Raw genomic sequence first — 406,312 nt, forward strand, 5'->3', positions numbered from 1 at the left:
CGGTGGTGCGCTATACCACCGACGACCGCCTCGACGAGATCAACCTCGCCTATGAGGAGCTCGGCTGCCGCGTCTTCAATCCGCACCGCTACACCATCGAGGAGGGCGGCATGAAGGCGACCGACGAGGCACAGGTCGCGTTCAAGCGCGAGACCGACCCCAAGGGCCTTCTCAACCCCGGCAAGATGATCGCCTGGGAAGACCCGGACTACAGCGTTTCCTCCGGCTCCATGTACCTGTTTCCGGGCCTGGAGCCGCGCACCTTCGACATCGTCTGAGCGCCCTTGAGGCCGGACGTTTCCCGGCTCCCCTGCCGCCTGCCCCGCAATTGCCCGCCGCGACGACCCCGCCCGGTCCAGCCTTGACACTCAGCCGGCTGCCGACGTCATTTTGCCGTCATAGAGAAATGGAAGTAATACGCCCGTCATGGCCTTCGATCACAAAAAGAGCGTCACCTTCCGCCTCGCCCAGGCCGCCAAGGCCCAGCGCGCGAGGGCCGGCAGCTATTTGAGCCAGATCGGCCTGCATCCGGGCCAGGAAGCGGTGCTGAAGTCGCTCTTCGACGACGACGACCAGACCATGAGCCAGCTTGCCGCCGCCCTTGGCGTGCAGCCGCCCACCGTCACCAAGATGGTGACCCGGCTTTCGGCCCAGAACCTCGTCCGGCGCACCGCCTCCAAGTCCGACGGCCGGCTCGCCCATGTCTGCCTCACCGACGAGGGCCGCGAGCTGGTCAAGAACATCGACCGGACCTGGAAGCGGCTGGAAAAGGAAGCCGTCGCCAAGCTCGACGACAAGGACCGCAAGCGCCTGCGCAAGCTGTTGCGGATCGTCGAACGCAGCCTCTCCAACGCGCCGGCGGTCGATGCGCTCGATGCCGAGATGGACGACGCGGACGCCGACTGATAGAACGGCAACCGTTGCGGGTGCGCGGCCAGGCGCCGCCCGAAAATCCTGATTTCCCCTCCGGAACCGGACCTTCTGCCATGGGCGAACCCCGCCATGCGGCCGCCCTTCAGCCGCGCCCCACGTCGATCGCGCTCGGCATTGCGCTGACCTGCTTCGCCTTCTTCTGCTTTTCCGCACTCGATACGACGGCAAAATATCTCGGCCAGAGCCTGCCGGTGCTGCAGATCGTCTGGTTCCGCTTCGCCTCCCATGTGGTAATGGCCGCGATCCTGTTCCGGCTCTGGAAGCGGCCGTATCTGATCCGGACCCGGCGCCCGGTCCTGCAGCTCCTGCGCGGCTGTTTCATGCTCGGCGCCACGGTGTTCAACTTTCTGGCGCTGCGCCACCTGCAGCTCACCGAGGCCAACGCCATCATGTTCGCGACGCCGCTGACGGTGGTCATCCTCGCCGGCCCGATGCTCGGCGAATGGGCCGGCCGGCACCGCTGGGCGGCGGTCATCGTCGGCTTTCTCGGCGTCCTGGTGGTGACCCGGCCGGGCATCGGCGGCATGCACTGGGCCGCCTTCCTGTCGGCCGCGGCGATGCTGTGTTTCGCGCTCTACACGGTAACCACCCGGATGCTGACCGCGACCGACACCATCGAGGGCCTGCTCCTGATCAGTGCGATCGTGCCGACCGTGGTCATCGCCGTCCCGGCGCTTGCCGTGTGGGAGACGCCGGAGAGCCCGGCGATCTGGTTCCTCCTGCTGTTGACCGGGGTGTCCGGCGGCCTCGGCCACTGGGTTCTCACCAAGGCCTATGCGGTCGCGCCGGCGCCGACGCTGGCACCGTTCAGCTACACCCAGATCGTCTGGATGACGATCCTCGGCTATCTGGTGTTTTCCGACGTCCCCGGCGTCTACACCCTCGTCGGCATGGCGATCGTCGTCGGCTCCGGCCTCTACGTGCTCTACCGCGAGCGCCGGCGCGGCCCGGCACGGGTGGCGGACGTGCGAGGCTGAAAGCTCATGCCGCGTCCTCCCGGCTCTCAGCATCACGTTCGGCGAACACCGCCCTTGCCGCAAAGAGGCCGTTGAGCGCGGCCGGAAAGCCGGCATAGACCGCCATCTGCATGATGGTCTCGACGATCTCGGTGCGGCTGAGCCCGACATTGAGGCCGGCCTCGATATGGACCTTCAACTGCGCCTCGGCCGTCCCCATCGCCGTCAGCGCGGCAATGGTCGCGATCTCGCGCGAGCGCAGGTCGAGACCCGGGCGGGAGTAGATGTCGCCGAAGGGGAACTCGAACAGATAGGTGGCGAAATCGGGGGCGATGTCGGCAAGGGCCGCCACCACCCGTTCTCCGGCCGCGCCGTCGATCTCAGCGAGGGCCCGCCGGCCGCGCTCCAGACGGCTTTCGCCGCCGTTCAGGGGGTGCTGCGTCATAGTCCTTCAACCTCGTTTCCGCGCCGGCATATCCGGCGATCTTGGTATCGAGGACGAGAAGGCTGTCCTGAAGCTCGGCAACATGCGCGCGGACGCGGGCACGGTGCTCTTCCAGCAACCGGCGCCGCTCCGCTTCCGTCCCGGCGCCCTGTTCCCTGAGCGCCGCATAGCGCAGCATGTCCCGGATCGGCATCCCGGTCGTCTTCAGACGGCCGAGGAATGCGATCCAGACGAGAACCGAAGCGTCGTAGTCGCGCTGACCCGATGCGTCGCGGTCGGCATAGGGCAACAGCCCGATCCGCTCGTAGTAGCGGATGGTGTGGGCCGTCAGTCCCGAGCGCTTCGCCAGCTCACCGATCTTCATGGACGTCCTTCCTTCGCCACGACGCAAGCAAGGCTAGGGGTTAGAGCGCGCTCTAAGTCAAGGGGGGAAAATGCGGGGCATCGCCCGCGCCCGCAAAGCCGGTGCGCGAGACGTGGCAACTGCCGAAAACGGCGCGCCTCAGGCCATGCCGGCGGCGAGCTCGCGCTGCCGGTCGGCGGAGACCTGCAGGGTCACACGGACAACGCCGGCCTCCTGGGGGTGCCGCTCGATCTCAAAGCCCAGTTCCCGGCACATCTGCAGCATCGTCGTGTTGGCGGCCAGCACGTCGCCATAGATCGTCTTGACGCCTTCGGAGGCGGCAAAGCCGATCAGCTTCTGCATGAGAAGCCAGCCGAGGCCGCGGCCCTTGAGGTCGGAGCGCACGGCAACGGCATATTCGCCGACCTCCCGGTCCGCATCGAGGATCAGGTGGGAGACGCCGAGGAGCTCGGTATCCCCCGGCGTCAGCGCGCAGAACGCCATCGACCGGTCGTAGTCGATCTGCGTCAACCGGGCGACGAACTTGTGCGACAGCTCCTTGATCGGCGTGAAGAAGCGGAGCCGGATGTCCTCCGGGTCGAGACGGTCGAAGAACCGCCCGTAGAGCGGCTCGTCCTCCGGCTTCACCGGGCGGACGGTGACGTCGAGATCGCCGGAGGTGGTCTCGCGCGAGATCCAGTTGTCGGGATAGGGCCGGATCGCGAAATTGTGCCCCGGCACGACTCCCGCCGCCGCAGGATCCAGGCGGATGCGGGCATCGAGCGCGATGACGCCGTGCTCGTCTGCGGTCAGCGGGTTGATGTCGAGTTCGGAGAGCTCCGGGATGTCGACGAGGATGCGCGACAGCGCGATCAGCGCATCGACGATGGCATCGATATTGGCCGGCGGCCGGTCGCGGTAGCCGGCAAGCAGCTTGGAGACGTTGGTCTCCTCGATCATGTCGCGGGCGATCAGCCGGTCGAGCGGCGGCAGGCCGACGGTGCGGTCGGCCAGCACCTCCACCGCCGTGCCGCCGGCACCGAAGAGGATGATCGGCCCGAACAGCGGATCGGTGGCGATGCCGGTGATCAGCTCGATGCCGTGGGCGCGCGAGACCATCGGCTCGACGGTGAAGCCGTCGATGCGGGCCTCCGGCTTCACCCGGCGCGCCGTCTCCAGCATGGTCCGGGCGGCCGCCCGTGTCTCGTCGGCACTGCGCAGGCCGAGGCGCACGCCGCCGACATCGGATTTGTGGGAGATGTCCTGGGAGCGGATCTTCAGGACCACCCCGCCCTCACGCTCCAGGATGCCAGCGGCAATCGCCGCCGCCTCGTCCGGGTCGGCCGCCGGCTCGGCCAGCGCCACCGGCACGTGGTAGGCGGCAAGCACCATCTTGGCCTCGTCCGAGGTCAGCATGGTGCGGCCGGTGGAAAGCGCCGTGTCGACGATCTTGCGGGCCAGGTCCTTTTGCGGCCGGCGCACCCCGTCGCCGACCGGCGGCGTGCGGATCAGGAGTTCCTGGACCTTGCTGTAGTCGACGATGTGGCGGAAGCCCTCGATGGCGCTCGTCGGCGTCGCATAGCTCGGCACGCCGCCCGCCGCCAGCACCTTGCGGGCGTCCGTGGCGCCGCCGTCGCCGAGCCAGCAGCCGAACAGCGGCTTGAAGACGCCGCTGTCCTTCCAGGCCTTCAGCGAGGCCTCGGCCGCGTCGGTGACGGAGGCAAGCGCCGTCGGGCAGTTCATCGCCATCACCGCGTCGACATTGGGGTCGCGCATCACAGCGGTAACGGCCGCCGCATAGCGCTCCGGCGGCGCATCGCCGATGACGTCGACGGGATTGCCGTGCGACCAGGTCTCCGGCAGTTTCTCATCGAGCGTCGCCATCGTTCCCGCGGACAGCGTCGCCAGCTTGCCGTTGCGGTCTTCCAGGGCGTCGGCGGCAAGAACGCCCGCACCGCCGCCATTGGTGACGATGGCGAGCCTTTCGCCGCGGAACGGCTTGACGAAATGGAGCGTCTCTGCCGCGGTGAAGAGTTCGTCGAGCGAGAAGACGCGCAGCACGCCGGCCCGGCGCAGCGCCGCATCGAAGACGATGTCGGAGGCGGCGAGCGCGCCCGTGTGGGAGGCCGCGGCCTCGGCCGCCGAGGCGTTGCGCCCGGCCTTGATGGCGACGATCGGCTTCAGGCGCGAGGCGAGCCGCGCCGCCGACATGAAGCCGCGCGCCTCGTTGATGGATTCCAGATAGAGCAGGATCGCCCGCGTGCGCACGTCGGAGGCGAAATAGTCGAGGAGGTCGCCGACATCGACGTCGAGCATGTCGCCGAGCGAGACCACGGCGCGAAAGCCGATGCCACGCGAGGCCGCCCAGTCGACGACGGCGGTGACGAGCGCCCCCGATTGCGACAGGAAGACGAGGTCGCCGTCGCCGGGCATGACATGGGAGAAGCTGGCGTTGAGCCCGACCGGCGGCACCAGCAGGCCGAGGCAGTTCGGCCCGACGATGCGCATGCCGTAGTGGCGCGCGATCCGGCCCGCCTCCTCGGCGAGGCTGCCGGAACCCTTGCCGAGGCCGGCCGTGATGATCAGCACCGCCAGGGCGCCGCGCTTGCCGAGTTCTTCCACGGTGTCCGGAACGTATTTCGCCGGTGCCGCGACGATGCCGAGTTCCGGTACGCCGGGAAGGTCGGCAATGGACGCGTGACAGGGATGCGGTCCGACATGGTCGTGCTTGGGATTGACCAGCCAGACCGGACCGTCGAAGCCGGCGGTCATCAGGTTGGCAAGCACGGTGGCGCCGACGCTGCCGGGACGGGGACTGGCACCGATCAGCGCAATGGACTGCGGTTTGAAGAAGGAGGAGAGGTTCTTGACGGACACTGGAGGGGCCTCCGTTTATGGCGAACCGGGCCTTTTTTTATTGCAACGCAGCATACACCATAGGAGTGCATCTGCCAACGCCTGCCGGTATTGCAATATTATCATATTCTTAATGATAGCAGGTTGCATTCCGCACGCGTTCGCACCTGCGAGAAGAGAGCCCCGGAACCGCGGATTTCGGAACGGGTCCGGAAATCGCCGCGGTGGCGGGCGTTTACGGGGCGCTAACGGTTTGCCGATCAACTGTATTCATGCGAGTCGAGAGGTGCCGCACATGTTCCGTACCCATGCGTCTGCGTCGATCAGCGCCACCGCCCTTTTCCTTGCCCTTGCGGCCGTCGCGGCCGGGCCGGCCAGCGCCCAATCGTCGGAGCCGGCGATCACTGCCGCCTGGACCATCGGAGACGATTTCTCCAATGCCAGTTGCGAGGCGGAACTGAGCAACGAGGCCGGCCCCAACGGCGCTCGCATCGCCCGCCTTTCCGACTGCGCCGGGCTCTATCCGGTGCTCGCCCCGGTGCGCGGCTGGCGCCCGGACGGCATGGGCGGGATCGTCCTCGTCGACGGGGCCGGCGCCGCGGTCGTCACCTATGCGCTCGGCGAGGCCGACGCGCTGTTGTCCGTCGAGCCGGAAAACGTCTTCCTGCGCCTGGCGCCGAAGGACAGCGGCGCCCTCATCACCGGCACCATCGGCGAAACCCTGGACTGACCGGATAGCGTTGGAGCGCCGTCAGGTGTTCTTCTTCAGGAATCCGTCCATGCGCTCGATGGCGCGGGAGATGTTCTCCGTCGAATTGGCGTAGGAAAGCCGCATATAGCCCTCGCCGAGGACACCGAAATCCGGCCCGCCAATGGTCGCGACCCCGGCCTCCTCCAGCAGCGCGGAGGCCAGCTCCTTCGCCTTCCAGCCGGTCTTTGAAATGTTGGCATAGGCATAGAAGGCGCCGGCCGGCATCAGGCAGGAAACGCCCGGCAGCGCGTTGAGCCCGTCGACGATCACCTTGCGGCGTTCGTCGAAGGCACCGACCATCTCCGAAACGCAGTCCTGCGGCCCGGTGAGCGCGGCCAGCCCCGCCCACTGCGTCGGCGCGTTGACGCAGGACCAGGCGTTGACGGCAAGCTTCCTGACCTTGTCGTAGAGCCCCTCCGGCCAGACCGAATAGCCGAGCCGCCAGCCGGTCATGGCATAGGTCTTCGACCAGCCGTCGAGCAGGATCACCCGGTCGCGGATCTGAGGGTAGGACATCAGCGAATGGTGGACCGCGCCGTCATAGGTCATCTGGCCGTAGATCTCGTCGGACAGGATCGCAACGTCCGGGAACGCGGCAAGCCCCTCCACCAGCCGGGCGATCTCCTCCTGCGGCGTAACGCCACCGGTCGGGTTTGCCGGCGAGTTGAGGATCATGAGCCGGGTTGCGGGCGTGATCAGCCCGAGCGTTTCCTCGGCCGAAAAGGCAAAGGCGTTGTCCTCGCGGATCGGGATCGGCATCGGCCGCGCCCCGGTGAACTCGATCATGGAGCGGTAGATCGGAAAGCCCGGATCGGGATAGAGGATGTCGACGCCCGGCTCGCCGAACATCAGGATCGCGGCGAACATCGTCACCTTGCCGCCGGGCACGATCAGCACCCGTTCCGGCGAGACGGCAGCGCCCGTGCGCCGCTCCACGTCGGTGGCGACGGCCTCGCGGAGCGGCAGGATGCCGGTCGCCGGCGTATAGCCGTGATGGCCCTCGCGCAGCGCCGTAACGGCGGCTTCCACGATATGCGGCGGGGTCGGGAAGTCCGGCTGGCCGATGCCGAGATTGATGATGTCGCGGCCGGCGCCCGCAAGCTCGGTCGCCCGCGCCAGAACGGCAAAGGCGTTTTCCTCGCCGATGCGATCGAATCCGGCAATCGTGGTCAGCATGCCTTGTCTCCCTTGTTATCCTGGCGGCGTCGCAGCGCCGCCCGTCGCTGTCGCGCGCGAACAAGACATAGCGGTAAAGACGTGCTAGAGGCTAGCGCCATCAGAAACATCTCACCTCCGGCCGCCCGCCCGCCTCGAGACCAGACAGGTCCGCGGGTAAATGTTCAGAGCGCCCTGAAAGGGCATGTTCGAGATCGCCAGCCGGACCCGTGCCCGCGTTGCAGCACTTGGCGCGAGGGGGTGCCCCGCGGGGCCGCCGTCGGCACGTAGAAAATCGAAGGAAATACCATGTCGGACCGGCTCGCCGGAAAACGGACACTCGTCACCGCCGCCGGCCAGGGCATCGGCCGCGCCACCGCCATCGGCTTTGCCGAAGCGGGCGCCGAGGTCATCGCCACCGACGTCGCGCCGGAGCAGTTGGAAGACCTGGCCGCCCTCGGCGTTGCCAGATGCGTCGCCCTCGACGTCACCGACACGGCCGAGACCTATGCGGTCGCCGAGGACCTCGGCGCCATCGACGTGCTGTGCAACTGCGCCGGTTACGTCCATCGCGGCACGGTGCTCGATTGCGACGAGATCACCTGGGACTACTGCTTCGACCTCAACGTCAAGTCTATGCACCGCACGATCCGCGCCTTCCTGCCGGCAATGCTGGGCCAGGAGGGCGGCTCGATCATCAACATGTCGTCCGGCACCTCCTCGATCCGGGGCACCCCGGCGCGCTACGTCTACGGCGCCACCAAGGCCGCCGTCATCGGCCTGACGAAGGCGATCGCCGCCGATTTCGTCAAGGACGGCATCCGCTGCAACGCCATCTGCCCGGGCATCGTCAGGACGCCGTCGCTGGAGGGCCGGGTCGCGGAACTCGCCGTCGAACTCGGCGCCTCGATCGAGGACGCCTGGGCCCATGTGCTGGACAGCCAGCCGAGCGGCCGCGTGGCCGACCCGGAGGAGATCGCGGACCTGGCGATCTACCTCGCCTCCGACGAATCCGCCTTCGTCACCGGCACGGAAATCGTCATCGACGGCGGCTGGGTGCTGTAGGGCTCGGGGTTAGCGCCGCAACACGCACGCGACGTTGCTCCTGGATTGCCGCGTCGGCCTATCGGCCTCCTCGCAATGACATTTTTTTGCGTCATCGCGAGCGCAGCGAAGCGATCCAGTACGGCGCGAAAGGTTAGACCACCACGGCCGCCACCCCCTCTGCCGTCATCCCGGCCGGAGCGCAGCGGAGAGCCGGGACCCAATGCCCGCCGCGGCATGGTCGCCCGCATCGGGCTTTGCGCGGCCTGTCCCCGGCGCAAGACCCCCTGCCACGAGCGAACGGCATACCGTGTGGAGAGGGGCAATAGGCCCCGGGTCAAGCCCGGGGTGACGGGGAGAGAGCGCGGCAATGTCGAGCGTCATCGCGAGCGCAGCGACGCGATCCAGTGCGGCGCACGCAGCTGGACTCCGGTGATGACCGGGCACGCCACCCCGATCAATGCGTCGTAATCATCTCCGGCCCCATCAGAGACGTCGGCAGCACGGTGGAGATCCACGGCACATAGGTGACCAGCACCAGGAACACGGCGAGGATGCCGAGCCAGGGCAGCGCCGCACGGACCACCGCCATCACCGGCATGCCGGCGACGCCGGACGTCACGAAGAGGTTCAGCCCGACCGGCGGCGTGATCATGCCGATCTCCATGTTCACCACCATGATGATGCCAAGATGGATCGGATCGACGCCGAGCTGGATGGCGATCGGAAAGACGAGCGGCGCGACGATGACGATGAGGCCCGAGGGCTCCATGAACTGGCCGCCGACCAAGAGAAGCAGGTTGACGGCAATCAGGAACGTCCACCAGGAAAAGCCGAAATCGAGCATTGCCGCGGCGATCGCCTGGGGCACCTGCTCGCTGGTCAGCACGTGCTTCAGGATCAGCGCGTTGGCGATGATGAACATCAGCATGATGGTCAGCCGCCCGGCTTCCAGCAGCGTGCGCTTGGTCTCCGGGTGGAGGCAGGCGGGAACGAAGCCGATGACGATGGCCGCGATGTTGCGCAGGATCGCGGTCGGCAGTGCCTCGCCCTTCTTGCGCCAGGCGACGTTCTTGAGCGGCCCCATGTCGCGATAGACGAAATTGGCGATCAGGAAGGCATAGACCGCGGCGACGGCCGCCGCCTCCGTCGGCGTGAAGACGCCGCCATAGATGCCGCCGAGGATGATGACGATCAGCATCAGCCCCCAGAACGCATCGGCGGCGGAGACGAGGATTTCCCGCCAGCCCTTCCAGTCCTCCGCCGGCAGGCCGCGCACGCGGGCCGCCACATAGATGCCGACCATCAGCATGCCGCCGGCAATCAGGCCCGGAATGACGCCGGCAAGGAACATCCGCCCGACCGAGACGTCGGTTGCCGCCGCATAGACGACCATGACGATGGACGGCGGGATGAGGATGCCGAGCGTGCCGGCGTTGCAGATGACGCCGGCAGCGAAATCGCGGGTGTAGCCGACCTGGCGCATGCCGGCGATGACGATGGAGCCGATGGCGACGACGGTGGCCGGCGACGAGCCGGAGAGCGCGGCGAACAGCATGCAGGCAAAGACGCCGGCGATGGCGAGGCCGCCGCGCATATGGCCGACGACGGCAATGGCAAAGCGGATGATGCGCTTGGCGACGCCGCCCGTCGACATGAAGGCCGACGCCAGAATGAAAAACGGGATCGCCAGGAGCGTGTAGTGCTCCATGGACTCGAAAAGCTTGCCGGCGATGGAGGCGAGCGAGTCGTTGGAGAACAGGAGCAGGATGACGAGGCTGGAAAGACCGAGCGAGACCGCGATCGGAACGCCGATGGCAAGGAGCGCAAGGACCAGCGCAAAGAGGATGACCGCACTCATCGCCCGGCTCCTTCCCCGGACGTGCCGTTTTCGTCATGGGCGGCGCGGGCCTCGTCGACCAGTTCCTCCGCCTCGTGGCTGGCGATGATCATGGTCGTATCGCCCTTGAAGATGCTCACGGCGATCTGCAGGAAGCGGAACAGGATGAGGGCGAGCCCGAAGGGCAGGATGAAATAGGGGATGTAGCGCGGCAGCCGCTCGTAGCGCACCTCGCCGTCTTCCACGAGCCCGAAGAGCGTCTGGATCCAGTGCGGGAACGGAACGTCCTCGACCTCCAGGAAGGCCAGCTTGAAGAAGAACTTCGACCAGTACTCCCAGGCGCCGTAGAGCATCATCCCGGCATAGGCGATGCAGGCCGCAACGGCGATCAGCGCCAGGATTCTCTGGGTCTTCCTCGGAAACCGCAGCGCCACGGCGTCAACGCCGAGATGGGCGGTCATCTTGACCGCGTAGGACGCCCCGAAGATCACCAGCCAGGCGAAGAAATAGGTGGTCAGTTCCAGCGCCCACAACAGATTGTCGTTGAAGACGTAGCGGGCGACGACGTTGGAAAAGGTGGTGACGGTCATCAGCGCCAGCAGGACGGCGATGGCCGTTTCTTCTATTTCATTGACGATCCGCGACACAGGAGCCCCCTCGTTTGCCCGGTGGATTGCCACCGGCCCGGCCGCCCGCTCCCCGCCGGCGGCACAAGGCGCTGCGGCGCCTGCCCTCAAGGCCAAGCGCCCGAAGGGGAGCCGCGCGGCCGCGGCTCCCCCGTATTGCCTCAAGGCAAAGGGACTAGTTGGACGCGTTGGAGGCCTTGGCGGCTTCCAGGAGGTCCGTGCCGATGTCGCCCTCGAACTTGGCCCAGACCGGCTCCATGGCCTTCTTCCAGGCCGCGCGCTGGTCGGCGTCAAGTTCGCGGACCACACCGCCGGCGTCGATCACCTTCTGCCGGTTGGCGAGGTTGATCTCACGCGACAGCTTGTTGCGCTCGTCGGTGACCTCGTCGAAGATCGCCTTCAGCTCGGAGCGCACGTCGTCCGGCAGGCCGTTCCACCATTCCGCCGAGGTGACGACCAGATAGTCGAGCACGCCGTGGTCGGATTCCGTGACGCCGTCCTGCACCTCGAAGAATTTCTTGGTGTAGATGTTCGACCAGGAGTTCTCCTGGCCGTCGACGACGCCGGTCTGCAGCGCGCCATAGACTTCCGAGAACGCGAGCTTCTGCGGGTTGGCGTCGAGCGCCTCGAACTGCGCCTGCAGGACGTCGGAGGTCTGGATGCGGAACTTCAGGCCCTTGGCGTCTTCCGGCATCAACAGCGGCTTGTTAGCGGAAAGCTGCTTCATGCCGTTGTGCCAGTAGCCGAGGCCCAGAAGGCCCTTGCTCTCCATCGAGTGCAGCAGCTTCTGGCCGTCCTCGGAGCCCTGGAAGCGGTTCACCGCCTCGATGTTGTCGAACAGGAAGGGCAGGTCGAAGATGCGGAACTTCTTGGTGTATTTCTCGAACTTCGACAGCGACGGGGCCGCCATCTGGACGTCGCCGAGCAGCATCGCCTCAAGGACCTTGTTGTCGTTGAAGAGCTGCGAGTTCGGATAGACCTCCATGCAGGCCTTGCCGTTCATCTTGTCGTTGACGCGCTCGGCGAGCAGCGCCGCGGCCTCGCCCTTCGGATGCCCCTGGGCAGCCGTCACGTGACTGAACTTGATGACGATTTCGCCGTCGTCGCAGTTCGCAAACGCCGGCGATACGGAAAGGGCGACCGCCGCGGTGGCGGCGAGCATAAGGTGTTTCATCGTGTTCCTCCCAGAACGTTGAATCGGTGCCGCATCGAGGCGGCATCCCGCTTCGGCACTGGCAAGCGCCGTGCCATCTCCGCATTTTTGCGGTTATCCGGGGATATTGAACGAGACGGAGCACGCGGGCAACCGGCATTGACGCCGCGAATGCAACCTTTCGGTAACATTTCGCCGGCGCAATGGGTCGAATCCGACACATCGCACGGCCGGCGCCGGGATCACATCGGCTCGGACAGCACCTCGTCCTTGTCGAGAGCGTAGCGCTTCATCTTTTCGTAGAGCGCCTTGCGCGACAGGCCGAGGGCCTCGTAGGTGGCCTTGAGGCTGCCGTCCTGGCGTTTGATTTCGGCGGCGATCAGCGAGCGCTCATAGGCCGCGACGCGCTGGGCGAGCGGCGAGCCCTCCGACCCCTCCTCCGCCGCGTTCGCCGGCTCCTCGCCGTCAAGGCCGACGGAAAGGCCGAGGACGAAGCGGTCGGCGACGTTGCGCAATTCGCGGACATTGCCCGGCCAGTCGTGGGCGGTGAGCGCCGCCATCAGTTCCGGCGTGAAGTCCGGCACCTCGCGGCGGAAACGCGCCCGCGCCTCGCGCGCCAGGTGATGGAAGAGGATCGGCAGGTCTTCCTTGCGCTCGCGCAGCGGCGGCACGGTGACGGTGACGACGTTGAGCCGGTAATAGAGATCGCTGCGGAACCGGCCGTCGGCGCAGGCCTCCTCCAGGTCGACCTTGGTGGCGGCGACGAAGCGCACGTCGAGCGGGATCGCCTTGTTGGAGCCGAGCCGCTCGATCGAGCGCTGCTCGATGACCCTGAGGAGCTTGACCTGCAGGTCGAGCGGCATGGATTCGATCTCGTCGAGGAAGACGGTGCCGCCCGCCGCATGCTCCAGCTTGCCGATGCGTTGGCGGATGGCACCGGTGAAAGCGCCGGCCTCGTGGCCGAACAGCTCGGACTCGATGATATCGCTCGGCAGCGCGCCGCAATTGATGGCAACGAACGGCTTGTCGCGCCGTGGGCCTTCGTCGTGCAGCGCCCGCGCGACGACCTCCTTGCCGGAGCCCGTCTCGCCAAGGAGCAGGACGTCGACGTCGGCCTCGGCCAGCGCCTCCACCTCGCTGCGAAGCCGCTGCATCACCGGGGTGCGGCCGATGAGGCGGGCGATCAGCCCGGTCTCCTCGTCGAGCGCCTGGCGCAGCGCCCGGTTTTCCAGCACCAGCCGGCGCGTATGCAGCGCCCGCAGCACCGTGTCGTTGAGCCGGCTCGCCGGAAACGGCTTTTCCATGAAGTCGTAGGCGCCCGCGCGCATCGCCTCCACGGCGAGCGGCACGTCGCCATGGCCGGTGATCAGGATCACCGGAAAGGCCGGATCGATGTCGAACGCCCGGCGCATCAGGGTGAGGCCGTCGTTTCGCGGCATGCGGATGTCGGTGACCAGCACGCCGTAGAGCGTGCGGTTGACGTGGTCGAGCACGGTGTCGCCGTCGGCATAGGTGTGGACGTTGTGGCCGCCGAGCTCCAGCCCCTGTGCCAGCGCATCGCGGAGGTCCGCCTCGTCGTCGACCAGAAGAACGGTGCTGTGCTCCATGAATGTCCTTTGAAATGACGCCTATTCAGCCGCGTTGAGGACCGGCTCGCTGAGCGGCACCTTGATGGTGAACACCGAGCCGCCTTCCGGCCGGGCCTCCGCCACGATCGTTCCGCGAAAGTCCTGGATGATCTTATAGGCGATGGACAGGCCGAGCCCCAGCCCCTCGCCGACATCCTTGGTGGTGAAGAACGGATCGAAGATGTGCGCAAGATCCGCCTCGGAAATCCCCGGTCCGTTGTCGCTGACGGCGATGATGCCGTCGCAAGAATCCTTGGAGATGTCGACCCGCACCATCGGGTCATTGCGCCCGGCGACCGCGTCGAGGGCATTGCCGACGATGTTCATCAGCACCTGTTCCAGCCGCACCTGGCCGGCATCGACGACGACCTCACCGGCCTCGTGGAAGACGTCGACCTGAACGCCTGCCTTGCGCATCCGCGGTCCGAGCAGCATCAGGGTCTCCGACAGGGCCGGGGCCACCGAGATCGGCCGGGTCGTCGCCTCCGGCTTGCGGGCGAACGTCTTCAGGTGCCGCGACAGGCCGGCGAGCCGGTCGACGAGGGCGCCGATGCGCTGCAGATTGCCCGATGCCTCCGGCTTGCGGTCGCGCTCAATCAGCAGGGCCGCATTGTCGGCATAGGAGCGGATCGCGGCGAGCGGCTGGTTGAATTCGTGGCTGAGCGCCGCCGACATCTGGCCGAGGGCGGCGAGCTTTGCGGCCTGCACCAGTTCCGACTGGGTGCGGCGCAGCTCCTCCTCCGTCGCCTCGCGTTCCCGGACCTCGCTGGCGAGCCGGGCGTTGGCGAGCGTCAGTTCCCGCGTGCGGTCGCGCACCCGGCGCTCCAGGCGCAACGCCGCCGCCCGGTCGTGCCGCATCTGCCGCGAAAGCCGGCCGCGCCGGTCGACGAGATATCCCGCCCCGGCCGTCGCGATCAGGCCGGCAAGCAGCACCGTCAGCACCAGATTGCTCATCTGGGCGCGGGCGAGCGCGGTGTCAGAATAGACCCGGAGCGTCCAGTCATAGAGCGGCAGGAACGCCGTCTCCTCCAGATAGCGGTGTGCGCCGTTGCCGACTTCGTCCGGCAGGTCGACGAAGGCGAACTCGCCGTCATGGCTCTTCGGCGATTGCACCACCGGAGGATCGCCGGTGGCCATGCGGCTGAGGGCCCGGCCGCGCGCGCCGAACAGTGGCCGGCCCCGCCAGTCCTCCCGGTTCGACAGCACCACCCGGCCGGAAAGATCCGTGGCGACCACCGGATCCTTGGAGAGCGCCCAGGCCTGTTCCACGTCTTCCAGCGACACCTTGGCGACGACGACGCCGATCACGGTGTCGTCCTTGCGCACCGGCGCGGCAAAGAGATAGGAGCCACGCTCCGTCGTCGTGTCGAAGGAAAGGAACCGGCCAAGCCGGCCTTCCATCGCCGCGCGGAAATAGGGCGCATTGGCGAGGTTGGTCTCGGCGACCGGCTTGCTGGCGACCAGCACCGTCCCGTCGGTGTCGATGAACAGCACCTCGTCGGCGCCGGTCATCGCCGTCGCCGTCACCGCGATCCTGAGCGCCGCCGGCCGATCCGTCTCGGTGCCTTCGCCGAAATGGGCGACGACGTCCGGGTGCCGCGCGATCAGCGGCGGCAGGATGCGGTACTTGTCGAGGAAGCCTTCCAGGCTGACGGCATGGAAGTCGAGGGCATCGCGCGCCCGCGCCGCCTGCTCGCGCAGGAACAGCCGCTCCGCCCCGAGCCCGGTCAGGATCGCAACGACGGCAGTGGCCACGAGGCCGGCAATGATAACGGCCCCGGTCGCACCGAGGCCGAAGGGCAGTCCGCGACGCACACGCTTCATGGGTGGGACTTTATCCCATCACACGCGGCGATTGGAATGCGCCCTGTGACGGATGCGTGACGAAGCGGTCGTCAGGCGGTGATCGCCGCTTCCACCTCGTTGACGAAGCCGCGGTCGATGCCGAGCCGCTGGACGAGCTGGTCGAGATAGGATTTTTCCGCCGGATGGTCGAGGTCGATTGCAACCCGCGAGGCCGTGTAGATCTGCATGGCGAGTTCCGGCGTGCGCGCCTTGGCGACGATCTTGTCGATGTTAAGCGGCGAGCGCAGTTCGTCCATGACGAAGGCCTTGGCCTCCACGTCGAGATCGAGCGTGTCGAGCTTGTCGAAGATGCGCTGCTGCTCGGTGGCGTCGATATGGCCGTCGGACTTGGCCGCCGCGATCATCGCCATGACCATGGCAAGCCCGGCTTCCTGTTGCTCGGCCTCGGACGCCGCGAACGGGTTCTTCTTCGGCGCCTCGAGCGGACCCGGCTCAGCGGGTCCCGCGATCTGGCCGCCCGGCGCCGCACCGGTCGCCGCGCCCGTCACCGAACCGGTGCCCTGCCAGTTCTGATAGGCCTTGTAGGCAAGGCCGCCGAGGAGGGCGAGGCCGCCCATCGTCGCCGCACTGCCGGTGATCGAGCGTCCCGTCTCCGTGCCGAGCAGCAGCCCTGCCAGGCCGCCGGCCGCCAGGCCGGACTTCAGCGGGTTTTCCCTGGTATAGTCCTGCACCTGGCCGACCCGGTCGCCGACGGTGCCGCCGCCGGGGATGCCGGTGCCCATGAATTGATCGAGAAGCTTCTTGGCGTCGAACATTGTCTCTCCCTCGCATGGCGCGTTCGTTCGCTAAGCGAGGTGGGGGTTTTGCCCCCCGCAAACAAGACCCGGCGTCCCTTGCCGAGAAGCGAATCCGGCTCAACGATCTGTTGCCCGGCAAACCTGTCGCATGCGGAATCGCGCCGCGTTAACGGCTTGGAAAGATGCAACCCTCCTAATGCACCGATAAAGACAACAACTTAGAGATCGAACTGCGGCGCCATCTCTCACCCCCCAACGGCGCCGTCTTCTTTTTCCGTCTCAGCTTGCCGGCGTCAGTTGGTCCGCATTTCGCGCGCGTCCTCCGGTGCGGCGATCTGCGCACGTTCCGAAATCCGCAGCCGCCGCATCTTGCGCCACAGCGTGGTGCGGTCGATGCCGAGATATTTCGCGGCGAGCGACTTGTTGCCACCGGCCCGCGCCAGCGCCGTCTGGATCTGCACCCTTTCGTCCGCCTCCGACGGCCGCGCCGCCGGCTTCACGCTGACCACCGGCAGGTGGTCGAAGTTGCGGATGTCGTGCGGCAGGCTCTCCGGCACGATAACGTTGTCGACACAGCAGATCAGCGCGTGCTCGATCGCCGTCTCCATCTCCCGCACATTGCCCGGCCAGGGATAGTCGATGAGCAGCCGCCGTGCCTCGGGCGAGTAGCTGAAGTCGCGCGGGTAGCCGCGTTCGGCCAGCTTGTCGCAGAAATGGGCAAGGAGCAGCGGGATGTCGCCCGGCCGCTCGCGGATCGGCGGCACGGTGATCGGGAACACCGCAAGACGATAATAGAGATCGGCGCGGAAATCGCCGGCCTCCACCAGGCCGCGCAGGTTGCGGTTGGACGCGGTGATGATCCGGACGTCGGCCGTCACCGGCGTGTCGGACCCGACCGGCTCGAACGCCCCGTCCTGCAGCGCCTTCAGGAGCTTGGTCTGCAGATGGGCCGGCAGCGCCGAGACCTCGTCGAGGAACAGGGTGCCGGTATCGGCCGCCTTCAGCTTGCCCGGCCGCTCGCCGTTGATCTCGCCGAGGGCGCCGCGGGCATGGCCGAAGAGTTCCGCCTCAAGCAACGGCTCCGGCGTCGAGGCGCAGTTGAACTCCACGAACGGGCGCCGCGAGCGGTTCGACAGCCGGTGCAGGAGCCGCGCGATATGGGTCTTGCCGGTGCCCGTCTCGCCCTGGATCAGCACCGGCGCCTGCATCGGCGCCACCCGCTCGACCCGCTCCAGGATCTCCATCATCGTCGGGTCCTTGGTGACGAGGTCGCCGCTGGAGCGCGAAAGCAGCGTTTCGAGGCGTCGCTCGTCGGTCTTGTCGCGCAAAATGACGAGCCTGAGATTGCCCTGGGTGTCGCAGGCGCGACAGCAGTGGAACTCCAGATCCCGCATCTCGCCGCGCGCATTGATACGCATTTCGAACTGTATGAGATTCGGGGTCATGGCGCTTTCCGCCTGCGCCGGCGCCCGTTCCAGTACCCTGTCCAGCGCATCCTTGAGATCGACGCCGCGGATGTCGGCGAGCGACTGCAGCGGTCCGGCCCCGGGCGCCACCAGCAGTTCGGCGGCCGCCGGGTTCTGGTAGAGGACCGTCCCCTGGCGGTCCGTCAGGAGAACGCCCTCGTCGATATAGGATACGATAGCTTCGAGCAGAGGAACGAGATCGTCGATCTCCCTCATGGACTGCCCTTCCCTTGTTTCGGACCGTTTTCGGCGGTCCGGGTCCCTCCAAATCGGCGCGCTTCTGTGGCGCGTTCCTGTTGCATCATATGCAACATTTTCTAATCAACGCAACAGTACGAAACAGACACCATCGCAATTTCCGGTGTCAATTCAAACAGCTTCTATTGATTAATCGCAACGGCCTCCTGTTGCAGCAACTGCTGCAGCGCGCTGCATCCCGCAACATAAAAGCATTAGTATTTTCAATGACTTGCCATATGCCAACTTCTTTGCTTAGATATTTCTAAAATAAGCATGTGACGAACAACGGACATGCCATAAGCCGCTTTCAAGAGGGAGGATTGAGATGGCTGACTTGTTTTCCGCCGAGTGGATGGCGAGCTTCCAGAACGCGTGGAACGCCGAGCCGGACCTGTCCGGCGAACTGGCCAAGATCGGGTTCAACTCCAACATCGGTTACGGCTTCAAGGGCGAGGACGCCCCGCGCGGCATTCTGGTCGTGGAAAACGGCGTCGCCACCAGCGCCGGCGCCTATGCCGGCCAGCCGCTGAACTGGGACCTCAGGGCCGACGCCGCCACCTGGCAGGGCTGGATCTCCAAGCCGCCGGGCATGATGGGCCTCGGCATGGCCTACACCTCCAAGAAGCTGCAATTCGCGGTCGGCGACTACGCCGCGATGATCAAGGACCCGCGCATGGCCGGTCCGTTCATGAAAAGCTTTTCAGTGATGGCGCGCGTCTGATGACCCTGACCCTGCCGCAAAAACGGGTGCTGGCGGTGTGCGCGGCGCTCCTTGCCGCGTCCACGACCGTTCCGGCCGCCGCACAGGAGCGCTACGTGACTGCCGACGTCTCCGAAGTCGGCAGCACGTCGCTGATCGGCGGCACGGTCATCCCCTACAAGGAAGTGGTGCTGTCGGCGATGGTGCCGGGCCAGGTCCGCCTGCTTGCCGGCCGCGAGGGCGACGCCTTCCAGCAGAACGCGCTGATGGTGCAGATCGACGACGCCGACCTGCAGGCCCGCCGGCGCTCCGCCGTCGCCGCCCTGCAGGCGGCCGAGGCCGCGCTCCGCCAGGCCCAGGTGCAGTACAACCGCGAACTGATCTCACCGCAGATCAACCGTGGCATGTCGCGCTCCACCGGCATGGCGATGCCGCAGATGTTCGACACCTTCTTCGCCCGGCCGTTTTCCAGTGGCGTCGGCGCCAGCAATCCCTGGGTGGAGCGCTATGCCGACCTGCACAGCCAGCAAAGCGGCATGGAGCAGGCCCAGAGCCAGATCATGCAGGCCCGGGCGCAGCTTGAAGAGATCGACACCAAGATCCGCGATGCCCGCGTCGTGGCGCCGTTCCCCGGCACCATCGTCGCCCGCATGATCGAGGAGGGCGACACCGTCCAGCCGGGCCAGCCGCTGCTGAAATTCGCCTATGTGGATTACCTGCGGATCCAGGCCGAGGTGCCGGTCAAGCTGGTCGGCAACCTCTACCAGAACATGTTCGTGCCGGCCCGGCTCGACGTCGGCGGCGGCATCGAGGTCAACGCCCGCGTCGCCCAGATCTTTCCGGTCGCCGACCAGTCGCGCCACACCGTGACGGTGAAGTTCGACCTGCCGCGCGGCATCCCCGCCGCCCCCGGCGTCTATGCCGAACTGCGGCTGCCGAACGGCGCCGTCAACGCCACCTCGCTGCCGACCGTGCCGCGCTCGGCGCTGATCCAGCGCGGCAGCCTCTTCGGTGTCTTCGTGCGCGGCAGCGACGGCGAGCCGACGCTCAAGATGGTGCGCGTCGGCGGCGACGCCGGCGACGACCGGGTGACCATCCTCTCCGGCCTGAAGGGCGGCGAGGAAGTGGTCGTCAACCCGACGGCGAGCACAGGGCGCAGGCCGAACGCCCGCGCCGAGACGACCGACTGACTGCAATGACAATGCGCGCAGGCGGGCCAACCGCCGCGACCAAACGGGATGGAAACAGGGTCGCCGACAATGGCTGACACGAACGACACCACGACCGGATGCAGTGCCAACGGCAATGGCAAGAATGGCAAGGGCGAGCACGTCCACGCCCCCGGCCTTGCCGGCTCGATGGCGCGCACCTTCATCCATTCGCCGCTGTCGCCGCTGTTCCTGGTCTGCTGCCTGGCCGCCGGCATCCTCGGCCTCGCCTTCACGCCGCGCCAGGAAGACCCGCAGATATCCGTGCCGATGGTCGACATCTTCATCCAGTATGAAGGCGCCTCGGCGGCCCAGGTGACCAGCCTTGCCATCGATCCGCTGGAGCGGATGATGAGCGAGATCCCCGGCGTCAAGCACGTCTATTCCGCCTCCCAGCGCGGACAGGGCATGGTCACCGTGGAGTTCGACGTCGGCGAGAAGATGGAACCCTCGCTGGTCAAGCTCTACGACAAGCTGTTCTCCAATCTCGACAAGATCCCGCCCGGCGTCTCCGAGCCGCTGGTCAAGCCGAAGGGCGTCGACGACGTGCCGGTGGTGGCGCTGACCCTGTGGTCGGAAAGCCTCGACGACGCCGCCCTTCGCCTCGTTGCCCTGGAACTGGTGCAACGCCTGAAGGAAGTGCCGAACACCTCCCAGAGCTTCATCGTCGGCGGCCGGTCGGAAGAGATGCGGGTGGAAATCCAGCCCGAGCGCCTCTCCGGCTTCGGCATCAGCATCGACCAGGTCGCCGGCGCCATCACCTCGGCCAACGAGAAGAAGCGCGTCGGCTACTCCGAGATCGACGGCACCAGCTTCAACGTCTATTCCGGCACCTTCCTGAAGCACGCCTCCGATCTCGAACACATCATCGTCGGCACCTATAACGGCAGCCCGGTCTACCTGCGCGACGTCGCCAAGGTCACCGAAGGCGCCGGCGAGGCGACCAACAGCGTCCAGTATTTCACCGGCCCGGCCTGGGCCGAGAGCGGCGCGCCCTCCGCCGCCAGCGTCCCCGACGGCGCGCCCGCCGTCACCATCGCCATCGCCAAAAAACCCGGCAGCAACGGCGTCACCGTCGCCGATGCCGTCCTCGACAAGGTCGAGCAGCTCAAGGGCCGGATCATTCCGGGCAATGTGGAAATCGCCGTCACCCGCAATTACGGCGAGACCGCCAACGACAAGGTCAACGAGCTGATCGTCAAGCTGTTCGTGGCAACCGGCGCCGTCACCCTGCTGATCTGGCTGTTCCTCGGCATCCGCGCGGCGCTCGTCGTCCTCATCGTCATCCCGGTGGTGATCCTGATCACCGTCTTTTCCGCCTGGATCCTCGGCTACACGATCGACCGGGTGTCGCTGTTCGCGCTGATCTTTTCCATCGGCATCCTGGTCGACGACGCCATCGTCGTCGTGGAGAACATCTACCGCCGCTGGCTCCTGAAGGGCGAGGTCGACACCCCGACCACCATCGACGCCGTACGCGAGGTCGGCAACCCGACGATCCTCGCCACCTTCACGGTCATCGCCGCGCTCCTGCCGATGGGCTTCGTCTCCGGCATGATGGGCCCCTATATGGAGCCGATCCCGGCGCTCGGCTCGGTCGCGATGCTGTTCTCGCTGATCGCCGCCTTCCTGTTCACGCCCTGGCTCGCCTACCGCATCCGCCCGTCGCTGGCGAAGCTCCACAAGGCCCAGGAAGCCGAGCACCGCCAGAGCGAGGCCCTCGGCCGCTTCTACCGCCGCATCCTGACGCCGTTCATCGAGAGCCCGGCCAAGGGCCGCATGTTGCGGATCGGCATCTGGCTCGTCTTCGCCCTCTCCTGCGTCCTCTTCTACACCACGGACGTGGCGGTGAAGATGCTGCCCTTCGACAACAAGCCGGAATTCAACGTCGTCGTGAACATGCCCGACGGCACGGCGCTGGCCGAGACCGCCAATGTCACCCAGAGGTTCGTCGACGAGATCCTGAAGATAGACGAGGTGACCGCCGTCCAGAGCTATGCCGGCACCTCCTCGCCGTTCAATTTTAACGGCCTGGTGCGCCATTACTATCTGCGCCAGCAGCCGTGGCAGGCGGATATCCAGGTGCAACTCCTCGACAAGGGCGACCGCGCCCGCTCCAGCCACCAGATCGCCGCCGAGACCCGGAAAATCCTGACGCCGATCGCCGAACGGCTGGGCGCGCGCATCGCCGTCGTCGAAATGCCGCCGGGACCGCCGGTGCTGCAGACCCTCGTTGCCGAGGTTTACGGCCCGACCGAGGACATCCGCGTCCAGGTCGCCAAGGATCTGACGAGGATCTTCGAAGAGGCGCCGAGCGTCGTCGACGTCGATAACTATCTGGACGATCCGCACGAGCGCTGGCTGTTCGAGATCGACCGCCAGAAGGCCCTGCGCGAAGGCGTCTCCATCAAGGACATCAACCGCCAGCTCGGCATGGCGCTCGGCGGCTACAAGCTGGGCGACGCCAAGCTCGGCCACGAGCTGGAGCCGCGCTACATCGTCCTGCAGGCACCGCTCAACGTCCGCAGCCAGATCGCCGCCCTCGGCGAGTTACCGATCCGCACGGCAAGCGGCAATTTCGTGCCGCTGTCGGAGCTCGGCCGCTTCACCGCCGTGCCCCAGGACAAGACCGTCTACCACAAGGACCTGAGGCCGCTCGAATACGTCACCGGCGACGTCGCCGGCCGCCTCGGCGCGCCGATCTACGGCATGTTCGCCGTCGGCGACCTCCTTGCCGACTACACCCCGCCGGACGGCGGCACGCTTGCGGCTGCCTGGGTCGGCCCGCCGACCGACGGCTTCCAGTCGGCGTTCGAGTGGACCGGCGAATGGACGGTCACCTACGAGACGTTCCGCGATATGGGCATCGCGTTTGCCGCCGCCATGGTCCTCATCTACATGCTGGTGGTCTGGGAGTTCGGCAATTTCCGCCTGCCCGGCATCATCATGGCGCCGATCCCGCTGACCCTCATCGGCATCGTCCCCGGCCACTGGCTGCTCGGCGCGGAATTCACCGCCACCTCCATGATCGGCTTCATCGCGCTCGCCGGCATCATCGTCCGCAACTCCATCCTGCTCGTCGACTTCTCGCGCCAGGCGGTGGAGAACGACGTGCCGGTGACAGACGCCGTGGTCCAGGCCTGCCGCACCAGGACGCGGCCGATCATGATCACCGCGCTCGCCCTCGTCGCCGGCTCCAGCGTCATCATCACCGACCCGATCTTCCAGGGCATGGCGATCTCGCTGATGTTCGGCGGCATGGTCTCGACGCTGCTGACGCTGGTGGTCATCCCGCTCGCCTGCGTGCGCACCCGCCAGGCGATCGTCCAGAGCGTCGAATATTCCAGCGGCAATGGCTTCGGCGACGCCGCCGCAAGCGCCGCAGCCATGCCGATCAACGCCGAAGAGGCCGCGGAAAACGCCCGGGCGACTGCCAATCCGGCCACCGCCGAACCGCAGCGCCGCGGTCTTTTTAGCCGCATCGCCGAAAGCACCCCCGTGCAGACGGCGAAGATGACGCTGACCATGGGCTTTTATGCCCTTCGCGCCATGCCCTATTTCGCCTGGCTCGCCATCAAGGAAGCGGGCAAGGGGCTGTTCGCCCGCAAGGAAAAGCCTGCCGCCCCCTTCACCCCGGCCAATCCTGCCCCGCCGGCCGCGGCGGCGGCACCCGCGGCAGCGACGCCCGCACCCCAGGCGCCGGTCACTCCCGCACCGCAGGCGGCCGCCCAGCCCTATGTCGCCCCGCCCCCCCAAGCGGCCCCGGCGCCCGCAGCGCCGCAGGCACCAGCACCCGCAGTCCCCGCGCCGGCAGCGCCGCAGCAAAGCGTTTCCGAGCCGACCGTGCCGCCGATGCAGACTCCGGCCGAGGAACCGCCGATGCCGACCGGCCCGCAAGGCACCGGGCCCGCCACGGTACCCGCCGCCGCAGAGACAGAGACCGTCGTCGCCGATCCCGCGCCGGCACCGGCCAAGTCGGCCGCCGCCAAGCGGCCCGCCCGCCGCGCCGTCTCCAAGCGCACCACGGCCCGCACGGCATCGAAGGCAGGGACGGAGGCCGGCGCCAAGGCGAAGAAGGCAACGACCGCCCGGACGCAGAAAAAGCCGGCACCGAAGACGCCGGACGCCAGAGCGACGGCCAGGGAGGACGAAGATGTATCCTGATCGCTTGAGGTCGACCCTCCTCGTCGGCACCGCCGCCATCGCTGTCCTCGGCTTTTCCCTCATCGACCGGGAGGCAACGGCCCTCGACCGGTCCCCCTCCGCCCGGCCACACGTCGCCTCGACGCGCTACGACGCGCCGGCTGAGAAAATGCGACCGGCGACGATGACGCCGCGGCTCGGCGCACGCTACGGCATGCCCGCGACCAGCCGCGGCGCCACCCTCGCCCAGGTATCCGGCACCGCCGGCCAGTACACCGACTATCCGCCGATCGGCTTCGATCCGGAACAGCTCGGCCGCCAGAATGCGAGCATCCCGTCATCGCACACGGGAAATCCCGCACAGCCGCAGTGGCCCAATCAGGACGCGTCTCCCAACGTCGCCACCTATCCGCCGACCGGCACCAACCCGGCCTATCCGCCGGTCGCTCCCGGCAACCGCACCGGCGCCTGGCAGCCGGGCGCCGCGCCGGCCGCCCAGCCGACGGCGCCCGCCTATCCGCAACCGGCCCCCGCCTACGGCCAGCAGCCCACCTACGGCCAGCAACCGCAGGCATATGGCCAGCCGCCGCAGGCATACGGACAACAGCCGGCCTATGGTCAGCAGCCCCCCGCGCAGCCGGCCCCCGCCTATGCAGTCCCGACCTATGGCGCGACGGGATATGGCGCAACGGCCTATCCGCAGCAGGCCTATCCGGCGCCGCAGCCCTACGCCGCACCCGCCTATCCGAACGCCGGCGGGACCTACGGCCAGGGGCAGGTGCCCGCGCCGACCTACGCGGCCCCCACCTACACGGCACCCGGTTATGCGGCACCGGGCTACACCGCCCCGGCCTATGGCGCGCCCGGGCAGACCAATCCTTATCCGCAGCAATGGCAGGGCGGGCAGCAACGGCCCTATCCGAACGCCTATCCGGCGCCGCAATGGGGCGGCCAGTGGCGCCCCTACCCGCCGCAGGGCGGCAATCCGTTCGGTTACCGGCCGCAAGGCATGAACACGGCTCCCTATGGCGCGCCGCCGGCCTATGCCCCGGCGCGCCCGGCTACTCAGCCGACACGCCCGGCACCGCGCTCCGACGGCAGCATGTGGGCGACCGACCGTGCCCCGAACCTTGCTGCCGCCAATCCCAACCCATTCGCGGCCGATGCCCGCCACGCGGACTACGCACCCGTCGGCGGCTTTGCCTGGGAGACCGGCAACAACACGCAACAGGCATCCACCTGGCGCGCGTCGCCGGCGACGCGAACCGCCGCCGCCAACCCCTATTTCGGCGATTACGCGCCGACAGAGACCCGCAACCGCTGGCCGATCCACCGCCCCCATGTCGCAAGCGCCGGCATGTCCGGCTGGACCTACCGGTAGAAAGGCGTAAGGCAGTGACGCGCACCCCCACCATGCTGGCGATAACGGCGATGGCCCTTTTCGGGCCTGCGGACGGCGCCTTCGCCCAGGTGGCGACCAATCCCTGGACGACGCCGGCAGCACCTCCGGCGGCGACCGGCGGCAACCCGTTTTCCGGACGCAGCGCCTATGCCGCCCCGCAATATGCAACGCCGTACTACGGCGCCCCGGCGCCCGCCGCGCCGAACCCGGCCTATCCGCCCGCCGACAATGGACAGGCCGCGACGGCCTACGGCCAGCAGACCTATCCGGCCCAGCCCTATTCCGGTCAGGTCTATTCCGGGCAGCCCTATGCGAGCGCGCCGGGCTATGGCACGACGCCCTATTCCGCCGTACCGGCCTATCCGACACCCTATGCCGTTCCGGACTACCGGCCGGACGCAGGCACGACCGGCCAGCAGGCAACCACCGGCGATCCGGCCCTTTCGGGCTACGGCACCGGCAACGCCTACGGCGCGCCCCTGACGGGCACGTTCGGCAATCCTTATTCCAGTCTTTATCCGGGAACCGGCGCCCTTGCCGGGCTTGGATACGGCATTCCGCTCACCGGCGGATACCTGCCGGGATTGGGCTTGGCAGCACCCGGGGGATGGCAGTCCCCCGGCTACTACGCAAGCCCGTATTCCGGCTCTCTGGCGCCCTTCTACACACCCTATGCGACCGGGTTGCCGGGCCTTGGCGGGCTCGGGCCCTACGGGATGTAGCGGGAACGCACAACGTGAAACGGGCATGACGCCCGAAAGTCTCGGGAGAACTCCCTCGTCTCGAGGCTCAAGATCCAGGGAGGGAGAACCGTGAGGAGAGTAGATATGAAAAAGTTGCTTACCGCAACTGCACTGGCCGGCTTCCTCGGCCTCGTCGGCACCGCCGTCACCACCAACGACGCGGCCGCCTGGTGGGGCTGGGGCCCGGGCTGGGGCAACGGCACCGGCGACGGGAATTTCTCCATGAACTTCTCGGGCCGCGGCAACGGCTACGGCTATGGCCATCCCGGCTATGGCGGTTATGGCGGCCCCTGGGGCGGTTATCCGGGCGGCTGGGGTGGCTATCCGGGCGGCTGGGGCGGATATCCCGGCTACGGCTATGCCCCCTATGGCTATGCGCCCCCGGCCTATGGCGCCCCGTACGGCTATCCCCCGCAGATGCAGCAGCAGCCCCAGCAGCCGCAGCAGCAGCAGCAGTCGGGCCAGAGCCAGTAAGCCGGTCCGGCGCGAGCGGATCCCGGTCCCGTTTCAGGCAACCGGCGCCCTGGCGCCGCCGGACCGGGACCGCTTGCGCCGCCCACCCGATCTTGCGACCCGCCGCAGAGCGTTGCGGCGGGCTCGCGCCACGGGGCGTTTCACCGTGACGACGAAGCGCCCTGTCCGCTCGATCTCTGCAACGACAGGAAAGGCGAGGCTATGCAGATCAAGGGTACAGCCACCGGACTGCTGATGGGAGCGCTGAGCCTTCTCAGTGCCGGCGCAGTCGCGGCGGCAGAGACCGCCGGAGCCACCACCGAATTCACCGCCGATGCGGTCATCACCATGCCCCAGCGCGGCGTCCAGAGCGGCACGCTCTACGTCTCGGCAGACGGCGTGCGCATGGATTCGCTCCACCAGGGCCGCCGGGTGATCGAGATCCGCATGCCCAAGGAGGGCATTGCCCGCATCGTCTTCCCCGACGAGCGCACTTATATGGAAATGCAGTTGCCGCCCTCCGGCGCCGGCGCATCGATGGGGCCGCAGACCGTGCCGTGCGAGCCATCCGACGACGTCGGCTGCGAGAAGGTCGCCACCGAACAGCTCGGCGGCACCGAGGTCGAGGTCTGGGAGGTGACGCCCAAGGGCGCGCCGAAGCCGATCCGCATCTGGTGGGACGCCAACCGCAAGATGCCGATGCGCCAGGCGATGCCCGACGGCTCGGTCATGCAGGCCGCACTCCAGAACACCGAGGATTTTGGCGGCCGCACCGTGGAGCGCTGGGAGGTCTCGTTCCGCTCGCCGGACGGGCGCTATGTCACTGGCACCATCCTCTACGATCCGGAATACGCCCTCAGCGTCTATGAGAACATGCCCGGCGGCATGGTCCGCGAGCTGCGCAACATCCGGCCCGGCAAACCCGACGCCGCGCTGTTCGAGGTGCCGGCAGGGTTCAGCAAGATCGAGCCGCCGCGCCCGCCGGCCCCGCCGCAGGGGCAGGGCATGCCGCAAGGCCAGCAGATGCCGCCCCCGGGCTACGGCCAACCGCCGGCGGGGTATGGACAACCGCCGCAGATGCCGGCGCAGCAATGAGACAAGGTGTCGGGCCTTCCCCCCGCGAAGGCCCGGCATGAGCCCGCGAGCGCGGCGGCATCCGGGGGGAGGGCTGCCGCAGACGCGGGTCAAAGCCGGCGCGATCTCACCCGTCGCGCCGGCATTTTTGTTGCCTCAGGCTTTCGTGGAGCGATGGCGCGCCAGCGTCAGCGGCGTCCGCGACTTCGGCACCTTGCGCAGGAAGTTGTTGCGGGCGACGTGGTAGCTCGGATCGAAGCCGTAGAAATTGCGCTTCATCTTCTCGATCTCCTCGGCGCGATAGGCGGCGAGCGGTTTGTCCGCCTCGTCCCGCGCCCGCGCCATGCGCTTGTCCCAGATCCGCCGGGCGAGGCCCGGGGTGGCGGCGAGCGCCAGCGCCTCCTGCAGGATGTCGTCCTCCAGCGCGACCGGATCCGACGTCAATGCCTTGTCGACAAGCCCGAGCCGCACCGCCTCGGCAACGCCCATGGGCAGTCGCGCCGCCGCGATCCGCTCCGCATTCTGAGGGCCGACCCGCTTCGGCAGGAGATAGGTCCAGTATTCGGACCCGTAGAGATTGCCCATGTCCTTGTAGTGGGGATTGAGGACGACGCCGTCGCGCGCCCAGACCTGATCGGCGGCGAGCGCCAGGAAGACACCGCCGGCCCCGGCATTGCCGCGAAGCGCGGAGACCACCAGCCGGTCGGTTGTGGTGATGATCGCCCGGCAGAGGTCGTCCATCGCCTCGATATTGGCGAGCGACTCGTCGGCCGGACTATCGGCGGCCTCGATGACGCCGAGATGGAGCCCGTTCGACCAGGTGTCCGGCCCGCCGGTCAGCACCAGCACCTTGGTCGGCTGCGACAGCGCCTCCACATAGGCGTCGCGCAGACGCAGGCACTGATCGGTCGACATCGCCCCGTTGTAGAAGACGAACTCCAGGAACCCGACGTCGCCCGCCTCGGTATAGGTGATCTCGCGATAGCCGTCCGGCACGTCCGGCAGCGCCGCGGCCCGTCGCCCGAGCACCCGCACCGCGGGCAGCTTCAGGGCGCCGTCGTCAGTCGCCCTCAGATGGCCGATCCAGATCGCCCCGGTGCGCGTTGCCCGCGCGACGGCCGTGCCGGAGCGGGCGATCAGCGCGCCCGCTTCGCCCGTCAGGCCCTCGGCCGGATGGACGTCGTAATGGTAGAAGGGCGTTCCCTCGATCTCGTCGAGCAGGCCCGGCGATCCATCGGCCGAGCGGATCTTGCGCAGCACCCTGAGGGTCGAATCCCGCTGCCAGTCGATGGTCCGGTCGCCCTGACGGCAGGGCGGATTGGCGACGCCCGTCACCTCCCAGTCGCTGCCGCGCGAGCGCCGCTCCGGCGAAAAGTCGCCGATGGCGATCATCGCCAGCGCCTCCATCACCGCCTCGACGGCCGCCTCCGTCACCTCGTTGCGGTAAAGGCTCGATTTGGCCGCCGGCCGCATGGCGAACTCGCGCCAGGCCCAGACCGGTCCGGCATCGAGCTCGGCCTCGGCCTGCAGGACCGTCACGCCCCAGATCTTTTCGCGCCGGAGGATCGCCCAGTCGAGCGCCGACGGGCCGCGGTCGCCGCGCACGCCCGGATGGACGATGAGGCAGGGCACGGCGGTGAAGACGTCCTCCGGGATCGCCCGCTTCAGGAACGGCGCCAGCACTACGTCGGGCTTGAAGAGGGCGACCGCCTCGCGGGTCACCGCATCGTTGATGTCGAACTCGACCGAGACCTCCATGCCGTGCTCGCGCAGTTCCACGAAGAGCCGCTGGGCGAGGCTGTTGAAGCTGTGGACGAGGAAGAGAACGCGCATGCGGGCAGGGAACTCCGGAACCGTTGGGCGAACGCGACAGATTGGTCGAGTAGATCGCATCTCTTCTGCACCACGTTCCCCGGTATTATGCAACTGACCTGCAGCCTGGACCGCGCGGAGGTATCCGAGCCAGGTTTCGGTTTGCGGACCATCAGCCCGGGACGGGAAAACCAAAGCGCGGTGATGTCATGACATCACCGCGCCGAACTTTCGAACCGGATCGACGAGACGAGGATTTTAGGGTGGCTGCAGACGTTCCCGGAGCGGCGCGAAAGATCGCCCGGTGAGGGGGGCGATACATCGGCCTGGCTATTTTGCCTTGCCCTACTCTGGCACGCGGCGTCAAAAGGTCAGAACGTCAGGCAATTTTCGCCATCGTATCGACGGCTGCCGGCTCGGCGATCCCGACTGCAACACGATTGCGCCCCAAACGCTTGGCCTCATAGAGCTTCTTGTCCGCAGCAGCCAACAGGTCATCGACCGAACCGGCAAACGGGTTCTCCGCAACACCGAAACTCGCCGTTACCTTGACGTCGACATTGAGCGACGCAAAGTCCAGTTTCGCGATCTGTCGGCGCATGTTTTCGGCAGTGCTGGCCGCGTCTCCGGCGCCCGCATTGATCAAGAAGACACCGAACTCCTCGCCGCCAAGGCGGCCAACAATGTCCGTATTCCGGCTTCCCTCCTTGATCGCGTTCGCCACTGCGACAATGACCCGATCGCCGACACCGTGACCGAAGCGATCATTGATGCTCTTGAAGTAATCTATGTCCACCACGATGAATGACGTCTTGAAATGGTGACGGTGCGAGAGAGAAAATTGACGCTCCGCCTGGTCGAAAAAGGCACGCCGATTTGCGAGCCCGGTCAACGGATCTTCTGCCGCCAACCGCGCAACGGTCTGTTTCTGCAGGAAAAGCCGATATTGGAGCTGACACAATCTGTAGCTGACCGTCGGCGCTGCCAATAGGGGCACAAGGACCGCCGGGATGAGCGCGAAGGTTAATTGATGCCACCTGGAGAATATTATTAGAATGATCGATGTCACAACAACGGAGACGACAAGCGAGAAGACGGTCCATAAAACAACTTGAACGGCTATATCCCGCTTTGTTTCAATTTTTTGGCGCATAGAATCTAACAGCGGCGATTGATTTTCAATTCGGACAGTCAAGCTTCTCCGGTTATTTTTCGGTAAAATTCAGCTTCAAGAACCGACATTTCTCCAAAAAATAGTCGAATAATCGGGGTGTTTTCTTGTCGCATACTGGCTTTTCGCCAAGGATTTGTGTTGCCCTTTTTCTTCGAACAGCCTGGCGCAGGCGAAAGGCGTGTGGCCTGTCGGTCCGCAAGAGCGGGGCAAATCGGACGCCCTCAGCAGATGCGCGGAAGCTGGTCGCCGGAAAGCCAGTCGACGATGCGCCCGCCGCCGAACGCGGTGGTGAGCTGGACGAAGCGGTTGTCGTCGGCAACGACCTCGCCGATCAGCGCCGCATCGCGCCCGAGCGGGTGTCCCTGCATGGCGGCGAGCACCGCCTCGGCATGGTCCGGCGCGACGACGGCAACGAGCTTTCCCTCATTGGCCACATAGAGCGGATCGAGGCCGAGGAATTCGCAGGCCGCATGGACCTGGGGCCGGACCGGGATCGCGGATTCCTCAAGCCGGAACCCGACACCGGAGGACGCCGCCACCTCATTGAGGGTCGCGGCAAGCCCGCCCCGCGTCGGATCGCGCATCAGCCGGAGACAGGGACCACCGGCTGCGACCATATCGGCGACGAGGCCGTGCAGCGCGGCGGAATCCGACAGGATTTCCGTCTCGAAGGTCAGGTTCTCCCGCTTCGACATGACGGCAATGCCATGGTCGCCGATGGTGCCAGAGAGGAGCACCTTGTCGCCCGGCCGCGCCGCATCCGCGGAAAGCGAAAGCCCCTCCGGCACAACGCCGATGCCGGTCGTGGAAATGAAAACACCGTCGGCCTTGCCCCGCTCCACCACCTTGGTGTCGCCGGTGACGATGGCAACGCCCGCATCCCTTGCCGCCGCCGCCATCGAGCCGACGATCTGCGCGAGGTCGGAGAGCAAAAAGCCCTCCTCGATGATGAAGCTGGCGGAGAGATAGAGCGGTCGCGCCCCGGCCATCGCCACGTCGTTGATGGTGCCGTGGACGGCAAGCGAGCCGATGTCGCCGCCGGGAAAGAACAACGGCGAGACCACGTAGCCGTCCGTCGTCATCACCATCCGGCCTTCAGAGACGTCGAAGGCCGCCTGGTCATTGCCGGCGGAAAGCATCTCGTTGTCGAAGGCGGCAACGAAGAGATCGGCGACGAGCTGGGCCATCGCCCGCCCGCCGGCGCCATGGGAGAGATCGACCCGGCCGTTCCTGATGTCGAGCTTGCGCCGAAAGGGCTTTTCCGGCCGGTTCATGAGGCCCTCTTGACCCGCGAAGCGGCCCGGAACCTTCCATAGGTCCAGTGGGCGGCGCAGGCGCCTTCGGAAGAGACCATGCAGGAGCCCATCGGCGTTTCCGGCGTGCAGACCGTGCCGAAAAGCTTGCAGTCGGCCGGCTCCTTGACACCGCGCAGGATCGCTCCGCAGTCGCAGGCCGGATTGTCGTCCGCCGGAATGTACTCAAGGTCGAACCGCGCCTCGGCGTCGAAATCGGCGTATTTGGCTTTGAGCTTCAGCGCGCTGTAGGGCACCTCGCCCAGCCCGCGCCACTCGAAGGAGCGGCGCAGCTCGAAGACCTCGGCGACCTCGGCCTTGGCGACTTCATTGCCCTCGGGCGTCACGGCCCTTGTGTATTCGTTCTCCACCTCGTGCCGGCCCTCATTCACCTGATCGACCAGCATGGCGACGGCCTGCAGGACGTCGAGCGGCTCGAAGCCGGCGATCACCACGGGCTTTTCGAACTCCTCGGCAAAGAAGGCATAAGGCTCGGTGCCGATGACGGTGGAGACATGGGCCGGGCCGACGAAGCCGTCGATGCGGACCGTGCCGAGATCGCGCACGTCCGGGCTTTCCAGAATGTTCTGGATCGCCGACGGCGTCAGCACGTGGTTGCAGAAGACGGTGAAATTGGTAAGGCCCTTCTTCCCGGCCAGCTTGATGGCGATCGCCGTCGGCGGCGTGGTGGTCTCAAAGCCGATGGCGAAGAACACCACCTCGCGACCCGGCTCCGCTTCCGCGATCCGCAGCGCATCGAGGGTGGAATAGACCATGCGGATGTCGGCGCCCTCGGCCTTCGCCTTCATCAGACTGGTGCCGTTCGATCCCGGCACCCGCATCAGGTCGCCATAGGTGCAGAGCGTCACGCGGGGGTCGCGGGCAAGCCGGATGGCGGTGTCGATGCGCCCGACGGGCAGCACGCAGACGGGGCAGCCAGGCCCGTGGACCATGCGGACATTAGCCGGCAAAAGGTCCTCCACCCCGTAGCGCGAGATGGCGTGCGTATGCCCGCCACAGAACTCCATGAAGGCGTAGTCCCGGTCCGCCCGCACGGACTGCGCAATTCGAGAAGCCAGTTTCTTTGCCAGCGCACCATCACGGAATTCGTCGACAAATTTCATCCGACAAACGCCTTCATTGCGCAGCGTCCGAGGTCAGGCCAGCCTCAGCGAACAGCGCCAGGGTCTTTTCCGCCTCCGCCTTGTCGAGCCTGGAGAGCGCATAACCCACATGGAGGATGACGTAGTCGCCGACCGCCACGTCCGGCACCAGGGCGATGGAAATCTCCTTGCCAACGCCGTCGAGGCTGACGCGCGCCATGTCGTCGCCGAGCAGTTCGGTGACTTCCGCCGGAAGCGCCAGGCACATGAGACGATCCTTTCCCGCGATCCCCTATTCGGCGGCCTTCACTGCGCCGACAAGGCGCGCCGCGATCCAGTCGCAAAGCGCACCGAGCCCCTCGCCCGTGCGCGCCGAGACCTCCACGACCTCGATCCGCGGATTGACCTTGCGGGCATAGTCGACGGCCTTTGCGACGTCGAAATCGACGTGCGGCAGGAGGTCGGTCTTATTGATGACCATGAGGTCGGAGACCGCGAACATGTCCGGATATTTGATCGGCTTGTCCTCGCCTTCCGTGACGGAAAGGATCACCACCTTGTGCGCCTCGCCGAGGTCGAAGCCGGCCGGACAGACGAGGTTGCCGACATTCTCGATGAAGAGGACGCCGCCCGGCGTCAGCGGCATGTCGTCGAGGGCGTGGCCGACCATGTGCGCATCGAGATGGCAGCCCTTGCCGGTGTTGACCTGGACCGCGGCAACGCCGGTCTCGCGGATGCGGTCGGCGTCATGGGAGGTCTGCTGGTCGCCCTCGATGACGGCGATCGGCAGTTTTTCCTTCAGGTCTTCGATGGCGCACACCAGCAGCGTCGTCTTGCCGGCCCCGGGCGAGGAGACGAGATTGAGGACCAGCGTGCGCGTCCTTGCGAAGTAGCGCCGGTTGTCGGCCGCATAGGCATCGTTCTTCGCAAAAATGTCCTGCTCGATCCGGACGATCCGCTCCTGGGAGAGCCCGGTCACATGGACGCCCGCCGGCCCGGCGCCGAAATCGATGGTCCCGTCCGCACCGTGGGAATGGGCATGAGAATGCGCGTGGGAATGATCGTGCCCATCTTCGTGGTCGTGATGGTGGTGGTGCCCATGGTCGTGATCGTGATCGTGGTCATGCCCATGATGGTGATCATGGCCATGGTCGTGGGTGTGCTCGCCCTCCTTGCCGGGCTTTTCCGGGTTGCCGCATCCGCAGACCGTACACATCACGCCACCTCCAGTTCCTTGAGCTTCAGTTCCTCGCCGCTCGTCGGCTGCAATTGGTGCCCGCCACAATGGGGGCAGGGATCGTATCGCTCCGCGATCGGCACTTCCCTTGCGCAGTCGAGGCACCAGGCCTTCGCCGGAATGCGCAGGATGTCGAGCTCCGCCCCATCCGCCACCGTGCCGCCGGCGACCGCCGAAAAGCAGAATTCCATCGCCTCCGGCGAGACATGGGAGAGCGCGCCGATTTCCAGCCGCACCACGGCCACCCTGTCAAAGCCCTCCCGCCGCGCCGTCTCGGCGACGATCTCGATCAGGCTCTCGGTCAGCGACATCTCATGCATGTCACGGCTCATATGACGATCAGAGTATATAAGCAAATCGCCTTCCCGTTTAGAGCGGCTTTGCGAATTTTTTCCCGCAGGAGCACCGGGTAAAACCGCCGCATCCGCAATGTTGCGGAGGCTGGACGCCTTGGCGCCGACGCATTCCGGCGCTAGAAACACCCCATGGTTCGCTTGCTGTTCTCAGTCTTGATCTCATTTGCGCTCGTCTTCAGCGCTGCCGGCCATCTTGCCATGGCCAGCACGGCACGCGTTGCAGCGCCGGCAAGCCACGCGACCATGCACCACGCTCCCGATATCGGCACCAACGCCGTCTCCCACGACCGGCTGGCCGCCGGGACCGTCACGGCCGCCGATCCCTGGAACTGCTGCCAGCCGTCGCCCGGCGCGGGAACCCATGCCTGCGCGGTCGATACGGCGCTTTTTCTTGCCGCTCCGGCAATGCCGCCGCTTTTCGTCGGCGCTCCTTCCTATGTCCAGGCCGACGACCAGGCCTTCGGGCGCGCTCCGGCGATACCGCTGAAGCCGCCGCGCGCCGCCTGAGCGCGACACCGAAGACGATTCCAAACCCATTTCGATGAACTCTCGGGCCGGTCCGCCATGCGGCCGCCGAGATGCGCAAGGAGCCGGCAGGTCAAGCACCGCCGGGCGCTTGCGCCAGGGAACCAGAACCATGAATGCACATCTCACCCCCCGCCTTTCCGCAACGACCCGCCGCGGCCTCCTCGGCGCCGCCCTTGCCGGCGCCATGCTGGCCATGCCGGTGGCCTCGACGGCCGCCGAGATGCCGGACATGCATGTCTACAAGTCGCCGACCTGCGGCTGCTGCCATGTCTGGGTCGACATCATGAAGGAGGCCGGCTTCAACGTCACGGTGACCGACACCGACGACATCATGGCGCCGAAGGAGCAGGTCGGCGTGCCCGACGAGCTTTCCTCCTGCCACACGGCGATGGTCGACGGCTATGTCATCGAGGGCCACGTGCCGGTGCCGGCGATCCGCAAGCTGCTGACCGAGCGCCCGAAGGTGCGCGGCATCTCCGTGCCCGGCATGCCCTACGGCTCGCCGGGGATGGGCGAGGAGCCCGACGCCCGTTATGATGTCGTCACATTCGGCGGCGGTAGCGAGTCCAAGGTGTTCTATAGTGTCGGCAAATAGGAAAGGACGGCTGCGCTTCGGCGCGGCCGGAATGGTCCTGGTGGCCGTCGCCCTTGCGGCGGCGGCCATCGTCTCGGACGATCCGCCCTCCCTCGCCCATTCCGAGGCAAAGGGCGTCATCAAGGAGCGCATGGACCTGATGCAGGGCCTGAAGGACACCGTGAAGGCGGTGACCCCGATGTTCAAGGGCAAGGCCCCCTACGAGAAGGCGAAGGTGAAGGCGGCAGGCAAGCATATCCATGCCCATGCCGGCGCGGATATGACGGAGCTCTTTCCCAAGGACAGCCTGCAGCACCCGTCGGACGCGCTGCCGAAGATATGGGACGACTGGCCGGATTTCACCTCGCGCGCCAAGGACCTGAAGAGCCTCGGCAAGGACCTGGCAAGGACCGCCGGCAAGAGCGCACCCGAGGGCGTTACCCTGTCGCCGGAAGTGGCAAAGCTGCTGCCGGCGACGGCGACCTTCAAGAAGATCGTCAAGACCTGCACCTCCTGCCATGAAACCTACCGCAAACCGTGGTAGCAACGGCTGACGCACCGTTTCGACCGGCGGTCCCGCCGGTCTCCTCCAGCCACAGCCGGGTTCCATGACCTACGAGCACCTCAAGGCCGCCGTCTTCGACTGGGCGGGCACCATGGTCGACTTCGGATCGACCGCACCGATGGGCGCCTTCGTCGACGTGTTTTCGGAATTCGGCGTGCCGATCTCCATCGCCGACGCGCGAAAGCCCATGGGCCTGCCGAAGCTCGACCACATCAGGGCGCTCGGCGCCATGCCGCATGTATCTGATGCCTGGCGCGCGGCCCATGGCGGCGCGCCCTTCGACGAGGCGGCCGCCAATGAGGTCTACAGGCTCTACGTGCCGCGGGTCAGCGCCGTCGTGCCGGACTATGCCGACCTTATTCCCGGCGCGGCAGAGACGGTCGCGGCCCTCCGCGCGGGCGGCCTCAAGATCGGCTCGACCACGGGCTACACCCGCTCGGTCATGGAAGGCGTGCTGCCGCGCGCGGCTTCCCAGGGCTATGCCCCCGACAACCTCGTCTGCGCCGACGACGTGCCGGAAGGCCGGCCGACGCCGCTGATGATGTATCGCTGCTTCCTCGACCTCTGCGTCTGGCCGGCCTCGGCGGTCGTCAAGGTCGACGACACCGCGCCCGGCATTGCCGAGGGCCGCGCCGCCGGCTCCTGGACCGTCGGCGTCGCCCTGTCCGGCAACGAGGCCGGGCTGTCGCTGGAGGAATATGGCGCCCTCGGCGATGCGGACCGCCGGGCCTTGCGGGAAAAGGCCGGCAGCGTCCTTGCCGATGCCGACTACGTCATCGACACCGTCGCCGACCTCTTGCCGGTGATGGACGAGATCGACCGGCGCCTCGCCGCCGGTGAGCGGCCGCGAACGGACTGAACCTCAATCGACGTCCGCAATCGCCGGCGTCGACAGCAGTGCCGATCCCACCATGTCCGCCACCCGGTCCGGATAGCTGACGACCGTCGCGGTCATTCTCCGGGCTCGGCCTCGATTTCGCGCCATTCCCGCCCGTCCCGGTGGATCAGCGCCAGCGCGGCTTCGGGTCCGGAGCCGAGCGCGTCATAGGGGTGCGGGCGCTCGCCGCTTTCCTGCCAGGCGGCGATCACCGGATCGACCCAGGCCCAGGCCGCCTCCGCCTCGTCACCGCGCATGAACAGGGTCTGGTCGCCGCGGATGACGTCCATGATCAACCGTTCATAGGCATTGCCGAGGGCGTCCGTCCGCCCGCCCAGCGTCTCCGCGAAGCTCATGTCGAGGGGCACGCGCAGGAACCGCATGCCACCGGAGCCCGGCTCCTTGATGGTCATCATCAGGGTGATGCCCTCGCCCGGCTGCAGCCTCAGGATCAGCGCATTGCCCCCGGCCGGCCGCGACTGCTCGAAGATGTTGTGCGGCGGCTCCTTGAACTGGATCATGATCTCCGAGACATGGGCCCTGAGCCGCTTGCCGGTGCGCAGGTAGAACGGCACGCCGGACCAGCGCCAGTTGGAGATCGCCGCCTTCAGGGCGACCGCGCTTTCCGTCATGCTTTGCGGGTTTTCCGCTTCCTCGCGATAGCTCGCCCCGCCGTTTCCGGCCCGGTACTGGCCGCGCACCGTGTTGCGGATATCGAGCGGATCAAGCGCCTTGATCACCTTCAGCTTTTCGTCGCGCACCGAATCCGCGTCGAACCGGGCCGGCGGCTCCATGGCGATCAGGCACATCACCTGCATCATATGATTCTGCACCATGTCGCGCATGGCGCCCGCATGGTCGTAATAGCCGCCGCGCCCGGCAATGCCGAGGGTCTCGGCGACCGTGATCTGCACATGGTCGATGTGCTGGGAATTCCACAGAGGCTCGAAGAGGGCGTTGGCAAAGCGCAGCGCCATCAGGTTCTGCACCGTCTCCTTCCCGAGATAGTGGTCGATCCGGTAGATCTGGCACTCGTCGAAGCAGCTCTTGAGCCGGGCGTTCAGATCCTTTGCCGATTGCAGGTCGTGCCCGAAGGGCTTTTCCAGGACGATGCGGCTGCCTTCCGTGGCGATCCCCGACTTGCCCAGGCGCACGGAGATTTCGGCGAACAGCGACGGGGCGACGGAGAGATAGAAGGCGCGGACCGGATTGGCCCCCTCGTTGACGAGGTCCTTCAGCTCCTGCCAGCCGTCCTCGCCCCGCACGTCGAGCTTCACATAGTGGAAGCAGTCGAGGAAATCCTTGACGCACCGGTCGTCGCACCGGCCCTTCGGCAGATGCTTGTCGAGCGCTTCGGCCATCTCGGAGTGAAATTGCTCCTTCGACTTCTCGCCGCGGGCGACGCCGATGATCCGCGTTTCCCTGGGGATCTGGCCGATGGAAAAGCGGTGGCAAAGGGCCGGCAGGATCTTGCGGTGGGCAAGGTCGCCGGTGATGCCGAAAACGACGAGGTCAAACGCCTCGACGGGAGTGATGTTCAAAGACATGGGGCGTGGGGTCCTTGGGAAGACGGCAAGAAACGCCCGCCTGGGGGCAGGCGTCAGACCAAGAACCTGTGGTGCCGGGACCCGAACGTCAATGGCGGAACGGAAACGGGACCGCCGAAGGCCCCGTTCCGGGAGCCGCGTCAGACCGTTTTCGCGATCGCCTCCGCCGCCACCGCAAAGTCGCGCACGCCCATCTCAAGGCCCGGCACCGACGCCGCATCGCCGAGGAGGAAGGCATCGGGCTCAACGGTCGAGCGCCGCGTCGCGGCCGCGACCGGGCACCAGCCGTCGGCTTCCGCAAGGCCCGAGACCTGGGCGATCCGGCCGGCCGCCTGGGCCGGGATGAAGTTGATGACGTCGCCCCGGACGGCACCGTTTTCGCCGATCAGCCGGCGGCTCTTCCGATCAATAGCAACGACGCGCCCGAAGGCGGCGGTGCCCAGATGCTCGAATCGGTCGCCGAATCGCGCCTGCAAGGCCGAAACCCGCCCGCGCCGCACCGCCGAAGCCTCGGATTCGTCGACCATCACCACCCGCGCCTTCGGCTTCGCCGTAGCGAGGTAGGTCGCGATCTCGTCCGCCCGCTGGTATGGCCCTTCCGGAAAGCGCATGCGGCCGGCCGGTACGCGGATGACCACCGTGCCGCCGTCCGCCATTGCCCGCACTTTCGCGGCGAGTTCCGCCGCGCCCTGGCGGTCGGTCCAGCCATGGGGGAAGGCGATGCTCGCGGCCCGGTCGTAGCCGTCGATGCCTTCCTCGCGCATGGAAATGCCCGGCGCGAGCACGACCCGGTCGAAGGAGAACGCCCGCCCGCTCAACGCCTCGGCGCGCTTTGCGCCCCAGTCGATGCCGCGGATGTCGTCGATCGCAAGCTCGATGCCGTTGGCGGCAAGGCTTGCGAAATCCCCGCCCTGGCGCGGTGCGGAGACGAAGGAGCGATAGGCGCCCGGCGCCAGCCGCTTCGGATCGCGCTCGATCATGACGACCGAGGCGGCAGGGTCCGCCGCCCTGATCGCGGTGGCCGCGGCAACGCCGCCCGGTCCGCCGCCGATGACGAGGATACGGGCTCCGCTCCCGAACCGGGAGACGAAGGGAGCCGCCGCAAGGGCGCCGGCCGCCGCCGCGCCCGTGAATAGAAATTGCCGCCTGGAAAATCTGACCATCGCGCTACACCGTTCTGCCAAGAACCTCTAGATCCGCCCGTGATGCCGCCCGCTCCGGCGCCGCTCCCTTCAGCAATGCCGCCATCCAGTTGGTCTGGGTCTTTTCGCGGCGTTTCTTCATCATCGCCCCGGCGATCCTGTCCCGCGCCTCGGCAAAGGGCACCTGGCCCGCCGGGTGGACGATCTCGCAATAGACGATGTGGAACCCGGCCTCGGTCTCGACCACGTCGCCGACGGCGCCTTCGGCAAGCGCGAACAGCACCCGGTCGATCTCCGGATAGAGCTTTCCGGCAGGCACCCGGCCGAGCCGACCGCCTTCCAGCGCACTCGGGCATTCCGAGTGGCGAAGGGCAAGGTCGGCAAAGCGCGCGCCGAGGTCTTCCGGCGCGGCGCCGGCAAGGTCGGCCTTCAGCCCGTCGATCCGCACTCTCGCGGCGGCGCGCCGGTTTTCCGGGATGTCGTCGTTGATGGTGACGAGGATGTGCCGGACCGTACGGGTCTCCGGCGCCTGGAACTTCATTGGATGGGCATCGTACCAGCCGCGCACCTCGGCCTCGTCCGCTTCTGGCGCCATAGAGGCGACCTTTTCAAGGACCGCGTCGACCATCAGCTCGCGCTCAAGGGCCGAGCGCAGGCTCTCCGGCGTCAGGCCGTTCGCCTTGAGATCGGCGGCAAAGGCATCGAGGCTTTCGTAGCGACCGGAAACCTCCTCGAAGGTCTGGGTCAGCGAGCGTTCCGGGATGACGACGCCGGCCGCCTCGGCGCTTTCCAGCACCAGGGCCTCCACGCGCAGGGCGTGGCGCGCATCGGCATCGGCCCGGCGCTGTTCGGCCCCGTCGAGCTGATCGTAGCGCTTGCCGTAGCGGGCGAGCGCGGCGCGCATCAGATGGTGTGCCAGAACGCCCGTCATTGCGCCCCCTCTTCGATCGTCTCGTCCTGCGCAGTAGTATCGCCGGGCGCAGCCGCCAGCGCCGTCTCCGGCACCTGCAGCGTGCGCCCGCGGAACCGCACGTGGTAGGCAACGCCCCCCGGCGCATCGCGCACCACCTTCAGGATCTCGCCCGGATCGCCCTTCGCGGCGACCACATCTCCGTTGATACCGAGAATGATGGAAGCGACGACCTTGTCGCCGAACTCGAAAAGGCTCGGCACCCACGGCTCCTCGCCGCCGATCAGTTCCCGGTCGCGGCAGCCGACCAGCTTGTCGCTGTCGGTGAAATGGACGGTGTAGATGACCTGGTCCTGCAGGAAGGTGCCGATATCGCGCACGACCCCGGTCGAGCCGCGACGCACCAGGAGCGCGCCGGTCGCCTCGCCCGGAAAGGTGCCGTCATTGCGCAGATTGCGCACGACCCGGACTTCGTCGCCATAATCGAAACGGGGCGGCTCCATGGACAAAACCTACTTCAAGAGGGTGTCGAGCGGCACGAAGGCCGGCTTCGAATTCTGGTCGTTGAAGACCTTGAAGACCTTTTCGGTCCGGGCGTCAGACGCAACGAAGTCCTGATAGGCCGTCGTCAGGTGGCGGCTGTAATAGCCCATCCAGCCCTCGTCGCCCGTCGGTCCGTCTTTGTCGGCTTCCAGATAGTCGTGGAACCGCTGCAGGATGTGCAGCCGGTTGACGAAGACCACCTGCGAATCGTAGGCGATGCCGAAGAAATCGAGGAAATCTTCCGCGCTGGAGAGATCTTCGAGTTCGGCTTCCAGTTCGTCGTTTCTCAACGGTCCGTCCTCTCTCGGTCGGGGGTGTCGATGGTCTCGCGGGCAAGCTCGAGCAGGCCGGCGCCGCCGATACGGTTGGCGACGTCGAGACGGCAAAGCGTTTCCAAGGGCGCAATGGCCTCTTCCATGCGGCCAAGCCGCATCAGGAGATAGCCTGCGCCCTTCAGCGCCCAGAGATAGAAGCGCAGGAGCGCCATATTGGCGGTGCCGGCCCGGTCGATGTCGGCGGCTGAAAGCGCCTGCCAGTCGCCGGGAATGTTGAGGCGCCGCCCGGCTGCCTGCATGGCGAGGTCGGCGATCTCAAGGGTCGCGGAAAAATCGTGGCGGAAATAATAGAAGCGGTAGATGGCGACGATGACGGTGAGGTCGTCGGGTGCCTTGGCCAGCGCCTCTTTGAGGAGCGCTTCGGCCACGTCGGGCTCCACACCCGAGCGCGCCTCTTCCAGAAGCGCGGCGATCTCCGGCGCGACGGGCTCGTCGAAATAAAGCTCGCCCCCCGACATGTCGAGGAGGTCGACGGTCGGCGCGTCTGTGATGACGGCGGACTCAGCCATGGGATGCCTCCCGCACCGGAGGTTCGCAGACATCGTGCGCTGTGCAGTCGTCGCACGTATCGTCCCCGGCCTTCTTGCCGAGCTGGCCTTCCAGCTCGTCGATCCGCTTGACGAGGCAGGAGATGGCTTCTGCCACCGGGTCGGGGATGAGGTGGTGGTTGAGGTCGATGCCGTGCGGATTGAAATAGGCGACCTTCTTGGATTTCCTGACGACGCGGCCGGGAACGCCGACGACGGTCGCGCCCGATGGCACGTTTTCAACGACCACCGAATTCGCCCCGACCTTGGAATTGCAGCCGATGCGGATGGCGCCGAGCACCTTGGCGCCGGCCCCGACGACGACGTTGTCTTCCAGCGTCGGATGGCGTTTGCCCTTGTTCCAAGTCGTCCCGCCGAGCGTCACGCCATGATAGAGCGTGACGCCGTCGCCGATTTCCGCCGTCTCGCCGATGACGACGCCGGCGCCGTGGTCGATGAAGAATTTCTTGCCGATGGTCGCGCCCGGATGGATGTCCACATTGGTCAGCAGTCGGCCGACCCAGGAGAGGAAGCGGGCGAGGAACCGGTGGCCCCGCTTCCACAGGCGATGGGCGATGCGGTGCCAGATGAGCGCATGGACGCCCGGATAGGTGGCCATGATCTCAAGCGTGGAGCGCGCGGCCGGGTCGCGTTCGAAAACGCAAGAAATGTCCTCCCGGATGTCGCGCCACAGGCCCATGCCGTTATCCGATCTCCACGGTGATGTCGCGGCTTGCATCGCGGTGCATGTCGAGAAGGTCGAGCGGCGTCGGCGAGCGCTTGCGGGTTTCCGCAAAGGTGCGGATGCGGGCGAGCACCGTCTCCGCCTCGTCCCTTGTCAGCGGCACGCCGAGCCCGTCGAAGGCGTGCTGCACCGCACGGGTGCCGGAATGCTTGCCGAGCACGACCTCGTGGCAGCGGCCGATCTCGGCCGGATCGAGGCCCTGGTAGTTGAGCGGGTTCTTCAGGAGCCCGTCCACATGGATGCCGGCCTCGTGGGTGTAGACGGCCGTGCCGATGATCGACTTCTGCAGCGGCACCGGGCGGCCGGAGGCTTGCGCAACGAGATCGGAGAGCGCGGAGAACTCGGCGAGCGCGACGCCCGTGTCGCGCTGATAGAGATGCTTCATCCCCATGACGAACTCTTCCAGCGGCGCGTTGCCGGCGCGCTCGCCGAGCCCGTTGACCGTGGTGTTGACGTGGGTCGCGCCGTGCTGGGCGGCGGCCAGCGAGTTCGCCGTCGCCAGCCCGAAATCGTCATGGGCGTGCATTTCCAGCTCCAGGTCCGTGGCGGCCCTGAGGCGCTGGAAGATCGCAGCGGTGGCAAACGGCTCCAGAATGCCGACGGTATCGGCGAAGCGGAACCGGCGCGCGCCGGCCTTGGCGGCCGCGTCCAGCACCTGCAGCAGGAACTCGATGTCCGCGCGGGACGAGTCCTCGCCGCCGATGCAGACCTCGAAACCGGCATCGAGCGCCTTCGGCACCATGTCGGCGATGCGCTTCAGCACCTCGTCGCGGTCGCGGCCGAGCTTGTGGCGGATCTGCTGGTCGGAGACCGGGATCGACAGGTCGATGATGGAAACGCCGAGGCCCTCGGCAGCCGCCAGATCGGCCGGAGCCATCCGGCACCAAACGAGGAGGTCGGCGGCAAGGCCGAGATCGGCGATCGCCCGGATGGTCTCGCGCTCGGCCGGGCCCATCGCCGGGATGCCGACTTCCAGCTCCGGCACCCCAAGCCGGTCGAGCCTTGTGGCGATTTCCAGCTTTTCTTCGGTGGTGAAGGCAACGCCCGCGGTCTGTTCGCCATCCCGCAGTGTGGTGTCGTCGATGATCACGGGCGTGTGGGCCATCGCCATTTCCTCTACGAATAGGCCGGCGCGAAGGCGGCTTGCGGGTCTTCCACCGGACCGTCCGCGCCCCAATAGGGCGAGAGCTTCCGAAGCTGGGCGACGATCGGCGGGATCGCCTCAACGACCCGGTCGATCTCGGCCTCGGTGTTGTGGCGCGACAGCGAGAAGCGGATCGAGCCATGGGCGGCCGTATAGGGGATGTCCATCGCCCGCATCACATGGGACGGCTCCAGCGAGCCGGAGGTGCAGGCCGAGCCCGACGACGCCGCGATGCCGAGCTTGTTCATCAGCATCAGGATCGCCTCGCCCTCGATGAACTCGAACGCGATGTTGCAGGTGTTCGGCAGCCGGTGGTCCGGATCGCCGGTCACGAAGCAATGCGGCACCGCGGAAAGAATCCCCTCCTCCAGCCGGTCGCGCAGGTCGCGGACCCGCGTCTGCTCCTCGTCCATGTGCTGGAGCGCCAATTCCGCGGCCTTGCCGAGACCGACGATGAAGGCGGAGTTCTCCGTGCCAGCGCGCCGGCCGCGCTCCTGGTGGCCGCCGCGCAGCATCGGCCGGAACCGGACGCCGCGGCGCAGGTAAAGAACGCCGATGCCCTTCGGGGCGTGCAGCTTGTGGCCGGAGAGCGACAGCATGCTGATCGCGGTCTTTTTGAGATCGATCGGCACCTTGCCGACGGCCTGCACCGCATCGGTGTGAAACATGACCCCGGCGTCGTAGGCCATCTCGGCCATCTTCTTTACCGGGAACAGGGTCCCCGTCTCGTTGTTCGCCCACATGACGGAGACGACAGCGACCTTATCGGACAAAAGCGCCTGGTATTCGCGAAGGTCCAGCCGGCCCTTCATGTCCACCTTCAAATAGTGGACGATGTAGCCGTCCTTTTCCAGGTGCTCGCAGAGCGCCAGCACCGCCGGATGCTCCACATTCGTGGTGATGATCTCGCGCCGGTTCGGCTGCGCCCGCAGCGCGGACAGGATCGCCGTGGAGTCCGATTCCGTGCCGCAGGACGTGAAGATGATCTCGCTGTCATGGGCAGCGCCGATCAGCTCCTGGATCTGCCCCCGCGCCGTCTTCAGGGCCTGGCCGACCCGATTGCCGAACTGGTGCATGGACGACGGATTGCCGAACTGCTCGGTGAAATAGGGCAGCATCGCCGTCACCACCTCGTCGTCGACACGGGTGGTCGCGTTGTTGTCGAGATAGATACCGTCCATCGTCGTCCCCATCGGTCTATGCGCGGTCATGACTGAACCAGTTCGCCGAGCGGCACCATCGCCGGCTTCTTCGCCGGACCCTTGGCAAGCTGGCTCGCCGGAATGACGCGGACGAACTCGCCGAGTTCTTCGACCAGCTTTTCCTGGATGCCGTTGAGGGTGACCGAGGCGAGCTGGCAGTTGATGCAGGCGCCCTTCATGTTGACGTAGACCTTGTCCTCCATGACCTCGACCAGTTCCACGTCGCCGGCATCGGCCTGCAGCATGGGGCGCATGCTCTCGATCACCTCGTCGATCTTCTTGATGCGCTGGACGCCGGTCATGCCGGCCACCAGCGCTGCCGGGGTCGCTTCCACGACGGGCTTGGGCGCCGCCTCCGGATCGAAGGTCGCGCCGGCCTCGGCCAGCACCTTGGCGAGGATCTCCTCGATGCCCTCATGGCAGGACGCGCAGCCGCCGCCGGCCTTGGTGTAGTGGGCGACCTCCTCGACCGTCGTCAGCCCGTTGGCCCGCACGGTCTCCTCGATGAGGACGGCATCGACGGCAAAGCACTTGCAGATCAGCGCACCTTCCTCGTGGTCGTCCTTCCACTCTTCGCCCTTGTAGTCGGCGACCGCCGCCTGCAGCGCTTCCCGGCCCATCACCGAGCAGTGCATCTTTTCCGGCGGCAGGCCGTCGAGATAGTCGGCGATGTCCTGGTTGGAGACCTTGAGGGCCTCCTCCAGCGTCATGCCCTTGATGATTTCCGTCAGCGCGGAAGAAGACGCGATCGCCGAGCCGCAGCCGAAGGTCTGGAAGCCGGCATCCTCGATCACCTCGGTGTCGGGATTGACCTTCAGCGTCAGCCTCAGCGCATCGCCGCAGGACAGCGAGCCGACATCGCCGGTGGCGTTGGCGCCGTCCACCGCGCCGGCATTGCGCGGATTGTAGAAGTGTTCCTTGACGGTCTCGGAATAGTCCCACATGGCGTCGTCTCTCTGCTGCTGAAGGAGGGGAGGCTCTAGGCGGCGAAGCTCTTGCCGCAGGCGCATTTGTGGGCGGCGTTGGGGTTGTCGAAGGTGAAGCCGGAGCCTTCCAGGCTTTCGACGAAATCGATGGTGGTGCCGATGAGCATCTCCGCGCTCGTCGGCTCGACATAGACCGTGGTGCCGTTGCAATCGACGACGTGGTCGCCCTCCGAAGGCTTTTCGACCAGCGCCATGCCGTATTGCAGGCCCGAGCAGCCGCCGGAATTGACCGCGATCTTCAGGCCGGTCAGCGGTTGGTCGGCAGACGCGATCAGCCGGTCGATGGTCTCGCGGGCCTTGTCGGTCAGGGTCAGCATGGGCTCGGTCCTCATCCCGTGGAGTGGTGTCGGGAGAAGATGAGCAAGAGCCGTGCCAGCCGTTTAAGGCTTTCTTAAAGCGTTGATTCTGAAGGAATCCGCGGCGAATGGAGGATCAGGAACCTCTGTCGGCTTTGCGACAATTCAGAGATCCGGCATGTGTCGCTGCTGCGACATCTTTGCATGTTTGCGGCGGGCATTGACCGGACGCATGTCGGCAATCGCACAGCCTTGCCCACCATATCCTGCGAGCGTGCGGCAACGAAGGTCGCCAATGCCCTCGGGGCTCATTCCTTCGCCAGCGCCGCGCTCTTGATGAGGGCGTGGACGAGGTCGCCGACTTCGAGCCCGAGCGTGTCCCAGGATTTCCGCGTGATGCGGGCAAGGAGCGGCGCACCGCGCCCGCCGGGGCCGATCTTCAGGAACACGGTCATCTGGAACTCGCCCATCGGCTGGACGTCAGTGATGCGCGCGACCGGGCCGTTGAGGATGCTGGAGCCGCCGCTCGCCCGCGAGCGGGTGAGGCCGACGTCGGAGGCGGCAATCCGCAGCCGGCGCACCGAACCGACCGGGCCGAGATTGCCCGGAATGAGGAACTCCGCGCCGGAGACGAGGAGGGTGGAAAGCCCGTAGGCCTCATCGATGTCGGTGACCTTGCCGGCAAGGACGGCCGTTGCCTCCGGCATGCGCGCAAGCGGCAGGCTCGGGTCGGCGAGGAGATCGCCGATCGGCCCGTTCGCCCGCACCGTGCCCCTGTCCATCAGCACCATGCGGTCGGCGAGCCGTTCGGCTTCCAGCAGGTCGTGGGTGACGAACAGGACCGGAATCGCCAGTTCCTCGTGCAGCCTTTCGAGATAAGGCAGGATCTCGTTCTTCGCAAAGCGATCGAGGGCGGCCAGCGGCTCGTCCATCAGGAGGATTTCCGGCGTCGCTAGGATCGCCCGGCCGATCGCCACCCGCTGGCGCTCGCCCCCGGACAGCCTGAGCGGCGAGCGGCCGAGGAGCTCGGTGAGGCCGAGGAGCCGCACCACCTCGTCGAGATCGAGGCCGGCGCGGGTCGCCCGCGTGCGCCGCTTGCCGAAGAGAAGGTTCTCGCGCACCGACAGATGGGCGAAAAGGCTCGCCTCCTGGAAGACATAGCCGATCGGCCGCTTGTGGGTCGGAACGAAGGTTTTGTCGCCCTGCCAGACGGCCCCGTTGACAACGAGGCGCCCCTCTTCCATCCGCTCCAGCCCGGCGATGCAGCGAAGGATCGTCGTCTTGCCGCAGCCGGACGGGCCGAACAGCGCCGTCATGCCGCGCGCGGGAAAGGAAAAGGAAACGTCGAGGTCGAACGCGCCCCGGCGGCCCCGGAAGCGCGCTTCGATCTCCGGCGGCGTATCGGTATCGGAAAGAGTCATGTCAGCCGGTTCCGCAGCCGGCGTTCGGTCACCATCATGACGAGGATGACGAAGAAGGAAAAGACCAGCATGCCGGCCGACAGCACATGCGCCTTGCCCCATTCCAGCGTCTCCACATAGTCGTAGATGGCGATGGAGAGCACCTTGGTCTCGCCGGGGATGTTGCCGCCGATCATCAGGACGACGCCGAATTCACCGACCGTATGGGCAAAGCCGAGGACTGCGCCCGTCAGCAGCCCCGGCCGGGCGAGCGGCAGGGCGACGGTGAAGAACGTATCGAGCGGCGAGGCCCTCAGCGTTGCCGCCACTTCCAGCGGCCGGTCGCCGAACGCCTCAAACGCGTTGCGCACCGGCTGGACGACGAAGGGCAGCGAGTAGATCACCGAGGCAACGACGAGGCCGGAGAAGGTGAAGGGCAGCGTATGGCCGAAGATCGCCGCCGCGCCCTGGCCCAGCGGGCTCGACGGAGCGAGCGCGATGAGGAGGTAAAAGCCCAGCACGGTCGGAGGCAGCACCAGCGGCAGCGAGACCACCGCGCCGACTGCCTCCTTCCACCAGGCCCTGGAGCGGGCGAGCCACCAGGCGATCGGCGTGCCGACGACGAGCAGCACCGCCGTGGTGATCGTCGCCAGCTTTACCGTCAGGATGACCGCTTCCCACATGGGCGCCCGCTCCTTCGTTCCGAATCCGTCGCCGTTTATTCCACGCCGTAGCCATACCCTTCAATGATGGCGGCCGCGGACGGTCCCTTCAGGAAGGATAGGAAGGCCGCGGCCGCCTCCCCCTCGGCGCCGGTCTTGAGCAGAACGGCGTCCTGGCGGATAGGCTTGTAGAGGTCGGTCGGCACCGGCCAGCGCGAGCCGTCCTCGTTGCCCGCGATCTGCGAGAGCGCGACGAAGCCGAGCTGGGCGTTGCCGGTGGCGACGAACTGGAAGGTCTGGGCGATGTTGTCGCCGAAGACGAGCTTGGACTCGACCTTGTCGTAGAAGCCGAGCGCCTTCAGCGCTTCCACCGCCGCGGTGCCATAGGGCGCGGTCTTCGGATTGGCGACGGCAAGCCGGGTGAAGCCGTCGCCCTCAAGCACCTTGCCCGCGTCGTCGACGAGGTCCGGATCGGTGCTGTAGAGCACGATCTTGCCGACGGCATAGGTGAAGCGGCTGCCGTCGACGGCAAGGCCTTCCTTCTCGGCCTTTTCCGGCCGCGCTTGGTCGGCGGCAAGGAACACCTCGAACGGAGCGCCGTTGGCGATCTGGGTGTAGAGCTTGCCGGTCGAGCCGAAGGAGAGCACGGCGTCATGGCCGGTCTCGGCCTTGAAGGCCTCGCCGATGTCCTTGGCCGCGGCGGTGAAGTTCGCGGCGACGGCGACCTTGACCTCGCCGGCAAGCGCCGGGGCGGCAATGCCTGAAATCAGGGCGGCAAGAAGGGTGGCCCGGCCGAAGCGGGCGGTCGTTTTCAAAAACATGAGGAACTCCTCTGGTTGGATGGGGGCGAGAGACTGCTCGCCGGGTCGTCGGGAGGACGGATCAGTCGACGCCGAGAATGATGTGGGAGGCCTTGATGAGGGCGCAGGCGCGCTCGCCCGGCTGGAATTCCAGGTCCTCCGCGCTTGCCTTGGTGACGATGGCGACAAGCGTCTTGCCGGCGCCGATGTCGAGGACGACCTCGGTGTTGACGGCGCCGGGGCTGACGGAAGCGACGGTGCCGCAGATGCGGTTGCGGGCCGAGGTCCTGGCGGTCTCGTCCGCGCGCATCAGGATCGGCGTCGACGCCTTGATCAGCGCGAACACCTCGCGACCCGGATGGATGCCGAGCGAGATGGCGCTCTGGTTGGTGATGATCGCCGTCAGCGTCGTCTCCCCGGAGATGTCGAGCGAGATCTCCGAATTGACGGCGCCGGCCTGCACATGGCTGACGATGCCGTAATAGGTGTTCCGGGCGCTGGTCTTCATGGCAAAACTCCACAAAAGGGGACTGAGGCCGCCGTCGGCCGTTCCGGAGAGCGCGGCATCGAGGTCGGCAAGCACGGTATTGAGCCGTTCGGTCAGGAGCTTGTGGGCGGCGATCGCGCGCCGCCCCTCGCGGGTGACCTCGGCGCCGCCGCCGTGCCGGCCGCCCGGACGGGCGACGACGAGCGGCTTGGAGAAGAGGTTGTTGAGGGCGTTGACGGCATCCCAGGCGCCCTTGTAGCTGAGCCCCTGGTCGCGGGCGGCGGCCGAGATCGAGCCCAGCCGGTCGATGGCGTCGAGCAGCCGGAACCGGTCTTCGCCGGCGCGGTGCCCCTCGGCATCGAGGAAGGAAAGGACGGGTGTGAGAACGTTGGTGTCGGTGGTCATGGCGTTATTTACTTCCACTACATAGCGGATGGCATGTCAACCACTGAGCCGGAATGCAGCCTTTGTGCCAATTGGGAAAAATACCGGAAATCCGGTATTTTTTTAAGATTCAGACTGTCGGAAAGATGACGGGAAGGACCGGCGTGTCGTGGTCGCGGCGGAAATTCTTGTCGCAAAGCCGACACGCGCGCCGGGGCGCGGAGGTTCAGAAACCGACCGCCTGGCCGTCCTTGCGATAGTCGCTGCCGGCGACGTAGCCCGCTTCCAGGCGGTGGATGAGCTGGGCGCCGCCGAAGCCGAAATCCTCTTCCGGCGCGCGCAGGCTGATGTCGTGGCCCATCGCTGCCAGCGCTTCGACCACGGCCGGCGGAAAGCCCTGCTCGATCGCCACGCGCCGGCCGGATTCGAAGCGCCAGCGCGGCGCGTCGGCCGCGGTCTGCGGGTTCTGGCCCCAGACCTCAGTCCGCAGCACCATCTGCAAATGGCCCTGCGCCTGCATCGGCCCGCCCATGACGCCGAAGGTCATGGCCGGCTTGCCGGCCCGCGTCACGAATCCGGGAATGATGGTGTGGAAGGGCCGCCGGCCACCGGCGACCTCGTTGACATGACCGGGCGCAAGGGTAAAGCCCCAGCCGCGATTCTGTAGCGAGATGCCGGTGTCCGGGACGACGACGCCGGAGCCGAAGCCGGCAAAGTTCGACTGGATCAGCGAGACCATCATCCCGGCCGCATCGGCCGCGGCGACATAGACGGTGCCGCCGGCGCGTGGTGCGCCGGCCTCGGCGATGCGGGCATGGTCGGGGTCAATCAACGCCGCTCGCTCGCGAAGATAGGCCGGATCGAGCAGTTCCTCCGCAGAAAGCCGCATGGCGGCGGGATCGCTGACATGGCGTTCGGCATCGGCGAGCGCCAGTTTCATCGCCTCGATCTGCAGATGCAGCGCTTCGGCGCCATCGGGATCCATGGCGGCAAGGTCGACGGCCCGCCCGCCGGCCCCGCCACGCAGCGCCTCCAGGATGCCGAGCGCGATCAGGGCCGCGATGCCCTGTCCGTTCGGCGGGATCTCGTGCAGCGCCACATCGCCGAAGGACTGGGAGAGCGTTCCGCACCAGTCGCAGCTATGGGCGGCGAGATCCTCCTCGTCGAGGGCGGCACCGTTCTGCCGGGCGAAATCGGCAATGCGCGTTGCCAACTCGCCGCGATAGAAGGCCTCGCCCCTCGTCTCGGCGATCAGCCGCAGGGATCGGGCGAGCGCCCGCGAGCGGTAGCCTTCGCCCGGTGCCGGCGCCTTGCCGCCCGGCAGGAAATGGGCGGCAAAGCCCGGCTCGCCGGCAAGCATTTCGCCGTCGCGGCCCCAGCGCGTCCCGATCGCCGGGCTGACCGGAAAGCCGTCCTCGGCATAGGCGATGGCGGGGGCGAAGAGATCGGCGAAGGGAAGCGCGCCGAACCGTTCCGAGAGGGCCTGCCAGCCGGAGACGGCGCCGGGCACGGTGACGCTCTCCCACCCCCGCTTCGGGATCGCGCCAAGAGCGGCGAAGCGCTCCGGCGACCATTTGCGCGGCGCCCGGCCGGAGGCGTTGAGGCCGTGCAGCTCCTCGCCGTCCCAGACGATGGCGAAGGCATCCGAGCCGAGGCCGTTGCCGGTCGGTTCCACGACGACGAGCGTGATGGCGGCGGCGAGCGCGGCATCGACGGCATTGCCGCCGGCCAGCAGCATCCGCAGCCCGGCCTGGGCCGCCAGCGGCTGCGACGTGGCGACGACGTTGCCGGCCATCACCGGCGTGCGCCGGGCAGGATAGCCGGCGTGGTAGTCGAACCCTTGCATGGTGCGGTTCCGGTCCGGATCAGTAGATCAGCGCGCCGTCGGCGTCCGGGTCGAGCGGCCAGAGCGGCCGGGCGACGCGCCGATAGGGCACCCTCGTGTAGTCGTTGCGGATCAGAAGACCGTCGGAGTGGACGTGGATGACGCCCTTCAGCAGCGGCCCGTAGCCGGCCATGAAATGGTTGGAGGACTTCAGCACCAGGATCTTGCGGGCGCGCGGATCGATGCCGAGCGAGGTGAACATCTCCGTGCCGAGCGCCTGGGTGCGGGCCGAGGTCAGCACCACGTCGATGCCGCCGATGCGGACCGCGGCGGCCATGCCAAGCAGCGTGGTGGCATTGCCAAAGCTCTGCCAGGCCTCCGGCGCCAGCGCCGTCACTTTCGCGCGCACGTCGAGCGGCTGGTTGGAGGTCCGCCCGGCCTTGCCGCCGATCCGGATATCCAGCTCCGCGCCGAGCCCGGCGGCAAAGCAGGTCCGCACCGCCATCGGATCCCATAGCGGGCCGAGGGCGGCGCTCTCCACGTCGCGCTCGATCAACCGGCGCAGAATCGAGGTGTTGTCGGCCGCAGCGCCGCCGCCGGCATTGTCGGACGCATCGGTAACGGCCACCGGTCCCTCGGGCGCGTCGAGCGCGGCATCGATACCCTCGTCGATGGAAAGAAACGTCGGCGTCGTCACGCCGCGCAGCTTCATGAACGCGCGGCCGACCTTTTCGGCCATCGCGTCGCCGAGCGCCTTGTCGCCGTCGCTCATCACCAGAACGCCGGCGCCCATTTCGGGGACATCGGCGTAAGGGTAGCTGTGGCTGACCGAGATCGACAGGATCCCCGGCGTCTTTTCCTCCTCGCGCACCCAGTCGATGAATTCGCGCATCAACGGATGGGTGGTCGGAAAGCTGCCGACCTGGTGGCAGGTGAAGACCGACTTCACCGGCGCGACCCGGCCCTTCAGGGTATCGAGCACGATATCGAAAAGGTTCTCCGCCTCGTCGTCGCAGTCCGTGTGGGGATATTCCTTGTAGAACACCATGATATCGCACGCATCGAGCCGCTTGCGTGTCAGGTGGCAATGGGGATCGAGCTCGGCCGAAATCAGGCAGTCGGGACCGACGATCTCGCGGATGGCGCTGAGGAGATCGCCCTCCACATCGTCATAGCCGAAGGCCACCATGGCGCCGTGCAGGCCCATCACCACGGCATCGAGCGGCAACGCCGCACGCAGGTCCTCCAGGATGCGGTCGCGCATGAATTCATAATCCTGGCGGTTGACCGGGCCGCCGGGGCTGGCATGGAAGCAGCTTCCCTCGATGAAGGTGAAGTCGTTTTCCGCCGCGCGGCGCCGGCCGACCGGGATCTGGGCGGTGCAGGGACGGGGGCCGTCATCGGGGTGCTCGCCGGGACCGTAGAAGACCGAGTCGCGGAAATCGTGGAGGCTCGTCGGCAGCGGCGAGAACGTGTTCGATTCGGTTCCCATCGTGGCGGTGAAGATGCGCATACGAAAAGGTCTCCTTCAGATGGTCGAGCGGATGGGCCTGGGGGGAAGGCTTGCCGGGTCGGCGATGACGCCGGCCGCGGCACTGGCGGCAACGCTGGCGGCGCCGGCGAGGTAGATCTCGGCCGTGCGGCTGCCCATGCGGCCGGTGAAGTTGCGCGAGGTGGTGGCGATGCAGACCTCGCCGTCGCCGAGGGCTCCGAGGTGGAGGCCGGCGCAGGCGCCGCAGCCGGGCGGCGTGATGGTGCAGCCGGCCGCAGCAAGGGTCGTCATCAGCCCTTCCCGAAGCGCCTGCTGCATGACATGGCGCGAGGCCGGCGTAACGATCATGCGCACGCCGGGGGCAAGCTCGCGGCCGGCAAGCACGGCGGCGGCGGCGCGGATGTCCTCCAGCCGGCCATTGGTGCATGAGCCGATCAGGGCCTGGTCGATGCGAATGCCCGCGACCTCGGCGAGCGGGCGCACATTGTCGACGGTCGGCGGACAGGCGACCATCGGCGTCAGCCCGGTCAGGTCGAGACGGACCTCGCGCTCATAGGCCGCGCCCGGATCGGGGCGTCCGGCCTCGGGCTCGATGGCGATGCCGAGGGCGGCGAAATGGGCCTCGGTGACGGCATCGCAGGGCACCATCGCGGCCTTGGCGCCCTGTTCGACGGCCATGTTGCAGAGCGTCATGCGCGCGGCCATGTCGAGATCGGGAAGCGCGTCGCCGACGAACTCCACCGCGCGGTAGGTGGAAAGCCGCGCGCCGTATCGGTAGAGCAGCGCGAGCGCGATGTCCTTGGCCTCGCAGCCGGCGGGCAGCCGCCCGTCGAGCCGGATGCGGATCGTCGCCGGCACGCGCAGCCACATGCGCCCCGTCGCCCACACATAGGCGGTCTCCGAAGCGCCGAGCCCGGTGCCGAAACAGGCGGCAGCGCCGAGCGTCGTCGTATGGGAGTCCGCGTTGAACACCAGGGTGCCCGGCCGCGCGAGCCCCTGTTCGACCGCGATCTGGTGCGAGATACCGGCGCCGACATCGTGGAACTCGGCAATGCCCTGGTCGGCGATGAAGCGCCGCCCGCCGGTGTGGACGGTGGCGAACTCCGCCGTCGCGGCCGGGGCGAAGTGATCGAAGAAGAGGCCGAGCTTTTCCGGCGCGGCCACCCGCTCGATGCCGGCCTCGGCGAGAAGCGCGATGATGGTGTCGATGGCATCATCCGGCGTGAAGCACCGGTCGGGCGAGACCTCGGCGAAATCGCCTGCCCGGAGCGGCCGGCCGGCGGCACGCGAGAGGATCTTTTCGGCAAGCGTCAGGGCCGTCACGCAAGGGCCCTCCGGCTTTTGGCAAGGCGTGCCATCAGGCCGCCGTCGCCGAGGATGGCGATCAGTTCGGCGGGCAGCGGGGCGAAGGTGAAGGTCTCGCCCGCCCCATCCGGCGCCGTGAGGATGGCGGTGCCCTGCGACAGGTTCGCCGCCAGCGTCGCGCCGTCGCTTGCCGCCCGAGACAGCTCCGGCGACTGGATCACCGGCAGGCCCGTGTTGATGCAGTTACGGAAGAAGATGCGGGCGAAGGAGGCGGCAACGATGAGGCGGACGCCGGCGCCACGCAGCGATGTCGGCGCCTGTTCGCGCGAGCTGCCGCAGCCGAAATTCTCGCCGGCAACGAGGACCGGGCAGTCGGCAAGCCGCGCCGGCCATTCCTCGCCGAGACCGGTAAGGGCATAGGCGGCCTGGCGCGCCGGGTCGCGCTCGAACAGGTAGCGCCCGGGATAGATCAGGTCGGTGCTGATATCGTCGCCGAGTGTCGCGATCCGCCCGCCGACCGTCATGTCGGCGGCTCCCGATGCCGCCGCCGTCATTCGCGCCCCTCCGCGATGGCGCGGTAACGAGCGTCGAGGGCGCTCACCTCATCGAGCCCGACGACGGCATTGAATTCATCGAAATCGGTCATCCGATCGCGCAGGGCGAGATAGGTGCCGCTGCGTTTCACCTCGCCATAGACGTCGAGGAGCGCGCGGGTGACGGCAAAGACGGTGTCGGGGCACTGCAGAAAGCGAAAGCCCATGGCGGCCAGCTCGTCGCGGGTCAGAAGCGGCGACTTGCCGCCCCAGGCCCAGTTGAACACCGTCGGCCTGTCGAAGGCCGGAGGGATCGCGCGGCACTGGTCGACGGTCTCCGGCGCTTCGAGAAAGATCGCGTCGGCGCCCGCCTCGGCATAGGCCGCGCCGCGTTCCAGCGCATCCTCAAAGCCGGTGACGGCGATCGCGTCGGTGCGGGCGATAATGAGGAAATCGTCGTCGCGCCGGGTATCCGCCGCCGCCTTGATCTTGGCGACCATCTCGCCCGCCGGCACCACCCGCTTACCGGCCATGTGGCCGCAGCGCTTCGGGCTGACCTGATCCTCCAACTGCACGCCGGCGATGCCGGCCGCCTCCAGCTCGCGCACCAGGCGGGCGGTGTTGAGGTGGTTGCCGTAGCCGTCGTCGCCGTCGGCGATGACGGGGATCCCGACCCGGTCGGCGATGCGCCGTGCGGTCTCCACCAGCTCGGAGAGCCCGAGATAGCCCACATCCGGCCGGCCGAGGCGCGTGGCCGAGACGCAATAGCCGCTGACATAGGCGAGCGGCAGGCCGGCCTGTTCGGCGAGCATGCCGGACAGCGCGTCGAAAACGCCGGCCATCGGCAGGATGCCGGTGTCGGCCATCAGGCGGCGGAGGTCCGCTGCGGCGGTCATTCGGCGTCCGCCCCCTCGCGCCCATCCGGCACGACGTCCTCGAGCGGGCCGGCAATGGCATGGAATTCGGTCTCGGAGGCAGCGTTCTGGCGGAGCGACATGCGGTAGCAGAAGCTGTCCCAGCGGAACGACGAGCGCAGCATCAGCATCGGCTTTTCGTCGATGCCATAGACCAGGCGGAACAGAATGAAGATCGGCGAACGGGGCGCCAGGCCGAGCAGCGGCGCGAGCTCGTCCGGACACGGCGCCGCGCGCATCGTCTGCTCGGCGCTGGCGGCGACCTGACCGCGGGAGCGCAGGATGTCGACGAGCTGATGGCGGCTCAGTTCCTCCTCCGTCACCAACTCGCCGAGGCGCTCGGGCAGATGGACCGACGTGTGCACGACCGGCTGGCCCTGCCGGCTGCGCAGGCGGCGGATCCACAGCGTCCGCGCGCGGCGCGACACGTCCAGCGCCTCGGCGACGTCCGGTGGCGGCGCCTGCCAGCGATATTCCAGCACCCTGACGGTCATGTCGGCGCCCTGGGCGAGCAGTCCCTCGATTTCCTGGGTGAGGTCGACCACCGTCGGCTCGGAGTTCTGGACGATGCGGGTCGCGCGGCCGCGGCTGCGAATGACCAGCCCCTCGCGTTCGAGCTCCTCGATCGCGCGGCGCACGGTGATGCGCGACACGCCGAAGCGCTCGATCAACGCGCTCTCGCTCGGCAGGATCCCGAGTTCGCCATGCGCATCGGCCATGATCTCACCGCGCAGGGTCTGCATCACCTGCCGGTAGAGCGGCGCGGCCATGCGCCGTCGTGCCGGCGCGCGTCGGGACTGCCTCTTTTTCTCTGCGGCGTTCGCCTCGCCCATGATCTTTCCATCCAATTGCACTGCATTCCGCCACTTGCCTGCTTCTTCGCCCGTCCGCAACGGCAATTGCCTGCCAATCCGGCAGCGGCATTCAAAAACTGCGTTCCTTTTAATCACTCCTCAAATGCATGATAGTCAAGAGAAAAATACACATATCATAATAAGCTTGTCACACTTGTTATGATATGTTTACGTAAATACCGCTAGCTGTGCCCAGAGCGCGGCGGCTTGTCCTCCGACCCCCTTTTCTTCTGGAGTGGTTCATGCATCGAAGAAACTTCCTGAAGGGTGTGGCAGCGGGTTCCGCCGCAGCGCTCTTTTCGCCTCGCCTGTCCCTTGCGGCAGAGTCCCGTGTCCTGAAATTCGTTCCCTCGGCCGACGTCACCGTCGTCGATCCGGTGTGGACGACGGCCTATGTGACGCGCAATCACGGCTACATGGTCTTCGACACGCTCTACGGCTACGACGACAACTTCCAGATCCGGCCGCAGATGGTCGCCGGCCACGAGATCGGCAAGGACGGCCTGGAATGGCGCCTGACCCTGCGCGACGGCCTCAAGTTCCACGACGGCGAGCCGGTTCTGGCGCGCGACGTCGTCGCCAGCATCCGCCGCTGGGCCGATCGCGACGTGTTCGGCAAGGACCTGATGGCGGCGACCGACGAGCTCAGCGCGGCCTCCGACAAGGTCGTCGTCTTCCGCCTCAAGCGGCCGTTCGCGCTGCTGCCGGCCGCGCTCGGCAAGATGACCTCGCGCATGCCCTGCATCATGCCGGAGCGGCTGGCGATGACGCCGCCGTCCGAGCAGGTGACCGAGGTCATCGGCTCCGGCCCGTTCCGCTTCGTCGCCGACGAGCGGGTCCAGGGCGCGCTGACGGTCTACGAGAAGTTCCAGGACTACGTCCCGCGCGAGGGATCGGCCGTCGGCAGGACCGGCGGGCCGAAGATCGCCAATGTCGACCGGGTGGAATGGCATGTCATGCCGGACGCTGCGACGGCTTCCGGTGCCCTGCAGGCCGGCGAGGTCGACTGGGTGGAATCGCCGTTGCCCGACCTGTTGCCGCTGTTGCGCAGCCAGGACGGCATCGAGGTCAAGCTGCTCGACACCTCCGGCACGATCGGCTCGATGCGGCTCAACCACCTGCATCCGCCGTTCGACAATCCGGCGATCCGCCGCGCGGTGCTCAGCGTCATCGACCAGAAGAACTTCATGCAGGCGGTGGCCGGCGAGGATCCGTCCATGTGGCGCGCCGGTGTCGGCGTGTTCACCCCGGAAAGCCCGATGGCGAGCGATGCGGGCATGGACATCCTGAACGGTCCGCGCGACTTCGAGGCCGGCAAGGCGGCGATCGCGGAGGCCGGCTACAATGGCGAGCCCGTGGTGCTCCTCGCCGCCAGCGACTACGCCGCGCTGCGGGCGGAAGCCGAGGTTGGCGCCGACACGCTGAACCGGCTCGGCCTCAACGTCGACTACCAGTCGCTCGACTGGGGCACCATCCAGCAGCGCCGCCGCAGCCGCGAGCCGCTGGACAAGGGCGGCTGGTCCTGCCTCTACACCGGCATCAACGGCCTGGAGGCATGGGACCCGTCGAGCCACCAGAACTCGCGCGGCCTCGGCGATGCCGGCCAGTATGGCTGGCCGGTGAGCGACGAGCTGGAAGCGGCCCGCAAGGCCTGGCTGGAGGCCCCCGACCTGGCCGGCCAGAAGGCCGCCTGCGAGCGGATCCAGCTCGGCGTTTTCGACGTCGTGCCCTACATTCCGCTCGGCCTGCACTACGCGCCGGCGGCGTTCCGCAGCACGGTGTCGAACATCCCCTACGGCTTCGCCCAGTTCTACGGCGTCACCAAGAGCGCCTGATCCCGTCGACGCGGCCCGGGCGATCGGGCCGCGTCGTGAACCGCGTGTCGCCTTCGACAACGACGGGCGATAGGCTTCATCACATCGTTTTGGTGCAGTGTCCTGTCCGCGGCGGCCGAGCCGCCCTGGCAGGAGCCTCAAGAGAATTCAGCCGGGATTGCGTGCATGCTTCGCTACATGTTGCGACGGATCCTTGCCACCATTCCCGTCATGGTCGTGGTGGCGATCTTCGTCTTCTCGCTGCTCTATTTCGCCCCCGGCGATCCGGCGGCGATCATCGCCGGCGACCAGGCCACGGCCGAGGACATCGCCCTCATCCGCGAAAGCCTGGGGCTCGACCGGCCGTTCCTCGTGCGCTTCGGCGAATGGAGCTGGAACATCCTCAACGGCGATCTCGGCACGTCGATCTTCACCGGCCTGCCGATCACCCACCTGATCGCCCAGCGGATCGAACCGACGCTGTCGCTGACGATCCTGACCCTCGTCTTCGCCATCCTGGTCGCGGTGCCGCTCGGCGTGCTCGCCGCCTGGAAGGCCGGCACCTGGATCGACAGCGCGGTGATGATCTTCGCCGTCCTCGGCTTCTCGGTGCCGATCTTCGTCGTCGGCTACATCCTCGCCTGGCTGATGGCGCTGCAGCTCGGCTGGCTGCCGGTGCAGGGATATCGGTCGATCGGCGACGGGCTATGGCCCTGGTTCCGGTCGCTGATCCTGCCGTCGATCTCGCTCGGCTGCGTCTATATCGCGCTGATCGCCCGGATCACACGCTCCACGGTGGTCGAGGTGCTGCGGCAGGACTACATCCGCACCGCCCGCGCCAAGGGGCTGGCGCAGATGCCGACGCTGTTCATCCATGGCCTGCGCAACGCCGCGGTGCCGATCGTCACGGTGATCGGCATCGGCTTTGCGATGCTGATCAGCGGCACGGTCGTCACCGAGAGCGTTTTCGCCCTGCCCGGCCTCGGCCGGCTGACCATCGATGCGATCCTCCACCGCGACTATCCGGTGATCCAGGCGCTGGTGCTGATCTTCAGCTTCGCCTACGTCCTGGTGAACCTTGCGGTCGACCTCGCCTACACGCTGTTTGACCCGAGGATACGCTATTGACGATGCCTGCGACCACGCTTGCCGCGGCCGAGCGGCCGGACCTGTTCGCCGTGCCCAAACGGCGGACCGGCGTTCTGGGGTTCCTGATCGGCAACCCGCGCATCACGATCGGCGGCGGCATGCTCGTGCTCATCGTGCTGATGGCGATCTCGGCGCCGCTCCTTGCCACCCACGATCCGCTGTCCCTGGCGCCCTGGCTGCGCGCCCGCTTCCCCTCCGCCGAGCACTGGTTCGGTACCGACATGCTCGGCCGCGACATCTATTCCCGGGTGATCTACGGCGCCCGGGTCTCGCTCACCGTCGGCATCTCGGTCGCCGTGCTGACCTCGGTCATCGGCCTCTTCATCGGCCTCATCGCCGGCTATCTGCGCTGGGCCGACGGCATCCTGATGCGCATCATGGACGGCCTGATGGCCATTCCCTCCATCCTCCTTGCCGTGGCGCTGATGGCGCTGACCCAGGGCAGCATGGTCAATGTCATCATCGCCGTGACGATCGCCGACATTCCCCGCATGTGCCGCCTGGTGCGCGGCGTCGTGCTGTCCGCGCGCGAACAGCCCTATGTGGAAGCCGCAGTGGCGACGGGGACCCGCACCCACGTCATCATCCGCCGGCACATCCTGCCCAACACGCTGGCGCCGATGATCGTCCAGGCGACCTATATCTGCGCCTCCGCGATGATCGTCGAGGCGATCCTGTCCTTCATCGGCGCCGGCACGCCGCCGACGACCCCGTCCTGGGGCAACATCATGGCCGAGGGCCGCGCGCTCTGGCAGATCAAGCCGTTCATCGTCTTCTTTCCGGCCGTGTTCCTGTCGGTGACGGTGCTGGCGGTCAACCTGCTCGGCGACGGCCTGCGCGATCTGCTCGATCCGCGCGCCGCGACCCGCACGTGAGGCACCGAGGATGAGCCTGCTCGAAATCGAGGGCCTCAGGGTCCAGTTCCGCACCGCCACTGGCGTCTCGCGCGCCGTCGACGGGCTGAGCCTTGCCGTCGAGGCCGGCCAGGTGCTGGCCATCGTCGGCGAGAGCGGATGCGGCAAGTCCGTCACCGCCATGTCGATCCTCGGCCTCCTGCCGGAGGAGATCTCCCGCGCCGACGGCACCATTCGCTTCGAGGGCCGCGACCTTCTGAAACTCGACGAGCGCGCCATGCAGAAGATCCGCGGCAAGGCCGTGTCGATGGTCTTCCAGGAGCCGATGACGTCGCTCAATCCGGTGCTCACCGTGGGTCGGCAGATCGGCGAGACGCTTCGCCTCCACGAGGGGCTCGGCCGGCGCGCCGTCGAGGCGCGCGCGCTGGAGATGCTGCGCCTCGTCGGCATTCCCGAGCCCGAGCGCCGTCTCAAGCAGTATCCGCACGAGTTGTCCGGCGGCATGCGCCAGCGGGTGATGATCGCCATGGCGCTTGCCTGCAATCCGCGCCTCCTGATCGCCGACGAGCCGACGACGGCGCTCGACGTCACGGTTCAGGCGCAGATCCTGGACCTGATGCGCGACCTCATCGGCCGCACCGGAACGGGCATGGTGCTGATCACCCACGATTTCGGCGTGGTGGCGGAAATGGCCCAGCGTGTGGTGGTGATGTATGCCGGCCGCAAGGTGGAGGAGGCGCCGGTGCGCGAGCTCTTCGCCGCGCCGCGACATCCCTATACGCGGGCGCTTCTTCAATCGATGCCGCGGCTGACCGAGGGCGCGGAGGCGCCGGAGGAGCTGACCGAAATTCCGGGCGCCGTCCCGGCCCTGACCGAACCGGTGAAGGCCTGCACCTTCGAGCCGCGCTGTCCGCGCGCCACGGAGCAATGCCGCACGCTCTATCCCTCCTTCGTAGAGTGCGGCGACGACCACATGGTGGCCTGCTGGAATCCGGAACCGCAATCGGACGAGGCGGTGGCGGAGCCGCGCCGGCAAGGGGAGATGAAGGCATGACCCAGACGCCACCGGTCCTCGACGTCCGCGACCTGTCCAAGACTTTCGCCATCCGCCGCAGCTTTTTCGGCCGCGGCGGCGGGGCGGTCCACGCCGTCGACGGCATCAGCTTTGCCATCGCGGAAGGCGAAACGCTCGGGCTCGTCGGCGAGTCGGGCTGCGGCAAGTCCACCGCCGGGCGCGCCATCCTGCGGCTGACGGAGCCGAGCGCCGGCGAGGTCTGGCTGGACGGCGAGCGCATCGACGAGCTCAGCGCGGGCGAGATGCGCCTGAAGCGGCGCGACATCCAGGTCGTCTTCCAGGACCCCTATTCGTCCCTGAACCCGCGCCTGCGAGCGCGCGACATCGTCGCCGAGCCGCTGCGAAACTTCGCCACCATCGGCGCCGGGGAAATCGAGGCACGGGTCGGCGAGCTGTTCAACCGGGTCGGCCTGCGGCCGGACCAGATGGACCGGTTTCCGCACGAATTCTCCGGCGGCCAGCGCCAGCGCCTGGTCATCGCCAGGGCGCTCGCGCTGAAGCCGCGCGTCATCATCTGCGACGAAGCCGTCTCCGCCCTCGACGTCTCGGTGCAGGCGCAGGTCATCAACCTGCTGGCGCGCCTGCAGCGCGAGACCGGCGTCGCCTTCCTCTTCATCTCCCACGACCTTGCCGTCGTCGAACATGTCAGCCACCGGGTGGCGGTGATGTATCTCGGCCGGATCGTCGAGATCGGCGACAAGGCCGCGCTCTATGGCCGGCCGCGCCATCCCTACACCAAGGCGCTGCTGTCGGCTGCGCCGGTACCCGATCCGGATGCGAAACGCGACCGGACAATCCTGCAGGGCGAGGTGCCGAGCCCGATCAACCGGCCGAGCGGCTGCCACTTCCGCACGCGCTGTCCGATCGCGGCGGCGACGTGCGCGGAAGTCTCGCCGGTGCTGCGCGACGTCGGCGACAACCACCAGGTCGCCTGCCACCTGGTCGAGGGCTGATCCCGGCCCGACGGCCGCGCGCCGCGCCGGTCATGCAGCGGCGAACTGGGCGCGATCCCGCTGGACGGCGTCGACGATGAAATCCGCCGCCGCCGTCACCCGCGGAATGTCGCGCAGGTTCTCATGTGTCACCAGCCAGTAGGCGCGGCGCGCCGACAGCGCCGGCAGGACCCGGACGAGATCGGCTTCGGGCCGGGCGACATAGTCGTGGAGAACGCCGATCCCGGCACCGCCGCGAATGGCGGCGAGCTGACCGATGGCGCTGGAGATTTCGATCGCTGAGCGCCAGTTCCGCAGGAACTCCGAGGCGTAGTTGAGACCCGGCGCGTAGACCAGGTCGTCGACATAGCCGACGAGCCGATGGCCGGAGAGGTCGGCGGCGGTCGCAGGCGGCGGGCGGCGCTCCAGGTAACCACGCGAAGCGTAGAGGCCGAGCGTGTAGTCGACGAGCTTGCGTTCGCGCAGCCGCCCCTTCTCGGGCCGGTCGATCAGCACGGCGATGTCTGCCTCGCGCCGCGACAGGGAAAAGCTCCGCGGGGTCGGCACGAGCTGGACGCGGAGCTTGGGATAGTGCTCCGACAGCACCCCGAGACGCGGGGCGAGGAAGGCGACGCCGAAACCGTCCGGCGCGGCGATGCGCACCGTGCCGGAGATCGCAGCAGCGGTCGCATCGAGCCGCGCCTGCGAGGCCAGGAACTCCGCCTCCACACGCTCCAGCGACTCCACAAGATCCGCGCCGGCCTCGGTCAGGTCGCAGCCATGGGTGCGGCGGATGACGAGCTTCGTTCCGAGCGCCCGTTCCAGCGCGGCGACGCGCCGGCTGAGGGTCGCCTGGTTGATGCCGAGGCTGCGCGATGCCGCGAGCATCTGGCCGGCGCGCGCCACAGCCAGGAACATCCTTGCGTCTTCCCAGTTCATGGCACCTCACGTGATGGCAATTTGTGCATATCGCTTTCGCATTTCATGACATTGCCTTGCAGGAAATACAATGGGACACCGGTCTGGCACAACAAGGAGGATTGGTGATGACCGAGCTCATGCATTTCGTCGGCGGCAAGGCCTTGGCCGGCCGGTCCGGACGTTTTTCCGATGTCTTCGACCCGGCAACGGGCGAGGTCACCAAACGCTGCCCGCTCGCCTCGGCCGACGAGGTCGCCGGGGCAGTATCCGTCGCACGGGCGGCCTTTCCGGCCTGGGCGAAGACGCCGGCGCTGCGCCGCGCGCGCATCCTCGACCGCTTCAAGTTCCTCCTCCAGGACAATGCCGATCGCCTCGCCGAGGCGATTTCGGCCGAGCACGGCAAGACCCATGACGACGCGCTCGGCGAGGTCCAGCGCGGCCTGGAAGTGGTCGAGTTCGCCGTCGGCGCGCCGCATCTCCTGAAGGGCGAGATCACGGAGAATGTCGGCACCGATGTCGACAGCCACGGCCTGCGCCAGCCGCTCGGCGTGGTCGCCGGCATCACGCCGTTCAATTTCCCGGCCATGGTCCCGATGTGGATGTTTCCCGTGGCGCTCGCCTGCGGCAACGCCTTCATCCTGAAGCCCTCGGAGCGCGATCCCTCGGCATCGCTTCTTATCGCCGAACTGCTCGCCGAGGCCGGACTGCCGGACGGTGTGTTCAACGTCGTCCATGGCGACAAGGAAGCGGTTGATGCGCTCCTTGCCAATCCCGACGTCAAGGCCGTCAGCTTCGTCGGCTCGACGCCGATCGCCCGCTACGTCTACGCCACCGGAACGGCGAACGGAAAGCGGGTCCAGGCGCTCGGCGGCGCCAAGAACCACATGGTGATCCTGCCCGATGCCGACCTCGACATGGCAGTCAATGCCCTGATGGGCGCCGCCTACGGCTCGGCCGGCGAACGCTGCATGGCGGTCTCCGTTGCCGTGCCGGTCGGCGAGAAGACCGCCGACGCGCTGATCGAGCGGCTGGCGCCGAAGGTGCGCGCGCTGAAGGTCGGTCCCGCCACCGACCGCACCTCCGAAATGGGCCCGCTGGTCACCGCCCAGCACCTCGCCAGGGTGCGGGGCTTCATCGACCAGGGCGAGGCCGAAGGCGCCGAACTGGTGGTCGACGGCCGCGACTTCCGGATCGACCGGCAGGGCTTCGACGACGGCTACTATATCGGCGGCACGCTGTTCGACCGCATCACCACCGACATGGCGATCTGGCGCGAGGAGATCTTCGGGCCGGTCCTGTCCGTCGCCCGCGCCGGCGACTATGACGCGGCCGTCGACATCATCGGCAGACACGCCTACGCCAACGGCGTTGCCATCTTCACCCGCGACGGCGACGCCGCCCGGACCTTCGCGCGGGATATCGAGGTCGGCATGGTCGGCATCAACGTGCCGATCCCCGTGCCGATGGCCTTCCACAGCTTCGGCGGCTGGAAGGACTCCCTGTTCGGCGACCACCACATGCACGGGCCGGAGGGCGTGCGCTTCTACACCCGCCTCAAGACCATCACGACACGCTGGCCGACGGGCGTCAGGAGCGATCCGGAATTCGTCATGCCGACGCTGGGTAAGTGAACGATCGTCGCAGGTCGCAGCCCGGCCGGACAGGATAAGTCCGGCCGCGGCGCGATGGCGAAAACCCTTTGGGATTACCCGATCTTCCGTGCCTCGAACCAGGGAAGCAGTCCCGTTTCGGGCGCGCAGTTGAGATAGTCGAATGTCTGCCCGGTGTCGGGCAGGACGAACACCTCGTGCCAGGTGCGAAGCTGATTGGCCGCGCCGTATTTCTTGTAGCGCGCGATCGCGGCCGCGAAGATCGCGTGGTGGGACTTATGGCGTTCCGACCAGTCCTCCAGATGTCCCAGAGACAGGAAATACCCAAGGGCATGCGCTTCCGGCAGCTCGTTGAAATCCGCGCCGATGGATTGCTGGTAGCGCAAGGAACAACAGCCCGCCGGCACGGCATTGTCGCGCAGATAGCTCATCCCCTTTTCAAGCGGGACGCGCAGCTTTTCCTCGAAATCTTCGCGCTGCTCGCGGTCGCAGTTGCCCCAGAAGGTTGCCGAGCGAATGACGGCGAGATTTCCCGGCGCCTCGACGACCCACCGCGCCCCGCGCGTCTCGCGACGGACCGGCGGCGCGAGCCGGTCGCCCGCCATTGACGGAAAGGTCTCGACCGCGGCAAGGGGAATGCGGTCGCGCATGGCGCCGAAATAACCGCAATAGGGGGTCGGATACGTCGCCACGTTCGGCGACCGCCCGAGGCCGGCCGGATAGTCGGCCCAATAGAGGGTTTCCTGCCGCCCGACCGGAATGGAGAGGCTTTCGCGGAAATACCCGCAAGCCTCCGAGAGCCGGGCCGGATCGTTCCAAAAGTCGCTTGCCTCGAACGCCGCGGCCCAGTCCTTGTGGGCGTCCTCGTCGACCCAGTAGGCCGCAATGATGTGGTTGAGCTGCCCGGCGTCATCCACGTGCCGGGCGTGGTCGACGACGTCCGGCCCGCTCAAGCCGGACAGCGACTGCCCGGCAAATGCAAAGAACGGCGATGCGTCCAGCGTCGGCGCATCCGGGCCCTGGATGCCGAGGAACTCGACGAAATAGGCCTCGTGCTTGGCGGGAATCCCGGCCGACCACCGCTGGACCGTCGGCTCGAACCCCTTGGGCTTTCGCAGCGGATTGATGCGGGTCGTGCTGGTGCTGGTCTGCATGCGGCGCCTCGGAACTGGCTCCAGTCTTGGCGGGATGGGGGTCGTTTGGAAGGGACATTTCCGCAAGGACCCTTGCGCGAATACGCCCGGCCGGTGGAGGTCAGAGCGCCTGCATGGCGGGATCGTTCTGGAACAGGGCCTTGAGAAACGTCGTCACCGTTCGAATGCGCGGCGAATATTGCAGGTCGTTATGGGTGCTCAGCCAGATGTCGCGACGCGTGGAAACGGCGCCGTGCAGCACCGGCACCAGGTCGGGGCGCATCGTTGCCGCAAAGCTCGGAAGCAGCACCATGCCCAACCCGCCGGCCGCGGCGCTGATCTGCGCGATCATGCTGTTCGAGCGGAACGTGACTTCGGGATCCTCGATCACCTCGTCCAGCCACTTGACGGTGTCCACCTGGATCAGGTCGTCGATATAGGTCGCAAAGAGATGCTGATCGAGATCCTGCCGCGATGTCGGCGTCCCGTGCCGCGCGAGATAATCTTCGCTCGCATAAAGGCCCAGCTCGAACCCGCCGATCCGCTCCGAAACGAGGCCCCGGCCGGGCGGCGCGAAGAAACTCATGAACAGGTCCGCTTCCCGGCGGGCGACGTAGACCGTCTGCGCCGACGTCACCAGTTCGACCGTGAGATGCGGTGACGTCCTGCGAAGCTCCCCGAAGCGCTCCGCCAGATAGAGCGAGGCGATGCCCTCCATCGTCGCCAGGCGCACGCTGCCGGTAACAGCGGCCTCCTCGGCATAGAACTCCTCGCGGATACCGATGATCGCGCTTTCCACCTTGGCGGCGTGCGAAAGGAGTTTCTCGCCGTTCTCGGTGAGCTTCAGTCCGGTGCGGTGCCGCTCGAAGACGGTCAGTTCCAGCGCGCTTTCCAGTTGGACGAGACGACGGCTTACCGTCGACTGGTCGACCTTCAGCCGCATGGAGGCCCGCGCCAGACTGCCGGCGCGCGCAGCATGCAGGAAGAAGCGGAGATCGTCCCAGTCCAGGCGCTCGAATGCGAGCATTTGTCTACCTCCGGGGATGACGTTCGGCGTGTTTGCAAGGTGCCTTGCAACAATCGGCGTACCCACCTTCCCGGCGCGATGTTACCGTTTTGTCGCAGATCAAAACATAAGAGATCGTTGATGTCATCTTGCGTAAAAGTCGCCGCCATTCACGCCGCCTCGGTATTCCTCGATCGCAAGAAATCGACAGAAAAGGCCATCGGCTTGATCCGCGAGGCGGCCCGCTCTGGCGCCGAACTCATCGCTTTTCCGGAGTCCTTTATCCCCGGTTTTCCCGTCTGGGCGGCCCTCTGGCCGCCGATCGACAACCACGATCTCTTTGCCGCGATGGCCCGGGAGTCGGTGCTGGTCGACGGGCCGGAGATGAACATGCTTCGCGCCGAGGCGCGCGAGCTTGGCGTGTTCCTGTCCGTGGGCTTCAGCGAGAAGTCCCCGGTCAGTGTCGGCGGGCTGTGGAACGCCAATGTGCTGATCGGCGACGACGGATCGATCCTGACGCATCACCGCAAGATCGTGCCGACCTTCTATGAAAAGCTGATCTGGGCGTCCGGCGACGGCGCCGGCCTGGCGGTCGCCGACACGCGGCTCGGCAAGATCGGCGCGCTGATCTGCGGCGAGAACGCCAACCCGCTCGCGCGCTTTGCGCTGATGGCCGGTGGCGAGCAGATCCACATTTCCAACTGGCCGCCGATCTGGCCGACACGGCGCCCCAAGGGCGGCGGCAACTTCAACAACGTCAACGCCAACCGCATCCGCACGGCGGCGCACAGTTTCGAGGCCAAGGCCTTCGGCATTGCCTGCGCCGGCTTCATGGACGCAAAGATGCGGGCGTTCCTGCTGGAGCGCGACCCGGCGATCGGCGACGTCATCGACGGGACGCCCCGCGCCGCATCGTTCTTCGTCGCCCCGACCGGGGAGCCGACGGGCGAGACGGCCCAGGACGAGGAGGCGATCGTCTATGCGGAGTTCGACCTGGAAGACTGCGTCGAACCCAAGCAGTTCCACGATGTCGTCGGCTACTATAACCGCTTCGACATTTTCGATCTCAGGATCAACCGCACCCGGCTGGTGCCGATGAAGACTGCCGGCGCGTCCGATCCGGATTTCGTCCCAGTTGACCCCGATTTCGATGAGCCTCAGGCCCATCCCCGGACGACGGAAGGCTTGCGATGACGCACGCCGTTTGTTGTCCGGGCAGGAGACGCGGCTGAAGAAACCGGCATCTGCGCGGGGAGACTGCAGAGCAGGGAAAAAGGCCACGACGAACCGAACGAGGTAAAAAAAAGCAAGATCTGCGACGGGAGGACCTCAGGGCGGGAAATGATCACAACAAACCGGAAAGAGGTACGATTATGTTCTCCAAGCTCCGTATGCCGATCGTCATCGCTGTTGTCGGCGCGATGTCGGTCGCGGGCAGCGCCTATGCCCAGGAAACGGCAAAGATCGCCTTCATCGGCCCGCTGACGGGCGGCAATTCCGCGGCCGGCATCGGCGGCCGGAATTCGGCCCAGGTGGCGATCGACCAGGCCAATGCCAATCCGGACAGCAAATACAAATACGAGCTCGTCGCGCTCGACGACGAATGCAAGCCCAATGTCGGCATTCAGGTGGCAACGCGGGCAGCGACCTCGCGCGACATCGTTGCCGGCGTGACCCACTATTGTTCGGCCGTCGGCATCGCCGCCGTCGACGTCTATCACCGCTTCCAGCTTCCGGTGATCGTCTGGGGCGCCATCCTGCCCGCCATCACCTACGGCAACGACTATGCCGAGATCCACCGCGTGAACGGGTCCATGCTCGACGAGAACCGGGTGTCGGCGCGCTTTCTGACGGAGATGGGCTACAAGAAGTGGGTCGTCATCTATGACACCACCGATTACGGCAAGGGCCACCTGGAGATCTTCAAGAAGATGCTCGCCGACACCGATGGCGAGATCCTCGGCGAATTCGGCGTCGGGTCCGATCAGCAGGACTTCACCGCCGAACTGCTCAAGGTCAAGCAGATCGAACCGCAGATCGTCCTTTTCGCCGGCCTGACGCCGCTCGGCGTTCGCATCCGCTCGCAGATGGACCGGTTGGGGCTGGACATCCAGTTCGCCGGCGTCTCGGGCATCATGTCGGTGTCCTATCTGGACGCCCTTGGCGAGACCAGCGAGGGCACGATCTCCTTCCACAACGGCGCCCCCTTCGAGGCGCTGCCCGGCGGCAAGGCCTTCGTCGAGGCCTACGATGCCGAAGGCTTCGATGACCCCGCCGAGCCCTATGGCCCGTTCGCCTATGCGGCAACGAAGATCATCATCGATGCCGTCGAGGAAGTCGGACCCGACCGCGCGGCCGTCAACAAGGCCATCAGTGCGACGAAAGACCTGCCGACGATCGTCGGTGACATCACCTTCGACGACCACGGCCAGAACAGCGTCGACTCCACCAAATACGTCGCCCAGGACGGCAAGTGGGTGCGCTGGGAAGACAGCGAATACGCCTCCGGTGCCCGCAAGCTCAAGGGCCAGTAGACCGGTTGCGGCCCTGGCGTGGCCGGATCCTGAAGGGTCCGGCCACGGCGCTTCTCTCGGCAGGATCTCCAAATGGTGATTTTTGTAGAATACGCCTTTAGCGGGCTCATGCTCGGCATCATGTATTCGCTCGTCGCGGTCGGATTTACCCTGTTCTTCGGCGTGCTGAACGTGATCAACTTTTCCCACGGCGACGTCCTTGCCGTCGGGTCGTTCTCCGCGCTGATCGCCTATGTCGGCCTGCAGGCGGTCGGCCTCGACCTGCCGATCCTGTGCTTCATCGCCGTCGCCCTCGCCGCCTTCGTCGTCACGGGTCTTCTGGGCGCGGCGATCGGTGGCGGCTTTGTCGTGCCGATGCGGAACGCCCCGCCGATCAACGTGCTCCTGATGACCATGATGATCGGCACGGTGCTGCGCGAAGTCATCCGGCTCGGCTATCCCAACGGATCGAACCCCAAGGCCTTTCCCGCCCTGTTGCCGGACACGGCAATCGAGGTCGGCTCGGTGTTCATCCGCCTCGACAGCGTCATTTTGCTGGGTCTCGGGCTTGCCGTCGTCGCCCTGCTCGACCAGTTCATCCGGCGCACGAAATTCGGTCTGGCCATTCGCGCGGTTGCCCAGGACGGCGAGACGGCCCAGATCATCGGCATCGACTTCAAGCAGACGATCCTCTTAACCTTCGCCATCGGCTCCGGGCTGGCCGGCCTCGCCGGCGTGATGCACGGCGTCTACTACCGCGAAGTGAATTTCTCGGTCGGCCTCTTGCTGGGCGTCATCGGCTTTTCGGCCGCGATCATCGGCGGCCTCGGCCGGATCTGGGGCGCCGTCCTCGGCGGCTTCGTCTTCGCCGCCCTGCAAACGCTCTGGGTCATCCTGTTTCCCGACCTCTCCGGTTATCGCGACGTGTTCGCGTTCGCCATGGTCATCGTCGTCATGACCATCTGGCCCACCGGCATGATGGCCGAAATGCGCAGCGAGCGGGTCTGACATGAAGAACACCAACATCATTCTCGCAAGCATTCTCGTCGTCATCGGCGTGCCGGTCGTGCGCACGATCGTCGAAACGGAAAACCAGGTCACGTTGATCGGCGGTCTCGTCGTGCTGGTGGCAGCCGCCATTGCGCTGACCCACGTGCCGCGACTGCGCGCCGCGACCGCCTCGCTCGGCGGCTGGGGCGAAGGCAATTTCGCCCTCTTGGCCGCGGGCGGCGTCGCCGTCGCCCTGTCGATGTTCGAGGATCATTTCTCGCTGCTGATGCTGGCAACGGTGTTGATCTATGCCCTGGCGGCGATGGGACTGACCCTGCAGTTCGGCTATGGCGGCGTGATCAACTTCGCCGGCGCCGCCTTCTTCGGGGTGGGCGGATATACGGCCGCCGTGATGAGCGATCTGCCGGTGCCGTCCCTCATCGTGCTGGCCTGCGGCGGTGTGATCGCAGCGGTCGCCGGCGCCTTGCTGATCCTGCCCATCCTGCGGACGGCCGGGCACTACGCCGCGCTCATCACCATCGCGTTCGGGCTGCTGTTCCAGGATTTCCTCGAGGTCAACGAAGCTCTCGGCGGCCCGCAGGGACTGAAGGTCGAGGCGATGGAACTGGCAGGCTGGAGCTTCAACAACAGCCTGGCGATCGGCTCCTTCCAGGCATCGTTCTTCCTGAACTACGCCCTCCTCGCCCTCGCCCTGCTGATCGTGGCGATGATCTTCCTCAATCGCATCAACCGGAGCTGGATCGGCCTCAGCCTCGACATGGTGCGCGAGGACGAAACGGCCGCATCGGCATTCGGGATCGATACCTCGCGAAAGCGCATCATGGCGTTCTTCCTGGGCAACGGCATCATCGGAGTGGCCGGCGCGCTCTATGCCATGATGCAGAACTTCATCGCCCCGAACAATTTCGGTTTCGGCGAATCCCTGCAGTTGATCGCCATCGTCATCCTGGGGGGCCTTGGAAACCTCTGGGGCATCATTCCGGCGACGATCATCATCATGGTCGCCCCGGAAAAGTTCCAGGAATTCGGCGAGTACCGCATTCTCATCTTTTCGCTCATCATCGTGCTGATCCTGCGCTTCAGCCCGTCCGGCCTGTTCCCCCGGACCATGCGAAGCTACTCCCACGACCTGGAGCGCGGCCAATGACGACATTGCTCAAGACCGAGGATCTGTTGGTCCAGTTCGGCGGCCTGAAGGCGCTCGACCGCCTATCCGTCTCCTTCGATGCCGGCGCGATCGTCGGCGTCATCGGACCGAACGGCTCTGGAAAGACCACCTTCTTCAACGCGATCACCGGGCTCTACCAGCCGACATCGGGCACGATCGTGCTGGATGGCGAGGACATCACCGACCTGCCGACCGCCGACGTCTTCAGGCACGGCGTCAGCCGGACCTTCCAGCGCTGCCGGCTCTGCCTCGACATGTCGGTGGTCGACAACGTCATGGTCGGGCGGCACCACAAGGTCGATGCCGGCTTCTTTTCGAACGTCTTCCGGAGGTCGCGCTATCGCAAGTCGCTGAAAGAGAGCGTCGAGGTCTCGCGGGAGGCGCTGGCGAATTTCTCCGGCAGTCTGGCCGAGAACCTGTTCGAGCCCGTCTCGAAATTCAACATGATCGACCGGCGCCGGATCGAGGTCTGCCGTGCGCTCGTCGCCGAGCCCAAGCTCCTGCTTCTGGACGAGCCGGCCGCCGGCATGACCCTCGATGAAACCCGCGAATTCATGGACGACATCCTGCGCATCCGCGATCTCTATCCGCGCATGACCATCGTGATCATCGAACACGAGATGGATGTGATGCAGCGCGTCGCCGAGACCTGCGTGGTCCTGAGCTTCGGACGAAAGATTTCCGAAGGGCCGTTCGAACAGGTGATTGCCGATCCCTGGGTTCAGGAAGCGTATTTGGGGAAACGGTCGTGAGCCAGCTCGAGATTCAAAACCTTTCGGCCGCCTATGGCGCGGCGTCGGTCCTGAACGACGTGTCGATCACGGCGGAAGAGGGCAAGATCACCTGCATCCTCGGCGCCAATGGCTGCGGCAAGACGACCTTGATCCGCTCCATCCTCGGACTGATGCCCAACGTGTCCGGCTCGATCGTGTTCGAAGGTCAGGCGCTCGCCGGATGGCCGCCGCACAAGCGCGTGCGCCGCGGCATCGGCTGCGTCCCGGAAGGCCGCCGCGTCTTTCCCAAGATGACGGTGGAGGAAAACCTGCGCGCGGGCGCGTTCCTGTTGAAGGACACCGCCGACGTGAGCCGTGGATTGAAAGAGGTCTACGAAATCTTTCCAAGGCTCGCCGAGCGCCGGGCGCAACTGGCCGGCACGATGTCCGGCGGCGAGCAGGCCATGGTCTCCATCGGGCGTGCTCTGATCGGGGCGCCGAAACTGCTGCTGGTCGACGAGCCCTCGCTCGGCCTGTCCCCTGCCCTGGTGCAGGATTCCTTCGACGTCGTGAAGCGGATCAATCGGACGGGCAAGTCGGTGTTGCTGGTCGAGCAGAACGTTCACCAGACCCTGGAAATCGCCGACTACGGCTATGTGATGTCCCAGGGCAAGGTGATCGTCTCCGGCAAGTCCGACGACTTGCACAAGAACGAGGAAGTCCGGCGGGCCTATTTCGGTGCGGAATAGAAAAGTCCGTTTCGGCGCATTGAACCACGTGCAGGAAATCCGCCGAAACACGCACCGGACGGATCCGTCAGCCGATCAGCGCCTCGTAGGCGTCGCGCAGGAGCTGTAATTCGACTGGCGGCAGGCTGCGCGCCTCGGTGAGCTCGATGAACTTGCCGCCCCACTCCTCGGTCATCTCGAAGGGCGGATCGATGGACGTGAAGCGGGCAAGGTGGATGTGGATCTGGCGACCGTCGGCATCGACGGTAGCGGCAAAGCCGGGCTCGGCCGCAAGGTCCGAGGCATCGAGGCCGAGCTGCTCGGCGGCGGCCGTCACGATCGTTCCGGGAAACGCCACCACGCCGCCGCCATGCATCGCCATCGCCGCCCCTTCCGGCAGCGGCGCGAACCCGCAGATGCTGCCGCTGTCGTGGAGGAAAAAGCGGATCCGCGCGCTGGTCGGCTGCTTGTGGATGAGGATCACCCGGTTGGCCTGGAACGGATCGGCCATGGTCAGCCCCAGCCCTCGGTCGCGACCTGCAGCCGGACGACGGGGGTGCCGGCAATCAGGTGCTCGTCGAAGATCGCGGCGATATCCTCCGGCTCCCGGACGTTGCGGTATTTCACGCCGTCCGGATAGACGACGACGGTCGGGCCCTCAGCGCAGGGGCCGCCGAGGCAGCCGCTGTTGGTCACCTGCACCCGGCCTTCCAGCGCCCGCGCCTTCACCTCGGCAAGGAACAGCAGGAAGGTGTCCTCCGCCTTGTTCTCCGCGCAGCTTCCGAACGGATGGCCGGGCTCGCGCGACTGAGCGCAGACGAAGACGTGCTTTTCCGGTTTCGGCAGCATGACGGGAGATCCTTGAGGGCTGAGGCTTTGCCCGGTCGGTGAAAAAATCAGGCGGCTTGGGCGGCCGCCGATCCGTGGGTGAAGCAGTTCTTCGGGCAGATCCGCGAGCAGGCCTCGCAGCCGATGCAGTCGAGCCGGTTCTTCAGCGACATCACCATGGAGGTGTCGTCGGAAAAGCCGTCATCGTCGTCATCGTCGTCGCCGAACGGATCGTCATCCTCGTCCTCGTCGTCGTCGGCAAGGCCGAGGCTCTCGCGCTCGACGAGTTCGAAGACGTCGCGGGCGCAGACCCGGAAGCAGCGGCCGCAGCCGATGCATTTCTTCGGGTCGAGTTCCAGGACGAACTGCGGCACCCATTCGATGCCGCCGAGCGTCAGGCCGGTAATTGCGGTCATTGCATCAATTTCCTCAGCTTGCGGACGCGCCTTCGGCGGCCTTCAGCGCCGCGTCGGCCTCCGCCCATTCCTTGCACGCCGCATAGGTCTCCTCGGCGACCCGCGGCAGGTCCTCATAGGCCGCCGGCAGCCGGTCCTCGACCAGGTCGTGCAGCTCCATGGCCTTCTCGCCGGCGATCCGCTTGGCCTTCTTCACAGCCTTGCTGAGCGCCTTCAGCGCCTCTTCGTCCATCGTGATCTCCCCTGTCGGAACTAAAGCTTGGCGACGTCGCGGTGCTCTTCGATGAGGGCGACCGCCCTGGCGACGATCTTCGTCGCCTCCTCGCACATGGCGTCGAGCGACTTGAAGCCGAAGCGGTGCACGTCGCGCAGGTTCTTGTCGGCGACGATCAGCCGGCCGACGGCGATGATCGCGCGCCCGAACCCTTCGTGGGTCAGGTTGACCATGGGCACGGCCATCAGACCCGTTTCCGCCTCGATGGAGGCCGAAAGCGCGTTGTACCAGGCCTTCACCCGGGCCAGCACCAGCTCGTCCGGATCGCCGATCACCGGCACCTCGCGCTTGCGCTCCTTGGTCATCACGAAGGGATCGAGGATCTCGTGGTCGCCGGCATTGTCCCAGGTGCCGTAGCTGTCGACGGCGCGCATCTGGCGCAGCATCTCGGTCGCGAACGGCGTCGTCAGCGACGGATCGTCGGCCGTTACCACCATCTCCATGAAATCGTTCATCGATATCTCCCCGTTGTCGCGGCGCCAGGCGCTATTCGCTCCAGCCTTCCGCCTCCATGTCGTCGAACCGGTTCGGGTCGCGCTCCTCGGAAAGCGCCCGCACGATCCACAGCGCCGGGCCCTCGCGCAGCTCCTGCTGCAACTGGGAGAGCTGCGCCTTGATCGGCGTGCCGGGCGCCACCTTCAGCGGCTGCACCCCGACGGTCTTCAGTTGCCCGATCGCCGAGGCGCCGACCGCCTGGCAGTAGACCGCCGCACAGCCGGCGAGCGCGGCGATGCGCGCGGCCAGCTTGTCCTCGTTGCCGTCCTGGCTGGCCGCCTCAAAGGCGATGGCCTCGGCAAACCGCGCCTCGTCCATGGTCACGTGGTAGACCGCGAACCGGACCGCCGAGCCGAAATGCTGGTCCACGTGAATCTGGTCGGTGGTGGCGAACGCCACCTTCAGGGCCTTTTCCATGAAGCCGTCCCCGTCGGGTCCTTCCACCAGCGTCAGTCTGCGGGCGAGCCGCGCGCCTGCCATGGTCACATCCCTTCTGCCGCTGAGCTGGCCGCATCGTCGGCGCCGTCCTGGGCATAGATCGAGCGATAGGGGGCAAGGGTCGCCGGCTCCGCCTCGATCATCAGATTGCCGAGGTCGAACAGCACCTGCCGGCTGCCGCGATAGCCGACGGAAACCTTGGCCGGCGCGCCCATGCGGTCGAATTGCGGGAAGCCGGCGCGGTGCAGCGGCACCTCGAGCCGTTCGGCCGTCGCCGCGCAGTGCGCGTTGCCGATAACGAGTTCGACGCCGGCCGCGCGCGACAGCTTTTCAAGGTCTTCCAGGTCGCCGATCTTCACGGCCTCGCACGGCACGGATTTCAGCACCGGCGCGTTCGACGGCGCCACCGCGACGGAAAGCTCCGCGCCCATGCCATGAACGAGAGCGCCATAGGCCTTCAGAAGGTCCGGATCGGCGGCAACCGCCATCTTCACCATGCCGAGGTGGAAATGGGCATCGAGCATGGCGTCCTGGAGCTGCGCCCGCTGGCGGGAAAGCCGCGCCGGCACATCGCGCCCGGAAATCCTGCGGAGCGTGTCGATGAAGGCATCCACCGCATCGAGGCCCATGAGATGGGCGAAGCGATGCTCGGGAACGCCCGTGCGTGCCGCCAGGAGGTCGGCTGCATGGGACAGGCTCTCGCCGATGACCAGCGTCGCCCGCGCCTCGTGAAGGCGGGCGAATTCGGCGATGTCCGTGCCGCCGGTGGTCAGCGGCGAAAAGTCGGCATCGGCGAGATGGCCGTCGAGGCTGCCGGAAAGGTCAGGAAGGACGACCGGTTCCAGCCCGAACGCCTCGACGATCTCCTTGACCTCCTCGATGTCGCCCGGCGACAGCGCGCCGTTGACGAGCACGGTGACGCGGTCCGACGCCGGGTCGCCGCCCTTCTCCTCCGCCTCCGGCACCAGCTTGTCGATCATCGCGGTAACGGCCTTGGCGAACCCGGCTTCCAGCGAGCCGGCATAGTCCGGCGTTTCCACCGCGACGATGGCCGTGCCGTCATGCTCGGGGTGCTCCTTGCGAAAGACGTTGACAGAGCCGGCGGTATCGGACCCTTCCGTCTCGGCAAGCCCGGTCGTCGGCAGGCCGATCAGCGCGGGAGCGTTCTTGGCGCAGATCGTGGCAAGGCCCTCGACGACGTTCGTATCGGCGCCCATGACGGTGGAGACTTGGTCCATCGCCGTCGTCTGAAGGGGAACCGGCTCGCGGAAATGGCCGATCAGAAAGATCTTGCCATAGGCGGTGCAACCTTGCGCCCCGTGCAGCATCGCGATCGTGTCCTTGATGCCGAGGAAGGCGAGCGCGGCGCCCATGGTCTGGCTTGCCTTCAGCGGGCTGACGGCGAGCGCCTTGTTGCGTTTGATGATCTCGGCCATGTCCCCTACTCCGCTGCCGCCGCGGCCACCGCCGCATCCCAGGGCGCCGGCCGGCGCACCGCCTCCCAGATCGGGCTCTCGATGGTCTGGGCGAGCTGGCGGGCGAAGGTGATCATGCCCTCATAGCCCGCATAGGGGTGTTCCCGCTCCTGGTTGATGTGCAGGAAGGGCAGTCTTGCCTTGAGTGCGGTATACATGTTGCGGCCGCCGGCAATGAGCACGTCGGTATCGGTCTCGTGGACCATGTCGATGAGCGCGCGTGCGCCCTGGCTCTCGTCGAGCATGCGGGTGTTCTCGCCCATCAGCTCGCGGATCTTGGCCTTGTCGTCCTCGGTCGACTTGCGCGTCGAAGTGGCGACCACCTCCATGCCGAGGTCCTGAAGGGCCGAGACGATAGACCACGCCTTGACGCCGCCGGTGTAGAGCAGCGCCCGCTTGCCGGCGAGCCGGTCGCGCCAGGGTTTCAGGGCCTCGAAGACGCGCGCTTCCTCGCGGGCGATCAGCGCCTCGGTGCGGCGAATGAGGTCCTCGTCGCCGATCAGGGCGGCGATGTCGCGCAGCGCCTGGCTCATGTCGCGCACGCCGTAGAACGAGCCCTCGAACCAGGGCGTTCCGTACTGCTCGCGGAGCTTGCGGGCGACGTTGATGAGCGCCTTGGCGCAGACCATCATGTTGACCTCGGACCGGTGCATGGTCTGCACCTCGCGGAACCGCGTGTCGCCGGAGAGCGACCCGAGCACCCGGATGCCGAGCTCGTCGAACAGCGGCGTGACGTGCCAGAGCTCTCCGGCGATGTTGTATTCGCCGATCAGCGAGATGTCGTGGACGGTGATGCCCGGCCGCTCCAGGTGCGCCGGCACCGGGTCCGGCTCGCGGGTGCCGATGACGTATTTCACCATCGCCTCGCCGGCGATGCGGTTGCCGAGGTTCTTGGTGCCGTAGAAGCCGGCGGCATCGACGGGAACGACGGGCGTTCCCCACTTTTCCGTCGCCGCCTTGCAGACCGCTTCGATGTCGTCGCCGATCAGCGCCGGAATGCAGGTGTTGTAGACGAAGACGGCGGCCGGGGCCTGGCTGTCGATGGCCTGCTTGATGGAATGGAACAGGCGCTTCTCGCCGCGCCCCATGATGACGTCCTGTTCGGAAAGATCCGTCGTCAGGCCGAGCTTGTAGATCTTGGCGCCGGAGGATTTGGAGCCGCGATTGTCCCAGGCATTGCCGGCACAGGCGATCGAGCCGTGGACGATATGGGCGACGTCGGCAACGGGCAAAAGCGCGATCTGGGCGCCGTCGAAGCAGCAGCCGCCGGACGCAGCTCCCGGTGACGGGCGCGTGCAGCCGGACTTCGATTTGGTGTTGTGCTCGCAGGCGGGCTCGTTGAGAAGTTCCGCAATGTCTTTTTGTTTCATCCGCCACAAACCCCGCTGTCATGGGACGCTCAAGGGAACAACAGCAAGCGACATGCCAGTTGGTCGCGGCTTGATTTTATTCGACCTTTTGCATGGAAGCGGTGTCGCAAACCCGACAAAGGTCCGGGCGTTGTCCGATAAACGCGAGCGTTTTGAGATCAGATGCCAGTGAAGAGGAGGTCAAGGGCGGCAATGATCGCGTCGCGCTCGCCGGCCAGCGAGGAGACTCGCTCGCCAACCATCCGGCGCGGCACGCCGGCCAGTTCGCCCGTCGACAGGACAAACCGCTCACCCTCGATTTCGAAGACCGGATGAAGGCGCGTCACCGGCCGGAACGCACTCTCCGGGACGAGTGGCGCGACGACAACCGTTGCCAGCGGGTCGAGCAGGTCCGATTGCAGGATGAGGAGATAGGGGACGCGGGCACGCATCGCCGGATTGGGATTCCGGCAGACGTCGAACTGCCGCATTAGAAGCCCCTAATGCCGTCGCTAAAGACGCCGTCGCGCTCGATGGCCTCGGCGTAGCTATCGAAGGCCGCGCGGTTTTCGGCCTGCCAGCGTTCAACCCGCACCTTGCGGACTTCATCCCGCAAAGCGCTTTCCAGAACCTGCGAAAGCGTGATGCCGAGCCCCTTTGCCTCGTCGAGGAGGGCGGCATCAATGCTGAGATTGGCGGCGCGTTTCATTAAGACTATCCAAGGCAAGCTATGCGCATATGATATGCGCATATCGCTTGCGCGTCAATTCTTGGATCGCTTGATTTACCTCACTTCCGCAATCGCTCAAAAGCTGTACGGCTTGTGCATCCAGCCTTCGAGGACCGCGATGTCGCGTTCCGGCAGGTAGCGGTAATTGTGCTTCACGTCGGTGAAGACGGCCGGCGGAATGGCCGTCAGGGTCTTCTTCAGGAGTACCATCGCGAAATACCAGGCCATCGGGAACCCGGCCGCCTTGTCGTAGTCCGTGAGGTAGTCGGCGAGCGGCCGGCCGCTGAGGGTGCCGATGCCCTCCTTGGGGACCGTCAGCGCATCGATCGGCAGGGGCGTCGCCTCGACCTTCTGCTCGCCGAAGCGATCCTGGAACGGCAACAGGCGCAGCACGAAATGGTCGCAGAACCGGGTCGCCTCGCCGGCGCTGGAGCGGTCCCACTCCTCCAGGAAGCGGATGTAGCGAAGGTCCGAGCCGCCGGAGGTGACGTGCTCGGCGACGAGGTCGGCTACGTCGGTGATCACCCGGAAGATATAGCGCGGCGGGGCCAGCACCATCGGCTCCAGCCGTGCGCCGAAGGCGCCGGGCGGGTCGAGCAGATCCTCGATGTCGTCCGGCACCTCGTCGTCGACGAACAGCGGCCGGTCGACCACCTCGACGATCTCCTCCACTTCGAGCTGGACGAAATTCGGCGCCCGGTCGCCCATCGGCGCGACGAAATAATGGGTCCGCCCGTCATAGCGGGTGGTGAGGTACCCGGCATCGGCGTAGCGCTCATAGAGCGCGAACATGTCATGGTCGGATTCCGTCTCGGCCCATTGCCGGAGGTTGCCGGCGATGCGGTCGCCGTCTTCGTTGACGACGCCGCCGATGCGGTGCCAGCCGGTGCGCGTCAGCGCCAGGTGGAAGTTGAGGTCGGGCAGCAGCCGGGCGACACCGGCGATCAGCCCGGCGTGGTCAGGATCCGGCGGCGTCGTGCCGCAAAGCTCGTCGAGATAGACTTCCGACGGTTCCAGATCGGTCGGCCCGAAGGTCTGGCCTAGCTGTCCCATTCCTCGATTTCCGCGATCACGAGCCCGGTCGCGCTTTCCGGGCTGCTGGTGAAGGAGATGCAGCCGCCGCTGCCGGTGACGAGATAGAGGTTGAAGCCGTCGGCCTCGCGCACCGGCCGACCGACACTGACGTCGTCGTCGGAGCAGAAGGTGAAGTGGTGGTCCGGCCAGCGCTGGCGCAAGGCGGCGACGGTGGCGTCCCCCGGTCCTTCTTCTGCGACGACTGCGGCGATGGCGTCGATATCGCTGTCGGCGATCATTGCTCGGCCGCCTCGCGGAACGGATCGAGGGTCGTCGCTTCCCGGCCCATCGCCCGCGCCAGCCAGGGCGGCGGCGTGCCGGCGAGCACCTTCTGCAGATCGGCAAGCACGTCGCGCGCCTTGGCGCCGGCCGCGTGCTTCACCGGATGGATGTTGGCGCGCACCACCTTGGCCGCGGCCGGCCCGCCGATGGAGACCACATGCAGCACCTGGCAGTCGGAAATCAGGTCGGTGCGCCAGGCGTTCTTGTCGTCGGCGTCAGTTCCGCCGTCGGTCGCGCGGATGTCGATGAGACGAACCTCCTCCGGCGAGACCTGGTAGACCAGGAACCGCGCGCAGGAGCCGAAATGGCCATCGAGATCCTCGCCCCGGTTGGAGGCGCAGGCGACGCGCAGCGAACCCGGCATATCGCCGTCCTCGAAGGCGGCGACCGGCGGCTCGGCCTCGTCGTCAGGAAGCCCCTTGCCGCGTAGCAGAGACAGCGCCGCCTTGAGGTCGTCGGCGGGGATGGCAAGGAGCGCCTCGCCGCCGGCCTGGCGGAACGTCTTCATGCCGAGATTGTTGAGCTTTTCGGCCGTCAGCGGCAGCCCGACGGCATCGACGACGATGCCGATCAGCGTCCCCGCATCGATATCGGGAAGGCTGCGCGCGGCAAGGCCGATGCGCAGGGCGAGTTCGCGGGATAGCGGGGCGTCGGACATCGGCCGCGTCTCCTTGGCACGAAGAGGGGTCAGGATCGTATGGAAACAAGACCGAAGGAACCGGACCGGTGGTCGCGGCACGGCGAGCCGGAACGAAACGTCCGCCTGCCGTGCCGTCGTCCCCCCGGTTCCCTCCGTCGAGCGGTGTTACGCCGGGACGATGCAATCGTCCTCCATGCACAGCTCCAGGCAGCGCGGATTGTCGTGCTCGCCCTCGCATTCGGTGCATTTCTCGGCGTCGATGGCATAGACGCCCTTGCGCGGGAAAATCGCGCTGGTCGGGCAATCGGGTTCGCAGTCGCCGCAGGCGGTGCAAACGTCGGCAACAATCATCATGGCCATGATCGGAACTCCCTCAACTGGGGTCAGGCGCGGTTGAAGCGCAAGGTGGTTGGAAAGTCGGGCCGCGGGCTGATCGGTTCGATGAAATATTTCGACCCGTCCGACAGCTCGATGGTGCCGCCCCAGGCGTCGTCGGTATCGGTCTCGACCGAGACCACCGTTTCCTCCAGGTCTTTCTTGGCGACGTAGAACAGGAGCTGTCCGTCGTCGCTTCGTCTCAGCATTACGTTGGGCATGAACGCCTCCTTTAAAAACGCCTCGGGCTCCCCCCGGATCTGCCGCCCCGGCGGGAACCGGGACGGCAGGCGGAGAAAGCCTGAAACGCGGCGACGGGTTTAGCGGACCAGGTCGTAGTTGTAGTCCGTCGTCCCCATGCCCATGGTTTCCTTGTCGAGCTGCTCCAGGACACCGTTGACGAGGGTCGTCAGGATGGTCATGGCGCCCTCGTAGCCGAGGGTGGTGGAGCGGTGCAGGTGATGCCGATCGAAGATCGGGAAGCCGATCCGGATCAGCGGCACCTGGAACTCCTCGCCCTTGTAGCGGGTGTCGCGCTCGATGAACTTGCCGTAGGAGTTGCCGATCATGAAGTCCGGCCTGTCGGTGAAGACCAGCGAGCGCATGTGCCACAGGTCCTTGCCGACATGGACTTCGCAATCCTTGCCGTAGGGGCTGTCGTCGAGGATCTTGTCCATCGCCTTCTTCCAGCGCTTGTTGGCGTGGTGGCAGACGATGTGACGCGGCTCGGCGCCGAGCTCCAGCAGGAACTTGGAAAGACCCATGACGAAGTCGGCGTCGCCCCAAAGGGCGTATTTCTTGCCGTGCAGCCAGGCGTGGCTGTCGGTCATCATGTCGACGAGGCGGCCGCGCTCGGTCTCGATGGAGGCCGGGATCGGCTTGCCGGTCAGCTCCGAGACCTTCATCAGGAAGGCGTCGGTGCCGGCAAGACCCATCGGGATGTCGATGGCCGGGGTCTCGTGGGTCCAGGTCGCCTTGGTGTATTTGCGGGTCTTGACGAGCTGCCAGGGCTGCAGGAGCAGGGTGTCGATGGCGTTCGGCGCGTCCTCGACCTCTTCCCGCTTGGTGCCGCCGGCATACATCCGGTATTCGCCGTCGGCCGGCGTGTCGAGCACCTCGGTGGGATCGCACAGGAACGAGTAGGAAACACCCATCTCCTGCATGTAGCGGTGCATGACCCGGTAGTTGCCGAGATAGGTCTCAAAGCCCGGCACGATGTTGATCTTGCCGTTCGAGCCGACTTCCTTGTCCTCCATGTTGTTGAGGGTGAAGTAGCGGATCGTCCCCTCGAACATGTTGTCCCAGCCGGTCGTGTGCGAGCCGACGAAGCTCGGCGTGTGCGCGAACGGGGTCGGGAAGTCTTCCTCGATGTGACCTTCCTTCTTGGCGTTGCCGATGAAGGCGTTGAGGTCGTCACCGATGACCTCGGCCATGCAGGTGGTCGAGACCATGATCATTTCCGGCTTGTAGAGAGCCTTGGCGTTCTTCAGGCCGTCGAACATGTTCTTCTGGCCGCCGAACACCGCCGCGTCCTCGATCATGGAGTCCGACACGCAGGCGATCGGCTCCTTGAAGTGGCGGTTGAAGTAGGTGCGGAAATAGGCGACGCACCCCTGGCTGCCATGCACATACGGCAGGGTCTTCTCGAAGCCGAGCGAGCACAGCACCGCGCCGAGCGGCTGGCAGGCCTTCGCCGGGTTGATGGTCAGGGCCTCGCGGGAGAAGTTGAGGTCCTTGTATTCCTCGGTGGTCGTCCACTGGAAGATCTCCTCGATCTTTCCCTGGTCGACCTTTTCCTCGAACAGCGCCTGCTTGTCGCCGAGCGACTTCTTGTAGTCCTCTTCCCGGAACAGCGGGTAACTGGGCTTGATGTTATCGACTGTCTGGCTCATCTGGTCCTCCTTCGCGCCACCAATCTGTGAACAAGCGAAGAGTTGGAGTGAAACTGGTCGGGCTACTCGGCCGCTTCCGCGATGTCGGAGCTGCCGCGCTTCCACGGCGGCGTGATCGCGTCCCAGCACGGATTGTTGAGGGTCATGTCCATGTCGCGGGCGAAGATGGCGAAGCCGTCATAGCCGTGATAGGGACCCGAATAATCCCAGGAGTGCATCTGGCGGAACGGAATGCCCATCTTCTGGAAGATGTACTTTTCCTTGATGCCGGAGCCTATCAGGTCGGGCTTCACGCGCTTGACGAATTCCTCGAATTCGTAGCCGGTGACGTCGTCGTAGATCAGCGTCGCGTTGCCCATCTCCTGGATGGTGCGGTCGTAGTCGTCGTTGTGCGCGAACTCGTAGCCCGTGCCGACGACTTCCATGCCGAGATCCTCGTAGGCGCCGATGATGTGGCGCGGACGAAGGCCGCCGACATAGAGCATGACCCGTTTGCCTTCCAGGCGCGGGCGGTACTTGTCGACCACCGCCTGCCACTGCGGGCGATACTTCTCGATGACCCGCTCGGCGCCTTCCTTGATCTTGTCGTCGAAACGCTCGGCGATCTTGCGCAGCGCTTCCTCGATCTTGGTCGGGCCGAAGAAGTTGTATTCCATCCACGGAATGCCGTGCTTTTCTTCCATGTACCGCGAGATGTAGTTCATCGAGCGGTAGCAGTGCAGAAGGTTGAGCTTGGCCTTCGGGGTGTTTTCCATCTCCGCCAGCGTGCCGTCGCCGGACCACTGGGCGATCACGCGAAGCCCCATCTCCTCAAGCAGGATGCGCGAGGACCAGGCGTCGCCGCCGATGTTGTAGTCGCCGATGATGGTGACGTCGTAGTCGGTCGCCTCGAACGCCTTGCCTTCCGACTTCGGGAACACCCAGTCGCGGATCGAGTCGTTGGCGATGTGGTGGCCGAGCGATTGGGACACGCCCCGGAAGCCCTCGCAGCGGACCGGCACCATGGTCTTGCCGTGTTCCTGCGCCTTGGTCTTGGAGACCGCCTCGATGTCGTCGCCGATCAGGCCGATCGGGCATTCCGACTGCACCGTGATGCCCTTGTTCAGCGGGAACAGCATCTCGATCTCGTCGATGATCTTGGCCAGCTTCTTGTCGCCGCCGAAGACGATGTCCTTCTCCTGGAAGTCGGAGGTGAAGTTCATCGTCGTGAAGGTGTTCACGCCGGTGGTGCCGACATAGTAGTTGCGGCGACCGGCACGCGAGTACTGGCCGCAGCCGACCGGGCCGTGCGAAATGTGGATCATGTCCTTGACCGGACCCCACACCACGCCGCGCGAGCCGGCATAGGCGCAGCCGCGGATCGTCATCACGCCCGGCAGCGACTTGCGGTTCGAGGTGATGCACTTGGACGATTTTTCGACCGACTGGTCGTTCGCCGTCAGGTGCTTGGCGCGGTCCTTGGCGGCCTTTTCGGGATAGACCTCGAGAACCTCCTGGATGAGGTCTTCGGTCTCTTGCTTGGTCATTGTCGACATTGGTGTTTCTCCAATTCACCGGAGACCGGGGCGAAGGCGCGGCAACGCCTTCCCCTCCCGTCCGTTTGTGGCGTTACGCGGCGGCGCCGGCTTCTTCGGCCTTCTGGCCGACGATGCTCTCGTCCTCGACTTCCATGATGCCGAACTCCATCAGCAGGTCTTCCAGCTCGTCCATGGAGGCCGGCACCGGGATCACGAACTTCTCGTTGTCGATGATCTTCTGCGCCAGGGTGCGGTACTCGTCCGCCTGCTTCGCCTTCGGGTCGTACTCGATGACGGTCATGCGGCGGATCTCGGCGTGCTGGACGACGTTGTCGCGCGGCACGAAATGGATCATGTGGGAGCCGAGCTTTTCGGCCAGCGCCATGATCAGCTCGTCCTCGCGGTCGGTGTTGCGCGAGTTGCAGATCAGGCCGGCGAGGCGGACGCCGCCGGAATTGGCGTATTTCACGATGCCCTTGGCGATGTTGTTGGCCGCGTACATGGCCATCATCTCGCCGGAGACGACGATGTAGATCTCCTGGGCCTTGTTCTCGCGGATCGGCATGGCGAAGCCGCCGCAGACAACGTCGCCGAGGACGTCGTAGAACACGAAGTCGAGGTCGTCCTCGTAGGCGCCCTCTTCCTCAAGGAAGTTGATGGCGGTGATGACGCCGCGGCCGGCGCAGCCGACGCCCGGCTCCGGACCGCCGGATTCCACGCACTTGATGTCCTGGTAGCCGACCTTGAGGACGTCCTCCAGTTCCAGATCTTCCACCGAACCGGCGTCGGCGGCCATCTGCATGATCGAGTTCTGTGCCTTGGCGTGCAGGATGAGGCGGGTGGAATCGGCTTTCGGATCGCAGCCGACGATCATCACCTTCTTCCCCAGCTCGGCGAGGCCGGCCACCAGGTTCTGCGTGGTGGTCGACTTGCCGATGCCGCCCTTGCCGTAAATCGCGCATTGACGAAGTGCCATTGTGCTTCTCCTTAAAGCAGTCTGTGTCCCGTGTTCCGCCGAACCGAAGTGTGTGCGAAACGTTAAAGCCACCCCGGTATCGCAAGGGCTGTGCCAATTGCATTTTTCCCCAATAAATTACTGTTTTTACTTGTGAATTCATATTCGCGGCCGCGCACGTCATTGGTTGCAACACAAACAAAAACCGGCATTCGGGCAGCGCGATTGTCGGAGAACCGACAGAGCCGCCCCGACACGATCGCGGCGCTCCCGACACGCCCGGCAAGGTGCGACAAAACCGACACCCCCAGGTTGGCCTGTCGCAAAGCCGACAAGCCCGAGCAGCCGGATTTCCCATTCAGGTCAATGAATTAGATCGCCTGCCAATGTGGTTCGGTTCTTGCTTCTCTTAAGCCGACACAATCGAGCGACATCAGGAAGGCGGCAAAGCGTGAGCACGGGAACCGATTTCGAAGCGATCATCGACGGCATCACCCGCGGCGAGGTCGTGCCCTATCTCGGCCCCGGCGTCCTCAAGGGCGTCGTCGAAGAAGGCACCGGCGAGCCGATGCCCGCCGACAGCGACAGCCTGATCCTGGCCATGAACGGCGGCAGGCCGATGGCGCCCAAGCTCATGTACGAGTTCCCGCGCGCGGCCATGAACATCGAGTTGAAGCGCGGCCGGCGCTATATCGAGCAGTTCCTGACGCGGCTTTACGGCGAGCGCTCCTGGAGCCGCGCCCCGGCCCATGACTGGCTCGCCGCGCTGAAGCCCGCCTATGTCATCGACATCAACCGCGACACCCAGCTCCAGGAGAGCTTCGCGGCGACCCCGCACCTCCTCATCAAGGGCGTCGCCCGCATCGGCGGCACCGACTATCGTTTCGTCCTCTTCCAGCACGACGGCACCGCCTATCGCGCCGTCACCCTGGAGGAGGCCGATCCGGACCTGCCGGTCCTTTTCAAGCCGATGGGCTCGCCCGCGCCGCAACCGGTCTACATCGCCTCCGATGCCGACTATGTCGACTACATCACCGAGCTGATGGGCGGCTTCGGCGTGCCGGCCTTCCTGAAGCAGCGCCGGCGCGGCAAGCGCTACCTGTTCCTCGGCATGCGCTTTACCCGCGACACGGAACGCATGGTGATGTCGGACATTATCTTCGATGCCGCCGAACCCGCCGGCTGGGTGCTGATCGAGAAGCCGACGGAAAAGGAACGGCGCTACTGCGCCACCAAGAACATCGAGATCGTCGAGGCCTCCCTCGACACCTTCCTGGATGCCGCGCGGGCAACCGCCGGATGACAGTCCGGAGCACTCAGATGACTGCCGATCTTTCCGACAAGGAGACCGACATGACGACCCAGAACGCCCAGAACGTTAAGACCGCCAACACCGTCGCGCCGATGCCGGCCTGGCCGAAGTCGGGCCCCGCCCGTCCGCGCTGGCTGCTCGGCTCGAACCTTGCCGAAGAGGCAAGGAAGGAAATCGCCGCCGAGACGGCAGGCAAATGCCCGTTCTCCCACGGCGCCGCCGACAGCAACGTTGTCAGCCTGGCCGCGCACCGCGAGGACGCGGGCGGGCAGGAAGAGACCGACCGGTGACCTTGCTCGTCTGGCAGGAGGATCGCCATCGCCTTGGCGTCGACGCCATGGACGAGACCCATCTTGCCTTCGCCGACCTCGTCAACCGGCTGGGAGAGGCCACCGATCCGGCCGCCTTCCAGGCGCTTTTTGCCGAACTCTCGGCCCACACCGAGGCGCATTTCGCCGAAGAAGACCGGCTGATGGCCGAAAGCGGCTTTCCGGCCCTTGTCGAACATCGCGGCGAGCACCGCCGCGTCCTCGGCCAGATCGCCCAGATTGGCGAACGCGTTGCCCGCGGCCGCATCGCCATGGGCCGGGCCTGGGTCGCCGAGCTGCCGTCCTGGTTTGACCTCCATGCCGCCAGCATGGACAGCGCCCTCGCCGCCCATCTGAAGAAGGCCAGCATCGGCATCGCCGAAAAGGCAGACGTTTCATGAGCGACACCGCCCTCGTTGCCCGCACCATCGAAGCGGCCGCCACGGTCGTCTCCCGCGACGGCACCCACATCGTCGTCGAGACCGAACGGACGGCCGGCTGCGCCTCCTGCGCGGCGAAATCCGGCTGCGGCACCGCCGCCATCGGATCGGTCCTCGGCAAGAAGGCAAGCCGGCTAAGGATGGTCAACGACATCGATGCCAGGGTCGGCGACCGCGTCGTGCTGGTGCTGCCGGAAACGGCGCTGCTGCGCGCCGCCATCGTCGCCTATATCCTGCCCGTGCTGGCGATGATCGTTGCCGCGGCCACAGTTGCCGGCCTCGGCGCCGGCGATCTCGGCGCGGGGCTCGCCGCGGTCCTCGGCCTCGGCGCCGGGCTCCTCTTTGCCCGCCATGGCGCCACCGCGCCTTTCGTGTTGACCTCGCTGGGTGGAGCTTTCCTGCGCAAGGCGTGAGTTAAGTGCATTCGGCCGCACGGTTTTTCGCAAGAGCCTTTCTGCTCATCCTGATCGTCAGCGGCATCGCTGCCTGCGACGAGCGCCACGACGATGCCCGCTACACCCTCTACGTCTTCGGCACGCTGGTGGAGATCGCCGTCCCGGCGGCGGAAAAGGCCCGCGCCGACGCCGCCATGCCGGAGATCACCGCGCGCTTTGCCGAGATGCACCGCGACTGGCACGCCTGGCGCCCCGGCGAGACGACAAGGCTCGACAAAGCCATCGCCGAGGGCCGCTCGATGACGGTGAGCCCGCTCCTCAAGGACGCTCTCCTGCGTGGCCGGGAATTGGAAGAAAAGAGCGGCGGCCTCTTCAATCCGGCAATCGGGAAACTGATCGGCCTGTGGGGCTTTCACCAGGACGACCGCCCGGTCGGCCCGCCGCCGGACGATGAGGCCATCGCCACTCTCGTTGCCCGGCACCCCTCCATGGCCGACCTCGTCATCGACGGCAACGAGGTGTCCTCGACCAACCCGGCCGTGGAGCTCGATTTCGGCGGCTTCGCCAAGGGCCTCGCCCTCGACTGGGCGGCGGAAAGGCTGAAGGAACGGGGCATCCCCGACGCCGTCCTCAACGCCGGCGGCGACGTCAACGTCATCGGCCGTCACGGCAAGCGCCGCTGGCACGTGGCGATCCGCGACCCGAACGGCTGGGGCGTCCTCGGCGCGGTCAAGCTGGAGCCGGACGAGGTGCTCTACACTTCCGGCAACTACTACCGCTACCGCGAGCACGACGGCGTGCGCTATTCCCACATCATCGACCCGCGCAGCGGCCGCCCGGTCGACCACATCGTCTCCGCCAGCGTCATCGCCGACAACGGCGCCCTGGCCGACGCCGCCGCCACCGCCCTCTCCATCGCCGGCCCCGACGGCTGGCAGGAAACGGCCCGGCGCATGGGCCTGACGCTGGTCCTCCTCGTCGATGCGGACGGCACGATCCTCATGACACCGCAGATGAAGGAGCGCGTGGAATTGGAGGAGGAGGATGTGAAGATGGTCATCGAGGACGTGCAACAGGCGGGAGCGAACTAACACGGCGACCGTTTTTACGAAGATACGCCGGCTAATCAACGGGTGCCAAAACGGCTCAATCGGCCGGAATCGCTGGCAACTCAGGCACTCCCCTCTCCGTCATCCCGGGCGAAGCGAAGCGCAGACCCGGGACCCATTGCCCGCCACGACACGGTAGCCCACCGCGATCGCAGACTGGATCGCCACGTCGGCCTGACGGCCTCCTCGCGATGACATTGAAAACACAGGAAAACCCGAGAAGATCGTCATTGCGAGCGCAGCGAAGCAATCCAGACAGCAGCGTTCCGACAACACCCGGCATACCGAATTGAGAGGGGCATTAGGCCCCGGCTCGGGGGCCGGGGTGACGGCAGAGTGTGCAGCAACTGTGAAACAATATCTGCGATGCGATGCTCAACAGCAATCGACGTTAATTAGCCAGATAATGATAATCATCCATTTGAAGAGAGCAGCGCCCCCGCCCTCACTCCTCCTCCGGCGCGAAGCACTGCGCATAGTCCGCGCACACCGCGCAGCTCGGCGCGCGGCAGACATAGATCCCCTCGCGCTCGCAGAGCTGCTTGTAGAGGAACTTCTTCCACTTCATGTTCCTGTCGTTCCTGACTGCCAGCGCCGGGAAGTTCACCGTCAGCATCGCGGTCAATTGCGGCCGTGAGAACAGCCCGAGGTCCGACCACAGATGGTCGGCCGAGGTGCAGCCGGCAACGACGAGGTCGGCGACCCACAGTTCAGACTCGTCCTGCCCCGCCCGGAATTCCATGAGCAGCGCGCGCAGGTCTTCCAGTTCGTCCATGTCGTCCGGCAGGTCGCGGTCGTCGCGCACGCCCGAGACGGCCGGAAGCCGCCCGAAATGCCGGCAGAGCATGTCGCCGAACTGCGCTTCCGTCAGCCCCATCCACCGCGGCAGACCGCCCCGGTCCGCCATCCAGCTCGCCAGCATCTGGGCGATAAAGCCGTCATTCGGCCCGCCCCGCGCGCTCGCCATCAGGCGCTGGAACAGCGCCTGATGGAGCGTTTGGGTTTCGCCCGCCGCAAGTGGCAGGGGCTTGGTCATTGCGCCGCCTCGTAGGTGATGCGGATGTCCTCGTCGCGCACGATCATCTGGCAGGCGAGCCGCCATTCGCTCGCCATGTCGTTGACGACGATCTTCTCCAACTCGTCCTTGGAGATTTTGCCGATCTCGCGCAGGACCGTCTTTTCCTTCTCGGTCATGTGCTCGCCCATATGGGTCGGGCCGCCATTGATGTCGGTGACGTGCACGACGCAGGAGCCGCACTCGCCGTCCTGGCAGTCGAACATGATCGGCACCTTGTATTCCTGGGCCAGCGACAGGACGGTGCGCTTGTGGCTGGTCGCCGGCGCATACACCTCGAACTCCTCGAAGTCCGGGTGCTGGAAGATGATTTTCGGCATGACAGTTTCCTCGTAGTTGCGGATGCGGGTCGTCAGGCCGGGTGGACCTTGACTTCACCGTCGCCCAGCACCTGGGCCTGGCAGGCGCAGCGCATGTCCTTGCCGGCCATGTTTTCCTTCAGCACCTTGTCTTCCAGCGCCGTCGGCTCGGAGAGGTATTCCATGCCGCCCTCGACCTTCATCAGGCAGGTGCCGCAATCGCCTTCGCGGCAGCCGTAGATGATGCCGGCACCGACTTTCTCGGACACCTCGATGACCCGCGTTCCGGCGGGAACGGTCACGGTCACGTCGATGTCCGTGAAGCTCAATTTACCCTTGGCCATGTTTGACTCCTTCGATGGACCACGGTGTTTTCCGTTGCGTCTTTTCTCGGGTCCGGCCGTTCAAGGCGGCCGGCCTTCCCCCGGTATTCAGAGGTCTGCGAAATCGACCACCTTGGGCTTGGCCTTGCCGACGAGGCTTTCCGCCAGCGTCCGGCCATAGTCCCGGCAGTCGTCCAGTTCCTTTTCCGTCGGATGGAATTTGATCCTGAGGCCCTTGGCCGGCACCCGCATCTTCAGGCCGCGCAGCCGGTCCTCGATCATCGGCACCGCCTCGCCCGACCAGCCATAGGAGCCGAAGGCACCGCCGAGCTTGCCGCGGGTCTCGATCGAGATCAGCGAGGCGAGCACGTCCCACACCGGTTTCACCGCATCGCCATTGACCGTGGGCGAGCCGAAGACGAGGCCGTCGGCGCTCTCGATGAGGTCGACGAAGGGCTCGATCTCGCCGCCCTGCAGGTCGTAGAGCGAGACCCGGACGCCCTCGACGGACGACGCCCCGTCATGGACGGCCTTGGCCATGTCGGCGGTCGCGCCATAGGCACTCATGTAGAAGACGAGAAGGCTCTTCTCGCGCCCCTCCACCTCGTTCGGCAGGTAGGAGTTGGAGAGCGTGCGGTAGCTGCGCACGTAGGACAGCGGATTGTCGCGCAGGATCGGCCCGTGCGCCGGCGCGATCAGGTCGGGCGCCAGCGGCTCGATCTTGTCGACGGCCTCCAGCACCCAGCGCTTGAACGGCCGCATGATGTGCTTGAAGTAATATTCGAAGGAGAACCGGAAATCGCCGACCCGGTCGTTGTAGAGCCGGTCGTCGCAGAAATGGCAGCCGAAGACGTCGCCGGAGAACAGCAGCTTCTCGTCTTCCAGGAACGTGCACTGGGTGTCCGGCCAGTGCAGATAGGGCGTGTTGACGAAGCTGATCGGCCGGCCGGAAAGGGCGCAGCGGTCGCCGGTGTCGGTCAGCGTGTAGCCGTAATTGTCGAGCTCTTCCTTCATCAGTGCGGTCAGCACCTTCAGGGCCCGCACCGAGCAAAAGATGTGGGCCTGCGGCGCCCGGCGCATCAGCTCCGGCACGGCGCCGGTGTGGTCCGGCTCCAGATGGTTGAGGACGACGGCGCGGATCTCGTCATAGCCCGCGACCTGCTCCAGCCGGGCGAAGAACTCTTCGGAGAACTCCTCCTTGACCGTGTCGACGACGACGACGCCCTTCGGCCCGCGCACCGTATAGGCGTTGTAGGTGGTGCCGTTCGCCGTCTTCAGGATCAGGTCGAAGGTGCGAAGGTCCGGATCGAGCGCACCGATCCAGTGCACGCCCTCGGCGATCTCGACAGGCTGGGGAAGCGTGGCAAGCATCGCCCTGTCGTCCCTCTAAATTATGCCGGCAGCGGCAAGCGCCTGCAGCCTGGCGACCGGGATGCCCGTCAGCGAGCCGAGCGGATTGGCGGCCTCGCCGAATTCGTTGAGGATCGCCATCTCCACCGGGCAGATGCTGGCGCATTGCGGGTCGGCGAAATCGCCCTCGCAATGGGTGCATTTCGCCGCGTCGATCAGAAAATGAGGCTTTGCCTCACGGATCGCCCCGCTCGGGCAGACATCCATGCAGGCAAAGCAGTTGACGCACGCAGCGGTAATTTCATAGGCCATGCCGCTTCTCCCTCAGGCCGACCGGTTTTCGAATGCCGGCGGGGCCAGTTGGCCGGTCTCGAACATTTCCCGGTAGACGGCCATCACCGCCTCCTCGATCGGCTCCATGGCGTGTTCGCCGTTCGGCAGGATGCCGGCGTCTTCCAGGTGCCCCCAGGGCTCGATGCCGATCCTGGAGCACAGCACCACCTCGCAGCCGTCGAGCACGCGGATGGTCCGCTGAAGCGCGGTCTCCGCATCGCCGCAGGTGGTGTCGCCGGCGCAGTACTGGTCGGTCTTGCGATGGCCGATGAAGCGCGCACCCGTCGGGCTCGCCTCGTAGACGAGGAATTCCTTGGCGTGGCCGAAATGCTGGTTGACGACGCCCTGGCCGGAGCTGGCGACCGCCATGTAGACGGAGCGCAGGCCCTTCGGCAGGCCGCTCGCCGTCGCGGTCGCGGCTTTCGCCGACTGCGCGGCGCGCTGGGCATCGCGCGAGGCCTCGATCGCCTGATGGATCTCGGCCCTCTTCTTCATCGCCGCGTCGTAGTCGATCTCCATGGCGTCGATCTTGTCGAGGGTGAACTCCTGGCCGCGGTCCTCGCCGAGGAGGCCGACCGCATCGGCCCGGCACTGGCGGCAATGGCGCATCATGTTCATGTCGCCGCAGGCATCCTGCAGGGCGGTCAGCTCCGACTGGCTCGGGCTCCGCTGGCCCATGACGCCGTAATAGGTCCCGTGCTCCTCTTCCGCGATCAGCGGCATGACGTTGTGCAGGAACGCACCCTTTTCCTTGACGATCCGGCTCACCTCTTTCAGGTGCTCGTCGTTGACGCCGGGAATGAGCACCGAATTGACCTTCACCAGCACGCCGCGTTCGACGAGCATCTGAAGGCCCTTCTGCTGCTGCGCGATCAGGATTTTCGCCGCCTTGACGCCGCGGATGCGCCGGTTCTTCCAGAAGATCCAGGGATAGATCTTCGCGCCCACCTCCGGATCGACACAGTTGATGGTGATGGTCACGTGGTCGATGTTGTGCTTGACCAACTCCTCCACATGGTCGGGCAGGGTGAGCCCGTTGGTGGAGACGCAGAGCTTGATGTCCGGCGCCTTGTCGGAAAGCTGGCGGAAGGTGTCGAAGGTGCGCGCCGGATTGGCCAGCGGATCGCCGGGACCGGCGATGCCGAGCACGGTCATCTGCGGGATGGTGGCGGCCACCGCCAGCGTCTTCTTGACCGCCTGGTCCGGCGTCAGCAGTTCGGAGACGACGCCCGGCCGGCTCTCGTTGGCGCAGTCATATTTGCGATTGCAGTAGTTGCACTGGATGTTGCAGGCCGGCGCCACCGCCACATGCATGCGGGCATAGTGGTGGTGCGCCTCTTCCGAATAGCAGGGATGGTTCTTGACCCGCTCGCGGATGTGCTCCGGCAGGTGCGCCATCTGGTCGTCGGTCGAGCCGCAGGAGCCCTTCGAGCAGCCGCCTTCCGACGGTGTGGCCGGTCCGAGAACTTTCAGTTCCATCCCCAAGGACTCCTTCGCTGGCAGGGCTCATATTAATGGCGGCTTAACGGTCCCATCCGGCATAGCAACGGCCGTGCCAGCTTGCCGCGATGCGGCAAGGCACTGATTTTTCATGAGTTTTGGAAGGGCTTCAGGCGGCCGGGCGTGTCCTGAAACCGACAATCGCCCGGCCGGCTCTTTGTGCTATTCGCGACAATGAATGGATGTGGCCGAAAAAAAAGCAGCCGGCGAGCGGTCGGCTCAGATCCGGCGCATCTTGATGTCGAGCACCTTGATCCGATAGGCGATCTGGCGCGGCGTCATGTCGAGCAGCCGGGCCGCCTTGGCCTGCACCCAGCCGGCCTCTTCCAGCGCCGCGATCACCCGTTCCCGCTCGCTGAGGGCATCGTCCTCCCAGAGCCGCGCGCCGCTGCCCGAGCCAGTCTCCGGCGGGCTCGCCCGGGCCGGAACCGGCGGCATCGGCGGGGCCGAGGCCGGAGATGACGGCGATTGCGGGCGGGCCGGCGCCGGGCTGAGCAGCGCCTTGTCCGGCAGGCCGGCAAGGGCGATGACGTCGCGGTCGATGGTGCCGTCGGCGCTCATCACCGCCGCCCGCTCCATGCAGTTTTCCAGCTCGCGCACATTGCCCGGCCAGGAGTAGCGCATCAGCAGCCGGAGCGCGCTGTCGGTCAGCATCAGCTCGCGGCCCTGCTTTTCCGCCACCTTGGCGACGAGGAAGCGGGCGAGCTCGGGAATGTCGTCGAGCCGGTCGCGCAGTGCCGGCATGGTGATCGCCATGACGTTGAGGCGGTAATAGAGGTCCTCGCGGAAGTCGCCTTTTTCCACCGCGCTCTCAAGGTCCTTGTTCGTGGCGGCGATGATGCGTACGTCGACCTTAAGGGTGCGATTGCCGCCGACCCGCTCGAACTCGCCCTCCTGCAGGACGCGCAGGAGCTTGGACTGGAAGGCCGGCGAGATCTCGCCGATCTCGTCCAGGAACAGCGTGCCGCCGTCAGCCTGCTCGAAGCGGCCCTTGCGCAGCGACGTGGCGCCGGTGAAGGCGCCCTTCTCGTGGCCGAAGAGCTCCGATTCCAGGAGGTTGTCCGGCAGCGCGGCGCAGTTCAGCTTCAGGAACGGCCCGCTGCCGCGCGGCGAATTGTAGTGGATGGCGTTGGCGACCAGTTCCTTGCCGGTGCCGCTCTCGCCGCGGATGAGCACCGTGGTGTTCCACTTGGCGACGACGCGGACCTGCTCGAACACCACCCGCATGGTTTCCGTGTCGCCGATGATGTTGGCAAAGCCGTGCTGCTGCTTGACCCGGCGGTGCAGCCGGTCGCGCTCCGACCGGAGCTGGTCCTGCTCCAGTTCCACCGCCCGCGAAAGCTGCACGGTCTGGGCCATCAAGGAGGCGATCATCTCAAGGAGCTTGGCCTGGTCCTCCAGGAACTTGTCATTGCGCATCGGCTGGGCGGCGAGGACGCCGAGCGGCGCGTCGCTGCCATAGAGGATCGGCACGCCGATGAACGGCAGATCCGGGTCGTAGACGCCGAGCCGGTCGAGGAAGCGCGGCTCCTCGGCGATCCGCGGCACGATGATGGCGTTGCGCGAATGCAGAATGGTGCCGACCACCCCCTCGCCGGCGCGGTAGCGCACGTCGTGGGCGATGGTGGCGCTGTCCTGGTGAACGTCGGTGATGTGGAGTTCGCCCGTCTCGCCGTCGACGAGGCCGATCATGCCGTAATGCAGCCGCCCCTCCTCGTGCAGCAGCTTCAGCACTTCCTTGGACGTTTCGCGCAGGTTCAGCGACCGGCTCAACAGGCCGCTCACCTTGTAGAGCGTCTCCAGCTCCTGCTTGTAGAAGGCGCAGTAGACGGGCCGCGGGCAGATGCGGTCGGATCGGCTGAGGTTGCGCTGTTCATCCATGGGCGTCACCACGCTCTCTTCCGGGTCCGGTCGTCCGCCGAGGGATCGCGCCGGCAGGCGGGCAGGGCAATCCGCATCACGCAACCGATATGGTGGCCGTCGTCGATCAGGATGTCGCCGTCCAGTTCGCCGACGATCTGGCGGGCAAGGGCAAGGCCCATGCCTGCGCCGCGCCGCCTTTCGCTCCACAGCGAGCAGAACGGCTCGAAGATGCGGGAGCGGTCGGCCCGGTCGATGCCGGGGCCGCCGTCGCGGATCACCGTCTCGATCATTCCGTCGTCGGTCACGACGGTGGTGATGCGCACATCGTGGTCATGGGCACCGGGCTCGCCGACGGCGGTGATGGCGTTGTCGATCAGGGTCTTCAGGAGGATGCGCAGGAGGTTCTCCTGGCCGTAGACCGGCGCCAGATCCCGCTCCGGCGTCCAGTCGACGACGATGCCGGCGGCCGACAGCCGGTTCGCCGACATCACGAGCACGTCGCGGATCACCTGGTTGAGATTGACCGGCGCCTTGACCGGCGGGCTTTCCGGCGGCAGCGCCGTCTTCAGCCGCTCGATCGCCTGCTGGCCCGACATCAGCGCCGCGTCCGTTGCCTGCGACAGCGCCCCGTCGGCGCCGTCGCGCCGGCTCAGCATGCCGGCCATCGCCTGGATAACGTTGAGCGGCCCCTGCAACTGGTAGAGCGCGCCCTCGATCACTTCCGTCAGGTTCCGGCGCATCTCCAGCTCGGTCATCTCGGCGCGGACCGCGTGGAATCTTGCGTGCTCGTACTGGCTCTTCAGGTTGGTGACCTCGTTGCAGACGAGCAGCAACGCATTCTGCAGCCGGCTTTCGAAATAGCTGTCGGCGGCAAGCTCGAATTCGCGCACCCAGATCGTCGAACAGGAGAACCAGCGCACCCGCATGCCCGGGATCAGCACCCGGACCTCGACGCCGGAGAGGGTCCGCTCCTCCTCGCAGGCGCTCTGCATGTCGTCGCCGAGCAGCGGCCTCAGTTCGTCGAGGAAATACTCCGCCGGCACCGCATCGCCCATGTCGTGGGCGAGCCGCTTGTAGGCCCGGTTGTCGATGATCACCTTGCCGGAGACGTCGACCAGCGCCATCACCACCGGGGCACTGTCGATGATGCTCTCGATCAGGTTCTTCTGGTTTTCCACCTGGCGCTGGAGATGGTTCATCTCCGTGATGTCCCGGTGCATGCCGAGATAGTAGCGGATGGTACCGAGCCGGTTCTTCACCGGCACGATGGTGAGTTCCGCCAGGTAGCGCTCGCCGGATTTCTTCCGGTTGACCAGCTTGCCGTGCCAGGTCTCGCCGCCCGAGATCGTCTTCCAAAGGTCGAGATAGACCGCCCGCGGCGTCGCCTTGGCAGAGAGCAGCGCCTCGTTCTGGCCGACGACGTCCTTGACGCCATAGCCGGTCAGCCCCTCGAAGGCCGGGTTGACGTAGACGATGTTGGCCTCCGTGTCGGTGACGGAGATGGCAACGGAGAGCTGCTCCACCGTCTCGCGGTAGAGCCGCGGCGGCAGCGACCCGTCCGCCGGCATGGCGCTCGGCCCGAAGATCTCCTCCACCTCCGGCGGCAGATCGTCCGGCAGCGACGACAGGATCGCCGTCAGCGCTGCACAGGCTTCGAAATGTTGCTCTTTGCCGGGTTCGTTGCTCATCCCTACCTCGCCCGCCCTCAAAAAGGTTCGGGGATACTTAAAGCAAGATGCATGCCTTTAGGGGCGTGGTCCGGCGCTCCAAAAAGGCCCGTTACCGTGGCGTTTGTCGCCCCCGCAGGGCCCGCTGTGTAGGCTTTGCGACAAGCACGGGCGGCGACACTTACGCGATGTCGCATTATCGACAAATATTCTACCGCAGTGCAACAAAAGGATTCGGCGACGTTTCGTCCCGAATCCGGCCCCTTCCCCCGGCCCCTCCCGCGCCCTGCGCCGTCTGGCATGGATAATGCTCTTTTTGAGACGAACGCAGTCGCGAACGACGGGACGTCTGGGCGCGCAATGGAACACTACCTGATCATTTTGCTGGGGACGGCGCTGGTCAACAACGTTGTGTTGGTCAAGTTCCTTGGCCTGTGCCCGCTGATGGGCGTCTCCAACAAACTGTCGGCGGCGCTCGGCATGGGCTTTGCCACCACCTTCGTGCTGACGGTCGCCTCGACCGCGAGCTGGGTGCTGGAGACCCTGATGCTGCAGCCGCTCGGGCTCGGCTATCTGCGCATCCTCACCTTCATCCTGGTGATCGCCGCCATCGTGCAGTTCACCGAGATGACAGTGCGCAAGGCCTCGCCGGTGCTGCACCAGGTGCTCGGCATCTACCTGCCGCTGATCACCACCAACTGCGCGGTGCTCGGCGTCGCCCTGCTCAACGTCCAGGAACAGCACAGCTTCGTGGAGAGCATGCTCTACGGCTTCGGCTCCGCGGTCGGCTTCACGCTGGTGATGGTTCTTTTTGCGGGCCTGCGCGAACGGCTCCGGATCGCCGACGTGCCGGCCGCCTTTTCCGGGGCTCCGGTGGCGTTCCTGACCGCCGGGTTCCTGTCGCTCGCCTTCATGGGCTTTGCCGGCCTGGTGACGCAATGAGGAGATACGGATGATCGAGGCGATGGCCGTCCTGTTCGGACTGGGGGGAGCGCTTGGCGGCGGACTGGGCCTTGCGGCTTATTACCTGCGCGTCGAGGGCAACCCGATCGCCGAGGAAATCGAGGGCCTCTTGCCCGGCACCAATTGCGGCCAGTGCGGCTATCTCGGCTGCTCGGCCGCCGCCGAGGGCCTTGCCAAGGGCGAGATCGGCGTCGCCATGTGCCCGCCCGGCGGCAAGGCGCTGGCCAGCCAACTCGCCGACAAGCTCGGCGTGGAAGCCGACCTTTCCGGCATGAAGGACAAGGGCCCGGTCACCGCCTTCATCTTCGAGGACCTGTGCACCGGCTGCACCAAGTGCCTGAAGCGCTGCCCGACCGACGCCATCGTCGGCGCCTCGCGCCAGATGCACGGCGTCGTCGACGATGCCTGCACCGGCTGCGAGGTCTGCGAGGAGGTCTGCCCCACCGGCGCCATCACCATGCGCCCCGTCACCGACACGCTGATGACCTGGCACTGGCCGAAGCCGGACACGGGCCTGGCGGCATGAGGGAGACGGCGATGAAGATGTTCCGGATCAAGGGCGGCATCCACCCCGACGAGCGCAAGGACCTCGCTGCCGGCAAGGCGATCGAGACCGTGCCGTTGCCGAGCCTGTTGCGCATCCCGCTGCAGCAGCACATCGGCGCGCCAGCCGTCACCGTCGTCGAAAAGGGCGACGAGGTGAAGAAGGGCCAGTTGCTGGCCTCGGCCCGCGGCCCCGTCTCCGCCGCCATCCACGCCCCGACCTCCGGGCGCATCAGCGCCATCGGCCGCTTCGTCGCCCCGCATCCGTCCGGCCTGCCCGGCCAGACCATCACCATGCGCCCCGACGGCAAGGACGAATGGGGCGAGCTCCCCGCCCCGATCGACGATCCCTTTTCCGTCGGGCCCGACATCATCGCGGAACGCGTCGCCGCCTCCGGCATCGTCGGCATGGGCGGCGCCACCTTCCCTTCCGCCGTCAAGCTCGGCCTGCGCAACCGCAACAAGCTGGAGACGCTGGTCATCAACGCCGCGGAGTGCGAGCCGTACCTGACCTGCGACGACCGCATGATGCGCGAGCGCAGCGAGGCCGTCATCGACGGCATCCGCATCCTGCGCCATGCCCTCGGCGTGGAACGGGCGATCATCGCCATCGAAGGCAACAAGCCGGAGGCGCTGGCGGCCCTCAAGGCCGTCTGCTCGGCCAACCAGTTCAAGGACGTGCTGATCGCCCGGGTCCCGACCCGCTATCCGATGGGCTCCGAAAAGCACCTCGTCCAGACGCTGACCGGCAAGGAGACGCCGGCCCGGGCGCTGACCGCCGATATCGGCGTCGTCGTCCATAACGTTGCCACCTGCTACGCCATCCGCGAGGCGGTCCGCTTCGGCCGGCCGCTGATCTCGCGCGTCGTCACCGTCAGCGGCGGCGCCATGGCGCGCACCGGCAATTTCGAGGTGCCGATCGGCACGCCGATCTCGCACCTGATCGACCATTGCGGCGGCTTCAACAAGGAGCCGGACCGCCTGCTCCTCGGCGGCCCGATGATGGGCCAGCCGATCTCCTCGACCAGAACCTCCGTCGTCAAGGGCAGCAACGGCGTCCTTGCCCTCGGGCCCGACGAGACGCCGGCGCGCCAGACAATGCCCTGCATCCGCTGCGCCTCCTGCGTTTCCGCCTGCCCCTGCGGCCTGACGCCGTTCGAGATGGCCGGCCACATCCGCAAGGAGGAACTCGACGCCGCCGTCAAGATCGGCCTCCTCGACTGCATCGCCTGCGGCTCCTGTGCCTGGGTCTGCCCGGCGAGCATCCCGCTGGTCCAGTACTTCAACTACGCCAAGGGCAAGCTGACCGCCCAGCAGCGCGCCAAGCACAAGCAGGAAGAGACCAAGCGCCTCACCCAGTTCCGCGAGGAGCGCATGGAGCGCCAGAAGAAGGCCAAGCAGGAAGCGATGGCCCGCATGAAGGCCGAGCGCGAGGCCAAGAAGAAGGCCGACGCGGAGAAGAAGCGGGCCAAGCAGGAAACGATCGGGGCATGAACGCTCTCGTCGGCGGACCGCACGCCCATTCCGGAAACAGCATCTCAAGGACGATGGTGCTGGTCCTGGTCGCGCTGATGCCTGCCACCCTGTTCGGCTTTTACGAGTTCGGCTGGCCGGCCGTGTTCCTGTTCCTCGTCACCGTTGCCGCCGCGATCGCCGCGGAATCCTTTTCCCTCGCCCTTGCCGGCAAGCCGCAAAAGCCCTTCCTGCTCGACGGCTCGGCCGTCGTCACCGGCTGGATTATTGCGATGACCCTGCCGCCCTGGGCACCCTGGTGGATCGGCGTCGTCGGCTCCTTCATCGCCATCGTGCTCGCCAAGCACGCCTTTGGCGGCCTCGGCCAGAACGTCTTCAACCCGGCGATGATCGCCCGCACGGTGCTGCTCATCTCGTTTCCGATCGAGATGACCCAGTTCCTGACGCCCCAGCCGATGTTCACCGGCAGCTCGCCCGGCTTCCTTGAAGGCCTTGAGATCACCTTTGCCGGCCACACCGCCTTCGATGCCGTCTCCAGCGCCTCGCTGCTCGGCGCCATCAAGACCCAGCTCGGCCTCGGCGTCCCCGTCAACGAAGTGGTCGGCGGCTCGCTGTCGCTGACGGCGATGGCGCTCGGCATCGTGCCCGGCTCCATGGGCGAGACCTCGGCCGTCGCCATCCTCCTCGGCGGCATCCTGCTCCTTGCCACCCGCACCATCACCTGGCACGCGCCGGTGGCGATGATCGTGACGATGGCCGTGCTCGCGGGCCTCTTCCAGGCGATCGACCCCGGCCGCTATCCGGGACCCGCCATCCACCTCGTCTCCGGCACCTTCCTGTTCGCCGCCTTCTTCATCGCCACCGACTATGTGACGGCGCCGGCGACCGGCATGGGCAAGCTGATCTTCGGGGCCGGCGTTGCCGCCCTCACCTTCATCATCCGCACCTGGGCCTCCTATCCGGAGGGCATCGGCTTTGCCATCCTCCTGATGAACGCCGCCGTGCCGCTGATCGACCACTATGTCCGTCCCCGCATCTACGGCCGCACCCGTTCCGGCGAGCCGATCCGCTACGAAGAGACCTGACGGCAATGGCGCGGATTCCAGGTTCCAGCTTCTACGAAAAGCTCTCCCGGCGCCTCGTCCGCCGGCGCCCGCCGAAGGCGTCCGATGACGGCAACAGCGAGGCCGAGGCGCTGGTCGAGCCCGACGGCGCCGCCGACGCGGCTGCAAGCGCCACGGCCGCCGGCGAGCACGGCACCCGCTCGCCGCTCTATCTGGCGGCCCTCCTCGGCGGCTTCGCGCTGATCGGCGCCGCCCTCCTCGCCACCGGCTTTGCCACCACCGAGGACGCCATCGAGCAGCGCCACAAGGAGGACCTCCAGGCTTCGCTTTCGATGGTGATGCCCGAGGACCTGCACGACAACGATCCCGTCGTCGATGCCTGGAAGTTTTCCGCCACCGACGACAATTCCCGCATGATCTATCCGGCGATCCGCGACGGCGAAGTCACGGCCGTTGCCTACCGCGTCACCGGCCAGGGCTATGGCGGCGCCATCCTCATCCTGATGGGCGTCGCCGCCGACGGCGAACTGCTTGGCGTCCGCGTCCTGCAGCACGCCGAGACACCGGGCCTCGGTGACAAGATCGAGGCGGAAAAGAGCGCCTGGATCGAAAAGTTTTCCGGCCTGTCCTTCGGCAACACGCCGGAGGACGATTGGCGGGTGAAAAAGGACGGCGGCCGGTTCGACCAGTTCTCCGGCGCGACGATCACCCCGCGCGCCGTCGTCAAGGCCGTCCGCGAGGGGCTGGAATTCTTTGCCAGCTACCGCGACGCCCTGACCGCCCTGCCGAAACGGACCAGCGAGGCGAACCCATGAGCACCGACTACAAGCGCATCGCCAGCGACGCCATGTGGAGCAACAACGTTGTCTTTGCCCAGATGCTGGCGCTTTGCCCGCTCCTGGCGGTCACCGGCACGGCCACCAACGGCCTCGGCATGGGGATTGCGACCACTGCGGTGCTCGTCGCCTCCGGGCTCATCGTCTCGATCCTGCGCAATCTGATCGAGCCGGAGATCCGCATCCCGGCCTTCGTCCTCATCATCGCCATCCTCGTCACCCTGGTGGAGATGCTGATGAATGCCTGGCTGCACGACCTCTACAAGGTGCTCGGCCTGTTCATCCCGCTGATCGTCACCAACTGCGCGATCCTCGGCCGGGCCGAGGCGTTCGCCTCCAAGGTCAAGGTGCTGCCGGCCGCCTTCGACGGGCTGATGATGGGCCTCGGTTTCACCTTCGCCCTCGTCGTCCTCGGCGCGATCCGCGAGATCCTCGGCTCCGGCACGTTGTTCGCCAACGCCTCGCTGTTCCTCGGCGACAGCTTCGGCTTCCTGGAAATCACCGTCATTCCCGAATACCGCGGCTTTCTGCTCCTCGCCCTGCCGCCGGGGGGCTTCCTCGTCCTCGGCCTGCTGCTTGCCGGAAAACGCATTCTCGATGCCCGCGCCGCCCGCGCGGAGGCCGACGGCGAGGACGAGGAACGGCCCGCGGCCAAGGAAATCGTCGTCGGAAACTGATCTTTTTGGGAGTTTCAGGCCATGAACATCGGCGTTGCCTACGTCACCCCCGTCCACAAGGTCTGGCTGCGCATGGAGATGCCCGACGACAGCACGGTGCGCGACGCCATCGAGCGCTCCGGCATCCTCGGCCAGTTCCCGGAAATCGACCTGGAGCACCAGAAGGTCGGCGTCTTCGGCAAGATCGCCAAGCTCGACGCCCCGCTTTCCGAGGGCGACCGGGTCGAGATCTACCGCCCGATCACCGCCGACCCGGACCTCGTGGAGCGCAAGGACCAGGAGGAGGAGTGAGGCTGGCCGTCGTTCGGCAGCCTGACGCGTTGATGCCCCCTGGCAAACCTCCGATTGTCATTGCGAGCGCAGCGAAGCAATCCAGAAACGGCCTCTCGAATCGGCAACGGCATGCCGTGCTGATGAGGGCACTCGCCCCCGGCTCTCCGCTTCGCTACGGCCGGGGTGACGGCGGAGTAGTACGCAGCCGAACTTGCCGGTCCTCAAACGCCGCTCTGGATCGCCGCGTCGGCCTTCGGCCTCCTCGCGATGACGATCATAGTGTTGACGGCGTCATAGCGAGAGCGAAGGGATCCAGAAAGCCACAAGGACGGGCCTTCCGCCCTCGCACCCTCACCCCGCACTCAACCCACCCGCTTCCTCGATGAACTCCACGACGTCGGAAACCCCCTTGCCGTCGGTGACGACGGTGAAGAGGAACGGGCGCTCGCCGCGCATTTTCTCCGCGTCCCGCGCCATCACCTCAAGGCTGGCGCCGACCAGCGGAGCAAGATCGATTTTGTTGATGACGAGGAGGTCGGAGCGGGTGATGCCGGGTCCGCCCTTGCGCGGGATCTTGTCGCCGGCCGACACGTCGATGACGTAGATGGTGATGTCGGCAAGCTCCGGCGAGAAGGTGGCGGCAAGGTTATCGCCGCCGGACTCGATGATGACCATGTCGAGGTCGGGGAACGCCGCCTGCATATCCGCGACCGCCGCAAGGTTGATCGAGGCGTCCTCGCGGATCGCCGTGTGCGGGCAGCCGCCGGTCTCAACGCCGGTGATGCGCTCCGGCGGCAGCGCGCCCGACCGGGTGAGGAACTCAGCGTCCTCGCGGGTGTAGATGTCGTTGGTGATGACGGCGACGGAATAGCGGTCGCGCATCGCCTTGCAGAGCGCGTCGGTGAGCGCCGTCTTGCCGGAGCCGACCGGCCCGCCGATGCCGACCCTAAGGGGCCCGTTATGGGTGTCCGTCATGAGCGGAAGAGCCTCGTATGCTGGGTTTCGTGTTTCATGGAGGAGAGATCGGCAAGGAGCGCCCCGTTGGCGACGTCGTCAAGGGCCTTTTCCAGCGCCCGCGCCGCGCTTTGCTCCACCAGAGGCATCACCGCGGCGGTGATGCGCTGGCCGTCGGTCTGGCCGAGCGGCACGAGGCGCACGGCGGCCGAGACGAGATTGGCGGCAAAGGCCTGCAGATAGGCGCGGGCGGCAAGCTCCACCGGCACCCCATGCCCCGCGGCGACGACGCCGACGGCAACGGGATAGGCGTAAGGTCCGCTGAACGCGGCCTTCAGGGCATCGAGCGTCGGCGTCGGCCATGCCGCCTCCGTGACCTTCAGGAACGCCGCCCCTTGCGCATGGCTTTCCAGCGCCAGCTCCGCCGTCCCGGCAAAGGCGGCGGCGAGTTCGGCCGTCTCGGCCAGTGCCGCCGCGTCGCCCTCCATCGCCGCCCGATGCGCGTGCCCCAAAAAGACCGCGTCGGAAAAGCCGCCGCCGAGTTCCACGATGTCGGCGATCCAGGCCTTGGCGGTCGCCGCATCGCGGACACGGCCGGCCTCCACCGCCTGGTCGAGCCCATGGCTGTAGGTGTAGGCGCCGACCGGATAGGCCGGCGACAGCCAGGTCATCAGGGCAAGCAGCGGATCGCTCACCGGTTCAGCCTTTCGGCAAGGTCGTCATAGTCGCCCATGGCGAGATATTGCAGCTCGCGCGCAAGCCTGAGCGCCGGCTTGGCGAGAAAGAACAAGGACCCGATGAGGAAACACCAGGTCGCCGGGATATAGAGCGACTGCCAGAAGAACAATGCCGAGCCGACGACGAACAGGATCGCCGCAAGGAAGTCGACGCAGGTATGGGCGATTTCGTAGAGGGCGTAGATGCGTTCGTGGCGCGGCGATTTCGAGCGGTTGCGGGAATCGAACAGCGTCATGAAGGCCTCTGGGGTGTGCGATCAGCCGTGCGAATGGCTGTGATGGTGGGAATGACCGTGATCGTGGGAATGGCCGTGGTCGTGCCCATGCTCATGGGAGTGACCGTGCCCGTGATCATGCCCATGCGTGCGGCCATAGCCATAGGCTCCACCCTCCGGATTGAACGGCTCCTCCACATGGCGGACGGTGGCGCCAAGCTTTGCGACCATTTCCTCGATGACGTGGTCGCGCTCGATCAGGAGCCGGTCGGGAGCGATCTGGACCGGCAGATGCCGGTTGCCGAGATGGTAGGCGAGCCGGACGAGGGCATGGGGATCGGCAACGGTGACCTCCGCCAACGCCTCGTCGGCCGCGGCAACGGCAACGAAGGAGCCGTCCTCGGTTTCCAAAAGATCGCCATCCTTCAGCACGGTGGCCTTCGGAAGATCGACGAGCAGCTTTTGACCGGAGGCAGTGGTCAGCACTTTTCTGCGCAGATAGCGGCTCTCATAGTCGAGAAGCACGCTGTCGCCCACGGCCTTGCCTGCCGCATGTTCCGCATCGACGACGCTGCGCGCGATGGTCATGTCGGTCACGAATACGCTCCCCGTTTTCCCGAAAGGCCGCTGCTGGATTGCCGCGTCGGCCTGACGGCCTCCTCGCAATGACGTTGAATAGGATGCGGCACAGCTCCCTCCGCCGTCATTGCGAGCGAAGCGAAGCAATCCAGAACGTGCGCAGCAGGCACAAATGCCCGCTTTGTCTCGACCGCGCCCTCCCGCGTCATTGCCGGGCTTGACCCGGCAATCCATGAGGCCTTTCGGAACAATCCGTCAGGCCGGTTTTTGCCGCTCGTCATCATGGACCACCGGGTCGACGCCCGGTGGTGACGCCGAGCAGGATGCGGACGGAGCGCAAGAGCCTTTGCTGACCGACCGTGGGCCATTGCGGCACGCAATTTTGTCATGGTCGCCACTGCTCTCCGCTGCCTCTGGTCCTCAGAACAAGAAATACCGCTGCGCCATCGCCAGTTCCGCGGCGGGCTCGCAGGTGAGCAACTCGCCGTTGGCGCGGACCTCGTAGGTCTCCGGATCGACCTCGATGTCCGGCGTCGCCGCATTCAGCACCATGGAGGCCTTGGAGATGCCGCCGCGGGTGTTGGAGACGGCGACCAGCTCCTTCTGAAGCCCCAGCGTCTCGCCGATCCCGGCAGCAACAGCCGCGCCGGAGACGAAGGTGACCGAGCTTGCCGTCAGCGAGCGGCCGAAGGCGCCGAACATCGGCCGGTAGTGCACCGGCTGCGGCGTCGGAATGGACGCGTTCGGGTCGCCCATCGGCGCCGCCGCGATCGTTCCCATCTTGACGACAAGGTCCGGCTTGACGCCGAAGAAGGCCGGCGACCACAGCACCAGGTCGGCCAGCTTGCCGACCTCCACGCTGCCGATATGGGCCGACATGCCGTGGGCGATGGCCGGGTTGATGGTGTATTTGGCGATGTACCGCTTGACCCGGAGATTGTCGTTGTCGCCGGTTTCGTCCGGCAGCCGGCCCCGCTGCTTCTTCATCTTGTCGGCCGTCTGCCAGGTGCGGATCAGCACCTCGCCGACCCGGCCCATCGCCTGGCTGTCCGAGGCGATGATGGAGAACGCGCCCATGTCGTGGAGGATGTCCTCGGCCGCAATCGTCTCCTTGCGGATGCGGCTTTCTGCAAAGGCGATGTCCTCCGGGATCGAGGCATCGAGATGGTGGCAGACCATCAGCATGTCGAGATGCTCGTCGACCGTATTGACCGTGTAGGGCCGCGTCGGATTGGTCGAGGAGGGAATGACGTTCTGCTTGCCGCAGACCTTGATGATGTCCGGCGCGTGGCCGCCGCCGGCGCCTTCCGTGTGGAAGGCGTGGATGGTGCGGTCCTTGAAGGCGGAGACCGTATTCTCCACGAAGCCGGACTCGTTGAGCGTGTCGGTGTGGATCATCACCTGCACGTCCATGTCGTCGGCGACGGACAGGCAGCAGTCGATCGCCGCCGGTGTCGTCCCCCAGTCCTCGTGCAGCTTCAGGGAGCACGCCCCGGCCTCGACCTGCTCAACGAGGGCCTCGGGCTTCGACGCATTGCCCTTGCCGGAAAGCGCAAGGTTGACCGGGAAGGCGTCCGCCGCCTGCAGCATGCGCCCGATATGCCAGGCGCCGGGGGTGCAGGTCGTCGCGAGCGTGCCGTGCGCCGGGCCGGTGCCGCCGCCGAGCATGGTGGTGACGCCCGCCATCAGCGCCTCCTCGATCTGCTGCGGGCAGATGAAGTGGATGTGCGCATCGAAGGCGCCGGCGGTCAGGATCTTGCCCTCGCCGGCGATCGCCTCGGTCGACGGACCGATGACGATGTCGACGCCGGGCTGGATGTCCGGGTTGCCGGCCTTGCCGATCGCCGCGATGCGCCCGTCCTTCAGGCCCACATCGGCCTTGATGATGCCGGTGGCATCGACGATCAGCGCATTGGTGATCACCGTGTCCATGGCGCCGCCCGCCCGCGTCACCTGGCTCTGGCCCATGCCGTCGCGGATCACCTTGCCGCCGCCGAATTTTACTTCCTCGCCATAGGTGGTGAGGTCCTTTTCCACCTCGATGAAGAGGTCGGTGTCGGCGAGCCGCACCTTGTCGCCGGTGGTCGGGCCGTACATGGCCGCATAGGCGGCGCGGGAGATCTTTGCGGGCATTTCTTATCGTCCCTTCGGGAAGGTGTTCCTTGAAAACAAAAAATCAGTCGATCCAGAGGCTCCGGCTCCGGTGCCAGTCCTCGATCGATTCCGCCGGATAGACGTCGAAAACTTGGTCGTTCGGGCCGATCTGCGGTTCCACCCAGGAGGCCTTGGAGGAAAGCATCATGTGGACGTTTTCGGGCGGGGTCGGCAGGTCGGTGTCGATGGCAGAAGCGAAGGGGTGGACGAGGTCCGGCCACGCGTCGTCAGAAACCCAGAGCGCCGAGCCGCATTTGGTGCAGTAGCGCCGCTCGCCGGAGCTGACCTCGCAGGACCCGTCCTCGCGGTGGATCCTGGCGTGGAACATGCCGATGGAGGCTTCACCCTCGACCGTCAGCGTTGCCGCATCGCCCATGATGTTGATGGCATAGCCGCCGCCTCCGCCGGTCTTGCGGCAGATCGAGCAGTAGCAGCGCTGGTAGGGATAGGGCGTCTGGCTTTCCACCGTGAAATGCACGGCGCCGCAATGGCAGGAGCCTTTAAGCGTCATCGGCATGGCCGGCCTCCCTTCGGTCTTTTCACGGCGTCATTGCGAGGCCGCGAAGCGGCCGCGGCAATCCAGACGGCGGTGCAGCACGCCGAAGCTGCTCTGGATTGCTTCGTCGGCTGGCGCCTCCTCGCAATGACGGACGAACCAGAGCCCACTACAGCGCCCCCATGACCTTCTGATTGAAGCCATAAACCTCGCGCTTGCCGGCAAGCGGCACCAGGGTCACGTCGCGCGACTGGCCGGGCTCGAAGCGCACGGCCGTCCCGGCCGCGATGTCGAGCCGCATGCCGCGGGCCTGATCGCGGTCAAAGTCGAGCGCGGGGTTGGTCTCGAAGAAATGGTAGTGGGAGCCGACCTGCACCGGCCGGTCGCCGGTATTGGCGACGGTCAGCGTCACGGTCGCCGCGCCGGCGTTCAGTTCGATCTCGCCGTCCGCGGCGATGATTTCTCCGGGGATCATGGCTGTCTCCTGGAGTGGATGGCAGGGAAAGGGGACACCGGCTTTCGCATGAACGCACCGGCAAAGGCCCAAACACACGGCGTCACCACCGGGCTTGACCCGGTGGTCCATCGTGAGTCAGCGGCAAGACGGAAAGGCCCAATGGATTGCCGGGTCAAGCCCGGCAATGACGCCTGAGAGGATGCGCATGCCTGCAGGATGGCGGAATGGTCGAGCACCGACTCCTCCTAGCGGATCGGGTCGTGGACGGTGACGAGCTTGGTGCCGTCGGGGAAGGTCGCCTCGACCTGGACGTCGTGGATCATCTCCGCCACCCCGTCCATCACCTGCTCGCGCGTGATCACGCCGGCGCCGGCGGCCATCAGGTCCGCGACGCTGGTGCCGTCGCGCGCGCCCTCCATGACGAAGTCGCTGATCAGCGCCACCGCCTCCGGATGGTTGAGCTTGACGCCGCGCTCCAGCCGGCGCCGCGCGACCATCGCCGCAACGCTGATGAGGAGCTTGTCCTTTTCCCGTGGTGTGAGGTTCACGTCTAAAACTCCATCCAAAAAAGCCGTCAGCACGCCCAGACGCGGGGCAGGCCGAGCCCGCCTGCGCCGCTGTCGGCAAAACTAGCAAGAACTTCGGTCAGCAGGAACTGCAGATCGCGCCGCAACTGATCGCCGGTGTCGCCGACGATGCGGGTGACCAGAACCGGGCCGATGCGGCTGCAGGCGGCGTTCGACGACAGCCCCGCCGTCAGCTCCCGCCAGGTCGCAAGACGCGCCTCGGCGTCGGCGCCCACATAGAGCAGCGTCGCGATAGAACGCGCGCCGCCGGCGATCGCCGGGCGCCTCAGCGTCGCGCCGATCGGCCCGTCGATGGCGAAGCGGTCGGCAAAGACCAGTTTGCCGGCAAAGCGAATGCGCCAGCCGTCGGAAACGAGGCCGATTTCCACCACCTCGCCCATGGCGCGACGCCCGAAGACGAGGGACTCGGTCGCGAGTAGCCGCCCGCCTTCGGCGACATCGGCCTGGGTGGTCCGCCGGATCGCACCGCCGTCGAAAAAGATCGTTTCCTGCGGCAGCCAGAGGCCGAGGGCATCGTCGGCAACGGTCAGGCGCGTTTCAACATTCGCCACGTCTGCCGACGCCTTGTAGACTCTTTCCGCCGCCTGCGAGGTCACGGACGCCACCGTGCCTTCGCCCCAAGTCACCTCCGAGCCGATCTGATCACCGCCGGTGAGCCCGCCCGAGGTGTTGATGAGGACGGCTTCGGCTGCGTCCCCAAAACTGCGCGGAAATCGCGCCTTCATGCATCCGGACTGGAAGAGGTCGTCGATGACGGTTTTTTCCCCGCGCCGCTTGAACGCAATCCGCGCCGTGCCGGCGGAGCGCTGGGCTCTGGGCAAGGAACGCTCGGGTAGTTCGGGAATCGCGGCGGCCATGGCGGGAACCGGAGGAAAGAAGGTTCCGACTCCTAGCACAGCGCGGACGGCTGCGTCACGACGGGCAAGCGCCATCAGACCGTCAGGTGGCGCCGGATCTCGTCCTCCGGCACCGCGCCCATCTCGCCGGCAACGACGATCTCGCCGCGGTCCATGACGGCAAAGCTGTCGGCAAGGTCGCGGGCGAATTCGAAATACTGTTCCACCAAAAGGATCGCCATGCCGCCGCGGTCTCTGAGCAGCGCAATGACCCGCTCGATGTCCTTGATGATCGACGGCTGGATGCCCTCCGTCGGCTCGTCGAGCACCAGCAATTCCGGCTTGGTGACGAGGGCACGGGCGATCGCCAGCTGCTGCTGCTGGCCGCCGGAAAGGTCGCCGCCGCGACGGCCCAGCATGCTTTTCAGCACCGGGAAGAGCTCATAGATCTCCTCGTCGATCTTGCGTTCCGAGCGCGGCAGGGCGGCAAAGCCGGTCTCAAGGTTCTCCTTCACCGTCAACAGCGGAAAGACATCGCGCCCTTGGGGCACATAGGCGATCTTCGCCCGCGCCCGTTCGGGCGGGCGCATGCCGGCAAGGTTTTTGCCGTTCCAGACGATGTCGCCATTGGCCACCGGATGCTGGCCGACGACGGCGCGCAACAGGCTCGTCTTGCCGACGCCGTTGCGGCCGAGCAGGCAGGTGACCTTGCCCTTTTCCGCCGTCAGCGACACCTCCCAGAGGGCCTGGGCTGCGCCGTAGAACAGATCGATTTTCTGGACCTCAAGCATTCTATGAACCCACCAGAACGCATTGCAATTTCACCGACCTATCGTCATTGCGAGCGAGAGAAGCGAGCGCGGCAATCCAGAGCGGCACGCTCGGAGCCCGCGGCCCCTGGATTGCCGCGGCGCCTTCGGCGCCTCGCAATGACGGCAATGCGTTCGCCAATGTCATCGTCACGCCTCCCTCTTACCGCCCCAGATAAACCTCGATGACATTCTCGTCGTTGCTGACATCATCCATCGAGCCTTCGGCCAGAACGTGCCCCTCGTGCAGCACCGTGACCTTGACGCCGAGGTCACGCACGAAGGTCATGTCGTGTTCCACGACCACCACCGACTGCTCCTGTGCGATCTCGCGCAGGAGCACGGCTGTCTCCGCGGTCTCCGCATCGGTCATGCCGGCCGCCGGCTCGTCGACGAGGAGGAGCTTCGGCTCCTGGGCGAGCAGCATGCCGATCTCCAGCCATTGTTTCTGCCCGTGGCTGAGATTGGCGGCGAGCCAGTCGCGCCGATCCTTGAGGCGGATGGTCTCCAGGATCTCGTCGATCCGCTCCGCCTCGTCCGCGCGGCTCGACCCGAACAGGACGTTGAAGACGCGCCGGTCGGTCTTCAGGGCGAGTTCCAGATTGCCCCGCACGGTGTGGCTTTCGAACACCGTCGGCTTCTGGAATTTTCTCCCGATGCCGAGTTCCGCGATGTCGGCCTCGTCGAGCTTCGTCAGGTCCGTGTGGCCGGCGAACAGGATGTCGCCCTCGTCGGGTCGCGTCTTGCCGGTGACGACGTCCATCATCGTCGTCTTGCCGGCCCCGTTCGGGCCGATGATCGCCCGCATCTCGCCCGGCGCGACGACGAAGGAGAGATTGTTCAGCGCCTTGAAGCCGTCGAAGCTGACGGTGACGTTGTCGAGGTAGAGGATCGAGCCGGCGGCAAGCTGTTCGCTGGTCATCGCGCCCTCCTATTCCGCCGCCTGGGAGGCGGGCTTGACTGGTTCGTCGCCGGATCGCTTGCGGCGCGAGACCTTGCCCCAGCCCTGGCGCACCGCCCCGACGATGCCCTGGGGCAGGAACAGGGTGACGAAGACGAAGAGCCCGCCCAGCGCAAACAGCCAGGCATCCGGCAGCGCGCCGGTGAAATAGGTCTTGGCGTAGTTGACGAGCACCGCGCCGATGACCGGGCCGAAGAGCGTCCCCCGGCCGCCGACGGCGACCCAGATGACGACCTCGATGGAGTTGGCCGGCGCGAATTCGCTTGGATTGATGATGCCGACCTGCGGCACGTAGAGCGCACCGGCGACCCCGGCCATAGCGGCGGACAGCGTGAAGACGAAGACCTTGTAGGCCTCGACCCGGTAGCCGAGGAAGCGGGTACGGGATTCCGCATCGCGGATGGCGATCAGCACCTGGCCGAGCCGCGAGCGCACCAGCATCCGGCAGACGAGGAAGCCGAGGCCGAGCGCGATCGTCGAGGCGATGAACAGCCCGGCGCGGGTCGAATCGGCCTGCAGGTTGAAGCCCAGAATATCCTTGAAGTCGGTGAGGCCGTTATTGCCGCCAAAGCCCATGTCGTTGCGGAAGAAGGCGAGCATCAGCGCGAAGGTCAGCGCCTGGGTAATGATGGAGAGATAGACGCCCGTCACCCGGCTGCGGAACGCGAACCAGCCGAAGACGAAGGCGAGCAATCCCGGCACCACGACGACCATCACCATGGCGAACCAGAACTGGTCGAAGCCGTACCAGAACCAGGGGAGTTCCTTCCAGTCGAGGAACACCATGAAGTCCGGCAGCACCGGATTGCCATAGACGCCTCGCGAGCCGATCTGGCGCATCAGATACATGCCCATGGCGTAGCCGCCGAGGGCAAAGAACGCGCCGTGGCCGAGGCTGAGGATGCCCACATAGCCCCAGATCAGGTCGACCGAGAGGGCAAGCAGCGCATAGCAGAGATATTTGCCGATGAGCGCCACCGCATAGGTCGAGACATGCAGCGGATGGCCGGCGGGCAGCGTCAGATTGGCGAGCGGGACCAGCACGGCGACGGCCGCCAGCAGGACGAAGAACGCCACCGCATAGCGGTCGAGCGATTTGAGGAGGAGCCCGGACATCATTGCTCCACCGCCCGGCCCTTGAGGGCAAAGAGACCGCGCGGGCGCTTCTGGATGAAGAGGATGATGAAGACCAGCACGAAGATTTTGGCCAGCACCGCGCCGGCATAGGGTTCGAGGAACTTGTTGGCGACGCCGAGCGTCATGGCGCCGACGAGGGTGCCCCAGAGATTGCCGACGCCGCCGAAGACGACGACCATGAATGAGTCGATGATGTAGGACTGGCCGAGATTGGGGCTGACATTGTCGATCTGGCTGAGCGCAACGCCGGCGATCCCGGCAATGCCGGAGCCGAGCCCGAAGGTCAGTTTGTCGACCCAGCCGGTGCGGATGCCCATGGAGCCGGCCATCGGCCGGTTCTGGGTGACGGCGCGCATTTGCAGGCCGAAGGCCGTGTAGCGCATCACCAGCATCAGGAGCGCGAGAACGGCGAAGGAAAAGAGGAGTATGTAGACGCGGTTATAGGTCAGCGTCAGCTCGCCGAGCTTGAAGAAGCTGCTCATCCAGTCGGGCGTGCCGACCTCCCGGTTGGTCGGCCCGAAGATCGAACGCACCGCCTGCTGGAGGATGAGGCTGATGCCCCAGGTGGCGAGCAGGGTCTCCAGCGGCCGCCCGTAGAGGAAGCGGATGACGCCGTGCTCGATCGCCATGCCGACGAGGCCGGCGATCAGGAAGGCGAGCGGCAGGGCGATGAAGAGGGAATAGTCGAACAGCCAGGGCGCGGAGGTGCGGATCAGCTCCTGGACCATGAAGGTCACATAGGCGCCGATCATGATCATCTCGCCATGGGCCATGTTGATGACGCCCATGACGCCGAAGGTGATGGCAAGGCCGATGGCGGCGAGCAACAGGACGGAGCCGAGGCTGAGGCCGTAAAAGACGTTCTGGGCGGCGCCCCAGAGTTCCAGCCGGTTCTCGATGCCGGTGACCGCCGTCTTCGCGGCCTCGGCGACCGGGCCGTCGCCGCTGGCGATGCCGGTCAGTACGGACAGCGCGTCGCGGTCGCCGCGGCTCTTGACCACGTCGATGGCCGCGATCAGCTCCTCGTCCGAGCCGCCGTTCTCAAGCACGATGGCCGCCCGCGCCTGCTCCATCGCCCGCTTGACGTCGGGGTCGGTCTCCTTGGCAAGGGCGGCATCGAGCGTTTCCAGGTCGTCGTCGTCGCGGCTCTGGAAGATGGATTCGGCGGCATCCGCGCGGATCGCCGCGTCGGGGCTCATCAAGGTAAGCGTGCCGATGGCGGCCGAAATGTTGCGGCGCATGCGGTTGTTGAGCCGGACCTTTCTGAGCGCCCGTTCGGACAGGACGCCGAGATCCTCGCCGGTGACGGGATCGCTGATCGCCATCCCCTCGGCGGTTTCCTTGCCGAGGACGACCCGGTCGTCGGACTTTCGATAGTAGAGATTGCGGTCGCCGAGCGCCTTCAGGATGGCGACGGCCCGCATGTCGCCGGAGGCGCCGAGCTTTTCGATCGCCTCGACCTTGGGATCGTATTTCCGGTCGGAAAATGCCTGCACCAGCGGCGCCAGATCGGCCTCCGCCGCCGCGACGGGAACGGCACTGGCGAGCGCCAGAAAGACGAGGGCGAGAATGGCCGGGAAAAGGCGGGACATGCCGTGGGACGTCCTCTATGCAGAGCCCTTTGGCGGAAAGGCGGGCAAGGGACGACTGGAGCCCCTGCCCGGATGTTTCGAAGCGGCGGGAGAAAACCCCCGCCGCAGGGGAGAAAAGATTATTCGCCCTGGCCGCCGCACTTGCCGGTGGCGACGTTGAAGTTGCCGCAGGACATGGGCTTGCGCCAATCGGAGATCAGGTCCTTGGAGCCCGGCAGGTAGTCCGACCAGGCATCGCCGACGACGGTGCCCGGGGTCTCCCAGACGATCTCGAACTGGCCGTCATCCTGCACCTCGCCGATCAGCACGGGCTTGGTCAGGTGATGGTTCGGCATCATGGTGGCGGTGCCGCCGGAAAGGTTCGGCACGGAGATGCCGATCATGGCGTCGGCGACCGCGTCGGTGTCGGTGGTGCCGGCCTTCTCGACCGCCTCGACCCACATCTTGAAGCCGATCACATGGGCTTCCATCGGGTCGTTGGAAACGCGGTCCGGGTTCCCGGTGTAGGCCTTCCAGGCTTCCACGAAGGCGTCGTTCTCGTCGCTTTCAACGCTCTGGAAGTAGTTCCAGGCGGCCAGGTGTCCGACCAGCGGCGCGGTATCGAGGCCGGCGAGTTCCTCCTCACCGACGGAGAAGGCGACGACCGGGATGTCCTCGGCCTTGATGCCCTGGTTGGCGAGTTCCTTGTAGAACGGCACGTTGGCGTCGCCGTTGATGGTCGAGACGACGGCGGTCTTCTTGCCGGCGGAGGCGAACTCCTTGATTGAGGCGACGATCGTCTGCCAGTCCGAATGGCCGAACGGCGTGTAGTTGATCATGATGTCTTCCTCGGCGACGCCCTTTGCCTTCAGGTACGCCTCGAGGATCTTGTTGGTGGTGCGCGGATAGACGTAGTCGGTGCCGGCGAGCACCCAGCGCTCCACTTCCGCTTCCTTCATCAGGTAGTCGACGGCCGGAACCGCCTGCTGGTTCGGCGCGGCGCCGGTGTAGAAGACGTTCTTGGAGCTTTCCTCGCCCTCGTACTGGACGGGATAGAAGAGGAGGCTGTTGAGCTCCTCGAACACCGGCAGCACGGACTTGCGCGACACCGAGGTCCAGCAGCCGAAGACCACCGCGACCTGTTCGTTGGAGATCAGTTCACGCGCCTTTTCCGCAAACAGCGGCCAGTCGGACGCCGGATCGACGACCACCGCCTCGAGCTGCTTGCCGAGCACTCCGCCCGCCTCGTTCTGCTGTTCGATAAGCATCAGCATGACGTCCTTGAGCGTGGTCTCGGAGATCGCCATGGTGCCGGAAAGCGAATGAAGAATGCCGACCTTGATGGTGTCGGCGGCATGGGCCGCCGTGCCAAAGGCAAGGCCCGCACCGACCGCGAGCGCCGCCGCGGTCCGGGTAAGGGCGGATGAAAAGTGCGACATGTATCCCTCCAGAAAGAATTGGCTGTTACCAAGACCCGGAGATAGCAACCGCCATGCCATCCGCGGGGGCGGGCCGGCGGTAACTCTTAACCGTTTATTAAATATATCTTTCTTGCCGCTTTTTGCGCTTTTACCGCGCGCGTCTCCGCAAGATTGCCCCTCGGTGGTGCCGGTAAAGCTTGTGCAAAAACCCGTAGAGCCGCCTAACGAATGTGCATGTAAGGAAATGCGCATAAATTAGACATGCTCGTATGCCGGGCCATCGGTCTCAAAAACAACGGATTCTGTCGAGTGCGGGCGGAAGGGCCGGGCCGGCGTTCGCCTTTTCGAGCACTCCGCGCCATCCGTGCCGCAAAGAAAGGCAGATCGCGTTACGGCGCCGCGGCGCGGGACCCGTTCGGCAGGGGGGAGCGCACGGCCGCCTCGATCAGCCGCTCGGCGAACGCGGCCTCGGCCTGCGTGCCCGCACCGGGCGCGGCGAGATAGACCTCGATGCCGAGATAGGCGAAGCGCTCCTGGCGCCAGATCGCCTGCGGGATTTCCGCCAGCGCCACCGGGAAGGCCTGTGCATCGCCCGCATCCGCCGCGGTGTCGGCCACGAGCTGGATGCAGCGCACAGGCGCCGCCAGCCCCGCCGCCGCACCGCCTATCCGCATGAGCGTTGCCGGATCGCCGGAAAAGACATCGGCATGGAGGCCCTGCGGATCGATGCCGCTGTGCAGGTCGATGAGACACCGGTGGTACGGCTCGAGATGATCGAGGATCTGGCCGTAGAGCGCGCCGTGTCGCAACAGGAACGCCTCGCGCTCCTCCGGCTGCGGCCGCATGCCGGAAATGCCTTCGGCGATCCTGAGGACCCCGAAGCGGGCTGGATCGAGGCGCTTTGCCACCGCCTCGCCGAAGGCACGCTCGTCGCGGTGGACGCCGATGACGAGGAGCGTTTCGGGCGGCGTTGCCTTTCGAAAGAATCGCGCCGCCATCTCCGGCCTCATCCGTCTCGGCGCTCGTAGCCCGGCGGCGACAACAGCACGGCCATCGGTCCGCAAAGACCGCCGAGCGCGAGGAGGACGGGATGCCCTGCCGTGGGTGTGCCGGTCGTCATCCCTTCGTCCTGTAGCCGTCGTCTTCCAGGACCCGCGACATGGCGGCCCGGTCGGCGACCGGCTTCATCTGGCAGCCCTTGGTGCCGCAGCCGCCGCAGTCGCCGCGCCGGCGCCAGAGCCGGCGATAGAGATAGAAGAGCGCGGCACCGACGATGAGGCCGAGAACGGCATAGTCGAGGAGCCCCTGCGCCTCGTGGCGCTCCCGGATGATGCCGCCGGTGGCGGGCATCCCGGTGCTGGCAGTCGTTTCGCCGGCCATGGGTCAGGTCCTCAGCGAGGGCCGGTGCGCGATCGTCGGCAGGAACGCGCTGCGCCGGCGCCGGCCGAACAGCCCGACGACGATCAGCAGCGCCAGCGAGCCGAAATAGACCGCCGTCATCGCCTCTATGCCGCTCGCCCCGGTCGCCATGCCGATCGAATAGACGGCGCTGGAAACGGTCAGCCCAAGCACGGTCGGGAACAGGATCGAGAACATCATCCACTTGTAGGAGCCGGTCTGGATCTTGACCATGACGGTTGTCGCCAGGCACGGCGGATAGAGCGCAAAGAAGAGGATCATGGAAACGGCAAGGAGCGCGGTGGCGCCGGCCGCCGTGGTCTCGGCCCCCATCCGGGTCTCCAGCGTGGCATTCTGGTCCTCGTCCTGCTGGAACAAGACGCCGAGGGTGGCAACGCTCGATTCCCGGGCCGCAAAGGACGACAGGAGGGCCACGTTGATCTTCCAGTCGAAGCCGGCGAATTGGGTCACCGGTTCCATGCCGCGGCCGATCGAGCCGAGCAGCGAGGAGCGGATGCGCTCCTCCTTCATTTCCCGGCGCAGGGTCTTGCGGGTCGAGACGAGGCTGCGCAGCGCCCGGCTCGCCGCCTTGGCGTCGGCGTCGCCGCGCGGCGGGCGGACCAGCGCGTAAAAGGCCGGGTTGGCCGCCTCGAAGCTGTCGTTGACGGCACTGGAAGCGGAGGCGCCGCTGGCGTTGAGCTTTGCCCGTTTGTAGTCGTTGGAAAAGTTGATCAGGGCGACGACGTTGCCGCCGGTCGCCACATCGGCATAGGCGTTGCCCTCCATCGCGTCCTGGAACGTGGCGATCGCCTCGTTGCCGGCCGCCTCGAAATGCGCCCAGCGCTCGTCGGAAAGGCCTGGGAACTGCAGCAGCGTGAAGACGACGACGGCGACCGCAATGACGATGGTGCCGACCTTCTTGACGTAGAGCCACGTGCGGTCGACGGCGCGGCGCACCACCCCCTTCACGGTCGGCAGGTGATAGGTCGGCAGTTCCATGACGAAGGGCGAGGTCTCCTGGCCGGAGAGCACGGTCTTGGTCAGGAGCTTGGAGACGAGGAGCGCGAAAATCACCGTGATCGTCGAGATGTAGAACATCATCAGCGACTTGTTCTCGACGAAGAAGATGCCGAGCAGCAGCGTATAGAGCGGCACCTTGGCGAGGCAGTTCATGAACGGCACGGCAAAGATCGTCGCCATACGCGCCCGGTTGTCGGGAATGCCCTTGGTCGCCATGACGCCTGGGACGGCGCAGCCGCCGGCAAAGACGCCGCCGAGGATCAGCGGCAGGGTGCTCTGGCCGTGCAGCCCGAAGCGGTGCAGCACCTTGTCGAGGATGAAGGCGATCCGCGCCATATAGCCGGAATCCTCCAGCATCGCGATCAGCGCGAACAGGATCAGGAAGATCGGCACGTAGTTGAGGAGCGTGTTCGCCGAATCGACCAGCCACAGCCCCATGGAGCGGGTGTAGGGATCGGTGAGGAAGCCGGCGTCGGGCAGCAGGCCGGCGATGAACTCGCGGGTATGGGCAAGCAGCGGCCAGGTGTAGTTGGTGAGCTCATAGCCCCAGACGATCGCCACCTGGTAGATCATGAAGACGGTGAAGACGAGGAACAGGGGCGCGGCGAAGCGATTGAGCACGAAGCGGTCGATATGTTCGGTGACGGTGCTGCCGGTTTCCCTGGTGCCCGCCGCAAAGACCCCGTCGAGAAGCGCCCGCACCGCCCGGTCGCGGCAGGCAACGACGTGGTCAGGAACGTCGATGCCCCTGGCCGTCACGAAGGCGGAGGCGCGAAGGGCGGCATCGGCGATCAGTGCGTCGGCGGCGTTCCCCGCGAGGCGCTCGCGGACGATTTCCAGGGCGCGCCTGTCGTCTTCAAGCAGCTTCAGTGCCAGCCAGCGCCGCGGCAGGTCGGCGAGCGCCTCGTGGCGCGCCAGCGCGGCTTCAAGCGCGGAAATGTCGGTTTCCAGGTCGCCGTAGTCGACCGCACAACGGGTCGTCGCCTCCGTCCCCGAAGCGGTGCGGATCGCGGAGCGCAGGGCCTCGCGGCCCTCGCCCTTGCGGCCGACCGTGGCGACGACCGGGACGCCGAGGCGCTCGGCAAGGAGGTCGCGATCGATCTTGGTGCCGCGCCGCTCCACCACGTCCATCATGTTGAGCGCCAGCACCGTCGGCAGCCCCATTTCGGTGAGCTGAAGGGTCAGGTGCAGCGAGCGCGTCAGGTTCGAGGCATCGACCACATTGACGGTGACGTCGGGCTTTTCGGTCAGAAGGAAGTCGCGGGCGACGCGCTCTTCCAGCGAGAACGAGGTCAGGCTGTAGGTGCCGGGAAGGTCGACCGCGGTGACCTTGCCGGACGCATCGCGATAGACGCCGTACTTCTTGTCGACGGTGACGCCGGGATAGTTGGCAACGTGCTGCCGGGCCCCGGTGAGCACGTTGAAGAGGGTGGATTTGCCCGCATTCTGCTGGCCTGCGAGCGCAACCAGCAAGTCACTCTTCGTCATTGTCGAAAACCTCGATCGTGGCCGCTTCCTGGCGCCGCAACGAGACGTTTGCCGCCTCGAGTTTGAGCTCGATCGGATCGTTGAGCGGCGCGCTGCGCACCACGACGACGTCCACATTCGGCATCAGGCCGAGATCCATCAGCCGCTGCCGCACGGCCCCGCCCGAATGGTGGCGCCGGATGCGCACGCGGCATCCGGGCTTGATGTCGTTGAGGGACAGAAAGGAAACGGCAGGCGTATGGAGCATCAAAACATCCGATCGACGGCGGCCGCGGCCGCACCGGAAAAAAAGCAGCCGGTGTTCCGATTAAAGTCAGACCATTAGCATATCGTCAAATGACATTCGGTCGCATTTGCAGGCTCCGACGGCCCGTCTAGGATACACCATATCCTGGTATTGCGTCTTATTTGCAGAAAGAAGGAAGCCTGATATGCGCGCATTCGTCCCCCTCCTTGTCGCGGCTGCAACCCTTGCCGCGAGCAGCGCCGCCGCGCACACGCCGCTGTGCTCCTGCTACGACAATGGCGACGGCACGGTCCTGTGCGAAGGCGGCTTCTCCGACGGCTCCTCCGCGTCCGGCGTCCCGGTCAAGGTCTTCGATGCTTCCGGCAAGGTCGTGCTGGACGGCAAGATGAGCGAGAACTCCGAGTTCGAGTTCAAGAAGCCGGACGGCGACTACAAGGTCCTGTTCGACGCCGGCCCCGGCCACGAGATCGAGATCGACGGCAGCGACATCGTCGAATAACGCCATCCGTCCCATAACGCCGCCTCGTCACCGAGGCGACGCCCCCTCCAACCAGATCGGCTGACTGCACCGGCGTCACCGCCGCCGGAGCCGTTCGCGCGCGCGAAAAGCGCACCGGAAATGACGTACACCCACGACCAACCACCGAGAAAAGAACCGGAGTCTGACCCAATGAGAGCTTCTGTTGTCGCCCTGACCGCGGCCGTCCTTGTCGGCGCGGCGAGCACCGCCCACGCCCATTTCCAGCTCGTCTATACCCCCGAGGTGATGCTGGAGAACCCGGCGGAGATCCCCTTCAAGCTGGTCTTCGGTCACCCGATGGAAAACGGCCATGTCATGGATATGGGGCTGCCCGAGGCCTTCACCGTCACCTTCAAGGGCAAGACCACGGACCTGAAGGACACCTTGAAGGAGATCACCTGGACCGGCGCCCACAACGACGCCAAGGCCTATGAGACCACCTACAAGGTCCGCCGCAACGGCGATTATGTCTTCGCATTGACGCCGGCACCCTATTACGAGGGCAGCGAGGACATCTACATCCAGCAGATCGCCAAGGCCTATGTGAACAAGGGCGCCATGCCGACCTCGTGGAACGAGCCGCTCGGCCTTGCGACCGAGATCGTGCCGCTGACGAAGCCCTACCAGACCTATGCCGGCGGCACCTTCACCGGCCAGCTCCTCGCCGAGGGCAAGCCGGTCGCCGGCGCCGAATGCGAGATCGAATACATCAACCCGGAGATCGACATGGACGGCAACGCCTTTGCCAAGGAGGCGAAGGGCCCGGTGCCGGCGAGCGCCATCGTCGCCATCACCGATCCGAACGGCATGTTCACCTTCGGCATCCCGCGCGCCGGTGTATGGGGCTTTGCCTGCCTCGGCTCCGGTCCGGACAAGGAGCACGAGGGCAAGGAACTCTCCCAGGACGCCGTCCTGTGGATCAACGCCGGCACGCTTCAGTAGCGCCGATCCTGAGGATCGCGCACGCTCGCGATGCGCGGACCGCCCCGCCGGACCTCTCCCTCCGGCGGGGCATTTTTTCCGGCCCGGAAGGACCCCACCTGCCATCCGGAGCAACTGCCCCTCCCGCCACCTTCGTTGTCCGAAACGGGTTGCAATCGGGCTCCGGAACCGGCATAAATGCAAATGGATCGCAATCGCATATGCATTATCCCTTATACATATGTGGCGGCGACCGGAAACGGGGAGATCGCCATGAGCCAATACGTCCACCACGTCCCGGGCCGCCTCCGGGTTCGCTGCAAGACGATGCGCGCCGACGCGGCCAAGCTGCGGGAGATCGCACTTGCCATGGAAGACGTGCCGGGCGTGCGCTCGATCCGGACCAACCCGCAATCGGGCAGCATCATCCTCGGCTACGACGGCGAGATCACCGACCGCGACACGCTGCTGGCTGCCCTCGACGGCCTCGGCTGCTCGGCCGAGTACAAGACGCCGAATCGGACCGGACCGCGCACCGTCAACTTCGGCGGCTCCTCCAAGCTGATCGGCGAGACCGTCACCCGGACGCTGGTCAGCGCCGTCGTCGGCACCGTCGTCAAGTCGACCGTCGAGCCGAAGGTGCTGACGCTCCTGAAGCTTTCCCGCATCGCCCGCTAACGGCGGATCGCGGCAGGGCCGAAACCCTGCCTAGCAATCCTGACAATGTGCGATTCTGCGCGTTGCCCGCTTATTCAGTGAATACTACGAATCACCAAATGAATGAGCCTGCCGATTCCGACCTCATCGCCGCCTTCTGGCGGATCCGGCCGATGCTGAGGATCGCCCACCATATTCCCGGCCGCATCCGGTTGTCCGTTTCCCTGAAAGCGCTGGCGAGCGGGCCGAAATTGTCCGCCGGCACGGTCGAGGCCCTTCTGGCGCGCCTTGAGGGCATCACCGCCGTGCGCATCAACCGGGCCGCGGGCTCGGCCACCGTCACCTACGATCCGAAGACGTTTCCGCCCGACCTGTGGTCGAAGATCGTGACCGCCGACCGTCCGGCGATCGAGGCGGAAATCCGCCGGCGGCTCGACCTCGCCGATGCATGAAGGCCGAATACATATGACCTACCACCCCGAGATGCCATACGCCGGACAAGGCGTGCCGGCCGTCCCCTATCCGGCGCCGCAGCCGGCCTCCGGCGACGTCTGCGCCGACCTTGTCCGGCTCGCCCTGATGGGCGCCGTGGTCGGCGGCTCGATCGCGGCGGCAAGCGGCCTCAGAAAAGTCCGCCGCGGCGAGATCCAGCAATGGGACATGACCCTTGAGACGACCCGCGGCGCGGTTCTGGCCGGCGCGGCGACCGCGATCTCCGGGGTCGCCGCCCGCGCCGTGACAGATGAGGGCATCGCCCGCCTCGGCATGCTCTTTGCCGGCGGCGTTGCGGCCTATTACGGCCTTGAGGTCCTGGCCGACCGGCTCGATCCGGCAAAGAAGACGGAAGGCGGCAAATGAGCGGCGAAAACGGTTTCGGCGGCCACCGCCACGGCGTGAAGAAGAACATCCTTGAAGGCCTCGGCGGCATGTTCGTCGGCGCCGCCGCCGTTCTCGTCCTGAAAGGCGCCTTCGCCCGCAAGACCGGCGAGCCGGCGCCGCAACCGGACGAGCCGGCAAGCGATACGCCGGCAAAGGACGAGGACAAGACGACAAAGGCGTCCGCGGCCAAGAGCACCGCACGCCGGGCCAAGAGCACCAGGACGACGCCGAAACGCGCGCCACGCAAACCGGCGACAGGGAGCGCTGAATAGAATGAGCGACCAGAACAAGGGGCCGGAGACCGGTCAGGTGGCCGGCGACGGCGGTTTCAATTTCCAGGGACAGGGTTTCGGCGGCCAGGGCTTCGGCGGACAGGGCTTTGGCGGACAAGGGTTTGCCGGCCAGGCCTTCGGCGGCCCCACGGGCGCTGACGGCGCTGCCGACACCGGTCCGCAAGGCTACGGGCCCCAGGCATTCCAGCCGATGGGCGGCCCGCAGATGCCGCCGCAGCCGAGTCCCTATGGCGCGCCCCCGTTCGGCCCACAGAGTGGCTGGCCCTACGGCTATGCCCCGATGCCGCCGATGGGCGGGCCGCAAGGCTTTGCCGGCTACGGTCCGGCCGATCCCTGTGGCTACGGCCCGCAAGGCTACGGCCCCCAAGGATACGGACCTGCCATGGGCGGCTTCGATCCCGGCATGGGCCAGGGGTCCATGGGCGCAGGCGGCATGGGCGGCCAGGGCGGAATGGGCCATGGCGGCGGCCAGGGAGGACAGGCCGGCAGCCAGGGCGGCGTAACCGGCATGCACAACCTCCTCAACGAGCTGACCAATGGCGGCAATCCGCTCGCCGCGCTGTCGCGCTACATCGATTTCAGCAATGGCGACTTCCTGAAGGGCGCCGCCGTCGGCGCCGCCGCCGTGCTCATTCTCACCAATGACGACGTCAAGAAGGCGATCTTCGGCGCCTTCGCCTCCAAGGGCGACGACGCCACCGACGACAAGAGCGAGGAATAGACGCCGATGCACGGATACTATCCGCGAGCCTATTTCGGCCCCCAGATGCGGCCGGGCTATCCCGCCCTTCGCGCCGGCACCATCGGCGTCATGATCGGCGGAGCAGGCGCCGCCGCGCGTAACATCCCGGCCTACCGCGCCGGCACGATGACGCGCCAGGAGGCCCTCAGCGACACCGCGCGCACCGCCTTCTTTGCCGGCGCCGCAGCGGCCGCTGCCGATGTCGCGGCGCGCGCGCTCGGCGGCAACGGCGTCCTGCCGACTGCGGCGGCCATCACCACCGGTGCCGCGGTCATGTATTACCTGGCGAAGTCCGCCAATGAGAAAACGGGTGACGAGAAATGAGCAACCAGGGCAATCCTCAGGGCGGCGCCTATCCGGGCCAGGGCCAGTGGGGCCAGGCCGGCCAGATGAATGGCGGCCAGGGCAATGGCGGTCAGGGCACCGGGGGGCAGGCCTATCAGGGCCAGGCGATGCAGGGCCATGGCAACATGCCCTATGGCGGCTATCCGCTTGCCGGCGGCGCCGTCGGCTACGCCGCCTATCCCCAGGGTTACGGCTACGGCGCCATGGCCCCGCAGCAATCGACGATGTTCTCGCCCTCCACCGAGCGCTTCATCAAGGGCGCGCTGATCGGCGCGGCCGCGGCCTATATCCTCACCAACCCCAAGGTCCAGAACGCCGTCATCAAGGGCTCGGTCCGGGCCTGGGATTTCCTGCAGGGCGGCATTGAGGAGGTCAAGGAACGCTTCCGCGACGCCGAGGCCGAGGTCCAGGCGGAAAAGGGCTCGGACTGATCTCCGGCTCCACCCCGAGCATCGCCCCTGATCCGCGTATCGGAAGGCTCGCTGAATGAACGCGGTCTCTCCCCCGCCCGCGACCGCTACCAATGGCCTGCGCCTCGTCCACGAGACGCCGCGGCGGCTGCGCTTCAAGCTGCCGCTGCTGAGGGATCGGCGGGTCAATTTCGGCTTCCTGCAGGTGATGCTGGAATCGGAGGACGGGGTTGCCAGCGTCAGGATCAACGACCGCGCCGCCAGCCTGGTCATCGCCTATGACGGCCGAAGCGAGGTTCGCGACGCGCTCCTCAGGCGGCTGAAGGCGCTTTCCGGCGAGACGCTGCCGAAGACGGCCTCCGGCCGGGCCTCCGAGGTCGCCGACCTCGCCCCGCTGATCGCCAACGGCGCCCTCATCGCGCTGCTGCCGTTCCTTGGCCCCACCGCGAAGGCCGCTCTCACCTTCCTCAACATCTCCGGCACGCTCGTCAATGGCGCCGCCGCGGCCACCCGCGGCATCAAGGTGGAAACCCTCGATGCGCTGGCCATCGGCCTCACCGCGGCAAAGGGCGAGTACCTGACGGCGAACACCACCGAGTTCCTCCTAAAACTCGCCGGCTATGTGGAAAGCACCACGGCCCAGAAATCCGACGACATGCTGCGCCACCTGCTGCGCCCGGAGCCGGTCGATGCCTGGGTGGAAAAGGGCGGCAAGCTCACCCGCGTCGCCGATACCGACATCAGGGAGAACGACCGCGTCGTCGTCGGCGTCGGCGAGCGCATCCCGGTCGACGGCCTCGTCCTGCGCGGCAACGCCTTCGTCAACCAGGCCTCCATCACCGGCGAGTCGGAGCCGGTGCGAAAGGAGCCGATGGACCGGGTGATCTCCGGCTCGGTCGTGGAGGACGGACGACTGACCATCGAGGCCCGCCATGTCGGCGAGGAGACGACGACGGCGCGGGTCTCCAAGTTCATCGAGCAGGCCCTCGACCAGACCTCGGAAACCCAGCGCGTCTCGGCCGCCCTCGCCGACAAGCGCGTCTATCTCACGCTCGGTACGGGCGCTGCCGTCTATTCGCTGACCCGCGACCTCACCCGGCTGGAGTCGGTACTCCTCGTCGACTATTCCTGCGCCATCAAGCTCGGCACGCCGCTCGCCTTCAAGTCCGGCATGTACAACGCCGCGACCTCCGGCCTCCTGATCAAGGGCGGTCAGACCATCGAACAGCTTGCAGCCGTCGATGCCTTCGTCTTCGACAAGACCGGCACGCTGACCCATTCCGAACTCGACGTCGTCGACGTCCTCGTCTTCGACACGAAGCACTGGACCCCGAAGCGGCTGCTGGCCATGACCGCCTCCATCGAGGAGCACGCCCACCACCCGGTCGCGGAGGCGATCGTGCGCCGCGCCAACGAGGACAAGTTCAACCACATCGACCACGGCGAGGTGGACTACCTCGTCGCCCACGGCATGCGTTGCAAGGTGCGCGGGGCGGGCGACATCCAGATCGGCAGTCGCCACTTCCTGGAAGACCACGAGAACATCTCGTTCGCGCCCTATGACGAGACCATCGAGCGGCTGTCGAAGGAGGGAAAGACCCTGCTCTACGTCGCCGCCGACGGCGCCCCGCTCGGCGTCATCGGCCTGGAGGACCGGGTCCGGGCCAACGCCGCCCGTGAGGTCTCGAAGCTGCGCGACCTCGGCATCAGGCGCATCGTCATGCTGACCGGCGACAACGAGGTAAAGGCGGCAGCGCTGGCGAAAGAACTCGGCATCACCGAGGTCCACGCCGGCATGGAGCCGGAGGGCAAGGCCGGCGTCATCGAGGCGCTGCAGGGCGAAGGCCACAAGGTCGCCTTCGTCGGCGACGGCGTGAATGACGGCCCGGCGCTCGTCACGGCCGATGTCGGCATCGCCATGCCGCGCGGCGCGGAGATCGCCCGCGCCTCCGCCGACGTGGTGCTGCTGGAAGACCGGCTGGAACTCCTCGCCGCCTCCATCGACATTTCGCGCCAGACCATGAAGCTGGTCGACACCAACTTCAAACTCGCCGCCGGCATCAACACCGGCATCCTCGCCGGCGCCCTCGCCGGCTTCCTGTCGCCGATCACCACCGCCGTCCTCCACAACGGCACCACGGTCGGGCTATTGCTGAAGGCTCTGAAGGGCGCCAAGCCGCAACTGGCGCCGCCGGCGAAACAGACGCTGGATCTCAAGGCCGAGAAAAATTAGCCGGCAAAAATTCCTCAAACCACCGTCGGCCCGGCCGGCGTCTTCGTCAGCACCTCCGCGCCGTTCGGCCCGAGCAGCACCGTGTTCGAAACGAAGAAATTGCCGCGGCCGGTTTCCGTGAACCAGGACATGGCGTGGAAGGTCATGCCTTCCTGAATTTCCAGATCGGAATCGTGCCGGAGACCGGTGACCTTGTTGCCGCCGGTCCAGGACGGCGGAAAGCCGATGCCGACGAGGTAACCGCAATGGTGGCGCCGGTAGTGGGGCATGCCGGCATCGTCGACGACCTTTTGCCATGCGTCGTAGACGTCGCGGGCGCGAACGCCCGGCTTCAAGGCCGCCAGGATCGCATCGAACGCCTCCTTGGAGACCTCGGCCATCTCGGCGTCCTCATCCGGAATGCTGCCGATATTGACGAGCCGGCCCTGGGGCGCGTTGTAGCGGGCAACGCAGCCGGCGACTTCCAGGAACACGCGCTCGCCCTTGCGATAGATGCCGTCACCCCAGGAAGTGTGCTCCTCGGCCATCCGCGCCTCCGGCCGGATGAACGGGCCGAAGCCCGGCGGCGTACCGCCCGCGCGAGTCATCGCGGCGATGCACTCCGCCGCCACGTCCGCCTCGGCTGCGCCGTCATGGATGGCGGCAACGGCAGCGGCCGTACCGGCGTCCGAGGCGACGGCCGCCCGGCGCATGATCTCCTGCTCTTCGGGTGACTTCACGAGGCGCAGCTCGTCGGCCATGCCGGTGATGTCGGTCCATACGGCGTGCTCGACATTTTCCCGGAGCGCCGCGCCGAAGCCGTAGGAGTGTCCCGACGACCAGGTCTCCACACCGATCCTGCGGGTAAAGCCCGGCAGCGCGTCGATCACCTGCTCGGTCTCGACCAAGGCCTGCTGCTGCCGCGTCTTGGCGGTGGAGCGGGCGCGCAGGTGCCGGACCGCCATGTCGGCCGCCGTCTCGCTGTCGCTGTGGCCTTCGAAGAGGGCATTGCGCACCTGGTGCTCGACGGTCACCCGCTCCATGGCCCGCGTCACCAGCGTCATGTCGCCCTCAAGGGGAACGATCAGGAGGTGCGGCGCGAAATAGCCCCAATGGTCGAGGCCGGTGAGATAGAAGATGTTCTCAGGCGTCGACAGGAGGGCAAGGTCGATGTCGCGCTCGGCCATCCTGGCGCGAAGGCGCTTCAGCCGAGCCTCCAGTTCCTGATCAGAAAACGGGTTTGCGTACATTGGCGGCCTCGTGTTTGCGGGAAGCGGAAAGCTCCAGCCCGGAAACGTCCTTCAGATACGGGAGCCGCTCCTGGGCGGCCCTGACCCGCTCGGCATCGAACTCGGCGACGATCAGCTCCTCGCCGCTGCCGGCAACGGCCGGCTCCGTGCCGTCCGGCGCGACGATGCGGCTGCCGCCGTAGTAGCAAAAGCCGTTCTCCGTGCCGCCGTGATTGGCGTAGGCGAGGTAGATGCCGTTCTCGAACGCCCGGGTCGGGATCATCTTCGTCGCCACCACCTCCCAGCTATCGACCAGCGCCGTCGGCGCCAGCACCAGTTGGGCGCCGGCCTCAGCCGCGGCGCGGACGGTCTCGGGAAATTCGACCTCGTAGCAGATGAGAAGCGCCACCCGGACGCCTCTATAGGTGAAGGCCGTCGGCCGCTTGCCGGTGGTGAAATAAGCCGTCTCAAAACTGTTTGGGGAGTTCGCCTGCTTGCGATGGTTGGCGATGAGCACACCCTCCGGCGAGACGGCGGCGGCCGCGTTGTAGAGCTCGCCGTCCAGCTTTTCCGGGTAGCCATAGACGATCAGCGAGCCGGTTTTGCCAGCAAGCTTGGCCACCTCGTCGAAGAATGGCCCCTCGACCGGCTCGGCGAGCCGGATGAGGTCGTCGCCGATATTGTAGCCGGACGAAAAAAGCTCCGGGCAGACGACGATGTCGGGACCTTCATCGCCGAGCGCCTCGGCAAGGCATGTCAGCCGCTCCTCCTGGGAGCGCCCGCCCGCCGCGCATTGGTAGACGCCGATCCTCATGCCGATATCGCCGTGCCGATGGAAGACGTTAACGCGACCGCCCGGGCATGCGTGGCGATCGCCGTATCCTGCGCACCGGTGCCGGTGAGATCGCAGATGGTGACGTCCGAGGGACTTTTGCGCGCGATTACCTCGCCGGTAACGACCGCGCCGAGTTCGGCCGGCATTGGACCGGTCCAGAGCCCGGCGGTAATCGCGGACCGCAATTCGCCGAGCGCCTCGCACTGGCTGACCCGGTCGCAGATATAGGCGTCGGCGGCAATGAGCGCCCTCGGGTCGATCTCGTTCTTCTCGCCCTGGTCGGAGCCCATGGCGGTGATGTGAAGGCCGGGATGCAGCCAGTCGGCGGACAGGATCGGCTCCTTCGCCGGCGTCGTCGTGACGACGAGCTGGCTGTCCGCAACGAGCTTGGCCGGATCGTCGACGCCAAGAACCTCAATGCCGAGATCGGCGGCGATGTCCGCCGCGCAGTCCGCCGCCTTGACGGGATCGCGGCCCCAGACCAGCACGCGGCTGAACGGCCGCACCAGCCGCGCCGCCTTGATCTGCAGCCGCGCCTGAACGCCCGTGCCGAGAACGCCGGCCGTCGTCACCTCTTCCGGCGCCATATGCCGTGCGGCCACGGCGCCGGCCGCGGCCGTACGCACATCCGTCAGATAGCCATTGTCGAGGAACAGCGCCTCGACGAGCCCGGTCCTGGCCGAGAACAGGATCATCAGCCCGTTGAGGCTCGGCAGCCCGAGGGACGGGTTGTCGAAGAAGCCGGGGCTGACCTTGATCGCGAAACCGTCGAAGCCGGGAATATAGGCGGTCTTGACGTCGACCTCGCCATTCGCCTCCGGGATCGCCATGGAAAGGATCGGCGGCATCACGACGGAGCCGCTGGCGAGCGCCGCGAACGCTTTCTCGACCACGTCGATGGCGGTTAGGTCGAGCTTAACCGCCTCCCTCAGTTCCGCCTCGGTGACGACGAGGATGTCACGCGCCATAGGGCATCCCCTTGATGGTGAGATCGCCGAGCATCACGTCCGCCCCAGTGATCACTTGCGTGAAGACCTGCATGTCGACATTCCGTCCGGTAATCACGGTGGCGGCCGGTCCTTCCGGCTTCGGCAGCTTGCCGGCCTGAAGCGCGGCGATGCCGACGACGCAGGCGCCCTCCGCCACCAGCCGGTCCTCGTAATAGAGCGTCTGCATGGCCCGGTAGATTTCCTCTTCCGTGACCAGCACCACCTCGTCGAGGAGGTCGCGGCAGAGCGCAAATGACAGCCGGTTCTGAAGCCCGATGCCGCCGCCGAGGGAATCGGCAAGGCTCTCCACCTCTTCGACCTCCACCGGGTGGCCGGCCTTGATGGACGCATGCATTGCCGCGCCCCGGTCCATGGATATCCCGATCACGCGCGCCTTCGGATTGGCGGCCTTCACCGCCAGCGCGATGCCGCCGGCAAGCCCGCCGCCGGAGAGCGGCACCAGCACCATGTCAAGATCCGGCCGGTCCTCCATCAGTTCCAGCCCGATGGTGCCCTGGCCGGCGATCACCAGCGGATCGTCGAAGGGCGAGATCTCCGTCAGCCCCTCCTCGGCGCAGAGCCGAAGGCTTTCCTCCAAGGCATCGTCCTGGCTCGCACCGACGATGCGCACCTCCGCGCCGAGCGCCCGGATGCCATCGACCTTCGTTTGCGGCACCAGCGAAGACATGCAGATGACGGCTCTTAGCCCCCGCGCCCGCGCCGCATAGGCAACACCGCGGCCATGATTGCCGGTGGAGCAGCAGGTGACACCGGCAACGTCGCCCGGCAGCGAGAAGACGGCATTGACCGCGCCGCGCAGCTTGAAGGCACCGATCGGCTGGGTGTTTTCCAGCTTGAGGAGGAAGTCGTGGCCGCAAAGGCCGGAAAGATGCGGCGAGGGAACCAGCGGCGTGCGGATGACGGTTCCGGAGATCCTCTTTCTTGCGGCGAGGATGTCCGCAAGGCTGACGCTCATCCCGCCTCCATGACCGCGGAGAGGAATTGCTGGGTGCGTTCCTTCTGCGGATTGCCGAATAGCTCGTCGGGGCTGCCCTGCTCCTCGATCTTACCGCCGAAGAAGAAGCAAACCCGGTCGGAGATTTCCTTCGCAAACCCCATCTGGTGGGTCACCATCAGCATCGTCAGGTTATGCTTGTCGACCAGTTCGCGGATGACGTTTGTCACCTCGCCGATGACCTCCGGGTCGAGCGCAGAGGTCACCTCGTCGAACAGCATCACCTTCGGCCGCATGGCCAGCGCCCGGGCGATCGCCACGCGCTGCTGCTGGCCGCCGGAAAGCCGCGACGGGTGCTGGTCGACCTTGTCTTCCAGCCCCACCATCTGAAGGAGTTCCAGCGAGCGCTCGCGCGCCTCCTTCTTGGAAAGCCCGAGCACGTGGACCGGCGCCTCCATGCAGTTTTCCAGCGCCGTCATGTGCGGGAACAGGTTGAAGTGCTGGAAGCACATGCCGATGTCGGCGCGCATCTTGCGCAGATATTTCTCCGAGGCCGGCACCAGCACGCCGCCCTTTTCCATGTGGGTGAGCGGCTTGCCGTCCACATAGATGACGCCGCCATTGATCGTCTCCAGCGTCATCAGCATGCGCAGCACCGTCGTCTTGCCGGAGCCGGACGGGCCGATGACGGAGACCATTTCGCCGGCGGCGACGTCGAGGTCGAGCGAATCGAGCACGACCAGCGCCCCGTAGCTCTTGGTGACGTTCATGAACCGGACCATCGGGACATCGTCCCCTTCCAGCCGGAGGGGATAGGCGGACATGTCTTCTGACATCAGATCAACCCGAGTTTCTTGCGCACCCAGGCCTCAAAGACCCGGATCAGGGCAGCGGTTGGCAGCGAGATGAGGAGGAAGATGACGCCGACCAGCGTGTAGGGCTCCAGGAAGCGGTAGCTCTCTGAGCCGATGGCGTTGGCCGTATGCATGAGTTCCGCAACGCCGATGACGGACAGCATCGGCGTGTCCTTGAAGATGCCGACGAGGTAATTGCCCATGCCGGCGAGCGAGGGCGGCAGTGCCTGCGGAATGATGATGCGGAAATAGGTTCGCGCGGTGCTGAAATTGAGCGCCCGCGCCGCCTCCCACTGGCCCTTCGGCACGCTCTCCAGCCCGCCGCGATAGACCTCGGAGAGATAGGACGCGTAGTGCAGGCCGATGGCGATCATGCCGCTCGTCCAGGGCGACAGCCGGATGCCGAATTGCGGGCCGACGTAATAGACGAAGAAGATCTGCAGCACGAGCGGCGTGGAGCGGATGAACTCCACCACCTCGCGCACGCCGCGGGTCAGCACCCTGGAGGGCGTGCGCTGGGCGAGCGCCAGCGCGAGCCCGAGGACGACCGCTATGGCATAGCCGAGGCCGGCGGCGAGCAGCGTGTTGAGGGTCGCCAGCAAGAGCCGCGGCAGGATCTCGAAGGTGAAGTCCCAGCGCCAGTCGAAACCCATGCCTCAGGCCCTCCCCAGCTTGCGCGCCATGAACCGCTCCAGCCAGCGCATGAACGGCGTGATCGCGAACCGGGCCATCACGTAATAGATGATGAGCGCCGTCCCGAAGGCCTGGATGGACAGGAACGTGGTGCTGTTGATCTGCTTGGCCTCGAACATCAGGTCGGAGACCGAGATCAGCGAGACCAGCGCCGTTCCCTTCAAAAGCTCGATCAGGAGGTTGCCCCAGGGCGGCAGCATGTTGAGCAGGGCCTGCGGGAAGATAATCCGCACCATCCGCTTGGTCGGCGACATGTTGAGGGCGAGCGCCGCTTCCCACTGTCCGCGCGGAACCGACAGGATGCCGCCGCGCACCAGCTCCGCGCCGTAAGCCCCGAGATTCATGCCGACGGCGACGAAGCCGGCGGTGAATTTCTCAAGCGTGATGCCGAACAGCGGCAGCACGAAGAAGATCCAGTAAAGCTGGACCAAGAGCGACGTGCCGCGGAAGATCTCGATATAGACGGTGGCGAAACCGCGGATGAGCGGATTCTTCGACATCCGCATCAGCCCGGCGACGAAGGCGATGACGATCGCCAGCACGGCGGCGAGGATCGTCTGCAGCGCGGTGATGATGGTGCCGTCGACGAAGCGCGGACCGTATTCTGCGAGATACTCGAAATAGCTCATGGCCGCCTATCCGAGTGGAATGAACCGGGAAGTCGCACCGGCGCCTGCCGGCACGGCGGACGGGCGGCGCGCCTTCAGCGGCCACCCATCCCGTTCGGTATTCGCGATCTCGGATCAGCGGTTGTTGCAGACCCACTCTGTGGTCTTGTCGCCCGGAAGCTGGGACTCCGTGTAGCCGTACTCGGCCACGTCCTTCATCATCTGCTCCGAGCCGAGATATTTGGCCTCGGCCTCGTTGAACTTCTCAAGGAAGTCCTTGTCGGCGTCGCGGAAGCCGATGCCGACCCAGTTGAGGGTCCAGTCCGGCAGAGCGGACGGATCGGTGACCTCGATGTCGTCGGCTTCCTTGGCAAGGTTCAGCGCCGTGAAGTAGGTGACGCCGCCGGCATCGGCCCGGCCCGCGCGGACCGCGGCGAGGATCTCGGTCGGCCCCGGAACGGCCATGACGTTGGCATCCGGAACGCCTTCCTTCTTGGCGGCCTCGATGGAGTTGTAGCCGGCGCCGGTGACGAAGACGGCGTCCTTCTCCTTGATGTCCTGGTAGTTGCTGATGCCCTTCGGATTGCCCTTCGGCACGATGAAGGCATCGCCGAACTTGCCCATCGGATCGGAGAACGCGATGTTCTCGCAGCGGCTCTTCAGGATGTACATGCCGCCGGTGATGACGTCGAAGCGGTTGGCCTTCAGGCCCGGGATCAGGCCGCCCCATTCGGTGACGACCGGCTCGATGTTCTCATAGCCCATGGTCTTCAGGACACCGATGGTGAAGGCGTTGGCGAAGCCCAGCGGCTTGTTGTTCTCGCCCGGATAGGCCCAGGGAATCTCGTTGGCGAAACCGAGACGGATCGTCTCGCCGGCCTCGATCCGGTCCATCAGCGGACCGGCCTTGGCCGGTACGGTCGCGAAGGCGGCGACGGCCATGGATGCTGCGGCGATACCTTTCAGGAAGATGCTCTTCATCTGGTGCTCCGTTTCCCTCTGTTTGATATGCGTAATGTTCTGGATGGGTTTGTTGTGTACAGCATGACCTCCCAGAACAAGGAGTCAACGGGGCGAGCTTGATTTTCTTCACGGAAATCGGCCGGATTGTATTTTTCGCTATTCACCGGGGCAGCCGGCTGTGTACAAATCGGGCAGTCGCTTGTCTCTTGTGCAGTGCAAGGAAACCGCCGATGCCGGCCTCCCAGCTCCCCTTCTCGTCATCCGAATACCAGCGGCGCCTCAACAAGGTGCGCAGCGCCATGGCCGCCGCCGACATCGACGTCCTGTTCGTCGAGGACCCCTCCAACATGGCCTGGCTGACCGGCTATGACGGCTGGTCCTTCTACGTCCACCAGGGCGTCCTGGTGTTCCATGACGAGGACCCGGTCTGGTGGGGCCGCAACCAGGACGCCAACGGTGCGGTCCGCACCTGCTGGATGACGGACGACCGGGTCGCGCGCTATCCCGACCACTACGTCCAGTCGGTGCATTGCCACCCGATGGAGACCCTTGCCGCGCTCATCCGCGAGCGCGGCTATGCGACCAAGCGCCTCGGCCTTGAGCTTGAGAACTATTACTTTTCGGCCAAGGCTTACCTGGTGCTGCAATCGGAACTGCCGGATGCCGACCTCGTCGACGCCACCGCCCTCGTCAACTGGCAACGCGCTGTGAAGTCCGACGAAGAGATCGTCTTCATGCGCCGCGCCGCGCGCATTTCGGAGCGCATCGTCGACGGCATCCTGGAGCGCATCGAGCCGGGCATGAAGAAGAACGACATGGTCGCGCAGATCCACGCCGACGCCGTGCGCGGCATGGACGACGGCACCGGCGACCTGTGGGGCGACTACCCGGCCATCGTGCCGCTGCTGCCGAGCGGGTCGGACGCCGCGGCGCCGCACCTGACCTGGGACGGCCGCACCTTCGAGACCGGCACCGCCACCTTCTTCGAGATCGCCGGCTGCTACCGGCGCTACCACGCCCCGTTCTGCCGCACGGTCTTCCTCGGCACCCCGCCGCAATACATGAAAGACGCCGAAGCTGCCCTCGTCGAGGGCCTCAGCGCAGGCCTTGAGGCCGCCCGGCCCGGCAACACCGCCGCCGACATCGCCCGCGCCCTCGGCGCCCCGCTCGCCCGCGCCGGCATCGACCGCGCCGCCCGCGCCGGCTACCCGATCGGCCTCTCCTACCCGCCCGACTGGGGCGAGCGCACCATTTCCATCCGCGTCGAGGACGACACCGTGCTGGAGCCGGGCATGACCTTCCACTTCATGCCGGGCCTGTGGATGAACGACTGGGGGCTGGAAATCACCGAAAGCATCCTGATCAGGCCGGACGGCCCGGCCGAGTGCCTCTGCAACCGGCCGCGCGAGCTCTTCGTGAAGAACTGAACCCGCAATGACCCTGATCGACGACACGCGCGACATCCTTCGCGACCTCATCGCCTTTCCGACCGTCTCCGCCGACAGCAATCTGGAGCTCATCGCCTATGCCGCCGACCATCTCGGCGCGCTCGGCGCCCGCACCTCGGTGATCCTCGACGAGACCGGCCACAAGGCCAACCTGATCGCCAGCCTCGGCCCGGAAGAGGACGGCGGCATCGCGCTCTCCGGCCACTCCGACGTGGTCCCCGTCGCCGATCAGGACTGGTCGTCGGACCCGTTCGAATTGCGCGAGGAGAACGGCCGCCTCTATGGCCGCGGCACCTGCGACATGAAGGGGTTCATTGCCGCGTCCCTCGCCGTCGCCCCACTGTTTGCCGAGCGTCCACTCTCCCGCCCGCTCCATTTCATCTTCACCTATGACGAGGAGGTCGGCTGCCTCGGCGCCCGGCATCTGGTCGACGAGATGGGGCGCATGGACACAAAACCATCCGTCGTCATCATCGGCGAGCCGACGGAAATGCGCATCGTCGAGGGCCACAAGGGCTGCTGCGAATACACCACCACCTTCACCGGGCTGGAAGGCCACGGCTCCATGCCCGACCATGGCGTCAACGCTGTGGAATACGCCGTGCGCTACGTCGCCAAGCTGATGGAACTGCGCGAGGACATGAAGTGCTGGGCGCCCGCCGGCAGCCGCTTCGATCCGCCCTGGACCAGCCTGCAGGTCGGCCGCATCGCCGGCGGCGTCGCCCACAACGTCATTCCCGGCCTTTGCACGGTCGACTGGGAGATGCGGCCGGTGCGCGCCGAGGACCGCGTCCGTCTGCGCGCCGCCATCGACGCCTATGTCAGCGACACCCTGTTGCCGGACATGCGCGCCGTCTCGCCGGAGGCCGACATCCTCACCCACGTCATCGGCGAGGTTGTCGGCCTGGAGCCCGCAGACGACAACGAGGCGCTGCGCATCGTCTCCGAACTGACCGGGTCGAACGAGGCCGACGTCATCGCCTTCGGCACGGAAGCCGGCCTCTTCCAGGAGCTCGGCATGTCCGCCGTCGTCTGCGGCCCGGGTTCGGTAGAGCAGGCCCACAAGCCCGACGAATTCGTCACCCTCGATCAGCTCGAAAGCTGCCTTGCCATGCTAAGAGGACTGGAAGAAAGGCTGATCGCGTAAATGACGAACGAGGACGACCACGACCGGGTCACAGACGACATCGCGCCGGGCGTGCCGGCAAGAGAGTCGGCTCCCGCCGACGTGCCGCCGGAGATCCGACCCGCCGGCGGCGCCCGCGAGCGCTTCGAGCGGCTCCACATCGAACTGCGCAACCGCATCTGCCTGCTCGACTATCCGCCCGGCACCAGGCTGCGCGAGGCGGACCTTGCGCGGGAGTTCGGCATCAGCCGCACGCCGCTGCGCCGTGTGCTCGGCTGGCTGGAGGCGGAAGGCCTCCTACGGTCGGTGCAGAGCGTCGGCACCCTCGTCACCGATGTCGACGTGGAGGAATTGCAGCAGGTCTACCAGTTGCGCATGGAGCTGGCCGAAATGGTCGGCCACCTCTCGCCGGTGTCGCCGAGCGCGGAGACCGTACAATTGTTCCGCGACCTGAAGGCCCGGAGCTGCGCCCTCGTCGACGATCCGAGGCCCCGCGCGTTTGCCGAAATCAACATGGATTTCTTCCATGCCCTGATGCGGCTGACGGCGAGCGAGCCGTTGCGGGAAATTTCCGAACGCCTCTACTACCAGACCTCCCGCATCTGGCTGCGCTCCATCTCGCAGATGGACCTCGTCGAAGAAGTCGAGATCTTCGCCCGCGAAGTCGCCGACATCTGCGCGGCCGTCGAGATCGGCGACCTCTCCGCCGCCGGCCACATCCGCCGCTCGCATATTTCCATGAGTTTTACGAGGGTAAGGCGACAGAAGGTGGCGCGGGAGAGAAACGCGGGGTAGCGTCAGCCGATCAGAACCGTTTCGGTAGCCCGCCTGGTTGAGGACGGCATTGGCCGTATGACGAAGCCCCAGGCTTCGCAAGGCCGACCGGCCGCCGGCGCCAATGCGCCGCCCGTCGGAGCCGTGAGCGCAGCGAACTGGCGTGAGACAAAAAAGAGAGAGGATTGGTGGGCGCACAAGGACTCGAACCTTGGACCCGCTGATTAAGAGTCAGCTGCTCTACCAACTGAGCTATGCGCCCTGAATGTCAGGAATGCGGCCACCAATCGCGCCGCACCGGCGCTTTATAGGGACGATCATTTCGTTTGGCAACCGTTTCCGGCTATGGATTTTGCGGCTAACACTGTCGCCATGTCCGCGCTGATGGTTCCGCCCGATCTTCACCGCCTGCTCGCCCGCGCCGGGCTCGGCGCACGGGTCGTTCGCGGCGCGGAAGGCGGCGGCGGAGAGCTCCAATTGCCCCGCGCACCCGGCGCCTATGTGCTGGTTCTCGGTCTTGCCGAACCGGCCGCCCTTCCCGCCCGCTTCGGCGAGGCGATGCTCCCCCCCGGCTGGTATCTCTATTGCGGCAGCGCCCGCGGCCCCGGCGGCATCGCGGCACGGCTCGGCCGGCACCTGCGCCGCGAGAAAAAAAACCGGTGGCACATCGACGCCCTCACGATCGCCGCCGGAACCATCGAGGCCGCCGCCGTGCCGGACGGCGACGAGTGCGCCCTCGTCTCGAAGCTTTCGGCGTTCCGCAACATCGACGTGCCGGTTCCGGGCTTCGGCAGCACCGACTGCCGGAGATGTGCAAGCCATCTCTTGCGCTGGAGGAGCACGATATAAAAAAAGCCGGCCCGGAGTGTCCGGACCGGCCTTTGATCGTCACCGTAAAGACGGAGCCCCTTACCCCGCCTTCAGCGCTTCCGGCTTGGTGCGCTCGCGCTTGGTGATGAGCTTGTTGAGGGCGTGGACATAGGCGCGGGCCGAGGAGACCAGGGTGTCCGGGTCGGCACCGCGGCCGATCACGGTCTTGCCGTCCTCTTCCAGCTTCACCGAGACCTCGGCCTGGGCGTCGGTGCCCTCGGTCACCGCATGCACCTGGTAGAGCTGCAGCTTGGCGTCGTGCGGCACCATCTCCTTGATGGCGTTGAAGGTGGCGTCGACCGGGCCGTTGCCCATCGCCTGCACCGTGCGATGCTCGCCGTCGATGTTGAGGGTCAGGGTCGCCATCTGCGGGCCCATGGAGCCGGCGATCACCGTCAGCGCCATCACCTTGATGAGGTCGTCCGCGGTGCCGATCTCGTCGTCGACCAGGGCCTCGATGTCCTCGTCATAGACGTGCTTCTTCTTGTCGGCCAGCGCCTTGAAGCGCTTGAAGGCGTCCTCGAAGGCGTTGTCGCCCATGTCGTAGCCCAGCTCCTTCAGCTTCTCCCTGAACGCGTGGCGGCCGGAATGCTTGCCCATGACCAGCGAGGTCGCAGCAACGCCGACGGACTCCGGCGTCATGATCTCGTAGGTCTCGGTGTGCTTCAGCATGCCGTCCTGGTGGATGCCGGATTCGTGCGCAAAGGCGTTCTTGCCGACGATCGCCTTGTTGTACTGCACCGGAAACGAGGTGACGGCCGAGACCAGCTTGGAAGCGCGGGTCAAAAACGTGCTGTCGATCGAGGTCCAGTAGGGCAGCTTGTCGCCGCGCGTCTTGATCGCCATCACGATCTCTTCCAGCGCCGCATTGCCGGCCCGCTCGCCGATGCCGTTGATCGTGCATTCGATCTGCCGCGCACCGGCATTGACGCCGGCCAGCGAATTGGCGACCGCCATGCCGAGGTCGTTGTGGCAATGGGTGGAGAAGGTGACCGTGTCGGCGCCCGGTACGCGCTCCATCAGGCTCTGGAACAGCGCGTAATATTCCTCCGGCACCGTGTAGCCGACGGTATCGGGAATGTTGATGGTGGTGGCGCCGGCCTTGATGGCGGCTTCGGTACAGCGGCACAGGAAGTCGAACTCGGTGCGGGTGCCGTCCTCCGCGCTCCACTCCACGTCGTCGGTGTGGTTGCGGGCGCGGGTGACGCTGGCGATCACCGCCTCATAGACCGCATCCGCCTCCATCTGCAGCTTGTACTTCATGTGCACCGGGCTGGTGGAGATGAAGGTGTGGATGCGCGGCCGCTTGGCATGGACGATGGCCTCGGCCGCCCGGTCGATGTCCTTGGCGCCGGCGCGGGCGAGACCGCAGACGACGGAGTTCTTGACGGTCTTTGCGACCTCCGAGACGGCCTCGAAATCGCCGTTGGAGGCGATCGGGAAGCCGGCCTCGATGACGTCGACGCCCATCTCGTCGAGGATCTCGGCGACCTGCAGCTTCTCGCCCAGGGACATGGAGGCGCCGGGCGACTGCTCGCCGTCGCGCAGGGTGGTGTCGAAGATCTTGACGTGGTTGGCCTTCGTCTCGGTAACGGTGAATTCGCTCATCGGAGCGGGTCCTTTCTCGTCTTCTCCGGCGGCGCAAGGCGCTCATGGCCGGACTTATCTCAAAACGCTGTGAGGAAACTTCGGTCTTTGCGCTTATCCCCTAAGTGCCCGCCCTGTTACGGGGCTGCCGACGCTCAGGGGCAGATAAGGAGGAGAAGCGAGCCGGCGAGCGGAAGGGTTCCGCGCCGGGGCGCGGCGATCGCGAAAATCTCGGTATGCCGAGCGGCGATCATCAAATGGTCCTTCGTCTTCCGTCTGGTCGGCGTTGCGACAAATAGCCCTTGCGGGAGAGCTTGGCCGACGCCGGTTACCGGGTCGTTAACACGTCTTTATCCGAAATCGCGGCCGGATTGCAAGAGAGGATCACCGCCAAGCATGCTTATGAGGTCCGGTCGGCGTCGTCAGGTGTCGCAAGCCCGCCCGCAAATCCGACATAGTCGATTTGCACAGACCGGCGTCGAAGCACGTCGGCGCCGATGCGCCGTGGCCTGCGTGGCGTCTGAACGCAAACCAACATGGGCTCTTCGAAAAAGAACCCGATCAAACCTCCAGAGTTCCCCGCGCGACGATCACCGCCTTGCCGCCGATGCGTTCGGCCTTCAGCGCGCCCTTGGCGATGTCGATCTCCAGATCGATCCGCGACGGCCGGCCCATCTCGTAGCCCTGCTCCACGCGGATCAGGTGGGTGCCCTCGGTCAGCCCGTCGAACGCCTTGACGACGCCGGCAAAGGCGGCAACGGCCGAGCCGGTCGCCGGGTCCTCGCGGATGCCGAAGATCGGCCCGAACATGCGCGCATGGAACGAATAGTCGTGGTGCAGCGTCTCCCGGCAATAGAGGAAGGCGTTGCTGTGCTGCTCGGTGCCGAAACCGGACGGCCAGGCGCGGTTGACCGCATGGGCCCGGGCGATGGCGTCGAGCCCGGAGACCGGCACGAAGGTATAGGGCACGCCGGCATCGAACATGCTCGGCTTGTGATTTTCGAAGCCGATCTCGCGCGGCTCCAGCGACAGGGCGGCGGCGATCAGCTCCTTTTCCCGCGCCTCGCCGCAGGGCTTGGCCAGCTTCGGCACGTCGAACTCCGCATAGCCGGGCTTGCCGCGGCGCACCCGGACGCCGCAGCGCACGGGGCCGACCGTTTCCTCCAGCACCACCATGGCCTCCACGTCGCCATTGCCGCCGAACCGGTCGGTGGCGAGGAGCACCGCCGTGCCGACGGTGGGGTGGCCGGCAAAGGGCAGTTCCTGGGCCGGGGTGAAGATGCGGACCTTCGCCGAGGCGGCCGGGTTTTCCGGCGGCAGAACGAAGACGGTCTCCGACAGGTTGAACTCGCGCGCGATCGCCTGCATGCGGTCGTCCTCAAGCCCCTCGGCGTCCAGCACCACGGCCAGCGGATTGCCGGCAAGCGGCGTGTCGGTAAAAACGTCGAGGACGGCATAGGCGCGCGGCATGGGAACTCCGGACAGGGATCGGTCAATCCGACGACCATTAGCCGATTACCCCCCATTTGCAACCGCGCCGGCTGCGCCGTGGGGGCGCAGACGGGAGAAATCCCGCGCCTTGGCAAACGAACTCCTATTTCACGTAGAAGGTCGGCTGGTCCGCGTTGGCGTCCTTGCTTACCCTCGCCTTGACCGCATCGGCATTGATCCGGAAGCGCGTCTTGCCGGGCTGCGCGATCGACCGCACTTCTTCCACGAGTCCCATGGACACCAACTCCGCGAGTGCTTCGCCGGCCTTTTCCGGCACCACGTTCTCATTGGTCGCGAGCGCTTCGACGGCCCCGCGGGTGCGCGGCTGATCGAGCAGGCTGTGAAAAACGACCCCCTCTGCACCCGAAAACGTCACGGTGCCGGCGGGCGGTTCGGCGACCTTTGGGATCTCGCCAGCCGCCGCCCGGTTCTGCAGCTCGTTGTCGAGTTCCTTGACCTCCGACTGCAGCGATTCCAGCAGGCGGCGGCTGAGGCTGGCAAAGAACGCCCGGTAGCTGGCGCCGACGACGACGCAGAAGGCAACGAGCAGCATCAGCGACGGCAGGAAGCTCCGGCACAGATTTACGCCGTTGACGACCTCGCAGTCGTTCGAGGAAATCGGCTGGAAGACGTTGGAGATCAGGGATTCCTGGACGCCCATGGACGCAACGCTCAGGAACACCGGCACGACGAAGGCCGAAGCGATGCCTGCGGTGATGGATTCCTTCACCGTGACGATGGGCGCCGCCGGTGGGTCCGGATCGTCCACCGGCGCGAACCGCGCCAGGATCGAACTCACATAGCCGCCGAGCGCACCACCCGCGACCATCGCCGTCACCGCGACGACCTGGTTCCATCCGAATACATCGGCCATGATGGCAATCCCCGTTGGAACGACCATCGCATGATACAACCGGAAATATAGACAGGAAAGTCGTCAGGCAGTCCCGGCAAATGCCTCACGCCATCGACAGCGTCACCGCCATCGGGCAGTGGTCGCTCGCCTTCGGCCGCGCCCAGCCGGTGCGCGGATAGCGCGCAATGCCGTCGGTGCCGGGCACCCGGAACGGCATGCCGGAACGCACGATCTCAGGCTTGGCGTCCGGATTGGCCGCCGCCAGCGCCGGCGAGACGAGGATGTAGTCGAGCTGGGTGCGGTGGTTGTCCTTGGGATAATAGTGCGTCCAGCGCTCGCCGGGTTGTAGCCGCTCGATCAGGTTGACGGAGAAGCCGCCGTTCAGCAGCGGGTCGACGCCGGTCGGCGAGACCTTGTTGCCTTCCTTGTAGACGTGGTCGTTGAGGTCGCCGCAGATGACCCAGTTGGCCCGTGCCGCGCCGTCCTTGCCGAACCGGTCCTCGATGATGCGCCGCACCGCCGTCGCCTCGGCCCAGCGGATCGGCATGGTGATGTCGCGCGGATCGTTGGTGCCGTAGGGAATGCCCGGCTCGCGCCGGAACCCCATCGACTTGAAATGGCAGACATAGATGGTCAGCGGCCGGCCGTCGACGCGGGTGTCGAGCTCCAGGCAGTCGCGGCGGAACACCCGGTCCGACCGGTTGATGCCGGCAAGGTTGAGGTCGTGGTCGTAGACGCCGAGGTCGTCGAAGGTCAGGCCCGCATGGCTGCGCGCCATGATCGGGTAGTCGCGCTTGGCAAGCGCGGCGACGTCGATGCCGCGGGCGTCGTTGCCCTCGATCAGCCGCTTCCAGGGATAGTCGAGATTGGCGAGGTGGTGCAGGTAGAACTTTTCGAAGTCCCTCAGCACCTTCAGCGACTCCACCTCCTGCAGGCAGACGATATCGGCGTGCGTATCGCGAATGGCGAGCGCCGTCGACTGGCGGGCGTCGTCGGTCATCACCACCCGGCGCGCCATTTCCAGGTCGATGAAGGTCTGCTTGTCGGGGATTTCCAGCAGGTTGAGCGCGCCCTCCCGGCGCAGCGCGTCGAGTTCCTGCTCGAAACTGAACCGCGACAGGAGGTTTTCCACGTTGAAGGTGGCAATGCGAACCGGCATGAGAACCCTCCACGATATCTGACGGCGCTGCGCCTGCCTCTCATGGCGGCCGGCCCGCCGTCAACCGTCGAAGGGGTCTTCGCTCAGAGCGTCTTTTCCATGCGCGGCAGCATCCGGCCGGCGATCGAGCCGGACGGCGCCTCGCCGGTCACCGCCATGCCCATCGCCGCATAGAACGGCACGGCATTGGGATCGGCATCGAGGCCGAGGCGATTGACGCCGGAAAGCCGCGCCCGCTCCTCCATGTGCCGCCACAGCGTGCGCCCGACGCCGCGGCGCAGGAAGTTCGGATCGACGAAGCACATCCGCACCTCGCCATGGCCGCTGTCGACGTCCGGCATCAGCTCGTAGAAGCCGGCGGCGTTGCGGCCGATCTCGCACAGCCAGATCTCGTTGCAGCGGATGGCCTCGGCCGGGACCGTGAGCTCCTTGCGGCAGGCGTCCATGAAGGCTGCGTTGTAGCCCCACACCGCCTTGGACCGCATGGCGAGCTCGGAGAGCGCGGCGGCTTCCGCCGGCCGCGCCCTCCGGACAACCCGTATGGCCTGACTAGTTCCGGCTCTTGTCGACAAGGGCCTTTTCCTTGATCCACGGCATCATGCCGCGCAGCTTTTCGCCGACCTGCTCGATCTGGTGGGCGTCGTTGATGCGCCGGGTCGCCTTGAAGGAGGGCTGGCCGGACTTGCACTCCAGCATCCAGTCGCGGGTGAAGCGGCCGGACTGGATGTCGGAGAGGATGCGCTTCATCTCCGCCTTGGTCTCGGCATTGACGACGCGCGGGCCGGAGACGTACTCGCCATATTCCGCCGTGTTGGAGATCGAGTAGTTCATGTTGGCGATGCCGCCCTCATAGATCAGGTCGACGATCAGCTTGACCTCGTGCAGGCACTCGAAATAGGCCATTTCCGGCGCGTAGCCGGCCTCGACCAGGGTCTCGAAGCCGGCGCGGATCAGCTCCACCAGGCCACCGCAGAGCACCACCTGCTCGCCGAAGAGGTCGGTCTCGCACTCTTCCTTGAAGGTGGTCTCGATGATGCCGGAGCGGCCCCCGCCGATCGCGGACGCATAGGCCAGCGCGATGTCGTGGGCGTTGCCGGAGGCGTCGTGGTCGACGGCCATCAGGCACGGCACGCCGCCGCCGCGCTGGTACTCGCTGCGCACGGTGTGGCCGGGGCCCTTCGGCGCGACCATGATGACGTCGACGGTGTCCTTCGGCTCGATCAGGTTGAAGTGGATGTTGAGGCCGTGGGCGAAGGCGATCGCGGCTCCGTCGCGGATGTTCGGGGCGATCTCGTCGCGGTAGATGTCGGCCTGCAGTTCGTCCGGGGTGGCCATCATCATGACGTCGGCCCAGCCGGCGGCCTCGGCGACGCTGAGGACCTTGAGGCCGTCGGCCTCGACCTTGGCGGCGGTGGAGGAGCCGGGGCGCAGCGCCACGGCAACCTCGGCAACGCCGGAATCCTTGAGGTTGAGGGCGTGGGCGCGGCCCTGGCTGCCATAGCCGACGATGGTGACCTTCTTGCCCTTGATCAGGTTGAGGTCGGCATCACGATCGTAATAAACGCGCATTTCGAAAGTCCTTCTCTTTTGTTGTCTGGTGTTTGCAGCGCCCCTCCCATCGGGCGCCCCGGTGGTGGATCAGTCGGGCTCCGGCGCGCTGCCGGCCTCCCGGGTGGCGGTATCGGCCCCGAAGAGCCGGAAGAAATGGTCGACGGCGACCTCCGCAAGAGCGGCGAAATCGCGTTCGGAGGGCCGCGGTGCGGCGCCGAGCAGCATGCGGGTATGGGTGTCGCCGATGATGAGGCCATAAAGGGTGCGGTAGGCGGTCTCCACGTCGGTATAGACGAGGTGGCCGCGTCGGCGCCCGGTCTCCAGCACGGCATGGGCGCGGCGCTCGATGCGGCCACGGCCGTGTTCCAGCAGCAGATGGCCGAGCCGGGCGTCGTCCCGGTTGGCCTGGCCGATGGCCAGCCGGTTGAGCGCGAGCGAGGCATCGCCGGCAAGCACCGTCAAGAGGTCGGTGCCGAAGAGGACAAGCCGCTCGCGCACGGTCTCCCGCCCGCCGATGACCTCATCGGGGAAACGGACCTTGCGCGCCTGGAACGAGACGACGGCGGCAAGCAAGCCATCCCGGTCGCCGAACCAGCGGTAGAGGCTTTCCTTGGAGCAGTTGGCGGCGCGCGCGATGCCGGCCGTCGTCAGCGCCCGCTCGCCGCCCTCGACGAGCAACTGCAGGGCGCTTTCCAGCACGGCGTTCTGCCGCTCGCTGAAATCCACCTGATCGATCTGCTTCCCTGCCGCCGGCGCCTTCGCATTCAGTCTCATTGGCCCGACCGCGCAATCCGCGGCGGCCCGCCGCGCGGACGTGCAACTCTAGCCGCGCTTAGCTGCTCCACGAAATCTCCCACAGCCGACCACACTCTGACCACTCGCGGCCTCGCCCACACCATCACGACGTCCCCCGCCATCTCAGAGGCCCAGGACGCACGCAAGGCATCCGCCCGAGATCCCCGGATACACAAGATCGAGCCGTTGCCGCCCCGGCCAACCGAACCGTACGGTACCGTACGCATACGCAGCTCAATGTCAAGCGATGAGTCCCTTTCGCCGGGAGGAACGCCGCTACCTGCGAAAGAATATCGCAATCCGCGAGCGCCAATTTAGAATTGCATACTCGTTCGCTACAAATGTATGTTTCCGACAACAATCTAGAAGCGATGGGGCAGTGGGGATGTCAAAACACATTGAAGAAGCGGTAGCTTGGTCAGTTGAACGCTTGTCCGCCGCGAAAAAAAATAGGGGAACAGCCGGCAATTTACTGATTGGAGCTGGATGCTCGATCTCCTGCGGCATTCCATCTGCGGATGGCATTATAGAGTTAATCGCGAAGAGGTATCCCAGCTCATACTCCAACATTTCGGATGAAGACAAGAAAGATTATCGTAAGATCATAAATTTGATACCGACATCAGAACGCCGAGATTTGATAATTGACATTACGAGCAACAAGAAACTTACGTGGGGATATATTGCCTTAGCAAGAATTATGGAAGCAGGTTATATAAGTAAGGTTCTCAATTTGAATTTTGACCTTCAGCTACAGAGAGCGTGTAGTTTAATTGGCTTCCATCCAGCCATTTATGATTTTTCAAATGCTGGATTTAAGGATTTCGATTTAATCGCCAATCCATCTATAGTTCATCTCCATGGACAGAGCTATGGACTGGTCCAAATGAGTGACGAACAACAGACTAACGCGCATATGAGGCGACTCCGCCCGCTAATGACAAATGCAATTAATACAGCTCCTCTTGCAGTTATTGGCTATAGTGGAGAATCTGACCAATTATTCAAGATTATGGAAAAAGAGTTTAGAGGTCGAGAGTCCCTCACATGGCTAGGATACGAATTATCTCCTAAGCCTCATTTGGATAAATTACTTTCAAAACCGCATACAAAATTTTTCGGTAATGTAGAATTTGACTCTTACATGGTGAACCTAGCTAGAGGGTTGGAGTGCTGGCCACCACGGATTCTGTCAGAACCGTTGGAATTAATCTCCGATTGGATTGGCGACATTGCCGCTTTCCGTCCATCAAACGATGAAGAAAAAATCAATATCAGCTATTTTGTCAAGAAAAAAATTGATTATATTTCAAGAAATTGGAAGAATAGACATAAAGACATACCTGAGTTTGAATATTATATGATTTCTCTTGAGTTCGAAAAGGCAATAGCACTATATGAAAGCAGTGAAAACAGATCTAAAATCGAAAGGTCAAAATACCATAAGGAATTATTGTCATGGGCTTACTCCGAAATGAGTTATAAATTGTGGAACACGGTGCATCATAAACAAAATAACGGAAAAGATTCTGATAATATACTTAACATGGCTCTCGAATACATTGATTTAGCGCTGAAATTCAATTCGAGTTATTCAAATATAAACAATAAGCTCAATATATACATTATAAAATATTTAGAAGATAAAAAAGCTAGCTCTTTGGAGAAAGCTATCAGCTATTTCAAAGCGTCAAGATCACGAGTTGAAACGTCGAAATTTTTATACAATGGTATTGTTGCCTATATTGAATTATATAAAATCTCAGGAAACAAGGAAATTATTCACGAAACAAGGAATATTTGGAAAAAGCTCAGGGAAATGGATAAAACCAGGCCATACAACTATATTTGCTTCTGCTCTATTTCCGGGAATTTTCAAGAGTGTAAGAAACTGCTTTCAGAGGGCTTTGAGACCGGCACGCTTCCAAGTATCAGCTATATGATGCAGGATGATGATCTTAAACCTATCGTAGACAAAACTTGGTTTAAAAAAATGATTTCCAAGTACGAGAAGGTTATCTAATTTACGAATTCGCTGAGCAAGAAAACACAGATAAAAAAGCACGAACGAAGACGCACTTAGCATTCCAAATGGCAAGAAACGACTTGGCTCATAAATGAATTTATAAGTAATTCATGAAAATCCATCTCAAAAAACGCGAGCTAATTGCCTGCCATAAGAGAGTTGTCTGACGCAGGCACAGCCGACTGGCCAGGCGGCCAGCAGCGATTGCCCGCAACGCTGCAGCCGCCGGAACGAGTCAGAAATCAATCGATTTGACGGCGCAGATTCGCTAAGATCGGTGCATGCCCCATCTGCTGTCGGCTGTAAGGACGCGGCTTCGCTCCGTTACACGCTGGCGCGCGATTCGATTTCGCAATCTCCCAAGCACGCAACCAGTAGAGGTCACCGTGAGCATCAACACAGACCAGATTAACAAGATTCGCACCGAGAACGGTTTCATCGCTGCGCTCGACCAGAGCGGCGGCAGCACGCCGAAGGCGCTCGCCGCCTATGGCGTCAATGCCGACGCCTACAGCAACGATGCGGAAATGTTCGACCTCGTCCACGAGATGCGCACCCGGATCATGACCAGCCCGGCCTTCACCGGCGACCGGCTGATCGGCGCAATCCTGTTCGAGATGACCATGGACCGCGAAGTCGAAGGCAAGGGCACCGCCGACTACCTCTGGGACGTCAAGAACGTCGTTCCGTTCCTCAAGGTCGACAAGGGCCTTGCCGACGAGAAGGACGGCGCCCAGGTGATGAAGCCGATGCCGGACCTTGCCGACCTCCTGGTCCGCGCCAAGGCCAAGAACGTCTTCGGCACCAAGATGCGCTCCGTCATCAAGACGTCTAACCCGACCGGCGTCGACGCCGTCGTCGACCAGCAGTTCGAGATCGGCAACCAGATCGTCGCTGCGGACCTCGTGCCGATCATCGAGCCGGAAGTCGACATCAAGAGCCCGGACAAGTCCGGCGCCGAAGAGTTGCTCCTCAAGGCCCTGATGAAGCACCTCGACCAGCTCGGCGAGGGCAAGCTCGTCATGCTGAAGCTGACGCTGCCGGAGGTCGACAACTTCTACAAGCCCTGCATCGACCATCCGAACGTCCTGAAGGTCGTGGCGCTCTCCGGCGGCTATTCCCGCGAGGAAGCCAACCAGCGCCTCGCCCGCCAGAACGGCATGGTCGCCAGCTTCTCGCGCGCCCTGAGCGAGGGCCTCTCGGCCCAGCAGAGCGACGAGGAATTCAACAAGACGCTCGATGCCGCCATCGAGAGCATCTACCAGGCCTCGCGCACGTAAATCGCGGCGCGGTCAGACAAGAGGGCCTTCGGCGCGCCGCGCCGGAGGCCTTTTTTGTGCCTGCGTTCAATCGATTCACAAGCACTTCCGTCATCGCGAGGAGCCGAAGGCGACGCGGCGATCCAGGGCCGCTTGCTCGGAGCAGTTGGCCCCTGGATTGCTTCGCTCCGCTCGCAATGACGTTCGAATGCGATGCTGGAGATACCGAAGTCACAAGGCTTCGCAAGGCCGACTGATCGCCGGGCGCAATCGCCCTACGGAAACGCGCGCCGGGCCTTTGCTCGGCCGAGCACCTTGTTTCCGGCGCCGAGCGCCTCGACGGTGAACTGGTAGGTGTGCCGGCTCGGCGGGCACGGTCCCTTGTAGCGGAACGCGCCGTAGGGAATGTTCCGCTTGCCACGCCAGGTGACGGTGCCGCCGCCATGGGGATAGTTCGGCGCGTTGAGGTCGACCATCCGAAACCGGAGCTTCTTTGTTCCCTTGGGCACCTTGCCAACCCGCATCGGCGGCGACTTGGAATCGAAACATTTTTTGGTCGGCCCCCAGGAAAAGCCGAGGCTCATCGCCGATGCCGGGCCACTGATCACGGATGCGGCAAGAAGCGCCCCGAGAAAAAGCGCACACAAGATTCCCCGAATGGCCATGGATTTCCTCCCCGTTGAAATGACCGTTTTTCGAAACGACAAAACGGTATCTAATTTCCGCAAATCGGGGAAGGCAGCCGCCCTGACGTCACGCCAATGTGTAGGCGCGGCCCCGGACGCCACGAGCGCAACGAACTCAAGTGACCGAGCATTCGAAGCCGCAAGGCTTCGCAAGGCCGAATGGCCGCCGGCGCCTATGCGCCGCCCCCGCGGAGGCACGCGCGGAGCGCGTCTGCCGTGAGCGAAAATACCCCCCCTACTCCGGCGGCGGTCGGTGGTAGCCGGGGCCGATGGTGAGCGGCTTTTTCGGCATCACCTCTTCGCCGATATTGGAGGAAAAGCTGCGCTGATAGCGTGCCATTTCCGTGCCGTCGTCGCGGTCGAGGAGGCGGATCGTGACGTCGTAGGGCTTGCCCTTTTCCACCCCGTGGACGGCCGGCGAGCGCACCATGACGGTGGGCACGCGGCTGCCGATCCGCTGGGCGACGACGATGGGATCGCCGCCGGCCGGGTCCTCGAAGGTCGCCTCGATGACGGTGCCGACCGAGATCGGCCGCATGATGCGGGCGGTGAAGCCGTAGAACATCTCCGCGACGCGGTAGTTGAAGATGAAGCCGCCGCCCTGGATCTGGAGATACGGCCGGGCGTTGGGGTCCGGCCGGTTGGCGATCACGACGACGCCGGCAACGACCATGAACAGCGCGACGAACGCAGCGGAAATGACAAGCGTGCGGTTGCTGGGCATGACGCTCCCTTTCGGTTGAGGAGAACGTCAGTCTACGCCAACCACCACGCGGTGCAATATTGTCTGTATACGATTACCGGCCTCAGACCGGGTTGCCCGCCGCCTGACGGTAGAGCCGCACGGTCTCGGCCATGCCGAAGATCAGCGCATCGGCCGTGATGCCATGGCCGATGGAGACCTCCGCGACATAGGGCACGCGGCCGATGAGCTGCGGCAGGTTGAAGAGGGTGAGGTCGTGGCCGGCATTGATGCCAAGGCCCGCCGCCTTTGCCGCCTCGGCCGTGTCCGAGATCGCCGCCAGCATTTTCGCCGCGCCCGCCGGATCGTCATAGGTCGCGCCATAGGGCCCGGTATAGATCTCCACCCGGTCGGCCCCGACTTCGGCAGCCAAGGACGGCTGGGCCGGATCGTCCGGATCGACGAACAGGGAAACCCGCATGCCGCCGGCCTTCAGCCGCGCGATCACGTCGGTCAGGAACGCCCGGTTTGCAGCAACGTCCCAGCCATGGTCGGAGGTCGACTGCGAGGGATCATCCGGCACCAGCGTCACCTGGTCGGGCCTCGCCGCTTCCACGATCGCCAGGAACTCCTCGGCCGGATAGCCCTCGATGTTGAACTCCGCGCCCGGGAATTCGGCAACGAGCGCGGCAAGTTCCGGCACGTCGGAGCGGCGGATGTGGCGCTCGTCCGGACGCGGATGGCAGGTCAGCCCGTGTGCGCCGGCTTCCAGCGCGATGCGGCCGATGCCGGTAACGCTCGGCCAGGGCAGGTCGCGCCGGTTGCGGAGCTGGGCGACGGCATTGAGATTGACGGAAAGACGGGTCGGCATGGGAGTGTACCAGTGGGCGTGTCGTTGGGGCGCGCAAGCGCGAAAAGCCGCTGATAGCATGCCGGCAAAGCCGTTGCGAGCCGAATCCCCGCATGGCCGGTCTGCACGGGACCTATCGGGCGGGCACGGGCCTACCTGACGATGGTGATGCGTTCCGCGGCGCGGGTGATCGCCGTATAGAGCCAGCGTTCCCGATGCTCCTTGAAGGCGAAGCTCTCGTCGAACAGCATCACCTCGTCCCATTGCGAACCCTGCGCCTTGTGGGTGGTGAGCGCATAGCCGTAGTCGAACTCGTCGAACTTGCGCCGCACCGTCCAGGGAATCTCGCCCTCGCCCTCGAAGGCGGCCTGTGCCACCTTGACCTTGACCGACGGACCGTAGGGCCCCTCGTCCTCGGCCTTGACGACCATGGCGAGCGAGGGCCCGAGCAGGGTCTTGCGCTTCGAGGCCGCCACATGGGTGACCTGCCAGAGGCTGCCGTTGAGGAGGCCCTTCTGGGCGTTGTTCCTGAGGCACACCAGCTTGTCGCCGGCCGCCGGCAGCGAGCCGGCAAAGCCCTTCAGCTCGCGAAGCCGCTGATTGTAGCGCCGCCGCGTGCGGTTGAGCCCGACCAGCACCTGGTCGGCGGCCAGCACCTTGTCGGTCTCCACGTCACTCTTGGAAATCACCGCGCTGTCGCCATAGCTGCCGCAATCGAGGGTCTGGCCGAGCCGCACGTCCATGGCGAGCGCGATGATCGGATTGTCCCGCGCCTGCCGGTGCACCTCGGTGAGCAGCGCATCGGGTTCCGCCTCGGTGAAGAAGCCGCCGCCGGAGATCGGCGGCAACTGGCCCGGATCGCCAAGGACGAGGACGGGCGTTCCGAAGGAGAGGAGATCGCGGCCGAGTTCCTCGTCGACCATGGAGCATTCGTCGACGATGACGAGGCTCGCCTTGGCGACCGGGCTGTTGCGCGACAGGGAAAACAGCGGCGAGACCTCGCCGGTCTCCTCCGAGGCCTCCTCGCCGCGCGGCCGGTAGATCAGGGAATGGAGGGTCCGCGCATTCTCCGCCCCGCGCGAGCGCATCACCTGCGCCGCCTTGCCGGTAAAGGCCGCGAACAGCACCTCCCCGTCGACGGATTCGGCAAAGTGGCGGGCGAGCGTCGTCTTGCCGGTGCCGGCATAGCCGAACAGGCGAAAGATCTGCCTGTCGGGCCTCTTCAGCCAACCCGACACGGCCTTCAGCGCGGCATCCTGTTCGGCGGACCATTTCATGGGGTGAGGTAAACCCTAGCCGCCGGCGAGTCGCAAGAGAAACGGTCGCCGGACGGCAAACTCAGGGGCGCCCGCCTCACTCCGCACCGGCGGAGCCGCCGAACGGCGGCCAGGGTCGCTCGGACTCCCAGAAGCAGTCCATCTTCAGGTTGAGCTGGTCCTTTTCCGCATTCCGCCCGAAGCTGAAACGAAGCGTTTCCGTCTTCGACACCTTCGCACAGCCGACACCGGTGCCATCGTGGAAGACAAAAAAGAGCCTTGCCCGGCGCCCCGACCGGCACCGCAGTTCCGCCGTCCCCGACACCCGCTGGTATTTGTAGGTGCCGGTGCAAAGGTCGAAGAAGGACGACATCAGTCGGACCCGGCCCCGGCGCCCGCGGCTGTCGCGCGCAACGCCGCGAAAGATCTCGCCGGTTTCCATGATCTTTCCGTAGACCGGCTTCTCAAGGCTGGGCCGGCTTGGCGTACGCTCCACGCTCACCGCCAGTGCGGATGAGATCAAATGCGGGCCAAACGCAAGGCCGAGCGCGGCAAGCATGAGCAACCGAACCCCCTTGCCGCCAGCCATCGCTCTTCCCCCTCAACCCGGAAACGTACCGGCCCGCCCCATGGGAGAGCCTGTCGCGCGCCAGCGCGACACGTCCTTAAGGTTGCAGGATAGCGACGAATGCCGCGTCGTTCGAGGTCAGCCGACTGATTCAGGGCAAGGGGCGCCGAGGTGTCGCACCGCGCGACCGTCCGCCGGCTACAGCGCCTCCTGGCCGCGCTGCATGGCGGCGACGCCCGTGCGGGCCACTTCGACCATGCCGAGATTCTGCATGATGTCGAGGAACTCGCCGACCTTGTAGCTGGTGCCGGTGACCTGGAACACGAAGTGCTCCGTCGTCGCGTCGATCACCTTGGCCTCGTAGATCTCGGCGAGCCTGAGCGCCTCGACCCGGTTGTCGCCGCGCCCGACGACCTTGACCAGGGCCAGCTCGCGCTCCAGCGGACGGCCGGTGTCGGTCAGGTCGGTGACCCGGTGCACCGGCACCATGCGGCCGAGCTGGTTCTTGATCTGGTCGAGGATCATCGGCTTGCCGGTGGTGACGATGGTGATCCGCGACAGGTGCTTCTGGTGCTCGGTTTCCGTCACCGTCAGCGATTCGATGTTGTAGCCGCGGCCGGAGAACAGCCCGACCACGCGGGCAAGGACGCCCGGTTCGTTGTCGACAAGCACCGATAGGGTGTGGGTGACAGGCTCTTCGGAGGACGAGGCGAAGAAATAGGCGGAGCCGGCGGATTGTGCGTTCATGGCGTATCTCTTTTCGAAAACGGGTCGGCAGGGCGAGGCCCGGGGATGAGATGGCGAGGCCTGGGACCGCTTTCCGCGCTCCCCGGCCGAACGGCCGTTAGACCAGCATCTTGCCCTCTTCGCCGATGGCGTTCGCGACCTCCTCGTCGGTGACGTTTTCACCAAGGAGCATGTTGTTGTGCGCTTCGCCCGAGGGGATCATCGGGAAGCAGTTCTCCACATTGACGACCTGGCAGTCGAAGATCACCGGCCGCCTGGTGTCGATCATCTCGTCGATCTTGTCGTCGAGTTCGGCCGGGGTCTTGGCGCGCAGGCCGACGCCGCCATAGGCCTCCGCCAGCTTCACGAAATCGGGCTGCGACTCCACATAGGAATGGGACAGCCGGTTGCCGTGCAGCAATTGCTGCCACTGGCGCACCATGCCCATATATTTGTTGTTGAGGATGAAGATCTTGATCGGCAGGTCGTGCTGCACTGCCGTGGAAAACTCCTGGATCGTCATCAGCACCGAGGCATCGCCGGCAATGTCGATGACGAGCGAATCCCGGTGCGCGACCTGGATGCCGACCGCCGCCGGCAGGCCGTAGCCCATAGTGCCGAGGCCGCCCGACGTCATCCAACGGTTCGGCTCGTCGAAGCCGTAGAACTGGGCCGCCCACATCTGGTGCTGGCCGACCTCGGTGGAGATGTAGGTGTCCTTGCCCTTGGTCGCCTGATAGAGCCGCTGGATGGCGTATTGCGGCATGATCACGTCGTTGTTGGCCCGGTAGTTGAGGCAGCGCTTGGCGCGCCAGCCCTCGATCTCCTTCCACCACGAGGCCAGCGCCTTCTTGTCGACCTGCTTGGATTCGGACCGCCACAGCCGCACCATGTCCTCCAGCACGTGGCCGATGTCGCCGACGATCGGAATGTCCACATGGACGTTCTTGTTGATCGAGGACGGATCGATGTCGATGTGGATCTTCTTGGAATGGGGCGAGAAGGCATCGAGCCGGCCGGTGATGCGGTCGTCGAAGCGGGCGCCGACGCAGATCATCACGTCGCAGTCGTGCATGGCGTTGTTGGCCTCGAACGTGCCGTGCATGCCCAGCATGCCGAGCCAGTTCTTGCCGGAGGCCGGATAGGCGCCGAGGCCCATCAGCGTGGAGGTGATCGGATAGCCGGTCAGTTCGACCAGATCGCGCAGGAGCTGGCTCGCCGCCCGGCCGGAATTGACGACGCCGCCGCCGGTATAGAACACCGGCTTCTTGGCGCCGGCGATCAGGTCGACCGCCTCGCGGATCGCCGCCGGATCGCCCTTCAACTGCGGCCGGTAGCCCCTATAGGAGCTGGCGATGTCGCCATTGGTGCGCTTTTTCGGCGGCTGATAGGTGCCCGTGGCGAACTGCACGTCCTTGGGGATGTCGACCACGACCGGACCCGGCCGGCCGGTCGTTGCGACGACGAAGGCCTCGTGCAGGATGCGGGCGAGGTCGTTCACGTCGCGGACGAGCCAGTTGTACTTGGTGCAGGGCCGGGTGATGCCGACGGTATCGCACTCCTGGAACGCGTCAGAGCCGATCAGGCTGGTCGGCACCTGGCCGGTGATGCACACGAGCGGGATGGAATCCATCAGCGCGTCGGTCAGCGGCGTCACCATGTTGGTGGCGGCGGGACCGGAGGTCACGAGCGCAACGCCGCACTTTCCGGTCGAGCGCGCATAGCCCTCCGCGGCATGGCCGGCGCCCTGCTCGTGCCGAACGAGGATATGCTCGACCTTTTCCTGCTGGAAAAGCTCGTCATAGATCGGCAGAACGGCGCCCCCGGGATAGCCGAAAATGTGCTCGACGCCCTGATCGATCAAGGCTTGGATGACCATCTCGGCTCCGGTCATTTCCCGTGTCATGGCATGAGGTCCCTTGTGTGTCTTCGTGTGACTGGTCGGTCTTTTGGCTGGTTGTCGGTCTTTTTTGATCCGGAAACAAAAAAGGGGCCCGAAATCGGCCCCTGCGCGCGCTCACCCGTTCCTGGCGGTCAAATGACCGTCCCGGTGGCGCGCTCCCTTACTACGAGAATGATCATGCGCATGGTTTGCGCTCTCCCGAATTCCAAATCGCTGCGGACTTTATGTCCGGCGGCATTGAGGGTCAAGGCCGAAGTACCGGGCAAGACTGGATGAAACGTCGCAAGGGCCAAGGTCAGGCAAAATAGACGCCTGGTCGAACCTGAACGACGCCATCGCTGATCGCCAGCCCGAACCGTCAGACCTCCCGCCAGTCCCAATCGCCCATCTGACCGCGAAACCAGGTGAGCTGGCGCTTGGCGTAGCGGCGGGTCTCCACGACGGAGCGGGAAATCGCCGCTTCGAGATCGCAGGCGCCGGAAAGGTGGGCGGCGAGCGGACGGACCCCGATCGCCTTCATCGCCGGCAGTTGCGGATCGAGATTGCGGGCGGTGAGCGCGGCGACCTCATCGAGCGCACCGGCCTCCGCCATCTGCCGGAACCGTGCCTCGATGCGCCGGTGCAGTTCGGGTCGCTCCGGCGACAGCACGATCCGCTCCGCATCCTCCGGGTCGATCAGTGGCCGGCTCGCCTCTTCATGGAAGGCGGCGAGCGACTTGCCGGTGGCGGTGACGACTTCAAGCGCCCTTGCGATCCGCTGCGCGTCGCCCGGGTTGAGCCGTTCGGCCATTTCCGGGTCGAGCTGGGCGAGCTTGGCGTGGAGCGCCTCGGATGGCTCCGCCGCCGCCATGTCGCGCCAGTAGATGCGCACATTCTCCGGGATCGGCGGGATCTCCGTCAGCCCCTCCGTCAGCGCCTTGAAATAGAGCCCGGTGCCGCCGACGAGGATCGGCAGGCGGCGCGCGAGGGCCGCCTCGTCCAGCACGTTCTTGACGTCGTCCAGCCAGCGGCCGACGGAATAGGGCTCTGAGGCATCCACATGGCCGTAGAGCCGGTGCGGCACACGCGCGGTCTCGTCCTCGTCCGGGCGCGCCGTCAGGATCCGAAGATCGCGATAGACCTGCATGGAATCGGCGTTGATGATGACGCCGTTATCGGCTTCGGCCAGGCTGAGCGCCAGAGCCGACTTGCCGCTCGCGGTCGGTCCTGCGATAAGGACCGCGCTCTTCCCGTTCTCCCGACGCCGGACCGTCTCAGTGCCCATCGTCGCCACACTCATCGCCAATCCGGCGCGCCCGGAACTGAGCGACGCCCTTGCCGAGACCGCCCGCCGCGCCGTCGGCGGCGGCGCACCGGACTGGCTGGCGCCAGGCATCGCCTGCGATATCGCGCTTGGTGCCGATGCGGATCGCACCACCGTTCGCAGCACAATCGTCGAGGCCCTTGCCGGCGCCCCCGTAGACCTTGCGGTCGTCGACACGCTCGACCGCCGCAAAAAACTGTTCCTTGCCGACATGGACTCCACCATGATCGAGCAGGAATGCATCGACGAACTCGCCGCGGAAGTGAAGCTGAAAGACAAGGTCGCCGCGATCACCGAGGCGGCGATGCGCGGCGAGCTCGATTTCGCCGGCGCCTTGAGGGAGCGGGTCGCGCTCCTGAAGGGCCTCGACACCACCCTCTTCAAGCGCATCATCGTGGAGCGCATCAGCCTGACGCCCGGCGCGCGGACCCTCGTGCGCACGATGCGCGCGAACGGCGTTCACTGCGCCCTCGTCTCCGGCGGCTTCACGGTATTTACGCAGGAGATCGCCCGCATCGTCGGCTTCAACGAGCACCACGCCAACCGCCTCGTCGTCGACGGCGGCCGGCTGAGCGGCCATGTGGTGGAGCCGATTCTCGGCGCCGAAGCCAAGCTCAATCGGCTGCGCGCCCTGCGCGACCGTCTCGGCCTGCTGCCGCGCCAGACGCTGGCCGTCGGCGACGGCGCCAACGATCTGATGATGGTGGAGGAGGCCGGGCTGGGCGTTGCCTACCACGCCAAGCCGACGCTCGCCGAGGCGGCGGACATCCGCATCGACCATGGCGACCTGACCGCCCTGCTTTATGCCCAGGGCTACCGGCAGAGCGAATTCACCCATTAGGCAGTATCGAGGCTTGGCGCCGGCCCTATTGGGCCGGCTCCTTGTCCTCCTCCGGCTCGGCGATCTCGTCGAACCGCACGGCGACGAAGCGCAGTTCGCCCGTACCGTTGGATAAGAGCAGCAGCACCGAGCGCCTGCCGTCGTCGGCGAGGTCCTTGATCCGCCCCTCCACGTCGGCCGGCGTCGCGACGGCCTCCTGGGCGACCTCGACGATGACGTCGCCGGCCTGGACCCGCTTCTCCGCCGCCGGGCTCGCCGGATCGACCTCGGTGACGACGACGCCGGTGACGCTGTCGTCGATCTTGAACTGGGCCCTGAGGGCCGGATCGAGTTCAGCCAGCACCATGCCGAGCGCCTCGCCGGTCTGGGCGGCTTCCGGCTCCTGCTCTTCCTCGACCTGCTCGTCTTCCTTGTTGCCGTTCTCGAAGTCCTCGAGCCGGCCGAGGGTGATCGCAAGCGTCATTTCCTTGCCCTTGCGCAGGACCCTGACCGCGACCTCCTTGCTGATCTCGGTCTCCGCGACCATGCGCGGCAGCTCGCGCATGGAGTCCACCTTGCGGCCGTCGAACTCCAGGATCAGGTCGCCCGGCTGGATGCCGCCCTTGGCGGCCGGACCGTCCGGGGTAACGCCCGCGACCAGCGCACCATAGGCTTCGTCGAGGCCGAGGCTGTCGGCGATGTCGTCGTTGACCTGCTGGATGCGCACGCCGAGCCAGCCACGCCGGGTCTCGCCATACTCGCGGAGCTGGTTGATGACCTTCGTGGCGATCTGCGAGGGGATGGCGAAACCGATGCCGATGGAGCCGCCCGACGGCGAGATGATCGCCGTGTTGATGCCGACGACCTCGCCATACATGTTGAACAGCGGACCGCCGGAATTGCCGCGGTTGATGGCCGCGTCGGTCTGGATGTAGTCGTCATAGGGACCGGAGCGGATGTCGCGGTTGCGGGCCGAGACGATGCCGACGGTGACCGTGCCGCCGAGATTGAACGGGTTGCCGATCGCCATCACCCAGTCGCCGACCCGGATCTTCTGGCTGTCGCCGAACTTCACCGCCTTCAGCGGCTTGACCGGCTTGACCTTGAGCACGGCGAGGTCGGTCTTGGAATCGGTGCCGAGCAGTTCCGCCGTCAGCTTGGTGCCGTCATTGAAGTTGATGACGATCTCGTCGGCCTTGTCGATGACGTGGTTGTTGGTGACGATGATGCCGTTCTTGCCGTCGACGACGAAGCCGGAGCCGAGCGACTGCACCCGCCGGGGCACGCCGCCATTGGGCTGGTTGCGCCGGCCGCGCCGGTTGAAGAAGTCCTCGAAGAACTCCTGGAACGGCGAGCCCTCGGGCAGCTTCGGCGGCTTCACCGAGCGCTGGTCGGCGACGATCTGCGTCGTCGAGACGTTGACCACCGCATCGAGCAGCCGTTCGGCGAGGTCCGCGACCGAGTCCGGGCCGTGACGCATCGGCATTGCCGGCCGGGCGGCCTCGGCAGAGGCATCCGGCTCCGCGACCGCCGATTGGGCCATGGCCGCGCCGGCACCGCCGGTCGCCAGGAGCGCGGCGACGACGGCCGTGCGGACCGCCTTGCCGGCAACGTCAATGCTGATCAATCCCATCGCTTTTCTTTCCCTTGAGAAGGTGTTCCATCAACCGCGCACCAGCCAGACGACGACGAGGCCGGCGGCGATCGCGATGATCCCGCCGGTCCTCAATGTCTGCTCCGGAACGTCCTGCATCTGACGCATCAGCTCTTTCAGCGTGCCGGGCGCGAGGGCATAGAACGTCCCCTCGATCGCCAGCACCAGTCCGAGCGCAACGAAGAGGTCGCTCATTGCGCCGGCTGGGCGGCGCCGGTGTCCTCACTGGCATCCGCCGGAGCCGAAGCCGGGGTCGCCGGCGTCTCGGCGGCATCGCCCGTGGCGGCAGCGTCGGCCGGAGCCTCCGCACCGCTGTCGCTCGCCGACGGATCGACACGATAGCCGCCCGTCTCGCCCGGATCGCGGAAGAAGCGGAAGAACTCGCTGTCCGGCGACAGCACCATAGTGGTGCCGGATTCCTCGATCGCGGTCTCGTAGGCCTTCATGGAGCGGTAGAAGGCGAAGAACTCCGGATCGCGCTGGAAGGCCTCGGCGAAGATGCGGTTGCGATCGCCCTCGCCCTCACCGCGCAGGATCTCCGAGATCCGGTTGGCCTCGGCGACCAGCACCACCGCCTTGCGGTCGGCCTCGGCGCGGATGCGCTGGGCTTCCTGGCGACCATTGGCGCGGATCTGCGCGGCCCGGGCAAGACGTTCCGCCTTCATGCGCTCAAAGGTCTGCTGGCTGACTTCCGGAAGGAGGTCGGTGCGACGAATGCGCACATCGACGATATCGATGCCGAGGCTGGACGCATCGGGCCGGATCTGGTCGCGCACGTCGCGCATCATTTCCGCCCGCTGCGCCGACAGGGCGTCCTCGAAGCTCCTGAGGCCGTAGACCCGGCGCAGGGCCGCGTTGAGGCGGGTGATCAGTCGTTGCTCGACCAGCGCCAGGCTACCGGAGACGCTCTCGCGGAACCTGCGCGGATCGATGATCTTGAACACCAGGAACGCATCGACGACGTAGCGCTTGCCGTCGCTGACCTGGACGTTGATGTTTTCCAGGTCCATGCGCAGCAGCCGGTTCTCGATGATCTGCACCTGCTCGAAGAAGTTGGTCGGCACCTTGAAATAGATGCCGGGCTCCGTGATCACGGTGCGGATCTGGCCGAGGCGGACGACGATCGCCTGCTCGCGCGCGTTAACGACGAAGATCGACGAATAGACGAGCAGCGCGAGGACGGCGATGCCGCCGAGGATGATCGGAAGCTTCTTCATGGTCAGTTGCTCCCCTGGCGCGCGCCGTCACGGCGGTTACGGTCGAGTTCGGTCAGCGGCAGATAGGGCACGACCCCCGAACCGGCCTTGTCCTCGACGATGACCTTGTTCGACGACTTCAGAACCCGCTCCATGGTTTCCAGATAAAGGCGCCGCTTGGTGACGTCCTTTGCCTTGTCGTATTCGTTGTAGACGGAGACGAAGCGCTGGGCCTCACCTTCGGCCTCCTTGGTCACCCGGTCCTTGTAGCCCTTGGCTTCCTCCTGGATCTGGGCGGCCTGGCCGCGCGCCTCGCCGAGGCGCTGGTTGGCGTAGGCGTCGGCCTCGCGCTTGAAGCGGTCCTCGTCCTGCTCGGCGCGCTGCACCTCCTCGAAGGCGTCGGCGACTTCGGCCGGCGGGTCGGCGGCCTCCAGCTTGATGCCGGAGATGTCGACGCCGGCGCCGTAATCGTCGAGCGAGGTCTGCATCTGGGCGCGCACCGCATCTTCGATGCCCTGACGGTCCTTACGGAACACGTCCTCGGCCGGCCGCCGGCCGACCACCTCGCGCATGGCGCTTTCGGCGATGCTGCGGATGAGGCTGTGCGGGTCGCGCACATTGAATAGGTACTTGCCCGGATCGGCGACCTTCCACAGCACCGAGAACTCGACATTGACGATGTTCTGGTCGCCGGAAAGCATCAGGCTCGACGAGGTGCTGCCGCGCTCGCGGCCGCGTCCGACGCCGATCTCTTCCTTGTTCTCGATGATCTTGACGATCTCGACGGTCTCGACCGGCCACCAGTGGAAATGGATGCCCTGCTGGTTGAATTCCTGCTTCGGCTTGCCGAACACCAGTTCGACGCCGAGTTCGTCCGGCTGCACGGTGTAGATCGACTGGAACAACCAGATCGCCACCGCCGCAACGGCAATCAGCCCGGCGATCAGCGGCGTCGAGCCGCCACCCGGCAGCGACGATTTCAGCTTTTCCTGCGTCCGGCGCAGCAGTTCCTCAAGGTCGGGCGGCTGTCCGCCGCCACCGCCGCCGCCGCGCTGCGGTCCGCTGCCCCACGGGCCGCCGCCACCGCCGGACCCCCAGGGGCCGTTGCCGCCTCCGCCGCTCTGGTTACTCCAAGGCATTTATCTGTGTCTCCGAAATCATTCGCCGGCGGCCAGCCTTGCCGTCGGCACAGGTATGGGTTTGGCGCGGGTTATAGGCGATGCCACCCGGCGTTTCAACGAACGGTCCCCAACCGACCGGCCGTGTCGCGCACGACGTTCCTGCTGGAAAAACCAAAAGGTTCCCGACAAGTGGGGCGGCGGAACCGTAACGTCAACGGGGCGTTCCGCGTTTTCGGCCCCTGTGCGCCGCCGGCCGGTTACTCCTCGGCCGCCTGGTCGGTTTTGATCCGGTCGTAAATGGCAAAGGAGGTCCCGGTGCTGTCGTCGACGCCGCGGATCATCGGCTCGCGCGTCAGGCACGACCAGACCTCAGGGTCGATCTCCGGAAAATAGGTGTCGCCCGCCGGCGTCCCGGCCACATGGGTGACATAGAGCCGCTCCGCCCGGTCCATCAGACGCTCGTAGAGGCTTGCGCCGCCGATCACCATCACCTCTTCGGCGTCCGCCTTGCCGGCCGCTTCCTCGGCAACGTCCATCGCCTCGACCACCGAATGAACGATCCGGATGCCCTCGGCGTGGAAGTCGTCGGAATTGGTCAGCACGATGTTGGTGCGGCCGGGAAGCGGCTTGCCGATGGACTCGTAGGTCTTGCGGCCCATCAGGATCGGCTTTCCCATGGTCAGTTCCTTGAACCGCCTGAGGTCGCTCGGCAGCCGCCAGGGCATGCCGCCGCCGCTGCCGATGACGTTGTTTTCCGCCACTGCAGCGACCAGACAAATACGCAATCCCATCAATCGTCACTCCCTGAAACCGTCGGCCGATCGCACCGGCTGCGGGAACCATCTACCGGTCGCCACCGTTGAGCATGGCGAAACGCCGGCGCGCCAGCGTCCTGGAGCGCACCCGTTGCAAGGAGCCGACCAATGATCAAATGGATTCTTATTCTGCTCGTCATCGCCGCCGTGGCGGGCCTTCTGGGGTTCAACACCATCTCCGGCGTCGCCGCGACCGGCGCCCGCCTCTTGATCGGCATCGTGCTGATCCTGTTCCTGCTGGTTCTGTTCGGCCTCGTCGTCGTATAGCCCCGGGCCACTCCGTCCCGACGCGTCGTCGGGCACCCTTCGCGTCCGTCGCCGGCTGCGCATCCCCCCCGCCGCAGCCACCAGAACCTGGCGGCGGACGCGATCCCCTTCGAGTCCTGCGGAAAGATCCCCGCCTTCGGATCGGCCCTCAAACCGCGACCGCCGCCTTGATGTGCGGGTGCGGGTCGTAGCCGGTGAGCTGGAAATCGTCATAGACGAAGTCGAAGATCGAGCCGACCTCAGGATTGAGCGCCATCTGCGGCAGCGGGCGCGGCGCGCGGGAAAGCTGTAGCCGCGCCTGGTCGAAATGATTGGAATAGAGGTGCGCGTCGCCGAAGCTGTGGACGAAGTCGCCGGGCTTCAGGCCGCTCACCTGCGCCATCATCAATGTCAGCAGCGCGTAGGACGCGATGTTGAACGGCACGCCGAGGAAGACATCGGCGGACCGCTGGTAGAGCTGGCAGGAGAGCTTTCCGTCGGCGACATAGAACTGGAACAGGCAGTGGCACGGCGGCAGCGCCATGCGCTCGATGTCCGCCGGGTTCCAGGCCGTGACGATCAGCCGGCGCGAATCCGGATTGCGCCGGATTTCCTTGGCGACCCAGGCGATCTGGTCGATGGTGCGTCCGTCCGGCGCCGCCCAGCTCCGCCACTGCCGGCCATAGACCGGGCCGAGATCGCCGTTCTCGTCGGCCCACTCGTCCCAGATCGACACCCCGGCCGCGTTCAGATAGGCGATGTTGGTGTCGCCGGCGAGGAACCACAAAAGCTCGTGGATGATCGATTTCAGATGCAGCTTCTTGGTGGTGACGAGCGGAAAGCCGTCGGCGAGGTCGAAGCGCATCTGGTGGCCGAACACCGAGCGCGTGCCGGTGCCGGTCCGGTCGGCCTTGTCGACCCCGTCGTCCAATATGCGCTGCAACAGATCGAGATAGGCCCGCACCCGTGTCCTCCGGCGATTCGCGTGGGAGAGATAGCATCACCCTTGCGCGCGCCGGCGCAAGTCACATCGCAAAAGGATGAGGGACCGCAGCGCATCCCTTTGCATGTCGGACCGGTTTTTCCTATATTGGGGGAGCCGGTTCGCCGGCTATGGCGATAAATGACCGTCGCAATAAACCTATCGGACCCGGGGGCGGTACCCGGCGCCTCCACCACAGCCCAAAGGCCATGCGAAAGCGGGAACTTTGGGTTGCGGCGGGGGCGAAATAGGATCGACGAGGGTGTAAAGGGCGCGTTTTCGCTCGGCATGGTTCCGCCGTTATCGGGCCATCTCAATAGTTGCAAACGACAACTATGCTGAGGCTCGTCTCGCTGCGTAACGCAGTGCGATAACCTCTTTTGAAGCCCTGGCCGTTAGCCCGGTCAGGCGGGGTTCGGGAGCACCTGGCAACAGAAGCTCCCACTTTCCCGGACCCGACCTGTCGCCCGCGCCGCGTCTGTGGCGGCCCTTCGACGCAAACTCCGGCGTTGATTTTGTCTGGGATTCTCTGCCGTTTGGGTCCATTGTTAAGAAAGGTCGATTCCCGATCGACGGACACTCTCCAGCCGAATGCGCGAAACACGATGGCCGAAGACCTGATCCGCTATGACATTCTTGTGCAGGAGGCCCTGAGGGGCATCGTCCGCAAGGTCCTGCACGAGGTCGCCCGCACCGGGCTGCCGGGCGATCACCATTTCTATATCTCGTTCGAGACCTCCGCCCCCGGCGTCCGGGTCTCCAACCGCATCCGCAGCAAATACCCCAAGGACATGACCATCGTCCTGCAGCACCAGTTCTGGGATCTGGTGGTGACCGAGACGACCTTCGAGATCGGCCTGTCCTTCGGCGGCGTGCCGGAACACCTGCACATCCCCTTCAAGGCCGTGAAGGGCTTCTTCGACCCCCACGTCCAGTTCAACCTGCAATTCGAGCCCTACCGGCCGGATGAGGACGAGGCCGACGGCCAGGAAGGCGAGGGCGAGACCGCGCCGCTGATGCGCGCCGTGGAGGAAAACGAGACCGCGGCCGACACCATGGAGGCGACCGTCAGGGCGCTTGCCGAAAGCGGCAACGACGACGCCTCCGCGGCCGAGCCGGAAAAGGCCGGGGACGAGGCTGCCAGGAACGACAAGTCCGAGGCATCCGGCAAGTCAGAGACAGAAGACGGGGACAAGGACGGCGACGACGGCGAGGAAAAGCCGGCCGGCGCCGACGTCGTCTCCCTCGATGCCTTCCGCAAGAAATCCTGACCGGAGACCGGCCATGGGCGACGTCATCAACTTCCGCCAGGCCCGCAAAAAACACGACCGCGCCGCCAAGGAGCGCACGGCCGAGGAGAACCGCACCCGATTCGGCCGCACAAAGGGCGAAAAGGCCGCCGAGGACCAGCGCCGCGACGCCGAGATCCGCCATATCGACGGCCATCGCCTCGGCGATGCCGGACCCGACGGCGAGGACGACAAGGCCGGCTAGCCACGGCTTTTTATGTAGCCGCCGAAACCTTTCATTGACGACGCGACGCGATTTTCCGCTGATTGCGACACCCCCGTCCCGCGAAATTCCACGTTGCCTTTTTCTTGGCGATTTTCGTCGGGATACTGCTCCCATGCAGAAACGGTCACTCACCATCAACGGCCACCGGACCAGCCTGGCGTTGGAATCGGAATTCTGGGACGCCCTTGGCGACATGGCCCGGCAGAAGAACGTCTCGCTGTCGCGGCTGATCGCGGACATCGATGCCACCGGCGCCCATCCGAACCTCGCCTCGGCGGTCCGTTGTGCCGTTCTGGAATATTACCGCGGCCACGGTATCGGCGCGCTCAACGCCGCCGAATAGCCGGTCCGCGCGGGGGCCGCTCCGGCCGCCCGACGACGCGCCCCTGCGGCCACCTCGCCGCGGGCACCGGGACTGCAAACTCCCGAAAATCCGCTTTGAGACTCAATTCGCCGGCAGCAATTGCAGCGGCTGGCCCGTTGCCGGCGCATCGAACGGCGTCGGCGAGCGCGCATCGAAGGATTGCGATGCCCCCGGGAAGTCGGACGGACCGCCTGCGCCCGGCGGCGGCGGCACGTCGATGCCTTGCGGCAGCGGCGCGAGCCCGCCGCCGGTCGGGCGCGAGTCCCGGATGGCATCGCGCACCTGATCGTCGAGCGTGCGCGGCCGCAGCAGATCCCGGTTCTCCCGGCTGAAGCGCTCGCGGGCGCGCCGTTCGCGCTCCCGTTCCTCCCGGCGCGCGGCCTCCTCGGCTTCGCGCTGCCGGCGGGCCTCTTCCTCGGCCGCCTTCTGCCGTGCCGCCTCCTCGCGGCGGGCCTTCTCCTCGCGCTGGCGCCGCAGCTCCCGCGTCAGCCGCTGCCGCTCCAGGATCTCCGCCTGAAGCGCCTCGACCTTGTCGACCTCCTCCTCGTAAGCGCGAAGGGTGAGGTAGGACATCAGCGGCGCGATGTCGACCGAAAGGGCCGGATCGGCGCGCCTGCCGCGGAACGCCAGAAGCGCTTGCGGCTCGGCCGCGGAGACGGCGTCGTCCGGCGGCCGGAATCCGAACGTCCAGTCGCTCTCGAAGGCATTGTCGGAAAGATTGAGCGAGGCCGAGCCGAGCGCCTTCAGCGGCGGCGCTTCGAAAGACACGTTGCGTGCCCGGACTGTGCCGGAAGCGATCCCGAGCACCGCCTCGATGCGCTGAAACGGCACCTGGCCGGCAAAGAACGCCTCGGTGAAGGCCGCCTTGATCGCCTCGTCCTCCAGCGCCAGCCCGCCGTCGACCGCTTCGACGACCCTGTCGAAGGCCTTGGCGTTGATGCCGGAAATACGCCCGTCGCGCAGCGTCAGCGTGCCGCCGCCGGTGAGCGCGGAGACCATGGACGCGATCGAGCGGCCGGTGGCGTTGACGTCGGTGGCAAGGTCGAACCGCCCGGTGGCGAGCGACTGACCGTCCACCTGCCAGGCGATTTTTTCCACATCCCCGCCGGTGACCTTGAAGGTCGCGGCAAGCACCGCCTCTCCGGCGTCCGAGCGCTTGACCTGCAACGCGGCCTCCGCCTTGCCGCCGAGCATTGAACCGCCAACCTTGTCGAGCGCCATGCCGTTCGGCGTCAGGTCGATACGGAAGGAGGCATCCTCCAGCGCCGTCCTGTCGGTAAGCCAGAAGCGACTCGCCGTGACCTTGACGTCGGCGGAGACGAAGCCGAGGAGCGGCGCGCCGAAGGGCGCCGTCGGCCAGCGGTTCGACGCATCGCCGGAAAGGTCCTGCATGGCCCAGCTATCGGCGCCGAAGGCAAGCTCGGTGAGGAACCGGAGGTCGACCGCATCGAGCGCGAGCTCGCCGTCGAGCCGCGGCACCTGGCCGCCGAAATCCGCCGTGCCCGACCCGGCGATGCCGATATCGGCGATGCGGCCGGCGATACCGTTGACGCGCGCATCCGCGCCGCTGCCGACGATCTCGGCCGAAAGCCGCGCCGGGACGGTGCCGGCCGTGACCGGCAGCACCCTTCCGGTCAGCAGCGCCAGCGGCGACAGGTCGTCGCTCTGCAGTTCGCCGGAAAGGTCGTAGGAGAGCCCGCCCCCTTGCGGGAATTTCGCCGTCCCGGAAACCCGGAGCGTGGCGTCGGCGACGGTCGCCGAGCCGGTAACGTCGAGCCCCGTCCCGGGCGTGCCGGCAGACTTCAGCGTGATCCGGCCGGCCGGAATGTCGGTAAGCGGCAGCACCTCGAAACCGAGCTGGCCAAGGAGCCGGCCGCTGTCGGGTCCGGACAGCGCGGCATCGAACGAGGTCTTCGCGGCGCGCCACTTGTCGACGCGGCCGTCGAAGGTGCCGGCGACATGCAGTTCCGAGCCGCCGACATCGCCGCTGACATTGAGGGTCACGGTGCTGACGTCGTCGACGGCGCGCCCGGAGAGCTTGCCCTGGACAATCGCCGGCCCGAGCAGGCCGGAAGCTGCCGTCAGCCGCCGGGCGAGGTCGGAATCCGGATAAAGGTCGATAATGAGATTGGCGAGGCCGTCGAGCTTGTCCGCCGTCAGCGCCAGTTCGATGTCACCGTCCGGCGTCGTCAGCGCCTGTTTGATGGTGCCGTCGGCAACGACCCGCGCGCCGGCAAGATCGGCCAGGATCATCCGGTCGATGCGCAGCGTGTCGCCGGAGAAGTTGACGACGGCCTCGACGCCGCTCGCCTCCACATCGTCGGAGATCAGCGTGCCGACCCGGACCCTGACGTCGATATCGGTGATGCCGTCGCCGGTCCCCTCGCCATCTGCCTTTGCGTTGCCGCCATAACCGGCAAGCGCCAGCCGCGTTGCCGCGCCGAGCTGGGCGAGTTCGAACCGGTCGGCATTGAGGTCGAGCACGAAGGCGGCGTTGGCGCCGCTGCGCGCCGGGCGCCAGGAGATGCTGCCGGTGCCGAGCGACAGTTCGGTCTTCAGCCGCATGCCGGTGAGCGCGATGCCGGTCCCGCCGATGGTCAGCCGGCCGCGCACGTCGAGCGGGTCGAGCCGCGCCCCGGCGAGCGAGCCGCCGCCGCGCCACCAGTTGGCGAGCGCCGCCGGCTGCTCCACGGAAAGCCTCAGGTCGCCTTCGAAGCGGCTCCTCTCGCCAAGGCCGATCTCGCCGTCGAGGCCGATCCGCGTGCGCCCCGGCAACTGGCCGTCGAGCTCGGAGATGTACCAGCCGTCGGTCGTCGGCGTCGCATCGAAGCGGAGCTGCTGGATGGCGCCGCCGGCAACGACGACGCCCGGCAGGTCGACGGAGATGCGCCCGCCGATCGGCGGCCGCGGCAGGGCGGAAAGGCTGTCGAAGAAGGCGCCAAGGGTCGCCACCGCACCGCCCGAATGCAGCGTTCCGGCCGGCGTACCGGGCTCGGCGAGCATGCGGTCGAGGTCGATCTGCTGGGCCTTAACCTCCAGATCGAAGCGCGGCTCCGGTCCCGCTTCCAGCCGGCCGCCGCCGGTCAGGTTGAAGCGCCGGTCTTCAGAGCCGTAGGTGAGTTCGTAGTCCTCCACCGAGAGCGCGTCGCCGGAAAGGTCGAACCGGCCCGCGACCCGCCAGGGCGTTCCGGGCGGCACGGCCACGTCGAACGCCTCGTCGCTCGCCCCGTCCTCGGCCGTGCGCGGCTGCAGCCGCTCGATCTGGAAATCGCCGGCATAGCGCGGCATCAGGTCCTTGGCCGAGACAAGGCCGTCGAGCCGGACCTCCACCGGGCGCTCGGTCGGATTGATCTGCGCCTTGACGCGGATCGCCCCATCGGGCCGGAGCGTGCCGCTCGCCAGCTTCACCCGGTGCCTCTGGCCGCCGACAGTGACCGCTCCCTCGGCCCGGAACGGCCCGACCAGCGCCCGCGCGGACACCGAAAGGTCGACGTCGGAAAGGCGGTAGACCTTTGCCGAGCGGGCATCGGAGATCTGCACCGCGCCGTTGACCACCTCGACCTCTTCGAAAGCGACGGCCGCCGGATCGAAACCGGAGAGCCGGGTCGCCTTGCCGTCCTCGCCGAGCGCCGTGAGCTGCCCGTTGTCGTCGACGGCAAGCCGCACGTCCGGCCGCTCCAGGGTCATGTCGATGACCTTGACCTCGCCCTTCAGGAGCGGCGCCAGCTCGACGCGGGCGGAGAACCGCGAGACGATCATCAGCGGGTTTTCGGCATCGCCGATGCGCATGTCGGTGAAGGTGATCGACGGCGTCGGCAGCAGGTAGGCGTCGGCATCGCCGAGGATCTTCACCTGGCGCCCGATAAGCTGCTCGGCGTGGCGCTCGAAGACGTCGCGATAGGCCGTCCAGTCGATGAACAGCGGCCCGATCAGCGCTGCGACGAGGACGGCGATGATCGCCAGGCCGACGGTGATGTAGACGGAATTCAGAGCCGGTCTCCGTCAGGGTCAGGTGTCAGATGTCGGGGCGAAAGGACGCAAAGGGTTGGTCTCCTGCCGGCGCTCAGCCGTCAAGGGTGAAGATCTTGCCGGGGTTCATGATGTTCTTGGGGTCGATGGCGCGCTTGAGGGTGCGCATGATGTCGAGCGCCGGTCCGTGCTCGCGGGCCATGTATTTCATCTTGCCCTGGCCGATGCCGTGCTCGCCGGTGCAGGTGCCGCCCATCTCGATGGCGCGCCAGTTGAGTCGCTCGATGAAGCCGTCCGTCGCCGCCATCTCGTCCGGATTGTCCGGATCGAACAGCACCAGCACATGGAAATTGCCGTCGCCCACATGGCCGACCATGGTCGCGGTGAAGCCGTTCTCCTCGATGTCGGCGCGCGTCGCCATGACGCATTCGGCAAGCCGCGAGATCGGCACGCAGACGTCGGTGGAAACGCCCTTGGCCGCCGGCTTCAGCCTGAGCGAGGCCCAGTAGGCCTCGTGCCGCGCCTTCCACAGCCGCGAGCGGTCCTCCGTCTTGGTCGCCCAGTCGAACGGCCCGCCGCCGAACTCTTCCGCGATCTCGCCGAAGCGGTCGGCCTGTTCGGCAACGCCGGCCTCCGTGCCGTGAAACTCCAGGAAGAGGGTCGGCATCTCGGCGAGATCCAGCTTGGAATAGGCGTTGCAGGCGCGCACCTGGTGCTCGTCGAGGAACTCGATCCGCGCCACGGGGAGCCCGGACTGGATGGTCATGATGACGGCGTTGCAGGCCGATTCCACATCCGGGAACGGGCAGACACCGGCCGAGACCGCCTCCGGAATGCCGGAAAGCTTCAGCGTCACCTCAGCGATGACGGCGAGCGTTCCCTCCGAGCCGACAAGGAGCCGGGTAAGGTCGTAGCCGGCCGAGGACTTGCGCGCCCGCGAGCCCGTCTTGACGATGCTCCCGTCCGGCATCACCGCGGTCAGCGCCAGCACGTTGTCCTTCATGGTGCCGTAACGCACGGCGTTGGTGCCCGAGGCCCGGGTCGCGGCCATCCCGCCAAGGCTGGCGTCGGCCCCCGGATCGATCGGGAAGAACAGGCCCTGGTCGCGCAGATGCTCGTTGAGCTGCATGCGCGTGACGCCCGCCTCCACCGTGCAGTCGAGGTCCTCGGCATTGACGGCGACGATCTTGTTCATGCCCGACAGGTCGATGGAGATGCCGCCGGCGGGCGCATTGAGGTGGCCTTCCAGCGATGTGCCCGTGCCGAACGGAATCACCGGCACGCCGAATTCGGCGCACGTTCGCACGATGTCGGCGACCTCCTCGGTCGAGGAGGCGAACACCACCGCATCGGGCGGCTGGTTGGTGAGATAAGTGGTGGTGTGGCCGTGCTGTTCGCGGATCGCTTCGCCGGTGGCACAGCGCGTGCCGAATCGCTCCGTGAGGCGCGCGACCGCCGTCTCGATTGCCGCGTCGTCGCGCGCAACCAGCATCGCGGATGTCGCCATCGGCCTGTCTCCCTGAGGTACCGTGTCAGATGCGGGCGCCGGGTCCCGATTCCCCTTGCCGAGTCATTGTGCGACCGCGCCATTGTGTGCAACTTATCAAAAAACCCTGAATGACGGCAAAGGCTTCATGTGGGGCCGCACGGAGCGGGCCGCCGTCCCCTTTGAAAGCGTCGCCAAGGAGGCTCTCCATGTCCGGCACCCCCGCCCTTTCGAGCGGCGCAGACACGGCGCCGTTCCGGTCTTCCCGGAAGACGGTGCTGCCGGAATGGATCGATTACAACGGCCATCTCAACATGGCCTATTACAACGTCCTTTTCGATACCGCGATCGACGAATTCTTCCTCGCCGCCGGCCTCGGCCCCGACTATGTGGCGAGCGAGAACGCCTCCTTCTTCACCGTCGAGGCCCATATCTGCTACGTCCGCGAGCTCGCCGAAGGCGCGCCGGTCCATGTGGAGAGCCGCATCCTCGACGTCGACGACAAGCGCCTGCATTCCTGGCAGGAGCTCTACCACGCCGAGGAAGGCTTCCTGTCGGCGACGTCGGAACAGATGTTCCTCCATGTCGACATGGAGAGCCGGCGCACCGCGCCCTGGCCGGCGCCGATTCGCGAACGGCTCGACGCCCTCCAGGGTGCGGCGACGAAGCTCGGCCGGCCCGAGCGCGCCGGCCGCGCCATCCGCATCGCCCGCAAGGCCAGCGAACAAAGCGCCTGAGCGGCGGTGGCGAGGATCATGTTCTGGCAAAATTTCAAACTGCTGCCGACCACCGCCGTGAAGTGGATGCAGCCGAACGTCCGGCTGTTCCTGACCACCCGCCAGCCGACCATCTGGCTGCTTGCGATCATCATCGGTGTCTGCGTGTCAGCCGCGGCGATCGTCTTTCGCGTCGGCATCGGCGCCGTGCAGTGGGTCTGGCTCGGCACCATGAGCGAACAGGTCGCCGAAGCGACCGCGGCAGCTCCCTGGTACGTCATCGTGCTGACGCCCGCCGTCGGCGGCCTTCTCGTCGGGCTCTATCTGGAGCATGTGCATCCCGGCCGCCGCGCCGGCGGCGTCGCCGACGTCATCGAGGCCCGCGCCAATGGCGGACGCGGCCTCAAATTCTGGCCCGGCATCTCGTCGGCGGCCGTCACCGTGTTCTCCCTCGGCGTCGGCGGCAGCGCCGGCCGCGAGGGCCCGGTGGTGCATCTCGGCGCCACCCTCGGCGCCGCCATCTGCCAGGCGTTCCGGCTGCCCGATTCGGCGCGCCGGGTGATGCTCGCCTGCGGCGTCGCCAGCGCCGTCTCGGCCTCGTTCAACGCGCCGATCGCCGGCGCCCTGTTCGCCCATGAGGTGATCCTCGGCCACTATGCCCTCTCGGCTTTCGTGCCGATCGTCATTTCCTCCGTGCTCGGCACGATGCTGTCGCGCCTGTGGTTCGGTGGCGCCGCCGCCTTCGCCATCCCAGATTACCAGATCACCTCCTACTGGGAGCTGCCGGCCTTTGCGCTGCTCGGCCTCACCTGCGCCCTCGTCGCGGTCCTCTTCCAGTTCGCGCTGATCGGCACCGACTGGGTCGAGCGCAACATGCCGCTGCGCTTCTGGATGCGGCCGATGGCCGGCGGCCTTGCGGTCGGCCTCATCGCCCTCGTCTTCCCGCAGGTCCTTGGCGTCGGCTACCACGCCACCGACATGGCGCTGAAGACCGAGCTGCCGCTGACGCTGCTGATCTCGCTGCTCATCGCCAAGACCGCGGCGACGGCGATCACGCTGGCCTCGCGCTTCGGCGGCGGCATCTTCTCGCCGACGCTCTATATCGGCGCCATGACCGGCGGCGCCTTCGGCATCATCGCCGCCAGAGCCTTTCCCGAACTCGCCTCCAGCGAGGGCCTTTATGCCATCCTCGGCATGGGCGCGGTCGCTGCCGCCACCCTCGGCGCGCCGATCTCCACGGCAATGATCGTCTTCGAGCTGACCGGCGGCTACGCCCTGTCCATCGCCCTCCTCATCACCGTGTCGATCGCCACCGGCATCACCCAGGCGATCCACGGCCGCTCCTATTTCCACTGGCAACTGGAAATGCGCGGCATCGTCCTGCAGGAGGGCGCCCACAAATGGCTGGTCAAGCGCGTCCACGTCTCCGACTTCATGGAACGGCTGAAGGAGGACGAGGAGGTGCCGGAGTTCAGGCCGGAGGAGGGCGAGGCGTATCTGAGGCCCGCCGACACCCTTGAAACGGCCCTGCGCGCCTTCGATGCCAGCGGCCGGTCGAGCCTTTACGTGGTCGACCGGCGCGACCCGACCAGGGTCATCGGCCGCGCCTGGCACATCAGGGCGCTGCGCTATTTCAACTCCGCCCTCATCGAGGCCAATGTCGAGGAGCACCGGTAATCGAAGCCGGCGCCCCCGAGGCCTCCCTCACTCCGCCGCGGCGGCAGTCTCCGCGCGCTTTTCGGCGAGCGCCTGGGTGACGATCTGCCAGGAGGAGGAGAGGAACAGCGCCGCCATCGCCGCGGCGACGACGAGGTCCGGCCAGCCGGTGCCGGTCGCCCACACGGCGCCGGCCGCCAGCATCACCGCCACATTGCCGATCGCATCGTTGCGCGAGCACAGCCAGACGGAGCGCACATTGGCATCGCCGTCCTTGTAGCGCATCAAAAGCAGCACGCTGGCGAGGTTGGCGGCGAGCGCCATCACGCCGACAACGCCCATCACCTCGGCCTCCGGCACGCCCACGAAGACGACCCGGTAGACCGTCATGCCGAGCACGAAGAGGCCCATCAGCGACAGGCTGACGCCCTTGGCGAGCGCGGCATTGGTGCGCCAGGTGACGGACGCACCGATCACCGCCAGCGACAGCCCGTAGGTCAAGGCGTCGCCGAGGAAATCGAGCGCGTCGGCCTGCAGCGCCTGGGAGCGCGCCATCTGGCCGGCGGTCATTTCCACGAAAAACATGCCGGCATTGAGCGCGATCACGGCCCAGAGCCGGCGCTTGTAGTCAGCCGACATTCCGTCGAAGGATGCATGCGAGTGGGAGCAACAGGAACCCATGGTCCGACCTCTTTACTTCGGTTCGGACCACTACATAATATCTCTAGTCACTAGAGGTTCAAGGGGAGATTGCACATGCTTTCTATTGGCGAACTGTCGCAGCGCACCGAGGTCAAGGTGCCGACCATCCGCTATTACGAGGAGATCGGCCTGCTGCCGCCGGCCGAGCGCTCCCGAGGCAACCAGCGCCGCTACGGCAGGGCGGCCCTGGAACGCCTCGCCTTCATCCGCCATGCCCGCGACCTCGGCCTCTCCCTCGACGCCATCCGCGAGCTTCTGACCCTCAGCCAGCAGCCCGAGATGCCCTGCGACGAAGCCCACCGCATCGCCGGCGCCCATCTGGAGCACATCCGCGCCCGCATCGCCCAGTTGAAGCGCCTGGAGGCGGAACTGACCCGCATCGTCACCACCTGCCACGCCGACCAGATCGGCGACTGCCACATCATCCATGCCCTTGCCGAAACGACCGGTTTTGCCGAGCCGCTTTAGGTAAAAGTGCAGATATTGCTCTTGCTGCACTGTATACTGTGCATTAAAACTTTGAGGAGACCATTGAATACGGTTTATTTCACTTACGATTAGTAATTTAAAAAGGTTGCAGCAAGTAAATTCCCGGACAAGAAGGCCTCGCATCGGTCTTTTTGGGGAAGGGATTCGGCAATGAGACTGACAATAGCGCGCAAGATGGCCTTCGTTTTCGCGGGGCTTCTGCTCCTTGTGATCGTCACCGGCATGGTCGGCTATCGGGCGACCGAGATCGTCGGCAATGACGGCGTCGAAGCCGGCGTCAAGCTGGCGCCGCTCGGCGATGCGGCCATGGAAATCAAACTGACCGCCACCCAGGCCCATCTCCTGTTCGAGGAGATCATGGCCGGCGATGAGGGCGAGAGCATCGACGAGGTCTGGAAGCTGCTGGGCGAGACCGCGTTCTACGTAAAAGCCATCCTGGAGGGCGGCAAGAACGACGAGGGGACATTCCACCCGACGGAGTCGGATGTCGTGCGCGAGAAAATCGGCAAGGTCCACAAGGATCTCGAAATCTTCGTTGCCGCCGCCAAGGAGCGCTACGCCTCCCGCGCCCTTGCGCAAGGGTCCGGAACGAAGTCAGACGAGACCTACGATACGCTTTCCGCCGACCTGACCGATAGGATCGGCGCCCTCGGCGACCGACCGGCGCTTGCCGGCGACGCCGACGCCCAGCGCCGGGTTGGCGCGGCCCGTTTCCATCTCGCCGAGGCCCATTGGCGGATCGCCGAAATTCTCGGCGGCGACGACGATGAGGATTTCGGCAAGGTGACCGGGAACCTCGATGCCGCAAAGCAGCAGGTCGCCGGCCTTGCCACGGCCCCGTCCGCCGACATTGCGGCCATCACCGAGGATATCGACCGGTTGATCGCGGTCGCCGAAGAGCGCCACACAAAGACCAATATGGTCGGCAAGGCCGGTTCGGCTTCCGACGAAGCCTTCGACCAGACCTATGAAGCGCTGATGGAGGATGCCGACGCGGCCGAGACCGTCATCCACGAGCACATCGACGTCCGGATGCAGAACCTGAAGGACGAGACCGCTGTCGCGGGCCTGGTCATGGCGGCCATCGCCGTTGTCACCATCATCTTCGGCGTGCTGGCATATCTCTTCGTCGCCCGCGCCCTCGCCCGTCGCCTTTCCAGGCTCGGTGCGGTGACCAAGGAACTCGCCAAGGGCAATGCCGATGCCGACGTGCCCGACTGGACGCTGCACGACGAGGTCGGCGACCTCACCGCCTCGGTCCGCGTATTCAAGCAAAACCTCATCGAGCGCAAGCGCCTGGAGAGCCAGCAGACGGCCATGCGCGAAAAGGCCGAAGAGGAAAAGCGCGAGGCGATGTCCGAGCTCGCCGACGACTTCGAACGCAATATCGGCTCGATCGCCGACGCCGTCTCGTCCGCCGTCGCCGACCTGCAGGAAGCCTCGCGCACCATGAACGCCTCCAGCGAGCAGACCTCCGACCGGGCGTCCTCCGTCTCGCGCATGTCCGAGGACACCAACAGCAATGTCCAGTCGGTCGCCTCGGCCACCGAGGAACTGGCCTCCTCCGTCCAGGAGGTCGGCCGTCAGGTCGCCCAGTCCTCGGAAATGTCGAACCGTGCAGTCAGCGAGGCCCAGGCCACCGTCGACCGGGTTAATGCCCTGTCCAATGCCGCCAACCGAATCGGCGACATCATCACCCTGATCCAGGACATTGCCGAACAGACCAATCTCCTTGCCCTCAACGCCACCATCGAGGCCGCCCGCGCCGGCGAGGCCGGCAGGGGCTTTGCGGTCGTCGCCTCGGAGGTCAAGACGCTCGCCGAGCAGACCGCCAAGGCGACAACGGAGATCTCCGAGCAGATCGGCGAGATCCAGTCGACCACGTCACAGTCGTCCGAGGCCATCGGCACCATCTCCGACACCATCACCAGCCTGAACGAAATCGCCTCGGCAATCTCCGCCGCCGTCGACGAGCAGTCCGCCGCGACCCAGGAGATCGCCCGCAGCGTCAGCCAGGCCGCCGAGGGCACGAATGCGGTGACCGGCTCCATTTCCGACATTCGCGGCATGGCGGCGGAGACGTCAGCGTCCTCCGGCGGCGTCCAGGCATCTGCCGAGGCCCTCGGCCAGCAGGCCGACCGGCTGCGCACGGAAATGACGACCTTCCTGAAGCAGGTGCGCAGCGCCTGAGCCGGCGCAACCGAGGCCGGCCTAGCGCTTCACCGGGTCCATGGGTTTCATGGGCCCGGCCGGCTGCAGCGGCGTCTTCTTGCCGCCGAGCCTTTCCCTGAGATCGAGCCAGTTGACGTACCAGGCGACCTTGCGGTTGGACATCATCGGCAGCCGCGCCACATCGAGGCCGGTCAGCGGCGCGAACGGGCTGCCGCGCAGCGAGCCGTAGATACCGAAGCGCACCGTCGGCTTGGTGCTGACGGCGCGGGCGTGGAAGCCGTGGGTGTCGGCGACGACGAAGCTGTTGGCCGGCACGGCGACGGAGACCGGCGCCGGAAAGCCCATCTCCTCAAGGTCCTCCAGGGTCGCCCGGAACGAGCCCCGGGCATGGTAGACGACCGGATCGGCGTGCGCCGTCAGGCTCTTCTTGTATTCCCAGGCGATCCGTCCCGGCGTCATCCGGTGCGAGCCGGGCACGTAGGTGTAGGGCCCCTCGTCCTCGGCGATGTCGTGCATGAAGAACCAGCACTTGGCCGTCGGCTGGAAGGTATCCGAATGAACCGCCGTCTGCGGGTCCTGGTCGCCGCGGGTGGGATCGGTGAGGACGATGTGCAGGAACAGGATCGGCTCGGCGTTGAACGAGGCCATGTAGCGCAGCAGGCCCTGGAACAGCGGCCCGGTTACCAGCTCGCGCGTCACCGGCAGGCGCTCCAGCAGCGCGCGGTCGAGCGGCACGAAGCGGGTGACGGTGGCGCCCTGGCGCATTTCCCGCGCCTCGAAGGTGCCCTCGACCAGTTCCTCGCGCAGCTTGGCGAAATCGCCGTCGGAAAGGACGTTCTTCTTGACGACGAAGCCGTCGCGCGCGAATGCCTCGCGGTCCTCCGGCGTTGCCAGATGGCGCATCTGCGCCCGCCGCCAGTCGGCCATCCGCTCCGCGGCGCGGATGCGCGCCACGTGGAGGCCGCGCTTGTTGAGCGCCGGGCTGCCGATGATCGGATTGGCCTGGAACGACTTGGCGCCGGTAGCAAGCTCTGCGGCCCACAGCGGCGCCTTCAGGTAGGACAGTGCGGATCTCGACATCGACACCTCCGCCCGGAGCCGCCGCGCGTCGGCCCGTCAGATCTCCGGATAAAACGAATATCCCCCGTCGGTATTTCTATCCTGCCTTGAGAACGGCGGCAAGAAAACCGCCAGAGACCGGATCAAAGCGCATCCCCGGCAGGGCTCGGCACGGCGCCGAGGCGCCGGCGGTCGACCAGCGTGATGCGGCCGCGTTCCGTCTTCACCAGCCCCTGTTCGGCGAACTGCGCCATCAGCCGGCCGATCACCTCGCGCGTCGTGCCGATTTCCGCGGCAAGCTCCTGCTGGGTGTTCCGGACCGTGCCGTCGGCCGCCGCCTTCAGGATGAGGTAGCCGGAAAGCCGCTGGGCGACGGTCTGGGTGGTGTGCCGTTCCAGTTCGGTCATGATGCCGAAGACGGCGGAGGACAGCGCCCGCACGGTCAGGTCCTGGACCGGTGCCTCGCCGGCGAACAGAACGCGATAGGTGCTGCCCGGCACGATGCCGATCGTGGTGTCGGCCGCCGCCTCCACGAAGGCCGGATAGAGCACGTCGTTGAAGAGCGCGTTGAGTGCGAGGACGCATGTCTCGCCGGGTTCGATCCGGTAGAGCGTTGCCTGCTTGCCGCTTGCGCCGACCGTGAACACCCGCAACGCGCCGTCGAGCACGAAATAGGCGCCGGAGACGGCATCGCCCCGGTCGATCACCCGGCTCCCCCTGGCAAAGGACTTGCGCACGAGACGCTCGGCTAGGAGCGCCCGCCCCCCTTCGCTCATGCGCTCCACGAACCGCATCGCGTCCTCGCCCATTGGCCAACGCCCCCGACCGGCGCCGGCCCGTTACCGGCGCTCCGGCTGAGGGAGCGCCAATTCCGGGCCCGCGTCAATGCGGTGAGCGGTCAGTAGCCGACGCCCATCGCGTCGGCCGCCTGCCTGGTGGCGGCGAGGTGATGCTTGAACCCGGGCAGCACCTTTTCCACCAGCGCCTTGAAGTCCGCGTCCTCGATCGCCGGCAACAGCGTCGTCTCGATCGCCTCGATGACGGCGGTGTGGTAGGCGATTTCGTAGCGCAGATAGGCCTCGTCGAATTCCCGGCCGGACAGCTTGTCGAGCTTTTCCAGCGCCGCGGCCTGGGCGGCCCAGGACCCGTCGCCGTCCGGCGGCGTTCCGAGGACGCCCATCTTGGCGGCGACGTCGCGGCCCATTCTCTGTACGGCGCTGTGGTCGGTCACGACCATCTTCGCCAGCGCCCGCACTTCCTCGCTCTCGCCCTTCTTCCAGCCGAGCCGGCCGGTGGCGATGTCGGCCATGTTGGCCTGGTCGAAAATGGCGAAGATCGTCTCGTCGTCGAGGTCGCCGGCAACCGCCGGCGTGGCGCGGACGGCAACAAGGGCCAGCATCAGGCAAAGCCCGGTCTTGAAAAGGGCGTTCATTGGTCTCTCCTTCCCGTTTCGTGTTCCTGGAAGGGACCCTAGGCAGACCGCTGCCGGCGCTCTGTAGCCGAAGCTACAAAGCCGAGCGTTTTTCGAAAAGATCGGATGCGTCAGCCGGCGATCGGCCGCGTTGCCTTTTCCAGCCAGCGATAGGTGCCGTTGTCGACCTGCGGGCCGATCTCGGTGAAGACGAGGGCATGGTAGGTGTCGAGCCAGCCGCGCTCCTCCGCCGTCAGCATTTCGGCGACGATCAGGTGCCGGTCGATCGGTGCCAGCGTCAGCGTCTCCATGGCATGCATCGCCCGCTCGCCGTCCGGCACCGCGCAAGGGTCCGTGACGAGTTCCAGGTTCTCGATGCGGATGCCGAAATGGCCGGCCTTGTAGTAGCCCGGCTCGTTGGAGACGATCATACCGGCTTCCAGCGGCACCGTGCCGGCCTTGGAGATGCGCTGCGGTCCCTCGTGGACGGAGAGATAGGCGCCGACGCCGTGGCCGGTGCCGTGGTCGAAATCGAGCCCGGCCTTCCACAGCGCCATCCGCGCCAGAGCGTCGAGCTGCGCGCCGGAGGTGTTCTTCGGGAATTTCGCCGTCGAAATGGCGATATGGCCCTTGAGGACGCGGGTGAAGCGGTCGCGCATTTCCGCGCTCGGCTCGCCGACCGCAATGGTGCGGGTGACGTCCGTGGTGCCGTCCAGATACTGGCCGCCGGAATCGATCAGGTAGAGCATGCCCGGCTCGATCCGGAGATTGCTGGAATAGCTGACCCGGTAATGCGGGATCGCCGCGTGCGGACCGGCGGCGGAAATGGAATCGAAGGAGAGATCCTTCAGCATGCCGGAGGCCGCGCGGAACTCTTCGAGCTTCTTGGCCGCCGCGATCTCGGTGAGCTCGCCGCCCGGCGCGGTCCTGTCGAACCAGGCGAGGAATTTTGCGAGCGCGACGCCGTCGCGGGCATGGGCGGCGCGGGCGCCGTCGATCTCCGCGGCGTTCTTGGTCGCCTTCGGCAGCAGCACCGGATCGGCGCCTTCGACAACCGTGCCGCCGGCCGCCTCGATGCGCCGCGGGATCGCCGCCCCGGCAATGTTCGGGTCGACCAGCACGCGGGCCTTCGCCGCGCCGAGCGCATCGAGCCCGGCAAGGAGCGCATCGGGCTCGGAAATCTCGGCAAGGCCGGAAAGTGCATCGCGCACGGCATTGGAGAGCTTGCGGCCGTCGACGAAGAGCTGCGGTTTTGCCTCCCGGTTGAGGATCGCAAAGCTCGTCACCAGCGGCACATGGGTAACGTCGGAGCCGCGGATGTTGAACAGCCAGCAGATCGATTCCGGCGTCGTCAGCACCGCCGCATCGGCTTTCTTCTCGCCAAGGACGCCATTGATCCGGGCGATCTTGTCGCTCGCCTCCTCGCCGGCATAGTCGATCGGGTGGAGATGCACGGGGCCGAGTGGCGGCGCCGGCCGGTCGTCCCAGGTGGCGTCGAGCGGATTGGTCTCGCAGGGCACGAACTCAGCGCCCGCCTCCGCGCACAGCGCCTCGTATTTGCGGACCTCGCCAAGCGGATGCAGCATCGGGTCGTAGCCGATGCGCATGCCCTCACTTAGCCGTTCCTTCAGCCAGTCGCGCGGCATCTGGTCGGCCATGTGGATGGCCTGGAATGTGTCGGCATCGACCTGCTCGACCACCTGCACGGTGTAGCGGCCGTCGACGAACACCGCCGCCTCATTGGCCAGCACGACGGCAAGGCCGGCGGACCCGGTAAAGCCGGAGATGTAGCTGAGGCGTTCGGCATTGGGCGGCACATACTCGCCCTGGTGCTCGTCGGCGCGCGGCACGAGGAACCCGTCGAGCGAGCGCTGCGCCATCTCCTCGCGCAGGCGCTGTATACGCGGCAGCGCCGCGGCGGGGTCGGCAATGTCATCAAAGGACTGGTACATCCGCGTTCCATACGATGGGATTTCCCGCCCTGCAACGGTGGAGTGGCATCTGCTCAGCAAATCGGCATTAAGCATCAAAAACCGGCGGTTTCCGCACATCAATTATGCTGCACCGCGAAAAAGGCCGTTCGCACCTGCGAAAAACGCAAGTCTGGCATTCCGTTCCGGGGATACCGAATATCAATTTCGTTCTTATACTTATTTGCGTCTAGGGATGATCGCCCGCCACGATAAAAGGATATCGTATCATGGCGACTGCAATAGCATCCACGGCAGAACTTACGACCAAAGTAACCACGTCCACCTCCTCCGCTTTGCGGCGGATGCTTGACAAGGTGACCAAGGGTCGCGAGCTTCAGGCCAAGAAATACGTCAACGGCTATCTGTTGACCCTCGACGACGACACGCTCGCCGAGCTGGGTTACGACCGCAAGAAGATCGAGGCTGAAGGGGCCAATCCCTTCCCGTACTGATCCGGGCGAACCCGCCAACTTTACAAGAAATCGAACCGACCGGCTCGGGGGTACGCCCCCGACCCCGGTACGGATGGGACACCGCCGCCGAAGCGTTCCGGCGGTCCCGTTTTTCACCCGAACCTCAGTATAAGTGTCGCCCAGCCGTCGCGGCGGATCTCGGCGATGCGCGAAAACCCTGCGGCCCGGTAGGTCGCATGGATGCGGCGCACGTCGCCAAGCTGCAGGCCCGACAGGATGAGGTCGCCGCCGGGCGACATCGCGCGCGCGATGTCGAAGGCGAGCGCCCTCAGCGGCCGGGCGAGGATGTTCGCGACGATAAGGTCGAACGGAGCCGCGCCGGCGATCGCCCGGTGCTGCATGCCGCCGGCAACCACCGTCGTCACAAACGCCGAAACCCCGTTGAGGCGGGCATTGCCCCGCGCCACCCGCACGGCGAGCGGATCGATATCGCTGGCCAGCACCTTTCCCCGCAGCACCCTGGCAAGGCCGATGGCGAGCACGCCGGAGCCGCAGCCGAGGTCGAGCGGATGTTTGTAGGCCCGCTTCCTGGTCAGCCGGTCGATGGCGGAAAGGCAGCCCCAGGTGGTCGCGTGGTGGCCCGTGCCGAAGGCCTGGCCGGCCTCGATCTCGATACCGACGGCGTTGGCCGGCACGGCCGCCCGCTCATGGGCGCCGTGCACCACGAACCGGCCGGCCGTCACCGCGGTCAGCCCCTCAAGGCTCTTGGCCACCCAATCGATATCGGGCAGCGCCATGACCTCGAACGAGGCCTCAAGGCCCGTCATGTCGCGCGCATAGGCGTCGAGCGTGGCCGCGTCCGGTGCCTCGTCGAACAGCACCTCGCAGAACCAGCGGGTCTCGCTTTCCTCAAGGGCGGCGGACGCCAGCGCGCCGCTGGTCTCGTCCTCCATGAAGATCGCGGACAGCATCCGCGCTTCCGGCTCGCTGAGATAGGCAACCGCCCGGAACATCCCTCGCCTCCGAATGTCTCTGTCGCGACGACGGTCGCGGCCGGCGGACCATAATGGGTTTTGTCGTCCGGAAGAATCGTTTTTGCGGGTTTGCCGCGCCAAGGGGATGCCGCGCCAAGGGGATCCCGCGAATGCAACGGCATGATTTAACAATATCTCAAATATATAATTTCACAGTGCAAGCATAATGGATCGCAAAGCCCAGGACAGTTTGGCATGGCCAACAAGATTGAGACCATAGACGAAGAAATATTCTTCGCAGACGATGATATCATTGTATCCAAGACCGACCTGAAGGGCCGGATCACCTACGCCAATCGCGTCTTTCTGAATGTTGCCGGCTATTCGGAGAAGGAACTCATCGGCCAGCCGCACAACATCATCCGCCATCCGGACATGCCGCGCGCCGTCTTCAAGCTGCTCTGGGACACCATCGCCGACGGCCGGGAGATTTTCGGCTACGTCAAGAACATGGCCCGGGACGGCCGCTACTACTGGGTGTTCGCCCACGCCACCCCGTCCTTCGATGCCAGCGGCAACATCGTCGGCTACCACTCCAACCGAAGGGTGCCGGACCGCGACATCCTGACAAACACGATCGAGCCGCTCTATGCCGAGCTGCTCGCCAAGGAGAAGGCGGAAAAGAACCGGAAAGAGGGCCTTGCCCGCTCCACCGCGGCCATCGACGATCTGCTCAGGTCCGTGTCGAAGGAATATGACGAGTTCGTTCTGACGTTGTGAGGCGGCTATTGCGGTTGGCACGTGTCGAGGCCGTTTATGGATTGCCGCGTCGGCCTGTCGGCCTCCTCGCAATGACTCTGAAACTATTGATGAATCAGCAATAGACCGTCATTGCGAGCGCAGCGAAGCAATCCAGGGCGACCAGCTCGGCGCGGATTTCCATACGCCCAGCTTCCATTTCCGTCATCCCGGCCGGAACGAAGCGGAGAGGCGGGATCCATTGCCCGCCGCAACATTGTAGCCCGCATCGGCCCTTCACACGGCCGATCTCCGGACCACGCCCTCGTCCTACCATCGACCGGCATACCGTGCCGAGAGGGGCAATAGGCCCCGGATCAAGTCCGGGGTGACGGCGGTGCTCTTGGCGAGCGGTCCAGAAGACCGCTAGCGGGACCACCGCAGCACCGTCCTCAATGCCGCTCCACGAACGAATCCAGCACCCTTTTTCGCCCGGCCTTTTCGAAATCGATGGTCAGCTTGTTGCCGTCGATCTGGGAAATCGCGCCATAGCCGAATTTCATATGGAAGACCCGCTCACCGACCGAGAAAAGGCTCTCGGTCGCCGTGACGCTCTTGGCGACCAGTTCGCCCTCGATCATCGGTGCCCGGCCCTGGGGCGGACGTTGCGGGCGGCCGGATTTCTGCGCCCGTTGCCAGCCGGGGGTCGTATAGCTGCTTGACGAGAACGCCTCGGCCTTGTCGAAGCGGCTGGCGCCGTAGGGCCGGCCGCCATAGCCGCCATAGTTTGTGTTCTGCTCGACGACGTCGACATGCTCTGCCGGCAGCTCGTCGAGGAACCGCGAGGGCACCGAGGACTGCCACATGCCGTGGATGCGCCGGTTGGAGGCAAAGAACACGTGGACGCGGTCCCGCGCCCGCGTCAGGCCCACATAGGCAAGGCGCCGCTCCTCTTCGAGCCCCGAGCGCCCACCCTCGTCGAGGGCGCGCTGGTGCGGGAACAGGCCCTCCTCCCAGCCGGGCAGGAACACGGTGTCGAATTCCAGGCCCTTGGCCGAATGCAGCGTCATCAGATTGACGGCATCGGCGCCGTCGGCCCGGTCCGCGTCCATCACCAGCGAGACGTGCTCCAGGAACCCTTGCAGGGTGTCGAACTCCTCCATGGAGCGGATGAGTTCCTTCAGGTTCTCCAGCCGCCCCGGCGCGTCCGGCGAACGGTCGTTCTGCCACATCTCCGTGTAGCCGGACTCATCGAGGATCATCTCGGCAAGCTCGGTGTGCGGCAGGGTCTCGATGAGATCGCGCCAGCGGGAAAAGGATTTCAGGACGCCGGCAAGCGAGTTGCGCGCCTGCGGCCGCATCTCCTCGGTCTGGACGAGGTCGCTCGCCGCCTGCATCAGCGGGATGTTGCGCGCCCGCGCCTGCTCGTGGACCAGCTTCAGGGTGACCTCGCCGAGGCCCCTCTTCGGCTTGTTGACGATGCGCTCGAACGCCAAATCGTCGGCCGGCTGCAGCGTGGCGCGGAAATAGGCGAGCGCGTCGCGGATCTCCATGCGCTCGTAAAAGCGCGGGCCGCCGATCACCCGGTAGGGCAGGCCGAGGGTCACGAACCGGTCCTCGAACTCGCGCATCTGGAACGATGCGCGAACGAGGATCGCCATCTGGTCGAGCGAATGGCCCTTGCCCTGCAGCGCCTCGATCTCGTCGCCGATCTGGCGCGCCTCCTCCTCCGAATCCCAGGACGCCCGCACCGCGACCCGGTCGGCGTCCGGGTCGTCGGCTTCGGTGAACAGCGTCTTGCCGAGCCGCCCGTCATTATGGGCGATGAGGTGGGAGGCCGCACCCAGAATATGCGCGGTGGAGCGGTAGTTGCGCTCCAGCCGGATCACGGTCGCGCCCGGAAAGTCGTGCTCGAAGCGCAGGATGTTGTCGACCTCCGCCCCGCGCCAGCCATAGATCGACTGGTCGTCGTCGCCGACGCAGCAAAGGTTCGGATTGTTCTGGGCGAGGAGCCTCAGGAACAGATACTGGGCGACGTTGGTGTCCTGATACTCGTCGACCAGCATGAACCGGAACCGGCCCTGGAAGTCAGCCAAGACGTCGTGGTTCTTCCGGAACAGCTTGATGACGTGGCAGAGGAGATCGCCGAAGTCGCAGGCGTTCAGCGTCTTCAGCCGCTCCTGGTAGGCCGCATAGAGGATACGCCCGCGACCATTGCCGAAGGTGCGGCCCTCGCCCTCGGAAAGGTCCTCCGGCATAAGCCCGCGATTCTTCCAGTGGTCGATTCGTCCGGCGAACTGGCGCGCCGGCCAGCGCTTGTCGTCGAGGCCGTCGGCCTGGATCACCTGCTTGATGAGGCGGATCTGGTCGTCGGTGTCGAGGATGGTGAAGTCCGAGCGCAGGTCGACCAGCTCGGCGTGGCGCCTCAGGATCTTGGTGCCGATGGCGTGGAACGTGCCGAGCCAGGGCATGCCCTCCACCGAGCCGCCGACCAGCCGGCCGATCCGCTCGCGCATTTCCCGCGCCGCCTTGTTGGTGAAGGTGACGGCAAGGATCTGGCTCGGCCAGGCCCGCCCGCTCGCAAGAATGTGAGCGATGCGCGTCGTCAGCACCCGCGTCTTGCCGGTGCCGGCGCCGGCAAGCACCAGCACAGGGCCGTCGAGGGCTTCGACGGCTGCCCGCTGCTCCGGGTTGAGGTCGGCAAGGTACTCCGGCCAGCCCCCGCGGGCGGAAAGCGCCCGCGCGGCAATGCCGCCGGCGACCGGTTCGCTGGCGCCGGCCATCAGCGGGCCCTCCGGCGAAGGTCGGGGCGCTGTGCGTGCTGGTATCTGGAATCTCTGGTCATCTGATTCGGAACTATAGCGCGTCCGTGCGGCAACAAAAGGATTCGGAACGAAATGTAAACATCTCAAGGGACGAAGGCCGCCGACACGGCCTCGCCCGGCGGCGCACCCGGCAGGCGTAAGGATGTGCCCGCCTTTACCATTGGCTTTGCAATGTTATATGGCTGGGGAACTCCAGCCATGACTGCCAACGGTGCGATAATGACGAAGCCTGAACTGCGGCTGAAAAGCGGCGAAGCCACCAGCGAGCCGGACGTGTTGCCGCTGTCCGCCTTCAAGGAGGCGCCGAAGATCATCGTCATCGACGTCACCAATTCGTGCAATCTGCGCTGTCCGGTCTGTCCGGTGACGATCGCCATGACCCGCCGCCGCGGCATGATGACGATGGAGACCTTCGAGCGCATCATCGGCGATTTCGAGGGCGCGGCGGAAAAGCCGGAGATCTTCTTCAACTTTTCCGGCGAGCCGACGCTGAACCCGATCCTGCCGCGCCTCGTCGCGCGCGCCTCCGGCGCCGGCCACAAGACGTTCCTGTCCACCAACTGCACCAAGCTGTCGGAGCGGCTCGCCGAGGAGCTGATCGGCGCCGGCCTCTCCCGCGTCTATCTGTGCATGGACGGCTTCGACAAGGAGGCCCAGGAAGCCTACCGGGTGCGGTCGAACTTCGACCAGGTCAAGCGCAACATCGAGATGTTCATGCGCACCCGCGCCCATCTCGGCGCCGAAAACCCCTTGTGCATTCTGCAGACACTTCTGACCGCCTATTCGGAGCACCAGGTCGACGACATCACCGCCTGGGCAAAGGAGATCGGCATCGACCGCATCCGCTTCAAGACCTTTTCCTCCGGCACTTACACCAGTGAGGAGGAAAAGCGGACGGCCGAGCGGTTCATCCCGAAATCGCCGGAACTGCGCCGCAACGTCGCCAACACCGTCTCCCCGCTCTGCGACGAGCCGGTGGCCGCCACCCTCGTCTTCTGGGACGGCTCCCTCGGCCTTTGCTGCATCGACTACGACCAGAAGGTCGCGATGCCCAACATCAAGGACGGCGGTTTTCTGGCCGCCTACCGCTCCGACGAAGCCGCGAAAGCCCGCCGCGATGGCTACCTGAAAAAGCACGAAATCTGCGCCAACTGCTCCTATTCCAACGCGGAAAACATGGGCTACAAGGTCGACCTCACCAAGAAATGATGCGTGCCGGCCCTCGCCGGCGGACGGCTTGGCGCAAATCCCCTTCCCATTCGCGGCCGCCCTGTCATCCTGCCCGGGCAAAAGAACGCCGGGGGAGGAAAGCCAGCCATGAGAGTCTTCGTCTTTTTCGCCGCCGTCGCGACGGTCCTGATGCTGCACGCGCCGGCCCGCGCCGACGACGCGGCGCCGGCGACGCTCACCGTCATCGGTAAGGTCGGCACCAGCAACCGACCGGGGTTCGATCCGTTTCGCGACGCCTTCTTCAAGTTCCACGGCAAGGAGTTCGAAAAGGCCTTCGCCTTCGACCGGGCGGCCCTGAAGGCCCTGCCGCAGCGGACCGTCACCGCCAAGGCCGCGCCCTGGCCAAAACCCGTGACCGCATCCGGGCCGCCCTTGAAGGACGTGCTTGACGCCGCCGGCGTCGCCGACGACGCCACGGTCACGCTCTTTGCCCTCGACGGCTACGGCGTCACGCTCAGCCCCGCCGACCGTGCGGCCAGGGACTGGGTGCTGGCGATCGAGATGGACGGCACGCCGCTCGCCATCGGCGGCCGAGGCCCGGCCTGGCTGCTCTACGACACCGGCGACGGCACGGCCTCCGAAGACGCCGAGGCGAAATGGGTCTGGTCGGTGTTCGTCATCGCGGCCGAGTAAGAACAGCAGGCACGATGGCGTCCAGAATCCGCGATATCGCAACCGCCGACGCCGATATACACGCGGCGTTGCTCGCCCTCAACAACGACCACAGCCGCGAAACCTCGTTGCTGACGGCAGCCGCATGGCACGACCTCGTCTCCGACGCGTTCCTTGCGGGCTACATTCCGCCGTCATCGGGCTTCCTGATCGCGTTCGACGAGCGGGCCGGCTACGAGAACCCGAACTTTGCCTGGTTCGCCGACCGGTTTCCGCGCTTCGTCTATGTCGACCGGATCGTCGTTTCCGCCGGGCAGAAGGGCCGGGCCCTCGGCCGCCAGATGTATGAGGAACTCTTTCGAAGAGCGCGCACCGCAGATCGCACCGTGATCGGCTGTGAGGTCAATCTCGAACCGCCGAATCCCGGCTCCGCCGCCTTCCACGCGAAACTGGGCTTCGAGGAGGCGGGGCAGGCACATCTCTCCAACCGCGGCAAGACCGTGCGCTATCTTGTCAGGCGGCTTTAGGGCGCCAAACGCACAAGCAATATTATCCGAAATACGTCATTGCGAGTGAGCGAAGCGAACGCGGCAATCCAGAAAGCCGCGCACTCCGAGCAAGCGGCATTGGATCGCCGCGTCGCCTACGGCTCCTCGCGATGACGGATACTCAATCCCACGAAAGCACCTCTTAAGCCCCCACCAGATCGAACCAGCCGTCCTCGTCGATGACCTCCACGCCGAGGTCCTTGGCCTTGGTCAGCTTCGAGCCCGCGCCCGGACCGGCAACGAGGAGATCGGTCTTCTTCGACACCGAGCCGGAGACCTTGGCGCCGAAGCGCTCGGCCATGGCCTTGGCCTCGTCGCGGGTCATGCGCTCCAGGGAACCGGTAAAGACCACCGTCTTGCCGGCAACGGGCGAGCCGTCCGCCGCGATCGTCTCGGCCTCCTGGGGCGTCACCTCGGCAAGCAGCGCGTCGATCGCCTCGCGATTGTGCTCCTCGGCGAAGAACTCGACGATGGCGTCGGCCACCACCTCGCCGATGCCGTCGATGTTGTTGAGGTCGGCCCAGGCCTCGTTTTCCCGGTCCGTCGCCGCTTCCATCGCCTCGCGGAAGGCGGCAAAGCTCCCATAGGAGCGCGCGAGCAGTTTTGCCGTCGTCTCGCCCACATGGCGGATGCCGAGGCCATAGATGAAGCGGTAGAGGTCGATGGAGCGCCGCTCGTCGATGGCGGCAAAGAGATTGTCCACCGACTTCGGCCCCCAGCCCTCGCGGTCCTTCAGCTTCTTGAGGGATTTGGCGTCCTCGTCCCGAAGCCGGAAGATGTCGGCCGGCTGCTTGATCAGCCCGTCCTGATAAAAAGTCTCCACCTGCTTGGCGCCGAGCCCCTCAATGTCGAAGGCATCGCGGGCGACGAAATGCTTCAGCCGCTCCATCGCCTGGGCCGGGCAGATTAACGCGCCGGTGCAGCGCCGCCGCGCATCGATCCGACCGGTCTTTTCCGCCACCTCGCGCACGGCATGGGAGCCGCAGACCGGACAGGTCGTCGGGAACTCGTAAGGAGCCGAGTCCTCCGGCCGCTTGTCGAGGTCGACATCGACGATCTGCGGGATGACGTCGCCGGCCCGCTGCACGGTGACGGTGTCGCCGACGCGGATGTCCTTGCCGTCGCGGATCACCTCACCCTTGCCGCCGATGCCGGCGATATAGTCCTCGTTGTGCAGCGTCGCGTTGGCAACGACGACGCCGCCGACCGTCACCGGCTGCAGTTTCGCCACCGGCGTCAGCGTGCCGGTGCGCCCCACATTGATCTCGATGGCGTTGACGACGGTCGTCGCCCGCTCCGCCGGAAACTTATGGGCGATGGCCCAGCGCGGCGAGCGCGAGACGAAGCCGAGCCGGCGCTGCAGGTCGAGCCGGTCGACCTTGTAGACGACGCCGTCGATGTCGTAGTCGAGCCTCGCCCGGCCCTCCTCGATCTCGCGATAGGTCTGGAGCATCTCCTCGATGGTCCGGCAGAGCCGCATCGCCGGATTGACCGAAAAACCCCAATCGCCAAAGGCGGAGACCACCTCATACTGCGTGTCGGCCGGCAATTCGCTCATCTCGCCCCAGGCATAGGCGAAGAATTTCAAGGGCCGTTCGGCGGTGACAGACGCATCGAGCTGGCGCAGGGACCCGGCCGCCGTGTTGCGCGGATTGACGTAGGTCTGCTTGCCGGCCGCCTCCTGGCGCGCATTGAGCTCCTCGAACGCCTGGTGGGTCATATAGACCTCGCCGCGCACCTCCACGAGTTCAGGCGCGCGTTCAGGCAGCGTCACCGGGATGTCGTCGATGGTCCGCGCGTTGGCGGTGACGTTCTCGCCCTCCGTGCCGTCGCCGCGGGTCGCGGCCACCACCAGCTTGCGGTTCTCGTAGCGTAGCGTCAGCGACAGGCCGTCGATCTTCGGCTCGGCGGTGAAGGCAAGCTCCTCGTCGGCGGAAAGCCCCAGGAACCGGCGCACGCGGGCGGCGAAATCGGCGACGTCCTCGTCGTAAAAGGCATTGTCGAGGGAGAGCATCGGCACCGCGTGCCGGACCTTGGAAAACGCCCCCGTCGGCGCCGCGCCGACCCGCTCGGTCGGCGAATCCTCGCGCTTCAGTTCCGGAAAGGCTTCCTCGATCGCCTGGTTGCGGCGGCGCAGCGCGTCGTAGTCCGCATCGCTGACCGAGGGCTGGTCGTCCAGATAGTAGCGGCGGTCGTGGCCGGCGATCTCCTCGGCAAGCCGGGCGAGCTCCGCGGCGGCCTCTTCTTCGGTGAGCTCTTCAACCGGCTTCTTTTGCGACCCGTCCGCCACGCGATTCTCTCCTCGTTGGCCCGGCGCCCCGCGACCGTTTCCCGGCGTTCCGTCCGTCCGTCTTCATGACGCGGAGGTCGACCAAGGCAAGCGCCCGCGACCAACCGCATCCGACACCCACACACTCGGCATCATCACCGGGCCCAGACCCGGTGATCCATGTTGCCTATCCTATAGGTATTGTCGCTTCAATAGGCCAGCAGGCGTTCCCGGTCTGCTGGGCCGGACCGTGTTGTCAGCCGAGCGAAAAAGCTGCCAACTGATTGTTTTGAAAGGCCTCATGGATTGCCGGGTCAAGCCCGGCAATGACGCGGAGTGGGGTGCGGGCGCCAGTCAGAACCGCATGCGCTGACCTTGATGCTAGTGCTTATCGTTTGGGGGCCACCCACCCCCTCACGGATGGATGAGCAGCTTGCCGGCCGCCGCCCGCGCCTCGTCGGTGACCGTGCTGCCGGAGAGCATGCGGGCGATCTCCTCCTGGCGCTCGGCCTCGCCCAGCGTGTCGAGCCGCGTCGCCACCGCCTCCTTGCCGACAGACGCCTTGGAAACCCGCAGATGGGCGTTCGCGCGGGCCGCCACCTGCGGCGCATGGGTAACGGTGACGACCTGCACCCGTTCGGCAAGGCGGCGCAGCCGGACGCCGATGGCTTCCGCGACGGCGCCGCCGACGCCGGTGTCGATCTCGTCGAAGATCAGCGTCGGCGCCGAGCCCTTGTCGGCGAGCGAGACCTTGAGCGCCAGCAGGAACCGGGCAAGCTCGCCGCCGGACGCCACCTTGACCATCGGCCCCGGTCGCGTGCCCGGATTGGTCTGCACCCAGAACTCGATGGTATCGAACCCGTCAGGGCTTTCCGATCCCTCGTCGGTCTCGATGGAGACGGAAAAATGCGCCCGCTCCAGCTTCAGCGCCGGCAACTCTTTGTCCACCGAGGCCTCCAGTGCCTTGGCCGTCTTTTGCCGCTTCGCAGAGAGGTCCTTGGCCGCCTTGACATAGGCTTTGCGGGCATCAGCGAGTTCGGCCTCCAGCCCTGCCAGCTTTTCCTCGCCGGCATCGAGATCGGCGAGGTCGGCGGCCATCTGTGCCGCGAGCGCCGACAGGTCCTCCACCGGCACCCGGAATTTTCGTGCAGCCCCGCGCAACGCGAACAACCGCTCTTCGGTCTGCTCAAGCACACGCGGATCGAATTCGGACGCAGCGATCGCGGCCTCCAGCCCGGCGCGGGCGTCCTCAAGGGAATCGATCGCCCGCCCGAGCGCATCGACGACGCCCTCAAGGACGCCGGGCGCTTCCGGAATCTTGCGCTCAAGCCGCCGCAGCACGCCGGACAGCTCCGGCACCGGAGAGGCCTGGCCGGAAATCGTCTCGTAGGCGTCGTTGATGTCGCCGGCGATCTTTTCCGCCTGCATCATCGCCTGGCGCCGCTCGGCAAGCTCGGTCTCTTCGCCCGACTGCGGCGCAAGCTGCGTGAGTTCCTCGACGCTGGTCCGCAAAAAGTCCGCCTCCCGACGCGCCTCCTCGATCCGTGTCTGGTGCTTCTTGAGGGCACTCGCCGCGACGCGCACCGCCTCGTGGATCGCCGCCACCCTGGCGGCGTCGGCTTCAAGCCCGCCGAAGGCGTCGAGCAGGCTGCGATGGGCGCTGGCATCGACAAGCGCCCGGTCGTCGTGCTGGCCGTGGATTTCGACGAGGCTCGCGCCGATCCGCCGCATCATGGCGACGCCCACCGGCTGGTCGTTGACGAAGGCGCGCGAGCGCCCGTCCGCGTTCTGCACCCGGCGCAGGATCAGATCGCCGTCGGCCTCGATCTCGTTCTCGGCAAGGAGTGCCCGCGCCGGATGGTCCATCGGCGGATCGAACACGGCCGTCACCTGGCCCTGGGAGGTGCCGTTGCGCACCAGCCCGGCGTCGCCGCGCCCGCCGAGCGCCAGCGCCAACGCGTCGAGAAGGATGGATTTGCCGGCGCCGGTCTCGCCGGTCAGCGCGGTCAGGCCGTCGGAAAACGCAATATCCAGCTTGTCGATGAGGACGATGTCGCGGATGGCGAGGGCGGCGAGCATGGCGGTCGGTCAGACGATCGATGCGATGGCGATAAGCGCGGCTGAAGCGGGACGGCCGCGCGAGACCGCGCGGCGCGCCGGCCGGCCGTTCCGCCGGCTCAGATCAGACCGGTACCGGAAAACGCCTTGCTGATCCAGCTTGCCTTATCCTCGTCCGGCTTGTAGCCGCCTTCCCTGAGCAGGGTGTAGGCGTCCTTGTACCATTCGCTGTCCGGGAAATTATGCCCAAGGACAGCCGCGGCCGTCTGCGCCTCGCTGACAACGCCGAGCGAATAATAGGATTCGGTCAGCCGGGCCAGCGCTTCCTCGATGTGCCGGGTCGTCTGGTACTTGGTGACGACGACGCGGAACCGGTTGATGGCAGCGATGTAGTTGCGGCGCGCCAGGTAGTAGCGGCCGACCTCCATCTCCTTGCCGGCGAGCTGGTCCCGCGTGATGTTGATCTTGCGGTTGGCGTCGTCGGCATATTCGGATTCGGGAAACCGGGTGACGACCTCCTGCATGGCGGCGAGCGCCTTCTCGGTCATCTTCTGATCGCGGGTGACGTCCGGGATCTGCTTGAAGTAGGACTGGCCGATGATGTAGAGCGCATAGGCCGTGTCCGGATCGGTCGGGTGCAGCGTCGCATAGCGCCGCGCGGCGATGATCGCGTCGTCGAACTTGCCGCTGGTGTAGTTCGTATAGGCCGCCATGATCAGCGCTTTTTGCGAATAGCGCGAATAGGGGTGTTCCTTCTCGACCTTGTCGAACTGCTGGGCGGCCTTGCTGTATTTGCCCGAATTCGTCAGCGCCAGGCCCTGATTGTAGAGCTGGTCGGCCGGCGTGCCGTCGAATTCTTCTTCCTTGGTCGAGCAGGCGCCGGCGATCAGCGCAGCGGCAATCAGCGCGGTCGCAGTACGCGCGGCCCGGCGCACGCCAGCCCGATCAGCCGAAATGCCCCGCTCTGCCGAAATGCTTCGGTGACGCGGATGTCTCATGGTCTCCATGCGAGCGTCGGTCCCTTCAGATGGCGCGGCGATACGCAACGTGCCGGAATTCGGTTCTTTCAAACCCGCCCATCCGGGCCTTTTACCCCAAATGGTGGCGCGATGCCACGTTCTGTGTCGTGGCATTGGAGCATTTTTGTGACCGAGGGAAGATGCGCGCGCGGCAGCGAGCCGGTTCAGGAAACGTCGGGCCCGAGCAGGGGCGCATTGACGAAGGTGGCGACATCGGCATGACCGGCAACGCCGCGCGAGGGCTTCTCCACGACCCGCCAGGCCGAGGCATCCTCGATCAGCGCCTTCAGCGCCAGGTAGTTGAGCTTGTGGCCGCCCTTGTAGGAGCGGTAGAGGCCGAGGATCGGCATGCCGGCAAGGGCGAGGTCGCCGACCGCGTCGAGCGCCTTGTGGCGGACGAACTCGTCCGGCCAGCGCACGCCCTCCGGATTGAGGATGCGGTCGTCGGCGATGGCGACGGAATTCTCCAGCGACGAGCCGAGGGCGTAGCCCATGGACCACAGCTTCTCCACGTCGCGCAGATAGCCGAAGGTGCGGGCGCGGGAAAGCTGGTCGCGGAACACCTCCGGGGTCAGCTCGGCGTCGAAACGCTGGCGGCCGATCAGCGGCGTGTCGAAATCGATGGTGATGTCGAAGCGGCAGCCGTCATGGGGCAGGAACTCGCCGAAGCAGTCGCCGCGGTCGACGCGGACCGGCTTCAGGACCTGCAGATAGCGCCGGGCGGTGGACGAGGCGACGAGGCCGACCTGCTCGATGGCGTCGACGAAGCGCCCCGAGCTGCCGTCCATGACCGGGACTTCCGGGCCGTCGATCTCCACCACGACGTTGTCGACGCCGAGGCCGCGGAAGGTCGCCATCAGATGTTCGATGGTCGCCACACTGGCGCCGCACGGAGAGGCGATCACCGTGCACAGCTCCGTCGCGGCGACGGACTGCCAGGTTGCCTCAATCTCGACTTCGGCGCCGGATTTGGGGTGGCTCAATTGAAAAACGATCCCGGAATCGGGATCGGCAGGGGTCAGGGTGATGGAAACGGGCTGGCCGCAATGTACGCCAATATCGGAAAGGGTTACCGCCTCGGCGAGGGTCGTCTGGAGCTCTCCTTTATGCCGATTGTTGTACCGCTTCATAAAGTGCCCCTTCGTTGAAACTCCGGTCCGAAGCCGCCGGCCGTGCCGGGTCGGTCCGTTCCGTCCCTTGAGGGGTCCTGCGCAAATGTCGAAAGTGTTTCGAACCGGCGCCTGGAGGTGGCGGGTGCACAGATCCCCATCCGATGCGACCTGTAGTCGACCGGACCGATCGTCACTTTATAGGCCGGGGGGTGGGGAACAAAATCAAGCTTTTTTACGTTTTGTTACGACTGATACACTCGTAACTTATTGAATCCATTGACTATCATGGAACCGCAAAACGGTCCTTTGCCTATTTCAAAACCAGGATCAAAAAACGGGCGCCGATTGTGCCGGCGCCCGTTTTTTTGTCTTCGTCAGGTCCCGCTTGAGGCCGTCAGTTGGCCTGGCGGCGCAGGAACGCCGGAATCTCCAGCTGGTCGTCCTCGAGCGGCGAAGCCTGGGGCGGCATCGTCCGGCCGTGCGGGTCCAGTTCGGCCTGGCGCGGGCGTTCGGCCTGCGGGCGCGGCGCCTGCGGCTTGGCGAATTCCGAGGTCGGCTTGCGCGAGGCTGCCGGCTTCGGGGCTTCGGCCCGCGGCGCTTCGGTGCGCACAGGCTCCGGCCGGACCGGCTCCTTGCGGGCGGGCGAGGCCGCGGCCTGCGGCGGCAAGCCGTGCTCCTCGTCCTCGTCTTCCCGGTGGACGAGGCCGCTGGCCAGCCGCCGAAGCAGGCTGATCGGGCGGCGCTCCTCGTCGTGGTCCTCGCCGCCGCGCAGCTCCTGCTGGGCGATCTGCGGGAACTCCTCGACCCGCGGCATGCGCGGCGCGCGCACCGGAATTTCCGCTGCCGGCGGGATGTAGGGCCCATCGACCTGGTCTGCCGCCGATTCCACAGCGGGGGCCTCGTCGAGTGCCGGGGCCGCATCGTCTTCCATCACCGGTTCGGGCCGATAGGGCTCGATGGTGACCTCCGGGTCGGCGCTCGTCGGGGCAGCACGCGGCGGCTCGGCCGGACGCGGCGCCTTGGCCGCCTGCGGGCGCGGCGTTGCCGGCACCGTGCGCGGCGTCGTCTCGGCCGCGATCGGCGCGATGTCCGCAGCGATCTCCGGCCGCTCGGCGCCCTTGCCGGAGGCGTTCTTCAGCCGCGCGGCCAGCTCCGCCATACGGGTCTCGGCCGGGCTCGCCTCTTCCATCTCGACCCGGTCGATGCCGGTGGCGACGACGGAGACGCGGATGATGCCCTCCAGGGAATCGTCGAAGGTGGCGCCGAGGATGATGTTGGCCTCGGTGTCCACTTCTTCGCGGATGCGGGTGGCCGCCTCGTCGACCTCGAACAGCGTCAGGTCCTTGCCGCCGGTGATCGAGATCAGAAGGCCGCGGGCGCCCTTCATGGAGGTCTCGTCGAGCAGCGGATTGGCGATCGCGGCTTCCGCCGCCTGCAGGGCGCGCTTCTCGCCGGAGGCCTCGCCGGTGCCCATCATCGCCTTGCCCATGGCCCGCATGATCGAGCGCACGTCGGCGAAGTCGAGATTGATGAGGCCTTCCTTGACCATCAGGTCGGTGATGCAGGCAACACCCGAATAGAGCACCTGGTCGGCCATCGCGAAGGCGTCCGCGAAGGTCGTCTTCTCGTTGGCGATCCGGAACAGGTTCTGGTTCGGAATGACGATCAGGGTGTCGACGCTGGCCTGCAGCTCCTCGATGCCGGCCTCAGCCGTGCGCTGGCGGCGCTGGCCCTCGAAATGGAACGGCTTGGTGACGACGCCGACGGTCAGGATGCCGAGCTCGCGGGCCGCCCGGGCGATCACCGGCGCCGCACCGGTGCCGGTGCCGCCGCCCATGCCGCCGGTGACGAACACCATGTGCGCACCTTCCAGGTGATCCTTGATCTCGTCGATCACCTCTTCGGCCGCGGCACAGCCGACTTCCGGCTGCGAGCCGGCGCCGAGACCCTCGGTCACCGCCACGCCCATCTGGATGATCCGCTCCGCCTTCGACAGCGACAGCGCCTGGGCGTCGGTATTGGCGACGACGAAGTCGCAGCCGTCCAGCCCGGCCTGGATCATGTTGTTGACCGCATTGCCACCGGCGCCACCGACACCGAACACGGTAATCCTGGGCTTCAGCTCGGTAATGTCCGGCATCTTCAGATTGATACTTGTCATGGCACCCTCGTGTGCTTCATTGGCAGCCGCGTCTTCGCGGCGTTCCGTTCCGTCTTCTTCAACCGTCACCGTTTTGACCCTTCCGCGGCTGTCAGAAGCTTTCCCTGATCCAGTTCCCGAACCGGGAGAAATAGCCTCCAGTTCCTGTCATTTTCTGGCGGGCGGAACGCACTTCGAACTGTTCGATTTGCGCAACTTGCGGATAGATCAGCAATCCGACCGCCGACGCGAAGGACGCACCCCTGGCCGCCTCCGGCAGGCCGGCCACACCCAGAGGCCGCCCGAGCCGGACATTGCGCCCGAGAATCCGTCGCGCCACTTCCGGCAGGCCGGTAAGCTGGCTCGATCCGCCCGTCAGGACGACGCGTTTGCCGATACGCCCGGCAAAACCCGATTGGTTGAGGCGATCCCGCACCATTTCCAGGATCTCCTCGATCCGCGGGCCGATGATCTGGGACAAAAGGGCTCGCGGAACCTGGGTCGCGGCATCGCCGTCATCCTCGCCGACCGGCGGAATCGTGAGCACCCGTCGCTCGTCCGCGGCCGTGCCGATGGCGCTGCCGTGCAAGGTCTTCAGTCGTTCGGCGTCCTGCAGCCTGGTCGACAGGCCGCGCGCCAGATCCGTTGTGATGTGGTGGCCGCCGAGCGGCACGGCGTCGACATGGACCACCTGGCCGCCGGCGAAGACCGCGATCGAGGTCGTGCCGCCGCCGATGTCGACGGCCGCAACGCCGAGTTCAGCCTCGTCTTCCGCCAGCGTCGACAGGCCACTCGCATAGGGTGTCGCCACCATGGTCTCGACGTCGAGATGGCTGCGGTTGACGGTCAGTTCCAGATTGCGCACCGGCGCGGCGTCGGCGGTCACGACATGCATGTCGACGCCGAGGCGCTTGCCGATCATGCCGCAGGGATCGTCGATGCCGCGATTGCCGTCGAGCGCGTAGCCGATCGGCAGCGAATGGACGACGATGCGCCCGTCATGGGCGGTGTGCAGGCTGCCGGCTTCCAGCACTCGCTGGATGTCGCTGCGCCGAACTTCCTCGCCGTCGATGAGGACGTTGGCGGAGAAGGCTTCGGAACCGAGCCGGCCGCAGGAGACGTTGACGATCAGCGATTCGATGGTCACCCCGGCCATCCGCTCGGCCGAATCGACGACCATGCGGATCGCCTGTTCGGCGGCATCGAGATCGACGACGACGCCGGACTTGACGCCGCGCGAGCGCTGGTGGCCGAAGCCGATCACCTCGATGGTGTGGGTGCGCCCGGGAAGAAGCTTGTCGGCCTCGCGCGGCTTCAGCTTGGCGACCAGGCAGCAGATCTTGGTCGAGCCGACGTCGAGCACCGACACGATCGACGGCCGCCGTGTCGTCAGCGGCCGCATCCGGGGCACGCGGGTGTCCGAAACGGCGCCGCTCATGTTTCCGCCCCGGCGGTCAGGCCGCTCTTCTTGATGAATTCGCGGCGCGCTTCCGCAGCGCCCTCGGAGAGCCGGACGACGATGCGGTCGTCGAGCCGGAGGTCGACGGCGGTGATGTCGCGCGACAGGAGCCCGTGCTCATTGTCGAGTGCGACCAGTTCCTTCAGCGCGGCATTGGCGCCCTTTTCCGGCAGCCGGATTTCGATGCCGTTGTCGAGCACCAGGTTCCAGCGCCGTTCGGCGACCAGCACGCCGGCGTTGACCCGCGGCTTCAGGGTCGGGAACCGGTTGAGAAGTTCGACATAGTCGGCGGCGCGCTTCTGGCCGCCATGGCCGACGATCATCGGCAGGCCGGCATAGCGCGGGCGGATGGTATCGGCGATCACCCTGCCGTCGCGGTCGATGACGGAAAGCACCTGGCCGCGCTGCCACAGCGCGAAGGGCTCCCGTTCCTTGACGGTGACCTGCAGGGTCGCCGGGTAGAGCTTGCGAATTGAAATCTGTTCGACCCACGGAATGTCCGAAACGCGGGAGTAGGCCGAGGCGATGTCGTAGGTGAACAGCGAGTTCTTTTCCGGGATCGCCAGCGCGGAGAGAATCTGGCGCTCCTCGATCTCCTTCTGGCCGGAGATGCGCACTTCCTTGATCGAGAAGCCGGCGGTCTCGGAGACGGCGTCGGTCACCTCCGCGGCATGGCCGCCAAGCACGATGCCGTACCAGCCCCAGCCGGCGAGGAAGGCAAGGGCGGCAAAGGTCCCGGCACGGGCCGGCAGCCACGCCGGACGGATGTCCGGCCGTGCCGTCCTTCTGGTCTTTCTCGCGCGATCACGGATCATCGCCCGCAACTTGCATCCTCCACCATCCATGCCACCAGCTCTTCGAAGGAGTGACCGGCATGGGCCGCCATCTCGGGCACAAGCGACGTCGCCGTCATTCCCGGCTGGGTGTTAACTTCAAGGCAAATCAGTTCCCCTGTGCCATGAAGCCGGTCGTCATAGCGGAAATCCGCCCGTGACACGCCGCGACAGCCGAGCGCTTGATGCGCCTTAAGGGAAAGATTCTGTATAGATTGGTAAATATTCGGTGAAATTTCTGCGGGCAGGATGTGTTTTGATCCGCCGGGGCGATATTTCGCGTCGTAGTCGTAGAAGTCCAGACCCACCGGTACGATGTCGATCACGCCGAGGGCGACATCACCCATTACCGCACAAGTAAGTTCCCGTCCCGGAATGTACCGTTCCACCATGACCATGTCGCCATAGGGCCAGTCGTCCCGGTAGAGTTCCTGGGGCGGATGCGCGGCCCCTTCGCCGACGATGAGGACGCCGTAGGACGAGCCCTCGGTGACCGGCTTGACGACGTAGGGCGTCTTCATCGGATGGCCCTTGGCGGCCTCCAGCCGGTGCATGACCTTGTGTTCGGCCAGCGGCACGCCGGCGGCCTTCAAGATGTGCTTGGCCTTTTCCTTGTTCATGGCGAGCGCCGAGGCAAGCACGCCGGAATGGGTATAGGGGATGGCGAGATATTCCAGGATGCCCTGGATGCAGCCGTCCTCGCCGAACGGGCCGTGCAGGGCGTTGAAGGCGACATCCGGCTTCAGATCGGCGAGCACCGCGGAAATGTTGCGGTCGACATCGATTCGCGTCACCCGGTAGCCGGCGCGCTCCAGCGCTTCGGCGCAGCCGGCGCCGGTGTTGAGGCTGACGTCCCGTTCGGACGCCCAGCCGCCCATCAGGACGGCGATGTGTTTCTGGTTGGCCATCGATTATCTCCCGAGGAACGGCTCGATGGTCACCCCCTCGGGCAGGACGCCGAGCCGTTTGATTTCCCAGTCAAGGCGGATGCCGGAGGTCTCCAGCACCCGCGCGCGGACGGTCTCGCCGAGCAGCTCAAGGTCGGCTGCCGTGGCGGTTCCGGTGTTGATCAAGAAGTTGCAGTGCTTTTCCGAGACCTCAGCGCCGCCGACCTTGAGGCCGCGGCAGCCGGCCGCATCGATCAGCTTCCAGGACGAGTTGCCCGGCGGGTTCTTGAAGGTCGAGCCGCCGGTCTTGTCGCGCGTCGGCTGGCGCTCCTCCCGGTAGCGCTCCACCTCGTCCATTTCGGCCTTCAGGACCTCAGGATCGGCCTGCTCGCCCTGGTAGACCGCCTCGACGAAGATGAGGTCGCCCGGGGCCTCGGAATGCCGGTAGGCGTAGCCCATGTCCGCATTGGTCAGGCGGTGCACCGCGCCCCTGCGGTCGATGGCCGTCAGCTCGACCATCCGCTCGCGCGTCTCAGAGCCGTGCGCCCCGGCGTTCATGCGGAGCGCCCCGCCGATGGCACCCGGAATGCCGCGGTAGAAGGAAAAGCCGCCGACGCCGGCATCGGCCGCAGCCTTGGCGAATCGCTGGTCCGGCATCGCAGCGCCGACCCGTGCCTTGTTCCCCTCCTCGAAGGTGACGCTGCCGAAGCCGCGAACCGAGAGGCGAATCACGACGCCGGGAATGCCGCCGTCGCGCACGAGCAGGTTGGAGCCGAGGCCGATGACGAGCACCGGCACGTCCTCCGGCAGCCGTTTCAGGAACAGCGACAGGTCGTCGGCATCGGCCGGCTGGAACAGGATGTCGGCCGGCCCGCCGACCCGGAACCAGGTGATGTCGGCAAGCGGCGCATCGGCGGTGATCCGCCCGCGCACGCCGTCGAGCTTGTCCCCCAGCCGTTCGATCAGGTCCGCACCGCTCATGCGCCACCCTTTTCGGCAAGGGCAGCAAGGTCCTTCGGCAGGGCATAGGCCCAGCCGGTGATCGAGCCGGCGCCCAAGCACACCACATAGTCGCCGGGCTTGACGAGACCCGCGATCAGCGGCGCCAGCGCTTCGGGGCTTTCGAGCGCCATGACATTGCGGTGGCCGCGGACCCGCAGCCCTTCGATCAGGCCGTCGCGGTCGGCGCCTTCGATCGGCTGCTCGCCGGCCGCATAGACGTCGGCGATGATCACCGTGTCGGCATCGTTGAAGCAGGCGGAAAACTCATCGAACAGGCTCTTCAGCCGCGTATAGCGGTGCGGCTGCATGACGGCGACGACCTTGCCCTTGCAGGCCGAGCGCGCGGCCGACAGCACGGCGGAAATCTCGACCGGATGGTGGCCGTAGTCGTCGAAGACATCGACGCCGTTCCAGGTGCCGGTATGGGTGAAGCGCCGCTTGACGCCGCCGAATGCTGCCAGGCCGCGGCGGATGTCGTCGGCGGAAATGCCGAGCTGGTCGGCAAGCGCGATGGCGGCCGTGGCGTTGGAGACGTTGTGGACGCCCGGCATCGGCAGTACGAGGTCGTCGATCATCCGCGTCTCGCCGCTGCGTCGGTCGGCGACGGCAACGGAAAAGTGCGAGTTGCCGGCCTCGGTGACGAGATTCTGGAAGCGCACATCGGCCTGCGGGTTCTGGCCGTAGGTGACGAGGCGCCGGTCCTCGATCCTGCCGACCAGCGCCTGCACCTCCGGATGGTCGAGGCACATCACGGCAAAGCCGTAGAACGGGACGTTCTCCACGAACTGGCGGAACGCTTCGCGCTCCACGTCGAAGGTGCCGTAATGGTCAAGATGTTCGGGGTCGATATTGGTGACGACGGCGATGTCGGCCGGCAGCTTGACGAAGGTGCCGTCGGATTCGTCGGCCTCCACCACCATCCAGTCGCCCTCGCCCATGCGGGCATTGGTGCCGTAGGCATTGATGATGCCGCCATTGATCACCGTCGGGTCGAGCCCGCCGGCATCCAAGAGCGCTGCGACGATCGAGGTCGTCGTCGTCTTGCCGTGGGTGCCGCCGATGGCGATCGCCTGCTTGAAGCGCATCAGCTCGGCCAGCATCTCCGCCCGCCGCACCACAGGCAGATGGGCGAGCCGCGCAGCCCTCAGTTCCGGATTGTCCGGCTTGATCGCCGAGGAGACGACGATCACCTCGGCGTCGCCGAGGTTCTCCGCCCTGTGGCCGATGGAAACGGCAATGCCCTTGTCGCGCAGCCGCTGGACGTTGACGCTCTCGGAGATGTCGGAGCCCTGGACCTTGTAGCCGAGGTTTTTCAGCACCTCGGCGATGCCGCTCATTCCGATGCCGCCGATCCCGACGAAATGGACGGGACCGAGTTCGCGGGGCATTTTCATTGGGAAACTCCGGGTGAAAAGGATTGGACGCCGGCGCCGGATGCAATGTGCAGGACGAGGTCGGCAAGGCGCGCGGCGGCATCGGGCCGGCCGACGGCCTTGGCCGCTGCCGCCGTTGCCGCCAGCCCGGCGCTGTCGGCGGCGCGCGTGGCGATTTCGTCTGCCAGTCGCTCGGGCGGAAGCTCGCTCTGGCGGATGACGGAGGCACCGCCCTCGGCGGCGAGCGCCTCGGCATTGGCCGCCTGGTCGTGGTCAAGGGCGTAGGGGAACGGCACCAGGATCGACGGTCGGCCGATGACGGCAAGCTCCGTCACCGTCGAGGCGCCGGAGCGGGCGATCACCAGATGGGCGGCCGCGATCCGCGCCGGCATGTCGGTGAAGAACGGGGCGCAGTGATGGGTGACGCCGAGCGCCTCATAGGCCCCTGTCACCGCCTCCATGTCCTCCGGCCGGCACTGCTGGACGATGTCGAGCCGCGCCCGAAGCGCCTGCGGCAATGCCCGCACGGCCCCCGGCAGGGCCTCGGAAAAATAGCGCGCGCCCTGGCTGCCGCCGAAGACGACGAGGCGGAACGGGCCATCCTCGCTCGGCTCATCGTAAGGCACCTCTGCCGCCGCGATCACCGCCGGGCGCACCGGATTGCCCGTGTGCACGGACTTGCCCGCGAAGGCATCGCCGTGCTTGAGGCCCGGAAAGCTCGTCGCCACGGCCTTTGCCAGCCGCCCTAGCATGCGGTTGGCGCGCCCGGTCACCGCGTTCTGCTCGTGGAGCACGATGGGAACGCCGCGCAGAAAGGCCGCGATCAGCGGCGGAAAGGTCGGATAGCCGCCGAAGCCGACGACGACGTCCGGCTTCACCCGGCCGATCGCCCCGAGCGACTGCCAGACGCCCTTTGCGAGCGCCAGCGCGGTGCGGAGAAGCGCCACCGGCGATTTGCCGGTCAGCGTCGCCGAGGAGACGATATGCGTCGCGCGGGCCGGAAACGTCGTGCCGTAGCGGTCCGCGCGCTCGTCGGTGGCGAGATCGACGGCAATGCCGCGCGCAGTCAGCGCCTCGGCCAGCGCCTCGGCGGGAAACAGATGGCCGCCTGTGCCGCCGGCCGCGATCAGGACGCAGGTCATGGGAGACTACCCATTGCGCGCCAGCGGCTCGAACACCACCGGCGGCCGCCGTGTCATGGTCTCCGGCCGGCGCCGCGTCAGCGCAAGCAGGAACCCCATCGCGAGCGCCAGGGCAAGCAGCGACGAGCCGCCATAGGAGATGAACGGCAGCGTCATGCCCTTGGCCGGCATGAGCTGGACGTTGACGGCCATGTTGATGATCGACTGCAGGCCGAAGAGGACGACGAGGCCGGCCGCGGCGAGACGCTCGAACCCGTCCTCCTTGCGCATCGCATGGGAAAAGCCGCGCAGCACCACGAAGGCGAAGATGAGGACGAGCAGCATGCAAAGAACGATGCCGAATTCCTCGGCGGCGACCGCGAAGGTGAAGTCGGTGTGGGAGTCCGGCAGGATGCGCTTGACCGTCCCCTCGCCCGGCCCGCGCCCGAGCCAGCCGCCCCGGATGAAGCTCTCGATGGCCGTATCGACCTGGAAGGTGTCGCCGGAGGAGGGATCGAGGAACCGGTCGATACGGAGCGCCACATGCGGCAGCAGGGAATAGGCGGCGAGTGCACCAAAGACGCCGGCAACGGAAAGGAGCGCGATCCACAGCCAGGGCAGTCCCGCCATGAAGAAGAGGGCGCACCAGACCAGCGACAACAGCACCGCCTGGCCGAAATCGGGCTGCGCCACGAGGAGCGCCAGCACGATCGACAACAAGAGGACGGCAAGCGCGTTGCCGGGCACCTCCGGCCGGCGGGAGTTTTCCGCAAAGAGGAAGGCGGAGATCACCACGAAGGCCGGCTTGACGAATTCCGAAGGCTGGATCGACATGCCGAAGAGGCTAAGCCAGCGCCGCGCGCCCTTGACCTCGAAGCCGGCGAACAGCGTCAGGAGCATCATCAGCACCGCGCCGATCAGCACCACCAGCGCCACGCGCCGTATCTGCCGCGGACTGAGCAGCGAGACGCCGAACAGGATGGCGACCGCCGGCACCAGGAACAGCGCCTGGCGCTTGACGAAGTGGTAGGTGTCGAGGTGGAGGCGTTCGGCGACCGGCGGGCTTGCCGCAAAGGACAGCACCACACCGCCAACCATGAGCGCCAGGATGCCGAACAGGAGGAACCGGTCGACGGTCCACCACCACTCCGCGAACTGGCTGCGATCGGTCCGCGAGACCATCAGGCAACTCCCTTTTCGGTCATCTTGTTGCGGCTTTCCAGATAGGCCGCGACGGCGGCGCGAAAGGCATCGCCCCGCACCTCGAAATTGGCGTACTGGTCGAAGGAGGCGCAGGCCGGCGACAACAGCACGGCAATCTCCCCGGCCCCGTCGCGCGCCGCGTCGTCGGCCGCCATGGCGACCGCCGCGTCCAGCGTTTTCGCGTCCACATGGTCGACCGCAGAGCCGAGCGTCGCGCCGAATCCCCCGGCCGCTTCGCCGATCAGATAGGCGCGCACGATCTTCGGGAAATAGTCCGAAAGTGCGGCGATGCCGTCGCTTTTCGGCCGGCCGCCCGCGATCCAGTAGATGCGCTCGAAGCTGGCCAGCGCACGGGCCGCCGCATCGGCGTTGGTCGCCTTGGAATCGTTGATGAAATGGATGCGGCCGAGTCGCGCCACCGGCTCCATCCGGTGTTTGAGGCCCGGAAACGAGGCAAGCGCCGCCTTCAGCTTTGCCGCCGGCACGCCGAGCGCCCGGCAGACGGCGACGGCCGCCGCCGCGTTCTGGGCGTTGTGGGCGCCGCGGAGCGACGCGATACCGGCAAGGTCGGCGACCTCGGTCTGGGTAGCGTTGTCGGCCTCAAGGATGCGCGTGCCGGCCGCATAGACGCCCTCGGCGAGCGGGAACCGGTTGGAGATGCGCACCACGCGCCGTCCGGCCTGGGAAAGCTCGTCGGCGATGTCCGACGACATGCGGTCGTCGACGCCGATGACGGCAATGTCGCTGCCGGCGACGAGCCGGCGCTTGACGGCCGCGTAGTGCTCCATGGTGCCGTGGCGGTCGAGGTGGTCGGGCGCGAGGTTCAGAAGGACGCCGATCGACGGATTGAGGCTTGGCGCCAGGTCGATCTGGTAGGAAGAGCACTCGACGACGTAGTTGCGGCCACCGGAGAGCGGAAGCAGGGACAGCACTGCCGTGCCGATATTGCCGCCGAGACCGACGCTGCGGCCGACCGCTTCCAGCATATGGGCGATCAGCGCCGTCGTCGTCGACTTGCCGTTGGTGCCGGTGATGGCGACGAACGGCGCCTGCGGACAATGCGCCCGGCGCTCGCGGGCAAAGAGCTCCACATCGCCGATCACCGGTACGCCGGCCGCCTCGGCGCGAAGCACACTCCAATGGGGATGCGGATGGGTCAGCGGTACGCCGGGAGCAAGGACGAGGGCGGCAAAGGTCGACCAGTCCTCGTCCTTAAGGTCGCCGGTCGGAACGCCCTCGGCTTTCGCCTTTTCCACCGTCTCGGCCCGGTCGTCGAACGCGATCACCTTCGCGCCGCCGGCAAGGAGCGCATCGACCGAGACGCGCCCGGAACCGCCGAGACCGAAGACCGCGACGCGCTTGTCCTTGAGGGTGGTGACCGGGATCATCGGATGCTTTTCTACCGGAGCTTCAGGGTGGCAAGGCCGATCAGCGCGAGCACCACGGCGATGATCCAGAAGCGGATCACCACCTGGCTTTCGGTCCAGCCGAGATGTTCGAAATGGTGGTGGATCGGCGCCATCTTGAAGACGCGCTTGCCGGTCAGCTTGAAGGAGGCGACCTGGATGATGACGGAGACGGCCTCCAGCACGAAGAGGCCGCCGATGATGGCGAGCACGATCTCGTGCTTGGTGGCGACGGCCGCAGCGCCGAGCATGCCGCCGAGGGCAAGGGACCCCGTGTCGCCCATGAAGATCGCGGCGGGGGGCGCGTTGAACCACAGGAAGCCGAGGCCGGCGCCGATGCAGGCGCCGCAGACGACGGCGATCTCGCCGGTGCCGGCAACGAAATGGATCTGCAGATAGTCGGCAAAGACCGCGTTACCGGAGAGATAGGCGATCAGCCCGAAGGTCGCCGCCGCGATCATCACCGGCACGATGGCAAGCCCGTCGAGGCCGTCGGTGAGGTTCACCGCATTGCCCGCGCCGACCATGACGAAGGCGCCGAAGGGAATGAACAGCCAGCCGAGATTGAGCAGGAAATCCTTGACGAAGGGAAAGGCAAGCGCCGTGGAAAAAGGCGGCTGGCCGAAGGAGGTGACGGCATAGGCGGCGGCGCACGCGATCAGCGCCTCGATGCCGAGCCGCGCCTTGCCGCCGAAGCCGGCATGGCTCGAGCGCGTCACCTTCAGATAGTCGTCGTAGAAGCCGACGGCGCCGAAGCCGACAGTGACCAGGAGCACCAGCCAGACATACGGATTGGCGAGATTGGCCCACAAGAGCGTGGCGACGATCATGCCGGAGAGGATCATCAGGCCGCCCATGGTCGGTGTGCCGGCCTTGGTCAGGATATGGCTCTGCGGCCCGTCGGCCCGGATCGGCTGGCCCTTGCCCTGGCGCACGCGGAGGCCCGCGATGATGCGCGGCCCGAACAGGAAGACGAAGAACAGCGCCGTGATCATCGCCGCGCCGGTGCGGAAGGTGATGTAGATAAAGACGTTGAGGGCGGAAAGCTGATCGCCGAGCTGCCCGAGGAAATAGAACATCTTTCTTCCTAAACGTTCTTTTCTGTTGGCCTGGCGAACCGCTTCTGCAGCGCCTCGGCGACCGGCGTCATCTTCGAGCCGGCCGATCCCTTGATCATGACGACGTCACCCGGCATAAGTTCGGACCTCAGCGCCGATTCGATTTCCGACGCTTTTTCCCCATACGCGCCGCGCCGCCCGTTCGGCAAGGCCTCCCACAGCGCCCGCATTTCCGGGCCGGCGCAGTAGACACGATCGACCTTGGCCTCAAGCAGCGGCCCGGCGAGGTCGGCGTGGAGATCCTGGGAGTCGTCGCCGAGTTCCAGCATGTCGCCGAGGACGGCAACCCGGCGCCCCGGTCGCGTCGGCTCGCTCGATGCCAGGAGCGAGATCGCCGCACGCATGGAGAGCGGATTGGCATTGTAGCTTTCATCGATCAGCGTCGCCTTGCCGTCACGCAGCCACAGCGTATGGCGCGCACCGCGCCCGGAGGGCGGCGCGAATTCGGCAAGCGCCAGCCCGGCGAGCGCCAGATTGGCGCCGAGGAGATGGACGGCCGCAAGGACGGCAAGCGAATTGTCGACGAGGTGGCGGCCCGGCGCGCCGACCTTGTAGGTCAGCTCCTGGCCGAAGACCGAGGCGGAAACGCAGGAGCATTCCGCCTTGGCCGCAAGCCTCAGGAGCCGGACGTCGGCGTCCTCCGCTTCGCCGAAGCTGGCGATGCGCGCAACGCCGGCCTCGCGGGCAAGGCCCGAGAGAAGGTCGAAATGGCGGTTGTCGCGGTTGAGAACGGCGGTGCCGCCCGGCACGACGCCGGAAAAGATCTCGGCCTTGGCCCGGGCGATCGCCTCCTCGGACTCGAAATATTCGATATGGACCGGCGCCACCGTGGTGACGATGGCGACATGGGGGCGGACCATGTCGACGAGCGGCGTGATCTCGCCCGGATGGTTCATGCCGATCTCGAAGATGCCGTAGGCTGTGTCTTCCGGCATCTGGGAGAGGCTGAGCGGCACGCCCCAGTGATTGTTGAAGGATTTTTGCGAGGCATGGACGGCACCGCTCCGGGACAGCGTCAGCCGCAGCGCCTCCTTGGTGCCGGTCTTGCCGACCGAGCCGGTGACGGCGACGATGCCGGCCTTTGAGCGCGCTCGCGCCGCGCGGCCGACCTGTTCAAGGGCGGTGAGGGTGTCGTCGACGACGATCAGCGGCCCGGTGACGGGATCCTTCAGGCGGCCCCGCTCGATGACCGCGACCGAGGCGCCGGCCTCATGCGCGCCCTTCACATAGGCATGGCCGTCGAGCCGGTCGCCGACGATCGCAAAGAACGCATTGCCCGCCTGGAGCGTGCGGCTGTCGATGGAAATGCCGGTGACGTCCGCGCCAGGCGCGCCTTCCAGCACACCGCCGGTGGCGGCGAGGAAATCGGCAAAGGTCCAGAGGGTGTCGCTCATCGGGACGTCTCCTGCAACGCGGCGCGCACCTCGTCGTGGTCGGAAAAGGGCAGCACCTTGTCGCCGACAATTTGGCCCGGTTCATGGCCCTTGCCGGCAACGAGCAGGATATCGCCGGCCTGAAGCAAGGAAACGCCGCGGCGGATCGCCTCGCGCCGGTCGCCGATCTCGCTCGCGCCGGGCGCCGCTTCAAGGATCGCCCTTCGGATCGTGGCCGGGTCCTCGCTGCGCGGATTGTCGTCGGTGACGATGACGATGTCGGCCCCCTCGGTTGCCGCCTTGCCCATCAGCGGCCGCTTGCCGCTGTCCCGGTCACCGCCGGCGCCGACGATGATGATGAGCCGCTCGGAGGCGAACGGCCTGAGCGCGGCAAGCGCATTGGTGATGGCGTCGGGCTTGTGGGCGTAGTCGACGAAGCAGAGCGCCCCGTCAGCCGTCTCGCCAACCAGGTCGAGCCGCCCCGGCGCACCCTTGAGGGTCGCCAGCGCCGCAATCGCTGCCTCAGGGGCAACGCCCGTGGCGATCGCAAGGCCTGCGGCCGTCAGCGCGTTGGAGACCTGGAATTTTCCGGCGAGCGGCAGCAGCACCTCGTGCCGTGCGCCGCCGGCCTCCAGCACCAGACGCTGGCCGAAGCCCTCGACCGCCGCATCGACGAGCCTCAGATCGGCTCCGCTACGCCCGACTGAAAACACCTTGATGCCACGCGCTTCGGCCGCCGCCGCGACCCGGTCGGCATAGGCCTCGCCCGGATCGACCACGGCAATCCCGTCCTCCGGCAAGACGCGCTCGAAAAGCCTGAGCTTGGCCCGGAAATAGTCTTCCGTGTCCGTGTGATAATCCATGTGGTCGCGGCCGAGATTGGTAAAGGCCGCAGCCTTGAGGCGCACGCCGTCGAGCCGGCACTGGTCGAGGCCGTGGCTGGAGGCCTCCATGGCACCAAAGGTGATCCCCTCGTCGGCAAGCTCGGCAAGGAGCTTGTGGAGCAGCACCGGGTCCGGTGTCGTCAGGCTGCCGTATTTCGCACCCTTGGCCGTCGTCACCCCGAGCGTGCCGACACTCGCCGAGGCACGCCCCGCTGCCTGCCAGATCTGCCGCGTGAATTCCGCGACCGAGGTCTTGCCGGAAGTGCCGGTGACGGCGACCATCGTCTCCGGCTGGCGGTGAAAAAACCGCGCCGCCATCAGCGCCAGCACGTGCCGCGGGTCACCGACCCGCAGCACCGGCACGGCGTCGGCGGTGTCGACCATGCTCTCCGTGCCGGCAAGGATCGCCGCCGCCCCGGCCTCCATCGCGGCCGGCACGAAGCGTGCGCCGTCGGTCTTTGCCCCCGGCAGCGCGGCGAACAGATAGCCGGTGCGAACCGCCCGGCTGTCCGCCGTCAGGCCGGCAACCTCGGTCGCGCCGATGCGCGGATCGAGGTCAAGGTCGGGGGCAAGCTCTGCGAGATGCATGACTGCAGCGGGGTCCCGTTTTTGCCGGAAAACCGGCTTTTCATTCCGTGGTTGCCGCCCCGTTGCATGGCACGGAGCTCAATAGGACACAAGAAGTGTGTTTGAATCCATGTCGAAGCGCGGCGTCACGCCGAGCATCGGCGCGATCCGGCGGATGACGGCGGCGACCGTCGGCGCCGCATTGAGGCCGGCGGTGGCGGAATACTGCCCCTCCTCCGGCTTCGGTTCGTCGATGACGATGAGGACGACATATTGCGGGTCCTCGATCGGGAAGGCGGAGAGGAACGAGTTGAACCGCTTGTTGCCCACATAGCGGCCGTTGACGATCTTTTCCGCCGTGCCCGTCTTGCCGCCGACCCGGTAGCCGGGCACTTCCGCGCGCCGGCCAGAGCCGCGCTCGCAGTTGAGCCGGAAGAGATAGCGCATCTGGTCGCTGGTCTCAGGCGAGATCACCTGCTTTGCCAGCTTTTCGGCCTCTTTGCGGCTGCGCGGCACGAAGCTCGGCGGGATCAGCTTGCCGCCATTCATCAGCGCCGCGGCTGCCACTGCCGTGTGCATGGGCGTCACGCCGATGCCGTGGCCGAAGGCTATCGTCATGGACGTCAGTTCGTCCCAGCGCGGCGGCAGCATCGGCCGCGCCATTTCCGGAAGCTGGCCCGGCAGCTTGTCGGTCATGCCGACCTTCTTGAAGAACGCCTTCTGACCCGGAACGCCGACCTTTTCCGCCATTTTGGCGCTGCCGATATTGGACGAGTAGATGAAGATCTCCGGCACGGTCAGCACACGGTGCTTGCCGTGGAAGTCGGTGATGGTGTTGCCGCGCACGCGCAGCGGCTTCGACGCATCGAAGCTGTCGCCAAGGCCGATCTCGCCACTGTCGAGCGCCATCGCCGTGTTGAACGACTTGAAGACCGAGCCCATTTCGAAGACGCCGGCGGTCGCCCGGTTGAGCCGGTCCGGCTGCAGCGCAAGGGCCGGATCGTTCGGATCGTAGTCCGGCAGCGACGACATGCCGAGCACTTCGCCGGTATGGACGTTGAGCACGATGCCGACGGCCGCCACCGCCTTGTAGCGCTCCATCGCCTTGGTGAGTTCGTCGCGCACCACGTGCTGGACGCGCAGGTCCAGCGATAGCGGCACGGGTTCCAGCGAGCGCTCCTTGTTGGCAAAGCCGAAGGCCTGCAGGTCGGCCAGCCCCTCGCCGTCGACGAATTTCTCCATCCCGGCGATGCCTTCATTGTCGATGTTGACGTGGCCGAGGAAATGGCTCGCCGTCGGCCCGCCCGGATAGAAGCGCCGGTTCTCGTCGACGAAGCCGATGCCGGGAAGGCCGAGATTGTGGATCCTGCGCTTCTGGTCCGGCGTGATCTCGCGCTTCAGCCAGACGAAGCCGGCATCGCTGGCGAGGTAATTGCGGGTCTGCGGCGTGTTGAGCGACGGCATCACCGAGGACAGGAGCTCGATCGCCTCGTCGACGTCGAGGATGCGCCGCGGCTCGGCATAGAGCGAGGCGGTGCGGATGTCGGTCGCCAGGATCTCACCGTTGCGGTCGACGAGGTCGGGGCGCGCGGCGGACACAGAATCCGCCGCCGTCAGCCGGGCGATCGTCGGCGCGTCGGTGGTGAAGCCGAGGACCACGAGCCGGCCGGCGATCAGCACATAGGCGAGCGCGAAGACGACCATGGCGAACAGGATACGGTCGCGCGGATCGGAGGAGGCAAACAGCGGCTTGTCTTCCGGCTCGCCCTTTTTCGGCGCCGGATCGCCGTCATGTACGCGCATCAGGCCGGCGCGGAGCTTCAGATAGGCCATCAGCGCACCGTCGCCGTGCCGGCATCGGCATAACCGCCGAGCGCGGAGGGTTTCTGGTAGGGCGTCAGGTCGACCGGGCGCAGCGGCAGGTCGTCGATGCTGACCACCTGCTCCGGCGAGACGGTGTCGAGCTTCAGATAGTCGTGGTAGCGCTCGACCAGTTCCTGGATGCGGGCCGGCTGTTCCAGAAGGCTCCATTCGGCCTTCAGGTGCTGGATCGCGTTCTTTTCCTCTTCGATCTTCTGGCGCAGATGGGCGACCCGTTCGGCCGCCAGTTCCGTGTCGTATTTGCGGTCATAGACCGCCGCTGCCGTGACGATCATGGCAACGAGGAGACCGATGTTGAAATAACGCGTCATCGAACGTCCTTTCAAAACGCCGGATCGGGCAGGTTCGGCAGGCCGAACGCCGCGATATCGAGGTCGAAGACCGGCGCCTCGGTGCGAAGCGCCGCCCGCATCCGCGCCGAGCGGGCGCGGGGATTGGCGGCGACCTCGGCGGCGTCGGCCTCGATGGGCTTGCGAGAGAGAAGGGAAAAGGTCGGCTCCGGGCCGGGGCCGGTCTCCGGCAAATGCCGCGATCCGGCCGGCTTCGGCCGCGCGCGGGCATTGAGGAAGCGCTTGACGATGCGGTCCTCCAGGCTGTGGAAGGCGACGACGACGAGCCGTCCGCCGGCGCTGAGCACGCGCTCCGCGGCAAGGAGCGCAGAGACCAGCTCTTCGAGCTCGCGATTGACGTAGATGCGAAGCGCCTGGAAGGTCCGTGTCGCCGGATGGATCTTGTCGCCGGGCCGCTTGCCGATGGCCCGTTCCACGATCTCCGCGAGCGCCGCGGTGCGCGTGATCGGCGCCTCTTTTCGGGCCCGCTCGATGGCGCCGGCGACCGTGCGCGCCTTCCGTTCCTCGCCGAGGATGCCGATGATGCGGGTAAGGTCGGCGACCGCTGCATTGTTGACCACATCGGCCGCGCTCGGGCCGGCCTGCTCCATGCGCATGTCGAGCGGCCCGTCGGCGCGGAAGGAAAAGCCGCGCTCGGCCTCGTCGAGCTGCATGGAAGAGACGCCGACATCGAGGACGACGCCGTCGACCGCATCGAAGCCGCAGGACGCCGCGTGCTGGTCGAGGTTCCCGAACCGGCCCTCGACGAGATGCAACCGGCCGGACGAGGCCTCGACGAGACCTCTGCCGGCGGCGATCGCACTCGGATCCCGGTCGATGGCGACGACCGTCGCTCCGGCGTCGAGGAGCGCCTTGCTGTAGCCGCCGGCCCCGAAGGTTCCGTCGACGACGACGGCGCCGGGCCTGACGGCCAGCGCCTCCATCACCGGACCGAGGAGAACGGGGATGTGGCGGGCCGGTCCGCCAGCAACACCCATCGTGCTGCGGCCCGCCATCATGTATTCCCCCCGCCGTCCGGTCCGGACGACGCCGCGCCGCCCCCGCGGCGCAACGACTGGACGCGGCGCAAGGCTTCGGCGCGGTGTTCCGCGAAGCGCTCCGGCGTCCAGATCTGGAATTTGAAGCCCTGGCCGACGAAGGTCACCTGGGTGTCGATCCCGGTGGCGTCCTTCAGCGTGTCGGTGAGGCTGATACGACCGTCCCCATCGATCCGGAGCTGTTCGGACAGCCCGAGGAGCGTGGTCGAGAAGTCGTTGTGATCCGGCGACAGCGGCTCGTATTTGGCGATGTGCCGGTCGATCATCTGCCGCAGCGCATTGCCGCCCATATCGACGGTCGGCTGGTCGAGCGAGGGGATGCAGAACAGACCGTCGTAGCCGTCGCGAACGAGTTCGGCCCGAAACGGTGCCGGAACCGAGACGCGCCCCTTGGCGTCGATCCTGTTCGTGAAATGCCCGACGAAACCCGACATGCGGTTCCTCTACCACGCCAACCCGAACCCCATGCCCGCGGGCGCCGCCCCCTGAAGATGCGACCGCGCCACAGCAAGAACGCAACAAACCGGCGCGCCGCCACGGCAGCGGCGAGGTCTCGACGGGGTGGGAAACACCCCGTTCTCCAAGTAGTGCGGATGGGACAATCTGGGATATCATGGAGTCCTATGGGCGTCAACGGATTCCAGACCAATAAAGGCGGCCTAGGCCGGGTCGGCCCATTAAAATCCCGGTAAGATTAACAGGAGGTTTTTCATGCGCCCGAGGCGCGAAAACTGGCGGAAAACGGGGGAAAGAAATGCCAGCCGGCCTGTAAGCCGGGTTCTGTACGGCGACGGGCTTGAGCCCGCCGCGTGACGGTTATTCATCTGGGACGCCCGTTGCCGGACGCCTCGCGCGACCAACCCGAACGACCGGCCCGGAAACGGGGCCTGGCGTTGCCGCCGCGTCATTCCTATTCGGTCTTGCTCCCGGTGGGGTTTACCATGCCGCTGCCGTTGCCGGCAGCGCGGTGGGCTCTTGCCCCACCCTTTCACCCTTACCGCGCGGCGCGCGGCGGTTTGCTTTCTGTGGCACTTTCCCTGGGGTCGCCCCCGCCGGGCGTTACCCGGCACCGTGTTTCCGTGGAGCCCGGACTTTCCTCCCCGGCGGCCGTTGCCGGCGCGCCGCAGCAACCGTCCGGCCGACTGGCGGTCCCGATAAAGGGATAATCGGGCAAAAGGTCAAGCACCGCCGTTGCGGCACAGCATCGGAGATGTCCGCTCAGCGGTCCTTCGGAACGATTTTCGGCGGCCGCGCATCGCCGCGCTCGAAGATTCCGCGCACGAGGGCGCTGAGGTCGCGCGGCAGGTCGTGAAAGGCCCGGCTGCGAAGGCGCCGCCCGCGCCTCAGGGCCGCATCCATGTCGATGTCCTTGCGGAAAGAGCGGGGCGTCATCGGGAGATCCTCCATCCGGAAGTCAATTCTGGACGCAAGGATACTTCCAATGTTAATTCATTAATCGACGATTTTGGAAAAAGGTTTGTGAGTAAAACGCACGAATGTCCCAGGAAATGTCCGTCTTCGTCGCCGCCGCCGAGCGCGGCAGCTTCACCGCCGCCGCCAAGGACGCCGGCCTCACTCCGTCGGCCGTCTCGCGGCTGATCGCCCGGCTGGAGGACCGCCTCGGCACCAGGCTCCTCCACCGCACCACCCGCCGGCTGGCGCTGACGCCCGCCGGCGAGACCTACCTGCAGCGCGCCAAGCGCATCCTTGCCGACATCGCCGAGGCCGAGGCCGACATCAGCGCCCGCGGCACCGCCCCGCGCGGACCCCTGCGCATCAACGCCGGCGCCGCCTTCGCCAACTACCAGCTCATGCCGGCCCTGCCGGAATTCCTCATCCGCTACCCGGAGATCGAGCCGGACATCGCCATCACCGACCGCGTCGTCGACCTCCTCGCCGTCAACGCCGACGTCGCCATCCGCACCGGCCGGGTCATTGATCCCGCCCTCGTCGTGCGCAAGGTCTGCGACCTCCACCGCGTCATCTGCGCCGCCCCGGACTATCTGAAGCGCCGCGGCACGCCGCTCCGGCCGGAGGACCTTGCCGCCCACGACTGCCTGACCCTCGTCGACGCGCCGGCGCTGACCGCCTGGCCGTTCCGCATCGATGGCGAGATGCAGCGGATCACCGCGAAAAGCCGCATTCGCCTCGACAATGCCGAGGCGCTGCTGCGGCTCGGTCGGGCCGGCGCCGGCATCTTCCGCTCCGCCGACATGCTGGTCGGCGACGACATCCGCAACGGCACCCTGGTGCCGCTCCTCGCCGACTGCCACCACGACGAGCCCGCGCCGCTCAGCGCCGTCTATCCGGAAGGCCGCCATCGCTCGCCGGCCGTGCGCGCCTTTATCGATTTCGTCGTGGAAAAATTCGCTCACCGGCCCTGGCGCATCGCCGGCTGCGGGCCGGAAGACACAAACGCCTAAAGCCCGAACTCCCGACAGACCGCCGCGATGGTCTCGATGCCGGCGGAAATCTCGGCCTCGTCGGGGATGGCAAAGCCGAGCGCCAGCCCGGCCCGGCCGGACCCACGAAAAAGACTGCCGAGCGGGGTGCAGTCGACGCCGCGCACCGCAAGCGCCTCGGCGAAGCGCTGGTCGTCGACGGACGGGTCGCGGAAGAAGACGGCAAGCTGCATGCCGCCGTCCGGCACCGGATCGGGCTGAAGCTGCGGGCAGCGCGCCGCCAGCTGCTCCACCAGAAAATCGCGCCGCCGGCGATAGACCGCGCCGACCCGACGGATATGGGCGCGGAAATGGCCCTCGTCGAGGAATTTTGCCAGCGCCACCTGGACCACCGCGGCCGGCACCTGGCCGGTGTTGCGCAGCGCCATGCGGAACGGCGTCACCAGCGGCTTCGGCAGCACCATGAAGGCGACCCGGATCGACGGCATCATGGTCTTGGCGAAGGTGCCGAGATAGATCACCCGCCCCGCTCCCTCCAGCCCGTCGAGGCCGGCAAGGGCCGGGATCGGCCGGCTGCGGTAGTGAAACTCGCTGTCATAGTCGTCTTCCACGATATGGGCGTTGGCGGCGCGGGCGAGTTCCAGAATGGCCAGACGGCGTTCAAGGCTCAGCGTCGCGCCGAGCGGATACTGGTGCGAGGGCGTCAGATAGATGAGCTTCGGCAGCGCGCCGCGATAGCCGGCGAGATCGACGCCCTCGGCATCGACCGGCAGATCGGCGATCTCGGCCCCGGCGCCTAGGAGCGCAACGAGGGCGCCCTTGTAGCCCGGATCCTCCAGCCCGGCGACGTCGCCCGGATCGATCAGCATGCGCGCGGACAGATCGAGCGCGGCTTGCGCCGACGAGATCACCAGCACCTGGCTTGGCTCGGCAACGACGCCCCGGGTCTCCGCCAGGTGCTTGGCGATCGCCGCCTTCAGCGCCGGCAGGCCATCGAAATGGCCGTAGCCGCAATAGTGCGGTTCGATCGCGCGTGCGGCGGACCTTAAAAGCCGGCCCCAGAGATCGTGCGGAAACAGCCGCACATCCGGCACGCCCGGGCGGAATGCCCGTCCGCCGGGCCGCTCGGACCGATCGATGGAGGCGAGCACCCGACCGCGCGCCGAAAGGCCCGGCTCGGTGTCGCCGCTCGGCGGCGCCGGGCGCTCCGGCACGGCAAGACCGCGCGTCGTTGCGGCAACGAAGGTGCCGGCCCCGGTCCGCGATTGAAGATAGCCCTCGATGCCGAGCTGTTCGAAGGCGGCCAGTACCGTGTTGCGCGACACGCCGAGGTCGCCGGCGAGCCGGCGCGACGACGGCAGCCGCGCCCCGGCGGGAAGCGTGGTGTCGACGATGGCATCGCGGATCTGCCGGCAGATTTGCAGCGGCAGGGCTTCGGCGCCGTCCGCCTGAAGCGAAATCAGGCCGGCAACGGGAAAGGTCATGGCGAGGAACTCCGATCAATTGGCTCTAATTTATTCCACTGAGTGGACCTTTGCACAGAACCAATTTTGGCGAATCCATGGAGCCTGTCGATTTGGACGCGGGCGCGCCCGCGAACTCCGGGAGGGAGCCGCCATGTCCCGAACAGCCGATCCCGCCGCAGCCGCCAATCCTTCGCCGGCCGGCCCGACGCGTACGGTCCACCACGCCGCGGCAAGCGTCGGCGTCGGGGTTGCCCTTGCCTTTGCCTGCCTTGCCATCCTCGGCGTCATGCCGGTGATCTCCAACAGCCGGCCGGCCGGCTTCGACGCCCTCAGCTTCGCGGTGTTCCTGTCGCTCTGGCAGGTGGTCGCCGTACTGCCGCTGGTCGTCGGCGAACTTGTCGCCGGGCGGCCGGGCATCTTCGCCGCCGCCCTCGGCAGGCAGCAGCGCAATCGCACGATCGCCACCATCATCGGCACCGGCGCAATGTTCGGCCTTTCCACCTATCTCTACGTGCTGACGGCGGAGCGGGCCGGTGCCGTCGCGATGGCGCTTGCCGTCCAGGCCTATCCGCTGTTCGCCATGCTCTGGGAACGGATCTTCCTTCACCGCAGGAAAAGCCTTGCCGAACTCGCCTTCACCATCCTCCTCATCGGCGCGCTCGCCTATCTCGCCACCGGCGGCACCTGGCGGATTGCCGGCCTTTCCCTGTGGTTCCTGCTGGCCGTCGCCATCCCTTTCCTGTGGAGCGTCGCCCACGTCATCATCAAGGAAGAGATCGGCGCCACACCGATCTCGCCGCTGCAGATCACCTTCTTTCGCGTCGCCGTCTCGGCCGCCTTCCTCGCCGCGATCATGCTCGCGACCGACGGCCCCGGCCGCCTCCTCGACGATGCCTTCAACGGCCCCTACCAGGAGATCGCCGCCCTGATGGGCGCGGTCTACGCGCTGGAACTGGTCCTCTGGTTCTATGCCGTGCGCTCCATCGACGTGTCGCTGGCCAGCTCCATCACGGTGCCGGCCCCGGCGCTCACCATGGTGCTGGCCGTCCTCTTCCTCGGCGAAGCCATAAAGACCTATCAGCTCGCCGCCATGGCCGTCGTCTTCGTCGCCATCTACGGGCTCCTCATCGCCGGCAACCGCCGGCGCGGGAGGGAGACCTCAAGCCGGGCGACCGACCCGGCCGAGTGACGCGGCCGAGTGACGCGGCGGGCCCGATTGGCCCGCAGTCTTTTCAAAAAGCGGTTCTTTATTATTCCCGTATTCTGACCAAAGAATAGAACCGATTTTGAAGACGGAACCCGCCATGCACACCTTCGCCTTCCCGCTGGCAGCCGCCAGGGCTGCGCCCCTGAGCCCGGACCGCGCCTCGGCGCTTCTCTTCGAATACGGCTCCATGAGCCTGCGCTATTATGCGCCGGACAAGGTCGACCGCCAGACGCCCCACGACCAGGACGAGATCTACGTCGTCGCCTCCGGCAGCGGCACCTTTGAGTGCGCCGGCGAAACGGCGCCCTTCACAACGGGCGATGCGCTCTTTGCGCCGGCCGGCGCGGAGCACCGTTTCCTCGATTTCTCGGACGACTTCGCCGTCTGGGTGATCTTCTACGGCCCGGTCGGCGGCGAGGCCTGACGATGCTGGAACTCCGCCCCAACTGCGAATGCTGCGACCGCGACCTGCCGCCGGAGAGCGCGGAGGCCCGCATCTGCACCTTCGAATGCACCTTCTGCGCCGATTGCGCCGACGACCTTGGCGGCACCTGCCCGAATTGCGGCGGAGAGCTCCTCGCCCGCCCGCGCCGGCTCGCCGAAAGCCTCGAACGCTACCCCGCCTCCACCACCCGCATCCTGACGCCGGAAGGCTGCGCCGGCCCGGCCGCAGAGAGCGCTTCTCCCCGAGAGTGAGAGACCATGACCGAGACCTATTCCGTCGACCGCCGCAACAAGGTTCGGGTCGGCAACCGCGCCGACTATGACCGCACCACCGTGCAAGCCATTCTCGATGCCGCGCTGATCGCCCATGTCGGTTTCGTCGTCGACGGCCGACCGGTCGTCATCCCGATGATCCACGGCCGCGACGGCGAGACGGTCTACGTCCACGGCGCCAAGGCGACCCGGCTCATCAAGCAACTCGCCAAGGGCGTCCCCGCCTGCCTGGAAGTCACCCTCGCCGACGGCATCGTCGTCGGTCGCTCCGCCTTCCACTCGTCGATGAACTACCGCTCGGTGGTAGTGCACGGGACGGCACGCAAGGTCGAAGATGCCGACGAGCACGCCCGCGCCCTTGAGATCGTCACCGAACATATCCTGCCCGGCCGCTGGGCCGAGGTCCGGCCGATGCTGGACAAGGAGGTGAAGGCCACCGGCGTCATCGCCATCGAGATCGAGGCGGCGTCTGCGAAGGTCCGTGCCGGCGAGCCGATCGACGAGGAGTCGGATTACGATACGCCCGTCTGGGGCGGCGTCGTTCCCCTGCGCACCACCTATGGCGCGCCGGAGGGGGATTCGCGCCTGCTGCCCGGCGTCGAGGTGCCTGCCTCCGTCGCCGCCCTCACCGGGAAGGCCGGATAGCCCGAAATCAGCCGACCGGAGTGAGCGCCGCCAGCAACCGCTGGAGAGTCGTCACGGTCGAGCGGTCGGCAATGCCGTCGACCCGCTCCGGCCGGAAATGGCGCTGGAAGGCGACGACCACATCGAACGTTGCCGCGTCGAAGACGTCGTCGCGGTCAACGCCATAGCCGTAGTCGGCAAGCGCTGCCTTCAGCGCCGAGACCTCCGGCCCGCTGTCGCCGGGACCGGGGCCTGCCGCGACGCCCGCCGCCTCCGGCGCGACCCAGTGGCCAACGCCCTCCTCCGCCAGCCGTCCCCAGGGAAATTTCTCGCCCGGATCGCGCTTTCGCCCCGGCGCGACGTCGGAATGGGCCAGCACATGCTGCGCCTTCAGTGCATGACGCACGCAGATGTCCTTGCACAATGCGGTGACGGATTCGATCTGGATGCCCGGGAAATCGGGATAACCGTAATCGTGGCCGGAGTTGACGATCTCGACACCGATGGAGCGCGAATTGATGTCCGACGCCCCACCCCAGGAGGCGACGCCGGCATGCCAGGCGCGTTCGGCCTCGGCGACCATCTGCGCGATGCGGCCGTCCTCGAACACCAGATAGTGGCAGGAGACGTCGCTGCCCGCCGCCGTCAGCCGCTCCACCGCGTCGTCCGCGGTCTCCATCCCGGTGTAGTGCAGGATCAGGAGGTCCGGCGCGTCGACCCCGCGCCTTACATTGAAATTCGGCGAAGCGATGAGCCTGTCGGCATGTCGGCTGTCGGCAACAAGGCTCATCGCGCGCCCCGCATCACCGGATCCCCCGCTCCTGGCGGATCCGCGTCCAGGCATCGTTGACCGCAGCCAGCCGGTCGTTGGCGATGGTCACGAACTCCTCGGGAACGCCGCGGGCGATCAGCCGGTCCGGATGGGTCTCGTTGACGAGCCGGCGATAGTGCCGCCTCAGCTCCTCCTCGGAGGCCGAACGGTCGATGTCGAGGATGATGTACGGGTCGGACGCCTCCGGGTGGACGTGCCGCGCCTTGATGCAGCCGAAATGGTGCGCGTCGAAGCCGAAAAGCTCGGACACCCGCTTCAGATAGGCAAGCTCGCCCTCGTGCAGCACGTGATCCGCCTTGGCGATATGGAAGAGCCCGTCGAGGATGTCCTCCAGCGCCTGCGGCTCGTCGGCGAACATACCGGCGATGCGGCGGGCGTAGTATTCGTAGCCGGAGACGTCCTGCTTGGCGAGGTTGAAGAGCCTGGCGACGTTCTTCTCCTCGCCGGCCGGGATGTCGAACAGCTCGGAGAAGGCGGAGATCTCGTCCTCGGTGACGACGCCGTCGGCCTTGGCCATCTTTGCCGTCAGCGCGATCATGGCGACGGTGAACGCGACCTGGCGCCGAGCCGAGCCGCCCGACGACATCATCCCGTAGACCGCGTCGATGAGCCGTTGGCCACCGGACATGATCCCCGATGCAAAACTTTCCAGAAGGTCCCAAATCGCCATGGCGCGACCATAGGACAGGCGGCGGGCCGAATGCAGCCCGAAAATGTCGATTGCCCGTCCCACAAAAGCGCATCGTCCGAATGCGACGGCCGTTTCCCGTTTCCACGGCAACGCGATGTCGCGATTTGCCGCAGCCCGGGAAAATACACGCATCGGGCAATACCGCCGTCGCATTTGCACCCTAATTGTTAAGGACCATGCTACCGAACGGCTCCCGCGTGAGGCGGACCGACGTGACCAACCAATCGGGAATGACCATGAAAAAGATCCTTTCTCTTGTGTTTGCCACCGGTCTCTTGATGGCGGCCTGCGACGACTCCGGCAAGGAGGAGACCACCGACACCGGGGCGGCGAGCGACGCGCAGACCGAAGCGTCCGAAAAGGCCAACGAGGCCATGCAGAAGGCCGGCGAGGCGATGGACGCCGCCGGCGAGGCCGCAACGGCCGCCGGCAAGGCGATCAGCGACAAGGCCAAGGAGGCCGCCGATGGCGCCGGCGAGGCGGCGGACAGCGCCATGGACGCCGCCAAGGAAGCCGGCGAAAAGGCCATGGATGCCGCCAAGAAGGCCGGCGACGACGCCATGAAGGCCATCAACGACATGACCGGCGATGCCGCCGAGGCGACCGATGAAGCCGCCGACGACGCGGCGGCAACGGCCGAGAACGCCGCCGAGGCGACGGAAGACGCCGCGAGCGACGCAGCCGAGGCGACCGAAGAGGCCGTGGACGACGCCGCCGAAGCGACTGAGGAAACCGCCGAGGACGCCGCCGAGGCCACGGAGGAAGCGGCTGACGATGCCGCCAAGGCCGTTGAGGACGCGGCGGAATCCACCGAGGACGCCGTCACCGACGATACCAAGACGGCGCAGTAAGCGTCAGGCGTCACGGCCAGATTTTGCTGAGCGGGCGGCCTTCGGGTCGCCCGTTCTTTTTTGAAAGGCTTGCAGGCTGCAGCGCGCTACGATGGGATATGTCCAGTGCGAGCGGAGCAAAGCAATTTAGTGGTCGGTTGGAGTCACCCGGACAGCTCGACGTCATCGCGAGCGCAGCGACGCGATCCAGTACAGCACCTGAAGAGAGGCGCCCACGGCCGCCCCACACTCCGCGTCATCCCGGCCGAAGCGCAGCGGAGAGCCGGGACCCATTGTCCCTATCGACCGGTGTAGCCCACATCGACCCTTGCCTCGACCCGTCCCCGCATCAAGGCTTGGTTTCGAAAAAAACGGCATACCGCGCCGGCAGGGGCAATAGACCCCGGCTCGGTGGCCGGGGTGACGGCGGAGTGTTGTGCCGCCTTGCGTGCGCACGGCGGCCCGGTGCCGGTATTGATGTCCGTTGAACTGCGTCGGCGACCCAATCGCAGTGTCTGAAGCCAGAGACCGCCCCAGCTAAAGGCTCGCCGCCGCCCGAGCCGCCTGGTCGTAGTGGCCGGAGAGCGCGCGCAGCAGGGTCGCCAGCCGGGAAATCTCCGCCTGGTCGAAACCGATGGAGGAAACCGCGTCGGCAAGCAGCGCCTCGCGGATGTCGCGATAGGCGGCACACGCCGTCGCGCCCTCTTCCGTGATCGCCACGGTTTTTTCCTTGCCGCGCTTTCCGGAGGCGACGAGCCCGGCCGCCTCCAGCTTGCGGATGGCATAGACGACCGTGTGCGTGTCCTCGATGTTGAGGACGAGGCAGAGGTCGGCGAGCGTCTTCACCCGGTCGCGGTGGTTGACGATGTGCAGCACCAGGATGTCGAGCGGCCCGAGCCCCGGATGCCCGGCCGCCGCCATGCAGCGCACCATCCAGCGGTGGAAGGCGTTGTTCGACATGGTGAGTGCGAATTCCAGCTCCGACAGCGCCGGCGCCGACCCGGCCGCCAGATGGGCCGAGGAGACCACCGGCCCGACCCGCCGCGCTTCGCCTTTGTCGTTTTGTGCCTTGCTCATCGCCGTTTCCTCGCCCTTCTTTGGGCCGAGAATAGCCAACGGGTGCAAAACCTGTCCACTCTTGCTTGATTTTTTATCGTCATTTTATCTATAAATTATCGATATAACACCTTTCGCCGGCTGGAATGGCCGGCACGCCGCAATCGGGAGCGCGAAGACGATGAGCCAAGACGCACAGTGGGATTTCTGGATCGACCGTGGCGGCACCTTCACCGACATCGTCGCAAGGACGCCCGACGGCGATATCCGCGCCCACAAGCTGCTGTCGGAAAACCCGGAAGCCTATGCCGACGCCGCCATCCAGGGCATTCGCGACCTGATGGGCGTCGACAAGGACGCGACGATCCCCTCCGGCGGCATCTCCGCCGTCAAGATGGGCACGACCGTCGCCACCAACGCGCTGCTGGAGCGAAAGGGCGACCGCACGCTGCTCGTCATCACGCGCGGCTTTAGGGATGCGCTCCGCATCGGCTACCAGGCCCGCCCGGAAATCTTTGCCCGGGAAATTATCCTTCCCGAACAGCTCTATGAGCGCGTCGTCGAAGTCGACGAACGGGTCCGCGCCGACGGCACGGTGGAGGCGACCCCCGACCGGAAAAAGATCGCCGCCGACCTCCAGGCCGCCTATGACGCCGGCATTCGCGCCCTCGCCATCGTCTTCATGCACGCCTACGCCTATCCGGAGCACGAAAAGACGGTCGCGGAGACCGCCCGCGAGATCGGCTTCACCCAGGTCTCCGTCTCCCACGAGGTCTCGCCGCTGATGAAGCTCGTCGGCCGCGGCGACACCACCGTCGTCGATGCCTATCTCTCGCCGATCCTGCGCCGCTATGTGGATCGGGTCGCCGGCGAGCTCGATGCCGACGAGAGCGCGAAAGGCATCGCCGGCCCGCGGCTGATGTTCATGATGTCATCCGGCGGGCTCACCGCCGCCGATCTTTTCCAGGGAAAGGACGCGATCCTCTCCGGCCCCGCCGGCGGCGTCGTCGGCGCGGTGGAGACGAGCCGCATGGCCGGCTTCGACAGGATCATCGGCTTCGACATGGGCGGCACCTCCACCGACGTCTCCCACTATGACGGCGAGTTCGAGCGCACCTTCGAGACCGAGGTCGCGGGCGTCCGCATGCGCGCGCCGATGATGCGCATCCATACGGTCGCGGCCGGCGGCGGCTCGATCCTCCATTACGACGGCGCGCGGTTCCGGGTCGGCCCGGATTCCGCCGGTGCCAATCCCGGCCCGAAATGCTACCGCCGCGGCGGCCCGCTCGCCGTCACCGACGCCAACGTCATGGTCGGCAAGCTGCTGCCGGACTTTTTCCCCGCCATCTTTGGCCCCGGCCAGGACGCCCCGCTCGATGCCGACGCCGTCAAGGGCGCCTTTGCCGACATGGCGACAAAGATCGGCGACGGCCGCGAGCCGGCCGAGGTCGCCGACGGGTTCCTGAAGATCGCCGTTGAAAACATGGCCAACGCCATCAAGAAGATCTCCGTCCAGCGCGGCTACGACGTCACCGAATACGCGCTCACCTGCTTCGGCGGCGCCGGCGGCCAGCACGCCTGTATGGTCGCCGATGCCCTCGGCATGACCAGGGTGCTGATCCACCCGCTCTCCGGCGTTCTCTCCGCCTACGGCATGGGCCTTGCCGACATCCGCGCCGACCGCCAGCAGGCCGTCGTCAAACGCCTCGACGACTCCCTGATGCCGGAGCTGCAATCCCTCGCCGACGAGCTTTCCGCCATCACCCGCGCCGAGGTCGAGGGCCAGGGCATGGCGCCGGAGCACGTCCGCACCGAGCCCCGCGCCCACCTGCGCTACGAGGGCAGCGACACCACCATTGCCGTCGACCTCAAAGACCGCAGCGAGATGATTGCCGCCTTCGAGGAAGCGCACCGCCAGCAGTTCGGCTTTGCCATCGACGACAAGCCGATCGTCTGCGAGGCGCTGGAAGTGGAGGCGATCGGCGCCGAGGCCGCCCGCGCGGAAAGCGAGGCGGAGCCCGCCACCGAGGCCCCGGAACCGGTCCGCACCACCTCCGTCTATTCCATGGGCGAGTGGCACGATGCTGCGGTCTATATGCGTGACGCAGTCAAACCGGGATGCGCGGTCGACGGCCCGGCCCTGATCATGGAGCCGCACCAGACGATTGTCGTCGAACCCGGCTGGCGCGCCGAGGCCAACCCGCTCGACCACATCGTCCTGACCCGCGTCAAGGCGTTGCCGAAGCGCGTCGCCCTCGGCACCGAGGCCGATCCGGTGATGCTGGAGGTCTTCAACAACCTCTTCATGTCGATCGCCGAACAGATGGGCGTGACGCTGCAGAACACGGCCTATTCGGTCAACATCAAGGAGCGGCTGGACTTTTCCTGCGCGGTCTTTTCGGAAGAAGGCAGCCTCGTCGCCAACGCGCCGCACATGCCGGTGCATCTGGGCTCCATGGACCGCTCGGTTGAGACCATCATCCGCCTCAACGAGGGCAACGTGGCGCCCGGCGACGTCTTCGCCCTCAACGCGCCCTACAATGGCGGCACCCACCTGCCGGACATCACCGTCGTCAGCCCCGTCTTCGACGATGCCAAGGAAAAGATCCTCTTCTGGGTGGCGAGCCGCGGCCACCACGCTGATGTCGGCGGCACCGCCCCCGGCTCCATGACGCCGCTCGCCACCACCGTCGACGAGGAGGGCGTCCTCATCGACAACCTGAAGCTCGTCGATCGCGGCCGCTTCTGCGAGGAGGAACTGACGAAGGTGCTGACCGGCCACCGCTATCCGGTGCGCAACATCACCCAGAACATCGCCGACCTGAAGGCCCAGATCGCCGCCAACGAAAAGGGCGTCCAGGAGCTGAAGAAGATGGTCGGCCATTTCGGCCTCGACGTCGTCAAGGCCTATATGGGCCACGTCCAGGACAATGCGGCCGAGAGCGTGCGCCGGGTGATCGACGCCCTGAAGGATTCGGAGTTCGAATACCCGACCGACCAGGGCGCCGTCATCAAGGTCAAGATCTCGGTAGATCGCGAAAAGCGCGAGGCGACCGTCGATTTTTCGGGCACCAGCCCCGTCCAGCCGAACAATTTCAATGCCCCGGAGCCGGTCGCCCGCGCCGCCGTCCTCTATGCGTTCCGGGTCATGGTCGAGGACAACATCCCGATGAATGCCGGGTGCCTCCGGCCCATCAACATCGTCATCCCGGAAGGCTCGATGCTGAAGCCGGCCTATCCGGCCGCCGTCGTCGCCGGCAATGTGGAGACCTCCCAGCACGTCACCAACGCCCTCTTCGGCGCGCTCGACGCCATGGCCGCCTCCGAAGGCACCATGAACAACCTCACCTTCGGCAACGACACCTACCAGTACTACGAGACCATCTGCTCCGGCTCGCCGGCCGGCCCGGGCTTCGACGGCACCTCGGGCGTCCACGTCCACATGACCAACTCGCGCCTCACCGACCCGGAAGTCCTGGAATTCCGCTTCCCGGTCCTGCTGGAAGACTTCCACATCCGGGAGAACTCCGGCGGCAAGGGCAAATGGACCGCCGGCGACGGCACGAAGCGGACGATCCGGTTCCTGGAAAAGATGGAATGCGCGATCCTCTCCTCCCACCGAAAGGTCCGCCCGCACGGGCTGAAGGGTGGCGAACCCGGCGACGTCGGCCACACATTGGTCCGAAGGAACGACGGCACCGAGGAAGAACTCCAGGGCTGCGACCAGACGGTTCTGGAGCCCGGCGAGGCGGTGACAGTGGTGACGCCGACGAGCGGGGGGTATGGGGAGGGGTAGGGTTTTTCACCCCTCTCTCCGGGCGGCCGCGAACGTTCGCCGCGACCGCCCGCTTAAGTCAAGGCGCGAGCGCCAAACCTCAGCCGTCAGCCCGGGCGAACGAAGTGAGACCGGGGGCCTATTGCCCGTCGAAACACGGTAGCCCGTCGCGGTTCTCGCGCCCCAGTCTGGATCGCCGCGTCGCCTTCGCCTCCTCGCGATGCCGCTGAAAATAAAAGAAAATCCGTCATTGCGAGCGCAGCGAAGCAATCCAGAGCGGCATTCGCGCCGGCCCTACTGCGCCCAGGACGTGCTCCATAGCGCTAAGTCAGCCAACATCCGCCCAAACGGCAGGTGGAAGGCATAGGCGGTGTACGACAGCAGGGAGAGGAAGCCGACCGTCACAAGCGATGCCGGAACGAGCCAGAACCGGCGCCATTGCAGGGCTCTGACGATGGCGTGTCGCGCACTCGCCCTGATAGGTTGAGCCGGATCATCGGGAATGGCCGCGGCCAGCCGACGCGACGAGCGATTGAACGCGAGAGGCAACGCGGTCAATCCGACGGTCAGATGAATGACCGTCGGGATCAGCGTCGTCGCCAGCATGCCTGTGACCAGAAGTCCTTCTGTCAATGGAGCACTAACGGCCGCATCTAACTGAGTGCGCCAATCGACAACAGGCAATCCAATCTTCACGTAAAATATATTTACCCATTCCATTGTATTAGGTAGAAATAAAGAAAGTAAAACAAGAAAAAAAACAGCCGCACCTAAATCCAACATCAGCTCAAACAGGAGGAAAAGCCAAGCCATCGCTCGGCTAGTGTGACGAGCGATCCTCAAAAGGAAAATACGCGTTACAATCCAGGATGCCCAATCGAATATTGAATTTAGTACTGGCAAAATACTGAAGAATGTCATACTGGCAATAGCGTATAAATATGTTTCTGACACTGTGTTTGAATTAAAAAAAATCAAAGAAGTTGCGATGAGATTCATTATATATCCAAAAATGAAAAGATAATTTTTTTTCAAAATAATTGCCTCAACTACAAAAAAAATTGATGTTATAGAAAACAAAACAAACATCATTTCTGGTGAGTTAGCGTATATTGATAATACAATAATCAAAATGGCAGTTAAAAATACCTCGCTATTTAATGGAAAGCGCGTAAATTCAGTTTTAAAAAATATGATATTTCGGCGAAAAATTATTGAAAAAACAATATCAATGTTGCGCAATATAAATAAAGTAAATTTCCTTCGATACAAGAATAAAATCAAAAAAGAAAAAACCAGCCCTAAAAGCGAGTAAAAATACGAACGTCGCGCCTCTGCTTCATGTATTTCTGGAAAAATTACTACCTCTCCAAGATTTCTATTTCCGCCAAAATGCCAAGCGGCTGCGAAAAGCAAAATCGGATAAATTATTGCTATCTGAGAGCACCGGAGAAAAGCATAACGTCCGGTTGCCGGCCCGAAGAACTTCTGCAGCCACCTATTCAGTCGCCAAATGCGCGCCTGATAGGCATCGAACCGCGTTTTGGCCGCGAATTGCGCCTTGATGTCGGCCCGGTCGTCTTTGTCGTCGAGAAGTTCTTCCAAGCGCTTTTGCCATCCCGGAAGAAAACCGAGCAGACCAAAAAGGAAAGATGTTGCGATGGCGACCGCCGCAAGAACGACGGCTGGCTCACCCCATGCGTCCCAGCTCCAAAAAGCGGCCGATGCCGCCTTTTCCCCATCCATCTAGCTACCCCCCCATCCATTTGCTGTGATCCTGCCGCGCCGGTCAAAAACACGCAAGGCGTGCAACGCCGCGCCCCATCCTCCCTCCCGCCCCCGCGACAATGCAGCCCCCTGACCAATGTTGTCCTTTCGGGCTAGGTTTTGACGCTGGTCAATTCCACCCCCTCAAAGCCCGGTTAGTGTCAAGACGTCATGACAGAATCGATCGCCGCCAAACCGCCGTTCACCCCGCCGGATCTCTCCAGGCTGCCGCGCTTCCTGCTGGCGCCGCTGCCGCTTCCGATCGTCCAGCCGGTGTTGCAGCGCATCGTCACCCATGTGGCGAAGACGCGCCCGGAAGTGTTTGAGCGGCTCGGCGCCTGCGCCCGCCGGCGCTATCTCATCGATCCGACCAACCTGCCCTTCGTCATGGTGCTGGTGCCGGATCCGGTGCGCCCGAGCCTCACCGCCTACCGCCGCGGCGCCGACATCGCCCATGACTGCTCGATCGCCGGCACTTTCCTGACGCTGCTCGACATGATCGACGGCAGGCTCGACGGCGACGCCCTCTTCTTCAGCCGCGATCTGAAGCTGAACGGCGACACCGAGGCGATCGTCACGCTGCGCAACGCCATGGACGACCTGGAAGGCAGCATCGTGGAGAACGTCGTCGGCGCGCTCGGCCCGGCCTCGGCCCCGGCGATGCAGGCGCTGGAGAAGCTTCGCAAGATCAGGACCCCCGACAATGACCGCTGAAACCCTCACCAAGACCGAACTGGTCTGCCCCGCCGGCACGCCCGCTGCCCTGCGCACCGCTGTCGATGCCGGCGCCGACGCGGTCTATTGCGGCTTCCAGAACGCCTCCAACGCGCGCAACTTCGCCGGCCTCAACTTCACGCCGGCCGAGCTGGAAAAGGCCGTCGACTACGCCCACCAGCGCGGCGCCAAGGTCCTTCTGGCCTGCAACACCTTCCCGCCGGGCGGCAGCACGGACATCTGGAAGACCGCGGTCGACGATGCCCACAGCTTCGGCATCGACGCGATCATCGTCGCCGATGTGGGCGTCGCCAACTATGTGCGCGAGACCTATCCCGACCAGCGGCTGCACCTGTCCGTCCAGGCGGGCGCCTCCTCGCCCGAAGCGATCCGCTATTTCTGCCGCGAGTTCGACGTCCGGCGCGTGGTCCTGCCGCGCATCCTGACGGTGGCGGAAATCAAGAAGGTCCACGACGCGATTCCCTGCGAGATCGAGGCCTTCGTCTTCGGCAATATCGGCATGATGAAGGAAGGCCGCTGCGCGCTCTCCACCTATGTCACCGGCGAATCCACCAACATGGACGGCGCCTGCTCGCCCGCCCACCACATCCGCTACGTGGAGGACGACGAGCGTAACCTGACGACCCGGCTCGGCCGCTTCGCCGTCGACCATTTCGAGGCCGGCGAGGCCGCCGGCTACCCGACCATCTGCAAGGGCCGGTACCTGACCAACGACCGCACCTGCGGCTACTACGCCTTTGAGGAGCCGCGCACCCTCAACCTCTCCGCCCTGTTGCCCGACCTGATGAAGGCCGGCGTCACGGCGCTGAAGATCGAGGGAAGGCAGCGGAGCCGCGCCTACGTCAAGGCCGTCGTCTCCGCCTTCCGCCATGCGGTCGACGCGCTGATGGAGGGCCGCGACCCCAAGCTCGCCGACCTCATCGCGCTGACCGAAGGCGCTAAGCAGACCGAAGGCGCCTTCAAGACCAAGACGTGGAGATAATAACGGTGACCGAGAAGATTTCCGGAGAGCTCACCCTCGGCCCGGTGCTCTACAACTGGAAGGCCGACGCCTGGCGCGACTTCTATTTCAAAATCGCCGACGAGGCGCCGGTCGACACCGTCGTCATCGGCGAGACCATCTGCTACAAGCGCGCGCCCTTCTTCGAGCCGCTCTATGGCGAGGTCATGGAACGGCTGGAGGCCGGCGGCAAGACGGTGGTGTTCTCAACCCTCGCCGAGGTCATGCTGCCCCACGACCGCCGCATCGTGGAAAGCATCTGCTCCATCGAGGACCACCTGGTCGAGGTCAACGACGCCTCGGGTCTCTATCACCTGACCGGAAAGCCGCACAATATCGGCCCGCTCTTCAACACCTATAACGAGGAGGTGGTGAAGACCCTGGCCAGGCGCGGGGCGAAGAATTTCTGCGTGCCGCATGAAATGCGCGCGACAGCCATCGAGGCGGTGGCGAAGGAGGCGAACGCGCTCGGCTGCACCGTCGAGGTCCAGGTCTTCGGCCGCCAATCCCTCGCCCTGTCGGCCCGCTGCTACCACGCCCGCGCCCACGACAAGATCAAGGACACCTGCCAGTATGTCTGCGAGAACGACCCGGACGGGCTGAACCTGAGGACACTGGAAGGCCAGCCGTTCCTCACCATCAACGGCGTCCAGGTGCTCTCCAACGACTATGTGGACCTGATCGCGGAGTTGCCGGACCTCGCCCGGATGGGCGTCGCCCGCTTCCGCCTGTCGCCCCAGAACGTCGACATGATCGCCGTCGCCAAGGTCTACCGCGCGGCAATGGACGGCGAGATCACCGCGGCGGAAGGCCAAGAGAGCCTGAAGGAGCTGGTCGGCGACACCCCGCTCGCCAACGGCTTCTTCTACCAGCAGCCCGGCTATCGCTTCATCGACGCCGACAGCGTGGTGCACTGAGGGGGCTCGGCTTTCCTCGGGAGAGGCATCATTGCCCCACCAATTGCTCTCTCCTGTCATGCCGGGCGGAGCGAAGCGCAGACCCGGTATCCAATGCCCATCTCGGAACGGTAGCCCCAATCTGTCGCGGCAGCGCCGTCGACCCTTTCTCGGACGCTCACACACAATCGCCAACGGCATACCGCGTGGAGAGGGGCAATAGGCCCCGGATCAAGTCCGGGGTGACGACGAGGGTTGGACAAGGGGAGTGAAAAAGCCGCCCTGTCATTGCGAGCGAAGCGAAGCAATCCAGAGCCGAGCTGGCGGCATAGACAGGCGGCGCGATAGGCCGCGCCACCAAGCAGGCGCCTCACCCCTTCGTCAGTTCCGCGATGCGCTCGTGGACGAAGGCCGGCAGTTCCACCGCCTTGCGCGTGGAAAGGTCCATGGCGAGGCCCGCCGTTTCCGTGACAGCGGCAAGCCGGTTGGTGCGGCTTTCGAACAGATAGTGCGTGAAGGTGAAGGTCTTGCGCGAGACGCCGGTGAAGACCGTCACCATGTGGACGAGATCGCCGGCGGCAAGCCCGTCGAACACCGTCAGCTTCATCTCGATCGCCACCCGCCCGAAGCCCTGTTCGGCGAGCCAGCGGGCCTTCAGCCCGCCATGCTCCCAGGCATGCGGCGCCCCATCGGTAACGCAGGAGATGTAGGTCTGGTCGAGCGCCCGTCCGTTCACATCCGCCTGGCGCGGATGGATCGCGCCGCGAAAGGTGACGCTGCCGCCATTGGCCAGAAGCGCCTCGCTGGTTGCGCCAGCCGGATGCGGCTCGGCGGCAAAGCTGCGCGGCGCCGCAGTCTCGAAATCGATGACGGTCGGCAACTCCGATGCGCCGCCCGGTTGGACGGCGAAGCCGTCGAGCGCCGTTGCCGCCAGCCGGCCGGTCACCGGGTCGTGCATCTCGTGCATCACCGTCAGCGGGTGCGGTCCGCCGTCGACGACCGCAGAGGTCACCACCAGCGTTTCGGCGGCGCGCATTTCCTTGTGGTAGCGCACATGGCGCACCAGACGCGGGCCGGTGCGCGCCTCGCTAAGGCCCGTCTCGGCCGCAAAACGCCGCCCGGCCGTGTCGAACTGGGCGAAATAGAACTGCACGTTCATATGGGCGTTCTCGTCACACTCCCAGGTGTTGACGACACTGCGGACGGTCTCGATGGCCCCCGTGCTCCTCGCCATCGCTCAGGCCCCCGCCACGGCCTTGGCGAGGAAGGCATCGATCCGCTTGCGGCTCTCCCGGGCGATGGCAATCGGAAAGGCCTGGAAGACGTGGCAGCCGCCGGGCGCAACGTCGAGGACCGTCGGATTGCCGGTGGATGCCCAGCGCTGCGCCATGAACAGGCTGTCGTCGAGCAGCGGATCGCGCGAGCCGACGGAAAACAGCGCCGGCGGCAGGCCGGACAAGTCGGCATGGATCGGCGAGATGTCCGGGTCGGCGACGTCGCGTTTCGGACCGGAGAGGAAATGGGCGACGAACATCTCGATGTCGCGGGTATTGAGCACCAGCTTGTCCGTGCCCCAGCGGCGCACGCTCGGGGTCAGCGCAAGGTCGTAGCAGCCGGCAACGAGATTGGCGCCGCAGAACGGCGTCAGGCCGTGCCGGTCGCGTAGCCGAACGAGCGTGACGACGGCAAGATGGGCGCCTGCTGATTCGCCGCCGATGGTCAGCCGGTCGGTGAGGAACTCGTTGGCGTGTTCGACGAGCCAGAGCGCGGCCGCCTCGCAGTCGTCCGGGCCGGCCGGATAGGGATGCTCCGGCGCCAGCCGGTAGTCGACGGAGACGACGACGAGGCCGCAATTGTCGGCCATTTCCAAAAGCCGATCGTCCTGCTGGTCGGTGGTGCCGAGCGTCCAGCCGCCGCCGTGGAAGTGCAGGTAGACGCCGCGCGGGGCGCCTGTCGGCGCGACGATCCGCATCGGGATCGGCCCGCCCGGCCCGGGGATGGTGACGGTCTCGGCGCGCGGGCTCTTTTCCGGCAGCGGGAACGGCCCGCCGCCTTCCGCCCGCGTCTGGCGGACAAGGGCCGGCTCGACCTGCCAGGGGTCCGGCAGCGCGGAGAGCTTTTCCAGGAGCTCTTCGTTGAAGGCGCGGGTTTCCGCTGAAACGGCGGCATCGTCGAAAGGGGCGGAATCGATTGTGATCATGAGCTCGTTTGCGGCTATCTTGTCCGCTCGGGGCGGAATCTTAGAAAGGGAAAGAAAGGGTCGCGGCGAGGCTAGCCTCTTGCGGGCGACAATCCAAGCGCCAGACCAACGCCGGAAAGGACAGCAGCCATGTACCGGACATCACGCGCCGACGTCAGGGTCGACCACGGGGCAACGACGACGAGCGTCACGCTGCGCCAGGCGATGACCCGGCTGACGGTCGGCACGACGGGTCGCGGCATGGTCGAGATCACCGAGGCGATCGACGACTGGCTCTCCGGCGTGGAGGCCGGCGACGGGCTGCTGACCGCCTTCCTGCGCCACACCTCTGCCTCACTGACGATCCAGGAGAATGCCGACCCGGACGTCCAGCACGACCTCCTGACCTCCCTCGACCTGCTGGCGCCGGAGGACGGGCCCTGGATCCACACCATGGAGGGCCCGGACGACATGCCGGCCCACATCAAGTCGGCGCTGACCGACGTCAGCCTTTCCATCCCGGTCCTCGGCGGGCGCATGGACCGCGGCACCTGGCAGGGCGTCTATGTGGTCGAGCACCGCGCCCGCCCGCACCGGCGGACCGTTACGCTGCACTATCTGGGGAGTTGAGGGGGCGCCGTTGACGCAGGCGCGCGTCGCCCGGAAGCCTTGACGGGCCGGACATCTCCTATCGATGGACCGAGCTGACGCCGTACCTGGATTGCCGCGTCGGCCTTCCCAGGCTCGCGTCACGCGCCGCTCCCCGTCCTTCGGACCCTCGCAATGACGTTGAGACCAAAGGAGATTCCGTCATTGCGAGCGCAGCGAAGCAATCCAGGGCAGGGGGCACGGCATCGCGGCTTTACCGAACCGCTTGCCACAAGGCGACAAGGTTTGCCTTGCCAGCGATGACGGAACAGGAAGCGTGCTCAAAACCGGGCTGACCACCGCCGACGCCCGGCCGCGGCCGAAAACCCCTACCGCACCACCATCACCGACACATCGGTATGCCCCGCCAGGAACCCGGCGTTCGACGCGAACACATATTCCCGGAAATGGGGGACGTGCGAAGCCATGATGACGAGGTCGGCGCCGAGGGCGTGGAGCTCCTTGTTCAGGGTCTCGTCGAGATCGACCGCCGGGTCGTGGCTGACCAGCGCCTTGGCCGCGATGTCGATGTCGTACTTGGCGCGCACACCGGCGGTGTACTCCTCCAGCACCCGGGCGAATTCCTCCGGGTTGTGCGCCACCTTGCTGGGCGGCGTCGCCGTCACGGCGACGAAGGTGATGGTCGAGCCGTAGAGCTTGGCGATGTCGACCGCCGTGGCGATGGCCTTGTCGAGATGGTCCTGATGGACCAGGTCGATCGGCACCATGATGTTCTTGTACATGATTGTCCTCCCGCAAATGTCTCGTGCTTCGACGGAACCGGACCGCCGCGCCGGCAAAGGCGTGTCGTCGGCGGTCCGGAGAGCCGCGTGTCAGGCCTTGCTGGCTTTCAGCAGGCCCATGAAGATGCTGACGCACATGACCAGGAGCACGATGGTGAACGGAAAGCCGGTCGAGACCGCCATCGCCTGCAGCGCCGTCAACGCCTGCGAGCCGCCGACCAGGAGCAGGGTCGCAGCGACCAGGCCCTCGAAGGTGCACCAGAAGACGCGCTGGGCGACCGGGGCATCCGTCTTGCCGCCGGCGGTGATGGTGTCGATGACCAGCGAGCCGGAGTCCGACGAGGTGACGAAGAACACCACGACGAGGATGATGCCGAGGAACGAGGTCAGCCAGGCAAGCGGCAGGTCCTTCAGCATCTCGAACAGCTTCAGGGGCAGCGCCGCCGACTTGACGCCGGCTTCCGGATCGGCCGCGACCTGCTCGATCGCCGTGCCGCCGAAGGCAGCCATCCAGACGATGCTGACCAGCGTCGGGATGACGATGACGCAGAACAGGAACTCGCGCACCGTGCGCCCGCGCGACACCCGGGCGATGAACATGCCGACGAACGGCGACCAGGAGATCCACCAGGCCCAGTAGAACGAGGTCCAGCCCTGCGAGAAGTTGGCGTCCTCGCGGCCGAACGGGTTCGACAGCGGCAGCAGGTCCTTCGCATAGGCAGCCGCGCCCGCGACCATCGTGTCGAAAATGTCCATGGTCGGGCCAACCAGGAAGATGAAGACCAGCAGCAGTGCGGCCAGCGCGATGTTGATCTCCGACAGCACCTTGACGCCGCCGTCGAGGCCGCGCAGCACCGAGATCAGCGCCATCGCGGTAATGACCGAGATCAGCACCACCCGGGCGAAATTGCCGGTCGGCACCCCGAACAGATAGTTGAGGCCGGCGAGCGTCTGCTCGGTGCCGAAACCGAGCGAGGTGGCAAGGCCGAACAGCGTCGCGAACACCGCCAGCGTGTCGATGATATGGCCGGTCCAGCCCCACACCCGGTCGCCGAAGATCGGATAGAAGGCCGAACGCAGGGTCAGCGGCAGATTGTAGTTGTAGGCAAAGAAGGCGAGCGCCAGGGCAACGACGGCGTAGATCGACCAGGGGTGCAGCGACCAGTGGAAGATGGTCGCCGCCATGCCGAGATTACGCGCCGCCTCGATATCGCCGACAGCACCGCCGAGCGGCGCCCAGTCGGTGCGCGCGCCGGCCTCGATCGCGGTTCCGCCGAGCGACGACGAGAAATGTGAGATCGGTTCCGACACGCCGAAGAACATCAGCCCGATGCCCATGCCGGCGGCGAACAGCATCGCGAACCAGCCGAGATAGCTGTATTCCGGTTCGGCGTCGGCGCCGCCGAGCCGCACCTTGCCGAGCGGCGAGACCATCAACAGGATGCTGAACAGCACGAAGATATTGGCCGACAACAGGAAGAACCAGTCGAAGGTCGAGGTCAGGAACGGCCTCAGCCAGCCGAAGAATTCCGTCGCCTCGGCCTGGAACATCAGCGTCACCACGACGAAGGCGACGATCGAAAGGCCCGAGATCATGAACACCGGATTGTGGATGTCGAGACCGAGTAGCTGGACGTTGTCCTGTCCGACCTCGTAGTCGGTATCCGTCTCGATCTGGTAGTCGCTTTCGGTTTGGTCCGTCATTGCGCTCCCCTCTTGTTATCGTCGACTTGGCGTCTGGCATGCGCACGAGCGATGGGTCGGCCGCACATATGCCGACCTCATGCATCCCCAAAGGAAATACCCCTGCCGCCTGCCAGTTTAGGAAGGCATTTCGGAAACCGGTGTTCCGTCTCCGACTCCAATGCCTTGGCGAACGACGGCCTCGGGCCGTCCCGGCAGCCCCGTCTGCAATCTGAAGATGTGAAGATCGCCGGGAAAACGGGCACCATCGAGGGCCCGCTAAAACGGGTTTGTATCCAGAGGGTTGCACGGAACGGGCCCGCCGGTCAACGCCGGCACCAGGCGCCGCCCGCGCCCTTGTGGAAAAACCGGTAACCGGCACAGCGCTGATGCTGCAATGCAGCATCGGCGTGCGGACGAGGAGAACGATGTCCGCGGAGCGATGCCCCGGGGCCACCTTTCGCGCCGGTCAGACCCCGAGATAGCCGATCACGGCGCCCTGGATCAGCAGCACCAGGAGCCAGTGGCCGCCGTCGATGACGGTCAACAGCACCTTCTTGCCCTGGAAGGCGTAGTTGACGGCGAGCGTGGTGACGACGAAGCCGGCCCAGATGAAGGCCGCCGAGATGATGCCGTTGCGCACCGTCACCGTGTCCTGGCCGAGATGGCCGATGACGCCGGCGAGCATGAAGGCCATGATGAGGTTGGCGACGGCGCCGACCAGCATCGGCCCCTTCTGCGGGTTGCCCCCACCCTCGCCCTTCAGCCGCGCCGGATCGATCTCCGCCGCCGCCATCCAGTGCCGCCCGAGAATGCCGTACCAGACCGCGCCGACGACGAAGCCGGTAATCGCCGCGGCCAGGACCGCCAGATAGTTGATGCCGGCAAAGATCATCCCGTTTCCCTCCGTCATGCGCGGCGGCCGGCGCCGCGGTGATCCGTCGCCCCTTTGAGGCGCCCGATTGCTTCTACAATGATCCCTAGCACGACCGAAGCCGGCCCCGCGTCACCGCTTCGTGAGCGCGTCACTGCTTCTTCTCCCGCCGGCAGGCCTTGCATCGCCCGTGAAATAGGTATAAAGATATCTTTATATCCATGAAGCGATGCGACAGATAATGCTGCAAAAACGCCAGCTCACCACCAATGTCCTGCTCGGCAGCCTGAAGGCCGCCGCCGAAGTCACGCGCCTGCGCATCCTTGCGCTGCTCGCGCGCGGCGAACTGACGGTGAAGGACCTGACCGCCATTCTCGGCCAGAGCCAGCCGCGCATCTCGCGCCATTTGAAGCTGCTCGTCGAGGCCGGCCTGGTCGAGCGGCTGCCGGAGGGCGCCTGGGCCTATTACCGGCTCAGCGACGACGACACCGTCGGTGCCTTCATCCGCGGCATCCTCGACCAGATCGACGACAGCGACCCGGTGATCGCCGGCGACAGCCAGCGCCTCGACGGCGTCAAGCAGGAGCATGCCGAGGCGGCCGCACGCTATTTCTCCGCCAATGCCGGCGAGTGGGACCGCATCCGCCTGCTGCAGGCCGCGGACACGGCCGTGGAAAAGGCGATGCGCGAGGCGGTCGGCAACCGGCCCTTCGAGAGCTTCCTCGATATCGGCACCGGCACCGGCCGCATGCTGGAGCTCTTTTCCGACCTCTACAATCGCGGCACCGGCATCGACGCCAACCATTCCATGCTGGCGGTCGCCAGGGCCAATCTGGAAAAGGCCGGCGTCCGCGATGCCCAGGTCCGCCATGGCGACCTCTACGCCCTGCCGCTGCCGTCCGACAGCGTCGACCTCGTCGTCATCCACCAGGTGCTGCACTATCTGGGCGATCCGGCCCGGGCCCTGCGCGAAGCGGCCCGTGTGCTCGCCCCCGGCGGCCGGCTGCTGGTCGTCGACTTCGCCCCCCACGACCTGGAATTCCTGCGCACCGAGCACGCCCATCTGCGGCTCGGCTTTTCCCACGACCAGATTGCCCAGGCCTGCGCCGCGGCCGGCCTTGAGACCGAGGCCGTGCGCGACCTGGCACCGGCGGCCGCGAAAAACGGCGCCGGCGAGGGCAATCTGACGGTTACCCTGTGGCTGGCCCGCGATCCGCGCCTCCTGATGGCGGATGACGGTGCCGGCGCCCATCTGGAGACGGTCGGATGACCGACATCGAAACGGCCACCGACGACACCCCGGAGCGTCCCGAGATGCACGTATCTTTCGAATTTTTCCCGCCGAAATCCGACAAGATGGAAGCGACCCTGTGGCAGGCCATCGAAAAGCTGGCCCCGCTCGAACCCCGTTTCGTCTCCGTCACCTACGGGGCCGGCGGCTCGACCCGCGAGCGCACCCATTCGACCGTCGCCCGCATCGTCCGCGAGACGAGCCTCACACCGGCCGCCCATCTGACCTGCGTCGATGCGACGAAGGAAGAGGTCGACCAGGTGGCGCGCGACTATCTCGCCGCCGGCGTCCGCCACATCGTCGCCCTGCGCGGCGACCCGATCGCCGGCATCGGCACCAGCTACCACGCCCATCCGGGCGGCTACGCCTATTCGTCCGATCTGGTGGCGGGCCTGAAGGAAATCGCCGATTTCGAGATCTCCGTCTCCGCCTATGCCGAACGGCATCCCGAAAGCCCGGACTGGCAGACCGACATCGACATGCTGAAGCGCAAGGTCGACGCCGGCGCCACGCGGGCCATCACCCAGTTCTTCTTCAACAACGACCTGTTCGAGGCCTATGTGGAGCGCGTGCGCGCCGCCGGCATCTTCATTCCGATCGTGCCGGGCGTCATACCGATCCATAACTTCACGCAGATCTCCAAATTCGCCGGCATGTGCGGCGCCTCCATGCCGAAGGCACTGGTCGAGCGCTTCTACGGCCTGGAGCACGATCCGGAGACCCACAAGCTGGTCGCGGCCGCCGTTGCCGCCGAGCAGGTCGACGACCTCGTCGCCCGCGGTGTCACCGACTTCCATTTCTACACGCTGAACCGCGCCGAACTGGTCTTTGCGATCTGCCACATGCTCGGCATTCGCCCGCATATGGAAACGGTCGCCGCCTGAAAGCGACAGGACCGGCAGGAACACCCGAGCGGCCCGGCGCCTATCGCGCCCGGGCCCGACAAGAGATGATTGGACAAGAACCGTGACCGCACCCGTCAGCGAGACCGGAAAGACCCTTCGCGCCGCCGCCTCGGAACGCATCCTCATCCTCGACGGCGCCATGGGGACGATGATCCAGGGCTACCGCTTTTCCGAGGAGGATTACCGCGGTGCGCGCTTTGCCGACTGGCAGAGCGACGTCAAGGGCAACAACGACCTTTTGAACCTCACCCAGCCGGACGCCATCCGCGACATCCACCGCGCCTATATCGAGGCCGGCGCCGATATCCTTGAGACCAACACCTTTTCCTCCACGACAATCGCCCAGGCCGACTACGGCATGGAGGAACTGGCCTATGAGCTGAACGAGGCTGCCGCAAAGCTCGCCCGCGAGGCGATCGATAAGGCCCGCGCAGACGGCGTCACACGGCCGCTGTTCGTTGCCGGCGCGCTGGGGCCCACCAACCGCACCGCCTCCATCTCGCCGGACGTCAACGACCCCGGCTACCGCGCCGTCACCTTCGACGACCTCCGCAAGGCATACGGCGAGGCCGCCCGCGGCCTGATCGCCGGCGGCGCCGACATCCTCCTCGTCGAGACCATCTTCGACACGCTGAACGCCAAGGCCGCCCTCTTCGCCATCGACGAGGTCTGCGACGAGCTTGGGCTCGACGTTCCGGTAATGATCTCCGGGACCATCACCGACCTGTCCGGACGCACCCTCTCCGGCCAGACGCCGACCGCCTTCTGGCATTCGGTGCGCCACGCGAACCCGATCTCCATCGGCCTCAACTGCGCCCTCGGCGCCAAGGAAATGCGCGCCCATATCGACGAGCTGTCGCGCGTTGCCGACACCCTCGTCTGCGCCTATCCCAATGCCGGCCTGCCGAACGAATTCGGCGAGTACGACGAGAGCCCGCAGGCGATGTCGGACCTCGTCGGCGAGTTCGCGAAAAGCGGCCTCGTCAACATCCTCGGCGGCTGCTGCGGCACCACGCCGGACCACATCCGCGCCATTGCCGACGCCGTCAAGGGCATCGCCCCGCGCAAGCTCGCCGAGCCGCCGGCCCATCTGCGGCTGTCCGGCCTGGAACCCTTCACGCTCACGCCAGAGCTCAACTTCTTCAATGTCGGCGAGCGCACCAACGTCACCGGCTCGGCCAAGTTCAAGAAGCTGATCACCAATGGCGACTATGCGACGGCGCTCGACGTCGCCCGCGCCCAGGTGGAGAACGGCGCCCAGATCATCGACGTCAACATGGACGAGGGCCTGCTCGATTCCGAAAAGGCGATGACCACTTTCCTCAACCTGGTCGCCGCCGAGCCGGACATCGCCCGCGTCCCGGTGATGATCGACTCGTCGAAATGGTCGGTGATCGAGGCCGGCCTGAAATGCATCCAGGGCAAGGGCATCATCAACTCCATCTCCCTGAAGGAGGGCGAGGAGCCGTTCCTGAGACAGGCCCGCCTTGCCCGGCGCTACGGCGCCGCCGTCGTCGTCATGGCCTTCGACGAGGACGGCCAGGCCGACAGCTTCGAGCGCAAGACGGCAATCGCCAGGCGCTGCTACGACATCCTGACGAAAACCGTCGGCATGCCGCCGGAAGACATCATCTTCGACCCGAACGTCTTTGCCGTCGCCACCGGCATCGAGGAGCACGACAATTACGGCGTCGACTTCATCGAGGCGGCGCGCTGGATCCGTCAGAACCTGCCCGGCGCCCATGTCTCGGGCGGGCTCTCCAACCTCTCCTTCTCGTTCCGCGGCAACGAGCCGGTGCGCGAGGCCATGCACACCGTCTTCCTCTACTATGCCGTCGCCGCCGGCATGGACATGGGCATCGTCAATGCCGGCCAGCTCGGCGTCTATGACGACCTCGACCCGGAACTGCGCGACCTCGCCGAGGACGTCGTCCTCAACCGCCGCAAGGACGCCACCGAACGCCTCGTCGAGGCCGCCCCCCGCTTCAAGGGCGACGGCTCCGGCGCCAAGCGCACGGTCAATCTGGAATGGCGCGCGCTGCCCGTCGAAAAGCGGCTGGAACATGCGCTCGTTGCCGGCATCACCGACTACATCACCGAGGACACCGAGGAAGCCCGCCAGGCGGCGAGCCGCCCGCTCGACGTCATCGAGGGCCCGCTGATGTCCGGCATGAACGTCGTCGGCGACCTTTTCGGCGCCGGCAAGATGTTCCTGCCCCAGGTGGTGAAGTCGGCCCGTGTCATGAAGGCGGCGGTCGCCTACCTGACGCCGTACCTGGAAGAGGAAAAGCGGCTGGCCGGCGCCACCGGCAAAAGCTCCAACGGCAAGATCGTGCTGGCCACCGTCAAGGGCGACGTCCACGACATCGGCAAGAACATCGTCGGCGTCGTCCTCCAGTGCAACAATTTCGAGGTCGTCGATCTCGGCGTCATGGTGCCGGCCGACCGCATCCTGGAGGCCGCCGCCAGCGAGGAGGCCGACATCGTCGGCCTTTCCGGCCTCATCACGCCGTCCCTCGACGAGATGTGCCACGTCGCCGCCGAAATGCAGCGCCGCGACCTCGACCTGCCGCTCCTCATCGGCGGGGCGACCACCAGCCGCGTCCACACCGCCGTCAAGATCCACCCGAACTACACGGGCGGCCAGGCGATCTACGTGCCGGACGCCAGCCGCGCCGTCGGCGTCGTCTCGAAGCTCATGGGCTCGGGCCGAAAGGACTACTACAACGAGATCGGCACTGAGTATGCCGGCATCGCCGAGGGCCATTCGCGCGGCCGCGGCCGCCGTCCGCGTCTCTCGCTCAGCGACGCCCGCAAGAACCGGTTCGTCCCCGCCTTCACAGGCTACACGCCGCCGGCGCCGTCCTTCCTCGGCACCAAGGCGATCCACAACGTGCCGGTCGCCGACCTCATTCCCTATATCGACTGGACGCCGTTCTTTGCGACCTGGGAGATCACCGGCAGCTTCCCGCAGATCCTGGAGGACGACCGCCGCGGCGAAGCGGCGCGCGCGCTCTATGACGACGCCCAGAAGATGCTGGCAAAGATCGTCGAGGAGAAATGGCTGCAGGCCAACGGCGTCGTCGGCTTCTGGCCGGCCAACGCCTCCGGCGACGACATCGTCCTCTATTCCGACGACAGCCGGGGCGAGACCCGCGCCACGCTCTACACGCTTCGCCAGCAGATCGCCCGCCAGGGCGGACGCCAGGAGGAGCGCAAGAACACGGCCCTTGCAGACTTCGTCGCGCCGGCGGAATCCGGCACGCCGGACTATATCGGCGGCTTCGCGGTCACCTGCGGCCTTGGCGAGGCGGCCCGCTCCAAGGACTTCGAGGCGAGCGGCGACGACTACAACAAGATCCTCTTCCAGGCCCTTGCCGACCGGCTGGCGGAGGCGTTTGCCGAATATCTCCACGAGCATGTGCGCCGCGACTACTGGGGCTATGCGCCGGACGAGAGCCTCACCCAGGAAGAACGCATCGCCGAGGGCTATCGCGGCATCCGCCCCGCCCCCGGCTACCCGGCCCAGCCCGACCATACGGAGAAAGAAACCCTCTTCGATCTCCTCGACGCCACCGTGGCGACCGGCATCGAGCTCACGGAGAGCTTTGCCATGTGGCCGGCCTCCTCCGTCAGCGGGCTCTATCTCTCGCACCCCGACAGCCACTATTTCGGCGTCGGCAAGATCGAGCGCGACCAGGTCGAGGACTATGCAAGGCGCAAGGGCTGGTCGCTGGAAGAGGCCGAGCGGTGGCTGGCCCCGATCCTCAATTACGATCCGGCGGACGAGAACAAGGCAGCGGCGGAATAAAACCGCGGAAAACGAGGCATTTGCGGACAGTCATCGGCGACGACGGCCGCCGGCCGGGCGGCCGTCATGCCTGCCATTCGCGCGATCGGTAAAATCGCGCCGACCCCGGTAACCAAATTCCAATCCGCAATTGTCTATAGTGGGGTCGATCGGGGTCCCACTGTGCACATTGCGGAACGGCTTTATGGCGGGCGTCAGTCTTCTTGAGGAAATGACTCAGCTTGCGGCGCAGCCGTCGGACGAGAGCCGGCGCGCGCTCCTGAGGAACCTCACCGACCTGTTCGACGCCGAGACGCCGGAAGCGCGCGACCACACCAAAAACCTCTTTGAAGAAGTCGTCTCCCGTGTCATCGACGACGTCGCGGTGGAGATCCGCGCCGAGGTTTCCGAGCGCCTGTCGAAGATCGACCAGTCGCCGCGCAACCTGATGCTGCGACTTGCCAATGACGATGCGACGGTCGCCGCCCCGGTGCTGCGCAATTCGGAGGTACTGACCGACCAGGACCTCATCCGCATCGCCGAAAAGAAGGGCCAGGATCACCTGATGGCGATTTCCCGGCGCAAGGCCCTGTCGGAGCGGGTCACCGACATCCTCGTGGCCAGGGGCGAGACCCAGGTGCTCCATTCGGTGACGCGCAATGTCGGCGCACGGTTTTCCGAGGCGACCTTCGAGACCCTGATCGAACGCTCCGAGGGCGACGACGAGCTCCAGAGCAACATCGTGGAGCGCTCGGACCTCACCGAGCCGCTGGCCAACCGGCTGCGCCCGTTCCTGTCCGAAATGCTCAAGGAAAAGCTCAACGAGGCGCAGCTCAAGGCCAGCGACACCACCTTCAATGCGGCGGTCTCCTCCACCGTTCTGCGGGTCGAGAACAAGCTCAAGGCCCGCCAGCGGGCGCGCCTGGAAATCCGCGTCATGGCGGCCGAGGTCGAAAAGGGCGAGCGCGATCTCGGCACCACGGTCGAGGCGCTGTGCAAGGCCGACCGCGCCCTCGACGTCGCCAGCCTGATCCTGACGCTCTCCGACCTGCACGGCATCGACGCCACCAAGACGATCTTCAAGCGCGAGCCGGGCCCGATCGCGGTCCTGTGCAAGAACGCCGGCATCCCGACCAGGGCCTTTGCCGCCATCGTCCGCCTGCGCCGCAAGCGCCTGAAGCTCGACAACGCCGAATCCGCCAAGGAAGTCGCGCTCTACGAAGCGCTGAAAGAGACCGACGCCCGCCGCGCCGTCCATTTCCTGAAACTGAGGAATGCCAGCGCCTGAAGGCGTCGTACGCCAACGGGAAAATGCCTCAGTCCGGAATGTCGTCGACGCTGCCGACCACCGTCGCAAACCGGTCCGCAAGGCCGGCAAGGCTCGCGGCCTTCAGCGTCGCCGCCGGCACCACACCCTCGCCGGCCGGCCCCGGCAGATCGCGCGTCGCCGTCGCCTCGGCCGGGATGGTCACCCGGAAGCCCCGGTCCACCGCGGCCCGTGTCGTTGCGTCGACGCACATATGGTTCATGAAGCCGGTAATGATGAGGTTCCGGCACCCGCCGGCGGCAAGGCTGTCGGCAAGGTCGGTGTCCTGAAAGGAATTCGGCAGCGGCTTTTCATGCACCGGCTCGCCGTCCCGCGGCGCCACCTCCGCCATGATCGCGCCGCCCGGGCCGCTGCGGTCGAACGCACCGCCCGGCTGGCCGGCATGGGCGACGTGATGGACGGGCACGCCCGCCGCCCGCGCCCGCGCCAAGAGGCGCGCGATGGCGGCGACGGCCGGCGCGACGCCCTCCAGCGGCAGCAGGCCGGAGCGGTACTCCTCCTGCGCATCGATGATGATCAGAACGGATTCTGAAAGCCTGGACGGTGCGGCCGCAACACCGGCCATTTCCAGAAGGGTTTTCGGTGCCATCGGGCACTCCTTGGGCAGCAACGAACGGTCCGGCGAGCATAGCGCCTTCCGGCGAAAGTCCCATGACCGTTCTGCAGGAGAATTGCCGCGAGCGTCGCGATCCGCCGGATCAACTTGCTGTGCACCGCAACAAGACTTTTCACCGGCAAATTGTCGCATTGGGCGAATCGGATCGCTTGGTGGTTGCATTGGAAAGAGTTCCGGGCCGGGCGCCCGGCGGAGCCGCTCTGCGTGCTTTCCCGCGGCCGGCGAGTCGGGCGGATCGGAAATGGAAACGGGGCGCTGCGATCCGCAGCGCCCCGCATTGACTGTCACTCTTTTTCGGCAATCGAAGGTTTTTCGCCAACCTTCTGTTTTTTAGCCGTTTTTGCCGCCTTTCCGCTCTGGCGTTAGAGGGTACCCACGATAATTGCGGCGATGAAGACGAAAGCTCCGCTGATCATCAGCGCGTTCAAACTTCGTGTCATGCTCATCATTGGTCTCCCTTCTGCCAACACACCAATGATAATGCGGAATGACACGTAGCCGAAGAAAAAAAGTTTGTGCGCCGCAGAACTCGAACCAGCTGAGGTTGCGCGACCTGACGGGGTGTCCGTTGAAAAATCTTAATAAACTGTTTTTACATCGCAGATGAAAACCTGATAAAAAAAAACTTCCCAAAACCCTGCCGATCAATTGGAAATTAATTTCAAAACCAAAATAACGCCACAATTCAATTGCGGTTTTTACGATGTGTTCGCTCTAGTTGGCCGATTCGAACGATCATTTCAGAATAGATCTCATTTTAGACATCATTTTAACGGCGCCGCCATCTTGCCGCGCAATACTCGCCGGACTTGTGTCCCTCCATAACCAGGTGGCGTGACCGACGTGAGCAAGAACGCGGTTCTGAAGGAATATGAAACCCTCGCCGGCGAGACGGCGCCGGACGGCCGCCGACGGCTGCTGCGGCGCCTTGGCGACCTGTTCGGGGCCGGCAGCCTGGCGTCCAAGGCGACCTCCCGCGATCTCTTCGCCGATGTCGTCGGCCGCGTCCTGGAGGACGTTCCGGTCAAGGTCCGTTCCGAAGTCGCCCGGCGGCTGGCCGCGGACGACCAGGCACCCCACAAGCTGGTGCTGCGCCTTGCCGGCGACCAGATTGTCGTCGCCGACCCGCTCCTGCGCACTTCCATCGTGTTGACCGACGACGACCTCGTAAAGCTCGCCTCCGAGCAGTCCGTCGACCACCTGCTCGCCATTTCCCGGCGCCAGACGCTGTCGAAGGCGGTGACCGAAATCCTCGTCCAGCGCGGCGACCGTGCCGTCCTCCACGCGGTCACCGGCAATGATGGCGCGGAATTCTCCGAAGCCGCCTTCGACATGCTGGTGCGCTGCGCCGGCAACGACGAGGTACTCCAGGAAAACCTCGCCGCCCGCACCGACCTGACGGCCACCGTCGTCGAATGGCTGCGCCCGCTGTTGACCGAGGAACTGACGGTCCGGCTTGCCAAGGCGGACATCGCCGCCAGCCAGGACGGCCTCGACCGCCTCGTCATGGTCACCGCCAAGCGCATCGAAAACGAGCTGATGGAGGTGCGCCAGACGCGCATCGACGCCGGCATCATGGCCGACGACATCCGCAGCGGCCTCCGCGACCTCGATTCCGTCGTGGAATCCCTCGTCCGGGCCGACCGGGCGCTCGACATCGCGCTGGTCATCGAAGGCCTCAGCGAGGCCGAGGGGGTCGACGTCAGCCGCCTCATCTTCCGCAAGGAAAGCGGTCCCATCGCCGTCCTGTGCAAGGACATCGGCCTTGGCACCAAGGCGTTCATGGCCGTCGCCCGCCTGCGCGAAAGGCGCCTCAGGCGTCCGGCGCCTGTGACCCGCGCCGAAGTGGAACTTTATTCCCGCATGAGCCCAGAGGAAGCCCACCGGGCCATCCGCGTGCTCAAGGAACGCCGCAAGCCGGAAAAGCAGGCGAGCTAGCGCCCCCAAGCCGTCTGGCAATCTCATCCAACGGCAGGGACCGTCAGGACCGCGCCGCGATCACCCGTTCCAGCCACGCCGCGGCGGCGAGCGTCGTCCTGTCCGCCCGCACCGGGCCGACGATCTGCACACCGAGCGGCAGCCCCTTGTCGCTCGCGAGACCCGGCACGTTGACGGCCGGCGTTCCCATCAGCGTCCACAGCCGGTTGAAGATCGACGAGCCCGTGCTGCCGAGGCCTTCGGGCGCCGCGCCCGGCGCCGACGGCGTCAGAATGACGTCCACATCGGCGAACACCTTTCCCAGCCCGTGCCGGCCTGAGCGCGCCGTCGCCTGCGCCGCGTCATAGGCCTCCGGCGTAATCGCATCGCCGGCATCGAGCATCTCGCGCAGGATCGCGCTGAGCTCGTCGCTGTGATTGTCGCGCTCGTAAGAGAGCGCCAGATTGGCCTCGAAATCCTGGATCACCTGGTGCGCGGCAAAGGCGTCGGCATAGGTCCCTGCAAGCTGCAATGTCTCGACCCGCGCCCCGGCATCGGCGGCAAGCCGCGCCGCCTCGCCGACAGCGGCCCGCATCTCCCCGCTCGCCTCGTTCCACAGATGGGTTTCGACGACGCCGATCCGCGGCGGCGGAAGCTCCTCGCCGACAGTGAGGTCGCGCCCGGTGAGGAGAGCGGCAAAGAGCGCGGCGTCCACGACCCCGGCGCCGAACAGGCCGACCGTGTCGAGTGTCCAGGAAAACGTCTTCATGCCGACGGTCGGCAACAGGCCGAAGGTCGGCTTGTAGCCGGCGATACCGCAAAAGCTCGCCGGCCGCACCACCGAGCCGCCGGTCTGGGTGCCGACCGCGAGCGGCAGCATGCCGGCCGCCACCGCCGCCGCCGAGCCGGACGACGACCCACCCGGAGAGTGCGCCGGATTGCGGGGGTTCCGCGTCCGCCCGGCCTGCATGAAGGCGAACTCCGTCGTCACCGTCTTGCCGATCACCGTCGCCCCGGCCCGCCGGCACAGCGACACGATCGCCGCATCGGTCCGCGCCATGTGGCCGGCATAGATCGGCGAGCCGTAGGTGGACGGCATGTCGGCAGTATCGAAAATATCCTTGATGCCGACCGGCAGGCCGCAGAGCGCACCGCTCGCGGGCGGGCGCGCCGCGCCATGGTCGATCGCCTCGAAGGCGCCGATCAGCTCTTCCTCCGCATCGATGGTGTCGAACACCTGGGCGAGAACCTCGCCGATCCGGGTCTTGCCGGCGCGGATGTCGGCGACGAGTTTTGCAGCGGACAGCATGAGGGATCTCCAGAACGGCGGGGCGCCGAGGCTTTTCAGGCGACTCGGGCGCGTGCGGTTGACAGGCGATAGAACACGCTCACCATGGCAAAAGGCAAGGTGCATTGCGAGCCAGCCGGACCACCCGCAATACGTCAGAAAAGGCCGCGCCAGGCGCCCCTTTTCGGAAAGGAAACCGCCATGCGCGCAATGGTGCTGAGGGAGCAGGGCAAACCGCTTCAAGCCTGGAACCTGCCGACGCCGGAGCCGGGTCCGGGCCAGATCCTCGTCGAGGTCGCGGCCTGCGGCGTCTGCCGCACCGATCTGCACGTGGTCGACGGCGACCTGACACATCCGAAATTGCCGCTGGTGCCGGGGCACGAGATCGTCGGGTATGTCGTCGCCAAGGGCGCAGGCGTCGATCGCCATGCCGTCGGCGGCCGGGTCGGCATTCCCTGGCTCGGGTCGACCTGCGGCCACTGCCCCTATTGCGACGGCGGCCGGGAGAACCTCTGCGACGATCCCGGTTTCACCGGCTACACGCTCGACGGCGGCTACGCCACCCACGCCATCGCCGATGCCCGCTACGCCTTTGCCATTGAGGGGGACTACTCCGATGCCGAAGCAGCGCCCCTGCTCTGCGCCGGCCTCATCGGCCATCGCTCGCTGAAGATGGCCGGTCCGGAGGCGCGCACCGTCGGCATCTACGGCTTCGGCGCCGCCGCTCATATCGTTGCGCAGGTCGCACGCTACGAAGATCGCAAGGTGCTTGCCTTCACCCGGCCGGGCGACACGGACGCGATGGCCTTTGCCCGCGACATGGGCTGCGCCTGGGCCGGCGGATCGGACGAGCCGGCGCCGGAACCTCTCGATGCCGCGCTCATCTTCGCGCCCGTCGGAAGCCTCGTCCCGGCTGCGCTGAAGGCCGTCAAAAAGGGCGGCACCGTCGTCTGCGGTGGCATCCACATGTCGGATATTCCGGGATTCCCTTATTCCGATCTCTGGGAAGAACGGGTGATCCGCTCGGTCGCCAACTTGACGCGTGAGGACGCCGAGGAGTTCCTGGCGCTCGCCCCGAAGGCCGGGGTCAGGACGACGGTCGTCCCCTATCCGCTCGAGGAAGCGAATAGGGCGCTCGACGATTTGCGCGCCGGGCGCCTCAGCGGCGCCGCGGTGCTCATTCCGTGAGGCTGGCTGCTTCCGGGCGCGGGCCTATTTGCCTGCGCGCTTCGTTTCCGGATGGAGGCTCTTGCCGAGGATGTGCCGCGCCTCGCCGAGGGCGTGCGCACCCGATCCGACGATCAGCGGATCCGGGCCGCGAACGACCGAAGGATTCTTGTTCGGGTAGGGCAGCGACGACAGGAAGTGCTGCATGCAGTTGAGGCGGGCCCGCTTCTTGTCGTTCGACTTGACGATCACCCAGGGCGCATCGGCGGTGTCGGTATAGAAGAACATCGACTCCTTGGCCTCGGTGTAGTCGTCCCACTTGTCGAGCGAAGCGCGGTCCACGGGCGACAGCTTCCACTGCTTTAAGGGATCGGTCTCGCGCGCCTTGAAGCGCCGGCGCTGCTCTCCCTGTGAGACGGAAAACCAGTATTTGAAGAGCTGCACGCCGGAGCGCACCAGCATCTGTTCCAGGTCCGGGCAGGTCCGCATGAACTCCAGGTATTCGTTCGGCGAGCAGAACCCCATGACCCGTTCGACGCCGGCCCGGTTGTACCAGGAGCGGTCGAACAGCACGATCTCGCCGGCCGCCGGCAGGTGCTCGACATAGCGCTGGAAATACCACTGGGTCTTTTCCCGCTCGGTCGGTTTCGGCAGCGCGACGACGCGGGCGGCGCGCGGGTTCAAATGCTCCATGAACCTCTTGATGGTGCCGCCCTTGCCGGCCGCATCGCGGCCCTCGAACAGGATCACCACCTTCTGGCCGGTTTCCTCCACCCAGCGCTGGACCTTCAGGAGTTCCACCTGCAGCTCCGCCTTGTGTTCCTCGTAAGGCGCCCGGCGCAGCTTGCTCTTGTAGGGGTATTCGCCGGTCTCGAAGATGCGTTTGATCTCGAGCGGATCATGCCGCATCTCGGCGATGTGATGGGCCGGGTTCTCGAAAGCTGCGACCTTGGCCGCGCCCTTTTTCTTTCCAGCAGGTTTTTCCCGCGCGGTCGTGACCGGTTCGGTGTCCGGCAGGTCCGGAAGTGTGGTCACCACGTCATCTGCGATGGAAAAGCCCTGGCGGTCTTCGGAATCCTTCATGCCCGTCTCTCTTGTTTGCGCCCTGATTTTGTTTTGCCGGGTCATAATCCTCCATTTGAATTGAAATTGACCTAACCGAAAGGCTTCACGAAAAGTAAATGCTCGGAGCTGGCGGTCGCCAATAGTTCGAAAGGACTTATGCGGAGCGGGCAATCCTGGCATCGGGCCTGAAAAATATTTATCGGATACACGCGACCACCACGGCGGCGCATCGACGGCCACCTGATGCCGCAACGGTTACGGGACCCGCAGCGTTAATGAATCGTAATCGTTCTTTCACCAGACTGGCCCCATGCCGATCAGACACCCTTGGCGCCTATCTGCGGCGCTTCTCACCGCCCTTGCCCTGACCGCCTGCGCGGCGGGCATGATGGCCTTCGACGACAGCCGCGAGGAATGGCGCAGCCAGGCGGACCGGACCTGCCGCACCAGCGGCCGGGTCACGCCCTCGCCCTTCGTCACGCCGATGGAGCCGATCTTCGAAGAGGGCGAATGCGGCGCCGACGCGCCCTACAAGGTCACGGCCGCGGCCGACGGCTCCGTCGCTTTTTCCGTACCGGCGACCCTTGCCTGCCCGATGCTGCCGGCGCTCGACCGATGGCTGCAGACCGTCGTCCAGCCGGCGGCGGGCGAAAACCTCGACAGCAAGATCGTTTCCGTCGACGTCGCCGCCTCCTATGTCTGCCGCACCCGCAACAATAAGCCCGGGGCCAAGGTGTCGGAACACGCCTACGCCAACGCCATCGACATTTCCGCCTTCCGCACCGCCGACGGCCGCCGCGTCACCGTCGCCGACGGCTGGAAAGGTGCACCGCAAGAGGCCGCGTTCCTGAAAACCGTCCACGACAAGGCCTGCGGCCCCTTCAACACCGTGATCGGCCCCGACGGCGACCGGCACCACCAGGACCATTTCCACCTCGACCTCGCCCGTCGCGGCCGCAACGGCGACGGCAAGTTCTGCCAATGACCGGGCCGACGGCGGGTCGGTATGGCGGGTCTTTTCCGCCGCCCGGCCGGATGGGACCGAGCGGCGGTGCATTCAGAAACGTTTAACGCCGATGGACGTTTTCTGGACCTTTTCTTGCGAAATAATGATAAGTGACGCCGCTCCCCAATTGAGCCTCGGAGGTGATTCGCCATGACGGCCACGGCATCCGTCAGCAGCTCGTCGTCGGCCGGTATCAACGGCATCCTGTCGGGCATCAAATGGGGCGTGACGAGCCTCAGCTACAGCTTCCCGACGAGCCCGTCCTACTACGACTATTCCGGCGAAAAGAGTAACAATTTCGGCGTCTTCAACAGTGCGCAGAAGGCCGCTGTGAAGAATGCGCTGGCCGATTTCGCGGCCGCATCGAACCTGGCCTTTAACCAGGTCACCGAGACCGGCAGCACCGAGGCGACCCTGCGCTACGCCTTTTCCGATTCGCCGTCCGCCGCCTGGGCCTACTATCCGAGCACCGGAAGCTGGGGCGGCGATTCCTGGTACAACAAGTCGAACGGCTATTTTTCCGATTCCAGGATGGGCGGCTGGGCCTATTCGACCTACCTGCACGAGACCGGCCACGCCGTCGGCCTCAGCCATGGCCACGAGGGCGAGAGCGGCTTTCCCAAGATGCCGTCGAGCATCGATTCAACCGAATTCTCGGTGATGACCTACCGCGACTTCGTCGGCCAGAACCTCAACACCGATTTCGGCCCGGAAACCTGGGGCCACCCCCAGTCGCTGATGATGTACGACATCGCCGCCATCCAGCACATGTACGGCGCCAACTACGATTTCCGCAGCACCGACACCTTCTATCGCTGGGAGCCCGGCAGCGGCAGGACCTTCGTCAACGGCCAGAGCCAGGGAACGCCCGGCGCCAACCGCATCTTCCTGACGATCTGGGACGGCGGCGGCGAGGACACCTACTCCTTCACCAAATATTCCGACGACCTCAGGATCGACCTGCGGCCCGGCAAATGGACCACGACCAACAGCGAACAGACGGCGCTGATCGGCACCGAGGACGACGGCACCCAGCACTATGCCCGCGGCAACATCGCCAACGCCCTCCTCTACAAGGGCAACAAGGACTCGCTGATCGAGAACGCCTATGGCGGCAGCGGCGACGACGTCATCCAGGGCAATGCCGCCAAGAACGAGCTGAAGGGCAATGGCGGCGACGACCGGCTGTTCGGCTTCGGCGACAGCGACACGCTCGCCGGCGCCGGCGGCGACGATTTCCTGAAGGCGGGCGGCGGCGATGACCGGGTGTTCGGCGGCAAGCACGACGACACCCTGCTCGGCCAGGCCGGCAACGACCGGATGAGCGGCGGCGCCGGCGCCGACCGCCTGTTCGGGGCCGCCGGCAGCGACCACATGTCCGGCGGCAGCGGCCAGGATCTCCTCAACGCCAAGGCCGGCGCCGACACCCTGTTCGGCGGCAAGCACGACGATACTTTGTTCGGCGGATCGGGGAACGACTCGCTCAACGGCGGCAACGGCGTCGACCGCCTCGTCGGCGGCAGCGGCAACGATATCCTCGTCGGCGGAGCCGGAGCCGACGACTTCGTCTATGGCGGCAAGGCCGGCGCGGACGAAATCCGGGACTTCACCCCGAATGTCGACCACATCGACCTCAGCGCCTACAAGAGCCTCGACCACATCTCCGACCTGACCATCCGCAACGACCACGGCGATACGGTGATCGAATTCTTCAACACGACGATCGTGCTGGACGGCGTCGCAAAGAGCGCGCTCGACAACGACGATTTCATTTTCTGATCGGGTGGAGACGGCCGCAGCGCCGGTCCGGCGGGCGCCGGCACGCGGCGGCAAGCAGACAGGCGACCGCTGCCCGCGACATCTTTGCGTTGTAGCAAGGTTTTGCTGCAACAAACCTTAAACGAGCCCGCCTGCGGCGTTATGGTGGGTTTGCGACAGCGAATCGAGACGGCAGGGCTTCGGTAAGGCGAGCGAGTCCCTGGCACGAACAGAGAGCGGCGGTGCGGTGACGACGAAACGCCTCCTGCCCCGGAGATGATGCGGCATGACAGCAACGGCTTCCGTCAACAGCTCTTCCATGCAGGGCGTGAACGGCCTTCTTTCCGGCGTGAAATGGGGCGTCTACAATCTCACCTACAGCTTCCCGTCGAGCCCCGGCTATTACCATTATTCCTTCAACGGCGAAAAATATAATAATTTCAGCGCTTTCAACGCCACCCAGAAGGCCGCGGCGATCGATGCGCTGAAGCAGTACGATTCCGTCTCCCTTCTCGGGCTGCGGCTGATCAACGAGACCCGCGCCAGCGAAGCGACGCTGCGCTATGCCTTTTCCGACGCCCCGTCCGACGCCGGCGCAGGCGCCTGGGCCTATTATCCGAGCACTGGCACCTGGGGCGGCGATTCCTGGTACAGCAAGCCGGGCGGGCCTTTCGACGAGACCGACGTCGGCGGTTGGGCCTATCTCGCCTTCATGCACGAGAGCGGCCACGCCCTCGGCCTCAGCCACGGCCACCAGGGCGGCAACGGTTTTCCCGCGATGCCGCGCAGTCTCGATTCCTACGAGTTTACGGTGATGACCTACCGGTCATTCGTCGGCCAGAACTTCTACACCGACAGCGGCCCGGAAGACTGGGGCTACCCCCAGTCGCTGATGATGTACGACATCCGCGCCATCCAGCACATGTACGGCGCCGACTACACCCACAATTCCGGCAACACCCGCTATAGCTGGAACGAGGACACCGGCCGCATGTACATCAACGGCAGGGGCCAGGAAACGCCGGGCGCCAACCGCGTCTTCCTGACCATCTGGGACGGCGGCGGCAAGGATACCTACGACTTCGAGAACTACTCCTCAAACCTCCGCGTCAACCTCAACCCGGGCCAATGGACCAAGACCTCCGCCGAACAGACCGCGCTGCTCGGCGAGGACGACAACGGCACGCTGCACTACGCCCGCGGCAACATCGCCAATGCCCTGCGCTACCAGGGCAACGATGCCTCGCTGATCGAAAACGCCCTCGGCGGCAGCGGCGACGACCGCATCGTCGGCAACTCCCGGCACAACCTCTTGGTCGGCAACGAGGGCGACGACACCCTGCTCGGCAAGGGCGGCGACGACCGCCTCGTCGGCAAGGGCGGCGAAGACAAGCTGATGGGCTCCAATGGCGACGACAAGCTCATCGGCGGCGGATCGGACGACACCCTCGGCGGCGGCAAGCACGACGACCTGCTCTACGGCCAGAACGGCAACGACTTCATCGTTGCATCCAAGGGCTACGACAAGGCCGTCGGCGGCAACGGTGCCGACACCATCTTCGGCGGCAAGCACGACGACACCATCCTCGGCGGCAACGGCAATGACAGCCTCAGCGGCGACAGCCAGAGCGACAAGGTCTTCGGCAATGGCGGCAGCGATCGCATAACGGGCGACGGCGGCAACGACACCCTTGCCGGCGGCAGCGGCGCCGACACGCTCTACGGCGGCAGCCAGAACGACAAGCTCGCCGGCGGCGGCAACGGCGACATGCTGTTCGGCAACACCGGCAATGATACCCTTTACGGCAATAACGGCTACGACCAGCTGTTCGGCGGCAACGGCACCGATTTCCTCGTCGGCGGCAGCGGCGCCGATATCCTGACGGGCGGCGGCGGCAGCGACGTGCTCATCGGCGGACCCGGCAACGATACGCTTTCCGGCGGCGCCCGCGCCGACGACTTCGTCTTTGCCGGCAGGGCCGGCACCGACATGATCCTCGACTTCAAGCCGAACACCGACGAGATCGATCTCAGCGCCTACAAGACGCTCGACCACATCTCCGACCTGAGCATCACCAGCAGTGGCGGTGATACGACGATCAGCTTCTTCAAGACGACGATCATTCTGGAAGGTGTCGAGAAGGCCTCCCTCGACAACGGCGACTTCATTTTCGCCTGAAGCGCTCTACCGAAAAGTCGGCCGACTTCCGGCAAAGGAAACCACGCAAGGGCGCCGCTCTACTCGGCGCCCTTGTCTTTTCTGGCGTCGTCGCTCTTCAGGTCGCGCTCGATCTCGCGCATGACGCCGAGAAAGCCGCGAAACGCCTTCTCGGTGACGTCGAGCGCCTCCGTCACCGCCTTTTCGTCCTTCTCGGAGAGCTTCGGCGGATCGGTGAAGAAGCGCATCAGGTCTTCGCGCGACAGCGTCTTTTCCTTGTCCTTCACCGTATCGTCGCCGACCGCCTCAAGGCGGCGGCGGATCTCCGCGAGCCGGTCGGCAAGCGCCTTGTTCTCGGCCGACAGCCGGTCGATCTCCGCCTCGTAGGCGGCCCGCTCGTCGGCCGCGATCTGGCAGGTCCAGCCGCCCGAGACCTTTTCCCGGCAGGTCGAGACGTTCCCCGTCTCCTTGTCGATCCTGAGGATGCCGGTCGCCGTCTCCACGATGGTGAAGCGGTCGTCCGGCGTGCCGTCATAGTCCTCGGCCAGAACGCCGGACGAGAGCAGCAGCAGGGCCGCCGCGACCGCCGGCCCACAGAAACGTTTCACAGTCACCATCGCCATTCTCTCCCTCCCATGTCGGTGCTCCTCTCCGCACAAAGAGATAGGGCACCGGCATGACGAAAGGAGGGCGATGGCTCAGAGAGCGAACACCCTAGGGCGCGTAGGGATGGCGGCCGGAGACAATCGCCTCTTCCAGGAGATCCAGCCGGTCCTGGCCCCAGAACGGCTCGCCGCGCAGCACGTAGCAGGGCGAGCCGATGATCTCCAGGGCAACGCCGTCGGCCTGGTTCTGCTCGTAGATCGCCTTCACCGCATCGGACTTTGCCGCCGCCAGCAGCGCATGGGCGTCATGGCCGGCATCGGCCAGCATGCCCTCCACCACATGTTCGTCGGCGACATCCTTGTCATAGGCCCACATCGCCCGGAACGCCCGGTGCGAGAAGTCGGCCGGGCTCTCGCCCGCCTCCTGGATGGCGATCGCGGCGCAGTCGGCGAGCGTCGGCGCCGGATTGGCGAAGGCCGGCTGCAGGTTCAGCGGCAGGGCCCGCTTGTCGCGCCAGCGCTGCAGCTCGATCAGCCGGTAATGCCGGCGCGCCGGATGGCGCTTCGGCAGCGGCAGGCCGCCGGTCGCCTCGAACACCGGACCGAGGAAGACCGGTTTGTAGCGCACCCGGACCCCGTGCCGCGCCGTCATTTCGACGAAATGGTCGTGGCCGAGATAGGCCCAGGGCGAGCCATGGGTGTAGAAGTAGTCGACGGTGATTTCGGACATTGCCTGCGGTCCCCAGCAGCGTTTTTCCCGCCGCGGAGCCTCGCCCAGCCGGGAAGCGCCGTCAACGGGACCGATTGCACCATGCCGTGAAGACCCGATCGTCAGTCGAAGCTGCTGCCGTCCTTGCGAGTGAAGACGAAGCGGCCGTCCTCCTTGATCCCGGCAAGGTCGTCGTCGGGGTAGTTGGCGCGCTCGGTCGGGCTCCGCGTGCCGACCTCAAGGTAGAGGGCGGGCCTGTCGGAGCGGTTGACGAAATGGTGCCCGTTGGCAACGCCCGCCTTGAAGGTCGCCGCATCGCCCGCCGTCATCGGCGTCTCGCCATCGTCCTCGATCAGCACCACCTCGCCTTCGACGACGAAGACGAACTCGTCCTCGACCTGGTGCCAGTGCCGGAGCGCCGACATCGCGCCCGGATCGAGCCGGGTGAGGTTTGCGCCGAACTGGCTCAGCCCGCCGGCATCGCCGAGCCGCTTGCGCACGCGGCCCGCCACACGCTCGCGATAGGGCGAGGGATAGCTGCTGCCGCCCTGCCACTCCATCGCCTCGATATCCACCTTCGGCATTGCGTTCCGGCTCCTCTGATCAATCGACGGGCTTGGCCGTCGCGTCGGAATAGGGCGATCCGTCGCGGTGCAGGACGCGGTCGGTGCCGTTGACGATTTCCACGATGAGATCGTGCTCCGGATAGTGGCAGCGCTCGCCGATTGCCCTGGTGCCGACCTCCAGCATCACCGCCTCTTCCGCGCCGCGGTTCTCGATGTGGTGGCCGACGCCCGTTCCGGCCTTGAAGCCGGCCGCATCGCCCGGCCCGAGCGGCGTCTCGATGCCGCCCTCCACCAGCACCACGTCGCCGGCCAGCACGAAGACGAACTCGTCCTCGTTCTCATGCCAGTGGTTGAGCGAGGACCGCGCGCCGGGATCGACCCGGCACAGATTGACGCCGAACTGGGTGAGCCCGGCGGCATCGCCGAGCCGTGCCCGCGTGCGCCCGCCAAGCAGCTTGCCCAGCGCCCCGGAAAAGTCGGTCGGCAGCGCCGGCACCTTGACCACATCGATCTTCGGCATCTGAAAATCTCCTCTTGAGGAAACCGGCGGACCCCCGCCTTGCGCTCAGTTCTTGTCCGGCAGCGGATGCCCCGGCATCAGGTCGTAGGGATGCTTCCAGCCCGGCAGCGCTCGGATGCGGTCAAGCCAGGCCGTGACTGCGGGATAGGCGGAAAAATCGATACCGATCTCGTCGGGCCAGAACAGGTAGCCGCAGAGCGAGAAGTCCGCCGTCGTCGGCCGCTCGCCGGTGACGAATTCCCGCGTCGTCAATTGCGCGTCGAGGACGGCGAGAGCCCCCTTGGCACGACTTTCCAGAAACTCGATCACCGCCGGATCGCCGGACTTGGCGATGCTGCGCAGGAACCGCAGCGTCGCCACATAGCTGGTCAGCTTGTGATTGTCGAACAGCGTCCAGCGCAGGACCTCGCGCCGCTCGGCGTTGTCCACCGGCCGGTAGTTGCCGAGCGCCTCGGTCAGGTAGTCGAGGATGACCCCGGACTGGGAGAGCGTCACGTCGCCATGGACCAGAACCGGCACCTCGCCCATGACGTTGAGGGCGCGGTATTCCGGCGTCCGCGTCTCGCCGTTGAAGAAATCGACGAAGCGCGGCTCCCAGTCGGCGGCGGAAAGCTCCAGCATCAGTGCCGCCTTGTAGGCGTTGCCGGATTGCGCAAAGCAGTAAAGCGTGTAGTCCGCCAAGTGAGATCTCCTTGCTGGCTCTGTGGTGGGCCGCGGTGGCGCGTCAGCCATATTTGCGTTTCAGATAGGATTCGACGTCCTCCGGCGCGCGGCCTGTCAGCGCCTCGATGTCGTCGGTGACGAGGTCGAACTCGCCGGCGGCAACGGCCCGGTAGAGGCTGGCGAGCGCCGTCGGCAGATAGTCCGGCGCCTCCGGCTCCTCGCACAGCCGGGCGAAATCCTCCTCGCTCATCGGGTCATAAAGCACCGGCTTTCCGGTGACGTCGGAGATGATGCCGGCGATCTCCACGAAGCCTTGCGCCTTCGGCCCGGTCAGCCGGTAGAGCCGTCCGTTCGCCGCATCCGACAGCGCGCCCTGCGCGATCGCCTCGGCAAGGTCGTCGCGGGTGACATAGGCGACCCGCCCCTCGCCGGCCGGATAGGGGATGCGGCCCATCGCAACGATCTCCGGCACCCAGTCGGCGAGCGGGTCGAGATAGAGCCCGTCGCGCAGGATCGTCCAGTCCATGCCGCTCTGGCGCACCGTCGCCTCGGCGAACAGCATGAAGGGCGAGACCGTGAAGTGGGATTCCGGCGTCGCCGGCAGGAAGGAGGCGAACACGACCTTGGCGACACATGCCTCGCGCGCGGCGGTCAGCGCGTCGTAATGCTGGCGCACCCGGTCGACGACCGGCGCGGAGGTCGGAACCAGGACCGCCGTGTCGCAGCCCTCAAAGGCGATGCGCATCAGCGTCGGATCGTCATAGTCGAACCGCCGCGCCTCGGCGCCGCGCACCCGGAGCGGCTCGATCCGCTCCAGCCGCCGCGCGCCGGCAACGACCGCAACGCCGGCATCGAGGAGATGGCCGGCAATGCGCCCGCCGAGCGCGCCGGATGCTCCCGATACGAACACTTTCCTGGTCATGGAACAGCCCCCACGGCGGGTTTGGTGTCAGGACCCGCAGTCTAGCGGGCACGCCGGTGGGGAACAAATTCAATTGCGCCGACGACGCGGCGATGACGGCTCAGCCGGCGCGCGATTCCCGCTCGCGCACCATGCCGGAGACGATCTCCACGGTGCGGCCGAGCTCCTCGATCGCCTGCTCGATATCGCGCTTCTGGGCCTCCAGATGGGCGATCTGCTCCTGGAACCGGTCGAGGGCCGCGCGCATCTGCGAGACCTCGCCGTCGCGCAGATCGTAGAGGCCGAGCATGTTGCGGATTTCCTCCAGTGAAAACCCGACCCGCTTGCCCATCAGGACGAGCTTCAGGCGTGCCCGGTCGCGCCGGCTGTAGAGCCGTGTGGTGCCGCGCCGCCGGGGATTGATCAGCCCCTTGTCCTCGTAGAAGCGCAGCGTCCTCAGCGTCACGTCGAATTCGCGCGCCAGTTCGCCGATCGTGTAGTGGGTCTTGTTGCCATCATCGTGGACGGCCCGGTCGGCGACCGTATTCCTGTCGTCCCGTGCGCTCGCACTGTCGTCTCGCGCCATCTCGTTATTTCCTCGCTGTCGCAAAGCCCCCGCCTTTGCAAGCGGACAAACTAAATTCCGTATACGTAAGCGTCAAGCAACCGCAGCGGTCGCTATACGTCGCATCCTTCGGGCGGAGGCGACGCGCCGTCCCGGAACGGAACGCCGCGGTGAGCGACCGTTAAGGCCTGTTACCGGTTTATGCATTTACCGATGGAGGGTTAACGGGTTGTTTACCCTAAATCGCGCAAATTCGGCCGGAACGCATTGACATTCCGCCACTCCGCCAGGTGCGGTTCCCGCCACTGGCGTTCCGGGAATCCGGGGGAGCCCGTGGCGGAGGGAATCCGAAGACCAACGATGGGGTCCGCCTTGATCCGGCATCTCCTTGGGGAGCTTCCCGGCAACGACGCGCCAAAGGCGCCGGCGAAAGACCGCGTCCGTTCGTTCCGCTCGACCAAAGACCCGACAGGTGGGTGAGCCATGTTCCGCAACCGTCCCAATGCCCATGCTGCAACGCCCCGGTCCGCAACGGCCGGCCGCCATGGGCCGTCAGACCCGCTCGCCGACCTCAACAGCCGGCTCGATGCGCTGTCCGAACGCCTGGGCCAGTTGAACGCCGGCGCCGCATCGAAGATGCCGCCGCGCCGCGAGGCCGCGGCCCCACGCAACGACGACCTGGCCGGCATCACCGAGACGGTCGACCGGCTGATGACGAGGCTCGACGCCCGCTCGTCCGGACGTGAGCGTAACGGCGGCCGCGAGCCCGCCGGCGGCCGCAACGGCGGCGCGCGCAAGGGGCGCGAGGCCGATGCCGGCGGCGACGCTTCCCGCGGCCGCATCGACGCCATCCTGGAGACGCTCGACGGCATCGACCGGCGCATGCGCAACCTACCCGCCAATGGCGAGACGCCGTCCCAGGACCGGCGCACCGTGGCGGCGGCCCGCAACCCGTCCTTCGAGGCGGCGGACGGCGAAGAGGACGCCCTTCGCCGCGCCATCGACGAAATCACCGCCCGCCAGCAGACCCTCGACCACGACGGATACCCGATCCACAACCACAACACCGGCCGCGAGCCCGCGCGCACCCCGCGCCGGGACGAGGCGGAGGCTCCGGCCCGCAGCCGCGCCTACGACCGTGACGACCGCAGCTTCGGCCTGCCGGACGTGGAACATCACTTCAAGGCGCTGGCGGACAAGATCGATTCCCTGCGCCAGAGCGACACCGAGGCGGCCGTGGAGCGGCTGCGCCGGGAGATCGGCAATCTGCGCCACGAGATCGAGCGCCGGGACACCGCCAGCCTGTCTGATGACGACGCGACGATGATCCGCGCCCTCGGCCAGAAGGTCGAGACGCTGTCGGCCGCACAGAGCGACCCGCGTGCCGTCGAGGCCCTGCGCGACGAGATCGCCGAGCTGCGCCAGAGCGTCATCTCCGGCAATGTGGAGGGTACCCTCCACAGCCTGGAATCCGGCTACCAGCACATCGTCGAGCGGCTCGACGAGATGCGCCGCACCGTCGGCGACCCGCGCCTGCTGGTGCGTCTTGCCGACCGCATCGACACCATCGATTCGGCCCTGAAGACGATCCCCCAGGTCGGGCAGATCAACACGCTGGAACAGCGGGTGACCCAGCTTGCGCGCCAGATCGACGGCCTGTCGATGGACATGAACGATCCGGCGATCGGCCAGCTCGAAGGCCAGATCGCCGACCTCAAGGGCCTGTTCAGCGGCCTCGACACCCAGGCCGCCGTCGCCACACTCGACCAGCAGCTCCGTGCCCTGCACGACAAGATCGACGGCCTGGAGCGGCTCGCCGCCGAACCGCCGGCCCAGCCGGAGCCCGTCGGCGACGGCTACCTGGAAGCCATCGAGCGCCTCTCCGGCCAGATCGAGGATTTGCGCGACGCCATGTCCGGCGGCCGCGACGCCGACCGCTTCACGCTGATCGAAAGCAACATCGCCGCCGTCGCCCAGAAGCTCGACGAGCTGGAGGACGCCCGCACCCAGGACGATGCCATCCTCGCCCTGGAGCGCCGCATCGACGACATGATCGCCCGCGTCGAGGAGATCGTGCCGGGCGCCGACACCGGCTCCGGCGATGCCTTTGCCGCGCTGGAGGCCCGCATCAACCAGATCGCCGACCGCCTCGACAGCTTCGAGCCGGGCCGGCAGATGGGCGACGGCGCCGCCTTCGCCGAGCTGGAAGAGACCATCCAGCGCATCGACGACGCCCTGCAGCGCACTTCCGGCAGCGACGCGCTCGCCGCCCTCGACCGCAAGGTCGCCTCCCTCGCCGCCCAACTCGACGACCTCGGCCGCGCCCCGCTCGACCTGTCCGAAATGGCCAATCTGCGCGACGAGATCGCCGGCATGCGGATGGCCTTTTCCAAGCCGATCCCGGTCGACCTGACCCGGCTGGAACGCCAGATCCACAACCTCGCCGACAAGGTGGGCGGCAGCAGGGGCGGCGTCAACGCCAACGCCCTTGCCCATCTGGAAGACCAGGTCGCGCGCATCGCCCAGCTCCTCGGCGACCGCTCCGAGCAGTCCGAGGCGCTCGGCGCGATCGAGACCGCGCTCACCCATCTCGATCGCCGGCTCGACAGCAATCGCGACGAGGCGGCCCGCGCCGCGCGCGACGCCGCGCGCGAGGCGATCGCCGAATTCGCCCGCGAGCGCAGCAGTGGCGGCGGCAACATTGACAATGACGAGCAGATCCGAGAGCTGCAGTTCCACCTCGACAAGCTGCGCGCCACCACCGTCGATTCCGCCGAACGCACCCAGGACACCCTCGTCACCCTGCACGACGCCCTGCAGGCGATTTCATCGAAGCTCACCGGCTATGAGCCGGCCAATGTCGACGCCGAGACCCGCGGCATCGCCGTCAACGGCCCGGCCGGCTACGACGCCGGCCCCGACCGTTTCGCGACCGCAAGCGGCGCCACGCTCGACGCCTCAAGCCGCCCGCAGCACGCGGCCGAGCCGCACCGCGATCCGCGCGCGCCCTCGCCCGGCAGCGCAGAAGACAGCCGCCCGCTGGAGCCGGGTGCCGGCCGTCCCGACCAGAGCCGTCCTGATCAGAGCCGTCCCGACCAGAACCGGGCCGACCAGAACCGGGCCGAGGCCTATCGCCCCGATGCGCCGCGCGAGCCCCAGGCCCGCCGGGTCGAGGTCGATCCCGACGAGCCGCTCGCGCCCGGCATCATGGCCGAGACGCTGGCCCCCGATCCGGCCGGCCGCGACCGCAAGACCGATTTCATCGCCGCTGCCCGCCGCGCCGCCCAGGCCGCCGCCGCCGAGGCGGATGGCGCCGCCGACGCCAAGCCGGCCAAGAAGCGCAGCTGGTTCCGCCGCCGCAAGGGCGAGGCGGCAGCCGAGGCGCCGGAGCGTCCGGAGCCCGCGCCGCGCATGGAAGAGCCGGCGCCGGAGGATGACATCTACGCGACGCCGCTTGCCGGCAGCCGCAACGGACCGGAGGAAGACGGCGCCAGCGGCGTCTCGGGCGCGCTGAAGAAATATCGCCGGCCGCTGATGATCGCCGCCGTCGGCCTCATCGTCATCTTCCTTGGCAACCAGCTCATGAAGGCGTTCCTGACGCCGGTGAACGAGACCGCCTCGATCGAGCAGAGCGTCGCGCCAACACCGCCGGCCCCGGAGATCGACGAGCCCGCGCCCGCGCAAGGCGACGAAGCCCCGGCAGCGGCCCCCGCGGCCCCGGCCGACGACGACCGCTCGTCCAGCGCCGCCGATCCCGCAGGCACCGGCAGCGACCCGCAGACCACCTCCGCCGCCGGTTTCGACATGGCCGCCTCGAACAGCAACCCGCAGGCCGAGGCAGCCCGCCAGGCCCTTGGCCCAGGCACCGCCGACGCGGCTCCGGAGACCGTCACCGCCTACGCGCCGCAAGCCGCGCAGGATGCGGGCAACGCGCCCGCCGCCATCGCCATGCCGCCGTCCGATGTCGGGCCGATCGCGCTGCGCGCCGCCGCCGCCGACGGCAATCCGGAAGCCCAGTTCGAGGTCGCCGCCCGCTACACCGAAGGCCGCGGCGTCCGCCCGGACCTGACGCTGGCCGCCAAATGGTACCGGCTCGCCGCCGACCAGGGCCTTGCCCCGGCCCAGTACCGGCTCGGCAGCCTCTATGAAAAGGGCACCGGCGTGCGCAAGGACATGGACGAAGCCCGCAAGTGGTATCGCCGCGCCGCCGAGCAGGGCAACACCAAGGCCATGCACAATCTCGCCGTCCTCTATGCCGAGGGCGCCAGCGGCTCGCCGGACTTCTCCTCCGCCGCCCAGTGGTTCAACAAGGCGGCCAGCGCCGGCGTCCGCGACAGCCAGTACAATCTCGGCATCCTCCATGCCCGCGGCCTCGGCGTCGCCCAGGACCTGAAGGACTCCTACAAGTGGTTCGCGCTTGCCGCCCGCCAGGGCGACACCGACGCCGGCAAGAAGCGCGACGAGATCGCCAATGCGCTCGACCGCCAGGGCCTCGCCGCGGCGCGGCTGGCGGTGGAGACCTGGCGCGCGGCCCCGGTCGACGAGAAGGCGAACGGCGTCACCCCGCATGAGGAGTGGGGCAACGCACCGGAGCGGTCCGCCTCGGCCAGGCCTCAGGCCGTGCCGGCCCAGGTGACCCAGCAGCAGCTCACCCAGAGCGCCCAGCAGCTCCTCACCGAACTCGGCTACGACCCCGGTCCGGCCGACGGCGTCTCCGGCCCGCGCACCCGCGACGCGGTGATGGACTTCCAGCGCAAGGCCGGCCTGCCGGTCACCGGCCAGGTCGACGGCCGGCTCATCAAGGCGCTCTCCAAGGAGACGATCTGACCGGAACGGACGCCCGGCAAGCACTGCGGGAATCGGGATGGAAAGGCGGCCGCAAGCCGCCTTTCTGCTTTCCTGAGCAGTAACCGTGACCGCGGATCCTTGCAGATGTCGCGATTGTGAGCGGCGGAAAACACCCGGCGATCGTTGACACCCGAGCGGTGTCGGCGTTTAAACGGACAACCCTCAACGCTCCACTCGTTCGGAGCGCAAAAAAGCAACCGGGATACGCCCTTGCGCCTCGCCGCCCTCCTTGCCGCCGCCTGTCTCTCCGTCGCCGCCATCGGCCCGGCCAACGAGGTTCGCGCGGAACGGCTGGTTGCCGACATCTCCTCGCCGGACGTGCGCATCGCCTCCAACTTCACCGGCACGGAAATCACCGTCTTCGGCAGCATCGAGCGCGACCAGGCGACGATCGCCCGCGGCGGCATCAACGACGTCGTCGTCGCGATCTTCGGCCCGGAAGACAATCTGGTGACGCGCAGGAAGGAGCGGCTGCTCGGCATCTGGGTCAACCGGGAAAGCCGGGTCTTCAAAGGTGTGCCGTCCTTCTACGCCATGCATTCCTCGCGCGGCCTCGACGCGCTCGGCAACGACGCCCTCCTCGACCGCTACCAGATCGGCGTCAACCACCTGGTCCTGCAGACCGAGACGCCGCCCGACAACCCTGAGGCCGCTGCCGAGACCAAGGAATTCCGCGAGGCCTTCCTGCGGCTGAAGCAGAAGAACCAGCTCTATGCAGAACGCGTCGGCGCGGTGAAGTTCCTGAGCCCGTCGCTGTTTCGCACGACCATCCCGCTGCCGGCCAACGTTCCGGTCGGCATCTACCAGATCAACGTCTTCCTGTTCCGCGACGGCACCGTGCTGTCGCACGAGACCAAGCCCCTCTACATCCACAAGACGGGCTTCGAGCAGGTGACCTATACGCTCGCCCACGACTACAGCCTTGCCTACGGCATCGGTGCGGTGGTCCTGGCGCTGGTGACGGGCTGGCTCGCCGGCGTCATCTTCCGCAAGGATTGATCAGGGCGCCCCTTCGCACAGCGACGAGAGGTTCCTCCGAACCCTATGCCGCGAGTTTCAGCGGCCTACGGCAAGCGTGACCGCGCGCCGGCGCTCATGCGCCGTGAAGCCCCAGTGGCGCCTGAACGTCCAAAAAATCCAAAAAACTCAATCAGGATGGAGGTCGCTGCCGGCGACCGCATAGACCCGGTCGCGGCCGAGGAGATGGGCGGCCATCAGGTGGCGCGGGACGATCGGCGTAAAGGCCCGGTCGCAGACATTGAGCCCGCCCGTATAGACGCCGAAGGCCGGCAGCACGAGGCGGGCACCGTCGGTGACGAAGCAGCGCCGGCGCAGCGAGCGGCCGCGCATCCGGATGCGGGCCGCCGGATGCAGGTGCCCGGCGATCTCGCCCGGCTGGGGTCCGAGCGCCGGCTCGTGGCGAAAGACGATGTCGCCGCAGGCAACCTCGGCATAGACGTCGCCACCAAAACCCTCCGGTACATCCGGGTCATGATTGCCGGCAATCCAGATCCACTCCCGCCCCGCCTGCAAAGCGGCCAGCCGCTCCCGATACGGCTCAGGAAGCCGGTCCGGCGCCGCCCGGTCGTGAAAGCTGTCGCCGAGGGCAACGACGATCTTCGGGGCATAGAAGGCGATGACGTCGGCAAGGAGATCGAGGGTGACGGCCGTATCGTAGGGCGGCAGCAGCATCCCGTGCCGGGCAAAGCTGGACCCCTTTTCGAAATGCAGGTCGGCGACGACGAGCGCCCCCTCCTCCGGCCAGAAGAGGGCGCCGGACGGGTGCAGCCGGAAGGCGGCGTCGCCAAGCGTTAGGGCGCCGTCCGTCATCCCATCGGGATCGGCGCGTCGCGCCGCGTCATGGAGCATCCCGTTCCGCCTCGCCTTCCGTCCCGTCCCGCGTCAGCGCCTCACGTTCAAGGCTCGCCGCGGCCTCCATCAGGAGCGCTTCGTCGGCCGCCCCTGAGATGGATTCCCGGCCGATTTCCAGCATCACCGGCATCGCCAGCGGCGTCACCCGGTCCGAATCACTCAGCATGATCCGTCCCTTGATGCGGGAAAGCAATTCGCCGAGCCGGTGGATGTCGAGGAGCCCGCGCGCCGCGTCCGCCCAGGTCGCCTGCAGGAGGATGTGGTCCGGCTCGTGGCTGCGCAGGACGTCGTAGATGAGGTCGGAGGAAACCGTGACCTGGCGGCCACTCTTTTCCTTGCCCGGAAAGCGCCGCTCGATCAGCCCGGCAATGACGGCGCAGGCCCGGAACGTGCGTTTCAGGAGGTAGGATTCGGCCATCCAGGCCTCCAGGTCGTCGCCCAGCATGTCCTCGTCGAAGAGGTCGTCGAGGCTCGGCCGGCCGGCCTTGAACCGGGCACCGAGGTCGGAGAGCGCCCAGACGCTGAGCGCATAGTCGCTGGCAACGAAGCCGAGCGGCCGCGCGCCGATCCGCTCCAGCCGGCGTGTGAGGAGCATGCCGAGGGTCTGGTGGGCGAGCCGCCCCTCGAACGGATAGGCGACCATGTAGAAGCGCCCGGCGCGCGGAAAGGTCTCCACCAGCAGCGCGTCGCGCCGGGGCAGCAGCGAGGTATCGCGCTGCAAGAGCAGCCAGTCGCGCACGGCATCCGGCAGCCGCTCCCAGCTCTCGGGGTCGGCGAGCATGGCCCGAACCGAATCGGCGAGATAGGTGGAGAGCGGAAACTTGCCGCCGGCATAGGCCGGGATCTTCGGGGTCTCGGCGGTGGCGCGCGTGACCAGCGCCTCAGCCTCGCGCAGCGCTTCGAAGCGCAGCACCTCGCCGGCAAAGAGGAAGGTATCGCCGGGCGAGAGGCTCTCGATGAAGGCCTCCTCGATCTCGCCGAGCACCCGGCCGCCGCGGCCGCCAGGGCCAATCACGCCGCCGCGCTTCCGGCTCGCAAGCCGCACCTTCAGCATCGGCGCCTCGACGATGGTGCCGACATTGAGCCGATATTGCTGGGCGACCTTCGGATTGGCGATGCGCCATAGCCCCTCACGCGTCCTGCGGATGCGGGCGAAGCGCTCATAGGTGCCGAGGGCATAGCCGCCGGTGGCGACGAAATCGACGACCCGGGAAAACGTCGCCCTGTCGAGGCCGGCATAGGGCGCCGCCGACGTCACCTCGCCATAGAGCGCATCGGCCGAAAACGGCTCCGCCACCGCCATGCCGAGGACATGCTGGGCGAGGACGTCGAGGGCGCCGGGCCGCGCCGGCGGCGTGTCCTGCGCCCCCACATAATTGGCGTCGAGCGCCGCCTGGCATTCCAACACCTCGAAGCGGTTGGCCGGGACGAGCAAGGCCTTCGACGGCTCGTCGAGCCGGTGGTTGGCGCGGCCGATCCGCTGGGCGAGCCGGCTCGCGCCCTTCGGCGCCCCCACATGGACGACGAGGTCGACGTCGCCCCAGTCGATGCCGAGGTCGAGTGTGGAGGTGCAGACGACCGCCCGGAGCGCCCCGGCCGTCATTGCTTCCTCCACCTTGCGCCGCCGGCCGACATCGAGCGAGCCGTGGTGGAGGGCGATCGGCAGCCCGTCCTCGTTGATCCGCCACAGCTCCTGGAACACGGCCTCGGCCTGGCTGCGGGTATTGACGAAGATCAGCGCCATGCCGTGCGCCTTCACCGCCCGGTAGACGTCCGGCAGGGCGTAGCGCGCGGAATGGCCGGCCCAGGGAATGCGCTCGTCCGATTTCAGGATCTCGATCTCCGGCCGCGCCCCGCCGGCGACCTCGATGAGGTCGGCGAGTTGCGGCGGCGCGCCCGCCTCCTGCGCCACCAGCCAGGCGCGCAGGTCGTCCGGCGCGGCGACCGTTGCCGAAAGGCCGATGGTCCTGAGGTTCGGGGCGTGGGCGCGCAGGCGGGAAATCGCGAGCGCAAGCAGGTCGCCACGCTTCACCGTCGTCAGCGCATGCAGCTCGTCGACGATGACGGTGGAAAGGTTGGCAAAGAACCGCCGCGCGTCGCGATAGGCCAGCAGCAGCGAGACCTGCTCCGGCGTCGTCAACAGGATGTCGGGCGGCGACAGGGTCTGGCGCCGGCGCTTGTGCTGCGGCGTGTCGCCGGTGCGGGTCTCCAGCGTGATCGGCAGGCCCATTTCTGCGACCGGCGCCTCGAGATTGCGGGCGATGTCGACGGCGAGCGCCTTCAAGGGCGAGATGTAGAGGGTGTGCGGGCCCCTTGCGGCCGACCCGGCGGTGCCCGGCTTCTTTCTCGTTGCCGCCGCCGCGGCGAGGTCGGTCAGGCTCGGCAGGAAACCGGCCAGCGTCTTGCCGGCGCCGGTGGGTGCGATCAGCAGGACCGAGCGCCCCGCCCGCGCCCGGGCGAGGAGATCGAGCTGGTGGGCGCGCGGCTGCCAGCCGCGGGCATCGAACCAGCGGCGGAACACGTCCGGCAGGTCGGGGGCGAGCGGATCCGCGGTCACCCGCTCAGTGGTAGGGGAACATTCCGGCGGCGTCGAGCGGCAAGGTGGGGATGGCAGCGCCGATGCCGGTGACGGGCCGGCGGGTGCGGCGCACGTCGGAGCGGGTGACGACGCAGTTGCGCCCGGCGCCCTTGGCCTCGTAGAGGGCGTGGTCGGCCGCGGCCAGCAGGCTTTCCAGGTCGTCGCCGGCCTGCTGGGCGGCAACGCCGATGGAAACGCTGAGATTGACCGTGCGATTGCGGCTGGTCACGGTGCGGGCGAACACCGCCTTGCGGATGCGCTCCGCCGTCGCCCTTCCGACCTCCTCGTCGGCGTCCCGAAGGAGCACGGCGAATTCCTCGCCGCCCATGCGCGCCACCAGATCGCTGGTCCGGCACTGGCTGCGCAGGACATCGGCGAGCACCACCAGCGCCTCGTCGCCGGCAAGATGCCCGAGGCTGTCGTTGAGGCGTTTGAAGTGATCGGCGTCGACGAACAGCAGACACAGCGGCCGCAGCGCCTGGGGATCGGCGCCGAGGAGGGCGCTTGCCAGCCGGGCGAAGGCGCCCCGGTTCCACAGGCCCGTCAGGGCGTCGCTGTCCGCCGCGCGGCGCAACTGGCGCTGCGCCTGGGCCAGTTCATGGTAGGACTTGGCCACCTGATAGGCGACGACGGGAGCAACCAGGGCGGGAACACCGAGGGCGACGGCGAGGGAGAACTCCCTCAGCCCGACCTCGATCATGGTCAGAATTCCGACGGTCAACAGCACCGACACGACGACGGACAGAACCGTCACGCGCAGCGTGAAGAGACGCATTTCCCTGGAGGAATCGTAGTCCATGGAATCCGTACTTGTTGAACCGCGTTAATTTTTCACCCTGCCCGTTTTCCGTAGCATGGCATACCCTGCAGGTTGTGCATAAACGTGAGTGTTTTTCCCTAACGAGCCCTGGAATTTTACCGGGCGGCTAATTCTGGGTTAACAGAATCGCTAAGACAGGAGCCGCCGTCTGGCGCAGCCGTCCTGCGGTTCCTATCTAAGGTCGGCGCGGCAGGGCCGGTTACCGCATCGCCCGCCGCCGCCCCTGGAACGACGAACAGCCTTGCCGGGAGCCCGGACCGCCCATGACCAACGACACCCTCACCCGTTTCCTCGGCGGCTCGCCCGGCCGGGTGATCCTGCGTCTCGTCCTGATGTCGCTGCTCGTCGGGCTGGTGCTGTCGGCCTTCAACATCCACCCGCTCGATATTTTCGACGGCCTGCGCAACCTCGTCCACCGCATCTACCAGATGGGCTTCGACACGATCGAGCACATCGTCGGCTATTTCCTGCTCGGCGCCGCCGTCGTCGTCCCGATCTGGTTCGTCATCCGGCTTCTCAACATGGGGCGCGACCCGCGGTGAGACGCCGGCGACGCTGGTGCAACCGCACAGTGTTCACCCGACACGTTCCGCCGAATTCAAACAATTTAAAAACAGAATATGCTAACATAACTTCCGGTTTTCATCCGGAAACAATAACCTTGTTTTCGACAAAGCTCCCTTTACCTTGCTCGGGACGTATTTCTACGATGCGTCACAATGCCTGCAAAGCAGCCTTGCAAGCAGTTGCATCCCGGACCTAAATTTTGACAAGGCAAGAACCGATCGGGACCTGCGGCTTTCCTCCCGTCTGCCCTGCCCGACCAGTCTATCCTCTCTGAGACCAAAGACGGCACGGAGACGGCTCCGCCGCCGCAACCGCCTTGGCACGGATCGCCTGCCGCAAAGGCGATCGTCCCGACCGGCCGGGACCGGAACCGCCCGTCCGTCGGCAGAACGGCCGCACCGCGCACCGCCCGGGTCCTCCTCCGGTCCGGCTCCGCGCGGCCTGGCGCAGCGCAGGAAAGGACACATCCCATGTTGCAGAAACGCACCTTCATCATGCCGGCGATGAGCCTCCTCGGCCCCGGCGTTACTGCCGATGCCGGCCCGGAGATCGTCGGCCTCGGCCTGAAGAAGGCCCTCGTCGTCAGCGACGAGCCGCTCGCCCGCCTCGGCCTCGTCAGGAAGATCACCGACATGCTCGACGCCAATGGCATCGCGCACGCCGTCTTCGACAAGGTGATGCCGAACCCGACCTGCAAATGCGTGGAGGACGGCACCGCACTCTACAAGGCCGAGGGCTGCGACTTCATCGTCTCGCTCGGCGGCGGCTCGCCCCAGGATGCCGCCAAGGCGATCGGCATCCTCGTCGCCAATGGCGGCGACATCCGCGACTATGAGGGCATCCACAAATCGAAGCTGCGCACGCCGCACATCATCGCCTTCAACACCACCGCCGGCACCGCCTCGGAAGTGACCATCAACTACGTCATCACCGACGAGACCCGGCACATCAAGATGGTCATGGTCGACAAGAACTGCCTCGCGACCCTCGCCGTCTCCGACCCGGAGCTGATGGTCAAGAAGCCCGCCGACCTGACCGCCGCGACCGGCATGGACGCCCTGACCCACGCCGTCGAGGCGTATCTGTCGACGGGCGCCTTCGAACTCTCCGACACGCTCGCCTATGAGGCGATCAGCCTGATCGCCAAATACCTGAAGCGCGCGGTCGACGACGGCACCGACATGGAGGCCCGTTCGGGCATGGCCTGGGCGTCCTTCATTGCCGGCATGTCGTTCAACAATGCGGGCCTCGGCTACGTCCACTCCATGGCCCACCAGCTCGGCGGCCAGTACGACCTGCCGCACGGCGTCTGCAACGCGGTGCTGCTGCCCCATGTGGAGCGCTTCAACGCCCCGGCCGTGAAGGAAAAGCTGGCGAAGATGGCCGGCGCCCTCGGCATCGACACCGCAGGTCTCAGCGTCGACGAGGCCTCGGCCGCCGCGCTCGATGCGATTTCCGCTCTGTCGGTCAGCGTCGGCATCCCGGACGGCCTCGCCAAGCTCGGCGTCAAAAAGGAAGATATTCCGCTGATGGCCGCCAACGCCATGGAAGACGTCTGCAAGGGCACCAACCCGCGCCCGGTCACCGTCGAGGACACCATCGCCATTTATGAGGCCGCGATGTAACGCAGCTTCCGGGGCGCCTTGCCGGACAGGAGGTCCGGACAACAGACGCACCGACACCATGCGCTAGGGCGTTTCGCACCATTCCATGGGCGCGCGAAACGCCCTCGGGGGAGAGGGTGCGGCCGGGGGGCATTCCCCCGGCCGCATTGCCTTTGTCGCGGCATGGCCGACCGCGCCTTCAATCATGCTTCATTTTGAATGGAAGGCTGGATAGAGTGCGCCGGCTGCCGGAGCGGTCCCTGCCGTGGCGGCGTTTCCGCACCTGGAGCGTATTCCCGAAAAGTGGAAACCGGTTTTCGGATAAGAATACGCATCAAAACAACAAGCTAGAGCATTTCGGGCGATTCCGTAGTCGCATGAAATGCTCTAAAGGCCCAACACCATGCAGCCCGGTTCCCACGGCCCTCAAGTCCTTGCCACACGCCGGTTCGACGTCACCAACCGCGGCGTCGTCGCCATCGCCCTGCCGATGACGCTCGCCTATCTGTCGACGCCGCTGGTCGGACTGGTCGACACCGCGGTGATCGGCCGGCTCGGCATTGCCGCCCTGATGGGCGGCATCGCCATCGGCGCCGTCGTCTTCGACTTCATCTTCTCCATCTTCAATTTCCTGAGGAACGGCACCACGGGCCTGACCGCCCAGGCGCTCGGCGCCGGCGACGTCGTCGAGGAGCGGGCGGTGTTCCTGCGCTTCCTCGTCATCGCCCTCGGCCTCGGCATCGTCATCATCGTGCTGCGGGACCCGGTCGCCGATCTCGGTATCGCGGTCATGAGTCCCAGCGCGGAGGTCGCCGCGGCCGCGCGCCGCTACATCGACATCCGCATCTTCGCGACGCCCTTCGTGCTCGCCAACTACGCCATGCTCGGCTGGCTCCTCGGGCTCGGCCGCGCCCATGTCGCGCTCGTCCTGCAGGTCCTCCTCAACGGCCTCAATGTCGGCCTCAACCTCTTCTTCGTGCTCCTCCTCGACTGGAGCATCGAGGGCGTTGCGACCGCCTCGCTGATCGCCGAGACGGCGACCTTCTTTGCCGGCCTTGCGGTCGTCATGCGCGTCGCCCACGGCCGGCGCTGGCCGGCCTGGCGCATCGTCTTCAACGCAGAGAAGTTTCGCCGCATGACCGGCATCAACGGCGACATCATGGTGCGCTCCTTCGCGCTCCTCATCGCCTTCGGCTTCTTTACCAGGGAAAGCGCGCGCAGCGGCGACATCGTGCTCGCCACCAACGCGGTCCTGATGAACCTCTTCATCCTCGGCGGCTATTTCCTCGACGGCTTCGCGGCCGCCGCCGAACAGCTTGCCGGGCGCGCCGTCGGCGCGCGCTATCGCCCGGCCTTCGATGCCACCATCCGTCTGACCCTGATCTGGGGCGGAGCGCTGTCGCTCGGCCTGACCGCGATCTATTTTGCCGCCGGCCCGACGATCATCGATGCCATGACCACCAATGAAGAGGTCCGCGCGCTCGCCCGCGTCTACCTGCCCTGGGCGGCGCTGACCCCGGTGATGGCGGTGCTGGCGTTCCAGATGGACGGCGTCTTCATCGGCTCGACCTGGTCCGGCGACATGCGCAACATGATGCTCCTGTCGCTGGTCGCCTTCTTTGCGGTCTGGTGGGTGGCGATGCCGGTGTGGGGCGTCCACGGCCTGTGGCTGGCGCTCCTCGTCTTTCTGGCCCTTCGCGGCATCACGCTTTCCTGGCGCTGTCGCTCCAAGGCCGACGAGACATTTGGCACCGTGGCGCCGCAGACGCTGCGCGGCGCGTAGCAAACCTCAGAGGATTTTCAGGACATCCTCCGGCGGCCGGCCGAGCGCGGCCTTTTCACCCTTCAGCACCACGGGCCGTTCGATCAGCACCGGGTTTTCCGCCATCGCCGCAACGAGCTTGTCGTCGTCGGTAACGCCGGCAAGACCGAGCTCCTTGTAGCTTTTTTCCTTGGTGCGCATCAGCGCGCGGGCGTCGATCCCGAGCTTGTCGAGCACCGCCTTGATCTCGGCTTCAGACGGGGGCGTCTTCAGATATTCCACGATCTCCGGCTCCACCCCGTTGTCGCGCAGAAGCTGCAGCGCCTCACGCGACTTGGAGCAGCGCGGATTGTGCCAGATGGTAACGGTCATCGTTTTCTCCAAGTTTGCCTCAGGCACCATCGGCGCGGGACTTGGCTTCAAGCCCAACCAGGTCGGCGACCGAAGCCACATTGCGCCGGTCGAGTTCGGCGGACAGGTGCTTGAGGATGCGGCCGGGCAGCCCGAGGCCCTCATAGATATAGCCGGTATAGACCTGCACCAGAGTGGCGCCGGCAAGGATCTTGGCAAGCGCGGTCGGCCCCGATTCCACGCCGCCGACACCGATCAGCGGCAGCTCTGGCCCGACGGCGCAGCGCATGCGGGCAAGAAGTCGTGTCGACCGCTCGAACAGCGGTCGGCCGGAAACCCCGCCCGCCTCCTTTGCCGCAGGTCCGCTCACGCCGTCGCGCGACAGGGTCGTGTTGGAAATAATGACGCCGTCGACGGCAGAGCCCGTCACCGAGGCGACGATGTCCTCAAAGCCGGCATCGTCGAGGTCCGGCGCGATTTTGAGAAAGACCGGAACCTTCCGCCCGACCGCATCGGTCTTGGCGTCCCGTGCCGCCAGCACCTTCCCCAGCAGATCGTCGAGGGCGGCCCGCGCCTGCAGATCCCGGAGCCCCGGCGTGTTCGGCGAGGAAACGTTGACCGTGAAAAAAGAAGCGAGATCGGCGAAGGCATCGATGCCTTTGACGTAGTCCGCGGTGCGGTCCTCGGACTCCTTGTTGGCCCCGATATTGACGGCGACGATGCCGCCGCGCCGCTTGCGGTCGAGGAGCCGGGCGCGCATTGCCCGATGGCCCTCATTGTTGAAGCCGAAGCGGTTGACGACGGCCCGCTCAGACGGGATGCGAAACAGTCGCGGCTTCGGATTGCCCGGCTGCGGCTTCGGCGTCACCGTGCCGACCTCCACATGGCCGAAACCCTGGGCGAGCAGCGCATCGGGCACCACGGCGTTCTTGTCGAAGCCGGCCGCCATGCCGAGCGGATTGGGAAATTCCAGGTCGAAGAGTTTCACCTTCAGGCGGGGATCGGCATCGCCCCGGCACGACGGCATCAGGCCGGAGGCGAGCGCCTTGATGGCAAGGTTATGGGCGACCTCCGGATCGAGCTTGAAGAGCGCCGGCCGGAACAGGGAATAGAGGTCACTCACGGCATCAGCTCCGGAAAGACGAACCGGCCGTCGGCGTCGCGCTCCAGCGGTTGCACCCACATGACCGCCGACATCGGCAGCGTGCCGTAGAGATGGGGGAACAGCGCCCCGCCGCGCGAGGGCTCATAGCGCAGGGCATCGCCGAGCGCGTCGCCGTCGATGGCGATCAGCAAGAGGTCGTCGGCACCGGAAAAGTGCTTTTCAGCCGTTTCCGCCACCTGGTCGGCGGTTGAGAAATGGATGTAGCCGTCGGCATGGTCGACCGGCGCGCCGGTGAACGTTCCAGCCGCCTCGGCGGCGGCCCAGAGCGGTCTGTCGCAAATCTTGTAGATGATGGAGGGCATGTCGTCTCCGCGCCCTTGCCCGGGCGGTTTTCTTTGCAGGGCGGCCTGTCGCGACCGGACCCTAGCCCTCTCCGCCAGGGCCGACAAGCGCCGCGATCGGCCAATCCACCGGGGATAAAACACCCTTGAATTCTGCTGGACAGCACCGACCTCTAGGGATAAGTGCAGATTTCGAGGTTTTTTTTCCTGTCCCGCAGCGGCCGCGCGTTGCAGCGCCGGCGGAGGGGATAACAATGCTGTCGCATCAGGGGATCTGGTCCGCGATCGACCGGCTGGCAGCCCGCAACGGGCTTTCCACCTCCGGGCTCGCCAAGCTTGCCGGCCTCGATCCGACCACCTTCAACAAGTCCAAGAGGATCGCCCGCGACGGCCGCGAACGCTGGCCGTCGACGGAATCGCTTGCCAAGATCCTGGAGGCGACCGGCGACAGCCTCGACTGCCTGATCTCCCTGATGGAGCCCGCCGACGCCGACCGCCTGCCGCTCGCCCGCACGGTGCCGCTGCTCGGCATGTCGGAGGCCAGCCATGGCGGCTTCTTCGACGATGGCGGCCGTCCCACCGGCCATGGCTGGGACGAGGTCGCCTTCCCGAACATGCCGGAAAACGCCGTCTACGCGCTGGAGGTCTCCGGCGATGCCATGCTGCCGCTCTACCGCGACGGCGACGTCGTCATCGTCTCGCCGACCGACACCGTGCGCCGCGGCGACCGGGTCGTCGTCCGCACGCGGGACGGCGAGGTGCTCGCCCGCATCCTGCACCGGAAGACCCTGCGCACGGTGGAACTCCACGCCCTCGATGCCGGCGCCGCGCCCCAGGTGCTGAGGCTCAACGAGGTCGCCTGGATCGCCCGCATCGTCTGGGCGAGCCAGTAGCGCCCACATCACTTCGCCCTTGTCCGCCGGCCGGCGACGACCGATGATGGACGCCGGGGAGCGAGGGCGGCGGAGAGCGGACGGCACGTGCGATTTCTCGGATATCTGATTGTGGCGATCGGCGCGGTCGCCCTGTTCTGGCTGCTCGCCGGCCTCGACCTGCCGACGGAAGAGACGCCGGATGCAGTCGAGGTCACCGCCGTGACGGAGCCGGCACCGGCAGCCAAGGCAGACGCTCCCGAGGACGATGCGGCGGCGCCCGGGCCTTCGGACGACGCCTCGGTCGAACAGAACATCGCACCCGCACCCACTCACAGCGATACATCCCCATCGCCTGCCGCGTCGCAGCCTCAAGGCCGGATGGTCGAGCTGCCGCCGGCGCGCAACGTCACGCCGAAGGAGATGACGCAGGGGCCCGTGGCGGTCGGTCCGACCCTGCGGTTGCCCGGCCCGCCTCCCCCGCTGAAGCCGAAGCGCCCGAAGCGCTTCTTCCGGGTCGTCGTCAGCGATGCCGGCACCATCGATGCCGGCGACGTGACCATAAAGATCGCCGATGTGGAGACGCCGGAGCTGAACCGGATGTGCACGGACGCGAACGGCAAGGAGTGGCCCTGCGGCCTGATTGCACGCACGGCGCTGCGGCGCCTCATCCGCATCCGCGCCATCGAGTGCGCCCCGCCGGCGGCCGACGACGGCGCGACGATCACCACTGCCTGCAAGGTCGGCCCGCTCGACATCGCCACCTGGCTGGTCGGACGCGGCTGGGCGAAACCGACGGTCGACAATCCGCAACTCGTCAAGGCCCGCGACGCGGCGAAGGCGGCAAAGCGCGGGCTGTGGCGCTGACGGGTTAAGTGCCGGCGAGGTCCACCTGCGGCGCATCTGCGTCGGCATAGGTGACGGAGACGGTCGCCCCGGAAAACCGCTCGATGAGATCGGCCGCGTCAGCGACCGCCGCTTCGAGGTCACCTTCGCCGAGCGACTGGATGGTCAGCACCGCGCGGCGGCTTTCGGGCGTCACCAGCGAGCGCGCGTCCTGGCGCCAGTTCCAGCGCCGGCACAGCACCTTCTCGGCATCCGCATAGACCACCTCGCCGGGCTTCGGCGGCGCCTCGGTCACCCCGTCGACGCCGGCAGGCGCCATGTCCCGGAAACTGTCGTCGGGGCGGGAATGGCGAAAGGCGATGTCGCCCGCGACCTTGTCCAGATCGTCCGCCCCGGCCGGAAAGACATGGGAGAGCGAGATGGCGTTGTAGGCATCGACGAAGCCGTTGATGGTAACGAGGTCGCGCCCGGCAAGGACGTTCTTGACCAGCCGCTCGACCGAGGAGCGGTAGCTGGTCTGCTTGATGCCGAAGGCGCGGTAGGCCCGTCGCCAGACGGCAATGCCGGGGATTTCGGCAAGCGCCGTGTCGCCCCAGCGCTCCCGGCACGCGGCCATGCGCTCCGCGATGACAGCATCCAGCTCCGGCGGCCGCTCCGCCTTGATCTGAAGATCGTTGGCGATGAGGACGGCTACCCGAAAGGCCGGGAAATCGGAAATGATGTCGGTGATGTCGAGCTTCATGGCCCCGCTGATAGCCGATCCGCGCGCGCCATGCCACCGTCTCCCAAATGCGTCGCAAAGGCGGGCTGCATTCGTGAGGCGTTCGCGATATCGTCGCGCCGCCAGCCAAAAAGGACCCCGCCGATGAGCACCACCGACGCCCGTCCGGGCGAAATCGCCCTTGACTTCGACCCCGCCGAGCGCGCCACCGACGCCGGCCTCGTCTTCATCGGCCGCATCCGCACGCCCTGGGACGAGCGGTCCGACTGCCCGCGCAACACCCGCGAGGCTTTGGAGCGCGGCGCCATCGCAACGCTGGAGTTCGACAAGGCCTATCGCGAGGGCCTTACCGGCCTCGACAACACGACCCATCTCCACGTCGTCTACTGGATGCACCAGTCGCGCCGCGACCTCATCGTCCAGTGCCCGAACCACTCCAACGGCCCCAAGGGCGTCTTTGCGCTCCGCTCGCCCGTGCGGCCGAACCCGATCGCGCTCGCCGTCGCCGAGGTCGTCGGCATGGACCTTTCCGAGGGCCGCATCGCGGTGCGCGGCCTCGACTGCCTCGACGGCACCCCCCTCCTCGACATCAAGCCCTATTTCTCCGGCATCGACTCCCGCCCCGACGCCAAAGTGGGGTGGATGGACAAGAAGTAGGGCAAAGAACGAGGTCACCCGGATCGCAGCATGGCGAACCGCGTAACGGTCATGCAAAATGTCCGTTAACGAATCGGCGAGCCCTTGCGCGTAGGTTCGCTTTTTGTTCTAATCGTGCGGTATCTCCGTTGAGCATGGAAAGCCAGATGAAAGAGCAATCGATCGACACGATCCTCGGCTTTTCAAAATCCCTCGGCGGCAAGCGATTCCGCACCGTGCTGGCCGATCCGCCCTGGCGGTTCACCAACCGCACAGGCAAGGTCGCGCCCGAGCATCGCCGGCTGTCGCGCTACGACACCATGACCACCGACGAAATCTGCGCCCTGCCGGTGGCCGACATCGTCGAGCAGCCGGCCCATCTCTATCTCTGGGTCCCGAACGCGCTCCTTCCGGACGGCCTGCGCGTCCTGTCCGCATGGGGGTTCGAGTACAAGTCCAACATCGTCTGGCACAAGGTGCGCAAGGACGGCGGCTCGGACGGGCGCGGCGTCGGCTTTTATTTCCGCAACGTCACGGAGCTCCTGCTGTTCGGCGTGCGCGGCAAGAACGCCAGGACCGAGGCGCCCGGCCGCCGGCAGGTCAACTATGTCGCCTCGCGCAAGCGCGAGCACTCGCGCAAGCCCGACGAGCAGTATGAGATCATCGAAAGCTGTTCGAACGGACCGTATCTGGAACTCTTCGCCCGCGGCACCCGTCCCGGCTGGACCTATTGGGGCAACCAGGCGACTGACGAATACAAGCCGACCTGGAAGACCTACGCCTACAATTCCGCATCCGGGTCTGTCGACGCCGCGGAGTAGTCGAAGGTCACGACGTCGCTCGGAATGCCGATCAACACCAGCGGACAGGGATTGCCGACCCCGCGCAGGACACGGTCCTGCAGTTTCGCCCAGTGCGTCGTCGCCTCGCCGTATTTGTCGCTGGCAAAGACATCGACCCAGGCCTGCCGGAAATCGCCCATGCGCTCCGCCCGGGCCTCGATCATCGAGCGTTGTCGGCTTGTCGGCGTGTAGCCATAGGCATCGAGCGCCGCGATGTCGTCGACGTCGCAATCGTCCGCAAACCGGCGCAGCAGCGTGCGGATGTTCTCGTGCATCGATGTCCCGCGGGTAATGATGCCGCCGACGGAAACGGCCCCTTCGGCGTGCAGCCGCTTGAAATTCTCCAGGTCACGATCGAAGAACGGATCCTTGTTGTTCCATTCGATCTCGAGCGCAAAGACCGATTGGGCCTCGCCGAACGCCTTGACGTGATCGATCTCGTGCGACAGCGAGGCGACCTCTTTTTCCTCGGAGTCCTCGCCCCACTGCACGAGCTTGCGCACGCTGATGTTGCGCTTCTTCCAGCCACGGTCCGCCAGCGCGCGGCGGATGCGCTGGGTCCCGTGCGCCTCGCCGCCGCCACCGGCAACGAGTTCAAGGATCGGGATCGAAAGGCCGAGAAGAACGTCCTCGATATCCCGCTCCGCTGCCGCCATGTCCTGGGAGACGATTGCCTCGGCGTGGTGCAGCGCCAGGATGTCGAAGTTTCGGTCCCTCAGCCTTTCGAACATCGTCCCTACCGCGTCAGCGGCTTGTATTTCATGCGGTGCGGGTTGGCGGCGTCGGCGCCGAGGCGGCGGACCTTGTCGGCCTCGTAGTCCTCGAAGTTGCCCTCGAACCACTCCACATGGCTGTCGCCCTCGAAGGCGAGGATGTGCGTCGCGAGGCGGTCGAGGAACATGCGGTCATGCGAGATGATGACGGCGCAGCCGGCATAGTCCTCCAGCGCGTCTTCAAGGGCCGCAAGGGTTTCGGTGTCGAGGTCGTTGGTCGGCTCGTCGAGCAGCAGCACGTTGGAGCCTTCCTTCAGGAGCTTCGCCAGGTGCACCCGGTTGCGCTGGCCGCCGGAGAGCGAGCCGACCTTCTGCTGCTGGTCGCCGCCCTTGAAGTTGAAGGACGAGCAATAGGCCCGGGAATTGACCTCGCGCTTGCCGAGCAGGAGCACGTCGTTGCCGCCGGAGATCTCCTCCCAGACCGTCTTGCCCGCCGAAAGGTCGTCGCGCGACTGGTCCACATAGCCGAGCTTCACCGTCTCGCCGAGGGCGATTTCGCCGCTGTCCGGGGTTTCCTGGCCGGTGATCATGCGGAAGAGGGTCGTCTTGCCGGCGCCGTTCGGGCCGATGACGCCGACGATGCCGCCGGGCGGCAGTTCGAAGGAGAGATCGTCGATCAGCAGCCGGTCGCCATAGCCCTTCGAGACGCCCTGGACCGAGACGACGTTGTCGCCGAGCCGCGGCCCCGGCGGAATGACGATCTGCGCCGCGCCCGGCACCCGGGCCTCGTTGCGCTGCACCAGTTCGTCATAGGCGCGGATGCGGGCCTTGGACTTCGCCTGCCGCGCCTTCGGGCTGGCCGCGATCCACTCGCGCTCCCGGTCGATGGTGCGCTGGCGCGCCGCGTCCTCGCGCTGCTCCTGAGAGTAGCGCTTGGCCTTCTTGTCCAGATAGATCGAGTAGTTGCCCTCATAGGGAATGCCGCGGCCGCGATCGAGCTCCAGGATCCAGCCGGTGACGTTGTCGAGGAAGTAGCGGTCGTGGGTGACGATCAGCACCGAGCCCTTGTATTCGCGAAGGTGCCGCTCCAGCCAGGCGACGGTCTCCGCGTCCAGATGGTTGGTCGGCTCGTCGAGGAGCAGCAGGTCTGGTTCGGCAAGCAGCAGCTTGCACAGCGCCACACGGCGCCGCTCGCCGCCGGAAAGGCTTTCGATCTTCGCATCGTTCGGCGGACAGCACAGCGCATCCATCGCCATCTCGACCTGGGAATCGAGGTCCCACAGGTTCTGGGAATCGATGACGTCCTGCAGTTCCGCGCCCTCGGCCGCCGTCTCGTCGGAGTAGTTCATCATCAGCTCGTTGTAGCGGTCGAGGATCGCCTTCTTCTCCGCGACCCCCTCCATGACGTTGCCGATGACGTCCTTGTCCGCATCCAGTTGCGGCTCCTGCGGCAAATAGCCAACCGTCGCACCGTCCGCCACCCAGGCCTCGCCGGTGAACTCGGTGTCGAGCCCGGCCATGATTCGAAGCAGCGTCGACTTGCCCGAACCGTTGATGCCGAGCACGCCGATCTTGGCGTCGGGATAGAAAGACAAATTGATATTGTCGAGAACCTTCTTGCCGCCGGAATAGGTCTTCGACAGACCCTGCATATGATAGATGAATTGCCGCGCCATGATCGCGTCGCTCGCTCCGAAACCTGTTGGAAAATCTGCGTTCTTGTAGAGAAACATTGTCCGCCCGGCAATCGGGGGCAGAGGTTTTTTGCACGTCCCGGGCGCCGCGGGCAAAGGCCGGACACGTTCCAAAATTCGGATACGTCATTTCCATAGAAGGCGAAACGGTTTAGACTTTGTATTAAGGGGTTGCAGAAAAAGACCCTCGCGGAAACGCCGCTCCCGGTACCGATTGCGCCCCTTCGAACGACCGTATTCGTCTTCCTTCCTCGCGCGCCCCCCCGCGCAAAGACAATTGGTGGAGTAGGAGATGAGCGAGCTGTCGGACCTGTCCCGCCGGAATGACGTGCATGTCATGAAACCGGAAGGGACGGAGGCTTTGATTCGCGCCCTTATCGAGGACGGCTATGAGGTGATTGGCCCCAAGGTCATCGCCCAGGCCATGCTCTACGAGCCCTATGAGGCCGGCGAGACGCCGCCGGCCGGCTGGACCGACGAGCAGGACGGCGGGCGCTACCGGCTGATTGCCCGCGACGATCGCAAGCTGTTCGACTATGTGGTCGGCCCGCAGGGCTTCAAGCGCTACCTGTTCCCGCCGCGCGAGAAGCTGTGGAGCGCCAAACGCACGCCGGACGGCTTCGCCGTCGGCCGCGACGGTGCGCCGGCCAAGGCCTATGCCTTCTTCGGCGCCAGGGCCTGCGAGGTCGCGGCGATCGCCGTCCAGGACCGGGTCTTCGACAATGGCGAATTCGCCGATCCGACCTACAACGCCCGCCGCGCCAAGGCCTTCATCGTCTCCGTTGACTGCTCGCGGTCGGCCTCCACCTGCTTCTGCGATTCCATGGGCACGGGCCCGGCGCCGGAAGCCGGCTACGACATCCGCCTCAGCGAGATCTTCGAGGACGGCCACCATGTGCTGCTCGTCCGCTCCGGCAGCGAAGCGGGCGCCGCCATCCTTGAAAAGCTCGACCTGAAGAAGGCCAAGAAGGCGGACCTGGAAAAGGCCGACGCCAACAGCCGGCGCGCCGCGGAGATGCAGACAAGGGTGATGCCGGAGGACGCCCGCGAGGTGCTCGCCCGCAACATGAAGCACAGCCATTGGGTCGAAGTCGGCAAGCGGTGCCTCGGCTGCGGCAGTTGCACCATGGTCTGCCCGACCTGCTTCTGTGCGGCCATGGAGGACGTCACAGGGCTCGACCCGGACAGCGCGGAACGCTGGCGCCAATGGGACACCTGCTTCTCGGTCAATCACAGTTTCATCCACGGCGGCGCCATCCGCCAGGAAGCCTGGTCGCGCTACCGCCAGTGGATCACCCACAAGCTGTCGTTCTGGCACGAGCAGTTCGGCCAGTCCGGCTGCGTCGGCTGCGGCCGCTGCATCACCTGGTGTCCGGTCGCCATCGACATCGTGGAAGAAACCCGGACCATTCGCGACAGCGAGAAAACGGAGGCGCTTCATGGTTGATCAACGCGACATGGCATCGATCATCGGCGAGGTCGGCTTTTTCGACGGCCTCCCCCCCGACACCCTGGAGCTGCTCGCCGGCTGCGCCAAGAACGTGCGCTTCAACGCCGGCGACTACATCTACCGCGAGGGCCAGGCGGCCGACACCTTCTACATCATCCGCCACGGCTCGGTCGCCGTGCAGCTCCATGTCCCCGGCCGCCGGCCGCTGGTCATCGAATCCCTGACCACCAACGAGGTGCTCGGCTGGTCGTGGATCGTCGCGCCCTACCGCTGGTCGTTCGACGCCCAGTGCGTGACGCTCGTGCGCGCGCTCGCCTTCGACGCCACCTGCCTGCGCACCAAGATGGAGACCGACTGCGCGGTCGGCTACGAGATGCTCCGCCGCTTCGTCACGGTGATGTCGCAGCGCCTGCGCGGCACCCGCATCCGCCTTGCCGACATGTACGCACCGACGGTCAACGCCGCGGACTAGACCCTGAGGGGAGGTCGCCCATGAACGTCCATCCCGGAACCGCCAAGCCGGTCGAGGATCCGATGCTGCCGCTGACCTATGAGGTGGTCGGCATCAAGAAAGAGCTTCCCGACACGGTCACGCTCGATCTGCGCGCGCCAAACGGCATGCCGTTCGAGTTCGAGCCGGGCCAGTTCAACATGCTCTACGCCTTCGGCGTCGGCGAGATCCCGATCTCGATCTCCGGCGACACCTCCGATCCGATGCAGCTCGTCCACACCATCCGCGTCGTCGGCAAGGTCTCCCAGGCCTTCGCCAAGCTGAAGGAAGGCGACAGCATCGGCGTGCGCGGGCCCTATGGCGTCGGCTGGCCGGTCAACAACATCAAGGGCAGCGACGTGGTCATCGTCGGCGGCGGCCTCGGCCTCGCCCCCCTGCGCCCGGCGATCTATTCGGTGCTGGCCAATCGCGGCCAGTTCGGCAACGTCGTCATCCTCTACGGCGCCCGCACCCCGAACGACCTCCTGTTCGAGGAACAGCTCCACGAATGGCGCGGCCGCTTCGACCTCCATCTCGACGTCATCGTCGACCGGGCCGAGGCCGGCTGGCCGGGCCGCGTCGGCGTCGTCACCCAGCTCATCGACAATGCCGTGTTCGACCCGGAGGAGACGGCGGCCTTCGTCTGCGGCCCCGAGATCATGATGCGCTACGCGGTCCAGGCGCTCGCCGACCGTGGCGTCGACACCAAGAATGTCTACGTCTCCATGGAGCGCAACATGCATTGCGCGCTGGGCTTCTGCGGCCACTGCCAGTTCGGCGGTACCTTCGTGTGCCGTGACGGGCCGGTCTTTGCCTACGACACCATCTCCGAACTCTTCACCACCCGGGAGGCCTGACATGGCGGACAAACCGAGACTGGCGGTCTGGAAGTTCTCCTCCTGCGACGGATGCCAGCTCAGCCTGCTCGACTGCGAGGACGAACTCCTGGCCGTCGCCGGCGCCGTGGAGATCGCCTATTTCCTGGAGGCGACCCGCACCCCGCCTGAGGGGCCCTACGACATCTCGCTGGTCGAGGGCTCGATCACGACGCCGGCCGATTCGGTGCGCATTGCCGAAATCCGGCGCCAGTCGAAGACGGTCATCAGCATCGGCGCCTGCGCCACCTCCGGCGGCTTCCAGGCCCTGCGCAATATCGGCGACTACGACGAGATCGTGCGCAACGTCTACGCCCATCCCGAATATATCGATGCGCTGAAGACCTCGACGCCGATCAGCAGCCGCATCCATGTGGATTTCGAGCTGCGCGGCTGCCCGGTCAACAAGCACCAACTCCTGGAGGTGGTCGCCGCCAGCCTTGCCGGGCGCCGGCCGAACGTGCCGAACTATTCCCAATGCGTGGAATGCAAGCGCTCCGGCATCGTCTGCGTCATGGTCGCCCACGGCACGCCGTGCCTCGGCCCGGTGACCCAGGCCGGCTGCGGGAGCCTCTGCACCAGTTGCGACCGCGGCTGCTACGGCTGCTTCGGCCCCAAGGAGGAGGCCAACACGCGCAGCCTCGGCAAACGCATTTCGGAAGATTTCGGCGTCGGCCACCGGGCGACGGCCGACATGTTCAGGACCTTCAACGCAGGCGCGGAACCGTTCCGCAGGGAGGCGCTTCGCCATGACGAGCACTGATCAGACCCTGCCGGAAGGCATCCAGGCCCAGAACCGCACCATCGTCGTCGACGAGCTGGCCCGCGTGGAAGGCGAAGGCGCCCTCGACGTCAAGGTCGAGGACGGCGTCATCACCAACATCAAGTTCCGCATCGTCGAGCCGCCGCGCTTCTTCGAGGCACTCCTGCGCGGCCGCATGTATTCCGACGCCCCCGACGTCACCGCCCGCATCTGCGGCATCTGCCCGATCGCCTATATGCTCGGCGCCATCAACGCCATGGAGGACGCCTTCGACATCGTCCCGCCCGCCCAGATCAAGCGGCTCCGCCGGCTGATCTATTGCGGCGAGTGGATCGAGAGCCACGTGCTCCATTCGGCGATGCTGCACGCGCCGGATTTCTTGGGCCTTGCCGATGCGTTCCTGATCGCCAAGGTCAATCCGGACCTCGTCAAGACGGCGCTTCGCCTGAAGAAGCTCGGCAACACCATCCTGGAAGTGGTCGGCGGCCGCGCCGTCCATCCGGTCAACCTCAAGGTCGGCGGCTTTTACCGCACGCCGCGCAAGGCCGACGTCAAGGCGCTTGAAGGCGAGCTGGAATGGGCCATCGGCGCCTCGGTCGAACTGCTTGAGGCCTTCGCCGGCTTCGACTATCCGGATTTCGAGCAGGACTATCTGTGCGTCTCCATGCGCCACCCGGACGAATACGCGATCCAGGAAGGCAACCTCGTCTCCAGTCGCGGGCTCGACATCCGCGTCGCCGACTTCCCGAAACACTTCTACGAGGAGCATGTCGAGCACTCCAACGCCCTGCACGGGCGCACGCGCGAGGGCGAGCCTTACCTGGTCGGCCCGATCGCCCGCTACAACAACAACTACGAGCAGCTCTCCCCCTACGCCAAGGAGATGGCGGAAAAGGTCGGGCTGCCGCGCGTCGTCAGGAACCCCTACCAGAGCATCCTGGTGCGCATGGTCGAGACGCTTTACGTCTGCGAGGAAGCCCTTGCGATCGTCCGCGAATACGAGGAGCCGGCCGCGCCCTCCGTGCCGGTCGACATCCATGCCGGAGCGGGCGCCGGCGCGGGCGTCACCGAGGCGCCGCGCGGCATCTGCTGGCACCACTACAGCCTCAACGATGCCGGCCGCATCCTCAACGCCACCATCGTGCCGCCCACGGCCCAGAACCAGCCGCAGATCGAGGACGACCTGCGCGGCGTCGTGCAGGGCAACCTCGACCTTGACGACGAGGCGCTGAAATGGCGCTGCGAGCAGACGATCCGCAACTACGATCCCTGCATCTCCTGCGCCACCCACTTCCTGAAGCTGCGCATTGACCGCGGCTGACGGCAGGGAAAGTCGACGACTGACGACAGGGACGGATCAGGCAGGGACTGGGACATGCTGATCATCGGCGTCGGCCATCCGATGCGCGGCGACGATGCGGCAGGTCCGGTCGCCGCCGAACGACTCGCCGAACTCGGGCTTGAGGCCATCGTCCTCGACGGCGAGGGCGCGCGGCTGATCCATACCTGGGAAGGCCGCGGCCATGTCGTCGTCATCGACGCCGCCGACGGCGGCGGCCCCCCCGGCACCCTCCACGTCATCGACGCCAAAAAAGAAGAACTCGCCTCCGGCCGCTTCCACTATTCCAGCCACGCCTTCGGCCTCGCCGAAGCGGTAGAGACCTCCCGCGTCCTCGGCGACCTGCCGGAACGCTTCACCATCTACGCCATCACCGGCGCCGACTTCACCCTCGGCAAAGGCCTCTCGCCGGACGTCGCCGACACGGTCGAGCGGGTCGTGGAGAGGATCGCGGAAAGCGCCCAGGCTGCAACTTCAAGCACCCCCAGCCCCACCCCCCTCGACAAATAAGTTGATTTCAGCCGTCCGGCTTATACGCTTTCGCTGTTCGGAAAAGACCGGCCTTGTAGGAAATGCCGGATCCGGGGGAGGATGTCATGCGTCACGCACGGCTTTTGGTTGTGCTTGCATTGCCGTTGCTGGCGGCCTGCGAGGAAAAGACGGAAGCTCCGCCGCCGCCGGTTCGCGCCATCAAGTCGATGGTGGTCTCCGATCGCGTCGGCGAGCAGCAGAGGAAGATCGCCGGCGTCGTCGAGGCGGCCACGGTCACCGACCTTTCCTTCGAGATCGGCGGCCGGGTGACCGAGCTTCCCGTCGATATCGGCCAGGCCGTTGCGACCGGCGACACGGTCGCCCGGATCGACCCGACGCCGCTGGAGCTGGCCCTCAAATCCGCCGTCGGCGAACTCACCGAGGCACAGTCCAAGCTCACCGACGCCAAGGCCAAGTTCGAACAGCAGGACGCCCTCTTTGCCAAGGGCTATACCACCAAGAGCGCCTACGACACGGCACAGGCGAACCTGTCCAGCGCCGAGGCCGTCGTCGACCGCCTGAAGGCCCAGCGCGCCAAGGCCGAGCGCGACCTCAACAACGCCACCCTCACCGCCCCCTTCGACGGTCGCATTTCCGAAAAATACGTCGAGCGGTTCACCGAGGTCTCGAGCGGCCAGAAGATCGTGCAGTTGAGCGCCGGCGGCGAGCGCGAGGTCCAGGCCAACGTGCCGGCCGGCATCATCGGCCGCATCGCCACCGGCGACACGGTCTCCGTCACCTTCCCGACCCTGCCCGGCAGGACGGTTGCCGGCACCATCACCCAGATCGGCTCGCGCGCCGGCCAGAGCAACGCATTCCCCGTCATCGCCGCCCTGGCCGAGGACGACCCGGAGATCCGCGCCGGCATGACCGCGGAGGTCACCTTCTCCTTCCGCACGGCGGAGACCGGGGAGGCGTTCCTGGTGCCGCTGCCGGCCGTCGTCGCCCGCGGCGACAAGCGCAAGGGCGTCGTCTATGTCTATGACAGGGCGGCCGGCGTCGTCCGCGAACGCCCGATCCAGATCGTCAACATCCGGGACAATTTCCTCGTCGTCTCCGGCGGCCTTGAAAAGGGCGACGTCATTGCCGTCGCGGGAACCTCGTTCCTGCACGACGGCATGGAGGTCAAGCTCCTCGAAACGCCCGAAGCGGAGTAGTCCCGATGGGGTTCCTGACCAGATGGGCGCTCGACAACAGCATGCTGTTCCTGCTGCTGGTGATCTTCATCGTCCTTGCCGGCCCGGCCTCGTTCATCACCCACCCGTCCCGCGAGGACCCGGAGATCACCATCCGCACGGCGCTGGTGACGGCGAATTTCCCCGGCATGGCGCCGCCCCGGGTGGAGGATCTGATTACCCAGAAGCTGGAGGAGAAGATCCGCGAAATGCCCGAGGTCGACGAGATCAAGTCGTCCTCGCGCACCGGCGCCAGCACCGTCACCATCACCCTCCACGACCGCTACACCGATCTCGGCCCGATCTGGCAGGACCTGCGCAACAAGATGAACGACGTCAAGTCGGAGCTGCCGGAAGGCACCTCCGGGCCGTTCGTCAACGACACCTATGGCGAGGTGGCGATGGCCACCGTCGCGCTCACCGCCGACGGCTTCAGCCGTGCCGAGATGCGCCAGACGGCCCGCGACCTGCGCAACAGGCTCTACACCGTCAACGGCGTCCGCAAGGTCGAGCTCTTCGGCGTGGAGCCGGAGCGCATCTTCATCGAGATCAACAACATCCACGTCGCCCAGCTCGGCATCAGCATCCGCGACGTCATGCAGACGGTGTCGAAGACCAACGTGATCTCGCCGGGCGGGCGGTTGCAGGTCGGCGACAACAGCGTGGTCGTGGAGCCGACCGGCAATTTCGACAGCATCGAGGACATCCGCGACGTCCCGATCGAGATCCCGAACGATCCCGGCCGGCTGGTCTATCTGCGCGACATCGCGACGATCACCCGGGACTATGCCGATCCGCCCGAGGCCCCCGCCTTCTTCAATGGCAGGCCGGCGGTGGTCCTGTCCGTGCAGATGGTCGAAAAGTTCGATTCCTTCACATTCGGCGACGAACTGAAGGCCAAGGTCACGGAGCTGGAGAACACGCTGCCGATCGGCTACCAGCTCAGCTTCATCACCTTCCAGCCGAAGGAAATCCGCACCGCCGTCGACGGCGTCGTCAGCAATCTCTACCAGACCGTCGCCATCGTCCTCATCGTCGTCGTCCTCTTCCTCGGCTGGCGCACGGGCCTCATCGTCGGCTCCATGGTGCCGCTGACCATGCTGATGACGCTCCTCGTCATGCGCCAGGTCGGCATCGAGCTTGAGCGCATGTCGCTGGCCTCGCTGATCATCGCCCTCGGCCTCCTCGTCGATAACGGCATCGTCATGGCCGAGGAGATCGGCCGGCGAATGTCGCTCGGCGAGGACCGCACCCGCGCCGCCATCGACACCGGCCGGACCATGGCGCTGCCGCTGCTGGCCTCCAGCCTGACCACCATCTTCGCCTTCATGCCGCTGATGCTGTCGGAGAACGCGGCGGGCGAATACATGCGCTCGCTGTCGCTGGTCATCGCCATCGCGCTTTTGACCTCGTGGGTCTTTGCCATGACCATCACGCCGCTGTTCTGCGTCTGGGGCCTGAAGACGCCGAAGCCGGTCGACGAGGACGCCGCCTTCGACACCCGCTTCTACCGCACCTACCGCAGGGCGCTCGGCCTGCTCCTCAGTTTCCGGCTTCCGTTCCTGGCGGCGACCGTCGCGCTCCTCGTCGTCGCCGTCTGGGGCATGCAGTTCGTGCCGAAGATCTTCTTTCCCGAATCCGACCGCCTGCAGCTTCAGGTCTATGTCGACCTTCCGGTCGGCTCCAACACCTACGGCACGACGGCAACGACGATGAAGCTCGCCACCTGGCTCTCCGACAAGGACGAGAACCCGGACATCGTCTCCAACATCGCCTATGTGGCAAGCGGCGGCCCGCGCTTCTATCTCGGCCTCAATCCGATCGATCCCGACCCCCACCGCGCCTTCCTCATCGTCAACGTCGCCTCCGCCGAGGCCGTCAAGACGGTCCGCGACCACATCGTCGACTACGCGGCCGGCAACCTGCCTCAGGCAAGGGTGAGCGTGAAGCCGATGTCCATGGGATCGAGCGAGGCGGGCCTCGTCGAATACCGCATCGGCGGCCCGGACGCCGGCACGCTCTATGCGGCGGCCGAAAAGCTGGAGCGCGACATGCGCTCCATCAACGGCACGGTCGACATCAAGAACGACTGGGAAAACCGGATCATGAAGGTGGTGGTCGAGATCGACCAGAACCGCGCCCGCCGCGCCGGGGTGACGTCGGAATCGATCGCCAACGCCCTCAACGCGCTTCTGTCCGGCACCCAGATCACCGACTACCGCGAGGGCGACACGGTGATCCCGATCTACCTCCGGTCCGAGGAGGACGTGCGCACAAACGTCGACCGGCTGCGCACCCTCAACATCGCCGTCTCCGATGAAAAACCCGTGGCCCTGATCCAGGTCGCCAACCTCACCGGCTTTGCCGACTTCTCCGTCATCAAGCGGCGCAACATGGAGCGGGTCATCACCGTCTCCGGCAAGAACCTGACGAAATCGGCGACCGCCCTCGACGCCGAAGTGTCGGAAAAGCTGCCGGACCTCGGCCTGCCGGACGGCTATCGCATCGAAAAGGGTGGCGAGATCGAGAGTTCCGGCGAGGCGCGGCAGTCCCTGTTCGCCAACATGCCGCTCGCCTTCGCGCTGATCCTCATCGTGCTCGTCGGCCAGTTCAACAGCTTCATCCGGCCGGTGATCATCCTCGCCGTCATCCCGCTGACGATCACCGGGGTGACGGTCGCGCTCCTCGTCATGCCCGGCGCCAACCTTTCCTTCGTCGCCATTCTCGGGCTGTTGTCGCTCGCCGGCATCATCATCAACAACGCCATCGTGCTGATCGACCGCATCGACATCGAACGAAGCGACGGCCTCACCGTCAACGAGGCCATCCTTACCGCCTCGACCAAGCGGCTGAGGCCGATCGTCATGACCACGGTGACGACCGTGCTCGGCCTGCTGCCGATCATCATCTCCCGCGACGTGCTGTTCTACGACCTTGCCGTCGTCGTCTCCGGCGGCCTGATCCTCGGCACCGTCCTGACCCTCGGGGTCGTCCCCGTCCTCTACGGCCTGTTCTACAGCAAGAGCGCCCGCAGGGAGAATGAGGCCGCGTCCACCGAAAGCCCGGCATAGGACCATGTCCAGCGCGCCGTCAGAGGTCGAGGCCGAGACACCGGACGCCCGGCGCTGGCTGCCGGGGCGCGAGATGTTCCGGCGGCCGACGGACGCCGCAGCGCGCCTGCGCAAGCACGTGCCGGACTGGCTCAGGCGGCTGATCTCGGCGGGCATCGTCTCCGACGACCCGGAGGTGCGGCGGCGTCAAAAATTCGTCAACATCGCCACCTTCGCCGCCGCCGCCGACGCCCTCCACCACACCGTCGTCAACCTCGCCTACGACGCCTCGGGCCTGTTCTTCCTCAACGTCTACAACCTCGCCATCGCCGCCATCTTCCTCGCGGCGCACCGCTTCCACCGCTATGGCGAGCACTTTGCGGCGGCGACCCTCGTCGGCATCATGAGCACGACCCATTTCCTCGTCGTCTGGGCCGTCGGGCTCTCGGCCGACCTGCACATCTATTTCACCATGGCCGGCGCCATCCTGTTCCTGTTCGGCATCCAGAACTGGCGCTGGTGGCTGCCCTTCCTCGTCATTGCCATGGCCTCGCTGATGATCTCGCTGACGGTGGTCTCCGAGACCGGCCCCCTGATGCCGTTCGACGACCAGATCCACCGCATCCTCTCCGCCCAGGGCTTCTTCAACGCCATGGTCACAAATGCGCTCCTCATCGGCTACGTGCTGTGGGCGCTGCGCCGGGCCGAGCAGAACCTGCAGTTCGAGCACGCCCGCTCCGAGGCGTTATTGACCAACATCCTGCCGGAGAGGATCGCCGAACGGCTGAAGGCCGATCCGGGCGCCACCATCGCCGACAAGCACGACCACGTCACCGTGCTCTTCGTCGACCTCGTCGGCTTCACGCCCGTCGCCCGCAATCTCGGCCCAGAGGAGGTCGTCTCCTATCTCGACCGTCTGTTTACGCAGTTCGACATCCTGATCGACCGGTTCGAAGCAGAAAAGATCAAGACCATCGGCGATGCCTACATGATCGTCGGCGGGCTTGACGGCGACTGCCGCAAGGGCTCGGCCGATCTCGGCCGGCTGGCGCTGGCGCTCCTTGAGACGATCGCCGACCAGCCGCAGCTCGGCGAAGCCCGCCTGACGCTGCGCGCGGGCATCCATTGCGGCCCGGCCATTGCCGGCGTCATCGGCGAGCGCCGCTTCACCTATGACGTCTGGGGCGATGCGGTGAACGTCGCCTCGCGCATGGAAAGCCAGGGCCTGCCCGGCCGCATCCAGGTCTCCGAGATATTCGTCGAGGCAACGCGCGACGTCTTCGACTTCGAGCCGCGCGGCGACATCAACATCAAGGGCATCGGCCCGATGCGCACCTTTCTGATCAAGGGCGAGCGGGAGACTGCAGCAGACGTGCCGGAAATACCATCCTGACACGCGGGCACCGGAAAGGTCTCCCGATCCAGCGCCATTGCACACCCGCGCCTGCCCAAAATTCAGCCGTCACCCCGGGCTTGACCCGGGGCCTATTGTCCCTTCCCGAACGGTATGCCGGCCGTTGGCGGAACGGGGCCAATGCGCGCTCCTCGGCCATGCCTGGACGCGCAATGGGCTACCGTGCCGATACGGGCAATGGACCCCGGGTCGAGGCTTCGCCGCGCCCGGGGTGACGGGAGAGGGCCCGCGACCGGCCTCACATCGCGCCAGCCCCGTGCGGCGACGGTACCACCTGTCGCTTTTCTGAATTGCCGGGCCTACCTGAGCCTTGAGCCGGGAAGGAAAACCGCCAGTGGAACCGGATCGGCGGTCCCCGAGTTTCATGCCGGCTGCCGGCCTGCTATGACTGCGCCATAAGACCGTCAGCGTCCTCCGCCATTGCCAAAGCCGCGGCGCCTGTCACCGCCCTTCCATTTCCGTTCTTCCGCGAGGCTGCATGACCACCGACCAGATCATCCTGTTCAGCCTGTTCGGGCTCGTCTTTACGATGCTCCTATGGGGCAGGTTCCGCTACGACCTCGTCGCCTTCGTCGCGCTGCTGGCCGGGCTCGTGCTCGGCGTCGTGCCGAAGGAAGCGGCGTTTTCCGGCTTTGGCCATCCGGCGACCATCATCGTCGCCCTGGTGCTCGTCGTCTCGCGCGGCCTCGTCGTCTCCGGCGCCGTGGAAATGCTGACCGGCAAGCTGATCGATGCGGGACGAAGCCTCTCCGCCCACATCGCCGTCATGGCCGGCCTCGGCGGTGCGCTGTCGGCCGTCATGAACAATGTCGCCGCCCTCGCGCTCCTGATGCCGGTCGACCTCAACGCCGCCGCCAAGGCCGAACGCAGCCCGGGCCTCACCCTGATGCCGCTCGCCTTTGCCACCATCCTCGGCGGCCTCGTCACGCTGATCGGCACGCCGCCCAACATCATCGTCGCCCAGTTCCGCGACCGGGCGCTCGGCAGCCCCTACCACATGTTCGATTTCGCCCCCGTCGGCCTTGCCTGCGCCGTCGTCGGCATCGCCTTCGTCGCCCTTGTCGGCTGGCGCCTGATCCCGCAGGACAAGAACGCCGGCAACGCGGTCAAGGAGCTGTTCGACGTCAAGGGCTACATCTCCGAACTGGTCGTCGGCGAGAAATCGAAGCCCGTCGGCATGAAGGTCTCCGAGCTGGACGAGGTGGCGATCGAGACCGACACGGAGATCCTCGGCCTGGTGCGGGGCGGCCAGCGCATGGCCGGACTTGCCCGCCGGGTCGAGATCCAGGCCGGAGACATCCTGGTCGTGGAGGCCAAGCCCGACGCGCTCGACCAGTTCGCCTCCAAGCTGAAGCTGGAGTTCCAGGGCGAGGAAAAGCACCGCAGCGCCGAGGGCGGCGGCATGAACCTGATGGAAGTGGTGGTGCCGCGCGACGCGCGCATCGCCGGCCGCTCGGCCATGTCCATGCGGCTCCTCTACCGCCATGGCGTGACCCTCCTCGGCGTCTCGCGCTCCGGCAAGCGGTTTTCCGAAAGCTTGCGCAAACTGACCATCCGGCCCGGCGACGTGCTCCTGCTGCTCGGACCGGAAGAACGGCTATCCAATGTCGTGGAATGGCTCGGCGTCCTGCCGCTCGCCGAGCGCGACCTGCAGATCACCCGCTCCGACCGGGCCTGGCCGGCGATCGCGCTCTTTGCCGGCGCCGTCGCCCTCGCCTCCTTCGGCCTCCTCTACCTGCCCGTTGCCCTGGCGATTGTCGTGGCCGCCTATGTGGCCTTCGACATCGTGCCGATCCGCCAGGTCTACGACCACATCGAATGGCCGGTGGTCGTGCTGCTCGGCTCCATGATCCCGCTCGGCGCGGCGCTGGAGACCGCCGGCGGCACGGCGCTGATCGGCAAGGGCATTGTCAGCCTGACCGAGGGCTACGGCCCGACGGTGACGCTCACCTTGCTGATGATCGTGACCATGACCCTGTCGGACGTCCTCAACAACACGGCGACAACGGTGGTCGCCGCGCCGATCGCCGTCGACATCGCCGGGCGCATGGGCACCAATGCCGATCCGTTCCTGATGGCCGTCGCCGTCGCCGCCTCCTGCGCCTTCCTCACCCCCATCGGCCACAAGAACAACACCCTCATCCTCGGCCCCGGCGGCTACGCCTTCGGCGACTACTGGCGCATGGGTCTGCCGCTGGAACTCATCGTCGTCGCCGTGGCGGTACCGATGATCCTGTTGGTCTGGCCGTTTTGAGGAGGGTGGAGCGGTGCGTTCTGGGAAACTGCGCTCGCGATCCCCTCTCCCGTCATCCCGGGCGAGCGAAGCGAGACCCGGGACCCAATGCCCCTATCGACACGGGCAGCCCTTCCCGGGTCTTGGCATGGCCGATGTCCACGCGATCTTCTCGTTCCAACACGTCCGGCATCCCGTATGGACAAGGGCAATAGGCCCCGGCTCTCCGCTTCGCTGCGGCCGGGGTGACGGCTGAGGTTCTGGCGGACGGGTGGGCATCGCATTAAGCGCTGCGCCTATCGGCAACGCCGGCTGGATTGCCGCGCTCGCTTCGCTCGCTCGCAATGACACTGAGAACATTGAAAAAACCGTCATCGCGAGCGCAGCGAAGCGATCCAGAGCGGCGGTTGCCAAGCACGCTCGCGCCGGAAGATGTGCCAGACGTCGCCACGCGGCGACCAACCCGAATCTCCACGCCAAAGCAAAGGGCGCCAAACCGGCGCCCTTCATCATCGTCGACCCTGTCGCGGCACCCTACCCGCCGATGCGCAGCCAGCTCGGCAGCACCGAGTCGTCCTTGTCCTGCGGAGCGGCCGCGGCAGGCTTTGCGGTCGGCACACTGGGCTCGCCGGAACCTGCCGACGAAACCTCCGCCGGCGGCACGGGAGTGCCGGCCTTCGCCGTCTCGGTCCCGGCCTCTTGCGTCCCCGATTCCGGCGCGGCCGCAGCATCCCCTTCAGCCGGCGTGCCCTTATCCCCGAAAATGCCGCCGAAGAACGAGCCGACGCCGCTCTCGCGTTCCGACCTCAGGGCCATGGTGCTGCCGGGCTTGGGCGCCGGCACGTCGGCCTGCTGCGTCGCACTACCGGCGGCCACCAGGGCACCAGTCGGAGCCGGATCGCGGTCATCCACGGAGCCTGCCTCGGCGATCGCGGCGCCCTCGGACCCCTTCTTGGCGCCCAGCACCTCGGCCAGCATCTTCTGGCGCTTTTCCCATTCTTCCTTGCGCCGCGCCTCTTCTTCCAGCCGGGCGACGATCTCCAGCGTCTTGGCCTCGTCCTTCTTCTGCTTGGAGGCGACCGCGGTCGCCAGGTGCGGCGGCACCGTATAGTCCGGGCAGGCGGCGCGGGCGTTGAAGTGGAGGCTGTCGTTCTCCGAGACCGCATTGAAGACGTAGCGCTTGCCGCAATAGTCGATCTTCGGCGGCTGATGCGCGATCTCGAAGTGGTCGTAGCCCTCCTTCAGCATCAGCCAGAAATCCATGTTCGGATCGTCGTGGTGCTTGGCCAGGTTCTCCGGCGTCATGCGGAACGGCAAGGCCTGCACCTGGAACGCCCGCTGGCCGCCCTTGAACGCATCGCGCGCCAGCGCATAGATCTCCGCGATCTGCGCGTCCTCCATGGCGTAGCAGCCGCGCGAGGAGCAGGCGCCGTGCACCATCAGATGCGAGCCGGTGCGCCCGTGCGCCCGGTCATAGGCGTTCGGAAAGCCGAGATTGAAGGAAAGATAGTAGTCCGAATTGGGGTTCATCTGTGCCGGATAGATCTCGTAGAAGCCCTCCGGCGCCTGCCGGTCGCCTTCCTTGAACTTCGGCCCGAGCTTTCCGGACCAGGCGCAGATCTGGTAGGTCTTGAGGAGCGCGAAGCGGCCGGTCTTCTTCTCCTTCCAGACCTCAAGGGTGTTCTCCTCCTTGAAGATCCGCACAAGGATCGGCGAATAGAGGGACATGTTGAGATCGTTGATCTTGCCCCGCATTTCCGCGCTCAAGGGCTGCAGATGCTTGTTCGAGCCATAGCCGATCTGGTCTGGCTGGCAGGCGGCGAGCACCAGGACGGTCGCTGCCGCAGCAAGAAGACGCAACATTTTGGTCGAAACCATTCCTTCCAGTCCCTGAACCAGAACGGCAAAAGCCGTCCGACCCCCAGGTGCTACCCCAAAGTCGCTACCCTTTGCGCTACCCTGGCGCAATCCTCGCCGACGAGCCTAGGCCCGGCGCGTTGACGCGACGTTAACCGTCACGCCATGCGTAAGGGCCGCCGGCGCCGGTCGGGCGCAGCGGGCATCTTTCATCAAAAGATTCCGGCGTTTCCGTGACTTGTCAAAGCTCGCGGCCGATGCGCAGGAATTTTTCCCGGCGCATGCGCACCAGTTCCTGCTTGCTCTGGCCCTTAAGCGCCCGCAGCGCCGAATGGATCGCCGCACCGGCATCGTCGATGATTTTTTCGTGATCCCGGTGCGCGCCGCCGAGCGGCTCGGCGATGATGTCGTCGATGATGCCGAGCTTCAGGAGATCCTGGGCGGTGATCTTCATATTGCTGGCGGCGTCCTGGGCCCGCGACGAATCCCGCCACAGGATCGAGGCCGCGCCCTCCGGCGAGATCACGCTGTAGATCGAGTGCTCCAGCATCAAGACCCGGTTGGCGGTGGCGATCGCGATCGCCCCGCCCGAGCCGCCCTCGCCGATGACGACGGAAACGTTCGGCACCCCGAGCGCCAGGCACGCCTCGGTCGAGCGGGCGATCGCCTCGGCCTGGCCGCGCTCTTCGGCACCGATGCCGGGATAGGCGCCGGCGGTGTCGACGAAGGTGATGACCGGCAGGTTGAAGCGTTCGGCCAGCTCCATGATCCTGACCGCCTTGCGGTAGCCCTCCGGGCGCACCATGCCGAAATTGTGGTGCAGCCGCGACTTAGTGTCGGATCCCTTTTCCTGGCCGAGAACGGCGACCGGAATGTCCCGGAACTTGCCCATGCCGGCGACGATGGCGTGGTCCTCGGCATATTTGCGGTCGCCGCCGAGCGGCACGAAATCCTTGATCAGCCGGTTGATGTAGTCGACCGCGTGCGGCCGGTCCGGATGCCGGGCGACCTGGGTCTTCTGCCACGGCGTCAGCTTGGCATAGAGGTCGGTCAGCGCCTGCAGCGCCTTCGCCTCCAGCTTGGTGACCTCTTCGGTGGTGTCGACCGAGGCATCGTCCGAGGCGATCGCCCTCAGCTCCTGGACCTTGCCTTCAAGATCGGCGACCGGTTTTTCGAATTCGAGGTAGTTGTGCATACGGAACCATTGTCAGCAGGGAACGGGACGGGAGGCGCAGTCCCCCGGACCTTTCGGGGTTTTCCCACAGGCCCGATTTTGCGGCGCGACACTGGCGCCGGGGCGCAAAACTGTCAAGTCTCACGGACGCCGCGGGGGCCGGCGCGTGTCAGGGATGGGCGAGCGGATGGTGCTCGTTGACCAGCCGTTTCAGCCGCTCGTCGAGCACATGGGTGTAGATCTGGGTGGTCGAAATGTCGGCATGGCCGAGGAGTTGCTGCACGATCCGAAGATCGGCGCCGTTCTGGAGGAGATGGCTGGCAAAGGCATGGCGCAGCACATGGGGCGAAAGGCTCGCCGCGGCAAGGCCGACGCTTACCCCGAAGTCCTTCAAATCGCGGGCGAAGGCCTGCCGGGTGACGTGGCCGCTGCCACCCGAGGAAGAGAACAGCCACGGGCTCGGCCGGTCCTTGCCGAGCTCCTTGCGAAGCGACGCATAGTCCCGCATCGCCTGGCGCGCGGCATTGGACAGCGGCACCAGCCGCTCGCGCCCGCCCTTGCCGCGCACGGTGATGGCGCGGTTGTCGCCGGCAACCGCCGAGGCCGGCAGGCTGACCAGTTCGGAAACGCGCAGGCCCGTCGCGTAGAGCACCTCAAGCAGCGCGTAGAAGCGCTGGCTGCGCAGCCGCTGGGCATCGGTCGTGCCGGTGCCGGCCCGGCTCTTTGCGGCATCGATCAGCCGGCCCACATCGGCCTCCGACAGGATCTTCGGCAACGGCCGCTGCCGCTTCGGGCTGTCGACCTTGCCGGTCGGGTCGTCGCCGCGCAGCCCCTCGCCATAGAGGAAGCGATAGAACTGGCGCAGCGCCGAAAGCCGCCGCGCCTGGGAGCTGGCGGCAAAGCCGCGTTTCGCCAGCGCGTTCATATACGCGCTGACATCGTCGGCGGACGCGCCTTCGAGATCGCTGCCGCGGTCGTTCAGGAATTCGGAGAAATCGGCAAGGTCGCGGCGATAGCCGTCGAGCGTGTTGTCGGCGGCGCCGCGTTCCACGGCCATGACTTCCAGGAAGCTTTCAAGGTGCTGCCAGCCGGCCATGCCCCTTACCTGTTGAACCGGTCATCCGAGATCGGATAGCTCATCTGCCGCGTTGCCGGGTCGACATAGGTGACGAGCGCGAACATCGTCCCGTAGGCGATGGACGCCAGAATGACCAGAACAGCTATATAGCGTGTTAATGTCGGCATGGGAGGCGGGCCGTTGACGGGATACAGCGCAAAAACAGGTCTTCGCCCCTATGTCGACCATGCCGCCGCCAAGTGCAAGGGGCTTGGCGTGCGGGCGAAAGTCTTGACAGTCATGATTTTCATGGGCTCAAACGTCGAGGAAGCGGGCGCCGGCAACCGCCGCGCGTGAGCGGCCAGAACCGAACGGCCAGAGCCGAACGGCCAGAGCCGAGCGACCAGCAACACGATCCGGACCGGAGCATGGGCACCGACGCAACGACAGCACCGCCGAGTACCGAAGCCGCCGCGATCCGCGACGGCCTCGGCGCGCGTTCCGTCGTGCTGGTCGGCATGATGGGCGCCGGCAAGACCTCGATCGGCCGGCGCCTCGCCACCGCCCTCGGCCTTGCCTTCGTCGACGCCGACGCGGAGATCGAAAGCGCCGCGAACAAGACCATCCCGGAGCTTTTTGCCGAGCACGGCGAGGCCTATTTCCGCAGCGGCGAGCGCCGGGTCATCGCCCGCCTCCTCGGCGAGGGCCCGCAGGTGCTGGCGACCGGCGGCGGCGCCTTCATGGATGCCGAGACGCGGGCGGCGATCGCCGAGGGCGGCATCTCGGTCTGGCTGAAGGCCGAGTTCCCGGTGCTGATGGAGCGCGTGCGCCGCAAGTCGCACCGCCCGCTGCTCAAGGATCCGGACCCGGAGGGCGTCATGAAACGGCTGCTTTCGGAGCGCAATCCGGTCTATGCGACCGCCGACATCACGCTTCATTCCCGCGACGTCACCCACGAGACCATCGTCGCGGAGGGCCTTGCCGCCCTCACCCAGTATCTTTCCAACGAGGACCGCCCGACATGACCGCCCCCCTCGCCGCCAGTGTGGCGGCGGCTGAAGACACCGTGACGGTCGCGCTCGGCGAACGCTCCTACGACATCCTCATCGGCGACGGCCTGATCCACCGCGCGGGCGCAGAGGTCGCCGCCCGCCTGCCGGGCGCGCGCGCCGTCATCATCACCGACGAAAATGTCGCCGGCCTGCACCTTGCGGCCCTGCGCGAGAGCCTTGCCGACGCCGGCATCGAGAACGAGGTGCTGACCGTCGCCCCAGGCGAGGCCTCCAAGAGCTTCTCCGTCTACCAGGATCTCGTCGGCCACGTGCTGGAAGCGCGGCTTGAGCGCGGCGATGTGGTGGTCGCGCTCGGCGGCGGCGTCGTCGGCGACCTCGCCGGCTTCGTCGCGGCGACCGTCAGGCGCGGCATGCAATTCGTCCAGGTGCCGACCACCCTGCTCGCCCAGGTGGACTCCTCGGTCGGCGGCAAGACCGGCATCAACGCACCCCAGGGAAAAAACCTCGTCGGCGCCTTCTACCAGCCCGCCCTGGTCGTTGCCGACACGGCATCCCTTTCCACCCTGCCGCCGCGCCAGTTCGCGTCGGGCTATGCCGAGGTCGCCAAATACGGCCTCATCGACGATCCGAAATTCTTCGGCTGGCTGGAGCGCGACCGCGAGGCGGTGTTCGCCGGCGGCCAGGCGCGGATTTCGGCGATCGCCACGAGCTGCAAGGCCAAGGCCCGGGTCGTCGCCGCCGACGAGCGCGAGGGCGGCGTCCGGGCCCTCCTCAATCTCGGCCACACCTTCGGCCACGCCCTTGAAGGCGCGACGGGCTTTTCCGACCGCCTGTTCCACGGCGAGGGCGTTGCCGTCGGCATGTGCCAGGCGTTCCGGTTCTCCGTCAGGATGGGCCTTTGTTCACCTGGCGATGCGGACCGCGTCGAGGCGCATCTGAAGGCGGCCGGCTTGCCGACCCGCATTTCCGACATCCCCGGCGACGTCCTTGCCGTCGAACGGCTGATGACCCTGATTGCCCAGGACAAGAAGGTGACGCGCGGCACGCTCACCTTCGTCCTTGCCCGCGGCATCGGCAAGTCGTTCATCGCCCGCGACATTGCCGCCGACGACGTCGCCGCCTTCCTCGTCGAAGAGCTCAAGAAATGACCGACATTGCCCTGTGGCTGATGATTGGCGGGATCTTCGCGCTGCTGATCCTCTCGGCCTTTTTCTCAGGCTCCGAGACGGCGCTGACGGCCGCCTCCCGCGCGCGAATGCACCAGCTCGAAAAGACCGGCGACCGGCGCGCGGAGATCGTATCCAGGCTGATCGCCACCCGCGAGCGCCTGATCGGCGCGCTGCTTCTCGGCAACAACCTCGTCAACATCCTCGCCTCGGCGCTCGCCACCAGCGTCCTCATCACGCTGTTCGGCGATGCCGGCGTTGCCTATGCGACGCTGATCATGACGCTCCTGGTGCTGGTCTTTGCCGAGGTGCTGCCGAAGACCTGGGCGATCGGCGACCCGGACCGTTTCGCCATCGCGGTCTCACCGCTGGTCCGCATCATCGTCTTTGTGTTCGGACCGCTGATCGCGGGCATCGAGATTTTCGTTCGCTGGCTGTTGCGTGCCTTCGGCGCCGTCGTCGACGAGAACCAGGCGGTGCTGTCGGCCCGCGAGGAACTGCGCGGCGCCGTCGACCTGCAGCACCTGGAAGGCGGCCTCATCAAGGCGGAGCGCGACCGGCTCGGCGGCCTCCTCGACCTCTCGGAGCTGGAAGTCTCCGACGTCATGGTCCACCGCACCAACATGGAAATGCTGAACGCGGACGATCCGCCGGAAAAGCTGGTTGACGCCATCCTGTCGTCGAGCTTCACGCGGCTGCCGCTGTGGCAGGGCGAGCAGGAGAACATCGTCGGCGTCATCCACGCCAAGGACCTCCTGCGCTCCCTCGCCGAGGTCCACTGGGACGCCACGAAACTCGACTTCAACGCCGTCATCGCCGCGCCCTGGTTCGTGCCCGACACCACCAACCTGCACGACCAGCTCAACGCCTTTTTGCGCAAGAAGACCCATTTCGCCATGGTCGTCGACGAGTACGGCGAGGTCATGGGCCTCGTCACGCTTGAAGACATCCTGGAGGAGATCGTCGGCGAGATCTCCGACGAGCACGACGTCGTCGTTGAAGGCGTGCGCCCGCAGCCGGACGGCTCGGTGCTGGTCGACGGCTCGGTGCCGATCCGCGACCTCAACCGGGTGATGGACTGGGAGCTTCCCGACGAGGAGGCAACGACGATCGCCGGCCTCGTCATCCACGAGGCCCGGATGATCCCGGAGGAGCGCCAGGCCTTCACATTCTACGGCTTCAAGTTCGTGGTCCTCAGGAAGCTGAAGAACCGCATCACCCGCCTGCGCATCACCACGGCACCGGCGGAGCAATAGGGCCGGGCACCGTCCAAAAACGCCAAAGGCCCCGCCGGATGGCGAGGCCCTCGGTACTGGATCTGGCTGGCAGGGGTCGATCAGTCGCAGACCCAGACCTTTTTGCGGACGATCACGCGCTCGCCCCAGCGGTTGTAGCGCTTCTTGCGGACGATCACCCAACCGCAGTCCCGCTGGGCATAGGCACCGGCGGCGATGGCACCGGCGGCAAGGCCGAACACGAGGCCCGCGGCAGCGGCTCCGCCGTGGTGGTGGCGGTGGCGGCGGCGCCAGCCGACCTTGGTGACGTCGCCCGAGGTGTCGGCGCTGATCTCGGCCTTGGCGAGCGCCGGACCGACATTCATCGGCGCGGCGGTGGCCGAGGTGGAGGCCAGCGAACCGGCGAGGATCGCGGCGGCGGTCAGGCCGCAAACGGTGGTCTTGGACTTGGCGAACAGGGTCTTGGCAAACATCGTTTCGTCTCCGGGTTTGCGGGGGGCTCTGCCCCGCGGGTTCCTGTCTCTGGCTTTTTCTGGTCCGGCGGCGGCGGCTTGCCGTCCGTCGATGATTGAAAGGTAGGAGAGATCGGACCCGGCCGTTGTGATGCCCGTCACCATTTGTCCGCTTGCCGGATTTTCGGCCGCAATTGCGCCGTCGAATGTCCGCACCGCGGCCCCGCATGCCCTGGATAAGTCGGCATGTCACATCCCGCGATTGCGGATGTTCAATTCCTTTGGCAGGCGCTTGCAGTAGAGTCTGCAGCGACCCGAAATCGTGCAAAGTCCTTGCTGAAAAACGGAAATTCCTCGTGCCTGCGACAAATTGGCAGGATCGGAAATTCAGGCTTTCCTAATATTAGAAAACCTCCAATAATATAATCATTCTAAATCGCATATAAGGAGCCCTCGCGATGGATACCGAAACCCCGCCCGCCTTCCCCCAACTGAACAGGCCGGCCCCCGATTTCACCGCCCCGACCACCCACGGCGAGAAGTCGCTCGCCGACTACCGCGGCAAGTGGCTGGTGCTGTTCTCGCACCCGGCCGACTTCACGCCGGTCTGCACCACCGAGTTCATGGGCTTTGCCAACGCCCACGACAAGTTCGCGGCCATGAACTGCGAGCTCCTGGGCCTGTCGATCGACAGCCCGCACTCGCACATCGCCTGGGTCCGCAACATCAAGGAGCACTGGGGCGTCGACATCAAGTTCCCGATCATCGCCGACCTGTCTATGCAGGTCGCCAAGGCCTACGGCATGATCCAGCCGGGCGCCAGCGACACCTCGGCCGTGCGCGCCACCTTCATCATCGATCCGGAAGGCATCCTTCGGGCGATGGTCTACTACCCGATGTCGAACGGCCGCTCGATCGACGAGTTCGTGCGCCTGATCGCCGCCCTGCAGACCTCCGACGCCAACAAGGTGGCAACGCCGGAGAACTGGCAGCCCGGCGACAAGGTGATCGTGCCGCCGCCGATGACGGTCGATGCCGCCGACAAGCGCGCCTCCGAAGGCTACGACTACACCGACTGGTACTTCTCAAAGACCACGGTCTGACCCATATCTGAGCCGACCATAGACACCGACGAAAAAGGCGGCCGCGCACGCGCGACCGCCATTTTTTTCGCGCTGTGACAGGAGCGTCCGTTACGCCGATTGCGCCGGGGTGGAGCTGTGGATCGCCAGCGCATGGAGCCCGGCGTCGAACTCCTCGGCGAGGAGATCGGTGATCATCCGGTGGCATTCCACCCGGCTCTTGCCGGCGAACATGTCGGAGACGATCCAGACCCGGAAATGGGTGTCGCCGCCCTGGTCCGCATGGCCGTGCCGCTCGATATGGCCCGCGTGCTTGGCCGACTCGTCCTCGACCCGGATGCTCTCCGGCCGAAGGGCAAGTTTAAGTTTTGCTTCAATCTTGTCTCTCATGCTCACTGGCGAAACCACCTATTTCCAAAGCCGCGTCGACTCACTATCTAGGAATCATTCCGATGACCGCCAGGGGACTCACGCGCCGTTTCGCGGCGGTCAATGACTTGTTCCTGCCTGCTGCACCCGACATAATCCGCCCATGAAATTCGACTCGGCCATATTCGACCAGATCAGGGTCAGGCGCACCAAGGAGCAGCCGGTCACCCGCGAACACCCGACCTGCGACTGGGAGGGCTGCGAGGCCGCCGCGCCCCACCGCGCGCCGATGGGCCGCAACCGCGAGGGCGAGTATCTCAACTTCTGCCTCGACCACGTGCGCCAGTACAACAAGTCCTACAACTACTTCTCCGGCATGGACAACGACGCCATCGCCGCCTACCTGAAGAACTCCGCCATCGGCCACCGCCCGACCTGGAAGATGGGCGCCAACCGCTCACCGACCGAGGCCGAGGAGAGCATCGCGGCACGCGCCCGCCGGCGCTGGAACTCCCGCACCTACGATCCCTTCGAGTTCTTCCGCGGCCAAAAGGACCACGGCGCGGAGAGCCGCGCCGCCCGGCGCGAGCGCCGCCTCACCAAGGCCCAGCGCCACGCCTTTGAGGTGCTGAAGCTGGAGCTGTCCGCCGACAAGACCGAGATCAAGGCCCGCTTCAAGGAACTGGTGAAGCGCCACCACCCGGACGCCAATGGCGGCGACCGCTCGCTGGAAGAGCGCCTGCGCCAGGTCATCCAGGCCTACAACATCCTCAAGCAGGCCGGCTTCTGCTGACCGCGCGCCGTGCGGCCGGCAGCGCCCTGACACTGAATCGCCGTTTTTGGAAGGAATTTTCAAGGGCCGCAAAGTGGCGGCTTTTTGCGCCTTCCCGCGTCGGCCCGCCGCCGATTCCGCCCGCCGGCCGGCGGGAATGGTTTTCAATTCGCCGCCCGATGTTCTAAATGCTCCTATGATCAGCCTCCAGGACCTGAAAGAAGCGTCCGCCAACGACATCCGCGACCTCCCGCGGAGCCCGGGGATAGACAATGACTGAGACCGCAGAAGCCCTCGCCGGCGTGCCCGACATGAAGATTTCCGTCCGGCAGGTGTTCGGCATCGACACCGATCTGGAAGTTCCGGCGTTTTCCGACCGCGACGAGCACGTCCCCGACGTCGACCCGGACTATTTGTTCGACCGCGACACGACGCTCGCGATCCTCGCCGGTTTTGCCCGCAACCGCCGCGTCATCGTCACCGGCTACCACGGCACCGGCAAGTCGACCCATATCGAGCAGGTCGCGGCCCGGCTCAACTGGCCCTGCGTGCGCATCAACCTCGACAGCCACATCTCGCGCATCGACCTGGTCGGCAAGGACCAGATCGTCGTCCGCGAGGGCATGCAGGTCACCGAGTTCCGCGACGGCATCCTGCCCTGGGCGCTGCAGACCAACACCGCGCTGGTCTTCGACGAGTACGACGCCGGCCGCCCGGACGTCATGTTCGTCATCCAGCGCGTGCTGGAGGTCCAGGGCCGGCTGACGCTCCTCGACCAGAACCGGGTCATCCGTCCGCATCCGAGCTTCCGGCTGTTCGCCACCGCCAACACCGTCGGCCTCGGCGACACCTCCGGCCTCTACCACGGCACCCAGCAGATCAACCAGGGCCAGATGGACCGCTGGTCGATCGTCACCACGCTGAACTACCTGCCGCACGACAACGAGGTCGACATCGTGCTGGCAAAGGCCAAGCACTACCAGTCCGACGAGGGCCGCGACACGGTCTCCAAGATGGTGCGCGTCGCCGACATGACCCGCAACGCCTTCATCAACGGCGATCTGTCGACCGTGATGAGCCCGCGCACAGTCATCACCTGGGCGGAGAACGCCGACATCTTCGGCGACCTCGGCTTTGCCTTCCGCGTCACCTTCCTCAACAAGTGCGACGAACTGGAACGCCCGGTGGTGGCCGAATTCTACCAGCGCTGCTTCGACCGCGACCTGCCGGAATCGGCGGCCAACGTCGTCCTGTCCTGAGCCAGGGAATGCGGGAGCCGCGATGACCTCGAACCACCGGCCGAACAGCAAGGCAGCGGCGCCGACCGAGCCCGTCAAGCGGGCCGTCGGCATCACCATGCGCGCGATTTCCGGCCGCGACGACCTTGAGGTCAGCTTCGCCACCGATCGGCCGGGCATGGCCGGCAACAAGGCACGGCTGCCCGAGCCGCCGCGCCGGCCGACCCGCAACGATATCGCCATCCTGCGCGGCGTCGGCGATTCCATCGCCCTGAAGCTCGCCGCCCACAATCCGGCCCTCCACCGCTCCCTGATGCCGGAAGGCCAGAACGCCCGCGCCCTCTTTGAGGCCGTCGAACAGGCGCGCTGCGATTCCATCGGCGCCCAGCGCATGAAGGGCGTTTCCGGCAACCTCAACGCCATGCTGGAAGACCGCTACCACCGCAGCAAGTACCACGAGATGACGAGCCGCGACGACGCGCCGATGGAGGAGATCGTCGCCCTCATGGTGCGCGAGCGGCTGACGGGAACGCCACCGCCCAAGAGCGCAAGGCACATCGTCGACCTGTGGCGCCCGATGATCGAGGAAAAGGCCGGCGGCGACCTCGACCGGCTGATGGAGGCCCTCGAGGACCAGCGCGACTTCGCCGTCACCGTGCGCGACATGATCGTCTCGCTGGACATGGCCGACCAGCTCGGCGGCGATCCGGACGACAGCAACGAGGACGACAACGACGACCGCTCGGACATGAGCGACACGGAGGTGGACGGCGAGAGCGACGAAAGCGATGCCGCCGATGCCTCCTCGCCCGAAGAGATCGAGGTCTCCGGCGAGGAATCGGAAGCGGGCGATGCCGAAGCGACCGACACCTATGCCGACAGCGTCGACGACCAGGACCTCACCGCCGACCCCAGCGAGGCCGGCGAGGCGGAACGCCCGGACCAGCGGCTCAGCAACCGGCCGCCGCAATTCGACTACAAGGTCTACACCACCCGCTTCGACGAGACGATCAAGGCCGAGGAGCTGTGCGACGCCGCCGAGCTCGACCGCCTGCGCAGCCACCTCGACAAGCAGCTCGACCACCTGACCGGCGCCGTCGCCCGGCTCGCCAACCGCTTGCAGCGCAAGCTGATGGCCCAGCAGCAGCGCGCCTGGGACTTCGACCTGGAAGAGGGCATCCTCGACACCGCCCGGCTCACCCGCGTCGTCACCGACCCGATGCAGCCGCTCGCCTTCAAGAGCGAACGCGAGGCGGAGTTCCGCGACACCGTCGTCTCCCTCGTCCTCGACAATTCCGGCTCCATGCGCGGCCGGCCGATCACGGTCGCCGCGATCTGCGCCGACATCCTCGCCCGCACCCTGGAAAGATGCGGCGTCAAGGTCGAGATCCTCGGCTTCACCACCCGCGCCTGGAAGGGCGGGCGAGCTCGCGAGCACTGGCTGCAGAACGGCAAGCCGCAGCTTCCCGGCCGCCTCAACGACCTGCGCCACATCGTCTACAAGGCGGCCGATGCGCCCTGGCGCCGGGCCCGGCGCAATCTCGGCCTGATGATGCGCGAGGGGCTCCTGAAGGAGAACATCGACGGCGAGGCCCTGGACTGGGCCCACAAGCGCATTCTCGCCCGCCCGGAGAACCGCCGCATCCTGATGATGATCTCCGACGGCGCCCCGGTCGACGACTCCACCCTGTCGGTCAATTCCGGCAACTACCTGGAGCGGCACCTGCGCCAGGTCATCGAGGAAATCGAGGAGCGCTCGCCGGTGGAGCTGATCGCCATCGGCATCGGCCACGACGTCACCCGCTACTATCGCCGCGCCGTCACCATCGTCGATGCGGACGAACTCGCCGGCGCCATGACCGACCAGCTCGCGGACCTCTTCGACGACCCGCCGGCGGAGCGCCACCGGGACCAGGGCGCGGCGCGCCGCAGGGCGACGCGATGAGGCGCCGCGCATGAGGACGGCGCTTGGCGCGCTCCTCCTTTGCTGCGCCCTCGCCGCTCCGCTTGCCGCGGCGGCAGCCCCGAGGATCCCGCCGGGACCGGAAAGCATCGAGGTCCGCTCCGCGCCGATCGCCCATTTCAGGATCGGCTATCCCGACCTTTCCCGCTTCGGCCGTCTGGAATATCTGGGCGGCTTCGAGCTGTGGTCGCCGAACCGCCATTTCGGCGCGCTGAGCGGCCTCGTCAGCCTCGACAAGGGCCGCCGCATCGTCGCCATTTCCGACAACGGCTTCTGGTTCGACGCCAAGCTGGACGTCGAGGCCGACGGCCGCCCGACAGCGATCCACGACGCCCGCATCGCCCCGATGCTCGATGCCGCTGGCGAGGTCATCGTCGGCCACGACGCCGACGCGGAATCCGTCGTGCTGACCCGCGGTCCCGACCCGAAACAGTTCATCGTCTCGTTTGAAGGCGATCACCGGCTGGAGCGCTTTCCGGAAGACCTCGACACCTTCCTCGGCCGCGGCAAGCGCATGAAGATCCCGAAGGCGATCGGGAAATTGCGCGGCAATCGCGGCCTTGAGGCGATCGCCGTGCCGCCCGAGACCTGCCCGCTCAAGGCCGAGGTCATCGCCATTGCCGAGCGCGATCCGCGCTCCGACCGGGACATCCCGGCCTGGATCATCGGCGGGCCGAACGCCGGCCGGTTCCGCGTCCGCCTGGAGGGAGACTTCAGCATCACCGACGCCGCCTTCCTGCCGGACGGCGACCTCCTCATCCTGGAGCGGCTGTTCAATTTCGCCGAAGGCGTCGGCATGCGCGTAAGGCGCATCCCCTGTGCCGCGCTAAAGGCCGGCACGACCGTCGACGGCATCGAGATGATGACCGCCGATTTCGGCTACCAGATCGACAATATGGAAGGGCTTTCGGTCCATGTCGGCGACAATGGCGACACGGTGCTGACGCTGATATCCGACGACAACCGTTCGCTTCTGCAGCGCACGCTGCTACTGCGCTTCCGGCTGATCGAGCCGCCGGTGCCGCACGAAAAGGGCGACTTCAAGCTCAGACCGGCCGTGCTTCCAAAGCCTGCGGCTGAATGAACGACAGCACCACCCGGTAGGGCACCAGGAGCAGGGCGGCGACCAGAAGCTTCACCGAGAAGTCGCCGAGCGCCCAGGACATCCAGCGCGGCACCACGGCGATATCGAAGAGGCCAAGCAGCGGAGCCGCCTCGATGGCGAACCCATCGTTCGGGCCGAAAACCACAAAGGACGCGGCAAAGGCGAGCGAGAAGAAGACGGCGGTATCGACCACCGAACCGATCAGCGAGGAGACCGCCGGCGGCACCCACCAGACGCGATTGCGCAGGCGGTTGAAGACGGCGACGTCGAGAAGCTGGGCAACGAGGAACGCCGAGCCCGACGCGATCGCGAGCCGCGGCGTCGCCAGCACGACGGAGAGGACGACGGCAAAGGCAAAGCCGACCAGCACCACCCGGCGCGCGGCGGAAGGGCCGAGCCGGCGATTGGTGAGGTCCGTGACGAGGAAGGCGGCCGGATAGGTGAAGGCGCCCCAGGTCAGGAGATCGGCGAGATTGAGCGCGCCGATCGAGGCTGCGACCGGATACTGGACGAGGATATTGGAGGCAACGACCACGGCCGCCATGGCGAGGATGCCGGCGGCGAAGGGAAGTGTGCGCGATTTGGTGGCGGTCATTGGCCGATATCCTCTGTCAGAAACGCCGAACGCCGCCCCGCGCCTTCCGGCCGCGGGCGGCGCTGTGCCTTGCGTCGTGCGGTCGTGGTGTCAGCGCTGAAGCTTACGCGGCCGCTTCGGCGGTGCGCTTCTTCTCGATCTCGCGCTTGACGGACAGGGCACGCTGGGAAAGCGTCGAATCCGCCGCCTTGGCGAGGAACGCATCGAGGCCGCCGCGATGCTCCACGGTGCGCAGCGCACTGGCCGAGACGCGAAGCCGCACGGTCTTGCCGAGGGTGTCGCTGAGCAGCGAGACATCGCAGAGATTGGGCAGGAAGCGGCGGCGCGTACGGTTGTTCGCGTGGCTGACATTGTTGCCGGTCAAAACCGCCTTGCCGGTGAGTTCGCAACGCCGGGCCATGGTCGAGTTCCTTCTCATCATCGGAGATCCGGTGGCGGGCGCCGATGCGTCGCCGATCCGATCGATCCGTCATTCGGTGAAAAAAGTTGCCCTCCTATATGAGCCGCAAGCGCGAGCGTCAAGCTTTCTGCCGCCAATCGCCGCGAAAAGTCGCAACAGCCCGGGCAATTTCGCTCCTCGTTAACTTGGCGGTTACCATGTCGCCCAACAATCGACGTGATCGCCGTTTACCGCGTCATCGAGGGACGGTTTGGGGAGCGCCCATTGCTGCCCGCGTCGATCGTAACCTTCGACAGGGGAGAGTTCGGTGCGTTCAAGAACGATGTTCCAGTCTGCCGTCCTCGGAGCAAGCCTTTTCGCCGGCCTTGCCTCCGCGGTCGTTGCCGTTCCCGCCATAGCCAAGACCACCAAGGTCGGCGGCATCTACGCGGTCTCGGTCGCCGGCTTCCGCTTCGCCGAGGGCCGGCTGTCCCTGGTCGTCCAGAACGACGCCTACTCCGCCAAGCTTGACATGCACTCCTCCGGCCTCGGCCGGCTGTTCTCCTCCGGCAAGGGCAACGCGGAGGCGACCGGCTGGCTGCGCCGCTCCCACGTCACCCCGGCCCGCTACGATCTTCGCTCCAACTCCGGCAAGCGCGACGCCACCAAGGTGTCGATGGCGCTCAACCGCGGCGCAGTCCGCAAGCTCGCCGTCAGCCCGAAGCTGCGCAAGGTGCCGGATCGCATTCCGGTGACCAAGCGCCACAAGCGCAACATCCTCGATCCCCTGAGCGCCGTCCTGTTCCCGGCCACCGGCCGCGAGGCGAAGCTCGACGCCAGCGCCTGCAAGCGGACGATCCCCGTCTTCGACGGCTGGACGCGCTATGACGTCAAGTTCAGCTACAAGGGCACCCGCGAGGTCAAGAACCCGGACTATCAGGGAACCGTCGTCGTCTGCGGCGCCCGCTGGGTGCCCGTCGCCGGCCACCGCCCGCACAAGGTCTCGGTCAAGAAAATGGCCGACAACCGCACCATGGAAGCCTGGCTCGCCCCGGTCGGCGACCTGCCGCTCTTCGTGCCCTACCGGATCTCCATGGAGACCAATATGGGCCCGCTGGTGGTCGAGGCCCGGCGCCTGCGCATGGTCGGCGAGCAGAAACAGGCCGCCGCCGTCAACGAGTAGGCCGGCGCCCGACCGCCGGGCCGCGCAACGCAGCACACGAAGAAGACGTCGCTCTTGCCGGCCGCCATCAATGGCGGCCGCGTTGCGTTGGGGGAGCGCCTAGCGGCGTAACGCCGCTCTCCTTTGTCCTTTTGAGATGGCCGCGGTGTTCCGGACCGTCTCTGGGCCGGCACGACGGCCGATCGCTTTCTCAACCCATCCTTATTTTTGTACACGTATTAGTTGAAGTGCGTGCCGCGCCGCATCGAGGGTGCAGGCGCGCAAAAATTCCCGTTCCGGCACGAAAAGGTTAACGACGTTAAACCCGGCGCCGAGAGCTGCTGTTGCCGCCGATCCATATCTCGTGGGTCGCGACGAAATCCGGACAGATATCGTCGGGAACGAAGCCGAAACCGGGCGTAGAAAATGATTCGTGCCGGCTCCGTTCCCCTCCCGGTCCAACGGTTAACGACATTCGGACAATTCGAGCGACCTGGATAACCCTTTGTTCACCATGATTCTTTTTCGCGTAGCGGTAATCTGTTCCGTATCGGCACAGGAGGGTTAACGACAGCGGCCAGGGGCGCGGAACGCCGCCCAGGCCGGCTCCCAGATATTGCGCCGGAACTTTCGCCGGCTACAAGATGGCGCCGGACCAAACCCGGAACACGCGATCTGAAGCGATTCGTCCATGCTGCGTTCCGCCCCTGATCGCTTCGTTAACCAATCGACGCCGCAAGCCCTTGGCGCCGTTAGGATTTGCGCAAGGCGCGCACCTGCTTGACAGGCGGGGCCGCAAAAAGCGGAACGAATCCTGAATCTGTGTGAGTCAGCGATTCGCCCCCCTTTTGTTCAAGACTCGTTCCGGTTGCGCGACGGATGCGCCGGAAAGCATGAGAGAGACAGACCGACCCGGAATGTGCTAGGGGCTTGGGGACGGGCTGGACGCCTCCACCGCTTCTGCCGACAGGCGGCCGGACGTCGCATTGGCGGGGCGCTCCCTTGAAAACCTGAGACCGAGCGGAATACGAACATCCGGATGACCTTGAAAAGTGACGCGGCGCCGCTGCCGCGGTCGGTTCGGGCCCGCACCGTCACGGCCGTTCTCGGCCCGACCAATACCGGCAAGACCCACCTCGCCATCGAACGGATGATCGGCCATGCGTCCGGCGTCATCGGTCTGCCGCTGCGCCTGCTCGCCCGCGAGGTCTATTCCCGCATCTGCACCCGCATCGGCGAGGACGCCGTCGCGCTGATCACCGGCGAGGAAAAGATCGTCCCGCCGCAACCGCGCTACTATGTCTGCACCGTCGAGGCGATGCCGCGCGAGACCGACGCCGATTTCGTCGCCATCGACGAGGTCCAGCTTGCCGCCGATTTCGAGCGCGGCCGCGTCTTCACCGACCGCATCCTGAACCTCAGGGGCCAGAGCGAGACGCTGCTGCTCGGCGCCGCCACCGTCCGCGGCCTCCTGGAACGGCTGCTGCCGGGCCTCAACGTCATCACCCGGCCGCGCATGTCGGTGCTGGCCTATGCCGGCGCCAAGAAGATCACGCGCCTGCCGGCCCGCTCCGCCGTCGTCGCCTTTTCCTCCGACGAGGTCTACGGCATCGCCGAGCTGATCCGCCGCCAGCGGGGCGGCGCCGCCGTCGTCCTCGGTGCGCTATCACCGCGCACCCGCAACGCCCAGGTCGCCCTGTTCCAGTCCGGCGAGGTGGAGTTCCTGGTCGCCACCGACGCCATCGGCATGGGCCTCAACCTCGACGTCGACCACGTGGCGTTCGCCGCCAACCGCAAGTTCGACGGCTACCAGTACCGCCCACTGACGCCGGCCGAACTCGGCCAGATCGCCGGCCGCGCCGGCCGCCACACCCGCGACGGCACCTTCGGCGTCACCGGCCGGGTCGATCCCTTCGACGACGATCTGGTCGAATCGCTGGAGAACCATGCCTTCCTGCCGGTGCGCACCCTGCAATGGCGGAATTCCGCGCTCGATTTCGCCAGCGTCGACGCGCTGCGCGCCTCGCTCGACGTGACGCCGAAAGAAGAGGGCCTGACCCGCGCGCCCCCCGGGACCGACCTCATCTCACTGGAATACGCCCTGCGCGACGACGACACCGCGACGATGGCCGCCGACGAGCGCCGCGTCCGGCTGCTCTGGGACGTCTGCCAGGTGCCCGACTATCGCAAGATCGCGCCGGCCAACCACGCCGAGCTGATCACCACCCTCTACGGCTATCTCGCCCGCGAGGGACGCATCGGCGACGACTGGTTTGCCGGCCAGATCGCGTTCGCAGACCGCATGGACGGCGACATCGATGCATTGTCCAATCGCATCGCGCATATTAGGACATGGACTTATGTCGCCAACCGTCCGGGCTGGCTGCGCGATCCGGTGCATTGGCAGGAACGCACCCGAGACATCGAGGACCGTTTGTCCGATGCCCTGCATGAAAAACTCACCCAGCGTTTCGTCGACCGGCGAACCAGCGTGTTAATGAGGCGACTCCGGGAAAAGGCCATGCTCGAAGCTGAGATCAACCAGACCGGCGACGTGACCGTCGAGGGACAGCATGTCGGTCTTCTTCACGGGTTCCGGTTCACCCCGGACCCGAACGCCAACGGCTCGGAGATGAAAGCTCTGAGGGCCGCCGCCCAGCAGGCCCTGGCGAGCGAGATCGTCGCCCGCGCCGAGCGGCTGGAAAAAGCGCCGAACGAGGACATCGTGCTGACCGACGAGGGGGCGCTGCGCTGGCGCGGCGAACTGGTCGGCAGGCTCGCCGCCTCCGACGACGTTCTGAAGCCCCAGGTCGTCGTGCTCGCCGACGAGCAGCTCAACGGCGCCCACCGCGACATGGTCCAGAAGCGCCTCGACCTGTTCACAGGCCAGACCATCGAAACGCTCCTGAAGCCGCTGGTCGACCTGCGCGACGCCGCCGACATCACCGGCCTGTCGCGCGGCATCGCGTTCCGGCTGGTGGAGAATCTCGGCACGGTCGAGCGCCCGGAAGTGGCCGAGGACGTGCGCCAGCTCGACCAGGAGGCCCGTGCGGTCCTGCGCCGCTACGGCGTGCGCTTCGGCGCCTACCACATCTACCTGCCGGCCCTCCTGAAGCCGGCGCCGAGCCGCCTTATCGTCCAGCTCTGGGCGCTGAAGAACGCCGACGACGAGACGCCCGGTCTCGTGGAACTGCCGCAGCTGTCCGCCTCCGGCCGCACCTCGGTGCCGGTCGACAAGGAGATCCCGGCGACCATCTACCGCCTCGTCGGCTTCAAGCCCTGCGGCGAGCGCGCCGTACGCATCGACATCCTGGAGCGCCTGGCGGACCTTACCCGTCCGCTGATCGGCTGGCGCCCCAATCCCGCCGCCGGCGAGCCGCCGGAGGGCGCGATCCCGGAAGGCGGCGGCTTTACCGTGACGGTCGCCATGACCTCGCTGCTCGGCTGTTCCGGCGAGGACTTCGCGTCGATCCTGACCGCCCTCGGCTACCGCCGCGAGCGCCGCACCGTCGAACCGCAAGCGCCGAAGGAGCCCTCAGAGCCGGCAGCCGCATCTGACGCACCGGCCGAGGAGACCGCTGCCGCCGGAGACGCTCCGGGAAAAGCGGAGGGCCCGGCCACGGAAGCACCGTCCGAAGCCGCGCCGGAGACGCCGGAAGCGGCACGCACGGAAACGCCTGCAGGCGAGACGGCCGCCGCCGAGGCCACGGAGCCGACCGCTCCCGCCGAGGAGACGGCCACTGACGAGGCAACGGCCGAAAAAGCCGAGCCGGCGTCCGCCGACACCGAAGAGCCGGCAGAGCCCGCGCCCGACACCGCAACGCCGGAGGAACCCGCAGCGGCCGAAGAGGCCGCGGCGGAAAGCGCCGAGCCCGAGCCGGCGCCTGCGGATGCAACGTCCGAAGAAACCGCATCCGCAGAAGGCACGGTCGAAGCCGCTGCCGAGGCCCCCTCCGAACCGGCTGCCGAAGCGGCCCCCGCTTCCGAGGAACCGCAGATCGTCGAGATCTGGCGCCCGAGCCGCGGCAACCGCCACGGCAAGGGCAAGCCCGGCCGCCATCGCGGCAAGCGCGGCGAGGCCGGTGAGCGCCAGGCCGGCGGCGAACGCCAGCGCGGCGACGGGCCGGAGGGTGCCGGCGACGGCAAGGGCGCGCGCCATCGCCACCGCAAGGGCAAGCCCGGTGGTGGCGGCCCGAATCGGGGTGGTCCGGATCGCGGTGGCCCGAATCGCGGTGGTCCCGGCCGCGGCGACGGCGGACCGTCCAAGCCGCGCGAGCGCCGGCCGGAAAAGCAGCCGGACCCGGATTCGCCCTTTGCTGCCCTCGCCGCCCTGAAAAAGAACCTGGAGAAGCAGAACGACAAGGGCTGATCGGGAGATGGCGGACACGGGACCCGAAGCCACGGGCGGTGCGGAGGCCGGCAACGCGCGTCTGCGGATCGACAAGTGGCTGTGGTTCGCCCGGGTGGTGAAGACCCGCACCCTGGCCCAGAAGCTCGCCGTCTCCGGCCGCGTGCGCAAAAACCGCGAGAAGATTTCGAGCGCCAGCGAGACCGTGAGGCCCGGCGACGTCCTCACCATCACCCTGGAGCGCCAGGTCAAGGTGCTGCGCATCCTCGGCCTTGGCGAGCGCCGCGGCCCGGCCCCGGAAGCGCAAAAACTCTACGAGGACCTCAGCCCGCCGGTGGTCAAGCGCCCGCGCGAGGAACGGCCCCTGCCGCCCGGCCAGCGCGAGCACGGCGCCGGCCGTCCGACCAAGCGCGAACGGCGCCGCATCGACGCGTTTCGCCATGGCGACGACTGAAGCTGGAACCATTGAAAAAAATCAGCCTGCCTGCGGCGCGGCGCCGCTTGCGCTGGCGCCCCGATCGGGCTAGTCAGACCAGCGAAGCATGCCCAAAGGTGCATATCGAACGCCGAATATCTGGAGACCGACGCAATGACCTATGTCGTCATAGATAACTGCATTAAATGCAAATACACCGATTGCGTCGAGGTCTGTCCCGTGGACTGTTTCTACGAGGGCGAGAACATGCTGGTGATCCATCCGGACGAGTGCATCGACTGCGGCGTCTGCGAGCCGGAATGCCCGGCCGAGGCGATCAAGCCCGACACCGAGCCGGACCTTGAGAAGTGGGTCGCGCTGAACGCCGAATATGCCGAAAAATGGCCGAACCTGACGGCCAAGAAGGATCAGATGCCGGAGGCCGAAAAATTCGACGGCATGGAAGGCAAGCTTGAGAAATATTTCTCGCCGGAAGCCGGCGAAGGCGACTGATCGCGCCGCCCCGGCGCCGCCGGCCCGCTCCCGGAGCGGGCGTAAACGATACCGGACGCATTCGAGTCAATTTCACCGGCCAAGCGTCCTGAAGGTTTAACCGAGCTGTCACAAGGGCTTTGTGGCAGTGCGGAATCCCTTGAATTTTCCTTAATTTGTGCTATCTTGAATACACAGTCGGAATTCGGCTGCCTTTCTCCCCCTCCAGAAGGAGGTTTTTTTTGGCCGTTGCTTCAAGGGAGCGACAGTGACGATGTCGTGTCTGCTGCAACCGACCGGACTTGGAAGGCAGGTCTTTTTCTCCTTTCGGCTGATCAATCGGCGCTAGGGCTCCAGGTGCCGCGCGGGCTTTTCGGCCCGGGCGACGAACACCGGGTTCCGCTCCCCGAAGCGCCGCAATAGCTGCGCGGCCCATGCGGCGGCCGCAGCAGCCCGAAGTCGGCAAAATCGCCGCCGACCAACGCGCAGGAGTTACCAAGCGTATGGCATCCACCGCCAAGAAGAACATGCAGCGTCAGGGTTTCAAGACCAACGAGTACATTGTCTATCCCGCTCACGGCGTCGGCCAGATCACGGCCATCGAGGAGCAGGAAGTTGCCGGCATGTCGCTGGAACTGTTCGTGATCAATTTCGAAAAAGACAAGATGACGTTGCGGGTGCCGATCACCAAGATTTCCAATGTCGGCATGCGCAAGCTGGCAGACGCCAAGCAGGTCGACAAGGCCCTTGAGACCGTCCGCGGCCGCGCCCGCGTCAAGCGCACCATGTGGAGCCGCCGCGCCCAGGAATACGAGGCCAAGATCAATTCCGGCGACCTCATCGCCATCGCCGAGGTGGTCCGCGACCTCTATCGCTCCGACACCCAGCCCGAGCAGTCCTACTCCGAGCGTCAGCTCTACGAGGCTGCCCTCGACCGCATGGCCCGCGAGATTTCCGCCGTCAACCGGATCTCCGAGACCGAGGCTATCCGCGAGATCGAGCAGAACCTTGCCAAGGGCCCCAAGCGCGGCCGCAAGGGCGAGGAAGAGGGCGAGGACGAGCAGGAAGAAGCCGCCTGACGGTCATGTCATCGGCCGGGCGACCCGGCCGCACAGCTCGAAAAATATATGCGGGGGCCGGGAACCAAACCGGCCCCCGCTTTTTTCATCTTTATGGAGGGTTGCGTCCGTGCTATACGGGAATCCGCATGCGTGATTATACGTATGCGTGATCCGACGGACGCATTTCTACGTAAGATCATATGGTCGCGCCCTCCCACGCGACGTGATCGGCCCCGGCGGATAGGAGATTGAACCATGCGAAAGCCAGTTAGCCCAAGACGCCAGTTCGTCAAGGCGGCTATGGCCGCCCCCTATCTCACCAAGGAAGAGGAACAGTCCCTCGCCGTGCGCTGGCGCGACGACAAGGACCAGCAAGCCCTCCACAAGCTGACCTCCGCTCACATGCGCCTGGTCATCGCCCTTGCCGCCAAGTTCCGCCATTTCGGCCTGTCGATGAACGACCTCATCCAGGAGGGCCATGTCGGCCTCCTGGAAGCGGCCGCCCGCTTCGAGCCGGAACGGGACGTGCGCTTCTCCACCTACGCCACCTGGTGGATCCGCGCCTCGATCCAGGACCACGTGCTGCGCAACTGGTCGATCGTGCGCGGCGGCACCTCCTCGGCCCAGAAGGCGCTGTTCTTCAACCTGCGCCGCCTGCGCGCCAAAATCGCTGTCAGCGGCCAGTCCGAGCCCGACAAGGACGCCTATGAGGAGATCGCCATGGCGGTCGGCGTCTCGCGCAAGGACGTGGAGCTGATGGATTCGCGCCTGTCCGGCCCGGACATGTCGCTCAACGCCCCGGTCATCGAGTCCGACGGCAACAGCGCCGACCGCCAGGACTTCCTGGTCAGCGACGGCCCGCTGCCGGACGAGACGGTCGGCTCGGAGATCGACAAGGAGCGCCGCTCCCAGTGGCTCGGCTCGGCCCTGACCGTCCTCAGCGAGCGCGAACTGAAGATCGTCAGCGAGCGCCGGCTCACCGAAGAGGGCGCGACGCTGGAAAGCCTCGGCGCCAAGCTCGGCATCTCCAAGGAGCGCGTGCGCCAGATCGAGGCCCGCGCACTTGAGAAGCTGCGCGCCGCGCTGTTGCAGGAAAATGCGGACCCGGCCGCCTTCGTCGGCTGACCTAAAGCGCTTTCCCAAAAAGTTGATAGACTTTTTGGATAAGAAATCGCGTCAAAACAAAAACCTAAAGCATGTTGCGTGTTTCATAAAAAACGCAACATGCTTTAGAATTCCATTTGTCGACCGAAAACGGAAAACGCGCCGGAGACGGCGCGTTTTTTTTGGCCGGAGCGCTGCCCGCCCTATTCGGCGATGATCTTCACCAGCATGCCGGCCTGCAGCTCGCTGTCGTCGTCGAGCCCGTTCAGCACCTTGAAGAGTTCCGCCCGGCGGTCCGGCGCGATGCCGGCCATGCGCGCCGCCATCCGGTCGATGCTGTCGCCCTGCCGCGCCGTGACGATGCGCACGCGCAGGGGACGCAGCTCCGCCCGTTCCCGCCCCGACAGCATCCGGAAGCTGGAAATCGTGGTGTGGAAGGAAAGGTCGAAGGCCTGGGTCGGCTCGCGGGTCGCGAAGATGAAGCGGTAGGTGGCGCCGTTCGCCCGCAAGGCCGCAATGCGGAACGACCAGCCCTCGGCAACGGCGGAGGCCGTCGCGGCCGGCTGACCGGCGATCTCCGTGTCGCGCACGCTCTCCGAAATCAGCCCGTTGACCCAGCCGGAGCGCAGGTAGTCGGCGAGCGACATGGAGGCCGGCACGTTGGTGCCGTCGAAGCGCAGCGCCGTGCCGCTGCCGTTGGAGGCGAGCACGGCCTCCTTGCTGTTTTCCAGCGCAAAACCGCCCGGCACCGTGAAGGCGATGCCGAGCCCGGCATGCAGGAACGAGCGGCCGCGGATGAAGCCCTCGCGCGGATCGTCGCCATAGAGCATGCCGTTGAGGCTGTTGAGATAGGCGTCGCGCCCGCGTTCCCCGAAGCCCGGCGCGTTGATCGCACGGGCCGCGTTGCGCGCCTTGACGATGCGCTCCGGCGTCGTCGGATGCGACGACAGGAAGTCCGGCTGGTCACCGCTGCCGCGGGCCGAGACGACGTTGGAGAACTCGGCCATCGCCTTCAGGAAACGCGAGGCCGCATAGGGGTCGTAGCCGGCCTTGGAGAGCGTCTTGACGCCGACGGCGTCGGCCTCCAGCTCCTGGATCTGCGAGAACCGGGCAAAGGAGAGCTTGGCCGAGGCGAGCGCCTCCTTCTGGCGCTCCGGATCGTCGACCACATTGGCGACCACCCGGCTGACCACCGCCGTCGCCTCGGCGCGCTTCAGCCGCGCGATCGCGTGGTGCGCCGTGACGTGGGCCATCTCGTGCGAGATGACGGCGGCAAGCTCGGCGGAATCATTGGCGAGCGCCAGCAGGCCGCGGGTGACGTAGAGATAGCCGCCCGGCAGCGCGAAGGCGTTGACCACCGGTGAGTTCAGGATGGTGATGCGGTAGGACTGGGACGGATTGTCGGAGGCGGCGACCAGCCGGCCGACCATGCGCGCGATCGCCCGCTCCGCGCCGCGGTCCTCGTAGACCCCGCCATAGGCGGCAACGACGCGCGGATGCTCGCGCGCGCCGATGGTCGATTCGCCCGTCGGCGGACCCGGCGTGTCGATGACCGGATCGGAGATGGTGACGCCGCGCGAAAAGAACTGGCAGCCCGCCGTCGCGGCGACGAGCGTCAGCACGGCGCCAAGGCGCAGCAACTTCTGCCAGGTCGTTCCGCCGGTCGTCATTCCCACGTCCTTAACTGCCCGACGCGGGATCGAGTCGTTCGATTCCGTCCGGAGAATTCACACGAATAAGCGCTCCGCCGCGCGATTCCAACCAGCCACGCACGCGAATACGGGCACCTGCAAGCGATTTCCGGTCCGCTGTTGCCGATCCCCCGCGCCCACTGCCAGATGAATATAGGAGGACGGTGAAGTCTTTGCTCCAGTCGTCACCGAAATTGAGGAAGGTGACGCGCCGGCCGGCCCCGACGGACCGCACCCGGCCCTCCACCACCATGTAACGGCCGGCACGCTGGCGGAGTTCCCCGTCCTCGGCGCGGCCGAACAGGGGCGACGGGACCGCCCAGACGCCGCGGCCGGCCCTGCGGGCCCCGTCTTCCAAGGCAAGGAGCCTGGCGCGGCATGCGCCGCCGCCCTCTGGCGCGACGATGAGGGTACCGGCATCGACCAGCGCACCGCCGATCCAGGTGTCGTCCGCGCCGTAAAGGCGACCGGAATGCCGCCCGTGCCGGTCCGGCGCCGCCGAGAGGTCCTGGAGCCGCACGGCCCGGTCGGAGAGAAGATCGAGAAGCGCCCCGCGCGCCGCAGCTTCCGGCGGCCAGGGCGCCCCCGGCGCAAGGCTGAGCGGCGCCAGCGGCGGCAGGAGACCGGCCAGCCGCACGGTCCGCCCGTCCTGCAGCCGGACGGTCGCACCGTCCAGAACGTCGGCAACGGCAATGCCCTTGGAGGAAGACGGCGCCGGCGCCTCCGGGCAGCCCGTATCGGCCGCATGTCCGGGGTCGGCAGCGAGCGGCAGCATAAGGGCGGCAAGCACGGACGCGCGCCGGCGCACCGTCGTCCGTCTCTGGCATCCTGCCCCCCACATATCCCGAAATACCCCCCGTATTGCCTCGTGAAAATGTCGGCGAGGCGCCCCCGCGCCCCTTGCCGGATTTCCCATATCGCCGCCTGATAGAGGAAAACTCAAGCAGCAAAGCGGCGCTACGGCGGCAGCATCGTGGCACCATATCCGCGTGGAACCGCCCGCCGTCACGGCATTCTGACGGTCGCAAGACGGAAAATCGACACATCAACGGCCGAGGGGGATTTCGCAACGGCGCAAAACGATCTATCGAACGGCAGTTTCTGAATGGGAGTTTGAGACGATGACGGATCTCGCACGGGTGGTCGAAGCGGTTCGCGCCTTTGAGGAAGGCCAGATCGTGGTGGTGACCGACGACGACGACCGGGAGAACGAGGGCGACCTGATCCTCGCCGCCGAGCACGCGACGCCGGAAAAGATCGCCTTCATCATCCGCCACACCTCCGGCATCGTCTGCACGCCGATCACCGCAGCCGATGCGAGACGCCTCCACCTGCAGCCGATGGTCGCCCACAACGAGGCGCCCCTGTCGACCGCCTTCACGGTGACCATCGACTATCGCGAAGGCCTGACGACGGGCATCTCCGCCGAAGAGCGCTGCAACACCGTGCGCGCGATCCTCAACCCCAATGTCGGCGCAGAGGATTTCGTGCGCCCCGGCCACATCTTCCCGCTGATCGCCCGCGACGGCGGCGTCCTGATGCGCTCCGGCCATACCGAGGCGGCCATCGACCTCTGCCGCCTCGCCGACCTCAAAACGGTCGGCGTCCTCAGCGAGCTCGTCAATGACGACGGCACCGTGATGCGCGGGCCCCAGGTGACCGGCTTTGCCGAGGAACACGGGCTCAAGGTCGTCTCAGTCGCCGAGCTCATTGCCTACCGCCAGCGCAAGGAGCGGCTGGTGGAGCGCGTCGAGGCCTTCGAGGTCGACACCCCCTACGGCCCGGCCCGCGCCTACACCTATTCGACGCCCTGGGACCCCATGCAGCACCTCGCCGTCGTCTTCGGCGACATCAGCGACGGCGTCGACATCCCGGTGCGGCTGCACCTGGAATCGGTCGTCGGCGACGTCTTCGGCCGGGATTCCACCGTCGAGCCGTTCATCAAGCGGATTGCGGAGGGCGGCCGCGGCATCGTCGTCTATCTGCGCGAGGGCTCGGTCGGCGTCGGCAAGGTGCCGAGCCAGCGCCGGGCCGCCAATGACGACGAGGGCCACGACACGGCCAAGGTGCGCCAGGAGGAATGGCGGGAGATCGGCCTCGGCGCCCAGATCCTCACCGACCTGGAGGTCCACTCGATCCGGCTGCTTGCCTCCCGCGAGCGTCACTATGTCGGCCTTGGCGGCTTCGACATCGTCATCAACGAGACCGAGATCGTCGACGGCTGATCTCGTCGGCCTCCGACCTCAGTTCGCGTACCAGGCGATGAAATAGCCGGCGACGACGGCGGTGCCGATGACGCCGGCAACGTTCGGCCCCATGGCATGCATCAAAAGGAAATTGCCGGGGTCGGCGCGCTGGCCCTCGACCTGGCTGACCCGCGCGGCCATCGGCACGGCGGAAACGCCGGCCGAGCCGATCAGCGGGTTGATCTTGTTGGTGCCGCTGAAGAGGTTCATGACCTTGGCCATCAGCACGCCGCAGGCGGTCGCGATGCCGAAGGCAATGACGCCGAGGCCGAGGATCTTCAGGGTATCGCCGTTGAGGAACCGCTCGCCGGTCATGGTGATGCCGACCGAGGTGCCGAGGAAGATCGTCACCACATTGATGAGTTCGTTCTGGGCCGCCTTGGTGAGCCGCTCGGTGACGAGGCTCTCGCGCAGGAAATTGCCGAGCATCAGCATGCCGATCAGCGCCGAGGCGGCGGGCACCAGCAGGATGACGACGATGGTGACCATGGCCGCAAAGATCAGCTTTTCCAGCCGCGAGACGGGCCTCAGCGAGCGCATGCGGATCTTGCGCTCCTTTTCCGTCGTCAGCAGCCGCATGATCGGTGGCTGCAACAGCGGCACCAGCGCCATGTAGCTGTAGGCGGCGACGGCGATCGGCGCCAGCAGGTGCGGCGCCAGCTTGTTGGCAAGGAAGATCGAGGTCGGCCCGTCGGCGCCGCCGATGATGCCGATGGCGCCCGCCTCCATCGGCGAAAAGCCGATTGCGGCTGCCCCGAGGAAGGTGGCAAAGACGCCGAACTGGGCGGCCGCACCCAGGAGCAGCGTGCGCGGATTGGCGATCAGCGGCCCGAAATCGGTCAGCGCCCCGACGCCGAGGAAGATCAGCGGCGGGAAGATCTCAAGATCGACGCCCTTTGAGATGTAGTAGTAGAGCCCGCCGCCATGCTCGCCCGCCGGCGCATTGATCAGCCCCTCCGTCGGCAGGTTGGCGAGCAGTGCGCCGAAGGCGATCGGCACCAGGAGGAGCGGCTCGAACTTGCGGTAGACGGCGAGATAGAAGAGCACGCCGACGACCACCCACATCACCGCCATCTGCCAGGTGACATCGGCAATGGCGGTCAGGTGCCAGAGCTGTTCGAGCTTTGAGGTCTCGGTCGCGGTGCCGTCCATGGATGGGCCCCAGACAATCAGGAAAAGTGCAAGGTCAGGAAAGGGTGACGAGGACCTGGCCCTCGGTGACGGTCGCCCCCGGGGTCACGTGGACGGCGTCGACCGTGCCGCCATTGGGCGCGCCGATCACCGTGTTCATCTTCATGGCTTCCAGCACCAGCAGCGTGTCGCCGGCGCCGACCGTCTGGCCGGCGGACACCTCGACGCTGACCACCGTTCCAGCAAGCGGGCTCGGCACGGAGCCGGGGCCGGCGGCGACCACAGGTGCGGCAGGAGCGGCTGCAACGGGCGCGGCGGGACGCACGGCGGGCGCCGCCGCTGCGACGGGGGCAACGGACGCCGGCGCAACAGCCGGCGCCCCATCGGCGCCATCGAGTTCCTCCACCGTCACCTCATAGGCAACGCCTTCCACGGTGATCCGCAAGCGCTTCATGGTCGGTTTCCTCTTTTGTCGTTTTGGGCCGCGCCGCCGAGCGGCGGCCGCATCGCGGCCCAGTCGGCGCGGGTGCGGTGGCCATTGAATGTCTGGATCCGGCCTTCAAGGGGCCAATCGCCGACCTTGTGGGCCGGCGCGGCAATCCGGGTCACGCGGTAGCCGCCGCCGAGCGTCGCCGCGACGGCAGCGGAAATGGCGACGAGATGGTGCGGCGGCACGCCCGGCGTCGCGGCAGCAAGCGCCGGTTGGCTCGGCGCCGGCTTTTCCGCATCCTTGGCTTCGACCTTCGTGCCGCGGGTGAAGAACAGGCCGATCAGCGCGCAGGCGGCCCAGATCAGCGCCAGCACCAGCATGACGACGCTGAACCCCGTACCGATCATTTCCAGGTTTTCCAGCATGGCGCCCATCCCGTTCGCCTAAACCTATCCCGTTCGCCTAAAGCGGAATGTTGCCGTGCTTCTTCGGCGGCCGCGTCTCGCGCTTCGACAACAGCCCCCTCAGCGTCAGCGCGATGGAGGCGCGCGTCTGGCGCGGCTGGATGATGTCGGAGACGAACAGCATGCCGGCCGAAAGATAGGGCGAGGCGAACTGGGCGCGGTACTCGTCGGCCAGCTCCGTTGCCCGCGTATGCCGATCCTCCGCGGCCGCAAGATCCTTGCGGTAGAGGATGTTGACGGCCCCTTCCGCGCCCATCACGGCGATTTCCGCCGTCGGCCAGGCGAGCACCCGGTCGGCGCCCATGTCCTGGCTGCACATGGCGAGATAGGCGCCGCCATAGGCCTTGCGCATGATGACCGTGATCTTCGGCACCGTCGCCGACGCGTAGGCAAAGAGCATCTTGGCGCCGTGGCGGATGATGCCGCGCCGCTCCTCGGTGACGCCCGGAAGGAAGCCGGGCACGTCGACGAGGTTGATGAGCGGGATGTTGAAGACGTTGCAGAAACGCACGAAGCGGGCCGCCTTGTCGCTGGCATCGATATCCAGCGTGCCCGCCTTCACCGTCGGCTGGTTGGAGACGAACCCGACGACCACGCCGCCGATGCGCCCGAAGCCGACGACGATGTTGGCGGCAAAGCCGGCCATCACTTCCATGAAGTCGCCGTCATCGGCGAGCCGCGTGATCACATTGCGGCAGTCGAACGGCGTCTTCGGATTGTCCGGGATCAGGTCGTCGAGCGCGGGATCGTCGGCGATGGAAAGGTCCGGGTCGATATGGTGCGGCGGGTCCATCATGTTGTTGGACGGCAGGAACGACAGCAGCCGGTGGACGATACGCACCGCATCGGCATCATCCTCGGCGATGAAATGGATGTTGCCGGAGACCGAGGCGTGCGCCTCGGCCGAGCCGATCTCCTCCATGGTCGTCACCTGGCCGGTAACGGCGCGGATCACCTCCGGCCCGCAGATGAACATCTGCGCGTGTTCGCGGGTCATGATGAGAAAGTCGGTAAGTGCCGGGCTGTAGGCCGCGCCGCCCGCGCAGGGGCCGGCAATGACCGAAATCTGCGGCACGACACCGGAAAGCTGGACGTTGCGATAGAACACCTGGCCATAGGCGGCGAGCGCCCCGACGCCCTCCTGGATGCGCGCGCCGCCCGAATCGTTGAAGCCGACGACGGGAACGCCGGCTTTCGCCGCGTGATCGAGCGTGTGGCAGATCTTCTTGGAATGGATGTCGCCGAGCGAGCCGCCGGCAACGTTGAAATCCTGCGAGAAGGCCGCGACCGGCCGGCCGTCGACGAAGCCGGTGCCGGTGATCACCGCATCGGTCGGGATCGACTTCTTCTCCATGCCGAAATGGCGCGTGTTGTGCTGGGCGTGGAGGCCGAACTCCTGGAACGTGCCCTGCGAGAACAACGCCTCGAGCCGCTCGCGGGCGGTCATCCGCCCCTTGGCGTGGCGGGCTTCCGCCTTCTCCGCGCCGCCGCCCTCAAGCGCCGCCTTGCGCCGCTTTTCCAACTCGTCCGCGAGAGCCTTGGAAATCGCCATGTCCGATCCGTTTTCTTGGGGCCGCGCCCCGACCGGGAGCGGCAGGCGCCCCGCTGGAGGAGCGGGGCCGTTTCCTCGCGAAGGGCATCTTTCGCGGGGGCCCGCAACGGCGCCGGACCGGCGCCATACGCGGCCGCGTGATATTGCCCCATTCAGATAAGGAAATTAATGCGATGTTCTGGCGGCGAGATAAAGGGTCGCGGCCGAAATTTCGACGGCGCAGGAATACTTACATACGTTCGGCTACAGGGCCGGTCGGCGGCGGCCGGCGCCATTCGAAGGCAAGGCCGAAGACGAGCCCGGCGAGATGGGCGCCGTAAAGCGGGGTCCATAGAAGGCCGGCATTGAAGATCGAGCCGAACTGCCATTCGAAACCGATCTTGAGGAGATCGCCGAGCAGGAGCAGCGGCCAGAACCAGTGCCGCGTATCGCGCCAGAGCGACAGCACCGTCGCCGCAAAGAGCGCGTTGAGCGCGGCCGACAGCCCGCAATAGGCGGTGGTGTCCGGCGCAAGGACGACAAGGAACGCCGAGACGGCGACGATCGCCCCCGCCATCAGCAAGGCGAAGCGCCCCCGCGAGGCCTCCGAGGTCTCGTAGACCGCCCCGAGCATCGCGAAGGCGCCGGCATTGAACAAAAGATGCCGGCCGTCGAGATGGACGAGGTGCCCGGTGAGGAGCCGGTAGAGCTCACCGTCGAAGACCAGCGCGCGGTCATAGACCAACGCCTCCTGCGCGCCGCCGAAAAGCGCAAAGAGGGCAACGAGCAAGGCCGTGCCGGTGAGGGTCAGCCACGGCATCCGACGGATGCCGCGGCCGATATATGCCTGGCGGGCAGCGAGCGCGGTCATTGCGCGCCCCGTGCCCTGCGCCGGCGGGCGAGATAGGCGCCGGCCGCCGCCGTTCCCATCAGGCCGAGGCCGACGAGGCCGACATCGCCGGAGCCGCCACCGCCGCCGTGGCCGGAGCGCGGCTGGCTGAACATCGGCTTGTTGGAGTCGACACGGCGCGATGCGGTCCTGACAGGCGCCGGATTGCCTTCGGCCGATTTCGGCGTCGCCGCCGGCTGCCGGCGCTGTTCCTGCGCCTTTGCCTCGCGCTTCAGCCGGGCGTCGTTGGTACGGTCGATGGCGAGCTTCTGGAACACCTCGTCGCGCACCACGATCATGGAGGTGAACGGCGTGACGATGCCGTATTCTTTCGACAAGTCGATCACCGCCTGTTTGGCGTCCGCGCCCTCGTCGAGCATTTCCATCGCCCACATCTCCCGTTCGATGGCGGAGAACGCCCACAGCCGCTCGATCTCCGGATTGCGCACGGTGGTTTCCGGGAACTCGAAGGTCGTGCTGTAACTGACCGGCTTGCCGGAAAGCTTGGCCGTCAGCGTGATGTCGGCCGGACCCTTGCCCCAGTAATGGCCGAACAGGATGAGCTGTTCGCCACGATAGAGCGAGCGCACGTCGTTGCCGGTCATGTCGGCGAGGCGAAGGTCGCCGCCGGCCGGATCGAGCTTGACCTTTACGTCATGAAGAGCCGTATGGGTCAGTTTGGACGTCGCCGTCATCAGCGCACCGACGATATCGTCGCTGTTGGAGACATTGAGCGAGGTGCCGCCTGACGCGCGCGTCATGGCGCCGAGCAGCGGCTCGTTGGCGCTGTTGCCCATGACCACGGTGAAGAGGCGGATGTCAGCGGTCTTGATGCGCTCCACGAACCGCTTGCGCTCCGTCACGCCGTCGTTCGCGACACCGTCGGTGACGAGGATGACGCCGGCCGGACGATCGTCGTCGAGGCCGGAAAGCCCCATGTCGAGCCCGGCAAAGAGATTGGTGCTGCCGCCGGGCTGCATGTTGCGGACGATGTCGACGGCGCGGGCGACTTCCCCGGGCGTTGCCGGCAGGAAGCCGGAGGTCAGCGGATGGGCCTGCTGGTCGAAAGCGACGAGCCGGAACCGGTCCTCCGGCCGCAGCTTGCCGACGGCCTTGGCGACGCCCTCGGCAAGGGTCGCGATCTTGCCGGACATGGAACCGGACTTGTCGAGCACGAACACCCAGTCGCGCCCGCCGGTGATCGGCTGGTGGTCGACGCCCGGCGTCAGCGTCAGCATATAGGTGCCGCGACCGTCCGGCACCGCCTTGTAGGCGGTCATGTCGAGGCTGCCGGGAAGCCCGGCCTTCTCGCGCCAGTAGACGACGACGTCGGTATCTAGCCGCACCGGCTGGGTCACGGGCGCGGCGGGCGTTGTCTCTTCTTCGGTCCCATTGGCGGCAGTATTGCCGGCGGCCGGCGCGGCCTGTGCCGGCGCGGTGTTGTCCAGATGGACGTGCCAGCCGTCGCGGCCGGAGCGGGTGATGACGGCGTTCGGATGGGCCGGCAGGCGCACGGCCTCGACCGGATAGTCGGCCTTCAGCTCAAGGTCGAAGGTGAAGCGTCCCGTGACCGTCTCGTTGGCGGTCCAGAAGGAGAGTTTCTGTTCGTCGACCCCGCCCTCCTCCAGCGGATAGAGGTAGCGGCCGATGCCCGTGTCGAGGTTGACCGGCTGGATGTAGGAGAGCCGCACGCGCACGTCCTGGCCCGCCCGCACCGGCCAGACCTTCGTGTCGAAGGTCTTGTAGGCGTCCTGTTCGGTATAGGCGACCTCCCGGCCGGCCTGCTTTTCGCTCTGGTAGATCTCCCGGGCGCGCTGTTTCTCCACCACCTCCCCGGAGACCGGCGCCCCATCGATCCAGTAGGTGAATTCGGCAACGGCCGCCTTCTTCGGCACCGGGAACGAATAGAGCGCCTCGTCGTCGCGCGTACCGGGATTGGCGAAGGTCTGCTCCACGGTGGTGATGGCGTAGCCGTCTTCCACCACCACATCGACATCGTGGTCGACGATGGAGAGCGGCGTGCCGGTCCCGTCGGCCGGCGTCAGGAGACCTGCCGCTTGCGCGCTGGTATCGGCAAGCGGCGTCGCCAGCGCGGCAAGGAGGAGCGTGGAAAAGGCGAGCGCCTTGGCCGCGCCCCGCCGCGTCGGCGGCAGGGCGCGCACGATCGGCGTATTGTCGGCTCGGCACGGCGCATCTTCGCAGACCGTGACCGGACAGTTCGGGTCCTCATTGGGCTTCCGTTTCAGGCTTGTCATCGTCATCTCCTCGTGAACGATGTTCATAACTTTGGCGCGGAACGTTCTTGTGAACGTCGTTCATACACATAGCAGCCTTGTGAACAGCGTTCAAGTGTGCAAGGAGTGAAAAGACGGGCGCGGTTAACGGGAACCGGTCCACCGCCGGGAAAGCCGACCCCGAAAGCCGGTTCGCAAACCCGGACGGGAAGTCCGCCGGGGACCGCCGACCGAGACAGGACGCGAAAAATGACGAAAGCCGCCCGCACCCGCATCGACGACCGCGAGGCGCTGAAGAAACGCTATGTGGAAGAGGCCGCCAGGATCATCGCCGCCGAGGGCCTGTCGGCCCTCACCGCGCGCCGCCTCGCCGGCAATCTCGGCGTCGCCGTCGGCACCACCTACAATCTCTTTGCCAATCTCGACGAGATCGTCGTCGCGGTGAACGGCAGGACCCTCGACGGGCTGGCCGCGGCCATCGCCGCAGAGCCGTTACCGGCCGAGAGCGTCGAGGCGGCGCTGATCGCCCTCTCCGACCGCTATCTCGGCTTCGTGCGATCCAACCGCAATCTCTGGCAGGCCCTCTTCGAGACGGCGGCCCCCGGCGGGGGCGAGGGGCCGTTCCCGAACCAGCCGCGCTTCGAGGCGCTCTTTGCCGTCGTGGAGGGCGTGCTCGGCCCCCTCTTCCCGCCCGGCAAGGAGGCCGCCCGCGCCCGTTCGGCCCGCGTGCTCTGGGCCGGGCTCCACGGCATCTCCATGCTGGTGCTCAGCCAGCGCCTGGCGCCGCTCGGCGTCGCAACGGCGGAAGACCTCGTAAAAACCCTCGTCTGCTGCCACGTCGCCGGCCTGCGGTCGGCGCACGAGGGTTAGCGCGGCGGCGCGACCGCGCGCTCCCACATTCGAAATGGATTTCTCGGCCCGCCTATTGTATCTGGATTCCAGGCGGCCCCGTAGCTCAGCAGGATAGAGCGCCGGATTCCTAATCCGTAGGTCACAGGTTCGAATCCTGTCGGGGTCACCATTTTCCATATCTCACGACGCATCTTCGCTTCGCTCAGGTCTCCGATGGGGCGGCCTGATCGGCCAACGCGCAGTCGCGCTTGCGAACCCTCCGGGTTCGAACGCATTCCAGCAACGTTCACCATCTCTTCCCGCCGTCCACCTCCACGCACTGCAATGCGCTGTCAGGCGACCTTGTGGCGCGGGACGATCCTCAGGTGGCTGCCGGTGGCGCCGCCGGGAAGCGCCGCGATGCGGTCGGCGACGGCAAGCAGCGCGGCAAGGTCGATGCCGGTCTCAAAGCCGCCCTCGTTGAAGGCGAACACAAGGTCCTCCGTCGCCGTGTTGCCGGTCGCGCCGGGTGCGAAGGGGCAGCCGCCGAGGCCGGCTGCGGCGGTGTCGAAGACGCGGACGCCGACGCTCCAGGCGGCGAGCGCATTGGCAACGCCCTGGCCGTAGGTGTCGTGGCCGTGGAAGGCCCAGCCGTTTCCGGCCGCAGCCCCGATCGCCATCGCCGCGGAAAAGCGGGCCGCGACCTCGAACGGATTGGCCCGGCCGGTGGTGTCGCAGAGCCCGATCTCCGCTTCCGGCGCGATTGCCGCGACGCTCGCAACGGAATCGAGCACCGCCGCCCGCGCGACCGTGCCCGCGAACGGGCAGTCGAAGGACGTGCCGAGATCGACCCGCAGCCCGACCGAGGCCGGCAGCGCGGCCGTCACCTTCTCCAACCCCTCCAGCGACTGCTCCACGCTCTGGCGGACATTGTTGCGATTGTGTGCCTCGGAGACGGAAAAGACGTAGACGACCTCCGTAACCCCGGCGGCGAGCGCGTTCTCCGCGCCGCGCACATTCGGCACCAGGGCCGAGAGCCTTGAAGGAACGTCCTTCACGGCGGCGGCGATCTCGGCGATGTCGGCCATCTGCGGGATCGCCTTCGGGCTGACGAAGCTGCCGAATTCGATCCGCGGGCAGCCGGCCTCGGCGAGCGCGCGGATGATCGCGATCTTCTCGTCCGTCGGCAGCGGATTGGCGATCGACTGAAAGCCGTCGCGGGGCGCTACCTCGCAGATTATGGGGCGCATGTGCGGGCGGGCGTCCGGCATCTCGGTCTCCTCCGGCATCTTGCGTCAGACTTCCTGCAGCTTGTCCTCGCCGCCGGGCCGCCGGTCCGGCCAGAACACGGCGTCGACGGCGTTGAGAAGGAACTGGATCGCCAGCATGCCGAAGCCGAGCGGCAACAGCGCATAGGGAAACACCATCGGCGTGCCGAAGCTCGACGAGACGCGCTCGCCATAGTCGAAGGCCTGGTAGGCGAGCAGGAAGCCGCGCCAGGCCATGATCGAGCAGAAGCCGACGCCGACGAGCCCGATCACGACGTTGAGGACCCGCTGCCCGAGGCTGCCCAACATGTCGGAAAAGAAGGTGATGCGGATATGCGCATCGGTACGCTGGACATCCGCCGCCGTCATCGCCGCGACGAAGACGATGAGGAAGGTGTTGATCTCCAGCGACCAGGAGGTGGGCGCCGTGAAGACATAGCGCATGAACGCGTCATAGCAGATGGTCACGACCATGAAGGCCAGCACGATCTGGCCGGCGATCTGCATGGTCTTGGTCAGCGTTGCAAAGAACCGTCTCACGGCGCCCTCCCGGTTTCTCGTTACTCGGCCTTACCGAGGGCGAGCGCGATCGCCCGCTTGCCGACGTCCTCGCCGACCTCGGAGACCCACTTGGCGCGCACGTCAGACGCGGCATCGCTGAGGGTCTTCAGGTCGTCTTCGGACGGCTCGATGATCTCGATGTTTTCCGCCTCGATCATCGGCCAGTACTCATCCGGGTAGATGGTGTTGTTGGAATAGGCCGCGCCGTTCTCGTCGAACCAGTCCGCCGCCTCGGTGAAGGCGGCCTTTTCGGCCTCGCCCATGGTCTCCCAGCCGCGGGTCGTGGTGTAGAGGCCGATGCCGTAGGCGGTCATTGGCAGCTTGTAGACGAAGTCGATCTGCTCCTGCAGCGACCGGCCGATGATGGTGGAGATGTTGGCGACGGCAGCGTCCACGGTGTTGCGCTGCAGGGCGAGATAGAGCTCGGAGGACGGGATGCGCACCGCGGCCCCGCCGAAGCCCTCGATCACCTTGGTCGCCTCGAAGCTGACGACGCGGACCTTCTTGCCGCTGATGTCGGCGATCGAGCGCACCGGGGCGGCCTTCGTCGACCAGATGTATTCCGGCTGCAGGATGTTGCCCATCATGGAGACCATGTAGAGGTCTTCCTTGGCCAGTTCCTCGTTGATGAGGTTGAAGAGCGGGCTGCCCTTCTTCAGCCGGTCCGGGTTCTCGTAGAGTTCTTCCACGATGCCCGGAAGGCCGGTGATGCCGAGGATCGGGATCGAGCGGGTGATGTAGCTCGACGTATGGAACATGAAGTCGATGGTGCCGGAGCGCAGCGCCGGAAGCTGCTCGTCGGCCTTCAGGAGCTTGCCGCTGTCGTAATAGTCGACCTTGACGGCATCGCTGGCATCGAGCCGCTCCACGAAGCCGGCCGAGCCGTAGGCGAGCGCCTTGTAGCTCGGCGGCAGGTAGCTGACGCCGGTCATCGTCGTCTCGGCGGCAGCGCGCCCGGCCGTGAAGCCGAACATCGCGGTACCGCCGACGACGGCGGCGCTGGTCTTCAAAAAGGTTCTGCGGGTCTGGGTCATTCTGTTTTCCTCTCCTTGAATGACAAGTGTTGTGATTGGGAGCCGGTCACATGAGGCGTGGAAGCCAGAGACTCAGCTCCGGGAACAGGACGAAGATCATCAGCATGGCGAACTGGACGAAGACGAACGGAACGACCGAGCGGATGATTTCCTCGACACTCAGCATCGGGCAGACGGCGCGCAGCGCATAAAGGTTGAGCCCCACCGGCGGCGTCACCACCGCGATCTCGAGGTTCATGACCAGCACGATGCCGAACCACAACGGGTCGTAGCCCATGGTGGTGATCAGCGGCAGCAGGATCGGCGTGGTGACGACGATCAGCGAGACGGCGTCGACCAACATGCCGAGGGCGACGAGCGCCAGCATCAGGACGATCAGGATCGCCCAGTCCGGCAGGTTGGTGGCGATCAGCGCCTGGCTGACGATTTCCGGCACCCGGACGAGGTTGAGGTAGTCGCCGAAGATCTTGGCGCAGCCGATGATGAGGAGAATCGCGCCGGAGACCTTCACCGAGGCGGCCAGGATCTTCATCAGCTTCTTCAGCGTCAGCACCCGGAAGATGGCGCCGGCGATGAAGAAGGCGCCGGCCGCGCCGAAGGCGGCGGCCTCCGACGGCGTCGCAAAGCCGGAATAGATCGCCCCCAGCACGATGAAGACGAGGAGCAGCGAGTGCCAGATGCCGCCGAGCGCCCGCACCCGTTCGCCGAGCGGCGGCCTGGCGCCGGTCTCGCGCGGCGCCTCCCTGGGGTTCAGCACGACGCGGACATAGATGTAGACGGACAGGGCAAGGGCGAGCGCGATGCCCGGTACGATGCCGCCGATGAAGAGATCGCCGACGGAAACCCCCGACACCGCGCCATAGATGATGAACGGCACGGAGGGCGGGATCAGCATGGCGAGGGCGCCGGACGAGGCGACCGAGCCGGCCGCCAGCTTGCGCCCGTAGCCGCGCTTCAGCATTTCCGGCACGGCGATGCCGCCGACGGCCGCGACGCCCGCGACCGAGACGCCGGAGACCGCCCCGAAGATCGCCGAGGCGCCGACGGTGGAGATCGCAAGGCCTCCGCGCAGCCATTGCAGCCACAGCGAGGCGGCCCTGAACAGGTTCTGCCCGACGGGCGTCGCACCCAGAAGGTTGCCCATCAGGATGAACAGCGGCAGGGCGATCAGCTCAAACGAATTGAGCTGGCCGAAGAACGAGGTCGGGGCAAAGAAAAAGGCAAGCGGTCCCCGCGCCATCCAGAGGCCGATGAGGCCGCTGGCGCCCAGCGCGAGAAAGATCGGTGCACCCATGCCGATCAGGCCGATCAGGACGACCGCGACCAGTATGGGTTCGATCATGCGCGCCCGGACCCCTGGTTGTTATTATGCATGCTGCACTCCTCCCGTTTTTTGTTCCGGCGTTCGGTGCCGGCGGTTTGCCGACCCGACTTTTGTCAGATTATGCCGGATTGTTCCAGTTCCGCGATCTTTTCCGCTGAATATCCGAGGAGGCCCTGGAGCACCGCCCCGGTGTCTGCGCCGAGTTCCGGGCCCAGCCCCCGGATGCCGCCCGGGCTTTCCGAAAGCCGCGGAAAGACGTTCTGCATGGCGAGCGTCCCGCCCTGCCGCGGGTCGTCAACCTCGACGATGCTTTGGCGCGCGGCGAAATGGGGATCGGCCATCATCTCGCGCGCCGTATAGGCCAGACCGACCGGAACGCCGGCCGCGGCGAGATCCTCGATCATCGCCTCGGCGGCGTGCTTGCGGGTCCATTCGGCAATCCGCGCGTCGAGTTCGTCGGCATTCTCGCCGCGGGCGCGGTGGGTCGCATAGCGCGGATCCTCGGCCAACTCCGGCGCCCCCATCACCTGGCAGAGCCGGCCGAAGACGGCGTCCTGGTTGGCACCGATGATCATCTCCTTGCCGTCCTTGGTCGGATAGGCGTTGGAGGGCGCAATGCCCGGCAGCGACGAGCCGTGCCGCTCGCGGATATGGCCGCCGGCGTCGTATTCGGCAATGATCGACTCGGTGAGGCCGAGGACGCTTTCGAAGATCGAGCTGTCGACGACCTGGCCGCGGCCCGTGGCGTGGCGCCGCTCCAGCGCCAGCAGGATGCCCATCGCCGCGTTCATGCCGGCGAGCGAATCGCCCAGCGAAAGGCCGATGCGGACCGGCGGGCGATCGGGGTAGCCGCTGATGTGGCGCATGCCGCCCATCGCCTCGCACACCGAGGCAAAGCCGGCACGCGCCGAATAGGGCCCGTCCTGGCCGAAGCCGGAGACCCGGGCCATGATCAGCCGCGGATTGATGTCGGACAGCGCCTCATAGCCGAGCCCCCAGCGCTCCATGGTGCCGGGGCGGAAATTCTCGATCAGCACGTCGGCCTCGGCGACGAGGTCGCGCAGGACCGCCTGGCCTTCGAGCGTCCTCAGGTCGAGCGTGACGGAGCGCTTGCCCCGGGCGATCACCGACCACCAGACCGGATCGCCGTTGCGGCCCGGCCGGCCCCACTGGCGCATGACGTCGCCGGTCTTCGGCGGCTCCACCTTGATGACCTCGGCGCCGAAATCGGCGAGCAACTGCCCGCAAAACGGCCCGGCGATGAGCTGTCCCAGTTCGATGACCCTGAGGGAATTGAGCGGCCCCATGATGCTGGCGTTTCCTTCTCTTCGTGTCGTTTCTTGTCACTGTTCATGCGGTGAGGCGCCTGCCCGGCGTCATCGCGCCGACGCGGCCGGTGATCGACGCCGCATCGATGCCGAAATGCCGGTAGAGATCGCCGATGGTGCCGGTCTGGCCGAAGGCCTCGACGCCGAGCGGCAGCGTGCGGTGGCCATGGACGGACCCCAGCCAGGAAAGCGTTGCCGGATGGCCGTCGATGACGGTGGCGATCGCCGCATGGGACGGCAGATCCGCGAGCAGCGCCTCGACGCGGGAGCGCGCCTCGGCCTTGCCTCTGGTGCGGGCGCGCTGGGCCGCGGTCCAGCCGGCATGCAGCCGGTCGGCCGAGGTGACGGCAAGGACGCCGATATCGCGGCGGTCGTTGCCGATCATGCCGGCGGCCCGGATCGCCTCGCCCGCGACGGCGCCCTGATAGGCGATCACCGCCTCGCAGTTCGGCCCGGGCTTGCGCAGCCAGTAGCCGCCGTCGATGACGCCCTTGCGGAACGCATCATCCGTCCGCGGCATCGGCTGTTCCAGCGGATTGGTGGTCAGCCGCAGATAGACGGCGCCGCCGGCCGCGTCGGAAAGCCAGGTGCGTGGGTCAGGCTCGCGCGCGCCGCTGCGCTGGATGTGCGCAAAGGCCCACTCCATGATCACAGCCAGTTCGTCGGCAAAGGCCGGCTCGAAGGCGGTGAGCCCCGCCTGGCTCATGCCGATCAGCGGCTGGGCGATCGACTGGTGCGCCCCGCCCTCCGGCGCCAACGTCATCCCCGACGGCGTTCCGACCAGAACGAAGCGGGCATCCTGGTAGCAGGCGTAGTTGAGGGCATCGAGGGCTCGCGCGACGAACGGATCGTAGACCGTGCCGACGGGGATCAGCCGCCGGCCGAACAGCGAATGGGAAAGGCCGGCCGCTGCCAGCAGCAGGCAGAGATTCATCTCCGCAATGCCGAGCTCGATATGCTGGCCGGCGGGCGAGAACTCCCACTTCGCGGTTGAAGGAATATTGTGCGCCTTGAAGACGTCGGGCCGGGCGCCGCGGGCAAAGAGCCGGCGCCGGTTGACCCAGGGCCCGAGGCTGGTGGTGCCGGTGACGTCCGGCGACGTCGTCACGATCCGCTCGGCAAGCAGGCTGTCGCCCTTGGCAAGCTCGTCGAGGATCTTGCCGAAGGCCATCTGCGTGGCGATTTCCCTGTCCTGCGGCGCCGCGATCGCCGGCACCGGCAGCACATCGTCTTGCAGCCGGCGCGGACCGCCGGCAAAGAACGGCACCTTCTTGAGGAAGGCGCGCAGGGCGGCGGGCTTTTCGACCGTGGCGAAGGGTTCCCACTCCTTGCCTTCCGGCACCCCCATATGGGCCTGCCACTCGGCCATCTGCTTCGGCGTCATCAGGCCGCCGTGATTGTCCTTGTGGCCGGCAATGGGCGTTCCCCAGCCCTTCACCGTATAGGCGAGGAAGCAGACCGGCCGGTCGTGGTCGATGGCGGCGAAGGTATCGGCCATGGTCGCCACGCAGTTGCCGCCGAGATTCTCCATCAGGTCGGCGAGTTCCGCGTCCGACCGCCGGTCGATCAGCGCCGAGACGTCGCCCTGGTCGCCGAGGTCCTCCATCAGCCGCTGGCGCCACACCGCGCCGCCCATGAAGGTCAGCGCGGAATATTCCGTGTTCGGGCAGCGGTCGATCCAGTCGCGCAGCCGGTCGCCGCCGGGCTCCTCAAAGGCCGCCCGCTGCAGGGCGCCGTATTTGACCTTCACGAGGTCCCAGCCGAAGGCGTCGAAGGTCTTTTCGATGCGCTGGAACAGGCCTTCATGGACGATGCCGTCGAGGGACTGCCGGTTGTAGTCGATGATCCACCAGGTGTTGCGCAGGTCGTTCTTCCAGCCCTCCTGCAGGCACTCATAGACATTGCCCTCGTCGAGCTCGGCATCGCCGACGAGCGCCACCATGCGCCCCATCGGCCGCGCGCCGCCCCAGGGCTTGGCGGCGATATAGTCCTGGATCAGCGCGGCAAAGGAGGTGATGGCAACGCCGAGGCCGACCGAGCCGGTGGAAAAATCCACGTCGTCGGCGTCCTTGGTCCGCGACGGATAGGACTGCGCCCCGCCATAACCGCGAAACGCCTCCATCCGCTCACGCGAAAGGTTGCCCATCAGGTACTGCATGGCATGGAAGACCGGCGAGGCATGTGGCTTGACTGCCACCCGGTCTTCGGGGCGCAGCGCGGAAAAATAGAGCGCCGTCAGGATCGAGACCATCGAGGCCGAGGACGCCTGGTGCCCGCCGACCTTGATCGCATCCTCCTTGGGACGGATGTGGTTGGCGTGGTGGATCATCCAGTGCGACAGCCACAACAGCCGTTGCTCGATCGTTTTTAGTTGCGCGACTGCCATGCCGCCTCCCTAGATTTCGCGAAACGATAGCGTCGCGTTTGAAGGGATTTCTGGCTATCTTAAGCCGCAAATCGGCAATTTCGGCCGGTTTCGAGAAGCGTATCGGGAGTTTTTGAGTGGAATCCGTCAAGCTGGACGACAGCGACATTCGCATCCTGCGCCGGATTGCCGGCGACGGGCGCATCTCCGTCCAGGCCCTCGGCGACGCCGTCGGCCTCAGCCCGACGCCGGTGGCCCGGCGCCTGAAGCGGCTCGAGGAGGCCGGCGTCATCACCGGCTATGCGGCACTGATCGACGAGGCGGCGCTCGGCTTCGAGACGTCCGTCTTCGTCTCGGTCAAGCTCGACAAGCAGATCGACGACGCGCTCTCCACCTTCGAGGGCGCGATCGCGGCCTTTCCGGAGGTCGTCGACTGCTGGCTGATGACGGGGAATCGGGACTACCTGATGCGCGTCGTCGTGCGCAACATGGCCGACTTCGAGAAATTCCTCGTCGGCCGGCTGACGCGGGTGCAGGGCGTCGCCTCGATTGAATCGTCGATCCCGCTCAGGCGCGTCAAATCCGCCGGCGCCCGGACGCCGTAGGCGGCCCCGGCACCGGCGGGGAACCTTGGGTCTTAGGCCGCTTTCTGGATCAGCGGATAGGAGCGCTTGACGGTGACGGCGACGATGCCGACGAGGGCCGCCTTGAGGAGGTCGCCCGGGATGAACGCCGCCGAGCCGATCGCCGCCTTGGTCAGCGAGATCTCCGCCCAGAAGGCAACCCAGGGAATGCCGAGGGCGTAGACGACGCCGATGCCGCCGATGACGGCATAGGTGAAGGACGACAGGAAGTTGAGCTTGCGCCAGCCGAATTCATGCAGCATGCCGGTGACGAAGGCAGCGCCGATCCAACCGACGAGGAAACCGGCCGTCGGCCCCGCAAAGACGCCGAGCCCGCCGCGTCCGCCGGAAAGGATCGGCAGCCCGACCGCGACCAGCCCGACCACCAGCAGCATGGAGAGCGCGCCGCGCTTGCCGCCGAGGATCGCACCGGCCAGCATCGGTCCCATCGACTGCGCCGAGATCGGCACGCCGCCGAGGATCGGCACGGCAATCGGCGGGAACAACGCCAGGGCTGCGGTCAGGGCCGCGAAGAGGGCGATATAGACGATGTCTCGGGTGCTGATGCTGTCAGGCATTGTTTTCTTGTCTCCGTGGATACGACGCGCGCCCGCACCCGGTCGTCCGGGGGGTCGTCGCCGTCATAGAGGGATCGGGCTTCGATGGCATCGGCGACGTCGGCCGCCATCTTCAGGGTACGGATGATGAGCGGCAGGGCAAGGGCAATCGGATTGCGGCCGAGGCCGCGCGCCGCCTGGGCCTCGCGGATCTGCCGGGCCTGGTCGGAAATGACCGGGATGAAGCGCAGCGCCAGCGAGAAGGCGAGCCCGACCTTGGCCGGGTTGACGCCGAATCGCCGGAACGGGGAAAGCATCCGCTCGATGGTCTCGATCAGCACCTCGGTCGGCGTCGTCAGCGTGATCAGCGCGGCCATCAGAACGAGGATCGCGATCCTGAGCACGATGAGCGCGCCGAGCGCCCAGGACTCCATCAGTCCCTGGGCGACGAAGAGGATGACGAACAGCCACATCAGCGGCCGGAGCTGGCGCAGCATTTCCCGCGGCCCGTATCCGGCCACGAGATAGAGCAGCAGCACGGGCGCCAGCGCGGCGGCCATCACCCGCCAGTCGCCGATGAGAACCAGCCCGGTCCCGCTCACCGCCAGCGCCAGCAGCTTGACGCCGGGCGCCAGGCGGTGAAGCGGGGACCGGGGGCGGCCGGAGTCACGGCCGTGTTCGGGGGCGGCGATCATTTCATCCGCCTCACATAGTCGGAAAGCGCGCGGCAGGGCTCGTCGTCGGCGACGACGCGCCCCCCGTCGAACACCAGCACACGCTCGAAACGGTCGAGCAGCGCCAGGTCGTGGGTGACGACGACCGCGGTCTGCTGCAGGCCGTCGATGACGCCGGAGACCATGCGCGCATTGCGCAGGTCGAGGAGCGTCGTCGGCTCGTCGAAGACGACGCAGTCGGGCTGCAGGATAAGGACGCCGGCAAGCGCCAGAAGCTGTTTCTGGCCGCCGGAAAGGGAATGGGCCGACTGGTGGCGCACATGGGACAGGCCGTAGCGCTCAAGCACGGTCTCGACCAGCGAGGCGCGCACGTCGCGCGGCAGCTTCAGGCCCTTGAGGCCGAAGGCCACGTCCTCTTCCACCGTCGGGAAAACGATCTGATTGTCGGGATTCTGGAACACGAAGCCGACCTTGCGGCGCACCGCCTTGCCGGCCTTTGCCGTGTCCAGGCCGTCGATGACGACCTTGCCGGCGGTCGGCAAGAGCAGCCCGTTGAGCAGTCGCGCAAAGGTGCTCTTGCCGGATCCGTTGGCCCCGACGATGCCGATCCGCCGCTCGGTGAGAACGAGATCGATACCGCTGAGGACCTCCGCGTCGCCATAGGCGTGACGGACCGATTGGATCTCGATCCGGGTCGCCTCGAACGGCGCGTCAGGGCCGTGTCCCTCGGAAGTATGCAACCGTGCGTTCGGTGCGCCAACACTTGAAAAAGCCATTTTGCTGGTCCACTTTTCGTACGGTTGCATTGGTTCGAATGTCCGGTTTGTGCTCGTTGCAGGAGTTTAACCAAACAGGGCGACGAGAACCATGTAGCCAATCGAAGGCACTACAAGGCAACCAAAGCCGGTGTAGAAGGTCGCGGTCATGGCACCATACGGGACGAGCCTCGGATCGGTTGCCGCCAATCCGGCTGCGGTGCCACTCGTGGTACCCATGAGCCCGCCATAGACCGCGGCCGCTGCCGGGTTGTCGAGACCGGCCGTCTTGGCCAGGAACGGCGTCAGGATCATGACCGAGATCGACTTCACGACACCCGCGGCGACGGAGAGCGCGATCACTTCCGAGGAAGCGCCGAGCGCCGTGCCGGTGACCGGGCCGACGATGAAGGTGGCCGCGCCACCGCCGATGGTGGCCATGTCGACCGGGCTGGTGTAGCCGAAGGCATAGGCGGTCATGGCGCCGATGATCGTCGAAAGGATCATCGAGATGACCAGAGCCAGGGCACCCGGAAGGCCGGCCTTCTTCAGTTCTTCCATCTTCACGCCGAACGCCGTGCTGACGATGGCGAAGTCACGCAGCATGCTGCCGCCCATCAGGCCGATGCCCGCGAACAGCGGAACGTCGGAGATGCCGTGCTTCTCACCGGTGACCGTGCCACCGATATAGGCCAGCACCAGACCGCAGACGATGGCGATTGCCGAACCGTGGATGCGGTTGTTGGTCAGCCTGGCGACCTTGTAGGACGCCCACATGATGATGCCGACGACGACGAAGGCCGTGATCAGCGGATATTTGGTCAGTGCTGTAGAGAGGATGTCCAACATCTTACTTCGCTCCCTTGGGCGCTTTGGCCTCAGCCGGGTTGTCGTCATCTTCCAGGGTCGACTTCGGGCTCAGCGCCGTAATCGGGCGGATGAGCAGGAAGCCCGCGAAAACCGCGCCGAGACCGGCGATGAACGCCAGCGCGCCGGCGTTGACGGCCGCAACGACGTTCTGCCGGGCCGCCATGGCCACGACGATCGGGATGTACATCGCGCTCCAGAACAGGATGCCGTCCTGGGCCAGCTTGGAGAGCTGGTCCTTGTCCATCAGCTTGCGGGAGATAATGACGAGCAGCACCATCGCGATGCCGACACCGCCGACATTGGCGTTGATACCGACCAGATGGCCGAGCAGATAGCCCAGGAAAGTACCCACAATCATGCAGCCGCCCATGAGGGCCACACCATAGATCACCATTTCACTTCCTCCTTCCTTGGGAAGAGTGGAGGAGCCGGAGAATTCCGCTCCTCCTCTTTTGTCGATCCTATTCGATGGTCATGATCACGCCGCCGGGCTTCAGGCGGTCGCCGGGCTTGGCGGCGATCGACTTGACGGTTCCGTCAACCGGAGACGGCGTGTTGTTCTTCATCTTCATCGCCTCGACGACGGCCAGGTTCTGGCCCTTCGTCACGGTCGCGCCTTCCTCGACTTCGAGGGAGACAACGACCGACGGCATTTTGACTTTCACATCCATTGAGTGACTCCTTTTGTTGCTAAGCTGGATGTTGTTTCTGTGAAAGAGACTTCTGAAAAGGTCTCATCAGAAAATTTATTACGGTCAATAAGTTCCACTCCTGAAATGGACTTCGCCAGGAGAACTTCTGCATCCGACATATACTCGGAAAGCTTGACGCCGCAGCGTCCTTGCATATCGATTTCGGCGTCGATGGCCGTTCCGGTCCGGACCTTGAGATCGCAGATCTCCTGCCAGAACCACTGAAGCTGCTGGGCCGTCCCGGCCTGCACCAGGACGTCGAGGTCGGAGTCCGGCCGGACATAGTCGAGACCGGTGACGACCTGCATGGCGGCCGAGCCGATGAGGCCGAGCGTGATGCCGGCGGCCGCGGCGACCTTGCGCAAGTCGATGAGCACCGGATGGACGACGCGGGGGCTGGCGCCGGCGCGCTCCATGACTTCGTAGGGCGTGACGTAGCTCTCGATCTGGTCCGCGCACACCGGGACGGCCGAGCGCACGCGCTCCTCGCCGATGCGGAACGGGAAGGAGAACCCGATCTGGCCGCCGTCCTCGGGGCAGGCCTGTGTCGGCCGGCAGACGATGCCGGGGATGGCGTCGGCCAGGAACGCCTGCTTGACCCGGTGCGCGATCGCGGGGCCGCGCATCGGCTCCGGCAGGCCGGCAACCATCGCCGTGACCAGCTCCTTGCGGGCCGCTGCGGTCGGATAGGCAAGAACGTGGCGACGGTCGAGCATCTCTATCGCCTCTTGATCCAGGTCGGGTCGGTCTTGGCCGAGCGCTGCACCTCGACCTGCGCCTGCACGAGGACGTCGAACAGGCGGGTCGATTGCGGGCCTTCGATGACGATGGGCGGAACGACGTCCGCATTGGGATCGACGATCCCCGGGACGAGTTCCAGGCGGGTCGCCGGTGCGCCGGTCTGAAGCTGCGGCGAGACCTTCACGACGCGGCTCTTGGTGCGCAGGATCGTGCGCGAGGCCTTGTCGACGGTCGAGCCGGTGCTCATCGGCGTCGCCGTGACGAAGACCTCGTATTCCGGATGGGTCCGCTCGCGGCGATAGGTGATGATGTGGCCGTCGCGGTTGCAGACATGGCCCGACGGCGAGACGACGAAGCTGTCGCCCATCGGCAGGCCGCCGACGACCAGTTCCTGGTAGGGCTCGCCGAGCGGCGACGGCACCATGGTGATGTCGTCGCGCAGAGGCACGCCATCCAGCGTCAGCCAGCCGAATTCCTGGCAGCCGTAAAGGTCGTGCACCTTGTAGCCGAAGGCGTCGGCGATCGGCAGCAGTTCCTCGTCGAGCGGGGTGCCGGCGACGAGGAGCACGCAGTAGCGCGGCATTTCTTCCTTCAGCCCCAGCGACACGGCCTGCTCCAGGCTGGCGCGCAGGAACGAGGATTCGCCGAGGATGATGTCCGGATTGCGGTTGCAGGCGGCGATGATCAGCGCATCGCGGCTGGACCGCTCCAGGAAGGTCCATTCGACCTCCGAGGCGGTCAGCGCCTGGGCCGAGAAGACATTGACGAGGGGAGGATAAGTGACAAGCATCCGCGTCCCCCCCTCGCAATCGAGCCGTTTGAAGACGGCACGGGTGACGTCGGCGCGCCCGGGAAGTTCCGCGTGGGTGACGCCGACGATGTTCTGGAAAGCCGAAGAGCCGGTGGTGAAGGTCAGATAGGCAAGGTTGAAGGGCGTGTGGATCTCTTCGATGACATGCGCCGCCGTCGGGCCGGCGATGCCCTTGTCGCCGAGGGAACGCCTCGGCATTTCGGCAAGGGTCGGCATGCCGGTGAAAAGGTCCTGCGCGTCTTCAAGGGCTTTCAATGCATCTGACATTTCAACTCTCCCTTCGGCTTTCCTCGTTCGGGCAGCGCCGGGGTTAGCGGGCGGGGGCGTATTTGTCGGCGACCGCCTCGAACTCCTTGTTCATCACGTCCATCACCTTCGGCCGGAGCGCGCGGCCGCCGCGTTCGGCACCGAGGGCACCGCGGCCCCACGGGCCGAGCGTGTCCTGCTTGCCTTCCGCCTTGGCTTTGCGGATGGACGCGATGTGCTCGATGATGGCCGGCCGCATGCCTTCCACCTTGTCGACCAGCGTCTCGACGCCGCCGAGGGTGTGGAAGAAGCGCGGGCCCGATGCGAACACCGGGTTGTCCTTGGACAGCTCTTCCAGGACTTCCAGGTCCTTGCGGATGATGCGCGAGACCGAGGTCAGCGGCATCACGTGGATGATGGTGCCGAAATTGGCATCGAGCGACAGGATATTGTCGGCCTGCAGGCCGTGGCACAGGAAGGCGCCGGAGACCGCCCGGCCGATTACCATGGCGACGATCGGATGGCCGGCGAGCCGGGCCTCGGCGAGCGCCAGCTGGTAGGCGCCCGTCGACTTGTTCATGCCGAAGATTTCCTCGACCTTGCCGGGGCCGTTGCCCGGGGTGTCGACGATGAGGACCAGGGCCCGCTTTTCGTCCAGCGGCTTGTCCTTGTCGGCTTCCATCGAGGCATAGACGGACTGGGCCATCTTGTAGCCCTCCTCCATGCCGATGACGCCGGCATAGACGACCGGGAACCGTTCGTTGAACGACATGCCGTCGCTGGCGATGATGGTGACTTCCTTGCCGTCGAGCTTGGCCGTGCCGACCGCGGCGCCGGGGCCGTAGTCGTCATCGGCGATGGTCTTGCCACCGACGGTGTTTTCTTCAAAGGTGCCCGGATCGACGATCATCTCGATCGCCTCCCGGCCCTTGCCCATCATGGTTTCTTGCGCTTCCATGACTGTCTCCTGAAATTGACTTGTTGAACGTGCCTAGACCTGAAGGCGCTTGACCTGGCCGAGGAAGGCCGCCAGCGGCATGTCGGTCAGCGAGGCCGGGTTGTCGTTGCCGGCCTTGGCCCAAACGTCGCGGGCGTCCTGCGGATGCATTTCTGCGGCAAGAGCGACGCCGCGGATCTGCCGTTCAACGGTTTCGGGCGAGCCGACCCGGCGCATCTCTTCAAAGTCCGCGACCGGCAGCGGGGCGAGGTCGGCGACCTTCTCGCGGAACGCCGCGATGGTGTCGGCGACCAGGAAGTTGGCGTCCCCGATGATGTATTTGTGCCGTCCGCCGGTGGTGCGGAAGACGAGGGCGCGGTCGGAGCTGTCGAACTCCTCCTTGCCCATCTCCTGCTCGATGACTTCCGGACCGGTGAGGCCGAGGCGACCGAACTCGCTCATGATGATGACGTCCGTCGCCGCGGCGACGAAGCCCATGCCGCCGAAGCAGCCGACCTTGGAGCCGATGAGGGAGATCACCGGAACCTTGCCGCGGGCCTTCTGGAACAGGTCCATGACCTCGGCGTGGGCGAGCAGGCCGGCATTGGATTCGTGCAGCCGCACGCCGCCGGTCTCGAACGAGATCACCACGATCGGCTTTTCCTCGTCGGAAAGGTCCGGATAGTCGGCGACCAGCTTGTCGTGGAAGTCGATGGCCAGCTTGATGGTGTTGGCCATCTTGGCGCCGCTGACCTCGCCGATCGAGCCGCCGATGAAGCGACCTTCCTGGGAGACCACGAAGACCGGGGTCTTGCCGATCTTGCCGACGCCGCAGACGATGCCGTCGTCGAATTCCACGGCATCGCCGAGCAGCACCAGGTGCGGGCTCGACAGCCGGTCGAACGGGCCGGCCAGCTCGGTGAACGTGCCGTCGTCTACGATGCCGAGGGCGCGCTCGCGCGCATTCGACTCGAGGAAGCTGTGCTCCTGCAGATCATTCCATTTGGACATGATGAACCTCCTTAGTCCGTCGTTGCCTGGCTAAAGGCCTGACGCAGGCGCAGAAGCACGACGGCCGGCGTAGCGTTGTTGTCGTTGATCTCGATCCGGGTGTCGGAAAGGGCCGTCTCGCTGACGAATTTTTCCAGGACCCGCTTCCACAGATCGTCGAAGCCGGTGACCGGGGTGACGATGCGTACCGAGACGCCGCCTTCCAGGTCCTTCGGTTCCATCAACACTTCCATGTCGCTCGACCCGACGACGCCGGTATGGGTCGGCACGTCGATCTTCATGGTTCCGGTGTTGAGCTTGATGTCGAATTCAACTGTGTGAAGTGCCATGACCTCAGATCTCCATTACCAGTTGCGGAAGCGCGAGGGCGGGTTGTAGAGACCGTTCGACCAGGTCACGAGGTCCTTCACGCTCTTGGCGGCGAGCATCGCGCGGGTGGCCCGCGACGGGTCGACGCCGAGGTCGTCCGGGGTCTTGACGATGTTGGCTTCGCGCAGCCGCTTCGTTTCTTCCGGCTTGGCCTGCAAGCCGATGTCGGTGTAGCCGGCAACCGCGCGGATGGCCGCCATGCGGCTGTCCAGATCCGGGCACCGGTTGAGGTAGGCGATGCCTTCCTCGGTGACGATGTGGGTGAGGTCGTCGCCGTAGATCATCACCGGCGGCAGGTCGAGATTGGCGTTCTCGGCCAGCTTCCAGGCGTCGAGCTTGTCGACGAACACCGGCTGGCGTCCCTCGCCGAAGGTCTCGACGCCCTGCACCACCAGGCGCTTGCCGCGCGGCATGGTGCCGAGCTGCTGGTCGAGGCTCGGCAGTTCCTGGCCGCACTTCAGCCAGGCACCGGTCGAGTGACGCCGGCCCTTGGCATCGCAGCCCATGTTCGGGGCACCGCCGAAGCCGGCGACGCGGCTGGCGGTCGCGGTCGACGAGTTGCCGTATTTGTCGATCTGCAGCGTGCCGCCGATGAACATGTCGAGGGCGTAGTGGCCGGCGGTCTGGGCGAAGGCGCGGTTGGAGCGCAGCGTGCCGTCCGGGCCGATGAAGAAGACGTCCGGGCGCGAGGCCACATACTCTTCCATGCCCAATTCACCGCCGAAGCAGTGGATGGTGTCGACCCAGTCCGTCTCGATCGCCGGGATCATCGTCGGATGCGGGTTGAGGATCATGTGGGTGCAGACCTTGCCCTTCAGCCCCAGCTCCTCGCCATAGGTCGGCAGCAGCAGCTCGATCGCCGAGGTCAGGAAGCCGATGCCGTGGTTCATGCTGGTGACGCCGTACTCGGCGTAGATGCCCTTCAGGCACAGCATGGCCAGCAGGATCTGGTTGTCGGTGATGAGGCCCGGGTCGCGGGTGAACAGCGGTTCCACGAAGAACGGCTTGGGAGACTGGATGACCGCGTCGACCCAGTCGCCGGGGATATCGACCCGCGGCAGTTCGTCGACGATCTCGTTGACCTGGGCAACGACGATGCCCTGGCGGAACTTGGTCGCCTCGACGATGGTCGGCGTGTCTTCGGTGTTGAAGCCGGTGTAGAGGTTGCCGTTGCGGTCGGCCTTGAAGGCGCAGATCAGCGAGACCCGCGGCGTCAGGTCGAGGAAGTAGCGGCCGAACAGCTCCAGATAGGTGTGGATGGCGCCGAGCTGCAGCTTGCCTTCGGATATGAACTTCGCGACACGGCCGGCCTGCGGGCCGCCGAAGGCGAAGTCGAGCTTCTTGGCGATGCCGTTCTCGAACAGGTCGAGATGGGATGCCAGCGGCACCGCCGACTGGACCATGTGCAGGTCGTGGATCTTCGAGCGGTCGACCTTGTTGAGGCTCTCCGCCAGGAAGTCCGCCTGCTTCTGGTTGTTGCCTTCGATGTTGACGATATCGCCAGCGCGGATCACAGCTTCCAGCAGCGCTACCGTATTTTCTGAGCTGACTTCCTTGCCGGCCCCGAATAGCGGGGCGGCTGCTTCCAGCCGCGCTGCCGTATCCGCGGCGCGCTGGTTCCGTTTTTTGCGGGTTTCATCGTTGGACATTTGCGCCATTTACCTCCTAAAGAACGGGGTGTTCTTTACTTTCAGTTTCGCGTCTTCTCGGAAGCGACCGATGAAGAACACGTCTCGCCAAAAATGTAGTTGTGAATGCTTCCCTCTTCGGTGCGAATGCTAAGGCTGCCGTCATCGCCGAGCGCGATCGCCGTGCCCGAGCGCCGCTCCTGCGGCGTCGTCACGATGATCGGGCGCCCGAGCGTGCACGAGCGGCGGATCCAGTCCCGCCGGATCGGCTGGAACCCATCGCGCTCCCACTGAGCGAGACGGTGCTCGAGCCGATCCAGCAGAAGACCGAGGACTGTCTGACGGTCGACGGCGCGCTTCGCTTCGGCCTCGATGGAGGTCGCGATGGAGCGCAGGCCGTCGGGAAATTGGTCCGGCGTCTGGCTGACATTGATGCCGATGCCGGCGATGATGTGGTCGACGTCGCCGTCCGGCGTCGTCACGAGTTCGCAGAGAATGCCGCAGAGCTTGCGTTCGCCGACCATGATGTCGTTCGGCCATTTGATCTCGGCGGCAACGCCGGACGCCGCTTCGATGGCGTCGGCAACGGCGACCGCGATCACCAGAGTTGCCTGCGACATGCATTCGATAGAGATCCGGGGCCGCAACAGGACCGACAGGCTGAGGCCGGTTCCGGGAGCCGAGTACCAGACCCGCTCCTCCTTGCCGCGGCCGGCCGTCTGGTGGTCGGCGACGACCACCGTTCCGGCCTCCGCCCGCCTCCCGGCCAGGTTGGCCAGGAGGCGGTTCGTGGAGTCGACCTCCGGCAGGTAGAAGACCACGCGACCGATCCGACCGTCCTGCCGTTCGAGCCTAGAGAGGCGGGGGAGGGAGCGACGGCATTCGGGCACAGGATGGGAGGAAGACATCGGTGCTGGCCTTCTACCTGGGGAGCTCTACTGCACGAGGCCGATCGTCGAGGCGAAGACGCCGACGGCGATCGCGGAGACGATGACGCCACAGATCGAGGCGCCCATCGCGAGCGGCATGATCATCGCGTAGGGGCTGGCGGCGAACGCCTCGCGCTGCGCGATCTTGGCGGTGGAGGGCATGCAGGAGACGCCCGCAATGCCGATCACCGGGTTGTAGTTGCCCTTCGACAGCCACCACACCAGCCAGCCGCCGCCGATGCCGCCGAGGGCGGACACGGCAAGCGCCGTGATGCCGAGGACGACGAGGAGACCGACGCGCGGGTCGAGCAGGGTGCCGGCTTCGCACAGGACGCCGAGGACCAGGCCCAGGAACAGGGTCGAGCCGTAGGTGATGGTGTGCTCAAGCAGCTTCTGGTAGGGCTCGATCTCCGCTTCCTTGATGGCGACGCCGAGGAAGAAGGACAGGATCAGCGGGGTCGCGACCGGCAGCAGCAGGCACAGCAGGCCAGCGGCGACGCAGGTGAAGATGAACTTGGCCTTCAGCGACACGTCCGGGAAGTCGAAGTCGACCTCGATCCCGCGATATTCTTCCTTGATCAGCCAGCGCACGATGTACGGATAGCCGGCATAGGTCAGCGACAGGTAGAGATAGGCGATGATCGAGATCGGGACGAACAGCTCCTTGGCCATGATCAGCGAGCCGAACAGGACCATCGGGCCGTCGGCGCCGCCGATCGTGCCGACGGCGGCCGCCTGCGACGGGGTCAGGCCCATATAGTAGCCGATGACCAGCGTCACGAAGGTGCCGAGCTCCGCGCACACCGCCACGGTGATCGAGGCCCAGGGCCGTGCCAGGATGAACGAGATGTCCGCCATCGTGCCGATGCCCATGAACAACAGGCACGCGACCAGCGAGTTGACGAAGGTGAAGTTGTAGATCGGCTGCAGGAAGTTGATCTGCATGATGTCGATCAGCGCGTTCGGCTCCGAGACCATCGGCGCGATCACGAGGGTGCCGATCTTGCCGGCTTCCAGCACCATGACGCCGGCGTTCACCGCCATCATGCCGAGGCCCATGGGGACCATGATCAGCGGTTCGAGCGTGCGCTTGAAGCCGAGATAGGCAAGGCAGAAGCCGAGGCCGATGAAGGCGATGCGGGCGATCGCGATGACCGGATCCTGGATGAAGAGGGTCCCGATGCCGGGAAAGATACTGAAGAGTTGCTCAAACATCTTGGTTCATCCCGTCATGCATCGGAAGGTGTGGAGAGGAATTTGGAAATTCCGACGATGACCGCGATAACAAGAAACGCGATCGCTGCAGTAATCAGATACGCTAACCCTGCGTAGACTATGATGTTCATGTCGACCTCAAAGGGCTGGAGCGCCGTCGGGCGTGTGGACGACGGCTATCGGTGACGGCAGATGCCCGCCGAGGAGGGCATCGACGCCGACGGTGATGGCCAGCAGATCGGCTGATCCGCCGGGACTGATGTTGCGGGCGATGCATTCGGCATCGAGCGCGGCGATGGCGGCCATGCCCTCGTCACTCATCGCCCCGCCGAGATCGAGGATGCGGCGTGCCGCCTCCCGGACGAAGTCGAGTGCCGAGAGGCCACCGCGCCACAGGACGGTGGTGTCTTCGGTCGTCGACATCAGCGAAATCAATGTGTGGAGGAGCAGGGTCGGCAGGGATGCGGCCCGTTCCCGGGCCGATCGCAGCGCCGGAAGGCCGGCGGCGCGGACAGTTGGAAAGCCCGCTTCGACCTCTCCGCGGATGCCGAGGACACCGTACCGGCGAAAGAGTTTCTCGCCGGCCGTCTTGGGGTCCTCATCGCCCAGCGTTCCGAGTTCGCGTTGGCAAAGCCCTTGGGTCATGGATGCCGTCAGGTCGAACAGCTCGTCCGCGTCGGCAAGTGGCCGATCGCGCATCACCAGTCCCGCGACACCCGACAGGATGCCGGCCGAGAACAGCAGTCCACGCTGGGTATTGATCCCGTTCGTCGCCGCCAGGAGACGCCGCTCGTAGCGTGACCCGATCCCGCGGATGACGGGAAGCAGCGCCTGTTCGGCACCGAAATGGGCCAGCCCGGCTTGCGCGCACTGATAGAGGCAGGGCGCGATCGCCGCCGACGAGACCATGAAGGTCTGCAGGTTCATGTCCCGATGGGCGCCGTTGGAACGCGGCGTCACGAGACCCGGCTTGGGATGCGTGGAGAGTTCGAGGAGAGTTCCGGTGAGAAACGCGCTACCGATGAACCAGGCGGCCGATTCCGGCCAAACATCAGGGGTCTGGTCCAGACCGATATGCCGTACAGCGTGATTCATGGGTTGATGCCCGAACCATTGATGGCGGAACGCTGCGGTCGCAGCGTCGCGCCACGGCGGAGCTTCCAGTCGGTCGTGCGCAAAGGCACGGGCCGGTCGGAAAGACCGTCATGGGTTCACCAGCACGAAAGCACTGAATCACGTGGTGTCGAAGGTTGTAGGACCACGTCGTCAGGAGGATCCGACGACTATCGTCCCTCACTAGATCACACGCCCTGCAAGCAGAGCTAGGTATCGCTGCGGTGGCATTTCCGAGGCGGTCAACCCCGTAGCGATGCGACATTAGTAGTACAGACTTTGGCCGCAGTCCAGCCCGGACATTGCGATGCGTCAATCCACCCCAGAGGCACCCGTCTAATCCTTAGATTCCAATCACTTGAACCGATATATGCATACTTCATAAATAACGAAGGAAAATGAAACCGATTGCATCGGCGGGTTTCCGCCAAACCCTTTTCAAGGCCAAAAACGGGCCTGGGTCTTGGTCGTCACCAGGGGCCGGCGAGGCCCCCGTTTCGGGCGTGAATTTCCGGCGGGATATCAACGGATTCCAGGCCGCATCGGACGGTGTCCGGCGGCCCGGCGCGTGCAGTGCAGCACCGACCTAGAGATGCATGACCCCGAAGCCCATCCGCTCGTGGTTGGTTTCCGGATGGAAGGCCGACTCGCCATGCGCCGCAATCGCGATCCAGCGGCCGTCGCTGACCATGGCAATCTTGAGCTTCATGCTGGATTCCGCCGCCACATGGGAACTGACGCCGTTGAGGCATTCCAGGCCGGCGTGGATGACGCCGTGGATCTCGTTGGAGCGATGCCGGATGACCTTGCTCTGCAGGGCGCAGGCGACCAGCGACTTGATGAAGCTCTTGACGACGTCTGTCCGAATCCCGCTGACGAACGTGACGCCGATCCTGAGGTGGGTGTTTTGGTATATGTAATCCTTGAATAGATCTTCTTCTTCACGACTGCTGATTGCAGCCATGATCGCAACTTTACCGATGCGGTCAGGGTTGATATCCATTTTTCATGTTCTTTCCTGGTACCCTCCCTCGCCTTTGTCTTGGTTTTTGTTATGTCTGTCCCCCAAAGGCGGCGCACAAAATAGTCCGAGCCTCAGCCATTAACAAGCCAATGGTTCAACTTTTATCTAGGGTACCGGCACCGCACGCGACAGACGTGAACTCCGGCCGGCCGCCGGGGCCGACGCCTTCGTCGCGACCGCTGAATCGCCGGAAAGTTTCTAGCCGGTTGTTTTGACGCGTCTTCTCACCCGAGCCGCACCGCCGCGACGGCGAAAGCGGAATGCCGCTTTTCGCCGCCGCCGGTTTTCGGTTCGCGGATACGGCCTCGCCGTCGCCGGGGTGTGCGGTCAGCCCACCTTGTAGGCTTCCACGGCCGTCTTCAGCCGCGCCGCGACGCCGCCGAGGTCCTCGGCCGCCGTCTTGACGGAGCGGGCCCCGCCGAGGCTGGCGGTCGCTTCGCTCTGCAGGAGCCGGGCATGTTCCGTGGACCGTTCCGCGCTGTCGGAGACGTCATGGGCGAATTCGGCGATGCGCCCGACATTGGCGACGATGCCCTCGACGCCGCCGAGCACGGCATTGACCTGTCCGGTCACATCCGCGGTGCGCCGCGCCGCTTCGCCGGCCTCGTCCACATGGGACCGTGCCGCATCGGCGATCGTGCCCATGGTTGCGTTCATCACCTCGATGATCTCGCGCACCTCGTCGATAGAGAGCCGCGCCCGGTCGGAGCCGGACCGCATCGTCTCGACGCGCGAGCGGATCTCCTCCGTCGCCGTCTGGGTCTGGTGGGCGAGCGCCTTGACCTCGCTGGCGACGATGGCAAAGCCGCGGCCCGCCTCCCCGGCCCGCGCGGCCTCGATGGTGGCGTTGAGGGCAAGGAGGTTGGTCTGCGAGGACACGGCATCGATCAGCGAGACCATCTCCTCGATCTGGCTCGACATTTCGACGAGGCTGTTCATGGTCGTCTGGGCGCTGTCGGCGAGGCTGTTGGCCTTGGCCGCCACCTCGCGCGCCTCGCCGGCCGAGCCGGAAATTTCCCGCACCGACCCGGCAAGGGCACCGATGGTGTCCGCCACGGCCCTTATGTCGTCCGACATCGCCCGCGTCGCGCTGGCGACCCGGCCGGACTCCACCCGCATCTCCTCGGTGATCGCCACCACATTGGTGGTGCGGCCGGCGAGCGCCGTCGACTGGTCCGACATCGAGGTGGTGCCGTCGGTGACCTTTTCCGCGCCGTCGACGAAGCCGTGCGAGACCCCGGCGAGTGACCGGGAGGTCTCCGTCACGGCGTTCGCCTGGCGGGAAATGTCGGCGACCAGCACCTGGATCTCGTCGAGGAACGGATTGAGGATCTGGGCGATCTCGGCCGTCTCGTCGCCGGTCGTGTCGTCGAGCCGATGGGTCAGGTCGCGGTCGACCCGGGTCATCTTGTGGAGCACTTCCTGCAGCGCGCCGGTGCCGAGGCTGGCGCCGTGCTCGGCCGCGTTGAGGCCCTGGATTTCCTCCTCCGCGGAGACCCTGAGGCCCATCGTCATGTCGACGGCCTTGAACACCAGGAAGGCGAAGGTGAAGGACCAGGCGAAACAGGCGGCAATGCCTTCGAGCTGCACCAGGATCTGCGCCATCCGCCCGCCCGGAACGAGATAGGCGTCGAGCGCAAAGACGGCGGCGAACAGCGTACCGAGCGCGCCGCCAACGCCGTGCACCGCGACCGCGCCGACGACGTCGTCCAGCTTCAGGATGCGCAAGATGGCTTCTTCCGCGAGCAGCACCAGCACCGCGGTGAGTGCGCCGATCGCCATCGCGCCATGGGCATCGACCACGGCGCAGCCGGCGGTGATGCCGACAAGGCCGGCGAGCATGCCGTTGATGGAACGCGCGGGGATGTAGTTGCCGTCGTGCCAGCGCCCGAGAACGAGGCCGACGACGCCGCCGGTCGCCGCGGCAATCACCGTGTTGGCGACGATGCGCGCGATGTCGGTCGAGGCCGCCGTCGTCGAGCCGCCGTTGAAGCCGATCCAGCCGACCAGCAGGATGAGGGCGCCCGATGCGGTCAGCACCATGGAGTGGCCGTGGATGGTGCGCGGCTTGCCGGTCTCGTCGAAGCGCCCGAGCCGGGCGCCCAGCACGATGATGCCGGCAAGGCCGGTCCAGCCGCCGACCGAATGGACGACCGTGGAGCCGGCGAAATCGATGAAGCCGGCGGCAGCCAGCCACGGCGCGTTGTCGGTGATCAGGAGATTGCCCCAGGCCCAATGGCCGAACACCGGATAGATGACCAGCGCCACGACGCCGGTCATCGCCAGATAGCCGGAGAACTTCATCCGTTCCGCGACCGCGCCGGAGACGATCGTCGCCGCGGTGCCGACGAAGACCGCCTGGAACACGAAGAAGGTGTAGGTCCAGGCGTCGAGCCCCTCGAAGAAGGCGACCGTCGTCGGCATGCCGACGAAGCCGATCGACGGCCCGAACATGACGGAAAAGCCAATCAGGTAGAACAGCGCGACGGAGAGGAAGAAATCGGTGACGTTCTTCTGGGCGACGTTGATCGCGTTCTTGGACCGCACCATGCCGGCTTCCAGGAACAGGAAGCCGATCTGCATGAGGAGCACGAGGGCCGCCGCCGTCAGCGTCCAGACATGGTTGGCGTTGGTCTGCTGGACTTCCAGCGCGGCCTCCAGCGCCGCCACCCTTGCCGCCAGACCGTCCGGCTCCGCCGCCAGGACGCCGCCACCGGCAAACAACAGGACTGAAATAGCACTGAGGAAAATCCGCATCGGTCGCACCGGAAAAAAGATCAAGGAAGGTATTGGACCGAAGTAATGATTTCTCGTGGAATGGTTTACAAATCGTTCCCGGACTATGCGATGATCGTATCATTATTTCCGGTATATTTTTACCGCAACGGTCACGGCCCGCCGCAACGCGCCGGACAGCACAGCTCTCTCCCGGCCGCAATCCGCAGCGGCCGGGCGTAAACTCTTGCGGACAGTCTCGAATTCCCGTGACGACGCCGCCCCCAGTGGGGCCAGCGAGCCGCCCTACTTCACGGGCTGGCGCACGATCAGCACGGAGGTGTGGGCGTGCCGGACCACATAGGCGGCGACGGAGCCGAGGAAGTAGTCGGCGAGCCCCGGGTCGTGGGACGACATCAGGATGAGGTCGGGTTTCAGCTCCGCGGCGACGTCGAGGATCTCGCGGCCGGCATGGCCGTCGCGCACCACCGTCTGGAAGTCGCGAAGCCCCTCGCCCATGGCGAGCGAGGACAGGGTATTGGCCGTATCGTCCCGCGTCCGCCCGACCAGTTCGCCGGGCAGTTCGGCGGTGATGTAGGCCGGGATCTGCGGCATCACGTTGAGGATCACGCAGCGTGCCTCGCCGAGATTGAGCGTCTGGCGGGCAAAGCGCAGCGCCGCCTTTGCGGCGTCCATCTGCGAAATGTCGACGGGAATGAGGATTGTCTTTGTCATCGTTATCTCCCCTTTTCTGCGGGGGCCAGTTTGCCGCGCCGCGGCGCTCTTGCCAATCATGGTCCCGCGAATATCCGGGGACAGGCGGTCTGGCCGTCCTCAAGGATTGACCTGTAGTCGGCGCGCGCCGTCTTCAATGGGACATGTGGAAGCGGGAGTTCTTTTCGCCAAGGCGCCGCAGCAGTTTCAGGGCTTCCACGACGAGCACAAGCGAGACGGCAAGCAGCGCCACCAGCGCCCAGTTCTCCCAGGAGATCGGCGCCACCTGCAACACGTCGGCAAGGACCGGCACGTGCATCACCGCGATGTGCAGCCCCTGCGCCCCGACGATCGCAAGGATCAGGAACGGGTTGGCCGCAAAGGGCACGGAGAGGATGGAGCGGGTCTCGGACCGCGCATTGAGGGCGTGGACGTTTTCAAACAGCACCATCAGCAGGAGCAGCAGGTTGCGCGCCTCGAATTCGCCGACACCCCACGACAGCAGGACGGCATAGAAACCGAAGGCGATGCCGCCCATGACGACGCCGGAGACCGCCACCTGGGTGATCATGCGTTTCTCGAACAGCCGCTCGCCCGGCGGCCGCGGCTTGCGTTTCAACACACCCGGCTCGCCGCGCTCGAAGGCGAGCGCCACATCCTGGATGCCGTTGGTGACGAGGTTGAGCCAGAGGAGCTGCACGGCAAAGAGTGGCGGCGGCAGGCCGGCGAGGATGGCAAAGAGGAAGAGGACGATCTCGCCAAGGCCGGTGGTGATGAGGAGGAAGACCAGCTTGCGCACATTGTCGTAGGCGATGCGGCCTTCCTCCACCCCGGCGACGATCGAGGCGAAATTGTCGTCGGCAAGGACGAGGTCCGACGCCTCGCGCGCCGCATCGGTGCCGCCGCGGCCCATGGCAACGCCGATGTCGCCGGCCGACAGCGCCGGCGCATCGTTGACCCCGTCGCCGCTGACCGCCACCACGTGGCCGCCGCGCTGCAGCGCCTTGACGATGGCGAGTTTTTGCACCGGCTCGATGCGGGCAAAGACCCGCGTCCGGTTGACCAGCGCGTCGAAGTCCGCGCCGCCGTCGCCGCATGCGGCAAGCTGGCGGCCGGTGATCACCTCGCCCGCCTCGGAGGCGATGCCAAGGTCGCGGGCGATCGCCAGCGCCGTTGCCGGGTGATCGCCGGTGATCATGCGCACGTCGATGCCGGCCTCCCGGCAGGCGGTAACGGCCGCCGGCACCTCCGGGCGCACCGGATCGATCAACCCGACGAGGCCCAGGAAAGTGAGGCCGCGCAGCGCCGCGCGACCGCCATGTTCGGCGCCTTCCGCCGGCACCGTGCCGCCGGCAACGGCGAGCACCCGGTAGCCATCCGCGGCCATCCTGTCGGCCGCCGCAAGCGCCGCATCCGTGTCGACGCCGGCACACATGGCAAGCACGACCTCCGCCGCGCCCTTGACGTGGACGACGGCCTCGTCGTTCGCCGCTCCTTGCGTGAAGATCGCGCCGTAGCGCTGCTGTGGCTCGTAAGGAATCAGCGTCAGTTCCGGCCTCTCCGCCGCAAGGTCCGCCCGGCAAAGCCCGAGTTTTTCGGCAAGCACCAGGAAGGCGACATCGACCGTGTCGCCGACCACCTCTGTCTTTTCGTCCGCGATGCTGAGGCTCGCCTCATTGCAAAGCGCGCCGGCGGCTGCAAGCTCCCGAAGCCCGGCGCGCTCGGCCTCGCTCAGATCTCGTACGCCCGCACCATCCGCGACATCGACAGTCCCATCGAGGGAAAACCCTTCGCCGCCGATGCGCAGCACCGGTCCTGGCATGCCGCCCGCAAAGAGCTGCACCCGTTTGACCGTCAGTTCGTTGCAGGTGAGCGTCCCGGTCTTGTCGCTGGCGATCAGCGTGCAGGAGCCGAGCCCTTCGACGGCGGGCAGCGCCCGGACGATGACGTTGCGCTTTGCCATCCGCCCGGTGGCGATCGCCAGCGCGATGGTGATGGCCACCGGCAGGCCCTCCGGGATCGCCGCCACGGCGAGCGCGACGGCAACGAGGAACACCGTGACCAGCGGCAGGCCCTGCAGGAACTGCACCGTGCCGATGACGGCAATAAGGACGAGGGTCGCAACGCCGATGACGTCGCCGAAGCGCTTCAGGCCGGCGACCAGCGGCGGCGCCGGCATGTCGCCGGCTTCCAGTGCCGCCGCGATGCGGCCGATCTCCGTTTGCATCCCCGTTGCCGTGACGACGCCGGTGACCCGGCCGGACAGGACCGTCGCGCCGGCAAACAGCATGTTGCGCCGGTCGCCGAGCGGTGCGCTGTCCCGCGCCATGGCCTCCGGCGTCTTATCCACCGGCGTCGATTCTCCGGTGAGGAGGGATTCGTCGACGCTGAGTTCGGTGAGCGAAAAGATGCGCAGGTCCGCCGGCACCGACGTCCCCGACTCCAGCCGCACGATGTCGCCGGGCACGAGATCGGCGGCATCGACGCGCACCCGCCGGCCGACGCGCACCACCTCGGCGACGTTCTGGACGAGATGGCGAAGGGCATCGGCGCTCGCCTCGGCCCGCGCCTCCTGCACCCCGCCGATCACCGCGTTCATCTGGATGACGACGAAGATGAAGATCGCATCGGCCCATTCGGCGACCGCGACCGAGACGACGGTGGCCGCAAGCAGCAGATAGATCAGCGGGTTCTTGAACTGGCGCAGATAGACAACGAGGAGCGGCGTGCGGCCCTTCTGCGGCAGGGTGTTGGCCCCGAAGGCCGCGCGCCGTGCCGCCACTTCATCGGCATGGAGCCCGGAGGGCCGCGTCTGCAAAAGCTCCAGAACCTCGCGCCGCGGCAGCATGTGCCAGACCTTTCCGGCGACCGTTTCCGGCGTCGGCGGATCATGGTTTTCGGAGCTGTCGGCAGACCCCTGGTGCGCGGTCATGGCCCCTTGAGGATGGCGCTCGGCAGGATGGCTCACAAGGGGGCTGCGACGATGCTGCCGCTGCTACCCGACGCGCTCTTCCAACAGCGCGGCGGCCTCTTCAACGGCGCGAAAGGCGGTGGCGAGCGCGATGCCGGCGCCGCAGCGCTGGCGCACCCAGTCCTGGCGAGCGAGCACGGCACCGGCAGCAAAGAGCCGAGAGCTGACGGGCCCGCCATCCGGCCCGAGCACCCGGAACGCATCGTCGACGAGGAGCCCGGCCCGGTTGATGGCGTGGCCGCGCGGATCGAAATAGTCCTCGCGGTACCAGTCGGCCCGCGTCTCCGGCTGCTCCACGGGAAGGTCGAGCAGCGTCTCGCGGATGCCGCCCCGCTCGGCCGCAAGCCCGCCGGAGAGGAACCGCCCGGTGGCAAGGATCACCGCCTCGGCCTCGACCGTGACCTCTCCGAAATTGTCGGTGAAATGGAGGATGGCGCCGCCGTCGCGCAGCTCGAGTCGCTCGACCTTGCGGTGCGGCGCCAGGACCAGCCCGCGCTCCGGCAGGACCTGCTCGAAAAGTTCCCGGAGCCGCAGCCCCGGCACGGCCGGCGGCATGGTCGGGATCTCGAAGATCGGCAGGCCGACAAGCCGCTCCATCTCCTTGTGCACCCTGTCGGGCGCGTGCACGCCGAGGATGGCGGGAAGGCCGACAAAGGCGACCTCGCCGGCCTCGCGCACGGCGCCGCGAATGCGCTCGGCAAGCGCCTCCCGGTGCGCCGGCACTTCCAGCGCGCGGGCCATCACCTCCGGATAGACCTCCGCGCCGGTCTCCATCTCCGGAAAGCCGAGCCGGGCGAATTCGAGGGTTGGCCAGATGGACTTGAAATTGGCGGCGAACTCCCGGGCGCTGAAACCCGGCAGGCCGACGAAATCGACGACCAGCGCCGGCTCGCGCGCAGCTAGCGCCTCGACGCCGGCGATCATCGTCGCCGGGACGGAAAGCGTCGGCTTCGACAGCCCGGCCGGCAGCAGCGCGCGAAGGTTTTCGCCGCCCGAAAGCGTGTAGGAAATCCCCATCTCCGTCACGGCCGCACAGAAGCGGGAAAAGGCAGCCCGGACGTCCGCGTCGGAGACGCGCGCCAGCGGGTGCTCCGGCGCCTCCGCACGAAGGCGCGCAATGCCGGCCCATGGATCGGCGAGCGCTGCGCCGTCGAGGTATCCGAGGAGGTCGAAATAGCCGGTGGTGTAGGCGAGCGGGCCGGTATTGCCGATCTGGTAGGGAGTGATGCCCCGGTCGAGGGCAAAGATGCTGGCGGAAAAGCCGGCAAGGCCAGAGCCGATGACGGCAAGCCTGGTCGAGTAACTGCGGTTCTGGGTGAACTCCATGGTCAGGCCGCCCCGCCGTCCGTCTCGTCATCGGCCACTGTCGCCGGCTCGGCAAGGTCGAGGCCCATCAGCCCGCAATGGAGCGTTTCGGCGAGTTCGGCCTGGGGCAGTTCCTTGCCCCAGAGCACCGGCAGGATGCCCTTGTAGCGTTCGGCAAAGAAATCGCGCATGTGGCCGAGGCCGGCCGGCGATCTGTAGATGCCGCGGTCGTAGAGATAGGAGGAGACGCGGATGCCGCAGAAGGAGCCCTGGCAGGAACCCTTGCCGACCCGGCTGCGGACCGCGATGGCGCGCAGCGTCATCTCGTCTTCCGCACCGGGGGCCTCGTCGACGATGGAATCGACGGCCGATTTCGGCACCATCTCGCATTCGCAAAGGATGGCGTCCGTTGGGTCCTTGCGGGAATACCAGTACCGGGCGGCAAAGCCCGGCGTCGTCCAGCGTAGCGCATCGCCGACCGGCAACCGCTCCTCAGCCGTACGGCAGGGACTGGTGTTGCCGAGCCGGGACGCGACAAGATCGCAGGTTTTCTCTGCCATCAGCCGGAACGTGGTGAGCTTGCCGCCGGTGACGGTAGCAAAGTTCGAAAGCCCCTCATCCTTGTGGTCGAAGAGTGAAAAGCCACGGCTCGCCTTTCGCCCGTCGGCGCCGCTGTCGGCCGCCATAAGCAGCGGCCGCACGCCGGAAAAGGCGCGGATGAAGCGCGCCGTCGCCAGGCCCGGCACCATGGCGATGCCCTCGGCCAGATTGCGGTCGACCTCGTCGACGGTCGGGCGCAGGTTTTCCAGCTCGGTCACCCTGTCCGACGTCGTGCCGAGCATGGAGACCGTGCCGCCCGGGACGAGAATATCGCCGTCGCCAGGTAGCCGGAGGCGGTTGATGACGCGTGTCGCCATCCGGGAATTGGAGATCACGAGGGTGCCCTTGGCATAGATCAGGCGGACGCTGTCGCAGCCGGCAAGCCGCGCGATCTCCATCGCCCAGGCGCCGGCCGCGTTGACATATTGCCGGGCGCGGATCGCGAACATCTCGCCGGTCCGGTTGTCGCGGCAGGAGGCGCCGAGGATCTCTCCGTCGCGCATCGCGAAGCCGATCACCTCCGTGTGCGGCAGGAAGCGGCTGCCGGCAACATCGCTCGCCTGGTTGACCTGTTCCAGCGTGATCCGGAACGGATCGATGGTCGCGTCCGGCACCGTATAGGCGGCAAAGGTTTTGTCCGACAGCACCGGTTCCAGCTCCCGCGCCTCGGCAGGCGAAAGCGCCTCCGACGGGATGCCGGCGGCAGAACAATAGCCGGCAAAGCTTTCTGCGAAGTCCGGGTCGTCGCCCTCCACGGCGACGAAGAGACCGCCGCATTCGTCGATGCATTCCGGCGCGATGCGCTTCAGGATATCGCCTTCCGCCATGCATTCGCGCGCCGTCTCCGTGTCGTTCGCCGCGTAGCGCCCGCCGCTGTGCAGGAGCCCGTGATTGCCGCCGGACGCGCCCGCATTGAGGTCGCGCTTGTCGACCAGAATCGAGAAAATGCCGCGCAGCGCCAGGTCGCGCATGATGCCCGTCCCGGTGACCCCGCCGCCGATGACGAGCACCTCGGTTTCCAGGGTCCTGGTTCCGTGTGGCGGACGGGAGATGGCGGGACGGGAATTCGATGGAGGCATGTGCTTTCCCGGCTAAATGTCTTGCAGCTCAGGTCCGAGATATTTGCGCTCAGTGTCGGCAAGGAGGCCCAGCGACAGGCAGATCAGGGTCCAGAAATGGACGACGTGGTAGGTGCCGCCATAGTGATGGCCGAGGTCCTCCATCTGCGAATGGCAGTTGTGGCAGGGCGTCATCACATAGGACGCATCGGTGGCGATGATCTGGTCGTATTTGCGCTTGCCATAGGCGCGCCGCTGCTCGTTCATGCCGGCCTGCAAAAAGCCGCCACCGCCGCCGCAACAGTAATTGGCGTTGCGGTTGGGCTGCATGTCGATGAAGTTTTCCTCACCAACGAGCGTCTTGACCACGAAGCGCAGATCGTCGGCCGCCGGATCGCCGATCGACTTGCGAATGAGCTGACAGGGATCCTGGAGGGTGAATTTCAGCCCCCTGGTGTTCCAGTCGGAGTTGACCGGCAGCTTTCCCTCCCGGATCCACTTCGCGTAGTAGGTGACAAGGCTCGCCGGCTCGAAATTCGCCTGCAATCCGAAGCGTTCAACACCCTTCCAGAGCGTGTAGAAGGAATGGCCGCATTCGGTGTTGATCCACACCTTGCAGCCGAGCCGGTTGATCGCCTCGACCCGCTTTTCCACCATCGCCCGCCAGGCCGCGTCGTCGCCGGTGAACATGCAGAAATTCTCCGCCGCCCAGCCGGAGGACGAGTAGGTCCAGTCGGCGCCCACATAGTCGAGCACCTTCCAGAGTGGGCCCATCTCTTCGGGCTCTACCGCCGGCTCGCGGGAGTTCTGGTTGATGAAGAAATGCGCGCCTTGCCTGTCGACGGGCGCCTGAAGGTTGGCGAAGCGCGGGTCGGAGGCGCGGATTTCCTCCAGCGTCTCCTCGACGATCTCAACGAAATCCTCCGGCATCACGCCCATGGCGCTGGTGCTGTCGGAGCGCATCTGCGCCTCGCAGGAGCGCACGATGCCGCTCGGTTTTTTTTCCTGGGGCCAGAGGCCCCGCGCCAGCCCGACCAGCACCGAGACGTCGATATTCATCGGGCAGACATGGGCGCAGCGCTTGCATTGGGTGCAGGTCCAGATCCACGGGGTGTTGGAAAGCTCCTCGTTGAGCCCGAGCACCGCCATGCGGATGAAGCGCCGCGGGTCCATGCCCTCCAGCCCGGAGGCCGGGCAGCCCGACGAGCAGAGCCCGCAGGCAAGGCAGGAATCGTAGCTCGCCCCGTCGGGCAAAAGCGCGTCGGCCTTCGCCTTGAAGTCGATGACGGGCATGACTGCGGCCGCGGATGCACCCGGCACGTGTCCCTCCTTGCGTCGTTCTCAGCCGGCCTTTTTCGCGGCCGGTCCGGTCTGCCCCGCCGTCAGGCGGGACGGTGCTTGGTGAGCGTCCGGCTGACCGCGTCGCGCCAGCCGGCGATCCGCACCTGCCGTTCATCCTCGTCCATCTGCGGCTCGAAACGCCGGTCGCGGACCCAGGCCTTCGAAAAACCCTCCATGTCCGGCCAGACCCCGGCCCTGAAGCCGGCGAGCCAGGCCGCGCCGACCGCGGTCGTCTCAAGGATCGACGGCCGGTCGACGGGGGCGGCGAGGATGTCGGCGAGCCGCTGCATGGTCCAGTCGGAGGCGACCATGCCGCCGTCGACCCGGAGCACGGTGTCGTCCGAGGCGCCCTGCCAGTCCCGCTTCATCGCTTCCAGGAGGTCAAGCGTCTGGAAGGCAACGGATTCCAGCGCCGCGCGGGAAAACTCCGCCGGCCCGGAATTGCGGGTCAGGCCGAACATGGCGCCGCGCGCATCGGCATCCCAGTGCGGCGCGCCGAGGCCGGTAAAGGCCGGCACCAGATAGACCGCCTCCTTGGGGCTTGCCTGCTCGGCGAGCGGGCCGGAGGCGGCGGCCTCCGCGATGATGCCGAGGCTGTCGCGCAGCCATTGCACGGCGGCGCCGGCAATGAAGATCGAGCCTTCCAGCGCATAGGTCGTCTGGCCGTCGAGGCGATAGCCGATCGTCGTGAGCAGCCGGTTCTTGGAGGCGACCCGCTCCGGCCCGGTATTGAGGACGGCGAAGCAGCCGGTGCCATAGGTGGATTTCAGCATCCCCGGCTCGAAGCAGGCATTGCCGATGGTCGCCGCCTGCTGGTCGCCGGCAACGCCGAGGATAGGGATCTCGCCGCCGAACAGCTCCGGCACGGTCGTGCCGAAATCGTCCGCCGAATCCTTCACCTCCGGCAGCATCGCCATCGGCACGTCGAGGATGCCGCACAGCTCCTCGTCCCAGCAATTGTCGTCGATGTTGTAGAGCAGCGTGCGCGAGGCGTTGGTGGCGTCGGTCACGTGCTCCTTGCCGCCGGTGAGATTGTAGATGACCCAGCTGTCGACCGTGCCGAAACAGACCGTTCCGGCCTCCGCCTTGGCGCGAAGGCCCTCGACATTTTCGAGCAGCCAGGAGAGCTTGGTGCCGGAGAAATAGGGATCAATCAGGAGCCCGGTCTTTGCGGCAAAGGTCGGTTCCAGGTCCCGCGCCAACAGCCCCTGGCAGAATTCGGAGGTGCGCCGGTCCTGCCAGACGATGGCCCGGTGCAGCGGCGCACCGGTCTCCCGGTCCCAGACGACGACGGTCTCGCGCTGGTTGGCAATGCCGATCGCGGCCACGTCCGCAGCGGTGATGCCGGCAGCGTCGAGCGCCTTGCGCGATGTGGCGACGACGGTCTCCCAGATCTCGCCCGCGTCGTGCTCGACCCAGCCCGACGCCGGGAAATGCTGCTTGAATTCCTGCTGGCTGACGCCCGCGACCTTCATGGCGCCGTCAAAGACCATCGCCCGCGACGAGGTCGTGCCCTGGTCGATGGCAAGGATATGCCCGGACATCTCTTCCTCCGGCAAATGCTATTCAAAAACGATGATATCGGATTCCTGGATGCCCGCCGGGGCGAAAAAACGTCCCGGCGGGCGATTGCCTCAGAGCATCGGAACAAGCAAGGCCTACTGCCAGCGCTTGATCAGGTCTTCATAGGCGATGGTCTCGCCCTGCGGCTTCTCGTTGTCGAGCTTGGCCTTCGGGCCGTCCGGCTTGCCGAGCCATTCGGACGGGTCCTTCGGCTCGTTCAGCCGCGGGCCGCAACCGCCATAGACGTTGGCGCGTTCGTCAGCCGCCTGCATGCGCGCCATCACCTGTTCCATCTGTTCGGCGAGGCGATCCATGGCTTCCTGCGGCGTGAAGGTGCCCGAGTTCACATCACCGATATTCTGCCACCAGAGCTGCGCGAGCTTGGGGTAATCCGGCACGTTGATGCCGGTCGGCGACCAGCGCACGCGGTCCGGCGAGCGGTAGAACTCCACGACGCCGCCGAGCTTCGGCGCGCGTTCGGTGAAGCTCTCGTGCCGGATCGAGGAGTCGCGGATGAAGGTCAGGCCCACATGGCTCTTGCGGACGTCGACGGTCTTGGAGACGACGAACTGGGCATAGAGCCAGGCCGCCTTGGCGCGATCCGTCGGGGTCGACTTCAGGATGGTCCAGGAGCCCACGTCCTGGTAGCCGATCTTCTGGCCGTCCTTCCAGTAGGGACCGTGCGGGCTCGGCGCGGCGCGCCACAGGGGCGTTCCCTCCGCGTCCACCGTGTTGTTGCCTTCCGACTGCGGCTTGACCATGTCGGCGAGGAACGCGGTGTACCAGAAGATCTGCTGGGCGACGTTGCCCTGGCTGAGCGCCGGCAGCGACTGGTAGAAGTCGTAGTCGGCCGCACCCGGAGGCGCATATTTGCGCAGCCATTCGTCCCACTTGCGGATGGCGTAGACGGAGGCCGGACCGTTGGTCTCGCCGCCGCGCGACACCGAAGCGCCGGACGGGTTGCAGGAGTCCTTCTCCATCCGGATGCCCCACTCGTCGATCGGGCGGCCGTTCGGTTCGCCCTGCGAGCCGGTGCCGGCCATCGACAGCCAGGCGTCGGTCATGCGCCAGCCGAGGTCCGGCGCGCGCTTGCCGTAGTCCATGTGGCCGTAGATGCGGACGCCATCGATTTCCTTGACGTCCTCGGAGAAGAATTCGGCGATGTCCTCATAGGCCGACCAGTTGACCGGCACGCCGAGCTCGTAGCCGTATTTGGCCTTGAACTTCTCCTTCAGGTCCTCGCGCTCGAACCAGTCCTTGCGGAACCAATAGAGGTTGGCGAACTGCTGGTCGGGAAGCTGATAGACGTCGCCGTCCGGACCGGTGGTGAAGCTGATGCCCATGAAGTCGTCGAGGTCGAGCCCCGGATTGGTGACCTCCTTGGCCTCGCCGGCCATCCAGTCGGTCAGGTTGACGGCGAGCTGCAGGCGGGAGTGGGTGCCGATGAGGTCGGAGTCGTTGACATAGGCGTCGTAGAGGTTGCGGTTCGTCTGCATCTGCGTCTGCACCGCCTGCACCACCTCGCCCTCGCCGAGGATCTGGTGGTTGACCTTGATGCCGGTGATCTCCTCGAACGCCTTGGTCAGCACCTTGGATTCGTATTCGTGAGTCGGAACGCCTTCCGACAGCACATTGATTTCCATGCCGGAGTAGGGCTCGGCGGCTTTGATGAACCACTCCATTTCCTTCATCTGCTCGTCCTTGGAGAGCACCGAAGGCTGGAACTCGTCATTGACCCATTTTTCCGCCTCTTCCATGCCGGCAAAGGCCGGCGCGGCCCCGGACACAAGTCCGATGACGGCGACAGTGGCCAGTAGTTTCAATCGCATGTAGTCCTCCCATCGATGTTTCGGCCCTCTCGGGGCCTTCATGTCGAACGAGACGGCGTCCGGCTTTTCCAATCCGGTTCGCCTCGCCGGTTTCGCCCCTGCGCCCGGGCCCCGGTCGGCCCCTGGCGCAAGGTCGATCTCTGGTCAGTGGCCTCAGACCCAGCGGAAGACCGCCACGGCAAATGCCACTGATAATACGGTTGCCCACCACAGCGGCGCAGTCGTGAGACCGAGCCAGCCAAGATGGATGTATGCAGCACTCAAAAGTGAAATGAACAGACGGTCGCCCCGCGTGGTGTCGAGGCCGAGCACGCCGTGCCGCGGCGCAAAGCCTGGCCGGGCCCACTCCCAGACCCGCATGCCGACGAGCAACAGCGCGATGACGACGAAGAAGGTCGCGGTCTGCCAGGTCCAGGCCATCCAGGAAAGATCCATCGTCAGACTCTCCCCAGGGCAAAGCCCTTGGCGATGTAGTTGCGCACGAACCAGATGACGATCGCCCCCGGAATGATGGTCAAGACACCGGCGGCGGCGAGCAGCCCGAGCTCGTAGCCGGACGTCGACGCCGTCCGCGTCATGACGGCGGCGATCGGCTTTGCCTCAACGGACGTCAGCGTCTTGGCGAGCAGCAGCTCGACCCAGGAGAACATGAAGCAGAAGAAGGCGGTGACGCCGATGCCCGAGGCCACCAGCGGCATGAAAATGCGCACGAAGAACCGCGGGAACGAATAGCCGTCGATATAGGCGGTCTCGTCGATCTCCTTGGGCACCCCCGACATGAAGCCTTCCAGGATCCACACCGCGAGCGGGATGTTGAAGAGGCAGTGGGAGAGCGCGACGGCCAGGTGCGTGTCGAAGAGGCCCATCGCCGAATAGAGCTGCAGGAACGGCAGCGCGAAGACCGCCGGCGGCGCCATCCGGTTGGTCAAGAGCCAGAAGAACAGGTGCTTGTCGCCGAGGAACCGGTAGCGCGAGAAGGCATAGGCCGCCGGCAGCGCGAAGGCGACCGAGATCACCGTGTTGATCAGCACATAGGTGATGGAGTTGATGTAGCCGTTGTACCAGGTCGGATCTGTGAAGATCTCCACATAGCTCTCGACCGTGAAGTTTTGCGGCCAGGCGCTGAAGCCGCCGAGGATCTCGTTGGTCGTCTTGAACGACATGATCAAGAGCCAGTAGATCGGCAGCATCAGGAACAGGATGTAGACGGTCGGGATCAACCAGCGCAGGCGGGTCATGACTTTTCGCTCCCCTGCATCATCAGCGTGTAGAACAGCCAGCAGACGAGCAGCGTCATCAGGAAGTAGATGAGGCTCATCGCCGCCGCGATGCCGAGATTGAACTCGCCGAGGGCCGCCTTGACGAGATCGATGGACAGAAACGTGGTGGTGTTGCCGGGCCCGCCGCCGGTCAGAACGAACGGCTCTGTGTAGATCATGAAGCTGTCCATAAAGCGGAGCAGGAACGCGATGGTCAGCACGTGCTTCAGCTTCGGCAACTGGATGAAACGGAACACGGCCCAGCGCGAGGCGCCGTCGATGCGCGCCGCCTGGTAATAGGAATCGTCGATGGACCGGAGCCCGGCATAGGCGAGCAACACCACCAGAGACGTCCAGTGCCAGACATCCATCAGCACCACGGTGAACCAGGCGGACATCGGCTGGCGCGTGAAGTTGTAGTCGAAGCCGAGCCAGTTGAGCCCGTAGCCGAGGAGGCCGATGTCGGGCAGCGCGAAGATGTTCCACATCGCCCCGACCACATTCCACGGGATCAGGAGCGGCAGCGCCATCAGCACGAGGCAGACCGAGGCCCAGATGCCGCCGCGCGGCATGGCGAGCGCGATGGCAACCCCGAGCGGGATTTCGATAGCCAGAATCACCCCGGTAAAGACGAACTGCCGGCCGAGCGAGGCGTGGAACCGCTCCGAGGCCAGCACGTCGCGGAACCAGCGCGCGCCCTCAAAGAAGAAGAGATTGTCGCCGAAGGTCTCCTGGACCGAATAGTTGACGACCGTCATCAGCGGCACGACGGCGTTGAGCGCGACGATCAGGAGCACCGGCAGCACCATGAACCAGGCGCCATTGTTCCAGGTCTTGTTCATGACTGGCGCGCTCCGCTGACGATCGCCCAGTCGTCGGCATAGATGTTGATGCCGGCGGGCTCGAAGGTGATGTGGGGATCGCCCGGGATCGGGTCGTGCTCGCCGACGATGACGGCAATGTCGGAGCCGTCGAGGGCGGCGTGGACGATCTTGCGGCGCCCGACATCCTCCACCTTGGTGATGGCAACGGGCATGCCTTCCGTGCCGAGCCGGACATATTCCGGCCGGATGCCGAGTTCGGTGCGCGCGCCCGGTTTCGGCGCCGGGGCATCCGCCAGCATGATCGTCTGATCGCCGATCCGCGCCGCCGCGCCGTCGAGCGTGACCGGCATGACGTTCATGCCCGGCGAGCCGATAAAATAGCCGACGAAGGTGTGGCGCGGCCGCTCGAACAGCTCTTCCGGCGTGCCGATCTGGACGATCTCGCCCTCATACATGACGACGACGGTGTCGGCGAAGGTCAGCGCCTCGGTCTGGTCGTGGGTGACATAGACCATGGTGTGGGCGAAGCGGTCGTGCAGCAGCTTCAGTTGCGAGCGGAGCTGCCACTTCATGTGCGGATCGATCACCGTCAGCGGTTCGTCGAAGAGGATCGCGTTGACGTCGGAGCGCACGAGGCCGCGGCCGAGCGAGATCTTCTGCTTCATGTCGGCGGTGAGCCCGCTCGCCTTGCGCTTGGCCATCGCGGTAAGGTCGAGCATCTCCATGATCTCGGTGACCTTCTTGGTCACTTCGGCCGGCCGCATGCCGCGATTGCGCAAGGGAAACGCCAGATTGTCGAACACCGACATGGTGTCGTAGACGACCGGGAACTGGAACACCTGGGCGATGTTGCGCGCCTCCGGCGCCAGCCCCGTCACGTCCTTGCCGTCGAACAGGATCCGCCCCTCGGTCGGGACCAGGAGCCCTGAGATGATGTTGAGAAGGGTGGTCTTGCCGCAGCCGGAGGGCCCCAGCAGCGCATAGGCGCCACCATCCTGCCAGGAATGGTGCACCTCCTTCAGCGCGAAGTCCTCCTCACGCTTCGGATGCGGCAGATAGGAATGGCGAATGTGGTCGAGGTCGATCCGGGCCATCAAAAAACCTTTACGCGGCCAGACGCGTGCCGTCGGTGGCGATGCCCCGCCCTTCGGCGTCGAACACCAGGATGTGGCGGGCATCGAGGAAGACCTCGATGATCTCGCCGGCGTCGAAGTCGTGGATGCCGTCGGTCAGCATCACCCAGTTGACGCCGGCATAGTCGAGATGGACGTAGCTCTCCGAGCCGGTGATCTCGGTGACCTCGACCCTGGCGCGAATGGGAACGCTCGTCTCGTCGACCTTTTTCAGCGACAGGTGGTGCGGCCGGAACCCGACCGTGTAGTCGCGGTCGGCAATGCCCCGATAGGCCGCCGGCACCGGGATGTCCGCCGTGCCCTCGCGGTGGAACATCGGCCCGGTCTTGTGGACCTCGATGACGTTCATCGGCGGATCGGAAAAGGTCTGGGCGGTGATCAGGTCGACCGGGTTGCGGAACACCTCCACCGTCGGCCCGAACTGGGTGACCCGACCCTCCGACAGCGTTGCCGTGTTGCCGCCAAGGAGCAGGGCCTCGGACGGCTCGGTCGTCGCATAGACGAAGATGGAACCGGATTCGGCGAAGATCCTCGGCAGTTCGGCGCGCAGCTCCTCGCGCAGCTTGTAGTCGAGATTGGCGAGCGGCTCGTCGAGGAGGACGAGTTCGGCGTTTTTGACCATGGCCCGCGCAATCGCCGTGCGCTGCTGCTGACCGCCGGAAAGGTTGAGCGGCTGGCGGTCGAGATAGGGCGTCAGCTTGAGGAGCTCGGCCGCCTTGCGCACCTCCCGGTCGATGACCTTCGGGTCGGTGCGCGCGATCCGCAGCGGCGAGGCGATGTTCTCGTAGACGCTGAGGGCGGGATAGTTGATGAACTGCTGATAGACCATGGCGACGTTGCGCTTCTGCACGGCAACGCCGGTCACGTTCCTGTCGTTGAACCACACCTCGCCGGAGCTCGGGCGATCGAGCCCGGCCATGATCCGCATCAGGCTGGTCTTGCCGGAAAGCGTCGGCCCCAAAAGGACGTTCAGCGTTCCGTTTTCAAGGCGCAGCGAGATGTCGCTCAGATGGGTCTCCGAGCCGACGACTTTCGCCACGGTTTTAAGTTCAAGCATTCTCCGGGGTCCTCCCAAACGACCGGTTTGTGCTTATTGGGCAGCCGCGAGCCTTCCGTCTTTCATGTTGTCTTTCAGGAAGTGCGCCAGGGTTTCTTTATTATCTTGCGTCAATCGCAACCCGCGTTTGGTGCGGCGCCAAAGGATATCGTCGGCCGTCGTCGCCCACTCGTTTTCCACGAGGTAGCGGACTTCGACCTCATAGAGATCATATCCGAAATGCGCGCCAAGGTCGCTATGGTTTGCAGCCGCACCCAGCAGGGTCCACGCCCGCGTGCCGTAGAGCCGGACGAGCCGGGCCGCGTGCTCCGCTTCCAGGAACGGATAGGTTTTCCGGAGCTCGGCAACGAGGTCGTCATAGCCGGTGATGGCGAAATCGCCGCCCGGCAGCGGCGCCGTCTCCGTCCAGGGTGCGCCCCTCTCGCCGAGGAAATCGCCGATGCGCTCCAGCACCGTCTCGGCGAGCTTGCGATAGGTGGTGATCTTGCCGCCGAAGATGTTGATGACCGGCGCCGCACCTTCCTCGTCGTCGACCTTCAGGACGTAATCGCGGGTCGCCTGGTGCGCCGCCGTCGCGCCGTCGTCATAGAGCGGGCGCACCGCCGAATAGGTCCAGACCACGTCGTCGGTCGTCACGGCTTCAGCGAAATAGTCGCTCGCCGCGTCGCACAGATAGGCCGTCTCGTCGGCCGAGATCGCGACCTTTGCCGGATCGCCCTCATAGTCGCGGTCGGTGGTGCCGATGAGGGTGAAGTCGTCCTCATAGGGGATCGCGAAGATGATGCGGCCGTCGGAATTCTGGAAGATGTAGCAGCGGTCGTGGTCGAACAGGCGCTTGACGACGATATGGCTGCCCTGGACGAGCCGGATGTGATGGGCCTCATTGCGGCCGAGGGCCTCGCCGAGCACATTGTCGACCCAGGGGCCGGCAGCATTGACGAGGAGCTTTGCGGACACCGTGCGCTGCCTGCCGTCGGCGGCTTCAAGGGTCACCTGCCACCGACCGTCCTCGCGCCGGGCCGAGATCGCCTTGGTCCGCGGCAGGATGGTGGCGCCGCGGTCGGCCGCGTCGCGCGCATTGAGGACCACCAACCGGGCGTCGTTGACCCAGCAGTCGGAATATTCGAACGCCTTGGAATAAAGCGGCTTCAGCGGCTTGCCCGCCGCGTCCGTCCGCATGTCGATCGTGCGCGTTCCGCCGAGATGGCAGCGCCCGCCGAGATGGTCGTAGAGAAAGAGCCCGAGGCGCAACAGCCAGGCCGGACGCAGCCCCTTGTGATGGGGCAGGACAAAACGCAGCGGCCAGATGATGTGCGGCGCCAGGTGCCACAGCACCTCGCGCTCCTTCAGCGCTTCGCGCACCAGCCGGAACTCGTAATATTCCAGGTAACGCAACCCGCCATGGATCAGCTTGGTGGAGCCGGAGGAGGTCGCGCTCGCCAAATCGTTCATCTCGGCAAGACACACGGAATAGCCGCGCCCGGCGGCATCCCGGGCGATGCCGCATCCATTGATGCCGCCGCCGATAATGACAATGTCGAACGCGTTTCCCATCCCCAACCGGTTCTTTTTATTTTGCAACGCAGCAAAACGGGAAAGATACGAAATCCATTTCAGTTAAAGTGAACGTAAAACGAATGTCAATCGAATTTCAGGGCGATCTAAAGAACGGGTCTGATCAGAGACGACGGACGGGGCATTGCGCTGGCGACAGGGATGCAACCCGTTGCTGTCGGCCTCAAGACCCTCCTCCGCCCGCACATCCTTTGAAAAAGGTCGGCGGAGGCCGTCGAGGTATTCGGCGAAAGCCGTCGAGGCACGCAGGCACAAATTTATCCCCGCCCTCACCCCCTCTCCTGCGTCATTGCCGGGCTTGACCCGGCAATCCATGAGGCCTTTCGGAACAATCGGTTAGGTCTTTTTTTGCCGCTCCTCATCATAGACTACCGGGTCGAGCCCGGTAGTGACGCGGAGTGGGACGCGCCGGGAGTGCGCGAGCCTCGAGCGGGATGGCAGTGGTTAAGAGCGGTGATGCCCCGAGCAGGCGGCCGCCGGCCCGCACACCCAACCAATCCAAAAACCGCAACTGCCGCCCTCAGCCCCGCGCCGTCTCGATCAGCTCCACACCGTTTTCCGCGCACATGCGGCGGATGTGATCGAGCTCGCAGCGGTCCGTCACGAAAGTATCGACCTGGGACAGGTGGCCGATGCGGACCGGTGCCGTTCTCTCGAACTTGGTGGAGTCGGAGACGAGGATGACGTGGCGGGTATTGGCGATGATCGCCTGGGCGACCTTCACTTCCCGGAAATCGAAATCGAGCAGCGAGCCGTCCTGGTCGATGGCCGAAACTCCGATCACCGCGTAGTCGACCTTGAACTGGCGGATGAAATCGACGGCGGCCTCACCGACGACGCCGCCATCGGAGGCCCTGACCACGCCGCCGGCGATCACCACCTCGAACTGGGGATAGATCCGCATCCGGTTGGCGACGTTGATGTTGTTGGTGATGACCATGAGGCCTTCATGGTCGAGCAGCGCCTCGCCGACGGCCTCCGTGGTGGTGCCGATATTGATGATGATCGAGGCATCGTTCGGTATGAGACCGGCCGCGGCAACGCCGATCGCGGCCTTTTCGTGTGCCGCGATCTGCCGGCGCTGCTCGTATTCCATGTTCTCCGTGCCCGACGGCAGCACCGCGCCGCCATGGATGCGGCTGAGGATGCGGCGCTGGCAGAGATCGTTGAGGTCCTTGCGGATGGTCTGCGGCGTCACATCGAAGCGCGCGGCAAGCTCCTCCACCAGCACGCGGCCGTGCTCCTTGGCGAGCGTCACGATCTCCGTATGGCGCGGCGGCAGGTACATGGCCCGGCTCCCTCCCGTCAGAACTGGATGCGTCGGCGAGTGTAAATGAAAAAAGCGAAAATAAAAGGAACCGCCGATGACGCGCCGTGAACGCCGATGCGAGCCGTTTGCGATTTCGCCGCGATGGGTGTACCCCGCAAAAGGATCACCACGACGCGAAAGGCGCTCCCAAAGATGGCTCCGAACGGCGATCGGCTCGACGACGCGGCGCGTGCCGGCTGGCTCTACTACGTCGCCGGCAACACCCAGGACCAGATCGCCGCGAAGCTCGGCGTCTCGCGCCAGTCGGCCCAGCGGCTGGTCTCCCTCGCCGTCTCCGAGGGCCTCGTCAAGGTGCGCATCGACCACCCGATCGGCCGCTGCATGGACCTCGCTGCGAGGCTGACGGAGCGCTTCGGCCTCGCCTTCTGCGACGTCGTGCCGACCGACCCGGCGGCGGCGACGAACATCGTCGGCGTCGCCCAGGCGACCGCCCTTGAGATCGAACGCTGGCTGCGCCAGCCCGAGCCGACCGTGATCGCCATCGGCACCGGCCGCACCCTGAAAGCGGCCGTGGAACAACTGCCGCCGATCGCCTGCCCCGACCACAAGGTCGTCTCGCTGACCGGCAGCATCGCCCCGGACGGCTCGGCCGCCTACTACAACGTCATCTTCACCATGGCCGACACGGTGACGGTGCGCTCCTTCCCGTTGCCGCTCCCGGTCATCGCGTCCTCGAAAGAGGAACGCGACATGCTGCGCTCCCAGCCGATCATCCGCCCGACCCTTGAGCTTGCCGCCCGGGCCGACGTCGCCTTCGTCGGCATCGGCGAGCTCGGCCCCGAGGCGCCGCTCTGCGTCGACGGCTTCGTCGGCGAGGCGGAGATGGAGGCGATGCGCGCGGCCGGCGCCGCCGGCGAGATCGTCGGCTGGGTGTTCGATACCGACGGCAACGTCATGGCCGGCTTCAGCAACGACCGGGTCACCGCGCCGGAACTCGCCCCGGCCCGCGAGCGCCCGACCATCGCCTGTGCCATGGGCGAGAAGAAGCAGGGCGCGATCCTCGCCGCCCTTGCCGGCCGCCTCATCACCGGTCTCGTCACCGACGAGAAGACCGCCGAGGGCCTGCTCGCGCGCGCCGACGAGGCCCGAACCGGCGCCGCAAGAACCGCCCCGGCGCCGGCCGCCGGCTGGGCGCCCGCAAAGGCAGACTGAGGCGGCAGCGCCTTAACGTTTCGCAGAGCACTCCCGGGACACGGCCGGGCCGGAGCCGCAACGCGCCGCCGATGTGGTCGTCCGTGCCGGGCCTGTGACAAACGCTTCAACGCGCTGATATTTTGGATGAAATCGCCCCACTGGCGCAACCCATGGTGCAGCGCAGCACGTTATATACGTTGACTCCACGCACGGTTAATGAGCAAATGCCCAAGGCTGAAGCATTTGCTCATCGACGAAGCAAGGCTCGACCAAAAAGAATTCTGGGAGGATTTCATGACTCTGAAGGCTTTGCTCCTTGGAGCAGGTTCGCTTCTGGTATTGGGCATTGGGGCCCAGGCCGAGACGCTGACGATCGCTACCGTCAACAACGGTGACATGATCCGTATGCAGAAGCTGACCGACGATTTCACCGCAAAGAATCCCGGCATCGAGCTGGAATGGGTGACCATGGAGGAGAACGTGCTGCGCCAGAAGGTGACGCAGGACATCGCCACCAGGGGCGGCCAGTACGATGTCATGACCATCGGCACCTACGAGGTTCCGATCTGGGCCAAGCAGAACTGGCTGCTGCCGCTCGAGTTCGACGAGGCCTATGACGTCGACGACCTGCTGCCGCCGATCCGGGACGGCCTGACCGCCGACGGCAAGCTCTACGCCGCGCCGTTCTACGGCGAGTCCTCGATGATCATGTACCGCAAGGACCTGTTCGAAGAGGCCGGCATCGAGATGCCGGACGCCCCGAGCTGGGACCTCGTTGCCGACGCGGCCCGCAAGATCACCGACAAGGACAAGGAAATCTACGGCATCTGCCTGCGCGGCAAGGCCGGCTGGGGCGAGAACATGGCGTTCCTGACCGCCACCGCCAATTCCTTCGGCGCGCGCTGGTTCGACGAGAACTGGCAGCCCCAGTTCGACCAGCCGGAATGGAAGGAAACGCTGCAGTTCTACGTCGACCTGATGAACGATGCCGGCCCTCCGGGCGCCTCGTCCAACGGCTTCAACGAGAACCTGGCCCTGTTCCAGTCCGGCAAGTGCGGCATGTGGATCGACGCCACCGTCGCCGCCTCCTTCGTCACCAACCCTGACGAGAGCAAGGTCGCCGACCAGGTCGGCTTCGCCCTTGCGCCCGACAACGGGCTCGGCAAGCGCGGCAACTGGCTGTGGGCCTGGACGCTCGCCGTCCCCGCCGGCACCCAGAAGGCCGAAGCCGCGACCAAGTTCATCGAATGGGCGACCTCCAAGGGCTACCTGGAACTGGTCGCCTCCAAGGAGGGCTGGGCCAACGTGCCGCCGGGCACCCGCACCTCGCTCTACGAGAACCCGGAATACGCCAAGATTCCGTTCGCCAAGATGACGCTCGACTCGATCAACTCGGCCGACCCGAAGAACCCGACGGTCAAGCCGGTGCCCTATGTCGGCGTCCAGTTCGTGGCGATCCCGGAATTCCAGGGCCTCGGCACCGCCGTCGGCCAGCAGTTCTCCGCCGCCCTTGCCGGCCAGATCTCGGTCGACCAGGCGCTGCAGAACGCCCAACAGCTGGCCACGCGCGAGATGACCAAGGCCGGCTACATCAAGTAGGCCACTCGACCGCGTAAAGAGAGAGGACCGCCGCACGCTTATCTAACCGGCGGCGGCCCTCACCCCCAACGTTCCGACGCACCTTCTGGCGCCTTTTTCTCGCGACCTTCGGAGAGCCCCGATGGCGACGCTGCACACGCGCACATCCGCCCGCTACATGATGGCGCCGGCCGTGCTCCTGCTCCTGGCCTGGATGCTGATACCGCTGGGAATGACGCTCTACTTCTCGTTCCTGCGCTACAACCTCCTGATGCCTGGCATGGAGGAATGGACCGGGTTCCTGAACTACAAGTATTTCCTCACCGACCCGGCCTTCGATGACGCGCTCATCAACACGCTGCTCCTGGTCGGCGGAACCCTGCTCATCACCGTCGTCGGCGGCACTCTTCTCGCCCTGATGCTCGACCAGCCCTTCTTCGGGCGCGGCATCGTCCGGCTCATGGTCATCGCCCCGTTCTTCGTCATGCCGACCGTCTCGGCGCTCGTGTGGAAGAACATGCTGATGCACCCGGTCTACGGGCTGTTTGCCTGGGTCGCCAAATCGGTCGGCCTGCCGCCGGTCGACTGGCTCGCCCAGGTGCCGCTCCTGTCCGTCATCATGATCGTCTCCTGGCAATGGCTGCCCTTTGCCACCCTCATCCTGCTGACGGCCATGCAGTCGCTCGACGAGGAGCAGAAGGAGGCGGCGGAGATGGACGGCGCCGGCGCCATCTCCCGCTTCATCTATATCGTCGTGCCGCATCTGGCCCGGGCGATCACGGTCGTCATCCTCATCGAGACGATCTTCCTGCTCTCCGTGTTCGCGGAAATCCTCGTCACCACCAATGGCGGCCCCGGCACCCAGTCGACCAACATCACCTATCTGGTCTACTCGCTGGCCCTGCTGCAGTTCGACGTCGGCGGCGCATCGGCGGGCGGCATCGTCGCCGTCATCCTGGCGAACATCGTCGCCATCTTCCTCATCCGCATGATCGGCAAGAACCTGGATCGATAGGAGGTCGACATGGCGCGCGAAGCATCAACATCCCGCAAGCTCACCTACACGGTGATCGGCTGGTCGATCGGCCTCCTGATCTTCTTCCCGGTGATCTGGACATTCCTGACCAGCTTCAAGACCGAGGGCGAGGCGATCGCCAATCCGCCGAGCTTCCTGTTCTTCAACTGGACGCTGGAGAACTACCACGAGGTCCAGGACCGCTCCGACTACCTGAAGCATGTCATCAACTCCGTGGTCATCTCCTTCGGCTCCACCGGCCTCGGCCTCTTGATCGCCGTGCCGGCCGCCTGGGCGATGGCGTTCTCGCCGACCAAGCACACCAAGGACATCCTGATGTGGATGCTCTCCACCAAGATGCTGCCGCCGGTCGGCGTGCTGGTGCCGATCTACCTGATCTTCCGGGACTACAACCTGCTCGACACCCAGCTCGGCCTCGTCATCGTCATGACGCTGATCAACCTGCCGATCATCGTATGGATGCTCTATACATACTTCAGGGAGATCCCCGGCGAGATCCTGGAGGCCGCCCGCATGGACGGCGCCTCGCTCGGCAAGGAGATCATCTACGTCCTTGCGCCGATGGCCGTGCCCGGCATCGCCTCGACGGTCCTCCTCAACCTGATCCTTGCCTGGAACGAGGCGTTCTGGACGCTCAACCTGACGGCCGCCAAGGCGGCGCCGCTGACCGCGTTCATCGCCTCCTATTCCAGTCCGGAAGGCCTGTTCTGGGCCAAGCTTTCCGCCGCCTCGACGCTGGCGATCGCACCGATTCTCATCATCGGCTGGTTCTCGCAGAAGCAGCTCGTCCGCGGCCTCACCTTCGGCGCGGTGAAATAGGGGTTCGTCATCATGGGTAACATCCGCCTGGAAAACGTGAAGAAGGCGTTCGGCGACGCCATCGTCATCCCGGATCTCGACCTTGAGATCGAAAACGGCGAGTTCGTCGTCTTCGTCGGCCCCTCGGGCTGCGGCAAGTCCACGCTCCTGCGCCTCATTGCGGGCCTGGAAGACGTCACCGACGGCAAGATCTGGATCAACGGCCGCGACGCCACCGGCGAGGCGCCGGCGAGCCGCGGCCTCGCCATGGTGTTCCAGACCTATGCACTCTACCCGCATATGAGCGTCTACAAGAACATCGGCTTCCCGCTGAAGATGGCGGGCATGGACAAGAAGGCGATCGACGACAAGGTCCGCGGCGCGGCCGAGACGCTCAACCTCACCGACTATCTGAACCGCCGGCCGGGCCAGCTCTCCGGCGGCCAGCGCCAGCGCGTCGCCATCGGCCGCGCCATCGTCCGCGAGCCGAAGGCGTTCCTGTTCGACGAGCCGCTCTCCAACCTCGACGCGGCGCTCCGCGTCGCCATGCGCCTGGAGATCAGCGAGCTGCACCACCAGCTCAAGACGACGATGATCTACGTCACCCACGACCAGGTCGAGGCGATGACCATGGCCGACAAGATCGTCGTTCTTCGGGCCGGCATCATCGAGCAGGTCGGTTCGCCCCTGGAACTCTACCGCACGCCGCGCAACCGCTTCGTCGCCGGCTTCATCGGCTCGCCGAAGATGAACTTCATCGAGGGCGAGAAGGCGGCCAAGCGCGACGCCCATGCCATTGGCATCCGCCCCGAGCACATGACGCTCTCCACCGACGACGGCCAGTGGCCGGGCACCGTCAGGGTCTCCGAGCACCTCGGCTCCGACACCTTCCTCCATGTCGACGTGGAGGGTGCCGGCATGATGACGGTGCGCTCCGACGGCGACGTGCCCATCGACCATGGCGTGCGCGTGTTCCTGACCCCGGACGAGGCCAAGCTGCACCGCTTCGATGCCGATGGACGGGCGCTCTGACATGGAGCACCCGGACGGCAGCACGGCGGGCGTCACCGCAAGGGCCGCCCGCCGCGCTGCGCCAGGTGTGGATGAGATCGCCGCCCGGACCGGCACCGCCGCCGGCGGCAACTGGACGAGCTGACGGCACCGCCGCCGGCACAGGAGGAAACCATGCCCCTCAAGCTTTCCAACGGGACCCTCGGCGACATCGGCGCCAACATCGCCGTTCCCCGCTACGACCGCACGGAGCTGACCGCCGGCATCCTCCATATCGGCGTCGGCAACTTCCACCGCGCCCACCAGGCCGTCTATCTCGATGCCCTGTTCAACACCGGCCGCGACCATGGCTGGGCCATCGTCGGCGCCGGCATCATGGAAAGCGACGAGGCGATGCGCGCCACGCTCGCCGCACAGGACTATCTGACGACCGTCGTCGAACAGGAGGCGGACCGGTCGCTCGCCCGGGTCACCGGCCCGATGATCGACTTCATCCCCCCCGCCGACCGCGACGCCCTCATCGACCGGCTCGCCGATCCGGAGATCCGCATCGTCTCGCTGACCATCACCGAGGGCGGCTATTTCATCAATCCGGCGACCGGCGTCTTCGACCCGACCATCCCGGCGATCGCCGGCGATGCGGCAAATCCCGAGGCCCCGAAGACCGTCTTCGGCATCCTCGTCGCCGGCCTGAAGCGCCGCCGCGACGAGGGCACCATCCCCTTTACCGTGATGTCCTGCGACAACATCCCCCACAACGGCATTGTCACCCGCAACGCCGTCGTCGGCCTTGCCGCCCTCACCGATCCCGGCCTTGCCGACTGGATCGCCGCCGAGGTCGCCTTCCCCAACGCCATGGTCGACCGCATCACCCCGGCGACCGGCGAGCGCGAGCGCGGCATCGCCCGCGACACCTTCGGCGTCGACGACGCCGCGCCCGTGTTCTGCGAGGACTTCAAGCAGTGGGTGCTGGAGGACAATTTCACCTGCGGCCGCCCGGCGCTGGAGGAGGTCGGCGTCCAGTTCGTGCCAGACGTCACGCCCTTCGAGATCATGAAGATCCGCATCCTCAATGGCGGCCATGCGGTGATCGGCTATCCGGCCGGCCTGATGGGCATCCATTTCGTCCACGAGGCGATGACCGACGACCTGGTGCTGGCCTTCCTGCGCAAGGTCGAGCGCGAGGAGATCGTCCCCATCGTCCCGCCCGTGCCGGACACCGACCTTGCCGACTACTACGCCCTCATCGAGCGCCGCTTCGCCAACCCCAAGATCGGCGACACGGCGCGCCGGCTCTGCTTCGACGGCTCCAACCGCCAGCCGAAATTCATCGTCCCGTCCATTGCCGACAACCTGAAGGCCGGCCGCGGCGTCTCCGGCCTCGCCCTGGAATCGGCCCTGTGGTGCCGCTACTGCTTCGGCACCACGGACTCAGGCGCCGCCATCGCGCCGAACGACCCGATCTGGGACCGCCTGACCGAACAGGCGAAGCGCGCCAGGAACGACCCGGACGCCTGGCTGGAAATGACCGACATCTATGGTGACGTCGCCGCCGCCCCGGCGTTCCGCGAGGCCTTCGCCTACTGGCTCGGCGCGCTTTGGGCAAACGGCACCCACAGGACGCTCGAGGCCTATCTCGCCGAGCCGGTGCGGGCGAGCGGATGATCGCCCGCCGGCACCGGTCCGGCACCGCGACGACGACAGCCGGCGCACGCTCCCGTATGCGCCGGCCGGCTACGGCCGCTGCCGCCCCGGGCGTCAGGCCCCAGGCGACGGCGGCCGTTGCCGCTTCGTTGGAGATGTGGCTTGATGGGCGCAATGATAAACAGCATGCGTAGCCGCGCCGTCGACCTCGTGATTTTCGATTGCGACGGCGTCCTCGTCGACAGCGAGCCGATCTCCGTTGCCGTCCTCCTGGAAGTGATCGCCGAAGACGGCGTGAAGATCTCCCCGGAGGAGGGCTACCGCATCTTCCTCGGCCGCTCCCTGAAGACCATCGTCGAGACGATCGCCGCCGATTACGGCCTCGTCATCACCTCCGACCATGTGACCGAGATCCGCCAGCGCCTGTTCGAACGCTTCCGCCGGGAGCTGCAGCCGACCCCGGGCATCCGCGAGGCGCTTGCCGGGCTGAAGGTGCCGTTCTGCGTCGCCTCGTCGAGCCAGGTGGAACGCATCGAGCTGTCGCTCGGCGTCACCGGCCTGCTGGAAAGCTTCGGTGCGAACGTATACAGTTCAACCATGGTGAGAAACGGCAAGCCGGCACCCGACCTCTTTCTGCATGCCGCCCGGGCGATGGGCGCCGACCCGGCGCGCTGCGCCGTCGTGGAGGACAGCCCGGCCGGAATCGAGGCCGCCGGCAGGGCCGGAATGCATGTGCTTGCGTATCTGGGAGGGTCCCATGTCGGCCCCGCCGACTTGAGGCGGCGCATCGAGGCGATGTCCCCCGATCTGGTGTTCGACAGGATGGCACTGCTGCCCTCCCTGATCGATCGGCTGTCGCCGGGAGAATCCTTCGGCTGATGCGCAATCTGGTCTGTGCGGTCGACGTCGGAACCGGCAGCGCCCGCGCCGGCGTCTTTGAGGCGGATGGCACCATGCTGGCCCGCAAGGTCCATCCGATCGTCCTCAGCCAGCCGGCCGGCGGCGAGGCCGAGCATGATTCGCAGGATATCTGGCGCGCCGCCTGCCGCGCCCTCCAGGCCGCCATGGACGAGGCCGGCGCGACCGCCGAGCGCATCGCCGGCATCGCCTTCGACGCCACCTGCTCGCTGGTCGTGCGCGACCGGGACGGCGGCCAGGTCAGCGTCTCAAAATCGGGCGACGACCGCTTCGACACCGTCTCCTGGATGGATCATCGCGCCCTCGCCGAGGCCGACGAATGCACCGCCACCGGCCACCGCGTGCTGGAATATGTCGGCGAGGCGATGTCGCCGGAAATGCAGACGCCGAAGCTGATGTGGCTGAAGCGCCGGCTTCCTGCCTCCTGGGCCCGCGCCGGCCTCGCCTTCGACCTCACCGATTTCCTCGCCTGGAAAGCGACCGGCAACGCCGCCCGCTCGCAATGCACGCTGACCGCCAAATGGACCTATCTCGCCCATGACGACGGCTGGCAGCAGGATTTCTTCGATGCCGTCGGCCTCGGCGACCTGGTGGCGCGGACCGGGCTGCCGGCAACGCCGCTCGCCGTCGCCGCCCCCCTCGGCACGCTGACGGCCGAGGCCGCAAGCGACCTCGGCCTCGACACCGACTGCGCGGTCGGCGTTGGCGCCATCGACGCCTTTGCCGGCACCCTCGGCGTCCTCGGCGCCTTTGCCGACGAGGACATCGAGCGGCACGTCGCGCTGATCGCCGGCACCTCGAGCTGCGTCATGGGCATGGCCCGCGAGGCGCAGCCCGCCAAGGGCGTCTGGGGCCCCTATTACGGTGCCTGCCTGCCCGGCCTGTGGCTGCGCGAGGGCGGCCAGTCGGCGACCGGCGCCCTCCTCGACCTCCTGATCCGGCAACATGGCAACGGGCTGAAGCCCGACTGCGCCGGCCACGCGGCGATCACCGACCGGATCACCGAACTGCGCGCCCGTGACGGCGACGGCTTTGCCGACGGCATCCACGTCCTGCCGGACTTCCACGGCAACCGCACGCCCTTCGCCGACCCGCACGCCCGCGGCGTCATCAGCGGCCTAACCCTCGACACCTCCTTCGACGCACTGTGCCGGCTCTACTGGCGCACCGCGGTCGCCATCGCCCTCGGCGTACGCCAGATCCTGGAGCACATGGCCCCGCGCGACGGGCGCATCGACACCCTGCACCTCACCGGCGGCCACGCCCGCAACCCGGTGCTGATGGAGCTTTATGCCGACGCCACCGATTGCGAGGTCCGCACCAACGGCGCCAGCGACACCGTGCTCCTCGGCAGCGCCATGATCGCCGCCGCCGCCGGCGGCCTCCATCCGGACCTGCGCGGCGCCTGCCGGGCGATGGGACAGGACGGCGACCGCCGCGCCCCGAACCCGGCCGCCCGCGCCCGCTACGACGCCGACTACCGCGTCTTCCTGAAGATGCAGGAGCACCGCGCCGAACTCGACGCCTTGACCTTGTGACCGCAAGATGGTCGGTATCGTCCGAACCCGTCCCAACGGAGACCCCTCAGACATGATCCTTTGCTGCGGCGAAGCCCTTATCGACATGCTTCCGCGCCAGACCCCAGCGGGTGAGGCCGCCTTTGCGCCCTTCGTCGGCGGCGCGGTCTACAACACCGCCCGCGCCATCGGCCGCCTCGGCGCCCCGGCCGGCTTCTTCTGCGGCATCTCGACCGATTTCTTCGGCGACATGCTGCGCGACGGCCTGGTGGAGAGCAAGGTCGACATCTCGCCGGTGGTGGAAAGCGACCGGCCGACGACGCTCGCCTTCGTCAAGCTCGTCGACGGCCAGGCGAGCTACATCTTCTATGACGAGAACTCCGCCTCGCGGATGGTCACCGTCGACGACCTGCCGGCGCTCCCGTCCTCGGTGAAGGCGCTGTTCTTCGGCGGCATCAGCCTCATTCCGGAGCCCTGCGGCACCGCCTACGAGACGCTGATGGCGCGCGAGGCCGGCAAGCGCCTGACCATGATCGACCCGAACATCCGCCCGACGCTGGTCTCCGACGAAGCCGCCTATCGCGGCCGCGTCACCCGCATGATCGGCCATGCCGACATCGTCAAGCTGTCCGACGAGGACCTCGCCTGGGTCGAGAAGGAGAGCGATATTGACGTTGCCGTAAACGGAATACTGGAACGCGGCCCGGAGATCGTCATCATCACCCGCGGCGGCGAAGGCGCGACGGCCTACCGCAAGAGCGGCGCGATCACGGTTGCCGCCCGCTCCGTCAAGGTCGTCGACACGGTCGGCGCCGGCGACACCTTCAACGCCGGCTTCATGACGTGCCTGTCGGAGGCCGGCATCACCGACCGCGCCGGCCTTGCCGGGCTGGCGGACGACACCATCGAGGCCGCCCTTACCCTCGGCGGGGCCGCGGCGTCCGTCACCATCTCCCGCGCCGGCGCCAACCCGCCCTGGCGCGAGGAACTGCCGGTCTAGCGTATTCCCGAAAAGTGGAGACCGGTTTTCGGACAAGAATACCCGTAAAAAAATAGAGCGTTTCGGGCGATTCCGTAATCGCGTGAAATGCTCTAGGGTGTCGCCGGAGCGCACCTTGTGGCCGGTAACCCTTTTTTTACATTCGGCTTCTCGTCACCCCCGCTTTGCTGTACGCCAATGGGATGGCGGACGCATTCGAGATCCCGGGATCGCACGGCTTGACCCCGACGGCAGGACACCCTGCCGGCGACCGGCAGCCCTTGCAGTCCTGGTTTCGCGACGGCGATAGCGCGGCCGGACCTGCTTTCGGGACCGCCGGCAGCGGCGGCTTTTCGCTGCGGACCGTTGCCGTCGCCGATATCCCCGCGCCGGACGCCGCCGGCAATTTCTTCGTCCACCCGGCCTATCTTGCCGCCTGCGGCCTCGACAACGTGCTGATGCTGGAGCGGCCGGGCGAAGGGCCCGCCTTTTTCGCCGAACGCCACGGCCACCTCGTCCATCTAGGCCGCCTGGCGACGCTGGCACCCTCCCGCATCGACGCCCTCTGCGACACGCTCTTTGCCGGCACAAACGTCCACTCGGTCGTCTTTGAGGACGTCGTCGCGCCGCAAACGCCCGCGCCGTCGCGTCCCCATCACCGGTTCGGCTACCAGGCCGACTGGCGCACGACCGCCGGTCCGGACGTGACCCACATCTCCTCGCGGCGCGCCAGCACCATGCGGCGCAAGTGGAAGCTGCTGGCCAAGGAGACCGGCGGCCATGTGGAATTCCACTTCGAGCCCTGCCGCCCCGGCGATGTCGCGGCGATCGCCGAACTCAACCGCACCAAGATCGAGCAGGCCGGCGGACACCACCAGCTCGATGCGCAAAAGCAGGCGATCCTCGAAGCGACTGCAGTGAAGACCGGCTATACGGCCAAGCTCACCCTCGATGGCCGGATCATCGCCGGCAACATCATCTGCACGGCCGGCACCAACGCCTTCTTCAACATCATGGGCTACGACCTCGCCTTCTCGAAATTCTCGCCAGGGCTCCAGGTCCACCTCGCCGCCCTGAAGGAACTGGGCGAGCGCGGCTACCGCGACATCCACCTGTTGTGGGGCGACAGCTCCTGGAAAAAGGATGTCGGCGCCGACCGCCAGCCCCTGACGACGCTCGTCGTCCTGCGCAACCGGCGCGTGTTCCTCACCCCGGAGCACTGGGCGGCCTTCGCACCGTTCCTGGTCCAGGCGACGCGCCGCCGCCTGAAGCCGGTCCTGGAGCGCGTACTTGGTGAAGCCCTGATCTCACGTTTACGTCACCTGCTGCCCAGCTCGCACTGACCCGGACCGTCACAACAGCCGGCAGCATTGTCACAGCCGGGTGACTTACTCCGATTCCGGTTTGAAAATAGCGGCGACTTTCTTCAAATAGAAACTGGTGTATTGATAGGCGGACCGCACCCGCGAGGCAGCATGTTCGAATCGCTTAAGCAGTTTCTGACCGACATCACCCAGGGCCAGCCCGCCGACGACGGGTCCCCGGAGAGCGACCAGCGCCTCGCCGTGGCCGCCCTGCTGGTGCATCTGGTCTCCGTCGACGGCATCGTCGCGGACTCCGAGAAGCAGCGCCTGAAGGAAATCCTGCGCACCAATTACAACCTGTCGGAAAAGGACACCGAGGCGCTGATCTCCGAAGCGCGCACCCGCGACCGCGAGGCGATCGACCTTTACGCCTTCACCAGCGTCCTGAAGCGCACGCTCGCCGACGACGAGCGCCGCCATGTCGTGGAGATGATGTGGGAGATCGTCTACGCCGACGGCACCGTCCACGAGATGGAGGACAACATCGTCTGGCGCGTCGCCGAACTCCTCGGTGTGTCGTCCCGCGACCGCATCGCCATGAGGAAGCGCGTCGAGGGCCGCATCGACGACGACGAGGCCGAATGAGACGGCCGGCATCGGCACCGTGCGACATCCGGGGTCGACGCATCCCCGACAATCGATATAATCCGCGCCCATGACCGTCATGCACCGGATCGATGGCAGGGGAGAGCGGCCGCAGCGCGTTCTCATCGTCCTCCACCAGGAAACCTCGACGCCCGGACGGGTCGGGCAGTCGCTCGTCAGGCGCGGCTTCACGCTCGACATCCGCCGTCCGCGCTTCGGCGACCCGCTGCCCACGACCATGGCCGAGCACGCCGGCGCCGTCATCTTCGGCGGTCCGATGAGCGCCAACGACACCGACGCCTTCGTCCATCGCGAGATCGACTGGACCGGCGTGCCGCTGGCGGAAGGTGCGCCGTTCCTCGGCATCTGCCTCGGCGCCCAGATGCTGGTCCGCCATATCGGCGGCAAGGTCGAGCCCCATGCCGAAAGCTGCGCGGAGATCGGCTACTACCCGATCCGCCCGACAGAGGCCGGCAAGGCGCTCTTTTCCTGGCCGGAAAAGGTCTACCAGTGGCACCGGGAAGGCTTCGACCTGCCGCGCGAGGCAACGCTCCTTGCCAGGGGCGACCTGTTCCCGAACCAGGCCTTCCGGGTCGGCGCCGCCGCCTATGGCATCCAGTTCCACCCCGAACTGACGCTCGCCATGATGCACCGCTGGACGGTGAAGGGCGCCGAACGCATGAAGCTGCCCTGCGCCCAGGGCCGCAGCGACCACTTCGCCGGCCGCGCCGTCTATGACGCGCCGCTCAGGGCCTGGCTGGAGAAATTCCTCGACATGTGGATCGGCCGTGCCGACGCACCGGCCCCCGCCGCCGCGAAAAGCGCCGCTGAATAAACCGCCTCCTGAAAGACCGACCTGTCAGATGAGAGGGCCGTTTCTGCCGGTCCACCGTTGCAATCTGCAAATCCGCCGCATTCTGCAATGCGCCGAGGGTAAACGGGGCGTTTAAATATCGGCACTTGTTGTGCCGAAAACCGATCCGACCCACGACATCTAGCGGTTTTTGCACGCGGAAAACCTGGCAAGCGATTTGCCAAGGACAGGACGCTGACCTTCAGGTTTTGCGTAGTCAGCAAGGCACCCGGGCGGGAGAAGGCGTCACCTTGACCCTGACGCGCCTTCTTCCGCCACGCCGGGTCTTTCTCTCTCCCATATCGACGGCCTTTTGTCCCGGCGGTCAGTCCACCGCCGAGATGGCCTCGTGCACCCCGTCCCAGAAGGTCAGCCGTGCGGCCACTGCCGCCGTCGCCGCCTCGCGCGCCTCGCCCAGCCGCTGCGGATCGCCCTCGCAGAGCGCGTTGAGCAGCTTCAGCGACAGCGGCGCATGGAAATCCTCGTCGAGATGGATGTGCCGGTTGAGATAGAAGTGGAACACCGGCGCCTCGTCCGGACCGATCTCCATGTCGGAGAGGAACCGGCGGAACATCGCCGGGATGATGTGCTCGCGCCCGAGCGCCAGCGCCGCCGCCACCTGATGCGGCCGGCCCGAATTGATGAAGCCGAAGGTGGTGCGGGTGAAGGTCGCGGACGGCGCCGGCGCAAGGCCGGTGGCAAGCGCCGCCTCGATACCTTCCGTCACCGCCGTCTCGACGAAGGCAAGCACCGCGGTGGGATCGGCCCCGACCTCGCGCATCGCCGTACAATAGAGCTCGAAATGGCTGGCAAAGGCCGGAGCGCCAACGCCGTTGCCCGGAAGTTCGTCGGTCTCCTCCTCCAGCACCAGCTCGTTGATGAAGCGCCGGACGCTGCCGTCGCCGACCGGCGCCCAGGGCACGTTGGTCGGCGCCACCCGCGCCTGCAGGTACTTGATCAGCGACATGAAATCCCAGACCGAGAAGACATGGTGCTCCATGAACCGGCAGAGCCGCGCGCGGCTGTTGATCGCGCCGTAGACCGGGTGCGTGTCGAGCGGCGCCCGCGTCGCTTCGATGATGTCGGCGGTAAGGCTGCCGGGACCGGCGGGTGCGTTCATGGTGTCTCCCCCTGGATGTCTGTCGAGCCCAGTATATTTGTTTTTTCGAATATAGGGCAGACCGTCCGTTCGCCATCTTGCGGCCACGCCCGGCGACGCGGCGGAAGCGGTCGCAGCGTCGTCCGGCACGGCAGGTCGATGCGAAAAATTGAAAAAACCGCGATGCCGCCGCGATCAGGGAATCGACAAACCGAATCGATCGGTGTATGGACGACGCTTGATTTTCCAGGATATGGAGCACGGTCGCGGCCGGCGCATCAAGAGCGCGGCCTTGGCCGTGCCGACTGTATGAGAAGGGTTGAGCCGTGAACATCATCCAGGAACTCGAAACCGAGCAGATGGCGGCGATCGAAGAAAGCCGCAAGCTCCCGGACTTCTCGGCCGGCGATACGCTGCGCGTCAACGTGCGCGTCACCGAAGGCAACCGCACCCGCGTGCAGGCCTATGAGGGCGTCTGCATCTCGCGCTCCGGCGGCGGCCTCAACGAGAGCTTCACGGTCCGCAAGATTTCCTACGGCGAGGGCGTGGAGCGTGTCTTCCCGCTGTTCTCGCCGCTGATTGAGTCCATCGACGTCGTGCGCCGCGGCAAGGTCCGCCGCGCCAAGCTCTATTACCTGCGCGGCCGCCGCGGCAAGTCCGCCCGCATCTCCGAGGCGACCAACGTGCGCACCCGCCGCCTGGTCGACGCCGAGAAGCGCGCCGCCGCCGACGCCAAGGCCGCCGTGGAGGCCGAGAAGGCCGCAGCACGGGCCGCCGCCGCCGAAGCCGCCGCTGCGGCGGAAGCCGCTGCCGCCGCCGAGGCCGAGGCGGGCGACACCGCTTCCGAATAGGCCGCCGCGTGGTCACAAGCGAACACCACCCAGCCGGCCCCTCGGGGCCGGTTTTTTTGTCCGCCAATGACGAAACGCCCGCCCCGCCCCATATCTCACTGCAGCGGCCGAAGGCTTCGGAACCCGTCCCCGCAGCCCCGATCCGGCCGCGCCCCGCATGCGATCCATCTTGACCGTGCCGGTCCGCGTTCTTTAAGAACGGCCGGCCCAACATGTTCCGGCGTTTGAATCTGGAGAGAAAGAAAATGTCCGCCCCGAGAACCCTCTACGACAAAATCTGGGACGACCACCTGGTCGAAACGCAGGACGACGGCTCCTCTCTCATTTACATCGACCGGCATCTGGTCCACGAGGTGACGAGCCCGCAGGCCTTCGAGGGACTGCGCATGAGCGGCCGCAAGGCGCGGGCGCCGGAAAAGACGCTCGCCGTCGTCGACCACAACATTCCGACCACCGACCGCTCCAAGGGCGTCGACGATCCGGAATCGGCCCTGCAGATCGAGACGCTGGCCAGGAACGCCGCCGAGTTCGGCCTGGAATATTACGACGAGCACGACGTTCGCCAGGGCGTCGTCCACATCATCGGACCGGAGCAGGGCTTCACCCTGCCCGGCACGACGATCGTCTGCGGCGACAGCCACACCTCGACCCACGGCGCCTTCGGTGCGCTGGCCCATGGCATCGGCACCTCCGAGGTCGAGCACGTGCTCGCCACCCAGACGCTGATCCAGTCCAAGGCCAAGAACATGCGCGTCACCGTCGACGGCACGCTGCCCGACGGCGTCACCGCCAAGGACATCGTGCTGGCCATCATCGGCGAGATCGGCACCGGCGGCGGCACCGGCCACGTCATCGAATATGCCGGCGAGGCGATCCGCGCGCTTTCCATGGAAGGCCGCATGACGGTCTGCAACATGACGGTGGAAGCCGGTGCCCGCGCCGGCATGGTCGCGCCGGACGAAAAGACCTTCGAATATCTGAAGGGGCGGCCGAAGTCGCCGAAGGGCACGGCCTGGGAGATGGCCGTCGACTATTGGAAGACGCTGGTCACCGACGAGGGCGCGGCGTTCGACGCCGAGGTCCGCCTCGACGCCGCCAACCTGCCGCCGCTCATCACCTGGGGCACCAGCCCGGAGAACGTCGTCGCCATCACCGGCAACGTGCCGGATCCGGCAAAGATCGAGGACCCGGTGAAGCGGGGCGCCGTGGAGCGTGCCCTCGCCTATATGGGCCTTGAGGCCGGCACCAAGATGACCGACATCGCCATCGACCGCGCCTTCGTCGGCTCCTGCACCAACGGCCGCATCGAGGATCTCCGCGCCGCCGCCGCTGTCGCCAAGGGCCGCAAGGTCGCCGACCACGTCAACGCCCTGATCGTGCCGGGCTCCGGCCTCGTCAAGGAACAGGCCGAAGCGGAAGGCCTCGACAAGATCTTCATCGAGGCCGGCTTCGAATGGCGCGAGCCGGGCTGCTCCATGTGCCTGGCCATGAATGCCGACAAGCTGGCGCCGGGCGAGCGCTGCGCCTCGACCTCGAACCGCAACTTCGAGGGCCGCCAGGGCTTCAAGGGCCGCACCCATCTGGTGTCGCCGGCCATGGCCGCAGCGGCCGCAATCGCCGGCCATTTCGTCGACATCCGCGATTTCAAGTAAATCGCGCAAGATAACGCTTACGAAAACGGAAGCGGGCGGAGATTTCTTCGCCCGTTTTCTTTTGCAGGTGCCGATCTGCGGCGGCTCAGCCCGCCTTTTGCAGGTCCCCGTCGAGTGCGACGGAGAAGGCATCGAGCGCCTCGATGACCGCGATGCTCGCCGCTTCCAGCCGGTCGAGGCCGGCGCCGACCCCCTCCTTGTCGCCGCGGTCACAGGCTTCCAGCGTCTCGCGCGCCGCCGCATGGACGGTCCGGTGCGGCTCGCGCATCGCCACGAAGGACGGATGGGAGCGGATGCGCTCGTCGGTGATCGCGTCGTACCACTTGCCGAGCCGGCAGGTGTGGTGGTCCGGCACCTCGCCGGCCCGCCACTGGTCGCGGCCGGTCACGGTATCGACGATGCGCTTCTTGAACATCACATGGTCGATCTTGGCCATCTCGCAGAGCGAGCGGGCGGAACCGGCATCGAACCAGGCCTTGGCGTCCTCAAGGAAGGCGCCGTTGGCGTGGTCGAGCGAGCCGGACATCTCGCTGAGGCGCCGCTCGTTCTCGTTGGCAAGGTCGGCAACGCGGGTGATGCTTTCGGCGATCTCCTGACTGGCGCCGTGCTGCTGCTGCAGGATCGAGGAGATCTCCTGCATCTTGTGGGACACGTCGCCGATCTGGGTGCCGACCGTCTCCATCAGCGCATTGGCGCCGGTGATCGTCTCCTCGCCCTTTTCCACTGCGTTCTGCGAGCTTTCGATGGACGCGCGGATGGTCATCATGCCGCCCTTCAGCGCTTCGATGCGCTGGGCGATGTCCTCCGTCGCCTTGGCGGTCTGGGTCGCCAGTTCCTTGACCTCGGCGGCAACGACCGCAAAGCCCTTGCCCGCCTCGCCCGCACGGGCGGCTTCGATGGTCGCGTTCAGCGCCAGGAGGTTGGTCTGCGCCGCGATGCTCTCGATGACGGTCAGGAACTCGCTGATCTGGTCGGAGGCCTCGTGCAGCTCGGTGAGGTCGTCGGCGCTCCGCTGCGAGCTTGCGGCGATGTCCTTGATGGTCGTCGACACCGCCTGCATCGACTTCAGGCCGTCGGCGATCGCCGTATGGGTGGTGTCGGCCTCCTGCGCCGTGCCGTCGCTGGTCGCCGCGATCTGCTGGATCGATGCGACCAATTCCGCCGAGGCCGACGAAATCGCCTGTCCGCCGTCGCTGGCCGCGCGGATGTTGTTGGACAGATACGCCATGTTCAGCGTCACGTCGTTGATGTTGCGGACGGTCTGGGCGAGCTTGCGCAAGCTGTGGACGTCCTTTTCCCGCTCCTTCTTCTCCACCGTCGCAGCCATCAGGCTGGTCTGGTAGGCGTCATAGGCGAGAACCATGTCGAGGAAGATGTGCGAGACCGCCGTCTGCAGCATCCGCGTCTGCTTTTTCGGCGACAGCCGGTTGCCGGCAACGAGCGCCGGGATCATGTCGTGGAACAGCCGGCCATAGGCGGCGAGGTACCAGAGCGGCGTGATCTCGGCCCGCACATGGGCCTCGCCGATCTTGCGCGCCTGCTCTTCCAGCTCGGGCCCCGGGCCGCGATTGAGCAGGAACTCCATGTGCCGCTGCTGGGTCGCCTTCAGTTCCTCGACCCGGCCGCAATTGGCGCCGAGCTTTGCGGCAAGCTCGGGCCGGTCGGCCAGGGCGCCGTAGAAGGTTTCCAGGATCGCCGGCATGCGCGGCGACAGCGCGCGCCACAGCGCCTTGCCGTTGCCGGCAGACGCACCGTTCATTTCCAGGAAATCGGAAATCGTCGCCGTCAGGTCATCGCCCGCGGCGGTAGTCGTGGAGTCTGTTGCACGGCGAGCCATCGAGCTCTCCCCCTATAATTTTCCCCTCTGGAAATATCCTGATGCTTGGGCAATTTGGTTATCGAAGTATTAAACCGCGGTAAAATACGGAGCGGGCCGTGTTAATACTTACGAAAAATCAGGAGATACGAGCGAAATATTGGTAGGAGGGCGTCCGAATGCAACACAACTGCAACGGTGGCGCTCCGGCCCTGCACGGAGCGGTCAGTTCGCCCGGGCCAGCGCCAGGCGCACGGCGAAGCCGGCCATGACGCCGGCGAACAGCCAGTCGATGGCCCTGAGGATCCGGGGCGAGCGGCGCAGCCGCGCCGCGATCAGGTCGGCAAAAGTGATCATCGGCAGGATGATCGCCGCGGCGACGACGATGAACCAGCCGCCGAGGAAGACGAGCTTGGCCGCCGCGTCCGGGTCGCCGGCCGAGACGAACTGCGGCAGGAACGTCACGAAGAAGAGGATGATCTTCGGGTTGAGGATGTTGATGCCGAGACCGGACAGGAACACGCGGCGAAGGCTCTGGCGCTTGCCGTCGGCGAGCGCCGGGTCGAAGCCGCTGCCGTTGCGGATCGCATCGACGGCAAGCCACAGAAGGTAGGCCGCGCCGACCACCTTCAGCACGGTGAAGGCGGTGGCGGACGCCGCCAGCAGGGCGGAAAGGCCAACGGCGACGAACAGCGTGTGGACGAGGATGCCGGTGATCGCCCCGCCGAAGGCGACGAAGCCGGTGCGCCGGCCGGCGACGATCGCCTTGCCGAGGAAGAACGTCATGTCCGGCCCGGGCGTCAGCGCCAGGACGACGGTGGCAAGGCTGAACGCGGCAAGCGCTGCGGGGTCGGGCAGGAAGAACATCGGATGTCACGCCTTGTCGTATCGGATCGGCAGTGCGGGATTTATACCGCGCCCCACCCGACGCCTCAATGACAGCGCCGGGAGGATCAGCCGCCGGGCGCACCCCCGGGCACACGTTCCGCATGGGCGAGCGCCCAGCGGAATGCCGCCTCCATGCGGTCATTGCCCCAGAAGAGTTCGCCGTCTGGCGTGACGAAATCGGGCGCGCCGAAGATACCGAGCCCGTGCGCCTCTCCCGTGACGGTCCGCAGCCGCGCCTTGTTGTCGGCGCTCGTCGCCGCCTCCAGGATGGCGTCCGCATCGAGCCCGAGATCCGTAAGTATCCCGGCGATCACGCCGCGCTCGCCGATCGGCGCCCCGTCGGCGAACTCGGCCGCAAAGACCGCCTTGGCAAAGGCCGCGTCCCAGCCCGCATCCTCGCCGAGGAGGGCGACGCGGGCGGCAAGGAGGCTCGGCTGCGGAAACGGATCGGGCGGCGCGAAGGCGAGGTCGAGGTCCGCGCAGAGCCGGGCGACGTCCCGCCACATGTAGCGTCCTTTTGCCGCCTGCCAGTTGAACGGCGAGTCCGCCGGCAGGCCCTCGGCCTTGAACAGCGGGCCGAGCGCGAACACCCGCCAGCGCACGGCAACGCCGAACCGCGCCGCGACCGCCTCGACCCGGAACGCCGCCGGATAGGAATAGGTGGAGGCGAATTCGTACCAGAAATCGACCGTCGGTTTGGCCATCTCGGACGTCTCCCCGGAGCTTCAAGGGCGGCGCGGACCAGATCGCCCCTGCCGTTTCAAAATTGCCATTTTCCGACATCTGCGTGCAATGTAGACGCGATAACGGCAACACGACCGGATGGCCGCAGGGCCATCCGACCATATTTTTAGACGGTGGTTCTTTCCTTTGCACAGCATCGATTTTCAGAACGCCTCCCGGCGCGGCATCGTCGCCACAGCGACGACCACGGCCCGCTACCGGCCCATTGCCGCCATCCTGATCGTCACCGCGGCGCTCTCCCTGTTCTTCAACGTCTTCCCGGACGTGGACATCGCGGTCTCCGGCGTCTTCTACGAGCCCGGCGTCGGATTTCCGCTCCACCACGACCCGTTCCTCCGGCGATTGCGTGACCTCAACCCGTTCCTGTCCTGGCTGCTCGGCCTGTCCGCGGCCGCCGCACTCCTTGCCTGGATGCTGGTGGAGCGGTTGCGGCGCCATATCGATATCCGCGCGCCGGTCTTCGTCCTGACGTCGATGGCGCTGGCGCCGGGCCTCCTCGTCAACGTCATGCTGAAGGGCAACTGGGGCCGCGCCCGGCCGAAAAACGTCGATGTCTTCGGCGGCGACCATCCGTTCTCCCCCGTCTGGGAGATCGTCGACTACTGCCACACCAATTGCTCCTTCACCTCCGGCGAGGCCTCCACCGCGGCGTTTCTCCTCGTCGTCGTCTTCCTGGCGCCGGCCTGCTGGCGTCTGCCGGCGACCGCCACGGTCGGCGCCCTTGCCGCCGCCCTGTCGATCAACCGCGTCGCCTTCGGCGCCCATTTCCTCTCCGACGTCCTGCTGTCCTGGACGCTGACCCTTGCCGTCACGCTGACCGCCTACAAGCTGCTCTACAAGAAGCCGCCGCAATGGCTGCAAAAGCCGCGGCTGGAGGCCGCCTTCGCCCGCCTTGCCGCAGCGACCGCCGCGCTTGCCCGGCGGATCGCCCGCGGCGCAGGGCGGCTTCGGGCGCACAGCCGCGACCTGCTGCGCTGACACGGCGCCGGTGGCCGGCCGCTTTTGCGAGAAAACGCCGCGATCTTTTGCCGGCCAACGGCCCGGCGCCCCCTTGCGCGCCAACGCGTTCGCACTAAAGTGCCGCCGACCCCCGGGCGAAACCGCCCGGCCCAAAGACATTCCTATTCTCGGAGAAGACCGGTGAGCGACATCAAGAAGGTGGTTCTTGCCTATTCGGGCGGCCTCGACACCTCGATCATCCTGAAATGGCTGCAAGTGACCTATGGCTGCGAGGTGGTCACCTTCACCGCCGATCTCGGCCAGGGCGAGGAGCTGGAGCCGGCCCGGCGCAACGCCGAGCGCGCCGGCATCAAGGAGATCTATATCGACGATCTGCGCGAGGAGTTCGTCGGCGATTTCGTCTATCCGATGATGCGCGCCAACGCGCTCTATGAGGGCGTCTACCTGCTCGGCACCTCGATCGCCCGGCCGCTGATCTCCAAGCGCCTGATCGAGATCGCCCACGAGACCGGCGCCGACGCCATCGCCCACGGCGCCACCGGCAAGGGCAACGACCAGGTGCGCTTCGAGCTCGCCGCCTATGCCCTCGACCCGGACATCAAGATCATCGCCCCCTGGCGCGAATGGGACTTCAAGAGCCGCACTGACCTCATCGAGTTCGCCGAAAAGCACCAGATCCAGGTGCCGAAGGACAAGCGCGGCGAGGCGCCGTTCTCCGTCGACGCCAACCTGTTGCACTCCTCCTCCGAGGGCAAGGTGCTGGAGGACCCGAACGAGGAGCCGCCGGCCTACGTGTTCCAGCGCACCATCGCCCCGGAAGAGGCGCCCGACACCCCGACCTATATCGAGATCGGCTTTGAGAAGGGCGACGCCGTCACGCTCGACGGCGAGAAGCTGTCGCCGGCGACCATGCTCGCCCGCCTCAACGACCTCGGCCGCGACAACGGCATCGGCCGTGTCGACCTCGTGGAAAACCGCTTCGTCGGCATGAAGAGCCGCGGCATCTACGAGACCCCCGGCGGCACCATCCTCACCGTCGCCCACCGGGCGATGGAATCCCTGACGCTCGACCGCGAGGCCATGCACCTCAAGGACCAGCTCATGCCGCGCTATTCCGAGCTCGTCTATTACGGCTTCTGGTTCGCCCCGGAGCGCGAGATGCTGCAGGCGCTCATCGACAAGAGCCAGGAGCATGTCGAGGGAACGGTCCGCCTGAAACTCTACAAGGGCAGCGCCATCGTCGTCGGCCGCAAGAGCGACAAGTCGCTCTATTCCGACGAACTGGTCACCTTCGAGGACGACCGCGGCGCCTACGACCAGAAGGACGCCGAAGGCTTCATCCGCCTCAACGCCCTGCGCCTTCGGACGCTTGCCATGCGCCGCCGCAAGGGCTGAAGCGTCCCGACGCGAACGGGCTTCTGATTCCGCCCCTGCTGTGCAACTCTTGAAAAAAGAGAGGGCCAGCGGGGCGGAGAAACGGATGGCGGGGGAAAGAGAGGGGTTTTCAAGGCGCCTTGCCTTTGCCGCGCTGATCGGCCTTGCCATCGGCACGGCCGTGGTTCTGGTTGCCGTTCCCTTCGGCAAGAAGGAACCCTATCAGCACCTGACCGTTGCCGCCGGCCCGCGTGGCAGCGACGCCTACCAGCTCCTCAGCGAGATCGCCGAGGTCGTCGAGCGCCATTCCGAGACGCTGCGGCTGACCGTGCGCGAAAGCGGCGGTTCCAGCGAAAATGTCGGCATGATCCGCGCCGGCACCGTCGACCTCGCCGCCGTCCATGCCGACACCCCGGCGGTCAACGTCATCCGCCTCGTCAGCCATCTCTACAAGGACTATTTCCAGCTCATCGCCCGCTCCGAGGCCGGCATTTCCAGCATCCGCGACCTCGTCGGCAAGCGCATCGCCCTGCCGCCCTTCGGCACCGACGAGTTCCGGGCGTTCTGGATGCTCGCCCGCCACTACAATCTTGCGGTCGACGATTTCCGCTGGAAGGCGATGAGCCTTCCGCGAGCCACCGAGGCCATCGCCAGGAACCAGGTCGATGCCGTCTTTGCCCTGCGCTCCCTGCACGACCGGCTGATCCTGCACCTGATCTCCAACGCCGACCTCGTCGGCACCCGGCTCGCCTATGTCCCCATCGACCAGACGCGGGCGATCGCCATCAACCGGCCCTTCCTCGATGCCTCGACCATCGTCAAGGGCGCCTTCGACGGCGACCCGCCGCTGCCCGCCACCGACATCCAGGCGCCGACCATCGAGCGGCTCCTGGTCGCCCGCGCCGACCTCGACCCGATGGCGATCCGCGAACTCACCGGCATCCTCTTCGAGCAACGCCTCGACCTCATCGTCAGGACGCCGCTCGCCGACGAGATCGCCATCCCCAATGCCGCGATCGGCCTTGCCGTGCCGCTCCATGACGGCGCCGACGCCTATTATCGCCGCGACGAGCCCTCCTTCATCCAGGAGAACGCGGAGCCGCTGGCACTCCTCGTCACCGTCATCGCCATGGTGATGTCGGCCGGCTTCGCGCTGCGCGCCCGGCTGGTGGCCAACCGCAAGAACAGGGCCGACTCCTACAATTACCAGCTCCTGGCGCTCGCCAACGAGGCGCGCGACGCGGAGAGCGTGGAGACCCTCGACAAGTGCCGCGACAGCCTGCACGAGATCCGCGAATCCGTCGTCGTTGCCCTCGACACCGACGACGTCACCGAGGAGGGCTTTCAGTCCTTCGCCTTCCTATGGGATTCGGTGCGCATCGGCATCGACCAGCGCCGCGCCGAGATCGACGGCAGCCGAACGGCGGTCGAGGAGAGAAAACAGATCACGACCAGGCAACCCGAAACGGCGCAATAGCCAAGGCGGACCCGGAACCGCCGCACTTTCGACCCGTTTTGCCTCTGCAATCGCACATCGTTCCGCCCCCGGCGAAAGGAACCGGCCATGATACGTCTCGAAGGACAACGGATGCACGGGACAGGCAGTCCCGTTCTTCGAAAAAACCGGGCGCCGCTCCTCGATCGCCTCTGGGAGCGCATTGCCGGACCGGCCGACCAGGGCCCGGCGGCATTCGCGAAACTGACGCGGCGATCGTCGCCGAACGATGCGCTCGCCTGCTCGCCGGGCGCCTGTGCCATCAAAGTCGACATCGAGCTTCCCTTCTATGCCCCTGAGCCGGAGGCCCTGTTGCGCCGGCTCGACTCCATCGCCCTCGATCTCCGTCCGGTCGACCGGGTCGACGGCGGTGCCCGGCCGGACTATCGCCGCTATGTCTTCCGCACCACGCTGATGCGGTTCCCCGACACGCTCGATGCCGAAGCCGAAGCGATCGAGGAGGGAAAGACCGCGCTCCGGCTCTATTCGCGCTCGCTCCTCGGACGCAGCGACCTCGGCGCCAACCGTAAGCGGCTGGAGGCGATCGCCGCCCGCCTGAAAACCGACGCGGCCGATTGAGCCTGCGAGAACCGCAGGCCCAAGCGTGTCTGAAAGGGGTGAGGCGCCCTATCGGGCCAGCGTCTCGGACGGCAGTTCGCTGAACATCGCCCGGTAGTCGGAGGCGAACTGTCCGAGGTGGGAAAAACCCCAGCGCTCGGCAATGCCGCGCACCGTCAGCGGAGTCTTCGCCTTGACCAGCTCGCGCCGGCACTGGGCCAGCCGGTAGGCCTTCAGATAGGCCTTGGGCGAAACCCCGAAGCGCTCCTTGAAGGCGTAGTTCACCGTCCGTTCCGAAACCTCCGCGATCCGGCAGAGATCGGCGTTGCGCAACAGCCGGTGCGGATGGGCGCGCTGGAAGTCGACGACCCGCTGCAGCGCCCGGTCCCGTTCGCGCGCGCTGACACGCGTCCTCGGCGTCGTCGCAAAGGCAAGCGTGCGCACCACCGCCCGCGGCAGATCCTCGTCGATCATCTGGAAAAGGCCCGGCCCGAGTTCGTCGGAGGGTCGTTCCAGAATGCTCTGGCGCGCCTCCAGGAGGCGCATGCGCAGTTGCTGGAGTTCGTAGAACGGCGGCACCAGCGTCTCGTTGCGCTCGATCAGGTCGATCACCTGGGGCACGCCGAGATCTTCGGCAATCATTTCGATGAGTTCGCGGCCCAGCGAGATGGTGATGCGGTCGAGCGGACCACGGGTCACGTTCTCCCAGTCATTGCCGCTCCGGTGAACGGTGACCTCGGCGCCGGATACTTCGCGACCGCACCAGAACAAGGTCTGCGTCGGATCGGGAGCAAAGCCGAACGTGAACACGCCCTTGGGAGCGACGCCGATCTGGTGCAGGCGTTTTTCGAACCGCACGGCGTCGAAACCGGCAATCTGCCCGCGGACCTGGAGCAGGCGATTGACGCCGACCCCCATTTCGAGCGGCACCACTTCGAACTGCCAGTCCCGCGCCTGCGCGGCGAGCGCATCGATGTCGGTGTCGGAAATCAGCCTCACATAAGCATTCATCACGGTCATCGGTTTAACTAAATGCGCCCGCAGGGAGGCCGCGGCGCGCAGAAAAAGCGCGGTTGCAGGACGAAAAAGTTATGTGACCGCCCGCGTCGGCCCGAAAACACCGGAAAAACACCCCCGAAAGAAGCCATCCCGGGACGACGTTCTTTGTCCCGAACGGAGAATGCCGACCGAACGCGAACGCGCACCCGAAACTATCTCCCGTATACTTATTCAGCCCCAAGAATAACTCATATCAGCATTGAGCCGAACCAATATGTGCGAAAAGGACGCATTTGCAATAATGCTCATGTGACATGTCGTCATTTTTTGCCGGAAAAGCGAAAAATGATACCCTCATGCCGCAAATGCCGCGACCTGCCGCAGCGCGATGGTAGGCCGGAAGTCCCGACCGGCGCAATGAACGATTGCCGGCAGGACGCTTTCAACGGGGGATACGCCATGGGTGGCGACACGACGTACCGATTCGCCCGCGCCGCCGGGCTTGCCGTCTTCTGCCTGATGTCTGCCGCCGGCGCCCGCGCCGCCGGGTCCGGTCCCGATCCGGCCGTCGTCGATTTCCGCGTCAGCGACGTCCGGGCCGACGGCTCCGGCCGCCTCGATTTCGAGATCGCCTGCCGGGTGCAGAACCTCGGCGACGCGGCCTTTGCCTCCACCAGGCGCGGCCAGGGCATCGCCCTTTACGAGATCCGCCACGGCGAGAGCGAGGGCCACCGCCTGCGCTACCGGCGCTTTTCCGACCTCGATGCCGGCGAGGAATTGAAGCTCCACAAATGGATCAAGGACTGGGCGGTGGACGAGGCCTTTCCGTCGAGCTTCGAATGCAAGCTCGTCTACGACGTGGAAAAGCGCAGCGACCAGGATTCGCGCAATGACGATGCGGACCTCACCAACAATCGCGGGATCGTGCGCGGCATCGACATCCTGAAGCGGCTGAAGGAACAGGGGCCGGCCGCCGACTAGGACCCCGAAAAAACGCGGTCCGGACCCGTTTTTTTACCATTCAGCCGGCCAACTCGGCCGCAACCGTACGATTTTGCTTGATTCCGTCGTCGCCCTGACACAATTGGGGACCAATAGAGCCCCAAATCCAGATCGATCCGAGACACGATCGAAAGCAGGAACGGCCCCCCGGCCGCACCGGCGCCGGTAAGGACGTCCCAATGAAGCTCCGCAATATCGCCATCATCGCCCATGTCGACCACGGCAAGACCACGCTGATCGACGTGCTCCTGAAGCAATCCGGCTCGTTCCGCGACAACCAGCGGACCGAGGAACGGATGATGGACTCCAATGACCTGGAGCGCGAGCGCGGCATCACCATCCTCGCCAAGGTGACGTCCCTGGTCTGGAAGGACACCCGCATCAACATCGTCGACACCCCGGGCCATGCCGATTTCGGCGGCGAGGTGGAGCGCATCCTGCACATGGTCGACGGCGCCATCATCCTCGTCGATGCCGCCGAAGGGCCGATGCCGCAGACCAAGTTCGTGCTGTCGAAGGCGCTGAAGATCGGCCTCAAGCCGATCGTCGCCATCAACAAGATCGACAAGCCGGAAGAACGCCACGACGACGTCCTCAACGAGGTCTTCGACCTGTTCAGCGCCCTTGAGGCCAACCACGAGCAGCTCGACTTTCCCGTACTCTACGGCTCGGCCAAGCAGGGCTGGATGGCGATGGAGCCGACCGGTCCGAAGGAGAGCGTCGGCCCGCTGCTCGACCTCGTCGTCGAACACGTCTCGGCCCCGACGGTCCGGCCCGGCCCGTTCCGGCTGCTCGCCACCACCATCCAGGCAGATCCGTTCCTCGGCCGCATCCTCACCGGCCGCATCGCCTCCGGCACCGTGACGCCGAACATGAGCGTCCACGCGCTTTCCCGCGACGGCAAGGTGATCGAGCGCGGCCGCATCTCCAAGGTGCTCGCCTTCCGCGGCCTGGAGCGCCAGGCGATCGACGTCGGCGAGGCCGGCGACATCGTCTCGCTCGCCGGCCTGCAGGAGGCGACCGTCGCCGACACCCTGGCCGATCCCTCCGTCACCGAGCCGATCGCCGCCCAGCCGATCGACCCGCCGACGCTCTCCATGACGTTCCGGGTCAATGACGGCCCGCTCGCCGGCCAGGACGGCGACAAGGTGCAGAGCCGCGTCATCCGCGCCCGGCTGCTGAAGGAGGCCGAGGGCAACGTCGCCCTGCAGGTGCGCGAGACCGAGGACGCCGACAGCTTCGAGGTCTCCGGCCGCGGCGAACTGCAGCTTGCGATCCTGATCGAGACCATGCGCCGCGAGGGCTTCGAGCTCACGGTCGGGCGCCCGCACGTCGTCTACCAGGTCGACGAGAACGGCGACAGGCACGAGCCGATCGAGGAAGTCATCATCGACGTCGACGACGAGTATTCCGGCAACGTCGTGCAGAAGCTGCAGGAGCGCCGCGCCGACCTGATCGAGATGCGCCCCTCCGGCCACGGCCGCACCCGCCTCGTCTTCCACGCCCCGACCAGAGGCCTCATCGGCTACCAGTCGGAGCTGATGTCCGACACCCGCGGCACCGCCATCTTCAACCGGCTGTTCTTCGAATACGGGCCGCACAAGGGCGAGATTTCCAGCCGCCACACCGGCGTCCTGATTTCCAATGGCGACGGCGATTCCGTCGCCTATGCGCTGTGGAAGCTGGAGGACCGCGGCCCGATGCTGATCGAGCCCGGCGTCAAGGTCTATGAGGGCATGATCGTCGGCGAGCACACCCGCGGCAACGACCTTGCGGTCAACGTCCTGAAGGGCAAACAGCTCACCAACATCCGCTCCGCCGGCAAGGACGAGGCGGTCGCCCTGACGACGCCGATCAAGCTGACGCTGGAAAAGGCGCTCTCCTACATCAACGACGACGAGCTGGTCGAGGTGACGCCGAAGTCGATCCGCCTGCGCAAGGCCCATCTCGACCCGCACGAGCGGAAGCGGGCCGAGCGCGCCAAGGGCAGCGACGCGGCCTGACCGCCTGCGTCCGCTCCGGCGGTAATCTCGCTTGAGGAAAATCTCCGCCGGGGCTTCCCCTCAAGGTCCCGCTGGCATAGGATTCGCCTATGTCGCTCAAGACCTCTGAAATACGGCCGGCAAGGCAGGGAGACGCGGACGGCGTTGCCAGGGTGCACGCCGATTCCTGGCGCTATGCCTATAGCGGCATCATCGAAGGCACCCATCTGGAAAAGATGATCAACCGCCGCGGCAGCGTCTGGTGGGACGGCGTCGTGCGCCGGCGCGGCGGCATGCTGGTCACCGAGTTCGACGGCAAGATCATCGCCTATTCGACCTTCGGCCCGAGCCGCCTGAAGGACCTGCCCTACACCTCCGAGATCTACGAGCTTTACCTGGCGCCGGAATATCACGGCCTCGGCTTCGGCCGCGCCCTGTTCGATGCCTCCCGCGCAAAGCTCGCCGGCAGCGGCTTCCGCAGCCTTGCGGTCCGCGCGCTCGCCGACAACGTGCTGGCCACCGGCTTCTACGCCGCCCTCGGCGGCACCGAGGTCCGCCGTAGCGCCGAGATGGTCGGCCAGTCGTGCCTGCCCGCCGTCGTCTTCGGCTGGGGCAAGGGCGCACGGTAGTCGGCGGGTCCCTTTTTATTTCTCCTGAGCAAGATGACATGTCGGCTGCGCGAAGCAGCAAAGCGGACAGGATGGCGCTCCCTCAGCTCTGGATTGCTTCGCTGCGCTCGCAATGACATCGAAACGTCATTGCTGTGCAAGTTCACGAATTCGGTGATGGGTTTTCGGTTTTCTTTTGATCGGCGAAGGCCTTTGGGGGGATGTTTCCGATCGCCTGGTGGGGCCTGA

381 protein-coding genes, 2 tRNA genes and 2 other RNA genes (1 of these 385 cut by a window edge) are annotated in these 406,312 nt (G+C 66.2%); 151 read left to right on the top strand and 234 right to left on the bottom strand.

The window, feature by feature from the left end:
• The 3 genes from M2319_RS05755 to M2319_RS05765 form a co-directional block, all read left to right on the top strand.
• Nucleotides 1–278: the end of an FAD-binding oxidoreductase gene (locus M2319_RS05755; RefSeq protein ID WP_264600494.1), read on the top strand. It extends 1,141 nt beyond the left edge of the window; 278 of the gene's 1,419 nt are visible here — the last part of the coding sequence; the start codon falls outside the window, past its left edge; the stop codon is at nucleotides 276–278.
• A gap of 148 nt (nucleotides 279–426) precedes the next feature.
• Nucleotides 427–906, top strand: a complete 480-nt coding sequence (locus M2319_RS05760) for a MarR family winged helix-turn-helix transcriptional regulator (RefSeq protein ID WP_264600495.1) — start codon at nucleotides 427–429, stop codon at nucleotides 904–906.
• 80 nt (nucleotides 907–986) lie between these two features.
• Entirely contained in the window at nucleotides 987–1,910 is a 924-nt protein-coding gene (locus M2319_RS05765) for a DMT family transporter (protein WP_264600496.1), read from the top strand.
• Nucleotides 1,911–1,914: 4 nt separating this feature from the next.
• Here M2319_RS05765 and M2319_RS05770 read toward each other — a convergent pair whose 3' ends face one another.
• The 3 genes from M2319_RS05770 to M2319_RS05780 all read right to left on the bottom strand — a co-directional run bounded on the left by M2319_RS05770 (nucleotide 1,915) and on the right by M2319_RS05780 (nucleotide 5,554).
• The gene (locus M2319_RS05770; protein ID WP_264600497.1) at nucleotides 1,915–2,334 is read right to left on the bottom strand and encodes a carboxymuconolactone decarboxylase family protein; all 420 of its coding nucleotides are present in this window, start codon (nucleotides 2,332–2,334) and stop codon (nucleotides 1,915–1,917) included.
• Nucleotides 2,270–2,698 (bottom strand): MerR family transcriptional regulator, encoded by a 429-nt coding sequence (locus M2319_RS05775; RefSeq protein ID WP_264600498.1) that lies wholly within the window; start codon nucleotides 2,696–2,698, stop codon nucleotides 2,270–2,272. The genes M2319_RS05770 and M2319_RS05775 overlap by 65 nt, the downstream gene beginning before the upstream one ends.
• 138 nt (nucleotides 2,699–2,836) lie before the next feature.
• Entirely contained in the window at nucleotides 2,837–5,554 is a 2,718-nt protein-coding gene (locus M2319_RS05780; protein WP_264600499.1) for a bifunctional acetate--CoA ligase family protein/GNAT family N-acetyltransferase, read from the bottom strand.
• Between the two features lie 274 nt (nucleotides 5,555–5,828).
• Between M2319_RS05780 and M2319_RS05785 the strand changes: the two genes are divergently transcribed.
• Nucleotides 5,829–6,263 carry a protease inhibitor Inh/omp19 family protein gene (locus M2319_RS05785; RefSeq protein ID WP_264600500.1) on the top strand — a complete coding sequence of 145 codons (435 nt, stop codon included), beginning with the start codon at nucleotides 5,829–5,831 and terminating at the stop codon, nucleotides 6,261–6,263.
• 21 nt (nucleotides 6,264–6,284) lie between these two features.
• Here the strand turns inward: M2319_RS05785 and M2319_RS05790 are convergent, their stop codons facing one another.
• Nucleotides 6,285–7,460 (bottom strand): pyridoxal phosphate-dependent aminotransferase, encoded by a 1,176-nt coding sequence (locus M2319_RS05790; protein WP_264600501.1) that lies wholly within the window; start codon nucleotides 7,458–7,460, stop codon nucleotides 6,285–6,287.
• A gap of 288 nt (nucleotides 7,461–7,748) precedes the next feature.
• Between M2319_RS05790 and M2319_RS05795 the strand changes: the two genes are divergently transcribed.
• Entirely contained in the window at nucleotides 7,749–8,504 is a 756-nt protein-coding gene (locus M2319_RS05795; protein ID WP_264600502.1) for an SDR family oxidoreductase, read from the top strand.
• 436 nt (nucleotides 8,505–8,940) lie between these two features.
• Here the strand turns inward: M2319_RS05795 and M2319_RS05800 are convergent, their stop codons facing one another.
• From M2319_RS05800 to M2319_RS05830, 7 genes are all read right to left on the bottom strand, one after another.
• The gene (locus M2319_RS05800) at nucleotides 8,941–10,344 is read right to left on the bottom strand and encodes a TRAP transporter large permease (protein WP_264600503.1); all 1,404 of its coding nucleotides are present in this window, start codon (nucleotides 10,342–10,344) and stop codon (nucleotides 8,941–8,943) included.
• Entirely contained in the window at nucleotides 10,341–10,970 is a 630-nt protein-coding gene (locus M2319_RS05805) for a TRAP transporter small permease (protein ID WP_264600504.1), read from the bottom strand. The genes M2319_RS05800 and M2319_RS05805 overlap by 4 nt, the downstream gene beginning before the upstream one ends.
• Nucleotides 10,971–11,124: 154 nt before the next feature.
• Entirely contained in the window at nucleotides 11,125–12,123 is a 999-nt protein-coding gene (locus M2319_RS05810; protein ID WP_264600505.1) for a TRAP transporter substrate-binding protein, read from the bottom strand.
• A 221-nt stretch (nucleotides 12,124–12,344) separates the two neighbouring features.
• Nucleotides 12,345–13,709, bottom strand: a complete 1,365-nt coding sequence (locus tag M2319_RS05815) for a sigma-54-dependent transcriptional regulator (RefSeq protein ID WP_264600506.1) — start codon at nucleotides 13,707–13,709, stop codon at nucleotides 12,345–12,347.
• 21 nt (nucleotides 13,710–13,730) lie between these two features.
• Nucleotides 13,731–15,554, bottom strand: coding sequence for a sensor histidine kinase (locus tag M2319_RS05820; protein WP_264600507.1), 1,824 nt, complete (start codon nucleotides 15,552–15,554; stop codon nucleotides 13,731–13,733).
• Between the two features lie 71 nt (nucleotides 15,555–15,625).
• Nucleotides 15,626–16,351, bottom strand: a complete 726-nt coding sequence (locus tag M2319_RS05825; protein WP_264600508.1) for a tellurite resistance TerB family protein — start codon at nucleotides 16,349–16,351, stop codon at nucleotides 15,626–15,628.
• A 275-nt stretch (nucleotides 16,352–16,626) separates the two neighbouring features.
• Complete coding sequence (locus M2319_RS05830; protein WP_264600509.1) at nucleotides 16,627–18,015, bottom strand: sigma-54 interaction domain-containing protein; 1,389 nt, start codon at nucleotides 18,013–18,015, stop codon at nucleotides 16,627–16,629.
• A gap of 349 nt (nucleotides 18,016–18,364) precedes the next feature.
• Between M2319_RS05830 and M2319_RS05835 the strand changes: the two genes are divergently transcribed.
• From M2319_RS05835 to M2319_RS05865, 7 genes are all read left to right on the top strand, one after another.
• On the top strand, nucleotides 18,365–18,760 hold the full coding sequence (locus M2319_RS05835) for a hypothetical protein (RefSeq protein ID WP_264600510.1): 396 nt from the start codon (nucleotides 18,365–18,367) through the stop codon (nucleotides 18,758–18,760).
• Nucleotides 18,760–19,929, top strand: a complete 1,170-nt coding sequence (locus tag M2319_RS05840) for an efflux RND transporter periplasmic adaptor subunit (protein WP_264600511.1) — start codon at nucleotides 18,760–18,762, stop codon at nucleotides 19,927–19,929. The genes M2319_RS05835 and M2319_RS05840 overlap by 1 nt, the downstream gene beginning before the upstream one ends.
• A gap of 69 nt (nucleotides 19,930–19,998) precedes the next feature.
• Nucleotides 19,999–24,111 (top strand): efflux RND transporter permease subunit, encoded by a 4,113-nt coding sequence (locus M2319_RS05845; RefSeq protein ID WP_264600512.1) that lies wholly within the window; start codon nucleotides 19,999–20,001, stop codon nucleotides 24,109–24,111.
• Nucleotides 24,101–25,471: a hypothetical protein gene (locus M2319_RS05850; RefSeq protein ID WP_264600513.1), complete on the top strand. Its 1,371-nt coding sequence runs from the start codon at nucleotides 24,101–24,103 to the stop codon at nucleotides 25,469–25,471. The genes M2319_RS05845 and M2319_RS05850 overlap by 11 nt, the downstream gene beginning before the upstream one ends.
• A gap of 14 nt (nucleotides 25,472–25,485) precedes the next feature.
• Nucleotides 25,486–26,214: a hypothetical protein gene (locus tag M2319_RS05855; protein WP_264600514.1), complete on the top strand. Its 729-nt coding sequence runs from the start codon at nucleotides 25,486–25,488 to the stop codon at nucleotides 26,212–26,214.
• Nucleotides 26,215–26,319: 105 nt separating this feature from the next.
• The gene (locus M2319_RS05860; protein ID WP_264600515.1) at nucleotides 26,320–26,709 is read left to right on the top strand and encodes a hypothetical protein; all 390 of its coding nucleotides are present in this window, start codon (nucleotides 26,320–26,322) and stop codon (nucleotides 26,707–26,709) included.
• 201 nt (nucleotides 26,710–26,910) lie between these two features.
• Nucleotides 26,911–27,783: a DUF4412 domain-containing protein gene (locus M2319_RS05865; protein WP_264600516.1), complete on the top strand. Its 873-nt coding sequence runs from the start codon at nucleotides 26,911–26,913 to the stop codon at nucleotides 27,781–27,783.
• A 135-nt stretch (nucleotides 27,784–27,918) separates the two neighbouring features.
• On the opposite strand, the gene M2319_RS05870 is transcribed toward M2319_RS05865, so the two are convergent.
• The 7 genes from M2319_RS05870 to hypA form a co-directional block, all read right to left on the bottom strand.
• Entirely contained in the window at nucleotides 27,919–29,595 is a 1,677-nt protein-coding gene (locus M2319_RS05870; protein WP_264600517.1) for a hydrogenase maturation protein, read from the bottom strand.
• 358 nt (nucleotides 29,596–29,953) lie between these two features.
• Nucleotides 29,954–30,769, bottom strand: a complete 816-nt coding sequence (locus M2319_RS05875) for a GGDEF domain-containing protein (RefSeq protein WP_264600518.1) — start codon at nucleotides 30,767–30,769, stop codon at nucleotides 29,954–29,956.
• 200 nt (nucleotides 30,770–30,969) lie between these two features.
• Nucleotides 30,970–32,022: a hydrogenase expression/formation protein HypE gene (gene hypE / locus M2319_RS05880; RefSeq protein WP_264600519.1), complete on the bottom strand. Its 1,053-nt coding sequence runs from the start codon at nucleotides 32,020–32,022 to the stop codon at nucleotides 30,970–30,972.
• Nucleotides 32,019–33,164, bottom strand: a complete 1,146-nt coding sequence (gene hypD / locus M2319_RS05885; protein ID WP_264600520.1) for a hydrogenase formation protein HypD — start codon at nucleotides 33,162–33,164, stop codon at nucleotides 32,019–32,021. Before hypD ends, hypE begins: the two co-directional genes overlap by 4 nt.
• 13 nt (nucleotides 33,165–33,177) lie before the next feature.
• Entirely contained in the window at nucleotides 33,178–33,411 is a 234-nt protein-coding gene (locus M2319_RS05890; protein ID WP_264600521.1) for a HypC/HybG/HupF family hydrogenase formation chaperone, read from the bottom strand.
• 24 nt (nucleotides 33,412–33,435) lie between these two features.
• Entirely contained in the window at nucleotides 33,436–34,359 is a 924-nt protein-coding gene (hypB, locus tag M2319_RS05895; RefSeq protein ID WP_264600522.1) for a hydrogenase nickel incorporation protein HypB, read from the bottom strand.
• On the bottom strand, nucleotides 34,359–34,700 hold the full coding sequence (hypA, locus tag M2319_RS05900; protein WP_264600862.1) for a hydrogenase maturation nickel metallochaperone HypA: 342 nt from the start codon (nucleotides 34,698–34,700) through the stop codon (nucleotides 34,359–34,361). The genes hypB and hypA overlap by 1 nt, the downstream gene beginning before the upstream one ends.
• 165 nt (nucleotides 34,701–34,865) lie before the next feature.
• Between hypA and M2319_RS05905 the strand changes: the two genes are divergently transcribed.
• The 4 genes from M2319_RS05905 to phnX all read left to right on the top strand — a co-directional run bounded on the left by M2319_RS05905 (nucleotide 34,866) and on the right by phnX (nucleotide 37,262).
• A complete protein-coding gene (locus M2319_RS05905) occupies nucleotides 34,866–35,243 on the top strand; it encodes a hypothetical protein (protein WP_264600523.1) in 378 nt (125 codons plus the stop codon).
• 130 nt (nucleotides 35,244–35,373) lie between these two features.
• Nucleotides 35,374–35,859 carry a DUF411 domain-containing protein gene (locus M2319_RS05910; protein ID WP_264600524.1) on the top strand — a complete coding sequence of 162 codons (486 nt, stop codon included), beginning with the start codon at nucleotides 35,374–35,376 and terminating at the stop codon, nucleotides 35,857–35,859.
• 31 nt (nucleotides 35,860–35,890) lie between these two features.
• A complete protein-coding gene (locus M2319_RS05915) occupies nucleotides 35,891–36,382 on the top strand; it encodes a c-type cytochrome (protein WP_264600525.1) in 492 nt (163 codons plus the stop codon).
• Between the two features lie 64 nt (nucleotides 36,383–36,446).
• The gene (phnX, locus tag M2319_RS05920; protein WP_264600526.1) at nucleotides 36,447–37,262 is read left to right on the top strand and encodes a phosphonoacetaldehyde hydrolase; all 816 of its coding nucleotides are present in this window, start codon (nucleotides 36,447–36,449) and stop codon (nucleotides 37,260–37,262) included.
• Between the two features lie 92 nt (nucleotides 37,263–37,354).
• On the opposite strand, the gene zwf is transcribed toward phnX, so the two are convergent.
• The 21 genes from zwf to M2319_RS06025 all read right to left on the bottom strand — a co-directional run bounded on the left by zwf (nucleotide 37,355) and on the right by M2319_RS06025 (nucleotide 57,292).
• Nucleotides 37,355–38,827, bottom strand: coding sequence for a glucose-6-phosphate dehydrogenase (zwf, locus tag M2319_RS05925; protein WP_264600527.1), 1,473 nt, complete (start codon nucleotides 38,825–38,827; stop codon nucleotides 37,355–37,357).
• Nucleotides 38,828–38,967: 140 nt separating this feature from the next.
• Nucleotides 38,968–39,990 carry an FAD-dependent oxidoreductase gene (locus M2319_RS05930; RefSeq protein WP_264600528.1) on the bottom strand — a complete coding sequence of 341 codons (1,023 nt, stop codon included), beginning with the start codon at nucleotides 39,988–39,990 and terminating at the stop codon, nucleotides 38,968–38,970.
• A gap of 4 nt (nucleotides 39,991–39,994) precedes the next feature.
• The gene (nifM, locus tag M2319_RS05935; protein ID WP_264600529.1) at nucleotides 39,995–40,900 is read right to left on the bottom strand and encodes a nitrogen fixation protein NifM; all 906 of its coding nucleotides are present in this window, start codon (nucleotides 40,898–40,900) and stop codon (nucleotides 39,995–39,997) included.
• Nucleotides 40,897–41,382: a nitrogen fixation protein NifZ gene (locus M2319_RS05940; protein WP_264600530.1), complete on the bottom strand. Its 486-nt coding sequence runs from the start codon at nucleotides 41,380–41,382 to the stop codon at nucleotides 40,897–40,899. The genes nifM and M2319_RS05940 overlap by 4 nt, the downstream gene beginning before the upstream one ends.
• 9 nt (nucleotides 41,383–41,391) lie before the next feature.
• Nucleotides 41,392–41,712: a nitrogenase-stabilizing/protective protein NifW gene (nifW, locus tag M2319_RS05945; protein WP_264600531.1), complete on the bottom strand. Its 321-nt coding sequence runs from the start codon at nucleotides 41,710–41,712 to the stop codon at nucleotides 41,392–41,394.
• Nucleotides 41,709–42,266: a hypothetical protein gene (locus M2319_RS05950; protein WP_264600532.1), complete on the bottom strand. Its 558-nt coding sequence runs from the start codon at nucleotides 42,264–42,266 to the stop codon at nucleotides 41,709–41,711. The genes nifW and M2319_RS05950 overlap by 4 nt, the downstream gene beginning before the upstream one ends.
• Nucleotides 42,259–42,984, bottom strand: coding sequence for a serine O-acetyltransferase (gene cysE, locus M2319_RS05955; RefSeq protein WP_319801763.1), 726 nt, complete (start codon nucleotides 42,982–42,984; stop codon nucleotides 42,259–42,261). The genes M2319_RS05950 and cysE overlap by 8 nt, the downstream gene beginning before the upstream one ends.
• A 4-nt stretch (nucleotides 42,985–42,988) precedes the next feature.
• Nucleotides 42,989–44,134, bottom strand: a complete 1,146-nt coding sequence (gene nifV / locus M2319_RS05960) for a homocitrate synthase (RefSeq protein WP_264600534.1) — start codon at nucleotides 44,132–44,134, stop codon at nucleotides 42,989–42,991.
• Nucleotides 44,135–44,145: 11 nt separating this feature from the next.
• The gene (gene nifS, locus M2319_RS05965) at nucleotides 44,146–45,354 is read right to left on the bottom strand and encodes a cysteine desulfurase NifS (RefSeq protein ID WP_264600863.1); all 1,209 of its coding nucleotides are present in this window, start codon (nucleotides 45,352–45,354) and stop codon (nucleotides 44,146–44,148) included.
• A 26-nt stretch (nucleotides 45,355–45,380) separates the two neighbouring features.
• Nucleotides 45,381–46,319 (bottom strand): Fe-S cluster assembly protein NifU, encoded by a 939-nt coding sequence (gene nifU, locus M2319_RS05970; RefSeq protein ID WP_264600535.1) that lies wholly within the window; start codon nucleotides 46,317–46,319, stop codon nucleotides 45,381–45,383.
• Between the two features lie 35 nt (nucleotides 46,320–46,354).
• A complete protein-coding gene (locus tag M2319_RS05975) occupies nucleotides 46,355–46,678 on the bottom strand; it encodes a HesB/IscA family protein (RefSeq protein ID WP_264600536.1) in 324 nt (107 codons plus the stop codon).
• Nucleotides 46,679–46,965: 287 nt separating this feature from the next.
• The gene (modC, locus tag M2319_RS05980; RefSeq protein WP_264600537.1) at nucleotides 46,966–48,078 is read right to left on the bottom strand and encodes a molybdenum ABC transporter ATP-binding protein; all 1,113 of its coding nucleotides are present in this window, start codon (nucleotides 48,076–48,078) and stop codon (nucleotides 46,966–46,968) included.
• Nucleotides 48,075–48,740 carry a molybdate ABC transporter permease subunit gene (gene modB, locus M2319_RS05985; RefSeq protein ID WP_264600538.1) on the bottom strand — a complete coding sequence of 222 codons (666 nt, stop codon included), beginning with the start codon at nucleotides 48,738–48,740 and terminating at the stop codon, nucleotides 48,075–48,077. The genes modC and modB overlap by 4 nt, the downstream gene beginning before the upstream one ends.
• Nucleotides 48,741–48,775: 35 nt before the next feature.
• Nucleotides 48,776–49,540, bottom strand: a complete 765-nt coding sequence (gene modA, locus M2319_RS05990) for a molybdate ABC transporter substrate-binding protein (RefSeq protein WP_264600539.1) — start codon at nucleotides 49,538–49,540, stop codon at nucleotides 48,776–48,778.
• A gap of 61 nt (nucleotides 49,541–49,601) precedes the next feature.
• Nucleotides 49,602–50,411, bottom strand: coding sequence for a TOBE domain-containing protein (locus M2319_RS05995; protein ID WP_264600540.1), 810 nt, complete (start codon nucleotides 50,409–50,411; stop codon nucleotides 49,602–49,604).
• 205 nt (nucleotides 50,412–50,616) lie between these two features.
• The gene (locus M2319_RS06000) at nucleotides 50,617–52,236 is read right to left on the bottom strand and encodes a gamma-glutamyltransferase family protein (RefSeq protein ID WP_264600541.1); all 1,620 of its coding nucleotides are present in this window, start codon (nucleotides 52,234–52,236) and stop codon (nucleotides 50,617–50,619) included.
• Between the two features lie 19 nt (nucleotides 52,237–52,255).
• Complete coding sequence (locus M2319_RS06005) at nucleotides 52,256–53,728, bottom strand: M81 family metallopeptidase (RefSeq protein WP_264600542.1); 1,473 nt, start codon at nucleotides 53,726–53,728, stop codon at nucleotides 52,256–52,258.
• A gap of 15 nt (nucleotides 53,729–53,743) precedes the next feature.
• Nucleotides 53,744–55,030: a 3-isopropylmalate dehydratase large subunit gene (locus M2319_RS06010; RefSeq protein ID WP_264600543.1), complete on the bottom strand. Its 1,287-nt coding sequence runs from the start codon at nucleotides 55,028–55,030 to the stop codon at nucleotides 53,744–53,746.
• The gene (locus tag M2319_RS06015; protein WP_264600544.1) at nucleotides 55,027–55,566 is read right to left on the bottom strand and encodes a LeuD/DmdB family oxidoreductase small subunit; all 540 of its coding nucleotides are present in this window, start codon (nucleotides 55,564–55,566) and stop codon (nucleotides 55,027–55,029) included. Before M2319_RS06015 ends, M2319_RS06010 begins: the two co-directional genes overlap by 4 nt.
• Nucleotides 55,563–56,441, bottom strand: coding sequence for an isocitrate lyase/PEP mutase family protein (locus M2319_RS06020; protein WP_264600545.1), 879 nt, complete (start codon nucleotides 56,439–56,441; stop codon nucleotides 55,563–55,565). The genes M2319_RS06015 and M2319_RS06020 overlap by 4 nt, the downstream gene beginning before the upstream one ends.
• Nucleotides 56,438–57,292, bottom strand: a complete 855-nt coding sequence (locus M2319_RS06025; RefSeq protein ID WP_264600546.1) for a GntR family transcriptional regulator — start codon at nucleotides 57,290–57,292, stop codon at nucleotides 56,438–56,440. Before M2319_RS06025 ends, M2319_RS06020 begins: the two co-directional genes overlap by 4 nt.
• 263 nt (nucleotides 57,293–57,555) lie before the next feature.
• On the opposite strand from M2319_RS06025, the gene M2319_RS06030 reads away from it, so the two are divergent.
• The 5 genes from M2319_RS06030 (at nucleotide 57,556) to M2319_RS06050 (ending at nucleotide 63,158) form a co-directional block, all read left to right on the top strand.
• Nucleotides 57,556–59,148, top strand: a complete 1,593-nt coding sequence (locus M2319_RS06030; protein WP_264600547.1) for an ABC transporter substrate-binding protein — start codon at nucleotides 57,556–57,558, stop codon at nucleotides 59,146–59,148.
• A 165-nt stretch (nucleotides 59,149–59,313) separates the two neighbouring features.
• On the top strand, nucleotides 59,314–60,255 hold the full coding sequence (locus tag M2319_RS06035) for an ABC transporter permease (protein ID WP_264600548.1): 942 nt from the start codon (nucleotides 59,314–59,316) through the stop codon (nucleotides 60,253–60,255).
• A 2-nt stretch (nucleotides 60,256–60,257) separates the two neighbouring features.
• Nucleotides 60,258–61,151 (top strand): ABC transporter permease, encoded by an 894-nt coding sequence (locus M2319_RS06040; protein WP_264600549.1) that lies wholly within the window; start codon nucleotides 60,258–60,260, stop codon nucleotides 61,149–61,151.
• 10 nt (nucleotides 61,152–61,161) lie between these two features.
• Nucleotides 61,162–62,184 carry an ABC transporter ATP-binding protein gene (locus M2319_RS06045; protein WP_264600550.1) on the top strand — a complete coding sequence of 341 codons (1,023 nt, stop codon included), beginning with the start codon at nucleotides 61,162–61,164 and terminating at the stop codon, nucleotides 62,182–62,184.
• Nucleotides 62,181–63,158: an ABC transporter ATP-binding protein gene (locus M2319_RS06050; RefSeq protein ID WP_264600551.1), complete on the top strand. Its 978-nt coding sequence runs from the start codon at nucleotides 62,181–62,183 to the stop codon at nucleotides 63,156–63,158. Before M2319_RS06045 ends, M2319_RS06050 begins: the two co-directional genes overlap by 4 nt.
• Before the next feature lie 30 nt (nucleotides 63,159–63,188).
• Here M2319_RS06050 and M2319_RS06055 read toward each other — a convergent pair whose 3' ends face one another.
• Nucleotides 63,189–64,076, bottom strand: coding sequence for a LysR family transcriptional regulator (locus M2319_RS06055; protein ID WP_264600552.1), 888 nt, complete (start codon nucleotides 64,074–64,076; stop codon nucleotides 63,189–63,191).
• A gap of 107 nt (nucleotides 64,077–64,183) precedes the next feature.
• Here M2319_RS06055 and M2319_RS06060 point away from each other — a divergent pair, with 107 nt between their 5' ends.
• The gene (locus tag M2319_RS06060) at nucleotides 64,184–65,689 is read left to right on the top strand and encodes a CoA-acylating methylmalonate-semialdehyde dehydrogenase (RefSeq protein ID WP_264600553.1); all 1,506 of its coding nucleotides are present in this window, start codon (nucleotides 64,184–64,186) and stop codon (nucleotides 65,687–65,689) included.
• A gap of 74 nt (nucleotides 65,690–65,763) precedes the next feature.
• On the opposite strand, the gene M2319_RS06065 is transcribed toward M2319_RS06060, so the two are convergent.
• Both M2319_RS06065 and M2319_RS06070 read right to left on the bottom strand, forming a co-directional pair.
• Nucleotides 65,764–66,822, bottom strand: coding sequence for a phenylacetaldoxime dehydratase family protein (locus M2319_RS06065; RefSeq protein ID WP_264600554.1), 1,059 nt, complete (start codon nucleotides 66,820–66,822; stop codon nucleotides 65,764–65,766).
• Between the two features lie 100 nt (nucleotides 66,823–66,922).
• A complete protein-coding gene (locus M2319_RS06070; protein ID WP_264600555.1) occupies nucleotides 66,923–67,828 on the bottom strand; it encodes a LysR family transcriptional regulator in 906 nt (301 codons plus the stop codon).
• Between the two features lie 120 nt (nucleotides 67,829–67,948).
• Here M2319_RS06070 and M2319_RS06075 point away from each other — a divergent pair, with 120 nt between their 5' ends.
• The 6 genes from M2319_RS06075 (at nucleotide 67,949) to M2319_RS06100 (ending at nucleotide 73,961) form a co-directional block, all read left to right on the top strand.
• A complete protein-coding gene (locus M2319_RS06075) occupies nucleotides 67,949–69,001 on the top strand; it encodes a carbon-nitrogen hydrolase family protein (protein WP_264600556.1) in 1,053 nt (350 codons plus the stop codon).
• A gap of 179 nt (nucleotides 69,002–69,180) precedes the next feature.
• Nucleotides 69,181–70,341: a branched-chain amino acid ABC transporter substrate-binding protein gene (locus tag M2319_RS06080; protein WP_264600557.1), complete on the top strand. Its 1,161-nt coding sequence runs from the start codon at nucleotides 69,181–69,183 to the stop codon at nucleotides 70,339–70,341.
• 72 nt (nucleotides 70,342–70,413) lie between these two features.
• A complete protein-coding gene (locus M2319_RS06085) occupies nucleotides 70,414–71,328 on the top strand; it encodes a branched-chain amino acid ABC transporter permease (protein ID WP_264600558.1) in 915 nt (304 codons plus the stop codon).
• Between the two features lies 1 nt (nucleotide 71,329).
• Nucleotides 71,330–72,478 carry a branched-chain amino acid ABC transporter permease gene (locus M2319_RS06090; RefSeq protein ID WP_264600559.1) on the top strand — a complete coding sequence of 383 codons (1,149 nt, stop codon included), beginning with the start codon at nucleotides 71,330–71,332 and terminating at the stop codon, nucleotides 72,476–72,478.
• Entirely contained in the window at nucleotides 72,475–73,251 is a 777-nt protein-coding gene (locus M2319_RS06095; protein ID WP_264600560.1) for an ABC transporter ATP-binding protein, read from the top strand. The genes M2319_RS06090 and M2319_RS06095 overlap by 4 nt, the downstream gene beginning before the upstream one ends.
• The gene (locus tag M2319_RS06100; protein WP_264600561.1) at nucleotides 73,248–73,961 is read left to right on the top strand and encodes an ABC transporter ATP-binding protein; all 714 of its coding nucleotides are present in this window, start codon (nucleotides 73,248–73,250) and stop codon (nucleotides 73,959–73,961) included. The genes M2319_RS06095 and M2319_RS06100 overlap by 4 nt, the downstream gene beginning before the upstream one ends.
• A 67-nt stretch (nucleotides 73,962–74,028) precedes the next feature.
• Here M2319_RS06100 and M2319_RS06105 read toward each other — a convergent pair whose 3' ends face one another.
• From M2319_RS06105 to nifH, 18 genes are all read right to left on the bottom strand, one after another.
• Nucleotides 74,029–74,451, bottom strand: coding sequence for a hypothetical protein (locus M2319_RS06105; RefSeq protein WP_264600562.1), 423 nt, complete (start codon nucleotides 74,449–74,451; stop codon nucleotides 74,029–74,031).
• Between the two features lie 2 nt (nucleotides 74,452–74,453).
• Nucleotides 74,454–74,789, bottom strand: coding sequence for a (2Fe-2S) ferredoxin domain-containing protein (locus tag M2319_RS06110; RefSeq protein WP_264600563.1), 336 nt, complete (start codon nucleotides 74,787–74,789; stop codon nucleotides 74,454–74,456).
• A gap of 47 nt (nucleotides 74,790–74,836) precedes the next feature.
• The gene (gene fdxB / locus M2319_RS06115; protein ID WP_264600564.1) at nucleotides 74,837–75,184 is read right to left on the bottom strand and encodes a ferredoxin III, nif-specific; all 348 of its coding nucleotides are present in this window, start codon (nucleotides 75,182–75,184) and stop codon (nucleotides 74,837–74,839) included.
• 13 nt (nucleotides 75,185–75,197) lie between these two features.
• The gene (locus tag M2319_RS06120; RefSeq protein WP_264600565.1) at nucleotides 75,198–75,416 is read right to left on the bottom strand and encodes a CCE_0567 family metalloprotein; all 219 of its coding nucleotides are present in this window, start codon (nucleotides 75,414–75,416) and stop codon (nucleotides 75,198–75,200) included.
• A 20-nt stretch (nucleotides 75,417–75,436) separates the two neighbouring features.
• A complete protein-coding gene (locus M2319_RS06125) occupies nucleotides 75,437–75,913 on the bottom strand; it encodes a NifX-associated nitrogen fixation protein (protein WP_264600566.1) in 477 nt (158 codons plus the stop codon).
• Between the two features lie 31 nt (nucleotides 75,914–75,944).
• Nucleotides 75,945–76,433 carry a NifB/NifX family molybdenum-iron cluster-binding protein gene (locus M2319_RS06130; protein ID WP_264600567.1) on the bottom strand — a complete coding sequence of 163 codons (489 nt, stop codon included), beginning with the start codon at nucleotides 76,431–76,433 and terminating at the stop codon, nucleotides 75,945–75,947.
• A gap of 2 nt (nucleotides 76,434–76,435) precedes the next feature.
• Entirely contained in the window at nucleotides 76,436–77,827 is a 1,392-nt protein-coding gene (gene nifN / locus M2319_RS06135) for a nitrogenase iron-molybdenum cofactor biosynthesis protein NifN (RefSeq protein WP_264600568.1), read from the bottom strand.
• Between the two features lie 5 nt (nucleotides 77,828–77,832).
• Nucleotides 77,833–79,236 carry a nitrogenase iron-molybdenum cofactor biosynthesis protein NifE gene (gene nifE / locus M2319_RS06140; RefSeq protein WP_264600569.1) on the bottom strand — a complete coding sequence of 468 codons (1,404 nt, stop codon included), beginning with the start codon at nucleotides 79,234–79,236 and terminating at the stop codon, nucleotides 77,833–77,835.
• A 158-nt stretch (nucleotides 79,237–79,394) separates the two neighbouring features.
• Entirely contained in the window at nucleotides 79,395–79,706 is a 312-nt protein-coding gene (locus M2319_RS06145; RefSeq protein ID WP_264600570.1) for a CcdB family protein, read from the bottom strand.
• Nucleotides 79,706–79,924 carry a type II toxin-antitoxin system CcdA family antitoxin gene (locus M2319_RS06150; RefSeq protein WP_264600571.1) on the bottom strand — a complete coding sequence of 73 codons (219 nt, stop codon included), beginning with the start codon at nucleotides 79,922–79,924 and terminating at the stop codon, nucleotides 79,706–79,708. Before M2319_RS06150 ends, M2319_RS06145 begins: the two co-directional genes overlap by 1 nt.
• 96 nt (nucleotides 79,925–80,020) lie before the next feature.
• Entirely contained in the window at nucleotides 80,021–80,998 is a 978-nt protein-coding gene (locus M2319_RS06155; protein WP_264600572.1) for a hypothetical protein, read from the bottom strand.
• Entirely contained in the window at nucleotides 80,986–81,258 is a 273-nt protein-coding gene (locus M2319_RS06160) for a DUF6129 family protein (RefSeq protein ID WP_264600573.1), read from the bottom strand. The genes M2319_RS06155 and M2319_RS06160 overlap by 13 nt, the downstream gene beginning before the upstream one ends.
• The gene (locus M2319_RS06165) at nucleotides 81,255–81,959 is read right to left on the bottom strand and encodes a dinitrogenase iron-molybdenum cofactor biosynthesis protein (RefSeq protein WP_264600574.1); all 705 of its coding nucleotides are present in this window, start codon (nucleotides 81,957–81,959) and stop codon (nucleotides 81,255–81,257) included. Before M2319_RS06165 ends, M2319_RS06160 begins: the two co-directional genes overlap by 4 nt.
• A gap of 147 nt (nucleotides 81,960–82,106) precedes the next feature.
• Complete coding sequence (locus M2319_RS06170) at nucleotides 82,107–82,301, bottom strand: 4Fe-4S binding protein (protein ID WP_111435552.1); 195 nt, start codon at nucleotides 82,299–82,301, stop codon at nucleotides 82,107–82,109.
• A gap of 23 nt (nucleotides 82,302–82,324) precedes the next feature.
• Nucleotides 82,325–82,537 (bottom strand): putative nitrogen fixation protein NifT, encoded by a 213-nt coding sequence (nifT, locus tag M2319_RS06175; protein ID WP_264600575.1) that lies wholly within the window; start codon nucleotides 82,535–82,537, stop codon nucleotides 82,325–82,327.
• Nucleotides 82,538–82,636: 99 nt separating this feature from the next.
• Complete coding sequence (nifK, locus tag M2319_RS06180) at nucleotides 82,637–84,208, bottom strand: nitrogenase molybdenum-iron protein subunit beta (protein WP_264600576.1); 1,572 nt, start codon at nucleotides 84,206–84,208, stop codon at nucleotides 82,637–82,639.
• Between the two features lie 62 nt (nucleotides 84,209–84,270).
• A complete protein-coding gene (nifD, locus tag M2319_RS06185) occupies nucleotides 84,271–85,743 on the bottom strand; it encodes a nitrogenase molybdenum-iron protein alpha chain (protein ID WP_264600577.1) in 1,473 nt (490 codons plus the stop codon).
• A gap of 73 nt (nucleotides 85,744–85,816) precedes the next feature.
• On the bottom strand, nucleotides 85,817–86,701 hold the full coding sequence (gene nifH, locus M2319_RS06190) for a nitrogenase iron protein (RefSeq protein ID WP_264600578.1): 885 nt from the start codon (nucleotides 86,699–86,701) through the stop codon (nucleotides 85,817–85,819).
• 430 nt (nucleotides 86,702–87,131) lie between these two features.
• On the opposite strand from nifH, the gene M2319_RS06195 reads away from it, so the two are divergent.
• From M2319_RS06195 to M2319_RS06215, 5 genes are read left to right on the top strand one after another with little or no spacing between them, the layout of a single operon-like run.
• On the top strand, nucleotides 87,132–87,983 hold the full coding sequence (locus M2319_RS06195) for an SIR2 family protein (RefSeq protein WP_264600579.1): 852 nt from the start codon (nucleotides 87,132–87,134) through the stop codon (nucleotides 87,981–87,983).
• A gap of 17 nt (nucleotides 87,984–88,000) precedes the next feature.
• Nucleotides 88,001–88,282 (top strand): hypothetical protein, encoded by a 282-nt coding sequence (locus tag M2319_RS06200; RefSeq protein ID WP_264600580.1) that lies wholly within the window; start codon nucleotides 88,001–88,003, stop codon nucleotides 88,280–88,282.
• Entirely contained in the window at nucleotides 88,279–88,701 is a 423-nt protein-coding gene (locus M2319_RS06205; protein WP_264600581.1) for a bacteriohemerythrin, read from the top strand. Before M2319_RS06200 ends, M2319_RS06205 begins: the two co-directional genes overlap by 4 nt.
• Nucleotides 88,698–89,153, top strand: a complete 456-nt coding sequence (locus M2319_RS06210; protein ID WP_264600582.1) for a SoxR reducing system RseC family protein — start codon at nucleotides 88,698–88,700, stop codon at nucleotides 89,151–89,153. Before M2319_RS06205 ends, M2319_RS06210 begins: the two co-directional genes overlap by 4 nt.
• 5 nt (nucleotides 89,154–89,158) lie before the next feature.
• Nucleotides 89,159–90,226 carry an FAD:protein FMN transferase gene (locus M2319_RS06215; protein ID WP_264600583.1) on the top strand — a complete coding sequence of 356 codons (1,068 nt, stop codon included), beginning with the start codon at nucleotides 89,159–89,161 and terminating at the stop codon, nucleotides 90,224–90,226.
• A 463-nt stretch (nucleotides 90,227–90,689) separates the two neighbouring features.
• Here the strand turns inward: M2319_RS06215 and M2319_RS06220 are convergent, their stop codons facing one another.
• The 8 genes from M2319_RS06220 to nifL all read right to left on the bottom strand — a co-directional run bounded on the left by M2319_RS06220 (nucleotide 90,690) and on the right by nifL (nucleotide 98,675).
• Nucleotides 90,690–91,280 carry a nitrogen fixation protein NifQ gene (locus tag M2319_RS06220; RefSeq protein ID WP_264600584.1) on the bottom strand — a complete coding sequence of 197 codons (591 nt, stop codon included), beginning with the start codon at nucleotides 91,278–91,280 and terminating at the stop codon, nucleotides 90,690–90,692.
• Nucleotides 91,277–91,639, bottom strand: a complete 363-nt coding sequence (locus M2319_RS06225) for a 2Fe-2S iron-sulfur cluster-binding protein (RefSeq protein ID WP_264600585.1) — start codon at nucleotides 91,637–91,639, stop codon at nucleotides 91,277–91,279. Before M2319_RS06225 ends, M2319_RS06220 begins: the two co-directional genes overlap by 4 nt.
• Nucleotides 91,640–91,671: 32 nt before the next feature.
• Complete coding sequence (locus tag M2319_RS06230) at nucleotides 91,672–91,962, bottom strand: 2Fe-2S iron-sulfur cluster-binding protein (RefSeq protein ID WP_111435540.1); 291 nt, start codon at nucleotides 91,960–91,962, stop codon at nucleotides 91,672–91,674.
• Between the two features lie 87 nt (nucleotides 91,963–92,049).
• Entirely contained in the window at nucleotides 92,050–93,312 is a 1,263-nt protein-coding gene (locus M2319_RS06235) for an FprA family A-type flavoprotein (RefSeq protein WP_264600586.1), read from the bottom strand.
• 15 nt (nucleotides 93,313–93,327) lie between these two features.
• Entirely contained in the window at nucleotides 93,328–93,603 is a 276-nt protein-coding gene (locus tag M2319_RS23165) for a 4Fe-4S dicluster domain-containing protein (protein ID WP_319801765.1), read from the bottom strand.
• A gap of 12 nt (nucleotides 93,604–93,615) precedes the next feature.
• On the bottom strand, nucleotides 93,616–95,103 hold the full coding sequence (gene nifB / locus M2319_RS06245) for a nitrogenase cofactor biosynthesis protein NifB (RefSeq protein ID WP_264600587.1): 1,488 nt from the start codon (nucleotides 95,101–95,103) through the stop codon (nucleotides 93,616–93,618).
• A 240-nt stretch (nucleotides 95,104–95,343) separates the two neighbouring features.
• Complete coding sequence (nifA, locus tag M2319_RS06250; RefSeq protein ID WP_264600588.1) at nucleotides 95,344–97,005, bottom strand: nif-specific transcriptional activator NifA; 1,662 nt, start codon at nucleotides 97,003–97,005, stop codon at nucleotides 95,344–95,346.
• Between the two features lie 5 nt (nucleotides 97,006–97,010).
• Entirely contained in the window at nucleotides 97,011–98,675 is a 1,665-nt protein-coding gene (nifL, locus tag M2319_RS06255; RefSeq protein WP_264600589.1) for a nitrogen fixation negative regulator NifL, read from the bottom strand.
• Between the two features lie 339 nt (nucleotides 98,676–99,014).
• Here nifL and rsxA point away from each other — a divergent pair, with 339 nt between their 5' ends.
• From rsxA to M2319_RS06290, 7 genes are read left to right on the top strand one after another with little or no spacing between them, the layout of a single operon-like run.
• Nucleotides 99,015–99,596 (top strand): electron transport complex subunit RsxA, encoded by a 582-nt coding sequence (gene rsxA / locus M2319_RS06260; protein WP_264600590.1) that lies wholly within the window; start codon nucleotides 99,015–99,017, stop codon nucleotides 99,594–99,596.
• 10 nt (nucleotides 99,597–99,606) lie between these two features.
• Nucleotides 99,607–100,143, top strand: a complete 537-nt coding sequence (locus M2319_RS06265; RefSeq protein WP_264600591.1) for an RnfABCDGE type electron transport complex subunit B — start codon at nucleotides 99,607–99,609, stop codon at nucleotides 100,141–100,143.
• Between the two features lie 11 nt (nucleotides 100,144–100,154).
• Nucleotides 100,155–101,654: an electron transport complex subunit RsxC gene (gene rsxC, locus M2319_RS06270; protein ID WP_264600592.1), complete on the top strand. Its 1,500-nt coding sequence runs from the start codon at nucleotides 100,155–100,157 to the stop codon at nucleotides 101,652–101,654.
• Nucleotides 101,651–102,718, top strand: coding sequence for an RnfABCDGE type electron transport complex subunit D (locus M2319_RS06275; protein WP_264600593.1), 1,068 nt, complete (start codon nucleotides 101,651–101,653; stop codon nucleotides 102,716–102,718). Before rsxC ends, M2319_RS06275 begins: the two co-directional genes overlap by 4 nt.
• Nucleotides 102,719–102,723: 5 nt before the next feature.
• Nucleotides 102,724–103,512: an electron transport complex subunit RsxG gene (gene rsxG, locus M2319_RS06280; protein WP_264600594.1), complete on the top strand. Its 789-nt coding sequence runs from the start codon at nucleotides 102,724–102,726 to the stop codon at nucleotides 103,510–103,512.
• Nucleotides 103,509–104,210, top strand: a complete 702-nt coding sequence (locus M2319_RS06285; RefSeq protein WP_264600595.1) for an electron transport complex subunit E — start codon at nucleotides 103,509–103,511, stop codon at nucleotides 104,208–104,210. The genes rsxG and M2319_RS06285 overlap by 4 nt, the downstream gene beginning before the upstream one ends.
• Before the next feature lie 21 nt (nucleotides 104,211–104,231).
• Nucleotides 104,232–104,501, top strand: a complete 270-nt coding sequence (locus M2319_RS06290; protein WP_264600596.1) for an RnfH family protein — start codon at nucleotides 104,232–104,234, stop codon at nucleotides 104,499–104,501.
• Nucleotides 104,502–104,834: 333 nt separating this feature from the next.
• On the opposite strand, the gene ureG is transcribed toward M2319_RS06290, so the two are convergent.
• The 18 genes from ureG to M2319_RS06380 all read right to left on the bottom strand — a co-directional run bounded on the left by ureG (nucleotide 104,835) and on the right by M2319_RS06380 (nucleotide 121,550).
• Nucleotides 104,835–105,458, bottom strand: coding sequence for an urease accessory protein UreG (gene ureG / locus M2319_RS06295; protein WP_264600597.1), 624 nt, complete (start codon nucleotides 105,456–105,458; stop codon nucleotides 104,835–104,837).
• Complete coding sequence (locus M2319_RS06300) at nucleotides 105,455–106,132, bottom strand: urease accessory protein UreF (RefSeq protein WP_264600598.1); 678 nt, start codon at nucleotides 106,130–106,132, stop codon at nucleotides 105,455–105,457. The genes ureG and M2319_RS06300 overlap by 4 nt, the downstream gene beginning before the upstream one ends.
• Nucleotides 106,129–106,410, bottom strand: coding sequence for a YrhK family protein (locus tag M2319_RS06305; RefSeq protein WP_264600599.1), 282 nt, complete (start codon nucleotides 106,408–106,410; stop codon nucleotides 106,129–106,131). The genes M2319_RS06300 and M2319_RS06305 overlap by 4 nt, the downstream gene beginning before the upstream one ends.
• A 21-nt stretch (nucleotides 106,411–106,431) precedes the next feature.
• Nucleotides 106,432–106,977: an urease accessory protein UreE gene (gene ureE, locus M2319_RS06310; protein WP_264600864.1), complete on the bottom strand. Its 546-nt coding sequence runs from the start codon at nucleotides 106,975–106,977 to the stop codon at nucleotides 106,432–106,434.
• 411 nt (nucleotides 106,978–107,388) lie between these two features.
• Entirely contained in the window at nucleotides 107,389–109,101 is a 1,713-nt protein-coding gene (ureC, locus tag M2319_RS06315; protein ID WP_264600600.1) for an urease subunit alpha, read from the bottom strand.
• Nucleotides 109,102–109,144: 43 nt separating this feature from the next.
• Nucleotides 109,145–109,639, bottom strand: coding sequence for a GFA family protein (locus tag M2319_RS06320; protein WP_264600601.1), 495 nt, complete (start codon nucleotides 109,637–109,639; stop codon nucleotides 109,145–109,147).
• Between the two features lie 148 nt (nucleotides 109,640–109,787).
• Nucleotides 109,788–110,093, bottom strand: coding sequence for an urease subunit beta (locus tag M2319_RS06325; RefSeq protein ID WP_264600602.1), 306 nt, complete (start codon nucleotides 110,091–110,093; stop codon nucleotides 109,788–109,790).
• A gap of 227 nt (nucleotides 110,094–110,320) precedes the next feature.
• Complete coding sequence (locus M2319_RS06330; protein WP_111435783.1) at nucleotides 110,321–110,623, bottom strand: urease subunit gamma; 303 nt, start codon at nucleotides 110,621–110,623, stop codon at nucleotides 110,321–110,323.
• A 26-nt stretch (nucleotides 110,624–110,649) separates the two neighbouring features.
• The gene (locus tag M2319_RS06335) at nucleotides 110,650–111,594 is read right to left on the bottom strand and encodes an urease accessory protein UreD (protein ID WP_264600603.1); all 945 of its coding nucleotides are present in this window, start codon (nucleotides 111,592–111,594) and stop codon (nucleotides 110,650–110,652) included.
• Nucleotides 111,594–112,289: an urea ABC transporter ATP-binding subunit UrtE gene (urtE, locus tag M2319_RS06340; protein ID WP_264600604.1), complete on the bottom strand. Its 696-nt coding sequence runs from the start codon at nucleotides 112,287–112,289 to the stop codon at nucleotides 111,594–111,596. The genes M2319_RS06335 and urtE overlap by 1 nt, the downstream gene beginning before the upstream one ends.
• Nucleotides 112,290–112,470: 181 nt before the next feature.
• Nucleotides 112,471–113,229: an urea ABC transporter ATP-binding protein UrtD gene (urtD, locus tag M2319_RS06345; protein ID WP_264600605.1), complete on the bottom strand. Its 759-nt coding sequence runs from the start codon at nucleotides 113,227–113,229 to the stop codon at nucleotides 112,471–112,473.
• 9 nt (nucleotides 113,230–113,238) lie between these two features.
• The gene (gene urtC / locus M2319_RS06350; RefSeq protein WP_264600606.1) at nucleotides 113,239–114,387 is read right to left on the bottom strand and encodes an urea ABC transporter permease subunit UrtC; all 1,149 of its coding nucleotides are present in this window, start codon (nucleotides 114,385–114,387) and stop codon (nucleotides 113,239–113,241) included.
• Nucleotides 114,384–115,997, bottom strand: coding sequence for an urea ABC transporter permease subunit UrtB (gene urtB / locus M2319_RS06355; protein WP_264600607.1), 1,614 nt, complete (start codon nucleotides 115,995–115,997; stop codon nucleotides 114,384–114,386). The genes urtC and urtB overlap by 4 nt, the downstream gene beginning before the upstream one ends.
• 119 nt (nucleotides 115,998–116,116) lie before the next feature.
• A complete protein-coding gene (gene urtA, locus M2319_RS06360; RefSeq protein ID WP_264600608.1) occupies nucleotides 116,117–117,415 on the bottom strand; it encodes an urea ABC transporter substrate-binding protein in 1,299 nt (432 codons plus the stop codon).
• A 371-nt stretch (nucleotides 117,416–117,786) separates the two neighbouring features.
• Nucleotides 117,787–118,395, bottom strand: coding sequence for a hypothetical protein (locus tag M2319_RS06365; RefSeq protein ID WP_264600609.1), 609 nt, complete (start codon nucleotides 118,393–118,395; stop codon nucleotides 117,787–117,789).
• Between the two features lie 118 nt (nucleotides 118,396–118,513).
• Complete coding sequence (locus tag M2319_RS06370) at nucleotides 118,514–118,777, bottom strand: hypothetical protein (RefSeq protein WP_264600610.1); 264 nt, start codon at nucleotides 118,775–118,777, stop codon at nucleotides 118,514–118,516.
• A gap of 3 nt (nucleotides 118,778–118,780) precedes the next feature.
• The gene (gene feoB, locus M2319_RS06375; RefSeq protein WP_264600611.1) at nucleotides 118,781–121,303 is read right to left on the bottom strand and encodes a ferrous iron transport protein B; all 2,523 of its coding nucleotides are present in this window, start codon (nucleotides 121,301–121,303) and stop codon (nucleotides 118,781–118,783) included.
• A complete protein-coding gene (locus tag M2319_RS06380; RefSeq protein WP_264600612.1) occupies nucleotides 121,290–121,550 on the bottom strand; it encodes a FeoA family protein in 261 nt (86 codons plus the stop codon). The genes feoB and M2319_RS06380 overlap by 14 nt, the downstream gene beginning before the upstream one ends.
• Before the next feature lie 184 nt (nucleotides 121,551–121,734).
• On the opposite strand from M2319_RS06380, the gene M2319_RS06385 reads away from it, so the two are divergent.
• From M2319_RS06385 to M2319_RS06430, 10 genes are all read left to right on the top strand, one after another.
• Nucleotides 121,735–122,049: a hypothetical protein gene (locus M2319_RS06385; RefSeq protein ID WP_264600613.1), complete on the top strand. Its 315-nt coding sequence runs from the start codon at nucleotides 121,735–121,737 to the stop codon at nucleotides 122,047–122,049.
• A gap of 171 nt (nucleotides 122,050–122,220) precedes the next feature.
• On the top strand, nucleotides 122,221–123,012 hold the full coding sequence (locus M2319_RS06390) for a DUF4198 domain-containing protein (protein ID WP_264600614.1): 792 nt from the start codon (nucleotides 122,221–122,223) through the stop codon (nucleotides 123,010–123,012).
• Between the two features lie 252 nt (nucleotides 123,013–123,264).
• On the top strand, nucleotides 123,265–123,669 hold the full coding sequence (locus M2319_RS06395) for an HMA2 domain-containing protein (RefSeq protein WP_264600615.1): 405 nt from the start codon (nucleotides 123,265–123,267) through the stop codon (nucleotides 123,667–123,669).
• Between the two features lie 98 nt (nucleotides 123,670–123,767).
• Complete coding sequence (locus tag M2319_RS06400) at nucleotides 123,768–124,100, top strand: heavy-metal-associated domain-containing protein (RefSeq protein ID WP_264600616.1); 333 nt, start codon at nucleotides 123,768–123,770, stop codon at nucleotides 124,098–124,100.
• A gap of 13 nt (nucleotides 124,101–124,113) precedes the next feature.
• On the top strand, nucleotides 124,114–124,506 hold the full coding sequence (locus M2319_RS06405) for a hypothetical protein (protein WP_264600617.1): 393 nt from the start codon (nucleotides 124,114–124,116) through the stop codon (nucleotides 124,504–124,506).
• Entirely contained in the window at nucleotides 124,503–124,799 is a 297-nt protein-coding gene (locus M2319_RS06410; RefSeq protein WP_264600618.1) for a hypothetical protein, read from the top strand. The genes M2319_RS06405 and M2319_RS06410 overlap by 4 nt, the downstream gene beginning before the upstream one ends.
• Before the next feature lies 1 nt (nucleotide 124,800).
• The gene (locus tag M2319_RS06415) at nucleotides 124,801–125,541 is read left to right on the top strand and encodes a hypothetical protein (RefSeq protein WP_264600619.1); all 741 of its coding nucleotides are present in this window, start codon (nucleotides 124,801–124,803) and stop codon (nucleotides 125,539–125,541) included.
• A gap of 6 nt (nucleotides 125,542–125,547) precedes the next feature.
• Entirely contained in the window at nucleotides 125,548–125,886 is a 339-nt protein-coding gene (locus M2319_RS06420) for a hypothetical protein (protein WP_264600620.1), read from the top strand.
• Nucleotides 125,883–126,338 carry a hypothetical protein gene (locus M2319_RS06425; RefSeq protein ID WP_264600621.1) on the top strand — a complete coding sequence of 152 codons (456 nt, stop codon included), beginning with the start codon at nucleotides 125,883–125,885 and terminating at the stop codon, nucleotides 126,336–126,338. Before M2319_RS06420 ends, M2319_RS06425 begins: the two co-directional genes overlap by 4 nt.
• 55 nt (nucleotides 126,339–126,393) lie before the next feature.
• Entirely contained in the window at nucleotides 126,394–128,550 is a 2,157-nt protein-coding gene (locus M2319_RS06430; protein WP_264600622.1) for a heavy metal translocating P-type ATPase, read from the top strand.
• 14 nt (nucleotides 128,551–128,564) lie between these two features.
• Here the strand turns inward: M2319_RS06430 and M2319_RS06435 are convergent, their stop codons facing one another.
• The 8 genes from M2319_RS06435 to ehuB all read right to left on the bottom strand — a co-directional run bounded on the left by M2319_RS06435 (nucleotide 128,565) and on the right by ehuB (nucleotide 135,673).
• Entirely contained in the window at nucleotides 128,565–129,779 is a 1,215-nt protein-coding gene (locus M2319_RS06435; RefSeq protein WP_264600623.1) for a M24 family metallopeptidase, read from the bottom strand.
• Nucleotides 129,757–130,572: a carbon-nitrogen hydrolase family protein gene (locus M2319_RS06440; RefSeq protein ID WP_264600624.1), complete on the bottom strand. Its 816-nt coding sequence runs from the start codon at nucleotides 130,570–130,572 to the stop codon at nucleotides 129,757–129,759. The genes M2319_RS06435 and M2319_RS06440 overlap by 23 nt, the downstream gene beginning before the upstream one ends.
• Nucleotides 130,569–131,561: a cyclodeaminase gene (locus M2319_RS06445; RefSeq protein WP_264600625.1), complete on the bottom strand. Its 993-nt coding sequence runs from the start codon at nucleotides 131,559–131,561 to the stop codon at nucleotides 130,569–130,571. Before M2319_RS06445 ends, M2319_RS06440 begins: the two co-directional genes overlap by 4 nt.
• Nucleotides 131,551–132,558, bottom strand: coding sequence for a hydroxyectoine utilization dehydratase EutB (gene eutB, locus M2319_RS06450; RefSeq protein ID WP_264600626.1), 1,008 nt, complete (start codon nucleotides 132,556–132,558; stop codon nucleotides 131,551–131,553). The genes M2319_RS06445 and eutB overlap by 11 nt, the downstream gene beginning before the upstream one ends.
• Entirely contained in the window at nucleotides 132,555–133,373 is an 819-nt protein-coding gene (gene ehuA, locus M2319_RS06455) for an ectoine/hydroxyectoine ABC transporter ATP-binding protein EhuA (protein WP_264600627.1), read from the bottom strand. Before ehuA ends, eutB begins: the two co-directional genes overlap by 4 nt.
• Nucleotides 133,373–134,044: an ectoine/hydroxyectoine ABC transporter permease subunit EhuD gene (gene ehuD / locus M2319_RS06460; RefSeq protein WP_264600628.1), complete on the bottom strand. Its 672-nt coding sequence runs from the start codon at nucleotides 134,042–134,044 to the stop codon at nucleotides 133,373–133,375. Before ehuD ends, ehuA begins: the two co-directional genes overlap by 1 nt.
• Nucleotides 134,045–134,047: 3 nt before the next feature.
• Nucleotides 134,048–134,713, bottom strand: coding sequence for an ectoine/hydroxyectoine ABC transporter permease subunit EhuC (gene ehuC, locus M2319_RS06465; protein WP_264600629.1), 666 nt, complete (start codon nucleotides 134,711–134,713; stop codon nucleotides 134,048–134,050).
• A gap of 114 nt (nucleotides 134,714–134,827) precedes the next feature.
• A complete protein-coding gene (gene ehuB / locus M2319_RS06470) occupies nucleotides 134,828–135,673 on the bottom strand; it encodes an ectoine/hydroxyectoine ABC transporter substrate-binding protein EhuB (RefSeq protein ID WP_264600630.1) in 846 nt (281 codons plus the stop codon).
• Nucleotides 135,674–135,885: 212 nt separating this feature from the next.
• On the opposite strand from ehuB, the gene M2319_RS06475 reads away from it, so the two are divergent.
• From M2319_RS06475 to M2319_RS06485, 3 genes are read left to right on the top strand one after another with little or no spacing between them, the layout of a single operon-like run.
• Nucleotides 135,886–137,082 (top strand): M24 family metallopeptidase, encoded by a 1,197-nt coding sequence (locus M2319_RS06475; protein WP_264600631.1) that lies wholly within the window; start codon nucleotides 135,886–135,888, stop codon nucleotides 137,080–137,082.
• Nucleotides 137,083–137,089: 7 nt separating this feature from the next.
• Nucleotides 137,090–138,250, top strand: a complete 1,161-nt coding sequence (gene argE, locus M2319_RS06480; protein WP_264600632.1) for an acetylornithine deacetylase — start codon at nucleotides 137,090–137,092, stop codon at nucleotides 138,248–138,250.
• On the top strand, nucleotides 138,251–139,024 hold the full coding sequence (locus M2319_RS06485; RefSeq protein WP_264600633.1) for a GntR family transcriptional regulator: 774 nt from the start codon (nucleotides 138,251–138,253) through the stop codon (nucleotides 139,022–139,024).
• Nucleotides 139,025–139,189: 165 nt separating this feature from the next.
• On the opposite strand, the gene M2319_RS06490 is transcribed toward M2319_RS06485, so the two are convergent.
• A tRNA-Lys gene (locus tag M2319_RS06490) sits at nucleotides 139,190–139,265 on the bottom strand.
• A 110-nt stretch (nucleotides 139,266–139,375) separates the two neighbouring features.
• Between M2319_RS06490 and M2319_RS06495 the strand changes: the two genes are divergently transcribed.
• The gene (locus M2319_RS06495; protein ID WP_264600634.1) at nucleotides 139,376–139,852 is read left to right on the top strand and encodes a GIY-YIG nuclease family protein; all 477 of its coding nucleotides are present in this window, start codon (nucleotides 139,376–139,378) and stop codon (nucleotides 139,850–139,852) included.
• A 60-nt stretch (nucleotides 139,853–139,912) separates the two neighbouring features.
• Here M2319_RS06495 and M2319_RS06500 read toward each other — a convergent pair whose 3' ends face one another.
• From M2319_RS06500 to M2319_RS06530, 7 genes are all read right to left on the bottom strand, one after another.
• Nucleotides 139,913–141,481: a 2-isopropylmalate synthase gene (locus M2319_RS06500; protein ID WP_264600635.1), complete on the bottom strand. Its 1,569-nt coding sequence runs from the start codon at nucleotides 141,479–141,481 to the stop codon at nucleotides 139,913–139,915.
• Between the two features lie 540 nt (nucleotides 141,482–142,021).
• Nucleotides 142,022–142,930, bottom strand: a complete 909-nt coding sequence (locus tag M2319_RS06505; protein ID WP_264600636.1) for a PhzF family phenazine biosynthesis protein — start codon at nucleotides 142,928–142,930, stop codon at nucleotides 142,022–142,024.
• A gap of 124 nt (nucleotides 142,931–143,054) precedes the next feature.
• Nucleotides 143,055–143,825 carry a YEATS-associated helix-containing protein gene (locus M2319_RS06510; protein WP_264600637.1) on the bottom strand — a complete coding sequence of 257 codons (771 nt, stop codon included), beginning with the start codon at nucleotides 143,823–143,825 and terminating at the stop codon, nucleotides 143,055–143,057.
• An 85-nt stretch (nucleotides 143,826–143,910) separates the two neighbouring features.
• A complete protein-coding gene (locus tag M2319_RS06515; RefSeq protein ID WP_264600638.1) occupies nucleotides 143,911–144,966 on the bottom strand; it encodes an endonuclease/exonuclease/phosphatase family protein in 1,056 nt (351 codons plus the stop codon).
• An 83-nt stretch (nucleotides 144,967–145,049) separates the two neighbouring features.
• Nucleotides 145,050–145,451, bottom strand: a complete 402-nt coding sequence (locus M2319_RS06520) for a GNAT family N-acetyltransferase (protein ID WP_264600639.1) — start codon at nucleotides 145,449–145,451, stop codon at nucleotides 145,050–145,052.
• Nucleotides 145,452–145,515: 64 nt separating this feature from the next.
• Nucleotides 145,516–146,535: a ketol-acid reductoisomerase gene (gene ilvC, locus M2319_RS06525; RefSeq protein ID WP_264600640.1), complete on the bottom strand. Its 1,020-nt coding sequence runs from the start codon at nucleotides 146,533–146,535 to the stop codon at nucleotides 145,516–145,518.
• A gap of 69 nt (nucleotides 146,536–146,604) precedes the next feature.
• Complete coding sequence (locus M2319_RS06530) at nucleotides 146,605–147,291, bottom strand: TetR/AcrR family transcriptional regulator (RefSeq protein ID WP_264600641.1); 687 nt, start codon at nucleotides 147,289–147,291, stop codon at nucleotides 146,605–146,607.
• Nucleotides 147,292–147,697: 406 nt separating this feature from the next.
• Between M2319_RS06530 and M2319_RS06535 the strand changes: the two genes are divergently transcribed.
• Entirely contained in the window at nucleotides 147,698–149,335 is a 1,638-nt protein-coding gene (locus M2319_RS06535; protein ID WP_264600642.1) for a hypothetical protein, read from the top strand.
• Nucleotides 149,336–149,724: 389 nt separating this feature from the next.
• Complete coding sequence (locus M2319_RS06540; protein ID WP_264600643.1) at nucleotides 149,725–150,618, top strand: fructose bisphosphate aldolase; 894 nt, start codon at nucleotides 149,725–149,727, stop codon at nucleotides 150,616–150,618.
• A gap of 254 nt (nucleotides 150,619–150,872) precedes the next feature.
• Here the strand turns inward: M2319_RS06540 and M2319_RS06545 are convergent, their stop codons facing one another.
• From M2319_RS06545 to miaA, 8 genes are all read right to left on the bottom strand, one after another.
• A complete protein-coding gene (locus M2319_RS06545; RefSeq protein WP_264600644.1) occupies nucleotides 150,873–151,262 on the bottom strand; it encodes a YbhB/YbcL family Raf kinase inhibitor-like protein in 390 nt (129 codons plus the stop codon).
• A 256-nt stretch (nucleotides 151,263–151,518) separates the two neighbouring features.
• Nucleotides 151,519–152,007, bottom strand: a complete 489-nt coding sequence (locus M2319_RS06550; RefSeq protein WP_264600645.1) for a hypothetical protein — start codon at nucleotides 152,005–152,007, stop codon at nucleotides 151,519–151,521.
• A gap of 82 nt (nucleotides 152,008–152,089) precedes the next feature.
• A complete protein-coding gene (locus M2319_RS06555) occupies nucleotides 152,090–152,836 on the bottom strand; it encodes a pyridoxine 5'-phosphate synthase (protein WP_264600646.1) in 747 nt (248 codons plus the stop codon).
• A gap of 131 nt (nucleotides 152,837–152,967) precedes the next feature.
• Nucleotides 152,968–154,092 (bottom strand): ATP-dependent DNA helicase, encoded by a 1,125-nt coding sequence (locus M2319_RS06560; RefSeq protein ID WP_264600647.1) that lies wholly within the window; start codon nucleotides 154,090–154,092, stop codon nucleotides 152,968–152,970.
• A gap of 76 nt (nucleotides 154,093–154,168) precedes the next feature.
• A complete protein-coding gene (locus M2319_RS06565; protein ID WP_264600648.1) occupies nucleotides 154,169–154,567 on the bottom strand; it encodes a hypothetical protein in 399 nt (132 codons plus the stop codon).
• Nucleotides 154,568–154,837: 270 nt separating this feature from the next.
• Complete coding sequence (gene ilvN / locus M2319_RS06570; RefSeq protein WP_264600649.1) at nucleotides 154,838–155,386, bottom strand: acetolactate synthase small subunit; 549 nt, start codon at nucleotides 155,384–155,386, stop codon at nucleotides 154,838–154,840.
• A 97-nt stretch (nucleotides 155,387–155,483) separates the two neighbouring features.
• Nucleotides 155,484–157,271 carry an acetolactate synthase 3 large subunit gene (locus M2319_RS06575; protein WP_264600650.1) on the bottom strand — a complete coding sequence of 596 codons (1,788 nt, stop codon included), beginning with the start codon at nucleotides 157,269–157,271 and terminating at the stop codon, nucleotides 155,484–155,486.
• A 355-nt stretch (nucleotides 157,272–157,626) separates the two neighbouring features.
• A complete protein-coding gene (miaA, locus tag M2319_RS06580; protein WP_264600651.1) occupies nucleotides 157,627–158,532 on the bottom strand; it encodes a tRNA (adenosine(37)-N6)-dimethylallyltransferase MiaA in 906 nt (301 codons plus the stop codon).
• Between miaA and serB the strand changes: the two genes are divergently transcribed.
• Complete coding sequence (serB, locus tag M2319_RS06585; protein ID WP_264600652.1) at nucleotides 158,525–159,412, top strand: phosphoserine phosphatase SerB; 888 nt, start codon at nucleotides 158,525–158,527, stop codon at nucleotides 159,410–159,412. The genes miaA and serB overlap by 8 nt on opposite strands.
• Nucleotides 159,413–159,437: 25 nt before the next feature.
• On the opposite strand, the gene M2319_RS06590 is transcribed toward serB, so the two are convergent.
• From M2319_RS06590 to M2319_RS06610, 5 genes are all read right to left on the bottom strand, one after another.
• Nucleotides 159,438–161,024: a DegQ family serine endoprotease gene (locus M2319_RS06590; protein WP_406682073.1), complete on the bottom strand. Its 1,587-nt coding sequence runs from the start codon at nucleotides 161,022–161,024 to the stop codon at nucleotides 159,438–159,440.
• A 30-nt stretch (nucleotides 161,025–161,054) separates the two neighbouring features.
• Nucleotides 161,055–161,240 (bottom strand): DUF2065 domain-containing protein, encoded by a 186-nt coding sequence (locus M2319_RS06595; RefSeq protein WP_264600653.1) that lies wholly within the window; start codon nucleotides 161,238–161,240, stop codon nucleotides 161,055–161,057.
• Nucleotides 161,237–162,262 carry a protease modulator HflC gene (gene hflC, locus M2319_RS06600; RefSeq protein WP_264600654.1) on the bottom strand — a complete coding sequence of 342 codons (1,026 nt, stop codon included), beginning with the start codon at nucleotides 162,260–162,262 and terminating at the stop codon, nucleotides 161,237–161,239. The genes M2319_RS06595 and hflC overlap by 4 nt, the downstream gene beginning before the upstream one ends.
• Nucleotides 162,263–162,264: 2 nt before the next feature.
• On the bottom strand, nucleotides 162,265–163,380 hold the full coding sequence (gene hflK / locus M2319_RS06605; protein ID WP_264600655.1) for an FtsH protease activity modulator HflK: 1,116 nt from the start codon (nucleotides 163,378–163,380) through the stop codon (nucleotides 162,265–162,267).
• Between the two features lie 239 nt (nucleotides 163,381–163,619).
• Nucleotides 163,620–164,153: a dihydrofolate reductase gene (locus tag M2319_RS06610; RefSeq protein ID WP_264600656.1), complete on the bottom strand. Its 534-nt coding sequence runs from the start codon at nucleotides 164,151–164,153 to the stop codon at nucleotides 163,620–163,622.
• 132 nt (nucleotides 164,154–164,285) lie between these two features.
• Between M2319_RS06610 and M2319_RS06615 the strand changes: the two genes are divergently transcribed.
• The gene (locus M2319_RS06615) at nucleotides 164,286–164,444 is read left to right on the top strand and encodes a DUF1328 family protein (RefSeq protein WP_264600657.1); all 159 of its coding nucleotides are present in this window, start codon (nucleotides 164,286–164,288) and stop codon (nucleotides 164,442–164,444) included.
• A gap of 148 nt (nucleotides 164,445–164,592) precedes the next feature.
• Here the strand turns inward: M2319_RS06615 and M2319_RS06620 are convergent, their stop codons facing one another.
• Nucleotides 164,593–165,387, bottom strand: coding sequence for a thymidylate synthase (locus tag M2319_RS06620; RefSeq protein ID WP_264600658.1), 795 nt, complete (start codon nucleotides 165,385–165,387; stop codon nucleotides 164,593–164,595).
• A 95-nt stretch (nucleotides 165,388–165,482) separates the two neighbouring features.
• On the opposite strand from M2319_RS06620, the gene ssrA reads away from it, so the two are divergent.
• From ssrA to M2319_RS06640, 4 genes are all read left to right on the top strand, one after another.
• Nucleotides 165,483–165,851: a transfer-messenger RNA gene (ssrA, locus tag M2319_RS06625) on the top strand.
• A gap of 159 nt (nucleotides 165,852–166,010) precedes the next feature.
• Nucleotides 166,011–166,676 carry an SspB family protein gene (locus M2319_RS06630; protein ID WP_264600659.1) on the top strand — a complete coding sequence of 222 codons (666 nt, stop codon included), beginning with the start codon at nucleotides 166,011–166,013 and terminating at the stop codon, nucleotides 166,674–166,676.
• A gap of 13 nt (nucleotides 166,677–166,689) precedes the next feature.
• On the top strand, nucleotides 166,690–166,899 hold the full coding sequence (locus M2319_RS06635; protein WP_111435984.1) for a DUF4169 family protein: 210 nt from the start codon (nucleotides 166,690–166,692) through the stop codon (nucleotides 166,897–166,899).
• A 133-nt stretch (nucleotides 166,900–167,032) separates the two neighbouring features.
• Nucleotides 167,033–167,263, top strand: coding sequence for a ribbon-helix-helix domain-containing protein (locus tag M2319_RS06640; RefSeq protein ID WP_111435983.1), 231 nt, complete (start codon nucleotides 167,033–167,035; stop codon nucleotides 167,261–167,263).
• A gap of 102 nt (nucleotides 167,264–167,365) precedes the next feature.
• Here the strand turns inward: M2319_RS06640 and M2319_RS06645 are convergent, their stop codons facing one another.
• Nucleotides 167,366–171,274 carry an AsmA family protein gene (locus tag M2319_RS06645; RefSeq protein WP_319801768.1) on the bottom strand — a complete coding sequence of 1,303 codons (3,909 nt, stop codon included), beginning with the start codon at nucleotides 171,272–171,274 and terminating at the stop codon, nucleotides 167,366–167,368.
• Between the two features lie 73 nt (nucleotides 171,275–171,347).
• A complete protein-coding gene (locus tag M2319_RS06650; RefSeq protein WP_406682083.1) occupies nucleotides 171,348–172,745 on the bottom strand; it encodes an FAD-binding oxidoreductase in 1,398 nt (465 codons plus the stop codon).
• A 203-nt stretch (nucleotides 172,746–172,948) separates the two neighbouring features.
• Here M2319_RS06650 and M2319_RS06655 point away from each other — a divergent pair, with 203 nt between their 5' ends.
• Together M2319_RS06655 and M2319_RS06660 are read left to right on the top strand one after the other, a co-directional pair.
• Nucleotides 172,949–173,476, top strand: coding sequence for a thioesterase family protein (locus M2319_RS06655; protein ID WP_264600661.1), 528 nt, complete (start codon nucleotides 172,949–172,951; stop codon nucleotides 173,474–173,476).
• Nucleotides 173,477–173,494: 18 nt separating this feature from the next.
• Nucleotides 173,495–175,132, top strand: coding sequence for a chloride channel protein (locus M2319_RS06660; RefSeq protein ID WP_264600662.1), 1,638 nt, complete (start codon nucleotides 173,495–173,497; stop codon nucleotides 175,130–175,132).
• A 27-nt stretch (nucleotides 175,133–175,159) separates the two neighbouring features.
• Here the strand turns inward: M2319_RS06660 and M2319_RS06665 are convergent, their stop codons facing one another.
• A complete protein-coding gene (locus tag M2319_RS06665; RefSeq protein ID WP_264600663.1) occupies nucleotides 175,160–175,792 on the bottom strand; it encodes a cation transporter in 633 nt (210 codons plus the stop codon).
• Nucleotides 175,793–175,867: 75 nt separating this feature from the next.
• Here M2319_RS06665 and M2319_RS06670 point away from each other — a divergent pair, with 75 nt between their 5' ends.
• Entirely contained in the window at nucleotides 175,868–176,281 is a 414-nt protein-coding gene (locus M2319_RS06670) for a MerR family transcriptional regulator (protein WP_264600664.1), read from the top strand.
• A 171-nt stretch (nucleotides 176,282–176,452) separates the two neighbouring features.
• Nucleotides 176,453–178,492, top strand: coding sequence for a methyl-accepting chemotaxis protein (locus tag M2319_RS06675; protein ID WP_264600665.1), 2,040 nt, complete (start codon nucleotides 176,453–176,455; stop codon nucleotides 178,490–178,492).
• Between the two features lie 21 nt (nucleotides 178,493–178,513).
• Here M2319_RS06675 and M2319_RS06680 read toward each other — a convergent pair whose 3' ends face one another.
• The 4 genes from M2319_RS06680 to M2319_RS06695 form a co-directional block, all read right to left on the bottom strand.
• The gene (locus M2319_RS06680; protein WP_264600666.1) at nucleotides 178,514–179,554 is read right to left on the bottom strand and encodes a phytanoyl-CoA dioxygenase family protein; all 1,041 of its coding nucleotides are present in this window, start codon (nucleotides 179,552–179,554) and stop codon (nucleotides 178,514–178,516) included.
• Nucleotides 179,555–179,676: 122 nt separating this feature from the next.
• On the bottom strand, nucleotides 179,677–180,342 hold the full coding sequence (locus tag M2319_RS06685) for a Crp/Fnr family transcriptional regulator (RefSeq protein ID WP_264600667.1): 666 nt from the start codon (nucleotides 180,340–180,342) through the stop codon (nucleotides 179,677–179,679).
• An 89-nt stretch (nucleotides 180,343–180,431) separates the two neighbouring features.
• A complete protein-coding gene (locus tag M2319_RS06690; RefSeq protein ID WP_264600668.1) occupies nucleotides 180,432–180,965 on the bottom strand; it encodes a DUF4142 domain-containing protein in 534 nt (177 codons plus the stop codon).
• Nucleotides 180,966–181,075: 110 nt separating this feature from the next.
• Nucleotides 181,076–182,896, bottom strand: coding sequence for an aminopeptidase P family protein (locus tag M2319_RS06695; RefSeq protein WP_264600669.1), 1,821 nt, complete (start codon nucleotides 182,894–182,896; stop codon nucleotides 181,076–181,078).
• 335 nt (nucleotides 182,897–183,231) lie between these two features.
• On the opposite strand from M2319_RS06695, the gene M2319_RS06700 reads away from it, so the two are divergent.
• On the top strand, nucleotides 183,232–183,369 hold the full coding sequence (locus M2319_RS06700) for a hypothetical protein (protein ID WP_264600670.1): 138 nt from the start codon (nucleotides 183,232–183,234) through the stop codon (nucleotides 183,367–183,369).
• A 113-nt stretch (nucleotides 183,370–183,482) separates the two neighbouring features.
• On the opposite strand, the gene M2319_RS06705 is transcribed toward M2319_RS06700, so the two are convergent.
• Complete coding sequence (locus M2319_RS06705; RefSeq protein WP_264600671.1) at nucleotides 183,483–184,343, bottom strand: 50S ribosomal protein L11 methyltransferase; 861 nt, start codon at nucleotides 184,341–184,343, stop codon at nucleotides 183,483–183,485.
• 216 nt (nucleotides 184,344–184,559) lie between these two features.
• On the opposite strand from M2319_RS06705, the gene M2319_RS06710 reads away from it, so the two are divergent.
• Nucleotides 184,560–185,084, top strand: a complete 525-nt coding sequence (locus M2319_RS06710; RefSeq protein ID WP_264600672.1) for a PAS domain-containing protein — start codon at nucleotides 184,560–184,562, stop codon at nucleotides 185,082–185,084.
• Between the two features lie 410 nt (nucleotides 185,085–185,494).
• Here M2319_RS06710 and M2319_RS06715 read toward each other — a convergent pair whose 3' ends face one another.
• On the bottom strand, nucleotides 185,495–187,825 hold the full coding sequence (locus M2319_RS06715) for an ATP-dependent helicase (RefSeq protein ID WP_264600673.1): 2,331 nt from the start codon (nucleotides 187,823–187,825) through the stop codon (nucleotides 185,495–185,497).
• Between the two features lie 261 nt (nucleotides 187,826–188,086).
• Between M2319_RS06715 and M2319_RS06720 the strand changes: the two genes are divergently transcribed.
• The 3 genes from M2319_RS06720 (at nucleotide 188,087) to M2319_RS06730 (ending at nucleotide 190,236) form a co-directional block, all read left to right on the top strand.
• On the top strand, nucleotides 188,087–189,076 hold the full coding sequence (locus M2319_RS06720) for a radical SAM protein (protein WP_264600674.1): 990 nt from the start codon (nucleotides 188,087–188,089) through the stop codon (nucleotides 189,074–189,076).
• A 108-nt stretch (nucleotides 189,077–189,184) separates the two neighbouring features.
• Nucleotides 189,185–189,730 (top strand): molybdopterin-dependent oxidoreductase, encoded by a 546-nt coding sequence (locus M2319_RS06725; RefSeq protein WP_264600675.1) that lies wholly within the window; start codon nucleotides 189,185–189,187, stop codon nucleotides 189,728–189,730.
• Complete coding sequence (locus tag M2319_RS06730; RefSeq protein ID WP_264600676.1) at nucleotides 189,694–190,236, top strand: GNAT family N-acetyltransferase; 543 nt, start codon at nucleotides 189,694–189,696, stop codon at nucleotides 190,234–190,236. The genes M2319_RS06725 and M2319_RS06730 overlap by 37 nt, the downstream gene beginning before the upstream one ends.
• Before the next feature lie 163 nt (nucleotides 190,237–190,399).
• Here M2319_RS06730 and ligA read toward each other — a convergent pair whose 3' ends face one another.
• From ligA to M2319_RS06840, 22 genes are all read right to left on the bottom strand, one after another.
• On the bottom strand, nucleotides 190,400–192,547 hold the full coding sequence (gene ligA, locus M2319_RS06735; RefSeq protein WP_264600677.1) for an NAD-dependent DNA ligase LigA: 2,148 nt from the start codon (nucleotides 192,545–192,547) through the stop codon (nucleotides 190,400–190,402).
• A 393-nt stretch (nucleotides 192,548–192,940) separates the two neighbouring features.
• The gene (recN, locus tag M2319_RS06740; RefSeq protein WP_264600678.1) at nucleotides 192,941–194,605 is read right to left on the bottom strand and encodes a DNA repair protein RecN; all 1,665 of its coding nucleotides are present in this window, start codon (nucleotides 194,603–194,605) and stop codon (nucleotides 192,941–192,943) included.
• A 98-nt stretch (nucleotides 194,606–194,703) separates the two neighbouring features.
• On the bottom strand, nucleotides 194,704–195,591 hold the full coding sequence (locus M2319_RS06745) for an outer membrane protein assembly factor BamD (protein WP_406682074.1): 888 nt from the start codon (nucleotides 195,589–195,591) through the stop codon (nucleotides 194,704–194,706).
• Nucleotides 195,592–195,767: 176 nt separating this feature from the next.
• The gene (gene lpxC, locus M2319_RS06750; protein WP_264600680.1) at nucleotides 195,768–196,733 is read right to left on the bottom strand and encodes a UDP-3-O-acyl-N-acetylglucosamine deacetylase; all 966 of its coding nucleotides are present in this window, start codon (nucleotides 196,731–196,733) and stop codon (nucleotides 195,768–195,770) included.
• A 376-nt stretch (nucleotides 196,734–197,109) separates the two neighbouring features.
• Nucleotides 197,110–198,876, bottom strand: coding sequence for a cell division protein FtsZ (ftsZ, locus tag M2319_RS06755; protein WP_264600681.1), 1,767 nt, complete (start codon nucleotides 198,874–198,876; stop codon nucleotides 197,110–197,112).
• 91 nt (nucleotides 198,877–198,967) lie between these two features.
• The gene (gene ftsA, locus M2319_RS06760) at nucleotides 198,968–200,293 is read right to left on the bottom strand and encodes a cell division protein FtsA (protein WP_264600682.1); all 1,326 of its coding nucleotides are present in this window, start codon (nucleotides 200,291–200,293) and stop codon (nucleotides 198,968–198,970) included.
• Nucleotides 200,290–201,129, bottom strand: a complete 840-nt coding sequence (locus tag M2319_RS06765; protein WP_264600683.1) for a cell division protein FtsQ/DivIB — start codon at nucleotides 201,127–201,129, stop codon at nucleotides 200,290–200,292. Before M2319_RS06765 ends, ftsA begins: the two co-directional genes overlap by 4 nt.
• Complete coding sequence (locus tag M2319_RS06770; RefSeq protein ID WP_264600684.1) at nucleotides 201,126–202,055, bottom strand: D-alanine--D-alanine ligase; 930 nt, start codon at nucleotides 202,053–202,055, stop codon at nucleotides 201,126–201,128. Before M2319_RS06770 ends, M2319_RS06765 begins: the two co-directional genes overlap by 4 nt.
• Before the next feature lie 3 nt (nucleotides 202,056–202,058).
• Nucleotides 202,059–203,015: a UDP-N-acetylmuramate dehydrogenase gene (gene murB / locus M2319_RS06775; RefSeq protein ID WP_264600685.1), complete on the bottom strand. Its 957-nt coding sequence runs from the start codon at nucleotides 203,013–203,015 to the stop codon at nucleotides 202,059–202,061.
• The gene (gene murC, locus M2319_RS06780; protein ID WP_264600686.1) at nucleotides 203,012–204,430 is read right to left on the bottom strand and encodes a UDP-N-acetylmuramate--L-alanine ligase; all 1,419 of its coding nucleotides are present in this window, start codon (nucleotides 204,428–204,430) and stop codon (nucleotides 203,012–203,014) included. The genes murB and murC overlap by 4 nt, the downstream gene beginning before the upstream one ends.
• Nucleotides 204,427–205,551 carry an undecaprenyldiphospho-muramoylpentapeptide beta-N-acetylglucosaminyltransferase gene (gene murG, locus M2319_RS06785; RefSeq protein ID WP_264600687.1) on the bottom strand — a complete coding sequence of 375 codons (1,125 nt, stop codon included), beginning with the start codon at nucleotides 205,549–205,551 and terminating at the stop codon, nucleotides 204,427–204,429. Before murG ends, murC begins: the two co-directional genes overlap by 4 nt.
• 6 nt (nucleotides 205,552–205,557) lie before the next feature.
• Nucleotides 205,558–206,712, bottom strand: coding sequence for a putative lipid II flippase FtsW (gene ftsW, locus M2319_RS06790; RefSeq protein WP_264600688.1), 1,155 nt, complete (start codon nucleotides 206,710–206,712; stop codon nucleotides 205,558–205,560).
• Nucleotides 206,712–208,121, bottom strand: coding sequence for a UDP-N-acetylmuramoyl-L-alanine--D-glutamate ligase (murD, locus tag M2319_RS06795; RefSeq protein WP_264600689.1), 1,410 nt, complete (start codon nucleotides 208,119–208,121; stop codon nucleotides 206,712–206,714). The genes ftsW and murD overlap by 1 nt, the downstream gene beginning before the upstream one ends.
• 11 nt (nucleotides 208,122–208,132) lie before the next feature.
• Nucleotides 208,133–209,218 carry a phospho-N-acetylmuramoyl-pentapeptide-transferase gene (gene mraY, locus M2319_RS06800; RefSeq protein WP_264600690.1) on the bottom strand — a complete coding sequence of 362 codons (1,086 nt, stop codon included), beginning with the start codon at nucleotides 209,216–209,218 and terminating at the stop codon, nucleotides 208,133–208,135.
• An 8-nt stretch (nucleotides 209,219–209,226) separates the two neighbouring features.
• Nucleotides 209,227–210,651, bottom strand: a complete 1,425-nt coding sequence (locus tag M2319_RS06805) for a UDP-N-acetylmuramoylalanyl-D-glutamyl-2,6-diaminopimelate--D-alanyl-D-alanine ligase (RefSeq protein WP_264600691.1) — start codon at nucleotides 210,649–210,651, stop codon at nucleotides 209,227–209,229.
• Nucleotides 210,648–212,102, bottom strand: coding sequence for a UDP-N-acetylmuramoyl-L-alanyl-D-glutamate--2,6-diaminopimelate ligase (locus M2319_RS06810; protein ID WP_264600692.1), 1,455 nt, complete (start codon nucleotides 212,100–212,102; stop codon nucleotides 210,648–210,650). The genes M2319_RS06805 and M2319_RS06810 overlap by 4 nt, the downstream gene beginning before the upstream one ends.
• 78 nt (nucleotides 212,103–212,180) lie before the next feature.
• On the bottom strand, nucleotides 212,181–213,914 hold the full coding sequence (locus M2319_RS06815) for a peptidoglycan D,D-transpeptidase FtsI family protein (protein ID WP_406682075.1): 1,734 nt from the start codon (nucleotides 213,912–213,914) through the stop codon (nucleotides 212,181–212,183).
• Nucleotides 213,914–214,273, bottom strand: coding sequence for a cell division protein FtsL (gene ftsL, locus M2319_RS06820; RefSeq protein WP_264600693.1), 360 nt, complete (start codon nucleotides 214,271–214,273; stop codon nucleotides 213,914–213,916). The genes M2319_RS06815 and ftsL overlap by 1 nt, the downstream gene beginning before the upstream one ends.
• A gap of 11 nt (nucleotides 214,274–214,284) precedes the next feature.
• Nucleotides 214,285–215,310 (bottom strand): 16S rRNA (cytosine(1402)-N(4))-methyltransferase RsmH, encoded by a 1,026-nt coding sequence (rsmH, locus tag M2319_RS06825; RefSeq protein ID WP_264600694.1) that lies wholly within the window; start codon nucleotides 215,308–215,310, stop codon nucleotides 214,285–214,287.
• Nucleotides 215,307–215,783 (bottom strand): division/cell wall cluster transcriptional repressor MraZ, encoded by a 477-nt coding sequence (locus tag M2319_RS06830; protein ID WP_264600695.1) that lies wholly within the window; start codon nucleotides 215,781–215,783, stop codon nucleotides 215,307–215,309. Before M2319_RS06830 ends, rsmH begins: the two co-directional genes overlap by 4 nt.
• 319 nt (nucleotides 215,784–216,102) lie before the next feature.
• Nucleotides 216,103–216,495: RNase P RNA component class A (rnpB, locus tag M2319_RS06835), an RNA gene on the bottom strand.
• A gap of 72 nt (nucleotides 216,496–216,567) precedes the next feature.
• Nucleotides 216,568–216,741, bottom strand: coding sequence for a hypothetical protein (locus M2319_RS06840; protein WP_264600696.1), 174 nt, complete (start codon nucleotides 216,739–216,741; stop codon nucleotides 216,568–216,570).
• A gap of 104 nt (nucleotides 216,742–216,845) precedes the next feature.
• Here M2319_RS06840 and M2319_RS06845 point away from each other — a divergent pair, with 104 nt between their 5' ends.
• A complete protein-coding gene (locus M2319_RS06845) occupies nucleotides 216,846–217,772 on the top strand; it encodes a LysR family transcriptional regulator (protein WP_264600697.1) in 927 nt (308 codons plus the stop codon).
• Here M2319_RS06845 and pdxR read toward each other — a convergent pair.
• On the bottom strand, nucleotides 217,769–219,235 hold the full coding sequence (pdxR, locus tag M2319_RS06850) for a MocR-like pyridoxine biosynthesis transcription factor PdxR (protein ID WP_264600698.1): 1,467 nt from the start codon (nucleotides 219,233–219,235) through the stop codon (nucleotides 217,769–217,771). The genes M2319_RS06845 and pdxR overlap by 4 nt on opposite strands.
• 133 nt (nucleotides 219,236–219,368) lie before the next feature.
• Here pdxR and M2319_RS06855 point away from each other — a divergent pair, with 133 nt between their 5' ends.
• The 4 genes from M2319_RS06855 to M2319_RS06870 all read left to right on the top strand — a co-directional run bounded on the left by M2319_RS06855 (nucleotide 219,369) and on the right by M2319_RS06870 (nucleotide 221,786).
• Nucleotides 219,369–220,406 carry a DMT family transporter gene (locus M2319_RS06855; RefSeq protein WP_264600699.1) on the top strand — a complete coding sequence of 346 codons (1,038 nt, stop codon included), beginning with the start codon at nucleotides 219,369–219,371 and terminating at the stop codon, nucleotides 220,404–220,406.
• 115 nt (nucleotides 220,407–220,521) lie between these two features.
• Complete coding sequence (locus M2319_RS06860; protein ID WP_264600700.1) at nucleotides 220,522–220,848, top strand: cupin domain-containing protein; 327 nt, start codon at nucleotides 220,522–220,524, stop codon at nucleotides 220,846–220,848.
• 2 nt (nucleotides 220,849–220,850) lie between these two features.
• Nucleotides 220,851–221,120: a DUF1272 domain-containing protein gene (locus M2319_RS06865; protein ID WP_264600701.1), complete on the top strand. Its 270-nt coding sequence runs from the start codon at nucleotides 220,851–220,853 to the stop codon at nucleotides 221,118–221,120.
• A gap of 6 nt (nucleotides 221,121–221,126) precedes the next feature.
• On the top strand, nucleotides 221,127–221,786 hold the full coding sequence (locus M2319_RS06870) for a pyridoxamine 5'-phosphate oxidase family protein (RefSeq protein WP_264600702.1): 660 nt from the start codon (nucleotides 221,127–221,129) through the stop codon (nucleotides 221,784–221,786).
• A gap of 7 nt (nucleotides 221,787–221,793) precedes the next feature.
• Here the strand turns inward: M2319_RS06870 and M2319_RS06875 are convergent, their stop codons facing one another.
• Both M2319_RS06875 and M2319_RS06880 read right to left on the bottom strand, forming a co-directional pair.
• Nucleotides 221,794–222,555 carry an N-acetylmuramoyl-L-alanine amidase gene (locus M2319_RS06875; RefSeq protein WP_264600703.1) on the bottom strand — a complete coding sequence of 254 codons (762 nt, stop codon included), beginning with the start codon at nucleotides 222,553–222,555 and terminating at the stop codon, nucleotides 221,794–221,796.
• A gap of 13 nt (nucleotides 222,556–222,568) precedes the next feature.
• Nucleotides 222,569–223,267, bottom strand: coding sequence for a TerB family tellurite resistance protein (locus M2319_RS06880; RefSeq protein WP_406682084.1), 699 nt, complete (start codon nucleotides 223,265–223,267; stop codon nucleotides 222,569–222,571).
• 257 nt (nucleotides 223,268–223,524) lie between these two features.
• Here M2319_RS06880 and M2319_RS06885 point away from each other — a divergent pair, with 257 nt between their 5' ends.
• Nucleotides 223,525–224,139, top strand: a complete 615-nt coding sequence (locus tag M2319_RS06885) for a hypothetical protein (protein ID WP_264600705.1) — start codon at nucleotides 223,525–223,527, stop codon at nucleotides 224,137–224,139.
• 516 nt (nucleotides 224,140–224,655) lie between these two features.
• On the opposite strand, the gene M2319_RS06890 is transcribed toward M2319_RS06885, so the two are convergent.
• Nucleotides 224,656–225,195, bottom strand: coding sequence for a winged helix DNA-binding protein (locus M2319_RS06890; protein ID WP_264600706.1), 540 nt, complete (start codon nucleotides 225,193–225,195; stop codon nucleotides 224,656–224,658).
• 160 nt (nucleotides 225,196–225,355) lie between these two features.
• Between M2319_RS06890 and M2319_RS06895 the strand changes: the two genes are divergently transcribed.
• Nucleotides 225,356–228,970, top strand: a complete 3,615-nt coding sequence (locus M2319_RS06895; protein ID WP_264600707.1) for a hydantoinase B/oxoprolinase family protein — start codon at nucleotides 225,356–225,358, stop codon at nucleotides 228,968–228,970.
• A gap of 273 nt (nucleotides 228,971–229,243) precedes the next feature.
• Here the strand turns inward: M2319_RS06895 and M2319_RS06900 are convergent, their stop codons facing one another.
• Nucleotides 229,244–230,695 carry a hypothetical protein gene (locus tag M2319_RS06900; protein WP_264600708.1) on the bottom strand — a complete coding sequence of 484 codons (1,452 nt, stop codon included), beginning with the start codon at nucleotides 230,693–230,695 and terminating at the stop codon, nucleotides 229,244–229,246.
• Nucleotides 230,696–230,887: 192 nt separating this feature from the next.
• On the opposite strand from M2319_RS06900, the gene ubiT reads away from it, so the two are divergent.
• From ubiT to ubiV, 3 genes are read left to right on the top strand one after another with little or no spacing between them, the layout of a single operon-like run.
• Complete coding sequence (ubiT, locus tag M2319_RS06905) at nucleotides 230,888–231,430, top strand: ubiquinone anaerobic biosynthesis accessory factor UbiT (protein WP_264600709.1); 543 nt, start codon at nucleotides 230,888–230,890, stop codon at nucleotides 231,428–231,430.
• Complete coding sequence (gene ubiU / locus M2319_RS06910) at nucleotides 231,420–232,433, top strand: ubiquinone anaerobic biosynthesis protein UbiU (protein ID WP_264600710.1); 1,014 nt, start codon at nucleotides 231,420–231,422, stop codon at nucleotides 232,431–232,433. Before ubiT ends, ubiU begins: the two co-directional genes overlap by 11 nt.
• A gap of 5 nt (nucleotides 232,434–232,438) precedes the next feature.
• Complete coding sequence (ubiV, locus tag M2319_RS06915; RefSeq protein ID WP_264600711.1) at nucleotides 232,439–233,368, top strand: ubiquinone anaerobic biosynthesis protein UbiV; 930 nt, start codon at nucleotides 232,439–232,441, stop codon at nucleotides 233,366–233,368.
• Nucleotides 233,369–233,717: 349 nt separating this feature from the next.
• On the opposite strand, the gene M2319_RS06920 is transcribed toward ubiV, so the two are convergent.
• The gene (locus M2319_RS06920; RefSeq protein WP_264600712.1) at nucleotides 233,718–234,581 is read right to left on the bottom strand and encodes a thioesterase family protein; all 864 of its coding nucleotides are present in this window, start codon (nucleotides 234,579–234,581) and stop codon (nucleotides 233,718–233,720) included.
• 3 nt (nucleotides 234,582–234,584) lie between these two features.
• Nucleotides 234,585–235,547: an alpha/beta hydrolase gene (locus M2319_RS06925; protein ID WP_264600713.1), complete on the bottom strand. Its 963-nt coding sequence runs from the start codon at nucleotides 235,545–235,547 to the stop codon at nucleotides 234,585–234,587.
• 129 nt (nucleotides 235,548–235,676) lie between these two features.
• Here M2319_RS06925 and M2319_RS06930 point away from each other — a divergent pair, with 129 nt between their 5' ends.
• Complete coding sequence (locus M2319_RS06930; RefSeq protein ID WP_406682076.1) at nucleotides 235,677–236,156, top strand: secondary thiamine-phosphate synthase enzyme YjbQ; 480 nt, start codon at nucleotides 235,677–235,679, stop codon at nucleotides 236,154–236,156.
• Nucleotides 236,157–236,503: 347 nt separating this feature from the next.
• On the opposite strand, the gene M2319_RS06935 is transcribed toward M2319_RS06930, so the two are convergent.
• From M2319_RS06935 to M2319_RS06945, 3 genes are all read right to left on the bottom strand, one after another.
• Nucleotides 236,504–236,917: a universal stress protein gene (locus M2319_RS06935; RefSeq protein WP_264600714.1), complete on the bottom strand. Its 414-nt coding sequence runs from the start codon at nucleotides 236,915–236,917 to the stop codon at nucleotides 236,504–236,506.
• Nucleotides 236,918–237,007: 90 nt separating this feature from the next.
• Nucleotides 237,008–238,621 carry a BCCT family transporter gene (locus M2319_RS06940; protein WP_264600715.1) on the bottom strand — a complete coding sequence of 538 codons (1,614 nt, stop codon included), beginning with the start codon at nucleotides 238,619–238,621 and terminating at the stop codon, nucleotides 237,008–237,010.
• A gap of 448 nt (nucleotides 238,622–239,069) precedes the next feature.
• Complete coding sequence (locus M2319_RS06945; RefSeq protein ID WP_264600716.1) at nucleotides 239,070–239,513, bottom strand: DUF1761 domain-containing protein; 444 nt, start codon at nucleotides 239,511–239,513, stop codon at nucleotides 239,070–239,072.
• A gap of 190 nt (nucleotides 239,514–239,703) precedes the next feature.
• Between M2319_RS06945 and M2319_RS06950 the strand changes: the two genes are divergently transcribed.
• The 4 genes from M2319_RS06950 to M2319_RS06965 all read left to right on the top strand — a co-directional run bounded on the left by M2319_RS06950 (nucleotide 239,704) and on the right by M2319_RS06965 (nucleotide 246,748).
• Nucleotides 239,704–240,744, top strand: a complete 1,041-nt coding sequence (locus M2319_RS06950; RefSeq protein ID WP_406682077.1) for an ArsR/SmtB family transcription factor — start codon at nucleotides 239,704–239,706, stop codon at nucleotides 240,742–240,744.
• A complete protein-coding gene (metF, locus tag M2319_RS06955; protein WP_264600717.1) occupies nucleotides 240,741–241,649 on the top strand; it encodes a methylenetetrahydrofolate reductase [NAD(P)H] in 909 nt (302 codons plus the stop codon). Before M2319_RS06950 ends, metF begins: the two co-directional genes overlap by 4 nt.
• A gap of 82 nt (nucleotides 241,650–241,731) precedes the next feature.
• Complete coding sequence (metH, locus tag M2319_RS06960) at nucleotides 241,732–245,481, top strand: methionine synthase (protein ID WP_264600718.1); 3,750 nt, start codon at nucleotides 241,732–241,734, stop codon at nucleotides 245,479–245,481.
• A gap of 184 nt (nucleotides 245,482–245,665) precedes the next feature.
• Nucleotides 245,666–246,748, top strand: coding sequence for a DUF2336 domain-containing protein (locus M2319_RS06965; RefSeq protein ID WP_264600719.1), 1,083 nt, complete (start codon nucleotides 245,666–245,668; stop codon nucleotides 246,746–246,748).
• Between the two features lie 28 nt (nucleotides 246,749–246,776).
• Here M2319_RS06965 and M2319_RS06970 read toward each other — a convergent pair whose 3' ends face one another.
• A complete protein-coding gene (locus M2319_RS06970) occupies nucleotides 246,777–247,376 on the bottom strand; it encodes an isochorismatase family protein (RefSeq protein ID WP_264600720.1) in 600 nt (199 codons plus the stop codon).
• An 870-nt stretch (nucleotides 247,377–248,246) separates the two neighbouring features.
• Here M2319_RS06970 and M2319_RS06975 point away from each other — a divergent pair.
• Entirely contained in the window at nucleotides 248,247–249,341 is a 1,095-nt protein-coding gene (locus tag M2319_RS06975; RefSeq protein ID WP_264600721.1) for a DUF2336 domain-containing protein, read from the top strand.
• A gap of 43 nt (nucleotides 249,342–249,384) precedes the next feature.
• On the opposite strand, the gene M2319_RS06980 is transcribed toward M2319_RS06975, so the two are convergent.
• Nucleotides 249,385–250,629 (bottom strand): amidase, encoded by a 1,245-nt coding sequence (locus M2319_RS06980; RefSeq protein WP_264600722.1) that lies wholly within the window; start codon nucleotides 250,627–250,629, stop codon nucleotides 249,385–249,387.
• 180 nt (nucleotides 250,630–250,809) lie between these two features.
• Between M2319_RS06980 and M2319_RS06985 the strand changes: the two genes are divergently transcribed.
• The gene (locus tag M2319_RS06985) at nucleotides 250,810–251,796 is read left to right on the top strand and encodes a zinc-dependent alcohol dehydrogenase family protein (RefSeq protein WP_264600723.1); all 987 of its coding nucleotides are present in this window, start codon (nucleotides 250,810–250,812) and stop codon (nucleotides 251,794–251,796) included.
• Nucleotides 251,797–251,820: 24 nt separating this feature from the next.
• Here M2319_RS06985 and ppk2 read toward each other — a convergent pair whose 3' ends face one another.
• Nucleotides 251,821–252,858 (bottom strand): polyphosphate kinase 2, encoded by a 1,038-nt coding sequence (gene ppk2, locus M2319_RS06990; protein ID WP_264600724.1) that lies wholly within the window; start codon nucleotides 252,856–252,858, stop codon nucleotides 251,821–251,823.
• Between the two features lie 292 nt (nucleotides 252,859–253,150).
• On the opposite strand from ppk2, the gene M2319_RS06995 reads away from it, so the two are divergent.
• The 3 genes from M2319_RS06995 to M2319_RS07005 all read left to right on the top strand — a co-directional run bounded on the left by M2319_RS06995 (nucleotide 253,151) and on the right by M2319_RS07005 (nucleotide 257,783).
• Nucleotides 253,151–253,825 carry an extensin-like domain-containing protein gene (locus tag M2319_RS06995; protein ID WP_264600725.1) on the top strand — a complete coding sequence of 225 codons (675 nt, stop codon included), beginning with the start codon at nucleotides 253,151–253,153 and terminating at the stop codon, nucleotides 253,823–253,825.
• Nucleotides 253,826–253,996: 171 nt separating this feature from the next.
• Entirely contained in the window at nucleotides 253,997–255,625 is a 1,629-nt protein-coding gene (locus M2319_RS07000) for a M10 family metallopeptidase (RefSeq protein WP_264600726.1), read from the top strand.
• A gap of 265 nt (nucleotides 255,626–255,890) precedes the next feature.
• Nucleotides 255,891–257,783, top strand: coding sequence for a M10 family metallopeptidase (locus tag M2319_RS07005; protein WP_264600727.1), 1,893 nt, complete (start codon nucleotides 255,891–255,893; stop codon nucleotides 257,781–257,783).
• Nucleotides 257,784–257,842: 59 nt separating this feature from the next.
• Here the strand turns inward: M2319_RS07005 and M2319_RS07010 are convergent, their stop codons facing one another.
• The 7 genes from M2319_RS07010 to M2319_RS07040 all read right to left on the bottom strand — a co-directional run bounded on the left by M2319_RS07010 (nucleotide 257,843) and on the right by M2319_RS07040 (nucleotide 262,312).
• Nucleotides 257,843–258,385: a hypothetical protein gene (locus M2319_RS07010; RefSeq protein ID WP_264600728.1), complete on the bottom strand. Its 543-nt coding sequence runs from the start codon at nucleotides 258,383–258,385 to the stop codon at nucleotides 257,843–257,845.
• A gap of 91 nt (nucleotides 258,386–258,476) precedes the next feature.
• Nucleotides 258,477–259,097, bottom strand: a complete 621-nt coding sequence (locus tag M2319_RS07015; protein ID WP_264600729.1) for a 2-hydroxychromene-2-carboxylate isomerase — start codon at nucleotides 259,095–259,097, stop codon at nucleotides 258,477–258,479.
• Between the two features lie 101 nt (nucleotides 259,098–259,198).
• Nucleotides 259,199–259,660, bottom strand: coding sequence for a cupin domain-containing protein (locus M2319_RS07020; protein ID WP_264600730.1), 462 nt, complete (start codon nucleotides 259,658–259,660; stop codon nucleotides 259,199–259,201).
• Nucleotides 259,661–259,679: 19 nt separating this feature from the next.
• Entirely contained in the window at nucleotides 259,680–260,162 is a 483-nt protein-coding gene (locus M2319_RS07025; protein WP_264600731.1) for a cupin domain-containing protein, read from the bottom strand.
• A gap of 45 nt (nucleotides 260,163–260,207) precedes the next feature.
• Nucleotides 260,208–260,843 carry a glutathione S-transferase family protein gene (locus M2319_RS07030; RefSeq protein WP_264600732.1) on the bottom strand — a complete coding sequence of 212 codons (636 nt, stop codon included), beginning with the start codon at nucleotides 260,841–260,843 and terminating at the stop codon, nucleotides 260,208–260,210.
• Between the two features lie 43 nt (nucleotides 260,844–260,886).
• A complete protein-coding gene (locus M2319_RS07035) occupies nucleotides 260,887–261,747 on the bottom strand; it encodes an SDR family oxidoreductase (protein ID WP_264600733.1) in 861 nt (286 codons plus the stop codon).
• 100 nt (nucleotides 261,748–261,847) lie between these two features.
• Nucleotides 261,848–262,312 carry a MerR family transcriptional regulator gene (locus M2319_RS07040; protein ID WP_264600734.1) on the bottom strand — a complete coding sequence of 155 codons (465 nt, stop codon included), beginning with the start codon at nucleotides 262,310–262,312 and terminating at the stop codon, nucleotides 261,848–261,850.
• A 462-nt stretch (nucleotides 262,313–262,774) separates the two neighbouring features.
• Between M2319_RS07040 and M2319_RS07045 the strand changes: the two genes are divergently transcribed.
• Complete coding sequence (locus M2319_RS07045; protein ID WP_264600735.1) at nucleotides 262,775–267,118, top strand: peptidoglycan-binding protein; 4,344 nt, start codon at nucleotides 262,775–262,777, stop codon at nucleotides 267,116–267,118.
• A 231-nt stretch (nucleotides 267,119–267,349) separates the two neighbouring features.
• Nucleotides 267,350–268,138: a TIGR02186 family protein gene (locus M2319_RS07050; RefSeq protein ID WP_264600736.1), complete on the top strand. Its 789-nt coding sequence runs from the start codon at nucleotides 267,350–267,352 to the stop codon at nucleotides 268,136–268,138.
• A 147-nt stretch (nucleotides 268,139–268,285) separates the two neighbouring features.
• On the opposite strand, the gene pdeM is transcribed toward M2319_RS07050, so the two are convergent.
• Genes pdeM through M2319_RS07065 form a run of 3 tightly spaced genes read right to left on the bottom strand, consistent with a single transcriptional unit; the run spans nucleotide 268,286 to nucleotide 272,388 of the window.
• Nucleotides 268,286–268,969: a ligase-associated DNA damage response endonuclease PdeM gene (gene pdeM, locus M2319_RS07055; RefSeq protein WP_264600737.1), complete on the bottom strand. Its 684-nt coding sequence runs from the start codon at nucleotides 268,967–268,969 to the stop codon at nucleotides 268,286–268,288.
• A 28-nt stretch (nucleotides 268,970–268,997) separates the two neighbouring features.
• Nucleotides 268,998–271,568, bottom strand: a complete 2,571-nt coding sequence (locus M2319_RS07060) for a ligase-associated DNA damage response DEXH box helicase (RefSeq protein ID WP_264600738.1) — start codon at nucleotides 271,566–271,568, stop codon at nucleotides 268,998–269,000.
• Between the two features lie 4 nt (nucleotides 271,569–271,572).
• Nucleotides 271,573–272,388, bottom strand: a complete 816-nt coding sequence (locus M2319_RS07065; protein ID WP_264600739.1) for a GGDEF domain-containing protein — start codon at nucleotides 272,386–272,388, stop codon at nucleotides 271,573–271,575.
• A gap of 284 nt (nucleotides 272,389–272,672) precedes the next feature.
• Here M2319_RS07065 and M2319_RS07070 point away from each other — a divergent pair, with 284 nt between their 5' ends.
• The 3 genes from M2319_RS07070 to M2319_RS07080 all read left to right on the top strand — a co-directional run bounded on the left by M2319_RS07070 (nucleotide 272,673) and on the right by M2319_RS07080 (nucleotide 276,363).
• The gene (locus M2319_RS07070; protein WP_264600740.1) at nucleotides 272,673–272,951 is read left to right on the top strand and encodes a DUF6460 domain-containing protein; all 279 of its coding nucleotides are present in this window, start codon (nucleotides 272,673–272,675) and stop codon (nucleotides 272,949–272,951) included.
• A 495-nt stretch (nucleotides 272,952–273,446) separates the two neighbouring features.
• A complete protein-coding gene (locus M2319_RS07075) occupies nucleotides 273,447–274,601 on the top strand; it encodes an iron-containing alcohol dehydrogenase (protein ID WP_264600741.1) in 1,155 nt (384 codons plus the stop codon).
• Nucleotides 274,602–274,983: 382 nt separating this feature from the next.
• A complete protein-coding gene (locus tag M2319_RS07080; protein WP_264600742.1) occupies nucleotides 274,984–276,363 on the top strand; it encodes an MATE family efflux transporter in 1,380 nt (459 codons plus the stop codon).
• A gap of 6 nt (nucleotides 276,364–276,369) precedes the next feature.
• On the opposite strand, the gene arsC is transcribed toward M2319_RS07080, so the two are convergent.
• Genes arsC through M2319_RS07095 form a run of 3 tightly spaced genes read right to left on the bottom strand, consistent with a single transcriptional unit; the run spans nucleotide 276,370 to nucleotide 278,160 of the window.
• Entirely contained in the window at nucleotides 276,370–276,714 is a 345-nt protein-coding gene (gene arsC / locus M2319_RS07085; protein ID WP_264600743.1) for an arsenate reductase (glutaredoxin), read from the bottom strand.
• A gap of 19 nt (nucleotides 276,715–276,733) precedes the next feature.
• Complete coding sequence (locus M2319_RS07090; protein WP_264600744.1) at nucleotides 276,734–277,816, bottom strand: quinone-dependent dihydroorotate dehydrogenase; 1,083 nt, start codon at nucleotides 277,814–277,816, stop codon at nucleotides 276,734–276,736.
• Nucleotides 277,813–278,160 (bottom strand): DUF952 domain-containing protein, encoded by a 348-nt coding sequence (locus tag M2319_RS07095; RefSeq protein ID WP_264600745.1) that lies wholly within the window; start codon nucleotides 278,158–278,160, stop codon nucleotides 277,813–277,815. The genes M2319_RS07090 and M2319_RS07095 overlap by 4 nt, the downstream gene beginning before the upstream one ends.
• 233 nt (nucleotides 278,161–278,393) lie before the next feature.
• Between M2319_RS07095 and M2319_RS07100 the strand changes: the two genes are divergently transcribed.
• Both M2319_RS07100 and M2319_RS07105 read left to right on the top strand, forming a co-directional pair.
• Nucleotides 278,394–279,032, top strand: coding sequence for a S24 family peptidase (locus tag M2319_RS07100; RefSeq protein WP_264600746.1), 639 nt, complete (start codon nucleotides 278,394–278,396; stop codon nucleotides 279,030–279,032).
• Between the two features lie 87 nt (nucleotides 279,033–279,119).
• The gene (locus M2319_RS07105) at nucleotides 279,120–279,878 is read left to right on the top strand and encodes a thermonuclease family protein (RefSeq protein WP_264600747.1); all 759 of its coding nucleotides are present in this window, start codon (nucleotides 279,120–279,122) and stop codon (nucleotides 279,876–279,878) included.
• Between the two features lie 4 nt (nucleotides 279,879–279,882).
• On the opposite strand, the gene M2319_RS07110 is transcribed toward M2319_RS07105, so the two are convergent.
• Entirely contained in the window at nucleotides 279,883–280,599 is a 717-nt protein-coding gene (locus M2319_RS07110; protein ID WP_264600748.1) for a B3/B4 domain-containing protein, read from the bottom strand.
• Between the two features lie 123 nt (nucleotides 280,600–280,722).
• Here M2319_RS07110 and tsaA point away from each other — a divergent pair, with 123 nt between their 5' ends.
• A complete protein-coding gene (gene tsaA / locus M2319_RS07115) occupies nucleotides 280,723–281,235 on the top strand; it encodes a tRNA (N6-threonylcarbamoyladenosine(37)-N6)-methyltransferase TrmO (protein ID WP_264600749.1) in 513 nt (170 codons plus the stop codon).
• Nucleotides 281,236–281,381: 146 nt separating this feature from the next.
• A complete protein-coding gene (locus tag M2319_RS07120) occupies nucleotides 281,382–282,035 on the top strand; it encodes an MT-A70 family methyltransferase (RefSeq protein WP_264600750.1) in 654 nt (217 codons plus the stop codon).
• On the opposite strand, the gene M2319_RS07125 is transcribed toward M2319_RS07120, so the two are convergent.
• Nucleotides 281,996–282,787: a BglII/BstYI family type II restriction endonuclease gene (locus M2319_RS07125; RefSeq protein WP_264600751.1), complete on the bottom strand. Its 792-nt coding sequence runs from the start codon at nucleotides 282,785–282,787 to the stop codon at nucleotides 281,996–281,998. The genes M2319_RS07120 and M2319_RS07125 overlap by 40 nt on opposite strands.
• 5 nt (nucleotides 282,788–282,792) lie before the next feature.
• Nucleotides 282,793–284,445, bottom strand: a complete 1,653-nt coding sequence (gene ettA, locus M2319_RS07130; RefSeq protein WP_264600752.1) for an energy-dependent translational throttle protein EttA — start codon at nucleotides 284,443–284,445, stop codon at nucleotides 282,793–282,795.
• Nucleotides 284,446–284,755: 310 nt separating this feature from the next.
• Between ettA and M2319_RS07135 the strand changes: the two genes are divergently transcribed.
• From M2319_RS07135 to M2319_RS07180, 10 genes are all read left to right on the top strand, one after another.
• Nucleotides 284,756–285,910: a 4Fe-4S dicluster domain-containing protein gene (locus M2319_RS07135; RefSeq protein WP_264600753.1), complete on the top strand. Its 1,155-nt coding sequence runs from the start codon at nucleotides 284,756–284,758 to the stop codon at nucleotides 285,908–285,910.
• Nucleotides 285,903–286,385 carry a cyclic nucleotide-binding domain-containing protein gene (locus tag M2319_RS07140; protein ID WP_264600754.1) on the top strand — a complete coding sequence of 161 codons (483 nt, stop codon included), beginning with the start codon at nucleotides 285,903–285,905 and terminating at the stop codon, nucleotides 286,383–286,385. Before M2319_RS07135 ends, M2319_RS07140 begins: the two co-directional genes overlap by 8 nt.
• Nucleotides 286,386–286,405: 20 nt before the next feature.
• Nucleotides 286,406–287,260 (top strand): FAD/NAD(P)-binding protein, encoded by an 855-nt coding sequence (locus M2319_RS07145; RefSeq protein ID WP_264600755.1) that lies wholly within the window; start codon nucleotides 286,406–286,408, stop codon nucleotides 287,258–287,260.
• A gap of 1 nt (nucleotide 287,261) precedes the next feature.
• Nucleotides 287,262–288,041 carry an NADH-quinone oxidoreductase subunit B family protein gene (locus tag M2319_RS07150; RefSeq protein ID WP_264600756.1) on the top strand — a complete coding sequence of 260 codons (780 nt, stop codon included), beginning with the start codon at nucleotides 287,262–287,264 and terminating at the stop codon, nucleotides 288,039–288,041.
• Nucleotides 288,028–289,362, top strand: a complete 1,335-nt coding sequence (locus M2319_RS07155) for a Ni/Fe hydrogenase subunit alpha (RefSeq protein ID WP_264600757.1) — start codon at nucleotides 288,028–288,030, stop codon at nucleotides 289,360–289,362. The genes M2319_RS07150 and M2319_RS07155 overlap by 14 nt, the downstream gene beginning before the upstream one ends.
• A gap of 54 nt (nucleotides 289,363–289,416) precedes the next feature.
• Complete coding sequence (locus M2319_RS07160) at nucleotides 289,417–289,890, top strand: hydrogenase maturation protease (protein WP_264600758.1); 474 nt, start codon at nucleotides 289,417–289,419, stop codon at nucleotides 289,888–289,890.
• A gap of 86 nt (nucleotides 289,891–289,976) precedes the next feature.
• Entirely contained in the window at nucleotides 289,977–291,068 is a 1,092-nt protein-coding gene (locus M2319_RS07165; RefSeq protein WP_264600759.1) for an efflux RND transporter periplasmic adaptor subunit, read from the top strand.
• A gap of 5 nt (nucleotides 291,069–291,073) precedes the next feature.
• Nucleotides 291,074–294,157: an efflux RND transporter permease subunit gene (locus tag M2319_RS07170; protein WP_264600760.1), complete on the top strand. Its 3,084-nt coding sequence runs from the start codon at nucleotides 291,074–291,076 to the stop codon at nucleotides 294,155–294,157.
• Between the two features lie 4 nt (nucleotides 294,158–294,161).
• The gene (locus M2319_RS07175; RefSeq protein WP_264600761.1) at nucleotides 294,162–295,529 is read left to right on the top strand and encodes an adenylate/guanylate cyclase domain-containing protein; all 1,368 of its coding nucleotides are present in this window, start codon (nucleotides 294,162–294,164) and stop codon (nucleotides 295,527–295,529) included.
• 499 nt (nucleotides 295,530–296,028) lie between these two features.
• Nucleotides 296,029–297,804: an SLC13 family permease gene (locus M2319_RS07180; RefSeq protein ID WP_264600762.1), complete on the top strand. Its 1,776-nt coding sequence runs from the start codon at nucleotides 296,029–296,031 to the stop codon at nucleotides 297,802–297,804.
• 513 nt (nucleotides 297,805–298,317) lie between these two features.
• Here M2319_RS07180 and M2319_RS07185 read toward each other — a convergent pair.
• The 4 genes from M2319_RS07185 to M2319_RS07200 all read right to left on the bottom strand — a co-directional run bounded on the left by M2319_RS07185 (nucleotide 298,318) and on the right by M2319_RS07200 (nucleotide 302,059).
• Complete coding sequence (locus tag M2319_RS07185) at nucleotides 298,318–299,661, bottom strand: L,D-transpeptidase family protein (protein ID WP_264600763.1); 1,344 nt, start codon at nucleotides 299,659–299,661, stop codon at nucleotides 298,318–298,320.
• A 220-nt stretch (nucleotides 299,662–299,881) separates the two neighbouring features.
• Nucleotides 299,882–300,835, bottom strand: coding sequence for an acetyl-CoA carboxylase carboxyltransferase subunit alpha (locus M2319_RS07190; protein ID WP_264600764.1), 954 nt, complete (start codon nucleotides 300,833–300,835; stop codon nucleotides 299,882–299,884).
• Between the two features lie 148 nt (nucleotides 300,836–300,983).
• Nucleotides 300,984–301,910 (bottom strand): site-specific tyrosine recombinase XerD, encoded by a 927-nt coding sequence (gene xerD, locus M2319_RS07195; protein ID WP_264600765.1) that lies wholly within the window; start codon nucleotides 301,908–301,910, stop codon nucleotides 300,984–300,986.
• A 5-nt stretch (nucleotides 301,911–301,915) separates the two neighbouring features.
• On the bottom strand, nucleotides 301,916–302,059 hold the full coding sequence (locus tag M2319_RS07200; protein ID WP_264600766.1) for a histidine kinase: 144 nt from the start codon (nucleotides 302,057–302,059) through the stop codon (nucleotides 301,916–301,918).
• Between the two features lie 13 nt (nucleotides 302,060–302,072).
• Here M2319_RS07200 and M2319_RS07205 point away from each other — a divergent pair, with 13 nt between their 5' ends.
• From M2319_RS07205 to M2319_RS07220, 4 genes are all read left to right on the top strand, one after another.
• Complete coding sequence (locus tag M2319_RS07205) at nucleotides 302,073–302,228, top strand: hypothetical protein (protein ID WP_264600767.1); 156 nt, start codon at nucleotides 302,073–302,075, stop codon at nucleotides 302,226–302,228.
• Nucleotides 302,229–302,299: 71 nt separating this feature from the next.
• On the top strand, nucleotides 302,300–302,896 hold the full coding sequence (locus M2319_RS07210) for a shikimate kinase (RefSeq protein ID WP_264600768.1): 597 nt from the start codon (nucleotides 302,300–302,302) through the stop codon (nucleotides 302,894–302,896).
• Nucleotides 302,893–304,032 carry a 3-dehydroquinate synthase gene (gene aroB, locus M2319_RS07215; RefSeq protein ID WP_264600769.1) on the top strand — a complete coding sequence of 380 codons (1,140 nt, stop codon included), beginning with the start codon at nucleotides 302,893–302,895 and terminating at the stop codon, nucleotides 304,030–304,032. The genes M2319_RS07210 and aroB overlap by 4 nt, the downstream gene beginning before the upstream one ends.
• Nucleotides 304,029–305,306: an HlyC/CorC family transporter gene (locus M2319_RS07220; RefSeq protein WP_264600770.1), complete on the top strand. Its 1,278-nt coding sequence runs from the start codon at nucleotides 304,029–304,031 to the stop codon at nucleotides 305,304–305,306. Before aroB ends, M2319_RS07220 begins: the two co-directional genes overlap by 4 nt.
• Nucleotides 305,307–305,386: 80 nt before the next feature.
• Here the strand turns inward: M2319_RS07220 and M2319_RS07225 are convergent, their stop codons facing one another.
• On the bottom strand, nucleotides 305,387–305,758 hold the full coding sequence (locus M2319_RS07225; protein ID WP_264600771.1) for a hypothetical protein: 372 nt from the start codon (nucleotides 305,756–305,758) through the stop codon (nucleotides 305,387–305,389).
• Between the two features lie 437 nt (nucleotides 305,759–306,195).
• Here M2319_RS07225 and M2319_RS07230 point away from each other — a divergent pair, with 437 nt between their 5' ends.
• Nucleotides 306,196–306,840, top strand: a complete 645-nt coding sequence (locus M2319_RS07230; protein ID WP_264600772.1) for a peroxiredoxin — start codon at nucleotides 306,196–306,198, stop codon at nucleotides 306,838–306,840.
• Between the two features lie 90 nt (nucleotides 306,841–306,930).
• On the opposite strand, the gene M2319_RS07235 is transcribed toward M2319_RS07230, so the two are convergent.
• Nucleotides 306,931–307,209: a BolA family protein gene (locus tag M2319_RS07235; protein ID WP_264600773.1), complete on the bottom strand. Its 279-nt coding sequence runs from the start codon at nucleotides 307,207–307,209 to the stop codon at nucleotides 306,931–306,933.
• 142 nt (nucleotides 307,210–307,351) lie between these two features.
• Here M2319_RS07235 and M2319_RS07240 point away from each other — a divergent pair, with 142 nt between their 5' ends.
• From M2319_RS07240 to M2319_RS07255, 4 genes are all read left to right on the top strand, one after another.
• Complete coding sequence (locus tag M2319_RS07240; protein WP_264600774.1) at nucleotides 307,352–307,981, top strand: J domain-containing protein; 630 nt, start codon at nucleotides 307,352–307,354, stop codon at nucleotides 307,979–307,981.
• Between the two features lie 251 nt (nucleotides 307,982–308,232).
• Complete coding sequence (gene cobS, locus M2319_RS07245) at nucleotides 308,233–309,219, top strand: cobaltochelatase subunit CobS (RefSeq protein ID WP_264600775.1); 987 nt, start codon at nucleotides 308,233–308,235, stop codon at nucleotides 309,217–309,219.
• A gap of 22 nt (nucleotides 309,220–309,241) precedes the next feature.
• Nucleotides 309,242–311,143 carry a cobaltochelatase subunit CobT gene (cobT, locus tag M2319_RS07250; protein ID WP_264600776.1) on the top strand — a complete coding sequence of 634 codons (1,902 nt, stop codon included), beginning with the start codon at nucleotides 309,242–309,244 and terminating at the stop codon, nucleotides 311,141–311,143.
• A gap of 10 nt (nucleotides 311,144–311,153) precedes the next feature.
• Nucleotides 311,154–312,245: an esterase-like activity of phytase family protein gene (locus M2319_RS07255; RefSeq protein WP_264600777.1), complete on the top strand. Its 1,092-nt coding sequence runs from the start codon at nucleotides 311,154–311,156 to the stop codon at nucleotides 312,243–312,245.
• On the opposite strand, the gene M2319_RS07260 is transcribed toward M2319_RS07255, so the two are convergent.
• Nucleotides 312,208–312,861 carry a queuosine precursor transporter gene (locus tag M2319_RS07260; protein ID WP_264600778.1) on the bottom strand — a complete coding sequence of 218 codons (654 nt, stop codon included), beginning with the start codon at nucleotides 312,859–312,861 and terminating at the stop codon, nucleotides 312,208–312,210. The two genes, M2319_RS07255 and M2319_RS07260, sit on opposite strands and share 38 nt — an antisense overlap.
• A 103-nt stretch (nucleotides 312,862–312,964) precedes the next feature.
• Nucleotides 312,965–313,261 (bottom strand): 50S ribosomal protein L28, encoded by a 297-nt coding sequence (rpmB, locus tag M2319_RS07265; RefSeq protein WP_264600779.1) that lies wholly within the window; start codon nucleotides 313,259–313,261, stop codon nucleotides 312,965–312,967.
• A 307-nt stretch (nucleotides 313,262–313,568) separates the two neighbouring features.
• Here rpmB and M2319_RS07270 point away from each other — a divergent pair, with 307 nt between their 5' ends.
• The 6 genes from M2319_RS07270 to M2319_RS07295 all read left to right on the top strand — a co-directional run bounded on the left by M2319_RS07270 (nucleotide 313,569) and on the right by M2319_RS07295 (nucleotide 321,843).
• Complete coding sequence (locus M2319_RS07270; protein WP_264600780.1) at nucleotides 313,569–314,423, top strand: DUF3108 domain-containing protein; 855 nt, start codon at nucleotides 313,569–313,571, stop codon at nucleotides 314,421–314,423.
• 1,018 nt (nucleotides 314,424–315,441) lie between these two features.
• The gene (locus tag M2319_RS07275) at nucleotides 315,442–318,771 is read left to right on the top strand and encodes a helicase-related protein (protein WP_264600781.1); all 3,330 of its coding nucleotides are present in this window, start codon (nucleotides 315,442–315,444) and stop codon (nucleotides 318,769–318,771) included.
• A 7-nt stretch (nucleotides 318,772–318,778) separates the two neighbouring features.
• Nucleotides 318,779–319,204 (top strand): RNA-binding S4 domain-containing protein, encoded by a 426-nt coding sequence (locus M2319_RS07280; protein WP_264600782.1) that lies wholly within the window; start codon nucleotides 318,779–318,781, stop codon nucleotides 319,202–319,204.
• A gap of 135 nt (nucleotides 319,205–319,339) precedes the next feature.
• The gene (fdxA, locus tag M2319_RS07285) at nucleotides 319,340–319,678 is read left to right on the top strand and encodes a ferredoxin FdxA (protein ID WP_264600783.1); all 339 of its coding nucleotides are present in this window, start codon (nucleotides 319,340–319,342) and stop codon (nucleotides 319,676–319,678) included.
• A gap of 482 nt (nucleotides 319,679–320,160) precedes the next feature.
• A complete protein-coding gene (locus M2319_RS07290) occupies nucleotides 320,161–320,736 on the top strand; it encodes a CarD family transcriptional regulator (protein WP_406682078.1) in 576 nt (191 codons plus the stop codon).
• Between the two features lie 237 nt (nucleotides 320,737–320,973).
• Nucleotides 320,974–321,843 (top strand): RNA polymerase factor sigma-32, encoded by an 870-nt coding sequence (locus M2319_RS07295; RefSeq protein ID WP_264600784.1) that lies wholly within the window; start codon nucleotides 320,974–320,976, stop codon nucleotides 321,841–321,843.
• 182 nt (nucleotides 321,844–322,025) lie between these two features.
• On the opposite strand, the gene M2319_RS07300 is transcribed toward M2319_RS07295, so the two are convergent.
• On the bottom strand, nucleotides 322,026–323,492 hold the full coding sequence (locus M2319_RS07300; protein WP_264600785.1) for a M48 family metalloprotease: 1,467 nt from the start codon (nucleotides 323,490–323,492) through the stop codon (nucleotides 322,026–322,028).
• A gap of 10 nt (nucleotides 323,493–323,502) precedes the next feature.
• Nucleotides 323,503–324,303 (bottom strand): thermonuclease family protein, encoded by an 801-nt coding sequence (locus M2319_RS07305; RefSeq protein ID WP_264600786.1) that lies wholly within the window; start codon nucleotides 324,301–324,303, stop codon nucleotides 323,503–323,505.
• Between the two features lie 331 nt (nucleotides 324,304–324,634).
• Here M2319_RS07305 and ribB point away from each other — a divergent pair, with 331 nt between their 5' ends.
• Nucleotides 324,635–325,738 carry a 3,4-dihydroxy-2-butanone-4-phosphate synthase gene (gene ribB, locus M2319_RS07310; protein ID WP_264600787.1) on the top strand — a complete coding sequence of 368 codons (1,104 nt, stop codon included), beginning with the start codon at nucleotides 324,635–324,637 and terminating at the stop codon, nucleotides 325,736–325,738.
• An 18-nt stretch (nucleotides 325,739–325,756) separates the two neighbouring features.
• On the opposite strand, the gene M2319_RS07315 is transcribed toward ribB, so the two are convergent.
• The 6 genes from M2319_RS07315 to M2319_RS07340 form a co-directional block, all read right to left on the bottom strand.
• The gene (locus M2319_RS07315) at nucleotides 325,757–326,911 is read right to left on the bottom strand and encodes a sodium ion-translocating decarboxylase subunit beta (protein WP_264600788.1); all 1,155 of its coding nucleotides are present in this window, start codon (nucleotides 326,909–326,911) and stop codon (nucleotides 325,757–325,759) included.
• Between the two features lie 34 nt (nucleotides 326,912–326,945).
• On the bottom strand, nucleotides 326,946–327,344 hold the full coding sequence (locus M2319_RS07320) for a biotin/lipoyl-containing protein (RefSeq protein WP_264600789.1): 399 nt from the start codon (nucleotides 327,342–327,344) through the stop codon (nucleotides 326,946–326,948).
• Nucleotides 327,341–327,754: an OadG family protein gene (locus tag M2319_RS07325; protein WP_264600790.1), complete on the bottom strand. Its 414-nt coding sequence runs from the start codon at nucleotides 327,752–327,754 to the stop codon at nucleotides 327,341–327,343. The genes M2319_RS07320 and M2319_RS07325 overlap by 4 nt, the downstream gene beginning before the upstream one ends.
• A gap of 28 nt (nucleotides 327,755–327,782) precedes the next feature.
• Nucleotides 327,783–329,336, bottom strand: a complete 1,554-nt coding sequence (locus M2319_RS07330; RefSeq protein WP_264600791.1) for an acyl-CoA carboxylase subunit beta — start codon at nucleotides 329,334–329,336, stop codon at nucleotides 327,783–327,785.
• 229 nt (nucleotides 329,337–329,565) lie between these two features.
• The gene (gene rrtA / locus M2319_RS07335; RefSeq protein ID WP_264600792.1) at nucleotides 329,566–330,186 is read right to left on the bottom strand and encodes a rhombosortase; all 621 of its coding nucleotides are present in this window, start codon (nucleotides 330,184–330,186) and stop codon (nucleotides 329,566–329,568) included.
• Nucleotides 330,183–332,459, bottom strand: a complete 2,277-nt coding sequence (locus M2319_RS07340; protein WP_264600793.1) for a VIT and vWA domain-containing protein — start codon at nucleotides 332,457–332,459, stop codon at nucleotides 330,183–330,185. Before M2319_RS07340 ends, rrtA begins: the two co-directional genes overlap by 4 nt.
• Nucleotides 332,460–332,687: 228 nt before the next feature.
• Between M2319_RS07340 and M2319_RS07345 the strand changes: the two genes are divergently transcribed.
• Nucleotides 332,688–333,308, top strand: coding sequence for a TetR/AcrR family transcriptional regulator (locus M2319_RS07345; RefSeq protein ID WP_264600794.1), 621 nt, complete (start codon nucleotides 332,688–332,690; stop codon nucleotides 333,306–333,308).
• A gap of 74 nt (nucleotides 333,309–333,382) precedes the next feature.
• Nucleotides 333,383–333,459, top strand: a tRNA-Arg gene (locus M2319_RS07350).
• 163 nt (nucleotides 333,460–333,622) lie between these two features.
• Here the strand turns inward: M2319_RS07350 and M2319_RS07355 are convergent.
• The 6 genes from M2319_RS07355 to M2319_RS07380 all read right to left on the bottom strand — a co-directional run bounded on the left by M2319_RS07355 (nucleotide 333,623) and on the right by M2319_RS07380 (nucleotide 341,170).
• The gene (locus tag M2319_RS07355) at nucleotides 333,623–334,558 is read right to left on the bottom strand and encodes a hydroxymethylglutaryl-CoA lyase (protein WP_264600795.1); all 936 of its coding nucleotides are present in this window, start codon (nucleotides 334,556–334,558) and stop codon (nucleotides 333,623–333,625) included.
• 6 nt (nucleotides 334,559–334,564) lie between these two features.
• On the bottom strand, nucleotides 334,565–335,077 hold the full coding sequence (locus tag M2319_RS07360; RefSeq protein ID WP_264600796.1) for a TRAP transporter small permease: 513 nt from the start codon (nucleotides 335,075–335,077) through the stop codon (nucleotides 334,565–334,567).
• A 20-nt stretch (nucleotides 335,078–335,097) separates the two neighbouring features.
• Nucleotides 335,098–336,132, bottom strand: coding sequence for a TRAP transporter substrate-binding protein (locus M2319_RS07365; RefSeq protein ID WP_264600797.1), 1,035 nt, complete (start codon nucleotides 336,130–336,132; stop codon nucleotides 335,098–335,100).
• Between the two features lie 46 nt (nucleotides 336,133–336,178).
• Nucleotides 336,179–337,474: a TRAP transporter large permease gene (locus M2319_RS07370; RefSeq protein WP_264600798.1), complete on the bottom strand. Its 1,296-nt coding sequence runs from the start codon at nucleotides 337,472–337,474 to the stop codon at nucleotides 336,179–336,181.
• Between the two features lie 95 nt (nucleotides 337,475–337,569).
• A complete protein-coding gene (locus M2319_RS07375; RefSeq protein ID WP_264600799.1) occupies nucleotides 337,570–338,763 on the bottom strand; it encodes a CaiB/BaiF CoA transferase family protein in 1,194 nt (397 codons plus the stop codon).
• A 43-nt stretch (nucleotides 338,764–338,806) separates the two neighbouring features.
• The gene (locus M2319_RS07380) at nucleotides 338,807–341,170 is read right to left on the bottom strand and encodes a transketolase (RefSeq protein WP_264600800.1); all 2,364 of its coding nucleotides are present in this window, start codon (nucleotides 341,168–341,170) and stop codon (nucleotides 338,807–338,809) included.
• 116 nt (nucleotides 341,171–341,286) lie between these two features.
• Here M2319_RS07380 and M2319_RS07385 point away from each other — a divergent pair, with 116 nt between their 5' ends.
• Nucleotides 341,287–341,754, top strand: coding sequence for an Lrp/AsnC family transcriptional regulator (locus M2319_RS07385; protein ID WP_264600801.1), 468 nt, complete (start codon nucleotides 341,287–341,289; stop codon nucleotides 341,752–341,754).
• 32 nt (nucleotides 341,755–341,786) lie between these two features.
• Here M2319_RS07385 and M2319_RS07390 read toward each other — a convergent pair whose 3' ends face one another.
• The 31 genes from M2319_RS07390 to M2319_RS07540 form a co-directional block, all read right to left on the bottom strand.
• Nucleotides 341,787–342,338 carry a biotin transporter BioY gene (locus tag M2319_RS07390; RefSeq protein ID WP_264600871.1) on the bottom strand — a complete coding sequence of 184 codons (552 nt, stop codon included), beginning with the start codon at nucleotides 342,336–342,338 and terminating at the stop codon, nucleotides 341,787–341,789.
• Nucleotides 342,293–343,024: an energy-coupling factor transporter transmembrane component T family protein gene (locus tag M2319_RS07395; RefSeq protein ID WP_264600802.1), complete on the bottom strand. Its 732-nt coding sequence runs from the start codon at nucleotides 343,022–343,024 to the stop codon at nucleotides 342,293–342,295. Before M2319_RS07395 ends, M2319_RS07390 begins: the two co-directional genes overlap by 46 nt.
• Nucleotides 343,021–343,743 (bottom strand): energy-coupling factor ABC transporter ATP-binding protein, encoded by a 723-nt coding sequence (locus M2319_RS07400; RefSeq protein WP_406682079.1) that lies wholly within the window; start codon nucleotides 343,741–343,743, stop codon nucleotides 343,021–343,023. The genes M2319_RS07395 and M2319_RS07400 overlap by 4 nt, the downstream gene beginning before the upstream one ends.
• A 102-nt stretch (nucleotides 343,744–343,845) precedes the next feature.
• A complete protein-coding gene (gene madM, locus M2319_RS07405) occupies nucleotides 343,846–344,607 on the bottom strand; it encodes a malonate transporter subunit MadM (protein WP_264600803.1) in 762 nt (253 codons plus the stop codon).
• 1 nt (nucleotide 344,608) lies between these two features.
• A complete protein-coding gene (gene madL / locus M2319_RS07410) occupies nucleotides 344,609–345,022 on the bottom strand; it encodes a malonate transporter subunit MadL (protein ID WP_264600804.1) in 414 nt (137 codons plus the stop codon).
• 67 nt (nucleotides 345,023–345,089) lie between these two features.
• Nucleotides 345,090–345,281, bottom strand: a complete 192-nt coding sequence (locus tag M2319_RS07415) for a biotin/lipoyl-containing protein (protein WP_264600805.1) — start codon at nucleotides 345,279–345,281, stop codon at nucleotides 345,090–345,092.
• A gap of 8 nt (nucleotides 345,282–345,289) precedes the next feature.
• Nucleotides 345,290–346,036, bottom strand: coding sequence for a malonate decarboxylase holo-[acyl-carrier-protein] synthase (gene mdcG, locus M2319_RS07420; protein WP_264600806.1), 747 nt, complete (start codon nucleotides 346,034–346,036; stop codon nucleotides 345,290–345,292).
• Nucleotides 346,037–346,038: 2 nt separating this feature from the next.
• Nucleotides 346,039–347,139, bottom strand: a complete 1,101-nt coding sequence (locus tag M2319_RS07425) for an acyl carrier protein (protein WP_264600807.1) — start codon at nucleotides 347,137–347,139, stop codon at nucleotides 346,039–346,041.
• Nucleotides 347,140–347,182: 43 nt separating this feature from the next.
• Entirely contained in the window at nucleotides 347,183–348,076 is an 894-nt protein-coding gene (gene mdcE / locus M2319_RS07430; protein ID WP_264600808.1) for a biotin-independent malonate decarboxylase subunit gamma, read from the bottom strand.
• Nucleotides 348,077–348,109: 33 nt separating this feature from the next.
• Nucleotides 348,110–349,066, bottom strand: a complete 957-nt coding sequence (locus tag M2319_RS07435) for a biotin-independent malonate decarboxylase subunit beta (protein ID WP_264600809.1) — start codon at nucleotides 349,064–349,066, stop codon at nucleotides 348,110–348,112.
• Nucleotides 349,067–349,077: 11 nt separating this feature from the next.
• Nucleotides 349,078–349,395 carry a malonate decarboxylase acyl carrier protein gene (mdcC, locus tag M2319_RS07440; RefSeq protein ID WP_264600810.1) on the bottom strand — a complete coding sequence of 106 codons (318 nt, stop codon included), beginning with the start codon at nucleotides 349,393–349,395 and terminating at the stop codon, nucleotides 349,078–349,080.
• A gap of 15 nt (nucleotides 349,396–349,410) precedes the next feature.
• A complete protein-coding gene (mdcA, locus tag M2319_RS07445; RefSeq protein WP_264600811.1) occupies nucleotides 349,411–351,084 on the bottom strand; it encodes a malonate decarboxylase subunit alpha in 1,674 nt (557 codons plus the stop codon).
• Between the two features lie 41 nt (nucleotides 351,085–351,125).
• On the bottom strand, nucleotides 351,126–351,884 hold the full coding sequence (locus tag M2319_RS07450) for a biotin--[acetyl-CoA-carboxylase] ligase (protein WP_264600812.1): 759 nt from the start codon (nucleotides 351,882–351,884) through the stop codon (nucleotides 351,126–351,128).
• A gap of 114 nt (nucleotides 351,885–351,998) precedes the next feature.
• On the bottom strand, nucleotides 351,999–353,207 hold the full coding sequence (gene madB, locus M2319_RS07455; RefSeq protein WP_264600813.1) for a Na+-transporting malonate decarboxylase, carboxybiotin decarboxylase subunit: 1,209 nt from the start codon (nucleotides 353,205–353,207) through the stop codon (nucleotides 351,999–352,001).
• Nucleotides 353,208–353,345: 138 nt separating this feature from the next.
• On the bottom strand, nucleotides 353,346–354,302 hold the full coding sequence (gene mdcB, locus M2319_RS07460; RefSeq protein ID WP_264600814.1) for a triphosphoribosyl-dephospho-CoA synthase MdcB: 957 nt from the start codon (nucleotides 354,300–354,302) through the stop codon (nucleotides 353,346–353,348).
• Nucleotides 354,303–354,906: 604 nt separating this feature from the next.
• On the bottom strand, nucleotides 354,907–355,323 hold the full coding sequence (locus M2319_RS07465) for a HutP family protein (protein WP_264600815.1): 417 nt from the start codon (nucleotides 355,321–355,323) through the stop codon (nucleotides 354,907–354,909).
• A gap of 348 nt (nucleotides 355,324–355,671) precedes the next feature.
• Entirely contained in the window at nucleotides 355,672–358,101 is a 2,430-nt protein-coding gene (gene amt, locus M2319_RS07470) for an ammonium transporter (RefSeq protein WP_264600816.1), read from the bottom strand.
• A gap of 264 nt (nucleotides 358,102–358,365) precedes the next feature.
• Nucleotides 358,366–358,794, bottom strand: a complete 429-nt coding sequence (locus M2319_RS07475) for a universal stress protein (protein ID WP_264600817.1) — start codon at nucleotides 358,792–358,794, stop codon at nucleotides 358,366–358,368.
• A gap of 133 nt (nucleotides 358,795–358,927) precedes the next feature.
• Nucleotides 358,928–361,705 carry a cation-translocating P-type ATPase gene (locus tag M2319_RS07480; RefSeq protein WP_264600818.1) on the bottom strand — a complete coding sequence of 926 codons (2,778 nt, stop codon included), beginning with the start codon at nucleotides 361,703–361,705 and terminating at the stop codon, nucleotides 358,928–358,930.
• A gap of 63 nt (nucleotides 361,706–361,768) precedes the next feature.
• Nucleotides 361,769–363,070: a glycerol-3-phosphate dehydrogenase subunit GlpB gene (gene glpB, locus M2319_RS07485; protein ID WP_264600819.1), complete on the bottom strand. Its 1,302-nt coding sequence runs from the start codon at nucleotides 363,068–363,070 to the stop codon at nucleotides 361,769–361,771.
• 2 nt (nucleotides 363,071–363,072) lie between these two features.
• A complete protein-coding gene (gene glpA / locus M2319_RS07490) occupies nucleotides 363,073–364,728 on the bottom strand; it encodes an anaerobic glycerol-3-phosphate dehydrogenase subunit A (RefSeq protein ID WP_264600820.1) in 1,656 nt (551 codons plus the stop codon).
• Between the two features lie 12 nt (nucleotides 364,729–364,740).
• Nucleotides 364,741–366,000 (bottom strand): (Fe-S)-binding protein, encoded by a 1,260-nt coding sequence (locus M2319_RS07495; protein ID WP_319801770.1) that lies wholly within the window; start codon nucleotides 365,998–366,000, stop codon nucleotides 364,741–364,743.
• Nucleotides 366,001–366,089: 89 nt separating this feature from the next.
• Nucleotides 366,090–367,592: a glycerol kinase GlpK gene (gene glpK, locus M2319_RS07500; protein WP_264600821.1), complete on the bottom strand. Its 1,503-nt coding sequence runs from the start codon at nucleotides 367,590–367,592 to the stop codon at nucleotides 366,090–366,092.
• A 114-nt stretch (nucleotides 367,593–367,706) separates the two neighbouring features.
• A complete protein-coding gene (locus tag M2319_RS07505) occupies nucleotides 367,707–369,440 on the bottom strand; it encodes an ABC transporter substrate-binding protein (RefSeq protein ID WP_264600822.1) in 1,734 nt (577 codons plus the stop codon).
• A gap of 153 nt (nucleotides 369,441–369,593) precedes the next feature.
• Entirely contained in the window at nucleotides 369,594–369,875 is a 282-nt protein-coding gene (locus M2319_RS07510; protein ID WP_264600823.1) for a DUF2160 domain-containing protein, read from the bottom strand.
• Nucleotides 369,876–369,877: 2 nt separating this feature from the next.
• The gene (locus tag M2319_RS07515; RefSeq protein WP_264600824.1) at nucleotides 369,878–370,678 is read right to left on the bottom strand and encodes a carbohydrate ABC transporter permease; all 801 of its coding nucleotides are present in this window, start codon (nucleotides 370,676–370,678) and stop codon (nucleotides 369,878–369,880) included.
• The gene (locus M2319_RS07520) at nucleotides 370,675–371,541 is read right to left on the bottom strand and encodes a carbohydrate ABC transporter permease (protein ID WP_264600825.1); all 867 of its coding nucleotides are present in this window, start codon (nucleotides 371,539–371,541) and stop codon (nucleotides 370,675–370,677) included. The genes M2319_RS07515 and M2319_RS07520 overlap by 4 nt, the downstream gene beginning before the upstream one ends.
• Nucleotides 371,538–372,617 (bottom strand): ABC transporter ATP-binding protein, encoded by a 1,080-nt coding sequence (locus M2319_RS07525; RefSeq protein ID WP_264600826.1) that lies wholly within the window; start codon nucleotides 372,615–372,617, stop codon nucleotides 371,538–371,540. The genes M2319_RS07520 and M2319_RS07525 overlap by 4 nt, the downstream gene beginning before the upstream one ends.
• A gap of 10 nt (nucleotides 372,618–372,627) precedes the next feature.
• On the bottom strand, nucleotides 372,628–373,713 hold the full coding sequence (locus M2319_RS07530) for an ABC transporter ATP-binding protein (protein ID WP_264600827.1): 1,086 nt from the start codon (nucleotides 373,711–373,713) through the stop codon (nucleotides 372,628–372,630).
• Between the two features lie 33 nt (nucleotides 373,714–373,746).
• Entirely contained in the window at nucleotides 373,747–375,267 is a 1,521-nt protein-coding gene (gene glpD, locus M2319_RS07535; protein ID WP_264600828.1) for a glycerol-3-phosphate dehydrogenase, read from the bottom strand.
• Nucleotides 375,268–375,808: 541 nt separating this feature from the next.
• Nucleotides 375,809–376,576, bottom strand: a complete 768-nt coding sequence (locus M2319_RS07540) for a DeoR/GlpR family DNA-binding transcription regulator (protein ID WP_264600829.1) — start codon at nucleotides 376,574–376,576, stop codon at nucleotides 375,809–375,811.
• A 174-nt stretch (nucleotides 376,577–376,750) separates the two neighbouring features.
• Between M2319_RS07540 and M2319_RS07545 the strand changes: the two genes are divergently transcribed.
• The 13 genes from M2319_RS07545 (at nucleotide 376,751) to M2319_RS07605 (ending at nucleotide 390,017) form a co-directional block, all read left to right on the top strand.
• Nucleotides 376,751–377,770: a sugar-binding transcriptional regulator gene (locus M2319_RS07545; RefSeq protein WP_264600830.1), complete on the top strand. Its 1,020-nt coding sequence runs from the start codon at nucleotides 376,751–376,753 to the stop codon at nucleotides 377,768–377,770.
• Between the two features lie 276 nt (nucleotides 377,771–378,046).
• Nucleotides 378,047–379,351 (top strand): ABC transporter substrate-binding protein, encoded by a 1,305-nt coding sequence (locus M2319_RS07550; protein WP_264600831.1) that lies wholly within the window; start codon nucleotides 378,047–378,049, stop codon nucleotides 379,349–379,351.
• Nucleotides 379,352–379,472: 121 nt separating this feature from the next.
• A complete protein-coding gene (locus M2319_RS07555; RefSeq protein ID WP_264600832.1) occupies nucleotides 379,473–380,345 on the top strand; it encodes a carbohydrate ABC transporter permease in 873 nt (290 codons plus the stop codon).
• Nucleotides 380,346–380,354: 9 nt separating this feature from the next.
• A complete protein-coding gene (locus M2319_RS07560; protein ID WP_264600833.1) occupies nucleotides 380,355–381,185 on the top strand; it encodes a carbohydrate ABC transporter permease in 831 nt (276 codons plus the stop codon).
• Nucleotides 381,186–381,197: 12 nt separating this feature from the next.
• Complete coding sequence (locus M2319_RS07565; protein WP_264600834.1) at nucleotides 381,198–382,196, top strand: ABC transporter ATP-binding protein; 999 nt, start codon at nucleotides 381,198–381,200, stop codon at nucleotides 382,194–382,196.
• 1 nt (nucleotide 382,197) lies between these two features.
• Nucleotides 382,198–382,320, top strand: a complete 123-nt coding sequence (locus M2319_RS07570) for a hypothetical protein (RefSeq protein ID WP_264600835.1) — start codon at nucleotides 382,198–382,200, stop codon at nucleotides 382,318–382,320.
• A 29-nt stretch (nucleotides 382,321–382,349) separates the two neighbouring features.
• Nucleotides 382,350–383,840 (top strand): mannitol dehydrogenase family protein, encoded by a 1,491-nt coding sequence (locus tag M2319_RS07575; RefSeq protein ID WP_264600836.1) that lies wholly within the window; start codon nucleotides 382,350–382,352, stop codon nucleotides 383,838–383,840.
• 165 nt (nucleotides 383,841–384,005) lie between these two features.
• The gene (locus M2319_RS07580; RefSeq protein ID WP_264600837.1) at nucleotides 384,006–384,698 is read left to right on the top strand and encodes an HAD family hydrolase; all 693 of its coding nucleotides are present in this window, start codon (nucleotides 384,006–384,008) and stop codon (nucleotides 384,696–384,698) included.
• Nucleotides 384,698–386,275 carry an FGGY-family carbohydrate kinase gene (locus tag M2319_RS07585; RefSeq protein WP_264600838.1) on the top strand — a complete coding sequence of 526 codons (1,578 nt, stop codon included), beginning with the start codon at nucleotides 384,698–384,700 and terminating at the stop codon, nucleotides 386,273–386,275. Before M2319_RS07580 ends, M2319_RS07585 begins: the two co-directional genes overlap by 1 nt.
• Before the next feature lie 52 nt (nucleotides 386,276–386,327).
• Nucleotides 386,328–387,254 (top strand): carbohydrate kinase family protein, encoded by a 927-nt coding sequence (locus M2319_RS07590; protein WP_264600839.1) that lies wholly within the window; start codon nucleotides 386,328–386,330, stop codon nucleotides 387,252–387,254.
• 218 nt (nucleotides 387,255–387,472) lie between these two features.
• Nucleotides 387,473–388,576, top strand: a complete 1,104-nt coding sequence (locus M2319_RS07595; RefSeq protein WP_264600840.1) for a GNAT family N-acetyltransferase — start codon at nucleotides 387,473–387,475, stop codon at nucleotides 388,574–388,576.
• 132 nt (nucleotides 388,577–388,708) lie between these two features.
• Nucleotides 388,709–389,182, top strand: a complete 474-nt coding sequence (locus M2319_RS07600) for a tellurite resistance TerB family protein (protein ID WP_264600841.1) — start codon at nucleotides 388,709–388,711, stop codon at nucleotides 389,180–389,182.
• A 70-nt stretch (nucleotides 389,183–389,252) separates the two neighbouring features.
• Nucleotides 389,253–390,017: a glutamine amidotransferase gene (locus tag M2319_RS07605; protein WP_264600842.1), complete on the top strand. Its 765-nt coding sequence runs from the start codon at nucleotides 389,253–389,255 to the stop codon at nucleotides 390,015–390,017.
• Nucleotides 390,018–390,360: 343 nt separating this feature from the next.
• Here the strand turns inward: M2319_RS07605 and M2319_RS07610 are convergent, their stop codons facing one another.
• Nucleotides 390,361–391,155: a DUF3050 domain-containing protein gene (locus M2319_RS07610; RefSeq protein ID WP_264600843.1), complete on the bottom strand. Its 795-nt coding sequence runs from the start codon at nucleotides 391,153–391,155 to the stop codon at nucleotides 390,361–390,363.
• A 305-nt stretch (nucleotides 391,156–391,460) separates the two neighbouring features.
• Between M2319_RS07610 and rplS the strand changes: the two genes are divergently transcribed.
• Nucleotides 391,461–391,985, top strand: coding sequence for a 50S ribosomal protein L19 (gene rplS, locus M2319_RS07615; protein ID WP_264600844.1), 525 nt, complete (start codon nucleotides 391,461–391,463; stop codon nucleotides 391,983–391,985).
• Between the two features lie 245 nt (nucleotides 391,986–392,230).
• Complete coding sequence (leuC, locus tag M2319_RS07620; RefSeq protein WP_264600845.1) at nucleotides 392,231–393,637, top strand: 3-isopropylmalate dehydratase large subunit; 1,407 nt, start codon at nucleotides 392,231–392,233, stop codon at nucleotides 393,635–393,637.
• 85 nt (nucleotides 393,638–393,722) lie between these two features.
• On the opposite strand, the gene M2319_RS07625 is transcribed toward leuC, so the two are convergent.
• The 3 genes from M2319_RS07625 to M2319_RS07635 form a co-directional block, all read right to left on the bottom strand.
• The gene (locus tag M2319_RS07625; protein ID WP_264600846.1) at nucleotides 393,723–395,474 is read right to left on the bottom strand and encodes a methyl-accepting chemotaxis protein; all 1,752 of its coding nucleotides are present in this window, start codon (nucleotides 395,472–395,474) and stop codon (nucleotides 393,723–393,725) included.
• Nucleotides 395,475–395,678: 204 nt separating this feature from the next.
• On the bottom strand, nucleotides 395,679–396,320 hold the full coding sequence (locus M2319_RS07630) for a LysE family translocator (protein WP_264600847.1): 642 nt from the start codon (nucleotides 396,318–396,320) through the stop codon (nucleotides 395,679–395,681).
• 86 nt (nucleotides 396,321–396,406) lie between these two features.
• Entirely contained in the window at nucleotides 396,407–397,045 is a 639-nt protein-coding gene (locus M2319_RS07635) for a 2-hydroxychromene-2-carboxylate isomerase (protein ID WP_264600848.1), read from the bottom strand.
• Nucleotides 397,046–397,211: 166 nt separating this feature from the next.
• Between M2319_RS07635 and M2319_RS07640 the strand changes: the two genes are divergently transcribed.
• The 4 genes from M2319_RS07640 to M2319_RS07655 all read left to right on the top strand — a co-directional run bounded on the left by M2319_RS07640 (nucleotide 397,212) and on the right by M2319_RS07655 (nucleotide 401,493).
• Entirely contained in the window at nucleotides 397,212–398,063 is an 852-nt protein-coding gene (locus M2319_RS07640) for a phosphatase PAP2 family protein (protein WP_264600849.1), read from the top strand.
• 162 nt (nucleotides 398,064–398,225) lie between these two features.
• On the top strand, nucleotides 398,226–399,440 hold the full coding sequence (locus tag M2319_RS07645; RefSeq protein ID WP_264600850.1) for an argininosuccinate synthase: 1,215 nt from the start codon (nucleotides 398,226–398,228) through the stop codon (nucleotides 399,438–399,440).
• A gap of 85 nt (nucleotides 399,441–399,525) precedes the next feature.
• Complete coding sequence (locus tag M2319_RS07650) at nucleotides 399,526–400,896, top strand: TAXI family TRAP transporter solute-binding subunit (protein WP_264600851.1); 1,371 nt, start codon at nucleotides 399,526–399,528, stop codon at nucleotides 400,894–400,896.
• 87 nt (nucleotides 400,897–400,983) lie between these two features.
• A complete protein-coding gene (locus M2319_RS07655) occupies nucleotides 400,984–401,493 on the top strand; it encodes a DUF1499 domain-containing protein (RefSeq protein ID WP_264600852.1) in 510 nt (169 codons plus the stop codon).
• A gap of 48 nt (nucleotides 401,494–401,541) precedes the next feature.
• Here the strand turns inward: M2319_RS07655 and M2319_RS07660 are convergent, their stop codons facing one another.
• Entirely contained in the window at nucleotides 401,542–402,492 is a 951-nt protein-coding gene (locus M2319_RS07660) for an AraC family transcriptional regulator (RefSeq protein ID WP_264600853.1), read from the bottom strand.
• A 438-nt stretch (nucleotides 402,493–402,930) separates the two neighbouring features.
• On the opposite strand from M2319_RS07660, the gene M2319_RS07665 reads away from it, so the two are divergent.
• The 3 genes from M2319_RS07665 (at nucleotide 402,931) to M2319_RS07675 (ending at nucleotide 406,084) form a co-directional block, all read left to right on the top strand.
• Nucleotides 402,931–403,452, top strand: a complete 522-nt coding sequence (locus M2319_RS07665) for a hypothetical protein (protein ID WP_264600854.1) — start codon at nucleotides 402,931–402,933, stop codon at nucleotides 403,450–403,452.
• A gap of 200 nt (nucleotides 403,453–403,652) precedes the next feature.
• Nucleotides 403,653–405,476 carry a translational GTPase TypA gene (gene typA, locus M2319_RS07670; RefSeq protein WP_264600855.1) on the top strand — a complete coding sequence of 608 codons (1,824 nt, stop codon included), beginning with the start codon at nucleotides 403,653–403,655 and terminating at the stop codon, nucleotides 405,474–405,476.
• An 89-nt stretch (nucleotides 405,477–405,565) separates the two neighbouring features.
• Nucleotides 405,566–406,084, top strand: a complete 519-nt coding sequence (locus M2319_RS07675; protein ID WP_264600856.1) for a GNAT family N-acetyltransferase — start codon at nucleotides 405,566–405,568, stop codon at nucleotides 406,082–406,084.
• Nucleotides 406,085–406,312 lie beyond the last annotated feature (228 nt).

The sequence above is a fragment of the Rhodobium gokarnense genome (genome assembly GCF_025961475.1).
GTDB lineage: Bacteria > Pseudomonadota > Alphaproteobacteria > Rhizobiales > Rhodobiaceae > Rhodobium > Rhodobium gokarnense.

Excerpts from the sequence above, each read along its gene's own strand:
- M2319_RS06550 (WP_264600645.1), bottom strand. The coding sequence starts at position 152,007 with ATGCCCAGCAACCGCACGCTTGTCATTTCCGCTGCGTTCGTCGCGCTG.
- M2319_RS06075 (WP_264600556.1), top strand. The coding sequence starts at position 67,949 with ATGTCATCTTGCGTAAAAGTCGCCGCCATTCACGCCGCCTCGGTATTC.
- M2319_RS06505 (WP_264600636.1), bottom strand. The coding sequence starts at position 142,930 with ATGCCGCGCGCCTATGCCGTCCTCGACGTTTTTACCGACACGCCGCTT.
- M2319_RS06485 (WP_264600633.1), top strand. The coding sequence starts at position 138,251 with ATGACGAACGAGGACGACCACGACCGGGTCACAGACGACATCGCGCCG.
- M2319_RS06690 (WP_264600668.1), bottom strand. The coding sequence starts at position 180,965 with ATGAACGCCCTTTTCAAGACCGGGCTTTGCCTGATGCTGGCCCTTGTT.
- hypE (WP_264600519.1), bottom strand. The coding sequence starts at position 32,022 with ATGAACCGGCCGGAAAAGCCCTTTCGGCGCAAGCTCGACATCAGGAAC.
- ettA (WP_264600752.1), bottom strand. The coding sequence starts at position 284,445 with ATGGCGCGGCAATTCATCTATCATATGCAGGGTCTGTCGAAGACCTAT.
- M2319_RS06810 (WP_264600692.1), bottom strand. The coding sequence starts at position 212,102 with ATGCATCTCGCAGAGCTTGCCCCCGACCTTGACCTCGATCCGCGCATC.
- xerD (WP_264600765.1), bottom strand. The coding sequence starts at position 301,910 with ATGGCCGGCTGGCAGCACCTTGAAAGCTTCCTGGAAGTCATGGCCGTG.
- M2319_RS05865 (WP_264600516.1), top strand. The coding sequence starts at position 26,911 with ATGCAGATCAAGGGTACAGCCACCGGACTGCTGATGGGAGCGCTGAGC.
- M2319_RS06440 (WP_264600624.1), bottom strand. The coding sequence starts at position 130,572 with ATGAGGATCGGCGTCTACCAATGCGCGGCGGGCGGGCGCTCCCAGGAG.
- M2319_RS06885 (WP_264600705.1), top strand. The coding sequence starts at position 223,525 with ATGAAAAAGATCCTTTCTCTTGTGTTTGCCACCGGTCTCTTGATGGCG.
- M2319_RS06105 (WP_264600562.1), bottom strand. The coding sequence starts at position 74,451 with ATGGCCGATCCGTTCCAGGCCAACCGGGTGATCCTCATCCACAAGCAG.
- M2319_RS23165 (WP_319801765.1), bottom strand. The coding sequence starts at position 93,603 with ATGGCCTATGAAATTACCGCTGCGTGCGTCAACTGCTTTGCCTGCATG.
- M2319_RS06060 (WP_264600553.1), top strand. The coding sequence starts at position 64,184 with ATGACCGAGCTCATGCATTTCGTCGGCGGCAAGGCCTTGGCCGGCCGG.
- M2319_RS06965 (WP_264600719.1), top strand. The coding sequence starts at position 245,666 with ATGGCGGGCGTCAGTCTTCTTGAGGAAATGACTCAGCTTGCGGCGCAG.
- M2319_RS05830 (WP_264600509.1), bottom strand. The coding sequence starts at position 18,015 with ATGAGGGAGATCGACGATCTCGTTCCTCTGCTCGAAGCTATCGTATCC.
- M2319_RS06500 (WP_264600635.1), bottom strand. The coding sequence starts at position 141,481 with ATGAGCGAATTCACCGTTACCGAGACGAAGGCCAACCACGTCAAGATC.
- M2319_RS07025 (WP_264600731.1), bottom strand. The coding sequence starts at position 260,162 with ATGCCGAAGATCGATGTGGTCAAGGTGCCGGCGCTGCCGACCGACTTT.
- M2319_RS06410 (WP_264600618.1), top strand. The coding sequence starts at position 124,503 with ATGAGCGGCGAAAACGGTTTCGGCGGCCACCGCCACGGCGTGAAGAAG.
- M2319_RS07125 (WP_264600751.1), bottom strand. The coding sequence starts at position 282,787 with ATGTTCGAAAGGCTGAGGGACCGAAACTTCGACATCCTGGCGCTGCAC.
- M2319_RS06595 (WP_264600653.1), bottom strand. The coding sequence starts at position 161,240 with ATGAGCGACCTCTTCGTTGCGCTCGGACTGGTGCTGGCGATCGAGGGG.
- M2319_RS07495 (WP_319801770.1), bottom strand. The coding sequence starts at position 366,000 with ATGCCCGTCATCGACTTCAAGGCGAAGGCCGACGCGCTTTTGCCCGAC.
- M2319_RS07545 (WP_264600830.1), top strand. The coding sequence starts at position 376,751 with ATGGCTCCGAACGGCGATCGGCTCGACGACGCGGCGCGTGCCGGCTGG.
- M2319_RS05815 (WP_264600506.1), bottom strand. The coding sequence starts at position 13,709 with ATGGAGCACAGCACCGTTCTTCTGGTCGACGACGAGGCGGACCTCCGC.
- tsaA (WP_264600749.1), top strand. The coding sequence starts at position 280,723 with ATGAGCACCACCGACGCCCGTCCGGGCGAAATCGCCCTTGACTTCGAC.
- M2319_RS06080 (WP_264600557.1), top strand. The coding sequence starts at position 69,181 with ATGTTCTCCAAGCTCCGTATGCCGATCGTCATCGCTGTTGTCGGCGCG.
- M2319_RS06145 (WP_264600570.1), bottom strand. The coding sequence starts at position 79,706 with ATGCGGCAGTTCGACGTCTGCCGGAATCCCAATCCGGCGATGCGTGCC.
- M2319_RS07605 (WP_264600842.1), top strand. The coding sequence starts at position 389,253 with ATGACCGTCATGCACCGGATCGATGGCAGGGGAGAGCGGCCGCAGCGC.
- urtC (WP_264600606.1), bottom strand. The coding sequence starts at position 114,387 with ATGATGTCCGGGCTCCTCCTCAAATCGCTCGACCGCTATGCGGTGGCG.
- M2319_RS07140 (WP_264600754.1), top strand. The coding sequence starts at position 285,903 with ATGGTTGATCAACGCGACATGGCATCGATCATCGGCGAGGTCGGCTTT.
- ureE (WP_264600864.1), bottom strand. The coding sequence starts at position 106,977 with ATGACCATCGCGCGCAGCGTCGTCGATGCGGAACATGCGGCAGGCAAG.
- M2319_RS07555 (WP_264600832.1), top strand. The coding sequence starts at position 379,473 with ATGGCGACGCTGCACACGCGCACATCCGCCCGCTACATGATGGCGCCG.
- hflC (WP_264600654.1), bottom strand. The coding sequence starts at position 162,262 with ATGAAGAAGCTTCCGATCATCCTCGGCGGCATCGCCGTCCTCGCGCTG.
- leuC (WP_264600845.1), top strand. The coding sequence starts at position 392,231 with ATGTCCGCCCCGAGAACCCTCTACGACAAAATCTGGGACGACCACCTG.
- M2319_RS06435 (WP_264600623.1), bottom strand. The coding sequence starts at position 129,779 with ATGTACGCAAACCCGTTTTCTGATCAGGAACTGGAGGCTCGGCTGAAG.
- M2319_RS07015 (WP_264600729.1), bottom strand. The coding sequence starts at position 259,097 with ATGTCCGAAATCACCGTCGACTACTTCTACACCCATGGCTCGCCCTGG.
- M2319_RS06635 (WP_111435984.1), top strand. The coding sequence starts at position 166,690 with ATGGGCGACGTCATCAACTTCCGCCAGGCCCGCAAAAAACACGACCGC.
- nifV (WP_264600534.1), bottom strand. The coding sequence starts at position 44,134 with ATGGCCCACACGCCCGTGATCATCGACGACACCACACTGCGGGATGGC.
- M2319_RS05775 (WP_264600498.1), bottom strand. The coding sequence starts at position 2,698 with ATGAAGATCGGTGAGCTGGCGAAGCGCTCGGGACTGACGGCCCACACC.
- M2319_RS06125 (WP_264600566.1), bottom strand. The coding sequence starts at position 75,913 with ATGAACGATTTCATGGAGATGGTGGTAACGGCCGACGATCCGTCGCTG.
- M2319_RS06530 (WP_264600641.1), bottom strand. The coding sequence starts at position 147,291 with ATGAGACTGAATGCGAAGGCGCCGGCGGCAGGGAAGCAGATCGATCAG.
- glpA (WP_264600820.1), bottom strand. The coding sequence starts at position 364,728 with ATGCCTCCATCGAATTCCCGTCCCGCCATCTCCCGTCCGCCACACGGA.
- M2319_RS07155 (WP_264600757.1), top strand. The coding sequence starts at position 288,028 with ATGACGAGCACTGATCAGACCCTGCCGGAAGGCATCCAGGCCCAGAAC.
- M2319_RS06695 (WP_264600669.1), bottom strand. The coding sequence starts at position 182,896 with ATGTACCAGTCCTTTGATGACATTGCCGACCCCGCCGCGGCGCTGCCG.
- M2319_RS07185 (WP_264600763.1), bottom strand. The coding sequence starts at position 299,661 with ATGGTTTCGACCAAAATGTTGCGTCTTCTTGCTGCGGCAGCGACCGTC.
- M2319_RS07165 (WP_264600759.1), top strand. The coding sequence starts at position 289,977 with ATGCGTCACGCACGGCTTTTGGTTGTGCTTGCATTGCCGTTGCTGGCG.
- M2319_RS07180 (WP_264600762.1), top strand. The coding sequence starts at position 296,029 with ATGACCACCGACCAGATCATCCTGTTCAGCCTGTTCGGGCTCGTCTTT.
- M2319_RS07435 (WP_264600809.1), bottom strand. The coding sequence starts at position 349,066 with ATGTCCAAATGGAATGATCTGCAGGAGCACAGCTTCCTCGAGTCGAAT.
- modB (WP_264600538.1), bottom strand. The coding sequence starts at position 48,740 with ATGTGGGAAGCGGTCATCCTGACGGTAAAGCTGGCGACGATCACCACG.
- M2319_RS06050 (WP_264600551.1), top strand. The coding sequence starts at position 62,181 with ATGACCCAGACGCCACCGGTCCTCGACGTCCGCGACCTGTCCAAGACT.
- M2319_RS06335 (WP_264600603.1), bottom strand. The coding sequence starts at position 111,594 with ATGGCGCTTGCCCGTCGTGACGCAGCCGTCCGCGCTGTGCTAGGAGTC.
- M2319_RS06230 (WP_111435540.1), bottom strand. The coding sequence starts at position 91,962 with ATGGCCAAGGGTAAATTGAGCTTCACGGACATCGACGTGACCGTGACC.
- M2319_RS06630 (WP_264600659.1), top strand. The coding sequence starts at position 166,011 with ATGGCCGAAGACCTGATCCGCTATGACATTCTTGTGCAGGAGGCCCTG.
- ehuC (WP_264600629.1), bottom strand. The coding sequence starts at position 134,713 with ATGAGCTATTTCGAGTATCTCGCAGAATACGGTCCGCGCTTCGTCGAC.
- urtD (WP_264600605.1), bottom strand. The coding sequence starts at position 113,229 with ATGACCAGCGAACAGCTTGCCGCCGGCTCGATCCTCTACCTCGACAAC.
- M2319_RS07110 (WP_264600748.1), bottom strand. The coding sequence starts at position 280,599 with ATGAAGCTCGACATCACCGACATCATTTCCGATTTCCCGGCCTTTCGG.
- M2319_RS05840 (WP_264600511.1), top strand. The coding sequence starts at position 18,760 with ATGACCCTGACCCTGCCGCAAAAACGGGTGCTGGCGGTGTGCGCGGCG.
- feoB (WP_264600611.1), bottom strand. The coding sequence starts at position 121,303 with ATGACGAAGAGTGACTTGCTGGTTGCGCTCGCAGGCCAGCAGAATGCG.
- M2319_RS06430 (WP_264600622.1), top strand. The coding sequence starts at position 126,394 with ATGAACGCGGTCTCTCCCCCGCCCGCGACCGCTACCAATGGCCTGCGC.
- M2319_RS06380 (WP_264600612.1), bottom strand. The coding sequence starts at position 121,550 with ATGCTCCATACGCCTGCCGTTTCCTTTCTGTCCCTCAACGACATCAAG.
- phnX (WP_264600526.1), top strand. The coding sequence starts at position 36,447 with ATGACCTACGAGCACCTCAAGGCCGCCGTCTTCGACTGGGCGGGCACC.
- M2319_RS07080 (WP_264600742.1), top strand. The coding sequence starts at position 274,984 with ATGCAGCCCGGTTCCCACGGCCCTCAAGTCCTTGCCACACGCCGGTTC.
- cysE (WP_319801763.1), bottom strand. The coding sequence starts at position 42,984 with ATGGGCCTGTGGCGCGACATCCGGGAGGACATTTCTTGCGTTTTCGAA.
- glpK (WP_264600821.1), bottom strand. The coding sequence starts at position 367,592 with ATGTCCGGGCATATCCTTGCCATCGACCAGGGCACGACCTCGTCGCGG.
- M2319_RS05860 (WP_264600515.1), top strand. The coding sequence starts at position 26,320 with ATGAAAAAGTTGCTTACCGCAACTGCACTGGCCGGCTTCCTCGGCCTC.
- pdeM (WP_264600737.1), bottom strand. The coding sequence starts at position 268,969 with ATGACGGACGGCGCCCTAACGCTTGGCGACGCCGCCTTCCGGCTGCAC.
- M2319_RS07415 (WP_264600805.1), bottom strand. The coding sequence starts at position 345,281 with ATGCCGTCGGTCGTTGTCTCCCTCGAAGTCGAGGAAGGCGCGACCGTG.
- ehuA (WP_264600627.1), bottom strand. The coding sequence starts at position 133,373 with ATGTCAGAAGACATGTCCGCCTATCCCCTCCGGCTGGAAGGGGACGAT.
- M2319_RS07675 (WP_264600856.1), top strand. The coding sequence starts at position 405,566 with ATGTCGCTCAAGACCTCTGAAATACGGCCGGCAAGGCAGGGAGACGCG.
- M2319_RS07260 (WP_264600778.1), bottom strand. The coding sequence starts at position 312,861 with ATGACCGCCACCAAATCGCGCACACTTCCCTTCGCCGCCGGCATCCTC.
- M2319_RS06830 (WP_264600695.1), bottom strand. The coding sequence starts at position 215,783 with ATGTCGGGTTTCGTCGGGCATTTCACGAACAGGATCGACGCCAAGGGG.
- madB (WP_264600813.1), bottom strand. The coding sequence starts at position 353,207 with ATGTTTGAGCAACTCTTCAGTATCTTTCCCGGCATCGGGACCCTCTTC.
- M2319_RS06660 (WP_264600662.1), top strand. The coding sequence starts at position 173,495 with ATGTTCTGGCAAAATTTCAAACTGCTGCCGACCACCGCCGTGAAGTGG.
- M2319_RS05820 (WP_264600507.1), bottom strand. The coding sequence starts at position 15,554 with ATGAAGCGTGTGCGTCGCGGACTGCCCTTCGGCCTCGGTGCGACCGGG.
- M2319_RS07160 (WP_264600758.1), top strand. The coding sequence starts at position 289,417 with ATGCTGATCATCGGCGTCGGCCATCCGATGCGCGGCGACGATGCGGCA.
- ribB (WP_264600787.1), top strand. The coding sequence starts at position 324,635 with ATGACGGATCTCGCACGGGTGGTCGAAGCGGTTCGCGCCTTTGAGGAA.
- M2319_RS06995 (WP_264600725.1), top strand. The coding sequence starts at position 253,151 with ATGCCGATCAGACACCCTTGGCGCCTATCTGCGGCGCTTCTCACCGCC.
- M2319_RS06025 (WP_264600546.1), bottom strand. The coding sequence starts at position 57,292 with ATGGGCGAGGCGAACGCCGCAGAGAAAAAGAGGCAGTCCCGACGCGCG.
- M2319_RS06395 (WP_264600615.1), top strand. The coding sequence starts at position 123,265 with ATGAGCCAATACGTCCACCACGTCCCGGGCCGCCTCCGGGTTCGCTGC.
- M2319_RS05835 (WP_264600510.1), top strand. The coding sequence starts at position 18,365 with ATGGCTGACTTGTTTTCCGCCGAGTGGATGGCGAGCTTCCAGAACGCG.
- M2319_RS07520 (WP_264600825.1), bottom strand. The coding sequence starts at position 371,541 with ATGAACAAGACCTGGAACAATGGCGCCTGGTTCATGGTGCTGCCGGTG.
- ubiU (WP_264600710.1), top strand. The coding sequence starts at position 231,420 with ATGACCGCTGAAACCCTCACCAAGACCGAACTGGTCTGCCCCGCCGGC.
- M2319_RS06555 (WP_264600646.1), bottom strand. The coding sequence starts at position 152,836 with ATGCCGACCCGTCTTTCCGTCAATCTCAATGCCGTCGCCCAGCTCCGC.
- M2319_RS06940 (WP_264600715.1), bottom strand. The coding sequence starts at position 238,621 with ATGACGGACCAAACCGAAAGCGACTACCAGATCGAGACGGATACCGAC.
- M2319_RS06840 (WP_264600696.1), bottom strand. The coding sequence starts at position 216,741 with ATGACGCCCCGCTCTTTCCGCAAGGACATCGACATGGATGCGGCCCTG.
- M2319_RS06000 (WP_264600541.1), bottom strand. The coding sequence starts at position 52,236 with ATGCAAGGGTTCGACTACCACGCCGGCTATCCTGCCCGGCGCACGCCG.
- nifL (WP_264600589.1), bottom strand. The coding sequence starts at position 98,675 with ATGAGCAACGAACCCGGCAAAGAGCAACATTTCGAAGCCTGTGCAGCG.
- M2319_RS06650 (WP_406682083.1), bottom strand. The coding sequence starts at position 172,745 with ATGCTGGTTGCGCGCGACGACGCGGCAATCGAGACGGCGGTCGCGCGC.
- M2319_RS06070 (WP_264600555.1), bottom strand. The coding sequence starts at position 67,828 with ATGCTCGCATTCGAGCGCCTGGACTGGGACGATCTCCGCTTCTTCCTG.
- M2319_RS07255 (WP_264600777.1), top strand. The coding sequence starts at position 311,154 with ATGAGGACGGCGCTTGGCGCGCTCCTCCTTTGCTGCGCCCTCGCCGCT.
- modA (WP_264600539.1), bottom strand. The coding sequence starts at position 49,540 with ATGTTTTTGAAAACGACCGCCCGCTTCGGCCGGGCCACCCTTCTTGCC.
- cobT (WP_264600776.1), top strand. The coding sequence starts at position 309,242 with ATGACCTCGAACCACCGGCCGAACAGCAAGGCAGCGGCGCCGACCGAG.
- M2319_RS06945 (WP_264600716.1), bottom strand. The coding sequence starts at position 239,513 with ATGACGGAGGGAAACGGGATGATCTTTGCCGGCATCAACTATCTGGCG.
- M2319_RS05785 (WP_264600500.1), top strand. The coding sequence starts at position 5,829 with ATGTTCCGTACCCATGCGTCTGCGTCGATCAGCGCCACCGCCCTTTTC.
- murG (WP_264600687.1), bottom strand. The coding sequence starts at position 205,551 with ATGACCTGCGTCCTGATCGCGGCCGGCGGCACAGGCGGCCATCTGTTT.
- M2319_RS06425 (WP_264600621.1), top strand. The coding sequence starts at position 125,883 with ATGAGCAACCAGGGCAATCCTCAGGGCGGCGCCTATCCGGGCCAGGGC.
- M2319_RS05995 (WP_264600540.1), bottom strand. The coding sequence starts at position 50,411 with ATGACCACCGACACCAACGTTCTCACACCCGTCCTTTCCTTCCTCGAT.
- M2319_RS06615 (WP_264600657.1), top strand. The coding sequence starts at position 164,286 with ATGATCAAATGGATTCTTATTCTGCTCGTCATCGCCGCCGTGGCGGGC.
- nifE (WP_264600569.1), bottom strand. The coding sequence starts at position 79,236 with ATGAAACAAAAAGACATTGCGGAACTTCTCAACGAGCCCGCCTGCGAG.
- M2319_RS06980 (WP_264600722.1), bottom strand. The coding sequence starts at position 250,629 with ATGCTGTCCGCTGCAAAACTCGTCGCCGACATCCGCGCCGGCAAGACC.
- M2319_RS05770 (WP_264600497.1), bottom strand. The coding sequence starts at position 2,334 with ATGACGCAGCACCCCCTGAACGGCGGCGAAAGCCGTCTGGAGCGCGGC.
- M2319_RS07220 (WP_264600770.1), top strand. The coding sequence starts at position 304,029 with ATGACCGACATTGCCCTGTGGCTGATGATTGGCGGGATCTTCGCGCTG.
- M2319_RS06575 (WP_264600650.1), bottom strand. The coding sequence starts at position 157,271 with ATGACACGGGAAATGACCGGAGCCGAGATGGTCATCCAAGCCTTGATC.
- M2319_RS07530 (WP_264600827.1), bottom strand. The coding sequence starts at position 373,713 with ATGCTTGAACTTAAAACCGTGGCGAAAGTCGTCGGCTCGGAGACCCAT.
- rsxG (WP_264600594.1), top strand. The coding sequence starts at position 102,724 with ATGGCGCGGATTCCAGGTTCCAGCTTCTACGAAAAGCTCTCCCGGCGC.
- M2319_RS07005 (WP_264600727.1), top strand. The coding sequence starts at position 255,891 with ATGACAGCAACGGCTTCCGTCAACAGCTCTTCCATGCAGGGCGTGAAC.
- M2319_RS07175 (WP_264600761.1), top strand. The coding sequence starts at position 294,162 with ATGTCCAGCGCGCCGTCAGAGGTCGAGGCCGAGACACCGGACGCCCGG.
- M2319_RS06290 (WP_264600596.1), top strand. The coding sequence starts at position 104,232 with ATGAACATCGGCGTTGCCTACGTCACCCCCGTCCACAAGGTCTGGCTG.
- M2319_RS06200 (WP_264600580.1), top strand. The coding sequence starts at position 88,001 with ATGACTGCCGATCTTTCCGACAAGGAGACCGACATGACGACCCAGAAC.
- zwf (WP_264600527.1), bottom strand. The coding sequence starts at position 38,827 with ATGTCTTTGAACATCACTCCCGTCGAGGCGTTTGACCTCGTCGTTTTC.
- M2319_RS07100 (WP_264600746.1), top strand. The coding sequence starts at position 278,394 with ATGCTGTCGCATCAGGGGATCTGGTCCGCGATCGACCGGCTGGCAGCC.
- M2319_RS07065 (WP_264600739.1), bottom strand. The coding sequence starts at position 272,388 with ATGGACTACGATTCCTCCAGGGAAATGCGTCTCTTCACGCTGCGCGTG.
- M2319_RS07075 (WP_264600741.1), top strand. The coding sequence starts at position 273,447 with ATGTTGCAGAAACGCACCTTCATCATGCCGGCGATGAGCCTCCTCGGC.
- M2319_RS07650 (WP_264600851.1), top strand. The coding sequence starts at position 399,526 with ATGGCGGGGGAAAGAGAGGGGTTTTCAAGGCGCCTTGCCTTTGCCGCG.
- nifB (WP_264600587.1), bottom strand. The coding sequence starts at position 95,103 with ATGGAACTGAAAGTTCTCGGACCGGCCACACCGTCGGAAGGCGGCTGC.
- M2319_RS06370 (WP_264600610.1), bottom strand. The coding sequence starts at position 118,777 with ATGGCCGGCGAAACGACTGCCAGCACCGGGATGCCCGCCACCGGCGGC.
- ilvN (WP_264600649.1), bottom strand. The coding sequence starts at position 155,386 with ATGAACGCACAATCCGCCGGCTCCGCCTATTTCTTCGCCTCGTCCTCC.
- M2319_RS07565 (WP_264600834.1), top strand. The coding sequence starts at position 381,198 with ATGGGTAACATCCGCCTGGAAAACGTGAAGAAGGCGTTCGGCGACGCC.
- amt (WP_264600816.1), bottom strand. The coding sequence starts at position 358,101 with ATGCGGATTTTCCTCAGTGCTATTTCAGTCCTGTTGTTTGCCGGTGGC.
- M2319_RS07045 (WP_264600735.1), top strand. The coding sequence starts at position 262,775 with ATGTTCCGCAACCGTCCCAATGCCCATGCTGCAACGCCCCGGTCCGCA.
- M2319_RS06365 (WP_264600609.1), bottom strand. The coding sequence starts at position 118,395 with ATGGCGGCGCGATTCTTTCGAAAGGCAACGCCGCCCGAAACGCTCCTC.
- M2319_RS07145 (WP_264600755.1), top strand. The coding sequence starts at position 286,406 with ATGAACGTCCATCCCGGAACCGCCAAGCCGGTCGAGGATCCGATGCTG.
- M2319_RS07660 (WP_264600853.1), bottom strand. The coding sequence starts at position 402,492 with ATGACCGTGATGAATGCTTATGTGAGGCTGATTTCCGACACCGACATC.
- M2319_RS06935 (WP_264600714.1), bottom strand. The coding sequence starts at position 236,917 with ATGTACAAGAACATCATGGTGCCGATCGACCTGGTCCATCAGGACCAT.
- hflK (WP_264600655.1), bottom strand. The coding sequence starts at position 163,380 with ATGCCTTGGAGTAACCAGAGCGGCGGAGGCGGCAACGGCCCCTGGGGG.
- M2319_RS07035 (WP_264600733.1), bottom strand. The coding sequence starts at position 261,747 with ATGACCAGGAAAGTGTTCGTATCGGGAGCATCCGGCGCGCTCGGCGGG.
- metF (WP_264600717.1), top strand. The coding sequence starts at position 240,741 with ATGACCGACATCGAAACGGCCACCGACGACACCCCGGAGCGTCCCGAG.
- ubiT (WP_264600709.1), top strand. The coding sequence starts at position 230,888 with ATGACAGAATCGATCGCCGCCAAACCGCCGTTCACCCCGCCGGATCTC.
- M2319_RS06745 (WP_406682074.1), bottom strand. The coding sequence starts at position 195,591 with ATGGAGACCATGAGACATCCGCGTCACCGAAGCATTTCGGCAGAGCGG.
- M2319_RS06770 (WP_264600684.1), bottom strand. The coding sequence starts at position 202,055 with ATGGCCAACCAGAAACACATCGCCGTCCTGATGGGCGGCTGGGCGTCC.
- M2319_RS06930 (WP_406682076.1), top strand. The coding sequence starts at position 235,677 with ATGTACCGGACATCACGCGCCGACGTCAGGGTCGACCACGGGGCAACG.
- M2319_RS05950 (WP_264600532.1), bottom strand. The coding sequence starts at position 42,266 with ATGGCTGAGTCCGCCGTCATCACAGACGCGCCGACCGTCGACCTCCTC.
- M2319_RS07665 (WP_264600854.1), top strand. The coding sequence starts at position 402,931 with ATGGGTGGCGACACGACGTACCGATTCGCCCGCGCCGCCGGGCTTGCC.
- M2319_RS07230 (WP_264600772.1), top strand. The coding sequence starts at position 306,196 with ATGGATACCGAAACCCCGCCCGCCTTCCCCCAACTGAACAGGCCGGCC.
- nifS (WP_264600863.1), bottom strand. The coding sequence starts at position 45,354 with ATGGACGGTATCTATCTCGACAACAACGCGACCACCCGTGTCGACGAC.
- M2319_RS07395 (WP_264600802.1), bottom strand. The coding sequence starts at position 343,024 with ATGATCGCCGCCCCCGAACACGGCCGTGACTCCGGCCGCCCCCGGTCC.
- M2319_RS06210 (WP_264600582.1), top strand. The coding sequence starts at position 88,698 with ATGAGCGACACCGCCCTCGTTGCCCGCACCATCGAAGCGGCCGCCACG.
- arsC (WP_264600743.1), bottom strand. The coding sequence starts at position 276,714 with ATGACCGTTACCATCTGGCACAATCCGCGCTGCTCCAAGTCGCGTGAG.
- M2319_RS07295 (WP_264600784.1), top strand. The coding sequence starts at position 320,974 with ATGCGAAAGCCAGTTAGCCCAAGACGCCAGTTCGTCAAGGCGGCTATG.
- modC (WP_264600537.1), bottom strand. The coding sequence starts at position 48,078 with ATGACTCTTTCCGATACCGATACGCCGCCGGAGATCGAAGCGCGCTTC.
- glpB (WP_264600819.1), bottom strand. The coding sequence starts at position 363,070 with ATGGAGTTCACCCAGAACCGCAGTTACTCGACCAGGCTTGCCGTCATC.
- M2319_RS06685 (WP_264600667.1), bottom strand. The coding sequence starts at position 180,342 with ATGGGCGAGGACGCGATGCGGTTCGTGGAGCGCATGAGCGAAGGGGGG.
- nifN (WP_264600568.1), bottom strand. The coding sequence starts at position 77,827 with ATGGCCGAGATCATCAAACGCAACAAGGCGCTCGCCGTCAGCCCGCTG.
- M2319_RS06005 (WP_264600542.1), bottom strand. The coding sequence starts at position 53,728 with ATGCGCATCTTCACCGCCACGATGGGAACCGAATCGAACACGTTCTCG.
- M2319_RS07375 (WP_264600799.1), bottom strand. The coding sequence starts at position 338,763 with ATGGGGCCGCTCAATTCCCTCAGGGTCATCGAACTGGGACAGCTCATC.
- murD (WP_264600689.1), bottom strand. The coding sequence starts at position 208,121 with ATGATCCCGGTCACCACCCTCAAGGACAAGCGCGTCGCGGTCTTCGGT.
- rpmB (WP_264600779.1), bottom strand. The coding sequence starts at position 313,261 with ATGGCCCGGCGTTGCGAACTCACCGGCAAGGCGGTTTTGACCGGCAAC.
- M2319_RS06045 (WP_264600550.1), top strand. The coding sequence starts at position 61,162 with ATGAGCCTGCTCGAAATCGAGGGCCTCAGGGTCCAGTTCCGCACCGCC.
- M2319_RS07355 (WP_264600795.1), bottom strand. The coding sequence starts at position 334,558 with ATGCCGGAGGAGACCGAGATGCCGGACGCCCGCCCGCACATGCGCCCC.
- M2319_RS07505 (WP_264600822.1), bottom strand. The coding sequence starts at position 369,440 with ATGCGATTGAAACTACTGGCCACTGTCGCCGTCATCGGACTTGTGTCC.
- urtE (WP_264600604.1), bottom strand. The coding sequence starts at position 112,289 with ATGCTTGAGGTCCAGAAAATCGATCTGTTCTACGGCGCAGCCCAGGCC.
- M2319_RS07425 (WP_264600807.1), bottom strand. The coding sequence starts at position 347,139 with ATGTCAGATGCATTGAAAGCCCTTGAAGACGCGCAGGACCTTTTCACC.
- rsxC (WP_264600592.1), top strand. The coding sequence starts at position 100,155 with ATGAAGATGTTCCGGATCAAGGGCGGCATCCACCCCGACGAGCGCAAG.
- M2319_RS06705 (WP_264600671.1), bottom strand. The coding sequence starts at position 184,343 with ATGTTCCGGGCGGTTGCCTATCTCAGCGAGCCGGAAGCGCGGATGCTG.
- M2319_RS07095 (WP_264600745.1), bottom strand. The coding sequence starts at position 278,160 with ATGCCCTCCATCATCTACAAGATTTGCGACAGACCGCTCTGGGCCGCC.
- M2319_RS06715 (WP_264600673.1), bottom strand. The coding sequence starts at position 187,825 with ATGGCCGGCGCCAGCGAACCGGTCGCCGGCGGCATTGCCGCGCGGGCG.
- M2319_RS07610 (WP_264600843.1), bottom strand. The coding sequence starts at position 391,155 with ATGAACGCACCCGCCGGTCCCGGCAGCCTTACCGCCGACATCATCGAA.
- M2319_RS06590 (WP_406682073.1), bottom strand. The coding sequence starts at position 161,024 with ATGGGATTGATCAGCATTGACGTTGCCGGCAAGGCGGTCCGCACGGCC.
- rrtA (WP_264600792.1), bottom strand. The coding sequence starts at position 330,186 with ATGACCGCGCTCGCTGCCCGCCAGGCATATATCGGCCGCGGCATCCGT.
- M2319_RS07280 (WP_264600782.1), top strand. The coding sequence starts at position 318,779 with ATGGCGGACACGGGACCCGAAGCCACGGGCGGTGCGGAGGCCGGCAAC.
- M2319_RS07600 (WP_264600841.1), top strand. The coding sequence starts at position 388,709 with ATGTTCGAATCGCTTAAGCAGTTTCTGACCGACATCACCCAGGGCCAG.
- M2319_RS06150 (WP_264600571.1), bottom strand. The coding sequence starts at position 79,924 with ATGAAACGCGCCGCCAATCTCAGCATTGATGCCGCCCTCCTCGACGAG.
- M2319_RS06285 (WP_264600595.1), top strand. The coding sequence starts at position 103,509 with ATGAGCACCGACTACAAGCGCATCGCCAGCGACGCCATGTGGAGCAAC.
- ilvC (WP_264600640.1), bottom strand. The coding sequence starts at position 146,535 with ATGCGCGTTTATTACGATCGTGATGCCGACCTCAACCTGATCAAGGGC.
- M2319_RS06275 (WP_264600593.1), top strand. The coding sequence starts at position 101,651 with ATGAACGCTCTCGTCGGCGGACCGCACGCCCATTCCGGAAACAGCATC.
- M2319_RS06475 (WP_264600631.1), top strand. The coding sequence starts at position 135,886 with ATGCCGGCCTCCCAGCTCCCCTTCTCGTCATCCGAATACCAGCGGCGC.
- M2319_RS06870 (WP_264600702.1), top strand. The coding sequence starts at position 221,127 with ATGACCGAGACCTATTCCGTCGACCGCCGCAACAAGGTTCGGGTCGGC.
- M2319_RS05765 (WP_264600496.1), top strand. The coding sequence starts at position 987 with ATGGGCGAACCCCGCCATGCGGCCGCCCTTCAGCCGCGCCCCACGTCG.
- M2319_RS06895 (WP_264600707.1), top strand. The coding sequence starts at position 225,356 with ATGAGCCAAGACGCACAGTGGGATTTCTGGATCGACCGTGGCGGCACC.
- M2319_RS06675 (WP_264600665.1), top strand. The coding sequence starts at position 176,453 with ATGAGACTGACAATAGCGCGCAAGATGGCCTTCGTTTTCGCGGGGCTT.
- fdxA (WP_264600783.1), top strand. The coding sequence starts at position 319,340 with ATGACCTATGTCGTCATAGATAACTGCATTAAATGCAAATACACCGAT.
- madM (WP_264600803.1), bottom strand. The coding sequence starts at position 344,607 with ATGTTGGACATCCTCTCTACAGCACTGACCAAATATCCGCTGATCACG.
- M2319_RS06845 (WP_264600697.1), top strand. The coding sequence starts at position 216,846 with ATGTCCCAGGAAATGTCCGTCTTCGTCGCCGCCGCCGAGCGCGGCAGC.
- mraY (WP_264600690.1), bottom strand. The coding sequence starts at position 209,218 with ATGTTCTATTTCCTCGGGCAGCTCGGCGATCAGCTTTCCGCCCTCAAC.
- M2319_RS07135 (WP_264600753.1), top strand. The coding sequence starts at position 284,756 with ATGAGCGAGCTGTCGGACCTGTCCCGCCGGAATGACGTGCATGTCATG.
- M2319_RS07575 (WP_264600836.1), top strand. The coding sequence starts at position 382,350 with ATGCCCCTCAAGCTTTCCAACGGGACCCTCGGCGACATCGGCGCCAAC.
- M2319_RS07235 (WP_264600773.1), bottom strand. The coding sequence starts at position 307,209 with ATGAGAGACAAGATTGAAGCAAAACTTAAACTTGCCCTTCGGCCGGAG.
- M2319_RS06610 (WP_264600656.1), bottom strand. The coding sequence starts at position 164,153 with ATGGGATTGCGTATTTGTCTGGTCGCTGCAGTGGCGGAAAACAACGTC.
- ftsZ (WP_264600681.1), bottom strand. The coding sequence starts at position 198,876 with ATGACAAGTATCAATCTGAAGATGCCGGACATTACCGAGCTGAAGCCC.
- M2319_RS05870 (WP_264600517.1), bottom strand. The coding sequence starts at position 29,595 with ATGCGCGTTCTCTTCCTCGTCCACAGCTTCAACAGCCTCGCCCAGCGG.
- M2319_RS07200 (WP_264600766.1), bottom strand. The coding sequence starts at position 302,059 with ATGCCGACATTAACACGCTATATAGCTGTTCTGGTCATTCTGGCGTCC.
- M2319_RS05975 (WP_264600536.1), bottom strand. The coding sequence starts at position 46,678 with ATGCTGACCCTGACCGACAAGGCCCGCGAGACCATCGACCGGCTGATC.
- M2319_RS06515 (WP_264600638.1), bottom strand. The coding sequence starts at position 144,966 with ATGCCGGTTCGCATTGCCACCTTCAACGTGGAAAACCTCCTGTCGCGG.
- M2319_RS07150 (WP_264600756.1), top strand. The coding sequence starts at position 287,262 with ATGGCGGACAAACCGAGACTGGCGGTCTGGAAGTTCTCCTCCTGCGAC.
- M2319_RS06805 (WP_264600691.1), bottom strand. The coding sequence starts at position 210,651 with ATGAGCGACACCCTCTGGACCTTTGCCGATTTCCTCGCCGCCACCGGC.
- nifK (WP_264600576.1), bottom strand. The coding sequence starts at position 84,208 with ATGAGCCAGACAGTCGATAACATCAAGCCCAGTTACCCGCTGTTCCGG.
- M2319_RS07020 (WP_264600730.1), bottom strand. The coding sequence starts at position 259,660 with ATGCCGAAGGTGGATATCGAGGCGATGGAGTGGCAGGGCGGCAGCAGC.
- M2319_RS06710 (WP_264600672.1), top strand. The coding sequence starts at position 184,560 with ATGGCCAACAAGATTGAGACCATAGACGAAGAAATATTCTTCGCAGAC.
- M2319_RS05910 (WP_264600524.1), top strand. The coding sequence starts at position 35,374 with ATGAATGCACATCTCACCCCCCGCCTTTCCGCAACGACCCGCCGCGGC.
- M2319_RS06220 (WP_264600584.1), bottom strand. The coding sequence starts at position 91,280 with ATGACCAAGCCCCTGCCACTTGCGGCGGGCGAAACCCAAACGCTCCAT.
- M2319_RS07510 (WP_264600823.1), bottom strand. The coding sequence starts at position 369,875 with ATGGATCTTTCCTGGATGGCCTGGACCTGGCAGACCGCGACCTTCTTC.
- M2319_RS06495 (WP_264600634.1), top strand. The coding sequence starts at position 139,376 with ATGTCCGCGCTGATGGTTCCGCCCGATCTTCACCGCCTGCTCGCCCGC.
- M2319_RS07630 (WP_264600847.1), bottom strand. The coding sequence starts at position 396,320 with ATGTTCTTCCTGCCCGACCCCGCAGCGCTTGCCGCGTTCAGCCTTGCC.
- M2319_RS06265 (WP_264600591.1), top strand. The coding sequence starts at position 99,607 with ATGATCGAGGCGATGGCCGTCCTGTTCGGACTGGGGGGAGCGCTTGGC.
- M2319_RS07325 (WP_264600790.1), bottom strand. The coding sequence starts at position 327,754 with ATGGGCGCCATGCTGGAAAACCTGGAAATGATCGGTACGGGGTTCAGC.
- nifA (WP_264600588.1), bottom strand. The coding sequence starts at position 97,005 with ATGGATGAACAGCGCAACCTCAGCCGATCCGACCGCATCTGCCCGCGG.
- M2319_RS06325 (WP_264600602.1), bottom strand. The coding sequence starts at position 110,093 with ATGATCCCCGGAGAAATCATCGCCGCGGACGGCGAGATCGAACTGAAC.
- ftsA (WP_264600682.1), bottom strand. The coding sequence starts at position 200,293 with ATGAGCGGCGCCGTTTCGGACACCCGCGTGCCCCGGATGCGGCCGCTG.
- M2319_RS06875 (WP_264600703.1), bottom strand. The coding sequence starts at position 222,555 with ATGAGCCTTGTTGCCGACAGCCGACATGCCGACAGGCTCATCGCTTCG.
- M2319_RS07480 (WP_264600818.1), bottom strand. The coding sequence starts at position 361,705 with ATGACCGCGCACCAGGGGTCTGCCGACAGCTCCGAAAACCATGATCCG.
- mdcE (WP_264600808.1), bottom strand. The coding sequence starts at position 348,076 with ATGGAAGCGCAAGAAACCATGATGGGCAAGGGCCGGGAGGCGATCGAG.
- M2319_RS06420 (WP_264600620.1), top strand. The coding sequence starts at position 125,548 with ATGCACGGATACTATCCGCGAGCCTATTTCGGCCCCCAGATGCGGCCG.
- M2319_RS07560 (WP_264600833.1), top strand. The coding sequence starts at position 380,355 with ATGGCGCGCGAAGCATCAACATCCCGCAAGCTCACCTACACGGTGATC.
- M2319_RS06655 (WP_264600661.1), top strand. The coding sequence starts at position 172,949 with ATGTCCGGCACCCCCGCCCTTTCGAGCGGCGCAGACACGGCGCCGTTC.
- ftsW (WP_264600688.1), bottom strand. The coding sequence starts at position 206,712 with ATGGTCTCGCGGACCGATCGCAGCCAGTTCGCGGAGTGGTGGTGGACC.
- M2319_RS06545 (WP_264600644.1), bottom strand. The coding sequence starts at position 151,262 with ATGGCCATTCGGGGAATCTTGTGTGCGCTTTTTCTCGGGGCGCTTCTT.
- M2319_RS06320 (WP_264600601.1), bottom strand. The coding sequence starts at position 109,639 with ATGCCGATGACGCTTAAAGGCTCCTGCCATTGCGGCGCCGTGCATTTC.
- M2319_RS07655 (WP_264600852.1), top strand. The coding sequence starts at position 400,984 with ATGATACGTCTCGAAGGACAACGGATGCACGGGACAGGCAGTCCCGTT.
- urtA (WP_264600608.1), bottom strand. The coding sequence starts at position 117,415 with ATGTCGCACTTTTCATCCGCCCTTACCCGGACCGCGGCGGCGCTCGCG.
- pdxR (WP_264600698.1), bottom strand. The coding sequence starts at position 219,235 with ATGACCTTTCCCGTTGCCGGCCTGATTTCGCTTCAGGCGGACGGCGCC.
- M2319_RS07370 (WP_264600798.1), bottom strand. The coding sequence starts at position 337,474 with ATGATCGAACCCATACTGGTCGCGGTCGTCCTGATCGGCCTGATCGGC.
- M2319_RS05940 (WP_264600530.1), bottom strand. The coding sequence starts at position 41,382 with ATGGAGCCGCCCCGTTTCGATTATGGCGACGAAGTCCGGGTCGTGCGC.
- M2319_RS06095 (WP_264600560.1), top strand. The coding sequence starts at position 72,475 with ATGACGACATTGCTCAAGACCGAGGATCTGTTGGTCCAGTTCGGCGGC.
- nifU (WP_264600535.1), bottom strand. The coding sequence starts at position 46,319 with ATGTGGGACTATTCCGAGACCGTCAAGGAACACTTCTACAATCCGCGC.
- M2319_RS06640 (WP_111435983.1), top strand. The coding sequence starts at position 167,033 with ATGCAGAAACGGTCACTCACCATCAACGGCCACCGGACCAGCCTGGCG.
- ehuB (WP_264600630.1), bottom strand. The coding sequence starts at position 135,673 with ATGAAGAGCATCTTCCTGAAAGGTATCGCCGCAGCATCCATGGCCGTC.
- M2319_RS06985 (WP_264600723.1), top strand. The coding sequence starts at position 250,810 with ATGCGCGCAATGGTGCTGAGGGAGCAGGGCAAACCGCTTCAAGCCTGG.
- M2319_RS07290 (WP_406682078.1), top strand. The coding sequence starts at position 320,161 with ATGGCATCCACCGCCAAGAAGAACATGCAGCGTCAGGGTTTCAAGACC.
- M2319_RS07635 (WP_264600848.1), bottom strand. The coding sequence starts at position 397,045 with ATGGCCAAACCGACGGTCGATTTCTGGTACGAATTCGCCTCCACCTAT.
- M2319_RS06900 (WP_264600708.1), bottom strand. The coding sequence starts at position 230,695 with ATGGATGGGGAAAAGGCGGCATCGGCCGCTTTTTGGAGCTGGGACGCA.
- M2319_RS06765 (WP_264600683.1), bottom strand. The coding sequence starts at position 201,129 with ATGATCCGTGATCGCGCGAGAAAGACCAGAAGGACGGCACGGCCGGAC.
- M2319_RS06225 (WP_264600585.1), bottom strand. The coding sequence starts at position 91,639 with ATGCCGAAAATCATCTTCCAGCACCCGGACTTCGAGGAGTTCGAGGTG.
- M2319_RS06560 (WP_264600647.1), bottom strand. The coding sequence starts at position 154,092 with ATGAAATGGTCCGCCGAACAGGATGCCGCGCTGAAGGCCGTGTCGGGT.
- M2319_RS05790 (WP_264600501.1), bottom strand. The coding sequence starts at position 7,460 with ATGCTGACCACGATTGCCGGATTCGATCGCATCGGCGAGGAAAACGCC.
- M2319_RS05890 (WP_264600521.1), bottom strand. The coding sequence starts at position 33,411 with ATGTGCCTGGCGCTTCCGGCGGAAGTCACCGAACTGCTCGGCGACGAC.
- M2319_RS06970 (WP_264600720.1), bottom strand. The coding sequence starts at position 247,376 with ATGGCACCGAAAACCCTTCTGGAAATGGCCGGTGTTGCGGCCGCACCG.
- M2319_RS07550 (WP_264600831.1), top strand. The coding sequence starts at position 378,047 with ATGACTCTGAAGGCTTTGCTCCTTGGAGCAGGTTCGCTTCTGGTATTG.
- M2319_RS07010 (WP_264600728.1), bottom strand. The coding sequence starts at position 258,385 with ATGGCGATGGTGACTGTGAAACGTTTCTGTGGGCCGGCGGTCGCGGCG.
- M2319_RS06445 (WP_264600625.1), bottom strand. The coding sequence starts at position 131,561 with ATGGCGCGTGACATCCTCGTCGTCACCGAGGCGGAACTGAGGGAGGCG.
- M2319_RS07625 (WP_264600846.1), bottom strand. The coding sequence starts at position 395,474 with ATGGCTCGCCGTGCAACAGACTCCACGACTACCGCCGCGGGCGATGAC.
- nifM (WP_264600529.1), bottom strand. The coding sequence starts at position 40,900 with ATGACGGGCGTTCTGGCACACCATCTGATGCGCGCCGCGCTCGCCCGC.
- M2319_RS05760 (WP_264600495.1), top strand. The coding sequence starts at position 427 with ATGGCCTTCGATCACAAAAAGAGCGTCACCTTCCGCCTCGCCCAGGCC.
- M2319_RS07320 (WP_264600789.1), bottom strand. The coding sequence starts at position 327,344 with ATGAAGCGCTTGCGGATCACCGTGGAAGGCGTTGCCTATGAGGTGACG.
- M2319_RS06035 (WP_264600548.1), top strand. The coding sequence starts at position 59,314 with ATGCTTCGCTACATGTTGCGACGGATCCTTGCCACCATTCCCGTCATG.
- M2319_RS07225 (WP_264600771.1), bottom strand. The coding sequence starts at position 305,758 with ATGTTTGCCAAGACCCTGTTCGCCAAGTCCAAGACCACCGTTTGCGGC.
- M2319_RS06020 (WP_264600545.1), bottom strand. The coding sequence starts at position 56,441 with ATGACCGCCGCAGCGGACCTCCGCCGCCTGATGGCCGACACCGGCATC.
- aroB (WP_264600769.1), top strand. The coding sequence starts at position 302,893 with ATGACCGCCCCCCTCGCCGCCAGTGTGGCGGCGGCTGAAGACACCGTG.
- M2319_RS07590 (WP_264600839.1), top strand. The coding sequence starts at position 386,328 with ATGATCCTTTGCTGCGGCGAAGCCCTTATCGACATGCTTCCGCGCCAG.
- hypD (WP_264600520.1), bottom strand. The coding sequence starts at position 33,164 with ATGAAATTTGTCGACGAATTCCGTGATGGTGCGCTGGCAAAGAAACTG.
- hypA (WP_264600862.1), bottom strand. The coding sequence starts at position 34,700 with ATGCATGAGATGTCGCTGACCGAGAGCCTGATCGAGATCGTCGCCGAG.
- M2319_RS06090 (WP_264600559.1), top strand. The coding sequence starts at position 71,330 with ATGAAGAACACCAACATCATTCTCGCAAGCATTCTCGTCGTCATCGGC.
- M2319_RS07190 (WP_264600764.1), bottom strand. The coding sequence starts at position 300,835 with ATGCACAACTACCTCGAATTCGAAAAACCGGTCGCCGATCTTGAAGGC.
- M2319_RS06055 (WP_264600552.1), bottom strand. The coding sequence starts at position 64,076 with ATGAACTGGGAAGACGCAAGGATGTTCCTGGCTGTGGCGCGCGCCGGC.
- rsxA (WP_264600590.1), top strand. The coding sequence starts at position 99,015 with ATGGAACACTACCTGATCATTTTGCTGGGGACGGCGCTGGTCAACAAC.
- M2319_RS06155 (WP_264600572.1), bottom strand. The coding sequence starts at position 80,998 with ATGGGACAGCTAGGCCAGACCTTCGGGCCGACCGATCTGGAACCGTCG.
- M2319_RS06925 (WP_264600713.1), bottom strand. The coding sequence starts at position 235,547 with ATGATCACAATCGATTCCGCCCCTTTCGACGATGCCGCCGTTTCAGCG.
- cobS (WP_264600775.1), top strand. The coding sequence starts at position 308,233 with ATGACTGAGACCGCAGAAGCCCTCGCCGGCGTGCCCGACATGAAGATT.
- murB (WP_264600685.1), bottom strand. The coding sequence starts at position 203,015 with ATGAGCGGTGCGGACCTGATCGAACGGCTGGGGGACAAGCTCGACGGC.
- M2319_RS06110 (WP_264600563.1), bottom strand. The coding sequence starts at position 74,789 with ATGCTGCCGAAACCGGAAAAGCACGTCTTCGTCTGCGCTCAGTCGCGC.
- miaA (WP_264600651.1), bottom strand. The coding sequence starts at position 158,532 with ATGGGCACTGAGACGGTCCGGCGTCGGGAGAACGGGAAGAGCGCGGTC.
- nifH (WP_264600578.1), bottom strand. The coding sequence starts at position 86,701 with ATGGCACTTCGTCAATGCGCGATTTACGGCAAGGGCGGCATCGGCAAG.
- M2319_RS06015 (WP_264600544.1), bottom strand. The coding sequence starts at position 55,566 with ATGACGGCGGCGGCATCGGGAGCCGCCGACATGACGGTCGGCGGGCGG.
- mdcB (WP_264600814.1), bottom strand. The coding sequence starts at position 354,302 with ATGAATCACGCTGTACGGCATATCGGTCTGGACCAGACCCCTGATGTT.
- M2319_RS07540 (WP_264600829.1), bottom strand. The coding sequence starts at position 376,576 with ATGTACCTGCCGCCGCGCCATACGGAGATCGTGACGCTCGCCAAGGAG.
- M2319_RS07330 (WP_264600791.1), bottom strand. The coding sequence starts at position 329,336 with ATGGCGATTTCCAAGGCTCTCGCGGACGAGTTGGAAAAGCGGCGCAAG.
- M2319_RS06040 (WP_264600549.1), top strand. The coding sequence starts at position 60,258 with ATGCCTGCGACCACGCTTGCCGCGGCCGAGCGGCCGGACCTGTTCGCC.
- M2319_RS07070 (WP_264600740.1), top strand. The coding sequence starts at position 272,673 with ATGACCAACGACACCCTCACCCGTTTCCTCGGCGGCTCGCCCGGCCGG.
- M2319_RS05930 (WP_264600528.1), bottom strand. The coding sequence starts at position 39,990 with ATGGTCAGATTTTCCAGGCGGCAATTTCTATTCACGGGCGCGGCGGCG.
- typA (WP_264600855.1), top strand. The coding sequence starts at position 403,653 with ATGAAGCTCCGCAATATCGCCATCATCGCCCATGTCGACCACGGCAAG.
- hypB (WP_264600522.1), bottom strand. The coding sequence starts at position 34,359 with ATGTGTACGGTCTGCGGATGCGGCAACCCGGAAAAGCCCGGCAAGGAG.
- M2319_RS06680 (WP_264600666.1), bottom strand. The coding sequence starts at position 179,554 with ATGTCGAGATCCGCACTGTCCTACCTGAAGGCGCCGCTGTGGGCCGCA.
- M2319_RS06725 (WP_264600675.1), top strand. The coding sequence starts at position 189,185 with ATGAGAGTCTTCGTCTTTTTCGCCGCCGTCGCGACGGTCCTGATGCTG.
- M2319_RS06860 (WP_264600700.1), top strand. The coding sequence starts at position 220,522 with ATGCACACCTTCGCCTTCCCGCTGGCAGCCGCCAGGGCTGCGCCCCTG.
- M2319_RS06160 (WP_264600573.1), bottom strand. The coding sequence starts at position 81,258 with ATGATCGCCGACAGCGATATCGACGCCATCGCCGCAGTCGTCGCAGAA.
- M2319_RS06030 (WP_264600547.1), top strand. The coding sequence starts at position 57,556 with ATGCATCGAAGAAACTTCCTGAAGGGTGTGGCAGCGGGTTCCGCCGCA.
- ppk2 (WP_264600724.1), bottom strand. The coding sequence starts at position 252,858 with ATGAAGGATTCCGAAGACCGCCAGGGCTTTTCCATCGCAGATGACGTG.
- M2319_RS07120 (WP_264600750.1), top strand. The coding sequence starts at position 281,382 with ATGAAAGAGCAATCGATCGACACGATCCTCGGCTTTTCAAAATCCCTC.
- madL (WP_264600804.1), bottom strand. The coding sequence starts at position 345,022 with ATGGTGATCTATGGTGTGGCCCTCATGGGCGGCTGCATGATTGTGGGT.
- rsmH (WP_264600694.1), bottom strand. The coding sequence starts at position 215,310 with ATGATGGCGGGCCGCAGCACGATGGGTGTTGCTGGCGGACCGGCCCGC.
- ehuD (WP_264600628.1), bottom strand. The coding sequence starts at position 134,044 with ATGGGTTTCGACTGGCGCTGGGACTTCACCTTCGAGATCCTGCCGCGG.
- M2319_RS06665 (WP_264600663.1), bottom strand. The coding sequence starts at position 175,792 with ATGGGTTCCTGTTGCTCCCACTCGCATGCATCCTTCGACGGAATGTCG.
- M2319_RS06520 (WP_264600639.1), bottom strand. The coding sequence starts at position 145,451 with ATGCGGTCCAAGGCGGTGTGGGGCTACAACGCAGCCTTCATGGACGCC.
- ftsL (WP_264600693.1), bottom strand. The coding sequence starts at position 214,273 with ATGACGCGTTATTTCAACATCGGTCTCCTCGTTGCCATGATCGTCACG.
- M2319_RS05810 (WP_264600505.1), bottom strand. The coding sequence starts at position 12,123 with ATGAAACACCTTATGCTCGCCGCCACCGCGGCGGTCGCCCTTTCCGTA.
- nifD (WP_264600577.1), bottom strand. The coding sequence starts at position 85,743 with ATGTCGACAATGACCAAGCAAGAGACCGAAGACCTCATCCAGGAGGTT.
- glpD (WP_264600828.1), bottom strand. The coding sequence starts at position 375,267 with ATGGGAAACGCGTTCGACATTGTCATTATCGGCGGCGGCATCAATGGA.
- M2319_RS06170 (WP_111435552.1), bottom strand. The coding sequence starts at position 82,301 with ATGGCCATGATGATTGTTGCCGACGTTTGCACCGCCTGCGGCGACTGC.
- lpxC (WP_264600680.1), bottom strand. The coding sequence starts at position 196,733 with ATGAAGCGGTACAACAATCGGCATAAAGGAGAGCTCCAGACGACCCTC.
- M2319_RS06670 (WP_264600664.1), top strand. The coding sequence starts at position 175,868 with ATGCTTTCTATTGGCGAACTGTCGCAGCGCACCGAGGTCAAGGTGCCG.
- M2319_RS06535 (WP_264600642.1), top strand. The coding sequence starts at position 147,698 with ATGTCAAAACACATTGAAGAAGCGGTAGCTTGGTCAGTTGAACGCTTG.
- mdcC (WP_264600810.1), bottom strand. The coding sequence starts at position 349,395 with ATGGCACTTCACACAGTTGAATTCGACATCAAGCTCAACACCGGAACC.
- M2319_RS06235 (WP_264600586.1), bottom strand. The coding sequence starts at position 93,312 with ATGCTTGCCACGCTTCCCCAGCCTGTCGAGATCGCCGAGGGCGTGCAC.
- M2319_RS07525 (WP_264600826.1), bottom strand. The coding sequence starts at position 372,617 with ATGGCCCGGATCGACCTCGACCACATTCGCCATTCCTATCTGCCGCAT.
- M2319_RS05850 (WP_264600513.1), top strand. The coding sequence starts at position 24,101 with ATGTATCCTGATCGCTTGAGGTCGACCCTCCTCGTCGGCACCGCCGCC.
- M2319_RS05845 (WP_264600512.1), top strand. The coding sequence starts at position 19,999 with ATGGCTGACACGAACGACACCACGACCGGATGCAGTGCCAACGGCAAT.
- M2319_RS07210 (WP_264600768.1), top strand. The coding sequence starts at position 302,300 with ATGGGCACCGACGCAACGACAGCACCGCCGAGTACCGAAGCCGCCGCG.
- M2319_RS07345 (WP_264600794.1), top strand. The coding sequence starts at position 332,688 with ATGACGAAAGCCGCCCGCACCCGCATCGACGACCGCGAGGCGCTGAAG.
- M2319_RS07580 (WP_264600837.1), top strand. The coding sequence starts at position 384,006 with ATGCGTAGCCGCGCCGTCGACCTCGTGATTTTCGATTGCGACGGCGTC.
- argE (WP_264600632.1), top strand. The coding sequence starts at position 137,090 with ATGACCCTGATCGACGACACGCGCGACATCCTTCGCGACCTCATCGCC.
- M2319_RS07475 (WP_264600817.1), bottom strand. The coding sequence starts at position 358,794 with ATGACAAAGACAATCCTCATTCCCGTCGACATTTCGCAGATGGACGCC.
- M2319_RS07515 (WP_264600824.1), bottom strand. The coding sequence starts at position 370,678 with ATGACCCGCCTGCGCTGGTTGATCCCGACCGTCTACATCCTGTTCCTG.
- M2319_RS07585 (WP_264600838.1), top strand. The coding sequence starts at position 384,698 with ATGCGCAATCTGGTCTGTGCGGTCGACGTCGGAACCGGCAGCGCCCGC.
- M2319_RS06920 (WP_264600712.1), bottom strand. The coding sequence starts at position 234,581 with ATGGCGAGGAGCACGGGGGCCATCGAGACCGTCCGCAGTGTCGTCAAC.
- M2319_RS07465 (WP_264600815.1), bottom strand. The coding sequence starts at position 355,323 with ATGGATATCAACCCTGACCGCATCGGTAAAGTTGCGATCATGGCTGCA.
- M2319_RS07570 (WP_264600835.1), top strand. The coding sequence starts at position 382,198 with ATGGAGCACCCGGACGGCAGCACGGCGGGCGTCACCGCAAGGGCCGCC.
- M2319_RS06085 (WP_264600558.1), top strand. The coding sequence starts at position 70,414 with ATGGTGATTTTTGTAGAATACGCCTTTAGCGGGCTCATGCTCGGCATC.
- nifT (WP_264600575.1), bottom strand. The coding sequence starts at position 82,537 with ATGCCCAACGTAATGCTGAGACGAAGCGACGACGGACAGCTCCTGTTC.
- M2319_RS05795 (WP_264600502.1), top strand. The coding sequence starts at position 7,749 with ATGTCGGACCGGCTCGCCGGAAAACGGACACTCGTCACCGCCGCCGGC.
- M2319_RS06390 (WP_264600614.1), top strand. The coding sequence starts at position 122,221 with ATGAGAGCTTCTGTTGTCGCCCTGACCGCGGCCGTCCTTGTCGGCGCG.
- M2319_RS05825 (WP_264600508.1), bottom strand. The coding sequence starts at position 16,351 with ATGTTCGACGCCAAGAAGCTTCTCGATCAATTCATGGGCACCGGCATC.
- M2319_RS06730 (WP_264600676.1), top strand. The coding sequence starts at position 189,694 with ATGGGTCTGGTCGGTGTTCGTCATCGCGGCCGAGTAAGAACAGCAGGC.
- ureG (WP_264600597.1), bottom strand. The coding sequence starts at position 105,458 with ATGACGGACACCCATAACGGGCCCCTTAGGGTCGGCATCGGCGGGCCG.
- mdcG (WP_264600806.1), bottom strand. The coding sequence starts at position 346,036 with ATGCTCGACCGTCGCCACGTTCTTGCCTATCCGACCGCAGCGGCCCGC.
- M2319_RS07300 (WP_264600785.1), bottom strand. The coding sequence starts at position 323,492 with ATGACGACCGGCGGAACGACCTGGCAGAAGTTGCTGCGCCTTGGCGCC.
- M2319_RS07170 (WP_264600760.1), top strand. The coding sequence starts at position 291,074 with ATGGGGTTCCTGACCAGATGGGCGCTCGACAACAGCATGCTGTTCCTG.
- M2319_RS06405 (WP_264600617.1), top strand. The coding sequence starts at position 124,114 with ATGACCTACCACCCCGAGATGCCATACGCCGGACAAGGCGTGCCGGCC.
- mdcA (WP_264600811.1), bottom strand. The coding sequence starts at position 351,084 with ATGTCCAACGATGAAACCCGCAAAAAACGGAACCAGCGCGCCGCGGAT.
- M2319_RS06065 (WP_264600554.1), bottom strand. The coding sequence starts at position 66,822 with ATGCAGACCAGCACCAGCACGACCCGCATCAATCCGCTGCGAAAGCCC.
- M2319_RS07380 (WP_264600800.1), bottom strand. The coding sequence starts at position 341,170 with ATGGCAGTCGCGCAACTAAAAACGATCGAGCAACGGCTGTTGTGGCTG.
- M2319_RS06890 (WP_264600706.1), bottom strand. The coding sequence starts at position 225,195 with ATGAGCAAGGCACAAAACGACAAAGGCGAAGCGCGGCGGGTCGGGCCG.
- M2319_RS07275 (WP_264600781.1), top strand. The coding sequence starts at position 315,442 with ATGACCTTGAAAAGTGACGCGGCGCCGCTGCCGCGGTCGGTTCGGGCC.
- murC (WP_264600686.1), bottom strand. The coding sequence starts at position 204,430 with ATGAAAATGCCCCGCGAACTCGGTCCCGTCCATTTCGTCGGGATCGGC.
- M2319_RS07000 (WP_264600726.1), top strand. The coding sequence starts at position 253,997 with ATGACGGCCACGGCATCCGTCAGCAGCTCGTCGTCGGCCGGTATCAAC.
- M2319_RS06865 (WP_264600701.1), top strand. The coding sequence starts at position 220,851 with ATGCTGGAACTCCGCCCCAACTGCGAATGCTGCGACCGCGACCTGCCG.
- M2319_RS06165 (WP_264600574.1), bottom strand. The coding sequence starts at position 81,959 with ATGTCCGACGCCCCGCTATCCCGCGAACTCGCCCTGCGCATCGGCCTT.
- ureC (WP_264600600.1), bottom strand. The coding sequence starts at position 109,101 with ATGCCCGCAAAGATCTCCCGCGCCGCCTATGCGGCCATGTACGGCCCG.
- M2319_RS06120 (WP_264600565.1), bottom strand. The coding sequence starts at position 75,416 with ATGGACGAAGAGGCGCTGAAGGCGCTCAGCAAGGCTGTGAAGAAGGCC.
- M2319_RS06880 (WP_406682084.1), bottom strand. The coding sequence starts at position 223,267 with ATGGCGATTTGGGACCTTCTGGAAAGTTTTGCATCGGGGATCATGTCC.
- M2319_RS06305 (WP_264600599.1), bottom strand. The coding sequence starts at position 106,410 with ATGACGCTGTTCGATTCCCGCAACCGCTCGAAATCGCCGCGCCACGAA.
- M2319_RS07365 (WP_264600797.1), bottom strand. The coding sequence starts at position 336,132 with ATGACCCAGACCCGCAGAACCTTTTTGAAGACCAGCGCCGCCGTCGTC.
- M2319_RS06720 (WP_264600674.1), top strand. The coding sequence starts at position 188,087 with ATGACGAAGCCTGAACTGCGGCTGAAAAGCGGCGAAGCCACCAGCGAG.
- M2319_RS05800 (WP_264600503.1), bottom strand. The coding sequence starts at position 10,344 with ATGAGTGCGGTCATCCTCTTTGCGCTGGTCCTTGCGCTCCTTGCCATC.
- M2319_RS07240 (WP_264600774.1), top strand. The coding sequence starts at position 307,352 with ATGAAATTCGACTCGGCCATATTCGACCAGATCAGGGTCAGGCGCACC.
- M2319_RS07315 (WP_264600788.1), bottom strand. The coding sequence starts at position 326,911 with ATGGACGGCACCGCGACCGAGACCTCAAAGCTCGAACAGCTCTGGCAC.
- M2319_RS06415 (WP_264600619.1), top strand. The coding sequence starts at position 124,801 with ATGAGCGACCAGAACAAGGGGCCGGAGACCGGTCAGGTGGCCGGCGAC.
- M2319_RS06950 (WP_406682077.1), top strand. The coding sequence starts at position 239,704 with ATGCGACAGATAATGCTGCAAAAACGCCAGCTCACCACCAATGTCCTG.
- M2319_RS07040 (WP_264600734.1), bottom strand. The coding sequence starts at position 262,312 with ATGGCGCGAGACGACAGTGCGAGCGCACGGGACGACAGGAATACGGTC.
- M2319_RS06400 (WP_264600616.1), top strand. The coding sequence starts at position 123,768 with ATGAATGAGCCTGCCGATTCCGACCTCATCGCCGCCTTCTGGCGGATC.
- M2319_RS06385 (WP_264600613.1), top strand. The coding sequence starts at position 121,735 with ATGCGCGCATTCGTCCCCCTCCTTGTCGCGGCTGCAACCCTTGCCGCG.
- M2319_RS07340 (WP_264600793.1), bottom strand. The coding sequence starts at position 332,459 with ATGACAAGCCTGAAACGGAAGCCCAATGAGGACCCGAACTGTCCGGTC.
- recN (WP_264600678.1), bottom strand. The coding sequence starts at position 194,605 with ATGCTCGCCGCCCTCGCCATCCGCGACATCGTCCTCATCGACAAGCTG.
- M2319_RS06130 (WP_264600567.1), bottom strand. The coding sequence starts at position 76,433 with ATGGCAGGCGCGCGGCTCGCCCGCAGACTGACGCTGGTGGAAGGACCC.
- M2319_RS06815 (WP_406682075.1), bottom strand. The coding sequence starts at position 213,914 with ATGGCCTATCTGAAGCTCCGCGCCGGCCTGATGCGCGTACATGACGGC.
- fdxB (WP_264600564.1), bottom strand. The coding sequence starts at position 75,184 with ATGACCGCAATTACCGGCCTGACGCTCGGCGGCATCGAATGGGTGCCG.
- M2319_RS06855 (WP_264600699.1), top strand. The coding sequence starts at position 219,369 with ATGTCCCGAACAGCCGATCCCGCCGCAGCCGCCAATCCTTCGCCGGCC.
- M2319_RS05905 (WP_264600523.1), top strand. The coding sequence starts at position 34,866 with ATGGTTCGCTTGCTGTTCTCAGTCTTGATCTCATTTGCGCTCGTCTTC.
- M2319_RS05915 (WP_264600525.1), top strand. The coding sequence starts at position 35,891 with ATGGTCCTGGTGGCCGTCGCCCTTGCGGCGGCGGCCATCGTCTCGGAC.
- urtB (WP_264600607.1), bottom strand. The coding sequence starts at position 115,997 with ATGTCCCGCCTTTTCCCGGCCATTCTCGCCCTCGTCTTTCTGGCGCTC.
- M2319_RS06510 (WP_264600637.1), bottom strand. The coding sequence starts at position 143,825 with ATGGCCGATGTATTCGGATGGAACCAGGTCGTCGCGGTGACGGCGATG.
- eutB (WP_264600626.1), bottom strand. The coding sequence starts at position 132,558 with ATGAGCGTCAGCCTTGCGGACATCCTCGCCGCAAGAAAGAGGATCTCC.